Raw genomic sequence first — 434,594 nt, forward strand, 5'->3', positions numbered from 1 at the left:
GTCATCCCCTTCGGCGCGGATTCGGACAGCACCGAGACCACCTCGCGCAGGAGCGTGATCGCTCGGGGGATGATCATCACCGCGATGAAGAGGGAGGCGATCGCGTCGGCAGGCATCCACCCCGTCGTGATGATGACCACGGCAGCCGCGATCACCGCCGCCGATCCGATGAGATCCCCCAGCACCTCGAGGTAGGCGCCGCGCACATTGATGCTGGTCCGCTGCGCCGCACCGAGCAGCCACAGCGCGACAGCGTTCGCGATCAGTCCGACGATCGCGATGACGAGCATGAGGGGACCAGCGACCTCGGCCTCTGCAGGGTCCAGCAGACGCCCGATCCCCTCAACGCCGACGATGACGGCGAGAACGATGAGGATGATCGCGTTGATCAGCGCGCCGAACACCTCGGCGCGCTGATAGCCGAACGTCCGCCGGTCGTCGGCCGGTCGCGCGGCGACGATGCTCGCGATCAGCGCGATGACGAGCGCCGAGGCGTCCGTGAACATGTGCGCTGCGTCCGCGAGCAGCGCGAGAGAACCTGTCAGCCACGCTCCGATCACCTGCACGATCATGACCGCAGCGGTCAGGCACAGCGAGATCGTCAGCAGTCGTCTGCTGCTGGCTGCTCGGATGCCGTGGGCGTGCGCGTGATCGTGCATGCCTCAAGGCTACGAGGAGAACGGCTCGTCAGAGGCCGATTCCCGTAGTCGGGAATGGGGATGATTCTCAGTCGCGCTCAGAGCTCGGCGAGCAACGGCACGAGTGCGAGGAAGGCCCGTGCACGATGGGACTGCTCCTGCTTCTCCTCCGCGGTGTACTCGCCCACGGAGCGCTCCGCACCGGTCTGACCGTCAGGGATGAAGATCGGGTCGTAGCCGAAGCCGCCTTCGCCGGACGCCTCGTGTGCCAACCGCCCTGGCCAGACGCCCTCCACGACGCGTTCGACCCCCTCCGGGGTGACCAGCGCGATCGTCGACGTGAAATGCGCGGCGCGGTGCGGGTCGGCGATGTCCGCCAGCTGATCGAGGAGCAGCTCGAGGTTCGCGACGGCATCCTTCTTCTGCCCCGCCCAGTAGGCGGAGAAGACCCCGGGAGAGCCTCCGAGCACGTCGACGCAGATCCCCGAGTCGTCAGCGAGCGCGGGGAGCCCGGTGTGGGCGGCGGCCGCGCGGGCCTTGATGAGCGCGTTCTGGGCGAACGTCACGCCGTCCTCGACGGGCTCCGGCCCGTCATAGCCGACCACCTCGAGATCCGGTCTCGTCCGCTCGACGATCTGCGCGAACTCGGCGACCTTGTGCGGGTTGTGCGTGGCGAGGACGATGCGCATCGTCACACCTGCGTCGACGACGAGAGGGCGGCGAGCTGGTGCCCCTTCAGGTCGGCGCAGCCCGCGACGCCCAGATCCAGGAGGGCGTCGAGCTCGCGCTTGTCGAAGGGCGCGCCCTCCGCAGTGCCCTGCACCTCGACGAACAGGCCACGGCCGGTGACGACGATGTTCATGTCCGTCTCAGCCCTGACGTCCTCGACGTATGCCAGATCGAGCATGGGCTCGCCGTCGATGATGCCCACCGACACCGCGGAGACAGAGTCGAGCAGCGGAGTCGCGTTCTTGCCGATGAACTTCTTCTCCCTGCCCCATTCGATCGCGTCGGCCAGCGCGACGTAGGCGCCCGTGATCGCGGCCGTGCGCGTCCCGCCATCCGCCTGCAGCACATCGCAGTCGATGACGATGGTGTTCTCACCCAGAGCCTTGGTGTCGACGACGGCGCGCAGTGCCCGACCGATCAACCGGGAGATCTCGTGCGTGCGGCCGCCGATGCGCCCCTTCACGCTCTCGCGGTCGTTGCGGCTGTTCGTGGCCCGCGGCAGCATCGCGTACTCCGCCGTCACCCAGCCCTTGCCCTTGCCGGTCAGCCAGCGGGGAACTCCGTTGGTGAAGGATGCCGTGCACAGCACCTTCGTCCCGCCGAAGCTGATGAGGGCCGATCCCTCGGCCTGGGCGCTCCAGCCCCGCTCGATCGTGATCGGACGGAGCTGATCGACGGAACGGCCGTCGGCGCGGACGATGTCAGACATGGTGGTCTCCTTCGGTGGAGGGATCAGGCGCTCAGACGCGCGGGGGAAGGTCGATGACGCCGGTCTGCACGAGCTGCACATCGCGCACCTCGCGGCCCATGAGGCGGTTGGCGAGGAGCGTGAAGTCCTCGGCGGAGGATCCGGTCGCCTCGTAGACGTAGCTCGCCGTGGCGTCCGGCGGTGCGAGCAGGTCCCCGCGCACGAGCTGACGGTAGACGTCGGCGGCCGTCTCATCGTCGCTGGAGACGAGCGAGACGCGCTCGCCCATGACGTAGCCGATCGCGCCGCGCAGGAAGGGGTAGTGCGTGCAGCCGAGCACGAGCGTGTCCACACCGGCGTCCCTCAGCGGTGCCAGGTACTCCTCCGCCGTCGCCAGTACTTCGGGGGTTCCGGTGATGCCCGCCTCGACGAACTCCACGAAGCGCGGACACGCCGCCGTGAACACCTCGAGGCGCTCATTGACCTCGAGCATGTCCTGGTACGCGCGCGAACCGATCGTACCCACGGTTCCGATCACGCCGATGCGGCCGTTGCGGGTCGTGGAGACTGCTCGGCGAACGGCAGGGCCGATCACCTCGACGACAGGGACGTCGTAGCGCTCCCGCGCGTCGCGCAGCATGGCCGAGGATGCCGTGTTGCAGGCGATCACGAGCATCTTCACGCCCTGATCCACCAGGGTGTCGAGAACTTCCAACGAGTACCGTCGCACGTCGGCGATCGGCTTCGGGCCGTACGGCGAATGGGCGGTGTCCCCGATGTAGACGAAGGACTCGCGCGGCAGCTGCGCGCGGATCGCACGTGCCACCGTGAGGCCTCCGACACCGGAGTCGAAGATCCCGATGGGTGCGCCGTTCATGACTCCCCAGCCTACCGTCCGCATCTGCGAGGGTCGAAGACACGACGCGCTCACTATGCTGAGCGCATGACCTCGTCGACGGCGCTGCTCACCGACCGATACGAACTCACCATGCTGGGCGCGGCGCTGCGCGACGGGACCGCCTCACGGCCGAGCGTCTTCGAGCTGTTCTCCCGCCGGTTGTCCGGTGGACGGAGGTTCGGCGTGGTCGCGGGGACCGGCCGGCTGCTCTCGCTGCTGCGGGAGTTCCGCTTCGGCGAGGATGAACTGCGCTTCCTGCGCGACAACGATGTCGTCGACGCCGAGTCGCTGCGCTACCTCGAGGCGTATCGCTTCACCGGGACGATCAAGGGCTACCGCGAGGGCGAGCTCTACTTCCCCGGCTCGCCCATCCTCACCGTCGAGGGCAGCTTCGCGGATGCCGTGGTGCTGGAGACCCTCGCATTGAGCGTGCTCAACCACGATTCCGCTGTGGCGACGGCCGCGTCGCGCATGAGCATCGCCGCCGGGGAGCGGCCTCTCGCCGAGATGGGCTCGCGCCGCGCCGCCGAGCAGTCCGCCGTGGCCGCTGCGCGCGCCGCCTACATCGCGGGGTTCGGCGCGACGAGCAACCTCGAGGCGGGACGGCGCTGGGGCATTCCGACGATGGGCACTGCCGCGCATTCCTGGACGCTGCTGCACGACAGCGAGGAGGCGGCGTTCCAGGCCCAGATCGACAGCCTCGGCACGGCGACCACTCTGCTCGTGGACACCTATGACATCCGAACCGGAGTGGAGACCGCCATCCGGGTCGCCGGCACAGGGCTCGGCGGCGTGCGCATCGACTCGGGGGACCTGCCCATCGTCGCCGCCGAGGTGCGGGCGCAGCTGGACGAGCTCGGCGCGACCGAGACGAAGATCACGGTCACCAGCGATCTCGACGAGTACGCCATCGCAGCCCTGGCCGCCTCGCCCGTCGATTCCTACGGTGTGGGCACGTCGGTGGTCACCGGCTCCGGATATCCCACGGCGAGCATGGTGTACAAGCTCGTCGCACGTCAGGCGGCGGATGGCTCCTGGGTCGGCGTGGCCAAGGCGTCGACGGACAAGGGCTCACAGGGCGGCCGCAAGGTCGCCTTCCGCACGCTTGAGGATGGTGTCGCGAGCGCCGAGACGATCGTCGTCTCCGATGGGTTCGAAGAGCTCGACACCCCGGCGGAGCATCCCGGCTCCCGCGCGCTGCAGACGATCTTCGTCGATCGGGGCGAGATCGATCCCGCCTTCGAAGGAGCGGCGGGAACCGCCGCTGCGAGGGCGCATCACCTGCGCGTGCGGGAGGAGCTCCCCGTCCGTGCACTCGCCCTCAGCAAGTCCGACCCTGCGATCCCCACCGTGTTCAGCGAGGCGCGCTGAGCTGACAGGCCTCGCCGCATCGGCGGCTCACGAGGTCATGGACTCGTAGATCTCCTTGCAGGTCGGGCAGATGGGGAACTTCTCGGGATCACGACCGGGCGTCCACTTCTTGCCGCACAGCGCACGCACCGGCTTGCCGGTGATGGCGGATTCGAGGATCTTGTCCTTCTTCACGTAGTGGCTGAAACGCTCGTGATCGCCCGGCTCGATGTTCTCCTCTTTGAGAAGCTCTTCGAGTTCGCGATCAAGCGTTGCCACGCCGCCCTGATCGGGGCTTTCCAGCGGAGTGCTCATGCCGTGAGTCTAGTCGTCCCCCGACGATGTCGCCCTGATCATGCGGTCTCGACGAACTCCATCAGCCGCTGCCCGCTGCGCTCGAAGATGAGACCGCCGATCCATGCCCCCAGGCCGAGGATCACGACGCCGAGTCCGAGGCCACCCCAGAAGGCGGCGGGTGCGTAGGCGTCGCCGGAGATCACCGCCGCAGCGAAGAGCCAGATCGCCGGAATGCTCAACACGAGCGTCCCGAAGAAGGCCCACGCCTGACCGAAGGTGCCGCGCGAGGCGGAGCGCTGCGGTTGCTGGAACGGGCTGTCCCCCGGCCTCGAGACCGCATACGGCGCGACGACGGAGACGACGCTGGAGAGACCGAGACCGCTGAGGAAGAGGGCGCAGGCGAGACCGGTCAGCGGCAGGAGCAGGCTCCAGTCCCCCACCAGGGCGAGCGTCGCGGGGATCGCGACCGCGAGCACGGGGATCGCGACGAGGGCGATCGGGATGAGCCGGCCGAGCCGGTCGGGAAGCCCGCGTACACCGCTGGCGACGTGCGTCCAGAATGCTGTCGAGTCGTAGGCGACGTCGTTGTGCGGCAGCCACCCGAAGAACAGCGCCATGACCGGGACCGGGACGAGCACGGCGACCTCGAAGGGCACGCCGGCGATGAGAAGCGGAAAGACCGTGAGAACCCCCGCGATGGGCACCACGACGGTGTTGACGACGTATCGCCGATCGCGCAGCCAGTACACCAGGCTTCGCGCCGCGATCGCGCCGAAGGGCGTCGAGGGGAGCAGAGCGAACCAGCCGAGGCCGTTGCGCTCGCGGGCAGCCGTCGGGCGCTCCGTCGTCGTCAGCAACCGCTGGACGAGCCAGGACCAGGCGAAGGCCAGCAGGGCGGCGCCTGCGACGAGGACGAGACCGCTCGTCCACGCGCCGGCCGTGTCGCCCGCCGCGATCGCGAAAACGGTGCCAGGGCCCGCAGCGAACGGCGTCGCACCGGCGATCACCGTGGCGAGGGAGACCGCACCGGGCACCTCGCCCTGCCCCTGCCACTCCAGCGAGGCGAAGAAGATCGCGACCGGGAAGGCGATCACCACGATCGCCAGGGCGAACACCGCCGTCAGCTCCCTCGAGCGGCGCTCCGGCAGCCAGAGCGCGTTCAAGGCCATGCCGATCCGTGCCGCGAGCACCGTGCAGAGCAGACTGACGATGCTGACGGCGACGGCGACCGGCCATGGCGTGCCGAGGCTCACCGCGACGATCGTGACGCAGACCGCCAGCGCGAGCAGGGCGAGTGTCGGGATGCTGATCAACGAGGCGAGCGCGAGCACCCACGGCATCCGACGCTCGTCAACGCCGAAGACGGCGAACCGCCGCGGATCGAGCTGGTCCGTCGTGCCGACGAGCACAGGGCCGATGAGGAACGCCGCGAAGATCGCCGCACCGCCCAGCACGATCACCGAGCGCGCCACGGCGACGTCCGCATCGGCCAGGCTCAGCACGGCGACGCACGCCGTCACCGTCAGGGCGATCGCGACGGCCAGGCCGACGAGGCTGCGCGCCGCACGGGTTCCCCGAAGCGCACCGATCAGCAGCGCCGCCCTCAGTCGGAGAATGTGTGCAACCACTCGAGCCCCTCCACCTCGCCTGCCGACCCCGCCAGCTCGACGAACCGCGACTCGAGGGTCTGCCCCGCACGCACGTCATCGACCGATCCCTCGGCGAGGACGTCTCCGTCGACGATGATGGCCACGCGTGAGCACACTCGCTCGACGAGATCCATGCCGTGACTGGAGAGGATCACCGTGCCGCCGTGCGAGACATAGGCCCGCAGGATCTCCAGGATGACGCCCGATGAGACCGGGTCGACCGCTTCGAAGGGCTCATCGAGCACGAGGACGCGCGGCGAATGGATCATCGCACCGGCGAGCATGAGCTTCTTCGTCATGCCGGCGGAGTAGTCGGAGACGACACGACCGAGCGCGTCGCCGAGATCGAAGGCGCGCGCGAGATCTCCCGAGCGCTTCTCGATGACGTCCGGCGCGAGTCCGCGAAGAAGGCCGTAGTAGTGGAGCAGCTGGCGGCCGGTGAGCCGGTCGAAGGTCCGCAGCCGGTCCGGCAGCACGCCCATGGCGCGCTTGGCCGCGAGGGGTTCGACAGCCTGATCGATCCCTGAGACGTGCACGGTGCCGGCATCGGGGCGGAGCAGGCCTGCGATGATCGACAGCGTCGTCGTCTTGCCCGCACCGTTCGGGCCGACGATTCCGTAGAAGGACCCGGCCGGGACGGTCAGGTCGATGCCGTTCACCGCACGGTGGTCTCCGAAGTCTTTGACGAGCCCCCGGACCCGCAGCGCGTCGACGGCGGACTCCGCTCCGCTCTCCCGCTCATCGGGGACCTCCGCAGCCCCGGAATCCGTCGCTTCTGCAGGGACGTCCTCGGTGCCGGTCGTCGGCGCGGAGGGCTCGCTCGGCGCCGGTTCCGGTGCGCTCACGAGCTCGGCGGGCTCCTGCACCGGCTCGACCACGGAGTCCTGCGCGGGAACGTCCACGAGGTCGGCGGAGTCCTGCACCGAGCCGGCGACGGGTGCGTCGACGATCGCCGTGTCCTGTCCTGTCGACGCGTTCTGCTCGCGATCGGACACGGTCTCGAGCGCGGGGGCAGCTGCATCGGCTGCCACCTCTCGCTTCGCCGTGGCGCCCCGCTTCGCCGCCGGCCGTTTCGCGGCTGCCGTCGTTCCCGCGGCGGACGGCCGCTTGGCCGCCGGGCGCTTGGCCGCAGGCCGCTTCGCGCCCGCATCGGACGTCGCCGACGACCCTGGTGCCGCCGTCGCAGCTGCGGAGGAAGGCCCGTCCGCCGTGTCGACGTCGTGGTCAGCGGCGGCGCTCTTCGCGGCGGCCTTCTCCGCGCGCTGGGCGGCCTTCTGCGCCGCAGTCTTCGCCGCGGCGCTCTTCGCAGCCGTGGTCTTGGCCGACGTGGCGGCTGCTGTCGCCTTCGCCGCGGCGGTCTTGCTCGCGGCCGCCCGCGCGTTCGCCGACTTCACCGCCGCGGTGCGCGCCGCGGTGGTCTTCGCCGTGGACGACGAAGTGCTCCGCGCGGTCGTCCCCGTACGCGCCTTCACGGCTGCCGTCTTCGCCGCGGCCGCGGAGGCCGCCGTGCGGGTGGGGCGCTTCGGCCGCTCCGTCGACGGGGCCGCCTCCGAGGCGCGCTCCTCTGTCGGCGCGTCGACGAGGTCGGCTGATTCGTCAGGGGAGGAAGTCACCGTTCAAAGGTACCAACCGGGGCCGACTTTCCGTGATCCCGCGCAACATTGCGCAGATCTCATCGACGGGCGCTGCACGCACCTGGATAATGGGTGTGGAAACGATCACGAATCGGCAACGGCGACGACCGCGTCGGGATGTTCCCAGGGGGCATCGCTAGCATGAACTCGGCACGAAGAGGTGTCTGGTCGGTGAACCGGCCGTGAACACAGATTCTTTAGGAGCTTTCGTGACTCTTCAGACCGTCATCCTCGCCGCGGGCATGGGCTCGCGCCTCGGCCGTGCGCTGCCGAAGCCGCTCACCGAGCTCGGCGACGGCCGCACGATCATGCAGCAGCAGCATGAGAACATCCGGGCCGCGTTCGGCGGCGACGCACGCATCACCGCCGTCGTCGGCTATCGCGCCGAGGCCATCATCGAGGCCTTCCCTCGCGTGAACTACGTGCACAACGAGCGCTACGACGAGACCAACACCTCCAAGAGCCTGCTGCGCGCGCTCGCCGCGACCGGGCGAGGCGGTGTGCTCTGGATGAACGGCGACGTGGTGTTCGACCCGCGCATCCTCGGCCGTGCCATCGACTACATCGAGCGCGACCAGTCCTTCGTCACGGTGAACACCTCCAAGGTCAGCGACGAAGAGGTGAAGTACACGGTCACGGCCGAGGGCTTCATCGACGAGCTGTCGAAGACCGTCAAGGGCGGTCTCGGTGAGGCTGTCGGCATCAACTACATCTCCTCCGCGGACAAGAAGGCTTTCATGCGCCAGCTGCAGCGCGTCGAGGACCAGGATTACTTCGAGCGCGGTCTCGAGCTCGCCATCGCCGAGGACGGCCTGCTCCTCGAGCCGATGGACGTCTCCGACCTCTACGCCGTCGAGGTGGATTTCGCCGAGGACCTGGAGCGCGCGAACCTCTTCGTCTGAGCCCTCCACGCGCCGAAAGCCCGGTGCCTCATGAGGCACCGGGCTTTCGGCGTTCTCGCGGCAACCGTTCATAGGATCGGCATATGGCCGCCAAGGTGCACAAGATCCATTCGCTGCCGGATGACGCCCCCTGGGATCGCGGCGCGCCCCCGGCCGGCTCCGCCGAGCATCCGCTCGCAGTCCGCGGCCTCGACCGCGTGCTGGCGATCCAGCGCCCCCTCGTGCTCGCGCACATCAGGAGCATCCGACTGCGCAACCCCGCGTCGACCCCGGAGCAGATCGTCCGGATCCTCGAAAGGCGCTACCTGGCCGCCGTGACGACCGGCGGCGCGGCGGTGGGCGCCACGGCCGTGATCCCTGGCATCACCACGGGCGTGACTCTCGCCCTGTCCGGAGTCGAGACCGTCGGCTTCGTCGAGTCGACGGCGCTGTTCGCCCAGTCCGTCGCCGAGGTGCACGGCATCGCGATCGAGAACCCCGAACGTGCTCGTGCGCTGGTGATGACGCTGATGCTCGGCAAGGAAGGCGTCGAGCTGGTCTCGCAGCTCGCGGGACAGGCCTCGGGGCGCGGCACCGGGCGGTCGGCGTATTGGGGCGAGCTGGTGACGAAATCGCTGCCGAGGGCCGCTGTCGGCCCCCTGGTCGATCGACTCAAGACGATGTTCGTGAAGCACTTCGCCGCAGCCGGTGGCGCCTCCTTCATCGGCAAGGCGCTTCCCTTCGGTATCGGCGCGGCCGTCGGGGGTGCGGGCAACAACATCCTCGGACGTCGCGTGCTGGTCACCTCGCGTCGCGCTTTCGGTGCGGCGCCCGCATCCCTGCCTGCAGAGCTGGAACCGGTGACGGGCGCGGAGAAGATCGAGACGAGGATGCTCCATGGAGCGCGAGTGACAGGCGCCGCCATCTCGGGGGCGGCTGCGACGACCGCGCGCGGCGTCGGTTGGGCGGGCAGAAGGATGACCGAGCTCGGCCGACGCCGGAAGGACGCTCCCGCGCTGGACACGACGGACGACGCCGAGGAGCCGATGCCGGAGGACTGATCCTCCACAGCCGACGAGTTGTACACAGCTTCCGGGACGTCTTCGTCCACGGTCGCCGCCGTGTCCGTCGACGTTCATACCGTGTGGGGCATGCTGATTCCCATCGATCCCGCGCAGCGGCCGCCGGCCGTCGCCTACCGCGTGCCGTGGCGGGTCGACCGCACGGACACCGCTCACCCTGTCGTGATCAACGAAGGTCGTGACGCGGTGGACTTCGTGCGGGCCTTCCACTCCGACGGGGGCGACGGCGAAAGCACCCGCCTCTGGGGGCAGGTCATCCCGAACGAGCGCATCGAGCTCTGTCTGTGCGCCGCCGGACTCGATGACGTCGTCGTCACGCTCGCCTGGTTCCGGCAGGCGGATGGCCTGGAGTACCTCTGGAGGTTCGTCGTATGAACGCGTCAGCGCTCTCCGCCTGTGCGCCGGGTGAAGACGACGTGGATCACACCGCTCTCGGCCACCTCCGAGGAGACCTCGTGCGTCAGCTCGAGGCCGCGCAGTCCCTCCCAGAGCCGCTCGCCCCTGCCGAGCAGGAGCGGACTGATCGCAAGATGCAGTCGATCGACCAGCCCCGCCCGGAGGAAGGCGTTCGCCGTGCTCACACCGCCGCCGATGCGGACGTCGCGTCCCGCCGCTGCCTCGACCGCTTCGGCCAGCACGCTCCCGATCGGCGCATCACGGAAGTGGAACGTCGTCCCGCCCTTCATGGGAAGCGCCTCTCGGGGCGCCGTGCGGGTGAGCACGTAGACGGGCACGCCGAACGGTGGCTCGTCCCCCCACCATCCGCGCCAGTTGGCGTCGTCAGGGTTCGCGTGCAGCCCGAACATCCCGGCTCCCATGATCTCCGCGCCGACGCCCTCGAAGTAGGCCGCCGCGTGAGCCTCATCGACGCCGGTGGTCCCCTCGCCGCCGCTCTCCCCCAAAACGCGTCGGCGGAAGGTCCTCGTGGCCGCGTAGTCCGCCGTGAGCCGCCCCCAGTCCTCTCCCATCGGGTTCTCGGGGGTCTGATCGGCCGTCGTCGCGAAGCCGTCCAAGGAGATCATCATGTCGATGCGCACGCGGGTCATGTCGGGGTCCTCTCTCGGCGTGATGCCGGCCGGGCAAGACTGGCGCACCCGAGGGTCGAGGTCAAGCGTTCGAGGCCGATCGCCAAAGGATTCCCCGACCCGTTGTGCCGAGCATCCAACGGTCGCCGACGACCCGGCGCTAGGGTGGAATCCGTGACGGAACAGCCCGAACCCTTGACCACTGCCAGCCGAATCGCGGATCTGCGCGCACGCTACGACGAGGCCGTCGTCGCCGCCGAGGCCAAGGCGAAGGAGAAGCAGCACGCCAAGGGCAAGATGACCGCCCGCGAGCGCATCGAGCTCCTCGTCGACCCCGGCAGCTTCGTCGAGTTCGACGAGTATGTCCGCCATCGCACCACGTCCTTCGGCATGGACCGCAACCGCCCGTACGGCGATTCCGTGGTCACCGGTATCGGAACCATCCACGGCCGCACCGTGGCCGTGTACTCGCAGGACTTCACCACCTTCGGCGGCTCGCTCGGCGAGGTCTCCGGCGACAAGATCATCAAGATCATGGAGTTCGCCCTCACCGGCGGGATGCCGATCATCGGCATCCTGGACTCCGGCGGAGCACGCATCCAGGAGGGCGTCCTCGCCCTCAGCAAGTACGGGGAGATCTTCCGGCTGAACACGCGGTCTTCCGGTGTCATCCCGCAGATCTCCATCATCATGGGCCCGGCAGCCGGTGGTGCCGTCTACGGTCCCGCGCTCACCGACTTCGTCATCATGGTCGACAAGACCAGCCAGATGTTCGTCACGGGCCCCGACGTCATCAAGACCGTCACGGGCGAGGACGTCGGCATGGAGGAACTGGGTGGTGCGCTCACGCACAACACCCGCTCCGGCGTCGCGCACTACCTCGCCTCCGACGAGGACGACGCGATCGACTACGCGCGCACGCTCCTCGGCTTCCTGCCGGATAACAACATGGCCGAGATCCCCGGCTACGAGAGCGGCTTCGAGTGGGAGACCACAGACGCCGACCGCACGCTCAACGTCCTCATCCCGGACTCCCCCAACCAGCCGTACGACATCCACACCGTCATCGAGCACGTCGTGGATGCCGGCGACTTCCTCGAGGTGCAGCCGCTGTTCGCGCCGAACATCGTCATCGGTTTCGGGCGCATCGAGGGCCGCTCGGTCGGCATCATCGCCAACCAGCCGTCTCAGATGGCGGGAACGCTCAACATCGAGGCCGGCGAGAAGGCCAGCCGCTTCGTGCGATTCTGCGATGCCTTCTCGATCCCGATCGTGACGCTCGTGGACGTGCCCGGATACCTGCCTGGCACCGATCAGGAGTGGACCGGCGTGATCCGTCGCGGTGCGAAGCTCATCTACGCCTACGCCGAGGCGACCGTGCCGCTGGTCACGGTCATCCTGCGCAAGGCCTACGGCGGGGCGTACATCGTGATGGGCTCGAAGCAGCTCGGCGCCGACGTGAACCTCGCGTGGCCGACCGCGGAGATCGCCGTCATGGGTGGTCAGGGCGCGGTGAACATCCTCTACCGCGGCGAGATCAAGAAGGCCGAGGAGGCCGGAGAGGACGTCGCCGCCGTCCGCACACGCCTCGCCAACGAGTACACCTACAGCGTCACGAGCCCTTTCCTCGCAGCGGAACGCGGGGAGATCGATGGTGTGATCGAGCCGGCGAACACTCGTGTCTCCATCGCCAAGGCGCTGCGCGCATTGCGCGGCAAGCGCGCGGAGCTGCCGCCCAAGAAGCACGGGAACATCCCGCTGTGACCGCGCAGCCGGCCGAGGCGGGCGACATCGAACAGCCCCCTCCCGCCATCGAGATCACGCGCGGGACGGCGACCGAGGAGGAGCTCGCCGCCCTCATCGCCGTCGTCAGCGACGCCTACGCCCGAGAGGCGGCGGAGGCCGTCGCGGACGAACCGCGCGCGTCCGCGTGGCAGCGCACGCAGCGTCCGCTGCGCACCCCGTTGCGGCGAGACATCCCCTGGGGGCGGTTCACGGGCTGACAGCGCTCAGCGCTGCGCTCCGCTCAGCTCGGTTCAGACGGGTTCCGGAATCGAAGCGTGACGAGCTGGAACGGGCGCAGCACGAGATCGATGCCCGCGCTCTGCGCCGCGGCGACCGCGCCGCCCTCGACGCGGCGCTCCAAGAGGTCGGTCTCCTCGACCGCTTCCCAGTCGAACGCTGTGGACAGCCGGGCGGCGGACCGTGCACCATGCGCTTCGTAGAGCCGCACGATCACGTCTCCGCTTCGGTCCTCCGCGAGCTTGACGGCCTCGACCACCACGGCATCGGAGGACGAGCGCAGCAGCGGCTCGACCGTGTGCGCGCCGGAGAACTCTCGAAGCGGCAGATTCAGGCGGTACCCGTCTTGCACGGCGTCCGGGATTCCCGCGCCGGGGCGGATGCTGATGCGGAAGACGTGCTCGCCCTGATCGGCATCCGGATCCGGATACAGCGGAGCCCGCAGCAAGGACAGCCGGACGGTGGTCGCCGCTCCCCCTCCCTCACGCGGAGTTCTGCCGATGTCGTGCCCGTATGTCGCGTCGTTCGCGATCGAGACGCCGAAGCCGGGCTCGCCGACGTGCACCCATCGATGCGCGACCGTCTCGAACCGCGCCGCATCCCACGAGGTGTTCGCGTGCGTCGGGCGGTGCACGTGGCCGAACTGGATCTCGCTCGTGGCCCGATCGGCGTGGACGTCGAGCGGGAAGGCGAGCTTCAAGAGCTTCTGGCGCTCGTGCCAGTCGACGACGGTCTCGATGTCGAGGCTGCGCGCGTCGGGATGCAGGGTCAGGGTCTGCGTGATCCGCGATGCCCCCCATAGGCGGACCACGCAGACGATTGCCGCCGTCGGGTGCTCGACGATGTCGACGGACGTCGCGTCCGTCAGATCGATCGCGTGCCGGCGGTAGTGCTCGTCGATGTCCCAGGCGTCCCATTGCGTCGGCGTGTCGCGGTGCACCTGCAGCAGATTGCCCACCGCCCCCGGAGCGATGGCCTCCCGGCCTGTGCCGCGGACGACGAGCGAGGCAATGTGGCCCGCATCGTCGACGAGGACCCGGAGGTGCTCGTTCGACAGCTCGAAGCCGCCCGTCGTCCGCGAGGCCGTCGCAGGCTCCCCAGAGACCTGCGACGCGGCTGCAACCCCTGACGCAGCCACACCTGAGAGTTCCAGCGGCCCGGCATTGGCCGCCAGCAGCACGTCGCCGTCCCCGGCGACATCGCGCAAGGCCGTCGCGGTGAGCCGCTCGGCGAGGTCGAGGACCTCGGCGTACCGGCGCTCTGCCTCGCGGTGCACCCATGCGATCGAGCTGCCGGGGAGGATGTCGTGGAACTGCTGGAGCAGCACAGTCTCCCATGCCGCCTCGAGGTCGTCGTAGGGATACGGCGCACCGCGCAGTGCGGCGGCGGTCGCCCACAGCTCGGCCTCGCGCAGCGCGTGCTCGCTGCGCCTGTTCCCCTGCTTGGTCCTCGCCTGAGAGGTGTAGGTACCGCGATGGAACTCGAGGTACAGCTCTCCGCTCCACACCGGCGGGTTCTCGTACTCCGCCTCGGCAGCCTCGAAGAAGCCGCGCGGGCTCGAGAGGGTCACCGTCGGCGAGCCCTCCAGCGTCCTGAGCCGCCGAGCCGCCGCCGCCATCTCGCGGTTCGGCCCTCCTCCGCCGTCGCCGTAGCCGAACGGGACGAGCGATGTGTTCGCCACCCCCTTGTCGGCGAACTGACGCTCGGCGCGGGCGAGCTCCTCGCCGCTGAGCTGCGAGTTGTAGGTGTCCACGGGCGGGAAGTGGGTGAAGATGCCCGTGCCGTCGATGCCCTCCCACCGGAAGGTGTGATGGGGCATCGTGTTCGTCTCGTTCCAGGAGAGCTTCTGCGTGAGCATCCACCTGGAGCCCGCGGCGCGGGCGATCTGCGGAAGCGCCGCGGTATAGCCGAAGGAATCCGGCAGCCACACGTCCATCGGCTCGACTCCGAACTCCTCCAGGAAGAAGCGCTTGCCGCGGATGAACTGACGCGCCAGCGCCTCGCCGCCGGGGAGGTTGGTATCCGACTCAACCCACATTCCGCCGGCTGGGATGAAGCGACCGTCGGCGACGGCTGCCTTGAGCCGCGCGAAGAGCTCCGGCTGGAAGCGCTTGATCCACGCGTACTGCTGCGCAGAGGAGGCGGCGAAGACGATCTCGTCGTCCTCCTCCTGCAGGGACAGCACGTTGGAGAACGTCCTCGCGACCTTGCGCTGGGTCTCGCGCACCGGCCAGAGCCAGGCGGAATCGATATGGGCATGCCCGACGGCATGCACCCGATGAGCGGATGCCGACGCCGGCGAGGCGAGCACGGCGGCGAGCGCCTCGCGGCCTGCGGCGGCCGTCCCGGCGACGTCATCGGGATCCACGACGTCCACCATCCGCTCGAGCGCCCGGCGGATCGCGGCCCTGCGCGGCGTCTCGGCGAGCTGCTCCATGAGGGAGACCAGCACGGCGGCGTCCTGGACGAGCTCCCAGACGGTGACATCGCGCTGGACGATGTCCGCACGGCGGAAGATGTAGATCGGATCGTCGCCCGCCGTCTCCCAGGAACCCAGCGGCGTCGGAGCGAAATCGTGGAAGCCGTCTCCGACGTCGGGATTGGCCGCCGCTTCGAGGTAGAGCTCGATGGCATCCCCCGGCTCGCCCTCGATCGGGACGTGGGCGTTGCGCGGCTCCACCGCCTTCACGATGGAGCCGTCCGCCCGATAGACGGTGCCTTCGGCCTGGAACCCTGGGTCCGCGGCGCTGAACCCGAGGTCGAAGAGCAACTCCGCACTGTGCCCCTCTACGCGCTCAGGCACGATGCCTGTGACGCGCAGCCACAGCGTCGACCACGGCCGTCCCCATGGCGTTCCGACGGCGAAGGGGGCGAACGTCTGAGACCGCGCCTCATCGAAAGGCACCGGCTCGCCGGGAGCCTGCCACGCCGCGAGCTCAAGCGGTGCACTCGTGCGGTGGATCGCGGGCGTCAGGCGCTCACGGATGAATCTGCGGATACGTGCCTCGACCAGCTCGGCGTTGAGGTGCATGACGTGATGGGCTCCAGTCGAAGGGCGGATGCCTAAATACTAAATCGACTGGATTAATACGGTCAAGAGCCTCCGTGCTCGATCTCCACGGCCTCGAAGAGCAGCGAGGACGCCCGAGGGGCGAGCACGTCGGCGAGCACGACGCACCCCGCACCGACCGCGGCGACGTCCTCTCCGACGACCGATCCGGCCACGGGCAGCGTCCGCACATCTCTCGTCGCGCTCTGCCGGTCGAGCAGTTCGGGCAGCAAACGCATGCTGATCTCGGACAGCCGGTTCCAGAACGGCCCGCCGAGCACGATCCTGCCCACGTCCAACACGTTGGCCAGCGCCGAGATGAGCACGGAGAGATCGCGCACCGCGTCCTCGAGGATGCCCTGTGCAACGCGATCGCCCGCCCCCGCCCTGGCGCACAGCTCGGCGAAGCGCTCGTCCACCGCCCCCGCGTCGTCGGGATCCCTGTCCCCCGCGAACAGGCCTGCACGCTCGGCGGTCTCCACGATGGCCTGCGGCGTGCACGAGACGTCCACGCATCCGCGCTTGCCGCATCCGCAGGCACGTCCGTCTGGATCGACCATGATGTGCCCGACCTCGCCCACGTTGCGCGACACGCCTCTGATCACCTCGCCGTCGCGGACGATCGCCGTGCCGATGCCGATTCCGAGATAGACGAACAGCAGGGAGACGTCCGCCGGGTCGTCTCCCGTCCACAGTTCGGCGAAGGCGGCCGCAGTGGTGTCCTTCTCCAGCACGACGGGGAGACGGGTCGCGGCCGCGAGGGCGTCGCGCAGGGGCACGCGATGCCATTCGTGGAGCTTCGGCGGCTCGATCACCGTCCCCCTCGCGGCATCCAGCGGCCCCGGTGCCGCGACTCCGATGCCGGCGATCGCCGAGCGGTCGGCCTCCGCCGAGGAGACGAGGTCGTCGACCATCCTCGCCATGAGGCTGATGACCTGCCGCGGGTCGCTCTTCGGCGTCCGCTTCACGGACCGCGCCACCACCGCGCCACCGAGGTCGAGGAGGACGACGGTGATGAGCGCAGGATCGAGGTGGATGCCGATCGAGAGCCGGCTGCCAGGCAGAAGGCGCAGCGTCGTCCTTGGTTTGCCAGGGCCGCTGATGGTCCGGCCGGCTTCCTCGATCAGCCCGCCGTCCAGCAACCGGCGTGTGATGTTCGTGACGGTCTGGGCCGACAGCCCCGTGGCCTCGACCAGCTCGGTCCTGCTCAGCCCGTCACCGGACCGACGGATGGCCTCGAGCACGACCGACTGGTTGAAATCCCCCATCCTCGGGAGGTTCGTCCCACGGCGCAGCACGCTCATCGCTCCATCATGGCCCACCGGGCTTGTCCCCCAAAATACCTACAGACAAGCTCTTGACGCATCGGGAAGACTGATCGAGACGCTCTGCGTTCGGCCGGTCCACCTGTCCCAGGGTAGGCAGGGCACGACCGGCCCTTCAGCGGACGGTTTTCGGGTAACCGTTCCGCGCATGGCGAGGGGCGGGCGGCTTTCGCCGCCCCTCGCCTCTTCCGAACCTCTGCGCTTGCCCTCCATGCTCAGAGCACGGGTGCCGAGCGCGGGATCTCATGCCACAGCGACACGCTGTCCTCTTCGGACGAGTCTCCCGAACCTGTCCGGCCGACCACGGTGACGGCGATGATGGGGTCTCCGGCCGCCCGGATGATGAGCCGTCCGCTCTCGGCGCCTTGCACGACCGCGGCGAGCTCATCGCGGATGGCGGCGCGCCTGTCGTCGTCGAGGTCGTCGAGGCCGCCCTCGTCGAAGACGGTGACGGACACGCCCCTGCGCCTGGCCTCCTCGATCGCCGAACGGACCGCGTCGTTGAGAAGACTGGCGCCGCGGAGCTCATCTCGCAGCCGCCCCTCGGCGAGCCGCGCCTGCAGACGCTCCTCCGGAGTGAGGATCCCGTGCGCGGCGACGGTTCTGCTGAGCACGGGCCCGGCGACGGACAGGGCGTACCGCGCCCTCACCCGCCGCTCCTTCTGACGCACCTGCTGGGTCGCATGCCACGCGGACACGGCGCGCTGGATCCCGGTGAGCCGCTCCGTGTCCTGCACGGCCCTCTCCCAGAACAGCACGAGCACCTGCGCGACGACGACCCACATGATCGATCCGACCAGCCCGAGCTGGAGCGCGGTCGCCGCTCCGAGGGACCAGCACGAGATCGCGATGAGGATCGCGAGTGCGGTCCAGCCGACGAGGAACCGCCGCCGCACGATGCAGACGACGGCGAGGAGCCCGATCGCACCGATGTACCAGGTGGCGAACGGAGCGGTCCGATCCGGAGCATGCATGGACAGACCAGCGAGCAGGGGAACGGTGCTCGCGGCGACGAGCGCGACGAACACCGCCGGAAGAGGCGCACGCACGCTCGCCTCGGAACGCAGCAGGACGACGACGGCGATCGACGCGAGATAGACGATGATCGAGCAGACCATCAGCACCGGCACCGCCGGACGCTCGACCCACCACAACGCCCTCGCGGCGAAGGAGAGGGCGAATCCGAGGGCGAGTGAGGTCGCGACTCCGCGCACGCTGCGGTTCATTCGCGCTCCCAGCCGAGCTCGACGACGGTGCCGGAGCCGTCAGAGACGATCCTGGCGAATCCCGCGACCGCAGCCATCCTGGCGATGATCGATGCTCGGATGCCGAGCCGGTCCTCATCCACCGCATCGAGATCGAACCCGTCGCCGGTGTCGCTCACCGTGACCGTGATGCCCTCGTCGCCGTGCGCCTCGGCCAGGATGTGCAGCCCCCGCCCGTGCGCATGCGCGACCGAGTTGCCGATCGCCTGCCTCGCCGCGAGGACGAGCGCCCTGGCCACCCGGTCGGGGACGAGCCCCACCCCTCCGCGCTGCTCGACGACGGCGTCCGCCCCGGTCTCCGACAAGACCCGTCGGAGCTCGAGCACGACCTGAGTGAGCCCGACCGGTTCATCCGTGCCCTCCTCGAGCACGGCGGCTTCCGTGTTCGCCAGGCGGGTGAGCGCCTCGCGGGCCATGCCGACGGCGAGGTCCCTGGCTCTGGGGCTCTCCGCGCGCTCCGCGGCGATCAGCGCCGCCAGCACGCTGTCGTGCATGAGCGCGGCGACCGCGACGCGCTCCTGCTCGGCAGCGGCTGTCGCCGCCGCCGCCGCATAGGAGGCCACGGCGCGGCCACGGGCGTCGTCGACACCTGCCGCGACGGATCGGAACATCCAGCCGAGCGAGATGAGGACGGCACCGAGGATGATCGTGAACGAGACGTCGAAGGCCGTCGTGATCCAGAACTCCCGTGAGAAGTCGCCCTGGATGAGGCGGACCGCTCCATATACGAGCGGGACGGCGACGGCCCAGACGTACTGCAAACGCGCCGAGAACGCGAGCATCGCGGCGACGGAGCCGACGTTGATGAGGAAGAAGATCCACGGCTGCTGCCCCGCTGCGCGGTCGGCGGGGTCGACCACCAACGGCCAGGCGATGAGGGCTCCGACGTAGAAGAAGACGAAGGCGGTCGAGGTCGCCCGCACACCGCGGCCGATCGTGCAGGCGACCAGCATCGCCGTCAGCGGCACGAAGACGACGACGAGCATCGTGACGTGCGGCGCATCGACCACGGCGATCGTCGTGATCGCCGCCAGCAGAGCCTGTGCCCCGGTTACGACCGAACCGATCGCCACCGCGATCTGGAGGATGCGTTCGATCCGCTTCCCCGTGAAGCGCTCGAAGCCGCTGTCCACCGAGCCGGGAGACGGGATCTGACTCCAGGCCTCGCGGATGCTCGGCTGCTCAGTGTGCACGCGATGAGCCGTCCGGCGCGACGAGTCCGTCCTCCATCGCGCGGCGGAGCAGATCCACCTTGGTGGGGGCAGGACGGCCCACCTCGACGTACTTGACCCTGATGCGGTTGACGTTCTCCTTGGCCGTGGAGTAGGCGACTCCTAGCCGCTCGCCGACGACCTTCAAGGGCAGGCCCATCGCGTACAGGCGCAGCACCTCGCGCTCGCGCGCGGAGAGCTGGGCATCTGCGAAGGCGCGGTCGCCCTCGACGGCGCTGGCCCATTCGACGTTGTTCAGCGCATCGCCCCGCGCGACGGTTCTGATCGCGTCGAGGACGTCGTCGAGCGCCGAGGACTTGCTGATGACGCCGGCGGCGCCGGCCAGCAGCGCCTCCCTGACGGCGGCAGGCCGATCCGCGACGCTGTGGATGACCACCCCTGAGCCATCGGCGACGAGAGCCGTCACGTTCTCCGTGACGGTCGTGCCGTCACCGAGCGTGAGATCGAGCACCACGACGTCGACGGGCGCCGCACCGGTTGACGCGCGCCAGCTCAGGTAGGAGTTCACCGTGCTTCCGGAGAACGCCACCGTCTGCGCGCCGTCGCGTTCGCACGCCGCCTCGAGCCCGAGGCGGACGGACTCGTGATCGTCGATGAGTGCCACCCTGCTCATCCGGCCAGCCTAGCGACCCCGCCGGTCGTCGCGTCACCGCGTCAGAAGGGCGACGACCTCGAAGTGGTGCGTGTGCGGGAAGAGGTCGAGGGCGCGGAGCTCCACCGGCGTCCAGCCATGAGCTGCGAACGTCCCGAGGTCGCGGGAGAGGGCGACAGGATCGCAGGCGACGTAGACGATCGACTGCGGTTCGAGGGCGGAGACGGCTTCCACGACTTCCCGTCCTGCTCCCGATCGCGGTGGATCGAGCACCACGACTCCGTAGGAGGCCCCCGGATCCCGCAGCGCCTGAGTGGACGTCCTGCTCGGACGGCGCCGACCCCGCACCGGCCCTCGTCGGCGGTCCTCCACGCCGAGGAACCGGTCGACCCTGGCTGTGACGGCACGGACGTCGAGGGGCTTCAGGTTCTGCGCCGCGTGGGCCGTCGCGCCGCGGTCTGCTTCGACGGTGACGATGTCCTCGGCGCCCAGATCGGCCAGAGTCGCAGCGAACAGACCGACCCCGCCGTACAGGTCCAGATGCGTCTTGCCGGCATCCACCCGTCCGTCCAGAAGGCTGCGGACGGTCTTGTCCAGCGCCGCGGCGGCACCGCGATGCACCTGCCAGAAGCCTGAGGCGTCGAGGGTGAACGACCGCTCGCCGACATGTTCGACGACATTCCCGGCGTCCGGCGCCGTGCCAGCGTCCGGCTTGTGCAGGACACGGACGTCGCCGTCCGCCGGCTCGATGAGGTCGATGCGTCCCGGTGCCGCGGCGCGCAGCCGCGAGGCGACATCGGCGATCGCGGGCGTCGCGAGCGGATAGGAGCCGACCGGGACCACCCGGTGACTGCGCGCGGCGAACGGCCCGATCCGGCCGTCCTCTCCGACGTGCAGCGTGACGCGCGTTCGCCAGCCGGTGCCGTCCGAGTCGTCGAGCGCCCGGACCTCCGGCGCGGGGATGCCGTGGCCTGCGAACCGGTCCAGCGCCTCGGCGAGGACCTGGCGCTTGAGCACCCGCTGGTGGGCGAGCTCGATGTGCCCGAGGTCCGCGCCGCCGACCCTGTCGGAAGGAGCGCGGGAGATGTCGGCCTCCGGCCAGACGTGCGCGCGGCGGTGCGGCGATGGGTCGAGGATCTCGACGGCATCCGCGCGCCAGAACGACGCCTTGCCCGCGTCGCTCACCCTGGCCCTGACCCGCTCGCCGGGGATCGCGTCGGAGACGAAGACGACCCGCCCCTCGTGCCGTGCGACGAACGTGCCGCCATGAGCGATGCCGGTGATGTCGAGATCGAGCAGGTCGCCTGCGGGGGAAGTCATCCATCCAGGATCCCACGTCCGCGCAGCGCGTAGCGTAGGAGCATGCGCGTATGCCTCGCCTCGACGTCCCCCGCCCGACTCATGCTGCTGCGTCAGGCGGGCATCGAACCGCTCACGCTGTCCCCCGACGTCGATGAGGACGAGGTCGCTGCGGCGGCTGCCGCTGAGCGGGGCGCCCCGCTGCCTCCCGCGGAGCTCGTGCTCCTGCTCGCGAGGGCGAAGGCGGCGGACGTCGCCGCCCGGCTCGCGGCCGAAGACCCGTCCTTCGACGGGATCGTGATCGGCGGCGATTCGATGTTCGCCCTGGACGGCAGGGTCTACGGCAAGCCCTACACGCCCGAGGAGGCGACCAGGCGGTGGCGGGAGATGCGGGGACGCACCGGAGTGCTGCACTCCGGTCACTCCGTGCACCGGATCTCCCCCGGCGGCGCCGCGCAGGAGGCCACCGCGGTCGCCGAGGCCTCCGTGACCTTCGCGGATGACGTGACGGACGACGAGATCGCCGCATACGTGGCATCCGGAGAGCCGCTCCACGTCGCCGGGGCGTTCACCGTCGACAGCCTGGGCGGCGCGTTCATCACCCGGGTGGAGGGCGACCCGTCCACGGTCGTGGGAATGTCGCTCTCGACGTTGAGGACCCTGACCACGCAGCTGGGCATCACCTGGACCCGGATGTGGTCGCAGACATCGGGTTCGTAGGCTCCCCGACACGCTTCACGGATTTTCTTGTGGAGGGTCGTCAAAGGGTTGCCGTCCGCACTCGCTAGGCTGGCAATCATGCCTGCAATCGCCAAGGTTCTCATCGCCAACCGCGGCGAGATCGCCGTCCGCATCATCCGCGCAGCCCGCGACTCCGGCATCGCCTCGGTCGCCGTCTACGCCGACCAGGACAGGGATGCGCTGCACACCCGGCTCGCCGACGAGGCTTACGCGCTCGGCGGATCGACCAGCGCCGAGACCTACCTGCAGATCGAGAAGATCCTCTCGATCGCTCGACGCTCCGGGGCGGATGCCGTGCACCCCGGATACGGCTTCCTCGCGGAGAACGCCGAGTTCGCCCGCGCGGTCATCGATGCGGGGATGACGTGGATCGGCCCCTCGCCCGCTGCCATCGAGGCGCTGGGCGACAAGGTCACGGCCCGCCACGTCGCCGAGAAGGTCGGCGCCCCGCTCGCCCCCGGCACCCCCGGCCCGGTCTCCGGTGCCGAGGAGGTCGTCGCGTTCGCCGAGGAGTTCGGTCTTCCGATCGCGATCAAGGCAGCGTACGGCGGCGGCGGACGCGGACTCAAGGTCGCCCGCGAGCTCGACGAGGTGGCCGAACTGTTCGAGTCGGCGACGCGCGAGGCCGTCGCGGCCTTCGGCCGCGGCGAGTGCTTCGTCGAGAAGTACCTCGACAAGCCGCGTCACGTCGAGACCCAGTGCCTGGCCGACGCCGCGGGCAACGTCGTCGTGGTCTCCACGCGCGACTGCTCGCTGCAGCGCCGCCACCAGAAGCTCGTCGAGGAGGCGCCGGCGCCGTTCCTCACCGAGGAGCAGAACCGCCAGCTCTACGCGGCGTCCAAGGCGATCCTGAAAGAGGTCGGCTACGTGGGCGCCGGCACCTGCGAGTTCCTCATCGGCGCAGACGGCACCGTGTCGTTCCTCGAGGTGAACACGCGCCTGCAGGTCGAGCATCCGGTCTCCGAGGAGGTCACCGGCATCGACCTCGTCCGCGAGCAGTTCCGCATCGCGGCCGGCGGCACGCTCGACTACGACGACCCCGAGCCGCAGGGCCACTCCTTCGAGTTCCGCATCAACGGCGAGGACCCCGGCCGGAACTTCCTCCCCCAGCCGGGCCCGATCCACGTCTTCAAGACCTTCGGCGGCCCAGGCATCCGCCTGGACTCCGGCGTCACCGCAGGGGATGCCGTCTCGGGCGCGTTCGACTCGCTCCTCGCGAAGATCATCGTGACCGGCAAGGATCGCGCCGAGGCGCTGGAGCGAGCACGTCGCGCGCTGGACGAGTTCGAGGTCGCGGGTCTGCCCACCGTGCTCCCCTTCCACCGCAAGGTCGTGCGCGACCCCGCGTTCACCGCGGAGGACGGCGCGTTCGGGGTCTACACCCGCTGGATCGAGACCGAGTTCGTGAACGACATCCCCGCGTGGGACGGCGAGCTGGAGGCGCCGGCTGCCGCCGCCGGCCGTCACACCGTCGTCGTCGAGGTCGCAGGCAAGCGCCTCGAGGTGAGTCTGCCGGACCGCGTGGCGGTCGCCGCAGGCACGGCCGGCCGCCCCGCGGCCGTCCCTCCGTCCCGTCGCAGTCACACCACGAGCGTCTCGGCGGGCGCATCCGGGGATGCGGTCAAGTCCCCCATGCAGGCGACCGTCGTCAAGATCGCCGTCGAGGAGGGTCAGCAGGTCGTCAAGGGCGACCTCGTGGTCGTCCTCGAGGCGATGAAGATGGAGCAGCCGCTGCAGGCGCACAAGGACGGCGTGGTCGGCAACATCAACGCGGATGCCGGTGCGACGGTGTCCGCCGGTCACCAGCTCCTCACCATCAACTAGCCCGAGACCTCTCCTTCACGACGAGACCCCGTCCCCGCCGCGCGGCTGGAACGGGGTCTCGTCGATCGGGAGAGGTCTCGGCGGGTCAGGAGATGTTGACGAGGTGCATCGCGCGCGAGGCATCCGTGATGCTCGACGAGAGCGAGGGGTATGCGGCGAACACCCGGGAGACCTGGTCGACGGTCAGGCGGCGCTCCACCGCGACGGCGATCGGGTAGATGAGCTCGGATGCCTTGGGGGCGACGATCACGCCGCCGATGACCGTGCCGGAGCCCTTGCGTGCGATGAGCTTGACGAACCCGTCCTTGATCCCCATCATCTTCGCGCGCGGATTCGCGGCGAGCGGCAGCTTGTACACCAGACCGTCCGCGACGCCGTCCTCCACGTCCTGCTCGGAGAACCCGACCGTCGCGATCTCGGGCGCGGTGAAGATGTTCGAGGTGATCTTGCGCAGCTCGAGCGGGATCACGATGTCCCCGAGCGCGTGGAAGACCGCCGTGCGACCCTGCATCGAGGCGACGGAGGCCAGCGGGAAGAAGTTCGTGCAGTCACCGACGGCATAGATGTTGGGCACGGAGGTCCGCGCGACCTTGTTCACACGGATGTGCCCAGAATCGTCGAGCTCCACGCCCGCCTCGGTGAGTCCGATCTCCGCGGTGTTCGGGATCGAGCCGACCGCCATGAGGCAGTGCGAGCCCTCCACCGTGCGGCCGTCGGAGAGCGTCACCACGACGCCCGTCTCGGTCTTTTCGACCTTCTCGGCACGCGACTTCGACAGCACCTGCATGCCGCCGCGCTTGAAGACCTTCTCCAGCACGCGTGCGGCATCCTGATCGGATCCTGGCAGCACCTGGTCACGGCTGGAGATCAAGGTCACCTTCGCCCCGAGGTTCATGTACGCGGAGGCGAACTCGGCGCCGGTGACGCCGGAGCCGACCACGATCAGGTGCTCGGGCAGCGCCTTCATGTCGTAGAGCTGCGTCCAGGTGAGGATCCGCTTGCCGTCGGGCTTCGCAGAGTCGAGCTCGCGCGGCGATGCGCCGACGGCGACGACGATGGTGTCCGCCTCGACGCGGTCGAAATCCGTGCCGTCGGGGCCGGTCGCCACGATGATCGACTCAGGACCCTCGAGCCTGCCATGTCCGGAGAGGATGCGCACGCCTGCGTCGAGCAGTGTGGTGCGCATGTCCTCGGACTGCTGAGCGGCGAGAGCGAGCAGGCGCTTGTTCACCGCGGCGAGATTGATCGCGATCTCGGGCTTGAGGGGCTTGCCGTTCTCCCCCTTGGCGTAGAACTGCACACCCAGGTCGGTCGCCTCGGAGATGGCGACCGCGGCATCCGCCGTGGCGATCAGGCTCTTGGACGGAACGACGTCCGTGAGCACGGCGGATCCGCCGACGCCGACCCGCTCCACCAGCGTCACTTCCGCTCCGAGCTGGGCGGCGGCCAGTGCCGCCTCGTAACCGCCGGGACCGCCGCCGAGGACGGCGACGCGCTGAGTGCGCTCGAAAGGGGTGGAGGACATGGAATCCATTCTTCCGCAATCCTGGCCCCGCTCGCGTCACGTTCATAGAGTGGTTGCATGACCGACACTCACCACAACCCCCTCGACGACCCGAACGCGAACCCGTTCGAGATCGCGGCCACCGCAGCGGCGGACATCGCCCGGCTCAGCGGCGTCGAGAAGCACGACATCGCCCTCACGCTCGGCAGCGGCTGGGGCAAGGCCGCCGACATCATCGGCGAGACCGTCGCCACCATCCCCGCCACCGAGGTGACGGGATTCTCCAAGCCGGCGCTCGAGGGCCACGTCGGCACCCTGCGGAGCATCCGCACCCCGGACGGCAAGCACGTCCTGGTCATCGGTGCGCGCACCCACTACTACGAGGGTCACGGCGTCCGCCGAGTGGTCCACTCAGTCCGCACCGCCGCGGCGACCGGGGCGCGCATCATGGTTCTCACCAACGGTGCGGGCGGCGTCCGCGAGACCTGGAAGCCCGGTCAGCCCGTGCTGATCAGCGATCACATCAACCTCACCGCCGATTCGCCGCTCGAGGGAGCGACGTTCATCGACCTCACTGATCTCTACGCCAAGCGCCTCCGCGACATCGCGCGCTCGATCGATCCGACGCTGGACGAGGGCGTCTACACGCAGTTCCGCGGACCGCACTACGAGACGCCCGCCGAGGTGCAGATGGCGAAGCACATCGGCGGCCACATCGTCGGCATGTCCACCGCCCTCGAGGCCATCGCGGCGCGCGAGGCGGGGATGGAGATCCTCGGCTTCTCCCTGATCACCAATCTCGCGGCAGGCATCCAGAAGACGCCGCTCAGCCACGCGGAGGTCATCGAGGCGGGCCAGCAGGCGGAGCCCGTGATCACGAAGCTCCTGGCCCGCGTCATCGAGGCGCTGTGAGCGTCGACGCGCTGCTCGCCCAGGCGCGGGCCTGGCTGAGGCAGGATCCCGACCAGGAGACGCGCGACGAACTGGCGGGCGTCATCACGCGCGCGGCGGGCGGCGACGCCGCAGCCGCGGCCGATCTCGCCGACCGCTTCTCCGCCCGACTCGCCTTCGGCACCGCGGGGCTCCGCGGAGCGCTCGGAGCCGGCCCGAACCGGATGAACCGCGTCCTCGTCGCTCAGGCAGCGGCCGGCTTCGCCGCCTACCTGCTCGAACGCGCGAACGGCGCCGTCCCCACAGTCGTCATCGGCTACGACGGTCGGCGCAACTCCCGTCGCTTCGCCCTGGACTCGGCCGAGCTGTTCGCCGGCGCCGGCCTCAGGGCCGTCCTGCTGCCGCGGCTGCTCCCGACTCCCGTGCTCGCCTTCGCCGTGCGTCATCTCGGCGCGGACGCGGGCGTCATGGTGACGGCGAGCCACAACCCGCCGAACGACAACGGCTACAAGGTCTATCTCGGCGGAGCGGACGAGGGCTCGCAGATCGTCTCACCCGCAGATGCCGAGATCGCCGCGCACATCCAGCGGGTGGCGGATGCCGGCGACACGACCGCTCTCGCGCGCTCGGAGGACTACGAGGTCGCCGGCGAGGACGTCGTCGAGGCCTACATCGCCGCGACAGCGGCCGTCTCTCCCGCCCCCGAAGGCACCGAGGGGCTGCGGTGGGTCTACACCGCGATGCACGGCGTCGGCTGGGAGACGTTCTCGCGGATCGTCAAGGCGGCGGGGTATCCCCAGCCGACCGTCGTCAGGGCGCAGCTGCACCCGGATGCGACGTTCCGCACCGTGTCCTTCCCCAACCCTGAGGAACCGGGCGCGATGAACCTGTCCTTCGATGTCGCCCGCTCGGCGCGCGCCGAGCTGATCATCGCGAACGATCCGGATGCCGATCGACTGGCCGTCGCGGTTCCGGACAGCGCGGCTCCTGGTGGCTGGCGCCGACTGAGCGGGAACGATGTCGGTCTCCTGCTCGGCGCGCGCGCCGCGCGCGGTGCCGAGGGGATTCCAGGAGCGGCCCTCGCCTGCTCACTGGTCTCCTCCCCCGGCCTCGGGGCGATCGCCGCACACCACGGTCTCGGGTTCTCGGAGACGCTGACCGGATTCAAGTGGATCTCACGGGCGCCGGGCATCGTCTTCGGCTTCGAGGAGGCTCTCGGATACCTCGTCAACCCGGAGACGGTGCGCGACAAGGACGGGATCTCCGCCGCGGTGGCGCTGCTGGGTCTCGCCTCGGAGGCGAAGGGCCGCGGCGAGACGCTCACGGACATGCTCGTCGCGATCGGGGAGACCTATGGACATTTCGCCAGCGGCCAGGTCTCGGTCCGCGTCGACGATCTGAGCGTCATCGCTCGGGTGATGGCCTCGCTGCGCCAGCAGCCGCCCGCATCCATCGGCGACCTCGCCGTGAGCTCCGCCGAGGACCTGCTCGCGGCGGCTCCCGGCGCACCGTCCGGCGATGTGCTCCGATACCGGCTCACGGGCGGGTCGAGGGTCATCGTCCGCCCGAGCGGCACGGAGCCGAAGCTGAAGGTCTACATCGATGCCCAGGCGGATGCCGCTGACGCCGCCGCATCGGCCGTGTCCGCGATCGAGGCCGGCGTCAGAGCGCTGCTGGAGGAGCGCTCCTGAGCGTCAGATCATGCCGAGTCGCCGCGTCAGGATCAGCGCCCACAACGGCGCGCACGCCCGCCCCGTCGCCGAGCTCGCCCGGCTGGCCATCGCGCACGGCGCTCCGGTCACGCTGGCGACCTCGGCAGGGGCGGTCGTAGACCTCTCCAGCATCCTGGCCGTGATGGATCTCGGCCTCGGAGAGGGCGAGGAGGTCGTGCTGGCGACGGCGGACGCCGTGGGCGCCGACCGGGTGCTCGACACCATGGTCGGCGTCCTCGCCCCGCCTGCGGAGCCGCTCAGCCGTCGATGACGGCGACGAGCTCGTCGAGGAAGGTCTCGAAGGACGAGCCGCGCCGCACGATCCGCTGCACGCTGTCGCTTTCGCTGAACACCTCCACGAGCTGCTCGAACACCGTCTGGAAGGCCGCGCGGTCGCCCTCGCTGAACGCGGCGAGCGCGACGACCTGCACGCGGGAGTCGCCCCAGGCGATCGAGCCGTCCGCGACGCCGATCGCGATGGCTGTCCGGCGAGCCGTCATCTGCAGGGCGTGGGGAACGGCGAGGGCGTCGGTGAAGGCGGTGGACGACATCCGTTCGCGGGCGATGGTGTTATCGACGTACGTCTCGTCGATGAGTCCCCCCTGCATCAGCATCCCGCCGAGGAGGCGGATGGCCTCCTCCTCACCGACGTCCGGGAGCGGATGGAGGAACGCGGAGGCGTCGAAGTAGCGCGCGAGCTCTTCGCGCAGCCGGGCGAGACGTCGCGCTCGGCGCAGTCGGCCGGCGGCGACCTGAACGCGCTCGACGTCCGCGTCGGTGAGGAACGGCTGGATGCGCACGAAGCGGTCTCCCGAAGAGCCAGGCTCGATGGTGGACAGCACCAAGTCCGTGCGGAAGGCCGACCAGTCCGGATCGACGCTGGTCACGACGCTCGTGACTTCGATCGCGCTGCCGAGGGAACGATCGACGCGCGATCGGAGCAGCTCGTGGAGCTCGTAGTACCCCGGGCAGACGATGGTCGCGCTGAGAATGGTCTCGGCCTTCCGGCTGCGTTCGAGCCGTCCGCCGACGTGCATGGCGATATAGGCGATCTCATCGTCGTGCACGGGGGTGCCCAGACGGTCATGGAGCCCGCTGGCGATCGAGACAGCGACCTCGAAGATCATCGGGTACGCGGTCTTCAGCGACCGCGTGAGCGGGTTGCGCGTGAAGGCCTGCTCCTGCGCGCGCCGCAGCAGGTTCTGCACGTGCAGGCTCAGGCGAAGGACGAAGGCGTCGTCGAGGAGGTCGACCTGATACTCGTCCGCTGCACGGGTGAGCTCGGCACGCACCGCGGCCTCGACCCCGGCATCCACTCCGCTGCGCGCGATGTCGCCGGATGGATCCTGGCCGGGCGCGACGACCCTCGTGAGCACCAGCGTCGCGAGATGCCCGCTGTCCCCCTCTCCGAGAGTGACGGCGAAGTGCTCGGCGGCGAGGCGTGCGATGACCGCGGCCACCTCGGCGATCTCCCCCGTCGCGGCGGATGGCGCCTCCAGCGCATGGCCCGACGCGACCCGCTCCGCGGCGATGGCGATGTGCAGGAGCACGTCGGAGATCGCCAGCTCGTTCACGTAGTAGCCGAGTGCGCCGAGCTCGCGCACGAGCGCGCTCTTGAAAGGGGCCACCGAATCCGGCGCGACACGCGCTCCGGCGAGAGCCCGCCGAACGGTCTCCGGGTGGAAGGAGCCCTCATCCATCTCGTCATGGGCGAGGCGGCTCAGCAGACGCCGCCTCGCGCCCTCCGCCCCGGCCAGGCGGACGATCTCCCGGTCGCGTTCCAGAGTGAGCTCCGTGCCGCCGAGGAGGCTTCGGACTCTGCTGAGGTCCGCCTCGACGGTCGCCTCGCTGACGTGCAGCCGATCAGCGGTCTCGTAGACGTCGATGCCGTTGTGCGCGTCGATCAGGAGCCGGACGAGCGTGTGCAATCTGTCGCGCGGCGCCGAGTCGGCGCTCTCGCGCGCACGGAGGGCGGTCCGCGCCGTGCTGCCCGAGCGGTAGCCGGCCGTTCCGGACTCCACCGCGTCACCGGTGGGCACCCTGGCGTTGAGTGCGACGACATAGGAGCGGATGCTGCGCGGAGTGACGCCCAGTTGATCGGCCAGGCTCGCCGCCGTCACCCAGCCGTCGCGGCGGAGCAGGGCCGACAGGAGCTGGTCCTGGCGCTGACGCGACATGATCCCTCCCCTTCTCCGACGACGTTGCCTCCTGCACCCTCATGATGTCAGTTCCACCGCCATGGCGGGCGGAATGCGGGATTCCGCAGGGGCGGAAAGGATCCTGGTGGCACCGTTCACAGCCCGTTCCCAGAATGGAGATCGGAAGGGCGGAATCGATGAGGATCCTCGTGGTGTGCGGCGCCGGCGCGTCGAGCACGTTCGTCGCGCAGCGCCTGCGCCGCGCGGCCATGGCCGCGGGCCTCGACTGGGATGCCGTCGCCGGCACCGAGCAGACGGTCGCCACGCAGCAGGTCGACCTGATCATGGTCGGACCGCATTTGGCGGACCGGCTCGATGGCATCCGTCGCGCCGCGGGCGTCCTCACGATCCCCCTGCCCACCGACATCTTCACCGATCGCGAGGGCGACCGCGCGCTCGCGCTCGCGATCGGTGCGCTGTCCCCCTCCGATCCGCTCTCCGAGAAAGGCACATCATGACCGCAGTGACCCGTACCGTCCGCATCGGATCCTCGCACGGGCTGCACGCCCGCCCCGCGAAGCTGTTCGCCCAGGCGGCGAAGGAAGCCGGCATCCCCGTGACCATCGCGAAGGATGCCGGAAAGCCCGTCAACGCCGCCAGCATCCTCGGCGTCATCGCGCTCGGCGTCGAGCACGGCGACTACGTGACGCTCACCGCGGAGGGCGACGGCGCCGAGAACACCCTCGACACGCTGTCCGAGCTGCTCACGACCGACCACGACGAGCAGTGACCGAGATGAGCATCCTGCGCGGAGTCGGCATCGGCCGGGACATCGCCCAGGGCCCTGTGATCCGGATGGCCGAGGCGCTGCCCGCGCCGTCGGACTCCCCCAGTGCGCTCGGCGCCGATGCCGAGCGTGGCAGGGTGCGCGAGGCGATCGGCATCGTCGCCGCGGAGCTGACAGCCCGCGGCGAGAAGGCGGGCGGAGCGGCGCAGGAGGTTCTCGAGGCCCAGGCCATGATCGCCGAGGATCCGACGCTGCTCGACGAGGTCGACACCAGGATCGACGGCGGCGCCACCGCCGAGTGGAGCGTCCACGACGCCTTCGCCGGTTTCAAGGCGACGCTGGAGGCCGTCGGCGGTTACCTCGGCGAGCGCGCTGCCGATCTCGACGACATCGCCCAGCGCGTCCTCGCGCGTCTGCGCGGCGTCGCTGCCCCTGGGGTGCCGGAACCCGGGCATCCCTTCGTCCTGGTGGCGCGCGACCTCGCTCCTGCCGACACCGCCCTGCTGGATCTGGATCAGGTCAGGGCGCTGATCACGATCGACGGTGGCCCGACGTCGCATACCGCGATCCTCGCGCGGGAGAAGGGCATCGTCGCGATCGTGGGGGCCGCGGAGGCGGCCGCTCTCGTCGACGGCGAGAGCGTGATCGTCGATGCCGCCGCGGGCACGATCACCCGCGATCCGAGCGCCGACGAGTTGGATCGTGCCGCTCAGCGTGCCGCCGACCGTCAGAGTGCGCACGCGCTCCCCCCTTCTCCCGGCGCCCTCGCCGACGGAACACCGATCGCTCTGCTGGCGAATCTGGGGAAGCCCGCAGACGCAGCCGATGCCGTCACGCGGGGAGCCGAGGGCGTCGGGCTCTTCCGCACCGAGTTCCTGTTCCTCTCGGCATCCCAGGCCCCGACCGTTGCCCAGCAGCGTGAGGCGTATCAGCAGCTCCTCTCCGCCTTCGGCGGCAAGAAGGTGGTGGTGCGGATGCTCGACGCCGGCGCAGACAAGCCGCTGGCGTTCCTGAACGACGCGCACGAGGAGAACCCGGCCCTCGGCCTGCGGGGGCTGCGGGCGCTGCGCGCGAGCGAGGACATCCTCCGCGAGCAGCTCACGGCGCTCGCCGAGGCGGATGCCGCGACCGATGCCGACCTCTGGGTGATGGCGCCGATGGTGGCCACCGTCGAGGAGACGAAGTACTTCACCGACCTCGCTCGCGAGTACGGTCTGAAGACGGCGGGGGTGATGGTGGAGGTCCCCTCCAGCGCACTGCTCGCCGACCGGGTGTTCCGGTATGCCGACTTCGCCTCGATCGGCACGAACGACCTCACCCAGTACACGATGGCAGCGGATCGGCTGCTCGGCTCGGTCGCCGGCTTCCAGGACCCGTGGCACCCCGCCGTGCTCCGCCTCGTCGCCGAAGTGGGCAGCGCCGGAGCCGCAGCAGGGAAGCCGGTCGGCATCTGCGGCGAGGCGGCCGCCGACCCGCTGCTCGCCGTGGTGCTTGTCGGCCTCGGAGCCACGAGCCTCTCGATGGCGCCTGCAGCACTCGCCGATGTCAGGCAGGCGCTCTCCAAGCAGACCCTCGAGGCGGCCCGCCGCCTCGCCGAGATCGCGCTGGCGGCGGATGACGCCGCCGGCGCACGCACCGCCGTGGCCGATGCCGTCGCGGCATCGACCCCTCACCAGAAAGAGACGACATCATGACGACGACGTCACCCACCGCCGCACCAGGCGCCCTCAGAGTGGGCGTGCAACGCCTCGGCACCTTCCTCTCCGGCATGATCATGCCCAACATCGCCGCGTTCATCGCGTGGGGCTTCATCACGATGCTCTTCATCCCCGCCGGCTTCTTCGGCGCGAAGAGCCCGTTCAACTGGCACTGGTATCCGGTCGCCGAGATCATCGGCGGCGGAGGGGACGCCGACGCGATCGGCTGGCCTGGTGCGCTGACCGCGCTCACCCAGGGCGACGAGGGCACCTACCAGGGGTACGTGGGCCTCGTGGGGGCGATGGTCACGTACCTGCTGCCGCTGCTGATCGCGAACACGGCCGGCCGTCTCGTCTACGCCGAGCGCGGTGGCGTCGTCGCGACGATCGCGACGATGGGCGTCATCGTCGGCACCGACATCCCGATGTTCCTCGGTGCGATGATCATGGGGCCGCTCGCCGCCTGGATCACCAAGCAGATGGACCGCCTCTGGGACGGGAAGATCCGCCCCGGGTTCGAGATGCTCGTGAACAACTTCTCCGCGGGCATTCTGGGAATGCTCCTGGCCATCGCAGGCTTCTTCGCCTTCGGACCGGTCATGCTGGGGATCAGCACCGTGCTGGGGGCCGCTGTCGACTGGCTCGTCTCGCTGCAACTGCTGCCCATCGTCTCCATCATCGTGGAGCCCGCCAAGGTCCTCTTCCTGAACAACGCGATCAACCACGGCGTGTTCACCCCGCTCGGCATCGAGCAGGCGACGGAGACGGGCAAGTCCATCCTGTTCCTCATCGAGGCGAACCCCGGCCCCGGCGTCGGGCTGCTCCTCGCGTTCACGTTCTTCGGCGTCGGTGCGGCCAAGGCCTCCGCGCCTGGTGCGGCGATCATCCAGTTCTTCGGCGGCATCCACGAGATCTACTTCCCCTACGCGCTCAGCAAGCCGAGCACGATCCTCGCCCTCATCGCCGGAGGCGCCTCCGGTGTGGCGACGAACATGCTGCTCGGCGGCGGCCTCGGGTTCCCGGCTGCACCAGGCAGCATCATCGCGGTGACGGCTGCCGCTGTCGGCCCCGGAGTCGGCAACCTGCTGGTCGTCTATCTCTCGGTCGTCATCGCCGCCGCCGTGACCTTCCTCATCACCGCCGTCATCCTCCGCGCTTCCCGCAAGCGCGACCTCGAGGCCGAATCGGACTCGTTCGGCGCGGCCATCGCGCAGACCGCGGCGAACAAGGGCAAGGAATCCGCGCATCTCTCCGGCCTGGCGGCCTCCGCCGCCGCTGCTTCGGGGGCCGCATCCGTGGCCACCGACCGCCGCATCGCGAACATCGTCTTCGCCTGCGACGCCGGGATGGGCTCCTCCGCCATGGGCGCGAGCGTGCTGCGCAACAAGTTCAAGAAGGCCGGGGTCGAGGGCGTCACGGTCACCAACCAGGCCATCGCGAACCTGGACGGCACGGCCGATCTCGTCATCACCCAGCAGCAGCTCACCGACCGCGCCAAGGCGCAGTCGCCGAACTCGATCCATGTCTCGGTGGACAACTTCATGAACTCGCCGAAGTACGACGAGGTCGTGCAGACAGTCGCCGACCAGCGAAAGGAATCATGATGGGCGTTCTCACCCTCGGCCAGGTCCGCATCCACGCAGGCGCCGCCACGCGGGAACAGGCTCTGCAGGAGGCGACCGACATCCTCGTCGCCGCCGGGGCCGTGACCCCCGCGTACGTGGACGCCATGCGTCAGCGCGAGGAGACCGTGTCCACCTACATGGGCAACTCGCTCGCCATCCCGCACGGCACGAACGATGCGAAGGACGCCATCCTCGCCTCGGCGCTCTCGGTTGTGCGCTACGACGGCGGCGTCGACTGGGCAGGCGACCCGGTGAGCTTCGTGATCGGCATCGCCGGGGTCGGCGACGAGCACCTGGAGATCCTCTCCCGCATCGCGATCCTGTTCTCCGACGAGGACGACGTCGCGAAGCTCGCCGCAGCGCAGACGCCGGACGAGCTGTTCGCACTGCTCTCGGAGGTGAACGAAGGATGAAGGCCGTCCACTTCGGCGCCGGCAACATCGGGCGAGGCTTCGTGGGGCTGCTGCTGCACGAGGGCGGCTACGAGGTCGTGTTCTCCGACGTCGCCGACGCCCTGGTGGACGCCCTCGACGCGGCATCCGAGTACACCGTCCACGAGGCGGGCCCCGGCGGCGTCGACCACGTCGTCACCGGTTTCAGGGCCGTGAACAGCCGGGTCGATCCCGATGCGGTGATCGCGGAGGTGGCGACGGCCGATGTCGTCACCTGCGCGGTCGGCCCGACGGTGCTGCGCTTCATCGCACCGGTGATCGCCGCCGGCCTCGCCGAGCGATCACCGGATGCCGCGCCGCTGGCGGTGATGGCCTGCGAGAACGCGATCGGCGCGACCGACCAGCTCCGCGCCGAGATCGAGCGCATCGCCGGAGCCGACGCGGATGCCGTCACCGCACGCGCCCGCTTCGCCAACACGGCCGTGGATCGCATCGTGCCGGCCCAGCCGGAGGGTTCAGGGATCGACGTCACCGTCGAGCCCTATTTCGAGTGGGCGATCGAGCGGCCGCCCTTCGGCGAGGATGTGCCGCACATCCCGGGTGCGCACTTCGTGGACGATCTCGCCCCGTACATCGAGCGCAAGCTCTTCACCGTCAACACCGGCCACGCCGCGACGGCGTATCTCGGCGCCGCCGCAGGTCACGAGCGGATCTCCGACGCCCTCGCAGACCCCACGGTCGCCGCGTCGGTCGGCGCTGCGCTGGAGGAGACCTCGGCGATGCTGAGCGCCGTGCACGGCCTGGACCCCGCCGAGCTCGCGGCGTACCGCGCCACCATCCTGGAGCGCTTCCGCAATCCCGAGCTCGTCGACACGGTCCAGCGCGTCGGTCGGCAGCCGCTGCGCAAGCTCTCCCGACACGAGCGCTTCGTCGGCCCGGCCGCGGAAGCCGCAGAGCGCGGCCTGCCCACCGCCGCGCTGGTCACGGCGATGTCCGCGGCGCTGGCCTTCGACGATCCGGCGGACGAGCAGTCGGTCGAGCTGCAGAGCCGGCTGAGGTCCGAGGAACCGGATGCCTTCACAGCATCCGTCACGGGGCTCGAGCCGACGCATCCGCTGTTCACCGCCGTGCGCGACGCCGTCGAGGCTCGGAGGCGGATGCTGCTCGGCTGAGCGCACCTGTGCGGCTACGATCGGTGCGGGGGCACACATCGAGCACACCGTCGTGCGGGGAGCAGTATGAAGAAGTACGCCGTGATCGGCGCGGGACCATCCGGGCTGGCGGCCGCCAGGGCGCTGCAGAAGCAGGGCATCGACGTCGTCGGCTACGAGGCCTCGCACGGCGTCGGCGGCCTCTGGGACATCACCAATCCGCGCAGCACGATGTACGAGTCCGCGCACCTCATCTCCTCGCGGACGACGACGCAGTTCGCCGAGTTCCCGATGGACTCCGACGCCGACTATCCGAGCCATCGGGTGCTGAGGGAGTATTTCCAGGCGTTCGCCGAGCACTTCGGCCTGATCGGGCTGTTCCGATTCGAGACCAGGGTCACGCGCCTCGAACCCGAGGACGGCGGGTGGCGGCTCATCGCACAGACGGCGGACGAGGAGATCAGCGCCTTCTACGACGGCGTCGTCCTCGCCAACGGCACCCTCGCGGAGCCGCACGTGCCGGCTTTCCCCGGTGAGTTCGACGGCGAGGTGATGCACACCAGCGTCTACAAGGACGCACGGATGCTCGAAGGGAAGCGCGTGCTCATCATCGGCGCGGGCAACTCGGGCTGCGACATCGCCGTGGACGCCGTGCATCACGCGGCCTCCGTCGACATGAGCGTCCGGCGCGGGTACTACTTCGTGCCCCGGTACCTCTTCGGACGCCCCAGCGACACGCTCAACCAGGGGCGTCCGCTCCCCGCCCGCGTGAAGCAGGCCATCGACAGCCGCGTCCTGCGGCTCTTCACCGGCGACCCGGTGCGCTTCGGCTTCCCGAAGCCCGACTACCGCATCTATGAATCGCACCCGATCGTCAACACCATGGTGCTGAACCACCTCGGCCAGGGAGACCTGCGGGTCCGCGCGGACGTCTCGCGGTTCGACGGACGCACGGTGCGATTCGCAGACGGCACCGATGGCGAGTACGACCTCGTCCTGCTCGCCACCGGCTACACCCTCGACTACCCCTTCGTCGACAGGGAGCACCTGTCGTGGCGGGGAGCTGCACCACGGCTGTTCCTGAACATGTTCCCCGCCGCCTTCAACGGCCTCTACGTGATGGGGATGATCGAGGCCTCGGGGATCGGCTGGCAGGGCCGCTACGAGCAGGCCGAGCTCCTGGCGAGCTACCTGGCCGCCGTCGAGCGCGCTCCGCACCGCGCGGCACGGTTCCGCGAGCGCGTGTCGCGCGCGCCGTGGCCCGACCTCACCGGCGGCTACCGCTACCTGGGCCTTGACCGGATGTCCTACTACGTGAACAAGGACGCCTACCGCGGGGCGCTGCGCGATGAACGACGCGGTCTGGAGGCGACGGCATGAACGTCGACGACGTCGTCCTGAGCTTCACCCCCGGCACGCTCACCATCCTCAACGTCGTGCTCGGCCTCATCATGCTCGGCATCGCCCTCGACACCGCGCCCAGCGACTTCCGCATCGTGGCGAAGCATCCCAAGCCCTTCGTCATCGCGATCCTCGCCCAGCTGCTCCTCCTGCCCGTGGTCACCTTCGCGCTGACGCTCGTCCTGCCGGTGACGCCCTCCATGGCGCTCGGCATGATCCTGGTGGCGTGCTGCCCGCCGGGCAACATCTCGCAGGTGCTCACGCACCGCTCCGGGGGCAACGTCGCCCTCTCCGTCTCGCTGACCGCGGTGGGCAACCTCCTCTACATCGTCGCTATGCCGCTGAGCATCGCCTTCTGGGGATCGCTGCATCCGACCGCGCGCACCCTCCTGGAGGAGGTCGCCCTCGACCCGGGGAAGATGCTGCTGGAGATCGTCCTCATCATCGGTCTGCCCTTCGCCGTGGGACTTCTCGTCCGGGCGAGGCTCCCCCGCGTGGCCGCCGCAGCGCAGCCGTATGTGAAGTGGTTCAGCCTCATCGCCCTCGTCGGCTTCATCCTCGCCGCCCTCATCGGCAACTGGGCGGTGTTCGTCTCGGTGCTCGGCATCGTCGTGCTCGTGGTGACGCTGCACGATGCGACGGCGCTCGCGCTGGGCTACGGCACGGCGGTGCTCGGAGGTCTCGGCACCAGGGAGCGCAAGGCGATGACGTTCGAGGTCGGCATCCGCAACGCAGGACTGGGCCTCGGCATCGTGTTCACCTTCTTCGGCGGCCTCGGCGGCATGGCGATCGTCGCGGGCTGGTGGGGCATCTGGGACATCGTGGCCGGTCTCGTCGTCGCCGGCCTCTGGGCGCGGCACACCAGAAGGCGCACGGGGTCGCCCTCGGGCGACGCGACGGCGCGGGCCGCGGCGGAGGCGTCATGACACGCATCCTGATCACCGGCGGTGCCGGATTCCTCGGCTCGCATGTCGCCGCTGCCCTCTCCCGTCGCGCAGACGTCGACCTCGTCGTCGCGGCCGACCTGCGCCCGGTGAGCATCGACGGCGTCGTCTTCGCGCGACTCGACATCACCGAGGAGGCGTCGATCGCACCTATCCTGCGTGAGCACCGGATAGACACCGTCGTGCATCTCGCCGCCATCGTGAACCCCGGTCATGATGTCGAGCAGGAGTACCGGGTGGACGTCACGGGCACGGCGAACGTGCTGAGGGCGTGCGTGGATGCCGGAGTGACGAGGATCGTCGTCTCCAGCTCCGGTGCGGCGTACGGCTACCACGCGGACAACCCGGAGTGGATCGACGAAACGCAGCCGCTGCGGGGCAACGATGCCTTCGGCTATGCGCGTCACAAGCGACTCGTCGAGGAGATGCTCGCCCAATATCGGACCGCGCACCCGGCACTCGAGCAGGTGGTCCTGCGCATCGGAACGATCCTCGGACCCGACGTGCGCAATCAGATCACCGCGCTCTGGGACGGTCGGCGGATCCTGCGCATCGCCGGGTCCGACTCCCCGTTCGTCTTCGTGTGGGTGGACGACGTGGCCGCCGTCATGGTGCGCGCGGCGACCGACGGTCCCGCCGGCATCTACAACGTCGCCGGATCCGGTCGGATGACGGTCGCCGAGATCGCCGCACGGCTCGGCAAGCCGCAGCTCGTGCTGCCCGCCTGGGCCCTCACAGCCGCTTTGGCGATCGGACGAGCGCTCCGGCTGACGCCGCACGGCCCCGAGAAGGTTCCCTTCCTGAGGTACCGTCCAGTCCTCGACAACCGTCGTCTGATCGATGAGTTCGGCTGCATGCCGTCGATGACGACGGCCGAGGCGTTCGAGGCGTATCTGCGGACCCATCCGCAGGTCGTCGCCGCGCCATGACGTGGCCCGATCGACGGCATCCGTTCAGGAGCCGTCGATTAGCCTGAGCGAGTGCAGAAGAAGCGTGGACGCCGCGTCGTCGGCTGGGTCCTGGGCGCCATCGGCGCCATCATCGTGCTCGCCGTCGGCGGCATCCTGATCTGGAGCCAGGTCGGCGTCATGGCGGCGGAGCCGGAGCCGCTCGCCACCGTGCAGGACAACGCCCAGATCTCGATCGCGGATGCCGATCAGGGGATCGTCCTCTCCCCTGCCGACGGCGAGTCCGAGGTGGGACTCGTCTTCGTGCCGGGGGCGAAAGTGGACCCCTGGGCGTATGCCGCGATCCTGCAGGAGGTCGTCGCCGAAGACGACGTCACCGTCGTGATCACACGTCCCTGGTTGAACCTGGCCTTCTTCGATCTGCGCGGCCTCGACGCCTTCACCTCTGCGGCGCCCGACATCGACACCTGGATCGTGGGTGGCCACTCGCTCGGCGGTGTGCGGGCCTGCCAGCTCGCCGCCGACGCCGACGCCCTGCTGCTCTTCGGCTCGTACTGCTCCGGCGACGTCTCGGATTCGGGCCTGGCCGTGCTCAGCATCTCGGGATCGGAAGACGGACTGTCCACTCCGGCGAAGATCGACGCGGCACGGCACCTGCTTCCGGACGATGCGGAGCTCGTCGAGATCGACGGCGCCTCGCACGCATCCTTCGGAGATTACGGCCCTCAGGCCGGAGACGGCACCCCCTCGATCTCCGACGAGGAGATGCACGCCCAGGTCGCGGAGCTGCTGAACGGCTTCGTCGCAGACCTCGCCGGCTAGGCGAGCGGGAGCACGGCGTCCAGCAGCGGATGCAGGTGGCGCGTACCGAGCGCGGCCGATGCGGATCTCGCGCCTGCCTCGAGCGCCCGAGGAACGTCCATGCCGGAGAGCCGTGCATCGAGGACTCCGGCGAGGAAGGCGTCTCCCGCTCCGTTCGTGTCGACGACGTCGACGGGAACGGCGGCCACCCGGTGCTCGGCGCCGTCCGCATCGATGGCGACGGCGCCGTCTGCGCCCAGGGTGCACACCGCCAGGCGAGCCCCGGCATCGATGCACGCTCGCAGGAAGACCACGGGATCATCCAGGCGATCGGCGTTACAGAAGACCGCATCGGCGGCGTCGAGGAATGGCCGATGGAACGGCGCCGAACCGTCGTAGTCGTGCACATCCACCCAGATCGGCACACCGGTCGCCGCGGCGAGCGGAAGCAGCCGCAGCGACTCCGCGGCGAGATCCAGCACAAGGGCGTCGGCCGCGCTCATCGCGATCAGAAGCTCGTCGTCATCGCGCGCGTCGGCAGCATCCGGCGCGGAGAGGTACAGGGAGACCCGCTCCCCCGATGCCGTCATGAGGTTGAGATGGCGCTCGGTGACGGAGCTCTCCGACCAGCGCGCCTGCACGCCTGCCTCGGCGAGCACCCGGCGCACGCGAAGCCCGTCCTCGTCCTCCGCGCTCCTCGCGTACAGGATCGCGTCCCGACCGAGCCCGGTCAGGCTGAGCGCCTTTCCCGCGCTCGTCCCGCCCACCGTCGACCAGGAGGCCTGTGCGAACTGCATGTGCGGCACCGGCTCAGGGAGCCGGTCGAGCAGCACGATGCTGTTCCAGGATGCGGGGCCCGCGATGAAGACCCCCACGCTCAGTCCTCGAAGCCCTCGGCGATCATCTCCACGAGCTCCTCGCGCTCCTCGACAGGGAGGAAGGATGCCGCGGCCGCGTTGAACTGGAAGGTCTCCAGGTCGTCCAGGTCGTAGCCGAAGGCATCCACGAGAAGTGCGAGCTCGCGCGTCAGCGATGTGCGGCTCATCGTGCGGTTGTCGACGTTCACCGTGACCGCGAAGCCGAGCTGGTAGAGCAGATCGAACGGGTGGTCGGCGATCTCCTCGCCCCACGCGGCGATCGCGCCGGTCTGCAGGTTGGACGACGGGGACAGCTCGAGGGGGATCTCACGATCGCGCACCCAGCGGGCCAGCTCGCCGAACTGCACCTGGACCTCGTCGCCTTCGCGGCTGACGACCTGGAGGTCGCTCGCGATGCGGACGCCGTGCCCGAGGCGGAGCGCGCGGCCGTCGATGAGCGCGGAGCGGATGGAGGCCAGCCCCGCTGCCTCGCCCGCGTGGACGGTGACCGGGAAGAAGCTCTCCGCCAGGAAGTCGAAGGCCTCACGGTGCAGGGACGCGGGGAAGCCCTCCTCGGGGCCCGCCACATCGAAGCCGACGACGCCGCGTCCGCGGAAGTCGACCGCGAGTTCGGCGATCTCCCTCGCCCTGCCCGTGTGACTCATCGCGCTCAGCAACTGGCCGACACGGATGCTGCGCCCCGAGCGGTCGGCGGCGTCCTCACCCTCCTCGATGCCCTGCTGGACGGCGTCGACGGCTTCGGCGAGGCTCAGCCCGGCGGTCAGGTGCTGCTCCGGCGCCCAGCGCACCTCGCCGTAGATCACGCCGTCCTCGGCCAAGTCCTCGACGAACTCCTTCGCGACCCTCGTGAGCTGCTCGGCGGTCTGCATGACGCCGAGAGTCACGTCGAAGGTCTTCAGGTACTCGACGAGCGATCCGGAGTCGCTCTGCTTCTGGAACCAGTCGCCCAGCCGGCGCGGGTCGGACTCCGGCAGGGCGAGGCCCGCGGCATCCGCCAGCTCGACGATGGTCGAAGGGCGCACGGCGCCGTCGAGATGATCGTGCAGCGACACCTTCGGGAGGCTCCGGATGGAGACGCCCTGGACGGCGGCGTCGTCGGTCGGTTCGATCGACATGGGGACCTCTCGGGATCAGGGGGCGAGGGAGCGACTCACAGCCTACGCGGTGATGCGCTCGCGGACGAGGCTACCCCGCTCCGGGGCGACGTCGCCGATCTCCCACGAGCCCTCGAGCGCCTGCACCGCGCGAGGGAACCGCGCCGCATCATCGGCCGACAGCGTGAACAGCGCCTGACCGGCCGTCACCCGATCGCCCGGCTTCGTGTGCAGATCGATGCCGGCCGCATGGATGACGGGATCCTCGGCCCGCGCCCGGCCAGCACCGAGACGCCAGGCCGCGATGCCGAAGGGCAGGGCGTCCATCCGCGTGACCACGCCGTCGGCCGGAGCCGTGATGACGTGGGTCTCCTTCGCCGTCGGGAGCGCGGCGTCGGGATCGCCGTCCTGCGCGCGGATCATCGCCTTCCAGGCGTCCATCGCGCGTCCGTCGTCAAGGGCGTGCTCGACATCGGCATCCGGCTGTCCAGCCAGGGCGAGCATCTCCCTGGCCAGGGCCACGGTCAGCTCGCGCACGTCGGCGGGGCCGCCTCCGGCGAGCACCTCCACCGACTCCCGCACCTCGTTCGCGTTCCCGATGGCGAGTCCAAGGGGCACGTTCATGTCCGTGAGCAGCGCCGTGGTCGCGACGCCAGAATCCGTACCGAGTGCGACCATGGTCCTTGCCAGTTCACGCGCACGATCGATGTCCTGCATGAACGCACCGGAGCCGAACTTCACGTCCAGCACGAGCGCGTCGGTTCCCTCGGCGATCTTCTTCGACATGATGCTGGAGGCGATCAGCGGGATCGCCTCCACGGTACCGGTGACGTCGCGGAGCGCGTAGAGCTTCTTGTCCGCGGGAGCGAGTCCGGAGCCGGCGGCGCAGATGACAGCACCGACGTCGGACTGCATCTGGGCGAACATCTCCTCGTTGCTGAGCGCCGCGCGCCAGCCGGGGATGGACTCGAGCTTGTCCAGCGTGCCACCGGTGTGCCCGAGGCCGCGCCCTGAGAGCTGCGGCACCGCGACGCCGAACACGGCGACGAGCGGGGCGAGCGGAAGCGTGATCTTGTCGCCGACGCCACCCGTGGAGTGCTTGTCGACCGTCTTCTTGCCGAGCGAGGCGAAGCTCATCCGCTCCCCCGACGCGATCATCGCGTCCGTGAGCACCCTGATCTCGTCGCGCTCCATGCCGCGCTGGAAGACGGCCATCGCGAACGACGCCATCTGCGCATCGGAGACGTAGCCGCGGGTGTATGCATCGACCATCCACCGCAGCGCCTGCTCGGGAACGGCTCTGCCGTCGCGCTTGGCGCGGATGACGTCCACCGCATCGAAGGGCTCGACCCTCATCGTCCGTCTCCCCTCGGTTCCTGAGCCTGTCGAAGGGCACTCGGCCCGAACGCATCGGGCAGCACTTCGTCGATCGTGCGGATGCCGGAGACCGTCTCCAGCAGCATCCCCGGCATCGCGTGCTCGAAGAGCAGCTGACGGCACCGGCCGCACGGCATGATCGTCTCGCCGTCGTTGTTCACGCACACGAACGCGACGAGCCGGCCGCCTCCGGACATGTGCAGATCGCCCACCAGAGCGCACTCCGCGCACAGCGTGACCCCGTAGGAGGCGTTCTCGACGTTGCAGCCCGCGACGAGCCGCCCGTCCGACACGAGGGCGGCGGCCCCCACCCGGTAGCGGGAGTACGGCGCGTACGCCTTCGTCATGGCGTCGGTCGCGACCGCGCGCAACTCGTCCCAATCGATGTCTGTCATGAGAGTCCTCAGCTCTTGATGTACGGCTCGCCGGACGCCGCAGGCGGACGCGAGCGCCCGACGAGACCGGCGACGGCGAAGATCGTCACGACGTACGGCAGCATGAGCATGAACTGGCTGGGCACGGGAGATCCGATCACGCTCAGCACGCCCTGCAGGTTGGAGGCGAAGCCGAACAGCAGCGCCGCGAGGGTGGCCTTGATGGGATCCCACTTGCCGAAGATCACGGCTGCGAGGGCGATGAAGCCCGCCCCGGCCGTCATCTCCCTGCCGAACTGCGGGTTGGTGACGAGCGTGTAGAACGCACCGCCCATGCCCGCGATGGCACCGGCGAGCATGACGTTCCAGTATCGGGTGGCCGCGACCTTGATACCGACGGTGTCGGCGGCCTGCGGGTGCTCGCCGACCGCCCTGAGCCGGAGGCCCCAGCGGGTGCGGTACAGGCCGTACCAGACGAGGAACACCGTCACGTACATGAGGTACACGATGATCGTCTGGCGGAACAGCACGGGGCCGAGGACAGGGATCTCGCTCAGCACCGGGATCGGCAGCACCCGGAACAGCTCGGGAGAGTTCAGCTCCGCCGCGTTGGGGTTGAGCACCTGCCGGTAGAGGAACGTGGTCAGGCCCGCGACGAGCACGTTGAGCACGACGCCGACGATCACCTGGTTGACGTAGTAGGTGATCGCGAAGACCGCGAGCACCAGCGCGACGAGCACACCGGCGACCATGGCGGCCACGAGGCCAGCCCAGGCGCTGCCCGTCGCCGAGCTGACCAGAGCCGCCAGGAACGCCCCGGCGAGCAGCTGGGCCTCGATCGCAATGTTCACGACACCGACGCGCTCGCCGATCACACCGCCCAGCGCACCGAAGATGAGCGGGGTCGCCAGCGCAAGCGCGCCGCCGAGAAGGCCGATCATCGGCAGCGTTCCGCCGGCGGACGCCCAGGCGAGGAAGCCGACCATCAGCACGACGACGTAGACGACGGTGACCCAGAGCGGGAGCCTGCGGCCCGCACGAGCCCTCAGCACCGCGAGCACCGCGAGCACGGCCATCACGACCACGGCGCACCACGCGGTGGCGTTGGCGGGGAGGATCAGGTCGGGGAGCGGGATCGCCGCGTCGCCGGAGGCGACCAGGCGGAACGTGCTGGCGCCCTCTCGCGGCGCCAGCAGCGGGAGCAGGGCGAAGAGCACCGTGACGACGCCGAAGATGATCGGCGCCTTCCAGGACGTGATGGCGACGTGACGCTGCTCGTCGCTGACGACGGTTTCTGCGGTGATGGTCATGCGGACACCTCCTCGACGATCTGAGCGGGGCTCTTGCGCTTCTTCTTGGGCTTCTTGCGGGCGCCGGGCTGCGGGAGCCCGAAGATCGCGCGCACCAGCGGCGGTGCCGCGATGAACAGCACGATGAGCGACTGCACGACGAGCACGATCTCGATCGGCACGTTCTCGGAGGCCTGCATGTTGAACCCGCCGGCCTTGAAGGCGCCGAAGAGGATTCCGGCGCCGAGAATGCCCAGCGGCGTCGACCGGCCGAGCAGGGCGACCGTGATCGCGTCGAAGCCGATTCCGGCGTCGATGTTGTCGCCGAAGCCGCTGGTCACGGTGCCGAGCATCTGGCTGACACCCGCGATGCCGACCAGCGCTCCTGCGATGAGCATCACGAGGAAGTACATCTTGCCGACGCCGATGCCGGCGACCTTCGCCGCAGCGGGGTTCTCCCCCACCGCGCGGAAGCGGAATCCGAGGCTGGACCGCTCCAGGAGCCACCAGGTGAAGGCGACCCCGATGAGCGCCAGGATGAAGCCGGCGTGCAGGTTGTACTGCGGCCCGAGGATGCCGGGGAGGATGGCCGAATCCGGCATCGCGGCCGTCTTCGGGTTGCTCGATCCAGGCGCCTGCAGGATCCCCGGCGTCGCCAGCATCCATGCGAGCAGGTAGAACGCGATGTGATTGAGCATGATCGTGACGATCACCTCGTGCGCGCCGGTGCGGGCCTTCAGCAGGCCGGCGATGCCCGCCCAGATCGCGGCCGCGACCATACCGGCGACGATCGCGGCGAGCATGTGCAGCGGCCATGGCATGCTCAGCTTCGTCGCGACGGCACCGGCCGCGGCGGCTGCCATCAGCATCTGCCCCTGACCGCCGATGTTGAACAGCCCGGCGCGGAACGCGAGGCCGACGCCGAGGCCGGCCGCGATGAGCGGGGTGGCGAACTTCAGGGTCTCGGTGAGCGGCTTGATGCCCGCGGCGAACCCGTCGACGCGGAAGTTGTAGATCGCCCCCTGGAAGAGGGCGACGTAGGCGCCGGCGATCGCGTCCCAGACCGCGGCCAGCATGTCACCGGGTCGCGCGAAGAAGTACCCCGCGGTGCGCTGCACCTCAGGATCGGTGAAGGCGATCATGATGGAGCCGGCGATGAGGGCCAGGATCACGGAGAGCACGGAGATGAGGCCGTTGCCCATCACCACCCGTCGCCAGGCGTCGTGCCAGCGGGAGGGCTGTGCAGAGAGGTCCGCTGCGGTCTGCTGGGGGGTCGCGCTCATGCCGTGGCCTCCTCAGCCGGGGTGCTCTGGTCGGTCTCGGCCATGCCGGCCATCATCAGACCGAGTCGCTCGCGCGGGGTGTCCCCCGGAACGATGCCGACGACCTTTCCGCGGTACATGACCATGATGCGATCGGCCAGGGCTGCCGCCTCGTCGAGCTCGGTGGAGATCACGATGACGGGGATGCCCGAGTCGCGCGTCGCGATGATGCGGGTGTGGATGAACTCGATCGATCCCACGTCGACGCCGCGCGTCGGCTGGGCGGCGACGAACAGGGTGAGCTCGCGGCTGAGCTCCCTGGCCAGCACGATCTTCTGCTGGTTGCCGCCGGACAGCCGGCCCGCTGCCTGCGTCGGGCCCTGGGTGCGGATGTCGAACTCGGCGATCTTCTCCCTGGCGAAGGCGTCGAGCGCCTGCAGGCGCAGCGTTCCCGCCGTGACGAAGGGACGGCCGACGGACCGGTCGAGGATGAGGTTCTCGGCGATCGAGAACTCCTTGATGAGCCCGTCGACGCTGCGGTCCTCGGGGACGAACCCGACACCGTCGTCGAGGATCTCTCTGACGGAGCGCCCGACGAGCTCCTGCCCGTTCAGGTTCACGCTGCCCGTGACACGGGGCTGAAGACCGACGATGGCCTCGGTGAGCTCGGTCTGGCCGTTGCCCTGCACGCCGACGATCGCCAGGACCTCTCCGCCGCGCACCGAGAACGACACATCATCGACGAGCACGGTGCCGAAGGGGTCGGTGACGGTGAGGTCGTGCACGATGAGCGACTCGGCCCCGAGTGTGGGGGCATCCTTGTGCACGGTCAGCTCGACGGCGCGGCCGACCATGAGCGACGCCAGCTCCGCGTTGGATGCCGTGGGCGACGCCTCCCCGACGACCTTGCCGAGCCGGATGACGGTGATGCGATCCGCCACCTCGCGGACCTCACGGAGCTTGTGGGTGATGAAGACGATGGACGTGCCCGCGCTCTTGAGCTGGCGCATGGTCGCCATCAGCTCGTCCGTCTCCTGCGGGGTGAGCACGGCGGTCGGCTCGTCGAAGACGAGCACCTTCGCGTCACGGGAGAGGGCCTTGATGATCTCCACGCGCTGCTGCACACCGACGGGGAGGTCCTCGACGACGGCATCCGGATCGACGTCGAAGCCGAAACGGTCGGAGATCTCCCGCACCATCCGCCGTGCGGCCGGCAGATCGAGGCGTCCGCCGAAGGAGGTCTTCTCGTGACCGAGCATGACGTTCTCGGCCACGGTGAAGACGGGGATGAGCATGAAATGCTGGTGCACCATGCCGATGCCGGCGGCCATCGCATCGCCGGGGCCCGCGAAGCTCTGCTCCACGTCGTCGAGGAGGATCTCTCCCTCATCGGCCTGGTAGAGCCCGTAGAGGACGTTCATGAGCGTCGACTTGCCGGCGCCGTTCTCGCCGAGGAGGCAGTGGATCTCCCCCGGCTCGATCGTCAGATCTATATGATCGTTGGCCGTCAGTGCGCCGAACCTCTTCGTTATGCCGCGCAGTTCGAGCTTCATGTGTCAGATCCTATTCAGACAGTGCTTGTGGCAGGAAGAACAGAGCGTGAGACAGAAAGAGAAGAGGAGGCCGGCGGGATGCCGGCCTCCCCTTCATGCCTTCCTCGATCAGTCGAGGTAGGAGGTGACGGTGACGTCACCCGAGATGATCTGCTCCTTGAGCGCCTCGACCTCGTCCTGCAGGGCCGCGTCGACCTTGTCGGCGAAGTTGTGCAGCTCGGCGATGCCGACGCCCTCGTTCTCCAGCGTGCCGATGTAGGCCTCGGCGTCGAACGCGTCGTCCGCGCTCGACATGACGGCTTCGTACACGGAGAGCTTCATGTCCTTGAGGACCGACGTGAGCACGTAGTCCTCGGTCGTCGGGTCGGTGACGAAGAGGTCTGCGTCCGCACCGATGAGGGCGATGTCGCGACCGGACTCCTTGATCGCCTGCAGCGCCGACTGGTAGATCGGGCCGCCGACGGGGAAGATCACGTCGACGCCCTGGTCGATGATGTTCTGCGCGACGGTCTTGGCCTCGGGGCCGGCCTCGAAGCCGCCGGTGAACGACCCGGTCGAGCCGTCCCAGCCGACGACGGAGACGGAGGTGCCGTTCTGCTCGTTGTAGTAGTTGACGCCCTGGTAGAAGCCGTCCATGAAGATCGTCACGGTCGGGTACTCGGCGCCGCCGAAGGTGCCGACCTTGCCGGCCTCGGAGTAGCCGGCCGACAGGTAGCCAGCGAGGAATGCGGCCTCTGCCGTGTTGTACAGCAGCGGCTTGACGTTCTCGGCATCCTTCTCGCCGTCGAAGTCGTTGTCCGCGGCGTCGTCGACGAGGATGTAGTCGATGCCCTCGTTGGCGGTCGCCGACTCGACGGTGGCCGCGGAAAGCGCGAAGCCGACCGAGACGATGGCGTTGCAGCCCTGTGAGACGAGGCTCTCCAGGTTCGGCGCGAAGTCGGTCTCGGCGTTGGACTCGACGTTCTTGTACTCGACGCCGATCTCGTCGGCGGCCTGGACGACGCCCTCGAAGGAGAGCTGGTTGAACGACTTGTCATCGAAGCCGCCCGCGTCGGAGACGATGCAGGGCAGGAAGTCGATGGTCTCGCCGGAGCCTGCGCCCTCGGACTCCTCGGGAGCGGCTCCACAGCCGGCCAGAGCAACGGCGACGCCGGTCGCCACGAGCGCGGCCAGAGCGCCGCGCTTTCGAGTGGAAATGGTCACGTAAGCCTCCACGGACTACTGGACCGCGCCGATCGCAGGTCCCCGAAGGATAAGTTACCCACTGTTACGCGGACCAGCGGAACGGTTGCGGTTAATGGTTACAAACCCGCAATAGATCCGACATCATCCCGTTCAGAGCACATCTCCGCGTCCGCTCAGCTTGAGCGATTCCACGACCCCCTTGACCCGCTGGGCGTGCTCGGTCGTCGTCACGAGCAGCGCATCCGGGGTGTCGACGACGACGATGTCCTGCACGCCGATGAGGCTGATCACTCGGGTCGTCTGGCTGACGAGGATCCCCGTCGCGGCATCCGAGAGCACACGGGCCTTGGGGCCGAGCACCGCGAGGTCGTTCTTGCGTCCGCCGGAGATGAGTTTGGTGAGGGAGGCGAAGTCCCCGACATCGTCCCAGTCGAAGTGACCGGGGATCACGGCGAGGCGGCCCTTCTCTGCGGCGGGCTCGGCGACGGCGTAGTCGATGGCGATCTTCTTCAGGCGCGGCCAGATCCGATCGACGGCCGGGCCCCGGCGCTCGCGGTCGTCCCAGGCGGCGGCGAGCTCGACGAGCCCGGCATGCAGCTCCGGTTCGTTCGCCGCGAGCTCGTCCAGCAGCACCGAGGCCTTGGCGATGAACATCCCCGCGTTCCACAGGTACGTGCGGTCGGCGTAGTAGCGCTTGGCGGTCTCCAGGTCCGGCTTCTCGACGAAGCTCTCCACCGTCGCGGCCTCGGGAGCGCCGTCGACGATCAGCTCGCCGCCCTTGCGGATGTATCCGAAGCCGACGGACGGCTCAGAGGGCTCGATCCCGATCGTGCAGATGTATCCCTCTCTGGCGACGGCCACGGCCTGCTGCACGGCGAACTCGAAGAGCCGCGTGCCGCGGATGACGTGGTCCGCGGCGAACGATCCGATGATCACATCGGGGTCGCGGTGGTGCAGGATCGCGGCGGCGAGACCGATGGCCGCCGCGGACTCCCGCGGCTCGGACTCGAGGAACACGTTGAGGTCGGGGATGCCAGGAAGCTCCCCCTCCACGGCAGCGCGGTGCGCGCGGCCGGTCACGACGGCGATCCGACCGGCGCCGGCGAGGGGTTCCAAGCGATCCCAGGTGTCGCGGAGGAGGGAGTTTCCGGAGCCCGTCAGGTCGTGCAGGAATTTCGGCGCATCCGCCCTGGAGAGCGGCCAGAGACGGCTTCCGATGCCTCCTGCGGGAATCACGGCGTAGAAGTCGTCGAGCGGGGCGGTCATGCTCTCAGACTATCGGCAGCGAGAAATCTCGACATCGAGACACTTAGGCCTGCCTTCATGGTTCCCAGCGAACGAACAGGAATAGGATGGGGCACGTTCGGGCGCGCCTGGCGGCGTGCTGCCGAGACGATTCGATCAGGGAGGACGACCGTGTCCGCAGGCACTCGCTTGACACCGACGATCACCGAGACGACATCCAGGACTCCACGAGGAACGCTCTACCGCGGTCGCGAGGGGATGTGGTCCTGGGTGCTGCACCGGATCACCGGTATCGCGATCTTCTTCTTCCTCCTCGTGCACGTGCTCGACACGGCGCTGATCAGGGTGTCCCCCGAGGCGTACGACGCCGTGATCGGGACGTACAAGAACCCGGTGATGGCGTTCGGCGAGGTCGTGCTCGTCGCGGGCATCGCGTTCCACGCGCTCAACGGCCTGCGCATCATCCTCGTGGACCTGTGGCGCAACGGCGCGCGATACCAGCGTCAGATGTTCTGGATCGTCATCGGCCTGTGGGCAGTGCTGATGGCAGGGTTCGTGCCGCGCCACCTCGCCCTCGCGTTCGCCGGCTTCGGAGGAGGACACTGATGAGCACGCAGACCGTCGCCGCGCCGTCGCGCCGCGCACGCCGCTTCAACATCGAGAAGTGGGGCTGGATCTTCATGAGGGCCTCCGGGGTCCTGCTGGTGATCCTGATCTTCGGCCACCTGTTCGTGAACCTCATGCTCGGCGAGGGCATCCACGCGCTCGACTTCGCCTTCATCGCCGGCAAGTTCGCCGATCCGTGGTGGCAGTGGTGGGATGTCGCGATGCTCTGGCTCGCCCTCATCCACGGCGCGAACGGCATGCGGACGATCGTCAACGACTACGTCACCAATGAGAAGACCCGCAAGGCGCTCATCTGGGCCCTTGGCCTCGCGGCCGGGCTGCTCATCGTCCTCGGCACGCTGGTGGTCTTCACCTTCGACCCCTGCCTCGGCGTCACCGAGGACAGCAGCCTGTGGGACATGTGCGTCGCCAACGGCAGCGTCGGGAACTGAGAAGAGAGCAACGAGAGTGACTACCCAGGATTCCGTCGTCCGTGACGGCGTGCACTACCACGAGTTCGACATCGTCATCGTCGGCGCCGGCGGCGCGGGGATGCGTGCAGCCATCGAAGCAGGCCCCGGCGCCCGCACGGCTGTGATCACCAAGCTGTACCCGACCCGCTCCCACACCGGCGCGGCGCAGGGCGGCATGGCCGCCGCCCTCGCGAACGTCGAGGAGGACAGCTGGGAGTGGCACACGTTCGACACGATCAAGGGCGGCGACTACCTCGTCGACCAGGACGCCGCCGAGATCCTCGCCAAGGAGGCGATCGACGCCGTCATCGACCTCGAGAACATGGGGCTGCCCTTCAACCGCACCCCGGACGGCAAGATCGACCAGCGCCGCTTCGGCGGCCACACCGCCGAGCACGGCAAGGCGCCCGTTCGCCGCGCCTGCTATGCCGCGGACCGCACCGGCCACATGATCCTGCAGACGCTGTTCCAGAACTGCGTCAAGCTCGGCATCAACTTCTTCAACGAGTTCTACGCGCTCGACCTCATCACGGTGAAGGATGCCGAGGGCAAGACCCAGATCGCGGGCGTCGTCGCCTACGAACTGGCCACCGGCGATCTGCACGTCTTCCACTCGAAGTCGGTCATCTTCGCCACGGGCGGCTTCGGCAAGATCTTCAAGACCACCTCGAACGCGCACACCCTCACCGGCGACGGTGTCGGCATCGTGTGGCGCAAGGGGCTCCCCCTCGAGGACGTGGAGTTCTTCCAGTTCCACCCGACCGGCCTCGCAGGCCTCGGCATCCTCCTCACCGAGGGCGCTCGCGGCGAGGGCGCGATCCTGCGCAATGCATCCGGCGAGCGCTTCATGGAGCGCTACGCCCCCACGATCAAGGACCTCGCGCCTCGCGACATCGTCGCCCGCTGCATGGTCCAGGAGGTCCGCGAGGGCCGCGGCGCAGGCCCGCACAAGGACTACGTCCTGCTGGACTGCACTCACCTGGGCGCCGAGGTCCTCGAGACGAAGCTCCCTGACATCACCGAGTTCGCCCGCACCTACCTCGGCATCGACCCCGTGGTCGAGCCCGTCCCCGTCATGCCGACCGCGCACTACGCGATGGGCGGCATCCCGACCAACAACGCCGGTGAGGTCCTCGCGGACAACGACACCGTGGTGCCAGGCCTCTACGCGGCAGGCGAGTGCGCCTGCGTCTCCGTGCACGGCGCGAACCGCCTTGGCACCAACTCGCTGCTGGACATCAACGTCTTCGGCAAGCGCGCAGGGCGCAACGCCGTCGAGTACGTCAAGACGGCCGAGTTCGTCCCGCTGCCCGAGGATCCAGCCGCCGGTGTGCGCGAGCTCATCGAAGGCATCCGCAACTCCTCCGGCACGGAGCGGATCGCGAACATCCGCAAGAAGCTCCAGGACGAGATGGACGACAAGGCGCAGGTGTTCCGCACCGAGGAGTCGCTGACGAACGTCCTCGGCACGATCGCAGAGCTGCGCGAGCGCTTCAAGAACATCTACGTCGACGACAAGGGCAAGCGGTACAACACCGACCTTCTCGAGGCGGTCGAGCTGGGCTTCCTCCTCGACATCGCCGAGATCGTCGCCTACGCCGCGCGCAACCGGCGCGAGAGCCGCGGAGGCCACATGCGCGAGGACTTCCAGTCGCGCGACGACGAGAACTTCATGCAGCACACGATGGCCTACCTCACCGGCGACCCGCACTCCGCGACGCCGGAGGATCACATCAAGCTGGATTGGAAGCCGGTCGTGTTCACGAAGAACGACCAGGGCGAGTTCAACTACCCGCCGATGGAGAGGAAGTACTGACATGTCGACCGCACTCGAATCGGCGCCCGCCGACACCGCAGCGGAGGCGCCCGTCCAGTCCTTCCTGGTGACCTTCATCATCCGCCGCTTCGATCCCGAAGTGGATGCGGAGCCGCACTGGGTCGACTACGACGTCGAGCTGTACTCGACGGACCGCGTCCTCGACGCCCTGCACAAGATCAAGTGGGAGGTCGACGGCTCGCTGTCGTTCCGCCGCTCCTGCGCACACGGCATCTGCGGATCCGACGCCATGCGCATCAACGGGCGCAACCGCCTGGCGTGCAAGACGCTGATCAAGGATCTGGACATCTCCAAGCCGATCTACGTCGAGGCCATCAAGGGCCTGCCGCTGGAGAAGGACCTCATCGTCGACATGGAGCCGTTCTTCGCCTCCTACCGCGAGGTCCAGCCCTTCCTCGTCGCCACCTCCACGCCGGAGAAGGGCAAGGAGCGCGTGCAGTCGATCGCGGACCGCGCGATCTTCGACGACACCACCAAGTGCATCCTCTGCGCGGCGTGCACCTCGTCGTGCCCGGTCTTCTGGACGGACGGACAGTACTTCGGGCCCGCGGCGATCGTGAACGCGCACCGCTTCATCTTCGACTCCCGTGACGACAACGCCGGCGTTCGCCTGGACATCCTCAACGACAAGGAGGGCGTCTGGCGGTGCCGGACGACCTTCAACTGCTCCGAGGCCTGCCCTCGTGGCATCGAGGTCACCAAGGCGATCGCGGAGGTCAAGCAGGCTGTCCTGCGCGGCCGCCCCTGACCGCCTCCCGCTCATCGGACACGCCTCCGCCCTTGGATAGGGTGGGGGCGTGTCCCGTTCCGAGGCGGATCCCTCCCCCGCACCCGCGCCGAAGCGGCTGGATGCTGCGGTCGAGCGCGCCACGGTGATCACGCGGCGCACGCTGGGACTGTTCCCCGTGCGCGTCTGGCGGCATTTCCTGCAGCACAACGGCTTCCTCCTCGCTGCGGGCGTCAGCTATCAGGCGCTGTTCGCGATCTTCGCCGCGATCTATCTCGCCTTCGCCATCACCGGGCTGTGGCTGGGCGGGAACGAGGTCGCCGTCGACCGCATGATCGAGATCATCAACGGCTACGTGCCCAATCTCATCCTTCCCGAGGGTGGCCTGGCGACGCCCGAGCAGGTGAAGGACATAGCGGCGAGGACGACCGGCGTCCTCGGCGTTACCGGTGGAATCGCCCTCGGCACGGTGATCTGGACCGCGATCGGCTGGGTGACCTTCTCCCGGCGCGCCGTGCGCGACATCCTCGGCCTCCCGCCGGATCTGCGCAACTACCTGCTGTTGAAGGCGCGCGACCTCCTCGCAGCTCTCATCTTCGGGATCGCCCTGCTCGCCGGCTCGCTGCTGAGCTCGGCCAGCGGAGCGCTGCTCAAGTGGTTGCTGACGCTGGTCGGCTGGGACGCGGGCTCGGACACCGTCAACGGGTTCATCCGGCTCGGGACCGTCCTGGTGTCCTTCGTGCTGCTCTCCAGCGCGCTCGCGGCGATGGTCCGCTTCCTCACCGGGACATCGCTGCACTGGCGCACGATCTGGCCCGGCGCGATCCTCGGTGGCGCCGCGATGACCGTGCTCCAGTACGGCGTCGGGTTCCTTCTCGGGTACACCCCGTCCAATCCCCTGCTGGCCACCTTCGCGATCTTCATCGGGCTCCTTCTCTGGTTCCGCATCAACGGCGTGGTCATGCTCGTCGCCGCGGCGTGGATCGGGGTGACAGCGGAGGACCGCGACCTTCCTCTGGAGGAGGAGACCGAGGCGGAGAAGCGTCTCGCCGAGCACGAGACCCTGCTGGGCGCTGCCCGGATCCGGGTGCGGGACGCGGCGCGGGCACATGTGACTGCCCGGTGGTACGGGCGATGGGCGACGGCGCATGCGCTGCGGGAGGCCGAAGGCGAGCTGGCACGACTGGAAGGGCTGACAGCCGAGCTGCGGCGACAGGCCGAGCCAACGCCCGTGCTGAAGAAGCTCGCCGCCAGAGCGACGACGGGCGATGTCCGAGACGACGGATAGGCTCGGTCCATGCCCCATCTGCGTATCGCCACGGTCAATGTCAACGGCATCAGGGCGGCAGCCCGAAACGGCATGAGCACCTGGCTCGACGCCGCCGATGTCGACATCCTCACCCTTCAGGAAGTCCGCGGCCAGGACGAGCATCTCGAGGCTGCGCTGCCCGGCTGGTCGATCGTCCACGACGAGTCCACCGCCAAGGGCAGGGCGGGGGTCGCGATCGCGAGCCGCACGCCTGCACTCGCCACGCGCACGCAGTTCGGCCCGGAGGACTTCGACTCGAAGGGGCGCTGGCTCGAGGCGGACTTCCTGCTCGGCGACCGGCCGTTGACCGTCGTGAGTGCGTATGTGCACTCCGGCGAGGCCGATACGCCGAAGCAGGAGGAGAAGTGGAAGTTCCTGGATGCCTTCGGCATCCGCCTCGCCGAGCTCGGAACCGAGGGCGCCCTCGCCGTCGTCACGGGAGACCTCAACGTCGGCCACCGGGAGCTCGACATCAAGAACTGGCGCGGGAATCGCAAGAAGGCGGGCTTCCTCCCCCGCGAACGCGCGTACTTCGACCGCTTCCTCGGCGCGGCAGGTGCGGAGATCGTCGGGGCCGACGAGACGATCGGCACGGGCCTGGGCTGGGTGGATGTCGGTCGCCGATTCCATGGCGAGGTCGAGGGACCGTACACGTGGTGGTCGGTTCGAGGGCAGGCATTCGACAACGACACCGGGTGGCGGATCGACTATCACCTGGCGACCCCGGCGCTGGCGGAGCGGGTCGAGTCCTACCACGTCGCGAGAGCGGCGTCCTACGACAAGCGCTGGAGCGACCACGCCCCCGTCGTCGTCGACTACTCGTACTGACGATCGGCTCCACTTCTTCTGCACAGAAGCCGGTCTCGTTGAGTTCTCCACCGTTCGTGTGATCGCGATTCACGCAGCGGAGAAGGAGAGGTAACGTCTACCGAATCAACGGACCGCATGGCGCAGGAGAAAGCATCGTGACCCTCATGACCGACGCAGAAGCACCCGACGACGTTTCCGGTGGAGTATCCGCCGACGGGCAGCCGACGCTGGCGACGATCGTTCGCCTCGTCGAGCAGACGATCACCGAGCAGCAGGAGACACGCGCTCGCCTCGATTCTCAGTCGCAGATCATGTCGCTCCGGTTCGAGGCGTTCCAGAAGCAGCTGGACTCGTCCGACGATCGGCACAGAGCCGACTTCCTGACCCTCTCGAACGACATCGCCGATGTGCGCAGACACGTGGGCACGATCGAGGAGCACGTCGGATTCCTCACGACGAAGGTCACCGAACACGATCAGCGTTTCGACCGCATCGACACCCGACTCGACGGCATCGACACTCGACTAGACGCGATCGACACCCGCTTCGATCATGTGGACAGTCGGCTCGACTCGCTGGCAGAGGTGACGATTCAGATCCGCGACGCGGTGCTGCCTCCGCGCGAGGGCTGATCCTCGAACAAGCAAACCGGCGATGCACGCACGGGCATCCGCCTAGGATTGAGATCGTGACGAAACCTCGCCTTTACTCCGGTATGCAGCCTTCCGCCGACTCGCTCCAGATCGGCAACTACATCGGCGCACTGCTGCAGTGGCGAGATCTGCAGACGTCGTACGATGCATTCTTCTCCGTCGTCGATCTGCACGCGTTGACCGTCGCCCAGGACCCCGCCCAGCTGCGCGAGAAGACCAGGCGCACGGCTGCGCAGTACATCGCGGCCGGCATCGAGCCGTCGCAGTCCACCCTGTACGTGCAGTCGCACGTCCGCGCACACGCGGAGCTGGCGTGGATCCTCTCCACGATCACCGGCTTCGGCGAAGCCGGGAGGATGACCCAGTTCAAGGACAAGTCCGCCCGGTACGGCGCCGATGCCACCTCGGTGGGCCTCTTCACCTACCCGGTCCTCATGGCGGCCGACATCCTGCTCTACCAGACCGACGTGGTCCCGGTCGGCGACGACCAGAAGCAGCACGTCGAACTCACGCGCGACCTCGCCGAGCGCTTCAATGCGCGCTTCGGCGAGACGTTCGTCGTGCCGATGCCGGTCATCCAGAAGGAGACCGCGCGCATCTACGACCTGCAGAACCCGACGTCGAAGATGTCGAAGTCCGCAGAGAGCGACGCCGGCGTGCTGTGGATGCTGGATGACCCCGCGAAGTCCGCGAAGAAGATCATGCGCGCCGTCACGGACAACGAGGGCAGCGTCCGCTTCGACAGAGAAGAAAAGCCCGGGGTGTCGAACCTCCTGACGATCTACGCCGCCCTGACCGGACGCCAGGTCGCCGCCATCGAGGACGAGTATGCAGGGCGCGGCTACGGAGACTTCAAGAAGGGCCTCGCCGAGGTCGTCGTGAACGAGTTCGAGCCGGTGCGCGCCCGCGCGCTGGAACTGCTCGACGACCCGGCGGAGCTCGACCGGATCCTCGCGGCGAACGCGGCGAAGGCGGATGCCGTCGCGGACGCGACCCTGGCCGACGTCTACGAGAAGGTCGGCCTGCTGCGCCGCGTGTGAACCCGCTGACGGATCGGTCTCACCCTAGGATTGGGGCGTGACTGATCCGCAGCAGCCGTACGGAACCCCGCCGCCTCCCCCGTTCGCTCCGCCCGCGGCACCCGCAGGCCCTATCGGCACATCTCACGCGCCGACCTACCAGGCTCCCGTCGGCGCGTACCAGGTTCCCGTCGGAGGTTACGCCCAGCCGTCCGTCGACTACGCATACCGGTCGGCGCCCGAGAAGCGCTCCTCCGGTCTCGGCGCCATCTCCTTGATCCTCTCCATGGTCGCCGCCGTCGTCATGCCCATCATCGGAGGACTGACGGCGTACGTCATCGGCAAGAGCATCCCCGGCAGCGCATCGGACCTGGAGTCTCTCGACGCGCTGGACGATCTCTCCATCCTCTCCCCCGTGCGCGATCAGGTTCTCTGGGCGGAGCTCTCGTTCTGGGCGGGAACGCTGCTGGGAATCGCCGCGATCGTCCTCGCGATCGTCGCCATCGTGCAGCGCCGAGGGCGGGGACAGGGCATCGCCGGCCTCATCATCGCCGTCGTCGGGCCCGTGATCTTCGGGTTCGTGGTCTACATCGCGGTGATCGCCGGGGCGGTCGCCGGGGCCACCGCCGGATTCACCGCGGCCTGAGCGTCTGGCTAGACGTCAGCGCGGGGCGTGATGCTTCTGCTGGGCAGCCAGCAGGCCTTCGCCGATCAAGGTCTCGACGGCATCCGCCGCATCGGACACGAGGATCGGCAGGTTCTTCCGCTCATCCCCGCCGAACGGCGAGAGCACCCAGTCCGCGGCGTCCTGCCTGCCCGGAGGGCGCCCGATGCCCACACGGACCCGGGGAAAGTCCGGTGTGGTGAGCGCACTCGCAACGTCTCGAACGCCGTTGTGTCCGCCGTGACCACCGCCGGTCTTGAGCTTGATCGTGTCGAACGGGATGTCGAGCTCGTCGTGCACGATCACGACGCGCTCCGGGTCGACCGAATAGAACCGCGCGAGCGCCGCGACCGGAGTGCCTGAGGTGTTCATGAAGGTGTTCGGCTTCGCGAGCACGATCTTCTCGGCTCCGGGGCGCAGCCATGTCTCCGCCACCCGTGCGCCGGCCTTGTGCACACGGAAGGCCTCGCTGCGACGGCGCGCGAGTTCATCGACGACCATCTGGCCGATGTTGTGCCTGGTCGCCTCGTAGCGCGGTCCCGGATTGCCGAGCCCCACCACCAGCCACGTCTGCGCCACGTCGCGTCCCTCCGAACCCTTCCGGATATGACGGAGGGGACACGATCTCTCGCGTCCCCTCCGTTCGATGAAATGCTCGGAGATTACTCCGCTGCAGCCTCTTCTGCGGCCTCGCCTGCAGACTCGCCGGCGTCTTCAGCGGACTCCTCGGCGGCCGGAACCGACACGGCCACGATGAGCAGCTCGGGGTCGGCGAGCAGGGATGCGCCCTTGGGCAGCACGACGTCGGCCGCCGTGATGTGCGCGCCGTCCTCAAGACCCTCGATCGAGAGCTCGATGTGCTCGGGGATGTGCGTGGCCTCGACCTCGACGGCGAGCGTCGTGTTCTCGAGGTTGGCGATCGTGCCGGGAGCGGACTCGCCGGTCACCGTCAGCGGGACGTCGACCTGGATCTTCTCGCCCTTCTTCACGACGAGGAGGTCGATGTGCTCGATGATCTGGTGCACGGGGTCCTTCTGGACGTCCTTGACCAGGGCGAGCTGGCTCTTGCCCTCGATGTCGAGCTCGAGCAGCGCGTTGGCACGACGGATGATCAGCGCGACCTGGTGGCCGGGCAGCGCGACGTGCACAGGATCGGTGCCGTGGCCGTAGATGACCGCGGGGATCTTGCCCGCGGCGCGCAGGCGACGGGCGAAGCCCTTGCCGAAGCTCGAACGAACTTCAGCGAGGACCTTGGTGTCGTCAGACATGTGGTTCTCCTTCGGGGCACGCGACGAGCCGCCGCGTGGATGGTCTTGAGTTCGGCTTCTCGAACGCAGACGCGAAGAAAAAGCCCACGTGGACTGCTTCGCCGCGTCGATCACGGATGCTGCGCACGCGAAGCATCCCTCGCCGAGGAACTCCTCCATCGTAGCGGATCGCCGGATAGGATGAGGACACACCCTCTACCGACCAGGAGTATCGCAATGTTCGACGGCGCCTTCTTCTCCCACGCGATCGCCTGGCTCATCGGCCTCATGACCCTGGGCGCCACGGTCGCCGTGTTCGGCGCGCTCTTCTCGTTGGGCCGCTCCGGATACCGCAAGGACTGACGCGCGAGCGCCCCAGAGGGTAACGGAGGCGCTTGCCGCCTCGGCATCCGAGTAATCTGGGTGTGTCCGCCGCCGATCATCTGCAGGCCGCGGCCATCCGCTCACGGAAGGTGCATCAATGTCCTCTGCCGGTACGGCAAACATCGGAGTCGTCGGACTCGCCGTCATGGGTTCGAACCTCGCCCGCAACCTCGCAAGCCGCGAGGGCAACACGGTCGCGATCTTCAACCGCTCCTACGAGAAGACGCAGACGCTCCTCGACGAGCACCCCGAGGCGGGCTTCGTCCCGGCGCACACCTACCAGGAGTTCGCCGACAGCCTGCAGAAGCCGCGCACCGCGATCATCATGGTCAAGGCCGGCGGACCGACGGATGCCGTGATCGACTCCCTGCTCGAGGTCTTCGAGCCGGGTGACATCATCGTCGACGGCGGAAACGCCTACTTCCCCGACACAATCCGCCGCGAGAAGGCCGTTCGCGAGACGGGCATCAACTTCGTCGGCGCCGGCATCTCCGGCGGCGAGGAGGGCGCTCTCACCGGCCCGTCGATCATGCCGGGCGGTTCGGACGAGTCGTGGGTCACGCTCGGGCCGATCCTCAAGTCGATCGCCGCGGTCGCCGAGGGCGAGCCGTGCGTCACGCACGTCGGCCACGACGGCGCGGGGCACTTCGTGAAGATGGTGCACAACGGCATCGAGTACGCCGACATGCAGCTCATCGCCGAGGCCTACGACCTCATCCGCCGCGGCACGGGCAAGACCCCCGCCGAGATCGCCGAGATCTTCGCCGAGTGGAACAAGGGCGAGCTGGAGTCGTACCTCATCGAGATCACCGCCGAGGTCCTGCGTCAGGTGGACGCGGAGACGGGCAAGCCGCTCGTGGACGTCATCCTCGACCAGGCAGGCGCGAAGGGCACCGGCGCATGGACCGTGCAGACGGCCCTGTCGCTCGGTGTTCCGGTCTCCGGCATCGCCGAGGCCACCTTCGCCCGCTCGCTGTCCAGCCACCCTGAGCAGCGCGCCGTCGCGGGCGCCCTTCCCGGCCCCGACGAGGCGTTCACGGTGACCGATGAGGCCGCCTTCGTCGAGGATGTCCGCCTCGCTCTGTACGCGTCCAAGATCGTCGCGTACTCGCAGGGCTTCGATGAGATCCGCGCCGGCGCCGCCGAGTACGGATGGAACATCGACCTCGGTGCGATCAGCAAGATCTGGCGCGGCGGATGCATCATCCGGGCCCAGTTCCTCAACCGCATCGCGGATGCCTACGCGGAGAATCCCGAGCTGCCCGTCCTCATGACGGCACCGTACTTCGCCGAGGCTCTCACCCGCGGCCAGGCGTCCTGGCGTCGCGTGGTGGTCACGGCCGCGCAGGCTGGTATCCCCGCCCCGGCGTTCTCGTCGTCGCTGTCGTACTACGACGGCATCCGCGCCGACCGCCTGCCCGCTGCCCTCGTCCAGGGCCAGCGCGACTTCTTCGGCGCGCACACCTACAAGCGCATCGACAAGGAGGGCACCTTCCACACGCAGTGGTCGGGCGACCGTACCGAGATCGAGGCCGAGGACACGCACTGACCTCGCGCTGACCGCTCTGCGTCGAAGGGCCGGGAACCTCGTGTTCCCGGCCCTTCGCGCTTTACGGAGCGATGTTGTGGTTGCGTCGGAACAGATTCTCGGGATCCCACTGGGCCTTGATCTTCTTGAGGCGCGCATAGCCGGCGGGCGAGAACATGCCGGGCACCGCGGCAGGGCGCTCCGTGTCGGCGAAGTTGCCGTACTCTGCGAGCCGCCCGCGCGCGATCTCGTCCCGTTCGGCGATGATCGCCGCTCGTTCGTCGTCGTCGAGGACGCCCGGGATATCGAAGGCTCCGACCATCACGAACCAGGTGGCCGCTCTCGCCGGGAAGGCAGTGTCCTCCTGTCCGACGTCCCGGAAGGCGCCGCCGAGGGAGCGCAGGAAGAGGACCGAGGCGGGATGCGCGGCACGGAAGCCGAGGAGCCGGTCGATGAGGTCGTCGTCCAGCTCGGCGTACAGGCCGTTGCAGCCGAGGAATCCCGGCGGGAGCTCATCGCCCTCCTGATGCGGCATCTCGAGCAGGATGTCGCGGTACGCCGGGGCGGTGATCTCGATGGTCACGCCATCGAGGGCGGAGATCGGATCCAGCGCCTCTCTCAGGCGTTCTGGCTCCGGCCCCGCCCACACCGCGCTCAGCCTGGCTCCGGGCGGGGCGCTCGGGTCCATCGGCGGGACGTCCATGTACGTGATCGTGAGCTCGCGCGGAGCATCCCTCATCACACTCCTCGCAGCGCGCAGCACGGCGGCCTGATCGCCGTCGATGACGTTCTCGGCGAAAGCGATGCCATCGAGCCGATGCGCACGGAAATCGAATCGGGTCACGACGCCGAAGCCCCCGCCTCCGCCGCGGAGCGCCCAGAAGAGATCCGGATGCTCCTGGGCTGACGTCTCCACGATGTCACCGGCGGCCGTCACGACCTGAGCGCCGATCAGCTGGTCTGCCGCCAATCCCCAGGCGCGCACCATCCAGCCCACACCCCCACCGAGCGTCAACCCGCCGACTCCCACGGAGGCGGTGTCGCCCGAGCTGAGGGCGAGGCCGTGCGGCGCGAGCGCGCTGGCGACGTCGCCCCAGACGGCACCCCCGCCGATACGCACGATGTCGCCGTCGACACGGATGTCGGCGAGCGCGGCGAGCTCGATGCGGATGCCGGGCGCCTCGTCATGCGACCACGGGCCGTGGCCGCCGGAGACGATCGTGAGCGGTCGGGGATCACGCCGGGCGCGCCGCACTTCTGCGGCGACCTCCTCGGCGCTCGTAGGGCGACGTACGAGATCGGATTCGGACATGCAGAAACGATAGGCCTGGCATCGGACACGCGGAAGGGCGCTGCGTGCCACGGAGGCGCGGAATGCCGCCAGCGGCGCGCTTCGACAGGCTCAGCGAACCGGAAGCACGGGCTCAGCGAGCGGGAGATGACGCGGGCCGGCACGCGGCCCGGAACGCTGCTGCACGCTCAGCGAGAGCGACGAGATCACCGCCGGGCCGTGCGGCATCCCCGACGAGAGGACCACCGATGCCGACGCCGATCGCCCCTGCGTCGAGGTAAGGGCCGACGAGATCGACGCTCACCCCGCCGACCGGGATGATCGCGGCGTCCGGGAGCGGGTCGCGCACCGCGCGGACGAAACCCGGCCCGAGCGCCGACGCGGGGAAGAGCTTCACCGCCGCGGCTCCGGCGTCCATGCCGCGCTGGATCTCCGTCGGCGTGTAGACGCCGGCGAGGATGCCGACACCTGCCGCGACGGCGTGCTCGACCGCGGGATTCAACGTCGGGGTGACGAGGAAGCCCGCACCGGCGGCGACGGCTCGGTCCGCGTCCCGTTCCGACAGCACCGTCCCCGCGCCGACCAGAGCGTCTTCGGGCGCCTCGCCGACCACCTGACGGATCGCCTCCTCGGCGTCGGCGAGTGTGAGGGCGATCTCGAGCGTTCGCACACCGCTCGCGATGAGGGTCAGGGCGGCGGCGATCGTCGCATCCGCATCCGTGCCGCGCAGGATCGCGACGAGCGGGTCGCGCCGGATCCGCTCCCGCAGAGCGCCGTTGTCCACCGTCACCATTCCGCCACCGACCCGTCCTCGTGCCTCCACAGCGGATTCTGCCAGCCGCCCCAGCGCCGTGCAGCCTCCCGCACGGCATTCTCGTCGATCTCGATGCCCAGCCCCGGCCGTGTGAGGCGCTCGAAGCATCCATCGACGAACCGCAGCGGAGCGATGTCGGCGACGTAGTCGAGCACCTCCGCACCGGCGTTGTAGTGGATCCCGATCGACTGCTCCTGGATGAGATGGTTCGGCGCGGCGAAGCCCACCTGAAGGCACGCGGCCAGCGCCAGCGGACCGAGCGGGCAGTGCGGCGCGATCAGCACATCGAAGGCCTCCGCGAGCGCAGCGATGCGGCGCACCTCGGAGATCCCACCGGCGTGCGAGACGTCCGGCTGGGCGATGGCGATACCGGCCTGGAGCACCGGCAGGAACTCCTGTCGGCTGTACAACCGCTCCCCCGTCGCGATCGGTATCGTGGTCGCCTCGGCGATCCGTCCGATTACGTGGGAGTTCTCCGGCACGACCGGCTCCTCGATGAAGAACGGATGCAGGGGTTCCAGGAGCGGCGCCAGGCGTCGGGCCGAGGCGAGCGTGAAGCGACCGTGCAGATCGACGGCGACGTCGCGATCCGGCCCGAGCACCTCCCTGGCGCTTGCCACCCTCGCGACGACGGCATCGAGCTCGGCGACGGACGCCGCCCGCCCCATCCGCCCTGAGGCGTTCATCTTGACCGCGGTGAGCCCCACGGCCAGCTGCGCGGAGATGTGGTCGGCGACCTCGGCCGGGTCATCCCCGCCCACCCAGCCGTATGCGCGGATGCGGTCTCTGACCGCTCCGCCGAGGAGCTCGTGCACGGGCACCCCGAGCCGCTTGCCCTTGATGTCCCAGAGCGCCTGATCGACGCCGGACACCGCGCTCGCGAGGACCGCTCCGCCGCGGTAGAACCCGCTCTTGGTCAGGATCTGCCAGTGCTCTTCGATGCGGTCCGGGTCGGATCCGATGAGGTGACCGGCGAACTGGTCGACGGCGGCGCGGACGACATCGGCATAGCCCTCCAGCGATGCCTCGCCCCAGCCGACCAGACCGTCTGCGGTCTCGATGCGCACGAACAGCCAGCGCGGTGCGACGGGGAAGGTCTCCACCCGCTCGATCGCATCGGTCATGCCCGCTCCCTCGCGCGATATGCCGAGAGGGCGTCATCGACGATCGCGTCAGGCGCCGCCGTCACACTCAGCCGGATGCCGTTCTCATCGTCGGCGAGCGGCTCCAACGTGGCGAACTGCGACTGGAGCAGCGAGGAGGGCATGTACTGGTGATCCCTGGCACCGACGCGCTGAGCGATCAACTCGATCGGCCCCCAGGTCTCGACGAAGTACGCATCGGCGTCGTGGTCACGGATGAGGTCGCGGTAACGGCGCCGCAGAGCGGAGCAGGCGACGACGACGCCTCCGGTCGCCGCACCCTCGACGAGGGTCTGCCCGACGAGGTGCAGCCAGGGCTCGCGATCGGCGTCGGTCAGCGGCGTCCCTGCCGCCATCAGCTCGATGTTGCGGGCGGGATGAAGGTCGTCGCCGTCCACGAATGGCACCCCGAGCCGCTCGGCGAGAAGCCGTCCGACCGTTGATTTCCCCGTGCCCTGCACGCCCATCACCACGATCGATACCGCAGACTGCGTCATCGTCGACCTCCGCTCCCGGCCATCCAGCCTCGATAAAAGTATGACAAATACTGGCCTCGGAAACCAAAAGATATGCTCTATGCGTGACCGAACCCGCCGTTCCACCCACCGGGGACCTGCGCCGACGTGTGCTCGACGCGCTCGGCACCGAGATCTGCGCCGGCGCCATCGAGGCGGGGACGGTGTTCACGACCGACTCGATCGAGACGCGGTTCGGGGTGTCGCGTCCCGTCGTGCGCGAGGCGCTGCGAGCCCTCCAGGTACTCGGCCTGGTTTCTCCGAGGCGTCGCGTGGGCGTGCGAGTGATGCCCCTGCCGGAGTGGAACGTCTACGACCCGCAGGTGATCCGCTGGCGGATGGCCGGCCCCCATCGCCTCGACCAGCTCCGCGCGCTCACCGAGCTGCGAAGCGCCGTCGAGCCCACCGCCGCCCGACTCGCCGCATCCCGCGCCTCTTTCGAGGACGCCGGAGAGCTCGTCGGCATCGCAGGGCGGCTCTGGGCCGCGGGGCGAGGCGGCGATGCCGGAGAGTTCCTCGCGCTGGACGCCGTGTTCCACCGCAGGATCCTCGCGATGAGCGGCAACGAGATGTTCGCGCAGCTGCACAGCGTGATCGAGGAGGTCCTGCACGGCAGAACCCGCTACGGCCTCATGCCGCACGTGCCTTCGCCCGAGGCTCTGCAGTGGCACGTCGACATCGCGAACGCCGTGCAGACCGGTGATGGCCAGCGCGCGGCGGACGCGATGACCGCGATCACCCGGCGCTCACTCGAGGAGATGAGCGCCATCTGGGAGGGCAGGGACGCATCGGACACGTGAACGACGAGCGATCCGGAACTCACAGGCGACGCATAGCCGATTCCATAGGAATCACATAGTGAACTCCTCAGAATGGGAGTCATGACGAACGAACTGCCGGATCTCCGACGCCCTGACGGCTCTGCCCTGCGCATCCTCGCCGTGGACGACGAGGCCATGCTTACCGATCTGCTCTCCATGGCCCTGCGCATGGAGGGCTGGGAGGTCCGCACCGCATCCTCGGGCCTCGAAGCCCTCCAGGTCGCCAGGGAGTTCGAGCCGGACGCCCTGGTGCTCGACATCATGATGCCCGACCTCGACGGAATGTCGGTGCTCCGGCGCCTGCGTGAGGCGGGGAACTTCGTCCCTGTGCTCTTCCTGACGGCGAAGGACGCCGTCGGCGATCGCATCGCCGGGCTGACCGCCGGCGGCGACGACTACGTCACGAAGCCCTTCAGCCTGGAGGAGATCATCGCCCGCCTCCGCGCGATCATCCGCCGCACCGGTCACGCCACCAGCGACGACGCCCAGTCGATCCTGCGCGTCGCCGACCTCACGCTCAACGAGGACAGCCACGAAGTGGTGCGGGCGGGCGATGAGATCGAGTTGACCGCCACCGAGTTCGAGCTGCTGCGCTACCTCATGCGCAACGAGCGGAGAGTCCTGTCCAAGTCGCAGATCCTGGACCGGGTCTGGAGCTACGACTTCGGCGGAAAGTCGTCCGTCGTCGAGCTGTACATCTCGTACCTGCGCAAGAAGATCGACGCCGGCCGCACGCCGCTCCTGCACACCGTGCGCGGCGTGGGCTACATGATCAAGGCACCGCAGTGACCGCGGAGAGGGCGGCACGCAGGCCTCTCAGCCTGCAGACCCGGCTGATGGCGGCCGTCATCGGGTTCGTCTCCCTCATCCTCATCATCGTCGCGCTCATCACGAGCGCGACCCTCGGCCGCACTCTCGAGGCCCAGCTCGACCAGAAGGTGCAGACCACGGCCAGGGGCTTCACCCAGATCGTCGACACCCTGGCCGACCGGGCGCGGCTGTTCGGGCAGACGCTGACGGTCGCGGACATCGCCTCCGCTGTACGGGTGCAGGACGACACCCTGCTCGCGATCGAGGATCCGCACGGGAGCATCACGACGAGCGGAGCGATACTCAGCCAATCCGAGACCGTCGAGCTCACCTCCGCGCAGCTCCACGAGATCAGCGACGCGATGAACGGCGCCCCCCAGTTCACGGCGACCGTGTCGGAGCTCGGCTCCTACCGCTTCTCCGCCGTGACGACGCCCGGAGGCATCACCGTCGTCGTCGGCTTCTCCCGCGATGAGATCCAGGGAACGCTGACACAGCTGTTCACCGTGCTCGCCATGGCGACCCTCGGCGGGCTGATCCTGCTCGCCCTCACCACCGCCGTGACGATCCGGCTCGGTCTGAAGCCGCTGCGCGCGGTCGCCGCCACCGCGAACCGCGTGGCGAATCAGCCGCTGGACCGCGGCGAGGTGTCCATCACCGAGCGCGTGCCTGCCGCGGAGGCGGACCCCCGCACCGAGACGGGGCTGGTCGGCTCCGCACTGAACACCCTCCTCGATCACGTCGACGCCTCCCTCGCGGCCCGTCAGCAGAACGAGGAGCGGATGCGGCAGTTCGTCGCCGACGCCAGCCATGAGCTGCGCACTCCCCTCGCGTCGATCCGCGGCTACTCCGAGCTCTCGCTGAAGGCGCTGGGAAGGGCGAAGGAGCGTGGGGAGGGCGATTCGCTCGCGGCGATGGAGAGCACCGGATCGGCGATGGAGCGCATCCAGGCGCAGTCGCTGCGGATGACCAGGCTCGTCGAGGACCTCCTGTTGCTCGCGCGCCTCGATGAGGGACGCGAGCTCGTCTACGGCACCGTCGATCTCACCCAGCTCGCCGTCGAGGGCATCGCCGATGCCCGCCCCACCGCCGCCGACCACGCATGGAGCATCGACGTCCCCGCGGAACCGGTGATCGTCGTCGGCGACGCCGGACGCCTCCACCAGGTCGTGACGAACCTGCTCGCCAACGCCCGCACGCACACACCGGCGGGGACGACCGTGACGCTGTCCGTCGCGAGGGACGGCGGCGACGCCGTCCTCCGCGTGCACGACGACGGACCGGGAATCGACCCTGCGGTGCGCGAGGAGCTCTTCGCGCGTTTCGCGCGCGGCGACAGCTCCCGCGCGCGCCAGACGGGCGGAACCGGTCTCGGCCTCGCCATCGCGAAGGCCATCGTCGACGGACACCACGGCGAGATCGAGGTCCAGAGCGAACCAGGCTCGACGACGTTCACCGTCCGGATCCCGATCAGCCCCGGAGAGGCGGCGGCCGAGCCAGCCGTCTGATCCGCAGAACCGGTCAGTACCCCGCGAACGCGTCGGTCGTCAGCGCCCGCGCCCCGCGCAGCGCGGGCGTGAGGTCCGCGATCAACCGCGGCGGACCCGAGATGAAGGCGTGACGTCCGGCGAGATCCGGCACCGCGCGACCGAGAGCGGCAGCATCCAGTCGTGCGCCGTCCGCCCAGCTCCACTGCGCGGGAAGGTCCTCCGGCTCATCGGGCGTGAACACCACCACGCGGGTGCCCGTCGCTGCCAGTTCATCACGGAAGGCCAGCTCCGCGGCCGCGGATGCCACGTAGAGCAGCACCACGTCCCGTCGCTGTCCGATCGCCTCCAGCTGTCGCAGCTGCGAGACGAACGGCGTCACGCCGATACCGGCGGCGACCATGAGCACCGGCGTCTCGGCCCTGGGCAGCACGAAATCGCCCCACACGCCGGTCACGGCCAGCACCGCGCCGGGCGCCGCCTCCGCGAGGGCCCGCTTGTAGCTGGACGGATGCTGCTGATCACCGTTCTTGTACGCGATCCGCAGCGTCGGTAGGTCCGCAGGCGCCGAGACGATGCTGAACTCTCGGCGCGTGCCCCTGGCGTCGGGACGGCGATGCGGCACGTCGAGCTCCAGATACTGACCGGGCAGGAAGCGCACGGGGCCGTGCGCCCTGAAGGTCAGCTCCTGGACGGTCGGGGTGAGCAGCGCGCGGCGTTCGAGGGTGAGCCTGACAGCTCCGCGCAGCGCGAACGCGAAGGCGACGAGGTTTCCGAGGAGCAGCGCTCTGTCCTGACCGAGCGTGAACAGGCCTCCGACGGAGATCGGCCACCCGGCGAGCACCCCGACGACCACGGCCACCACGAGCTGCTGGCGCCGCCGCGGCGGCAGCGTCAGCGGCTCGGAGAGCATGAAGATGCCGAGGAAGAGGAACGGCGTCTGCACCGCAGCGAACACGAGCGACGCCGCTGGATCGACCTCCAGCCCCGCCTGCTGCGCCTGGACGATCTGGCGCAGCACGGCCACGAGGATCGCGACGACGACGAAGACGAGCACCACCCTGACCTTCTCGGTGCGCCAGAGGACGAGGATGCCGAGCACGATGACGGGGACGGCCAGCGACGGCGTGCCGACCCACCAGGATGCGGAGGTGCCTAGCCACTCCAGCGCCCCGAAGGACCCGGCGATCGAGACGGCGGCGGCGCCGAAGGCGGCCGGGTTGAAGATGTGCCTGCCCCGCCAGACCAGGAGGTACTTCGACAGACTCGCGAGGACGCCGGCCAGGGCCAGGCCTGTGACAGCGGGCAGATCCATGCCCGGCCGCAGGACGAAGAGCAGGATCAGCGCGGTGACGAGTGAGGACTCGATGCGCCACGGCAGGCGCAGCACACGCTGGCTGAGCGCATCCACCGCGCAGATCGAGACGGCGAGCACGAAGAACGAGACGAGGATGTCTCCGGGCCCCGGCGAGACGATCACGCCGAGGCTCGAGAGCACCAGGGCGATGACGGCCAGGGCGGCGAGCGACAGCAGCACCAGTCGGTACATCGACAGGGCGCCGAGGACGGCCAGCGTCCGTTGCCGGAAGGCGACGAGGGAGGAGATCACGGGAACACTCTGCCTTATCGGGGGTCGAGCCGGTACTCCGGCGTGCGGTGCGGGGCGCTCACTCCCGGGATGGCGCGGTGAAGAGCTCCACCGGGGCTTCGAGAGAGCGCTGGGCGCGGCCATCGGTGCTCATCCGCACCCATTCCACACCCCATCGGGCGGCGAGTTCCGGCCCGCCGTCGAAGAACAGGGCGGTGGCGACGGCATCCGCCTGCATCGCGTCCTGCGCCATTGTCCAGGTGGCCGCCCAGGTGCGGACGGGGAGCCCCGTGCGGGCGTCGAGGACGTGGTGGAGGCCATCACCCCAGGAGCGCCGGTTCACGGCGGAGGCGCACAGTGCTCCGTCGCGCACGGTGGCGACGCCGATCGCCTTGGCAGGGTCGTAGGGATGCTCGAGGGCGATCCGTATCTCGCCGCGCACGGCGATGTCACCGCCGGCGTCCACGACGAGCTCGCCGGGAACCTCGGCCAGAACCTCCTGGACGGCATCGACGAGGCGCCCCTTGCCGAGAGCCCCGACATCGAGGAGCGCAGGGCGTGTGAGCACCAGCTCATCGCCTGCCCAGTCGACGATCTCCTCCCAGCCCTGCGGCGCCGATACCGGCTCACCGGCCCTCAGCGAGTAGTCCGCGTCGTAGCCGAGGGCCTCGAGACTCGCACCGATCAACGGCTGCACCGCCCCAGCGGTGGCGGCCGACAGCTCGCGGTAGGCGTCGAGCATCACGACGGCATCCGCCGGTCGCTCGACGGCGCCGCCGCGGCGCGCGAGCTCGGACACCGACGAGTCGTCACGGAATCGCGACCACTCGCGATCGAAGCCGTCGATCCGCACCGTGACGGCACGCCTCTCGGCATCGGTCAGCTCGCGGACGCTCTCGATCTCCCAGACCGTGCCGATCGCCTCGAATCGCCAGACGGGCATGATCGCTCAGGCCGCGGCCTGCTCCTTGATGTCCTCCACCGCGGCGTTGAAACCGGAGCTGGTCAGCGAGGAGCCGCCGACCCGGCTGACGTCGAGGTCGTCGATCGCGACGCCGACGACCTCCGCCTCGATGCCGGCGATGAACTCGCCCTGGTACTGCTCGGTCTCGCGGGCCTGCGGATCACCGGATACCTCGACATCGGTGACCACGCCGTCCTCGAGCGTGAGCGTCACCGAGATCGACTCGATCGTCTCAGGGGTCTGGTACTGGCCGTCTGCCGTGTACGTGCCGTCGGTGTACTCCCCCGACCCGCCGCTCGACTCCGCAGTCGACGACTCCGCGCCGGAATCGTTCGACGATCCGGCCGTGGATTCGGCATCCGCGGTCCCCGCGCATCCGGCGAGGACGAACAGGCCGGCGACGCCGACGAGGGCGGCACCGGTGCGAACGGGGGCGGGAACGGTCGTGCGGATCATGAGGGTGGTCCTTCCGGCTCGGTGGATGCCTTCGAGCGTAGGAAGCCCCGCTATGCGCCCGCTGTGTCCCGCGGGTGCGGATGCTATGCGTCTCCGCCGAACATGCTGGTGACCGAGCCGTCCTCGAACACCTCGCGGATCGCTCGCGCGAGCAGCGGAGCGATCGGCAGGACCGTCAGGTTCTCCCAGCGCCGCGCGGCGGAGAGGGGGATCGTGTCGGTGACGACGACCTCGTCGATCGAGGAGTCCTGCAGACGCTCCGACGCCGGGTCGCTGAAGATCGCGTGCGTCGCTGCGACGATGACCCGGTGCGCGCCGTTCGCCTTCAGCGCCTGAGCGGCCTTGACGATCGTCCCGCCGGTGTCGATCATGTCGTCCACCAGCAGACAGGTGCGACCTGCCACGGTGCCGACGATCTCGTGGACGGAGACCTGGTTGGCGACCTTGGGGTCGCGGCGCTTGTGGATGATGGCCAGCGGCGCTCCGAGGCTGTCGGACCAGGTGTCCGCCACGCGGACACGGCCCATGTCCGGCGAGACGACCGTGAGGATCTCGCGATCGGCCGGGCTCAGCGAGCGCTCGAAGTGGTCCAGGAGCACGGGCTTGGCGAAGAGGTGGTCGACGGGACCGTCGAAGAAGCCCTGGATCTGGGCGGCGTGCAGGTCGACGCTCATCACGCGGTCGGCACCGGCGGTCTTGAGCAGGTCGGCGACCAGACGGGCGCTGATGGGCTCGCGTCCGCGGCCCTTCTTGTCCTGCCGCGAGTACGGGTAGTACGGGGCGACGACCGTGATCCGCTTGGCCGAGGCGCGCTTGGCCGCGTCGATCATGATGAGCGTCTCCATGAGCCACTCGTTGACCGGCTCGCCGAAGGTCTGCACGAGGAAGAGATCGCAGCCGCGGATGGACACCTCGAAGCGCGCGTAGATCTCGCCGGAGGCGAAGGTGCGGTGCTCGACGGGCGCGATCTCCGTGCCCAGCGCCTCTGCGACCGCAGCGGTCAGCTCGGGGTGCGAGCGTCCGCCGGCGACGACGAGACGCTTCTTCGTCTTGGCGACCAGGCCGGGGGCGATGCCGTTGTCGCGGTCGAGTTCGACGGTCTTCTTCTTGCGCGCCATGGCCTGCCTATTCCGCGGATCGTTCCTTCGCCGCGGCATCCGCGGCGCCGGTTCCTGCTCTGTTCTTCTCCACCCAGCCCTCGATGTTCCGCTGGGGGGCGACGCTCATGGCCAGCGCACCGGCGGGGACATCCTTGCGGACCACCGCGCCGGCACCGGTCTTCGCGCCGGGTCCAAGCCTAACGGGCGCGACGAGCACCGTGTGCGATCCGGTGTGGACTTCGTCGCCGATCTCGGTGCGGTGCTTGTTCACGTCGTCGTAGTTGGCGGTGATCGTGCTGGCGCCGAGGTTCACTCCGCGCCCGATCGTGGCATCCCCGACGTACGACAGGTGCGGGACCTTGCTGCCCTCGCCGATCTCGGCGTTCTTCGTCTCGACATAGGCGCCGATCTTGCCACCCGCCCCGAGGACGGTGCCAGGGCGCAGGTAGGAGAACGGTCCGACGCTCGCCCGCGCACCGATGACGGCGAGGGTGGCGTCCGTGCGGCGCACGACGGCGTCCTCGCCCACCTCGCAGTCGACGAGCGAGGTGTCGGGTCCGATCGTCGCGCCCGCGGCGATGGTCGTCGCCCGCAGGATGTGGGTGTTGGGCAGGATGGTGACGTCCGGGGCGAGGGTGGCGTCGTCGTCGATCCAGGTCGTCGCGGGATCGATGACCGTCACGCCCTCCAGCTGCCAGCGCCGCACGATGCGGGCGTTGAGGAGGCGTCCCACCTCGGCGAGCTGGGCGCGGTCGTTGACGCCGTACGTGACGGCGACGTCCTTGACGACGGATGCCGCGATGCGACCGCCCGCCGCGCGCACGAGCCCCGGCACGTCCGTGAGGTACTTCTCCCCCTGGGCGTTGTCGACGCCGACGCGCGGGAGGTACTCGCGGAGCACGTCCGAACGGAAGACGTACATCCCCGCGTTGATCTCTGCGACGGCGGCTTCCTCGGCCGTCGCGTCCTTCTGCTCGACGATCCGATCGACCCCGCCGTCGGCGTCGCGGATCACCCGACCGTATCCCGTCGGGTCGTCGACGACGGCCGTCATCAGCGTCGCCTCGGCGCCGGAGGCGCGGTGCTCGGCGATGAAGGCCGCGAGCGTCTCGTCATCTGCGAGCGGGCAGTCTCCGGAGAGCACGAGGACGTCGCCGGCGAAGCCGGGGATCGCGTCGATCGCGACCTCGACCGCCCGCCCGGTGCCAGGCACGTCGTCCTGATCGATGAAGACCGCATCCGGATAGGCGCCCTGCAGGGCGGAGACCACCTGATCGCGCTCGTGACGGACCACGACCTCGACGTGCTCGGCGCCCAGGCGCCCCGCGGTCGTCAGGACGTGCCCGACGAGCGGGCGTCCCGATACCGCGTGGAGCACCTTGGGCAGGCGCGATTTCATCCTGGTGCCCTGGCCTGCGGCGAGGACGATGATGGCGAGGCTGTTCTCGGTCATGCTCCGCCGCCAGGACTCGAACCTGGACCTCACAGCTCCAAAGGCTGTCGTGCTGCCATTACACCACGGCGGACCGTGCCCGTCGCGCACCATCGTGCGCTCGAACGGGCGACCCGACAAGTCTGCCATGCCCTGGGATAATGGACGGATGAGCGAGGCGGATGAGGTCGATCGGATCGTCCAGGCGTGGAACGCCCAGCGACCCGACCTCGATTTCTCCCCCCTCGAGGTGCTGTCGAGGATGGACCGGCTCTCCAAGCATCTCGACCGCGCGCGAAGAGACGTGTTCCGTCGCAGCGACCTCGAGTCCTGGGAGTGGGACGTGCTGTCCGCCCTTCGCCGCGCCGGTGCGCCGTTTCAGCTGAGCCCGAAGCAGTTGCTCCAGCAGACCCTCGTCTCCAGCGGGACGATGACCAACCGCATCGACCGCCTCGTGGGGCGGCGCTTCGTCACCCGCGAGGCCGACCCCGGCGATGGCCGGAGCGTGCTGGTCACGCTGTCCGACGATGGCCGCATCCGCGTGGATGCGGCGATCACCCGGCTCGTGGATGTGGAGGCCGACCTCCTCCAGGCCCTGCCGCGCGGCGACCGCGACCGCCTGGCGGCGCTGCTTCGCAAGCTCAGCCTCAGCTTCGACGCGTGAAGGCGGATCCTGCTTATGGCGATGGCCTCACCGCTCCCTGTCCGTGACGGCGTAGGCGCAACACGACTGCATGTGCCCGTGGAGGGGCCGTGGCCGACCATCTCGGCGTACATGGTCGAGCGCTTCTTCCATCTCGATCCCGAGCGACTGCTCGTGCGCTTCGACCGAGGAGAGATCGTGGCGCGGGACGGAACGGGCCTTCGGCGGGACACCCCGCTCGGCGCGGAGGAGTTCGTCTGGTACTACCGGGAGCCTCCGGTAGAGAAGCACATCCCCTTCGACGTCGAGGTCCTGCACCAGGACGCCGACCTCGTCGTCGTCGACAAGCCGCACTTCCTGCCGACGACCCCCGGGGGGAAGTACCTTCAGAACTCCGCGCTCGTCCGGCTCCGCAATCGACTCGGCATCCCCGACCTCACACCGATCCATCGCCTCGACAGGGCGACCGCGGGGCTGCTCATGTTCTCCGCGAGGCCGGTGACACGTGGCGCGTATCAGCTGCTTTTCGAACGGCGCGAGGTGCGGAAGGTCTATGAGGCCGTCTCGACCCGCCCCCACGACTGGGATCCGGACGCCTTCCCCCTCGTTTACCGCAACCACATCGTGAAGCGGCGCAACGAGGTGTGCGTGCAGGTCGAACCGCACGCGGAGCCGAACGCGGAGACGCTCATCGAGGTGCTGAACGCGGACGAGCGTGTCGTGCACACCCGCCTGCATCCGCACACCGGCAAGATGCACCAGTTGCGTGTGCACCTGGCGTCCCTCGGGCTCGGCATCCTGAACGACGGCTTCTACCCTGTGCTGCAGCCCGAGGCGCCGGACCATTTCGACCGCCCGCTGCAGCTGCTCGCCGCGCGCGTGGAGTTCGTCGATCCGCTGACCGGCGCCGAACGGCGCTTCACGACGCGAAGGTCCCTGTCCGCCGCGCCCTGAGCGGGCTCAGTCGTACTCCTCGATGCCCTGCAGCCGCACCTGCTCGAGGTCGAGCCGCGCCGAGATGCGCCGCACCACGAGGTCGTCGACCGTGCCGGAGCGGCGAAGCCCCAGCAGCACTTCGCGCTCGCGATCGAGCAGGGCGAGCCGGAGACGGGTGTGCTCGTCATGGCGCACCAGAGGGGAGCGCTGGAGCAGGTCGACGTCCGTCGAAGCGGCGATCATCTGCAGGGTCGCCCCCTCCTCGCCACCGGAGGGCGCGGGCTGCGGCGCCAGCGGATCTGGTTCGGCGAGCAGCGCGTCCAGGGCGCTCGCCTCGGCATCCACCGCCGCCTGCTCGCGCGCGAGCGTGCGCGCATTGGCGTATTCGAGGCGCCGGTACCCCTCCGAGCGGACGAGATCGAGCACCTCTCCCCCGACGCCGTGCTCGGCCGCGAGCTCGTCGAGCGCGGCGAGCGCAGCGCCGGAGATCGTCCGCTCGGCGAGCTCGTGCTCCTCGATCTCGGCACGATCGGCCGGGAAGCGCGCCCACCGCACCACGGCGGGCAGCAGCGGACCCTGCACGAGGAGGCTCAGCAGGATCACCCCCGCCGTGACGAAGACGATCTCCTCGCGCCCTCCCACGGAAGACGGAACCGACAGCGCGATCGCCAGCGAGACGGCACCCCGCATGCCGGCCACCGTGGACACCGTGCGGGCCCTGGTTCGCGTCCCGCGCGGCGGTCTGACGGCGGGACGCGCCTGGAACGGCGTGTTCATCCACTGGAAGACGAAGCGCACCACCAGCAGGGTCGCCCACACCGCCACGGTGATCAGCACCAGGCGCCCGATCGCCGCCGCGGAGATCTCGTGCACCACGAGCTGCACCTCGAGCCCGATCAGCACGAACAGCGCGCCGTTGAGGAGATAGACGCCGAAGGGCCAGAAGGCATCCGCCTGGCTTCGGGAGGAGGCCGTCGTCACCCGGGGCGACGCCCACGCGACGAGGAGCCCGGCGACGACGACGGCGAGCACCCCAGAGGCGTGCACGGTCTCGGCGAGCAGGAACGCGGAGAACGGGATCAGCAGCAGGGTGACGTTGATGACCGCGGTCGAGTCGGTCCTGCGCAGCAGCAGGTAGCCCAGCACCGCGATGACGGCACCGGCGGCGATCCCTCCGAGATACGACACGAGCACGTCGGTGGTCACCGACAGGGCCGTGACATCGCCGCCGAGCGCGAGGGAGACCGCGATCGCGTACAGCACGAGGGCCGTGCCGTCGTTGGTCAGACTCTCCGCCTTGAGCTTCATGAACATGCGGCGCGGGAGCAGCCGTCCGAGCGCAGCCACGGCCGTCGCATCCGGCGGGGCGACGGCCGCACCGAGGATGAGGGCGACTTCCCAGGGCAGGCCGAGCAGCACCCCGACGCCGGCGACGGCGAACGCCGAGGCGACGACGAGGAGGGTGCTCATCGGGAGGATGTAGCGGAAGTCCCGACGGATCGAGCGCAACGACGTCGTCAGGCTCTCCCAGAACAGCATCACGGGCAGGAACAGCAGCAGCACGACTTCTGGCGGCAGCTGCACCTCCCTCAGCTCGGGCACGAACCCGAGGAGCAGACCCAGGATCACGAGCACCAGGGGCAGCGCCAGACGGATGCGTGGCGCCAGCAGCGCTCCGACGAGGATCGTGAGGCCGATGAGGACAGTGATTTCAAGACCGTGCATCTCCACCTCCCAACATCTCTGGGAGCAGGATATTCCTCCGCGTCAGCGGTTGGGGAGCAGACCGTCCGCGAGCGCCGCGCGGCGGAGCTCGAGCTTGGTGTCCGCCGGGCGTCCCATCGCCCGGTACTTCTCCTTGATGCGCTGCAGATACTTCTTCGCCGTGCCCGGCTGCACGCCGATGCGCGCCGCGGCCGCATCCAGCGCCAGCCCAGAGGCGTACAGCGCCAGCAGGCGCTCCTCCTGGTCGCTGAGCTGCGGCCGGTTCGCGTCCTGAGCGATGACCGCGGCGAGTTCCGGCGTCGTCCACTCCTCGCCGCGGAGCATCGATCTGATCGCGACGAGGATCTGCTGCTCGGAATCGCGCTTGCCGATCACACCGTTCGCTCCGGCCTGGATCATCTGCCTGACCAGCGGTGGCGAGTTCAGCGCGGAGAAGACGCCCACCCGCAGTCCCTCCTCGACGAGGCGCTCCACGAGGACAGGACTCGCGAAGCCCCCTCGGTCGACGACGAGGTCCAGCAGCAGGAGATCCGGTCTCGTCGCGGGCGACTGACGACGCCACCAGCGGACGAAGTCGGGGAGCGTCTCGCCGGAGAACACGACGGCGAGCTCGGGGTCTGACTGCACGATCCGCTCGGTGAGCGTTCGCTGGAGCAGATGGTCCTCGACGATGGCGATGCGCCAGCGCGACCGTGCCATTTCGTGCTCCTCCTGCCCTGCGTCGTCCGCCCCGGGCACGCGGGCGCCGGGAATGCGCGGACAGGAATCATCCTACGATGCGCGCTCATCCGCGAGGGGCGCACGATCGTCGCCGCACGTCGCGTGAGAGAATCCTGATGATGTCCTCCTCGCCGTCGTCGCTCGTCGATCCGAGCAGCCGTGACGAGATCCGCTGGTCCGCGGAGAGCTACGGCTCGGCGATCCGGTTGGCGCAGGTGGGCGGGCTGGCCGGGGCGCAGGCGCTCTTCGTCCTCGCCGCGATGCTCTCGGATCTGCGCGTCGAGACGTACTGGGCCGTGCTCCTGCACGCCGTCGTCGCGGTCCTCGGCGCCGTCGCCCTGAGATGGACGGGTCTCTGGCAGGGCTGGTTCTTCGCGGCCTTCAGCATCTCGATCATGCTCGATTACGCGATGGCCGCCGGGATCGGCGAACCCCTGTCCGTGCTCGCCTTCGTGCTCTTCCTCCCGGCCGTCACCGTCCCGCTGACGCTCAGCCGCCACACTACGGGCGCGCTGATCAGCGTGATCGTGGTCGCCGTCCTGGTCAGTGCCTCGATCGCGTGGTCTCACCCGGAGTGGGGTCTGTCGATCGTCGCCACCAGCGCCGCCTCGCTGGTCACCATCAGCCTGCTGGCGGCGAGCAGGATGCGGTCGCTGCATCGCCTCACCGATCAGGTCGACCTGGCGATCGCGGAGGCGGCCGAGGCACGCCGAGGTGCCGCCGGGGCCAGGGCTTCCGCGCACTCGATCGCGGAGGGCATGCGGCTGCTGCACGACACGATCGTGAACACGCTCGGTTCGCTGGCGGCATCCGATGGCCGCTTCTTGGAAGAGCAGAGCGTCCGCGAACGATGCGCTCAGGATCTCGATCGCATCAGGCACTTCTTCGCCGGCACGCGCGATCCGATGCGGGACGCCTTCTCCTGGGGTGGACGGGCTCTCCTTCCTGTGCAAGAGACGGGCATGCCCAGGGCGGAGCTGCTGCGCTATGCCGCCGCTCTCCCTGCCGAGACCGTCGACGCTCTGCATGGCTGCACGCTGGAGATCCTTCGCAACGCGACCAAGCACTCGGGGGCGGAGGCCGTCGCCGTCGACGTGAGGATCGAGTCGGATGCGCTCGTGGTGACCGTGTCCGACGATGGCAGGGGCTTCGACAGCGCGACGGGTGCGGGGAGAGGTCTCACCGAATCGTTCTTCGCACGTGCGTCGTCCGCCGGACTGCAGGCGACGCTCGACTCGACGCCAGGCCAGGGGACCACGGCGCGCATTGTCTGCCCTCTCGACGCCGAACCCACGTTCGAGGCGGCATCGACGGAGATCCCGGTCGACGAGACGGTCACCGCGATGAGGCGTCGGATCGCATGGGTACCCGCGCTGCCTTCGCTCGGCGCCGCGCTCGTCATCCTGCTCGTGCACCCCACAGGGTTCCCGTTCACCCACATCGCGTTCCTGGTCACCGTCGCGCTCATCCTGACGATGTGGCTCACGAGCCGCGGCGGCAGGACGCTCCCCGACTGGCTCGCCGGCCTCGTCATGATCGCCCTGCCTGCCACCGTCATCCTCACGATCGGTGCGGCAGACCTGCCGGACGGCGCCTACGCATTCCCCGCCGCGATGTTCGCCGTGCTCCCGATCGTGCTGGACGCGACAGCGCGCAGCAGACTCCCCTACCTGCTCTCTCTGATCCTCACCGCCTCGACCGCCGTCGCGTATGCGACGTGGAATCCGGACATCGGGGCGGATGCGGCCGTTCTGCTCGCCTTCCTGCTCGCTCCCCCGCTGTGCATCCTCGCCGCCTGGCACATCTTCGGCCACCAGATCCAGCGGATCGCCCGCGCGACCGCGGAGGCGTACGTGCGCACCCACGAGGCCAGGCTCGCGGCGGCCAGAGACGAGGTCGCGATGGCGAGCCGGAAGAGACTCAGCTCCGCCGGGCTCGCCGAGCCGTTGGCGCTGCTCGGCGAGATCGCAGACGGCACTCTCTCGCCGATGTCGGTGGAGGTCCGCCTGCGCTGCCGGGACGAGGAACGCTACCTGCGCCAGCTCCTCTCGCTGCCGGTGGATGCGCCCCTGGTCGCCCGGTGGCTGGCCGTGGCGCTCGCCAGAGCGCGCTCCCTCGGCATCTCGCTCGTGCTGCGCACGGAGGACGTGCGGATCGCGGACCGAGAGACAGCGGATGCCTTCGGGCGAGTCATCCTCTCCCTCATCGATGGCGCCCGCCCAGGCTCCGAGCTCATCGTCAGCATCATCCGCGACAGGCAGGATCCGCATCTCTTCGTCGTCGGCGAACGCAACGACCGTCACCCGGAGGATCTGGCGCGCAGCGCCGCGCCCTATCCCGTGACGATCGACGACCTCGACGCGCAGACGATCGTCGAGGTCGTCGCCCGCCGGACGTTCGACCCGGAGCCGACCGGTCTCAGGGGCTGACTCAGCCGACCTGCTCGGAGAGCTCGAACCAGCGCTCCTCGACCTCAGCCGATTCGGCCTCGATGGCGCGCAACTGGTCGTTGAGCCTGCCGAGCCCCTCGTAGTCGGATGGATCGTGCGCCGCCATCGTCTCGTGGAGCTGCGCGGCCTGCCCGGTCAGACGCTCGAGCCTGCGCTCCGCGGCGGCGAGCTCCTTGCGCACCGCCCGCTCCTCGGCGCCGGAGACCCGCGCGGCCGCAGGTGCGCCGCCGCTCGTCGCCGTGGGCGTCGTCGCCGCGCCCCTTCCGGCATCTCGCAAGCGCAGGTACTCGTCCACACCGCCGGGGAGATGGCGCAACCGGCCGTCCAGGACCGCGTACTGCTGATCGGTGACGCGCTCCAGGAAGTAGCGGTCGTGGCTCACCACGAGAAGGGTGCCAGGCCAGGAGTCGAGAAGGTCCTCGATCGCGGCGAGCATATCGGTGTCCATGTCGTTCGTCGGCTCGTCGAGGATCAGCACGTTCGGCTGGTCCAGCAGCACGAGAAGCAGCTGCAGGCGTCGTTGCTGCCCGCCGGAGAGGTCCTTCACCGGGGTCGAGAGCTGCGCCGAAGAGAAGCCGAGCCGCTCCAGGAGCTGTCCGGGTGTGAGGTCTGCGGCCTTCGATCCTGCACCGAAGGTGTACGAGGTGCGCAGCCCCGCGATCACCACGCGCACGGGGTCGTCCCAGTGCTGCTCGAGCTCGTCGATGCGCTGGGTCAGGGTGCGCACCTGCACGGTCTTGCCGCGCTTGACGCGTCCGGAGGTGGGTTCGATCGTGCCGGCGACGAGCCCGAGCAGGGTCGACTTCCCCGCGCCGTTCACACCGAGGATGCCGGTGCGCTCCCCCGGCGCGATGCGCCATTCGACATCGCGCAGCACCTCCCGTCCCGGGCCGGCGTCGGTATCCGGATACGTGACGCCCGCGTCGAGGAGGTCGACGACGTCCTTGCCGAGTCGGGAGACGGCAAGGGACTGCAGGGAGACCTTGTCGCGGATCTCCGGGACATCGGCGATGAGCTCGTTGGCCGCGTCGATGCGGAACTTCGGCTTGCTCGTGCGGGCCGGAGCACCGCGGCGCAGCCATGCGAGCTCCTTGCGCGCGAGGTTCTGCCGCTTGGCCTCGGTCGCGGCGGCCATCCGATCGCGCTCGACGCGCTGCAGGATGTAGGCGGCGTACCCGCCGTCGAACGGCTCGACGATCCGGTCGTGCACCTCCCACGTCTCTGTGCACACCTCGTCGAGGAACCAACGGTCGTGGGTTACGACGAGGAAGGCGCCCGCGTTCGCCGACCAGCGCTTCTTCAGGTGCCCGGCGAGCCAGGTGACCGCTTCGACGTCGAGGTGGTTGGTCGGCTCGTCGAGCGCGATGACGTCCCAGTCCTGGACGAGGAGAGCGGCCAGCGACACGCGGCGGCGCTGCCCGCCGCTGAGGGCGGCGACCGGGGCGTTCCAGTCGAGGTCGGCGAGCAGGCCCTGGATGACGTCGCGCACCCGCGGGTCTCCCGCCCACTCGTGCTCCGGGGTATCGCCCACGACGGACTGGGCGATGGTGCGGGAATCGTCCAGCGTGTCCGCCTGGTCGAGCACGCCGATCCTCGTGCCCGATCGCACGGTCACGCGTCCGGCATCCGGCTCTTTGCGACCGGCGAGCATGGCGAGCAGACTCGACTTGCCGTCGCCGTTGCGGCCGACGATGCCGATGCGATCGCCCTCCTCGATCCCGAGGGTGATGGAGTCGAAGACGACCTTGGTCGGATATTCCAGATGAAGGCCCTCGGCCCCGAGAAGATGTGCCATGTCCTTACCAGGGTAGCCGGGCGGACGCGGACGAGCCGCCCCGGCACTGACGCCGGGGCGGCTCGTCGGATGCTGCGAGCTGCTTACTGGTAGGACTCGACGATCTCCAGAAGGCTCGGCACGTTGGCGTAAGCCTCTGCGGCGTTCGCCTTCGTGACGATGATCGGGTCGAGCAGGTAGGCCGGAACCACCTTCACACCGTTGTCGTACTGCTCGGTGTCGTTGACGTCGACTTCTTCGCCGGCCTGCAGCTGGCCGACCATCTTGATGGACTGCTCGACGAGGAGCGCGGTGTCCTTGTTGATCGTGGAGTACTGGATGCCCTCCATGATCGACTTGACCGACTCGACCTCGGAGTCCTGACCGGTCACGACAGGAACGGTCTTGCCCGCCTGCTGCACCGACGTGATGATCGCACGCGCGAGCGTGTCGTTCGGCGACAGAACACCGTCGAGGACCGTGTCGCCACCGTACGAGCCGGTCAGCAGCGTGTCCATCCGGTTCTGCGCGTTCTCCGCGAGCCAGCCCTCGGTCGCGGTCTGCGCGATCTCGGTCTGACCGGAGACGACGTTCAGGGTACCGTCGTCGATCTTCGGCTGCAGCACGCTCATCGCACCATCGAAGAACACCGCCGAGTTCGCGTCGTCCGGCGAGCCGGAGAACAGCTCGATGTTGTACGGGGCCTCGTGGCCGGCCCGTTCCTCAAGACCATCCAGCAGTGCCTGGCCCTGGAGCTCACCGACCTTGAAGTTGTCGAAGGCCACGTAGTAGTCCACGGCCTCGGTGTTCTCGATGAGACGGTCGTAGGCGATCACATAGGCGCCGGCGTCCTTGGCCGCCTGCACCTGCGTGGCCAGCTGCTTGCCGTCCTTCGCGCCGATGATGATGACCTTGGCACCGTTGGTGACCATCGCCTGGATCTGGTTCTGCTGCTCGGCGACGGTGTTGCTGGCCGGCGCGTACTGCACGTCGGGCTTGAACCCCGCCGCGGTCAGGCCGTCGGTGAACAGCTGGCCGGCGAGGACCCAGTTCTCACTGGTCTTGTCGGGAAGCGCGACGCCGATCGTGGCCCCGGCCTCGAAGCCGGTCGTGGTCTCCTCCTCGGAGCCCGTCCCGGTGTCGTCTCCGCCGCGCTCCGAGGAGCAGCCGGTGAGGGCGAGCGCTGCTGCGGCGACCAACGCTGTCGCCGTCACTGCCATTCTCTTCATGCGATCTCTTTCTCTGTGGTGTGGGACTCCCGCCTCAACGCGAGGGAGTCTCCTTCTTTCCGCCGGCGGTGCTCGCCGCGGAGGTCGGTGGGTAGTCGGTCAGATTGGGGGCGTCCGTACGCGTTCGGCGACGGAGCAGGAAGCCGGTGATCGAGGGACGGCCCTGCTGCTTGTTCCAGACGTCGATGCCGACGGCGAGGAGCAGCACCAGACCCTTGATCATCGAGACGACGTCGGCGCCCTGGCCGAGCAACTGGAGGCCGTTGTTGAGGAACGCCATCACGAGGCCACCAATGATCGACCCGATGACCGTGCCGATGCCGCCGGCGACGGCTGCGCCGCCGATGAAGACGGAAGCGATGGCGTCGAGCTCCCAGCCGTTGCCGTCGCCGGGTCCGGATGCCTGGGAGCGGGCGACGAAGATCATGCCTGCAAGAGCCGCGAGGACGGACATGTTCATCATCACGAAGAAGTCGACCCAGCGGTCCTTCACGCCCGACAGGCGCGCGGCCTGCCTGTTGCCGCCGACGGCGTAGATGTGGCGTCCGAACACGGTGCTGTTCGTGACGAAGGAGTACAGGATGACCAGGGCCAGCAGGATGAGGCCCGGAACCGGGAAGCTCGTCCCCTCACGGCCCGTCGCGAACATCCATCCGGCGGCGAGCACGACGATCGAGAGCAGGATGACCTTGACGTAGCTCACCCAGACCGGCGCGCTCTCGGAGCCCATCTTGTGCTGGACTCGGCGGGTGCGGATCTCCCAGTACACGAGCCACGCCACCGCCAGAAGCGCAAGGATCATGGTGGGAACGTTGAACGGCAACGGCAACGCGAGCTCGGGAAGATATCCGTTTCCGATGATCTGGAAGCCCTTCGGCACGGGGATCGTCTGCGAGTTGCCGATCCACTGGTTCGCGCCGCGGAAGAAGAGCATTCCCGCCAGGGTCACGATGAAGGCGGGAACACCCACATACGCCACCCAGAAACCGTGCCACGCACCCACCAGAGCCCCGACGACGAGGCCCAGAACGATCGCGAGCGGCCAGGGAAGGTTCCCCTCGGTCATCGCCTTGGCCACGATGATGCCGGTGAAGGCCGCGACGGAGCCGACAGAGAGGTCGATGTGCCCCATGATGATCACCATCACCATGCCGATCGCGAGGATCAGGATGAACGAGTACTGATTGATGACGTTGATGAGGTTGCCGCTGGTGAGCGTGGCCCCCTGCGGTCCGTTGCGCAGCAGCGTGAGGATCTCGAACAGCACGACGATGACGATGAGACTGCCGAGGATGCCGAACTGTCGCAGCGACGATGTGCCGTTGCTTCCGAACATCTTCCGGATGTCGCCGAAGTGGAACCCGCGCTGGGGGGTGAGGTCGGTGCTGCTCATGCGTTGGCCTTCTGGTTCGTGGAGGTCATGCTGCGCATGAGCGCCTCCGGGGTTGCCTGGTCCGCAGGGATGCAATCGGTGATGCGCCCCTCGAAAACGGTGTAGATGCGATCCGAGATGCCCAGCAGCTCCGGGAGCTCACTGGAGATAACGATGACTCCCTTTCCCTGCGAGGCGAGCTCGTTGATGATCGAGTAGATCTCATACTTCGCTCCGACGTCGATGCCGCGGGTGGGCTCATCGAGGATCAGCAGATCGGGATCGGTGAACATCCATTTCGCAAGGACGACCTTCTGTTGATTGCCGCCCGAGAGCTTGCCCACGCCTTCATCGACGCTCGGCGTCTTGATGCGCAGAGCCTTGCGGTACTGGTCTGCGATCGCGAACTCCGCACGGTCGTCCACGACGCCGCGGCGGGAGATCTTGCGGAGCTTGGCCGAGACGATGGAGCGCTTGATCGTGTCGAGGAGATTGAGCCCGAGCACTTTGCGGTCCTCGCTCACATAGGCCAGGCCGTGCTTGATGGCGGAGGAGACGTCCGGCAACTCGATGTTCTGACCGTCCTTGACGATCTCGCCGCTCAGGAAGGTTCCGTAGGAGCGCCCAAACACGCTCATGGCCAGCTCGGTGCGTCCGGCTCCCATGAGCCCTGCGATCCCGACGACCTCACCACGTCTAACGGTGAAGCTCGAGCCCTTCACGACCATGCGCTCGGACACCGACGGATGCTGCACCCACCAGTCCTTCACCTCGAAGAACACCTCACCGATCTCCGGTGTCCGGTCCGGGTATCGGCTCTCCAGCGAGCGCCCGACCATTCCACGGATGATGCGGTCCTCGTTGATCTCGCCGCGCGCGACATCGAGCGTCTCGACCGTGCGTCCGTCGCGGATGATCGTGATCTCATCGGCGATCTGCTCGATCTCGTTCAGCTTGTGGCTGATGATGATCGAGGCGATTCCCTTGGCCTTGAGCCCGAGGATGAGGTCGAGCAGGTGCTGTGAATCGTTCTCGTTGAGGGCTGCGGTCGGTTCATCGAGGATGAGCAGCTTGACATCCTTGTTCAACGCCTTCGCGATCTCGATGAGTTGCTGCTTGCCGACGCCCAGCGTCTTGATGGGGACGTCCGGGTCCTCGTTCAGCCCGACTCGGGCGAGCAGCTCGACGGCTCTGGTCTTCGCTGCCTGCCAGTCGATGCGCCCGCCGCGCGCGATCTCGTTGCCGAGGAAGATGTTCTCGGTGACCGAGAGCTCGGGGATGAGAGCGAGCTCCTGGTGAATGATGGCGATGCCCGCCTGCTCGCTGGCTGCGATGTCCTTGAAGCGCTGCTCTTCACCGTAGAGCAGGATGTCGCCGTCATAGCTACCGAAGGGGTAGACGCCCGAGAGCACCTTCATCAGGGTGGATTTTCCCGCACCGTTCTCGCCGCAGATCGCATGGATCTCACCGGCTCTGACCGTGATGGAGACGTCGGAGAGCGCCTTGACGCCGGGGAACTCCTTGGTGATGCCGCGCATCTCCAAGATCGGCCCCGACACGACCGGCAACGTAGCTGTGCTGCTCACGTGATCTTCCTCGATACTCGGTGCGGCCACCCACAATGTGACCGTTCACATGAGACACAATATTGCGCCTCGCCCCCTCCGTTGTCAAGCGGGCGAGAGATTCCGGGATGCTATCGAGATGCGCTCGACGAGCGCAGACGCAGCACGGGGTCGATGAGACCGAACTCCGGCACGCGCTCGCCGCGGATCTCGGCGAGCAGGATACCGATGGCCCGTCGTCCGAGCTCTGGGAACTCCTGGTGCACCGTCGTCAACGGGGGCCAGACATGCGCCGCGACAGGAATGTCGTCGAAACCGACCACGCTGACGTCGCGCGGGACATCGAGTCCGGCATCTCTGAATCCGTGCATCAGGCCGATCGCCATGAGGTCGTTGGCGGCGAAGACCGCGGTGAAATCTCGACGACGTGCGAGCTCGGTGCCGGCGAAGTACCCGAAGTCGGCTGTCCAGTCCCCTCTGATCGGGGGGAAGGTGGGCAGGTCGGCCTCTCGCAGCGCCTCCAGGTAACCGCGCATGCGCGACTCCGCCTCGATCCAGTCCTGCGGACCGGCCAGATGCACGATATCGCTGTGACCGAGGTCGATGAGGTGCTCCGTGACGGCCCTCGCACCGGCCACCTGATCGGCGGCGAGGCTGACACCGTCCGACCCGGAGGCGGTCTGCAAGCTGACAAAAGGAACGCCGACGGCCATCCCGCGCAGCACGTTGAACACACGGACCTGCGGGGCGAGCACGACGATACCGCTCACCTGCTCGCGCCCGAGCTGCCTAATCGCCTCACCGATGGCCTCAGGAGTGGTCGCCGGGAGGTTGACGGTGCTCACCGAGTAACCCTCGGCGCGCGCGGCATCCTCGATGCTCGCGATGGACGACGTCGGCCCGAACTCGCCGATCGTCGCGGAGAGAATGCCGATGGTCCGCGTGGTGCTCGTCACGAGCGCCCGCGCAGCGGGGTTGGGAGTGTAGTCGAGTACCGCGATGGCATCCTCGACCCGCTTTCGGGTCTCGGGCCGGATGCTCGGATGATCGTTGAGCACTCGTGAGACCGTCTGATGCGAGACCCCGGCGAGCCGGGCGACGTCTCTGATGCTGGGAACCCGTGCGCGCTCACCGGAGGCAGCCATGGCATCGCCTCCCTTGCGTGTGCACGGTCACATCGTTCTTCCCATTATGTATCCGACGCACGCCGAAAGCACCCGGCACCGCTGCGATACCCCACCCGTCGCTCAGAGCGACATGATGCGGCCACCGGCCACCGGGCCGTGCACGTGCAGGGCATCCCGCCCCCGCTCCTCCAGCTCCTGCTGGACGTACCGCGCGGAATCCGCTGAATCGCAGAGGAAAGCGACGGTCGGGCCAGAGCCCGAGACGATTCCGCTGAGGGCGCCGGCGTTCAACCCCTCCCGGATGATCTCCTGCAGTTCGGGCTTCTCCTGAACGGCCGCGACCTCGAGGTCGTTGTGCATGCTCGCTGCGAGCGAATGCGGGTCGCCCGCCCGGAGCGCCTGGAGCACGGGGATGGGGACGTCGAGCGACATCGGCGGGTCATCGGCGAGCGCCTCGCCGTGCGCGCGGTGCTCATCGAGCCGGCGGTAGATCACCGGCGTCGACAGGCCCTCCTCGCTCAGCACGAGGACCCAGTCGAATCGTCCCCTGGCGAGCGCGGGGCTCAGCTGGTCGCCTCGTCCCGTTCCGACCGCCGTTCCGCCGTGCAGGGCGAACGGCACATCAGCGCCGAGGCGCGCAGCGAGTTCATGAAGGCGCGCCGGCGACAGACCCGTGCCCCAGAGGGCGTCGCAGGCCAGCAGGGCCGCTGCGGCATCCGCCGATCCGCCGCCCATGCCGCCCGCAACGGGGACCCCCTTGCGCAGCTCGAGCGCGACGCCGCCGTCGTAGCCGGTGACCGCGGCAAGCAGCTTCGCGGCCCGCATGGCGAGGTTGCGGTCGTCCAGAGGAACAGTCGACGGGTCCGCCACCCCCTTCACGACGATCGAGAATCCATCGGAGGGACGCGCGATGACGTCCTCGTAGAGCGAGACCGCCTGGAAGACCGTCGCCAGCGCGTGATATCCGTCCTCGTGCCGGTCGCCGACGCCCAGGAAGACGTTGATCTTCCCCGGTGCACGCACCCGAACCGCCTCGGGGAAGCTCAGCAGGCTCATGGTCGATCTCCTTCTCAGTCGGTCAGAGACGGGACGACTTCGCCCACAGGTCGACGTCGATGCCGTGGGAGAGGGAATCGATGCGGGCGAGCTGTTCGGCGGTGAAGTCAGGCCCGTCCAGGGCCTCGACGTTCTCCTCGAGCTGCGAGACGCGCGATGCCCCGATGAGCGCGGAAGCCACGACCGGATCGCGCAGCGTCCACTGCAGGGCCATCTGTGCAAGGGTCTGCCCTCGCTCGCCCGCGACCTCGTTCAGTCCGCGTAGGATCTCGAGCCCGCCATCGCCGAGCGGATCGTCGGAGATCGAGCGGCGCTTCTGCGCACGGTCGGCCTCTCCCCCGCCGAGGTACTTGTCGGTGAGCAGGCCCTGAGCCAGCGGGGTGAAGGCGATGGCGCCGAGCCCCTCTGCCCGCAGGGTGTCCGCGAGTCCGTCCTCGACCCACCGGTTGAGGATCGAGTACGCCGGCTGATGGATGACGAGCGGTGTGCCGAGGCTCTTCGCCACCGTCATGGCGGCGGCCGTGCGCTCCGCGCTGTACGAGGAGATCCCCACGTAGAGCGCCTTGCCCTGACGCACGAGGGTGTCCAGCGCGGCGACGGTCTCCTCGATCGGGGTCACGGGGTCGACACGGTGCGAGTAGAAGATGTCGACGTAGTCGAGCCCCATGCGGGTGAGGGACTGCTCCGCACTCGCGAGGATGTACTTCCGGCTCGCGTAGTCCCCGTACGGACCAGGCCACATGTCCCACCCCGCCTTCGACGAGATGATGAGCTCGTCGCGGTAGGGGCGCAGATCCTCCGCGAGGATGCGGCCGAAGTTCTTCTCCGCAGAGCCGTACGGCGGGCCGTAGTTGTTCGCGAGATCGAAATGCGTGATGCCGAGGTCGAACGCCCTCCGCAGCAGCGCACGCTGGTTGTCCAGCGGGATGTTGTCGCCGAAGTTCCACCACAGCCCGAGTGAGATCGGTGGCAGGAACAGACCGGACGAACCCACCTGCCGATACGGGAGGCGTCCGTACCTCGCCGCGTCGGCGACGAACGGACGATGCAGCTCGGGGACGTCGGGGCGGAAGCGAGGCGAGTCGGTCACGACTCCAGGCTAGCGCCAGCGGCCAGAGCGATCCGCACGAAGTCGTCGATGGTCAGCTGCTCGCCTCTCGCGGTCGGCGCGACATCCGCGCGTTCCAGGATCTCGGATGCCGCGGCCGCCGTTCCACCCAGCACGACCGACAGCGCCTGACGCAGCATCTTCCGCCGCTGCTGGAACGCCGCGTCGACGATGCGGAACGTCGCCTGCCTCAGGCGCTCGTCCCCCCGCACCTGCGTGCTGCGCTCGAAGCCCACCAGCACGCTGTCGACGTTCGGCACCGGCCAGAAGACCTGTCGCGAGACGGTGCCGGCCAGTCGCCACGGGCCGTACCAGGCCGCCTTGGCACTGGGGGCTCCGTATGCCTTGCTCCCCGAAGGTGCCGCGAGGCGCTCCCCCACTTCCGCCTGGACCATGACGACGCCGCGCTGAAGCCCGGGGAAGGTCTCCATGAAGTGCAGCAGCACGGGGACCGAGACGTTGTACGGCAGGTTCGCGATGAGCACCGTCGGGTCTCCCGGCAGCTCCGTCACCCTGAGCGCATCGGAATCGACGACCGTCAGCGCACCGTCCGGCACACCGTGCTCCGCCGCCGTCTGCGGCAGTCGCGCCGCGAGCCGATGGTCGATCTCGACGGCTGTGACCGTCGCGCCGGTCTCCAGGATCGCGAGGGTCAGCGAACCGAGACCGGGGCCGACCTCGACGACCCGCTCACCGGCGCGGACAGCGCCCGCCTGAACGATCTTGCGGACGGTGTTGGCATCGACGACGAAGTTCTGGCCGAGCTTCTTCGTCGGGGTGACGTCGAGGTCTGCGGCGAGCCTGCGGATCTCGGCGGCGCCGAGGAGGGAGACGGTCATCCCCCCATTGTCCCTCACCTGCTCTAGTGTGAACGGATGCCCGCCCTCGGTGAACTGATCGCTCCGCGGCGGATGGGCAGGGACTTCCGCTGGCTGTTGGCGTCATCGTGGACGAGCAACATCGGCGATGGCGTGGCTCTCGCCGCCGCACCCCTGCTCATCGCCTCGATGACGTCCTCTCCGATCCTCGTCGCGTCAGGCGCCATCCTGCAGTTCCTGCCCTGGCTGCTGTTCGGTCTGCACGCCGGCGCGATCGCGGACCGCTTCGACCGTCGACGACTCGTGATGGCCGCGAACGCCGCCAGGGCGGTCGTGCTCGCCGCGCTCTGCGTCTTCCTCATCACCGGCACGGCGAACATCTGGATCGTGCTCGCCACGGCTTTCCTGTACGGCACTGCGGAGGTCTTCGTCGACACCGCCGGGAGCACGCTGCTGCCGATGATCGTGCAACCGGCCGACCTCGGAACGGGCAATGCCCGCCTCCAGGCCGGCTATCTCGTGGCCAATCAGTTCGCAGGTCCTCCGCTGGGCGCCTTCCTGTTCGCCGCGGGGAGCGCGTGGCCCTTCCTGCTCGAGGTGCTGTGCGTCTCGCTGGCCGTCGTACTCGTCTCCCGCATGGCTCGCACCCCCGTCCCGCCGCGCGAGGAGCACGCCCCGGTGCACACGGACATCGCCGAGGGGCTGCGCTGGCTGTGGCGCAACCCCCCGGTGCGGACCCTCGTGCTCATCATCCTCGTCTTCAACGTCACCTGGGCGGCTCCATGGGGCGTGCTGGTGCTCTATGCGACGGAGCACCTGAACATGGGCGCGGTCGGCTACGGCGCCCTGACGACGGCTTCCGCTGCCGGAGGGCTGCTCGCCACGCTCTGCTTCGGCTGGCTGGAGCGGCACGTGTCCTTCGCGGCGCTGATGCGCATCGTGCTGACCATGGAGGTCCTGATGCATCTGGCGTTCGCCCTCACGAGCGTGGGCTGGGTGGCGTTGGTGATCATGTTCTTCTTCGGCGCGTACGCCTTCGTGTGGGGCACGATCTCCACGACCGTCCGCCAGCGTCTGGTCCCCGCACATCTGCAGGGACGGGTCGCCTCGGTGAACATGGTCGGCGTGTTCGGCGGCATGGTCATCGGTCAGGCGCTCGGCGGCGTGATCGCGCAGCTCTGGGGGCTGACCGCACCCTGGTGGTTCGCATTCGCCGGTGCAGCGGTGACGCTGCTGCTGGTGTGGAAGCCCATCTCCCACATCGTCCATGCGAAGCCTGCCGACGAACCCGCTCAGGCGTCGAACGAGCCGTAGACCGCCCGCGTGTTCGCCGCGAGCGCGGCGCTGAGCTCCTCGACGTCGATGCCCAGCTCCGCCGCCATGAAGCGCACGGTGATCGGCACGAGGTAGGGCGCGTTCGGGCGCCCTCGCAGCGGCGTCGGCGTGAGGAAGGGTGCGTCGGTCTCGACGAGGATGCGATCCAGCGGGGTCACCTTCAGCGCGTCGCGCAGGTTCTGCGCGTTCTTGAAGGTGACGTTGCCCGCGAAGGAGAGGTGATAGCCGGCATCCGCGGCGATCCGTGCCATCGCCTCATCGCCGGAGAAGCAGTGGAAGACCGTCTTCTCCGGCGCACCGACACGGGCCAGGGTCTCGAGAACCGCGTCGTGGGCGTCGCGATCATGGATCTGCATCGCGATTGCGTGCTTCTTCGCCAGGGCGATGTGCGCCTCGAAGCTCTCGAACTGCGCGCCGCGCCGCTCCGGCTCGGTGCGGAAGAAGTCGAGGCCGGTCTCGCCGATCGCGCGCGTGCGCGGGTGAGCTGCGAGCTCGTCGATGACGGCGATCGCCTCATCGAGGCGCCCTTGCTCGGCGTATGTCGGGGCATCGTTGGGGTGGATGGCGACGGCGGCGAGCACGCGGCGATCCTGCTCGGCCGCAGCGACCGCCCATCGAGACGACTCGATGTCGCCCGATGCCTGCACCACGCCGACGACGCCGACCTCCTCGGCCCTGTCGAGCTGCTCGGTGAGGCTCAGCGGCTCGTCGCCGTCGAGGATCTCGAGGTGCGCGTGATTGTCGTAGACCGGCACGGCGAGGGGCTCAGGAGCCGCCGGATAGCGCAGGTCCTTGCGCCCGTCTCCGGAACGGGCCTTGACGTAGGTCGCCGGCTCGTCCGTCAAGCCTGCGACTCCACCCGCGGGAACAGCGGCGCCAGGCCGTTGACGCTCGTGCCCGGGGCGAGCACGCCCCAGGCACCGGCACCCCTGATCGGCTGCTCCACGAGACGGCCGATGCTCTCCGCGGCGCCGAGCGCGATCCACAGCTTCTCGGTCGCCTGCGGCATGACGGGCGAGAGAAGAACGGCGAGCGCCCGCAGGCCTTCGGCGCAGGTGTAGAGCACCGTGCCCAGGCGCGCACGCTGCGCCTCATCGCGGGCGAGCGCCCACGGCTCGTTCTCGGTGATGTACCCGTTCAGCGCATCGACGATCGTCCAGATGGATCTGATCGCCTCATCGATGCGGAACTGCTCGATCGCGGCGTCGGCCTCGGTCGCCGCATCCGCCACCGTCTTCTGGATGGCGAGGTCCGCCTCGGTGTACTCCGCTGCCGGCGGCACGATCCCCTCGAAGTAGCGCTCGATCATGGCGACCGTGCGCGAGGCGAGGTTGCCGAATCCGTTGGCGAGCTCGGCCTGGTACCTGGCGGAGAGGTCCTCCCACGAGAAGGAGCCGTCCTGGCCGAATGCGATGGCGGAGAGGAAGTAGAACCGGTAGGCGTCCGAGCCGAAGACGTCGGTGATCTCCGTCGGCGCGATGCCGGTGAGCTTCGACTTCGACATCTTCTCGCCGCCCACGAGCAGCCAGCCGTGCGCGAAGACGCCCTTGGGCACGTCGAGCCCCGCGGCCATCAGCAGCGCGGGCCAGATGACGGCGTGGAAGCGCAGGATGTCCTTGCCGACCACGTGGTACGCCGGCCAGCGGCGGGCGAACAGGTCCTCATCCGCGCCGTATCCGACCGCGGTGGCGTAGTTGAGCAGGGCGTCGACCCAGACGTAGATGACGTGCGACTCGTCCCACGGCAGCGGGATGCCCCAGTCGAAGGTGGACCGGGAGATGGAGAGGTCCTTGAGGCCCTGAGACACGAAGGAGACGACCTCGTTGCGCGCCGAGTGCGGGCGCACGAAGTCCGGCTCGTCCTTGTAGAGCTCCAGAAGGCGGTCCTGGAACTCGCTGAGCTTGAAGAAGTAGTTCTTCTCCTGCAGCAGCTCGAGCGGCTTGGAGTGGATCGCGCAGACCTTGAGGCCTTCGAAGGGGCCCGTGCCCTCGACGATCTCGCTCTCGGGCTTGAACTCCTCGCAGCCGACGCAGTAGAGCGCCTCGTACTCGCCCGCGTAGATGTACCCGGCGTCGTACAGCCGCTGGAAGAACACCTGCACGTTGGTCTCGTGCCGCTCCTGCGTGGTGCGGATGAAGTCGTCGTTCGCGACGTCCAGCGTCTTCAGCAGCGGGAACCAGCTCTCGGTGACGAGCTTGTCGACCCATTCCTGCGGCGTGACGTCGTTGGCGGCCGCGGCGCGCAGCATCTTCTGCCCGTGCTCGTCCGTTCCGGTGAGCATCCAGGTGTCGTCCCCCGCCTGGCGGTGCCATCGCGCAAGGGTGTCGACGGCCACCGAGGTGTACCCGTGGCCGATGTGCGGGACATCGGAGGGGTAGTAGATGGGCGTGGTGATGTAGAACGATTCGCCTGCGGGCATGGGGTCAATTCTATGTGCGTCGATGGGCGGGTTACGCGGTCACCGCCGCACCGCCGTCACGGAGCCGTGCGGTCGTCGGCTCGCCTCCCCCGGCCTGCGTGACCGGGTCTGCCGGTCGGTCACCACGAACCCCGCACTCTCCGCCAGCTCGCTCAGCGACGGCGCATCCCAGAAGTAGGCGGTCGTCACCGCGTGATCGAAGGGCTCACGCGGCTCGCCGTCGAAGAAGCCGACGAGCAGCGAGCCGCCGGGGGCGAGGACGCGCGCGAACTCCTCGAAGATCACGGATGTCCACCCCGAGGACCTCACGACCGTGTCCGTGCAGGAACTCCGTCCAGGCCCCGGGGCCGCACCCGGCATCCAGGAGGGCACCCGACGTCGAGTCGCACCAGGCCCCGATGAGCGCCCGATCCGCGGCGTCGGTCTGTTCGATCGCTCCCGCCACCTCGAGGTACTCGACGGCTCTGCGCTCATAGGCTGCCGAGATCATCGCATCGGTCATAGGGGTCCTTCAGCGTGCGGCAAGCGCCTGCTGATAGAGGTCACGGGAGCTGAGCCCTGTCGCGGCGGCGACCTCGGCGCAGGCGTCCTTCAGCCGCATCCCGCCCGCTACGAGCACCTGCACCTGCGCGGCGGCATCCTCCGCCGAGACGGCGACGGGAGCGGCGCCCTCGACGACCACGACGATCTCGCCCTTGACGCCCTGCTCGGCCCAGGCGACGAGCTCGATTGCGGTGCCGCGCCGGACCTCCTCGTACAGCTTGGTCAGCTCGCGGCACACTGCGATGCGGCGGTCCGGGCCGAAGGCTCCGCCCATGTCGGCGAGCGAGGCCGCCAAGCGCGAGGGCGATTCGAAGAACACCATGGTGCGCTGCTCACCCGACAGGCGCCCCAGCGCCGAGCGACGCTCCCCCGGCTTGCGAGGAAGGAAACCCTCGAAGGCGAAGCGGTCGGTGGGAAGACCAGAGATCGCCAGCGCCATCAGCACGGCGCTGGGTCCAGGAATCGCCGTGACCGTGACTCCCTGCGCGACGGCCTCCGCCACGAGGCCGAATCCGGGATCGCTCACGGCCGGCATCCCCGCGTCACTGACCACCACCACGTCCTGCGATGCGGCCAGCGCCGCGAGCTCGGCGGCCTTGTGCTTCTCGTTGTGGTCGTGCAGCGCGACCAGGCGAGGGCGGTTCGCGATCTGCAGCGCCTGCAGCAGCCGTTGCGTGGTCCGGGTGTCTTCGGCGGCGACGACCTCGGCGTTCTCGAGCACCTCGATCAGTCGCCGGGATGCATCGCCGAGATTGCCGATCGGGGTCGCCGCCAGGATGATCACGGTTTCAGCTTAGGGCGCGTCCTAGGCTTGTCCCGTGATCGTCCCCGCGCCCCTGCTGCCTCCTCCGGCCGAGCGCTCCACGCTGTGGACGAGACTCAGAGCGCGGCTGCTGGGGGACCCGGAGTGGCAGCGGATGATCCGCTGGTTCGCCCCGCTCGTGGTCACGACGCTCGCCGCGGTGCTGCGCCTGGTCAACCTCAGCCACCCGCACGCGCTCGCGTTCGACGAGACCTACTACGTCAAGGACGCCTGGTCGCTGTGGGCGCTCGGCTACGAGGGGACCTGGGGCGACGGTGCGAATGAGCAGCTGCTCACCGGAGGAACCGGAGCGCTGGACGAGAAGGGCAGCTTCATCGTCCACCCGCCGCTGGGCAAGTGGATCATCGCCCTCGGCATGGCCGTCTTCGGCCCTGGTGCCAGCGGCGGATGGCGTCTGACGACGGCGATCCTCGGCACGGCGACGGTCCTGGTCGTGTATCTCGTCGCCCTGACCGCGACGCGCTCGATCCCGGTCGCCACCGTCGCCTCGCTGCTGCTCGCCATCGACGGGCTGAGCATCGTCATGAGCAGAATCGCCCTGCTCGACGGCATCCTGACGTTCTTCATCATGCTCGGCGTCCTGTTCGTGCTGCTCGACCGGGGACGGAGCATCCCCCGCGTTCAGCGACGCGATCCCGACGCGCCGGATCCGCTCTGGGGTCCGGTCCTCTGGCGGCGGCCGTGGCTCGTGGCGGCGGGTGTCGCCCTGGGCGCCGCGACCGCTGTGAAGTGGTCTGGCCTCTACGCACTCGCCGGCCTCGGGCTTTACGTGGTGATCACCGACGCCCTCGCCAGACGGCGCGCCGGCGTGCTGTTCTGGCCGACGGATGCCGTCGCCCGCCAGGGGCTCGTCTCGTTCCTGCTCCTCGTGCCCGCCGCCCTGATCACGTATCTGGTGAGCTGGACCGGCTGGCTCGTGACCTCCGGCGGCTACGACCGCGCGAGCGATCCGAATCCGCTGACCGCGCTGTGGACGTATCACGAGGCGATGTACGGCTTCCACATCGGGCTCTCCTCCGGCCACCCCTATGCGAGCCCCGCCTGGCAGTGGCCGCTGCTGCTGCGTCCGACCGCCGTCTGGGTGGACAGCGCGGATCAGAGCTGCTGGGGCACGGACCACTGCATCGCCGTCGTCACCGCGCTGCCGAACCCGCTCATCTGGTACGCGGGCGTCGCGGCAGCCGTGTATCTGCTCTACCGGCTCGTCAGGGGTCTCGTGGAACGGCGGCCGATGCCCTGGTCGTACGGCGTGCCCCTGCTCGGCCTCGCCGTCACGTACCTGCCGTGGCTCATGACGCCGGGGCGGACGATCTTCCAGTTCTACACCGTCGCGATGATGCCGTTCCTCGTGCTCGCGCTCGCGCTCGCGCTGCGCGAGATCGCAGGCCGCCGCTCTGCTCCGCTGGAGCGGCGACAGGCAGGTGAGCGGACCGTCGTCGTCTTCCTCGTGCTCGCCGTGGTGATCTCGGCCTTCTACTATCCGCTGTGGACAGGGATGAACGTGCCGTACGACTTCTGGCGTGCGCACAACTGGCTGCCCAGCTGGGTCTGAGGCCGCACCTCCGGCACACCCGGTCAGCGATCGCTGCGCAGAGCCCCTGGGTCGTCCGTGGGCAGCCGGCACACGAAGGCCAGGCAGTCGAACGCCATGCCCGGACGCGCCGAGCGACCGGCGAACACCTCGAAACCCGCCTCTTCGAAGGCCAGCGCCTGCCGCGCGGTCACCGCCGCGATGAGATCCGCATCGGTCGCTCTGGCAGCATTGATCAGCGCCGGCGCCCCGTCGACGACGATCACCTGTCTCGGAGGTTCGATGAGCCCGGCCGCGACCGCGAGCAGCGATCCGTGGCCGAAGGGATGCCGCAGCGCTCCGGCCCCGTGCCGACGCACGATGTCGACCGCAGCCGTCCTGTACCGCTCCCCCGCGCCCAACCGCCAGGCCGACAGCGCAGCGCCCGCCAGTGCCGCGGGCCCCGCGGGCAGGTCGCCGTCGGTCTGATCGGGCGCGATCGCGATGTCCTGCGCGATGAGGACGGGATCGGCGGCGTGGTCATCGTTCAGCGCGTCATCGAGGATCGAGCGCCCCTGCACGGCCCAGGCTGCCTCCCCTGTCGCGAGCGCGAGGGCGAAGAGACCGTCGGCGAGGAGACCGAGATCCGCCTCGGTGGCGACGGCGTCCGAGGCGCGCCCCGCCACGGACAGTCTCACCAACCCGCCTTCCTCGTCGCGGTTGGCCGCCAGCACGCGCTCCGCCGCTCGGCCGGCCGCTCCGATCCACTCGACCTCGCCGAGCCGCGCCCCTGCGTCGGCGAGCGCCGCGATCGCGAGGCCGTTCCATCCGGTGATCACCTTCCCGTCCACGGCCGGCGATTGGAGGGCCGTCCGATCCGCCACCGCGCGGCGGTAGTAGCCGCCCTCGTTGCGCTGTCCGTCGATCGAGGATTCCGAGTCCTGCGCGGAGCCGAACCCTCCGCCCGGCTGCTGCAGAACCGCGAGCAGGAACGCGGCGATGCCGCGGGCGACCTGCTCCTCGCCTGCCCGCAGCGCGACGGCGAGGAGTTGCGCATTGTCCGTGAGCATCCGCTCGTAGTGCGGCACGGTCCAGTTCCGCCGGGTCGCGTAACGGAAGAATCCGCCGTCCTCGTCGCGCAGCTCCGACGCCGCCATCGCCGCGAGGGCCCGCGCGGCGGATGCCGCGGCCTCCGGAGCGTGTCTGCGGATCAGAGCGGTCTGGAGGAAGCCCAGCGTCGTCGCGACGGGGAACTTGGGCGCGCCGCCGAATCCCCCGAAGAGGGTGTCCTCCCTCCCGGCGATGTCCGCCGCGCCCTGCGCGAGTTCCTCGGCGGTCGGAAGCGCGACGGGCTGCTGAGCGGCGGCCTCGCGAAGCGCATCCGTCACCGCGTCCGCGGACTCCACGGCACGCTCTCGGCGCACGGCCCACGCCTCGTGAACGGCATCCAGCACCTCGCCGAACGCGGGAAGCGGCGGACGAGCCTCGGGCGGCCAGTAGGTGCCGGCGAAGAACGCGCGCCCCTGCGGGGTCGCGAACACCGTCAGCGGCCAGCCGAGATTCTGCGTGAACGCGGACGCTGCCGCCATGTACGCGCCGTCGACGTCCGGATGCTCCTCGCGGTCGACCTTCACGGCGACGAAGTCGCGATCGATCGCCGCTGCGATCACCGGATCCGAGAACGACTCACGGGCCATGACATGGCACCAGTGGCAGGTGGAGTAGCCGATGGAGATCAGCAGCGGCACGTCGCGCCGACGCGCCTCCGCGAATGCCTCTTCACCCCAGGGGCGCCAATCGACCGGGTTCTCGGCGTGCGCGCGGAGATAGGGGCTGAGCGACGCGGCGAGCCGATTGGTCATGCCCCCACGCTACGCGCCGCTCAGACCGCCAGGGGCTCGGTCGTCCGCGACGCCGCGTAGCCGACCAGCGGGAGCGCGCGGTCCGCGGCGAGCGCGATCCGGTTCTGCAGCACCTCGGAGGTGATCTCATAGCCGTTGAAGTCGGTGTCGCTGGCGTAGACGCCCAGAGGAAGGGTGAGCGCCTGGAAGAAGGCGAACAGCGGACGCAGCTGGTGCTCGATGATGAGGGCGTGACGCTCGCCGCCGCCGGTCGCCGCCAGCAGCACGGGCTTGCCGACGAGCTCGTACTGGCCCACGAAGTCGAACAGATGCTTGAAGAGGCCGGTGAAGGATGCCCGATAGACCGGGCTTCCGACGATGAGGAGATCCGCCTGCTCTATCTCCACGAGCTTCGCCTCGATGTCTGCGGGCAGCTGATCGCGCCGCAGCGCGCCGGCCAGCGAGGGGCCGATCTCGGTCAACTCGATGAGGGTGACCTCGACCGAGGCTCGGTCGGCGATCGCCGCCGCGATCGCTCGGAGCAGCGCTGTCGTCTTGCTCGGCTCGTGCAGCGATCCGGAGACGGCCACGACGCGGAATTCAGCGGTCATGCCACCGACGCTACTCACGAAGACGCCCCGCGTCGCGGCGAGCGACACGGGGCGTCATGTGACGGCGTATGACTCAGTTGAACTCGTTGGGGTGCGTGCCGACCCGGCCGGAGCCGTCGAGCGGATCGAGACCGTCGATGGCGGCGATCTCCGCATCGCTCAGCGTGAAGTCGAAGACGTCGATGTTCTCGCGCAGACGCTCGGCGCGCACCGACTTGGGGAACACGATGTAGTCCTTCTGCAGATGCCAGCGCAGCACGACCTGCGCAGGCGACTTGCCGTGCGCCGCGGCGGCGTCGGCAACGGCCGGGGTGCCGAACAGGTCGTACTTGCCCTGTCCGAGCGGGCCCCAGGACTCGATCCGGATGCCCTTGTCAGCCGCCCAGGCGGTGACCTCGCGCTGCTGGTAGGCGGGGTGCAGCTCGATCTGGTTGACGGCGGGGATCACCTGGGTCTCCGCGACGATCCGCTCGAGGTGCGGGACGAGGAAGTTCGAGACGCCGATGCTCGTGGCAAGCCCCTGCTCGCGGATCTCGATGAGGCGCTGCCAGGCGTTGACGAAGTTCTCCTTCGCCGGGGTCGGCCAATGCACGAGGTAGAGGTCGACCCGGTCGAGGCCGAGCTTCTCCAGGCTCTCGGCGATGGCCGCGTGCGCATCGTCGCCGTCGTGCCGGTCGTTCCAGAGCTTGGTCGTGACGAAGAGCTCGGAGCGATCGATGCCGCTCTTCGCGATGGCCGCACCGACGCCTTCCTCGTTGCCGTAGATGGCTGCGGTGTCGATGTGGCGGTAGCCGATCTCCAGCGCCTCGCTGACGGCGCGTTCGGTGTCCGCCGGGGGAACCAGGAACACACCGTAGCCGAGCTGGGGAATCGAGTGGCCGTCGTTGAGGGACAGAGTGGGGATGGTCATGCATCCAGCCTAGAACCGACCTGGCCTTGCGTCTCGGTCGCCGTCACATCTCGTCGTACGATGGAGGGCTATGTCTTCCCCCGTGATCTCCTATCCCCCCGAGCTGCCGGTCAGCGCGGCGCGGGATGAGATCGCCGACGCCATCCGCGATCATCAGGTCGTCATCGTCGCCGGGGCGACGGGGTCGGGGAAGACCACCCAGCTGCCCAAGATCGCCCTCGAGCTCGGGCGGACGAGGATCGCGCACACCCAGCCGCGCCGCCTCGCCGCACGGACGATCGCCGAACGCGTGGCAGAGGAGCTGCAGGTCGAGCTCGGCGGCCTCGTCGGCTACAAGGTCCGCTTCACCGATCAGGTGTCGGACGCGACGCAGATCGCGCTGATGACCGACGGGATCCTGCTCAACGAGATCCATCGCGACCGGCTGCTGCGCCGCTACGACACGATCATCATCGACGAGGCCCACGAACGCTCCCTCAACGTCGACTTCCTGCTCGGCTATCTCACGCGCATCCTCCCGGAGCGCCCGGATCTCAAGGTGGTCATCACCTCCGCGACGATCGACCCGGAGAGCTTCGCCGCGCACTTCGCGGATGCTGACGGCACTCCCGCGCCCATCATCGAGGTGTCAGGGCGGACCTACCCCGTGGAGATCCGCTACCGCCCGCTCGTGGAGGAGGGCGACGACGATGCGCACGCTTCGACAGGCTCAGCGAGCTCTCCAATGGGCTCGGCGCGCGCTTCGTCAGGCTCAGCGCGCTCTGCCCGGTCCCTGAGCCCGTCGAAGGGCGAGGAGCCGGGCGACGAGGTCTCCGCGATCGTCAGCGCCCTGCGCGAGCTCGACCGCGAGGCACCGGGGGACGTCCTGGTGTTCCTGCCCGGCGAGGCGGAGATCAGGGACGCCGCGGATGCCGTGCGCAGCGCGTACGCGAAGGACCGCTCCCCGACCGAGGTGCTCCCGCTCTACGGCCGGCTCTCGGCCGCAGAGCAGCACCGCGTCTTCGAGCGATCGGCGGTCGCCGGCGTGCGCCGTCGGGTCGTCCTCGCCACCAACGTCGCCGAGACGAGCCTCACGGTGCCGGGGATCAAGTACGTCGTCGACGTCGGCACCGCGCGCATCTCGCGCTACAGTCACCGCTCGAAGGTGCAGCGTCTGCCCATCGAGGCCATCTCGCAGGCATCGGCGAATCAGCGCTCTGGGCGTGCGGGTCGAACGAGCGACGGCATCGCGATCCGCCTCTACGCCGAGGAGGATTTCGAGAAGCGCCCGGAGTTCACCGAACCGGAGATCCTGCGCACCTCGCTCGCCTCCGTCGTGCTGCAGATGCTCTCCCTCGGCTTCGGCGACATCACCGCCTTCCCGTTCCTGACTCCGCCCGACTCGCGCGGGATCAAGGCCGCCTTCGATCTGCTGACCGAGCTCGGCGCCGTCGCGACGGGAGGCGATACGCATCGGCTGACGCGGATCGGGCGCGAGATCTCGAGGATGCCCATCGATCCGCGCTTCGCGAGGATGCTCGTCGAAGCCGGCCGCACGGGTGTCTCCACCGAGGTGCTCGCCATCGTCGCTGGACTCTCGATCCAGGATGTCCGAGAGCGCCCTTCTCAGGATGCCCCGCAGGGCATACGAGACGAGGCCGACCGCGCACATGCCCGTTTCGCCGACCCGACCAGTGATTTCCTCACGATCCTCAACCTCTGGAACCATCTGCGCGAGCAGCAGCGGGAGCTCGGTTCGAGCGCCTTCCGTCGGATGTGCCGCGCCGAGCACCTGAACTATGTACGCGTGCGGGAATGGTTCGACGTGCACCGCCAGCTGCGCTCGCTCGTCAAGGGGCGCCCTGCGGACGCCCCAGCGTCAGGGCAGGCATCCGATCCGGATGCCGTGCACCGTGCCCTGCTCTCGGGACTGCTCTCGCAGATCGGCATCCTCGACGAGCGGACCGCTCCGGCGAAGGGTCAGAACAAGACGCCGTCGAAGGATGCCAAACGCCGCTCGACGGAGTACCGCGGTGCACGGGGCATCCGCTTCTCGATCTTCCCCGGGTCTGCGCTGCGCAAGAAGGCGCCTCGTGCGGTGATGGCGGCCGAGGTCGTCGAGACCTCCCGCACGTTCGCCCGCACCGTCGCCGCGATCGATCCGGCGTGGGCGGAGGCACTCGCCGGCGATCTGGCCAAGCGCCAGATCTCCGAGCCGCATTGGTCGAAGGATGCCGGAGCCGCCGTCGCCTTCGAGAAGGTGCTGCTGTTCGGGCTGGAGATCGTCCCTCGCCGTCGCGTGCAGTTCGCACGCATCGACAGGGCGGGAGCACGCGAACTGTTCCTGCGTCACGCGCTCGTCGAGGGGGAATGGGACCCCACCAGGCTCGACAAGCGGGTGAGCGCGTTCTGGCGCTCCAACGCCGAGCTGCGCAAGCGGCTGGAGAAGCTCGAGGAGCGGGAGCGGCGCCGCGACATCCTCGCCGGCGACGAAGCCGTGTTCCGCTTCTACGAGGAGCGCATCCCTGCGGAGGTCTTCGACGTCCGGTCCTTCGAGAACTGGTGGCGAGAAGCGCTCGCGGCCACGCCGCGGCTGCTGGTCATGCGCGAGAGCGACCTTCTCGAGGGCACCGACCGCGCCGATCGGGAGGAGTTCCCGACGCGCTGGTCGCAGGGGGATCAGGTGCTCGGGCTCGCCTATCGCTTCGAGCCCGGAGCGGACGACGACGGCGTGAGCGTCGTCGTGCCCCTCGCCCTCCTCGCCCAGATCGAGGACCGCGGCTTCGACTGGCAGGTGCCCGGCCTGCGCGCGGAGCTCGTGACTGCGCTGCTGCGCGCGCTGCCGAAGGCGATCCGCCGCCATGTCGTTCCCGCGGCGGACTGGGCGGAGAAGTTCGGGGAATCGCTCGCCTCGGACGGCCCGGAAGGGCATGGCGGGCTGCCGCAGCGGTCGCTCAAGGAGGCGCTGGCGCGACTGATCCAGCCGCTGGCGAACCAGCCGGTGTCCCCTTCGGACTTCGACGACGAGCGCGTTCCAGGGCATCTGCGGATGAACTTCAGAGCCGTCGACGAACGCGGACGCGTCGTCGGCTCCGCACGCGAGCTGGGAGCGCTCCAGGATTCGCTCTCGGATCGTGCCAGGGCGAGCGTCGCCAGGTCGATCGCGCGTCCTGAGCGCGGAGGACGGCGCGTCGATCCCGCCGCGGTCGCGGCAGCCTCTGCCCAGGGTCCCGTGGAGCGCTCCGGGCTCACCACCTGGACGCTCGAAGATCTCCCCGAGGTCCTGGACACGAAGGTCGCGGGCGGGGTCGTACGCGGCTATCCGGCTCTCGTCGACGAGGGCAAGAGCGTCGGAGTGCGTGTGGAATCGACCGCCGAGGCGGCAGAGACGGCCACCCGCGACGGCATCCTGCGATTGGTGCTGCTGAACGTCCCCTCCCCCTCCTCCTACGTCCAGGAGCATCTGACCGGTCAGGAGAAGCTGGCGCTTGCGGCGTCGCCCTATCAGAACGCCGCGGCCCTCATCGAGGACGCACGCGCCGCCGTGGTGCGTGCGCTCATCGAGGAGGCGGCCCAGGGCGGGATCGTGCGGAACGAGGCCGATTTCTCCCGCGTCAGGGACGCCGTCAACGCCGCCCTCGTCGAGAGGCTGTTCGCCGTCGTGTCGCTCGTGGCGAGGATCCTCACGGCATCCAGGGAGGTCGAGCGCGAGCTCAAGGCGCAGAACTCGCTCTCGCTCCTCGGCCCCCTGGGCGACATCCGCGCGCAGCTGTCCGGTCTGATCCGCCCGGGGTTCATCTCGGCGTCCGGCGTGGATCGCCTTGCCCACTTCCCCCGATATCTCGCCGGCATCGTCGAGCGCCTGAAGACCTTGTCCTCCGAACCGGGGAAGGACCGGTCGAGGATGACCGAGTACGAGCGCATGGCGAAGGCCTTCGAGAACGCCGGGGGATCGATCCCCCTCCCACCGGACGCATCGACGTCGCTGACCGAGGTCCGATGGCTCCTGGAGGAGTATCGGATCAGCGTGTTCGCCCAGCGACTCGGCACGGCGCAGCCGGTGTCACCGCAGCGCATCCAGAAAGCCCTCACCGGCCGTTGACGCGGGTAGCCTGGCCGCATGGCACGTGCGATCGTCTACACCGAACTCGGAAGCCCTGACGTCCTCCGCCTCGTCGAGATCGACGATCCCGTCGCGGGAGAAGGCGAAGTCGTCGTGAAGATCGAAGCGGCAGGGGTGAATCCGCTCGACGCGAAGCTACGCCGAGGCGCCCGCCCCGGCCCGCCGATCACCGCCCCGCGTCGCGTCGGCTTCGACGGCGCAGGAGTCGTGGACAGCATCGGCGACGGCGTGACCGGCTTCGCCATCGGTGATCGCGTCGCCGTGCGGGACACCGTCGGCACCTACGCCACACACCTCGCCGTGCGCGCCGACCGACTCGCACCCCTGCCCGATGCGGTGACCACGGCAGAGGGCGCCGGCCTCGGCATCCCCATCGGCACCGCCTATCAGTGCCTGCGCTCCCTCGCCGTCGCAGCGGGCGACACCGTGCTCATCCATGCGGGCTCCGGCGCCGTGGGTCAGGCCGCGATCCAGTTCGCGGTCTCCTGGGGCGCGACGGTGATCGCCACCGGCAGCCCGTCGCGCTTCGCGCAGCTGCGCGAGCTCGGCGCGATTCCGGTCGCCTACGGCGAAGGGCTGCTCGAACGCGTCCAGGAGGCCGCTCCGCAGGGCGTCACGGCGGCGCTCGACGGGATCGGGACGGATGAGGCCATCGACGTGTCGAAGGCGCTCGTCGCCGACCGCGACCGCATCGCCACCATCGTCCGGGGGCCGGACGCCGCAGAACTCGGCATCCGCGCGTTCAGCGGAGGGTCTCCCGTGCCCCTCACCGCGCAGGAGCTCGCCTGGCGCGCCGAAGCCATCCCGCTCGCGGTCGAGCTCATCGCGGCAGGGGACTTCCAGATCGAGCCGGGTCCGGAGCTCCCGCTCGCCGACGCGGCGCACGCCCACGAGCTGATCGAGGCGCACGCCGCGCGCGGCAAGATCGTGCTGATCCCCTGATCCGAGCGCCGCTGTCCGGCTGTGCGGCTGTGGTCAGGCGACGCGCTCCTCGCGGGCCTCATCACGCAGGCGAGCCCCCTCGCGAAGCGCGGGAACGAGCTCCTCGCCCCACTCGATCACGTCGGCGAGCGGGTCGAATCCGCGGATGAGGAAGCGGGTCACACCGAGGTCGTAGTACTTCAGCAGCGCCTCGGCGACCTGGGCCGGGGTGCCGACGGGCGCCGTGGAGTTGCCTGAGGGCCCGGTGAGCCGCGTGATGCCCGTCCACAGCCGCTCGTCGTGCACATCGCCGCGCTGGGCGAGCTGCTGCAGACGGTCGGCGGAGACCGCGTTCTGCTCGCGCTGCAGGGGCCGTGCGAACGACAGGGTGTCCCCGGACGCCTTCGCGGCGAGCAGCGCCTCGGTCTCGGCGTAGATCCGCTCGGCCTTCGCCCACGCCTCCTCCTCGGTCGCCGCGATGATCGGCCGGGTGGAGAGACTGAACTCGACCGTCCGCCCCGCCTTCGCCGCCGCGGCCCGGATGGTGCGGATGTGCTCTGCGACCTCGGCCAGCGGCTCGCCGAAGAGCATGTACACGTCCGCGCCGCGGGCGCCGACCTCGACCGCCCCCTCGGAGAGCCCGCCGAAGAAGACGGGGATGCCGTCGTCCGTCGCCGGCTTGACCGCCGAGAAGGCGCCCTCGACCTTGTAGAACTCGCCGTCGTAGTCGAAGGGCGCATCCTCGGTCAGCGAGCGACGGAGCACCTCGATGAACTCACCTGTGCGGCGGTAGCGGTCGCCCTTCTCGCTGAAGTCGCCGTCGCGGCGCTGATCGGCCTCGCTCCCCCCGGAGATGTGGTGGATCGCGACGCGCCCTCCGCCGGTGAGGTGATCGAGCGTGGCGAGCTTGCGTGCCACGATCGTGGGCGCGACGAAGCCGGGCCGGTGGGCGATGAGCACCTTGAGCCGCTCCGTGGAGTGCAGGGCGGCCGCCGCCACGGCGAAGCCGTCCGGCGAGCTCGCGCTGTAGCCGATCAGCACGCGGTCGAATCCCGCCCGCTCGTGCGCCTGGGAGAAGTCGCGGACGTACGAGGGGTCGACGACCGGACCGGACACGGCCTTGTTCTCGGACCCGGGGGTCGTGGCGATCATTCCGAGCAGTTCGATGGGCATGTCAGCTCCTGGTGGCGGCGGGGGATGGACGATTCGGACGGGGGATGTCGAGCAGCGGCACGGAGTCGATGAGCAGCCGGGTGTACGGATGCTCCGGGGCGGACACGACCTGTCTGGTCGGTCCGTCCTCCACGATCCGTCCTCTGTCGAGGACGACGAGGCGGTCGCTCATCGCGGCGAGCGATCCGATGTCGTGCGAGATCACGAGCATCGCGAGGTCGCTGCCTCGTCGATCGCGCAGGGCGATGAGGGCCTGGACGACACGGTCGCGGCTGGCGGCGTCGAGGGCGCTGACGGGCTCGTCGAGCACGAGCAGCCGCGGCTCGACCACGAGTGCTCTGGCGATGGCGGCGCGCTGGCGCTGGCCGCCGGAGAGTCCCGCCGGGAGGCGCCTGATGAGCTCCTCGTCGAGCCCCGTCGCCTCGAGTGCCTCAGCGCGGCGGCGTGTCGCCTCCGCGGAGGGAACCCGCGCGATGCGCAGCCCCTCGACGATGGAGTCGTCGACGCTGACACCGGGGTCCAGCGAGCGCAGCGGATCCTGGAACACGTACTGCACCGCACCGGAGCGGCGCCAGGCGCGCAGCGCACGCCCTCGAAGACGCGTGACGTCGCGACCGTCGATCACGATCCGGCCCGCTGCGGCGTCCACGGCGCGCAGCACCGCGCGCGCGATCGTCGTCTTGCCTGAGCCGGACTCGCCGACGACGCCGACGACCTCTCCCGGTCTGACGCTCAGCGTGACACCGTCCAGCACGCGCACCCTGTCGTAGTCGACCGAGACGCCGTCGAGTTCCAGGACGTCGCTCACAGGTACTTCTCCAGTCCGTAGGCGGCGTGCGCACTGAGCAGTTCGCGGGTGTAGGGGTGTCCCGGCGCCCTCAGCACCCTGGACGTGGCTCCCGCCTCCACGACGACGCCGTCGCGGAAGACCTGCACCCGTTCGCAGACCTGGGCGACGACGGCGAGATCGTGCGAGACGAGGACGAGTGCGAGGTCGCGGTCACGTCGGAGCCGGCCGAGGAGCTCGAGAAGTTCGGCCTGCACGGTGACGTCGAGCGCCGTGGTCGCCTCGTCCGCGATGAGCACGGCGGGATCGGCCGCCAGCGCCATAGCGATGAGCACGCGCTGCAGCATGCCTCCGGAGAGCTCGGCGACGCGCTGGCGCAGCACGAGGTCGACCCGCCGGATGCCGAGTCCGTCCAGCAGCTCCCTCGCGCGCTCGCGGGTCCGTGCCCGCGGGACCCCTGCGGTTACCCGCAGGGTCTCCTCGAGCTGACGGCCGACGGGGCTCGCCGGGTTCAGGTACGACGCCGGGTCCTGGAAGACGGCGCCGATGCGCGTGCCGCGGACCCCGCGCCACCGCTTTTCCGACGCATGGGTGAGGTCCTCACCCGCGACCGATACCGAGCCGGAGGTCACCGCGAGACCGGGCGGCAGGATGCCCAGCAGCGCGCGGCAGGTGAGCGTCTTGCCGCTGCCGGACTCCCCCACGATCCCCAGCGCCTCGCCGGGGCGCACCGAGACGTTCACACCATGCACGAGCTCGGTCCCGTCCGCCGCGGTGATCACGAGGTCCGTGGCCTCGGCGACAGCCGGCCTCGCCAGCGACGCCTCATCGAAGGAGGGCAGCAGGTGCGGTCCCGCGGGGGCTGAGTCGGATGCGGTGCTGGCCGACGTCGTCATCAGGGTCCTCTGCTCAGACATGCGAGCCCTCCGCTCCGACCGCGGGTCGCACGGCGGACCGGCCGCGGGCCAGGGCCGCATCGGCGCCCAGGGCATCACGGAGCGCATCCGAGAGGAGGTTCAGCGCGGCGACGGTGATGATGATGGCGAGGGCGGGGGCAACGGGCCCCCACGGACGCTGCGCCAGATAACCCAGATCGCTGGACAGCATCCCACCCCACGTCGGCGCAGGCGGCTGGACGCCGATGCCGAGGAACGTCAGGGAGGCGACGGCGAGCAGCGACCCGCCGAGGGCGGAGATCGTGGCCACGACGAGATTGGGCGCGACCTGCCGCCAGACGTGCCTGCGCAGCACCCACCAGGCGGATCCGCCGAGGAAGCTCGCCGCCTCCACGTACTGCGAGTCCCGCACGCGCAGCGTCGCCGCCCGCGCGATGCGGAAGAACCCTGGCGCGACGAGGATACCGATCGCCACCGTCGCCTGCGGCAGGCCGTTGCCCAGCAGGGCGGCGAAGACGATGGCGAACAGGATGAACGGCAGCGCGAGGAGCGCGTCGACGACCCGCAGGGCGAGCCATTCGCCCGCTTTGGGGACGAACACGCTGAGAGCCCCTGGAACGGCGCCGAGCACGAGACCGATGAGCGCGGCGATGAACGCGCTGACGAGGGAGGCAGGGGCTCCGGCGAGCAGACGCGACAGGACATCCCGGCCGAGGTAGTCCGTGCCGAGCAGATGTGCGGCGCTGGGGTCCTGCAGGGCTGCCGCGGTGTCTTGCGCGAGCGGGTCCTGCGGGGCGAGCGCCGGGCCCGCGATCGCGACGACGGCGACGGCGAGCACGGCGACGAGCGCGAGACGCACCGTCCAGCCGGCGCTCCAGAGACGAGCCATGGCGTTCATGCGGCGCTCCGCTTCGATCCGCCCGCACGGGCGATGATGACGTTGAGAACCGCCCCGACGAGCACGACGATCGCGATCGTGACGAGCAGCACCCCCTGCACGACGGGCACATCTCCCTGCAGAGCAGAGCGATTGGCGAGCTGACCGAGACCCGGCATGCCGAAGATCACCTCGGTGATCACCGCTCCTCCGACGAGGCGGGGGGCGTGGATGCCGAGCGTCGACAGCGCGGGACCAAGGGCGTTCGGCAGGGCGTGCGCGAAGAGGATGCGGCCGGGGCCGAGCCCGTGCACGCGCGCGCCGACGATGAAGTTCTCGTTCAGCGTCCCCACCAGGGACGTGCGCAGCTGACGGGCGATGTCCGCACCGGCATCCAGGCTGAGCGCGAGAGAAGGAAGGACGAGGCACATCAACCAGCCAGCGATGTCCTTCTCCGGCGGGACGTAGCCCGCGACGGGGAAGACGGGAATCGCGTATGCCAGCAACAGGATGAGCCCGATCGCCGCCACGAAGGCGGGGATCGTCGCCGCCGCGGTGCTCAGGAGCGTGATGATGCGATCGATCACTCCGCCGCGGTTCGCCGCGGCGAGGACGCCGCCGGCGAAGCCGAACAGCAGCGCGAACAGAGTGGCGCCGACGGCGATGGACAGGCTGACGGGGAACGCCTGGGCGATGGAGTCCACCACCGGGATGTTCGTGAACCAGGAGGTGCCGAGGTTCCCGGTCAACGCCCCGCCGATCCAGTCCGCGTAGCGCACGAGGAAGGGGCGGTCCAGGCCGAACGCGGCGTTCAGTCGATCGATGTCCGCCTGCGTCGCGACCTCGCCGAGGGCGACGGCGGCCGGATTGGATCCGCTCGCCGCGCCGAGGGCGAAGGTGGCGAAGGTGGCGAGGACGAAGACGACGACCGCCGTGGCGAGGGTGGACAGCACCGTGCGCACCACGGGCAGCACCCGGCGCACGGGGGGTGCGTGCTCGATCTCCGACGCTCTCCGCGCCTCGACGGTCGTCGTCATCGGGTGATCAGCCCTCGACCTTGACATCTTCCCAGCGCTGCACGTCGAGCCAGTGCTGGATGCCGGTCACGCTGGAGTCGCGGATGAGGATGCGCGGCCAGCTGAACAGGAACGTGTTCGGCTGCAGCTCGACGCCGATCTTCACCGCGGCCTGCACCTTCTCGGCGTAGTCGGCGGCATCGGTCGGGGTGGCGCGCGCGGCGTTGATCGCGTCGGTCAGCTCCTGCGGGGTCTGCTTCCCGAGGTTCATCAGCCCCTCGGGGCCGTAGAGGACTTCCAGCCCCTGCAGCGGCGACTGCCGGCCGGAGTAGCTGTCGAGCACGAAGGGGAAGGTGCGCTGCACGTAGTTCTGCGCGATCGCGGTCGCCGGCTGCACGTCGAGCGTGATCCGGATGCCCGCCTCGGCCCATTGCGCCTGCAGGACCTCTGCGAGCGCGGTGTCCGCCTCGCCGAGGGTGAGCGTGAGGTCGAGCCCGTCCGGGTATCCCGCCTCGGTCAGCAGCGCGGTCGCGGTGTCGACGTCGTGCGGGTAGAGGTCGTCGAGCTCCTCGTTGTGCGCGTAGTAGCCCTCGGGGAAGGGCTGCCAGTTCGGCGTCCCCTGTCCGAAGTAGGCGGCGTCGATGAGCGCCTGCCGGTCTGTCGCATGGCTGATCGCCTGCAGGACGCGCTGGTCATCGAACGGCGCCACGGTGCTGTTCACGTCGAGGGCCCGCACGGTGAGCGCGTTGATCGTCTCGACCTCCAGGGAGGCCGCCTCTGCAGCCTCCACCTGGGACGGCGGCACGATCGCCACATCCCACTGACCCGATGTGACACCCGCGACCACGGTGGCGTCGTCCGTGACGGGGACGATCGAGAAGTCGTCGATGAAGATGTGATCGGCGTTCCAGTACTCCTCGTTCTTGACGAGGTCGGCACGGCCGTTGGGGACGTACTCGGTCAGCTCGAAGGGACCCGCGCCCTCCGGCTGGGTGGCGAGGGCGTCGACGTCGTCGAAGGCTGCCGGGTTGACGATGAACCCGGTCTTGCCGGCGAACAGCGACGGCACCTGGTAGTCGGCCTGATCGAGGTGCACGACCACGGTCTGCTCGTCAGGGGCGTCGACGGCGGTGACGATCTTCAGCTGCCCGGCGAGCGTGGAGTTCTCCTGATCGCGGCCGCGTTCGAGGTTCTGCTTCACGGCATCCGCGGTCACCGGCGAACCGTCGCTGAAGGAGGCGTCCTCGCGGAGATGGAACGTGACCTGCGTCCCGTCGGCGTTGTACTCCCACGTCTCGGCGAGCCCTGGCACGACCTCGCCATCCGTGTCGAGCTGCGTGAGCCCGTCGTACACGAGCGCGAGCGCGTGCGTGTCCCATCCCGCGGTGGAGGTGACCGGATCCCAGCTGGTTGGCAGGTTCCACCCCCAGGTCAGAGAGCTCGCGGCGTCCGAGGATCCGGACGTGGGCTGGGACGCGGCGCAGCCGGAGACGGCGAGTGCTGCGACGGTGAGGGCGGCTGCCGGGAGCAGTCGGAGGCGAAGGGTCATGGAAAGGAAGCTAGGAGGAGCGGACAGCTCTCGCCAAGCATGTCGAAGCGGAGTGACATGAACTGCAACAGTTCGACACATGCCGAGGCCGGCGCCGCGTCGGCCGTGGAAGATGTAGCGCATGACCAGCACCGCACAGCCCCGCACCATCTGGACGCCCCCCGCACGCGTGCGGGGCACCCTCGCCGTCGTCACCGGGCGCGGAGAGCTCGCTCCGGTGTACGAGCGCTTCGGGCGCCGTCTGAGCGCCGACGGCTACCTCGTCGCGGTCTTCGAATCCGGTGCGGATGCGGCGGCGGGATGGCTCGCCGAGGCAGCGGATGCGCCGCGGGTGCTGATCGGATCGGATGCCGGGGCCGCCGGAGTCCTGCGCGTGCTCGCCGAGGGCGCCACCGCGGAGGGCGCCGTCGTCGCCGGGACCCTCGTGGATCCCTCCGCCGCGCAGCCCTCCGACACGCAGCGCACCGCATGCCCCCTGCATCTGGGCGTGCTCGGCACACCGGAGGCGAGGACCGCCACGTCGGTCGTCGAGGCGCTCCCCGCCGCGTCGGCGCTGGAAGGCATCCGCGTGCCGGTTCTCGCCGTGCACGGCGGAGCGGATGAGGTGTCGCCCTTCGGAGCAGCAGCGGAGGCGCTCTCGTCGATCGCGGACCTCGAGCTCGTGGAGACGGTGGACGGCCTGCATGATGCGCTGAACGACCAGCAGCACCGCAGCGTCGCCGCGGCGCTCGTGCAGTGGCTGGAGCGCCTTCGCACCGGCGATGTGCGCGCCGCGATCCTCCGCCGCGCGGACGTCACCAGCGAGGTGCGGGCGTGACCGCGTTCGCGACCGATCAGGTCCAGGCGGGGTTCATCACAGCGACGCCGCAGAACACGGCGGTCCCGCCGATCTATCAGACGGCGGCGTACGAATTCGCCTCGCTGTCGGATGCAGCGGACATCTTCGCGCTGCGCAAGCCAGGCAACCTGTACAGCCGGAGCGCGAGTCCGACCCAGCTGCTCCTGGAGGAGCGCATCACCGCCCTGGAGGGTGGCGTCTCCGCTGCCGCAGTCGCATCGGGGCAGGCCGCCGTCGCGGTGACGCTCCTCGCCCTCGTCGGCCGCGGTGGTCACATCGTCGCCGCCGAACAGCTGTACGGCGGAACGGTCGATCTGCTGCAGGACACCTTCGAGGACTTCGGCATCGCCGTGACCTTCGTCGATCAGGACGACGCGGCGGCGTGGCGCGCCGCCCTCCGGCCCGAGACGCGCGCGGTGTTCGCCGAGTCGGTCGCCAATCCCATCGCACAGGTGCTCGACATCCGTCTGCTGGCGGACATCGCACACGAGGCAGGTGTCCCCCTCGTCATCGACAACACCGTCGGCACTCCGTATCTCGTGCGGCCGGGCGAGCACGGGGCCGACTTCGTCGTGCACTCGGCGACGAAGTTCCTCTCCGGCCACGGAACATCGCTCGGCGGCGTCGTCGTCGATCTCGGGACGTTCGATTTCGGCGCGGAGCCCGAGCGCTGGCCGCAGTTCACCCGGCCTTACCCGCGGCTGGGCGAGCTCGTGCTGTGGGAGCGTTTCGGCCAGGGCTTCGCCTTCGGCGCGCTCGTGAAGTCGAAGTACGTGCACGACCTCGGCCCCTCGCTCTCGCCGTTCAACGCCTGGCAGATCCTGCAGGGCGTCGAGACGCTCGATCTGCGCGTCGCCCGCCAGTCCGCGACGGCGCTCGAGGTCGCCCGCTTCCTCGCCGAGCATCCGAAAACGGCTGCCGTGCACCATCCAGGCCTGCCGGGCAATCGCTGGCACGACCTCGCCGAGCGCTACCTGCCGCGCGGCGTCCCCTCGGTGTTCTCCTTCGATCTCCTCGGCGCAGAGGACGACGATGCGCTGGATCGCGTGGCGCGCGTGATCGACGGCCTGAAGGTCTTCCGCCTCGTCGCGAACATCGGGGATGCCCGCAGCCTCGTCGCGCACCCGGCGTCCATGACCCACTCGCACCTGTCGCCCGCGCAGCGCGCCGTCGCCGGCATCAGCCTGAACACCATCCGCCTCTCCGCCGGGCTCGAAGACCCCGCGGACCTCATCGCCGACCTCGACCGCGCCCTCGCGCACGCCTGACGGGAGAATCATGGCCATCAACCTCGGATACTGGACCCCGGTCTACGGCGGGTTCCTCCGCAACGTCACGGACGAGGGCCGCATGGCGGCGACCTGGGAGTACATCCGTGAGGTGTCCGTCAAGGCCGATCGTCTCGGCTTCCACACCACCCTGGTCCCCGAGCTCTACCTCAACGACCGCAAGGGCACCGACGCCCCGAGCCTGGAGGCGTGGTCGCTCTCGGCAGCGATCCTCGCCGTGACCGAGCGGCTGCGTGTGATGACGGCCGTGCGGCCGGGATTCCACCTGCCCGCGGTCCTCGCCAAGACCGTCGGGACGCTGGACAGCATCGCGCCGGGGCGTGTCGCCCTCAACGTCGTCGCCGCGTGGTGGGCGGAGGAGGCGCGCCAGTTCGGAGGAACGTTCACGACGCACGACGAGCGCTATGTGCAGGCGAAGGAGTTCGTGGATGTGCTCAACGGGCTCTGGGAGAGGACGCCGTTCTCGTTCGCGGGAGAGCACTACGAGCTGGATGGCACGATCGTCGAGCCGAAGCCCGGCTCGCACCCGGTGGTCTTCGCCGGCGGCGAGAGCGACGCCGGACGTGAAGCGATCGCCGACTTCGCTGATGCGTACGTCATGCACGGCGGAACCCTCGATGAGGTGCGCCGCAACGTGTCAGACATGAACGCGCGCTCTGAGCGCCTGCACGGCCGGCCGATCGCCGAGTTCGGCATGCCCGCCTACGTCATCGTCCGCGATACCGAGGCCGAGGCGCAGCGGGAGCTGGAGCGGATCACGACCGTCGATGAGAACTCGCCTGGTTACGCCTCGTTCGAGCAGTTCCTGGCGAACTCGAACCTGTCGCTGGAGGTCTCCAAGCGCGAGTACTCGGTGGGCACCAGGGGTCTGCGCCCGAACCTCGTCGGCACGCCGGAGCAGGTCGCGGAGCGCATCGACGCCTATGCGGAAGCCGGCATCACGCTGCTGCTCATCCAGTCCTCGCCGCTGGACGAGGAGCTCGAGCGCATCGCGGAGCAGGTCTTCCCGCTCGTCTCGCAGCACGCCCTCACAACAGTGGGCTGAGCCGTAGCGGGCGGCGCCGTGTCGGAGGCCGCCCGCTACGCTGAAGGCATGACCGGTCTTCGTTGGGGAATCCTCGCCACCGGCGGCATCGCCGCCTCCTTCGCCTCTGATCTGCGCACGGCGGGTCTCGACCTCGTCGCCGTGGGGTCGCGCAGCCAGGAGTCGGCAGACGCCTTCGCCGAACGCTTCGGCATCGCCGCCGCGCATCCCTCCTACGAGTCCCTCGTCTCCGACCCCGGCGTCGACATCATCTACGTCTCGACGCCGCACCCGCTGCACATCGACGGTGCACGCCTCGCCCTCGAGCACGGCAAGCACGTCCTCGTCGAGAAGCCTTTCACGCTGAACCGGGCTGAGGCGGAGGAGCTCAGGACGCTCGCCCGCGACCGGGGCCTGCTGCTCATGGAGGCCATGTGGACGAGGTATCTCCCGCACATGGTGCGCATCAGAGAGATCCTGGCCGAGGGCGCGCTCGGCGAGATCCGCGCCGTCACCGCCGATCACACCCAGCGCATCAGCGCCGACCCCGCCCATCGTCTGAACGCTCTCGAGCTCGGCGGTGGAGCGCTGCTCGACCTCGGCATCTACCCGATCTCGTTCATCTGGAGCGTGCTCGGCGCACCGGAGACCATCAAGGCGGTCGCCCGTCTCGGTGACACCGGCGCCGATGCCGAGGTCGCGACCGTCATGACCCACGCCGGCGGCACGGTGAGCACATCGCTCTCCTCGTCCAGGGGCGCGGGGCCGAACGCCGCAGCCATCATCGGCACCGAGGCCCGCATCGACATCGACCGCGTCTGGTACACCCCGACCACCTTCCGCGTCGTCACTCCCGACGGAACCGTGCGCGAGAGCTTCGACGGCGCGACGGAGGGTCGCGGGATGCAGTACCAGGCGATCGCCGCCGAACGCTTCGTCGCCGAGGGCCTGCTCGAGGGCGATGTGCTCACGCTCGACGAGACGGTGGGGATCATGGGCACCCTCGATGAGATCCGCGCCCAGATCGGGGTCCGTTACCCCAGTGAGGAGCGCTCCGATGGCTGACCCGCAGAACACCAGGGTCGCGGTCTACCTCGACTTCGACAACATCGTGATCTCCTGGTACGACCGCGTGCACGGCCGCAACGCCTATGGCAAGGACAGGCAGCGGATCGCAGAGAGCCCCAACGATCCAGAGGTCGCCGAGCGCCTGCGCGCCGCGATGATCGAGGTCGGGGCGATCATCGACTACGCATCCTCGTTCGGCACGCTCGTGCTCACCAGGGCGTACGCCGACTGGTCCGCTCCCGTGAACGCCGAGTACCGCTCGCAGCTCGTCGCGCGCGCCGTCGACCTCGTGCAGCTGTTCCCCGCGGCCGCCTACGCCAAGAACGGCGCGGACATCCGTCTCGCCGTGGATGCCGTCGAGGACATGTTCCGCCTGCCCGACCTCACGCACGTGGTCATCGTGGCCGGCGACAGCGACTACGTGCCGCTCGCCCAGCGGTGCAAGCGGCTCGGACGCTATGTCGTCGGCGTCGGGGTGTCGGGCTCGACGGCGAAATCGCTGGCTGCGGCGTGCGACGAGTTCGAGTCCTACGACTCGCTGCCGGGTGTCGTCCGCCCCGCGCCGAAGGCGGCGCCGGAGCCCGTGGCGCCGGTTGCGGAGCCCGTCGTGGATGCGGCGGTCAAGCCGAAGACCGCGACGAAGACCAGGACCCGCAAGCCCAAGCCCGCTGAGCCGGAGCCACCGACCGTCGACGAGCAGGCGGAGGCCACCCAGCTCCTCGAGCGGGCGCTGCGGCTCGGTCATGACAAGGCGGACGCGGACGACTGGCTGCACAGCTCGGCGGTGAAGACCCAGATGCGCCGGATGGATCCCTCCTTCAGCGAGAAGGCCCTCGGGCACCGGTCCTTCTCGGACTTCCTGAAGTCGCGGGAGGCGATCGCCGAGCTCGAGGAGACCGGCCACGAACGCCTCGTGCGGCTGCGCGAGCGCTAGGCCTGCACTCCCACGGCGCCTCGGCGCTACGCTCGAGGACATGAGGCATCCCTCCCGCTCCCCGTACACGCGAGCGCTCGGAGCGAGAGCAGCCGAGCTGCATCCCGAACTGCGTCAGTACTTCTCCGGGATCGACGAGGGCATGGTCGGTGTCGGAGAAGGCGTCTTCGACCAGGTGGGCACACCGCGGCGGTGGCTGCATCCCCTGCTGTATCCGCTGCAGCGCAGAGGCATCCTCGTCGCGGGCTGGTACCGTGACGTCCCCTTCCGCATCGAGAACCGGACCGTGGCTGGGCGCGCCGTCGCGGACCGGGTGTTCCGGCTGCCCTTCGGCGACTGGATCATGCGGGATGCGGTGGCCGTGAAGACGCACGGACGGCTGGTCGATGAGCTCGGCGAGCCGCCGCTGTTCGCGGCGAGCTTCGACGTCCACGTGCAGGCCGGAGCGCTGCGGTTGAGAAGCCGCGCCGTGGGGCTGAGGCTCGGCCGGCTGCGGTTCCGTGCACCGGGCTGGATCTCGCCCGTGGTGACGCTCACGGAGCGGTTCGACGACGCTTCGGGACGTCAGCGGGTGTCGCTGAAGATCAGGATGCCGTTGCTGGGTCTCGTCTACGAGTACGCAGGGTCGTTCGACTACCGCATCGAGCAGGAACGATGACCGCCGGACGCGTCGTGATCGGAGGCTCCTCCGGGTTCATGGGCCGCCATCTCGTCGACCGCTACCGGGAGGCCGGGCGCGACGTCGTGACGATCTCCCGCTCGGGTGCAGATCTCGGCTGGGAGGACGAGGCAGGCATCGCCGCCGCTGTCGACGGCGCCGACCTCGTCATCGGGCTCGCGGGCAAGAGCGTCAACTGCCGGTACACCCCGCAGAACAGAGCGGAGATCTTCTCGTCACGCGGTCGGACGACGGCGGCGCTCGCTCATGCCATCTCGATCGCCGAGCGTCCCCCTGCGCTCTGGGTCAACTCCTCGACCGCGACCATCTACCGCCACGCCGAGGACCGCGCGATGACGGAGGCCTCCGGAGAGATCGGGGCGGGTTTCTCGGTCGAGGTGGCGAAGGCCTGGGAGCAGGCGCTGTTCGCAGAGCCGCTCCCCTCGACGAGGCGTGTCGCCCTGCGCTCGGCGATCGTCCTCGGTCACGGCGGGGTCCTCGGTCCCCTGAAGACGCTCGCACGTCTCGGTCTCGGCGGAGCGCAGCACGACGGCTGGTGGCCGACCACCCGTCGACGCCGCGAGGCGGGCACGGCGCATCTGCGCGGCAGTGGCCGCGGCCGCCAGCGGTTCAGCTGGGTGCACATCGACGACGTCGCGGGCATCATCGACTTTCTGGAGGAGCACCCGGAGCTCGAGGGCCCGGTGAACGCAGCCTCCCCGAATCCGGTGGACAACGCGGGGTTCATGGCGAGCGTGCGCAGGGTTCTCGGGGTGCCGTTCGGCCCGCCGATGCCGAGGTGGATGCTGGAGATCGGCGCGATCGGCATCCGCACCGAGACCGAGCTGGTGCTCAAGAGCCGCTGGGTGCTGCCGGAGCGATTGGTCGAGGCCGGGTATGCGTTCCGCTATCCCGAGCTGGAGCCCGCTCTTCGCGAGTGCCTCGACCGCGTCGAGCCGGCATGACCCGTCTCTACTGGCCGTCGGTCTCTCGCCGGCGCTTCTCGATCTCCGCGCGCAGTCGCCACTCCTCGATCTCGCGGTCGAGATCGGCGATCTGCTGCTCGGTGGTGCGGGTGTCGACGGGAGGAGCGGGGGCGATCTGATCCCTGGGCGACGGTCGGGGCGCGCGATTCGGTCGCGGCATCCTCGGCACGCTGATCCCCGAGTCGCCCCACTCCCGCCCGAGGGCGAACCAGAGGATGCTGCCGATGAGCGGGAGGAGGATGACGAGGATGATCCAGGCCATCTTCGGCAGGAACCGCACCTGCGAGCTGTCTCTGGTGATGATGTCGATCAGCGCGCCGATCATCAACGCGATGATGAGCAGCGAGAGGACAGGCATGGAAACAGCGTAGACGAATCACAGGATCCCGGGAACGACCGGAGGCCGGGCCGCGCGATCCGCTCCCCCCGCGTGCGGCTGGTTGAATGGCGATATGGCCTTCTCGCAGTCCCCTGCCCCTGTCACCCTCACCGGCCGCCTGGTCGAGCTGCGCCCGTTGGAGGCGGCGCATCACGACGGCCTGCTCGACGCTCTCCAGGAGGGCGATCTCTGGAAGAACGCCTGGTACACCTCCGTGCCATCCCCCGAGGGTCTCGCCGCGGAGATCGATCGACGGATCGGGCTCGTCTCCTCCGGAGGGATGATCCCCTTCACCGCCTTCGACGCCGCGGGGCGCGTGCTGGGCCTGACCTCCTACTACGACCTCGTCGCAGACGTGCCTCGGCTGCACATCGGCTACACCTGGAACCGGCCCTCCGCGCACGGCACGGGGACCAACGCCGAGTCGAAGCTCCTGCTCATGCGGCACGCCTTCGAGACGCTGGGCGTCTTCCGCGTCGGCCTGACCACGCAATGGGTCAATTTCCAGTCCCGCGCAGCGATCGAGCGGCTGGGAGCGAAGCAGGACGGCGTGATGCGGGCGATGAGCCGCTACCGCAACGGCGCGCTGCGCGACAGCGTGGAGTACTCGGTCATCGAGCCGGAGTGGCCGGCGGTCAGGGCGAACCTGGAGGCGCGGCTGGCCAAGCGGGCCTGAGCCGGGCATGAGCCGGCGTGCGCCCGAGCCGGATCAGCTGGCGGAGGGGCCGCCGTCCCAGTTGTTCGAGCGGCGGGTCGCGCCGGAGCGTCCCTCGCGCATCATGAACGCGAGCGAGAGGCACATGAGCAGCAGACCGCCGCAGAACACGAGCGCCTGGAAGTCGGCGAGGCCGTGCGCGATGCCCATCAGCACGATGCCCCCGAGGAAGAGGACGAGGAAGAGGATGAAGCTGAGGATCATCGGGGACTCCTGAGGTCGGGGACGCGCTTCTTCAAGGATACCGTTCGACGGCTTCGCCTCCTTGCACACGTCGGCGGACGACGAGCGTAACGGAGTCAGCGGGTCTCACGCGCCTCGCGGTAGCGTGTAATCCATGACCGCTCCCGTCGACCCCACCACCACTGCCGCCTGGGCCGAGCTCACCGCGCTCCGGGACGGCTTCTCGCCCGATCTGCGCGGCTGGTTCGCCGCCGATGCAGGCCGCGCGGAGCGTCTCTCCCTCCCGCTGGCCGATCTGCATGTGGATCTGTCGAAGAACCTCGTCACGGATGACGTGCTCGCAGCCCTGCAGCGCCTCGCCGCCGAGACGGGCGTCGCCGAGCGCTACGCGTCGATGCTCGCCGGCGCGCACATCAACACGAGCGAGGACCGCGCGGTGCTGCACACGGCGCTGCGCCGTCCTGCCGGGGCTGCGCCGTCGCTCACGGTCGACGGCCAGGACGTGGATGCCGACGTGCAGTCGGTGCTCGATGCGCTCAGCGCCTTCGCCGACCGCGTGCGCTCGGGCGGATGGCAGGGCGTCACGGGCAAGAAGGTCACCCACGTCGTCAACATCGGCATCGGCGGCTCTGATCTCGGCCCCGTCATGGTCTACGAGGCTCTGAAGCCGTACGCGGATGCCGGCATCCAGGCGCGCTTCGTCTCCAACATCGATCCCACCGATCTCGCGCAGAAGACGGCCGACCTCGACCCCGAGACGACCTTGTTCATCGTGGCCTCGAAGACCTTCACGACGCTGGAGACCCTGACCAATGCGCGTCTCGCGCGTGACTGGCTCTGGGCGGGGCTCGAGGCCTCCGGGGCGATCGGCAGCGACGAGGCGTCTCGCACGGATGCCGTCGCGCACCACTTCGTCGCGGTCTCCACCGCTCTGGACAAGGTCGCCGCCTTCGGCATCGACCCGAAGAACGCCTTCGGGTTCTGGGACTGGGTGGGCGGGCGCTACTCCGTCGACTCGGCCATCGGCCTCTCATTGGCCATCGCCCTGGGGCCTGACGCGTTCCGAGGCCTCCTCGCCGGCTTCCACGCCGTCGACGAGCACGTCAGGACCACGCCGCTGGAGCGCAACGTCCCCGTCCTCATGGGCCTGCTCAACGTCTGGTACGTGAACTTCTTCGGCGCGCAGTCGCATGCGGTGCTCCCCTACGCCCAGCAGCTGAGCCGCTTCCCCGCGTACCTGCAGCAGCTCACCATGGAGTCCAACGGCAAGTCGGTGCGCTGGGACGGCACGCCCGTCACGACCGACACCGGTGAGGTGTTCTGGGGCGAGCCGGGCACGAACGGCCAGCACGCCTTCTACCAGCTCATCCACCAGGGCACCCGGCTGATCCCGGCCGACTTCATCGCGTTCGTGAACTCGGCGTACCCGCTGGAGGACGGCGGGCAGGATGTGCACGCGCTGTTCCTGGCGAACTTCCTCGCCCAGACGAAGGCGCTCGCGTTCGGCAAGACCGCCGAGGAGGTCGAGGCGGAGGGCACGACCGGCGCGCTGGTCGCGGCGCGCACGTTCGCGGGCAACCGGCCGACCACCTCGATCTTCGCTGCCGCGCTCACGCCCGAGGTGCTCGGCCAGCTCATCGCCCTCTACGAGCACATCACGTTCACGCAGGGCACGATCTGGGGCATCAACTCCTTCGACCAGTGGGGTGTCGAGCTCGGCAAGCAGCTCGCACTGCAGATCGCCCCGGCGATCGAGGGCGATGCGGATGCCGTGGCCGCGCAGGACGCTTCGACGAAGGCTCTGCTGGCGTACTACGCGGCACACAAGAACTAGTCCATTCGGGTTTCCGGCTCGGCAGCATCCGTGTCAAGGCCCTGAGCACCGTGGTCGGCGCACGCCTATCGTGCCGTCCATGGACGCGCCGCTGAACGCACTGCTGATCAACTGCACCCTCAAGCCATCCCCCGCCGGATCGAGCACGCATGTGCTCGGCGAGCAGATCCTCTCGGCGCTCACCGAGCACGGCGCGGTGTGCGACCGCATCCGGGCCGTCGACCATCGCATCCTGCCTGGAGTCGATGCGGACATGGGCGAGGGCGATGAGTGGCCCGAGCTTCGTGCACGCGTGCTGGCTGCGGACATCCTCGTGCTCGCGACCCCGACGTGGCTGGGGCAGCACTCGAGCATCGCGCAACGCGTGCTCGAGCGTCTGGACGCCGAGCTCGGCGCGACGGATGCGAGCGGAAGCCCCACGCTGTTCGGCAAGGTCGCCCTCGCCGCGATCGTCGGGAACGAGGACGGCGCGCATCACATCGCCGCGGTCCTCTTCCAGGCGCTGAACGACGTCGGCTTCACCGTGCCCGCGCAGGGCTCGGTCTACTGGAACGGCGAGGCGATGCAGGGCACCGACTACAAGGATCTGGATGCGACGCCGGAGAAGGTCGCCCAGGCGACGACGACCGCGGCGCGCACCGCGGCGCACCTGGCGCTCGCGCTCCGCGACCGGCCGTATCCGGGCTGACGCGTCTCGCCGGTCAGCCTGCGGCCTTGCGCACCAGTTCGGCGATGCGCGCTTCGGTCTCGGCGTCGAGCGACGTCACGCTCCAGACGACCGGATGCAGGGCCGCACCCTCCTCGAACGCAGGGTTGATCTCCTCGCCGAAGCCGAAGACGAGATAGTTCTTGCCGCTCTTGATGTAGCAGACATCCTCACCATCGCGGGTATAGAACGGGATGCCCCAGCGCAGCAGCGGCTCCAGGGTCGGGGCGTTCTCGCGGATGATCGCGTGCAGGCGCTCACCGATCTCCCGATACGGCGCCGGTGCTTCGGCGAGCTTCGCGAGCACCGCGTCGTCGCCCTTCTTGCTGAACATGCCCATGACAGACCTCCTGACACCGAGAGTACGCGGAGAGCACGCCGATCACGAGGATCCGACTCGTGCGGCTCCCAGGGAAACGGCGTTCAGGCCGCGTCCTCCATGTCGAGGATCTCCTCGATCAGCAGCTCACCTGTTGCATTGAGGGATCTCATGAGTTCCTCGATCCGGCGCGCCTCGATCGGAGGCTGCTCGGCCTCCGTGAAGAGGAACTGCAACGGTATGGCCGGGTGGATCCACACCGTGATCCTCCGGTCGTCGCCCGCCGTCACCGGACGCCACGTCATCATGAAGCTCTCCTGGCGGCGCAGCTTCGTCGCGATGACGACCTTGAGATGAGCGAGCGTCACATCATCGATCGGAATCGGGTCGGATGTGCCGTCGTATCTGAGTCTTCCCATACTGAACGGTACCCCGGGGCATGCGTCCCGGGGGAACGGCGAAGGGCGGATGCCCGCAAGCATCCGCCCTTCGCGCACTGTGCGACTCAGAAGTCCCAGTCGTCGTCTTCCGTGGCCTCTGCCTTGCCGATGACGTACGACGAACCCGACCCCGAGAAGAAGTCATGGTTCTCGTCGGCGTTCGGCGAGAGCGCCGAGAGGATCGCCGGGTTCACGTTCGTGACGGTGGAGGGGAACATCGCCTCGTAGCCGAGGTTCATCAGCGCCTTGTTGGCGTTGTAGTGCAGGAACTTCTTGACGTCCTCGGTGAGACCGACGCCGTCGTAGAGGTCCTGCGTGTACTGCACCTCGTTGTCGTAGAGCTCGAACAGCAGATTGAAGGTGTAGTCCTTGAGCTCCTGGCGGCGCTCCTCGGTCTCCTTCTCGAGCCCCTTCTGGAACTTGTAGCCGATGTAGTACCCGTGCACGGCCTCGTCGCGGATGATGAGGCGGATGAGATCAGCCGTGTTCGTCAGCTTGGCCTTGGAAGACCAGTAGATCGGCAGGTAGAAGCCCGAGTAGAACAGGAACGACTCCAGCAGCGTGGAGGCGACCTTGCGCTTGAGCGGGTCGTCGCCCTGGTAGTAGTCCATGATGATCTGAGCCTTCTTCTGAAGGTTCGGGTTCTCGGTGGACCAGCGGAACGCCTCGTCGATCTCCTTCGTCGACGCGAGGGTCGAGAAGATCGACGAGTAGCTCTTCGCGTGCACGGACTCCATGAACGCGATGTTCGTGTACACCGCCTCCTCGTGCGGGGTGATCGCGTCAGGGATCAGCGAGACCGCGCCGACCGTGCCCTGGATCGTGTCCAGCAGCGTCAGTCCGGTGAACACCCGCATCGTGAGCAGCTGCTCCTCGGGCGTCAGCGTGTTCCACGACTGCACGTCGTTGGACAGCGGCACCTTCTCGGGCAGCCAGAAGTTGTTCACCAGACGGTTCCAGACCTCGAGGTCCTTGTCGTCCTGGATGCGGTTCCAGTTGATCGCCTGCACGCTGTCGACCAGCTTGAGCGGCTGATGGGGAGTCATTGTTCGTCGTTTCTCGAGTTCAGGGACGGGTCAGAGCATGCAGGAGACGCACTCGGTCATATCGGTGCCCTCGAGCGCCAGCTGACGGAGACGGATGTAGTAGATCGTCTTGATGCCCTTGCGCCATGCGTAGATCTGCGCCTTGTTGATGTCGCGCGTGGTGGCGGTGTCCTTGAAGAACAGCGTCAGCGACAGGCCCTGGTCGACGTGCTGCGTCGCGGCGGCGTAGGTGTCGATGACCTTCTCGTAGCCGATCTCGTAGGCGTCCTGGTAGTACTCCAGGTTGTCGTTCGTCATGAACGCCGCCGGGTAGTAGACGCGACCGAGCTTGCCTTCCTTGCGGATCTCGATCTTCGAGGCGATCGGGTGGATCGAGCTCGTCGAGTTGTTGATGTACGAGATCGAGCCGGTCGGCGGCACCGCCTGCAGGTTCTGGTTGTAGATGCCGTGCTTCTGGATGGACTCCTTCAGCTCGACCCAGTCGGCCTGCGTCGGGATGTGGTGGCCGGCGAAGAGCTCGGTCACCTTCTGCGTCGCAGGGACCCACGCCTGATCGATGTACTTGTCGAAGAACGCACCGGACGCGTAGGTCGAGTCCTCGAAGCCGTCGAAGGTCGTGCCGCGCTCGATGGCGAGCTTGTTCGAGGCGCGCAGCGCGTGGAACAGCACCGTGTAGAAGTAGATGTTCGTGAAGTCGACACCCTCTTCGGAGCCGTAGTAGACGTGCTCGCGGGCGAGGTAGCCGTGCAGGTTCATCTGGCCGAGGCCGATCGCGTGCGAACGGTCGTTGCCGTCCTCGATGGAGCGCACCGAGGCGATGTGGCTCTGGTTGCTCACCGCGGTGAGCCCGCGGATGGCGGTCTCGACCGTGGCGGCGAGGTTGCCGCCATCCATCGCCAGCGCGATGTTCATCGAGCCGAGGTTGCAGGAGATGTCCTTGCCGATCTGGTCGTACGAGAGGTCCTCGTTGTACGTCGTCGGCGTGTTCACCTGCAGGATCTCGCTGCACAGGTTCGACATGTTGATGCGGCCCTTGATCGGGTTCGCCTTGTTCACCGTGTCCTCGAACATGATGTACGGGTAGCCAGACTCGAACTGGATCTCGGCGATGGTCTGGAAGAACTCGCGCGCGTTGATCTTCGTCTTCTTGATGCGGGAGTCGTCGACCATCTCGCGGTACTTCTCGGTGACCGAGATGTCGCCGAAGGGCACGCCGTAGACCTTCTCGACGTCGTACGGCGAGAAGAGGTACATATCCTCGTCGTTCTTGGCGAGCTCGAAGGTGATGTCCGGCACGACGACGCCCAGCGACAGCGTCTTGATGCGGATCTTCTCGTCGGCGTTCTCGCGCTTGGTGTCGAGGAAGCGCATGATGTCGGGGTGGTGCGCGTTGAGGTAGACGGCACCGGCGCCCTGACGGGCTCCGAGCTGGTTGGCGTAGCTGAAGCTGTCTTCGAGGAGCTTCATGACGGGGATGATGCCGGAGGACTGGTTCTCGATCTGCTTGATCGGAGCACCGGACTCGCGGATGTTCGACAGCAGCAGGGCGACGCCGCCACCGCGCTTGGAGAGCTGGAGCGCGGAGTTGATGCCGCGGGCGATCGACTCCATGTTGTCCTCGATGCGCAGCAGGAAGCAGCTGACGAGCTCGCCGCGCTGCGCCTTGCCCGCGTTGAGGAAGGTCGGGGTGGCCGGCTGGAAGCGACCGGAGATGATCTCCTCGACGAGGTCGATCGCGACCTGCTCGTCGCCGTCCGCGAGGGCGAGGGCCGTCATGACGACGCGGTCCTCGAAGCGCTCGAGGTAGCGCTTGCCGTCGAAGGTCTTCAGCGTGTAGCTCGTGTAGTACTTGAAGGCGCCGAGGAAGGTCTCGAAGCGGAACTTCTTCGAGTAGGCGAGGTCGTTCAGGCGCTGGATGAACTCGAACGAATACTTGTCGAGGACGGCGCCCTCGTAGTACTCCTTCTCCACGAGGTAGTCCAGGCGCTCCTTGAGGGAGTGGAAGAACACCGTGTTCTGGTTGACGTGCTGCAGGAAGTACTCGCGTGCCGCGCGCTTGTCGGCGTCGAACTGGATCTTGCCGTCCGCGTCGTACAGGTTCAGCATCGCGTTGAGGGCGTGGTAGTCGAGCCCCTCGTATGCCGGGTTCGCCTTGAAGGCCACTGTCTCGGTCACTGAAGTTCCCACCGTCGTTCCAATCCGTCGGTCACGCGATCGACATCGTCCTGTGTGCCGAAGATCTCTAGCCGGTACAAGTGAGGCACGTGGCACTTGCGGCTGATGATGTCACCGGCGAGGCAGAAGGACTCGCCGAAGTTGGTGTTGCCCGCCGAGATCACTCCGCGGATGTTCTGTCGGTTGCGCTCGTCGTTGAGGAACCGGATGACCTGCTTGGGGACGGCCCCTCGCTCGACGCCCCTCCCCTCGCCGCCCCCGTAGGTGGGGGTGACGAGGACGAAGGGCTCATCGATGATCAGAGGCTCGTCGTTCGCGCGCAAGGGGATCCGCCGAGCCCGCAGGCCCAGCTTGTCGATGAATCGCGCGGTGTTGCCGGAGACGCTCGAGAAGAAGACCAGGAGCGGTGCGGCTGTGGCGACGACGCTCATGATCCGACCGGCCTCTTATGCCAGGCGCGACGCGAGTTCGTCGATCTTGTCGGGACGGAAGCCCGACCAGTGGTCCTCGTCGGTGACGACGACTGGCGCCTGCATGTAGCCCAGCGCCTTGACCTGCTCGAGCGCCGCAGCGTCCTCGGAGAGGTCGTGGATCTCGTACTCGATGCCCTTGGCGTCGAGTGCGCGATAGGTCGCGTTGCACTGCACGCAGGAAGGCTTGGTGTAGACCGTGATCGACATTTTTGAATCAGTTCCCCTCGAATTCTGGCCCTGCTCTGATCAGGTGCTCTCTGGCTGACCCCGCCGGGAGTTCAATACTACATATAGGGACGGACGTTCGGAACGACCACAAGGGATAGTAGTTACATCCGTGTAGTTTTCCACCGCTCTCCACTGGTACAACACAGGTTGTCCACCGTTTCATCCACAGATCGACGACGGATTCCGACCCCCGCGATGCCCAGGAAATCGCGGGCGGAGGGGGCTGATCCGAAATCCATCCACAGCGGGGACGCTACGCCGGGCCTCGGACATCGGATCGGCTGTGGAAAGTCCGCCCCGGCGTGTCGCGGCGTGTCGCACCGGACGGGGTGATGACGTCCTGCCGAGGCGTCGCTACCGTTGTCTGGTGGCGGGATATCGAGACCTTCTTCGCACCCCCGGCGTCGGCCGGATGATCGCGGCGCAGCTCACCGCGCGCTTCCCCGGCGGCATGGCGTCCCTCGCGATCCTGCTGCACGTGGAGCAGCAGACCGGATCGTACGGCGCCGCGGGTCTCGTCCTCGCCGCGACATCGGTCGGACAGGCCGTCGCCGGCCCCGTCACCAGCCGCTGGATGGGCGCGTGGGGCATGCGCAGGGTGATCTCACTGACGGCATCCGTCTGCATCCTCGCCGTGCTCGGGTTGGCAGTGCTCCCGCTGTCCCTGCCCGGCTACATGGCATTGGGGATGCTCTCGGGGCTCTCGACCCCGCCCATCCAGTCCGCCGTGCGGACGATCTACCCGAAGCTCGTGAACTCCTCGCAGCTCACCCCGCTGTTCGCCCTGGATGCATCCCTGCAGGAGATCATCTGGATCCTGGCACCCGTCGTCATCACCCTCGTGTCGACTCAGGTGGGCACGACCGAGGGGCTGCTGCTCGTCGCGATCATGCTCGTCGTGGGCTGCGGGTGGTTCATCCTCTCCCCCGAGGTCGGCCGTGTGCGCATCCCGCGCAGCCGGCACGGCTTCGGCCGGGTCGTGCTCAAGTCGCCGGTGGCACTGGCCACCGTGATCGGGTTCCTGCTCATCGGCGCCTGCTCCGCCGTCGAGGTGGGCGTGGTCGCGACCTTCGAGCACGGCAGCCTGGAGGCAGGCCTCGTGCTGGCCGTCTTCTCGGTGGGAAGCCTCGTCGGCGGCCTCTCTTTCGGGCACATCCCGATCGGCCCCTGGGCGATGGCGCGACGTCTGGTGCTGGTCACCGTCGGGCTGTGCCTGACGATGTTCATGCTGAACGCCTTCTGGCTCGGCGCGACGCTCTTCATCGCCGGGATGGGCATCGCACCCGCCCTCGCGGTGCTCTTCGCCATCACGACGGCGAGCGTGAAGTTCAGCGAGACGGCCGAGGCGTTCGGCTGGGCGGGGACGGGACAGCTCATCGGCGCCGCTGCGGGCTCGGCGATCGCGGGATTCCTCGTCGACAGCACAGGCGGCGCGCGAGGCGCGTATCTCGCCGCGGCCCTGTTCGCTATCGTCGGAGTGGTCGTCTCCGTGGTGTTCGTCCGTGCCTTCCCCGACCTGCGCCATCGCGACCCCAGCCCCTATCCGGACACCGAACCCGTGGCGGTCACCCCTTCATGAGCAGCACCCCAGAGATCGTCTGCATCGGCGAGACCATGATCCTCGTCACCCCGACCGATGAGACGCTCGCCGCCGCATCCGAAGCGTCTCTCGGGCTGGCAGGGGCCGAGTCCAACGTCGCCGCAGGCCTCGCCGCCGCCGGGCACAGGGTCGCCTGGGCCTCCAGGCTCGGCGCGGATCCGCTCGGCGACCGCATCGTGTCAGAGCTGGAGCGCCGTGGCGTCCAGCCATGGATCGAGCGCGACGCCGATGCCCCCACCGGAGTGATGTTCAAGGACCCAGGCGCCGAGGGCTCGTCGGTCTTCTACTACCGGCGAGGTTCGGCGGCATCTCGGATGTCTGCCGGATTCCTCGACGTCCAGCGCCTCTCGGACGTCCGCATCGTGCACACCACCGGCATCACCCCTGCGCTCTCCGCGTCGGCCGGTGCGATGGTCGACCGGCTCTTCGCCGATGCCCGGACCGCGGGCGCCCTCGTCTCCTTCGACGTCAACGACCGGCGCGCGCTCTGGTCGTTGGAAGAGGCCGCAGCCGTGCTCGCCCGACTGGCCGACGCCGCCGACATCGCCTTCGTCGGTCGCGACGAGGCCGAACGGATCTGGGGCACGGCGACGCCGGAGGAGATCCGCGCGCATCTGCCGCACTGCGCGCTGCTGGTCGTCAAGGACGGCGATGTCGGCGCGACGGCATTCGAGGCAGGCGAGCCGGCGGTGTTCGTCCCCGCCCCGGTCGTCGACGTCGTCGAGCCGGTCGGTGCCGGCGATGCCTTCGCATCCGGGTTCCTGTCTGCGACGCTGCGCAGCCTCCCCCTCGCCGAGCGTCTGCAGTGCGGGCATGAAGCCGCTGCCCGCGTTCTCACGATCGCTGCGGACATGCCTCCGCTGGCCTGAGGCCGCCGTAGGCTGATCCCGTGGCTGCTCTGACTCTGCCCCGGCTGTCCTGGGGCTCACCGGATTCTGCGAAGAACGCCCTGCTCGTGCACGGGCTCGGCTCCTCTGGCGCCCTGATGTGGCGCCTCGGCGATGCGCTGGCCGATGCCGGCTGGCACGCGGTCGCGGTCGACCTGCGCGGCCACGGCGACGCACCGCGCGCGCTGGACTACACCGTCGGCGCGTATGCCGAGGACGTCCGCGCGACGCTGCCGGCATCCGGCGGCTCCTGGGATGCGGTCATCGGCCACTCGCTGGGCGGCGCGGCCGGCACGGTGGCAGCGGCATCCGCCCCCTCCTGGACGAACCGGCTCGTCCTCATCGACCCCGCCATCCTCGTGGCCGATCGGGATGCGACGATCGTGCGGCGGAGTCAGGAGCGCGCCTTCGCGGACAACCGCATCGACGTCGTCCGCGAGGAGCACCCGCACTGGCACGAGCAGGACCTCGAGCTCAAGGTGGACGCCGTGACCCGCGCGAGCGCGTGGGCCGTCGCGCAGACGAGCACGCAGAACACCCCGTGGGACGTACGGAACGCGGCCCGCGCCCTGACGGTGCCGACCCACGTCATCGGAGCGGATCCCGAGGTATACAGCCTGTTCACCGGGCCGGTCGCCGACGACGTGCTCGCCGCGAACCCGCTCATCACCATGTCGATCGTCGAGGGCGCGGGGCACTCGCCGCACCGTGACAAGCCGGACGACACCGTGCGTCAGCTCCTGGAGGCTCTCTCGTGAGCGCCTCGGGCTTCGATCCGGCCGCCTACCTGCCCGATGACCTCATCGAACGCATCCGCGAGCGCGCACCGATCCACGATCGCGAGAACACCTTCCCCCAGCAGGATCTCGACGAGCTGAGGGAGGCCGGATACCTGCGCATCCTCGTGCCTGCCTCACTCGGCGGAGCAGGGCTCGGTCTCGAAGAGGCCGCCGTGCTGCAGCAGCGCCTGGCGAGCGCTGCGCCCGCGACCGCCCTCGCGATCAACATGCATCTCGTCTGGACCGGCGTCGCGAAGGTCTTCAGCGACCGCGGCATCGCCGGGCTGGAGTTCGTGCAGACCGGTGCCGTCGCCGGTGAGGTGTTCGCGTTCGGGATCAGCGAGGGCGGCAACGACCTCGTCCTCTTCGGCAGCGACACCGCCGCGGTTCCCACGGCGGACGGCGGGTATGCGTTCACCGGCACGAAGATCTTCACCTCGCTCGCCCCGGTCTGGACGAGGCTCGGACTCCACGGGCTCGATACGACATCCCCCGACGCACCCAAGCTCGTGTTCGCGTTCGTCGACCGCAGCGACGCCATCGTGACGGGTGACGACTGGGACACCCTCGGAATGCGTGCGACGCAGAGTCGGACGACCCGGTTGAACGACGCCGTGGCATCCCCCGCGCACGTCGTGCGCCGGATCGATCCCGGCCCGAGCCCCGACCCCATCGTCTTCGGGATCTTCAGCGTGTTCGAGATCCTTCTCGCCTCGGTGTACACCGGCATAGCGCACCGCGCGCTGGAGCTCGCCGTGGCGACCGTGCAGGCGCGGCGCTCGAAGAAGACCGGCGCCGCCTACAGCCAGGACCCCGACATCCGCTGGCGCATCGCCGACATGGCCCTCGCCTACGACGCGCTGCCGCCCCAGATCGCCGCTCTCGCGCGTGATGTGGATGCCATGGCCGACCATGGCGGCCGCTGGTTCACGCTCCTGTCGGGCGTGAAGCACCGCGCCGTGACCATGGCCAAGCAGGTCGTCGACGAAGCGATCCTCACCGCGGGCGGCGGGGCGTACTTCTCCTCCAACGAGCTGTCACGGCTGTATCGCGATGTCATCGCGGGGATGTTCCATCCGAGCGATCCCGAATCCGCGCATGCGACCGCCGCGAGCGCGTGGCTGGGGCCTCTCGAGGGCTGACGTCGAGCTGCCCGCCGCAACTCGTCACTGCGCGGAGGCGAGCGCGCGGATGCGGACCGACACGACCGCGTCGTCGGGAGCGACCAGACGCGCCCATGCACCGGGAAGCAGAACCGTCCCCGGCTCGAGCGCGCAGCCGTCCATTGCTGCCCCCGCGCCCGCCACGACCACGGCATCCGCGTCCGCTGCGACGGGCACCGGCAGCCCTGCGCGCACGTCCATCGCCGCAGCGGCCCTTCGCACCATGAGGTTGACCACGGACACCGGGCCGCTGACCGTCTCGGCGGTGACGGGGTCCTCACCGCGGAAGGCGATCAGCAGCCCCCGGTTCGCGTCCTGGAGCCGACCATCGATCCGCAGCAGCAGCCCCTCCCCGCGCACCGGGATGAGCACCCTGCTCACGCCGGGCAGTTCCGAGAAGGGAGCCCGTCCGTCGATCTCGGCGACGCTGATGCGCCAGTTCTCGCGCTCCAGCAGCACGCGCGTGATCCCGAGGCCGTTCGCCCACGGCACCGACGCGACGTCGGCGGGCCGAACGACCCCGGGATCGGCGTGCAGCATCGTGCTACTGCTGGACCGCGGTCGGACCGGTCTCACCGGTGCGGACGCGGATCACCTGCGCGACCTCGGTCACCCAGATCTTGCCGTCACCGATCGACCCGGTGCGCGCAGCATCCTGGATCGCCGTCAGCGCGGCATCCAGCGCCTCATCGGTGACGACCGTCTCGATGCGGATCTTGGGGAGGAAGTCGACCTTGACCCGCTGAGAGCGGTACACCTCGACCTTGCCGGTCTGGGTGCCGTGCCCCTTCGCATCGGAGATCGTCATTCCGGCGACCCCCACCTCGGCGAGCGCGGTCTTGACGGGCTCCAGCGCGCTGGGCTGGACGACGGCGGTGATGAGCTTCATGTCACTGTCCTTTCGGGCGCGGCGCTCAGGAGCGCACGTCGTCCAGATCGTAGGCGGTCTCGGCGTGCAGGGTGGTGTCCAGACCGGTGTTCTCCACGGCGTCTGAGACGCGGAGCCCCATGGTCTTCTTCAGCGCCCAGGCGATCAGGGCGGTCACGATGAAGGTGTACACGAACACCGACACGATCGCCAGCGCCTGGGTCCCGAGCAGCGACCAGTCGCCGCCGAAGAAGATGCCCGTGGCACCCGCCGGGGAGGACGGATCGGCGAGGAACCCGATCGCCAGCGTGCCGAAGATGCCGGGGAACATGTGGATGGCGACGGCGTCCAGCGCGTCGTCGTAGCGGAGCTTCTCCTTCAGGCTCAGCGTGGCGAAGGCGACGACCCCGCCGAGGATCCCGATGATGATCGCGCCGACCGGCGAGACGGAGTTGGCCGCCGGCGTGATCGCCACCAGCCCGCCCAGGATGCCGGAGATCGCGCCGAGCGAGGTCGCGGCCTTCCGGACGATCCGCTCGACGATCAGCCATCCCAGCAGGCCTGCGCACGCCGCGATGAGCGTGTTCGTCACCGCGACGCCTGCGCTCTCGTTGATGCCTCCGGACGACCCGCCGTTGAAGCCGTACCAGCCCACGAGCAGCAGGCCGCCGCCCACGATCGCGATGGGCAGGTTGCCCGGCCGGCCGACGTGCGGGAAGTCGCGACGGCGTCCGAGGAAGAACGCCAGGACGAGAGCAGCGACACCCGCGTTCATGTGCACGGCCGTGCCTCCGGCGAAGTCGATGGCGTGCAGTCCGTTGGCGATCCAGCCGCCCGTCGTCGAGCCGTCCGCGGCGTCGAAGGCGAACACCCAGTGCGCCACGGGGAAGTACACCAGGGTCGCCCAGAGACCCGCGAAGACCAGCCACGCGGAGAACTTCATGCGCCCTTCGACCGCACCGCCGATGATGCCGACGGTGAGGCCGGCGAAGATCAGCTGGAACACCGCGATGAGGATGCCGGGGACCGCGCCCTCCGGCGTCTCAGCGCCCAGCAGCGACTGGATGCCGAAGAGTGTGGTCGGGTCCCCGATCAGCCCCGCTCCCCCCACGGAGTCGCCGAGGGTGAGGCCGTAGCCGAAGAGCACCCAGAGGACCGCCGTCACGGCGAATCCGCCGAACACGATCATCATGGTGTTGAGGATGTTCTTGGTGCGGGACAGCCCGCCGTAGTACAGCGCGAGACCGGGCAGCATCAGGGTGACGGCGACGGTCGCGGTGAGCATCCATCCCGTGTTGATCTGGGAGGTGATGTCCATGTCGTGCTCCTTTCGGGTTGATCGGGTCGATCGGGTTCAGCGTGTGAGCAGATTCTCGAGCACTCGGGTGAGCGCTTCGACCCCGGCCTGCACGTCGGCAGGCTCCGAGTGCTCGGCGGGAGTGTGCGAGGCGCCGCTGGGATTGCGGACGAAGAGCATCGCGGTCGGGATGGCCTCGGCGAGCACCCCCGCATCGTGCCCCGCCCCGGTGTCGAGGACGGGGGCATCGGGCAGGACGGACTGCAGCGCCGCACCGAGCGCAGGGTCGAACACCGCCGTCGGCGAGAAGGACTGCTCGCTCACGACGACCGCGCAGCCCTCGTCGTCGGCCGCCCGCACGATGTCCCCCGTCACCTGGGCGACGATCGCGCGGACGTCCTCCTCCGAGCGATGGCGGACGTCGATCCAGAGATCGACGGAGGAGGCGATGACATTGGTTCCCCCGGGGACGACCGAGATCCGGCCCACCGTGCCGCGCGCGTCATCGACGGCGAGGGTGCGCTCCCTGAGGCTTCGCACGGCGGCGGCCGCCACGACGACGGGATCCTGCCGATCCGCCATCCTCGTCGCGCCCGCGTGGTCACCCCGACCGTCGATCCGCACGTGCCACCGCCCGTGCGCGATGATCGCGCCGGCGATCGCCACCGGCTGATCGAGATCGATCAGACCGCGCCCCTGCTCGACGTGCAGCTCGACGAAGGCCGAGACGCCGTTCAGGCGTGCGGGATCGGCGCCGATGGCCCCGGGGTCGAAGCCGGCATCCGCCGCGACCTCCGCGTAGCTGCGACCGGTCTCGTCCCTGAGCGCCCTGACGCGCTCGGGGGCGAGGATGCCCGCGAGCAGGCGCGAGCCGAGGCACGCGACGCCGAACCGGGAGCCCTCCTCCTCGGGGAACACCGCGACGGCGAGCGGGCGCTTCAGCTGCACTCCCCCGGCTCTCAGCGCGTCGACGGCGGCGAGCCCGCTGACGACGCCGAGCGGACCGTCGAAGTTGCCGCCGCCGGGGACCGAGTCCAGGTGGGAGCCGGTGACGACGGCATCCGTCCGCGCGCGCCCCGGCACGTCCCACCATGCCCAGATGATGCCGTTGCCGTCGGTCTCGACCTCCAGATCGCGCTCGCGGGCGCGGGCGATGAACCAGGACCGCAGCGCGAGCTCCGCCTCCGAGAACACCGGTCGGCTGTACCCGCCCCTCGCTTCGTCGACGCCGATGCCGGCGATCTCGGCGAGCAGCGCGTTCGCATCAGCGCGCCCGCTCATGCGCCGACTCCGACGAAGCGCTGGCCCACAGCACGGAAGCGCTCGGCCGCGTGCTGAGAACCCGACACGAGATCGAGCACGAGCTCGCCGATGAGTGGAGCGAACTTCGCGCCCTGCCCGGAGCACGGCGAGACGATCGTGACGCCCGCGGCCCTGTCGATGATCATGTCGTCGCGCGGCACGTTGGTGAAAAGGCAGGTCGTCTCGGCATACGATTCCGGTGCGAGACCGGGGAGGAAGTCGCCCACGAACTCCGACACCCGCGCCCTGTTCTCCTGGTCGATGACGCCGTCCTGGTCTCGGGCGGATGCGATGGCCCGCCCGCCGTTGTACTCGGCGATCTTCTGGCCCCGGAAGCCCGCGTCGCGACCCCCTGGCAGGCTGTACGTCTGGATCTGCTCGCCCTTGTAGATGAACGTGGGCCAGCTCGTCGCATCCCCCGGCGCCGGCTCGCCCTGGTCCGCGGCATCCCGGTACGGGAAATGGAACGCGTTCTCCTGGCGCACCTCGAACTGCGGCATCGCATCGGCGAAGCCGCCGGGGAGATCGAGCTCGGCGAGCAGGGCGGGAAGCCATCCCCCCGCCGCGACGATGACCTGCTCGGCGTGCACACGGCGACCGGTCGCGGAGGTGATCTCGTAGCCGGTGAAGCCGTGCCTGACCGAGACGGCCTCCCAGCCAGTGCGCAGCTGTGCTCCCGCGGCCTGCGCGAGCTCGAGCATCGCGTGCACGGCGGACTCCGCATCGATGACGCCGGCGCCGGGATGCCACAGCGTCTCGGTGTCGAAGCGCAGCTGCGGCCACCGATCGGACGCCTGCTCACGGCTGAGCAGCTCGTGATCGACGCCGACCGTCTCCAGCACGTCGGCGAGGCCGCGCGGGTTGCGGACCGCGCCGAAGTCCAGCGAGCCGCTCGGCGTGATGAGTCGACGACCGCTGGCGGCCTCGAGCTCGTCCCAGGATGCCTTGGCACGCACGACGAGCTCTGCGTAGAACGGATCCAGATATCCGTAGCGGAAGATGCGGGCCGATCCGTGCGAGCTGCCGAGCTCGGATGCCGGGACATCGCGCTCGAGCACGATCACCTCGGCTCCGGTCTGCGCGAGCCGCCAGGCGGCCGCTGCACCGCTGAGCCCTGCTCCGATGATGGCGTAGGTCGCGGACTCGTTCCGCGATTCGTGCTGCGTGCTCATCGTTCAGGCCAGGTCGGGGGTGTTCCACAGGTTCAGCGTCGTGCCGATCCCCTGCGCGACCGCGTTCTCATAGATCGTCTTCGCCCAGGCGACATCCTCGACGCCCATGCCGCCGACGCTGAACAGCACGGGCTGCTCCTCGAACTCGCGGCCGACCGCCGTGCCGTCGAAGACGTCGCCGATGTTCACGACCCGCGAGGCGTCGAGCTCTCCTGCCTCGATGAGGTCCTGCCAGTACAGCCCGATCATGCCGAACGCGGTCTCGTGCGAGGGTGCCGGGTACTCCTCTGCCCACGCCTCGTAGATCTTCTTCGCGTCCGCGATGAGACGCGCCTTGCCCGAGAGCGTGTACTCCTTGTCCATGCGGAGGTTCGCGGGCAGGCTGAGGAACGCTCCCGGCTTGATCCAGTCGCCGTCGATGTACGGGTAGTTCTCCGATCCGACGAGGCCGGTCACGGCCTCCGAGACGATGTCGGAGTCGCGGACCGCACCCTCGACCGTATCGACGATCTCGATGGTCGTGAACTGCGGGTAGTGCTCGGCGACGTACGCCGCGAACGTCTCGGAGGTGGAGCGGCGACGACCGTTGATGCGGATCGTGTCGAGGCTCGGGCGGGCCGTGGTCATGGCGTGCAGCGCGCTCTTGTTCATCGCGCCCGGGCCGATGATGCCGAGCGTCTTGGCGTTCACCGGGGCCAGCTTCTTCGCGGCGGCGCCGGGGACCGCTGCCGTGCGGTAGGCGCTCTCCAGGTTTCCCGACATGATCGCGAAGGGCGCTCCGGTCTCCTTGTCGTTGAGCACGATGAGGTGGATCGACCGCGGCAGCCCCTTCTCGCGGTTGTCGATGTTCGAGCCGTACCACTTGACGCCGGCGGTGTCGAAGCGACCGCCGAGGTAGGCGGGCATGGCCATGAAACGGCGGTCCGCCGCATCCAACGGCATCCCGGGGAACGGAGAGGATGCCGGGAAGCCGATCTGCGCGCCGTGCGAATTGGCCGAGTTCCCCGCCATGCGATAGTCGCCCTTCGCCACGAGGACGAGGACCTCCTCCATGACCTCCATGCAGCGCGCCATGTCCTTCATCCCCGCGGCGATGACCTCCGGCTCGCTGAGGTAGAGCATGTCGATGCGGGTGTCGGGTGCGGTGTCTGCGGCCATGGGGTGTCCTCCGAATCGGGGTGGTTCCCCACCAGGAAACCCATCAGGACAACCCCAGGTCAAATACTGTTTTCCTGCCCGATTGATAGCGTTCTGCTCGCAATGCGTTCGTAACGGAGCGGTAATACGAGACCCGTATCGTGCGGGCATGGAACTGCGTCAGCTGCGATACTTCGTCACCGTCGCCGACGAGCTCCATTTCGGCAGGGCGGCGCAGAAGCTGCACATGTCGCAGCCCCCGCTGAGCGTCCAGGTCGGGCGGCTGGAGCAGGAGGTCGGGATGGCGCTCTTCGAGCGCACCACGCGTCGCGTCGCGCTCACCCCGGCCGGTCGCCATCTGCAGGCGAGAGCCCATCAGATCCTCGCGGAGGTGGATGCCATGCGCGGCGAGATGAGGGATTACGTCGACGGCCTCGCAGGCACACTGACCGCAGGGTTCGTGAGCTCGGCGAACTACACCGTGCTCCCCGGCGTCGTCCAGCTCTTCCGCGCACGCCGCCCCGGCGCGACGCTCTCGCTCGTGCCGCTCACCTCGGGCGAGCAGTTCGATCGGCTGCGGGACGGCACCCTCGACGTCGGGATCGTCCGCGACGAGCTGCCCGGCTCCGATCCGTCGTCCCCCGCGCTGACGACCGAGGTCGTCTTCGAGGAGCGCCTGGTCGCCTGTCTTCCGGTGGATCACCCGCTCGCAGGCCGCATCGAGGTGACCGCCCACGAGATCATCGAGGTGCCGCAGATCTCGTACCCGCGCTCGCTCATGCCCGGGTACGTCGACCGTGTCGCTGATGCGCTCTCGTCGACGGGACGCCGCCCGCACGTCGTCGAGGAGGTCGTTCATCAGGAGACCGCGCTCGGGTTCGTCGCGGCCGGAGTGGGTGCGAGCATCCTCCCCGAGTCCGTCCGTCAGCTCGTGCCGGCATCCATCGCGCTCGTGCCGCTGGCCGGTTCGCCGACGACGCGTCTGCTCGCCGCGCGGCGCGCCCAGCCGGACAACCGCGCGCTCGGCGACGCCTTCCTCGACCTCCTGCACGAGGCGGCGTCTTCGCTCACCCCGGCACCCTGAGGCAGCATGCCCCCGCGCAGGTCGCGCCTCCGCTCAGGAGAGGAAGCCACGCAGTAGCGCCTCTGACCCTGCGAGATGGTCGCGCATCGCGGCGTCCGCGGCATCCGGCTGGCCGGCCAGGATCGCCGTGACGATCCGGCCGTGCTGCTCGCCGGAATGCTCGATGTTGCGGGGAAGCAGTGGGAACGTGTCGAGCCAGACGTTCACCCGCGCCCTGTTCTCGGCGACGAGGGCGACGAGGGAGGGGATGCCTGCGGCCTCCGCGATCGCGAGATGCAGCAGCGTGTCCAGCCGTCGGTACTCCTCCGGCCCTGCGGGCAGCGCCGCCTCATGACGCGCCCACAGGTCGGCGCGGGTCGCGGCATCCAGCGGCCTCGCTGCGGCGCCGCGCGCCGCACCGCTCTCCAGCACACGGCGCAGGCCCAGCACGTCATCGATCTCGGCGGGTTCCGCGCGACCGGCGTCCCTCGGGCTCGGCAACGGATCAGCCACGAACGTCCCGCCGTACCTTCCGCGCCGAGGCACGAGGTAGCCCGCATCGGCGAGCTCCCTGATGGCCTCGCGCACCGTGTCGCGGCTGACGCCGTACGACGCGGCGAGCTCGCGCTCCGGAGGAAGCGAGTCTCCGGGGGCCACGACGCCGAGCCGCACGGTCTGCACGAGTCTCGCGACCGTGTCCTCCAGCGCATTCCCCTGCCGGAGCGGCCGGTAGACCGCCCTGCGTACGCCCTCCAGCTCGCTCTCGGGAAGGGGAATGCTCATCGTCTCAGCCTCTCACAGCCGATCAGAGCGGCGTGACGTAGGCGTTCGTGATGCCGCCGTCGACCACGAACGCGCTGGCGGTGATGAAGGACGAGTCGTCGGACGCCAGGAACGCGACCGCGGCGGCGAGCTCCTCGGGCTCCGCGAAGCGCCCCATCGGCACGTGCACGAGACGGCGCTGGGCGCGCTCCGGATCCTTCGCGAACAGCTCCTGCAGCAGCGGCGTGTTCACCGGGCCGGGGCACAGCGCGTTCACGCGCACGCCCTGTCGGGCGAACTGCACGCCGAGCTCCCTGGACATCGCGAGCACCCCGCCCTTGGACGCGGTGTAGCTGATCTGCGAGGTGGCAGAGCCCAGCAGCGCGACGAAGGAGGCCGTGTTGATGATCGAGCCTCGGCCGGCCGGCACCATGTGCCGCAGCGCTGCGCGGCTGCAGAGGTACACGCTCTTCAGGTTGACGTCCTGCACGCGGTCCCACGCGGGCAGCTCCGTCGTCTCGATCGAGTCGTCATCGGCCGGGGAGATTCCGGCGTTGTTGAAGGCGATGTCGAGGCGGCCGAACTCGGCGGCCACGCCGTCGAAGAGCGCGTTCACCTTGTCCTCGTCGGCGACGTCGACCGGCCTGAAGACGCCGCCCACCTCGCTCGCGGCGGCTTCGCCCGTGGCCGGGTCGACGTCGGCGATCACGACGAAGGCGCCCTCGGCGGCGAAACGTCGGGCGGTGGCGAGGCCGATGCCGCTCGCGCCGCCGGTGATCACCGCGACTCGGTCCTTCAGACGCTGGGTGAGATCGATGGTCATGTGTACTCCTCCGGGTGTGTGGGCTGAATGGCGTCGACGCTGTTCACACGGCATCGGTGGCGAAGAAGACGTTCTTCGTCTCGGTGAAATGCTCGGCCGCGTCCGAGCCGAGCTCGCGCCCGAGACCCGAGGCCTTCATCCCCCCGAACGGCGTCGCGTACCGCACCGAGGAGTGCGAGTTGACCGAGAGCACGCCGCTGCGCACTCCGCGGGCCACCCGCACGGCGCGTCCGAGGTTCTCGGTCCACAGCGACCCGGCCAGGCCGTAGATCGTGTCGTTCGCGAGGCGGATGGCGTCGGCCTCGTCCTCGAACGGGAGCACGGAGACCACAGGCCCGAAGACCTCCTCCTGCGCGATGCGGTCGCCCGGCCGGGCGAGGACGACGGCGGGGGCGAGCCAGAAGCCCGGTCCGTCCGGAGCGCTCCCACGGAACGCGATGTCCGCACCGTCGAGGAAGGAGGCGACGGTGTCGCGATGGGATGCCGAGATGAGCGGCCCCATGTCGGTGCTCTCCTCCCGCGGGTCGCCGACGCGCCAGGCGGTGACGGCCGGCTCCAGCAGTTCGAGGAAGCGATCGTAGACGCTGCGCTGCACGAGCAGGCGGCTGCGCGCGCAGCAGTCCTGGCCCGCATTGTCGAACACTGAACCGGGCACGGCCCTGGCCGCACGCTCGAGGTCGGCGTCCGCGAAGACGATGTTCGCGGACTTCCCGCCGAGCTCGAGGGTGACCGGCTTCAGCATCCGCGCGCAGCCGGCCGCGACGTCGACCCCGACCTCGGTCGATCCGGTGAAGACGACCTTGCGGACGTCCGGGTGCGAGACGAATCGCTGGCCGACCAGTGAACCCGACCCCGTGATCACCTGGAACAGGCCGTCGGGAAGCCCTGCCTCGAGCGCCAGCTCGCCGAGCCGGAGCGCGGTGAGCGGCGTGAGCTCTGCGGGCTTCAGCACGACGGCGTTGCCCGCGGCGAGCGCCGGGGCGAAGGCCCAGGAGGCGATCGTCATCGGGAAGTTCCACGGCACGATCACGCCGACCACGCCATAGGGGTCGTGGAAGGTCACGTCCAATCCGCCGGCGACGGGGATCTGCCGCCCCGAGAGCCGCTCCGGGTCGGCGGAGTAGTAGTTCAACACCTGGGCGACGTGCCCGGCCTCCCAGCGCGCGGAGCCGATCGGATGCCCGGAGTTGAGCACCTCCAGCTGCGCCAGTTCCTCGGCGGCGCCCTCCACAGCCCTCGCGAACGCGCGCAGGGCATCGGCTCTGGCGACCGGGGCCAGCGCCGCCCATGCCCGTTGGGCGGCGACCGCGCGTGCGACAGCCTCGTCGACCTCATCGATGCTCGCGCGGGCGATATCGCGCACGGCCTCACCGGTGGCCGGGTTGATGACGGTGAACGCGCTCATCGCGCTGCCTCCTTCTCCTGGTGCTGTTCCTCCTGATGCTGTGCCGAGAACGCGCGCGCCTGATCGACGAGGTCCGCGAACAGGCGACGATCCTCCGCGTTCTCCTCCGGATGCCACTGGACGCCGACGAGATAGGCGTCTCCGGTGCCCTCGAACGCCTGCACGAGGCCGTCGTCGGACCGAGCGGCGGACGCCAGCCCCTCCCCGAGGCGGTCGATCCCCTGGTGGTGGTAGCTGTGCACGCGGAACTCCCCCGCCCCGAGGATGCCGGACAGCGCCGTCCCCTCCGCCACCTCGACCTCGTTCTCCGCGAACACGCCCCCGCCGATGCGGTACCTCTCCGTCCCGAGCGACTCAGGAAGGTGCTGCTGCAGCGAGCCGCCGCGGGCGACGTTCACGAGCTGCAGCCCGCGACAGATCGCGAGCACGGGCATCCGCCGCCGCTCCGCGGCTCGGAACAGCGCAAGCTCCCAGGCGTCTCTGTCGACGCGTGCAGGGTCGGTGAGCGGATGCCGTTCGGCGCCGTAGAGCTCGGGGGCGACGTCGGCCCCTCCGGTGAGGATGAGCCCGTCGAGGCCGGTGATCGCGGCATCCGCGACATTCTCGCGCTGCGGGGGAAGGAGCACGGCCACGCCGCCTGCGTCAGTCACACCGGTGAGGTACTGCTCAGGGAGGAACGCCGCACGGACATCCCACACGCCCTGCTGGGCACGCTCGAGGTAGGTCGTGACGCCGACGAGCGGCGGTCGCTCAGAGTCGCTCGAAACCACGGATGCGCTCCCAGTCTGTGACGGCGGCGTCGTAGGCCTCGATCTCGATGCGCGCCTGGTTGAGGTAGTGATCGACGACGTCGTCGCCGAAGGCGGCCCTGGCGATGGCGGATTCGCTGAACAGTCTGGCCGCCTCTCTCAGCGTCGTCGGCAGATGGTCGACGTCCGCGTCATACGCGGAGCCGGCCAGCCGCGGCGGGAGCTCCAGCTCGTTCTCGATGCCGTACAGGCCGCCCGCGATGATCGCGGAGATTCCGAGGTACGGATTGACGTCGCCGCCCGGCACCCTGTTCTCCACCCTGAGCGACGGCCCGTGCCCGATCACGCGCAGCGCGCAGGTGCGGTTGTCGACGCCCCAGGCGATGCCGGTCGGGGCGAAGCTGCCTTTGGCGAAGCGCTTGTAGGAGTTGATGTTCGGCGCGTAGAGCAGCGTGAACTCCTTGAGGGTCGCGAGGATGCCGGCGATCCAGTGCTCCATGACGCGGCTGAATCCGTACTCGCCGTCACCGGACATGACAGGCGCGCCGTCTGCGCCCCGGAGGGAGAGATGGATGTGGCAGCTGTTGCCCTCGCGCTCGTTGAACTTCGCCATGAAGGTGAGCGCCTGGCCGTGCTGTTCGGCGATCGTCTTCGCCCCGTTCTTGTAGATCGCGTGCTGGTCGGCCGTCTCGCGGACCTCCGCGTAGCGGAACGCGATCTCCTGCTGGCCGAGATTGCACTCGCCCTTCACGCCCTCGCAGTACAGCCCCGCGCCGTCCATGCCGTTGCGGATATCGCGCAGCAGCGGCTCGAGGCGGCTGGAGGCGAGCAGGTCGTAGTCGACGTTGTAATCCGTCGACGGCGTGAGGTCGCGGTATCCCTTCGCCCAGGCCTGCCGGTAGGTGTCGTCGAACACGATGAACTCCAGCTCGGTGCCCGAGTACGCCGTCCACCCGCGTTCGGCGAGCCTGGCGCGCTGGCGGTCGAGGATCGCGCGCGGCGACGGCGCGACGGGGTCGCCGCTCTCCCAGACGAGGTCGCTCATGATGAGCGCGGTGCCCGCGAGCCATGGAATGCGGCGGAGGGTCGCTGGATCGGGGCGCAGCACCATGTCGCCGTATCCCTTGTCCCAGCCGCTCATCGCGTAGCCGTCGACCGTGTTCATGTCGACATCCACGGAGAGCAGGTAGTCGCAGGCCTCCGCGCCGTGAGCGAGCACCTCCTCCTGGAACAGCCGTGCGGAGACGCGCTTGCCCACCAGGCGCCCCTGCGCATCGGCGAAGGCGACGATGACCGTGTCGATCTCCCCCGCCGCGATCGCGTTCCCCAGTTGCTCGACGCTGAGATTGCCCGGCATGTCACGCTCCCGTCAGATCCATCGCCCGGCGCTGCGCCGGCTCTTCGCACCCTAGATCACTTTCACATCTAAAGGTAGACGCAACCCACCATTAAGTGCCACAATCGCGGTCAAGGCGCAGCCCGCGTCTGTCCAGGTGCGAACGGAGTTCGGATGTCTGAGCAACACAGTGGGTCCCGCAAGGTCGCTGGGGCGACCTATACACGAGCCGGCAGCGAGTACTTCGAGAAGAGAACCCTCAAGCGCAGCGCCGGAGTCTGGGGGCTGTGGGGCCTCGCCGTCGCCGCCGTCATCTCCGGTGACTTCTCCGGGTGGAACTTCGGCATCGACTTCGCGGGCTTCGGCGGGATGCTGATCGCCTTCGTCATCCTCGTCGCGATGTACTACGGCATGATCTTCGCGATCGGCGAGATGGCGGCGGCGATGCCGCACACCGGTGGCGCGTACTCCTTCGCCCGCTCGGCGATGGGCCCGTGGGGAGGCCTCATCACCGGAGCCGCCGAGACGATCGAGTATGTCGCCACGACGGCGGTGATCGTGTACTTCTCCGCGAGCTATGTGAACGGCATCCTGGATCCACTGCTGGGAGTCACTCTGCCTGGCTGGCTGCTCTACATCATCCTGTACATCGTCTTCATCGCGTTGAACTCCGCCGGGGCCGCGATCTCGTTCCGCTTCGCGATCGTCGTCTCGGTGATCTCGATCGGCATCATCCTCGTCTTCTCGGCGATGGCGATCTTCTCCGGCGCGTTCAGCTGGGACGCGCTGTGGGACATCGCTCCCGATCCAGGGCAGACCGCGTTCCTGCCGCACGGGGTGCTCCCCATCCTGTTCGCCCTGCCGTTCGCCATGTGGTTCTTCCTCGGCATCGAGGAGCTGCCGCTGGCCGCGGAGGAGTCGCACAACCCGACCAGGGACATCCCGCGGGCGGGCTTCTGGGCCCGCGGGACCCTCATCGTCACGGGTCTGCTCGTGCTGTTCTTGAACACCGGCGTCATCGGCGCCGAGGCGACGGGCACGGCGGGCGAGCCCCTGCTGGACGGCTTCCGCGCCATCGTCGGCGACCAATGGGCGGCGGTGCTCGCCCTGTTCGCCCTCATCGGCCTGCTGGCATCGCTGCAGGGCATCATGTTCGCCTACGGCCGCAACATGTACTCGCTGTCCCGCGCCGGGTACTACCCGCGCTTCCTCTCGCTGACCGGCAAGCGGCAGACCCCGTGGGTGGCGCTGCTCGTCGGAGCGGTGATCGGCTTCGTCGCCCTCGTGGTGCTCGATCTGCTGACCGCGGTCGACGAAGAGGGCGCGGGCACCGTGGCCGGCGCGATCGTGCTGAACATCGCGGTCTGGGGCGCGGTGCTCGCCTACGGCCTGCAGCTCATCTCGTTCATCATCCTGCGCTACAAGTACCCGAACGTGGAACGCCCCTACCGCAGCCCGTGGGGCATCCCCGGGGCTGTGATCGCGCTCGTCATCGCGGCGCTCATCTTCGTCGGATTCCTCCTGAACCCGACCTTCGGACCGGCGATCATCGCGATCGCGATCGTGTACGCCGTGATCCTGCTCGGCTTCGCGCTGGTCTTCCGGCACAGGCTCGTGCTCTCCCCCGAGGAGGAGTACGCGCTCTCCGGCGGAAGCCACGGCGATCCGCAGGCCGAGGGCTACGACGCCATGGAGGGCGAAGTGTTCGGCCGGAAGTAGCGGGACACGCGTGCGGGCGGCTCCAGGGGGCAGCCGTCCGCATGCGGTCGTCTACTTCGAGTCGAATTCGAAGGCCTTGAGCAGCTCGCCGACCGCCTTCTCCCGATCGTCGCCGCCGTGCTCGAACATGTGCGTGACGTGCGTGCGCAGGTGATTCTCCAGGAGCAGGCGGTTGAGGGATTCCAGCGAGCGCTGGATCGCACGGGACTGCGTGATGATGTCCATGCAGTACTCCTCGTTCTCGATCATCCGCGCGACCCCGCGCAGCTGGCCCTCAAGGATGCTGGTGCGGTGCAGGGCGCGCTTCTTGATGTCTTCGATCACGCTCCCGAGAGTACCGCCGTGCGAGGATGACGGCATGTCGCGCACTCCGCTCGCCCTCCTCTCCCCCGCCGACCAGGCGCGCGCCAGAGCCCTGCGGCGCATGAAGGCCGTCGCGCTCGGGGCTCTGCTCTTCATGGCCGTCGCCTTCGTGATCGCGTTCGCGCTGCAGGAGCGCGTCGGCTGGCTCGCCTACGTCAGGGCAGCCGCCGAAGGCGGCATGGTCGGCGCCCTCGCGGACTGGTTCGCGGTGACGGCGCTGTTCCGGCATCCGCTCGGCATCCCCATCCCGCACACCGCGATCATCCCGAGCCGCAAGGACGAGATCGGACGAACGCTCGGCGAGTTCGTGGAGACGAACTTCCTCGCCGCCGACGTCGTGCGCACCAAGCTCTCCAGCACCAAGCTGTCCCAGCGGGCCGGCGAATGGCTGCGCGAGCAGCCGCACGCCGAGCGGGTCGCCGCCGAGGGCGCGACGATCGCGTCGGCAGTGCTGAACGCGCTCAGCGATGACGACGTGCAGGGGTTGATCTCCGACCTCGCCAGGGAGCACCTCATCGATCCGGACTGGGGGACGCCGGCCGGCGTCTGGCTCGAGCGCATCGTCGAGACCGAGGCGCACCACGGTGCCGTCGACCTCGCCGTGGACAGCATCGCCACCTGGCTGGTGAACAACGCAGGGGCCTTCCAGGGTCTCCTCTCGCGCCGACTCCCCGGGTGGGTGCCCAAGCTCGCGCACCGCTTCGTCGACGACACCGCCTACAACGAGGCGGTCAAGTTCGTGCACGCCGTGCAGGCCGACCCCCGGCATCCCGCCCGTCTCGCGATCGACGGATACCTCGCCAGGCTCGCCGACGGCCTGCAGCACGATCCTGCGACGCGGGCCAAGCTGGACAACGCGAAGGGGGCCCTGTTCGACAGCCCGCGCGTCGCGGCCCTCGCCGCCGAGGCATGGCACACGGCGAAGAACGGGCTGCTCGCCTCGCTCGCCGACCCGGAGAGCGGACTCCGCCGACGCGCCGCTCAGGCGCTGCGCGAGGTGGGCGAGCGTCTCACGACCGAGGAGTCGCTGCAACGGCGCGTCGACACCTGGGTCACCGACGCCGCGGTGTTCCTCGTGGACCGCTACCGCCACGACATCGCATCGATCATCACCGATACAGTCGAGCGCTGGGATCCGGCCGAGACGACGGAGAAGATCGAGCTCATGGTCGGCCGCGACCTGCAGTACATCCGCCTCAACGGCACGGTCGTCGGAGCCCTCGCAGGCCTCGCCATCTTCACCGTCGCCCACGCCCTGATCCCCGGAGTCTGAGATGACGCTCTCGCACGATCCCCTCTGGCCGCGCGCCGGCGGCTGGCCGCCATTCGATCAGGCAGACGGCGCCGCGGATGCCGTCCTGCTCGGTGTCCCGGCCTGGCGCACGTCTCTCTCACCCACCGGCGCGCACGCCACCCCTGCCGCCATCAGGCAGGCGCTCGCGCGGTACAGCACCGCGCTGATGGATCCACCGGTGAATCTCGCCGCAGCGCTGCGCATCGCGGATGCCGGAGACATCGCCGACCCCGATGAGGACGTCGAGGCCGTCGTCGCGCGCGTGCGGGCACTGCGGCCGGCGTTCACCATCGCGCTCGGCGGCGACAACTCGCTCACCTACCCCGTCGCACGCGGGGCCGGCGCGACCGGGTTGATCACGATCGACGCGCATTTCGATCTCCGCGACGGCGTCTCCAACGGTTCTCCGGTCAGGCGACTCATCGAGGACGCTCCGGAAGCGGAGCGCATCGACCCGCGCCGCATCGTCCAGATCGGCATCGCCGACTTCGCCAATTCCGAGGCGTACGCACGCAGAGCGGCCCAGTGGGGCATCCGCGTCATCACGCTCGACGAGCTGCGCAGCCGCAGCATCCACGACGTCGCCGCCGAGGCGCTGGCCGTCGCCGGAGAAGGTGCAGACGCACGCGTGCATCTGGATGTCGACGTCGATGTCTGCGACCGCTCGGTGGCGCCTGGATGCCCCGCCAGCGTGCCGGGCGGACTCGCGGCCTGGGAGCTGCGGCGCCTGGTCCGCGCGATCGCGACGGGCCGCAGCGTCGTGAGCGCCGACATCGCCGAGGTCGACGCGACGGCGGATGCCGAGGACGGCCGAACCGTGCGTCTGGCCGCACTGTGCGTGCTGGAGCTCCTCGCAGGGGTGGCGCTGCGCTCCTGACCTCACCCGGTCAGCGCGGGATCGCCGGCCGGCGGTCGCCGCTCACGCCGGCTTGTCGTCCGCGTGCCGCGCGAGGGAGCGGCCATAGCGCTCGGTGAGCTGGACCATGAGATCGGGGGTGTCCCTGTCGACCCCGAAGACATGCCCCGGAAAGTCCAGCTCGGGCTGCACCGCGGCGATCTCCTCTGCACGATCGGGCGAGTAGAGGATGACCGGGTCGCCCGCCGCCACCCAGCCGATCGGGACCACCGTGCCCTCGGGCAGCACAGCACGCCGGTGGACGATGGCGTTCACCCGCACCTCGCTCCGATCGCCGACCCTCGCCCCGTTGAAGACACGGGCGCCGGAGGCGAAGAAGACCTCTTCCCCCACGGTCGCGCCGGCGATGCTGGCGAGCGTCCCGACGAGGGTGTGCGAGCCGATGTGCACCGCGTCAGCCGCCGTTGCTCTGATCAGGGCGTTCTCCATGACGATGACGTGAGCGCCGAGCGTGATCGGGCCGCCCTCTGCCGTGATCACGGCACCGTGCAGCACGTGGCAGTCCTCGCCGATCTCCACGTCGCCGGAGATGACGGCGGTGGGAGCGATGACGGCGGTGTCGTGGATCCGGGGCCGAGCCCCGAGGTGCTCGTACAGCATGCGGTCACTGTACCCCCAGGCATCCGCCCGCGTCAGTGCGCGCGCCGAATCCCGGACGGCTGTGCTCCGGGGCGGTGCGTCGCCGTCGCGACGCACCGCGCGCGAACCCAGGCATCCGGTATTCAGCCCGCGGGCGGCGTGACGAACATGCGGAACACCCCGGTCGCGGCTCAGGAGGCGGCAGGGACAGGCTCGGGGAAGATCGCGGTGAACAGCTGTCCGACCCAGTCCAGCAGCGCGGTGTCGGCGAGCGGCTCCAACCCCACGCCGACGGCGGAGGGGACGGTGGGCAGCGGGACGACGAGGGCGTCGCCGCCGGCGACGAGCTTGGCCTTCGGATAGAGCCGCTGCAGGCGGACCTTGATGGAGTCCTCCAGTCGTGCGGGGGCGATCCGGAGGTTGGATCCCATCGCGACGACGTCCGCGAGGCCGACCCTCGCCGCGCGACGACGCAGCCGCGCGATCGCGAAGAGACCGTCGACCTCCTCCGGCGGCGCGCCGTAGCGGTCGACGAGCTCCTCCCGCACGAGATCGATGGCGTCGTCCTTCGCCGTCGCCGTCGAGGCGGCGGACAGCTTCTGATAGGCCTCGAGCCGCAGCCTCTCGCTGTCGATGTAGCTCTCGGGGATGCGCGCATCGACGGGGAGCTCCATGCGCAGTTCGGTGTCCGAGGCGGTGTCCTCGCCGCGGAATGTCGCGACCGCTTCGCCGATCATGCGCAGGTACAGGTCGAAGCCGACGCCGGCGATATGACCGGCCTGCTCTGCGCCGAGGAGGTTGCCCGCGCCGCGCAGCTCGAGGTCCTTCAAGGCGACATGCATGCCCGATCCGAGGTCGTTGTTGATCGCGATGGTCTGCAAGCGGTCGGCGGCCGTCTCCGACAGCTCCTTGCCGTCGTCGTAGAGGAAGTAGGCATAGGCGCGTTCGCGTCCTCGACCGACCCGGCCTCGCAACTGGTGCAGCTGCGAGAGGCCGTACTTGTCTGCGCGGTCGATGATGATCGTGTTGGCGTTCGAGATGTCCAGACCGGTCTCGATGATCGTGGTCGAGACGAGCACGTCGTACTTGCGCTCCCAGAAGTCGTCGACGACCTGCTCGAGCTGGTGCTCGCCCATCTTCCCGTGCGCGACGGCGATGCGCGCCTCGGGGACGAGCTCGGCGAGCTCGGATGCGATGCGCTGGATCGACTGCACACGGTTGTGCACGAAGAACACCTGGCCCTCGCGGAGGATCTCGCGCCGGATCGCCGCCGCGATCTGCTTGTCGCTGCGGGCACCGACGAAGGAGAGGATCGGATGCCTGTCCTCCGGCGGCGTCGCGAGCGTCGACATCTCCCGGATTCCCGTGACCGCCATCTCCAGTGTGCGAGGGATCGGGGTCGCGCTCATGGCGAGGATGTCGACGTTGGTCTTCATCTTCTTCAGAGCATCCTTGTGCTCGACGCCGAAGCGCTGCTCCTCGTCGATGATCATGAGCCCGAGGTCCTTGAACATCACCTGGTCGGTGAGGATGCGGTGGGTTCCGATGACCATGTCGACGGATCCCTCGAGCAGGCCCTGCAGGGTGAGCCTCGCCTCTTTGTCAGTCTGGAAGCGCGACAGCGGCCTGACCTTGACGGGGAACCCGGCGAAGCGCTCGGTGAACGTCTCGAGGTGCTGCTTGACGAGCAGGGTGGTCGGCACGAGCATCGCGACCTGCTTGCCGTCCTGGATAGCCTTGAACGCGGCACGGACGGCGACCTCGGTCTTCCCGAACCCGACGTCGCCGGAGAGCAGACGGTCCATCGGGATGGGCCGCTCCATGTCGGCCTTGATCTCGTCGATGGTCTGCAACTGGTCCTGCGTCTCAGCGAACGGGAAGGCCTCCTCCAGCTCGCGCTGCCACGGGGTGTCCGGTCCGAACGCATGCCCCTTCGCCGACATCCGCGCGGAGTAGAGCTTGACGAGCTCGACGGCGATGTCGCGGACCGCCTTGCGCGCCTTGCCCTTCGCAGCCGACCAGTCGCTGCCGCCCATCTTCGACAGCACAGGGGCCTCGCCGCCGACGTACTTCGAGAGCAGATCGAGCTGGTCGGTCGGGACGAAGAGCTTGTCACCGGGGTAGCCGCGCTTGGACGGCGCATACTCCAGGACGAGGTAGTCGCGTGTGGTCTTCGTGGCGTTGCGTCCACCGCTGGACACCTCGCGCTGGGTCATCTCCACGAAGCGCGCGATGCCGTGCGTGGAATGCACGACATGGTCGCCCGGCTTGAGCTGCAGCGGATCGACGACGTTCTTGCGCCGTGAGGCGAGCTTCTTGACGACGCGCTGGTCGCCGCCGATGGTGCGGCCGTAGAACTCGTTGTCCGTGAGGACGGCGAGCTTCGCCTCTGGCACCTGGAAGCCCGACTCCACGGCCCCGGTGACGAGGGTGGCCACGCCGGGCGCCGGCTCATCGTCGAGGCTCTCCACGGCGCGCGCGGCGACGCCGCGATCGGAGAGCACGTCGCGGGCGCGATCGACCAGTCCTGTTCCGGATGCGATCACCACGACGCGCCACCCGTCGGCGATCCTGGCGTCGACGAAGGAGATCGCCCCGTCGACGTTGCCGTGGAAGGAGGGGATGATCGACGAGTCGATGCCCTCGGCATCCGCATCGTCCGTGGCGAACGGGCTCAGCCGCCAGAACACGCCGCCGCGCTCGGCGACGGTCTCGCGGAGCTGGGCGACGGTGCGGAAGTCGCCGGCGCCGAGATCGATCGGCGCCGAGGCGCCGGATGTCGCGGCGCTCCAGGCCGCATCGAGGAACTCGCGGTTGGTCTCGCCGAGGTTCTGGGCGCGGGCCGTGGCGCGCTCGGGGTCGACGAGCGCCGTCGCGGTTCCTTCGGGAAGGTATTCCACCAGGGAGCTGAGCGGACCGGAGACCGCGGGCAGCAGCGATTCCATCCCCTCCACGGGGATGCCCTCGGCCATCTTCTCCAGCATCCCGGCGATCGCGGGGAATTCGCCGACGAGCGCGCGAGCGCGCGAGCGGACGCCGGGGGTGAGCAGCAGCTCACGGCTGGCAGGAAGGTCGACACGATCGACGTCGCCGGGGAGCGAACGCTGGTCGGCCACGGAGAACGCCCGGATCTGATCGACCTCGTCTCCGAAGAACTCCACGCGGTACGGATGCTCGCTGATCGCGGGGAAGACGTCGAGGATGCCGCCGCGCACGGCGAACTCGCCGCGGCGGGACACCATGTCGACGCGCGTGTATGCGCGTTCGACGAGCTGCTCGACGGCCTGCTCCAGTTCGGTGCCTCGCCCGCCGACGACGAGCGAGAGCGGCGCGGCGTCGCCGAGGTTCGCGGCGATCGGCTGGAGCGCGGCGCGGACGGACGCCACCACGATGAGGGGCCGCGCGGCGTCCCAGGTCGTGATGCGGCGCAGGGTCTCCAGGCGCCGCCCGACGGTGTCGGCGCTCGGGCTGAGCCTCTCATGCGGCAGGGTCTCCCAGGCGGGGAAGCTCAGGATCTCGGCGTCCGGGACGTAGGAGCCCAGCGCCTGAGCGAGGGAGTCGGCCCGGCGACCGGTCGGGGCGATCACGAGGAGTGCGGCGGGGCTCCCGCCCTCGGCGCGGCGGGCGAGGAGGCCGGCGAGCACGGGGGCGTCGAGGCCGTCGACGAGGCCGAGATCGGCGTCGGTCCGAGCCCAGGTCAGGGCATCGCGAAAGAGAGACGCCTCTTCCAAGGCGCGCAGAATCCCCGGAACACTCACCGGACAAGCTTATGCCGACCCTCGGACACCGGCGTCTAGGATGCGGGGATGGCACCCGTCACGCTGCGCACCTCCCGGCTCGAGCTGCACGCCCCGACAGTGGTGGACATCGATGCGATCACCGCGGCATGCCAGGATCCCGAGGTGCCGCGGTGGACGACGGTGCCGAGCCCGTACACGCGCGCGCACGCCGTGGGATTCGTCGCGCTGATCGCTGACTGGTGGGCGGATGGGTCTCAGGCGATCTGGGGAATCTACGCGGACGGCGCTCTCGTCGGCGTGATCGGACTGCACCACATCACGCCCAGTGCTGGCGGAGCACACGCGGATCTCGGGTACTGGATGGTCGCCGAGGCGCGCGGCAACGGATATCTGGTCGAGGCGGCGAGCGCTGTCATCGATTGGGCTTTCGATGAGTTGGGGCTTGCCCGTCTGAACTGGCGGGCAGTGGTGGGCAACGTCCCCTCGGCGCGGGCGGCCCGCTCGCTGGGCTTCCGGTATGAAGGCCTTGGCCGTCAGGCGCTCACCAGCCCGCGTGGGCGCGACGACGGATGGTTCGCCGGCCTGCTCGTCGACGACGACCGGATGCCGAACGTCTGGCCCGTGCTCGAGTGAGCCGTGACAACGTCGGAGGCCGATGACAGGATGTGACCATGCCCGAGATGCCGGAGGTGCAGGGGCTCGTCGAGTTCCTCGGTGAGCGCGCTGTCGGCCGTGACATCACGAGGACGAGCGTCGGAGCGATCGCGGCGCTGCGCACCTACGATCCCCCGATCACCGCGCTGCACGGCGCGACGGTGACGGGTACGGCGCGGCACGGAAAGTTCGTCGACCTGGTCTGCGGCGAGGAGCTGCATCTGATCTTCCATCTCGCCAAGGCCGGCTGGATGCGCTGGTACGAGGCGCTGCCCGCGACCCTCATCCGCCCAGGCAAGTCACCGATCGCGCTGCGCGTCGCCCTCGACGACGGCAGCGGCTTCGATCTCACAGAGGCGGGCACGAAGAAGTCGCTCGCGGTGTACGTCGTCCGCGATCCTCAGGACGTCCCCGGCATCGCTCGGCTGGGTCCCGAGCCGCTGGACGATGCCTTCACGCGGGATGCCTTCGCTGCGCTCCTGGAGGGGCGGAGGATGCAGATCAAGGGCCTGCTGCGTGACCAGAACGTCATCGCGGGGATCGGCAACGCATACAGCGACGAGATCCTGCACGCGGCACGGATGTCGCCGTATGCGATCGCCGGGAAGCTCGATGCCGCTGAGGTCGATCGCCTCTACGCGGCGATGCAGTCGACCTTGCGGGATGCCGTCGCCACCGCCTCAGGAAAGCCGCCCGCCGAGCTGAAGGACGCCAAGCGGAGCGGCTTCCGGGTGCATGCCAGGCGCGGTGAGGAGTGCCCGATCTGCGGGGACACCGTCCGCAGCGTGTTCTTCGCCGATCGGAGTCTCGAGTACTGCCCGACCTGCCAGACCGAGGGGAAGATCCTCGCGGACCGGCGACTGTCGCGGCTGCTCAAGTAGCGGTGTCAGGCAGTCCGCCGACTCCCCTTGATCCTGGTGCATCCCGTCACGGAATGAAATCAGCGCACGGGCGTTGACTACACTCAGAACCAGCACACGTGCTCCGGGGTCGGTGAGAATCCGAACCGGCGGTGACAGTCCGCGAGCGTTCCGGGAATCCGGGATGCCGATCCGGTGGAATTCCGGGACCGACGGTGATGCGAGGACACCCTCGCTAGTCCGGATGAGAGGAAGCACGATGCGCGCACGCGCGCATCCCGCCACCCCGGAGCCTCGACGAAGGACGACGGATGGCAGTGACCGAGGCCGAGAGCCGGGCGATGAGCCGTGCCATCGAACTCGCCGCCCGCGGCCCGCGAGGCGTGAATCCGCAGGTCGGAGCCGTGATCCTCTCCCCCGACGGCGCGATCCTCGCCGAAGGGTGGCACCAGGGCTCGGGAACGGCGCACGCCGAGGTCGACGCCCTCTCGAAGCTTCCTCCCGGCGGCGCCAGCGGCGCCACGGCGATCGTGACGCTGGAGCCCTGCAACCACACCGGTCGCACCGGACCGTGCGCGGTCGCGCTGATCGAGGCCGGGGTGGGGCGCGTCGTCTATGCGCTCGACGATCCGGTCGCAGGTCACGACGGCGGCGGCGAGCGACTGCGTGCCGCAGGCGTGAGCGTCGAGTCGGGCGAGCAGGCGGATGCCGCCCGTGAGGTCATCGCCGACTGGCTGGCCGTGCAGCGCCTCGGCCGTCCACATGTGACAGTCAAGTGGGCCCAGAGCCTCGACGGCCGCGCCGCAGCGGACGACGGGACGAGCCAGTGGATCACCGGCCCGGCGGCCAGGGCCGACGTGCACCGCCGACGGGCGGCATCCGACGCGATCGTCGTGGGCAGCGGGACCCTCCTCGCCGACGACCCTGCGCTCACCGCGCGCGACGGCGACGCCCTCTTCGCGCACCAGCCCGTCCCCGTCGTCATCGGCGCACGGGCGATCCCCGACGATGCCGCCGTGCACAGGCATCCGCACTCGGCCTTGCACTTCGCCACCCACGATCTGCATGCCGTCCTCACCGAGCTCGGTGCGCGCGGATTCCAGCGGGTGTTCGTCGAGGGCGGCCCCACGTTGGCCAGCGCCTTCATCACCGCGGATCTCGCCGACGAACTGCTCGCGTACATCGCCCCCGTGCTGCTGGGCGGCTCCCGCCTCGCCCTCACCGACATCGGGGTCGGCAGCATCGCCGAAGCCCGCCGCCTCACGATCGACGAGTGGGTGCCGCTCGGCGCCGACCTGCTGGCGATCGCGCACCCCGAAGCCTCGATCGAAGGAGCATCCTGATGTTCACCGGAATCATCACCGAGATCGGCGAGATCACCGCCATCGCCCCCTCCGGAGACGGATGGCGGCTGACCGTCCGGGCGCCGGGCGCCGCATCGGATGCCGTGCACGGCGAATCCATCGCGGTATCTGGCGTCTGCCTGACGGTCGTCGGATCGACAGCCGATTCCTTCGATGCGGACGTCATGAAGCAGACGCTGGACGTCTCCGCACTCGCGGCGGCGGCGGTGGGCACGCGGGTGAACATCGAGAAGGCGATGCCGGTCGGTGCGCGTCTGGGCGGCCACATCGTCCAGGGCCATGTGGATGGCATCGGGCGTGTGCTCGAGGTACGGCCCGGTGACGAGTGGAGCGTGCTGCGCATCGGCATCCCGGATGCCATCGCGCCGCTGGTCGTCGACAAGGGATCGATCTCGATCGATGGCACCTCCCTCACCGTCAGCGCGGTGAGCGCGCCTTCGACCGGCTCCGGACACTGGCTGGAAGTCTCGCTCATCCCCGAGACGCTCGGCGCCACCACGCTGGGCGCCCGCGCCGTCGACGATCTCGTGAACCTGGAGACCGACATCCTCGCCCGTCACGTCGAGCGGCTGCTCGCGTTCAGGGCCTCTACAGAAGGGGGCTCGCGATGAGCCTGGCCAGCATTCCCGACGCTCTCGACGCGCTGCGCGCCGGCCGTCCCGTGATCGTCGCGGACGACGAGAACCGGGAGAACGAGGGCGATGTCATCCTCTCCGCCGAGCTCGCGACCCCCGAGTGGGTGGCGTGGACGGTGCGCTGGTCGTCGGGCTTCATCTGTGCACCGATGCCGGCCGATCTCGCCGACCGGCTGAACCTGCCGCCGATGGTCGAGGCCAATGAAGACGCCCGCTCGACGGCGTACACGGTGAGCGTGGATGCCGCCGAAGGCGTCACCACCGGCATCAGCGCCCACGATCGCGCGCACACGCTGAACGTCCTCGCCTCGCCCTCCTCGACGCCGTCCAGCGTGATCCGCCCGGGCCACGTGCTGCCGCTCCGAGCGGTGGACGGCGGCGTGCGTGAACGCAGCGGCCACACGGAGGCTGCTGTCGAGCTGATGAAGCTCGCCGGCCTCCGCCCGGTCGGGGCGATCGCCGAGATCGTCGCCGAAGACGGCAGCATGATGCGTCTTCCAGGCCTCCTCGAGCTCGGCGAGCGCGACGGCATCCCCGTGATCACGATCGAGCAGCTGATCGCGTATCTCGACGAGATCGACCCGCTGGACGAGCCTTTCGGCCAGAGTCAGGATGGTCGCCGACGCGTGAGCCTGCGCGCGGACGCCACGGTTCCCACCGAGCACGGCGAGTTCCGCTTCCTCGCGTACAAGGATCGCGTCACCGGGACCGACCATATCGCCGTCGTCTCGGGCGAGCCGGGTGAGACGGCGCTGGTTCGCGTGCACTCGGAGTGCCTGACCGGCGAGGCGTTCGGCTCGCTCAAGTGCGAATGCGGCCCGCAGCTGGACGCCGCGTTGGACGCCATCGAGCAGGACGGCGGGGTCGTCATCTACATGCGCGGTCACGAAGGCCGCGGGATCGGCCTGATCAACAAGCTGCGCGCCTACAGCCTGCAGGAGGAGGGGCTCGACACGGTCGATGCCAACCTCGCGCTCGGGCTGCCCGCCGATGCCCGCGACTACGCGGCGGCTGCCGGCATCCTCGGCGACCTCGGGGTGTCGAAGGTCCGTCTTCTGACGAACAACACCGACAAGGTCGAGCAGTTGCGCGAGCTCGGCCTGGACGTGATCGAGCAGGTGCCGCTCATCGTGGGCGTCGGCCCCAACAATCATCAGTACCTCGAGACCAAGCGTGACCGGATGGGTCACATCATCGGAGACGCAGAGCTCGCGAAGGCTCTCGCGGAAGGAAAGGACCACGCATGAGCGGCGCAGGAGCACCCACCCCTCAGACGTCCGTCGATGCGACCGGGCTCGATGTCGTCGTCATCGCCGGGACGTGGCACGACGTCATCACCGACGGTCTCATCGCCGGCGCTCAGCGCACCCTCGATGCGGCGCACGCGACCCACCGTCTCGTACGGGTGCCCGGTTCGTTCGAGCTCGCCCTCGCCGCGCAGGCCGCCTTCGCCGGCGGAGCGGATGCGGTGGTCGCACTCGGGGTCATCATCCGGGGCGGAACGCCGCACTTCGAGTACGTCTCGGCGGCGACGACGGACGGTCTGACCCGCGTCTCGTTGGACGCCGGCAAGCCCGTCGGGTTCGGCGTTCTCACGCTCGATGACGAGAAGCAGGGTCTGGATCGTGCGGGGCTCGAAGGCTCCAAGGAGGACAAGGGTGCGGAGGCGGCGGATGCCGCGATCCGCACGGCGCTCCTGGTGAAGCAGCTGCGCGGCTGACCCGGGTAGCGCTTCTTCTCGCCAAGGTCAGGCTGACCTTCGTGGCGAGAGGAGGCTGGCCCGCGTAGCGTGTGGCTCATGGAGACCCTGCGCCACATCGTCCTCTTCGTCCACCTCATCGGTTTCGCGACCCTGTTCGGGGCCTGGGCGGTGCAGGCGTTCGGCGGCAAGCGCGAGTTCACGCGGCTGATGTCGATCGGCATGACGATCGCGGCGATCGCCGGCTTGGCGTTGGCGGCTCCGTGGGGGCTTCCCGAGGGGGTGGAGATGAACTACGCCAAGATCGGCGTGAAGTTCGCGGTTCTCCTCCTCATCGGAGCGCTGCTCGGCATCGGCACGGGTCGTCAGCGCAAGACCGGGTCGGTGCCTGCGGCGATGTTCTGGCTCGTCGGCATCCTCACCCTCGTGAACGCAGGCATCGCCGCCATCTGGCGCTGATCGCCGTCTCGGGCTGATCGCCGCGTCGCGCTGATTAGCGGCGCGCACTGATCGCTTCGGCACTGATCGCTTCGGCACTGATCGCTTCGGCACTGGTCGCCGCCCACCGCTTCAGCCCACCGCCATCTCCGGCAGTCTGTGGCGGGGTGTACGCCAGCGCTGTTCGGGATCCCACCACGCGGGGCCGCGAATCTGCGGACGTCCGTCGCGCATGCGGATCTCCCACTCCGTGGTTGCCAGGTTCCGGTGATGCCACCAGCACAGCGGAACTCCGTTGTCGGTGTGCGTGGGCCCGCCGTGCTGATGTTCGATCACGTGGTGGATCTCGCACCAGGAGGCGGGCACGTGGCACCCGGGGATGAGGCATTCCTTGTCGCGCAGCACGATCGCGCGGCGCTGATGCACGGTGAAGATCCGATCGGTGACGCTGATGCCCACAATCCGTCCTTCGTCGAAGAGCACACGCTGGACACCGCCACCGCAGGCCGTGTGAGCAGCGACCGACAACGGCACCGGCGCCGCAGATCCCGCCACCGTCGCCCAGCCCTCGCCCGTAGCGAGATCCGCGGCATCGACATGGACCACGAGGGTCGGCGATGATCCGCCCAGCTTCGGCATCTCCTCGTGTCTCGCCGCGATGCCGAGCGCTGCGGCAAGCGCATCATGACGCTTCTGCGCGGCCGACCGTCCGTCGATCACGTTCCGCGGATCGCTGTTGAACGGATCCTCGCCACGGATCGTGTCGTCACGGATCGGACCGCGCTCACGACCGTCACCGCCATCGTCGTCCACGATGAACCGCACGCCTTCCGGCTCCGGCGCACCGCCGACCTTCGGGTTGTTGTAGGCATCGAAGATGAGCTGGAGCTGGGCGGCGACATCCGGCAGCAACGCGCCCTGCGCCCGGTGGAAACCTTCTCTCAACGGCCCGATGGAGAAACAGCGGCGTGCAATCGCCGCGCGATCCGACGGTTCCGCGCCATCGGGATCGAGCACCATCGCCCATTCGTAGGCGGCCTGCTTGAGATCCTCCGGCAGCGCGGCAGGCGCACTCCCGACACGCGCTGGCTCTCCCCCGCCGCTATCTTCGACATCGGGAGCGCTGGACAGGGAACCACGGGCATAGGCGGAGAGATCCGCATCCGCATGCAGACGCTCCTGCGTGCCGATCCGATGATGAACCTCTTCGAGGGGTGCCGTGGCCGCGAGCAATCCGCTCACCCCGACGACGCCATCCAACAGGGCCTCCCTCAACGCGGGCCATCGCGCGGGTTCCCGATCGCCCGAGCTGAGATTCACCGCTCGCCGCACCGCCCTGGCCGCCTTCCCGAACCGTGCGGCCTGGCCTGCATCGACACGCAGCACGCGCCGCACGAGCTCGTTCTCGCTTCGACACCCGAACACGTGCTCGAACCCCGGCTCGGTCGTGGAGAGCACCTCGACCACGACCGCTTCGACCAGCCGCAACGCACGCCCCGCCGCCGTGAGCACCCGCGCCCTCTCCGCCTGCGTCAGACCCGCGACCGCATCGTCGGACAGCACCTCGACGAGGCCGGTGATGGCCCGATCGAGGAGGTCTGCAGTGCGGTTCGTCATGCGCTCAGTCAACAGCAAGCCACCGACATCGATACGGAGAGAAAATACCCCTGAACAGGGAATGTGTGCATAGCTTTCCGAATACGGCGCCGGTGCAGGATGACTCCGCTGGAGCTTTCGTCGACGGACTCTGCCCGCGGCTATAGGAGCGCGTCACCGCGCTGAAGCTGGCGACGCTTCGGCAAGCTCAGCGAGCAAGAGAATGGAACACCACAGCGCTTCGGCTGGCTCAGCGAGCACAACCTGGGGCACCGGCGCGCTTCGACAAGCTCAGCGAGCAGGAGCGAGCCACCAGCTGCTTCGACGGGCTCAGCAAGCGCAGCCCCGACGCGACTCAGCGCGAGCGCGGCGCCGCCGTGCTTCCCCGCACCACGAGCTCGGTGGCCACGAGCGGCTCCTGCGCACGCTGCTCACCCGCGAGCTCGGCGAGCAGCGTATCGACGGCGAGCGCGCCGACGAGCTCCGGATGCTGCTGCACGGTGGTCAGCGGCGGCCACAGCTGAGCGGCTTCCGGGAGGCCGTCGAAGCCCACGACGCTGACATCGCGCGGCACGTCGAGACCCGCCTCACGGAACGCCCGCACGAGACCGATCGCCATCTGGTCGTTCGCGGCGAAGACGGCGGTGACCTCCGGATCCGCCGCCAGCGTCACACCGGCCCGGTACCCGGACTCCGCGCTCCAATCGCCGACGATGACCTCAGGCACCGGGGCGCCGTGCGCCTGCAGGGTGTTCTGCCACGCCTGCCGGCGCCGCTCTGCGGAGTACGAGCGAGCAGGCCCCGCGACGTGCCGCACCGTCCTGTGTCCCAGCTCGAGCAGGTGCTCCGTCGCGAGCCTCGCGCCCTGAGCCTGATCCGTGTCGACGAACGGGCGCTCGGACATCCGGCTGGAGTCGACGAACACGACCGGCATCCCGGCGGGCACCTCGACATCGGCTTCGTCGAGCTGGTGCGCCTCGATGACCATCACGACGCCGTCGACGGCATGCTCCTCGAGCTGCCGGAACGCTCCGACGACCGTCTCCTCCGCGCTCGGCGCGACCGGGATGAGCGTCAGCGCGTATCCCGCCTGCGCCGCGCGCTCGGCGATCGCGTCCAAAGTGCGCTGGTTGCCGTAGGAGCTGAACGTGAACATGACGACGCCGATGGCCCTGAAACGCCCTGACCGCAGCGCGCGAGCCGCGCTGTTCGGCCGGTACCCCAGGTGCTGCATCGCCGCGCTCACCTTGGCTCTGGTCGCCTCACCGACGTAGCCCCGGTTGTTCACCACCCGCGAGACGGTCTGCCCCGATACGCCGGCCTCGCGAGCGACGTCCTCCATCGACGGCTCGCGCCGTCGGAGGGGCGACTCTGCCGTGGGTTCCTGAGACACGTTTCCGTTCCGTTCAATGTGTTGACGTTGACACACTAGCATCGGGTGACATATGTTGACGTTGACATACGGCGCAGTCGCGCCCGGAACGTAAGAAGGTCTCGTCGATGACGACACACATCACCGCAGCCTCGGCGCCCATCGCCGGCGTACGGCGTGAGCGGCGCGATTGGAGGGGCTGGGCGTTCGTCGGGCCGTTCATGATCGTGTTCGCCCTGGTGTTCCTCACCCCGCTGCTCTACGCGCTCTACCTCAGCTTCTTCCAGGACAAGCTCGTCGGCGGAACGGCGTTCGTCGGTTTCGACAACTACGTCCGCGCTCTCACCGACCCGCAGTTCTGGGAGGCGTTCGGCCGGGTGCTGATCTTCCTCGTCGTGCAGGTGCCGATCATGCTCGCCCTCGCCCTCGGCGCGGCTCTCGCCCTGGACAGCGCACGCCTGAAGGGCGCCTCATTCTTCCGCATCCTGATCTTCCTGCCCTACGCGGTGCCCGCGGTCGTGGCCGTGCTGATGTGGGGATACATCTACGGCGACCAGTTCGGCCTCGCCGGCAACATCAACGACCTGCTCGGCATCGACGCGATCACGCCGTTCGCCAAGGAGTGGATGCTCGTCTCGATCGGCAACATCGTGACGTGGGAGTTCGTCGGCTACAACATGCTGATCTTCTACTCCTCGCTCAAGAGCATCCCGAACGACATGTACGAGGCGGCATCGCTCGACGGCGCGGGCGCCTGGCGCACGATCTTCTCGATCAAGATCCCCTCCGTGCGCGGGGCGCTCGTGATCGCGACGATCTTCTCGATCATCGGCAGCTTCCAGTTGTTCAACGAGCCGAACATCCTGCGTCCGCTCGCCCCGAACGTGATCACGACGTACTTCACGCCGAACATGTACGCCTACAACCTGTCCTTCTCCGGACAGCAGTTCAACTACTCGGCCACCATCGCGATCATCATGGGCATCATCACCGCCGTGATCGCCTATGTCGTGCAGCTGCGCGGCTCGAAGTCGGAGGTGCGCTGAGATGGCGCTCGCCCTGGATCGCTCCAAGCCCACGCGCTCGCATCTGAACCCGCGATCGTCCAAGACGCTGCTCATCGTCATGATCGTGTACGCGCTGTACACGCTCGTGCCGCTGGTGTGGCTGCTGTTCGCCTCCACCAAGACGCAGTCCGGTCTGTTCAGCTCCTTCGGCCTCTGGTTCTCCGACGACTTCGCCTTCTTCGACAACCTGGTCGCCACCTTCACCTACCGCGACGGGATCTTCCTGCGCTGGCTCGGCAACACCCTGCTGTACGTCGTCGTGGGAGCCGGCGGCGCGACGCTGCTGGCCACGATGGCGGGCTACGGCCTGGCGAAGTTCCGCTTTCCCGGGCGCCCCGCCGTGTTCGCGATCGTGCTCGGCGCGGTCGCCGTGCCTGGCACCGCCCTCGCCGTGCCGACCTTCCTGCTGTTCAGCGAGCTCGGGCTCACGAACACGCCGTGGGCGGTCATCATCCCCTCCCTCATCAGCCCCTTCGGCCTCTACCTGATCTGGGTGTTCGCGTCGGAATCGGTGCCGACGGAGATCCTGGAGGCCGCGCGCATCGACGGGGCCGGGGAGTTCCGCACCTTCTTCACGATCTCGATCCGACTGCTCGCACCCGGCATCGTGACCGTCGCGCTGTTCACCGTCGTCGCGACCTGGAACAACTACTTCCTGCCGCTGATCATGCTCTCCGACCCCGATTGGTATCCGCTCACCGTGGGCCTGAACCAGTGGAGCTCCCAGGCGATCGGCGCCGGTTCCCAGCCGATCTACAACCTCGTGATCATGGGGTCGCTGCTCACGATCATCCCGATCGTGATCGCCTTCCTCTTCCTCCAGCGCTTCTGGCAGTCCGGCCTCACCGCCGGCAGCGTCAAGGCCTGATCCGCATGCACCACCCATCCCGAAAGGACACAGCAATGAAGCACCTTCCCTCCCCCGCCGCACGGCGCGCGCTGGCGGCGGTCGCCGCGGGCACCGTCGCGGCCATCGCCCTCGCCGGCTGCTCGTCGAGCGGCGACGACACCGCGACCGGCGGCGACGGCGACGGCTCCTTCGCCTCCGTCGAGGCGGCCCTGGAAGCCGGCGGCGAGATCACCTACTGGTCGTGGACGCCCTCCGCCGAGGCGCAGGTCGCCGCGTTCGAGGAGGCCTACCCGAACGTCACGGTCAACCTCGTCAATGCGGGCACCAACAACGACGAGTACACCAAGCTGCAGAACGCCATCAAGGCGGGCTCCGGCGCTCCGGACGTCGTGCAGATCGAGTACCAGGCCTTCCCGCAGTTCTCCCTCACGGACTCCTTCGTCGACCTCTCGCAGTACGGCTTCGCCGACTTCGAGGACGACTACTCGGCATCCACCTGGAACTCCGTCACCGACGGCGACGCCATCTACGGCCTCCCGCAGGACTCCGGCCCCATGGCGCTCTTCTACAACAAGTCCGTCTTCGACGAGCTCGGCCTCGCCGTGCCCACCACCTGGGACGAGTACTACGAGGCGGCCAAGGCGATCCACGCGGCCGACCCGAACGCCTACATCACCAATGACATGGGCGACGCGGGCTTCGCGACCTCGATGATCTGGCAGGCCGGCGGTCAGCCGTTCCAGACCTCCGGCACCGACGTCACCATCGACCTGCAGGACGAGGGCTCGGTGAAGTGGACCGAGAACTGGAACCGCCTCGTCGAAGAGGGCCTCGTGGCCCCCACCTCGAGCTGGAGCGACGAGTGGTTCCGCGGCCTCGGCGACGGAAGCATCGCGACGCTCGTGATCGGCGCATGGATGCCCGGAAACCTCATCTCCGGAGCCCCCGACGGCGCCGGCGACTGGCGCGTCGCGCCGATGCCGACCTACGACGGCACCCCGGCGAGCGCCGAGAACGGCGGCGGCGGCCAGGCCGTGACCACCCAGAGCGAGAACCCGGAGCTCGCGGCCGGGTTCCTGTGGTGGCTGAACAACTCCGAGGAGAGCGTGGACATCTTCCTCGCCTCCGGCGGCTTCCCCTCCACCACTGCCGACCTGACCGACGAGGAGTTCCTCGCGGATGCTCCGGAGTACTTCGGCGGACAGAAGATCAACGAGGTCCTCGCCGCAGCGGCCGGCGACGTGGTCGAGGGCTGGAGCTACCTGCCCTACCAGGTCTACGCGAACAGCATCTTCGGTGACACGGTCGGCCAGTCGTACCAGAACGGTTCCGACCTGAACGAGGGCCTCACGGCCTGGCAGGACGCGCTCGTGCAGTACGGCAACGAGCAGGGCTTCGCCGTCAACAAGTAAGACCCCGGGGCGGGATGCTCCGCGCGCTTCGACAGGCTCAGCGAGCTCTGAGAAGCACAGGCTCAGCGAGCTCTGAGAAGCACAGGCTCAGTGAGCTGCGCGAGCGGAGCATCCCGCCCTTCCCCCTTCTTCCCCGAAAGCACAGCCCCGTGAGCACTTTCTCCATCGGCGAGACCGACTTCCTCCGCGACGGAAAGCCGCACCGCGTCCTCGCCGGCGCCCTCCACTACTTCCGCGTGCACCCGGAGCAATGGCAGGACCGCATCCGCAAGGCGCGCCTGATGGGGCTGAACACCATCGAGACCTACGTCGCCTGGAATGCGCACGAGCCGCGTCGCGGCGAGTGGGACGCGACCGGCTGGAACGACCTCGGCCGATTCCTCGACCTCGTCCAGGCCGAGGGCATGGACGCCATCGTGCGACCCGGCCCCTACATCTGCGCCGAATGGCACAACGGCGGGCTTCCGACCTGGGTCGACGCGGACGTCGACACGCTGCGCTCCTCCGACCCCGCCTACCTCGCCGACGTCACGCGCTTCCTGGAGCGCGTCTACGAGATCATCGCGCCGCGCCAGATCCACCGCGGCGGATCCGTCGTGCTCGTCCAGATCGAGAACGAGTACGGCGCCTATGGCTCCGACAAGGCCTACCTCGCCGAGCTCGTGCGCCTCACCCGCGCGGCGGGCATCGAGGTCCCTCTGACGACCGTCGATCAGCCCACCGATCAGATGCTCGCCGACGGCAGTCTCCGCGACCTCCACAAGACCGGCTCCTTCGGCTCCCGCGTGCCCGAACGTCTCGCGACGCTGCGCAGGCATCAGCCCACCGGCCCGTTGATGTGCTCGGAGTTCTGGGATGGCTGGTTCGACTGGTGGGGCGGCGTGCACCACACCACCGATGTCGACGCCGCGGCATCCGATCTCGACGCCCTGCTCGCCGCGGGCGCCTCCGTGAACATCTACATGTTCCACGGCGGCACGAACTTCGGTCTCACCAACGGCGCCAACCACAAGGGTCGCTACCTGCCGCTCGTCACCAGCTACGACTACGACGCGCCGCTCGACGAGGCGGGCAACCCGACCGCCAAGTTCTTCGCCCTTCGCGACGTCATCGCCAAGTACGCCCCGGTGCCCGATGAGGTTCCGGATGCCGCAGCCCCCGCGCCCGTGATCGAATCCGCCCTCGTCCCGGCCGGCTCCTGGACGCAGGCCGAGGCGACCTCCCGGCACGACGCGCCGCCGACGTTCGAGGCTCTCGACCATCTCAGCGCCCTCGTGCGCTACGACGCCGACCTTCCGGACGGATTCGCCGGCGGCATCCTGAGCGTCGACGAGGAGATCCGCGACCTCGCCTGGGTGAGCGTCGACGGGCAGCCCGTCGGCACGCTCGCGCGCACGAGACACGATGTCGCCCTTCGTCTTCCTGCCGGACGCGTCCTCAGCATCCTCGTGGAGGATCAGGGCCGCGTGAACTACGGACACCTCCTCGGTGAGACCAAGGGGATCATCGGGGCGCCGAGGATCGACGGCGCACCACTGCACGGGTGGCGCACCGCATCCCTCGACGTCGCCCGGATCGCGGACGACGTCGCGCAGCGCGAGGCATCCGAGGGCTCGGGGACGGCGCCGGGCGCCTGGACCGCCGCGTTCGATCTGGCCTCTCCCGCCGATCTCTTCCTCGACACGCGTGCCTGGGGCAAGGGCTATGCCTTCGTCAACGGCTTCTTCCTCGGCCGCTACTGGCGCAACGGCCCCACCCGGACGCTCTACGTCCCCGCTCCGGCCACCCGCGCCGGGGAAAACCGTCTCGTCGTGCTCGAGCTCGAGCAGCTGGCGGAGCCGGTCGCCCGCTTCATGGAGGCGCTCTCGCTCGGCGACCGCGAGGAGTGACCTGCGGGCGCAAGGCCCAGCAAACGCTCAGGAAGGCGTAAACTCCGGTGTGCTCTCGCCGAGGGAGCGCATGAAGGCAAGGAGATCATGAGCACCGCCACGAAACCCGCCAACCCTCGCTCGCGCGTCATCACGGCGAGCCTGGTCGGCACGACCATCGAGTTCTACGACTTCTACGCGTACGCGACCGCTGCCGTCCTCGTCTTCCCGGTCCTGTTCTTCCCGACCGGCGACGACACGACCTCGCTGCTGTCATCGTTCGCCGTGTTCGGCGCCGCGATGGTCGCCCGCCCGATCGGCGCGGTCGTCTTCGGCCACTTCGGCGACAAGTTCGGCCGCAAAGCGACCCTCGTCGCCTCACTGCTCACGATGGGCATCGCGACGTTCCTCATCGGCCTGCTGCCGACGTACCAGGTCATCGGCTGGTGGGCGGCGCTGCTGCTGCTGTTCCTGCGCCTCGCCCAGGGCTTCGCCCTCGGCGGCGAGTGGTCGGGGGCTGCTCTGGTCGCGACCGAGAACGCGCCCGCGGGCAAGCGCGCCTGGTACGGATCGTTCCCGCAGCTGGGCGCCCCCATCGGCTTCATCATCGCGAACATCCTCTTCCTCGCCATCAACTGGGCGCTGCCGCACGCGGACAATCCCGCGCTGAAGTCCGAGGCCTTCCTCGCGTGGGGCTGGCGCGTGCCGTTCCTTTTCTCGGCCGTGATGGTCATCGTCGGGCTGTGGGTGCGTCTCAAGCTCGTCGAGTCCGACACCTTCAAGAAGGCGGAGCAGAAGGGCACCATCCGCAAGCTGCCGCTCGCGACGGTGTTCCGTCATCACTGGAAGCAGCTCATCCTCGGCACGTTCATCATGCTGGCGACGTACGTGCTGTTCTACCTGATGACCAACTTCACCCTCACCTACGGCACCAAGGCCGCCGACCTCGAGACGGCATCCGCTGCCGCACAGGCGACCGCTGAGGCGAACGGCACCGCCTTCGACGCCGCCGCGTTCGCCGCACAGTTCTATCCGGGCCTCGGCTTCGGCTACACCGACTTCGTGCTCATGCAGATCATCGGCGTGATCTTCTTCGGCATCTTCACGCTGCTCTCCGGCCCCATCGCCGATGCGATCGGGCGCCGGAAGCTTCTGCTCTGGACGACCGGAGCGATCATCGTCTTCGGCCTCCTGTTCAATGTGTTCCTGCTCCCGCAGGCCGATCCGAAGTTCACCGGCGCGCTCGCGCAGGCGTTCCTCATCTTCGGGTTCGTGCTGATGGGCACCACCTTCGGCCCGATGGGGGCGCTCCTGCCAGAGCTCTTCCCGACGAACGTGCGCTACTCGGGCTCCGCCATCGCCTACAACGTCTCGTCGATCCTCGGTGCGGCCATCGCGCCGCTCATCGCGCTGGCCCTGTGGCAGGCGGGCGGAGGCGCACCATGGCTGGTGGGCCTGTACCTCTCGGCGATGGGCGTGCTGACCTTCATCGCGCTGATCTTCACGCCGGAGACGAAGGATCACGACTACGAAGCCGATCTGGGCGTCGCCGCCCAGCAGCCGTAGCCGCCTCGCCCGAAGGCCCCTTCCACATCGGGAGGGGCCTTCGCCGTTCCCGCCCGGCGAGCCTTCGGCCGCCCAGCCCGGCGGCCTGGCTCACTCCGCCAGGAACTCCTCGACCGCGGCGATCGTCGCCGCGTTGTCGCGGTGCAGGACCCCGCGGATGCCGACGGCTGCCGCACCGTCGATAGAGCTCTGGTGGTCATCGATGAAGAAGACCGCAGACGGCTCGGCGCCCATCCGAGCGAGGGCCGTGAGGTACGCCCGCGCTTCCGGTTTGTTCACCCCCTGCTCGTGGCTGTAGCAGATCGGATCGAAGACCGAGGAGAAGCCGAAACGCCGCTCTTCCTCCTCGCGCGCTCCGTCGGCAGAGTTCGACAGGATCGCCGTGCGTGCCCTGCCTTCGAGGGAGCGCGCGTAGGCGATGAGCTCGGTGTTGGCCTCGCCGCAGTACGCATCCCAGAAGTCGCCGCGCATCGCCCCGAGCGCGGCCCCGTCGAGCCGCAGCGCGCGGCCCCCAGCCCGTGCCAGAACTGCTCCTGGGCGCCCGTGGTCACGTCGATGGCGGGGAGCGCCGCCGCGGCGATCCGCGCCGCCGCCTCGGCACGAGAGAATCCGGCGACGGTGCTCCAGCGGTCCCACCACGCATCCTGCCAGGTGTCGTCGTCGACGAGCTCCAGGACGCCGCCGATGTCGAACAGGACCCATTTCGCCGTCATGGCGTCCACCCTAGGCGGCTCGGGCCGTACCCGGCGCTGACCGTGCGGGTCGCGCCGTCGAGGACGATCCGTCCGCCGTAGGGCACGATCCACTGCGGGCGGGTGTGTCCGAACGGCGCTCCGACGCATACGACCGCATCCGTGTTGTAGCGGGCGACGACGTCGACGACAGCATCGCGCTGCGCGTCCCGCAGCTGCTGCGCCTCATCCGCGTCAGGGCGGAAGACGAAGTCGCTCACCGGTGGCCGCGCGACGAGGACGCCGGCCACCGCGCCCAGGATGCCGCGCTCCCCGAGCCCGCGGAGCCACCGCGCCACCCACCCCGCCGACGGGCGCTCCTCGCTGGTCTCCAGCAGCAGAATCGCACCTTCCAGCGACGAGGCGGGCGGAAGACGATCCACCCAGGCGAGGCCGTCGAGCACCTCGAGGCATCCGCCCCAGCTCCGCCCCTCGACCCGCTTCGCCGGCCCTGACCACGACCACGACGTCGTCGACGTCCGCTCACCGTACTCGGAGAGCGAACGGGGGTCCTCCCAGCGCCGGCCGACGTCCTCGGATTCACCTGGCTCGGTCAGCTCGAGCACGCCGCCGCCCAGGAGGGCGGCGCGCAGGGAGACGAGGTGGACGGCATCGATGGACGGCCCCGGCCCGAGGTGCACCGCGGTGGAGCCGCCGTAGTATCCGGAGATGCCGAGGCCCCACAGCCAGTTCAGGATGTTCGTGTTGTCGCTGTAGCCGAGGAACGGCTTGGGATCGGCGAGCGCCGCCGCGGCATCCAGATGCGGGGTGACGAGCAGCTGATCGTCACCGCCGATCGTCGCCAGGATCCCTCGGATGGCCGGATCAGCGAACGCGGCATTGACGTCCGCCGCCCTCGCCTCCGGCGCGGCGTCGAGCAGGCGGGTCGTCGGGTACTCCACCGGCACGAGACCGGTGGCCTCCGAGAGGCGTCGCAACGCCTGCTCATGCAGCGCAGGGGCGACCGCGGGGGCGGCGAAGCTCGGTGAGAGGATCGCGATGCGGTCTCCTGGCACGAGCGAGGGCGGCTGGATCATCCGTCCAGTCTGCCAGCGGCGAACAACCGTCAACAATGCTTGACGATTTGTCGCTCGTCAACCTAGATTGACGTCAGGAGGTACTCATGAGCATCCGCACCGCTGTCGCCACAGACCCCGAGGGCGAGCCCATCGCCGAACTGCACCGTCTCGCCGGCATCCGCCGCGAGATCGCCCGCGCCGAGGAGGCGCAGGTGCGTCGCGCGCGCAACGCCGGATACTCCTGGCAGGCGATCGCAGGCGCGCTCGGAGTGACGAAGCAGGCCGCCCACAGGAAGTACGGTCGTAGGTAGCCCCGATCCGCAGAATGAGGTCCCGCATGTCCCGCACGGCGATCCAACGCCGACGCGGACGCGGCGCGCAGCCCGGCCCGCGCGCCACGTTCCGCCAGCTCCTCCCTTTCCTCTTCGAGCACAAGCGCACGCTGATCGTCGTCGCCGTCCTCAGCGTGTTCGGCGCCGCGACCTCGCTCGTGCAGCCGCTCCTGGTGGGGCAGGTCATCACCGAGGTGCAGCGCGGAGGCACGCTGGGCGTCCTCGTCTGGCTGCTCGTCGGGTTCGTGATCGTGTCGTCGATCATCTCCGGCTATCAGCACTACCTGCTCCAGCGCACCGGCACCGCCGTCGTGCACTCCAGCAGGCGCCAGCTGATCGCTCGCATCCTGCACCTGCCGATCAGCGAGTTCGACGCGCGCCGCACGGGCGACCTCGTCTCCAGGGTCGGCACAGATACGACGCTGCTGTACGCCGTGCTCACCCAGGGCCTCGCCGATGCCGTCGGCAACGCCATCCTCTTCGTCGGCGCGCTCATCGCGATGCTCGTCATCGACCCTGTCCTGCTGCTGCTCATCGTCGTCGTCATCGGCGCGTCCGTCGTGGTCGTCGTGCTGCTCAGCGGGCGCATCCGCGAAGCCTCGACCGCGCAGCAGGTGAAGGTCGGCGAACTGGCCTCCGGCGTCGAGCGCGCCGTGGGGTCGATCCGCACGGTCCGCGCCTCAGGGGCCACCGAGCGCGAGGTCAGCACGGTGTCGGCGCTGGCCACGGACGCGTACGGGCTCGGGGTGCGGATCGCCAAGGTCTCCGCACTCGTCGTACCGATCGCGGGGATCGCTCTGCAGCTCTCGCTGCTGGTGGTGCTCGGCGTCGGCGGATTCAGGGTGGCATCCGGCGCGATCTCGATCGCCGCCCTCATCACCTTCGTCATGTTCCTCTTCATGCTCGTCATGCCGCTGGCCTCGACGTTCGGCGCCATCACCTCCGTCAACCAGGCGCTCGGCGCGCTCGGGCGCATCCAGGAGGTGCTGGATCTGCCGGAGGAGACCGCGGCGGATGCCGAGACGGCACGCGCCCTTCGACAGGCTCAGGGTGCGGAGAAGAACGAGGCTCAGGGAGCGGAGAAGAACGAGGCTCAGGGAGCGGAGAAGAACGAGGCTCAGGGAGCGGATGACACCAGCTCGCTGAGCCCGTCGACGCGCACCGACGCTCCGGCGCTGTCCTTCCACGACGTCCGGTTCCGATACCCGGACTCGGTCGTCGCAGCCCGAGAGGCCGCCGCGACCGAGGCGCGCGGGGTGCTCGTCGACGCGCACCTGGAGAGCGGAGACGCACCCGTCGCGCGGAACGAGCGCGGAGACGTCCTGCGCGGGGTGACCTTCGCCGTCCCGCGCGGAGCACGCGTGGCGATCGTCGGCCCGAGCGGGGCGGGCAAGAGCACGATCCTCGCCCTCGTCGAGCGCTTCTACGACCCGACAGCCGGCTCTATCCGCGTGGACGGCGACGACATCCGCACGTATCCCCGCGCCGAGTTGAGGGCACGGTTCGGTTACGTCGAGCAGGACGCCCCCACGCTGGCAGGCACCCTCGCAGACAATCTGCGACTCGCCTCACCGGACGCCACTGACGCGGAGTGCGTGCAGGTGCTGCGCGCGGTCAACCTCGGCGATGTCCTCGACCGCAGCCCCGCCGGGGTGGACAGCCCGGTCGGTGAGGACGGCGTGATGCTCTCCGGCGGCGAGCGTCAGCGCCTCGCGATCGCGAGGGCCCTGCTCACCCGCGCGCCCATCCTGCTGCTCGATGAGTCCACATCCTCGCTCGACGGCGTCAACGAGCAGCGGATGCGCGAGGCGATCGACGCGGTGGCGGAGGGCCGCACGCTCGTCGTGATCGCCCATCGACTGTCCACCGTGGTCGACAGCGATCTCATCGTCGTGCTCCAGGACGGAGAGGTGGTCGGTCAGGGAACGCACGCCGAGCTCATCGAGACGACGCCGCTGTACCGTGAGCTGGCCAGGCATCAGCTGCTGGCCTGAGGTCCTCCCCTGCCCCAGGCGCGCACACGGACACCGTCTTTGCCCGCCCGCTTGGCCTCGTACATCGCCTCATCGGCTGCAGCCATCAGTTCCGCGGCGGAGGGCGGATCCTCGGAGCCGCCTCCTCGCCAGGACAGCGCCCCGACGCTCGCCGAGAGCGGCGCCCCTTCCGCATCCCCCGTGAGCGGCTCGGCGACCGCCGCGCGCAACCGTTCCGCGAGGGCGGCGACGGCCTCTTCCGGCATCCCGCCGACGGCGACGAGGAACTCGTCACCGCCCAGCCGCGCCACCGTGTCGCTCAACCGCGCGACCGCCGTCAGACGCAGCGCTACCTCACGGAGCACCCCGTCGCCGACGGAGTGCCCGAGCCGATCGTTGATGTCCTTGAAGCCGTCGAGATCGATGAACAGCACAGCGCAGACCTCGTCGTCCTCCGCGTGCGTCTCCAGCAGCTGGTCCAGCCGCTCCTCGAAGAGCTGCCGGTTCGGAAGGCCGGTGAGGCCGTCGTGCAACGCCCTGTGCCGCAGCCGCTCCTGGAGGCTCAGATGATCCGCCACCCGCTCGGCCTGCGCCGCGAGGGAGAGCAGCGTCTCGAGCTCGTCCGCGTCCAGAGTGCGCGGACGACGGAACCAGTTGCGCACCTCTCCGATCACGGATCCGGCGCCCGCGCCGACCGTCCGCACGATGGGCGTCACCATGAACGCCTCGACCGTCGCGCGCCGCAACTGCTCCGCCTCTGCAAGCCCGGCGATGGCCTCGAGGTCGCGGGCGACGAACTGCTCGGCATCGGCATGCAGGCGCGCAGGCGGCTGCACGCCCGGCGGCACGGAGCCCCAGCTGCGCACGCCGACGCCGGAGGGATCCGCAGGGTCGACGATGCGCACGAGCGTCCATGCCGACGCCATGGCCCTGCCCGCCGCGTCGACGAGCGTCTCCCCGAGGTCGTCCAGCCCTCTGGCCACGGCCAGGGCGCTCGTGGCCTCCTGCAGGAGCACGAGTCGTCGGTGCGCGAGGTCCGCCGCTCGCCGCGCTTCGACGAGCTCGCGTTCGAAGGCGCTCCGCGCGCCGGCATCGAGGCCGGCGATGTGCACGGTGCGCGTGCCGTCCGTCTCGGTGCGCACTCGGGCCTGGAGCATCACATGACGACGGATGCCGTCGCCGTCCAGGACCTCGAACAGCACCTCCCTGAGCTCCCCCGCCTCCAGCAGCCGCGGCATCACCTGCGTCTCGTAGAGCAGCCGGGAGGATGCCGGAAGCCAGTCGACGAGGTTCCGCCCGACGAGAGACGCACCCTCGGGGGCGCTGAACCACTCTCCAAGCGCCGCGCTGTGCGCGAGGACCACACCGGTGAGGTCCGTGACGAACAGCGCCGCCGGCGTGCCGTCGAGAACGTCGTCGGCAGAGAGCGGCCCCTTCGCCGTCACAGCACCGCCCTGATCTGGTCGACGACCAGCTCGGGCTCAGTGAGATGCACGAAGTGTCCGGAGGCCTCGAGCTCCACAAGCTCGCTGCCTGCGATCCTGTCGCGCAGATAGGCGCCGATGTGCGATGGGCAGATGATGTCGCCCGAGGACTGCAGGATCCGCACCGGCGTGCGGATCTCGGCCAACCGGTGGCGCACATCGCTGAGGAAGACGACGCGGGCGAAGTGCGTGGCCACCCGCTGCGGTGTCGCCGCGAACAGGTCGCGCACGCGTCCGACGACCTCAGGGAGGTCGTCACGAGCGGTGACCGCCGGCGCGAGCGAAGCCGCCCAGCTGGGCTGGTTCGCCTCGATGCTCCCGATCAGCCCGAGCACGTCCTCCCTGCTGAAGCCGCCGATGTATCCCTCGTCATCCACGTAGCGGGCGGAGGGGCAGAGCATGAGGATGCGACGGATGAGGTCGGGGCGACGGATGGATGCGAGTGCGCTGATCATCCCGCTCACCGAGTGGGCGACGATGAGGGCATCCCGGACGCCTGCGGCATCCATGACCTCGATGAGATCGTCCGCGTATCCCTCCAGGGAGTCGTAGCGCTGCTCATCGTAGGCGGCGAGATCGGACTTCCCCGATCCGACGTAGTCGAACAGCACGACGCGGTGCTCCTGTGCGAAGCGCTCCGCGATCGGACGCCACGTCGACTGCTCCGTGCCGTAGCCGTGCGCGAAGACGATGGCCGGCGCCTCCGGATCCCCGAGGAGCGTCACGGCGTTGCGCCGCAGGATCTCCTCCGCCGACAGATGATGCGCGATGGTCGTCATCAGGGCCCCTCCTCGATGCCGTTGCCCACCCCTGAGAATACGCGAGGCGGCGCATCCGTCCACGCACGATGACGCGACGGCGGGATGCCGGGGACCACTCAGCCATGGGTTCGTCCCCGTCATCCCGCCGTCGCGGGTCGGTGGCCCGCAACGCCCTCCATGCGGAGCGACGGTGCGGGAGGGCTCAGTCCGCCTTCGCGAGCCGGTACCGGAGCGAGGCGAGCTCGGCGCGCAGGGCAGCGGGGAGCTTGTCGCCGAAGGTGTCGAAGAAGCTCTCGATGCCGTCGGCCTCGACCTGCCAGGCCGCCGGATCGACACGGAAGAGCTCGTCCAGATCCGCATCGGTGACGCCCAGCCCGTCGAGGTTGAGGTCCTCGACCATCGGGAGGCGCCCGATGGGGCTGTCGACCGCGGCCACCTCGCCGCTGATGCGGCGGATGACCCAGTCGATGACACGGGAGTTGTCCCCGAAGCCCGGCCACAGGAAGCGCCCGTCGTCGCCGCGGCGGAACCAGTTCACCTGGAAGATCCGCGGTGCGCGGTCGAACCGCAGTTTGCGCCCCACGTCCAGCCAGTGGGCGAAGTAGTCACCCATGTTGTATCCGCAGAACGGGAGCATGGCGAAGGGATCGCGACGCAGCTCCCCCACCGTGCCCTCCGCAGCGGCGGTGCGCTCCGAGGAGATGGTCGAGCCGAGGAAGACGCCGTGCGCCCAGTCCGTGGCCTCGACGACGAGCGGCACGTTGCTGGCTCGACGTCCGCCGAACAGGATCACGTCGAGCGGGACGGCCTCCTCCCAGTCGTCCGAGATCTGCGGGCACTGCGATGCGGCGACGGTGAAACGCGAGTTCGGGTGCGCAGCCGGGCGACCGGAGTCCGGCGTCCACGGGTTGCCCTCCCAGTCGATGAGGTTCGCGGGCGGGGTGTCCGTGAGGCCCTCCCACCAGACGTCGCCGTCCGGACGCAGCGCGACGTTCGTGAAGATCGTGTTGCCCCACATCGTCTCGACCGCGGTGACATTGGTCGCCTCGCCCGTGCCGGGCGCGACGCCGAAGAAGCCCGCCTCGGGGTTGATCGCCCACAGGCGCCCGTCCTCACCGGGACGGATCCAGGCGATGTCGTCGCCGAGCGTCTCGACGCGCCATCCGGGGATCGTGGGCCGCAGCATGGCGAGGTTCGTCTTCCCGCACGCCGAGGGGAAGGCCGCAGCGACGTGGTACGCCCTGCCCTCCGGGTCGACGACCTTGATGAGGAGCATGTGCTCGGCGAGCCAGCCTTCGTCGCGGGCGATGACGGAGGCGATCCGCAGTGCGAAGCACTTCTTCGCGAGGATCGCGTTCCCGCCGTAGCCGGACCCGAAGGAGTAGACCTCGAGCGAGTCGGGGAAATGGACGATGTACTTGTCGTCGTTGCACGGCCACTCGGCATCCTGCTCGCCCTCGGCGAGCGGCGCTCCGACGGAGTGGACGGTCTTGACCCATGGCGCGCCCTCTGCGATCTGACGGGTGACCGCGTCGCCGACGCGCGTCATGATCCCGATGGATGCCACGGCGTAGGCGCTGTCGGTGATCTGAACGCCGATGTGCGACAGCGGCCCGCCGACCGCACCCATCGAGAACGGCACGACGTACATCGTGCGTCCGCGCATGGACCCGGAGAAGAGCACGTCCATCTTGGTGCGCATCGCGCCGGGTTCTGCCCAGTTGTTCGTCGGGCCGGCGTCGCTCTCGCGCTCCGAGGCGATGAACGTGCGCCCTTCGGTGCGGGCCACATCGCTGGGGTGCGAGCGCGCGAGGTACGAGCCGGGCCGCCACTCCGGGTTCAGCTTGATGAGCTTGCCCTCCGCGACGAGACCGCGCAGCAGCGCCTCGTTCTCGGCCCTGGAGCCATCCACCCAGTGAATCGCATCGGGCTGGGTCAGCTGAGCGATCTGGGCCACCCAGTCGCGCAGCTCCGCCATCCCCGGGGTGTCGTAGGTCGGGGCCGCGCCCAGGGCTCGCACCGGCGACACCGATGCGACTCGCGGGGTGAGGGTCTCTGCCATGACCATGACTGCTCCTTTGAAGAAGTGAGGTGATATGGCCATTCTGCCCAGGCAACGCAAGACTTTCGGTGCAATTCCGGCGCAAGAATTGCAATTCTTTCGCTATGCTCAAAGAATGAGCAGCTCCGGCATCCATTTGACGACTCTCGGTCACCGCATCCGCCACCACCGCACGGAGAAGGGTCTGACGCTCGACGAGCTGGGGGCCGAGGTGGGGGTGGCCGGCTCCCAGCTCAGCCTGATCGAGAACGGCAAGCGGGAGCCGAAGCTGTCGCTGCTGCAGGCCATCGCGCAGGCGACGGGGACGCAGGTCGCCGACCTCATCTCCGGCGAACCGCCGAACCGGCGCGCAGCGCTGGAGATCGAGCTGGAGCGCGCCCAGACGAGCCCGGTGTTCCGCCAGCTCGGCATCGGCCCGGTCCGGGTGACGAAAGGGATGGCGGACGAGACGATCGAAGCGGTCCTCGGCCTGCATCGGGAGCTGCAGCGACGCGAGCGCGAGGCCATCGCCACACCGGAGGAGGCGCGGCGCGCCAACACCGAGCTCCGGCTGCGCATGCGCGCTCAGCACAACTACATCGGCGAGATCGAGAAGCTCGCCGAGAAGCAGCTCAAGGCAGCAGGCCACGTCGCTGGCGCCCTCACTCATCGCACGGTGAGCATCATGGCCGAGAAGCTGGGCTTCGAGCTCATCTATGTCAACGACCTGCCCCACTCGACGAGATCCGTGACGGACCTCGAGAACAGCAGGATCTATCTTCCGCCCGCCTCGATCCCCGGCGGACACGGCCTGCGCTCGATGGCGCTGCAGGCGATGGCGCACCGGCTGCTGGGCCACACCCCTCCGACCGATTACGCCGACTTCCTCCAGCAGCGCCTGGAGATCAACTACTTCGCGGCGTGCTGTCTGGTGCCCGAAACGGCGGGCGTCGCCTTCCTCCAGCAGGCGAAGAAGGATCGCAACCTCGCCGTGGAGGACTTCCGCGACGCGTTCGGGGTGACCCATGAGGCGGCAGGCATGCGCATGACGAACCTGCTCACGGAGCACCTCGGCATGCCCCTGCACTTCCTCCGCGTCGACGAGACCGGTGCGATCACCCGCGTGTACGAGAACGACGACCTCCCGCTTCCGATGGACGTCACGGGGAGCGTCGAGGGCCAGCGGGTGTGCCGCAACTTTCAGGCCAGGGCCGCGTTCGGCGAGCAGAACCGCACCACAGAGCGGCATCAGTACACCGACACCCCGTCGGGGACCTTCTGGTGCTCCACCCAGACCGGATCCTCCTCGGACGGGGAGTTCTCCATCACCGTCGGGGTGCCCTTCGACGACGCCCGCTGGTGGCGAGGGCGCGAAACCGCCGACCGCGCCGTCTCCACCTGCCCCGACGAAGCGTGCTGCCGTCGTCCGGCGAGCGAGGTGTCAGAGCGCTGGGCGGGCAAGGCGTGGCCCAGCGCCAGGGTGCATACGCACATGTTCTCCCCTCTGCCGCGCGGCGCGTTCCCCGGCGTGGACGACGCAGAGGTGTACGACTTCCTCGCGCGGCACGCGGCGGAGTGATCCGCCCTACGCTGGAGGGGTGACGATCACCCTGCGCGCCCGCGCCGCCCTGCTCGACATGGACGGCACCCTCGTCGACTCGACGGCTGTCGTCGAACGGCTCTGGCTGCAGTGGTCCCAGCCGCACGGGCTCGACCCCTCGCGCGTGCTGCGCACGGTGCACGGCAGGCAAGGGCACCAGAGCATGGCGCTGCTGCTGCCCGATCGCGACCATGCGATCAACCTCGTCGAGAACGAGGAGATGCTCCGGCGCGAGAGCGCGGATGTCGAGGGCGTCGTCGAGATCCCTGGCGCCGCCGCCTTCCTCGCCGCCCTCGCGCCGTTCCCCCACGCGATCGTGACCTCCGCAGATGTGCGCCTGATGACGGCGAGGATGGGCGCCGCGGGGCTCGATGTCCCGGCCGCGGCGATCACTGCGGAGGACGTCCAGCGCAGCAAGCCCGACCCGGAGGGCTTCCTGAAGGGCGCCGCACTGCTCGGCGTCGAACCAGCGGACTGCGTCGTCTTCGAGGACTCGGCGGCCGGCATCAGCGCGGGACTCGACGCCGGGATGACGGTGATCGGCGTCGGCGCCCACGCGCCAGGATTCTCCCCCACGCATCACGTCGACGATCTGACCGCCGTGCGGATCTCCCCCGCCGACGAGGGCTTCGAACTCGTCCTCGGCTGAGTCAGCCGGCGACGAACGCCGCATAGCGCGCGAGCGCCGCGGCGATGTCCTCGGACGGCACATCCTCGAAGAGCTCGACGCTCGGCTCCTCGCTCTCGCGCCCCCGTGCCGTGGACGCCCGCCAGGTGCCGACGATCCTCCCCTCCGCGAGGAGGATCGGGCGGACCATGCCGTTGCGCCCCGGCCCCGTCGCCGCCAGGCGGTCCGGATCGCCGGCCACCGAGCGGTCCGCGTAGGAGATCAGGTATTCCTCGAAGGAGGCGAGCGCACGCACCGGATCGTCGGCCACGGATGCTCGGCGCGGCGCCGACGCCGCCGAGACATACCGGCCTTCGTCGATCTCGACGACACGTCTCGCGGCCCGCGACGCGGCCTCCCGCGCCGCCCCCAGGGTGAGACCGGACCACCACGCGTAGTCCGCCGCGGTGGCGGGCCCGTGCCCGTCGAGGTAGCGCACGAACAGCTCGGCGTGCGGGTCGTCCGGCGTCCAGCGCTCGGCGATGTGCTCGTCGACGAGGACGAAGCGCTGCTCCCGGCTCATCCCGTCGGCGCGCTGAACGACCGGCCCCTGGCAGAGGATCCCGCGCAGCGCGAGGTGCTGGACGGCGTGCAGCCCGCGCTGTCCGCCGGGTTCGATCCCCGCACCGGAGAGCACGGCGAACAGCTCGCTCCTGGTGAGGGCGTTGCCTCCACGCAGCGCCGACACGAGAAGGCGCTCCACCAGCGACAGGACCTCGGCGTCGAGACCCAGTTCCCGGTAGCGCGGCGCTGCGGCGCGCAGCTGCCGCTCCCCTGTGACTCCGAGCAGCCAGGCGAGATCCCTGGCCTGGACGATGTGCAGCGTGCCGCGCTGGGTCCAGGCCCGCACCAGTCGGCCGCGATCGAACAGCGCGTCCACCGCACGCAGCGAGGGCGCTCCCCTCGCGCGTGAGGCCAGAGCCCACCGGCCTCCCCAGAACTCCTGGCTCTGCACCGCGAGCATGTGCGAGGCAGCCTGCATGACGGTCGCCGCCGGCGCCGAGAGCCGATGGGATCGCAGGCGTCGCGCACGCAGCAGAGCAGGCGTCATGCCTCCATCATGCCCGCGGGTCCTGACATCGGGGAGCGGCGCGGTCAGCGATCCTGGATCGCGCCGATCGCCTCCCTGAGGAGTCCGTCCGCCTCGTCCAGGGCCCGGCGCGCAGTCTCGGCATCCGCACCGGTCGTCACCATCAGCAGGGCGAGCTTGACCGAGCCGTCCGCCGCCTGCAGTGCGTCCGCCGCCTCTGCGACATCCGCGCCGGTGAGCTGCGAGACCGTGCGGATGCTCCGCACGCGCAGCTTCTCATTGGTGGCGAGGAGGTCCACCATGACGCCCTTGTACGTCTTGCCGAGCTTGATCATCGACAGCGTGGTGAGCATGTTCACGACGAGCTTCTGCGCCGTCCCCGACTTGAGACGCGTGGAGCCGGAGACGAACTCGGGTCCGGTGACCACCTCGATCGCCAGGTCCGCCGCTTTTCCGATGGCCGATCCCGTGTTCGACGCGAGCGCGATGGTCAGGGCACCCTGCTCACCGGCATGCAGCAATCCGCTCACCACGTACGGCGTGCGGCCGGACGCGGAGATCCCCACGACCGTGTCGTCTGCCCCGATCCGGATGCCGTCCAGATCCGCGATCGCGGCGTCCTCGTCGTCCTCGGCGTTCTCCACGGCGGAGCGGATGGCCGTCTCGCCGCCCGCGATCAGCCCGACGACCATCGACGGGTCCGTGCCGAACGTCGGCGGGCACTCACTGGCGTCCAGCACGCCGATCCGGCCGGCCGTTCCGGCACCGATGTAGATGAGGCGGCCGCCTCGCCTGAACCGTTCCGTGATCCCGTCGACGGCTGCGGCGATGGCATCGGCTTCGGCCGCGACGGCCTCGGGGACGAGTCCGTCCTGCGCGTTCATCGCACGGACGAGGTCGACGGTGCCGAGCAGATCCAGGTCGCCGCGCTCGGCGCTCTGCTCCTCGGTGGTGAGGCCGGCGAGCTCGGAGAGGAGGGCGGAGAGGCGGGCGGGGTCATCCAGCACGGTGCACGTACCTTTCGTGGGGCAGATCTGTCCGTTCGGTGAGCAGGAGGGCTCCATCGAGCGCATCGCCGGCGGGGCGCCGGGTTCCCCGGCCGACGGCGCCGATCGCCGACTCGAGCCGAGAGCGGAGCCATCGATGCTCGGTGAGGCCGCCGTGGAGGACGATGTCGTCCTGGTCATCGACTGCGGCGGTGGCGGTGGCAGTGAGCAGCTCGACGGCCTCCGCAGCGATGGCGGCGGCGACCTCGTCCCCCGAGGATGCCGCGTCGAGCACATCGGGTGCGAAGGAGGCCAGTCGCCGGGCGACGGGCTCCGGTCCGTGCAGCCAGGCGAGCACGTCGACGGGCGCGGTACGGCGATGAGCGGCCTCCGTGAGCGCCGTCGCGGCGCCGAGGCCGTCGCGATATCGCAGCACCGCGCGCATGCCTTCCCTGCCGAGCCAGGAGCCGCCTCCGAGATCGCCGAGCTCAGGGCCCCAGCCGTCCACGAGTCGCACGCCGGAGCGGCTGACTCCGAGGGCGGCCGCTCCCGTCCCCGCGATGAGCAGCACGCCGGGCAGCCCGGCGAACGCACCGGCGTGGGCGGTGACGACATCGGATGCGACGGCGACCCGTGCTCCGGTGCGTGCGGAGAGCTCCTCCGCGAGGCGCTGGGCGGCATCCGGTGCGCCCCACGCCCCTGCCGCACCGACGCCGAGAACGTCGACGGCGGCTCCGACCTCGTCGAGCAGCGGGAGGACGGCCTCCAGCGCCGACTCGACTCCACCCCGGGCGGCGAGCCCTGGCGCCCCGGCTCCCGACACGCGCTTCGGCTCTTCGCCGTCGCGCACGAGGAGCCGGCATCGGGACTTCCCGAGATCGATCGCAGCCGAAACCATGTAAATAGTCTACATTTCTCATGTAGCAGTCGGAACATACTTACAGCCTCTCGACGGAGCACCCATGAGCATCCAGACCCGCATCGACGCCGCTGCTCCCACCCTGTCTCCCGCGCTCCGACGCATCGCGGCCGAGATCCGCAGCGATCCGCAGCTCGTCACCCGCCTCTCGATCACGGACCTCGCGCACCGCTGCGACACGTCGGTCGCTTCCGTGGTGCGGTTCTGCCGCGCCGTCGGCGTCGCCGGGTACGCCGAGCTGCGCCTGTCCCTGGCGGGTGAGATCGGCAGGGAATCGGCCCAGTTCGCCCGGCACGGCGGCTTCGGGTCCGAGATCGGCGCCGGGGACTCGCTGGCGGAGATCACCGGCACGATCGCCGCGCTCGAGACGCTCGCGATCGAGGAGACGGTCGCGGGCCTCGACCTCGCCGCGCTGGAGGCGGTCGTCTCCGCGGCGGACTCCGCGGCGCGCATCCTGGTGTTCGGCATCGGGGCGAGCCGGATGGCGGCGACGGACCTCTGCCACAAGCTGCTGCGGATCGGCCGTACCGCGATCACGTTCGCCGACGCGCATGAGGCCGTCGCCTCTGCCGCCCTCGCGGGCTCCGGGTCCCTCGCGATCGGCTTCTCGCATCGGGGAGAGACGACCGAGACGCTGCGGTTCGCCAGGACCGCGAGCGCCGCCGGTGCCGCGACCGCAGCAGTCACCGGCTCTGCGGCCTCCTCCCTCGCCGGAGCCGTGGACCACGTTCTGCTCACCACTGCGCGCGAGCCGGCGTTCCGCGCCGGCGCGATGGTGAGCCGTATCGCCCAGCTGGCCGTGGTCGATTGCCTGTTCCTCGGCATCGCGCAACGTCGTTACGGCGCGACGATCGAGGCCCTCGAGCGCACGCACGACGCGGCCGCCGGACTGCGCTGAGCCCGGCGGGGCGCCTACAGTGATCGAGACGGTGCGCGCAGTGCGGCCGGCTCGACGATCGGAGCCCGATGCCCCTCCCTCCTCCCCGCCTCATCGCCGCCGACGCCGTCCCCGTGCTCCGCTGGGGCGTGATCGGCACCGGAGGAATCGCGAACCGCTTCGCCCGCGCGGTGCACCGGCGGACTCCGCAGCGGATCGTCGCCGTCACGGCACGGGACGCGGCGCGCACGGCAGCGTTCGCCGCCGAGCACGGCATCGCCCGCACGACCGCGTCGGCGGAGCAGCTCGTGGCCGACCCCGGCATCGATGTCGTCTACATCGCGACCCCGCACAGCAGCCACCACCGCCTCGCGCTCCTCGCGATCAGCGAGGGCAAGCACGTGCTCGTCGAGAAGCCGCTGGCCACGAGCAGCCATGAGGCCAGGGAGATCATGGCGGCGGCGTCCGCGGCCGGCGTCCTCGCGATGGAGGCCATGTGGACGCTCTACCTGCCGCAGAGCGATGTCATCCGCCGCCTCCTCGCCGACGGACACATCGGCGAGGTCCACCAGGTGAGCGCCGATTTCGGATCCGTCGTCGCCTATGACCCCTCGAACCGGATGTGGGACCCGGCTCTGGCGGGCGGCGCGCTGCTCGATCTCGGCGTGTACCCGATCGCCTTCGCCGCGTCGGTGCTGGGGCAGCCGACGCGCGTGCAGGCATCCGGCGTGACGACGGCGGACGGCATCGATCTGCGATCGGTCGCGCTGCTGAGCCACGCCGGTGGCGCAGAGGCCGTCGTGAGCTGCTCGATGGTGTCGGAGTCGCCGGTAGGCGCCAGGATCATCGGCGCGCACGGGCGGATCGACGTCGTCGAGCCGTTCTTCGCCCCGACCGGCCTGGTGATCCGCCGCGGCGGCGAGGTCGAGGAATGGCGCGACACCGCGTTCGATGAGCGCTATGACGCCCTGAGCTACCAGGCCACCGCCTTGGCCGGCTACATCGGCGAAGGGAGGCGGGAATCGCCGCTGCAGCCCTTGGCGGCCGTGGCGGCAGAGCTGGAGGTCGTCGAGCGGATCCGCGCTCAGCTGACGGTGGTCGACGACCTGCCCTGAGCGACGGGGCGCGCGGCGGCGGGAGCGGCCGGGTCGTCGACGGACCCCGCGGTGCGCAGGAAGACGATGATCCAGCTGAAGATGAGGATGGCTGCGATCAGCTCGACCGCCGTGAGGTTGTAGTACCCGACGGCGAAGAAGATCGCGAGCATCAGGATCACGAGCACGTACACCCAGCCGAAAACCACGAACACCCGCGGGATGCCTGGCAGGAACCACGGCAGCCCGACGACGACCACAGCGAAGACCACCGCCATCCCCGTGGCGACCGTGTTGTGCACGAGGAAGAAGTCGTCGACCGGGAAGACGCCGACCAGCGCGAGGAAGATCCCCATCAGGATGAGTCCGCCGCGCACGACGGTCCTGCCTCGCCTGGCCGCGTGGTCCGTGACGGGGAGCCCTGCGGTCGCATAGCGCGAGATCGTCGTCACCATGACGCCGGCGATGATCAGCGTGATGTTGAACGCGAAGGAGGCGTGGTTGCTGCTCATCCCCAGCGCGGAGAGGTTGTCGCGCCACCAGTGCGGATCGCTGGAGGCGAGCATGGCGGCGAAGGCCCCGACGACGAGGAAAACCGCGAGGACGAGGGAGAGCACGACCGGGCTCAGGGCGACGGCGCTGAGGAAGGTGACATAGGCGGTCAGCGCGAAGGCCACGCTGACGAGGATGGCACCGGGGAACGCGAACACCGGCGCGTCGGCGAAGCTGCGCTCCAGCAGCTGGGCGATGCCCAACCACCCCAGATAGGCGATGGCGGCGTGGGCGAAGGCGATCGCCGCGAGGTCGTACCACCGGAGCCTGTCACCGGGCACGCTGAAGCCGTCGCGGAGTCCGTCCGTATCCACCTCCGCGGGCCGTGCGGCCACCCTGCCGAGCACGAAGGCGAGCACAGCGGTGACTGCACCGCCGTACGCGGCATACATGCCGATCGACCCCGTGCCGCTGATCGCGAGTTCGTGTCCGAAGAACATCGGGAAGGCCACGAGGAATCCGAGCACGAAGAACACCGTGCCGACGATGAGCGCCGTCGCCTCGTACACGGCCTCCGATCGCACAGGCCCTCGCACCTGATGCAGCACCTGGGCGACCCACGCACCGAACGATCTCATGCCAGCTCTCACGCTGCTCATCCTATGAGCCCCGCCGATCCCCGGCATTCCGATCACGGCGCCGGTGCGCTATCCTCGATAATTACTGACCGATCATTCGGTCACAAAATGACGGCATCGGTGCCGTCCTCCCCCGAACAACGGAGTTCGCATGACATCCACTGCCCCCGGTCGCGCATCCGCACCGCGCATGCCCGCCGAAGAACGCCGCGTGCTCGCCGGCACGCTGGTCGGCACCTCCATCGAGTGGTACGACTTCTTCATCTACGCGCAGGCGGCGGGGCTCGTCCTCGCCCCGCTCTTCCTCGCCCCGGTCGCCGAGAGCAACAGACCGCTGGCGCAAGTCCTGTCCTTCGCGACGATCGGCATCTCCTTCCTGTTCCGCCCCCTCGGCGCGATCATCGCGGGGCGGCTCGGCGACCGACTCGGACGCAAGAAGATGCTCGTCTTCACCCTCATCATGATGGGACTGTCCACCGCGCTCATCGGCGTGCTGCCCACCTACGCCGCGATCGGCGTCGCCGCTCCCATCCTGCTGATCCTGCTCCGTATCCTGCAGGGCTTCTCCGCCGGCGGCGAGTGGGGCGGAGCCGCCCTCATGGCGGTCGAGCATGCGCCCGACCACCGCCGGGGGCTGTTCGGCGCCTTCCCGCAGATCGGCGTCCCCGTCGGCATGATCCTCGCCACCTTCACGCTCTGGGTCCTGACCAGCGCGATGTCGCCGGAGGCGTTCCTGGAGTGGGGATGGCGCGTGCCCTTCCTGCTGTCGATCGTGCTCATCGGCGTGGGCTACGTCATCCGTCGCGCCGTCGATGAGAGCCCGGTGTTCGAGGATCTGCTGCGCCGCAAGCGCGAGTCCTCGGCTCCCCTGGGCGAGCTGTTCCGCAAGAACACCAAGCAGGTGATCCTCACCGCGGTGATCTTCATCGCGAACAACGCCGCGGGCTACCTGCTCATCGCCTTCTTCGCGACCTACGCGGTCACGGTGCTCGGCATGGAGCGCCCTCCCGTCCTCATGGCGACCACGCTGGCGTCCTTCGGGTGGTTGATCTTCACGCTCTGGGGCGGACACCTCTCCGACCGCCTCGGACGGATCAGGACCTTCCAGATCGGCTATGTCGCGCTGGCCGTCTGGGCGGTGCCGATGTGGTTCCTCATCGATTCCGCGAACGTCTTCTGGTACTTCATCGCCCTCTTCGTCATGACGTTCGCGCTCGGCCTCTCGTACGGTCCACAGGCGGCGCTGTACGCCGAGATGTTCCCTGCGAACGTACGATACTCGGGCGTATCGATCGGCTACGCCCTCGGGGCGGTGCTCGGCGGCGCGTTCGCGCCGATGATCGCCGAAGCACTGATGACGACCTTCCAGGCTTCGTGGACGATCGGCGTGTACATCGCGATCGCCTCGGTGATCTCCCTGATCGGCGTATCCCTCGTCCGCGAGACGAAGGGCGTGCCCCTGCTCACCTGAGCGTCCAGACGACCAGCCCAGCCACGCCAGACAGGAGACACGAATGACCGACGCCTATCTCGTCACCGGTGCGCGCACCCCCGTCGGACGCTACGGCGGCGCGCTGAGCTCGGTGCGTCCGGACGATCTCGCGGCGCTCGTCGTCGGCGAGACCGTCCACCGCGCCGGCCTCGATCCGGCGGCCGTCGAACTCGACGAGGTCATCCTCGGCGCGGCGAACCAGGCCGGCGAGGACAACCGCAATGTCGCACGGATGGCGGCGCTGCTGGCAGGGCTCCCCGACAGCACGCCGGGGATCACCGTGAACCGCCTGTGCGCCTCCGGCATGTCGGCGGTCGCGATGGCCTCGCAGGCGATCCGCGCGGGGGATGCGGACCTCATCGTGGCAGGGGGCGTCGAGTCGATGACGCGCGCGCCGTGGGTGCAGGCGAAGCCGGAGAAGGCGTGGGCGAAGCCGGGGTCGGCCTACGACACCTCGATCGGCTGGCGCTTCCCCAACCCGCGGCTCGCGGCGAGGGACAAGGCGACCTACTCCATGCCGGAGACCGCGGAGGAGGTCGCCAGGCGCGAGGGGATCACGAGAGCCGAGGCGGACGCGTTCGCCCTCCTCTCGCAGCAGCGCGCCGCCGCCGCGATCGCGGCGGGCCGCTTCGCCGCCGAGATCGTCGGCGTGCCCACCGGCACCGCCGAGGTGCTCGTCGACGAGGGACCTCGCCCGGAGACGACGCTCGAACGTCTCGCGCAGCTGCGCCCCGTCGTGCACGGCGGCGAGGTCGTCACGGCCGGCAACTCGAGCGCGCTGAACGATGGAGCCTCGGCGCTCCTCGTCGCCGGCCGCGACGCGATCGAGAAGCACTCCCTCACCCCGAGGGCGCGCATCGTCGCCTCGGCGAGCGCGGGGCTCGCACCGGAGATCATGGGCCTGGGGCCCGTGCCCGCCACCCTTAAGGCACTTGCACGTGCCGGGCTCGACATCTCCGAGATCGGCTCCGTCGAGCTCAACGAGGCCTTCGCGTCGCAGTCGATCGCATGCATCAGACAGCTGGGGCTCGATCAGCGAGTCGTGAACGCCGATGGCGGCGCGATCGCCCTCGGGCATCCGCTGGGCTCATCCGGATCGCGCCTGCTCCTCACGCTGCTCGGTCGCATGGAGCGCGAGGGTTCCCGCTACGGGCTGGCCACCATGTGCGTGGGCGTCGGGCAGGGCACGGCGATGATCCTGGAGGCGATCGGATGACCGCGCCCCTGCTCGTCGAGCGCGGGGCCGACCGCGTCGTCGCGACGCTCAACCGGCCCGCCAGGCGCAACGCCATCGATCAGGCGATGATCGACGCCCTGCACGAGCTCTGCGGAGAGCTGGAGGCCCAGCCGCGGACGCTCATCCTCATCGGCGCAGGCGGCGTCTTCGCCGCGGGCGCCGACATCGCCGAGCTCCGCGAGCGGAGAGCGGCCGATGCGCTCCGCGGCATCAACGCGCACGCCTTCATCCGCATCGCCGAGCTGCCGATGCCCGTGATCGCCGCGATCGACGGCTATGCGCTGGGCGGCGGTGCTGAGCTGGCCTATGCGGCCGACATCCGCATCGGCACGCCGTCGCTGGCGATGGGAAACCCCGAGACGGGCCTCGGCATCCTCGCGGCGGCCGGCGCCGGCTGGCGTCTCAAGGAGATCATCGGCGACGCGCGCGCCATCGAGCTGCTGCTCACCGGCCGCACCGTCGATGCGGAGGAAGCCCTGCGCATCGGCCTCATCAGCGCGATACATGCCGCCGATGACCTGCTCGCGCAGGCGCATCGCCTCGCCGACCGGATCGCCCGGAATGACCAGGCGGCCACGATGGCGACCAAGCGCGTGTTCCGCGCGCCGCGCACGGCGCATCCCGAGATCGACCTCGAGGAGCAGGCCGAGCTGTTCGAGAGCCCGGAGAAGTTCCGGCGCATGACCGCGTTCCTGGAGAAGAGCACCCGATGAGCACCGCATCCGATCACGTCGGCGTCCTCGGCGGAGGGCGCATGGGAGCGGGCATCGCGCACGCCTTCCTCCTCGCCGGCTCACGGGTCACGGTCGTCGAGCGCGATGCGGATGCCTCCGCCGCCGCACGCGATCGCGTCCTCGAATCCGTGCGGGCATCCATCGCCCGCGGCTCCGCGATGGAGGATGCCTCGGCGTACGACGGCAGGCTCGTGACGGCGACGGATGCGGCGGCCTTCGCCGACTGCGCCCTCGTCGTCGAAGCCGTCCCCGAGGACCCTGCGCTGAAGATCGACGCGCTCACCAGGGCCGAGGCGGCCGTGGACGAGGACGCCGTCCTCGCCTCGAACACCTCCTCGATCTCGATCGATGAGCTCTCCGCCGTGCTGCGCAGACCGCAGCGCTTCCTCGGCATGCACTTCTTCAATCCGGTGCCCGCCTCGACGCTCGTCGAGATCGTACGCGGCGCCGCGACCGCCGATGACGTCGTCGCCGACGCCCGCGACCGCGTGCGCGCCATCGACAAGACGCCGATCGTCGTCGCCGACGCCCCCGGCTTCGCCTCCTCCCGGCTCGGGGTCGCGATCGGGCTCGAGGCGATCAGGATGCTTGAGGAGGGCGTCGCCTCGGCATCCGACATCGATGCGGCGATGACGCTGGGGTACAAGCATCCGGTCGGCCCGCTGCGGCTGACCGACATCGTGGGGCTGGACGTGCGACTCGGCATCGCCGAGTACCTCGCCGCCCACCTCGGCGAGCGCTTCGAGCCGCCGGCGCTGCTGCGACGGCTCGTGGCCGACGGCCGCCTCGGGCGCAAGAGCGGCCGCGGCTTCTACGACTGGGACGCATGATGAAAGGAAACGACATGACCGAGATCCTCCCGAGCTTCGTGCAGGGCTCCTGGTGGACGCCCGATGCCGCCGCATCCGCGACCGAGGTGCGTGACGCTTCGACGGGCGAGGTCGTCGCCCTGGTGTCCACGGACGGCCTGGACCTCGCCGGCGCGCTCGACCACGCCCGCACGGCCGGTCAGGCCTCACTGGGGGCGCTCACCTTCCATCAGCGCGCTCTCCTGCTCAAGCAGTTCGCTCTCGCCCTCACGGAGCGCAAGGAGGAGCTCTACGCGATCTCCAGTCGCACCGGCGCGACGAAGGCCGATTCCTGGGTCGACATCGACGGCGGGATAGGCGTGCTCTTCACCTACTCGGGCAAGGGCCGCAGAGAACTGCCCAACAGCACCGTGTACGTGGATGGCGGCGTCGAGAACCTGTCGAAGGACGGCTCGTTCATCGGCAGGCACGTCTACTCGCGGCTGCCTGGCGTCGCCGTGCAGATCAACGCCTTCAACTTCCCGGTCTGGGGGTCCTTGGAGAAGTTCGCGCCCGCCTTCCTCGCCGGAGTCCCGACGCTCGTGAAGCCGGCGACGCCGACCGGCTATCTCGCCGAGGCGATGGTGCGGATCCTCGTGGAGTCGGGTCTCCTGCCGGACGGCTCGCTCCAGCTCGTCTCCGGCAGCGTTCCAGGGCTTCTCGATCAGCTGCGCCTCGGCGATCTCGTCGCCTTCACCGGCTCGGCATCCACCGCTGAGCGTCTGCGCGCCCACGACGCCGTCCAGACCGGCGGCGTGCGCTTCACGGGTGAGACGGATTCGATCAACGCCTCCGTCCTCGGCACGGATGCCGTCGCCGGCACCCCCGAGTTCGACGCCTACGTCCGCCAGCTCGTCACCGAGATGACGACGAAAGCCGGTCAGAAGTGCACGGCGATCCGGCGCGCAGTCGTTCCCGTCGCGGCCGTCGACGACGTGATCGCCGCCGTGCGCACCCGCATCGAGGAACGGGTCGTCATCGGCGACCCCCGCGCCGAAGGCGTGACGATGGGTCCCCTGGCCTCGACCGATCAGCGCGACGAGGTGCTGCGCCAGGTCGAGCGCCTCCGCCAGGGCGGCGGGGAGCTCGTGATCGGCTCGTCGGATGCCCCCGTCGTCCGACGAGCGGACGGCAGTGAGAGCGAAGCCGGCGAGGGGGCCTTCGTCGCGCCGATGATGCTGCGCTTCGCCGACGCGTCCAGCGCAGCGGTCAACGAGATCGAGGCCTTCGGGCCGGTGTCCAGCATCGTCGGCTACCGCACGGCCGCTGAGGCGGCGTCCATCGTCGCCCAGGGCGGCGGATCGCTCGTCACGAGCATCGCCACCCACGACCCCGCGGTCGCCCTCTCGCTCGTCACGGAGATCTCCGCGTACAACGGCCGCGTGCTCGTCCTCGACCGCGACGACGCACGCTCGTCGACGGGGCACGGCTCCCCGCTCCCGACGCTCGTGCACGGCGGCCCTGGGCGCGCCGGTGGCGGAGAGGAGCTCGGCGGCATCCGCGCCGTGCTGCACCACATGCAGCGCACGGCCGTGCAGGCCTCACCGACGATGATGACCGCCCTCACTGGCATCTGGCACCCCGGCGCCGCCACCGCGGGCGGCGAGGTTCACCCGTTCCGCAAGTCGCTGGCGGAGCTGCGCGTCGGCGATCAGATCGTGAGCGGCTCGCGCACCGTGACCCTGGACGACATCGAGACCTTCGCCGCCTTCACCGGCGACACCTTCTACGCGCACATGGACGAGACGGCCGCTGCGGCGAACCCGTTCTTCCCTGGCAGGGTCGCCCACGGCTACCTGCTCGTCTCCTGGGCGGCGGGGCTCTTCGTGGACCCCGCTCCAGGGCCGGTGCTGGCGAACTACGGCCTGGAGAACCTGCGCTTCGTGACGCCGGTCTCCCCCGGTGACGAGATCCGTGTGGAGCTGACCGCCAAGCAGATCACGCCTCGCGAGACGGACGAGTACGGCGAGGTGCGCTGGGACAGCGTCCTGAAGAACCAGCGCGACGAGGTCGTGGCCACCTACGACGTGCTCACGCTCGTCGCCAAGCAGCAGGCCGCCGCCTGAGACCGCGGGGCGGCGGCGTCAGCCGGCGTCGTCGCCCTGCGTCCGAAGGCCGTGCAGCGCGATCGCGACGACGTCATCGGCGAGCAGCTCCGCGCCCTCGCGTCCGCCTGGCCGGTACCACTCGACGATCGAGTTGATCATGCCGAAGACGAGACGCGCCGCCACGCTGGCATCGATGTCCCCCCGCAGGGTCCCCTCGGCCTGCGCCTCCGCGACCAGGGCGATGATGCGGCGATCGAAGGCGCGCCTGCGGGTCAGCGCATCGCGCTCGACATCGGTGTTGCCGCGCACTCTGAGCAGCAGGGTCACGGCCGGGAGCTGATCGACGAGCACCTGCACGGCGCCGCGGAGCACGTGCTCGAGTCGGTCGGCGGCGGGGCGGGCGCTGGTGGGCGATGCGGGCAGGGCGCTGTCCTCGACGACCGCCTCCAGCGAGCCGAGCGCGGCGTCCAGGGCCAGATGGAGGATCTCGTCCTTCGAGCCGAAGTGGTGGTAGATCGCCGACTTCGAGAGGCCGAGCCGCTCGGCGAGCACGCCGATCGAGGTCGCGTCGTAGCCGAACTCGTTGAACGCGGTCACGGCGACGGCGAGGATGCCCTGCTGGTCGTAGCCGGGGCGCCCGCGTCGGATGGTCTGGTTCTCGGACATCACCGCTCAGTCTCGCACGCCTCCGCACTGCGGCGGCGAAGCGCTCAGCGCAGGTCGTAGACCCGCTTGTACTTGCCCTCGCTGCGCGGGAGCGCGCCCGGCTCCTCCAGCCGCACGGCGACGCTGGAGCCGATGTAGACCTTGATCCGCTGCGCCAGCACCGTCGCCGCGCCCTCGCACGCCTCAAGGGGGAGCTCGGGGTGCCGTTCGATGCGCACGGTGAGCGCGTCCATGCGCCCCTCCTTCGACAGCTCCAGGATGAAGTGCGGGGTGAGCTGCTCGATACCCAGGACGATCTCCTCGATCTGGGTCGGGAACAGGTTCACGCCGCGGAGGATGATCATGTCGTCGTTGCGGCCGGTGATCTTCTCCATCCGGCGCATCCCAGGACGCGCCGTGCCCGGCAGCAGCCGCGTGAGGTCCCTCGTGCGATAGCGGATGACGGGGAACGCCTCCTTCGTCAGGGAGGTGAAGACCAGCTCGCCCAGCTCGCCGTCCGGCAGCTGGGCCTGCGTCTCGGAGTCGATGATCTCGGGGAGGAAGTGGTCCTCCCACAGCTGCGGGCCGTCCTTCGTCTCGAAGCATTCGCTGCCCACGCCAGGGCCCATGACCTCGCTGAGGCCGTAGATGTCCAGCGCGTCGATGCCGAGCCGCTGCTCGAGTTCGTGACGCATCTCGTTCGTCCACGGCTCCGCCCCGAGGACCGCGACTTTGAGCGAGGTCGAGCGAGGATCGATCCCCTGTTCCGCCATCGCATCGGCGATGGTGAGCAGATAGCTGGGCGTGCACAGGATGGCGTCCGGCTCGAAGTCCATGATCAGCTGCACCTGGCGCGCCGTCTGGCCACCGGACATCGGGATGACCGTCGCACCAAGCGCCTCGATGCCGGCGTGCGCGCCGAGCCCGCCGGTGAACAGGCCGTAGCCGTAGGCGTTATGCACCTTCATCCCGCGGCGGATGCCCGCGGCGCGAAGCGATCGGGCGACCAGTGAGCCCCACCGGTCCAGGTCGCCGCGGGTGTATCCGACCACCGTCGGGCGCCCTGTCGTGCCGCTCGAGGCATGGATGCGGGCCACCTGGTCCATCGGGACGGCGAACATGCCGAAGGGATAGGTCTCGCGCAGATCCGCCTTTGTCGTGAACGGGAGGCGCTCGACGTCCGCGAGGGTGCGGATGTCGTCGGGCTGCACGCCCGCTTCGTCGAACTTCCGCGTGTACAGCGGGACGTTCTCGTACGCGTGCCGCACGGTCCACTGCAGGCGCTCGAGCTGGAGGTCCTGGATCTCGGCGCGCGTCATCCGCTCAGCGGGATCGAGCTCGTCCGCTGAGGGGGCGGTGAGGGAGGTGCGGGGGGCCGTCGTCGTCGACATGGTGTGCTCCGTCGTGGTCGGGAGGTCAGAAGGTCTTATCGGTGGTACGCGAGCGCCCGCGGAACTCCGCGACGGCCTCACCGGCTTCGTCGGTCACGGTGACGTCGTAGACGCCGGTGCGACCGGATCGGGCTCGACGGACGGCCGTCGCCGTGAGGACTTGACCGGCGACGGTCTGACGGAGGAAGGAGATGTCCGCCCCCGCGGCGACCGTGATGCGCTCGTCCTCGTTGCAGGCGATCGCGAAGGCCGTGTCTGCGAGCGCGAACACGAATCCGCCGTGCGTGATCTCGAAGCCGTTGGTCATGTCCTCGCGGATCCGCATGGACACCACGGCCCGTCCCGGCTCATCGTGATCGACGACGATTCCCATGCCGGCGGAGGCGCGGTCGCGCCTCATCATGGGCCGCTGCGGCTGCGCCGTCTGCGTGTCCTCTGTCGTGCTCGCGGTCACCATCGACCTCCTCGTCGATCCAGGATGCCGCCATGGCATCCGTTATCGGGATACTACTAACCGAACGATCGGTTGGTAAAGTCGGAATCCTTGAATCCGTCTCATCCTTGTGCCACAATAACCTAACGATCGGTCAGTAAAAAGACCTGATGTTGAGGAGTCGAAGATGACAACCCCCGCAGACCTCTCGCTCGTGCAGAGCGACTCCGCCGACGATCAGCGCATCTTCGACGAGCTGATCGCGAGCGAGCAGCGCATCGAACCGCGTGACTGGATGCCGGACGCGTACCGCAAGACGCTGATCCGCCAGATCAGCCAGCACGCCCACTCCGAGATCATCGGCATGCAGCCGGAGGGCAACTGGATCACCCGCGCGCCGAGTCTCAAGCGCAAGGCCGTCCTGATGGCGAAGGTGCAGGACGAGGCGGGCCACGGGCTCTACCTGTACTCGGCCGCGCAGACCCTTGGGATCACGCGCGACGAGATGATGGACCAGCTCATCAGCGGCAAGGCGAAGTACTCCTCGATCTTCAACTACCCCACCCCAACCTGGGCGGACATGGGCGCCATCGGCTGGCTCGTCGACGGCGCCGCGATCTGCAACCAGGTCCCGCTGTGCCGCGCGTCGTACGGTCCGTACGGGCGGGCGATGGTGCGGGTGTGCAAGGAGGAGTCCTTCCACCAGCGGCAGGGATTCGAGATCCTCCTCACCCTCATGCAGGGCACCGCTGAGCAGCGCGAGATGGCGCAGGATGCCGTGAACCGCTGGTACTGGCCGGCGCTGGCCATGTTCGGACCGCCAGATGACCAGTCGCCGAACTCCGCGCAGTCCATGGCATGGCGCATCAAGCGCTTCTCCAACGACGAGCTCCGCCAGCGCTTCGTCGGGATGCTCGTGCCGCAGGCCGAGATCCTCGGCGTGACCCTCCCCGACCCCGAGCTGCGCTTCGACGAGGAGAGCGGTGAGTACGTCATGGGCGAGATCGACTGGGACGAGTTCTTCGCCGTCGTCCGCGGCGACGGCCCGTGCAACGCGGAACGTCTGGAGCGGCGGCGCAGCGCGCACGAGGACGGCGCCTGGGTCCGCGAGGCCGCAGCGGAGTACGCCCGCAAGAGGGCGCAGGCCCCGATGCAGCCGGCGGTGGCGTGATGACGGCCCCCGGCGCAGACGCGCGCGAGCCGTGGCCGCTCTGGGAGATCTTCGTGCGGGCGAAGCGCGGGCTGAGCCACGTCCACGTCGGCTCGCTGCACGCACCCGACGCCGAACTGGCGATCCGCAACGCGCGCGATCTCTACACCCGCCGAGGCGAGGGCGTGTCGATCTGGGCGGTGCCCGCCGAGGCGATCACGACCAGCGATCCCGATGCGAAGGGCGCGTATTTCGAGAGCCCGGCGGGCAAGAACTATCGGCACGCGGTGTACTACACCGCCGCCGAGGGGGTGCCGCACCTGTGAACGCCGAGCACGACATCCACGGCGACGTCCACGGCGACGTGACCGTCGACGACCTCGATCTGAGCGAGGAGCTCTCCGGCGCCGGCGCGACGGCAGCGTCCGCCGACATCGCGGAATACGCGTTGTGGCTCGGTGACGACGCACTGATCCTCTCGCAACAGCTGGGTGCGTGGATCTCCCGTGCTCCGGAGCTCGAAGAGGACGTCGCCCTCGCGAACATCGCCCTCGACCTGCTCGGGCACGCGCGCTCGCTGCTGCACTACGCGGGCTCCTATGACGGGCGCAGCGAGGACGACCTCGCGTACTTCCGTGACGAGGAGCAGTTCCGCAGCTCCTGGATCGTCGAGCAGCCCAACGGCGATTTCGCGCAGACGATCGCCAGGCAGTTCATCGTCTCGACGTACATGTTCGAGCTCTACGCCGCGCTCAGGGCGAGCACCGATGCGACCTTCGCCGCGATCGCCGAGAAGGCGCTCAAGGAGGTCGACTACCACCGCGACCACGCCGTGCAGTGGGTGCTCCGGCTCGCCGGGGGCACCGAGGAGTCCCGCCGCCGCCTCATCCGTGCCATCGGAGACGTCTGGCCGTACGCGGCCGAGCTCTTCCGCGATGAGGAGCTCATCGACCGGCTCGACTCCGCCGCCGTCCGCCCTTCCTCGCTCCGCCAGGGCTTCGACGCCGTCGTCGACACGGTGTTCGCCGAGGCAGGGCTGGAGCTCCCCTCGACGCCGTCCTCGTCCGCGGGCGGGCGGCACGGCACCCATTCCACACCGTTCGGCCACCTCCTCGCCGAGATGCAGGTGCTCGCCCGCCGTCACCCTGGCGCGACCTGGTGAGCGCCATGACGACGCAGAGCGGGCGGAGCCTCGACGAGGCGCGGCGCATCGCGGCATCCGTCGCCGATCCGGAGGTGCCCGTCCTGACCATCGAGGACCTCGGCGTGCTGCGGGAGGTGCGGATGGACGGGGACGCCGTGCGCGTGGAGATCACGCCCACGTACAGCGGATGCCCCGCGATGGACGCCATCAGGGACGACATCGTGCTCGCCCTCACGCATGCCGGGTATCCGCAGGTGGACGTGCGCCTCGTCCTCTCCCCCGCCTGGACGACCGACTGGATGACGGAGGCGGGGAAGCAGAAGCTCGAGCGCTACGGCATCGCGCCGCCGACCGGACGATCCGCTATCGGGACGGGACCGATCAGGCTCGCGCTGAGCGTCCGGTGCCCGCAGTGCGGGTCGCTCGACACCCGGGAGGTGTCGCGCTTCGGATCCACCTCGTGCAAGGCGCTCTACGAATGCCGCGCCTGCCTCGAGCCCTTCGACCACTTCAAGGTGCACTGATGTCGATGTTCACGCCGTCGCAGGCTGCCGCCCCGTCTCTCCTACCCGTGACGACGGGCGAACGTCCCCGTGCGAGGGCGCGGTTCCACACTCTCGTCGTCGAGGACGTGCGTCCGCTGACCGCGGACTCCGTCGAGGTGACGTTCACCGTCCCGCCGGACCTGGCCGACGCCTACGACCACCTCCCCGGCCAGTACGTCGCGCTGCGCACCACGCTCGAGGGGTCGGAGGTGCGCCGGTCGTACTCGCTCTGCCGCGCCCCCGTGCACAGGGAGGACGGAGCGCCGAGCAGTCTGAGCATCGCGGTGAAGCGCGACGACGGCGGACTGTTCTCGACCTGGGCGCAGACGGGCCTGCATCCCGGATTCGAGATCGACGTGATGAGCCCGCAGGGCACGTTCACCTCCGCCCTGCCCGATCTCGACGATCGCCACGTGGTCGGCATCGCTGCCGGGTCCGGCATCACACCGATGATGGCTCTCGCGCACACCGTGCTGTCGCGCTCGGACAGCGCCCGCTTCACGCTGCTCTTCACGAACCGGTCGACGCTGGACGTGATGTTCCTCGAGGATCTCGCCGATCTGAAGGACAAGTACCCGACCAGGCTCGTGCTGCATCATGTGCTGTCCCGCGAGCAGCGCACCGCACCGGTGCTCTCTGGCCGCCTCGACGAGGAGAAGCTGCGCACCATCCTCGGCACCCTCATCGATCCTTCGGACGTCGACGAGTGGTTCCTGTGCGGACCGCTCGGGCTCGTCGACCTCTGCCGTGAGGTCCTCGCCGACGCGGGCGTCGCCCGCGAGCACATCCGCTTCGAGCTGTTCACCACCGGGGAGGAGCCGCTGCGCACCGCCAGGAAGGTGGAGGTCCACGCCGGCGAGAAGACGTTCCGCATCGAGGTGAACCTCGACGGCGTCTCGTCGACGGTCGAGAGCCCCGTCGATGCGCACGAGTCCGTGCTCAACGCCGCGCTGCGGGTGCGCCCCGATGCCCCGTTCGCCTGCGCGGGAGGCGTGTGCGGCACGTGCCGAGCCAGGGTGCTCTTCGGGAGCGTCGCGATGACGGAGAACTACGCCCTGGAGCCGGATGAGATCGAACGCGGCTACGTGCTCACCTGCCAGTCCCACCCCACCAGTGACCGCGTCGTCGTCGACTACGACGGCTGACCGAGGAGGACCTGATGATCGATCTCAGCATCTCGGATGACGTCGCCACGGTGACGCTGAATTCCCCGGCGAAGCTCAACGCGCTGGACGAACGGGCCCTTGCCGACCTCGGCAACGCCTACGATGCCGCGGAGGCCGCTGGCGTGCGCGCCCTCCTGCTGCGCGGCGAGGGCAGGGCGTTCTGCGCCGGCCGGGACATCTCGGCCGTCGACCCGAGGGACGACGACGTGATGGGGTACCTCGGCGGGCTCGTCACGCCGTTGCTGCGCCGCATGTCCGCCTTCCCCGCACCCACGTTCGCCGTCGCGCACGGCGCATGCCTGGGCGTCGGGCTCGGGCTGCTCATCGCCTCCGACGTCGTGTACGTCGCAGAATCGGCGCGGATCGGATCTCCGTTCGCCGCGCTCGGGGCGACGCTGGACTCCGGCGGACACGCGCTGTTCGTCGACCGCCTCGGCGCGCACAGGACGCTCGATCTCATCTACACCGGGCGACTCATGAGCGGCACCGAGGCCGTCGCATCCGGTCTCTTCTCGCGCGTCCTCCCGGACGACGAGGTGGCGACGGCGACTGCGCGCGCTGCGGCGGATGCCGCGAAGGGAGCCACGGCGGCGTTCCTCGCCAGCAAGCGTCTCGTGGCCCGCATCCGCGATGAGCGCATGGCGCTGTGGGACTCCGTGGATGTCGAGAACCGCGCGCAGGCGGCCCTGTGTGAGACGGACGACTACCGCGAGGGTTTCGCCGCCTTCCAGGAGAAGCGCACGCCGTCGTTCACGGGGCGCTGAGGATCACGTGGAGGCGGACAGGCCCTGGTCCTCTTCGACGACCGTGCCCTGGAACGACCAGGGGAAGTCGATCCAGAGATCGGTGTCCTTCCACGCGTAGTCCGGCTGGATGATCGTCGAGGGCTTGGTGTAGATCGTCACGGAGCGCACGTCCGCGCCCTTGTCCGTGAGCAGCTGCACCGCGAGGGCGAGCGTGCGGCCGGAGTCGGCGACGTCGTCGACGAGCAGCACCCTTCGTCCATCGAGGTACGCCATGTCCAACTCGGGCGGCAGGACCTCTGGGGCATCGAGCACCGTTCCGATGCCGGTGTAGAACTCGACGTTGATGGCGCCGCAGTTCTTCGCGCCGAGACCGTACGCGATGGCTCCGGCCGGCAGCAGTCCGCCCCTGGCGATCGCGACGACCACCTCCGGGACGAATCCGTCCGCGATGATCGTGCGGGCGAGATCGCGCGTCGCCGCCCCGAAGCCGTCCCAGCTCAGCGTCTCGCGTTCTTCGGTCACAGCCGTCTCCTCGTGCTCGAAGGCTTCAGTCTAGGCGGGTGAGCTCCACCGCGACGAACAGCTCCGAGCCGCTGGGGCCGGCGTACACGCCCCGCAACGGCGCGACATCGGCGTAGTCCCTGCCGTGGCCGACGTAGACGTGCGAGGCGCCGATCTCGACGAGGTTCGTGGGGTCGTACCCCCGCCATTCGCCGGCATACCACTCGACCCAGGCGTGGGACTCGCCGATGACGGGCTGCCCGATGCCCGCGGAGGGGTCGGGATGCAGGTAGCCCGAGACGTAGCGTGCGGGGATCCCGGCTGCGCGCAGCACACCCAGTGCGATGTGCGCGATGTCCTGGCAGACGCCGGATTTCGTCGGCCAGGCATCCCGCGCGGTCGAGTTCACCCCCGTGGCGCCGGGCCGGTACTCCATGTCCTTGCCGACCGTCCGGCAGATCTCGCGGGCTGTGATGTCCACCGAGGAGCACGCCGACCTCATCCGCCCGGCGAGGCGGACCATATCGTCGTCAGGGTCGGTCGCGCGCGTCTGCGTGAGGCATTCGGCGAGCTCCAGCGAGGTCGGGATGCTCGCGGCCAGCTCGTCCCAGCCGTACTCGAGCTCGGCCCGCTCGACGGGCCGGACGTCGACGACGCTCGTGGCGGTGACCACGAGCTCCTGGTGCGGCGTCAGCACCTCGAAGGTGGAGACCCTGGTGTCCCAGTAGTCGGCGTAGGAGTGCTGCGACGCCGTCGGGGAGATCTCCAGCGCCGCCTGCAGCACGAACTGTCCCTCCCGGGAATGCGGCAGCATCCGCGCCTCGTTGTACGAGGCCGTCGCCGGGGCGTCGTAGCTGAATCCCGTCCGGTGCACGATCCTGAGCCTCGTCACAGCGCCTCCCCGATCCACACCGGCATCGCGATCGAGGGGAAGTAGCGCTCCCTGATCGCATCGCTCGCCATCGAGACACCCACCTGTACCTCCTCCATGCTCTCCGAGAGACTGCGCACGATGTCGCCGATCGGCCGGTACTCCAGCTCGGAGCGAAGGCGCCCCACCACCCGCTGCGCACGATCGGTGCTGCCGAAGGCGACCGCAGGGTCGATCCCCCGCAGGCACTCCTCCGCGCGAAGGATGCTGGAGAGCACCGAGCGCGGGAACAGCCGGTCCACGAGCAGGAACTCCACCGCGGAGGTCGCCGTCGGCACGGCGCGGTGGCTGCGCAGGTGCGCCTCGTAGGCGCCGCAGCTGCGCAGCAGGGTCGTCCAGCTCGGACCGCCCGCCTCCGTGAGCGAGCGGGTGGCGAGCAGCCGCGCCGTCATATCGGCCCGCTCGATCGCCCTGCCGAGCGAGAAGAAGTGCCAGGCCTCGTCGCGGCTCGTGGACGAGTCGACCACCCCGAAGGCGAGGGCCGAGCGGTCGCGCACCCAGCGGAAGAAGGAGTGCGTGCGATCCGAGGCGATGCGCCGCGGCATCCGGGCGTTCGTCTCGTTCAACGTCTCCCACAGGTCCGTGGAGATGATCTCCCGTGCGCGCCGCGCGTTCTCGCGCGCGGCGGCGATCGAGTGGGCGATGGACGCCGCGTGATCGCGATCCAGCGCCAGCATCCGCACGACGTCGTCGCGGCCGAGCGCCCTCCCCTCGTCGACGGTCGTTCCCATGACGCTCAGCAGCGCGCGGCACGCAGTGTCCTCATCGACCCACGGGTCCTCGAGGAGGAGCTGCAGATGGACGTCGAGGATGCGCGCTGTGCCGTCGCCGCGCTCGACGTAGCGCCCGATCCAGAACAGTGCCTCGGCGATGCGACTCAGCATGCGCCCGCCTCCCCCTGTTGCTGCTGTTGTTGCTGCTGCTGGTGATGACGGACCTCGAGATCCTCATCCTGCGGCGAGGAGAGGAACGGCGTGTGCGGCTCTTCGCGCGCCGGCGCGACGACCGCGATGGCACCGGTGGCCAGCGACACCTCGTCCGAGGCGGGGTCGGTCCCCGCCAGCACCGGATTCGGCCGCGTCACCGTGATCGAGGAGTCGATCACCCAGGTGTCCTTGGACCCGCCTCCCTGGCTGGAGTTGACCACGAGCTGCCCTTCGGGAAGCGCGACCCTCGTCAGCCCGCCGGGGAGCACCCAGACATCGGTGCCGTCGTTCACCGCGAACGGGCGGAGATCCGCGTGCCGGGGACGGAAGCCGTCCTCGACGAGCGTGGGGATGGTGGACAGCTGCACCACGGGCTGCGCGATCCACCCGCGGGGGTCTGCGAGCAGGGTCGCACGGAGCTCGTCGAGCGTCTTCTTCGACGCATCGGGGCCCACCACGAGGCCCTTGCCGCCCGAGCCGTCGACCGGCTTGACGACCAGCTCGTCGATCCGGTCGAGCACCTCCTCCAGAGCCTCCGGCTCCTCGAGGCGCCAGGTGTCGACGTTCGGCAGGATCGGCTCCTCGCCCAGGTAGTAGCGGATGAGGTCGGGAACATACGTGTAGACGAGCTTGTCGTCGGCCACCCCGTTGCCGACGGCGTTCGCGATCGTGACGTTGCCCAGGCGCGCGGCGAGCATGAGGCCAGGGGCGCCCAGCACCGAGTCCGGTCGGAAGTGCTGCGGATCGAGGAACTCGTCGTCCACGCGCCGGTAGATGACGTCCACCCTGGTCGGGCCGGCCGTCGTCCGCATCCAGACCCGACCACCGGAGCAGAACAGATCGCGCCCCTCGACGAGCTCGACGCCCATCATGCGTGCGAGCAGGGTGTGCTCGTAGTACGCGGAGTTGTACACACCGGGCGTCAGCACGACCACCGTCGGGTCCTCGATACCGGCCGGCGCCGCGGCGCGGAGCGCTTGCAGCAACCGGCTCGGGTAGTCGACGACGGGGCGCACCCTGAGACTCGTGAACAGCTCCGGCAGGGTCTGCGCCATCACCTGACGGTTGGCGAGCACGTAGCTCACGCCGCTGGGCACCCGCACGTTGTCCTCGAGCACCCGCCACGCGCCGGTCTCGTCGCGGATGACGTCGATGCCTGCGACGTGGATGCGGACGCCGTTCGCCCCCACGATTCCCGCCGCCGCCCGGTGGAAGTGCGTCGAGGAGCTGATGAGCGCTGCAGGGATGATCCCGTCAGCGACGGCCCTGCGGGCGCCGTAGACGTCGGAGAGGAACGCCTCCAGCGCCCTGACGCGCTGCGCGACACCGGACTGCACATAGGACCAGTCGTCTGCGGCGATCACGCGGGGGATGACATCGAGCGGGAACGGCCGCTCCTCGCCGGCGAAGTCAAAGGTGACTCCCTGGGCGAGGTAGGAGCTCGCCAGCGCCTCCGTCCTCGCACGCAGCTCCGCATCGTCCATGCCCGCCAGGGCGGGATACATCTCCCGATACGGACCCCGTACCTCGGCGCCGCCGGGGACGGCACCGGCCGGGAACATCTCATCCCACGGCGCGGCGCCCCGGCGGACGCGCCCCGCGGCGTATCCGGTGAACAGCGACTCCATGAGGGCATGCTTCCCCGCCGCGGTTTCGCGGATGTTACGGCGTCGCGACGACGGCGAGACGCGAGTAGGATCGGGGTGTCCGGCGCGCTGTCGCCGGTATCCGAAAAAGGGATACGAAGCCCGAGGCGAAGACGCCCCCGCGAGACACATACGGAATCGTTCATCCGTCTGTCTCGAAAGGCTCCCTCATGCCCTCTGTATCCGCGCACGTCGCACGCACCCTCGCCCAGCACATCGACGCCGTCTTCGGGGTGATGGGCAACGGCAACGCCTACTTCCTCGACGCCATCGAGACGCAGACGGATGCCGTCTTCACCGCTGTCCGCCACGAAGCGGGCGCCGTGGTGGCCGCAGATGCGCACTACCGCGCCTCCGGCCGGATCGCCGCCGGCACCGCCACCTACGGCGCCGGCTTCACGAACACCCTGACAGCCCTCGCGGAGGCGGTCCAGGCGCGCATCCCGCTCGTGCTCGTCGTCGGCGACGAGCCGACCTCGGGGCCTCGACCGTGGGATGTGGACCAGATCGCCCTCGCCTCGGCCGTCGGCGCCCGCACCTACACCGTGGGACGGACGGATGCCTCGGCCACCACCGTCATCGCGATCGAGCACGCGCTCACCTACCGCGTTCCGGTCGTCCTCGCGATCCCCTACGACGTCGCTGCGGCTCAGGCCGACTCCCCCGCCCCCGAGCTCGTGGCACCGGCCGCCCCCGAGCTCGCCGCCCCCGCCCCCGAGCTCGCTGGGCCCCCTTCCCATGAGCTCGCTGAGCCTGTCGAAGCGAGTCCCCGTGCGACCGCCGTGCGCCTCCCCGCGCCGCTCGAGCCCTCCGGCGCCTTCGCCGAGGGGATGTTGGCGGAGATCGCCGCCGCGCTGGGCTCGGCCGAACGCCCGTTCCTCCTTGCCGGACGGGGAGCCTGGCTCGCGGGCGCCGGCGAAGCGCTCGGGGCGCTCGCCGACGAGACCGGGGCACTCACCGCCTCTACCGCCCTCGGACGGGGCATCTTCCCGCGCGACGCGTACGACCTCGGCGTCACCGGAGGATTCGGCGCAGACGGGGCGATGGACCTCATCGGCCAGGCCGACGTCGCCGTCGTGTTCGGGGCGTCGCTGAACCAGTTCACGATGCGCTTCGGCGCCCTGTTCGCCCCAGGCACGCGGGTCTTCCAGGTCGATGTCTCCCCCGCCGCCACCCACGCGCACGTCGGCGGTTTCATCCGCGGAGATGCCCGCCTGGTCGCCGATGCGCTCGTCGAGCGCGTCCGTGCGGCGAAGCATCGTGCAGTCGGTGCCCGGAGCGTCGAAGCCGGAGCGGCAACCGGCGACGTGTCGGGGACGGCACCCGCAGTCGCGCAGCGGCCATGGCGGGAGACGGTCGACGTCGCAGCCGCACGTGGCTATGAGGAGGGTGATGCGATCGCCGAGAACGGCCGGCTCGACCCGCGCTCGGCCGCCCGACTGATCGGCGAACTGCTCCCCGAGGATCGGGTCGTCGTCTCGGACGGCGGACACTTCATCGGCTGGGCGAACATGTACTGGCCGGTCGCCTCCCCCGATCGGATGATCATGGTCGGCACCGCCTTCCAGGCGATCGGGCTGGGCTGGCCGAGCATCGTGGGGGCCGCCGTCGCCCGCCCTGATTCGACCGTGGTGCTCACCTCCGGCGACGGCGGAGGGCTCATGGCGATCGCAGACCTGGAGTCCGCGGTGCGCACCGCGCAGGGCCGAGGCGTCGCCGTGGTCTGGAACGACGCCGCCTACGGTGCCGAGGTGAACCTCTACGGCCTGAAGGGGCTCGCCGAGGAGCCCATGCGCATCCCCGAGGTCGACTTCGCCGCCTTCGCCGCGGCCGTCGGAGCGGAAGGCGTCGTCGTCCGCACCCTGAGCGATCTGGAGCGCCTGCGCACCTGGACCGCGGAGGACCCGTCGATGCGCCGATTCCTCCTGCTGGATCTGCGCATCTCCGGCGATGTCATCGCGCCCTATCAGCAGGAGATCATCCGCGTGAACAGCTGATCCCGCCGACGCTCGGATACCCGCACGCCGGGGACCGGATCCCTGCGCCCGCAGGCCCAGGGATCCCCCGCCGAGCGCTCAGCCCTGGTTCGCCGCCGCGTAGTCCGGCAGCTCCTGCAGCGTCCAGGTGTTGCCGTCCGGGTCGTCGAACCAGACGAACCGGCCCCAGCCGAGGTCTTCCACTCCCCTCGCTGCGACGCCGACGGCCTCGAGCTGGGCCTTCGCCTCCTCGGCGTCCGGCACCACCACCTGGATCGTCTTCTGCTGGCCCGGCTCCAGCGGGATGTCCAGACCGGTGCCGAACGCGATCGAGCACGCCGAACCGGGCGGGGTCATCTGCACGAACCTGAGCCCTTCATAGGGCACCTGATCGTGATCGGGGTTGAAGCCGATCTTCTCGTAGAACTCCTTGGCACGATCGACGTCCGTCACCGGGACGAAGATGAGCTCGATCTTCCAGGTCATGTCGGTCTCCTCCGGCGGGCGTCGGCGCCCGGCCTGCGCACAACGTTAGGCCGGGCCTCCGACATCGCGCCAGGGCATCACCGAACCGGGAGCAGCGCACCCTCCAGGAATGATTCCAGCTCGTCCACGGCATCCAGCGGGAGCACCGCAGCGACGTACTGATCGGGCCGGACGACGACCACGACGCCGCCCTGCGACAGCCCTCTCGCCTCGAAGACGTCGGTCGGCGTCCACTGCGAGGGCCCTGCGGCGTACACCTTCTCCCAGTCGATCAGGCCGAGCGGCCCCGACACCGGGCGGAACAGCGCAGGGACCGAGGGGAAGTCGATCTCCTCGAAGCGCTGCCGATAGACGGCCTTCACGTCGAAGACCGCATCGGCGTCGCCGCCCTCGGGAGTGAAACGCGCGAGGACGGCGGCTGCGGAATCAGCCCACGCGTCCAGCGCCGTTCCATCGGCGTCGCCGAAGGCATAGACGCGCCAGCGGCCGTCCGCCTTGGCGTGATGCCCCAGATGCACGACGTTGCCGTCGGCGACCCTGATCACCTCGGCGGAGTGGAAGCGCTTGCCGATCGGGAAGCCGGTGGCCAGACCCTGATGCGCATCGCCGCCGGTGATCATCGACGACGCGTACTGCGTCATGAAACCCGATGGGAACTCCGCGGTCGCCAGGTAGTACGTCGCGAGATCCTGCGGGTCGGAGATCTCCTCCGGCTTACGCGCCATGAGGCTCGACCATTCCCTGTCGAAGTCGATGAGCTGCTGCGCCACGGGGCGCCGCTCGGCGCCGTACGTGGCCAGCAGCGACTCGGGGGATCGTCCGCTGAGCACCGACCCCAGCTTCCAGCCGAGGTTGAAGCCGTCCTGCATGGAGACGTTCATCCCCTGCCCCGCCTTGGCGCTGTGCGTGTGGCAGGCGTCGCCGGTGAGGAACACCCTCGGCGTCCGGTCCGCCCCCTCCTCGACGTCGTCGAAGCCGTCCGTGACGCGATGCCCGACCTCGTAGACGCTGTGCCAGGCGACGTCCTTCACGTCCAGCGTGTAGGGATTCAGGATCGCGTTGGCCCTGCGGATGATCTCCTCGACGGGCGTCTGGCGCACCCGGTGGTCGTCGTCGGCGGCGACCTCGCCGAGATCGACGTACACCCGGCCGAGGTAGCCGCCCTCGCGGGGGATCAGCAGGATGTTGCCTGCCTCCGAGTTGATGGCGCATTTGGTGCGCCAGTCGGGGAAGTCCGTGTTGACGAGCACATCCATGACGCCCCAGGCGTGCGCGGAGATCCCGCCCACGTGCACACGGCCGATGGCATCGCGGACGCGACTGCGCGCGCCGTCGCAGCCGACGACGTAACGGGCACGGATCGTGCGTTCGCCGGAGGCATCCGCGATCCTCACCTCGACCGGGTGCTCGCCGTCGTCGTTCACCATGAGCCCGAGGAACTCGACGCCGTAGTCGGGCGCGATCCTGGCCGGCCCCTGCAGCGCCGCCTCGGCGAAGTAGTCCAGCACCCGCGCCTGGTTGACGATGAGGTGCGGGAACTCGCAGATCTCGAAGCCGTAGTCCGCGGTGCGCGCCGTGCGCACGATGCTGCCTGGATTCTCCGGGTCCGCTCCCCAGAAGTTCATCCAGCCGATGTTGTACGCCTCCGCCACGATCCGCTCGGCGAACCCGAACGCCTGGAACGTCTCGACGCTGCGCGGCTGGATGCCGTCCGCCTGGCCGAGTTCCAGGCGCCCGGCCCGCTTCTCGATGATGCGCGTCACCACGCCTGGATACTGCGAGAGCTGCGCGGCCAGCAGCATCCCTGCCGGCCCTGATCCGACGATGAGCACATCGACGGTCTCGGGAACGCTCCCTGGACGATCGACGCCGGTTCCGGATGCCGGCAGCACCCTGGGGTCCTGCGAGACGTACCCGCGGTGGTGGAACTGCATGGTGACTCCTTCTGAATGCGCGCTCAGGCCCGCGCGAGGCCGCGGATCGGGCTCACGGACTGCTCCTGCTCGTGGTCCGGCCCGAGCGGGATGCCGCTGCGGTCGCGCAGCAGCAGGGTGGCGATCAGTCCGATGACGGTCATGCCCGCGAGATACCACGTCACCGAGTCCGTCGTGCCGGTGATCTCGACGAGCCACGTCGCGATGGTCGGTGCGAACGCGCCGCCGGCGATGGCCCCGATCGCGTACGAGATCGAGACGCCGGAGAAGCGGATGCTGGCCGGGAACAGCTCGGCGTAGAGCGCGGCCTGCGGACCGTAGGTGAAGCCGAGGCCGATGGTGAGGATGGCGAGGCCGGCGAACAGCAGTCCGATCTCACCGGTGTTCACGAGCGGGAACAGGGCGAAGACGCCGCCGAGCTGGAGAACCCAGCCGATGATGTACGTGCTGCGGCGGCCGATCCGATCGCACACCCAGCCCGCGAGGAGGGTCGTGATGAGCCAGGTGACCGCCGAGCCGGTGACGGCCCACAGCACCGCACCGCGCTCGAGCGCGAGCGGCCCGTCGGGGTTCGTCGAGTAGTTCTGGATGTAGCCGCCGGTGGTCATGTAGCCGACGGCGTTGTTGCCCGCGAACACGAGCGCGGCGATCACGACGAGGAGCAGATGCTTGCGGAACAACTGCACGATGGGCATCCGCGCCTCTTCCTTGCGCTCGGCGAGCTCGGTGAACACGGGGCTCTCCTCGACGCGGCGACGGACGTAGTAGCCGACGAGGATGAGCACGACGCTGAGCAGGAACGGGATGCGCCAGCCCCACTGCACGAACTGATCGCCGGGGGCGATGGCCGTCATGATCGCCATGACGCCGGAGGCCAGCAGCAGCCCGAGGGGCACGCCGATCTGGGGCGAAGCGCCGAAGATGCCGCGCTTGGCCTTCGGCGCGTGCTCGACGGCCATGAGCACGGCGCCGCCCCATTCCCCGCCGGCGGAGAGGCCCTGCAGGATGCGCAGCAGGACGAGGAGGACGGGGGCCGCGATGCCGATAGCGGATGCGGTCGGCAACACGCCGATGAGAGCGGTGGCCGCCCCCATGAGGATCAGCGTCCACATCAGCACCGTCTTGCGCCCGAGCCGGTCTCCGAAGTGCCCGGCCAAGAAGGCGCCGAGCGGACGGAACAGGAAGCTGATGCCGACGGTCGCGAAGGCGAAGAGCACGCTGTTGGCGCCGAGGGCCGAGAAGAACAGGTCGTTGAAGACGAGGGCGACAGCGGTCGAGTAGATGAAGAAGTCGTACCACTCCACCGTCGTGCCGACGACGGTCGCGAACACGACCCGCTTGCGATCGACTGCGGTGGCGATGGTGCCCGTCGGCGTGAATCCGGGGTGATCAGTCATTGATGCTCCTTGTTCGACGTCTCTGTCGGCGGGGGGATCGTGGAGGGTTGCCACCCGACCGGACGATGATATACGATTTCGAATATTCCGCACAAGAGCGGCGGAAAGACGCAAGGAGGCGCCCGTGACGGACCACATCGCACAGCCGGGGAAGATCATCGCGATCCACCTCAGCTACGCCTCCCGCGCCGCGCAGCGCGGCAGGACCCCTGCGCATCCCTCGTACTTCTTCAAGCCGTCCTCCTCCGTCGCCGCATCCGGCGGGACGGTCGAGCGCCCGGCCGGCACCGAGCTCCTCGCCTTCGAGGGCGAGATCGCCCTCGTCATCGGCGAGCCGGCCCGCCGGGTCGGCGTCGACGACGCCTGGCGCCATGTCGCCTCCGTCACCGCCTCGAACGACCTCGGCCTCTACGACCTGCGCGCGAACGACAAGGGATCGAATGTCCGCTCCAAGGGCGGCGACGGCTACACGCCGCTCGGACCCGGCCTGATCGACGCGGCATCCGTCGACCCCGCAGGTCTCAGGGTGCGCGCATGGGTGAACGGAGAGCTGCGCCAGGAGGACACCACAGCGGGTCTCATCTTCCCGCTCGCCCAGCTGGTCGCAGACCTCTCGCAGCACTTCACGCTCGAGACGGGCGACGTCATCCTCACCGGCACCCCGGCCGGCTCCTCCGTCATCGTCCCCGGCGATGTCGTCGAGATCGAGGTCGACGCGCCAGAGGCGCCCGGATCCCCCAGCTCCGGGCGCCTCATCACCACCGTCGTGCAGGGAGAGCACCCCTTCGACCCCGCGCTCGGATCGCTCCCCGCCGTCGACGACCTGCAGCGGGCCGAGGCCTGGGGCGCCACCGCCGCGCCCCCGTCGGCACCGGCGCTCCCCGCCGCGCTCAGGGAGAAGCTTCTCGCGGCCCCGACCGCCGGGCTCTCCGCCCAGCTGCGCAAGCGGGGCATGAACGCCTGCGTCATCGAAGGCGTCTCGGCCAACCGCCCTGGGCTGAAGATCGCAGGCCTCGCGAAGACCCTGCGTTTCATCCCCGGTCGCGAGGACCTCTTCACCAGTCACGGCGGCGGCTACAACGCGCAGAAGCGCGTCTTCGACGAGGTCGGCGAAGGCGAGGTCATCGTCATCGAGGCCCGCGGCGAGCGCGGCTCCGGGACCCTCGGCGACATCCTCGCGCTGCGCGCCAGAGCGAGGGGTGCCGCCGGTGTCGTCACGGACGGCGGCGTCCGCGACTACGACGCGGTCGTCGAGATCGGCCTGCCCGTCTTCTCCAACGGCGCGCACCCCGCCGTCCTCGGTCGCAAGCACGTGCCGTGGGACTCCGACATCACCATCGCCTGCGGCGGCGCGACCGTCCAGCCCGGCGACATCATCGTCGGCGACGGCGACGGCGTCATCGTCATCCCCCCGGCGATCGCCGAGGAGATCGTCGATGCCGCGCTGGCACAGGAGCACGAGGATGCCTGGATCGCCGAGCAGGTCGCCGCAGGCCACCCCGTGGACGGCCTGTTCCCGATGAACGCCGAGTGGCGCGCACGCTACGAGGCCGCCATGAGCCGGCCTCCGAGGGAGGGCGCATGACCACCCCCGTGCTCAGCAAGTCGCAGCGCGCCTATCACTGGATCAAGGAGCGCATCGCCGCGCAGTCCTACACCCCCGGCTACCGGCTGGTGCTCGGCACCATCGCCGGTGAACTCGACATGAGCGTCGTGCCCGTCCGCGAGGCGATCCGCCAGCTCGAGGCCGAAGGGCTCGTGGAGTTCGAGCACAACGTGGGCGCGCGCGTCGCGATGGTCGACGACACGCAGTACCGGCACAGCATGGAGGCGCTCGGGATCCTGGAGGGCAGCGCGACCGCCCTCGCCGCGCGCCGCCTGACAGCCGACGACCTGCGCACGGCCCGCTCGGTGAACGCCGAGATGATCCGGACGCTCGATCACTTCGACCCCTCGGCGTTCACCGCACTGAACCAGCGATTCCACGCCGCGCTCATCGCACCGTGCCCGAACCCGCGGCTGCACGATCTCGTCACCGCCGAATGGGCGCGACTCAGCCGGCTCCGCGATTCGACCTTCAGCTTCGTGCCAGGACGGGCGCGCGAATCCGTGCAGGAGCACGAGGACATCGTCGCCCTCATCGAGCGCGGCGCCCCGATCGACGAGATCGAGCGGGCCGCCCGCCTGCACCACACGGCGACGCTGGCCGCCTACCTCACCCACGAGCATCCCGACGAAGCCGTCGGGGAGTCCCTTCTCTGACACCTGGAGACCCGCATGACCGATCCCCGCATCCCCGCAGACCTGCCCGAGCGCATCCAGCACTACATCGATGGCGCGTTCGTCGACTCCGTCGACGGCGACGCCTTCGACGTGCTCGACCCCGTGACGAACGAGACGTACACGACGGCGGCCGCCGGCAAGAAGGCCGACATCGACCTCGCCGTCGCCGCCGCCCGCCGCGCGTTCACCGACGGCCCGTGGCCGCGGATGCTCCCCCGCGAGCGCAGCCGCGTGCTGCACCGCATCGCTGACATCGTGGAGTCCCGCGACCAGCGGCTCGCCGAGCTGGAGTCCTTCGACTCCGGCCTGCCGATCACGCAGGCGCTCGGTCAGGCGCGGCGCGCGGCGGAGAACTTCCGCTTCTTCGCCGATCTGATCGTCGCGCAGGCCGACGACACCTTCAAGGTGCCCGGGCGCCAGATCAACTACGTCAACCGCAAGCCGATCGGTGTGGCAGGCCTGATCACGCCCTGGAACACCCCCTTCATGCTCGAGTCGTGGAAACTGGGCCCCGCCCTCGCGACCGGCAACACAGTCGTGCTCAAGCCCGCCGAGTTCACCCCGCTGTCCGCCTCGCTGTGGGCAGGGATCTTCGAGGAGGCGGGTCTGCCCCAGGGGGTCTTCAACCTCGTCAACGGTCTCGGCGAGGACGCCGGCGACGCTCTGGTCAAGCATCCGGACGTGCCGCTGATCTCGTTCACCGGCGAGAGCTCGACCGGACAGCTCATCTTCGGCAACGCCGCGCCGTTCCTGAAGGGGCTGTCGATGGAGCTGGGCGGCAAGTCCCCCGCCGTCGTGTTCGCGGACGCCGACCTGGACGCCGCGATCGACGCCACGATCTTCGGGGTGTTCTCGCTCAACGGCGAGCGCTGCACGGCCGGCTCCCGCATCCTCGTGGAGCGCTCGGTGTACGACGAGTTCGTCGAGCGGTATGCCGCGCAGGCGAAGCGCGTGAAGGTCGGCTACCCGCACGAGAAGGCCACGGAGGTCGGCGCGCTCGTGCACCCGGAGCACTACGCGAAGGTGATGAGCTACGTCGAGATCGGCAAGACCGAGGCGCGCCTCGTCGCCGGCGGCGGGCGGCCTGAGGGCTTCGAGACGGGCAACTTCGTCGCGCCGACGGTCTTCGCGGACGTCTCCCCCGATGCCCGCATCTTCCAGGAGGAGATCTTCGGGCCCGTCGTCGCGATCACCCCCTTCGATTCCGACGAGGAGGCGCTCGCGCTGGCGAACAACACGAAGTACGGCCTGGCCGCCTACATCTGGACCAACGACCTCAAGCGCGCGCACAACTTCGCCGGAGCCGTGGAGGCCGGGATGGTCTGGTTGAACTCGAACAACGTGCGCGACCTGCGCACCCCCTTCGGCGGCGTGAAGGCCTCCGGCCTCGGCCACGAGGGCGGCTACCGCTCGATCGACTTCTACACCGACCAGCAGGCCGTGCACATCACGCTCGGCGAGGTGCACAACCCGACCTTCGGCAAGAACTGACCGACCCCACCATCCCCGAACTACTGCAAGGACGCTGTTATGACTGACAAGACGCTGAAGACGCTGACGTCTTCGGGATACTACGTCTCCCAGGAGGCGCCGATCGTCGCCGCGAACCCCATCCCGACGCCGCAGAGCACCCCGCCTGATGTGCTGCGGTGCGCGTACATGGAGCTCGTCGTCACCGACCTGGCGGCCTCCCGCCAGTTCTACGTGGACATCCTGGGGCTGTACGTCACGAGCGAGGACGAAGAGGCGATCTACCTGCGCTCCACGGAGGAGTTCATCCACCACAACCTCGTGCTGCGCAAGGGCCCGATCGCGGCGGTCGCCGCCTTCAGCTACCGGGTGCGCGAGCCGGAGGACCTCGACCGCGCGGTCGCGTTCTACACCGAGCTGGGCTGCGATGTCCGCCGCAACCCGGATGGCTTCGTCAAGGGCGTCGGAGACTCGGTGCGCGTGGTCGACCCGCTCGGGTTCCCCTACGAGTTCTTCCACCAGGCGGAGCACGTCGAGCGGATGAGCTGGCGGTACGACCTGCACATCCCCGGAGAGCTGGTGCGGTTGGACCACTTCAACCAGGTCACCCCCGACGTGCCGCGCGCGGTCGCGTACATGCAGGACCTCGGCTTCCGCGTCACCGAGGACATCCAGGACGACGAGGGCACCGTGTACGCGGCATGGATGCGTCGCAAGCCCACCGTGCACGACACCGCCATGACCGGTGGCGACGGCCCTCGCATGCACCACGTGTGCTTCGCGACCCACGAGAAGCACAACATCCTCGCGATCTGCGACAAGCTGGGAGCGCTCCGCCGCTCCGACGCGATCGAGCGCGGCCCGGGCCGCCACGGCGTCTCCAACGCCTTCTACCTGTACCTCAGGGACCCGGACGGCCACCGCGTGGAGGTGTACACGCAGGACTACTACACGGGCGACCCCGACAACCCCGTCGTCACCTGGGACGTCCACGACAACCAGCGCCGGGACTGGTGGGGCAACCCCGTCGTGCCCAGCTGGTACACCGAGGCGTCCCTCGTGCTCGACCTCGACGGGAATCCGCAGCCCGTCGTCGCCCGCACGGACGACAGCGAGATGGCCGTCACGATCGGAGCGGACGGGTTCTCGTACACGCGCCCGGGTGAAGACCTCCCCGAGTACAAGCAGGGCGAGTACAAGCTAGGGCACCAGCTGTGACACTCGCCGCCGGCACGATCGCAGAGCTCGCCGCCGAGCTCGCTGAGGCCGAGCGCACGCGTGCGGTGATCCCCCGGATCACCGCACGGTATCCGGATGCCGGGATCGAGGACTCCTATGCGATCCAGGGTGTCTGGCGGGATGCGCAGATCGCTGCGGGGCGGACGCTCGTCGGCCGCAAGATCGGTCTGACGTCGAAGGCGATGCAGCAGGCCACCGGCATCACCGAGCCCGACTACGGGGTCATGTTCGACGACACGGTGTACCCCTCCGGGGCCGAGATCGAGCACGCCCGCTTCTCCAATGTGCGCATCGAGGTGGAGCTGGCATTCGTGCTCAAGCATCCGCTCTCCGGCCCCGACTGCACGCTGGAGGACGCCCTGGCCGCCATCGACTACGCGGTGCCTGCGCTCGAGGTGCTCAACTCGCACATCGAGCTGGAGGGGCGGACCATCGTCGACACGATCAGCGACAACGCCGCGTACGGCGCGATGGTGCTCGGAGACGTCCGAAAGCGCCCGGACGAGATCGACCTGCGGTGGGTGCCAGGGGTGCTCTCCCGCAATGGAGAGATCGAGGAGACCGGGGTCGCCGCCGGCGTCCTCGGCCACCCCGCGACGGGTGTGGCGTGGCTGGCGAACAAGTTCCACCAGCACGGCGCGCGCCTCGAGGCCGGCGAGATCATCCTGGCAGGATCGTTCACGCGACCGATGTGGGTGTCCCCTGGCGACACCGTGCTGTGCGACTACCGGGAGATGGGAACGATCGAATGCCGCTTCATCTAGCCCCGACCTTCCGCGAGCGCCTCGCTCACGCCGATCGACCGGCCATCGGTCTGTGGGTCTGCTCCGGGAGCCCTCTCATCGCGGAGATCACGGCAGGCTCCGGTGCCGACTGGCTGCTCATCGACATGGAGCACTCGGCGAACACGCTCGACACCGTGCTCGGCCAGCTCCAGGCGGTCGCGGCGTATCCCGCCGCACCGCTCGTGCGGGTGCCGTGGAACGATGCCGTCATGATCAAGCAGGTGCTCGACCTCGGCGCGCAGAACATCATCGTGCCGATGGTGTCGACTGCCGCTGAGGCGGCAGCCGCGGTGGCTGCGACCCGCTACCCGCCCGAGGGCGTGCGCGGCGTCGGCAGCGCGCTCGCGCGCAGCGCGCGCTGGAATCGTGTGGACGGGTACCTGCAGGACGGCGCAGCCCATGTCTCCGTCATCGTGCAGATCGAGACGGCCCTCGGCGTGGACAACGCCGCGAAGATCGCCGCCGTCGAGGGCGTGGACGCGGTCTTCGTCGGCCCGTCCGACCTGGCGGCGTCCCTGGGGCATCTCGGGCAGCAGGGGCATCCGTCCGTGGTCGACGCGGTCACGCGCACGTTCGCGGCGGTGAAGTCCGCCGGGACGGCGGTGGGAGTGAACGCCTTCGACCCGTCCGCCGCCGAGGGGTACATCGCCGCAGGGGCGGACTTCGTCGCCGTCGGTGCGGACGTCGCCATGCTCGCCCGCACGTCCGAGTCCCTGGTCGCCCGCTTCGGGGCCGGATCGGACGATGGACGGGAGAGCTACTGAGGAAACGTTTTCTGGCTAGAGTGGAGGCATGCGCCTCGACGACATCCAGATCCGCGACCCCTTCGTCCTCCCTGATGCCGGAACGGGGCGGTACTGGCTCTTCGGGAGCACAGACGAGAACATCTGGGACGGTCCGGCGACCGGTTTCGACACCTACTGGAGCGACGATCTCGAGGAATGGAACGGCCCCCTCCCGGCGTTCCGGCCCTCCTCGGACTTCTGGTCGCACACCCAGTACTGGGCTCCGGAGGTGCACCGCTACCGCGGCGCCTACTACCTGTTCGCCACCTTCACCGCGCCAGGACATCGCCGCGGCACCCAGGTGCTGCGCGCGGAGTCGCCGGAGGGACCGTATGAACCATGGTCGGACGGCCCGCTGACGCCGCGCGATTGGGAGTGCCTGGACGGCACGTTGCACGTCGAGGACGGCATCCCCTTCCTCGTGTTCTGCCACGAGTGGAAGGACGTCGGCGACGGCGAGATCCTCTCCGTGCGCCTCAGCGACGACCTCACCGCCGCCGCCGGCGAGCCGGAGCTGCTGTTCCGCGCCTCCGAGGCGCCCTGGGCGCGTTCGATCCCCCGCCCCGAGTTCCCGGAGGTGTTCGTCACCGACGGCCCCTTCCTGCACCGGACGACCGACGGCGTCCTGCGCATGCTGTGGTCGAGCTTCGGCGAATCCGGGTACGCGATGGGGGTCGCCTCCTCGGCATCCGGCACGCTCGCCGGGCCGTGGACGCAGGACGACGAGGCCATCTGGCCCGCCGACGGGGGTCACGGCATGATCTTCCTGGGTCCAGACGGCGGCCTGCTCCTCACCCTGCACTCCCCCAACCGCACCCCCGACGAGCGGGCGCATTTCTTCCCGCTGGAGGAGAGCGGCCAAGGCCTTCGCCTGGCACGCTGACCGGCTCAGAGCACCGGGGCGACGAACTCCGTCCTCCGGTGCTCGACCGTGCGCAGACCTTCGAGCACCACGCGCTCGTTCGGCGCGACGGTGAGGTCAATCGCATCCTCCCCGATCCGCAGCTCCCCGACGACGACGCCGGCCGACAGCCCGACCACCGCGAGCGGGTTTCCGTCATCATCCGTCTCCACGCGCCAGCCGCGAGGGAAGGCGAGATGCAGAACCCCCTGTCGGTGAACCTCCACGCGGTCGTCGTCCGCCGCAAGCTCCCAGATGACATCACGGTGCACCCTGGCGTACGCCACGGCATCCGCCGCCGCGCCGTGATCGAGGCGCGTCGGCGCGAGCCCGGAGAACCACAAGCCGCCCTCGGCGTCGGGAAGGATGCCGCTGAAGCGCTCGATCGCGTCGATGAGCCACAGCGCCGACGGCGAATAGCAGCTCGTGTAGCCGGCCTCTCCCGACCACGGGTCCAGACACTGCGGGAAGCGGTCGGCGGTGGCCAGCGCCTGCAGCACCGGCGTCGATGCCAGGGCGAGCTCGGCGACGTGGCCGCGCGGCTCGAAGGCGTCCGGCGCCCGCAGCAGGGCGAGGAAGTTCACCGGCCCTCCCCAGGAGTTGCGCGTCGCATCCGCATCGAACCTCGGATCGTCCATCGCGACGGAGGTGAAGCCGTAGTGCGCGAGGAACTTGCGCGTGTTCATCAGATAGCGGCGCAGCGAGGCCATGAAGAACTCCTCGTCGCCGATGTCGCACGCGAGCACTCGAAGCAGCACGTCAGACGCGATGCGCACCGGGCGGCCCGCCCGATCGCGATCGTAGAAGAGCCCGTCCTCCGCGTCGAAGCACTGCGCGTAGAGGGCGCGCTCCGAGTCATCGGCTGCGGCATGCCATGCATCGCCGTCGCCGCCGAGCTCCTGGGCGATCACCGCGAGATGTCGACGCTGGGCGACGACGTTCGCGGTGAGATCGGGGGCGATGTACGGCATGGTCGCCGAATCGGGATCGCACAGCCTGGCGTCGGACCGGTGCGCCCGATCGGGGGCGAACCAGAACCGCGGCGAGAGGTCGTGACCGGTGTCGAAGGCGCAGAACGCCTCGACGGCGCCCGTTCCTCCCGTGTCGCGGAACCGGGCGAGCCACGCGTCGTAGCGGACCATCGGCTCGTAGAGCTCGGCCAGCAGCCCGGCATCCTGATCCCTGAGATGCTGACGCCAGACCACCCGCGCCAGCGGCGTGACGATCTGGATCTGGCTGAAGCCGGGGCCGTCGGGGGTCACCTTGTACGGCAGCATCCCGTCGTCGCGCTGGTGACGTGCGAACAGGCGCAGCGTGTCGGCGGCGATCGTCGGCGCGAAGCGTCCGAGGACGTCCGTGTTGATGGTGCCCGTGCTCTCCAGCCAGCATCCGTCGTACGCTCCGCCCTCGTTGAGCACGGGCGGCGATCCGTCGATGGGCCGCACGCAGGCGTCCACGTCGGCGAACGCCGCCCGCCAGCGGTCTTCCAGCGGTCCGCCGATCGCGGCGAAACCGACGCCGGATCGTCGGACGTCCTCGGCGAACGCCGAGGCGGAGGCGACCGGCGCCTCCGCCTCGGTGCGCAGCCGCCGAAGCGCTGCGTCGCGGGGACTCACCCGAGCGCCGCGGACAGCTCGTCGACCCACTGCTGCGCCGCGTCCTGCGGCGTCGCGCGCCCGAAGAGCACCTCGGACTCCATGCGCTGGGAGAGCTCGTTCATGATCGAGCCGCCCGCCGGCTGCGGAGGCGCGACGACGCCCTCGTCCAGCACGACATCCACGTAGTCCGCGGCGACCTGGCTGGGGCCTTCCAGCAGCGGTGCGACGACGGCGAGCGCCTCGGGGCTGAACGGGACACCACGCGTGTCGAGGATGAGCTCCAGCGACGACGGCTCGTGCAGGAACCAGTCCATGAGCATCGCTGCGGCCTCGGGGTGGGCGGAGGCGGCGTTGACCGACCAGAACGCGGAGGGCAGCAGCGCGACGCCGGACAGATCCGTCGAGGTGGGAGGCAAGAGCATCTGCACGTCCTCGCCAGCGGCACTGTAGGCCGCCATGAGGTTGCTGTACCCGAAGGTGATCGCCGCCTGGCCGAGGGTGAAGGGCTGCTGGTCCGGAGGAAGGGCCCAGTTCGCGCTCACCACGGAGGGATCGGGAAGCCCGCCGCCCTCCTGGAGCTCCTGCTCGATCTCGAACCAGCCCGCCACGTCGTCCGCCGTGATGCCGAGCTGGCCGTCCCAGTCGTACATGCCCACGTCGCTGAGCTGTCCGGCGTAGGTGCCGAGGATGTCCTGGATGCGCAGGTCGATGCCGTACACGGGCGCGCCTGCGGCATTGGTCAGGCCTGCGCTGCCCACGGCGTTCGCCGCGGCAACGAGGTCGTCCCAGTCCCAGCCGGCCTCGGGGACCTCGACACCGGCGGCGGTGAGCAGGTCGACGTTGATGAACGCGGCGGTGGCATTGCCGCCGGTCGGCAGCCCGTAGAGCGTGTCGTCGACGGTCGCGTTGGTGAGCGAGAAGTCGGGGTAGTCCGAGGTGTCGAGGTAGTCGCTCACGGTGGAGAGATCCAGCAGCGCGCCGAGCTCGCCGTACTCCTGCGGCTTGGCGCCGCCGAGCGCGAACAGGTCAGGGGCGGTGTCGCCGCCGGCGGCGAAGTCGGTGGCGAGCCGGTTGAACAGGTCGTCCGGCGCGCCGACCGGGGTCTGCACGACGGTGATGTTCGGGTGCTCGGCCTCGAACTGATCGATCACCTCGCCGAAGAGGGCGGCACGGGTGTCGTCCCCCCACCACGAGATCTCGAGTTCGATCTCCTCCTCGGGGTCGTATCCCCCTCCCGCGGGTGTCGTCGTTCCTGAGCAGCTCGCCAGGACGAGGGTGGCCGCGATCGCGACGGCGCCTGCTGCGGCGCTGGTACGCGTGGTACGCCTCATTGCGTCTCTTTCCGTTCTCGGGCGGCACGATGCCGCCGTTGCCAATGTGAGTGCAGGGATGCGGATGATCCGACTCCCAGGTGAAACCGCTTTCTGGAAGCTAGCACCCACGACGAAGAGGTGTCAACGCATTTCTCGCCAAGAGCAACTTATTCGTGACCTGACCGGGACGCCCGGTGAGCACCGCCTCGGACGTCACGCAGGGGCGGCCGCAGAGTCCCGCCGCTCGATGCGCGGTTGGAACACCACATCGTGTCCTGGCGCCTCTTCGCGCAGCAGCGCATGCAGGCGCTCCCATGCAGCGACCCCGAGATCGGCATACGGGACCGAGGCCGTCGTGAGGGCCGGGTCCAGGTACCTCGCGAGGGGGATGTCATCGAAGCCCGTGACGGATATGTCGCCAGGAACGACGATTCCTCCCGCGCGGAGCCCGCCGATGAGCCCTGCGGCCACCAGGTCGTTGAAGGCGAGTGCCGCCGTCGCCCCAGAGGCCCGCACCGCTCCCGCAGCGGCCCAGCCGTCGTCGGTGCCCGCCCCGGCGGGGATCGGCACGATCCGCACGTCCGGATGCTCGCGGGCGAACTCCGCGAGCCCTCGCTCGCGCTCCGCATTGGACGCGCTGCGCTCCGGCCCGTGCACGTAGGCGAGCACGCGGTGGCCTTGCTCGTACAGGTGAGCCGCCATGGCGTGGATGCCGGAGCGGTAGTCGATCGACAGCGAGGGCGCCGCGAGCTGCGGGAGTCGGCGGTTGATGAGCACGAGCGGATGAAGCCGTTCGGCGATGCTCGCCAACTCCTGCTCCGGCATGCGAGGCGCACACAGCACGATGGCGTCGGTGCGGCGACGGATCTCCGCCGCCAACGGGGATTCTTCCGAAGGCGTCTCCCCCGAATCCGCCACGAGGACCCGGTAGCCGTCGTGCGCGGCCGCCTTGCTGAGACCGGCGAGGACGGACTGGAAAGCGGGGTTGGCGAGATCTGGCACGACGAACGCGATGGCGTGCGTGCGCCCGAGGGCGAGACTGCGCGCGAGCGGGCTCGGCGAGTACGAGAGCGCCTCCGCGGCCGCTCTCACGCGGAGGGCGATCTCCTGCTCCCCCGCGAAGCGATCGTTCATCACCCGCGAGACGGTCGCCGGCGAGACCGCCGCCTTCCGCGCCACATCGGCGATGGTGGGGCGTGCGCCGTGCGCCTTCATGGCGACCGTCCTCTCTCGGCATCCGCTTTCTGCACACCATACCGGCGCCGACTTGACGGGAGAGCACGCGCACCCCAATAATCGATCTTGCTCGTGAAACCGCTTCCTTCACAATGCTGATTCCTCGTCGACCCTTCGGGCGGCGGGCTCGTTCAAGGAGGTCGGATGAGCAGTCTCGGTGAGCTGCGCACGATCGCTCGTTCCAGACGCACGCCAGGTGCGCGATTCAGGGAGAAGTTCCCCGACAACAAGGCGGCCCTCGTCTTCCTGCTGCCCTGGCTGATCGGGATGCTGGGCCTCACCATCGGCCCGATCATCGCGTCCCTGTACCTGTCCTTCACGGACTACAACCTGCTGCAGCCCCCGATGTGGTCCGGGCTGGAGAACATCACGCGGATGTTCGCGGATGCGCGCTTCTGGAACTCCTTCCGGGTGACGCTCATCTACGTGTTCGTCGGCGTCCCGTTGCAGTTGGCCCTCGCCCTCGCCCTCGCCGTCCTCCTGGACAAGGGCATGCGCGGCCTGTCGTTCTACCGATCGATCTTCTACCTCCCCTCGCTCCTGGGCGGCTCTGTCGCCGTGGCGATCCTCTGGCGCCAGGTCTTCGGCAAGGACGGCCTCGTCAACGGCTTCCTCGCCTGGTTCGGCATCGAGGGGCCGGGGTGGATCGGACATCCGGACTTCGCATTGGGCACCCTGATCGTGCTTCACGTGTGGACGTTCGGCTCCCCCATGGTCATCTTCCTCGCCGGCCTCCGCCAGATCCCGGAGATGTACTACGAGGCGGCCGCGATGGACGGGGCAGGTCGCATCCGGCGGTTCTTCTCGATCACCTTCCCGCTGCTGACGCCGGTGATCTTCTTCAACCTCGTGCTGCAGATCATCTTCGCCTTCCAGTCGTTCACGCAGGCCTACGTCGTCTCCGGCGGCACAGGCGGGCCGAGCGACTCGACGATGTTCTTCACCCTGTTCCTGTACAAGCAGGCGTTCACCGAGCTCGACATGGGCTACGCCTCCGCGATGAGCTGGTTCCTGCTCGTCGTCATCGCCGCGTTCACGGCGTTCAACTTCTGGTTCTCGAAGTATTGGGTCTTCTACGATGACTGAGACAGCGACACTCCTCCGCCCCCGTCCCGCCACCGCCGGCACAGAACGAGCAGGAGCGCGTACCGGCGTCCTGCGCTCGATCGGCAAGCACGTGCTGCTCGCCGTCGTCTCGCTGATCATGATCTACCCGCTGCTGTGGCTGATCATGTCCAGCCTGAAGCCGAACGATCAGATCTTCCGCGACCTCAGCCTGTTCACCGCAGATCTCACGTGGGACAACTACATCAACGGCTGGAACGACCTCCAGCATCCCTTCGGCGTCTTCCTGCTGAACTCCTCGATCATCGCGTTCGGCGCGATCCTGGGGAATCTCATCTCCTGCTCGATGGCGGCCTACGCCTTCGCGCGGCTGAAGTTCCGCTTCCGGACGCTGGCGTTCACTCTGATGCTCGGATCGATCATGCTGCCGTTCCAGGTGCTGCTCGTGCCGCAGTTCCTCATCTACAAGGAGCTCGGCTGGCTCAACACCTTCCTGCCGCTGATCGCGCCGAAGTTCCTCGCCACCGAGGCGTTCTTCATCTTCCTCATGGTGCAGTTCATCCGAGGCCTTCCGAAGGAGCTGTTCGAAGCGGCCAGGGTGGATGGCGCAGGACACTTCCGGAGCTACTTCCAGATCACCCTGCCGCTCATCGTCCCCTCGCTCGCGACGACGGCGATCTTCACCTTCATCTGGACATGGGGCGATTTCTTCGGGCCGCTCATCTACGTGCGCCTGCCGGAGCTGTTCCCCGCCTCTCTCGCGCTGAAGGGCTTCCTCGATGCGCAGTCCAGCTCGGACTACGGCTCGATGTTCGCGATGAGCGTGGTCTCACTGATCCCGTTGTTCCTCATCTTCCTGTTCGGTCAGAGATTCCTCATCAAGGGATCGGCGACCTCGGGGATCAAGTAGGACGAGGCCGCTGCCGGCCGGCCGCGCTCACCGAAGCGGGTCGGCCAGCAGCGGCATGAACGCGGCCTCTGCGGCGCCGATGAGCAGGCGATCGGCGCCCAGAGCGGCGGCCGCGACGACGACCTGCTCGGCCGGGGCCGCGAGCGAGCGCGAGCGGACCTCGGCATCGAAGGACTCCGGCTCGCGATCCCTGAGCATCGCGAGGAATCCGCCGAGCACGACGATCGAGGGATTGAGCACGTTCACCGCGTTCGCGAGCGCGGCGATGAGGATGCGGCGCTGGCGATCGATCTCGGCGGCGACCTCCGCGTCCGTCGACGCCGACAGCACGGCGGCGAGCGCCGCATCGTCGACCGCGCCCAGGCGCGCCGCCTGCAGCAGCCGCGCGCGGTTCACCTCGTCCTCGAGCACGCCGCCGTCGGAGCGCCGGTCTTCATCGGAGAGGATGCCTGGGCGGGTCTGCCCCCACTCCCCCGCATATCCTCCGGCGCCGGAGATCAGCCGCCCATCCAGGATCAGACCGCCGCCGATGCCGCTGGATCCGCCGTTGAGGTAGACGACGTCTGCGTGCTCCCGCGCCGCGCCGAACAGCCGTTCGGCGCGCGCTCCGAGCGAGGCGTCGTTGTCCGCGAACACGGGCAGTCCGGTCGCGGCGGCGAGCATGTCCGCGATGGGCGCCTCGTGCCAGTCGAGGTGCGGAGCGAGCCGGACGATGCCGTCGTCCGCCCTGACGAGGCCGGGGATCGCGAGCCCGATGCCGGCCATCACGACGTCGTCGGATGCCGTCGGCCGCCACTCATCGATGAAGCCGAGCACGGCCTGGACGACGGCCTCCGGAGTCGGCGGCTCATCGCACTCCACACGGCGACGCTCCCGTACCGCACCGCCGAGCGAGATGACGCCGATCTCGATCGCGTCGACCTCGGGGTTCACAGCGACGGCGACGACCTTCGCGCTGGCCGCGACGATCGGGGAAGGCCGGCCGACCCTTCGGGTGGCGTCCGGCTCCTGCTCGACGACGAGGCCACGGGTGACGAGCTCGGCGACGAGGTCCGCCACCGTCGAGCGGTTCAGGCCGGTGTCCGCCGTGATCACCGCACGCGAGCGGGGGCCGTCGTGGTGCACCAGGCGCAGGACCTCGCCGAGGTTCGCGCGGCGCACGCCTTCGATCCCGGACGAGCGATCCGCCATCCTCATCACCATCCTTTTGTTGTCCTCACCAGCATATCTATCGACTCGATCCCCGCTTCCGGCGGTGACACGCGGAACACCGGGGTGGACTTTTTGCAGAATTGAGACTAATTTCGCCGTGAACCGCTTCGATGATCCCGAGCCCAAAGGAGGGCCGATGTTGAACAGCTCGTTCATCCGGCGTCCGCTGGCCGGATCCTCCGACCGCACTCGAGACTTCGCTCGTGCGGTCACCTGCTATTTCCGCGGTACAGACGGCACGACGCTGCCCAACCCGTAGGAAGTCCGCTCCTTCGCAGGGGACAGGTGCGTCCGCGCCCGCCCCGCCGAGGAGCCTCCGTGTTCGATCGCGCCTCGACGGCGCGCCCGGCTCATCGAGCCGTCGCGCACGGCCGTCGGCGCGTCCACCGACTTCCTTCAGGACACCGCCATGCAGACCGCCCCCCTCTTCCCGTACCAGGACACCACCCTCTCCCCCGATCAGCGCGCCGCCGATCTCCTCCAGCGCCTCTCGCCCGCCGAGAAGGCCGGACAGCTGTTCCACCCGATGGGCACGCTGGAGGACATCGACACGGGCAACGCCGAGTTCGCGCTGCCTCCGATGCGCCGCACCATCCTCGAGCAGCACATCACCCACTACGGCCTGCTCGGCACGACCGCGACGCCTCGCGAGTTCGCCGAGTGGCACAACCACGTCCAGCGGGTGGCGCTGGACCGCGAGCATGGCATCCCGGTGACGTTCTCGACCGACACCCGTCACCCGGTGAGCACCGATCCGCGCAACGCCCTCACCGGAAACCCCGCGAGCGAATCGCCTGCCGGGTTCTTCTCGGCTTGGCCCGAGACCCTCGGGCTCGCCGCCATCGGCGACCTCGACCTCATCGAGCGCTTCGCGGACATCGTCCGCCAGGAGTACCGCGCCGTCGGCCTGACCGTGGCGCTGCACCCCCAGCTCGATCTCGCCACCGAGCCGCGCTGGCCTCGCATCTTCACGACGTTCGGCGAGGACCCCGAGCTCGTGTCCCGCATCGCCCGCGCCTACATCCGCGGACTCCAGGGCGGCGGATCGCTCGGACCGACCTCGGTCGCCGGGATGATCAAGCACTTCCCCGGCGGCGGACCGCAGCAGGACGGCGAGGACCCGCACTTCCCCTACGGCCGCGAGCAGGTATACCCCGGCGGCGCCTTCGAGACCCATCTCGCCCCCTTCGCCGCGGCGATCGAGGAGGGTGCGACCCAGGTCATGCCCTACTACGGGATGCCGATGGGCACCGAATACGAAGAGGTCGGATTCGGGTTCAACCGCTCCGTGGTCACCGGCATCCTCCGCGAGCGCCTCGGCTTCGACGGGATCGTCTGCACCGACTGGTCGCTCGTCAGCGACCACATCGCGGTCGGCGACACGACCTCCGCGAGGGCGTGGGGCGTCGAGCACCTGAGCGAAGAGGAGCGCGTCCTCAAGATCCTGAACGCCGGCGCCGACCAGTTCGGCGGCGAGTACCGCACCGACCTCATCCTCGCGCTCCTCGCCGACGGCCGCCTGGACGAGCAGCGCGTCGACGTGTCGGTGCACCGCATCCTGCGCGAGAAGTTCCGCCTCGGCCTCTTCGACGCCCCGATGCTGGACGCCGACAGCGCCCAGCGGATCGCGGGCAGCGCCGAGTTCGTGGCGGCCGGATTCGATGCGCAGTGCCGCTCGCTGACCCTCCTCAAGAACGGCACGGATGCCCCCGTGCTGCCGCTCGCGCCCGGCACCGCCGTGTACGCCGAGGGCATCCCGGATGAGAGCCTGCGCGCACACGGCCTGCTTCCGGCGACTCTGGAGCAGAGCGAGGTCGCGCTGCTCCGGCTGCAGACCCCCTTCGATGAGAAGGCTGGCCTCGCGGCAGGATTCCACACCGGCACCCTCGCCTTCGACGACGCCACGAGCGCGCATCTGGGCGGCATCGCCGACCAGCGCCCGACGATCCTCAGCATCTACATGGACCGTCCGCCGATCCTCACCGGCCTCGTCGAGTCCGCCGCCGCGCTGATCGCCGAGTTCGGGGTCACGACGGACGCCCTGCTGACCGTCGTGACCGGCAAGCGCAGCCCTGAAGGGTCGCTCCCGTTCGACCTGCCCTCGTCGATGGCAGCCGTCGATCAGAGCGACTCCGACGTCCCCTTCGACACCGCCGATCCGCTGTTCCGCTGCGGATCCGGCCTGCGCTACGCGCCGTCAGAGACCACCCGCACCGCATGACCACCCGACCCACCAAGGAAGAGAGCATGAACGCCACATCCGCCCGCCGCGCAACGCTGCGCCGCCGCATCCTCATCCCCGCCGCCATCGCGGCGATCGTCCCCCTGGCCCTCGCGGGCTGCTCCGGCGGAGGCGGCGATGCCGACGCCGGCGGTCCCGTCGAGCTGACGTACTGGAGCTGGGCCACCGACATCGAGAGCGTCGTGGACGTCTGGAATGCGGAGAACCCGGACATCCAGGTCACCGTCGACGGCAATGCCGAGGGCGATGACCTCGTCACCCGCATCGTCACCGCCGCGAAGGCGGGCAACCTCCCCGACGTCATGCAGGTCGAGTACCAGTCGCTGCCAGTGCTGGTCTCCAACGAGATCGTCGCCGACCTCAGCGACGACGTCGCCGACCTGCAGGACGCCATGCCCGCGGCCGCCTGGGATCAGGTGACCTGGGGCGGCGCGTCCTACGCCGTCCCCGGCGACGTCGGTCCTCTCATGATGTACGTGCGCACCGATCGTTTCGACGAACTGGGCATCGACGTCCCCACCACCTGGGACGAGTTCGCCGCTGCCGCCGAGGCAGTGGCCGCCGCATCCCCCGAGTCCCGCATCACCTCGTTCGACGCGACCTATCCCGGCTGGTTCGCCGGGCTCGCCCAGCAGGCGGGCGCCCAGTGGTGGGCGGATGAGGACGGCAGCTGGGCCGTCGACATCGACGACGCACCCACCGGCGAGGTCGCCGACTACTGGGGTGGATTGCTGGATGCCGATCTCCTCTCGACCTCGCCGACCTACTCGGCGGAGTGGAACTCCGAGCTCGCGACAGGCGACCTGCTGACCTGGATCGCCCCGGTCTGGGGCGCCGGAGTGCTCGAGGGCATCGCCCCTGACACGGCGGGCAGCTGGCGCGCCGTGCCGCTGCCGACCTGGCAGGAGGGCGACACCACGACCGGCTACTGGGGCGGGTCCTCCTCCGCGATCTCCGCGACGAGCGAGCACCACGACGCCGCGGCGAAGTTCCTCACCTGGCTGTACACCTCCGAGGAGGGCACGTCCCAGCTCGTCGACGTGGCCGGCCTGTACCCCGCGGCGACCGTCGGCCAGGAGTACGCCGCGACGACGTCGACGCCTGGCATCCTCGAAGGGCAGGAGGACTTCTGGCAGCTCGCCGCGAGCGCCGCGGACGACGCGCAGGGCTTCCTCTGGTCGCCGAACGTGAACTACACGTTCTCGACCATGAAGGACGCCTTCGCCACCGCGATCGAGGAGGGGACGCCGATCTCGGCCACGCTGAGCGGCATCGACGAGGCCAGCGCCGCGGACCTCGCGGCCCAGGGCTACCCGGTAGCCGAGTAGGCGACGCTCGTGTCCGCACCTCAGACGGCCCCGGCGCGTTCGCGCGCCGGGCGCCGTCCGCGCCGGCTCATCCCGGCGCGGACGCCCTGGTTGCTGCTCGCCCCGGCGCTCGTCCTGCTCGCGCTGTTCATGCTCGCCCCGATCGGCTATTCGATCTGGCTGAGCTTCCGCGAGAACCAGGTCGCCGGCGGCGGCCTGCTCGGCAAGCGCGAGGAGGTGTTCGCGGGACTCGCGAACTACACCGCCGTGCTGTCGGACGGCACGTTCTGGTCGGCGATGGGCCGCATGCTCGGCTACGGCCTGATCGTCGTCGTCGTCATGTTCGGGCTCGCTCTGCTGTTCGCCCTGCTCCTCGACTACGGCCGGACCCGCGGCAGGGCGCTGTGGCGCATCCTCATCTTCCTGCCCTATGCGGTGCCAGGCGTGCTGGCCTCGCTGATGTGGGGCTTCATCTATCTCCCCGGCGTGAGCCCGATCCATCAGGCCTTCGAGGCGCTGGGCTGGGGCACGCCCGACTTCCTCGGCGCGTCGACGGTGCTGTTCTCGACCGCGAACATCGCGATCTGGGGCGGCACCGGCTTCAACATGATCATCCTGTACACGGCGCTGCGCTCGCTCCCCTCCGAGATCTACGAGGCGGCCAGGATCGATGGATGCTCCGAACTGCGCATCGCACTGCGCATCAAGGTGCCGCTGATCGCGCCGGCGATCGTGATGACGCTCATCTTCGCCCTCATCGCGATGATCCAGGTCTACAACGAGCCGACCGCCCTGAGCACGATCTCGTACGCCATCACGAGCAACTGGATGCCGATGATGAAGGTGTACAACGATGCCTTCGTCCTCAACAACACCTATCTCGCCGCCGCGGAGTCGGTGCTGCTGGCCGCGCTGACCTTCGTCGTCTCGACCGTCGTCATGCGCGTCTCCCGCCGGTTCCAGGAAGGGGTGTCCTGATGGATGCCACAAAGAAGCGCCTCGCCGGAGGCTGGGGCGCGACGACGATCCTCATCGTGGGGGCGCTGTACTGCGTCCTTCCCGCTCTCTGGATCGTCGTCGCCGCCACCAAGACGTCCGGCGAGCTGTTCAGCACCTCCGGCTTCGTGCCGAGCTTCACCGGAGGCTTCACCGAGAACCTGGCCAAGCTGTTCGCCTACGGCGACGGCGTCTACGGGCGGTGGATCCTCAACACTCTGCTGTACGCCGGCGTCGGCGCGATCGTCTCGGTGCTCGTCGCCGCGGCCGCAGGCTACGCCCTCGCGAAGTACTCGTTCCGCGGACGCGAGGCGGTGTTCAAGCTCATCCTCGCGGGGGTCCTCATCCCCCAGGTCGCACTGGCCATCCCGCAGTATCTCCTGCTCTCCAGCGTCGATCTCACCGGCACGTACTGGGCGGTGCTGCTGCCCTCGCTCATCAGCCCGTTCTCCATCTACCTCTGCCGGGTGTTCGCGGATTCCGGTGTTCCCGGTGAGCTGCTCGAGGCGGGGCGTCTGGACGGCGCCAGCGAGATGCGGCTGTTCTTCCGGGTGGGCCTGCGACTGATGGCGCCGGGGCTGGTGACGGTGTTCCTGCTGCAGTTCATCGCGATCTGGAACAACTTCATGCTGCCGAACATCATGCTCTCCGACGAGAGCATGTACCCGATCACGCTGGGGCTGTTCTCGCTGCTGAACCGCGGCGCGGGTCAGCCGGCGCTGTACACGATGGTGATCATGGGCTCTCTGATCGCGATCGTGCCTCTGGTGATCCTCTTCCTGGGCCTTCAGCGGTACTGGAAGCTCGATGTGCTGGCCGGAGGCCTGAAGGGCTGAACGCCTCGTCCGCCGGCACGCGGGTTGCCGGCGGACGGCCGCTCATCCGAGCGTCACGGAGACGATCCGCTGGTCCGCTGGAGTCACCTCGTGCACCGGTCCGATCAGAGAGACGCTGCGCGCCGCCGTCGCGGCTCCCGGCAGGCTGCGCCGCGCCCCGCGCCTGCGGTTGGAGATCGCGCCGCCGGTCGCGTCGGACGCGGCCGAGGAGGCGAGCGCCTCGGAGTGCGCGGCCGCCCAGACCTGCACCTCACCCGGCTCGACGACGCGCCGCATGCGGCGATCGGTGAACGCGAAGCGCGTCGTCGGCACCTCGAAGCGCACTCGCCTGCTGCCGCCGGACGGCACCGCGACCCTCGCATAGGCGATGAGCTGCGCCACGGGTCTGGTCACCGAGGCCACAGGGTCGCGTCCGTAGAGCTGGACGACCTCGACCGCATCCCGCTCACCGGTGTTCGTCACCGTGACGGATGCCGTGAACGCGCCGTCCGTGGCTGCCGAGGCGTCCACCGCGAAGTCGCCGTAGTCGAACGTGGTGTACGACAGCCCGAACCCGAACGGTCGAAGGGGCGTCGGATCCGCGGAGGTCACATCGCTCGCGCCGCCGAGGATCGGGCGCAGATAGCTGTACGACTGCGCACCGGCGGAGCGCGGCAGGCTGACCGGCATCCGCCCCGACGGTACGGAGGAGCCGACCAGCACGTCGACGATCGCCGCCGCCCCCTCTTCGCCGGGGAAGAAGGCCTGCAGAACAGCGGCGGGCTTCGGCTGCTCGCCGTCGAGCGCCCACTCGATCGCATAGGGACGTCCGGTGAGCAGCACGAGGACGACGGGGGTGCCCGTGGCGGCGACGCGGGCGACGAGCTCGCGCTGCACTCCCGGCAGCTCCAGGTCGTCGACGTCGTTGCCCTCGCCGACCGTGCCGCGGCCGAACAGCCCCGCCCGGTCGCCGACCACGACGATCGCGACGTCGGAGGCGGCAGCCGCTTCTGCCGCCTCCTCGAAATCTGATCGGTCGGAGCCCTCGGCGTCGGCACCGCGCACGTGCACGATGTCCGCGTCCGGCAGTGCCGCGGCGAGCGCCTCGCGCACCGTGGGGATCTCGATGCCGATCTCGTGCCCAGGGTGGTGCGCGAGCACGTGGTTGGCGAAGGAGTAGCAGCCCTGCAGCGCCTCTGCACTGTCGGCGTTCGGCCCGATGAGCGCGATGCGCCGCGCCTCCCGCGAGAGCGGGAGTGCACCATCGTTCGCGAGCAGCACGATCGACTCTGCCGCGAGTCGCCTCGCGACCTCGCGATGCCGCGGGGCGTCAAGGTCGACGGCGGACGGCGGTTCGCCCTCGAAGGCCTCTGGGTCGAGCAGGCCCAGCTGCTCCTTCTGCATCAGCACGCGCAGCACAGCGCGGTCGAGGTAGCGCTCATCGAAGGCGCCGGAGCGCACCCTGTCGATGAGGGGGGCGAGGTAGGCATCGCCGGACGGGAGCTCGACATCGATGCCCGCGGTCAGCGCGAGAGCGGCGGCCTCACTCCTGTCGGCGGCGACGGCGTGCATGACCTCGAGGAAGGCCACGGCGAAGTAGTCGGCGACCACGACGCCGTCGAAGCCGAGCCGCTCGCGCAGCAGGGTCGTGAGCAGCTCGGGGTCGGATGCGACGGGAACGCCGTCGATCTCGGTGTAGCTGTTCATCACGCCGCGTGCTCCGCCGTCGCGGATCGCCATCTCGAACGGGGGCAGGAACACATCCGATACCTCGCGAGCGCCTGCGGAGACCGGGGCGTGATTGCGCCCCGCCTTCGAACCCGAGTAGCCGAGGAAGTGCTTCAGCGTCGCGTGCACGCCCGCGGACTGCAGGCCGCGGACGAAGGAGGTGCCGATCGTGCCGACGAGGTACGGGTCCTCGCCGATGCACTCGTCCACCCTGCCCCAGCGCGGATCGCGCACGACATCGAGCACGGGAGCGAGGCCCTGATGGATGCCGAGCTCGCGCATCGACGCGCCGATCAGCGCCGCCATCTCGCCGACGAGCTCGGCGTCGAAGGATGCCCCCCAGGCGAGCGGGGTGGGGAAGGTGGCGGCCTTCCATGCGGCGAGCCCCGTCAGGCACTCCTCATGCACGAGCGCGGGGATGCCGAGGCGCGTCTCCCGCTTCAGCCGGCGCTGCTCGTTCCACAGCCACGCCGCTCTGTCGGCCGGATCGACGGGTCGAGTGCCGTACACGCGGGTGTAGTGCCCGATGCCGTCGCGGGTGATCTCCGCCAGTGCGCCGGAGGCTGAGGACGACGCCATCTCATCTGCCATCGGCGCGACGAGCTCTCCGCCCTGGTCGAGCCAGTAGCCGACGACCTGCGCGGCCTTCTCCTCGAGCGTCATCTGCGCGAGCAGCATCCGCACCTGCTCGGACGCCGTCGTCGGGTACGCGGGGATGTCCGCGGTCATTCTTCTCTCCATCTCGCAGTTCGCTCAGCCCTTGACCGCACCGGTCAGACCGCCGACGATGCGGCGCTCGAAGAGGCTGAAGAAGATCAGGGCGGGCAGCATCGACAGCGAGGTGTACGCCAGTACTCGCGCGGTGTCCACGGAGTACTGCGAGGCGAAGCTCTGCACGCCGAGCGGCAGCGTGAACAGGTCGGGGTCGTTCAGGATGAACAGCGGGAGCATGTATCCGTTCCACGCGCCGATGAAGGCGAGGATGCCTACCGTGATCACGCCGGGAAGGCTCAGCGGCACCACCATCCGCCAGAAGAACCCGAGGCGCGATGCCCCGTCGATCGATGCCGCCTCCTCGAGCTCCTTCGGGATCGCCTTGAGGAACGGTACGAGGATGATGATCGTCGTCGGCAGGGCGAAGGCGATCTGCGGGAGGATGATGCCGGCGAGGTTGTTCACCAGCCCGAGATTGCGGATCAGCAGGTAGAGCGGGGTGATCGCCACCGTCGCGGGGAACATCAGCCCCGCCGCGAACAGCGCGTACAGGGCCGCCTTGCCGCCGAACTCGTACCGCGCGATGACGTAGCTCGCCATCACGCCGAGGGCCACGGTGCCCACGGTCGTGCCGATCGCCGAGATCGTGGAGTTGCGCATGGCGGTCCAGAACTCGGGGCTCACGAGGACGTCGGTGTAGTTGGCGAGCTGCCACGGAGCCGGCCAGCCGGAGGGGTCGACGGTGATCTGCGCGTTGGTGCGGAAGCCGCCGATGATGATGTACAGCACCGGGGTGATGCAGATCGTGATGAGCACGAGCGCGAGCAGATACACCCCTGGGCTGCCCCATCGGATGCCGGAGGCGGATCTCCTGCTCCGCGCGCCCATCCGCCCGCCGGAGCCGACGGCCTGGATCGCGACGGAGGTCTTCAGTGTGTCGGTCATCGCCTGCGCGCCTTTCCGCTGTCGCCGGTGAGTGCTCCCTCGGTGTCGCGTCGGAGCACGAAGCGCTGGTAGAGCAGCGCCACGACGAGCGAGATGAGGAAGAGCATCACGGCGACCGCGTTGCCGAAGCCGTAGTTGCCGGCCAGATGACCGTTCTGGTACATGTACGTCGCCATCGTCGAGGTGCCGGCGGTCGCGGCGATGTACTGCCCCCAGATGATGTTGACGAGGTCGAAGAGCTGGAGCGAGCCGATGATCGACAGGAACGCCCAGATGCGGATGGTCGGCCCGAGCAGCGGCAGGGTGATGCTCCACTGCGCCTTCCAGAAGCCGGCGCCGTCGATGGCCGCCGCCTCGTAGAGCTCCTCCGGGATCGACTGCATGCCGGCGAGCATGAGGATCACGGCGAAGCCGATGTACTTCCAGGTGATGATGATCATCAGCGACCACATCGCGATCGACGGGTCGGCGATCCACGATTGCGCGAGGTGGCCGAGACCCCACTTCTCCAGGAGGGAGTTCAGCGCGCCGGCGTCCTGGAGCATGAGGCTCCAGCCCGTTCCGACGACGACCTCCGCGATGACGTAGGGCATGAAGATGAGGACGCGGATGACGCTCCGCCCGCGGATCTTCTGGTTCAGCAGCAGCGCGAACAGGATCGCGATCGGCCCCTGCATGACGAGCGAGAGCACCACGATGACGAAGTTGTGGGTGACGGCGGCGCGGAAGGTCTCGTCCTGCAGCATGAGGACGTAGTTGTCGAAGCCGACGAACTCGGTGGGCCAGCCGAAGCCGTTCCACCGGAAGAAGCCGTAGAAGGCCGCCATCGCCACCGGGAAGATGACGAAGCCGACGAAGACGAGCAGAGCGGGGCCTGTGAGGAGGGCGATCTCGCCGCGCTTGCGCCAGTCGGGACGCGGCGTCCGCCTGGCCGGGATCGAGGGCGTCTCGATCCCGGCCGGCGTGCTCCCCACAGGTGCCGAGGTGTCCCCCGGCGCCTGGGTTCGTGTCATGATCCGGCTCAGCCCCTCGCTGCGGCGTTGGCGATGCCGTCCACGAGCTTCTGCGGATCTCCCTGACCTGCGAGCATCTCCACGATGCCGGTGTTCAGGGCGTTTCCGACGTTCTGCCCGAGCGCGGTGTCCAGCCAGAGCGAGACGTATGGCGCCTGGCTGTACGCCTCCATGAGCGGGACGAGGGACGGGTCGGTGACCGCGCCGGTCGCGTCCTGGTTGGCGGGGATGGTCTGGAAGGCGGTGGCGTACTTCTCCTGCCATTCCTGCGACGACACGAAGTTCAGGAACTCCTCGCACGCGGCAGGCGAATCCGCCGAGCAGGAGTAGCCGTCCACACCGCCCATCATGGCGCCGGCGGCACCGGCGCCGCCGTCGACCTCCGGGAACGGGAACCAGCCGAGATCGGCCAGCGGCTGCTGGTCGGGGGTGAGGCTCGCGATGACGCCGACGTTCCAGGCGCCCATGAGCTCCATGGCGGCCTTGTGGTTGGCGACGAGGCCCGCCGACGAGTTGGCCCCCTGCTGTGCGGAGGTCGTGAGGAACCCGTCGTTGAAGGGCTCGGTCTCGGCGAAGTCGGCGAGGTTCTCGGCCGCCTCCAGCCAGCATCCGTCCGAGAAGTCGGGGTCCGTCGCGAGGTTCTGCACGACGTCCTGATCGCACGCGCGCACCGCGAAGAAGTAGTACCAGTGCGCAGCGGGCCAGGCGTCCTTCGCGCCGAGCGCGATGGGGGCGATGCCTGCGTCCTTGAGCTTCTGCACGGCATCCTCGAGCTCGTCGACGGTGGTCGGCTCTGTCTCGATGCCTGCTTCGGCGAAGAGGTCCTTGCTGTAGAAGATGCCGCCGGGCAGCACGGAGCTCGGCACGCCGTAGATCTTGCCGTCGACCGTGAAGGCGCTGAACGGAGCGTCGCCGAAGGCCGACGCCACATCGTCGTCGATGAGGTCGGTGAGGTCCTTCACCTTGCCGGCACTGACGATGTCGGCGAGCTTGCCGCCGCCGCGCGCCATGAAGATGTCCGGCATCTCGCCGGAGTTCGCCGCGGTCTGCAGCTTTCCGTCCATGTCCTCGTTCTGGATCGAGACGACCTCGATCGTCACGTCAGGGTTGGCCTCGTGGAAGGCCTCGGCCGCATCGGCCCAGTACTGCTTCCCGTCGCCGGTCGTCGAGTTGTGCCACATCGTGAGCGTGGTCGCGCCGCCTTCGGCCTCGCCACCGCCGGTGCCGGTGCACGCCGTCAGGCCGAGCATCCCCACCGCAGCCAGGGCCGCGCCGGCGACCCATGCCTTGCGCATCGTCATGCTGTGTTCTCCTCTTCATCGAGTCGTGCGGCCGAAACGCCGATTTGTTGCCAGCCACACCAATGTGTTGTGCGGCCCACTCTGACACCGCGACGCGCGCATGTCAAACGATATCGATAACGTTTTCTCTTCGTTAGGCTGAGGGTATGAACGCTCGCCCGACCATCACGGACGTCGCCCGCGCCGCCGGCGTCTCGGTCGCCACCGTGTCGAAGACGATCAACGGACGCGATGGCGTGTCCGCCGCCACGCACGCCCACGTGATGAGCGTGGTCGCCGAGCTCGGCTATGAGAGCTCGCTCGTGGCGACCTCGATGCGGCGCGGCCGCACGCACGTGATCGGCGTGCTCGTCGCGGAGTTCGAGCCCTTCGCACTCCAGCTGCTGCGGGGCGTCTCCACCGCCCTCCAGGACACCCCGTACGACGTGCTCGCGTTCGCCGGAACCGTGTCGGCGGGCGATCACACGGGATGGGAGCGCCGCTCGCTGTCGCGCCTGGGCGGGACGCTCATCGACGGGGCGATCCTCGTCACGCCGACCACGCCCGCTCAGGCGCAGGTGCCGGTTGTCGCCGTCGATCCCTACGCCGGCCCTGACGGCCCGGCGACCGTCGCCGTGCACAACGCCGACGCAGCCCGCGATGCGACCAGGCACCTCATCGAGCTCGGGCATCGCCGCATCGCCCACGTCCGCGGGCGCACCGATCTGGCATCCGCACAGCAGCGCGAGAGCGGGTACCGTTCGGCGCTCGATCAGGCGGGCATCCCCTTCGATCCCCTCCTTGTCGTGGACGGCGGCTATCGTGCGGCGGCGACGACGGAGGGCGCTCGCGCACTGCTCGATCTCGACGAGCCTCCGACGGCGGTGTTCGCGGCGAACGACCTGTCCGCCCTGGAGATGATCCGCGTCGCCGAGGAGCGCGGCCTGAGGGTGCCATCGGATCTCTCGGTGATCGGCTTCGACGACATCCCCGAGGCGGCGGCCGCGACGCCGCAGTTGTCGACGGTGCGCCAGCCGCTGGGCGAGATGGGGGCCGCCGCGGTGCGGATGCTGCTCGGGATGCTCGACGGAGGGACGCCGGAGCACGTGCGCATGCCCGCCGAGCTCGTCATCCGCGCCTCGACGGCTCCGATCCGCCGCTGACGACCTCGCCGCGCCCGCAGCATTGCGCTCCCCGCGCTGCGCTGATATGTTTTTGCTCACAACAATTCACCATCGACGTTGAAAGCGATGCAGCCATGTCCCTCACTCCCACCCGCGATGACAAGTTCTCCTTCGGTCTCTGGACGGTCGGCTACAACGGCACCGATCCCTTCGGCGGCCCCACGCGCCCCGCGCTCGACGTCGTGCACGCGGTGGAGAAGCTCGCCGAGCTCGGCGCGTACGGCTTGACCTTCCACGACGACGACCTGTTCGCCTTCGGGTCCACCGACGCAGAGCGCCAGACCCAGATCGATCGCCTGAAGGGCGCGCTCGCCGACACCGGTCTCGTCGTTCCGATGGTCACGACCAACCTCTTCAGCGCCCCGGTCTTCAAGGACGGCGGCTTCACCTCGAACGACCGCGCCGTACGCCGTTACGCGCTGCGCAAGGTCTTCCGCCAGCTCGACCTCGGCGCGGAGCTCGGCGCCAAGACCTTCGTGATGTGGGGCGGCCGCGAGGGCGCCGAGTACGACTCCGCCAAGGATGTCCGCGCAGCGCTGGAGCGCTACCGCGAGGCCGTGAACCTGCTCGGCGACTACGTCACCGACAAGGGGTACGACATCCGCTTCGCGATTGAGCCGAAGCCCAACGAGCCCCGCGGCGACATCCTGCTCCCCACGCTCGGGCACGCCATCGCCTTCATCGACTCGCTCGAGCGCTCCGAGCTGTTCGGCGTCAACCCCGAGGTCGGTCACGAGCAGATGGCCGGGCTCAACTTCACCGCGGGCATCGCGCAGGCGCTCTACCACGGCAAGCTCTTCCACATCGACCTCAACGGTCAGCGCGGCATCAAGTACGACCAGGACCTCGTGTTCGGCCACGGCGACCTGCACAACGCCTTCTCGCTCGTCGATCTGCTCGAGAACGGCGGCCCGAACGGTGTGCCCGCTTACGACGGCCCCCGCCACTTCGACTACAAGCCCAGCCGCACCGAGGACGAGACCGGCGTCTGGGCGTCGGCGGCAGCCAACATGCGCACCTACCTGCTGCTCAAGGAGCGCGCCGCGGCCTTCCGCGCCGACCCCGAGGTGCAGGAGGCACTCGCCGCCGCGCGCGTCGACGAGCTCTCCGTGCCCACGCTGAACCAGGGCGAGAGCTACGACGACTTCCTCGCCGACCGCAGCGCCTACGAGGACTTCGACGCGAACGCCTACCTCGGCGGCAAGGGCTTCGGCTTCGTTCGCCTCCAGCAGCTCGCCACCGAGCACCTGCTCGGCGCGCGCTGATGACGCTGGTCGCGGGCGTCGACTCGTCGACGCAGAGCTGCAAGGTCGTCGTCCGCGACCTCGACACCGGCACCGTGGTCCGCTCGGGGCGCGCCTCGCACCCCGAGCGGACCGAGGTCGACCCGTCCGCGTGGTGGGAGGCGCTCACCGAGGCGCTCACCGAGGCGGGAGGTCTCGGTGATGTCGACGCGATCGGCATCGGCGGCCAGCAGCACGGCATGGTCGCGCTCGACGCAGACGGCCGCGTGATCCGACCGGCGCTGCTGTGGAACGACACCCGCTCGGCCGATGCCGCCGCCGCGCTGGTCGACGAGGTCGGCGCCGAAGCGCACGCGGCCCGCACCGGCCTCGTGCCTGTGGCCTCGTTCACGGTCACCAAGCTGCGCTGGCTCGCCGACGCCGAACCGGAGAACGCGGCGCGTGTCGCCGCTGTCGCGCTGCCGCACGACTGGCTGACCTGGCGACTGCGCGGCTACGGTCCCGCGGACGAATCGCCGCTCGGCCCCGTGCTCGACGAACTCGTCACTGATCGCTCGGACGCCAGCGGCACCGGCTACTTCGACCCGGTCGCCGACGCCTACGACAGAGAGCTGCTGAGCCTCGCCCTGCGTCGCGACGCCGCAGACGTCATCCTTCCCCGCGTCCTCGGCCCTGCCGAGCACGTGCCTGGCCCGGACGGCATCGTCGTGTCAGCCGGCGCCGGCGACAACGCCGCAGCCGCCCTCGGCATGGGGGCCGTCGCCGGCGATGTCGGCGTCTCGATCGGCACCAGCGGGACGGTGTTCGCGATCACCGAGGCCGCGATCGCCGATGCGTCAGGCACCGTCGCCGGCTTCGCCGATGCGGCGGGAGGCAGACTCCCGATCGTGACGACCCTGAACGCGGCACGGGTCTTCGACGTGACGGCCGCCCTCCTCGGTGTGGACCACGAGGAGTTCTCCCGCCTCGCCCTGTCCGCAGCGCCAGGAGCGGCGGGCCTGCATCTACAGCCCTGGTTCGAGGGCGAGCGCACGCCGAACCGCCCTGATGCGACGGCGACGCTCTCCGGGATGACCCTGGCCTCCACCACGAGGGAGAACCTCGCCCGCGCCGCGATCGAGGGGGTGCTGGGCGGCCTGGCCTTCGGACTGGACGCCATCCGCCGCCAGGGCGTCGAGGTGCGACGCATCCTGCTCATCGGCGGCGCAGCGCAGAGCCCTGCCGTCGCGGCGATCGCCGCCGAGATCTTCGATGCACCCGTGGTCGTCCCCGAGCCGGGTGAGTACGTCGCCCAGGGCGCGGCCATCCAGGCCGCCTGGGCTCTGAGCGGCACCCGCCCCGCGTGGTGAGCTGATCCGCTCGTCCTGCCACACCCGCCCGTGACAGGATGAGCGGATGCCGAAGACGAGGACGCCCCGATGATGCGCGGGCTCGCGGCGATGCAGGACAGAGGCTTCCGCTGGTTCTTCATCGCACGTGCGATCACCCTGATCACCGGATCGATGTCGTCGATCGCGCTGGCCTTCGCCGTCCTGGAGATCGACAACGATGCCCGCTCGCTGTCGTACGTGCTCACCGCCTTCACGGTGAGCAACATCGTCTTCATCCTCTTCGGCGGCGTCATCGCCGACCGGATGCCGCGAGCGCTGATCATCCAGAGCTGCTACGTCGTGGACATCCTCTCGGTCGGCACGATGGCGACGCTGCTGTTCACGGGGACGGCGACCGTGCCGTGGCTCGCCCTCCTCGCCGTCGTCAACGGCGCCTCCTCCGCGTTCGTGCTGCCCGCGATGCAGGGCATCATCCCGCAGCTCACGACCCCTGAGCATCTGCAGCAGGCCAACGCCATGCTGTCCTTCGTCCGTTCCGCGGTCACGATCGGCGGCCCGGTGATCGCGGGGATCCTCGTCGCCACGGCGGGGCCGGCGTGGGCCATGGTCGTCCAGGCGCTGGGCTGGCTGATCGCCATCCCGATCCTCGCGCAGGTGCGCCTGCCTCCGCCGGCCGGAGTCGGCGGCTCATCGCTGCTGCGCGATCTCCGCATCGGCTGGAACGAGTTCTGGGGCCGGTCGTGGCTGTGGGCGGTCGTGCTCGCCTTCATGGTCATGAACGCCGTGCACGTCGGCGCCTGGGGCATCGCGGGGCCCTACATCGCGAAGAACGACGATCTGCTGGGCATCCAGGGCTGGGGCTGGGTCGTGAGCGCGGAGGGCGTCGGCGTGCTGGTCATGACGCTGCTGCTGATGTGGGTACCGCTTCGCCGCCCGCTGCGCCTCGGGATGCTCGGGATGGCGGTGTTCGCGATACCCCTCACCGTGCTGGGGCTGCACCCCGCCGTCGTCCTCCTCGTGATCGCGGCCTTCATCGCCGGCGCGGGCATGGAGGTGTTCCACACCGGCTGGAACGTGGCGATGATGGAGAACATCCCCGGTGACAAGCTCTCGCGGGTGGCCAGCTATGACATGCTCGGCAGCTTCGTGGTGATGCCGATCGGGACGCTCGTCTACGGCTGGCTGATCACGCATGCGGATATCCGCACCGTGCTCACGGTCTCCGCCGTCGTCTACGCGGCGTGCGCCCTGTCGGCCCTCGCCGTGCCGTCCGTGTGGCGCATGGGCAGGACGCAGACCTCACCCGCGCAGGTGGCGGACTCATAGGATCTCCGGCCAGACTGGGGACATGACCTTCGCCGCACTCCAGCCCCTCGCCGATCGCGCCGCGCTCTTCGCCGCCCTGCGTCAGGACGCGCTCTCCAGCGCCACCGACGCCCTCGGCGACAACCGCTGGGACGCGGACATGACCGCGGGAACGCTGACGTTCACCTCGAACGAGGACGCCACCCGACAGATCGTCGCGCGCCCGCACCTCATCGCGACGCTCGCCCCGGGGCCGCGGTCGCTGCTGTGGGCGTGGGCGCACCCGCAGGGTGATGCGCAGGGCGTCGCAGCGCAGCTGCGCGATTACGGCCGGCAGTACGGCATCGCCGAGCTGTCCGAGGCCGAGCTGCCCTTCCCGACCGAGGCACCAGCGGATGCCGAGGAGTGGATCGCGCAGGCGGCGCATCAGATCGGCGCCGTCGCCGTGGAGATCACCGGGCGCTCCCCCTATTACTCGGCTCCCGTCGGCGGCGGCACCCGCGCGGTGTTCCTGCTCGACGCGCCGGTGGAGCCGGTCACCGTCGCTGCGGCGACCCTGGTGATCCCCCGCATCCTCGCGGATCTCGCGCTGAACGACGCGCGCTCGGCGGTATGGGACGCGGCGCGGCTGGCCGGGTGGAACCTGCAGTGGACCGACGAGGCCTTCGGCGGTGCGGTGGTCAGCGACGCCACGGGATCGACGACGTTCCGCTTCGACGAGCAGGCGCGCATCACCGGCATCGAGGGCTCGCTCGCCCCTGCCGCCGGTTGAGCCGAGCAGGCGCAGGGTCGTTCCGGCGGGGGCGTGCGCCGGGAGGTCACGCGCGGCTAGCATGACCGCATGAGCGCCCTCGATCTCATCCCCGCCGGCACCGTGTTCACCGAGGACGACATCGTCGTCTACGCCGACCGCGAGAACCGCACCCTCGACGAGGCGATCGCGGACGCGGACGTGCTCATCAGCTGTCCCCACGCGGGAGCTGCGATCCCCGAGGAGATCGCGGAGTTCCTCTCCCCCGCGCTGACCAGGCGGCTGCAGTACGACTTCACCGACGTCGCGACCGACGCGATCGTACGCCGCTGGGCGGCCGAGGACCCGAAGGTCGTCGCCGTGCTCAACCCGCACCCGCGACTCGTCCGCGACCCCAACCGCGCCAAACCAGCCGATGTGGCCGCGGACCTCACCGCGGCGATCGAGCGCACGAGGGCCGCCGGCGCATGGCAGAAGGTGGATCTCAGCGGCGTCGACGCGATCCGCCCCGTCACCTTCTCGTTCTTCCCGATCCTCGAGGTGCCGGAGGCGGATGCCGGGCTGCACCGGCTCGTGGAGACCTTCGTCGAGGTCGGAGAGCGCGGACTCGGCGTCTACGAGCGCATCCGGGACGATCTCACCGAGCGCTTCCTGGCACGCCGCCTCGAGCACGGCGGCCGCTTCACCCGGCTCTCGTTCCACGACACGATGAACACGACGACGACGAGGGAGGGCGCCGTCGTCGTCGCGCGCGAGGAGAAGGATCGGCTCCCCCGTGTCGTCGCGCTCTCGAACCGCGGTGACACCGCGGGCGAAGAGCGGGACCCTGCCGATCCGCCCACCATGTCGCCCACCCGGCTGCGCGCTCTCGCGGAGGCGCACCGCGCCGGCTTCCGGGTCGACGACCCGGCGGATGTCGCCCTGAACACCCCGTACCTCGGCAGCCAGGAGATCCTGTCGGCCGGACGGCGCTTCGCGGAGCTCACCGAGCGAGCAGATGCCGTCGGAGCGCAGCTCGACGCCGTCCAGGCGGAGTTCCTCCGCGAGTACCTGCTCGGCGATTCCGCCACTGCCGAACTGCACCGCGCGGGAACGGACTGGATCACCGAGGACCCGCAGCACGTCGCAGCGCTCGCGGCGGCCTGCCGCCGCACCTGGGACCTGTACCGGCAGCTCTGACGCTCAGCCGCCCCAGAGCACCCCGAACAGCGCCCCTGCGCCGATCGTGGTGACGGCCAGGACGAGCGTCGGCACGAAGAACGAGTGATCCACGAGCTTCGTGCCGAGCTTGGTCGTGCCCGAGGTGTCGAAGTTCGCCGCGGCGATCTGCGAGCCGTTCGTCGGCAGGAGGTAGATGCCGGCGAAGGCACCGGCCCACATGCCGCTGAGCAGGCCGAGCGGGATGCCCGCGGCGAGACCGATGGGGACGATCGTCCTCGTGGCGGTGGACTGGCTCGTGGTGAGCACGCAGACGAGGAAGACGCCGAGCGCGAAGATCCAGGGAGCCGCTCCGACCAGCCCGCCCACGCCGTCGGCGATGAGCTCCGTGTGCGCCGAGAGGAAGGTGTCGGTGAGCCACGCGAGACCGAACAGGGCGATGGCCGACACCATGCCCGCCTTGAAGACGGTCGCGGTGGGGACCTCGGCGACCTTGGGCCTGGACACGAGGAGGATCACGGTTCCCGTCAGGAACATCACGATCTCGATGATCGGCGTCATCCCGACGGGGTCGCCTGCGGCATCCAGCGGGCGGATGCCTTTGAACAGGCCGAAGGCGACGATGACCAGAACGCCGAGAAGGAAGGTGATCGCGGCATTGCGTCCCGCCGTCGTGACCGTGACGTCCGCCTTCACCTCGGCCGCTCCCGCGCGAGGCGGGGTGAGCTCGCCGCGCGCGATGCGCGCCTGGACCTCCTCGTCGTCGGCGAGGTCCTTGCCGAGCCGGTTCACGACGAACGAGGAGAGCACGATGCCGACGATGGCCGCAGGGATCGTGACCTTCAGGATGTCGATGAGCTCGAAGTCCCACGGCGCCGTGTCGGTGAGGGTCACCATCGCCGCCATCGCCGCGGAGACAGGGCTGCACGCGAGCGCGACGCCGGTCGCCACCACCGAGAGCGACAGCGGCCGAGACGGGCGGATGCCGTTGCGGTAGGCGAGGTCCTGGATGACGGGCAGCAGCGGGTAGAGGATGTTCGAGGTTCCGGCCCCGACCGAGAAGAGGAAGGCGACGAGGGGCGCCACGAGAGTGATCTGCTTGGGATTGCGCGCGATGAGCCTGGCCGCGACCGACACCATCCAGTCGATCCCGCCGGCGACCTGCATCATGGATGCGGCGAGCACGACCGAGAGCACGATGAGCAGCGCGTCCACCGGAGGCGATCCGGGCGAGAGCCCGAAGACGAAGACGAGGATGGCGACGCCGGTGCCGCCCCAGAGGCCGAGCCCGACGCCGCTGGACCGCGTACCCATCACGATGCATCCGAGGACGACGAGCAGCTGAAGCACGAACAGGGCGATGTCCACGGGTCTCCTCCGGTCGTCGAACGCGCTCAGCGTACCGGTATATCGGAGCGTCGCGCACTGTGCGAGGCTGAAGGCATGAAGAACTGGCTCGTGCGCGTCGTCTCGCTCTACGCGTTCAACGTCGTCGTCCTGCTGCTCATCGGCTGGCTGACCCCGGTCAGCGTGGGCTGGGCGGTGCTCTGGGCGGCGATCGTGCTGACGGCGGCGACGCTGGCCCTCAAGCCGCTGCTGCTGCGCATCTTCCGCGGCGCGGCGGCGAAGTCGGCGACCTCCAGGACGAAGGCGGGCGAGAAGACCGTGCAGTACGTGCTGGTCTTCCTCGTGGAGCTGATCGTGTGGGTGCTGACGGTGTGGCTGAGCGGCGTGGGCGTCACCGACTGGTTCTGGGGCTATGTGCTGCCCCCGGTGATGCTGCTCATCGCCTGGGTGATCTACGACCGGGTCGACGACCGCATCGAGGCCAAGGCCTCGGAGCTGTACGACGCCGTCCAGACCAGGGTCGGCGGCCGCACGACAACGCCCGGTGCAGGCGCGGCGACCGCGCCGGCGACCGACGCGCAGTCGACCGACGCCGCCCGGAGGGAGCTCGATGATGGGCTCACCCCCGAGCAGCGGCGGATGCTCGACGAGCTCTGATCAGGCGGTCTGCGCCGCGCGCTCCGCGGCCTCGACGACGTTCGTCATGAGCAGGGCGACGGTCATCGGACCGACGCCTCCGGGGTTCGGCGACAGGTAGCCCGCGACCTCGGCCACATCGGGGTGGACATCTCCGAAGACCTTGTTCTTGCCGGTCTCCTGGTCGGTCTCGCGGGTGACGCCGACATCGAGCACGGCCGCGCCGGGCTTGACGTCCTCCGCGCGGATGAGGTGCTTGACGCCCGCTCCGGCGACGATGACGTCGGCCTCGCGCAGGTACGGCGACATGTCCGGCGTGCCGGTGTGCACCTGCGTCACCGTCGCGTTGATGTCGCGCCGGGTGAGCAGCAGACCCATCGGACGGCCGATCGTGACGCCGCGACCGACGACGACGACGTGCTTGCCGTTCAGGTCGTAGCCGTTGCGCATCAGCAGCTCGATGACGCCCCTGGGCGTGCACGGCAGCGGGGTGCGGATCGGGGCGTTGACGTTCAGCACGAGACGGCCGAGGTTCGTCGGGTGCAGCCCGTCGGCGTCCTTGGCAGGGTCGATGCGCTCCAGGATCGCATCCGTGTCGAGGTGCTTCGGCAGCGGGAGCTGCACGATGTAGCCGTGACAGGCAGGATCGGCGTTGAGCTCGTCGATGAGGGCGAGCACCTCTTCCTGCGTTGCGTCGGCTGGCAGCTCGCGCTGGATCGAGTTCATCCCGATCGCCTCGGACTGGCGGTGCTTCATCCCCACGTAGAGCTGGGATGCCGGATCGGCGCCGACGAGCACGGTGGCGATGCCGGGGACGATGCCCTGCTCGGCCAGGGCCGCGACGCGCTCGGCGAGCTCGGCCTTGATCGCCGCCGATGCCGCCTTGCCGTTGAGGACGACAGCGGTCACTGCGCGAGACCCGGGTAGAGCGGGAACGCCGCTGCGAGCGCGTCGACACGCGCTCGGAGCGCCTCGACGTCAGCGCCGGGCAGCAGCGCGAGCGCGATGACGTCGGCCACCTCGGTGAACTCGGCGTCGCCGAAGCCGCGGGTGGCGAGCGCGGGCGTGCCGATGCGCAGACCGGAGGTGACCATCGGCGGGCGAGGGTCGTTCGGCACGGCGTTGCGGTTCACCGTGATGCGGATGTCGTGCAGGAGGTCCTCCGCCTGCTTGCCGTCGATCTCGGCATCGCGCAGGTCGACGAGCACGAGGTGCACGTCGGTCCCGCCGGAGCGGACCTTGATACCCGCAGCGGCGACGTCCTCACGGCCGAGGCGCTCGGCGAGGATGGCCGCTCCGCGCAGGGTGCGCTCCTGGCGCTCCTTGAACTCGCCGGTCGCGGCGAGCTTGAACGCCGTCGCCTTGGCGGCGATCACGTGCATGAGCGGGCCGCCCTGCTGACCGGGGAAGACGGCGGAGTTGATCTTCTTCGCGAGGTCGGCGTCGTTGGTGAGGATGAAGCCGGAGCGCGGGCCGCCGATGGTCTTGTGCACCGTCGAGGAGACGACGTGCGCGTGCGGCACAGGGTTCGGGTGGACACCCGCGGCGACGAGCCCGGCGAAGTGCGCCATGTCGACCCAGAGCAGCGCGCCGACCTCGTCCGCGATCGCGCGGAAGGCGGCGAAGTCGAGCTGGCGCGGGTACGCCGACCAGCCGGCGATGATGACCTTCGGCTTGTGCTCGATGGCGAGGCGGCGGACCTCGTCCATGTCGACGATGGAGGTCTCCGGGTTCACTCCGTAGGCGACGATGTCGTACAGGCGGCCGGAGAAGTTGATCTTCATGCCGTGGGTGAGGTGGCCGCCGTGGTCGAGCGAGAGGCCGAGAAGGGTGTCGCCCGGCCGGGCGATCGCGTGCAGGACGGCCGCGTTGGCGCTCGCACCGGAGTGCGGCTGCACGTTGGCGAACTCCGCGCCGAAGAGGTCCTTCGCGCGCTGCATGGCCAGCTCCTCGGCGACGTCGACCTCTTCGCAGCCGCCGTAGTAGCGGCGACCGGGGTAGCCCTCGGCGTACTTGTTCGTCAGCACGGAGCCCTGCGACTGAAGCACCGAGACGGGGACGAAGTTCTCCGAGGCGATCATCTCGAGGTACCCGCGCTGGCGGTTCAGCTCGCGCTCGAGGACCTCGGCGATCTCCGGGTCTACCTCGGACAGCGGGGCGTTGAAGTACGGATCGGTCATGGCGCTCTCTTTCGTTCGAAATCGGTCGATGATCACGTCCGCCCAGCGCACGTGTCCACACGCATCGGCCCAGGCGCGCGGTCGAATTCCGTAACGGTCGCTCCCCGGTGGTGACCCACCCAGACGCCAGTCGCGACGGTTTGAGCATAGCCGAACTTCCCCGCCCCCGCTCTTGGCCGCAGACCCGTCTGCGGGTAGGTTTTGTTCATGGTCCTGCCACTTGTCCCGATCCCCTCGTCCGTCATCGAGGACACCGGTGTCCTCGCCCTGACGACGGCCAGTCGCATCCTCGCCGACGAAGAGACGCGCGCCACCGCGGTCGTGCTCGCCGAAGCGGTCCAGGAGCGCGCCGGGCTCCGCCTCGACACCGCATCCGGCGAGGCGTCTGCCGCAGACATCGTGCTCCACGCGACCGGCGACCTCGGCGAAGGCTACCGGCTCGTCATCGGGGATCGCGTCGAGATCGCCGGCGGCGAGGCCGGACTCTTCTACGGCATCCAGACCCTGCGTCAGCTGCTCTCCGCAGACGGCGTGCTCCCCCGTCTGACGATCGAGGACGCACCCCGGTTCGCTCACCGTGGCGTGATGCTGGATGTGGCGCGCACGTTCTTCGACCTCGACACCGTGAAGGCGTTCATCGACCGCGCCAGCGCCCTCAAGTTCAACCGCCTGCACCTGCATCTCACCGACGACCAGGGGTGGCGCATCGAGGTCGAGAGCCGTCCTCTGCTCGCCGAGCGCGCCTCGACGACGGCTGCGCTGGGTCGGCCAGGCGGCTTCTTCACCAGGGACGACTACCGCGAGATCGTCTCGTACGCCGCGGCGCACCACATGATCGTGATCCCTGAGATCGACCTCCCCGGCCACACGCACGCGATCGGTGTGGCCCACCCTGACCTCGTGGAGGAACCCGTGCTCGGCGAAGCCCTGCTCGCCCAGTCCGCGCAGCTGGGCCAGCCGCTCCCCGTCAGAGGAGAGCCGTACCAGGGCTGGGGCGTCGGGCATTCCTCCGTCCGCATCCACCACGCGCCGACGTGGGAGCTGCTGACCGACGTGCTCTCCGAGATCGCCGAGCTCACCCCCGGCCCCTACCTGCACATCGGCGGAGATGAGGCCCTCGGCACCGACCCTGCCGACTTCGACGCCTTCATCGAGCGCGTGACAGCCCTGGTGACGGCGCTCGGCAAGACGCCGATGGCCTGGCACGAGGCCGGGTCCGCGGACGTCGCGACGGGAACGATCGGGCAGTTCTGGGGCAGCGCGGCGCCGACCGCGCAGCAGATCGCGCACGCCAGGGCGTTCGCGGAGCGCGGCGGCTCCGTCGTGCTCTCCCCCTCGAACGTCGCCTACCTCGACCAGAAGTACGACGAGGCCTTCCCGCTCGGCCTCGACTGGGCTGCGCTCATCGACCTCGAGACGGCGTACGGCTGGGAGCCGTCAGGGCTCGTCCCCGGCCTGTCCGATGATGCGATCCTGGGCATCGAGGGACCGCTCTGGGCCGAGACGCTCGCCTCGCTGGACGACATCGATCAGCTCTTCTTCCCCCGCGCCGCCGCCCTCGCCGAGATCGCCTGGTCGCCCGCTTCCGCGAAGGGCTGGGAGGGCTTCCGCGCCCGGATCGGACGGCTCGGCACGGTATGGGACGCCGCAGGATGGGGAGGGCACCGCCCCTTGGAGATCGACTGGAGCGCCCGGTGAGCTCCACCCTGATCCACTCCGTCCGTGTGGTCTCCGGCGACACGGACCTCGAGGACGCCTGGGTGCTCTTCGAGGACGGGCGCGTCAGCGACGTCGGCCGTGGCGAGCATCCGCCAGCGCAGACCGTCGTGGACGCGGTCTCGGATGCCGAGGAGGGCGCGATCCTCGTGCCCGGATTCGTGGACATCCACGGCCACGGCGGCGCAGGCGCCGCCTACGACGACGGCGTGGAGGCGATCAGGACGGCACGTGCCCTGCATCTCGCCCACGGGACGACCCGCGCCGTGATCTCCCTCGTCACCGCTCCCGTGCCGGACCTCGCACGCCGCGTCGCCGACATCGCCGATCTCGTCGCCTCGGATTCCGGCATCCTCGGCTCGCACCTGGAGGGACCGTTCCTCGACCCCGGTCATCACGGGGCGCATGAGCCGTCGCTGCTGCGCAGCCCCACGCCGGAGGACGTGCAGCGCCTGCTGGATGCCGGACGAGGCACGGTGCGCCAGGTGACGGTGGCCCCGGAGCTCCCCGGCGGGATGGACGCGATCCGCCTCATCGTCGCGCACGGCGCGGCGGCGGCCGTCGGGCACACGGCGGCGGACGCCGAGATCGCCGTGCGCGCCTTCGACGCGGGGGCGACGATCCTCACGCACGCCTTCAACGCGATGCTTGGGATCCACCACCGCGCTCCGGGCCCCGTGCTGACCGCCGCGGCGGACCGCAGGGTCGTCCTCGAGGCGATCGCCGACGACGTGCATCTGAACCCGCTCGTGGTGAAGCTGCTGTTCGACACCGCGCCGGATCGGATCGCCCTCGTCACGGATGCGATGGCCGCGGCCGGCGCCGCCGACGGCGGCTACGACCTCGGCGCCGTGCGGGTCACCGTGCGCGACGGCATCGCGAGGACGGACGCCACAGGCGACATCGCCGGTTCGACGCTCACCCAGGACGTGGCCCTGCGTCGCACGGTGAGCGCCGGTGTGCCGCTCCCCGCGGCCGTGCGCGCCCTGACCTCGACCCCCGCGCATGCCGTCGGGTTCGGCGATGCGCACGGGCTGCTCGAGGCGGGCCGCACGGCGGATGCGGTGCTGCTGGACGCACGGCTTCGTGTGCGCCGCGTCTGGAGCGACGGCCGTCCCGTGCCGTGACCGAGGCGCAGCAGAAGGGGCTGGGAGGCCGCCGCGCTCCCCAGCGGCGGCGGCCTCGATTCCCCCTTGTATGGAGCAGGCGGGCTCAGGGGCTCCTCCCCCGAGGACCCCGAGCCCACCTGAACCGATGCAGTTGCCCCCTGCATCGGAACTGTTCGGACACCGCCCCCCGGTGGCGTCCTGCAGTGTTCTCCGATGTAAGGGACGGGCCGATCACGGATCCATTACGCGGAACACGAGATTTTTTCGGATTTTCTTTTCCGCGCCGTTCCAGGGAATCCGCTGCGACCTGGATCCGGGGCTGGCCAGGCTGGGAAATCGGAGAGAGAATGGCAGATGCGCGTGATGAGGATCCGATTCACGCGTCTCTTCATGTGAAGCCGACGAGAGCTTCACGACCTTGGGATGAACGTGTCTGATCTGAACCACTCCGACGAGCCGGTCGCCGACCACGAGCTCGTGCTGCGCACCCGCTCCGGCGACAAGAACGCCTTCGGCGAACTCTGGCGACGCCACTACCCCTCCGGTCTCGCGGTCGCACGCTCGATCACGTCCACGCTCGACCCGGACGACCTCGTCCAGGAGTCCTACACCCGCATCTACAACGCGATCCTCAAGGGCGGCGGGCCGAACGGCTCCTTCCGCGCGTATCTGTTCACCAGCATCCGCAACACCGCCGCGGCCTGGGGCAGGTCACGGCGCGAGACCGCGATCGACGAGATGGAGGCCGTCGCCGATCCGGACAGCTCGGACCAGGCTACGGAGGACGCGCTCGACCGCAGTCTCACGGCCCAGGCGTTCCGCAGCCTCCCCTCCCGGTGGCAGGAGGTGCTCTGGTACACCGAGATCGAGCAGATGAAGCCCGCGGAGGTCGGACCGCTGCTCGGCATGAAGGCCGGCGCCGTCGCCCAGCTCGCGTTCAGGGCGCGCGAGGGGCTGCGCGAGTCCTGGATCCAGGCGCACCTGAGGAGCGCGGAGCCCGGCTCCGAGTGCCAGTGGAGCATCGAGCACCTCGGCGCCTACTCGCGAGGAAATCTCAGCAACCGCGACCGCAAGCGCCTCGACGAGCATCTGGAGTCCTGCGCGCGATGCATGATCGTCGCCGCTGAGGCGAAGGACGTCTCCAACCGTCTCGCCCTCGTGCTTCTCCCGCTCGTCCTGGGCATCTCCGGGTCCGCGGCGTACCTCGCGACTCTCCAAGGCGGCGGCGTGCCGATCGTGGCGCTGGCGATGCCGTCCGGAGTCATGACCTCCGGCGCAGCCGTGACGGGTGGCGCAGGAGGCGGTCTGGGCGGCAGCGCGAGCGGCGGTGCCGGAGGATCTGCCGGAGTCACGGGCGGCGCGATGACGGGAATCGGTGCCCTCGTCGGTGCCGGCTCCGCAGCGCTCGTGGTGGCCGGCGTGGTGGCAGCTGCGGCGATCGTTCCCGGCCTCGTCGCCGCGCCGGCCATGACCTCGCTGCCGAGCGCGAGCGACCTTGCCGACTCCCCCTCGATCCCTGCCGAGGTGAGCCCTGACGACACGCTCGGGGATTCCGACGAGATCGTCCTCGATGAGGTCGTCGACGAGGAGGACGTCGTCGAGGATCTCGTGCCGGAGGAGGCTCCGCCTGTCGCCGCGCCACCGGCGGTGCCGTCGGACGGCGGCAGCGCCGGTGAGACCGCGCCCCCGACGCCGACGAAGCCCACCGATCCGACGGGCCCCACGGACCCGACCGACCCGGAAGGCCCCACCGACCCCGAAGGCCCCACAGACCCGGAGGGACCGACCGACCCCGAGGGTCCGACCGACCCGGAAGGCCCCACCGATCCGGAGGGCCCTGCGGTGCCGACAGCACCCGTAGAGGTCCGCTCGGTCGGCCTGTGCACTGTGGACGAGGGCGGTGTGCTCCCGAAGACGTACGTCAGTCTCGATGTGCTCGGAACTCCGGGCGCTGAGCTCCAGGCGCTGCTCGACGCAAGCACGGGCGGTGCGGACAACCAGGTGCTCGCCGACGACGGCACCGCGACGCTCAGCCTGCGTCCGAGCCTTTCGCAGATCCTCAGCAACGCGGACGTCGAGCTGCACTACGTCACCGTCGACGGCAGCGCGTTCCCGCTGACGACGACACTTTCCGGTCTTGGCGTGACGATCTTCTCCGTGCTGACGGCCCCCGACTGCGCCACGACCCCCTCGGACGACGCTGCTGCGGAGACGTCACCGGAGGAGGCCCCTGCCGAAGAGCCGACGTCCTCGACCAGCGAGGATGCTGCGCAGGCGGAGCCTGCTCCAGAAGAACCCGCCGTCACAGAGGCCCCGGTCGCAGAGACTCCTGCTGAGGACGTGCCCGCCGAGGAAGCACCTGCACCGGCCCCTCAGCCAGAGCCGGCTCCGGCTCCCATCGAGCAGGACGCGGCGCCCGCCTCGGAGGACACCGTCGCCTCTGCGCCGGAGGATGTCGTCGAGCCCGCCGCCGCTGCGGAGACCTCCGCAGCCCCCGTCGAGGAGCAGCAGGCGCCCGCCGAATAGACTGGAGGCATGACCTCGCAGACTCCGGCCGAACCGGGCGTGAACCGCCCGCGCATCACTCCCCTCGACATCGTCCGGGTCGTCGTCCTGCTCGTCGCGATCGCCTCGCTCGCCCTGTGGGGCCTGTTCACCTGGCCGCTGCCGTGGAACATCGTCGTCGGCATCGGCGCGCCGCTGGTCGTCCTCCTCATCTGGGCACTGTTCCTCTCGCCGCGTCCCGTCCTCGTCCTGCATCCCTTCCTGCGTGCCGCCGTCGAGCTGCTCGTCTACGTGGGGGTCACCATCGCCTGGTGGTCGATGGGACAGATCTGGGTGGGTCTCGGGTTCGCCGTCGTCGCGGTGGTGACCGGGTTGTTCGCAGGGCGCCGAGCGCTGGCATGACCGCACTGGGCCAGCTCCAGACGGCGCTCGGCGATCTCGTCGACGTCTCCGAGACGGCCCTGGAAGCGGCGCGCTCCGATCGCTCGGGCCACTCCGCCCCCGGACGCCCTCTCGCGGTGGTGCACGCCGAGACGGCGGCGCACGTCCAGGAGACCATGCGCATCGCCACGGCGACGAGGACGCCGGTGGTCGTCCGTGGTGCGGGCACCGGCCTCGCCGGTGCGGCCAATGCCGGAACGGGCGAGATCGTGCTCTCCACGCTGCGCATGAACCGCGTCCTCGAGATCCGGCCGGATGACCTGCTCGCCGTCGTCGAGCCGGGCATTCTGAATGCCGAGCTCAACGCCCTCCTCGCACCTCACGGGGTCTGGTGGGCGCCGGATCCGGCGAGCCGCGACATCTCCACGGTCGGCGGGAACATCGCCACCGGCGCAGGGGGCCTGCTGTGCGCGAAGTACGGCGTGGTGCGCGATGCGGTGCTGGGCGTCGACCTCGTCCTCGCGGACGGGCGTCTCATGCGACTCGGCCACCGGACGGTCAAGGGCGTGACCGGGCTCGACCTCACCTCGCTCGTGATCGGCTCGGAGGGCACACTCGGGGTCGTCGTCGGGGCGACGCTGAAGCTGCGCCCTCTCGCCGCCGGAACCACCTGCGCGATCGCGGCATCCTTCCCCACCGCGCGGGCCGCCGCCGAGGCATCCTCCGCGGTCACCGCCGCCGGCGTGCAGCCCGCGATCATGGAGCTGATGGATGCCTCGGCCCTCGCCGCCGTGCACCGACTCCTGTCTCTGCCCGCACCACCCCAGGGCACGTCCCAGCTGACGGTGCAGACGGACGGACCGGCCGCCGCAGAGGAGGCCGACCGGATCGCCGCCGTGCTGCAGCGCCTCGGCGGGAACGTCGTGCTCTCGCACGATCCCGCCGAGGGCGAGCGCCTGCTGGCCGTCCGCCGCTCCATGCACGCGGCGATGGCCGCGCTGGGGACGACCCTCATCGAGGACGTCTCGGTGCCCCGGAGCGCACTGCCTGCCATGTTCGACGAGATCGCCGCCATCGAGCGCACCTACGGCATCACCATCCCCACCGTCGTCCATGCCGGCGACGGCAACCTGCACCCGAACTTCATCGTGGACGGACCGGAGATCCCCGAGCGCATCTGGGATGCCGCCGGAGATCTGTTCCGCGCCGCTATCCGGCTCGGCGGGACGCTGACCGGCGAGCACGGCATCGGCACCCTCAAGAGCAAATGGCTTGCCGCCGAGCTCGGCGAGGACCAGTGGCAGCTGCAGCGGGAGATCACGCGCGTGTTCGACCCGCTCGGCATCCTCAACCCCGGAAAGGTCTTCGCAGAGCATGCCTGACATCCACGTGAGCGCGGCGATCATCATGGACGAGCACAGCAGGGTGCTCGTCGTCCGCAAGCACGGTACGACCCGCTTCATGCAGCCGGGAGGGAAGCCGGAGCCCGGCGAGACTCCGGCCGGGACGCTCGCCCGCGAACTCGAGGAGGAGCTGGGGCTCGAGGTCGCCGAGGACGAGCTCGAGCCGCTCGGCTCGTTCACCTCCTTGGCGGCCAACGAGCCCGGTCATCGCGTCATCGCCGACGCGTTCCGGATGCGGGCACGGCCGGAGGACGTCGCGGTGCAGGCGGAGCTCGCCGAGCTGCGCTGGATCACGCCGTCCGACGTCGCGAACACGCCGCTCGCGCCGCTGAGCGTGGAGCATCTGCTGCCGCTGGCATGGCCGGACGTGGCACTCGGCGCCGTCGGCTGACGGACGCTGCGCCGTCAGCCGTGCGCAGGATCAGATGCCCTGCCAGGACGGCTTGTTCGCGTACGTGTACCGGTAGTAGTCGGCCAGCGCGAGCTCCGAGGCCGCTTCCTCGTCGACGACGACCGTGACGTGCGGGTGGAGCTGGATGGCGGACCCGGGCAGGAAGGCCGTGAGCGGACCTTCGACGGCATCCGCGACCGCCTTCGCCTTGCCCGCGCCGAAGGCGAGCAGCACGAGGTGCCGTGCCTGGAGGATCGTGCCGAGCCCCTGCGTGATGCAGTGCATGGGCACGTCGTCGATGGAGTCGAAGAAGCGGGCGTTGTCCTCACGGGTCTGGGCCGTGAGCGTCTTCACCCTCGTGCGCGAGGCGAACGAGGAGCCGGGCTCGTTGAAGCCGATATGCCCATCGGTCCCGATTCCCAGGATCTGCAGGTCGACGCCGCCGGCTTCGGCGATCGCGGCCTCGTAGTCGTCCCCGGCGTGCTCGATCCCCTCCAGCGCGCCGTCCGGAACACGGATCAGCGCGGGGTCGAGCCCGAGCGGCTCGACGACCTCGCGCCGGATCACCGAGCGGTAGCTCTCCGGATGCGAGGGATCGATGCCGACGTACTCGTCCAGTGCGAAGCCGCGCACCCTCGATACATCAGCTCCGGCGAGCGCCGCCGGCAGCGCCTCGTAGACGGGAAGCGGCGTCGACCCCGTGGCGAGGCCGAGCACGGCGTCAGGGCGGCGCGCGATGAGCGCGGCGATCTCGGCCGCGACGATCTCGCCCGCGCGCGCCCTGTCCTCGACGATGATGATCTCAGCCATGCCCTGCGGGTTCCTTCCGGTGCGATGATGCAGCCGCCCCGACGAGGGCTGCGCCCAGTGCCGCGGCCGGGGACCCGGGCGGCAGCAGTTCGATCCTGTCGTGGAGCTGGAGCGACCGCAGGAAGGGCGATCCCTCTGCATCCCGACGAAGCGCCGTGACGACCTGCGCATGCAGTCGGTCGCCCAGTGCCGTGATCCCTCCCCCGATCACCACGGTGTCCGCGTCCACGGAGAGCACGAGAACCCGCACCGCCGCTGCCGCGCCCCTGGCGAGGTCGGCACGCAGAGCCACCGCCTGCGCGTCGCCCTCGTCTGCGGCGTCGAAGATGTCCCTGATCGGCAGCGAGCCCGGCCTGCCCCATGCTTTGGCGAGCGCGCCGCCGCCGCAGAGCGTCTCGATGCAGCCACGCTGTCCGCACCCGCACGCGCGCCCGTTCGGGTCGACGCTGATGTGTCCGACCTCCCCCGCCGTTCCGCGGGCTCCGCGCCAGATGCGGCCATCCGTGACGACGCCGGCGGCGACACCGGTGCCGAGGTTGAGGTAGGCCAGCGCCGCATCGCCGCGCAGCGCAGCCGCACCGAGGGCGGCGGCCTTGACGTCGTTCTCGACGGCGATCGGCGCACGCAGGGTCGCGCCGACGCGACCTGCGATGTCCAGCGACTCGACGCCGAGGTTGACCGCGTGCACGACGCGGCCGGTCGCCTGGTCGATGAGGCCGGGGATGCCGACGCCCACCGAGGAGATCGCCGATGCCTCGACGCCCAGCTCCGCGCGCAGCTCGTCCGCACAGGCGATGATGCTCTCGATGACGGCGTCCTCGCCCCAGCCCGTCGCACGGCGGACGCGTGCGAGGATCGTGCCGTCCTTGGCGACGGCGACGGCATCCGTCTTGGTCCCGCCGACGTCGAGTCCGATGCGCACGCGCCGGTCCGAGAGCTCGACGATCTCGTCGCGCGCCATCAGCGCGCGGCTCCTGCTCGGGTCACGACACGCCCAACTGTCCGGAGAGCACCATGACAGCCGCACCGCGCAGCACGATGTCGTCCTGCAGGGTGCGGCGGATCGCGACGTCGTCGAAGACGCCCTCCAGGGTCCTCGCGCGCAGCGTCTCGACGGCTGCGTCGATGAGCGCGCCGTCCAGGAGGTCCGCGGGGCCGGAGATGACGACCTCGTCGAGATCGAGGGCGGCGACGATCGGAGAGATCGCGATCCCCATTCGGGTTCCCGCGTCCCTGAGCAGCTCATCGCGCGCCGAGGGCGCGGCATCGATCGCCGCGGTCAGGCGTCCGACGCTCAACCAGGCCTCGAGGCAGCCGTCCTTGCCGCAGGCGCACCGGGGGCCGCCGTCGGTGCCGACGACGACGTGGCCGATCTCCCCCGCGGCGAAACGGCTCCCGCGCAGAGGCTGGCTGGCGGTGATCAGGCCGGCGCCGACGCCGCGGCCGATCTTGATCAGCATGAAGTCCGCTCTGGCCTCGCCGAAGGTGTACTCGGCCAGGACCGCCGCATTCGCGTCGTTGCGCACGAGCACCGGGAGGCCCAGATCGAGACCGAGTCGTGCCTCCAGGGGGAAATCGGTCCATCCGAGGTTGGGCGAGCTGAGCACGAAGCCGTCGGGGCGGACGACACCGGGGGTTCCGACGCCGACGCCGAGGAGCGTCGTCGTGGATGCGTCGACGAGCGTGCGTGCCAGGTGCAGCGCGGCGTCGTACATCGCCTGGCCGCCCTCGGAGGGGCGCGCGATCTCCGCGCGGTGCAGCACCGCGCCGTCCAGGCTCAGCACGGCGCCCTGGAAGGAATCGGGGCCGGACAGGTCGAGCCCGATGATCTGGTGACCGTCTCGGTCGATGTCGATGAGGATCGGAGGCTTGCCGGGCCCTGCCGTCTCTCGGATCCCCTTCTCCACGACGATGCCGTCGGCGATGAACTCGGCGACCAGATCGGAGATGGTCACGCGGGTGAGCCCGGTCTCCCTGGAGAGATCAGCACGACTCATGGCGCCAGCGTGATAGAGGGTCTGCAGCACGAGGGCGCGGTTGTGCCCCCTGGCATGCTCTGGGAGCACTTTCGTGCGCGAGCGCAGGTGCCTGGCCGGCCCGAAGCCGTGCACGGCGGCGCCGACGACGGCCGCCGAGGCGACAGCGTTCTCATCCGATTCGGACATGTTTGTTAGTAGACCTTACGAACAAAAATTGCGCAACCTCCGCCCGGCTCGCCACCGGGAGGGTTACCGAAACGTTACTTCATCTCCGTGGCGTCGGTTGCGGCCCGCCGCGCGACGATCCCCGCGACGAGACCCGCCACGATCTCCTGCCGCGCCTCGAGGGTCATCGGCTTGCCCGGGACGCCAGGCCGACGCTGATCCGGTGCGGGTCCGTCGACAGGACGATACCGCACCCCTGCCGCCGCGAGCCGCCTCAGGTGGACGGGGAGCCGTCTCGCGAATCCCTCCCATGGCGCCGGAGCAGCATCCACCCAGAGCCGCTCCGCGATGGCGCTCAACCGCGGGAACATGGCGTAGTCGACGGCGTCCCTCGTCGCGAGGTGCTCCGTCCACGTGTTCGCCTGCCCGCCGGCGGCCCTCCGGTCGATCTCGAGCCGATAGGCGTCCTCGACCGTCAGCTCCGGTCCGACCGGCACCGGTTCGTCCGCCGAATCCGACTGACGGTAGTCCAGATACACCTGCAGATCGGGGCATGCCACGACGGGGATGCCTCGGCGCAGCGCCTCCTCGAGAGCGACGGGGCCGCGCCAGGCCAGAATCCGGACGCCCTCTGGCACATCGCCCTCCAGCACCTCGTCCCAGGCCAGCGCCGTCCGCCCCCTGGAGCGCACGTGCTGGGCGAACCGCTCGGTGAACCAGGGCTGGATCTCGCCCGCCGACCGCATGCCCCGCTCGGCCATGAACGCTGCGGCGGATGCGCTCCGCTCCCACTCGGCGACCGGGACCTCATCGCCCCCGATGCCGATCCACTCCGCATCGAAGACCTCGCACAGCGCATCGATCGCCGCCCGCCCGAAAGCCAGCGCGGCATCGCCAGGCGCGAGTGTGCGCTCGTTGACACCGAACCGCTCCCAGGGCTCCGTCACCACAGGGCCGGCATCGAGATTGCCGAGCTCCGGATAGGCCGCGAGCGCCGCCTGCACATGTCCGGGCAGCTCCACCTCCGGCACGATCGTGACGAAGCGCTCCCCGGCATAGCGCACGAGCTCACGGAGCTCGGCGGTGGTGTAGTACCCCTCGTGGCGTCCCTGCTCGACCCGTGCGTGCGGTCCGTGCCCCTGCTGGGTCGCGTCCCTTCTGGCGCCGACCTCGGTGAGGCGCGGGTAGCCAGGCACCTCGAAACGCCAGCCCTGATCGTCGGTGAGATGCAGATGCAGGATGTTGAGATGGTGCGCGGCGAGGAGATCGATCAACCGGCGGACGTCAGCCGCGGGGCGGAAGTGTCTCGCCACGTCGAGCATGGCACCCCGCCATGCGAAGGCCGGCCGGCCGCTCCATGCCCCCGCCGGCAGCCTCGATCCGATGGCGCGCTCCGGTGCGCAGAGCTGACGCAGCACGGTCGCCGCTCGGAAGACCCCGACCGGCGCGCCTCCGCGCAGTTCGATCCTCCCCTGACCGACCGTGATCTCGAAGCCCTCCTCCGCGCGGATGCCCGTGTCGACGCGCAGGGCGATCGTCGCGGCTCCGCCACCGGATGCGCGAAGACCCAGCGCTTCACGCAGCTGACGGGCGATGCCGGAGAGCTCCTGCGGTGCATCGATCGCCGTGCTCTCATCGAGCAGCACCGCCTCCGCGAGGGGATCGATGCGCGCGTCGACGTCGGGGACGACCGCACGATGCGGCGGCGGCGACATCCGCAGGGCACGGCCGGGGGCCGCTCCGGTCATGGCGCCGTACGAGACCACGGGCACACCGGCCACGAGCACCTCGACGATGCCCTCCGGAGCGGTCCTCGGCGTGTCGAAGGTGGCTCCCTCGGCGATGCGTGCGGGATCGAAGAGCACGAGGTCGGCCGTCGCACCGACGCGGACCACGCCGCGCGGCGCATCACCGCGATCGAGGCCGAGCCGGCGCGCGGGGAGGCCTGCGAGGTGGTGGACGGCTTCCTCGAGCCCCAGCACGCCGAGCTCGCGCACATAGTGCCCCAGGTACCGCGCGAACGTCCCGAAGCCCCGCGGATGGGGCTTCGCCCCGATGAGGATGCCGTCGCTGCCTCCCGTGTGGCGGGGGTGCCGCATGATCTCGCGGACGTTGGCCTCGTCGCCGATGTGCATGAGGATGCCGGTCGCACCGGCATCGGCGATCACGGTGTCCAGCACGACGTCCACGGCCGGTCTCCCGGCCGCTCGCGCGATCTCGTCGACGCGCCTCCCGACGAGTCCCGCCAGCGCAGGGTCGGCGACGCCGGAGATCTCGATGGCGGACCAGTCGGCCCGTTCTCCGTGGAACCCGTCGCAGCCGTGCTCCTCCAGCTCGACGCGCACGCGCTCTCGTCCATCGGCGTCGAGTGCGGCGAGGGTGGCGATGAGATCGCCGGTCGCGGCCAGCCTGCTGGGCAGGAGCGCTGCCAGGGTCGTCGCGCCGGGAAGATAGGGATAGGTGTCGAGCGTGACGTCCACGCCGTCGGCGACCGCCTCGTCCACGAGCGCGAGCAGCTCGGCCGCCCTGCCCCTGTTCGGGGCGAAGTTCATCGTGGCGTGGGTGAGGTGGATGGGGCATCCGGTCCGGCGGCCGATGTCCAGCGCCTCCCGGTACGCATCCAGCGCCGCCGCGCCGTAGCTGCGGGTGTGCGGGGCCCAGTAGCCGCCGCGCTCGGCCACCACGCGGCAGAGCACCTCGAGCTCGGCCGTCGTCGCGTACATGCCCGGCGTGTAGGTCAGACCGCTGGACATGCCGAATGCTCCGGCATCCAGCGCCTCGCCGAGCAGCTCGGCCATCACCGCGACCTCGGCGTCCGACGCCGGGCGGTCGGCGTGACCGACCACCATCATCCTGAGGTTCCCCTGCGGGACGAGCACCGCGACGTTCCCGGCCGTCGCCGCATCGACGGCCGCGATGAACTCGGCCGTGCTGCGCCACGGCGCATCGGCGAGGGGCCCGTTCCACCCCGCGATCTGGGCGGGGATCGCGACGGCCGCCGCATCGTCGAGGGGCGCGTAGCCGAGCCCGTCCTGCCCGATCACCTCGCAGGTGACGCCCTGCAGGAGCTTCGCCGTGTGCGCAGCGCCGCTGAGCACCGCGAGATCGCTGTGCGCGTGCATGTCGATGAAGCCGGGGGCCAGGACCAGACCCGAGGCGTCGATCTCAATCGATCCCTCGGGCAGCTCGCGCGCCGCGCCCGAACCGACGTGGACGACTCTCGCCCCCTCCACCGCGACGTCGGCGCTGCGCCGCGGCGCCCCCGTTCCGTCGACGACGGTCGCGCCGCGGTACACCCTGACTCGACCAGCCGCGGCCTGCTCCGCGCTCAGAAGCATGTCGCCACCGCCCCGATCACGAGCGGATCCACGGAATCAGGGTCGTCGATCACCGGCACCACCCGCCACTTGTCGAACGCCGTGCAGGGATGCGAGAGGCCGAGCCGGACGACGTCCCCGACGCGCAGGGGTTCGTCAGGGGCGATGCGCAGGAAGGCGTGCTGGTCGTTGAGCGCCGTGATCCGGCCCTCGACGCTCTGCGGGACGGGCAGGTCGATGTCGAAGGACACGTCGCGTCTTCCGGCATCCAGGATCGCCAGGGCGTCCTCTGGCCGGGAGACCACCCTGGACCACGCGTGCATGGCCGAGCGGAGCGGAGCGGTGGGCACGGCCGCGCCGAACGGCGACATCCGGGAGTAGAAGCCGTCGTCGTGGATCTGGAACGCCCCGGAGCGCAGCACGACGTCCGCATCGTCACGCCGTGCTCCGAGCACCGCCGCTGCACGATCGGGGAACGCGCTGCCGCCCGCCGTGAGCACCGGACGGACGCCGTCCGGGTAGGCGAGGGAGTCGTGCAGCCGGACGAGCTCACCCAGGTAGGCATCGACCGCGGCGAGCGATGCGCTCGATCGGTCCGGACCGAACGGTCCCTCGTAGCCGGCGACGCCGGCCAGGCGCAGCCCGGGCGACGCGAGGATCTCCGCAGCCACGGCCTGCGCCTCGGGGATGGTGCGCGCGCCGGTCCTCCCGCCCTCTCCCCCGAGTTCGACGAGGACGTCCAGCGGATGCTGCGCATCCGCTGCGCCTGCGGCCAGCAGCGCGACGGCGTCCGTCGAGTCGGCCCAGCACAGGATGCGAAGACCGGGAGTCTCCGCGAGCAGCTCGCCGAGCCCGGTCGCCGCGGCGGCATCCGGCACCGTGTTCGCGATGAGCACGGTGGGCACGCCGGCCTGAACGGCGACGCGCGCCTGCCAGGGCGTCGCGACCGAGATCCCCCAGGCCCCTGCCGCGAGCATCCGCTCCCACAGTGCAGGCGCCATGGTCGTCTTGCCGTGCGGTGCGAGGAGCACACCGGAGGCGGCGGCCCAGTCGAACACCGTCCGCTCGTTGTGCGCCACGGCACCCTCATGCAGCGTCAGCACCGGCGTGGAGAACTCGGAGAGGCGCAGCCCTGCTTCGGCCACCTCCGACAGGCGCAGCCCTTCGGCGCGCCGAGGGAAGGCCTTGGCCCACGGGCCGAGAACGGGATCCGGGTTTTGTAGAGGCACCTAACAATGCTACTAGGCTTGGCTCATGACCTCGAAGACCCGCATCACGACCGACGCCGCCCCCGCCCCCGCGCACACCTTCTCCCAGGGCGTGCGTAAGGGTCCCTTCGTGCAGGTCTCCGGGCAGGGCCCCGTCGACCCCGTCACGAACGAGTACCTCTTCCCCGGCGACGTCGCCGCGCAGACCACGCGGACGCTGGAGAACGTCAAGGCGATCGTGGAGGCATCCGGTGCCACCTTCGACGACGTCGTCATGCTCCGCGTCTACCTCACCAAGCGCGAGGACTTCGCGATCATGAACGACGCGTACGGCGCCTTCGTCACCGCGCACACCCCCAGCGGCGTGCTGCCCTCGCGGACCACGGTCTTCACCGGCCTGCCGCGCGAGGAGATGCTCGTCGAGATCGACGGCATCGCCGTCGTCTCCGACTGAGCACCGCGCGATGGGGAATGCTCCCCATCCTCGCCGGACGCCGGAACATGGTTGACTGGTCTGCGTTTGCTCATCGCACCGCTCAGCGGCGCACCACCGGAGGGGGATCACTCATGAACCGCACCATCGCAGCCTGGACGATCGCAGCCGTCGCCGTCCTCGGCCTCACCGCCTGCTCCTCGACGCCCAGCGCGTCGGAGGACACCGCATCCGACGACACCGCGACGTCGGAGGAGACCACGACCGAGGAGACCACGTCCGACCAGTCGCTGGCTGACGCCTGCGCCGCCGCGGCGACCGCGATCTCCACGGCGAGCGACGACCTGTCGTCGTTCGACGTCTCGACCGCCGCCTCCGACCCGCAGGGTGCGGTCGACGCGTTCTCGTCGACCGTCGACGCCATCGGCGCCGCAGCCGACGAGGTCACCAACCCCGAGGTCAAGGCCGCCGTCACCGCGGTCTACGAGGACTTCGCCTCGCTGCGCGACCTCTACTCCAAGGTCCTCATCGACGGCGACACCTCGGTCACCTCCGAGCTGTCCACGGTCGCCAGCGACCTGACCGAGTCGGCCACCGCCTTCAGCACGCTCTGCGCCGGCTGATAGACACATCCGAACGGCCCCGTGATCCCCGCGATCACGGGGCCGTTCCGCGTTTCCCGCACTGTGCGCGTGGTCACAGTGAACCGTTGCCGTTCCGTGACACGCGTCCCGTACGATTGGCTCGTAAGAGTCACGCCGACCACGGGGGGTGAGATCGTGACCGATCTCGTTGCCGCTTCCGGCTCGGACACCGCCGCGACAGAGGTGGTCTCCGAAGCCGTGTCTTCTGGTGCATCGGGGACGGGCGAGAACCCGCCCCTGGAGTGGGCCCCCATCGAGCCCGCACCGAAGAAGCGCCGCGTCGGCATGTGGGTCGGCATCGCCGCAGGAGTCGCCGTGCTCGGCGCCGCAGCGGCATCCCTCGTCCTCATCGCCCCCGGCACGAGCGTCGCCGGCATCCAGGTCGGCTGGCAGACCCCCGGCATGGCATCCGAGACCATCGCGTCCCGTCTCGCCGACACCGAGATCACCCTCACGGGCGCAGGCGGCGACGCCGTGCTCACCGGTGCGGACCTCGGCGCATCCATCGACGCCGAGGCGCTCGCGGAGCAGGCGTTCGCCGACCGTCCGATGTGGAACCTCGCCATGTGGGGCGCCGATCCCATCGATGCGACCATCACGATCGATCAGGATGCCGCGCTCAGCGCCCTGCGCAGCGCCGTCCCCTCCTCGTTCACCGATGCGACGGATGCCACCGTCGTCTTCGACGCCGCGACGAGCGCCTACGTCACCACGCCGGCGGCATCCGGTACCGGCATCGATGTCGACACGCTGACCGCCGCATTCATCGAGGCCGTCGGCGACGGCAAGAGCGAGCTCGACTTCTCGGGGGACCCGACCGAGGCCCAGCCCGCTATCTCCGATGACGAGGCGGCAGCCACCGCCGCGGAGCTCAACGGCATGCTCGGCACCATCGGCTTCTACGTCGGCGAGGAGCGCACGGTGCCCGTGGCGCCCGCCGTCGCCGCCACCTGGCTCACCGTCACCCCGAAGGACGGCGAGCTCGTGATCGACGCGGACGAGGCAGCCATCCAGGCCGTCGTCGACACCGTGCCGAAGGCAGTGAACCGCGCGGCGGTCAACGCCACGACGGTGGTCAACTCCTCCGGAGAGGTGCTCCGCGAGCTCGCCGCAGGAGCATCAGGCCGAGAGGTCGGCGACCTCTCCTCCGCCGCGAACGACTTCGCCTCGCAGCTCAGCGACGGCAACGCCGCGTTCGCACTCCCCGTCGAAGAGGTCCCCTTCCAGACCACCGATGTGGTCCGCAAGGTCGAGGTGAACCTCAGCGAGCAGCGGCTCTACCTGCTGGAGAACGGCAAGGTCATCGATTCCTGGCTGATCTCCAGCGGCAAGCGCGGAAACGACACCGAGACCGGCACGTACACCATCAACTGGAAGCTGGAGAGCCAGAACATGGGCCGCGAGGACACCTCGGTGCGCCCCTTCTACTACCAGCCGAACGTGCGCTGGGTGATGTACTTCAACGGCGACCAGGCGCTGCACGGCGTGTACTGGCACAGCAACTGGGGCAACCGCATGAGCCACGGCTGCGTCGGCATGCCGAACTCACGCGCGCAGCAGATCTACGAGTGGGCGCCGCAGGGCGTCGAGGTGTGGATCCACAACTGAGCGGCATCTCCCGCTGACGACGAAGGGCCGGATGCTCGAAGCATCCGGCCCTTCGTCGTGTCCTGCCCGATCAGCCGATCGCGTCGATGACGGCGTTCAGCGTGGCGGACGGACGCATGATCTTCTCGACCTTGGCCGCATCGGGGCGGTAGTAGCCGCCGATGTCCGCGGCGGCGCCCTGCGCGGCGATGAGTTCGGCGACGATCTCGTCGGCCTTTCCGGTCAGCTCGGCCGCGATCGGCGCGAAGGCGGCGGCGAGGTCGGCATCCTTCGTCTGCTTCGCCAGCTCCTGCGCCCAGTACAGGCCCAGGTAGAAGTGGCTGCCCCGGTTGTCGATCGTGCCGAGGGCGCGCCCTGGCGAGCGGTCCTCCTCGAGGAAGGTCCCGGTCGCGGCATCCAGCGTCTCGGCGAGAACGCGGGCCTTCTCATTGCCCGTGCGGTCGGCGAAGTGCTCGAGCGATGCCGCCAGCGCGAAGAACTCGCCCAGCGAGTCCCAGCGCAGGTAGTTCTCCTCGACGAGCTGCTGGACGTGCTTGGGCGCGGAGCCGCCGGCACCCGTCTCGAACAGACCGCCACCCGCGAGCAGCGGAACGATCGAGAGCATCTTGGCCGACGTCCCGACCTCGAGGATCGGGAAGAGGTCGGTCAGGTAGTCGCGCAGCACGTTGCCGGTGACCGAGATCGTGTCCAGGCCATGACGCAGACGCGCGAGCGTGTAACGGGTGGCCTCCTCCGGCGCGAGGATCGTGATCGTCAGGCCCTTGACGTCCAGCGTCGCGAGGCCCTGGTGCACCTTGGCGATGATCTGCGCGTCGTGCGAGCGGTTCGCGTCGAGCCAGAACACCGCGGGAGCACCGGTCGCACGAGCCCGCGAGACGGCGAGACGCACCCAGTCCATCACCGGGATGTGCTTGGTCTGCGTGGCACGCCAGATGTCCCCGGCGCCGACCTCGTGCTCGATGAGCACGGAGCCCTCGCCGTCGAGAACCTGGACGGTGCCCGCCGAGGCGATCTCGAAGGTCTTGTCGTGGCTGCCGTACTCCTCGGCCGCCTGAGCCATGAGGCCGACGTTGGGGACGGTGCCGATCGTGGCGGGGTCCAGCGGTCCGTTGGCGATCACGTCGTCGATGACGGCCTGGTACACGCCGGCATAGGAGGAGTCCGGGATGACCGCGAGGGTGTCCGCTTCGCCGCCGTCCTTGCCCCACAGCTTCCCGCCGTTGCGGACGAGAGCCGGCATGGAGGCGTCGACGATCACGTCGCTGGGCACGTGCAGGTTGGTGATGCCCTTGTCCGAGTTCACGTAGGAGAGCTTCGGACCGCCTTCGAGCGCGCGCTCGAAGGCCGCCGCGATCTCCGCGCCGCCTGCGATGCCGGAGAGGCCCGCGAGGATCGAACCGAGGCCGTCGTTCGCGCTGAGACCCGCTTCGGCGAGCTGCTCGCCGTACTGGCCGAAGACGTCGGCGAAGAACGCCTTGACCACGTGGCCGAAGATGATCGGGTCGCTGACCTTCATCATGGTCGCCTTGAGGTGCACCGAGTAGAGCACGTCGTCGACCTTCGCCGTCTCGAGCGTCTCGGCGAGGAAGGCGTCCAGTGCCGATGCGGAGAGGAAGGTGGCGTCGATGATCTCGCGCGGAAGGACCTTCAGGCCCTCCTTGAGGATCGTGACCGTGCCGTCCTCGGCGATGTGGCGGAAGCTGAGGACGTCGTCGTGCGCGGCGACCCAGGAGCGCTCGTTGTGCTTGAAGTCGTCGTGGCCGAGCGTCGCGACGCGGGTCTTGGACCCCTCGGCGAAGGGCTTGTTGCGATGCGGATGCTTCTTGGCGTAGTTCTTCACGGCCAGCGGAGCGCGTCGGTCGCTGTTCCCCTCGCGCAGCACCGGGTTCACCGCGGAGCCCTTGATGCGGTCGTAGCGGGCCCGGATGTCCTTCTCCTCGAGCGAGGAGGGCTCGTCGGGGAAGTCCGGGATGTCGAAGCCCTTCTCCTGCAGCTCCGCGATCGCGCCCTTGAGCTGCGGGATGGATGCCGAGATGTTCGGCAGCTTGATGATGTTGGCCTCAGGCAGCGTGGCGAGGCCGCCGAGCTCGGCGAGCGCATCGCCCACCTGCTGCTCGGGGGCGAGCTTCTGCGGGAACGCCGCCAGGATGCGGCCCGCGAGCGAGATGTCCCTGGTCTCGACGTCGATCCCGGCCTGGCCGGTGTAGGCCTTGATGATCGGGAGGAAGGAAGCAGTGGCGAGCGCCGGTGCCTCGTCGGTGTAGGTGTAGATGATGGCGTCGTCGGTCACCGCGAGATTCTCCGTTCACGAGGGCATTTGTCTCGATACCAAGATACCTGAGTGCCCGGATCCGCGTTCCGCCCGCACAATGAGGACCTTCGTCTGATGCTGGAAGGCTCCGGGAGAGGTTACCCTGGGCATATGTCCGAACTGCGCGTGGTCGAACTGTCCGCTGCGACGATCGTCGCCGTCAACAACCTGTCCCTGAAGCCAGGCCAGGAGCAGTACCTCGCCCCGGTCTCGTACGGCATCGCCGCGACGGTGATCAACCCGCAGACCTCGTGGCAGCGCGTCGTGCTCGACCGCAACGAGGTGGTCGGCTTCGTGAGCGCGAACTTCGACGAAGAAGCACCGGAGGAGCACTTCCGCTCGGTGCTGTGGCGCATCAACGTGGACGCGGACGACCAGGGCCGCGGTGTCGGCCGCTTCGCCGTCGAGGCGCTCATCGATGAGGCCCGCACCCGCGGATTCGACCATGTGAACGTCATCTACGAAGCGGGCGACGAGGGTCCTGAGGCGTTCTTCACGCGCGTCGGATTCTCCCGCGTCGGCGAGACGGAGTACGGCGAGGTCATCGCCGAGATCCGGATCTCCTCCTAGACCGGCGGCGGGGCCTCGGATCCCCTCCCCCACCGAGACCCCGTCGCCCTATTTCGTCACGGCGTGCAACATAATCACCCGCGGCCCACTAGGCTCGCACCATGCCCGAGACCTGGACCTGGCCGACGCTGCACGACGCGCAGCGCAGCCTTCTCCTCGACGTCCTCGTGCACGGATCGCGGTCGCGGGCCGATCTCACCCGCCGCACCGGCATGTCACGGGCATCGCTCTCCCGTCTGACGCGTGACCTCGTCGAGCTCGGGCTGCTCACCGAAGGGGCTCCGGAGTCCGCGCCCGGCCGCGGACGTCCGTCCGAGATGCTGCACGTCGCTCCGGATGCCGCCCGCTTCGCGGGCATCAAGCTCACCGGCGACGCGCTCTACGCGGCCGTCACCGACCTCTCCGCCCGTGTCGTCGACACCCTCGAGCGGCCGCTGCCCTCCAAGGACGTGAGCGCCGTCGTGGAGCTCATCGGCGAGGTCGTCGACGAGCTCAGGGCGCGACACGACCGCATCGGCGCCGTCGGCGTGTGCCTCGCCGGCGACGTCGTCGGCCCGCAGAGCGCGCGAAGGATCATCGGATCGCACTTCCTGGGGTGGGAGAACGTCCCGCTCGCGGATCTCGTCGGCGAGCGCACCGGCCTTCCCACCGACATCAACAACGATGTCCAGGCGCTGACGGCCGCGCATCACTGGTTCGGCGCCGGCCGCGGAAGCGCGTCTATGGCCCTCATCGGCCTCGGGGTCGGCATCGGCGCAGGGGTCGTGAGCAACGACGAGCCCATCCGCGGCGCGCACGGCCACCCCGGGAAGGTCGGCCACCTGCGGGTGACGGATCGCGGGCCTCGCTGCGACCGCGGCCACGTCGGCTGCGTCTCCGCCTTCGTCACCATTCCCGCCGTCGAGCGGGTCGCCGCCGGTCGCAGCTTCGACGAGGTCCTGCGCCTGGCGGACGAGGGCGATGAGGCGTGCACGGAGATCATCCGATCGGCCATCCGCGCGCTCGGCATCGTGATCGCGAACCTCATGTCGATCACGGATGTCGAGAAGATCATCGTCACGGGAGAGGGGCTCGGCATCGCCGAGTCCGATCCCGGCCTGCTCACCGACTCCGTCGCGGAGGCGCTCGATCCCGCCGGCGAGCTCGCCCCCATCCTCCTGCATCCCTTCCGGTTCGCCGACTACGCCTGGGCAGGCGCGGTCGGAGCGATCCGGCTCGTACTCCGACCCCCGAGGACGCCATGACACCCCGCACCACCGCATTCGCCCCCTCCGCCGTCCTGTTCGGCGGGGATTACAACCCCGAGCAGTGGCCGGAGTCGGTCTGGCACGAGGACATCGCCTTGATGACGGAGGCGGGGGTCAACATGGTCACCCTCGGCGTCTTCTCGTGGGGGATGCTGGAGATCGACGACGACGTCTGGGACTGGGGCTGGTTCGATCGCATCATCGGGATGCTCTCGGATGCCGGGATCGGCATCGACCTCGCCACCCCGACGGCAGCCCCGCCGATCTGGCTGCACCGCGAGCATCCGGAGATCCTGCCCGTCGACCGACGCGGCGCCCGCTATCACCAGGGCGGGCGGCTTCAGTGGTGCCCCAGCCATCCGACCTGGCAGGCGTACTCCCGTCGCATCGCCCAGCGCCTCGGCGAGCGCTACGGGCAGCACGAGAACGTGCGCATGTGGCACGTGAGCAACGAGCTGGGCGGCGGCAACCGGCGCTGCTACTGCGATGCCTCGACGGCAGCGTTCCGCATCTGGCTGGAGGAGCGCTACGGGGCGGTCGACGCGCTCAACGCCGCGTGGGGCACCGCGTTCTGGGGGCACCGCTACCGGAGCTTCGACGACGTCATCGCACCGCTGGACAGCGAGGCGCAGCAGAACCCTGCGCTGCTGCTGGACTTCGACAGGTTCAGCTCCGACGCATTGCGGGGTCAGTACCGTCTCGAGCGCGATGCCCTGCGCGAGGCTGGCGTGACGACGCCGATCACCACGAACCTCATGGTCGACCCGAAGGGTGCGGTCGCCGACTACGCGTCCTGGGCCCCCGAGCTCGATGTGATCGCGATCGACCATTACACGCTGACGGCCGACCCGCATCGCGAGCGGGAGCTCGCCTTCGTCGCCGAGCGGACCAGGGGGCTCGCCGAGGATCGCCCGTGGCTCGTCATGGAGCACTCGACGTCCGCCGTGAACTGGCAGCCTCGCAACCGCCCCAAGGCTCCCGGCGAGATGACGCGCAACAGCCTGCAGCACATCGCGCACGGAGCGGACGGCGCCCTGTTCTTCCAGTGGCGCGCCTCGACGGCCGGCGCCGAGCAGTTCCATTCCGCGATGGTGCCGCACGCCGGTCCCTCGACCCGCCAGTGGCAGGAAGTCGTCACCCTCGGCGGGCTGTTCGGACGGCTCGGGGAGGTGACGGGGAGCGTCGTGGAATCCTCCGAGGTCGCGATCCTCACCGACGACGTCTCGCTGTGGGCGTGGCGCAACGGCCAGAAGCCGGTGCACGATCACCCGCTCCACGACGACGCCAGGCAGTGGTTCGAGGCTCTCGCCGCGCGAGGGCTCGCTCCGGAGATCCGCACGCCGCAGGCCGCGCTCGATCGCTACCGTCTCATCGTCGTCCCCTCGCTGTACCTCGTGGACGACGCCGCGGCTGCGCGCATCGCGCAGGCAGCCGAGCGGGGCGCGACGGTCGTGGTCGGCCCGCTGTCCGGCATCGTCGATGCGGACAATCGCGTCCGCCGGGGCGGATATCCCGGCGCCTTCAGGGAGCTGCTCGGTGTGTTCGGCGAAGAGCTGCATCCGCTCCTGAGCGGCGAGCGCCTCACGACGGATGCCGGCGCCGTCATCGCCGACGTCGCGACGCGCGTCAGGGCGGAGGATGCCGAGGTCGTCCAGCGCTATGCGGGCGGCGTCCTCGACGGCCTGCCCGCCGTGACCAGGCGCACCGTCGGGGCAGGCGCCGCCTGGCACCTCACGGGCCTCGTCGAGGACGGCTTCGACGACGTCGTCACCGCGGTGACGCGGAGCGCGGGTGTCCGCCGCCTGGTGCCGTCGACCGCCGATCTCGAGGCCACCCGCCGCATCGCAGGCGACGCGTCCTGGCTGTTCCTGCTCAACCACGGCGAGGAGGCCGTGACCGTGCAGGCCGAAGGCGTCGACCTCGTCTCCGGTGCAACCGTCGCGGGAGAGCTGACGCTTCCCGGCGGCGGCGTCGCGGTCATCCGCGAGAACCGCTGACCGCAGGGGTCTGGTCGGGCCGCACGGCCCGACCAGACCCCTGATGGCTCAACCGAGGCGCGGGGCGAGCCACTCGGCCTGCGCGACCCACTGGTGGGTCTGTCCGCCTTCGTGCCCGTTATACGCGTAGACGACGATCTCGCGGTCCTCGACCTCGAGATGGTTGTAAGCGGCGAACACGCTCGAGGGCAGCACGATGCCGTCCATCAGGGCGACGGAGAACAGCGCGGGTGCGGTGACCCGGCGAGCGAAGTTGACGCCGTCGAAGTACGAGAGGGTCTCGAAGACGCGCTCGTCCTGGTCGCGGTGCACGGCGAGGTAGCGCGTGATCTCCATGAACGGCTGATCGGGAGTCACCTGCACGGACCGGGTGAAGTGGCACAGGAACGGCACGTCCGGCATCACGGCGGTGAGGCCGGGGACGAGCCCTGCCACGGCCAGCGCGATACCGCCGCCCTGGCTCGCACCCGTCACGGAGACGCGGCCCGCATCGACGAACGGCAGCGTGCGCACCGCATCGACCAGCCGGACCCCGTCGGTGAACAGCCGCCGGTAGTAGTAGGTCTGGGGATCGGAGATGCCCCTGGTCATGAAGCCAGGCACGGAGCCGTCCGAGCCGTGCGGATCGGGGGTGTCGCCGCCGGTGCCCCAGCCGCTGCCCTGGCCACGGGTGTCCATGAGAATGTGCACGTAACCGGCGGCGGCCCACTGCAGCCGCTCCCCCGCGACGCCTCGACCGCCGTTGTAGCCGATGTACTCGATCACCGCCGGGCGGGGCTCCTCCGTGCGCGGCCGGGTGATCCACGCCTTGATCGGCTCGCCGCCGAAGCCGGGAAAGGTCAGATCTTCGACGATCAGCTCACGCACCGGCGTACGGGCGGCCTCGATGATCGACGGGGTGTCGAAGCGGCGCGCCTCGGCGATCGTGTCGCGCCAGAATGCGTCGAAATCGGCAGGCTGGGCGATCTCGGGCCGATACTCGCGCAGCAGCTCGATGGGCATGTCGGTCAGCGGCATTGCTCTTCTTTCTGTTCAGACATCCGATCAATTTCGGATTCTCGCTTGACTTTATGTTTCAGGACAACACAAAATAGCAGGTGCACCCCACCCTGACCGCTTCATTCGGCAACGGAGCCCCGGGGGTACCGACACCGCCGTCAGAGAGGAAATCCCGTCACATGACATCCAACCACCGCGCAGCGCGCACGTCGGCCCGCTGGGCCGCCGCCCTGCTCACCCCTGCCCTCGCCGTCTCCGCTCTCGCCGGATGCGCGAGCGAAGGAACAGGCACCGCCGACGGCGAGCCCGTCACCATCGAGTTCTGGGGATGGGTCCCCGGCCTCGAAGATCTCGTCGCCCAGTGGAACGACGAGAACCCCGACATCCAGGTCGACTTTCATCGGATGACTGGCGACGACGGGCAGAAGGTCGAAGCGGCCGTGGACGCCGGCAAGGGCCCGGACATCGTTCAGCTCTCCACCCACAACCTGCCGGAGTACGTCATCTCGGAGCGCGTCGTGGACATCACCGACTACGTGGCAGAGGACGAGTCGAACTACACCCCCGCCTCATGGAGCGCGGTGTCCTTCGACGGTCGCGTGTTCGGCGTCCCGCAGGGCATCGGCCCCGCCGCGACGATGTACCGCACGGACATCTTCGAGCAGTACGGCCTCGAGTTCCCCGAGACCTGGGACGAGTACATCGAGACCGCGCGCGCCCTCAAGGCCGCCGACCCCGAGGTGCACATCGCCAACCTCTCCTCCGCGGAGATCGGCCAGTGGGCCCAGGAGATCCAGCAGGCCGAGAGCAGCTGGTACGGCATCGACGGCGACTCCTGGACCGTCGGCGTCAACGACGAGGGCAGCAGGCTCGTCGCCGAGCGCTGGCAGACCCTGCTCGATGAGGATCTCGTGACCACCGAGCAGATGTGGACGCCCGAGTACTGGGCACTCGTGAACAGCGGAAAGATCGCGACGATCAGCTACGCCGCCTGGTTCCCGAGCATCCTCGCCGAGAACGCCGCCGACCTCGCCGGCAGCTGGAGCATCGCGCCCATGCCGAAGAACGCCGGTTCAGAGAATGCCGGAGACTCCGGCGGTGCAGCCGTCGTCGTGCTGAAGAACACCGTGAACGCCGAGGCCGCGGCGACCTTCGCCTCGTGGCTGAACGGCTCGGACGACACGCAGGAGACCCTGATCACCGTCGGCGGCCTGTTCCCGTCCACCGAGAACGGTCTGGCCTCGCCCGCGCTGCTGCAGGAATCCGACTTCTTCGGCGGCCAGGTCGTCAACGAGGTCTTCATCGAGGCAGCAGGCGAGACGCCGGCCACCTGGGTCGAGGGCCCCAACTACGGCACCATCCAGACCGCGATCACCGACGAGTTCGCCAAGGTCGTCAACGGCCAGGGCACGTTCCTCGAGGCACTGGACACCGCCCAGGCCGCAGCGATCGCCGATCTCACCTCGCGCGGTCTGAACGTCGCGGAGTGAGTCACCCGTGACCCGCACCGCCAGCACGTCCTCCCGGCGCCGGTTCTCCGGCGCCGGGAGGCCCTGGGTCCCGTACGCGTTCGTCGCGCCGTTCGTGATCCTGTTCCTCGTCTTCCTCGTCGCCCCGATCATCGTCGCCGTCGTGAACAGCCTGTTCTCCCGGCAGTCCTCCGGCCTCGGCTTCGGGGGGACCTCGATCGACTTCGTCGGCTTCGACAACTACCTGCGCGCCTTCGCCGACGCCGACTTCCTGACCGGCTTCCCCAAGGTGCTGCTGTACGGCGCGATCCAGGTCCCGGTGATGATGGTCATCTCCGCAGGGCTCGCGCTGCTGTTCGACTCGGCGCTGGTCAAGGGCAAGCGCTTCTTCCAGTTCGCGATCTTCCTCCCCTACGCCGTGCCGAGCGTCATCGCGGCGCTGCTGTGGGGCTTCCTCTACCAGCCGTCGGTCAGCCCGATCCTCCAGCTGCTCTCCTCCTGGGGCGTGGATGCGAACCTGCTCGGTCCTGGCACGGTGTGGTTCTCGATCGGCAACATCAACCTCTGGTCGCTCATCGGCATCAACATGATCATCCTCTTCGCCGCACTGCAGTCGGTGCCCCGCGAGATGTACGAGGCCGCCAGGCTCGACGGCGCCGGCGAGCTGCGCACGGCCCTTCAGATCAAGCTGCCCATGATCGCGCCCGCGTTCCTGCTCACCGTGCTCTCCTCCGTGATCGGCACGCTGCAGCTGTTCAACGAGCCGCAGGTGCTGCAGACGATCACCTCGAACATCCCCAGCGACTTCACCCCGAACATGGCGATCTACGCCGCGAACACCCTCGGCAAGGACGCGAATCTGTCGTCCGCGATGGCCGTGCTCCTCGGGGTCGCGACGCTGATCATCTCCCTCCTGCTCCTCGCCGCGAACCGGCGCACCACGAAGCGAGCATCCGATGGCCTCTGACACCTCTCTCACCCGCACTCTGACGGCTCCGAAGAGCCGCCCGCGCACCACGTTCGTCAACGGCGATCGCGTCAGCCGTCCGTGGATGATCGTCGTCACGATCGTCATGATCCTCGTCGCGGCGTACTTCCTGATCCCGGTGATCTGGCTGTTCATCGCCTCGACGAAGTCGACCGGCGATCTGTTCTCGACGAACGGGTTCTCCTTCGCGGAGTGGAACCTGTGGAACAACCTCGCCGAGCTCAGCACCTACCAGGACGGCATCTTCTGGCAGTGGAGTCTGAACTCCGTGATCTACTCGGTGCTCGGCTCAGCGCTGACCACCCTCGTCTGCGCGATCACCGGGTACGCCCTCGCGGTGTACCGCTTCCGCGGTCGCGGAACGCTCATCGCCGTGATCATGGGCAGCCTCCTCGTGCCCGGCGCCGTGATCGCCCAGCCCACCTACGTGCTGCTGGTCGGTCTCGGGCTCGACAACACCTACCTCGGCCTGCTGCTGCCGGCGCTGGTGTACCCGTTCGGGGTTCTGCTGTGCTTCATCTACGCGCAGTCCTCCGTGCCGATCGAGCTCGTCGAGGCCGCACGGCTCGACGGCGCAGGCGAGTTCCGCATCTTCGCGACCATCGGCATGCGGCTGATGTCGACGGGAATGGTCACCGTGCTGCTGTTCGCCTTCCTCGGCAGCTGGAACAGCTACATCCTCCCGCTGCTCGTCCTCACCGACTCCTCGCTGATGCCGCTGACCGTCGGTCTCACCGGCTGGAGCCAGTCGTCGATCACGATCCCGGGCCTGCAGATCCTCACCGTCGTGGGGTCGATGGTCTCGATCATCCCGATCGCGATCGTCTTCCTCTCGCTGCAGCGGTTCTGGAAGGCCGGCCTGACCGCCGGCAGCGTCCGCGGCTGAGACGATGACCGTCCTGAGATTCACCGGAGCGGCAGGCGCCTGGCTCGAGCGCCTGCCGCTGGGCGACGGACGCCTCGGCGCGATGACCGACGGCGGAGCGCACCGGACACGATTCCAGCTGAACGACGAGACCGCCTGGTCGGGATCGCCGGACAGCGAATCCCTGGGCGGCGTGGCCACCGCCGAGGAGTGCGCGCGGCTGCTCGGCGAGGTGCGTGCTCTCCTCGCCGACGGCGACGAGAGCGCCGCGGAGGCACCGCTGAAGGCGATGCAGACGCGCTACGCCCAGTCGTACCTCCCCGTCGGCGACCTCGAGGTCGCCGTGGATGCCGAGGAGCACGGGCTGGTCCGCGAGCTCGACCTCGCCACCGGCATCCATCGGTCACGGACCCCGGAGCTCGAGACGACCAGCTTCATCGATCCGGTGACGAGCGTGCTCGTGCACGTCGTCGACGGCGCATCGGATGCCGGGATCACCCTCTCCTCCCCGCTGCAGACGGTGCGGGAGGAGTCAGACGCGCAGCGCGGCACCGCCATGCTGCTCGTGCGGCTCCCCGACGACGTCGCACCCGGCCATGAACCGGATCTGCCCGGCGCGCGCTGGGGCGGAGCATCCCTGCACGCGGCGATCGCCGCGCGCCGGATCGCGCACGACGGCGGCGTCGTCGTCCTCGTGACGACCGCGACGACGTTCGCAGGGCCCGGTGCAGCCCCGGATGCCGATGCAGAGGCCTCGGTTGCGGCTGCCGCAGGACGCCTCGACCGCGCCGAGCGCGATCTGCTGTCCATCGGCGCCGACGGCCTCGCCGCACGTGCGAGCGATGCCCTGAGCGCACTGCTCGGTGACGCGGCACTGCGCATCGAGAACGCGACGGAGCCCGCCACCGACACCGCGACGCGTCTGGATGCGGCGCGTCGCGACCCGCGCGGTGTCCTCGTCTCCGATCCGGGCCTCGTGGAGGTGCTCTTCGACTACGGCCGTTATCTGCTCGCCTGCTCGTCACGGCCTGGCCGCCTGCCCTCGACCCTGCAGGGCATCTGGAACGCCGATCTGCGGCCCGCCTGGGGAAGCGCGTACACGCTGAACATCAACACCGAGATGAACTACTGGGGTGCGCAGGTGACCGGGATGCCCTCCGCCGCCGCACCCCTCACGGATTTCACCCTCGCCCTGGCCGATGCCGCCGCCGTGCAGACCCGTCGCCTGTACGACGCCCCCGGGTGGACCGTGCATCACAACACCGATGCCTGGCTGTACTCCACCGCGCCCGGACGGGGAGCGGGCGACCCTCGTTGGTCGTTCTGGCCGCTCGGCGGTGCGTGGCTGGGAGCGCTGCTCACCGAGGCGTGGGAGTTCGGGGCGGTCGGGAAGACAGAGCTCGCGCGCATCTGGCCCGCCCTGCGCGGCGCCGCGCAGTTCGCGCTCGCCTGGCACCACGACGGCACGACATCCCCGGCGACGTCCCCGGAGAACGCCTACCTGCGCGACGACGGATCCTCCGCCTCGCTCGCCCTCACGACGACGATGGACACCGCGCTGCTGCGCGCGCTGTTCACGAGGGCCGTCCGCGCCGCCGAGGAGCTGGGCCTCGACGACGACATCGCCGCCGCTGCGGCGGATCGCCTGCGTGCGCTTCCGGCTCAGCCGGATCTGGACCCGTCCGGTCGCATCGTCGAGTGGGATCGTCCGCGCGAGGAGGAGGATCCGAAACACCGCCACCTGAGCCACCTATGGGGTCTGTACCCCGGCGTCGAGCGCTGGGACGAGAGCCGCCGCGCGGGTGCCGCCCGAACGCTGGAGCGCCGGGGGGACGATTCCAGCGGCTGGTCGCTGGTGTGGAAGCTCGCCCTGTGGGCGAGGCTGGGCAGGGCCGACAAGGCCTCCGACCTCCTCGCGCTGTCGCTGCGTGACGCGAACACGACCAGTGGACCGTGGGCGGGCGGGCTGTACCCCAACCTGTTCGCCGCCCACCCGCCGTTCCAGATCGACGCGAACCTCGGCATCGTCGGCGCCATCGCCGAGCTCCTGCTGCAGTCGCACGACGGCATCCACCTGCTCCCCGCCCTTCCCGCCGAGCTGCGCTCCGGCAGTGTCAGCGGCCTGATCGCGCGCCCGGGTATCGTCGTCGGAATCACCTGGCGCGACGGCGAGCTCACGATGGCGACCCTGCGCGCACGGAGCACGGCGCAGGCCGGCCCCCGACTCGTACGCTGGGGTGGCCGGAGCATCGCTGTGCACATCGATGCAGGACACGACACCATCGTCGACGCCGGCTCCTTCGATACGGCGCACCCCCTCGGCGACACCACGACCACCATCACGGACGGAAAGACGGAGAGCACCCGATGACCATGCAGACAAGCGGACGCCAGGACTACCGGGACTCCGGCCTCGTGTTCCCCGAGGGCTTCACCTTCGGCTCGGCGACCGCGTCGTACCAGATCGAGGGCGGTGCCGCCGAGGACGGCCGCACCCCGTCCATCTGGGACACCTTCAGCAAGACGCCGGGCAAGGTCTGGAACGGCGACACCGGCGATGTCGCCTGCGACCACTATCACCGCACCGAGGAGGACCTCGATCTCATGGCGGAGCTCGGCCTGGAGGCCTACCGCTTCTCCATCGCCTGGCCTCGGATCGTCCCGACCGCCGACGGCGGCGTCAACCGCGCGGGCGTCGACTTCTACTCGCGCCTCGTCGACGGACTGCTCGAGCGGGGCATCCGTCCCGTCGCGACGCTCTACCACTGGGATCTCCCGCAGTACCTGGAGGACGAGGGCGGCTGGACGAACCGGGCGACCACCGATGCCTTCGAGCGGTACGCGGCCGTGATGGGCGAGGCGCTCGGCGACCGCGTGCACACCTGGACCACGCTGAACGAGCCGTGGTGCTCGGCGTATCTCGGTTACGGCCAGGGCGGGCACGCCCCCGGTCGGCACGAGCCGGCATCCGCGTTGTCCGCCGTGCACCATCTGAACCTCGCGCACGGTCGAGCGCTACAGGCGCTGCGCGCCACGTCCACGGGCGACCCGGACTACTCCGTGACGCTGAACTTCCACGTCCTGCGCGGTCAGGGCGACGGCGCCGCAGACGCGATGCGCCGCATCGACGCCCTCGCCAACCGGGCCTTCACCCACCCGATGCTGCGCGGCGAGTACCCCGCCGACCTGCTCGCCGACACGGCGGCCGTGACGGACTGGGGCTTCGTGCAGGACGGTGACCTGGCAACGATCAACCAGCCGATCGACGTGCTCGGGGTCAACTACTACTCCACCGCGACGGTGCGCCTCTGGGACGGCGTCTCGGAGAAGCAGCAGAACGACGGCCACAAGGGCGCCGAGGGCGGCACGGCGTGGCCGGGCAGCAACGAGATCGTCGAGTTCGTCGAGCAGCCGGGGCCCTACACGGCGATGGGTTGGAACATCGCACCGGAAGGGCTCGAGGAGCTCCTGGTCTCGCTGTCGGAGCAGTTCCCCGAGCAGCCGCTCATGGTCACCGAGAACGGCGCGGCCTTCGAGGACGAGGTCGCGGAGGACGGCTCGATCCCCGATCCGGAGCGCACCGACTACCTCCGCCGCCACTTCACGGCCGCGCACCGCGCGATCGAGCGGGGCGTCGATCTGCGTGGCTACTTCGTGTGGTCGCTGCTGGACAACTTCGAGTGGGGCTACGGCTATGCGAAGCGGTTCGGCATCGTGCGGGTCGACTTCGACACCCTGGAGCGCACCGTCAAGGACTCCGGCCACTGGTATCAGGAGCTCGTGCGCACCCGCACGATCCCGGCTTGACCCTGCCCTCGAAGCCCCCGCCCTCGTGGCGGGGGCTTTCGGCTATCTCCCGGGCCGGTCTCGCCTGGACAGGGCTGCCAGCGCGGATGCGGCGGCAGCGGCGGCCCTCTCGATGACGTCGGCCGAGAGCGTGATCACCTGCTGGGCGGCATCCTGCCACGCCGCCGGGTCCGGCTTCTCCCCCGCGGCCAGCCTCGCGTGTCGCTCCGCCTCGTCGAACGCGCTCTGCAGGCGCTGCACGGCATCGCGGTAGGCGATGTACTCCTGGGGTGTCGTGCCGTCCTCCGTCGGCCTCGCGCGCTGCGCCGTCTCGACCGCCGTGAGGAAGGCCGCTGTAGCCGGGGCGTGCGCATCGCTCATCGCGGGGTACGCGATCTGCAGCCCCGGATCGGTCTCGTAGCGCATCCAGCGGACGAGCACGGTGTCGTGCGCGGTGCGCAGGCGTGCGACGGGCGTCGGCTCCGCCCGGGAGGGGATCGCCGCGCGCTCGGTCGCCACACGTGCGCGGAGGTGTCGTACCTTCGCTGCAGCGGCCTTCGCCTCGCGCTGACCCGTCTGCAGCGTCCGGCGCGCCCGTGCGACGTCGTCCGCGCTGACGCGGGACGCCGCGCGCTCCGCGACCGCTCTGGCGACCTCGGCCCTGGCCACCCTGACGGCCTGCTGAGCCGCCGTGGCCTCCGACACCGCCTCGCGCAGTTCGAGCGTCGCCGCGTCGTAGCCGATCCTCCGCTCCGACCCTCTCCGTCTCACCGCCCACACCCCCGCAGCTCCCGCGGCTGCTGCGGCGGGCAGAGCCCACCAGAACTCGAGCAGCACCGGATCCATGCCTTCATGCTAATCGGGGGCGGATGCTCGAGGCATCCGCCCCCGATTCAGACGAGCGTCTGCTGCCACGCCGCGTGCAGCTGGGCGAACTTGCCCGTGCCGCCGATGAGGGCGGCAGGCGTGTCATCCTCGATGATCCGCCCGTGCTCCATCACCAGGACGCGATCGGCGATCGCCACCGTCGAGAGGCGGTGGGCGATGATGATCGCCGTGCGGTCGGCGAGCAGGGTCTGCAGCGCGTCCTGGATGAGCCGCTCGCTGGGGATGTCCAGCGACGCGGTCGCCTCGTCGAGGATCAGCACCGCAGGATCGGCGAGGAACGCCCTGGCGAAGGAGATCAGCTGCCGCTGCCCCGCCGACACGCGTCCGCCGCGCTTGTTCACATCGGTGCCGTAGCCGTCCGGCAGGGACTCGATGAAGGCGTCGGCGCCGACGGCCTTCGCCGCCGCGCGGATCTCGTCGAGCGTCGCGTCCGGTCTGCCGAGCGCGATGTTGTCCGCGACCGTTCCGCTGAACAGGTACGCCTCCTGGGTGACCATGACGATCGCCCGGCGCAGGTCCTTCGGATGCAGGGAGCGCAGATCGACGCCGTCGAGCGTGACAGATCCCTTCGAGGGGTCGTAGAAGCGCGAGATGAGCTTGGCGAGGGTGGACTTGCCCGCCCCCGTCGTGCCCACCAGCGCGATGGTCTGACCGGCGGGGATGTCCAGCGAGAAGTGCGGCAGGATCGTCTTCTCGTCGGAGTATCCGAACGTGACCTCGTCGAAGGAGACGTGTCCCCGCGACTCCCAGAGGTCCACCGGCTTCGCGGGGTCCGGAACCGTGGGAACCTCCTCGAGGACGCCCGACACCTTCTCCAGCGCGGCCGTGGCCGACTGGTAGGAGTTCAGGAACATCGCGATCTCCTGCATCGGGGCGAAGAAATTGCGCACGTACAGCACGGCCGACAGCAGCACGCCGACGCCGAGCGCGCCGTCTGCGACGCGCACGCCGCCCCAGAGCACGACGAGTGCGGTGGTCAGCGCCGCCACGGCCATGAGGCCGGGCTCGAACGTGCCGAACAGCACCATCGAGCGGCGGTTCACGTCGCGGTAGTCACCGGCGAGCTTGCGGAACGTGGTGTCGTTGCGGGGTTCCTTGCGGAACGACTTCACGGCGCGGATGCCCGTCATCGTCTCGACGAACTGCACGATCACCTTCGCGCTGATCACCCTCGACTCGCGGTAGACGCGCTGAGAGCGCGTGTAGAACCAGCGCATGAGGAAGGCGAGCGGGATGCCTGCCAGCAGGAGGATCACACCGGACTGCCAGTCGGCGATCACGAGCGCGATCAAGGTGAAGACGCCGAACAGCACGCCGGAGACGAGATTGTTGAGACCCCCGTCGAGCAGCTCCCTGATGGAGTCCAGGTCGCTCGTCTGGCGCGAGATGATGCGGCCGGAGGTGTACGACTCGTGGAATTCGAGGCTCAGCCGCTGCGTGTGCAGGAAGATGCGCTTGCGCAGATCCAGCAGCACGGCCTGGGTGATCCGAGCCGCGACCACCACGTACCAGCCGATGAGCGCGGCGGCCGTCGCCCCGGCGAGCAGGTAGACGCCGGTGACCATCAGGGCCGGCATCCAGTCGGCCTGCTCCAGCAGCACCGGCAGGGCCCTGTCCAGGCCGATGCCGATGAGGATCGGCCCCGATACCTGAAGGGCCGTCGAGACGACGAGCACGATCGCGGCGAGCGTGATCCGTGCGCGAAGCGGCGTGATGAGAGACCCGAGCAGACGCAGCGAACGGCGCCGGATCGCCCGACTCTCCTCGCGCGTGTAGTTCGAGCGGTCCTCGTCCTGGGTTCCGGTGAGGGTCATGCCTGCACCTCCTCGTCGTCGGCGATGACCGGATCGTCGTCGGTGATGATGGGGATCGCGCCGGTCCTGGCCGCCTCCTCCGCCTCGAGACTGGAGATCACGTGCCGATAGTGCGCGCTCGTCTTCAGCAGTTCGGCGTGGGTGCCGACGGCGGTGACCTTGCCCGCCTCCAGCAGGGCGACCCGATCCGCCAGCGCGACGGTCGACGGCCGGTGCGCGACGATCAGGGCGGTCGTCTCGGCGAGCACGTGCCGCAGCGCCTCCTCGACGAGCGCCTCGGTGTCGACGTCGAGGGCCGATAGCGGGTCGTCCAGCACGAGGACCTTCGGCGCCGCGGCGACGGCGCGCGCGAGGGCGAGCCGCTGACGCTGTCCGCCGGAAAGGCTCAGCCCCTCCTCGCCGATGATGGTCTCGGTGCCCTCGGGCAGCGCATCGACGAAGCCGGCCTGAGCGACCTCGAGCGCCTCGCGCATGACGCGCTCGCCCTCGTCGCTATGCGGATCGAGATCGGCGCGTCCGAGCAGGACGTTCTCCCGCACGGATGCCGAGAACAGCGTGGCGTCCTCGAAGGCCATCGCGATGTGCGTGCGCAGCTCGGCGAGCGGGAGGTCGCGCACGTCGACGCCGTCGAGCGTGACGCGCCCGCCGGTGACGTCGTAGAGCCGCGCGGGCAGGGTCGTCAGGGTGGTCTTGCCCGATCCTGTGAGACCCACGAGCGCCATGGTCTCCCCCGGGCGCAGGACGAGGTCGATGCCGTCCAGCAGATCCCGCTCGGCGACACCCGCGTCCTGGTAGCGGAAGTGCGCGTTCTCGAACGCGAGCTCGCCGCGGGGCTCCGTGATGTGCACGGGGTTCTCGGGATCGGTGATCGAGTTCGTCTCGGTGAAGATGTCGAAGACGCGGTCGGTGGCGGTGCGCGCATCCAGCATGAAGGAGAACAGGAACCCGATCGACTCGATCGGCCACCGCAGTACCGTCGCCATGGCGAAGAACGCGAACATCTGGGCGACGTCGATCGCGCCCTGCCACACCAGCCAGATGCCGGTGAGCAGGCTCAGCCCGAATGCGATCTGCGGCATGAGGTCGAGCCAGAACCAGATCTTGCCGACCGCGCGGGCCTTGTCCAGCTCGGTCTCCCGCAGCGTCTCGGCCTGGCGGCTGAAGCGACGCAGAGCGTGAGCGCCGCGTCCGAACGCCTTCAGCACGCGGATGCCGTGCACGCTCTCCTCGACGCTCGTGGCGAGGTCGCCGGCCTGATCCTGGCTCTGCCGCGCGAGCGTTCCGTAGCGCTTCTCGAACAGGTAGCCCTGGATCCACATCGGAATGCCCGTGACGAGGAAGATCACGCCCAGCAGCCAGTGCCACTGGAACAGCAGCACGGAGCCGATGATGATCGTCAGGATGTTGACCACGAGCAGGATGAGCCCGAACGCCAGCCATCGCCGGATCAGGCCGATGTCCTGCATCATCCGGCTCAGCAGCTGACCGGACTGCCACCGGTCGTGGAAGGCGACCGGCAGCGTCTGCAGCCGCGCGTAGATCTCGGATCGCATCCGGAACTCGACCTCGGTGGCCGGGGTGAGCACGAACCATCGGCGCAGCCACACCATCGCGGCCTCGCCGATTCCGAGGGCGAGCACGACGCCGGCACCGCCGACGATCAGGGCGAGGTTGCCGCCATCCTCGCCGTCGAGCCCGCGGACGATCTGCTCGAGCACGATGGGGACCATGAGGGCGATGATCGCGGCGGCGAGCGCACTCGCGGCACCGCCGGCGAGCCGCCCCACGATGGGCCGGACGAACGGCTTCAGCCGCCAGAGGGCTGCGGGCGTGGAGAGCGAGGAGGACGAAGGGGGCACGTGCGTGACAGGGGTGGCAGACATGACTCTCAGAAGTGACGAGGAGAACGGAGACGTGAAGGAGCGCGGCCGAGGGCCGCGCGACGAGGAGAGACGAGGGGCGGGCGCTACCCGCGGTCGGCCGCCACGCCGATACCCGGAGCGGAGGCCTGTGCGACGGTGATCGAGATCATGGTGTCCTCCTCGGGATCGGCGGCATCGCCCGGTCGGCGCGACAGCCCTCCAGACTATGCCTGTGAGACTGCTGAGTGCAAGCCTTCCTTCGGCATCGCCCGTCGCGTGCCGACCGGATCAGGCTTCGCGGGCGAGCAGGCTCCGCTTCACGTCCAGTCCCCAGGCGAATCCCCCCAGGGTGCCGTCGGTGCGCAGCACGCGGTGACAGGGCACGAACAGCGCAGGGGCGTTGCGCGCGCAGATGGATGCCGCAGCCCGCACGGCCCTCGGCTCCCCGATGGCGGCAGCGAGCTCCGTGTAGGTGAGCGGTGCGCCTGGCGCGATCCTCCGCAGTGCCTGCCACCCTCGCGCCTGCAGATCCGTTCCGCTCTGGCTGACGGCGACGTCGTCGATCGCTGCGAGGTCGCCGGCATAGTAGGCGGCGACCGCCTCGGCAGCATCGGTCCTGCCCTCGGCGACCCGGTCTGGTCGGTTCTTCGCGGTGATCCTGCCGAGGATGCGCTCGACATCCTCGGTCCATCCGGAGGCGAGTACGCGCCGGCGTTCGTCCACGAGGATCGTGAAGGGACCGTCCGGTGTGCCGATGGTCTCGATGGTCGCGGTCATGTCGTCTCCTTCGTGATGCTCCGGCGCACCGGCCGGGCGGGTGCCGCACGCCAGAGGTGGGCGCTGAGGTAGCTGCGCCATGGTGCAGCCCTGCGCGCCCACTCGGTGAGGGTCTTGGGTTCTGCCGGGATCCCGGCAGCGGCCGCTCCAGCACGCAGGGCCACATCGCCGGGCAGCAGGATGTCCGGGTCGCCGAGAACCCGCATCCGCACGTAGTCCGCCGTCCACGGCCCGATGCCCGGCATGGCGAGAAGCGCGTCGCGCTGGGCGTGCGGATCATCCCCGATCGTCAGGGCGAGCGATCCGTCGGCGAGGGCTGCCGCGGCACCGGTGATCGCTCTGATGCGAGCGGCGGGCCCGCGCAGGACCTCGGCGCCGCGGTCGGCGATCGCGTCCATCGTCGGAAAGAGCAGCCCGTCATCGGTGCGCTCCCCCAGTCGCTCGGCGAGCGCGGTCAGCGCCGTGCGGGCCGCGACCACCGTGATCTGCTGGCCGACCATCGCTCTGATCAGCATCTCGTGCGGGTCGGCAGCTCCTGGGACGCGGATACCGGGGTTCGCATCGAGGAGCGGTACGAGCTCGGGATGCCGTGCGAGAGCCGCATCCACCGCCACCGGGTCGGCGTCGAGGTCGAAGAGCCTCCTCGCCGTGCCGACGAGAGGGGCGAGGTCGCTCAGCCTCGCGACCCTGGCGCGCAGCCGCAGGCGGCCGCCGTCCTTCCTCACCTCGAACCACACCGGTCCGCCGGGCATGCGCAGATGGCGGGCGAAGGAGTGCGCGGTGGCCTCCTCCATGCCCGGCAGCGCTCGCGCCGCCATCCACGCGAACACGCCGTCGGCATCCAGCGGTTCGCGATGCGCGAGCAGCAGATCGAGCTCGCCGGGCACCGCGGAGCCGCCTTTGCGTCTGGCGCGCAGCTCGCTGGGCGACATGCCGAACACCTCGCTGATCGTCTCGCCCGCCTGACGGACGCTGGCGAATCCCGCCGAGAAGGCGACATCGGCGATCGGCATGGCCGTGCCGACGAGCAGCATCCTCGCGGTGTGCGCCCGGTGGGCTCTCGCCAGGGCGAGCGGGCCGGCGCCGAGCTCCTCGGTGAGCAGTCTCGTCAGGTGTCTGCTGGAGTATCCGAGCCGACGCGCGAGACCGGGCACGCCCTCGCGCTCGACGACGCCGTCGGCGATGAGGCGCATGGCCCTGGCCGCGATGTCGCCGCGCAGGTTCCACATCGGCGATCCGGGGGCCGCCTCCGGCAGGCAGCGCTTGCACGCGCGGTATCCGGCCTCATGGGCCGCCGCGCTGGTCGGATAGAACGTGACGTTCTGCGGCTTCGGCGTGCGCGCGGGGCAGCTCGGCCTGCAGTAGATCCCGGTGGAGCGCACGGCCGTGACGAACTGACCATCGAAGCGGACGTCACGCGCATCGATCGCGCGGTACCGCTCGTCGAAGGTCATGCTCAGGCTCATGCCTCAACTCTGACACGGCCGCACGACATCGGCACGCGGAAATCGGACATGACTGTGCGAGCCCCTCCCCTCGCGGCTCGGATGAGATCTCTCTCATCCCCGGCTCATCCTGCTCTCGCCCAGCCTCGGAAAGGTGGAGGAATCGCACAGCCGCATCAGCCGTGCAGAAGGAGGGGCTCATGACCACCAGGATCGTCCTGTACTCGCACGACTCGATGGGGCTCGGACACATCCGACGCAACCTGGCTCTCGCTCACGCCATGACGGCCGGGATGCCGGATGTCACCGGCATCCTCATCGCCGGACGGCCGGAGGCCACCCGGTTCGCGGCGCCCGACGGCTGGGACTGGGTGATCCTCCCCGGCGTCGAGCCGGCCGACGGCGGCTATCGCGCCAGTGCGCTGGACGTGGATCTCACGACCACGACCTCGGTGCGCGGTGCCGTCTTCCGTGCGACCATGCGCAGCTTCCGTCCCGATCTCGTCGTGATCGACCGGCATCCGCTCGGCGTCGCCCGCGAGCTCGAGAGCGGCTTGCGCCTCCTGCGCGCCGAGAACCCCGACTGCCGCATCGTGCTGGGGCTCCGCGACATCCTCGACACGCCGGCCGCGGCATCCGCCGAGTGGCGTGCGCTCGGCGGCGGGCGGACGCTTCGCCCCCTCTTGGATGCCATCTGGGTCTACGGCGATCCCCTCATCCACGATCTCGCCGCGGACGGACAGCTCCCTCCGAGCCTGCGGGATCTCGTGCGCCACACCGGCTATCTCGCGGCGGGCAGGCACAGCGGCCATCCGCACGACGTGGAGGGCCCCTTCGTCCTGACCACCGTCGGCGGTGGCCGCGATGGTCTCGATCTGGCGATCGCCGCCGCCGGCGCCGCGGTGCCGGCGGGGTACCGGCACCTCGTAGTGACCGGCCCACAGATGCCGTCGTCCGACCGCGCACTGGTCGAGTCGGCCGCAGGCCCCGCGACCACCGTGGTCCGGCGCGTCCCGGATGCTCTTCCCCTGATGCACCGCGCCGCCGCCGTGATCTGCATGGCCGGGTACAACACGATCTGCGAGGTCATGAGCACCCTGACGCCCGCCCTCGTGTCGCCGCGGGTGCAGCGCAGAGCGGAGCAGCGCATCCGCACCGCCGCACTCGCCGGCGTCGGCGCGATCGACGCCCTGCCGCACGCGCGCACAGATGCAGCGCAGATCGGATCATGGCTGGCCGCCAACGTCGGGCGCCGCGTGCACCGCAGCGGTGTCTCCCTGGACGGCCTCGAGCGGATCCCCGTGCTCGCCCGCGAGCTGCTCGCCGAACCGGCCTGTGCCATCAGGGGAGGTGAGCCCGTTGCTGTCTGATACCAGCGTGCCTCGCATCGGCTACGTGGTGAAGGTGTATCCGCGGTTCTCGGAGACGTTCATCGTCACCGAGATCCTCGCCAGGGAGGCGGCGGACGAGGACATCCACGTCTTCGCACTGCGCACCTCCGAGGATCCGCGATTCCATCCCGAGCTCGCCAGGGTCCGCGCCGGCGTCAGCTACCTCCCGCGCCCCGCACGCCCCTCCGCGCTGTGGGACGGACTGCGCGCCGCATCCGATGCAGGGCTTGCCGGTGCGATCGCGGCGAACTGGTCGGAGCTGATCCGCGCCGACGTCGATGACGCCGTCCAGGCCGTCGCGCTGGCCGTGCAGGCCGTGGATGCCGGGATCACCCACCTGCACGCGCATTTCGCCTCGTCACCCACCACGGTGGCCCGCCTGGCGAGCCTGCTCACCGGCATCCCGTACTCCTTCACCGCGCATGCGAAGGACCTCTTCCACGAGTCGGTGGATCATGACGACCTGCGCCGCAAGATCGCGGATGCCGCATACATCGCCACCGTGAGCGCGTTCAACGTCCGCTTCCTGCACCTGCTCTCCCCCGAGCACGCCGAGCGGGTGCACCTGGTGCCCAACTCGATCGAGATCGACCGGTTCCCCTACTCGGGGCCTTCGCCGGTGCGTGCGGACGCCCCGCTTCGCATCGTCGCCGTCGGCAGGCTCGTGGCGAAGAAGGGCTTCGACGTGCTGCTGGATGCCGTCGCCGCGCTCGCCCACGACGGCGTCGCGCTCAGGGTCACCCTGGCCGGCGGCGGAGAGCTCGCCGAGGAGCTCGCAGACCAGGTGCGCGCATCCGGCTTGGAGGGCGTCGTCCGGATGACGGGGCCGATCCGCCAGGACGAGGTGTCCGCCCTGCTGCGCGTGGCCGACGTGTTCGCCGCTCCGTGCGTGATCGCCGAGGACGGCAACGCCGACGGTCTGCCCACCGTGCTGCTGGAGGCGATGGCGGCCGGCGTCGTGTGCGTGTCCACGCGAGTGACCGGCATCCCGGAGGTGGTCATCGACGGCTCGACCGGCCTGCTCTGCACGCCGGGCAGCGTGTCGGAGCTCGCCGCCGCGCTCAGACGCCTCGCCACCGGCGAGGTCGATGTCTCCGCCATGACCCGTGCGGCGCGGAGGCTCATCGAGGAGCGTCATGATGCACGCGGCGCCGCAGCACGGCACGCCGCGCTCACCCTCACTCCCCTGACAGCACCCCTGAGAGAGGCGGTCGCCTGATGCATGTCGCGTACCTCTGCACGGACCCCGGCATCCCCGTGGACGGCTCCAAAGGCGCATCCATCCATGTGCAGGAGATCGTGCGCGCGTTCCAGCGGCGCGGCGACACCGTGACCGTGTACGCCACCCGCACCGACCACCCCGGCTCCCCCGCTCTGGACGGCGTCAGGGTCGTCACCATGCCCGTCGGACGAGGAGACGCCGCACAGCGGGAGCGAAGCGTGGCGGACGCCGCCACGGCGCTGGCCGCACAGGCGGCCTCGGACGGGTGCGATCTCGTCTACGAGCGCTACGCGCTCTTCTCGGATGCCGCGACCCGCGTGGGCGTGCCATCCATCGTCGAGGTCAACGCTCCGCTGATCGAGGAGCAGCGGGACTACCGCACGCTGGTCGATGAGACGGGTGCCGAGGCCACCACGCGTCGCCTTCTCGCCGGAGCGTCCGTCGTGGCCTGCGTCTCCGAGCCGGTCGCGCGGTGGGCGGGCGCTCACGGCGCTGCGGCACCGCTGATCGCACCCAACGGCGTCGACACGCGGAGGTTCCTTCCCGCGACGCAGTGGCACGGTGCGCTGCGCGTGGTTTTCGTCGGCTCGCTCAAGCCATGGCACGGCGTGGAGGTCGCCCTCGACGCCCTCACCGGCATCACGGGTGTCGAGCTGACGGTGATCGGCGACGGTCCGGAGCGGGGCAGGCTCGAGCAGCATGCGCGCGAACGAGGCCTCGCCGTCGACTGGCTCGGCTCGCGGACGCACGCCGAGATCCCCGGCATCCTGTCCGGGATGCACGTGGGACTCGCGCCGTACCCGCCGTCCGCCGGCGACTACTTCTCTCCGCTGAAGGCCTACGAGTACCTCGCGGCCGGCCTCGCCGTCGTCGCGTCGGACGTCGGCCAGCTGCCCGATCTCCTCACGCAGAGCCGCACCGGGATCATCGTGCCCGCCGGCGATGCGGATGCGCTGCGCGGTGCCGTCACGACGCTCCGCGACGACCGCCCTGTGGCGCGTCGGCTGGGCGCCGCCGCCCGGGTGCAGGCCGTGACCAGACACGACTGGGATAGGACTCTCGAGACGATCCTCGCCGCACTGCCCACCGCCACCGCCACCGCCACCGCCACCGCCACCGAGAGGACGGTGCTCGTATGAGTCGCGCATCCCGCACTCCGCGCTCTCCCGGCGCCGTTCGGCGCACCCTCGCGATCGCACGGCCGCACCTGCACGGCCAGTACCCCCTGCTCATCGGGGGTCTGGTCGCGCTGCTGGCGACGGTGGCACTGCGGATCCTCGAGCCGTGGCCGGTCAAGTTCGTCATCGACGCGGTCAGCGTCAGCCTCGGCGCCACGGGAGGCGCGACGGCGGGAACGGCGCCTGCCACCGTGCCCCTGCTGATCTCCTGCGGCGTCCTGCTGCTCGGCCTGATCGGCATGCGGGCGTTCACGCAGTTCCTCTCGACGGTGATGTTCGCGCTGGCCGGCTCGCACATCGCCACCAGACTGCGCTCGCGCGTCTTCCAGCATCTGCAGTCCCTCGGGCTGGCCTTCCACGCGCGCTCCGGCCACGGCGATGTCGTGCAGCGACTGGTCGGAGACGTCGGCCGCCTGCAGGAGGTGATCGTCACCGCCGGACTCCCCCTGGTCGGCAACCTGATCACGCTGGTGGCCCTGGGCGTCGTGATGGCGTTCATGGACCCGCTGCTGGCCGGTGTGATCGCCGCGGCCGCTCTCGCGTACGTCGTCCTCACCCGCGCCGGAGCGCCGCGCATCGCCGCCGCAGCCAGGCAGAACCGGCGCAGCGAGGGCGCCCTGGCCAACACCGCCGCCGAGACGTTCGGCGCGATCAGGGTCGTGCAGGCCTACGGTCTCGAGGCCCAGCGCGGCGGCGCGTTCGAATCGGGCAATGAACGCGCGCTCACCGAGGGGGTCGCCTCCCGACGTCTCGCGGCCGCGCTCGAGCGCGGAACCGATGTGATCATCGGCGTCGGGCTGGCTGTGGTGCTCGTCGTGGGAGGGATGCGGGTGATCGAGGGAGCGCTGACGCCCGGCGACCTCGTGATCTTCACCACATATCTCAAGCTCGCGCTGCGCCCGCTGCAGGATCTCGCCAAGCACACCGGTCGGATCGCCCGCGCCCTCGCCTCCGGCGAGCGCGTCGCCGACCTGCTCGACGAGGACATCGCCGTCCGCGACCGTCCTGATGCCGTCGCGCTGCCCGCCGGGCCAGGAGCGGTGAGCTTCATCGACGTCGACCTCGATGACGGGCACGGCAGACCGCTGTTCCGCGCGTTGTCGCTGCACATCCCCGCCGGCAGCTCGGTGTGCGTGCTCGGCTCGTCCGGCGCAGGAAAATCCACCCTCGCCGGCCTCATCACCCGTGCGGCGGACCCGATGGGCGGCCGGGTGATGATCGACGGCACCGACGTGCGCGATGCGACGCTGGAGAGCGTTCGGTCCGCCGCGGCGGTCGTGCTGCAGGAATCCGTGCTGTTCGCGACGACCATCCGGGAGAACATCCGCCTCGGACGCATGGACGCCACGGACGACGACGTCGAGGAGGCGGCGCGGCGCGCACTCGCGGACGATTTCATCCGCGACCTCCCGCAGGGCTACGAGACCGAGCTCGGCGACCGCGGCGACACCCTCTCCGGCGGGCAGCGCCAGCGCATCGCGATCGCCAGGGCCTTTCTGCGGGACGCCCCGATCGTGATCCTCGATGAGCCGACGACCGGCCTCGATCCCGCTTCCAAGGAGCTGGTCTCGCGCTCGATGGCGGAGCTCACCAGAGGCCGGACGACGATCGCGATCACGCACGACCCGCGGGCGATCTCCGACGCCGACCGCGTGGTCTGGCTGGAGGACGGACGCATCGTCGAGGCGGGGGCGCCGGATGCCCTGCTGGCGGACCCTGCGTCGAGGCTCACTGGTTGGATGCGCGCGTCGGGCGTCGCCCCGTCAGGCGACGAGCGGTTGCCCGCCGTGTCAGGAGCTCCCGCGTGATCCGGGACGCGATGACGGCGACGGCCGCCGTCATCGACCTGGCGGCGAGGGATCCTGCTCTGCCCGACCTCGCCCTCGTGCTGGACGACGAACGGCGCTCGGCCGCGTTCGGCGCGCGGACGGTGATCGAGCGGGTGCGGTACAAGCCCGGCGCGTCGATCGTGGCGGCGGTCCGCACGCCGGACGAAGCCCTGTGGTGGTGCGCGTCCTACGCCGACCCGGCGAAGCTGGACAAGAGCGACTCCCGCGCGCGTGCGCACGGCGCCGAGACACGACGACTGTCGGAACGCGCTCTCGCCGGAGCCGCGCATGGGGATCGCCTGCTCGCGGCGCGCATCCGCCGGGCCATCGGCGACAGGGATGCCATCGACCGCACGCGGATGCTGCGCTACAACCCGCTGAGACGCCTGGTCGTCCGCGCAGGAGACCGGGCCGTGAAGATCACCGCGGGCGACGCGGCGCCCGTCGCGGCGCAGGCTCTGGCAGCGACCGGCGCCGCGGTGCTCGCGCCGGAGCGGGTCGGCGATGGTGCGTGGGCCTACCCGTGGTGGGGTCTCGGCGACGCTGCAGATCCCACCCTCGGAACCGCCCCCGTGCTCGCCGCCGCGGGCGCCTCGCTCGCCGCGATGCATGCGGTGCCGCGGGCGAGCATCCCGCTGCCCGTGATCGACGCCGCTGCCGCCGCGGCCGAGGCCGCGGAGGCCATCGCGACGCTGCTCCCCTCGCTGCGTGCGAGGGCGATGCGTCTCGCCGCCGCCCTGGCCGTCCTGGATGGCCCTCGCGTCCCCAGCCACGGCGACTGGTCCGCCGATCAGATCCTCACCGACGGCACCGAGGTGCGCATCATCGATCTCGATCGTGCGACACTGGCGCCGCCGGAGCACGATCTCGGGTCGTACCTCGCCGCGGGCGGCGATCCCGCACACGTGGACGGCTACCTCGCCGCCGGTGGACGTGTCTCGCCGAGAGCGCTGGAATCGTGGGCTGCCTTCGGCGTCCTCCGACGCGCAACCGAGCCGTTCCGCATCGGCGACCCCTCCTGGCCGTGTCTCGTCGAGCAGGCGCTCAGACGCGCCGAGAGCATTCTGCAGAGGAAGGCCTCGCTGTGTTGAGCATCCCCCTGCATGCGCGCATCGATGGCGTGGACGTGACGATCGAGCGGGTCTGGCCGGCCAAGCGAACCGGCGAACCGGTATCGCTGGAGGCGCGCGCGGACGGGCTCCTCCGCGGCGGTCACGCCCATGCGGACGGCACGATGTCGCTGCTCGCGCCAGGGCACGATCAACGTCTGCCCGCGCTCGGCACCGTGGCGGATGCCGGGACGCTGGTCGCACATCGCCCTGGCAGGCGCGCCGTCGTGCGCTTGTCAGACGGTCGCGGCTTCGCGAAGATCGTACGGCCGGGCAAGGCCTCGGACGTCATCGCGGCGCATCGCCGCGCACTCGCGTTCGGCGCCGGCTTCGCCCTTGCGTCCCCGATCGCGCACGAGTTCGATCCCGATCAGGTGGTGGTCTTCGAGACCCTGGAAGGACGCTCGCTGTCAGATGGGGGCAGCGACCGCGCGCTCCCCGACGCGCAGTGGCAGCGGGCGTGGGAGGCCTGGGCCGATGGGTGGCTGGCCACCATGGCCGCGGCCGATCCGTCAGGGCTGCCCGTGCACGACGTCGAGGACGAGCGGCGCGTGATCCGCACCTGGGCCGCGCATGCCGTCGACGCCCTCGGCCACGCCGATGAGATCCTCGCCGCCGCATCGGCCGCCTCGTCCGCGCTGTCCGCGGCAGGACCCGCAACAGCGCTCTCCCACCGGGACCTGCACGATGCTCAGCTGCTGTGGGATCCGCAAGCGGGTATGGGGATGATCGATCTGGACACCTGCGCCCGCGCGGATCCCGCCCTGGATCTCGGCAACCTCGCCGCGCATGCCGACTTCGCGCATGCGCAGGGCCGGTGGTCGGCGTCTCGGGCCGCCATCGCGACCGCCACCATCGCGCGGACGGCGAGCGCTCTCGGCATCGACGCGGCACGGTGGGATGCGTGGCGCACCGCCGCGCGATTCAGGGTGGCATGCGTCAACGCCCTCCGCCCCCGCTGGCGCGAGGTCGCGGGACGCGAACTGACCGGCTTCCGCACGACGTTCGCCGCAGCGCCTTAGCACGCACAGACGAGATCCAACGGCGGGTGCCGGATCGTCCAGCGCGCCTCGTCGACTCTGCGGCGACGCGAGCATGCCCCGAGACCGCTCCTGCGATCCCGGGGCATGCTGTGCTCACGCGCCGATCAGCTCCTTCGCCGGCCGCGCAGCGCGCCGCCCCATCCCGTAATAGTCCCACCCGGCTTCCTGCCACGCATCCGCATCCAGGCAGTTGCGGCCGTCCACCACCGCTCGGCGCGTCACGAGACCGCCCGCGTGCTCGGGCGACAGCTCACGGCGGTAGTCGTCCCATTCGGTGACGACGACCACGACATCCGCGCCACGCAGCGCTTCGTCGCGGTCGGCGACGTAGTCGAGCTCGGGGTGGAGCCTGCGGGCGTTGTCGATCGCGGCGGGATCGGTGACGGTGACGCGCGCGCCTCGTGCCCGAAGGCGCGAGGCCACATCCAGCCCTGGCGAGTCTCTGACGTCATCGGAGTGCGGCTTGAACGCGGCCCCGAGGACGGTCACGTGCACGCCACGCAGCGAACCGCCGGCGGCCTCGGTGGCGAGTTCGACGGCGCGGTCCCTGCGCCGCAGGTTGATGGCGTCCACTTCGTGCAGGAAGGCCACGGCCTCCCCACGACCGAGCTCCTCGGCGCGGGCGGCGAACGCTCTGATGTCCTTCGGCAGGCATCCCCCGCCGAAGCCGATGCCTGCCCCGAGGAAGCGCCGCCCGATCCTGGAATCCATGCCCAGCGCATCGGCCAGGCGGGTGACGTCGGCCCCTGCCGCGTCGGCGACCTCCGCCATCGCGTTGATGAAGGAGATCTTCGTGGCGAGGAACGCGTTCGCCGCGACCTTGACGAGTTCGGCGGTGGCGAGATCCGTGACGATGAACGGGCATCCGCTCTCGACGGCCGGCGCGAACACGGCGCGCAGCACCTCCGCCGCGCGCTCGCCCCCTGCCCCCTCGCCCACCCCGACGACCAGCCGGTCAGGGGCGATCGTGTCCTGCACCGCCCAGCCCTCTCTGAGGAATTCGGGATTCCAGACCAGCTCGGCCCCCGTGCCGCGGATGCGCTCCGCGACGCCGGCGGCGGTCCCCACCGGGACGGTCGACTTCCCCGCCACCACGTCGCCGGGCTTCAGCACCGGCAACAGGGACTCCACGGCGGCATCCACGTACCGCAGGTCTGCCGCGTTCGTTCCCGACTGCTGCGGTGTGCCGACGCCGATGAAGTGCACCGTGGCATCCGCCGCGGCGGCCGCATCCGTGGAGAACCGCAGTCGGCCTTCCGCGAGCCCCTCGCGCAGCAGGTCGTCGAGCCCCGGCTCGACGAACGGCGCCACACCCTGCGAGAGCAGCGCGATGCGCGACTCGTCCACGTCCACGCCGACCACGTCGTGGCCGATCGATGCCATCGCCGCGGCGTGCACCGCCCCGAGGTACCCGCATCCGATAACCGAAATCCGCATCGTGAATCCTTTCGTTCAGGACACACGCTATGGGCACGGCGGCACCGCGCAGGGCTCTATGAGAGGGGTCTCATCGGGGTCTCATCCCCGACGATCGGACTCTCACAACAGCCTTATCTCAGTGGAAGAAGTGGCGCTCCCCGGTGAAGAACATCGTGGCGCCCGCGGCCTTCGCCGCCGCGACGACCTCTTCATCCCGTACCGATCCACCGGGCTGGATGATCGTCTTGATGCCGGCATCCAGCAGCACCTGCGGGCCGTCCGCGAAGGGGAAGAACGCATCGGATGCCGCGACCGAGCCAGGCGCACGATCGCCCGCACGCTCGACGGCGAGCCGGCAGGAGTCGACCCTGTTCACCTGGCCCATGCCGATGCCGACCGTCGCGTTGCCCTTGGCGAGCACGATCGCGTTCGACTTGACGGCGCGGCACGCCTTCCACGCGAAGATGAGGTTGCGCATCTCCTCGTCGTCCGGACGCTCGCCGGTCACGAGCTCCCAGTCCTTCGCGACGGACTCGATGTCGGCCGGGAAGCGATCGGCGTCCTGAAGGAGGAGACCCCCCGACACCAGACGCACGTCCATCTGCTCCTGGCGCCAGTCGGCGGGCAGCTGCAGCAGACGCAGGTTCTTCTTCGCCTTGAAGACCTCGAGGGCGGCGGGCTCGAACGAGGGCGCGACGATGACCTCGGTGAAGATGTCCTTGAGGTTCTCTGCCATCTTCAGCGTGACGGTGCCGTTGGCGGCGATCACGCCGCCGTATGCGGAGACCGGGTCGCACTCGTGCGCGCGGAGGTGGGCGCTGGCGATGGGGTCCAGCGCATTGGGAGCCGTGGTCGCGATCCCGCACGGGTTCGCGTGCTTCACGATCGCGACGGCGGGGAGCACCATGTCGAAGGCGGCGCGCAGGGCGGCATCCGCATCGACGTAGTTGTTGTACGACATCTCCTTGCCCTGCAGTTGCACAGCCTGGGCGATGCCGTGCCCGCCCGCGCGGGTGTAGATCGCACCGCGCTGGTGCGAGTTCTCGCCGTAGCGCAGGGTGGCGAGACGCTCGGCCTTGATGGTGAGGTGCGCGGGCAGGTCGCCGCCGTCCGACAGCGTCCCCTCCGCGAACCACGCGGCGACGGCCGTGTCGTAGGCCGAGGTGTGCGCGAAGGCACGGGCGGCGAGCTCACGGCGCTGGGAGAGGCTCGTGCCGCCCTCCGCGACCGCGGCGATGATCGCCGGGTAGGACTCCGGCGAGACGACGATCGCGACGTTGGCGTGGTTCTTGGCGGAGGCGCGGACCATCGCGGGCCCGCCGATGTCGATCTGCTCGACGACGTCATCGCCGGTCGCGCCGGAGGCGACCGTCTCGACGAACGGGTACAGGTTCACCACGACGAGCTCGAAGGGCTCGATCTCGAGCTCGGCGAGCTGACGGGCGTGATCCTCGAGACGCAGGTCGGCGAGCAGACCGCCGTGGATGCCGGGGTGCAGCGTCTTCACGCGGCCGTCCAGCATCTCGGCGACGCCCGTGACCGCTGCGACATCCGTCACGGCGAAGCCGGCGTCGCGGATGGACGCGGCGGTCGAACCGGTCGAGACGATCTCGACGCCCGCGCCGGCGAGCGCCTCGGCGAGCACGAGCAGGTCGGTCTTGTCGCTCACGGAGACCAGCGCACGGCGGATCGGCACGACGTCGCGGTCGCGGTAGAGGGACGGGTCGTGGCGAGGGCCGGCCATGGAAGAGCTCCTTCGGGCGTCTGGGTGGATCAGGAGGCGGTGGTGAGATCGAGGTCGCCCGCGGCGATGCGACGCACGACGTCGATCAGCAGGCGGCGCTCCACGGGCTTGATGCGCTCGTGCAGGGCGTGCTCGGTGTCCCCGGGGAGCACCGGCACGCGCTCCTGCGCGAGGATCGGTCCGGAGTCGACGCCGTCGTCCACCACGATCACGCTCGCACCGGTCTCGGTCACCCCTGCGGCGAGCGCATCGCGGACGCCGTGGGCGCCGGGGAACTCGGGCAGATAGGCGGGGTGGGTGTTGATGATGTGCGGAGCGAGGCGCGACACGAGAGCTGCGGGAAGCAGACGCATGAGGCCGGAGAGCACGATCAGATCGGGAGCCCACACGTCCAGCTGGCGACCGAGCTCCTCGCCCCATTCCTCGCGACTCGCGAAGGAGCGGAACGGGACGGTGAAGGCGGGGATGCCGAACTCCTCGGCATGAGCGAGACCGTCGGCGTCGCGATCGGCGCCGACCACGACGATCCGCGCGGGGAAATCGGGGTGGCGAGCGGCTTCGAGAAGGGCCCTGAGATTGGAGCCCGTACCCGAGATGAGAACGGCGACCGTGAGCACCCGGTCAGTCTACCGGGGCGCGGTGCCCCGAGAATCCCGCCCAGGCCGCCCGAAGAAGCCCGACTCCTCGATCGGCGCGGTCTCCTGCTCATCCGCTGCGAGGTGGGGCGCCGGGATGGGTTCGTCCGCCGCCGACGGCGACGTGCCCATCAGGGCGACCCACCGATCGGTGCGTTCCTCGGCGATCTCCTCGCGGTTGCGGGGAGAGAGCAGGAGGATCGTCGTCCCGAGCAGCACCTCGCCGCCCAGCACGAGCGCGAGCAGCCACGGATCGGGGCCGACCTCGCTCAGGCGCCCGGGTCCTATCGATCCGGAGACCGCGCTGCCCGCGAGCGCGGCGACCGTCGCGACGAGCACCGGGATGCCTGCTGCGATGGCCGCCCTGGCTCGCCAGTCGTCCGCCGTGCCCTCCCAGACGAGGCGCGAGCGGATCATCCAGCCCGCCACCGCACCGGCCGCGATCGGGATCAGAACGACGATGAGCATCCAGATCGAGCCGCCGTCGGGAAGCAGACCGAACACAGGGATGCCGGGGACGACACCCAGCTCGGTGCCGACCGGAGACACGGCCGTGCCCGTCCCGATCGCGAAGCCGGGCCCCGCGATCCAGGCGACGGCCCAGACGATGAGCGTCGGCAGGTAGGCGAGCTGGCCGAGCGTGATGATCGTCGCCCCGAGCGCGTCGACGTGCGCTCGCTCGAAGAGCGCGACCACCTCGCCTCCGCGGAGCACGACCATGAGCGCGACGGCGAGGGCGCCGACCCCGGTCAGCAGGACGAGCACGATCGCCGCGCCGCGTACGGCCTCCCCCGGCACGGGTGCGAACGGCCCCCAGGAGTCCACGATGTCGTGGACGCGGTCGATGGGCCCTTCGTCCCCCTCGCGCCAGGCGTGCTGCACGGCTCCGGCAAGAGCGCCGACCGCGTAGATCCCGACCGGCCAGGCGATGCCAGCCGCGAGGGGGACCCCGGCGGACGCGCTCTGCGAGGTCAGGGCGACGAGCACGGCGATCCCCGCGAAGACCGCCGCACCAGCAAGGACGCCGAGCGTCCACGCGCCAGCGCGGGCGGCGCGGGCGCCGGACCGGGCGGCGAAGAACAGCGTGAACAGGCCGATGGCCAGCGGGGTCACGGAGAGGACGAAGGATGCCGCCTCCTGCGCCGTGCCCGTCGCCACGAGGATGTCCGCCCCGAGCTCCACGTGGATGGCCGCGCCGTGCCCGAACTGCCAGAGCGCCGCGGTCACCGGCCAGAGCACTCCCCAGTCCGCCGAGCCGCCGAACGCGAACGTCCACAGCAGGGTCAGCGGGGCGAGCAGCACGGTCAGCCCGACGGCGGCCGCGACGGCGGCATCGAGGGCGGCGAGGAGCGCGACGAGGAGGCGTTGCATGACTCCACGAGACTACGACGAGTTGCGGACACTCCTCCGGGGGCGCGCGAGGGATCCCGCACCCGCTAACGTCGATGCTGGAGGTTCCCCATGACAACTGCCCCTGCGTCCGCCCCGGACGACATCCGCGAGCCCAAGAACGCGCTCGACCGCTTCTTCGAGATCAGCAAACGCGGATCGACCATCGGCACCGAGGTACGCGGAGGCCTGGTGACCTTCGTCACGATGGCCTACATCGTGATCCTGAACCCGATCATCCTCACCACGACGCCGGACATCGACGGACGCGTGCTCGAGTTCCCCGCCGTCGGTGCGGCGACCGCCCTCACCGCCGGCGTCATGACGATCCTCTTCGGACTCGTCACCCGCCTGCCGTTCGGCTTCGCCGCCGGTCTCGGCATCAACGCCTTCGTGGCCTTCTCCGTCGTCGGTCAGGTCACCTGGGCCGAGGCGATGGCCCTCGTCATGATCAACGGTGTCATCATCGTGCTGCTGGCGGCCACCGGGCTGCGCAAGGCCATCTTCGATGCCGTGCCGATCCAGCTGAAGCTGGCGATCACGGTCGGCATCGGCCTGTTCATCGCCTTCATCGGCTTCGTCAACTCCGGCTTCGTCACCGCGACCGGCAGCGCGTCCCCGCCCGTCGGGCTCGGCGTCGGCGGCTCCGTGGCCACCGTGCCGACGCTGCTCTTCGTCGTGACGCTCGTGCTCACCGGCACCCTCGTCGCCCTGCGTGTCAAGGGCGGCCTGCTCATCGGCCTGATCTCCGGCACGGTGCTCGCCGTGATCGTCGAGGCCATCTGGCACCTCGGCGCCGCGGCGGACGGCAACGCCGGCGGCTGGAGCCTGACGGTCCCGACGCTCAGCGGATCGCCGTTCAGCATCCCCGACCTCAGCCTCGTCGGCGCGGTCGACTTCACCTTCGACTTCGGCCGCGTGAGCGCCGTGGCACTGGTCATGATCGTCTTCACCCTGGTGTTCTCGAACTTCTTCGACGCCATGGGCACCATGACGGGGCTCGCGAAGGAGGCGGGTCTCGCCGACGAGAAGGGCGACTTCCCGCGCATCAAGTCGGCGCTGGTCGTCGAGGGCGTCGGCGCGATCGCGGGTGGTGCGACGTCGTCGTCGTCGAGCACCGTCTTCATCGAGTCCGGCGCCGGCATCGGCGAGGGCGCGCGCACCGGCTTCGCGAACATCATCACCGGTGCGATGTTCCTCATCGCCATGTTCCTCACCCCGCTGACCTCGATCGTCCCGACCGAGATCGCCGCGGCAGCCCTGGTGATCGTCGGCGCGATGATGATGGCGCAGATCAAGCACATCGACTTCGCCGACTTCCGCGTGCTGCTGCCGGTCTTCCTCACCGTCACGGTGATGCCGCTGACGTACTCCATCGCCAACGGCATCGGGGCGGGCTTCGTGAGCTGGGTGCTCATCCACGCCTTCTCCGGAAAGGCGAAGAGCATCCATCCGCTGCTGTGGGTGGTCGGCGTCGGCTTCATCCTGTTCTTCGCCCGCGGTCCGATCGAGGCGCTGTTCGGGGTCGCCTGACCCGCAACCGCACGAGCTGCGCAGACGCCCCCGGCATCGATCGATTCGATGCCGGGGGCATTCTTACGCACGTCTTATGCCGTCCTCATAGCCTGAGCGAGCACCGGAGAGCTATGAGGAACCTATGACCGCACCGCACCCCGTCCTGACGACCCTCGGCCTCGCCGACCGACACAGCGCTGCGCTCCTCGCGATGCTCGTGTCCATCGACCTCGTGCTCATCGCCTGCTACGTCGCGCAATCGCTGTTCGGCTTCCCCGGCGGCTTCGTCTTCGACCTCGGTGCCGACCGCGGCTACGGCGAGTTCCTCCAGTACGCGAAGTGGCTCTGGAGCGCACTGCTGCTGGCCGCGCTCGCGGTCTCCGCGCGGATGCCCGTGGCGTGGGCGTGGATGGCGGCCTGCCTCTATCTGCTCTTCGACGACGCGTTCCTGCTGCACGAGCGTGCCGGCTGGGCGTTCCGCGACATGGTCCCCGGCGGCCCCGGATGGGCGGTGCACACCGGCGAGATCCTCTTCATCGGCCTGATCGGGGTGCTCATCGTGATCGGGGTCACTCTGACGCACCGGCGCACGGACGCGGCACTGCGAGGGATCTCCTGGGTGATGGCCGCCCTGATGGCGGGCATCGCACTGTTCGGCGTGGTGATCGATGCCATCCACCATCTGCTGTTCCCAGGGCCGGGCCTGCGCTCCTTCTTCACCACGATCGAGGACGGCGGGGAACTGCTGGTCCTCAGCCTCGTCGTCGCGTTCCTCTTCGCCGCCGCGACGGGCGGGCACCGCCCTGAACCGGTCGCCCCGCGCACCCGCGGCCGCGCGTCGACGCCGACGGCATAGGCACGAGAAAGGCCCCGGGGTGGAGCCCGAGGCCTTCTCTACGAGTCTAGCTCAGATCAGAGCGCCTCGACGATCGCGCGCATCAGGTCGGCGGTCTCGGAGGGAGTCTTGCCCACCTTGACACCGGCGGCCTCGAGGGCCTCCTTCTTCGCCTGCGCCGTGCCTGCCGAGCCGGAGACGATGGCGCCGGCGTGGCCCATGGTCTTGCCCTCGGGAGCCGTGAAGCCTGCGACGTAGCCGATGACGGGCTTGGTCACGTTCGCCTTGATGTAGTCGGCTGCGCGCTCCTCGGCGTCGCCGCCGATCTCGCCGATCATGACGATCGCCTTCGTCTCGGGGTCCGCCTCGAACGCCGCGAGGGCGTCGATGTGCGTCGTGCCGATGACCGGGTCGCCGCCGATGCCGATGGCGGTCGAGAAGCCGAGATCGCGCAACTCGAACATCATCTGGTAGGTCAGCGTGCCCGACTTCGAGACCAGGCCGATCGGGCCCTTGCCGGTGATGTTGGCCGGCGTGATGCCGACGAGCGCCTCGCCGGGGGTGATGATGCCGGGGCAGTTCGGGCCGATGATGCGCGTCGTGTTGCCCTTGCTCTTCGCGTAGGCCCACGCCTCGGCGCTGTCGCCGACGGGAACGCCCTCGGTGATCACGACGAGCAGCGGGATCTCCGCGTCGATGGCCTCGATCATCGCGTCCTTCGTGAAGGCGCCGGGCACGAACGCGATGGAGACGTCCGCGCCGGTCTCCTTCATCGCCTCGGCGACGGAGCCGAAGACGGGCAGCTCGACGGGCGAGCCGTCGGCCGCGGTGTGCGAGACCGTGGTGCCGGCCTTGCGTGCGTTCACGCCACCGACGACCTGGGTGCCGGCCTTCAGCATGAGCGCGGTGTGCTTGGTGCCCTCGCCGCCGGTGATGCCCTGGACGATGACCTTGGAGTCCTTGTTGAGGTAGATCGACATTTCTCTAGTCCTTGTCCTTGTTCAGAGCGCCTGCGCCGAGCCTGCCGAAGCGTTGGCGAGCTCGGCGGCCTTGTCGGCGCCCTCGTCCATGGTGGCGGCGAGGGTCACGAGCGGGTGGGCGTACTCGGCGAGGATCGCACGGCCCTCGTCGACGCGGTTGCCGTCCAAGCGCACGACGAGCGGCTTGGACGCCGTCGCGCCGAGCGTCTCGAGTGCGCCCTTGATGCCGTTGGCGACGGCGTCGCACGCCGTGATGCCGCCGAAGACGTTGACGAACACGCTCTTGACCTGCGGGTCGCCCAGGATGACGTCCAGGCCGTTGGCCATGACCTCGGCCGAGGCACCGCCGCCGATGTCGAGGAAGTTCGCGGGCTTCACGCCGCCGTGGTTCTCGCCTGCGTAGGCGACCACGTCGAGCGTGGACATGACGAGTCCTGCGCCGTTGCCGATGATGCCGACCTCGCCGTCGAGCTTGACGTAGTTGAGGCCGCTCTGCTTGGCCTTCGCCTCGAGCGGGTCCGCGGCATCCTTGTCCTCGAGCTCCTCGTGCTCGGGGTGGCGGATCTCGCTGGCGTTGTCGTCGAGCGTGACCTTGCCGTCGAGGGCGATGATCGAGCCGTCCTCGGTGCGCACCAGCGGGTTGACCTCGACGAGGGTGGCGTCCTCGCCCTTGTAGACCTCGAAGAGCTTCACGAAGACGTCGGAGACCTTCTCGACGAGGTCCTCGGGGAAGTTCGCGGTCTTCGCGATCTCGACGGCCTTCGCCTTGTCGATGCCGACGATCGGGTCGACCTCGACCCGCGCCAGCGCCTCGGGCTTCTCCACGGCGAGCTGCTCGATCTCCATGCCGCCCTCGACGGAGCACAGCGAGAGGTAGGAGCGGTTGGCGCGGTCCAGCAGCACCGAGAAGTAGAACTCCTCCGCGATGGCGGCGCCCTGCGCGACCATGACGCGCTTGACGACGTGGCCCTTGATGTCGAGGCCCAGGATCGCCTTGGCCGCCTCGTATGCCTCATCGGGGGTCTTCGCGACCTTCACGCCGCCGGCCTTGCCTCGGCCACCGGTCTTGACCTGCGCCTTGACGACGACCACGCCGCCGATCTTCTCGGCTGCCGCTCTCACCTCCTCGGGAGTGTCCGCGACGATACCGGCGAGCACCGGCACCCCGTACTTCTCGAAAAGGTCTCGTGCCTGGTACTCGTAGAGATCCACGTGCAGTCCTTCGCTGGTTGCGGCGGGTGGGACGCGACAAGATTGTCGGCTGCCGATTGTTGGATCGGCCCGATCCCCCAGCGTACTACCGTCTGTCATCGTGCTTTCACCGCGGTCTAGGCTTCTGCCCATGCACGAAACCGCAGAACCGCGCTCCGCCGTCGTCGCCGCAGCGCTCGAACTGTTCCAGGAGCGCGGCTACGACCAGAGCTCCGTGGAGCAGATCGCGAAGGCGGCGGGGGTGAGCCGCTCGACCTTCTTCCGCCAGTTCGGCGGCAAGGAGGACGTCGTCTTCGCCGACCACGAGGTGCTGCTGGAGGAGCTCCGCCTCTTCCTCGCCGAGGAGCACGAGGATCCGTGGCTGGCCGTGTGCGAGGCATCCGAGCACGTCTTCGCGCATTTCGCACGCGCGCCCGAGATGGCGAGGAGACGCTATCAGGTCGTGCGGACCGTCCCTGCGCTCCGCGAGCGGGAGATCGTCACGGTGTTCCGCTACGAACGGCTCTTCGACGAGTACCTGCGTCGCAGCCTGCCCGCGATCGACCCGCTGGATGCCGTCGGGTTCGCCGCCCTGGTCACGGCTGTGCACAACCATGTCCTGCGCCGGCTGCTGCGCGAGGAGCGCAGCGTGCCCCTCGAAGAGCTGCATGATGCGCTGGCGGACGTACGAGGGCGGTTCGGTGTCGGCGCAGAACCGTCCCCGAGCGCGGAGGACGATCTCGTCGTCGCGGCGTTCCCGCGCTCGATGCCCCTCGCCGAGGTCGCCAGACGCCTCGGCGCTCGCTTGAGCTGACACCGAGTTCCCACGATGGAGGAACCGAGTTCCGCACGCGAGTAGAGTGGCGCCATGAGCGATGAAGCCACTCCTCTTCCCGGCGAGCGCGTCTCGGCATACGACACGACCTCGCGCAGGGACAGCGACTACTACGCGGTGTTCCAGGACATCCCTGCCGCCGACCGCGCGGCCTGGGACAGGGCGAAGGCGTACATCGACGAGGTCGGTCCGCAGATGGCGGATGCCTGGGACAAGGCCGAGTACCCGCTCGACGCCGCTCGGCGGATGGGCGAGCTCGACCTCGTCGTCGACGGCATCCGGCATCCATCGCTCACCCCGATGTCGCCGCTGGCCGCCGGCTTGGTGAACATGGAGATCTCCCGCGGCGACGGCTCGCTCGGCACGGTCCTCGCCGTGCAGGGCGGCCTCGCGCTGCGCACCCTCGCCCTCTTCGGCAGCCGGGAGCAGCAGGACCGCTGGCTGACCGCGCTGGCGGACGGCTCGGTGTTCGGCTCCTTCGCGCTCACCGAGCCGGATCACGGCTCCGACTCCGTGTCCTTGGAGACCACCGCTCGCCGAGACGGCGACGAATGGGTGATCCGCGGCGCCAAGAAGTGGATCGGCAACGGCGCCTCCGGCGGCATCACCTTCGTCTGGGCGCGCGTGGACGATGAGAGTGCGCCGGAGCACGGCGCGGTGCGCTGCTTCCTCGTCGAGCAGAGCGCACCCGGCTACACCGGCACCGTCATCCCCGGCAAGGGCTCGCTGCGCGCGATCCACCAGGCCCATATCGCGCTCGACGACGTGCGCGTCGGGATGGATGCCGTGCTGCCTGGCACGCACAGCTTCAAGGACGCATCCGTGGTGCTCTACTCCACGAGATCGGGCGTGGCCTGGTCGGCGCTCGGGCACGCCACCGCCTGCTACGAGGCGGCGCTGTCCTACGCGCTCGAGCGCGTGCAGTTCGGCAAGCCGCTCGCGAAGTTCCAGATGGTGCAGGAGCGGCTGACCCACATGCTGGAGGACCTCACCGCGATGCAGCTGTACTGCCGGCGCCTCGCCGATCTGGAGTCAGCCGGTGAGCTGCGCCCCACGCAGGCGTCGCTCGCGAAGTTCCACAACACGCGCGCAGCACGCCGCATCGCGGCGACCGCCCGAGACCTGCTGGGCGGCAACGGCATCCTCCTCGAGAACGGCGTCATCCAGCACATGGCCGACATCGAGGCGATCCACACCTATGAGGGCACGGAGAGCGTGCAGGCGCTGCTGCTCGGGCGCGACATCACCGGGATGAGCGCCTTCACCTGACCCTCAAGCGGCGCGCTTCGACAGGCTCAGCGGGCTACGATCTCTCCCGCTCCCTGAGCCTGTCGAAGGGACACCCACGAGCAACGCCTCGACGAGCTCAGCGCCAGCGGGCTGCAAGCGGCTCAGCAGCCGCAGGAGCCCGACGCGGTCTTCGTCATGAAGCACACGTCGCACACCCCGTACTCGCGCTCATCGAGCTTCGTCGCGCGCGGACCGGCCGGTGCGACGGGCGCCTTCTTCGGAGCTGCCGCGCGCGCGACCCTCGGTGCCGAGGCCCTGCCGGGGACGACGGTCTGGAACTCGCTCGGATGGGAGACGAAGTAATACGGCGGGCGGCCCTCGCTGGGCTGCAGTCGCAGCCGCGTGCCGCCGTAGACGATCACGTCGCTCTCGGCGAAGCCGTTCGTGTAGGTCTTCCCGATGTGCAGCGCCGCTCCCTCACCGCGGCGGACCGCCTCGATGTAGCGGCCGCGGTCGATGAAGCTCGAGATGCCGATGGCATCCGCGATCGCCGTGATGAACGCGTGGTTCACCGGATCGATGCGGTGCGCTCGGAGCGCCTCCGGGAGGCTGCGGTAGGGACGGGACGTGCCTGCGGGGGTCGGCCCCTGTACTTCGTTCATCTCTTCAAGGATCTCATGTCCGCCGACGGCCCGTCGCCGCGAGCCGTGCCAGACTGGCGGCATGGCACGCGCGACGATCATCGGCAGCGGATCGAACGGACTGGCCGCAGCCGTCTCCCTCGCGAGGGCGGGCTACCGGACGCGGGTGCTCGAGGCGTCTGACACCGTCGGCGGCAGCACGCGCACCGCGGAGGCGACCCTTCCCGGCTTCCTGCACGATGTCGGCTCCGCGTCGCATCCCGCAGCGCTCGCCTCCCCGTTCTTCCGCGCCTTCGGGCTCGCTGAGCGGGTGGAGTGGATCACGCCCGACATCTCCTACGCGCACCCGCTGGACGACGGCCGTGCAGGCATCGCCTGGCACGACATCGAGCGCACCGCAGCGAGCCTCGGCGCCGACGAAAGGGCATGGCTCTCACGCATCCGGCCGCTCAGCACGCACATCGACGGCGTCGTCGACTTCACCGGCAATCAGATGATCCGCATCCCGAAGGATCCGGTGACGGCCGTCCGATTCGCCCTGCGGATGCTCGATCAGGGCACCTTCCTCGCCAGGTGCACCTTCCGCACCGAAGAGGCAGCAGCGCTCCTGGCCGGAGTCCTCGCCCACGCGAACACTCCCCTTCCCTCGCTCGCCGGGTCCGCGGCCGGGCTGCTGCTCGCCGCCCAGGCGCACGCCGGCGGATGGATGTACCCGCGCGGCGGCGCGCAGCGCATCGCCGACGCGCTCGTCGACGACCTCCTCGCGCACGGCGGCAGCGTCGAGACCGGTGTGCCTGTCACCGACCTGTCGAGCCTGGACTGGGGAGACCCGGCGAGGGGCGATCTGCTGCTGCTGAACACCTCGCCCCGGCTCGCGCTCACTCATCCCGGCGTGCCCTCCGGCTACGCCCGCGCGCTGCGCGGCTATCGATACGGGCCGGCCGCCGCCAAGGTGGACTTCGCGCTGGACGGACCTGTCCCCTGGGCCAACGCCGAGGTCGCTAGAGCGGTGACCGTCCACGTGGGCGGGACGCGCGAGGAGGTCTGGGCGAGCGAGAACGCCGTCGCGCGCGGCGGCCTCTCCGACAGCCCCTACGTGCTCACCGTTCAGCCGTCGCTCCACGACGAGACGAGGGCGCCGGCCGGCAAGGGCGTGCTGTGGGCGTACATCCACGTGCCGCAGGGGTCGGATCTCGACCCCACCGAGCTCGTCACCCGTCAGGTGGAGCGCTTCGCCCCCGGATTCCGCGATCTGATCCTCGCCCATCACGCCGTCCCCGCCTCGTCGAGGGAGGCCATCAACCCCTCCGACGTCGGCGGCGACATCCTCGCCGGAGCGTTCACGATCCGCCAGGCCATCCGCCGCCCCGTCCTGTCGACGGCTCCGTGGCGCACGCCGATGAAGGGCGTCTACCTCGCCTCGGCGTCCACGCCGCCGGGGCCTGGCGTGAACGGCATGGCAGGCTGGCACGCGGCGCGCACGGCGTTGCGGGATGCCGGGACCCCGGCGACCCTGGACGAGCTGTTCCGCTGAGCCGCGGCGCGGGGCAGGATGGACGCATGCCGTATGACATCCCCGCGCCGATGCTGGCGAAGGCGGCTCCCGCCGTCCCCGATCCCGCGAAGCACACCGGTGGCCTGCTGTTCGAACCCAAGTGGGACGGCTTCCGCGGCATCCTGTCGTGGGACGGCGAGAGCGTGGAGATCGGGTCGCGCGGCGCCAAGCCGTTGACCCGCTACTTCCCCGAACTGGCCGAAGCCGCCGGCGCTCTGCTGCCCGGCCCCTGCCTCCTCGATGGGGAGATCGTCGTGGCGACGGGTGAGGGCGAAGCGCAGCGGCTGGACTGGGAGGCGCTCAGCCAGCGCATCCATCCCGCCGCATCGAGGGTCGCCCGCCTCGCGGCGGAGACCCCTGCGATGTTCGTGGCCTTCGATCTGCTCGCCGATGGGGAGGAGCTCCTGCAGGAGCACCCCTTCTCCGAACGAAGGGACCGCCTCGAACGCCTGCTCTCCGGCGTCGCGCACCCGTTCCACCTCACCCGGACGACCAGAGACGCCGCTCAGGCGACGCGCTGGCTGGCGGAGTTCGAGGGAGCGGGCCTCGACGGCATCGTCGCAAAACCGCTGGATGCCCCATACGCGCCGGGAAAGCGGACCCTCATCAAAGTCAAGCACGCCCGCACGGCGGATGTCGTGGCGCTGGGGTACCGCATCCACGCCTCCGGCTCCGGTGTCGGGTCCCTCCTCGTCGGGCTCTACGACGCGGAGGGCGCGCTGCACCAGGTCGGCGGAGTCGCCGCCTGGAGCAATGCGCGACGGCAGGAGCTCATCGAGGAGCTGGCCCCGCTCGTCGAGCGGGAACCGGACGGCACCGCGGTGACGGGCGAGGGCGAGAGGAGCCGGTTCACCGGCTCCAAGGATGTCTCCTTCGTGCGGCTGCGTCCCGAACGGGTCCTCGAGGTCCGCTACGACCAGCTCGAGGGAGCGCGCTTCCGCCACACCGTGCAGTTCGAGCGCTGGCGCCCCGACCGCGACGCCTCCTCGTGCACCTACGACCAGCTGGAGGTCGTGCCCACCTACGCGCTCTCGGACGTACTGGTCTGACGCACGGCTATATCCGCTCGCCCTTCTCGTCCCAGTTCTCCGCGACCTTCTTGCTCGGCTGCACCCTGGGCGGTTCACCGGGCATCTTCGGGAACTCCGGCGGGAAGGAGAGCTCGCCGAGGCCGTTCTCGACGTCGCGCTGCCACCAGCCCAGCAGCGTCTCGATGCTGCCTGGCGCCTGCTGCAGGTCGGCCCATGGGTCACCGATGTCCGCGAGTCGCTGCGGGATGCTGCGCACGGTGAAGCGCACAGGGTCCACGTCGTCGAGCTCCTCCCAGTGCACAGGCGTGGAGACGGCGGCGGTCGGCAGCGCGCGCGGACTGTAGGCGCCCGCCATGGTGCGATCTCGGTTGGCCTGATTGAAGTCGATGAAGATCCGCTCCCCGCGCTCCTCCTTCCACCAGCTCATGGTGACCTTGTCCGGCATCCGGCGCTCGAGCTCGCGTCCCGCGGCGATCACCGCGTGCCGGGCGTCGAGGAACTCGTGCTCGGGCACGATCGGGCAGAACACGTGCAGCCCACGGTTGCCGCTCGTCTTGATGAACGGCTCGAGACCCGCCTCGCGGAGGACCTCGCGCAGGCCGTGCGCTGCGCGGATGGCATCCGTGAAGTCCGTGCCCGGCTGCGGATCGAGATCGATGCGCAGTTCGACGGGGTTGTCGGTGTCCGACGCCAGCGATGCCCATGGATGGAAGACGATCGTGTTCATCTGCACGGCCCAGACGATGGCGCTGGGCCGGTTCAGGACGATCTGCGGATGCCGTCGGCCGCTGTTGTAGGTCACGGTGACGGCGTCCACGAAGTCGGGCGTGCCCTTCGGCGGGTTCTTCGAGAAGAAGCCCTCGCCCCCGATGCCGTCCCGGAACCGCTCGAGGGAAACCGGTCGATGCCCGTTCGCGTTCAGGAAGGGCGCGGAGACGATCTGGACGTACTCGGCGAGCTCGGCCTTCGTGATGCCGGCGTCCGGCCACACCAGACGGTTGGGGCTGGACAGCGCGATCGAGCGGGTCTCGTCAGGGTCCGCGACGGTCAGCGTCACGCGTTCGGATGCCATGGCTCGACCCTATGCCGAAGACCGCTGGGGCGACAGGGGCCGCGCTCACTCCCCCAGGTCGACGGCGAGGACGAGGACGGGTGCCAGCACATCGCGTTCGACGACGATCGAGGGGCCCGCGGCGTCCACGAGCACGCCGCCGATCTCGGGGTGCGTGGAGAGCACCTTCGCCAGCTGTTCGGGAGAGAAAGGCAGCGGCCGGTCACCGCGACCGAGGGCGACCACCTCGAGGGGGTGGGAGAACAGCTGCAGGAACCGCTTGCCGTCGGCGCTCTGCGCCTCGGCGATGCCCACCTCGCGGCCGTTGCCGCCCTGGTTCACGGCCACCCATGCCTTGGTCTTCGCGAGCGCCTCGCCCACCTTCGCGGCGGTGTCCGGCTGACGCGGCGCCGCCAGCAGGGTCTTCAGCGTGAGCTCCGGGTCGGCCTGATCGAGAGCCTGCGTGAGCACCTCGACAGGGAACACCGCCCGGTTCACACCCGAGGCGTTGTCGATGACCAGGCCGGTGAAGCCGCCGGAGATGACCTGCTGGAGCACCGCGGCCACCGGCTGAGCGACAGCGGAGGTCGCGGTCGGGTCGGTCTCGCGCTGCACGGAGTCGCGCACGGAGGCGGCGTTGCTGAACGCGAGCATGAACGAACGGTCCTCGTCGCGCACGACCGCGATGGAGAGGGGCTTGCCCTCGCTGATCTGCGTTCGGGCATCGCCGTGCACGCGCAGGTAGAGGTGTCCCTGCAGGGCCTGGCGGAGCACGCCGAGCAGCTGCTCGTTCGTGGCGCCCTCGGTGAGCTCGGCGAGCGCCTCGCGCAGCAGCACGTTGTCCTTCATCCCCGGTACCGTCTCGGTCTGCTCGGGCGGGAGGGCGGCGGCGAGCGGAAGAGCGCGCGGCGCGGATGCCGCAGCGTTCGCCGCCGGTGCGACGGGGGCGGCCGAGGAGCGCTGCGGTTTCGGCGTCGGCTCATCCGAGGCCAGAGCGACCTCGGGACCAGCCTCGGCCCCGACCCCGCGGAATGCCTGGACGGAGATCCCGACCGAGGGGGCAGGCTCCACGGGCTGCTCCGCCTCGACGCTCTCCTCGACGTCGTCGACGACCGCCGGCTCGGTGACCGGTGCGGTCTCGTCGGAGGTCTTCTTGCGGCGGGAGAACAGAGCCATGTCGATCAGCCTAACCGGCCGGAGCTACAGCTTCTCGATGGGGGCGATCTTGATGAGCAGCTTCTTCATCCCCGCCGCGTCGAAGCGGACATGGGCGATGCGCTTCGCTCCCTCGCCGGTGACGGCATCCACTCTGCCCTCACCGAAGTCGGCGTGGCGGATCCGGTCGCCGGCGGCGAGCTCCAGGTCGCCGTTGTCGCGCACCTTCGCGGTGACCTTGTTGGGGAAGCGGTCCATCGCCGTGGACAACGGCTTGAGCGAATCCCGCCCACCAAGGGGCTTCACGGCGAACCGGTCGTTGGACGACCCGAAGCCGCCGCCCGGCCGTCTGGCGTTGAGCGCCCGCGACTGCGTGCCGCCCCGAGAGTTGACGTCGCCCGGAGACTGGCGCCAATCGATGAGACCGGCGGGGATCTCCTGCAGGAACCGGCTCGGCATGGCGACGGAGACCTCGCCGAACTGCGCCCTCGTCATCGCGAGCGAGAGATGCAGGCGCTTGCGCGCCCTGGTGATGCCGACGTAGAACAGCCGACGCTCCTCCTGGGGGCCACCCGGCTCCCCCGCCGAGATGCGATGCGGGATGAGGTCCTCCTCCACGCCCGTGACGAAGACCGCGTCGTATTCGAGGCCCTTCGCGGTGTGCATGGTCATCATCGAGACGGAGCCGGACTCGTCGTCGAGGTCATCGGCGTCGGCGACCAGCGCCACCTCGGTGAGGAAGTCGACGATGGTGCCCTCTGGATTGTTGCGGGCGAAGTCGCGCGTCACCGCGACGAGCTCGTCGAGGTTCTCGACGCGAGCCTCGTCCTGCGGGTCGCGGCTCGCGCGCAGGGCGTCGAGGTACCCGCTCTTGCCGAGCAGCAGCGTGAGCCCGTCCGCCACCGAGGTGGGCGATGGGACCTCGCCTGAGGCCGGCAGCACGATCTCGCTCGCCTCGGCGAGCACCGCGTCGAGCTGGGCGATCGCCGCCTGAAGCTTCGGGCCGACTCCGAGCTCAGCCGGCCGCGACAGCGCCTCGCGGAAGGTGATGCCGTGCTCCTCGGCGAAGCGGGCGATAGCCGTCTCCGTGACGTCGCCGATGCCCCGCCTCGGCTTGTTGAGGATGCGCCGGAGAGACATCTCATCGGCCGGGTTCGCGACCGAGACGAGGTACGCCAGTGCGTCCTTGATCTCCGCGCGCTCGTAGAACTTCGTGCCGCCCATGATCTTGTACGGCACGGCGGCGCGGATGAAGATCTCCTCGAGCGCACGCGACTGCGAGTTCGTCCGATAGAACACGGCCATCTCGGAGTAGGGGTAGCCCGCCCTGTGCAGCGCCTCGACCTCGTCGGCGACGAACTGCGCTTCGTCGTGCTGCGAGTAGCCGGTGAAGCCGACGATCGGGTCCCCGTCGCCCCTGTCGGTCCACAGCTTCTTGTCCTTGCGGTCGAAGTTGTTGCCGATCACGGCGTTCGCGGCGGAGAGGATGTTCTGCGTCGAGCGGTAGTTCTGCTCGAGCAGCACCACCCTCGCCCCGGGGAAGTCGCGCTCGAACTCGCTGATGTTGCGGATGTCCGCTCCGCGGAAGGCGTAGATCGACTGATCGGAGTCACCGACCACCGTGAGCGACGCCCCTTCCATCGCCGGGGCAGGCTCTGCCTCGAAGATCATCATGCCGTTCGCGGCATAGGGCTCGCTCCCGCCTCCTGAGCCATCTCCGTACCCGCTCCCTGAGCCTGTCGAAGGGGGCCTGGTGAGCTCGTGGATGAGCGCGTACTGGGCGTGGTTGGTGTCCTGGTACTCGTCGACGAGGATGTGCCTGAACCGGCGGCGGTACGTGTCGGCGATGTGCGGGAAAGCGCGGAAGAGGAAGACGGTCTGGCCGATGAGATCGTCGAAGTCGAAGGCGTTGGCCTTGCGCAGCTGGCGCTGGTAGTCGGCGAAGACCTCGACGAACAGCCGCTCGGCCGGGTCGTTCATGTTCGCGTCCCGGCGATACGAGTCGGCGTCCTGCAGCTCGTTCTTCAGCTTGGAGATGCGCGACTGCACCGAGGCGGGCGTCAAGCCGTATGCATCCGCCTCGTGCTCCTTCACGAGCCTCTTGATGAGGGCACGGGAGTCACCCGAGTCGTAGATCGTGAACGTCTTGGTGAACCCGAACTGCTCGGCCTCCCGGCGCAGGATCCGCACGCAGGCGGAGTGGAAGGTCGATATCCACATCCCCCTGGAGGCGTCGCCCACGAGCGCCCCCACGCGCTCGCGCATCTCGCCGGCCGCCTTGTTGGTGAAGGTGATCGCGAGGATCTGGCTCGGCCAGGCCTCTCGCGCGCGCAGCAGGGACGCGATGCGGCGGGTGAGCACGCTGGTCTTGCCCGAGCCGGCGCCGGCCACGATGAGAAGCGCCGGTCCGCGGTAGGTCACCGCCTCGAGCTGCTGCGGGTTCAGGCCTGCGAGGAGGTCGTCCTGGGGCGCGCTGCCCTGGGGGCCGCTGGTTCCGGGGACGATGAGGGGTGCGTCGGTCATGGCCTTTCGAGTCTAGGCGGCGGCACCGACACGGCGGACCGCCTTCTCCACGGCACCGCCAGCGCCAGCCCGACGGCGAACAGCACGGCTCCGGCCGCCGCAGCCGCCCATGCCGCATCCGCCGGGACATCGAGGTACACCGTGATCCCGAGGATCCGGGAGAGCCCCCAGGGCAGCACGCCCAGTTCGTCGTTCCAGGCGGTGAGCGCCGCCTCCAGCCCGACGACGGCGACGGCCGCGGCGGGGACGGCGAGCCCTGCGCCCGCCGCGGCGAGAACGAGGCCGCTCGCCCTGCGGCGTCCCCATCGACCGGCCAGCGACCATGCCACGGCGACGAACGTCCACAGGAACAGGGCCAGCGCCACGGTGATGTACGCCGCGCGGCGCACCGGGTCTGTCCAGAACGCGAACCAGTATCCGCCCGGCCCTGTGAACGCCAGCGCGGCGAGGGTGAGCACGCAGCGCAGCACGATGATGCCGCCCAGCGTGCACAGCACGGCCCATGCCGCGCGCCCCCTCAGCACGGCGAGGAGGACGCCGACGAACAAGGCCCAGGCGCCGAGGGTGATCAGCGGGTGCGTCCAGGACAGGAACGAGGTCTGCACGAGCCTGGTCGCCGTCAGCAGCCCGGCGGGGACGATGAGCACGAGCAGCCGGTCGGTCCTCAGCATCCCGAGGGTCGCCTCGTCCGCGCGCCATGGCAGGACCGCACCCGTCCACGTGGCGCGGGCCGCCGCCGCCCCAGGACGTCGGACGAGGCGAGTGCGCGCGGCGAGGGCGCCGATGACGAGCCACCCCGCCCCGAGCACGAGCAGGACGCGAGCGAACCACGCCATCGCGAGATCGCGATCGGCGCGGGCGATCCCGAGCGAGGCGGCCTCGAGGTTGAGCGCCGGATGCGCCACGTCGCCCTCGTAGGCGGCGAGGTGCGCCTCGGCGCGCGCGGAGAAGGCGTCCCTGGCCGCCTGCCACGCGCCGTAGGCCTCCGCCGAGAGGGTGTCGTGCCACTGCGCCTGGTGCAGGAACATCGTCCGGTACGCGCCGAGCAGATCCAGGACGTCCCGCTCATAGGCGATGGCGCCGGTGAACGCCTCCCGCAGCGCGGGATCATGCCAGGTCTCCGGATCCGTCTGCTCGATGAGGTCGGCCATCTCCGCCGCAGCGTCCGATGCGAGCGCCGCACCGGCGATCGCCTCGTCGAGATCGTCTCGCACGATGGCGTAGATGACATCCAGCGCGGCGGAATCCCCCGTCGGGATGTCCCACTCGAAGATCCACATCATCGGCGGCGGCTCGAGCCCGATGGCGAACACGCGCCGCTCGGCATAGGGCTGGATGTACATCCCCTGCTCGATGGCCGTGCGCGACAGCCCCATCGCCTCGACGATGGCGGAGACGGTCGCGGGGTCGGAGGAGAACCACTCCCTCGCCCACCCGACGGTCACCTCGGCAGGATCGGTCTCCGGGTCGCGGGCCAGCCGCATCGCCAGTTCGGAGTTGAGAGCGGCGAGTTGCCAGAAGCCCGCCTTGCCGTACAGGATCATCGGCCCGGCGCGCCAGGGCCCGCCGTCCTGCGCCCAGGCCCAGATCCCCTCGATCCGCGGATTGCCGGCCAGGAGAGTGTTGATCGCCCATGCGTACTCCGCGCCGAGGTCGTTGGGGAAGGCTCCGCTCGCCTCGAACTCCCGCCTGCTCTGGAACTCGACGATGCGGCGCTGCTCCCCCTGCAGCAGCGTGTCGTTCAGCGGCAGCCAGCTGTAGAAGTCGCCGAGCGTGTACTTCGTGGAGACGATGAGCGAGGGAGAGCCGATGCCGGACAGGACCTCCTCATAGGACTGCGCATCGGTGTGCATGTCGCCGACGGCTCCCACCCCGACGCTCCAGCTGCGGAAGATCACCTCGCGACCGGACTCCTCCGCCTGGGTGGTCAGGGCGGTGAGCATGGCGCGCACGGCGTCGACAGTGGTCACCGCGAGGGAGGAGTAGTAGTCCCAGCCCTCGACGTCGTACACCCGGCCGGCCTCGCCGATCCGCACGAGCACGCCGTCCAGCGCGGGAGCCGCCTCGTAGAGCTCGTCGAGGCCCGCCGCATACACCTCCCACAGCTCGGGATCCGTGGTGTCCAGCGAGCCGAACCGCTCGGTGAGGTACTGCTCCAGCGGTGTCGTGAGGGTGAGCATGTCGGTACGAAGGAAGACCTTCACCCCGAGCTCCTGAGCACGGTCCCAGAACGGGGTGAACGCCTCGCGCAGTGCCAGTGCCTTGTCGATGTGGTCGTCACCCTCCGCATACACGCCCTCGACGCCTGTGAAGGCGACGAACTCCACGAAGCCGGGGAACGCGAGCGCGTTGTACCCGTCCGCGACGATGCGACGGAGGTACGCGTCGTAGTCGTCGAAGGCAGCACCGAGGGCGGCGGCATCGATGTACGGCGCGTCGGGGAGGAACACGTCCGCGAACGCCTTCGAGGCGTGCGAATAGTCCGTGCCCGCACGCCATTCGTCGGGGTCGGCTGCCACACCGACAGCACCGAGGTCCGCCATGCGCAGGCCGAGGCGTGAGCGGACCGTCTCTCCGGCATCCGCCCTGATGTCCCTGCCCTCCCTGGCCGCCGCGGCGATGTCGTACAGCGCGCGGGCCGCCCCCGTCTCGCTGACCGCCTCGATGCGGATCTCGTCCGCGGTTCCGGTCAGCGTGTACGCATCGTCGGTCTCGTCGCCGGTGCCGACCGCGAGTGTCACCGTCGCGGTGCCCTCCGTCCGGATGGCGGCGAACGCGGCGTCCAGCTCTTCGGCGGCGGCATCCATCATCGGCGTCTGCGGGGCGCCGCGCACCTCGATCGCCGGCGGCGCGACCGCGGGGCCGACATCCGGGGCTTGGTCGGAAGCTCCACCCATCCGCTCGGCAGCCTCGGTGCGGATGCCGAGGGCGTCGCCGATGAGCATCGCGGCACCGAACCCGGCGGCCAGCAGGGCCAGGACGACGACGATCGCGAGGATGCGGCGCACCCCGTCACCGTGTGTCCCCATCGAGCCCGCCGTCCCCATACCGGCACTCTAGTGTCCGCGCCGACGCCGAGACCATGGTTCGGCGCGCGAAAGAGGCGGGTGGCGTTGCATGCACCACCCGCCTCTTCCGTCCGGTGTCAGATCCGAGCGGTCCTCCGGCGTCGGGCACCGACGGCGCCCAGCGTCAGGAGCAGCGCCGCCAGGACGATGCCGGCGATCGGCAGCTCGGCTCCGGTCGCCGCGAGCGCCCCGTCGGCCGTGATCGTGAGGTCGGCCCAGCCGATGAGCGCCCCCTCCGCGTCGTAGACCGCGATCCGATGCGCACCGGCCGGGGCGTCGGCGGGGATCGTCACGAGGATCTCGCCGTTCGCGTCCAGCGCGGCGGACGCCAGCAGCACGGGGTCGGAGTACAGCCAGACCTCCACCGTGCTCCCCGCCGCATCCGCGCCGACCGAGACGACGACGTCATCGCCTGCCGCGGCGACGCTCGGGTTCACCTCGACGGCGCCGCGGTTGGCGTCGACGAGGCCCGTGCCGGGAAGCGGAGGCGTACCGGGGTTCTCCCCACCGGGGTTCTCGCCACCGGGGTTCTCCGTGTCGGTCGCGCCAGGGAGGGTTCCCGCCCGCAGCGCCTCGCTGGCGAATCCGTCGGCGAACCACCAGACCGGGCGCTCCCCGTCGACGGAGAGCGAGGCCGGAGCCGTCGCGAAGCCCTCGTTGTTGATGTCCGGCATCCCCGCGGGGCGCGCGAAGTGCGCGATTCCGGGGTCGTCGGTGCCGTTCAGCGTGATCTGCGCGGACCGGCCCTGGCAACCGTCGTCGCACACCGCCCACAGCACGCCGAGCACGCTGTCGTAGTCCAGCGCCATGACACCGGCCAGCCCCGGTGCGATCTCGGAGACGAGGTCGGCAGAACCGTCCTCGTTCAGGGCGAAGGCGTAGACGTGGCCGTTGTCCTCGACCGCCACGAAGAACAGGCCGTCGCCGTGTCCGGCGTAGTCCGCCGGATCGTAGGCGGCACCGGTCGTGTCGTCGAAGAGCTCTCCGGCCAGCACGTCATCGGAGACCCACTGCACGGCCTCCATGCCGAGGTTCGCTCCCACCTGCGGAAGCAGGGCCGTGAGGTCCCACTCCTGTTCGGCGACGAGGTCGCCGGCCGCGGCATCCGGATCCACCTTCAGCACCACGTTCTGGTTGACGCCCTTCGCGCTGTTGTCGCGCTCGGAGGCCACGTAGACGAATCCTTCCGAGTCCACCGTGATGCCCTCGGTGTCGGGACCTGCGGCGCTCGGTGCGTCCGCGTCCTTCTGGAAGCGGACGCGCTTGCCGTCCTCCCAGCCGTCGATCGTGGCGAAAGAGCCGTCGGCGTGCGCCTCGAGCTTCCAGATCCGGCCTTCGCCGTTGTCCACGGCCCAGAGGAACGCGCCGTCCTCGGTCTCCTGGATGTCCAGACCCGAGCTGTCCTCGAGGAAGGTCGGCGCGGCGTCCAGCACACGGACGTCGGCGGAACCCGGCCACGGCGAGACCGCGATCTCGCCCTCGCACACGTTCGTCGCACCCTTGGTCGACTCCGCCGTCACAGCGAAAGCGCCGGATGCGTCGGGGCAGCGTCCCCACGTCGTCGCGGCGTGGCCTTCGCCCCAGGTCGTCTCGTCGATGAGCAGCTCGCCGTCGAAGAGGCGCACGGCGTCTCCGCCGCCGAGGCCGAAGCCGAGCTGATCGCGCTCGACCACGAGGTAGCCGCCGGCCGCGATGCTCGTGCCGGTCGGGATCGTGTAGGCGTGCGCGTCGTCATCGTCCTTCACGACGACGCCGGAGACGTCGAGCGCTGCATCGGTCGGGTTCACCAGCTCGATCCAGTCGTCCGGCGATCCGCCGTCGGACTCGACCTCGTTGATGCGCACCGGGTTCCCGCATGCGTTGCGCAGGCCCTTGGTCGAGGTGGCGAGGTCGACGAAGTCGCCGGTGCCGTCCGCGCAGCGCGCGAGCACGCCGTCCGCATGAGCCGTGTAGACGTGCTCGTCCACGGTGTTTCCCGCGGCGTCCCTGATCGTCACGGTGTCGCCGTTGCCCAGCCCGAACACGAAGTCGTCCGGCTGATCGAAGACGAGGTACTCGCCCGGCTCGATCGTGGTGCCGTCCGCGAGCGGCGTGGTCTCCGCCGCGTGTCCTGCGGGGTCGTTGTCCATGACGCTCCAGCCGGAGACGTCGACCACGGTGTCGCCGACGTTGACGACCTCAACCCAGTCGGTGGTGTCGCCGTTGGACTCGATCTCATTGATCACCACGTCGGGGATGACGCAGGTGTTCGATGCGCCGGGAGTCGGTGTCGCGAGCACGAAGGCTCCGACCCCGTCAGGGCAGCGCGCCAGCGTCGCCGCCGCGAAGTCGCCGTCTATCGCGGCGTGCCCTTCCCAGGGAAGCGTGTCGTCGATGAGGAGCCCGTCCGCGTCGAACAGGCGGATGCGGTCGGCGCTGCCGATGCCGATGGGGGCGGAGAAGATCGCCTCGACGCCATCCGAGACGCCGACCGTGTTCTGGTCGACGACGAGGAACTCGCCCGCGCCGATCGACGTGCCATCCGCGAACTGCCAGCGGTGGTCGTCCGAGTTGTCGCGGATCTCGTACCCGGAGATGTCCAGGTCCGCGTCGCCGGGGTTGTAGAACTCCACCCAGTCCGCCGGCTGCGAGTCGACCTCGTTGATGAGGATCGCGCCGTCCACGGGCTCCACGCTGCAGTCGTTCGCCGCCCCAGGGGTCGCCGCGGTCGCGTGCGCCCAGTCGCCGGTGCCGTCAGGGCAGCGGGCCCAGACCGCGATCGGCGCGGTGTTCTCGTAGGCGTAGGCGTCGATCTCGGTGCCGGAGGGATCGAAGAGCACGACCTCATCGCCCTTGCCGAGACCGAAGTCGAAGTCGACGTCCTTGACGAGGACGAGGAACTCCCCCGGCTCGAGGGTCTGATCGGGCGCCTCTCCGAAGGTGTCGCGCTTCTCGTCGGAGATGTACCATCCGGCGAGGTCGACCGGCTCGGTGCCGGCGTTGTACAGCTCGACCTGGTCGGCGAGACCGGTCTGGGCGTCGTCGTAGACGATCTCGTTGATGACGAGGCCGGATTCGGCTCCGATGGCGGGGGAAGGCAGGCCGATCAGGACGGCGGCGCCGAGGGCGCCGGCGGCCGTGAAGGCGAGCCCGCGATGCAAGCGGGACATGGGTCTCCAGGGTCGGGAAGCGTAGCGGGACGCATCCACACCATCGGCACCGCTCGACCAACCGGCGACAGCGCGGTGTACGGCCGGTGAACAGCCGGTTGCCGTTGCCCTGGCGGCGCGGCGTCGGGAGCTCGATGCTCCGGAGTCAGGATCGGGGATCGCGGAAGAATCCGACACCGAGATCGGGATGATCGACGAAGACGCCGTCCACGCCGGAATCCGCGATGACCGCCCATTCCGACTCCCAGTCGCCGAACGCGGCCTTGCCGCCCTCGGCACGGAATTCCGGCGCGAGGAACGCGTTCTCGGGGCGGCAGGTCCAGGTGAAGACGGTCAGGCCACGGGCGTGGGCGTCCGCCACGATCGAGTTGCCGCGCGCGAGGAGCATCTTCTTGCTGACGCTCACGCCGTCGACCGTGCCCCTGAGGGCGTCAAGCCCGTGCGGGAGGACGGTCTCCTTGTACGACGGCGCCGCCTTGCCCTGCGCGCGGCGGAGGTCGAAGGGCCGACCGGATGCCTCGATGAGGTAGACGTAGGACGCCGCGATCCCCTGTGCACGTAGCTCGCCGAGCACGGTGGATTCGAAGGACTCGATGATGAGCGGGAGTGCTCCATCCGCCCACCCTGCGTCACGCAGATCTCTGGCGATCAGTGGCGCGAGATCGAGTCCCGCCTCGGCGAAATAGGTGGCGTGCTTGACCTCGAGGACGACGCCGATCTCGCGGCCGTGCTCGACGGAGCCCTCCCGCACGATGTCGAGCACGTCGATGAGTCGCAGGATCGGCTGGGTGTCGTCGAAGCTCGCACTGGAGGGCCGGAGCTTCGGCAGCCGTTCGCGGGTGCGCAGCGTCGCGAGCTCGGCCCAGGTGAAGTCCTCGGTGAACCAGCCGGTGAGATCCTGGCCGTCCACGCGTTTGGTGGTGCGGCGGTCGGCGAACTCGGGATGCTCGGCCACGTCGGTCGTCCCGGAGATCTCGTTCTCGTGCCGCACGACGAGCACGCCGTCCGCGGTGGCGACGACATCCGGCTCAACCGCGTCGACGCCCATGGCGAGTGCGAGCTCGTACGCCGACCTGCTGTGCTCAGGGCGATATCCCGATGCCCCTCGATGGCCGATGACGAGAGGCGACTTCCTGGGCATGCTCACAGCGTAGAACAGGACATCGCTCTGCATGCCCGGTATCGTTGAGACAAGCGATACGAGACCCCCTTTGGAGTGAGGCCACGATGAGCAATTTCGCATTCAACAATCCGGCGTTCCAGCAGCAGGATCCGCGGAACGTCGCGACCTACCCCGGAGCCCCGCAGGCGGGCCAGGGCGCGCAGGCCGCGTCCTTCCAGCACGCGAGCATGGATGTTGCGGCGAACGCTCAGCTCGAGGGGATGTACGCCGCGCCTTCCGCCGGCGCCATCGAGACCGACCGGATGAGCGTCGAGGACACCGTCTGGAAGACCGCAGGCCTCTTCGCGATCCTCCTCGTCACCGCCGCCATCGGCTGGGTGTGGACGCTCGGGGGCCTTCGCGCCAACCCGTACGTGGACGTCTCCCTGCTGCCCTGGATGCTCGGCGCGCTCGGCGGATTCGTGCTCGCGATGGTCGTCACCTTCACCTCGCGCAAGAAGGTGCGCCCCGCGCTGATCTTCGCGTACGCGGCCTTCGAGGGTCTCTTCGTCGGCGGCATCTCGGCCTTCTTCGAGACCGTCTGGCCCGGCATCGTCATGCAGGCGACGCTCGCCACCGTCGCCGTCGTCGGCGTCACCCTCGCCCTCTTCGCCAGCGGCAAGGTCCGCGCCTCTAAGAAGATGACGAAGATCGTCATGATCGCGATGATCGGCTACCTCGTCTTCTCGGTGCTCAACCTCATCCTGATGTGGACGGGCGTCCTCCCCGCCGGCCAGGCCTTCGGCCTCTACAGCCAGCCGGTCTTCGGCATCCCGCTCGGCCTCATCATCGGCGTCCTCGTCGTCTTCATGGCCGCCTACTCGCTCGTGATGGACTTCGACCAGATCCAGCAGGGCGTGCGCAACGGCGCCCCGCGGAAGTACGGCTGGGTCGGGGCCTTCGGCATCATGGTCACGGTCGTGTGGCTCTACGTCGAGATCCTGCGCATCATCGCCATCGTGCGCGGCAGCGACTGATCACGCCGGAAGAACGTCGAAGGGCCCGTCTCGGAAGAGACGGGCCCTTCACTTTGTCAAGGGGGTGTGCGTGTTCATGCCCCGATGAGCATGATGGGGCATCACCAACAGAAACGGAGCCCTCACCATGAGCTTCCTCGGATTCCTCCTTCTCGGCCTGATCGCCGGTGCGATCGCGAAGCTGATCCTGCCCGGCCGCCAGGGCGGCGGCTGGTTCGTCACCCTGCTTCTCGGAGTCGTCGGTGCTCTCCTGGGCGGTTGGCTGGGGAGTCTGCTCCTGAACCGACCGCTCACGGAGTTCTGGGACCTCGGGACCTGGCTGCTGGCCATCGCCGGCTCCGTGGTCGTCCTGCTCATCTACGGCCTCATCGCCGGCAGCGGGCGGAAGGTGAACGACTAACGGCCGTCGGCCTTCGCCTCCAGCAGTGACCGTTCGCGGTCGTTGCCCGCCAGTCGGGCAGCGGCCGCGAACTCGCGTCTGGCCTCGTCCTCACGGCCGAGCTGCCGCAGCAGTTCCGCGCGCGTGGCGGGCAGCAGGTGGTAGTTCCGCAGCGCTCCGGATGCCATGATCCGATCGATCTCCCTGAGCGCTGACGCCGGACCGGTCGCCATGGCGATCGCTGCCGCCCTGTTGAGATCGACGACGGGCGACGGAGCGAGTCGTCCGAGCGCCTCGTAGAGCAGGACGATGCGCTCCCAGTCGGTGGCCTCCACGGACGGGGCCAGCGCATGGCACTCGGCGATCGCCGCCTGCAGGCCGTATGCCGTCCGTCCTGAGCCGAGCGCGTCTGCCCGGGCGAGCGCCGCACGCCCCGCGGCGATGCGGCTGCGATCCCAGCGGGTGCGGTCCTGATCCGCGAGCAGCACGGGGTCGCCGTTCGCATCGGTGCGCGCGGGGAACCGGGCCGCCGTGAGCTCCATGAGGGCGACGAGGCTCCAGGCATCCCGCTCCTGGGGAAGCAGGGCAGCAAGCACACGTGCGAGCCGGATCGCCTCGGCGGCGAGATCCGCACGCATCCACTCCGATCCGCTGGACGCCGCATGTCCCTCGTTGAAGACGAGGTAGAGCACCCCCAGCACCGCGCTCAGCCGCGCGGGCTGCTCGTTCCTCGGCGGCGTCTCGAAGGCGACGTTCGCCGCAGCGAGCGTCTTCTTCGCCCGCACGATGCGCTGCTGCACGGTGGCGACGGGAACCATGAACGCCCTGGCGACCTCCTCACTGGACAGCCCGCCCACAACCCGGAGCGTGAGCGCGACCTGCGCCTCTCGGGAGAGCACGGGGTGACAGGAGATGAAGATCAGTCGGAGCACGTCGTCGTCGATGGCATCCGGATCCCACGGTGCCGCATCGAGCGCCTCGGACTGCTCGCGCTCCAGATCGTGCGCCAGCGCGGCGATGCGGTCGTCGTACCGCTCGCGACGACGCCATCCGTCGATCGCCTTGCGTTTGGCCACCGCGGTCAGCCAGGCGGCCGGATTGCGAGGCACGCCCTCCTGCGGCCACTGCCGCAGCGCATCCACGAGCGCCTCCTGAGCGAGGTCCTCGGCGAGCGGGAAGTCGCCGATGGCGCGGCTGAGCGTCGCCACGATCCTGGCCGACTCGATCCGCCACACCGCGGCGAGAGTGCGCTCGACATCCGTCGCAGGATCCGCGCGCACTCCCGCCGCCGAGGGCGATTCGGCTTCGGTCACGGCTTGGCGGCGCGGCGGGCCTCCTCCTCGCGCCGCCACCCCTCTTCCTTCTGGATCCACTCGTTGTCCGCGGGGAAGTCCTCCAGCTCGGTCACACGGCGCACCTCGAGGAAGGCCCCGGGGCCGAGCGGGGCGCGCTTGGCCCACTCCGCCGCTTCCTCGCGCGAGGAGACCTCGATGATCCAGAAGCCGTTGAACAGCTCCTTCGTCTCCCCGTACGGGCCGTCGGTGACGAGCGGGGCGTCGGCGGAGAAATCGACGACGAAACCCTCGGCGGCGTCGGTGAGCCCCTCCCCTGCGAGCAGGACACCCGCCTTGATCATCGACTCGTTGTACTTCCCCATCGCCTCGATGACCTGCTCGAACGGGATCTCCTGGTACGCCTCGACACCGGAGTCGTCTGCCCGCATGATCAGCATGTACTTCATGGTTGTTCTCCTTGTTCCCGGGATCGTGTCTCGACCCTCTCATTGAAGACGTCGAACGGGAAGGGCGCAGATCGACACGGCATCCGAAAAAACTTCAACGCCCCTTCTCCGAAGGGCTCCGCGGCCGTCGTGCCATGATGAACGACGTGAACACTCGGGGGGAACGATGAGCGGACGGATGCGGTTCGGGACGATCACGGCAGCGTCGGCGCTGCTCGGCGGCATCCTCATCGGCCCCGCTCTCGCTGCGGGTGCCACCGCGCCTCCTGCGCTCGACCCCGGCTATGTGAGCGATGTCTCGGGCGTCCTCGACGAGTCGGAGGAGGCCCGGCTCGAGCAGCTCCTCGGCGACCTCGCCGCGAAGGATGGACGACCGGAGCTCTACGTCGTGCTGGTCCCCCGATTCGAGGATCCGGCCAACGCCCTCGCCTGGGCCGACGACACCGCGCAGCGCAACAACCTCGCCCCCGATCAGTACTTGCTGGCGATCGCGACGGAGGGGCGGACCCTCGCCATCTCGGCGGAGTACGGCGGCGACGGCGTCGCCGCCGGCCCTCTCTCCGAAGCCAGAGTCCTCGACGTCGAGAACGCGCTCGGGGCCGATCATCTCGCGCACGACGACTGGGCGGGCGGCATCGAGTACGTCGCCGGCGAGTTCGACGAGGTGCCGTGGCCATGGTGGGTCTGGATGCTCGGCATCGCCGCTCTCGCCATCGTGATCTTCCTCGTCGTGCAGCTCGTCCTGTTCATCCGTCGCCGTGTCGCACTGTCCAGGGAGCTGCGATCCCTGGACGGTCAGCGCCGACGCGCTGCGCGCCTGCTCGTGCAGGCCGATGAGGCCATCCGGACGAGCGCGCAAGAGCTCGGGTTCGTCACGGCGGAGTTCGGCGAGGAGACGACCGCCGAGTTCGCCGTCGTGCTGGACCGCTGCCGCGAACAGCTCAGGGAGGGCTTCCTGCTCCTGGAGAAGCTCGAGGACTCCGAGAAGGACACGCTGCAGGAGACGCGCTCGTGGACCGAGTCGATCATCCGGCTCTGCGGCGAGATCGACGGTCGCCTGGAGGGGCGCAAGCGCGAGCTCGAGGCGTTGCGTGCCCTCACCGCCTCCGCACCGGCGACGCTGAACCGCCTGACCGCCGCCCGCGCCGAGGCCGCCGAGGTGCAGGCTGCGACGATCGGTCGGCTCGCCTCGCTCACGGCGGCATTCGATCCCGTCGACCTCATCGGCGTCGCAGACAACGCCGATGAGATCGAGCGCCGGCTGCGCGACGCGGACGTCCGGCTCGAAGCGCTCCGCGCCGCGGTATCCGCACGCAAGCCGAAGGCGATCTCCGACGGCGTGCACGAGATCGAGCGGCTCCTCGCCGAGGTGAGCGACCTGCATGACGCCGTCGACGCGCAGGCCGAGACCCTCTCCGCGCGCGCGGTTGAGGCCGCCTCGACTCCCGAGTCTGCGTCGAGCCCGCTCGGTTCGGGCATCGACCGAGCCGCCGCCGCGGTTCGCGCGGCGGAATCCTCCGTGCAGGCCAGAGCCGGCCAGGTCAGCGCGTTCGCGTTGAGTCGGCTGCAGCTCGCGCAGAGCCGGCTCGCCGAGGCGAGGAGCGCGCAAGTCGGAAGCGAGGAGTCCACACAGCTCGCGGCATCCGCGCAGGCGGCAGCCGAGCAGGTGCAGAGCCTCGTCGGATCGCCTGTCGCGCGCGAGCGGTCGCGGTTCGTGCGGCCGGCTCAGGCAGCCGCCGACCGACCCCTGATGTTCGATACCCCCGCGTCCGCATCCAGCGCCGCTCCTCGACGCTCTCTCACCTACGAAGAACGGGACGGCACCGGCGCCAAGGCTGTGTGGGGCGGCTTCGGCGGGGGCTTCGTCGGATTCATCAGCAGCATCGGCGTCGCCGACGATGCACCGGGCATCGTCATCATGTTCGTCCTCGGCGGCATCGTGCTCGGTGCGCTGTCCGGCGCTTTCGGCAGGAGCGACGGCGGCAGCTCCTCGGGCTGGGGCGGATCGTCGTCACGATCATGGGGCGGATCCTCCCGGTCCTCCAGTCGCTCCTCCGGCGGGTCCAGCCGTTCCTCCGGCGGGAGCAGATCTTCGGGCAGGTCCGGCGGGCGTCGGTTCTAGGCCCCGGGTACGCGAGAGGGGCGGATGCTGCGCAGCATCCGCCCCTCTCGTACGTCGTAGAGCGACGACGTCACTCCCATTCGCCCGCTGCCGCGGGCGAGTGCCACGCAGTGCTCATCGCGAGTGGGAGCGACGACGTCACTCCCACTCGCCCGCTGCCGCGGGCGAGTGCCACGCAGTGCTCATCGCGAGTGGGAGCGACGACGTCACTCCCACTCGATGGTCCCCGGGGGCTTCGACGTGACGTCGAGCACCACGCGGTTGACATCGCGGACCTCGTTGGTGATGCGGTTGGAGATCTTGGAGAGCACGTCGTAAGGCAGGCGCGTCCAGTCGGCCGTCATGGCATCCTCGCTGGACACCGGACGGAGCACGATCGGGTGCCCGTAGGTGCGACCGTCGCCCTGCACTCCGACCGAGCGCACGTCCGCGAGCAGCACGACCGGGCACTGCCAGATCTCCTGATCCAGCCCAGCGCGGGTCAGCTCCTCGCGGGCGATGGCGTCGGCCTCACGCAGGAGCGCGAGACGGTCAGCGGTGACCTCGCCCACGATGCGGATGCCAAGGCCCGGCCCCGGAAAGGGCTGACGCCCGACGATGGCCTCCGGCAGGCCGAGCTCGCGGCCGATCGCGCGGACCTCGTCCTTGAACAGGGTGCGCAGCGGCTCGATGAGCTCGAAGTCGAGATCGTCGGGGAGCCCGCCCACGTTGTGGTGCGACTTGATGTTCGCCGTACCCGTGCCGCCGCCGGATTCGACCACGTCCGGGTAGAGCGTGCCCTGCACGAGGAACTTCACGGGAGCGCCTTCGGCCTTGGCCTCGTCGACGAGCTCGCGCTGCACCTTCTCGAAGGCGCGGATGAACTCGCGCCCGATGATCTTGCGCTTCTCCTCGGGGTCGGTGACGCCGGCGAGGAAGCCGAGGAAGGTCTCAGCGGCATCCACCGTGATCAGCCGCACTCCGGTGGAGGCCACGTAGTCGTTCTCGACCTGCTCGCGCTCGCCCTTGCGGAGCAGACCGTGGTCGACGAAGACCGCGGTGAGCTGGTCGCCGATCGCCCGGTGCACGAGCGCGGTGGAGACGGCGGAGTCGACGCCGCCGGACAGCGCGGAGATGACGCGCGCCGAGCCGACCTGCTCGCGGATGCGTGCGACCTGCTCCTCGATGACGTTGCCGCTGTTCCAGTCGGCGGCGAGCCCTGCCGCCTTGTGCAGGAAGTTCTCGATGACCTCCTGGCCGTGGTCGGAGTGCTTCACCTCGGGGTGCCACTGCACGCCGTAGAAGCATTTCTCCGCGCTGCCGAAGGCGGCGACCGGGGTGGCCGAGGTCGAGGCGAGCACCTCGAAGCCCTCCGGGGCCTTGGAGACCTGGTCGCCGTGGCTCATCCAGACGTTCTGCGCGGCCGGCTGGCCGCCGAGCAGCACGCCGCCGTCACCGGTGAGCGAAGCATCCGTGGCGCCGTACTCCCGGAGACCGGTGTTGGCCACCTCGCCGCCGAGCGCGCGGGCCATCACCTGGAAGCCGTAGCAGATGCCCAGCGTCGGGATGCCGAGATCGAAGATGGCGCCATCGAGCGAGGGCGCGCCCTCCTCGTACACCGACGAGGGGCCGCCGGACAGGATCAGTGCAACGGGATTGCGCTCGGAGATCTCCGCCGCGGTGACGGTGTGCGGCACGATCTCGCTGTACACGCCTGCTTCGCGCACCCGGCGCGCGATGAGCTGCGCGTACTGGGCGCCGAAGTCGACGACGAGGACGGGACGCTGGGCGGTGTCTGCGCTCATCGCGCGGCCTCCTGGGTCTGAGTGTCGGATGCGGCGGCGATCGACGCTTCGCGAGAGGCGAGGTACGCCTTGACCTCGCGGGCGACGATGGCCTCCATGAAGAACGAGAGCAGCGGAACGACGCCGCCGAGCGCGAGCAGGATGAAGCGCACGAACGGCCAGCGCATGAGGCTCCACATGCGGAAGCAGGCGAAGAGGTACACGACGTAGAACCAGCCGTGCGCGACGAGGATGCCGAGCGAGATGTTGACGCCGTCACCGGCCGAGACGAGCTCGCACCCCATGCCGCCTGGCACGAAGAGGGAGAACCACTGGCAGCCGTCGCCGACGATGACCGGCGCGAACCAGAGGAAGCCGCCCGAGCCGCCGAGGAAGAGCTCGACGTGCGTGGGGCTGTACTTGAGGATCATCTCCACGAGCAGCGAGAGCAGCATGACGCCGGTGATGATCGAGGCGATCTGGTAGAACCTCAGCGCCCCGCGGATCTTCGGGAAGGAGGCGGCTTTCGGCTCGGGCATGCCGTCCAGTCTACCCGGCGAGCACGGAGGCTACGCCGCGTCGAGGTCGGTCTCCAGCAGGGCGACGAGGTCGTCGAGCGCCTCCGCCGCGCCGTCGGCGTCCGAGCGGAGCGTCACGGTCGTTCCCGTGCTGGCCCCCAGCCCCATCAGTGCCAGAATGCTGCCGGCGTTGAGCTCCGCGCCGCCGTCCACGGAGATCGTGATCGGGATGCCCGTGGCCTGCACGGCGGACACGAAGAGCTTCGCGGGGCGGGCGTGGAGTCCTGAACTGCTGGCGATCGTCGCCTGTCGTTCGGTCATGGTGTTCTCCTTCGGTGCGTTGTCAGGGAATGTCGGATCAGGCGGCGACCGCCGCGCTCTGCTGCGGCTTCTTCGTCGCGAAACGCTTCAGCGCGACGACCGCGAACGCGCTCACCGCGGTGCCCGCAGCCAGGGCGATGAGGAATCCCCAGATCGGCGAGATCGCGAAGAAGACGAAGATGCCTCCGTGCGGCGCAAGCGACTGTACAGCGAACGCCATGCTGAGAGCACCGGTGACGGCTCCACCGAGCATGGATGCCGGGATGACTCTGAGCGGATCGGCGGCGGCGAACGGGATCGCGCCCTCGCTGATGAACGAGGCACCGAGCAGCCATGCGGCGACTCCGTTCTCGCGCTCGACCGCGGTGAAGCGCCGGCGGTCGAGCACCGTGGAGGCCAGCGCCATCGCGAGCGGCGGGACCATGCCTGCGCACATCACGGCGGCCATGATGAGGTAGGGCGCGGTGTTGTCCGCGGATGCGGAGGCGAGCCCTGCCGTGGCGAAGGCGTACGCGACCTTGTTGACCGGACCGCCGAGATCGAAGCACATCATGAGGCCGAGGATCACGCCGACGAGGATGATGCCCGAGGTCCCTGCGAGGCCGGTCAGCCAGTCGTTGAGCACGAGCATCAGCCAGGCGATGGGTCGGCCGAGGAAAAGCAGCATGAGGCCGGATGCCGCGATCGAGGCGAGCAGCGGGATGATGACGACGGGCATGAGCCCGCGGAGCCATCGCGGGGCGTCGATGCGGCCGATCGCCAAGGCGACGACTCCGGCCAGCAGGCCGCCGACGATCCCGCCGATGAAGCCGGCGTTCATGAGCACGGCGACGGCGCCGGCCACGAAGCCCGGTGCGAGGCCGGGCCTGTCGGCGATCGCGAAGGCGATGTAGCCCGCGAGCGCCGAGACGAGGAAGCCCATCGAGGTGGCGCCGATGACGAAGAGCACGGAGCCGAGGTACTGGCCGATGCCACCCGCGGGGAGATCCCAGAGCGCGTTCTGCAGCACGACGTCGAAAGCGACGCCGTCCTGGTTGACGTTGAACCCGCCGAGGAGGAATCCGAGGGCGATCAGCAGACCCCCGCCGGCGACGAACGGAATCATGTAGCTGACGCCGGTGAGCAGGACGCGCTGGATGCGGGCGCCGAACGACTGCGTCGTAGGAGCGGCGGCGGATGCCGCTGCCGTCCCGCCCACGCGCACCGCTTTCGGATCGTTCGCCGCGGCCAGCGCCTCGGCGATGAGCTGCGTCGGCTCTTCGATCCCCCGCTTGACGCCGGAACGGATCACCGGCTTCCCAGCGAACCGCTCCTGCTCTCTGACGTCCACGTCCACGGCGAAGATCACGGCGTCCGCAGCGTCGATGACGCTCTGCGGGAGCGCCTTGTACCCGCTCGAGCCCTGCGGCTCCACCGCGAGCTCGACGCCATCGGCCCTGGCGGCCGCGGTCAACGCATCGGCCGCCATGAACGTGTGGGCGATGCCGGTGGCGCAGGCGGTGACGGCGACGAGGCGCAGCCCGTCGGCGGCGACCGACCCCTCCGCGCCGACGGCCGCCGGGACGTCATCCTGGTCGGCCGGACCGTCTCCGATCGCGGCGTCGACGATCGCCACGACGTCCGCCGGTGTCTTCGCGGCGCGCAGCGCCGCCGTGAAGTCGTCCTGCATGAGGCTGCGTGCGAGCTTGGAGAGCATCGCGAGATGCGCCTCCGCCGCGGTGTCGGGAGCGGCGATGAGGAAGACCAGGTCGGCTGGTCCGTCCGGAGCGCCGAAGTCGACGCCCGGGGTCAGCCGGGCGAAGGCCAGCGACGGCCTCGTCACGGAGGCGCTCTTCGCGTGCGGGATTGCGATGCCGCCGGGCAGCCCCGTCTCGTCCTTCTGCTCGCGCGCCCAGGCGTCGTCGAAGAGGGCCCGCCCGCTGTCGGCGCGGCCCTGGGCCGCCACGAGCTCGGCCAGTGCGCGGATGACCGCGGCCTTGTCGGCGCCGAGCGCAGCATCGATGCTGACCAGTTCGGCTGTGATGGTGTCGGACACGATGACCTCCTGCGGTCGTCTGGATTCAGAGGGTTCGGACGGCGATGTCGCCGGACGGGAGATCGGCGGGAGTCGGCGCCTGCGTGCCGGGGAGCATCGCCGCGGCGGCGCCGTAGCGGATCGCCATGCGCAGCCGATCCGCAGCGTCCGCGCCTTCGGCATCCGCGAGCAGGTATCCGGCGAGAGAGCTGTCACCGGCGCCGACCGTGCTCGACACGCGGATCCGCGGCGCAGCGCCGAACCAGGCCCCATCGGCCGTGATGAGCACCGCGCCCGCTCCCCCGAGGGTGACCAGTGCTGCGGCAGCGCTCTCCGGAACGATCCGGCGTGCGACCTCGCGCACGGCCGGTACGAGGTCCGCGCGGTCGAGGTCGATGCCGGTGAGCTCGGCGAGCTCCTCATCGTTGGGTTTGATGAGATCCGCCGCGCCGTGCGCGACGACTTCGCGGAGCGCGGGCCCCGAGGTGTCGACGGCGATCCGGGGTGCGTCCGCACCCCACCGGTCACGCACCGCGTCGATGACGTCCACGTAGAAGCCGGCCGGAGCACCGAGCGGCAGGGAGCCTGCCAGCACGAGCCATGCCGCGCTGCGACTCGCCTCGACGGTCGCCGCGATCAGCGCGGCAGCATCCGCGGATGACAGCACCGCCCCTGGCAGATTGACCTTCGTCGTCGCCCCGACCGGATCGGTGATCGCCAGGTTCGCGCGCACGTGCGCGGTGATCGGCACGGTGCGCGTCGGGATGCCCGTGTCCGCCAGCACGGTGCCGTAGGGGTCCCCCTGGCCGACCGGCAGCACCGCGAGCCCGTCGGCTCCGGCGGCGGTGACGACCCTGGCGACGTTCACGCCCTTGCCGCCGGCATCCTCTCGAGAGGACGAAGCGGTCTGCACCTCGCCGACGCGCAAGGCGGCGCCGAGCGTGATCGTGCGGTCGAGCGCGGGATTCGCGGTGAGGGTGACGATCATGCGACCCACACCTCCACACCCGCGTCCTCGAGCGCCGCCGCGAGCGCGGCAGGCGGCTCGGCATCCGTCACGAGCACGTCGATGTCGCTCAGCCCGGCGAACGACACCAGCAGCTCTCGGTCGTGCTTGCTGGAATCGGCCACGACGACGACCCTGCGCGCGGCCCGGACGATCGCGCTCTTGACCGATGCCTCGTCCGGATCAGGGGTGCTCAGCCCGAAACCTGCGGAGAGGCCGTTGGTTCCGAGGAAGGCCACATCGGGCCGGAGGCGACCGATCGCCGCGGTGGTCTCGGCGCCGACGGCGGCGGCGGTGACGCCGCGCACCCGCCCACCGATGACGGTGAGGGAGATGCCCTCGGCTCCGGCGATCGTCGGAGCGATCGTCAGCGAATGCGTCACCGCTTCGACGCGCTCGTGTGCACCCGTGCGCGCCGACGACATCCGCGCGGCCAGCGCCTCTGCGACGGCGGCGGTGGTCGTGCCGGCATCGATGAAGACCGATCCCCTGAACTCCTCGCCGAGAGCGGTGAGTGCACGTGCGGCGATCGCGTGCTTGGCCGCACCGCGCTGTTGCGCCCGCTCGGTCACCGTCGGCTCCGTGATGCTGTCCGCATCCTTCGCGACCGCGCCACCGTGCACGCGGACGAGAGCACCGGTCTCCTCCAGCACCGCCAGATCCCGGCGCACGGTCTCCGTCGTGACGTCGAAGCGCCGCGCGAGGTCGACGACCGCGACGCGTCCCTCCTGAACGAGGATCCGCTCGATGAGCTGCTGGCGCTCCACTGCGTACATGCCGTCTCCGTTGCCGATTGCGTTTCCCACACAGTACAACACAGATCAACATAAACAAAGACTTATTCGAGGTTCCTTCCCGCATACCCGGACATAGCGGAGGCCGCCGGGATCGCTCCCGACGGCCTCCGCATCCACTCGAGGGGGATCAGCCGAACAGCAGATCCCACAGCCAGTCGAGCAGATCGATGATCGCCCCGCCGATGCCGCCGGAACCCTTGTTCACCGTCACGGTGTCGGTGGCGGCGTCCCCGTCGGCCTGCGCCACCACGACGGTGTACTTGCCCGCCTTGATGTTCTTCGGAACAGTGACGGATGCGTCGAACGTGCCATCCTCGTCGACCACCACGGTGCCGAGCGAGACCGCGTCGCCCTTCTTCGGCTCCAGCGTGATCGTGAGGGTCTCGCCGGGCTCGAAGTCGGCACCGGTGACGGTGAGCTTCTTGCCTGCGCTGACCTTCTTCGCCGCGTCGATGGTGCCGGCGAACTCGGCCGGCTCCTCCCCCGCGATCGTGAACGGAACCTGCACCGCGGTGCCCGTTGCGGCGGCCGCGACCGTGAGCGACTGTTCGCCGTAGACTCCGTCCGGAACCGTGAAGCTCAGGCTGGCGCGACCGACCTCGTCTGTCGTGTCGACGATGGCGTTGTCGATCGCTCCGGAAGCGAGCTCCGCGTCACCGAGGGAGACGGACACCTCGGCGCCGTTCGCCTCACCCGCACTGAACGACAGCGAGGAGAGATCGATCGTCACCTGGTCACCGGCGGTGTAGCCATCGGCATCGGCCGCACTGAGCGTCACGCCGACCGCGCGCTGAGCGAGGTCGGGAGTCGCCGTGCCGTTGGCGTCGAACCAGTCGACCATCGAGGCGAGATCGACCTTGCCCGTGTCGGCCTTGTTCGCCCCTTCCGCGAGGGTGGCGAAGTTGTCGCCGCCCGCCGCGAGGAACGAGTTCGCCGCCACCAGATAGGTCGCGTCCGGGTCGATCGCCGTGCCGTCGAGGGTGATCGAGGTGATCCGCTCGCCGCGCGCCGCGTCCGGGTCGTACGTGTAGACGAGGCCGTCGGAGACGCCGAGCTTCAGGAACGGGCGGCTCGCGCCATCCGGCTGCCACTGCTCCTCCAGCACCGACTTCAGCTGTGCACCGGTGAGCTCGAGCGTGACGAGCGTGTTGGCGAACGGCTGCACCGTGGCCGCCTCACGGAAGGTGACGTTGCCGTCGGGGTCGGTTGCGCCGGTGCCCGCGTAAGCGAGGTTGGCGCGGATCCCGCCGGGGTTCATCAGCGCGATGTCGGCCCCGGTCGACCACTTCTGGACATCAGCCACGAAGTTGCCGATCGTGGACTCGCCACCGCGGTTCTCCGAGCCGTTCGTCTGGCGTGCACGATTGAAGTCCGCGGTGATCTCGCCCACCTTCTCCGCTCCGAGGACGTCGGCCTCGGCCTTCGCATCGGCGACGATCTGCGCGACCTCGGGAACCGCGGGGTACAGGGCGGTTCCGCCCTGGGTCAGCGGCTTGATCTCGTTGGTGATCGAGAGCAGCTCCTTGGTCTCGGGGTCGACCTGCAGGTTCATCAGACCGAAGTTCTCGCCGTACTGCCCCGCAGAGACGACCGGGCGGCCGTCGATGACGTGGTTGTAGGCGAGGTGCGTGTGCGCGGAGACGATGGCGCTGATGCTGTCATCGACGCCTTCGACGACCTCACCGAGCGCGGACTCGGGAGTGATGCTCGCGACATCGGTGCCGGTGGCCCCTTCGTGCACGAGCAGGATGAGGACATCCGCCTCGCCGTTCGCCGCGTCGCCGTCTGTCAGATCGGCGGCCACGTCGTTGACCGAGTCGACGATGCTGCGCACCTCGAGGTCGGCGATGCCGTCGGGCGAGACGAGGGAGTCGAGCTCCTCCGTCACCGCGCCGATGAAGCCGACCTTCACGCCGTCGAGCTCCTTGACCCAGGCGGGGGCGAGAGCGGGCTCGCCGGTCTCGGTGAGGAACACGTTCGCGGAGATGTACTCCCAGTCCGCGCGATCCTGCACCCTGCCCTCGAGGTCGTCCCACCCCTGGTCGAACTCGTGGTTGCCCGCCGCGCTCACATCGAGTCCGGCGGCGTTGAGCGCATCGATCGTGGGGTTGTCGTCCTGGATGAAGGAGGTGAACGTGGACGCGCCGATCAGGTCACCCGCCGCAGCGAAGATCGTGTTCGGGTTCGCCTCGCGCACCTGCTGGACCGCGCCGGCGAGCACCGCCGCGCCGGCAGCAGCACCGTCGGCCTCGATCCGGCCGTGGAAGTCGTTGATCGTGACGACGTCGATCGACACCGGCGGCACGTCGCTGGAGACGCCGACGATGATCGGGTCGTGGTCGCTGGAGCGGAACGGCGTTCCCGCCTCGGCGGCGCCGAACGCGTAGCCGCGGTCGCTCCACTCCGGGGAGTTGATGCTCCACACCCCCGAGCCTGTGACCGACGCCGAGAGCGACGGCGACGCGAGCACGTGGTCGAGCGAGCCGAGCTCGCCGTCGAACGTGTACGTGTACTGGCCTGCGGCGGTGTCGCTCCACCCCTCGGAGGTGAAGACCTCGATCGGGTCCTCCTTGGCGTAGGCGTTGAAGTCTCCGATCAGCAGGATGTCGCTGCTGCCGGTGGTGTCCTCGATCGTCTGGGTGAACTCCAGGAGCGACTCGGCCTGTGCGACGCGGTCGGCGTTGAAGAACCCCTGTCCGTCGCTGGGCTCGGTGCCGCCTCCCGAGGGGGCCGACTTCGACTTGAAGTGGTTGGCGACGACGGTGACGGTGCGCCCGTCGATGTCGAAGGCCTGGGCGATCGGCTCGCGGGCGTTGTCCCAGACGGTCTCGTCCACGACGGTCATGCTGTCGCCGACGGTGCTGACCGCATCCTTCTTGTAGATGATCGCGCTGGTGATGTAGTCCGTGATGGATGCGTCATCCAGGGCCGCAGGCGTCGGGACGAAGGCCCAGACGTCGCTGCCGGCGTCGGCGTTGAGGCCGTCGACGAGATCGGCGAGGGCGGAGTCGATCGGCTCGCCGAGCTTGACCGAGTTCTCGATCTCCATCAGCGAGACAATCTCCGCGTCGAGGCCGTTGATCGCCGCGACGATCTTCGACTTCTGGATCTGGAACTCCTCGGCGGTCTCTGCACCGCGCGCGTCGGGGTTCTCGCTGGAGAGCGTCGTGAAGTAGTTGTAGACGTTGAAGGACGCGATCTGCGCGTCGCCTCCGACCTCCGGAGCGCTCTCGACGCGGGGGTTGCCCGCCTCGAACGTCGCCTTGAGGTCTGCCGACGAGGTGTCGTCGATCGGCACGGTCGGCTGAAGCCGCCAGTCGTCGAAGCCGTACTGCAGCACGTAGCCGGCATCCGAGAAGTCCACCGTGTCGCCGTTGCGGACGACGACATCCTCCGTGAAGTAGGGCTGGTCGTTCGGGTGGCCGTTGTTGGTGACCTGGATCGAGTACCCGTCGTCCAGCAGGATGCGGTTCGCCCTGTTGGCCGCCGCGATCGCTGCCGCCTCGTCGCCGGGGCGGGCGGTCTCGGTGCTCTTGACGGCGAGATCGTCACCCGCGTTCAGCCACAGCGTGCCGTAGTTGTACAGCTGGTGGCTGGACGCCAGTCGGTACGTGCCGGTCGGCGCGACGAGCATGTTCTCGTAGGCCTCCCGGTCGCTGCCGACGACCGTGTCCGGCAAGGGGGTGACCTCGGGCACACCGGCGTCCGCCTGGAGCACCTCGATGCCGCTGAGGGATGCCGGGTTGATCTGCGTCTGGCCGAAGTACTCGCTGACGGAGCCCGTCACCGAGACGAGGTCACCGATCGCGAGGGTCGGCGCGAGCGCGTTCAGATAGACGAAGACGCCGTCCGAGGCGCCGGGGGTCGCGTCGGTCTCGCCGCCGGATCCCTGGGTCTGGATGACGATGCCCTTGTAGCCGCCCGTGCGGAAATCTGCGGTGACGACGCCCTCGACGGTGACGGTCTGACCGCTCAGAGGCGACTCCGCGCCGGTGCCCTGCACCTCGGCGATGGAGACGGCCGTCGGTTCCTCCGGTTCTTCCGGCTCTTCCGGCTCCGTGCCGCCGGAGTTCTGCGGCGTGATCGTCGCCGAGAGGGTGAAGTCGGCGCTGTTGTCGTCGGTGTCGACGGCATCGGTGCGGTTGATCGACTTGACGTCGGTGTTGCCTGCGGGCGACGTGGCTGCCTTGGTCTCGAAGGTGTTCGACGTGCCGTAGCCCAGCACGTCGACGACGCCGTCGGCCCCCGCCACCGAGCCCGGGGTGAGCGACACGGCGGTCGTCCCCTCGACGAGGGCGAGCGTGCCGTTGGTTCCGCTGGGGTTGAGCGTGCTGACGGCATCCGCCGTGGGGAGAGCCTGACCGTTCGTTCCGTTGCTGCCGCCCTGCACGAGGTAGTAGCCGCCCGCGGGGATCTCGCCCTCGAGAGCCGCGACGCCCGTGAAGGCGGCCGTGCCCGTCGCCGAGCGGTACTGCAGCGAGAGCCCGTCGAGCGAAACGTCCTCGGCAGTGGGGTTGTAGAGCTCGACGAACTTGTTCGTGTACGCCGCACCCGCGCTGCCGCCGGAGAGGTAGGCCTCGTTGATGACGATGCCGGTGCCGTCGGTGCTGGCGAAAGCGGGCGGCGCGATGAGCGCACCCGCGCCGAGCGCGGCGATGCAGGTCACGGCGAGGACGCCGACGCGCCCCCTGTTGTTTCGGAAGGACGCCGGAACCTCGTGGGTTCCGACGTCGGGGAGGTGCTTCATCGGTGCTGTCTCCTCATTCGGTCGCGCGATGACCCACGGGAGGCCGCCGCGGCGCATGCTCTCAGCGCGCGCACATGTTGGGAGCATACGGAGGGCCGCGGACATGATCAACGGTGTTCTCCGATTGGTAACCAGTTGCTCACACGATCGCCCGGATGCATGGGAGAGGGCGCACAAAACACGCGCGCAGATGCGCGATGGCGTCCGCGCGGATGCGCAGTGCGGATGCTCGTCGGTGTCGTCGCTCAGACGACGGAGGCCTCTTCAAGCTCCTCGATTTCGCGCTCCCAGGCGTCCTTGGCGAGCCGGTACCAGATGTAGAAGGCGAAGCAGGCGAAGACCGCCCACTCGGCCGCGTAGAAGACGTTGAGCCAGTTGACCGGGGATATCTCGTCCGGGGCGGGAGAGGAGATGTCGACGAGACCCGACGGCGCATCGACGGATGCCAGATACGGCCGGTAGACGTCGAGCTGCTCGGTGTCGTGCCACTGGCTGAGCAGAGCCGCCGGAGACATCCGATCCAGGCGGTGCGGATCATCGGAGGGCGGGACCTGCACGCCTTCGTCGGAGATGATGCGACCGGCGACGGTCGCCTCGGAGCCGGATGCCTCGTTCTCGAGCGATTCCGCGGCGGCGTCCGCAGCCGCCCGGTCGGGGGCCCATCCGAGGGCGACGGCGATGGAGACGCCGTCTGCGACGCGGAGCTGGCCCGTCACCCAGTACCCCTCGACGTCGTCGTTGAAGCGCGAGGAGACGACCAGGAAGTCGCCCTCGATCCAGGTCCCCGTCGTCTGGACCCGCTGTCCGACGAGCGGTTCGGGCAGGTACTCCCCCGGTTCCAGCACCTCCGCCAGCGGACGCTGCTCCTCGGTCACGCCCGCGGGCGGCGGGTCGGTGTCGATCGCGCGCTCGAGCTGCCACTGGCCAAGGAAGGCGAAGACACCGGCCACGACCAGACACAGCAGCAGCACGCCGATCCAGCGCGGCCGAAGAAGGACTTCGCGCAGGGTCGGCGGGAACGCCTCGGGGGTGGTCACGATGGGGTGCGGCTCAGCTCAGCTGATAGGGAGCGAGCACGACCTCGACGCGCTGGAACTCCTTGAGGTCGGAGTATCCAGTGGTCGCCATCGACTTGCGCAGGGCGCCGATGAGGTTCGCCGTGCCGTCCGCCACGGGAGCAGGCCCGTAGAGGATCTCCTCCAGCGGAGCGATGGGCTCGACCGCGACGCGTCGGCCACGGGGCAGCTGCGGGTGGTGAGCCTCGGGCCCCCAGTGGAAGCCACGGCCAGGCGCATCGGTGGCGCGCGCAAGCGCGACGCCGAGCATGACGGCATCCGCGCCCATCGCGAGAGCCTTCACGATGTCGCCGGAGGTTCCGACGCCGCCGTCCGCGATGACGTGCACGTAGCGCCCGCCCGACTCGTCCAGGTAGTCGCGGCGCGCGGCGGCGACATCGGAGACGGCGGTGGCCATCGGGGCGTGGATGCCCAGGGTGGCGCGGGTCGTCGAGGCCGCTCCGCCGCCGAAGCCGACGAGGACGCCGGCAGCGCCCGTGCGCATGAGGTGCAGCGCCGCCGTATAGGTGGCAGCGCCGCCGACGATGACGGGGACGTCGAGGTCGTAGATGAACTTCTTGAGGTTGAGCGGCTCAGCGGCGCTGGAGACGTGCTCCGCTGAGACGGTCGTGCCGCGGATGACGAAGAGGTCGACGCCGGCGGCGACGACGGTCTCGTAGAGCTCCTGGGTGCGCTGCGGGGTGAGGGAGCCGGCGACGGTGACGCCCGCCGCGCGGATCTCGGCGAGGCGCGCCTTGATGAGCTCCGGCTTGATCGGCTCGGAGTAGAGCTGCTGCATCCGCGCCGTCGCCTGCTCCGGCGCGAGGCCCGCGATCTCCTCGAGCAGGGGCTCCGGGTTCTCGTAGCGGGTCCAGAGTCCCTCCAGGTCGAGCACGCCGAGGCCGCCGAGCTGACCGAGTCTGATGGCCGTCGCCGGGCTCACGACGGAGTCCATCGGCGCACCGAGCACGGGGATGTCGAAGCCGTAGGCGTCGATCGTCCACGCGGTGGAGACGTCCTCAGGGTTGCGCGTGCGCCGCGACGGCACGACCGCGATGTCGTCGAACGTGTACGCGCGTCGCGCACGCTTTCCTCGGCCGAGCTCGATGTCCATGGTCACCCCTCCAGACTACCCGGGGCCGCAGACGCTGAGAGACTGGACGGATGCGAACGACAGCGGATGCCGTGGAGATCGCCGTCGTCGGCGGCGGCGTGATGGGGCTCGCCACCGCCTGGGAGCTGGTGCGCCGCGGCCACCGGCCCGTCGTATTCGAGCGCTCATTCCGCGGACACCGCAACGGCGCCTCGCACGGCGCGACACGGAACTTCAACAACGCCTATGCGGAGGAGCACTATCTCGACCTCCTCGTGCGCGCCCGCGAGGGATGGGACGCCCTCGGCGAGGTCGGCGGCGCACCCCTGCTGCGGCTGCACGGGCTCGTCACCCACGGCGACGCCGATCTGCACGGCATCCGCGCACGCCTCGGTGCACGCGGCATCCCCGCCGAGGTCCTCTCCGCCGCCGAGGCCTCCGTCCGCTGGTCGGGGATGCGGTTCGTCGGCGAGGTGCTGTTCTCCCGCGACGCCGGGGTCGTGCGCGCGGCCGACGCGATGCTCGAGCTCGAACGCCGCATCATCGCCGGCAGAGGCGAGGTCCGCTGGGAGACGCCGGTGGCACGGATCGGACAGGACCCGGCGAGCGCCGTGCTCGAGCTCGCCGACGGCGGCACCGTGCGCGCGGAGACCGTCGTGGTGACCGTCGGCGCCTGGAGCTCGCGGCTCATCGGTGCGATCGGTCTTCCCCGCCTCGTCGTCACCGAGGAGACACCGGCCCATTTCACCCCGCGAGGGTCCGACACATGGCCGTCGTTCAATCACTACGTCGGAGGCTCGATGTATCCGGCCACCGTCTACGGGATGCCGACGCCCGGTGAAGGAGTGAAGGTCGGCTTCCACGCCGTCGGCGACGAGGTCGATCCCGATGCCAGGCCGCACCACACCACGCATGCGGCCGCGCTGCGCGACTACGTCAGGGAGTGGATGCCGGGGCTCGACGCCGAGACCGCCGTGCACCTCAGCTGCACGTACACCTCGACCGATGACGGCGACTTCGTGCTCGACCGGCGCGGTCATCTTGTCGTCGGTGCGGGGTTCTCTGGGCACGGTTTCAAGTTCGCACCCGCGGTCGGGGCGGTCCTCGCCGACCTCGCGCTGGACCCGGCCGCTCGCGCCGCTGCCCCCTTCCGACTGCCGGGGCCCCGCTGAGCGGACCTCGGACCGGCCGGGCTCAGCGGGTGCGCGAGACTCGACGCTCGTCCCACACCGGCTCGTCCGAGGCGTACACCTCGCCGTCCGATCCGAACACGAGGAAACGGTCGAAGGAGCGGGCGAACCAGCGGTCGTGCGTGACGGCGAGCACGGTGCCGTCGAACCGCGCGAGCGCCTCCTCCAGCGCCTCCGCGGACTCGAGATCGAGGTTGTCGGTCGGCTCGTCGAGCAGCAGCAGCGTCGCACCGGAGAGCTCGAGCAGCAGCACCTGGAAGCGCGCCTGCTGTCCTCCGGAGAGCGAATCGAACGTCTGTTGCGCCTGGCGCACGAGCCCGTACCTGTCCAGGGCGCTGCTGGCGGCATCCCGCGGCATGCCCGCTCGACGTTCATCGCCCCGGTGAAGGATCTCCAGCAGCGTGCGTCCGACGAACTCGGGGTGCGCGTGGGTCTGCGCGAACAGCCCCGGCACCACTCTCGCCCCGAGCGAGACCCGGCCGGTGTGCTCGACCGGGGCGACCTGCTCCCCCGTCGAGGTCACGTGCCCCATCGTCGGATCGGGGTCGCTTCCGCCGCGGGCGAGCAGCCTCAGGAAGTGCGACTTGCCCGACCCGTTCGACCCCAGCACGCCGACCCTGTCACCGAACCAGATCTCGGCGTCGAAGGGACGCATGAGCCCCGTGAGCTCCAGCCGCTCGGCGACCACGGAGCGCTTGCCCGTGCGCGCGCCCCGCAGGCGCATGTCGAACTCCTGCGCCGGAGGACGCTCCTCGGGAGGCCCTGCCTCCTCGAACTTCCGCAGCCGCGTCTGGGCCGCGCGATACCGCGACGCGAAGCCGTCGTTCGCCTCGGCCTTGACCTTGAGGGTCGCGACGAGCACGCGCAGCTTCTCGTGCTGCTCGTCCCAGCGGCGGCGCAGCTCGTCGAGCCGATCCAGCCTGTCTTCTCGGGCCTGATGGTAGGTCGCGAATCCCCCGCCGTGCACCCACGCGACAGCGCCCGCGCCGCCGGGTTCGAGGGTGACGATGCGATCGGCGGCGCGCGCGAGCAGCTCACGGTCGTGAGACACGAGCAGCACCGTCTTCGGGGTCTGCCGCAGCTGCTCCTCCAGCCACCGCTTGGCCGGGACGTCCAGGTAGTTGTCCGGCTCGTCGAGCAGCAGCACCTCGTCAGGCCCCCGCAGCAGCGCCTCCAGGGCGAGCCTCTTCTGCTCTCCGCCGGAGAGCGTCGTCAGCTCGCGGAACCGTGCCCGCTCGTACGGCACACCGAGAGCCGCGACCGTGCACTGATCCCAGATCGTCTCGTGCTCGTAGCCGCCGGCATCCGCGTACTCCGAGATCGCCGCCGCATAGGCCATCTGCGTGTCGTGCTCGTCCCGCTCGATGAGCGCGTTCTCGGCTGACTCGAGCGCCGTGGCCGCGATGCGGATGCGAGCGGGGGCGACCCGCACGAGGAGCTCGTGCACCGTCTGGCCCGCTTCGCCGTGGCCGACGAACTGGTCCATGACTCCGAGGCCGCCTTCGATGGTGACGGCTCCCGCATCCGGGCGCTGGTCGCCGCGGATGATCCGCAGGAGCGTCGTCTTCCCGGCGCCGTTGGGGCCGATGAGTGCGCTCGTCGACCCCGCGCCGACGCGGAACGTCACCTCGTCGAGCAGTGGTCTGCCGTCCGGCAGGGTCAGCGAGATCGCCGATACGTCGATGTAGCCCACGGTGCGAGCCGTCCTTCCGCCCGATCACCGAGCCGACCAGGCTATCAGGACGACGAGGTCTCACGCACCCGCGCGTGCCGCGCGCTTGTCCTGCTGGTACTGACGCAAAGCCTCGTAGCGGTCGGCCGATCGCGCGCGGCGCTTCTCCGCCTCGGCGTCGCGGTCCTTCGGCGGCGCGGTGGTCACGAGGCTGTCGAGCAGCCTGCGCGTCGCCTGCGCGATCTCGTCGACGGCCTGATCGAACGTCGCCTGGTTCGCACGGGAGGGAGCCGTGGTTCCAGAGATCTTCCTGACGAACTGGAGGGCGGCGTCGTGGCACTCCTCATCCGTCGCGGCAGGGGCGAGGTTGTTCAGCGGGATGATGTTGCGGCACATACCGGCACGCTACGCCCGAGGTCGCGTCTCCGCGACCGCATCCCGCCCCGATGTCGATACAGATGTCGGACGAGAACACAGATGTCGGTCTGATTCCGCCATCCGGACCGACGACCGTAAGAACGTCCGACATCTGTGCACCACCGGCGCAGAGAACGACGAAGGGCGGATGCTCTGCAGCATCCGCCCTTCGTCCGGAGATCACTTCTTGTAGTTCGGCGCCTCGACGACGATCTGCACGTCGTGCGGGTGCGACTCCTTCAAGCCCGCCGCGGTGATGCGGACGAACTTGCCGCGGGTCTTGAGCTCCTCGATGGTGCGTGCTCCGACGTAGAACATCGACTGACGCAGGCCCCCGACGAGCTGGTACGCGACGGCCGAGACCGGTCCGCGGTACGGCACCTGACCCTCGATGCCCTCGGGGATGAGCTTGTCGTCGCTGGGGACATCGGCCTGGAAGTAGCGGTCCTTCGAGTAGGACGTCTGCTTGCCGCGGGTCTGCATCGCACCGAGCGAGCCCATGCCGCGGTACTGCTTGAACTGCTTGCCGCTCTGGAAGACGATCTCGCCCGGCGACTCGTCGGTGCCCGCCAGGAGCGAGCCGAGCATGACGGCGTCCGCGCCGGCGACGAGCGCCTTCGCGATGTCGCCGGAGTACTGCAGGCCGCCGTCGGCGATGACCGGGATACCGGCCGGACGTGCAGCGAGGGATGCCTCGTACACGGCGGTCACCTGGGGGACGCCGACACCGGCGACGACGCGCGTGGTGCAGATGGAGCCGGGGCCCACGCCCACCTTGACGGCGTCGACACCCGCGTCGACGAGCGCCTGGGCGCCCTCTCGCGTGGCGACGTTGCCGCCGATGACGTCGATGTGCGCGAAGGACTCGTCGGCCTTCAGGCGCTTGACGATGTCGATGACGCCCTGGGACTGTCCGTTGGCGGTGTCGACGACGAGCACATCGACACCCGCGTCGCGCAGCGCCTCCGCGCGCTCCCATGCGTCGCCGAAGAAGCCGATGGCCGCGCCGACCCGCAGGCGGCCCTGCTCGTCCTTGGTGGCGAGCGGGTACTTCTCGCTCTTGTCGAAGTCCTTGATCGTGATGAGGCCGGCCAGCTTGCCGTTGTCGTCGATGAGCGGCAGCTTCTCGACGCGGTGACGCGCGAACAGCGCGATGACCTCGCCCGCGGCGACGCCGACCGGGGCGGTGACGAGGCCCTCGCTCGTCATGACGTCCTTGACGAAGGTGGTCTGGCGCTCGAACCCGGAGACGAAGCGCATGTCGCGGTTGGTGATGATGCCAACGAGCTTGCCGTCGGGGTCGACGACGGGCAGACCCGAGATGCGGTACTTCGCGCACAGCGCGTCGACCTCTTCGACGGTCGCCTCGGGAGTCGTGGTGATCGGGTCGGTGATCATGCCCGACTCGCTGCGCTTGACGCGGTCGACGTGCGCGGCCTGGTCGGCGATCGAGAGGTTGCGGTGCAGGATGCCCAGGCCCCCCTCACGGGCCATCGCGATCGCCATGCGGGATTCGGTCACCGTGTCCATCGCGCTGGAGAGCAGCGGCGTGGCGACGGAGATGCGTCGCGTGATCCTGGACGAGGTGTCCGCCTCGCTGGGGATGACGTCCGTGTGCCCGGGGAGAAGGAGCACGTCGTCGTAGGTGAGTCCGACGAATCCGAAGGGATCGTGCTGGTCCATGGATGGTCCTCCTGCAGGCGGGATCGGGGGGGCGACGGTGTACCAATTCTAAGCGCGCGGAGCCGCGGAAAATTCCCGGCGGACGGCGCAGCGTGACCGAACCGTGCGTTGGCCGAAACAGGCTCGACACACTACGCTCATACCGTCGTACATCAAGGCCGATGGACAACCCCGTCTCGGCCCGTGTGCTGGACTGGAGGTTTCGTGAGTCCGATGATCTCGGCCAGGCGGAGCGGATCCCGATGGGCCATAGCCCTGGTGGGAACGCTCCTCGCCTTCGGCTTCCTGTTCCTGCAACCACCCGCATCGGCATCCGCTGAGGAAGTCGACGACGGGCAGGAGGTCACGGACTTCTACCTCGCCGGTGTCATCACCTTCGACGACGAGCCGGTGGCGGACGTCACCATGAGCGTCGAGGGCGGCGGTTTCGAGGCCGAGACCGAGACGGATGCCGAGGGCCGCTGGCGCCTGTACGTCCCCGAGAAGGACGTCTACACGCTGACCGTCGATGAGGACACGCTCCCCGACGGCGTCATCGTGGATGCCTCGCAGCTGCCGGAGGGCATGCAACCGGTGTCGGGGACGACCGCGTCCTTCGAGGTCGAGTTCGGCCTGACCGGCACGAAGATCGTCAACCTCTTCCTCGGCGAGGGCGTGCGCGAGACGACCTCCTTCATCGATCAGCTGCTGTCGCGCATCGTGGGCGGTCTCAACTTCGGCCTGCTGCTCGGTCTCGCCTCGATGGGAGCGGCCCTCATCTACGGGACGACGCGCCTGTCGAACTTCGCGCACGGCGAGATGGTGAGCTGGGGCGCCGTCGTCGCCCTGATCGTCACCTCGTTCTGGCATCTGCCGATGTGGGCGGGCATCCTCGCCGCCATCGTCGCCGGGGCGCTGCTGGGGTGGGCCCTGGACGCCGGGCTCTGGCGCCCCTTGCGCAGGCGGGGCCTCGGCGTCGTCCAGCTCATGATCGTGAGCATCGGCCTCTCCCTCGCCCTCCGCTACGTGCTGCAGTTCATCATCGGCGGCGGCACCTACCAGCTCGAGGGCGCGAGCCCGACACCGATCAAGCTCGGTCCGATCTCGCTGTCCTACATCGACATGATCGGCATGGCGACGAGCATCGTGGTCATCGCCGCCGTCGGCTACTTCCTCACCCGCACCCGCATCGGCAAGGCGACCAGGGCGATCTCGGACAACCCGCAGCTCGCTGCGGCATCCGGCATCGACGTCGACAAGGTCGTGCGGATCGTCTGGATCCTGGCCGGCACGCTCGCCGCGGTATCGGGCATCCTCTGGGCGTACTTCCGCCCCGGCGTGAAGTGGGACATGGGCATGCAGATGCTGCTGCTGATGTTCTGCGCCATCACGCTCGGCGGGCTGGGGTCGACGCTCGGCGCTCTGATCGGCTCCCTGATCGTCGGCCTCGCGGTCGAGGTCTCCACGCTGCTCGGTGTCCCCTCCGATCTCAAGTACGCGACGGCGCTCGTCGCGCTCATCGTGATCCTCCTCGTCAGGCCGCAGGGCATTCTCGGTCGAAAAGAAAGGCTGGGCTGACGCATGGACTTCGGAAGCATCTTCGGCAACACCGCCGCGTATCTGTTCAGCCCCACCACCATCGCCTACGCCCTCGCCGCGACAGGCCTCGCCGTGCACTTCGGCTACACCGGCCTGCTGAACTTCGGCATGGCGGCCTTCATGGCGGTGGGCGGTTACGGCTATGCCATCTCGATCCTCAGCTTCGGGCTCCCCTGGTGGGCCGGCATGCTCGTCGGTCTCCTCGGCGGCGCGGCGCTGGCGCTGGTCCTCGGCATCCCGACCCTGCGTCTGCGCGCCGACTACCTCGCCATCGCGACGATCGCCGCGGCCGAGGTCGTTCGGCTGCTCTTCACAACCGAGCTCTTCAAGGAGTGGACGAACTCCGCCGGTGGCCTCTCCGGATATCACCAGAGCTTCCGCGACATGAACCCGTTCCCGCCTGGCACGTACGGGTTCGGACCGTGGGTCTACAACGAGAACGATCTGTGGGTGCGGGTCTTCGGCCTGATCTGCCTCATCCTCGCGGTGCTGCTGGTCTGGGCGCTCATGCGCAGCCCGTGGGGCAGGGTGCTGAAGGGCATCCGCGAGGACGAGGACGCCGTCCGATCGCTCGGCAAGAACGTCTTCGCCTACAAGATGCAGGCCCTCGTGGTCGGTGGCGTGATCGGCGCGCTGGGCGGGATCGTCTTCGTCCTCCCGTCCGCGGTGATCCCGGGCAGCTACTCCACCTCGCTGACCTTCTTCCTGTGGACGATCCTCCTGCTCGGCGGCGCGGCGACCGTGCTCGGCCCGACGCTCGGCGCCGTGCTCTTCTGGGTGGTGTTCGCGTTCCTCGGCTCGCTGCTCCCGGAGATGGCGAACGCCGGCATCCTGCCGATCACCGCCGCCCAGGCCGATGTGGTCCGCTACATCGTGATCGGCATCGTGCTGATGCTGATCGTCGTGTTCCGGCCGCAGGGCATCCTCGGCAACAAGAGGGAGATGACCTTTGTCAAGTGACGACGTGACGCAGTCGGCGACCACCGCCCCTCGTCAGAAGAGCACCGGCCTCGCGAAGGGGCCGGGCGCGCCCGGCGTCGCGAAGGTCGATCCGATCCTCGTCGCCGATGGTGTGCAGCGCCGTTTCGGTGGCCTCGCCGCGGTCGATGTGGACCACCTCGAGATCCCCCGCGGCGCCATCACGGCCCTCATCGGACCGAACGGTGCAGGCAAGACGACGCTGTTCAACCTGCTCTGCGGCTTCGATCGTCCCAACAGCGGCACCTGGTCGTTCGACGGCAAGGCGCTCTCCGGCGTCCCCTCCTTCAAGGTCGCCCGGATGGGACAGGTGCGCACCTTCCAGCTGACGAAGTCGCTCTCGCTGCTCACGGTGCTCGAGAACATGAAGCTCGGCGCGCCGAATCAGCGCGGCGAGGGGTTCTGGGCGGGGCTCTTCCCCTTCCTCTGGCGCAGCCAGGATGCCGAGATCGAGGAGCGCGCCCGCGAGCTGCTGCGGCGCTTCAAGCTCGACGCCAAGGAGAAAGACTTCGCGGCCTCGCTCTCGGGAGGCCAGCGCAAGCTCCTCGAGATGGCCAGGGCGCTGATGAGCGATCCTTCCCTGGTGATGCTGGACGAGCCGATGGCCGGGGTGAACCCCGCGCTCACGCAGTCGCTGCTGGATCACATCCTGGGGCTCAAGGACATGGGGATGACGGTGCTCTTCGTCGAGCACGACATGCACATGGTCCGCCACATCGCGGACTGGGTGGTCGTGATGGCCGAGGGTCGCGTCGTCGCAGAAGGACCGCCCGAGACCGTCATGGAGGATCCGGCGGTCGTGGATGCCTATCTGGGCGCGCACCAGGACGTCGATCTCGGTGCCGTCACCGGACGCATCCCGGTCGCCTCCGACGACGCCGCCACACGTCTGAGGACGCAGATCGAGACGGAAGCCGAGGCCGAGATCGAGGCCGAGGACGGAGAGAGGCCATGAGCGAGCAGACCCCGACCGCCCCCGACGACGTCGTCGTCCAGCTCAGCGATGTGCACGCCGGATACCTTCCGGGTGTCAACATCCTCAACGGCGCCAACCTGGTCGCCCGCCAGGGCGAGCTGATCGGCATCATCGGCCCCAACGGCGCGGGCAAGTCCACCCTGCTGAAGTCGATCTTCGGGATGGTCAACGTCCGCGACGGCGACATCACCGTGAACGGCGAGAGCATCGTGGGCCTCAAGGCCGACAAGCTCGTCGCCCGTGGAGTCGCCTTCGTCCCGCAGACCAACAACGTGTTCCCCTCGCTCACCATTGAGGAGAACCTGCAGATGGGTCTCTATCAGAACCCGAAGATCTTCGCCGAACGGCTCGAGTTCGTCTCGGGCATCTTCGCCGAACTGGGAAAGCGGCTGAAGCAGCGCGCCGGCTCGCTCTCCGGCGGCGAGCGCCAGATGGTGGCGATGTCGCGCGCGCTGATGATGGACCCCTCAGTCCTGCTGCTGGACGAACCGTCCGCCGGCCTCTCCCCCGTGCGTCAGGACGACGCCTTCATCCGTGTCTCGGACATCAACAAAGCCGGGGTCACCACGATCATGGTCGAGCAGAACGCACGTCGATGCCTGCAGATCTGCGACCGCGGCTACGTGCTCGACCAGGGCCGCGATGCCTATGAGGGCAGCGGGCGGGACCTGCTGAACGACCCCAAGGTGATCGGGCTGTACCTGGGAACGCTCGGCACCGACGCGGCCTGACCCGTTCCCGCCTGACGGCTGTCCGATCGGCCGAATCACCGCCGGACACAGAAGAGGCCCGGATGCTCAGCATCCGGGCCTCTTCTGTGTGACTCACTTGATGCGGGTCTGCACGTTCTCCGCGTCGTACTCGTAGACGCCGATCGCGGCACCGGCCGGGTCGTTGTTCTCGTCGAACGTCACGTCGCCGGAGTAGCCGTTGTAGTCCGGCGTCCCGCCGGCGTTGATGATCTCGGCGCAGTCGGCGAAGCTCGTGCACGCCTCGCCTTCGCCCTCACCGCCGGAGACGGTGCGCATCGCCGCGGCGATGTCCGCTCCTTCGACGGAGACCGCGTAGAGCGACGCCAGACCGATGAGGATCGCGGCGTCGTAGGCCTCGGCCGAGTAGGTCAGCGCGTCGATGGGCTCGTTGCCCTCGGCGGTCCAGACCTCGTTGAGCTGGTCGATGAAGTCGTCCGGCAGCTCGGCGCCGGCACGGGTGCCCTTCGAGCCCTCGAGGCTGATCGGGAGGTCCGGCCAGTCCTTCAGGTTTCCGTCGACGAGGTAGAGCGCACCGGTGTCGACGCCCGCGTTGCCCAGCAGCGGGGCGATCGTGGCGAACTGGTCGTAGGAGACCACCGCCACCGCATCCGGGTTCGCCGCCGCGATGGTCTGGACCTGCGCGTTGAACTGGCCGTCGCCCTGGTTGTACGAGGCGTCTGCGACGACCTCGCCGCCGGTGCTCTCGAACGTCGACTTGATCGCCTCGAACAGGCCCGTGCCGTACGGGTCGTTCTGGTAGATGATGCCGAGCGTCTTGTGACCGTCCTCGGCGATCTGATTGCCGAGAACCTCGCCCTGCAGCAGGTCGCTGGGCGCCGTGCGGAAGTAGAGCGGGTTGATGCCGGAGAAGTCCGGCGAGGTGTTCGACGGCGAGACGGTGAGGATGCCCGCACCGGCGTTGCCGTCGAGGATGAGCTTGGTGACGCTGGAGGATGCCGCACCGACCATCGCCGTGATGCCGGCGTTCTGGAGGTTGGTGATCGAGGTCTCGTACGCCTTGTTGTCGAGGTCGCCCTCGTCCTCGCTGGTGAGCTCGACCGTGATGCCGGCATCCGCCTCGTTGATCTGCGCGACGGCGAGCTGAACGCCCGCTTCCATCGGCGCACCGAGGAAGGCCAGCGAGCCCGTCGACGGCAGAAGCGATCCGAGCTGCAGCGTGAGATCGACGTCCGCCGGACGCTCGTTCGTCGGCTCCTCAGACGATTCCGGTGCCGGAGTGCTGCTGCACCCGGCGATGACGAGCGCCGTGGCTCCCAGCAGGGCGATTCCTGCCAGCAGCTTGGGGCGCGAACCCTGCAGACCGTTCATATTGCTCCTTCGACAACAGCGGACGCGGCGGTGCCGCGCTCGGGTGCTCTAACACTATGACCGGGTCAGGGGGCGGCGGGTATCGGTGCGCTAACGATCTTGTTTCACACTGATGACGCCCGTCATGGTAGGGCGACGGGCGCTCCGCGCCGGCTGCGCCTGGCCGCCAGGAGGAGGTCGATGACGAAGACGATCACGGCCACCCAGACGAGCGCGAAACCGATCCAGCGCTCCACTGGCATCGGTTCGTGCAGCACGACGACACCCAGCAGGAACTGCATGATCGGCGTGATGAACTGGATCATGCCGATCATGGTCAGGTCGATCCTGCGGGTTCCGGTCGCGAAGAGCAGCAGGGGCACCGCTGTGGCCACACCGGCGAGGCACAGCAGCACGAGGTGCCACGGGCCGTGCGCGCCGAAGGTGACGCCCGTGGTCGCCGCGACGGCGATGAGCTGGACGGCGGCGATCGGCACCAGCCAGACCGACTCGAGGGTGAGGCCGCTGAGGGCGTCGACGGAGGGGCCGATCTTCTTCTTGACGAGGCCGTAGAGACCGAAGGACAGCGTGAGCGTGAGGGCGATCCAGGGGACATCCCCGTAGACCGCGACGATGACGATCACCGCGACGCCTGCGATGCCGATGGCCGCCCATTGCAGCCGTCGGATGCGTTCACGGAGCACGAACACGCCGAGGAGCACCATCATGATCGGATTGATGAAGTACCCCAGCGAGGTCTCGACCACCCGGTCGCTGAGCGTGCCGATGAGGAACGCCTGCCAGTTGACGTAGATGAGCAGGCCCGCGACGGCGGTGAGGCCGAGCAGTCTCGGCTGTCGCACGATCGCGATGAGCGGCGCCCACCCGCGCGTGACCGCCAGCAGCAGCACGCAGAACACCAGCGAGAACAGCACGCGCCAGGCGACGATCTCCCAGGGTCCGGTCGGCGCGAGCAGCAGGAAGTACAGCGGGAGGACACCCCAGATCAGGTATGCGCCGACAGTCGCGACCGTCCCGATGGTCCGTTCGCGGCGTTCACTGATCAGAGGGTCCTCGGGGCTCACCGATCCACCCTACGCCCGCGCACGGAGCGCGGGCGCAGGCGTAGATCAGTGCTGTGCGCGGCGGCGGATGCTCGTGATCGCGAGTCCGGCGAGCAGCAGGATGATGCCCGCACCGAGCGCCCACGCCGCCGGTGCCCCACCGGTGGCTGCGAGGCCGGAGTCCTGGCCCGCGCCGTCGGATCCGCTGCCGGCGGCGCCGCTGCCCGCAGTCCCGTTGGCTTCGGAACCGTTCACGCTCGCATCGGCCGACTGTCCCTCGGCGGATGCCGATCCCGAGGCGTCGACATCGGCGGAGGCCGAATCATCGCCATCTGCGGCTCCGGCGGCGTCTGCATCCGCACCGGCATCCGCGTCGGTCGCGGAGTCCGCACCGGCATCCGCCGATCCGTCCACATCCGCAGCGGCGTCGACATCCGCGTCTGCACCGCCGTCGGTCGGGCAGGCGACGCCCGACGCGGTGATCGGGCCGGTCGTCGCCGAACCCTCGGAGTTGACGGCCCGCGCATGGTAGAGGTCGCTCAGCTGCGCGACGTCGACGGTGGTCGTGTCGCCGGAGGCGATGACGGACCAGTTCTCACCGCCGTCGACCGAGCGCTCCCATTCGACGACGGGCTCGGGGAAGCCGGCGAGGACGGTCACAGCGAGGTCGACGCGCTGGATCGATGCGGTGCAGACGAGCTCAGCGGAGGGGACGTCGAGCACCGGGGCCTCGAGGAAGGCGAATCCGGAGGGGTAGAGCAGCGGTTCCTGTGCGAGACCGCCGATGGTGTAGTTCACGATGACGTCGTAGGGACCAGCGGGGTGCGGCGGCGTGGTGACGGTCCAGGTTCCGTCGCCGTTGTCGACGAAGAGCGCGGGGTCGGCGGCGACGCCACCGAAAGTCACGCCGGTGAGGACGACAGCGGATTCGGGGAACGGGATCGCCGTCGGAGCAGTGATGTTCCCGGTCAGACCGGTTCCGATCGCTCCGTCGAAGTTCGCGCCCCAGCCGTAGGCTGTTCCGTCGGACGTCAGCCCGAAACCATTGGTGGTTCCGCCCACGAGCGTGGAGAAGGTGACGCCCTCCGGCATGCTCGCGGGAACGATCTGCGCAGAGTACCCAGGATCCCAGCCGCCCCCTCCCGTACCGAGCTCACCGAAGGCCTCTTGCCCCCATCCCCAGACATTGCCGTTCTGGTCGAGTGCGAGGGCACTGCGATACAACGTCTGGATCTGTGTGAAGATCACACCTTCCGGTGCAGTGATGAGCAGCGGCGTCGGGTTCGCGTCGAAGCTTGGGGCGCCGGTACCGAGCTGCGCGTTGTAGTTGCTTCCCCAGGCGAACAATCGGCCATCATCGGCGAGGGCGAGGCTGAACGAGGACTCATCGGTCGAGCTGGAGACCTGAGTGATCACGACGTCATCGGGGAGAGCGACCCTCACTGGGACGACGCTGCCGTCGACATCCCCGTTGCCGAGCGCGCCGATCCAATCAGATCCCTCCGATCCTGCCCAGCCCCACGAATAGACCTCGCCGTCGGCTGTGAGCGCGAGACCCATGTCCTGGCCACCGATGACATCGACGAAGGGCGACGCCACGTCTTCGACGACGAGCGTCGGCAATGGCTGCATCGTCGACGCGGATGTTCCATTGCCCAGGGATCCGTTGAATCCCGTGCCCCACGAGTACAGGTTTCCGTTCTCGTCCACGGCATAGGCTGTCTCTCCGGATGAGGCGATGTCGACGAAGCTGACACCGGGCGGCGTCTGCACCACCGCCGGCGCGTCGATGGTGGCGTTCACCGTGGTACCGGTGCCGAGCGAACCGTTCACATTGTTGCCCCAGGCATACCACCGCTCGTCACTGCCGCGCGCGAAGACGGGGTTGCTCTGCCCGGAGGTCGTAGCGCGCAACTCCAGGTAGGTGACACCCTCCGGCGTGGCGACGAGCTGTGGGGTGGCGCCCAGGTCGCCACCCCACGCATAGAACAGGCCGTCGTTCCCGATGGCATACGTCTGGTAGGAGCTGGCCGCGAGCTGCGCGAACCCCGTCGGCGCCGCGGGCAGCTCGATCGTGACCTGCGTCCCGCCGGCCACGGGACCGCTGTCGGGCGTCGGCGCTGCGGCGGCGGCGACCGGGGTGAGGACGAGTGCGGCGGTGATAAGCGTCGCCGTGAGGGCGCGCCGAGATACAGCAGAAACAGTCATTGTGATCCCCTGGATAGGCGCCCGTGGGGTAGGCGCACAGGGGAACAGTAGCGACGGCGAAGGCCATAGACGATAGTCGTATGCATTTTGTCCCCCGTTCGGGGGACAAAACAGGCAAGGGCCCGGATGCCGAAGCATCCGGGCCCTTGCCTGTTGTCTGAGCGCTGGCCTCAGCGGACGACGACCGCGAGGACGTCGCGAGCCGAGAGGACGAGGAACTCGTCTGCGCCGAACTTGACCTCGGTGCCGCCGTACTTGCTGTACAGGACGCGGTCGCCGACGGCGACGTCGAGCGGGACGCGGTTGCCGTTGTCGTCGATGCGGCCGGGGCCGACCGCCACGACCTCGCCCTCCTGGGGCTTCTCCTTGGCGGTGTCAGGGATGACCAGGCCACTCGCGGTGGTCTGCTCGGCCTCGACCTGCTTGATGACGATGCGGTCCTCGAGCGGCTTGATGGAAACCGACACGGTCTACCTCTTCTTTCTTGACGCTGACACGAAAGACTTTTCGCACTCTCAACCCGAGAGTGCTAACGCCAGTCTAGGCGCTCCGCTGGCACTCATGCAATGCGAGTGCCAGTCGTTCGCCACAGACGGACACGCTCGCCCCATAGGCTGAAGCGGTGCAGATGACCGAGCTCGCGGCGCTCCTGACCCCGGAGGGCCTGCGCCTGCTGGACGAGGCGGGGCAGATCGAGTCCACGACCGACGTCACGCGGGCCGTCTCCGTGCTCAGGTCAGCCGGCCACTCCCCCGAACTCGTGTCAGCGGTCGTCGGCCAGGCGCGCCTGCGCAGCAAGGCCGTGGCGAAGTTCGGCGGTTTCGCCGAGAGGATGCTCTTCACGCAGGCGGGGCTCGAACAGGCGACGCGGCTCGGTGTCGCGGCCAGGCACGCAGGAAGGATGCGTGCGGCGGGGATCGAGCACGTCGCCGACCTCGGCTGCGGGATCGGGGGCGACGCGCTCGCCTTCGCGGGAGCCGGCTTGCGGGTCACCGCCGTGGATGCCGACGAGGTGACCGCGGCGATCGCCGCCTACAACCTCGCCGCGTTCGGGGACGATGCCAGGGTGCTGCACAGCACGGCCGAGGATGCGGTGGACGATGCCGCCATCCGCACGGACCGGACGGCGATCTGGATGGACCCGGCCCGCCGGACCGCAGGCCATGGCGAGACACGGCGGGTGCAGGCATCCGACTACTCGCCACCGCTGGACTGGGCGTTCGAACTCGCGAGCAGAGTCCCCACCGGCATCAAACTCGGCCCCGGCCATGACCGCGACGCCCTGCCCGCCGACGCCGAGGCGCAGTGGGTGAGCGCGGACGGCAGCGTCGTCGAGCTCGTGCTGTGGTCCGGTGCGCTGGCACGGCCGGGCATCCGCAGGGCCGCGCTCGTGATCCGCGGCGAGCGCTCGCACGAGCTGACCGCCGCGGCGGATGCCGAGGACGCCGACGTGCGCCCGCTCGGAGCGTTCCTGCACGAACCGGACGGCGCGGTGATCCGCGCCAGACTCATCGGAGATGTCGCACGCCGTCTCGGTGCGGGGATGCTGGACGAGCACATCGCCTATCTCACCGGCGACGACGCGGTCACGAGCCCCTTCGTGCAGTCTTTCCGCATCCGGGAGACCCTTCCCGTGAACGCCAAGGCGATCAGCGCCGCCCTGCGAGCGGGTGGGATCGGAACGATCGAGATCAAGAAGCGCGGCGTCGACATCGACCCTGCGGCCTTCCGCAAGAAGCTCAAGCTCAGCGGCTCAGCATCCGCGACGCTCATCCTGACCAGGGTCGGCGACCAGCGCCTGGCGATCCTCGCCGACCGGGTGTGACGCGGGTCAGTCTTCGCTCTGCGGCCGCTGGGCCTCTCCGTTCGTGACCCGCACGGACGGAATCCCCCCGGGAAGGATCGAGAGGGAGATCGTCGTCTCGGTCACGGCGTCGAAATCGAGCATCGAGACGACGGCTCCCGATGTCTCGGACGCCGCGCACACGGGGTCTCGAGGGACGTCCTCCCCGGCGGGCCTCTCGGCGTCGATGACCATGCAGACGCTTCCGTCGGCCCGCTGCGCCACCCAGATCGGGGCTTCATCGATCCGCGCGGCGACGTGGATGGTTTCCGGCAGGAACCCGCTGCGCACCAGCTCCATGGCCTGAGTGGCCTCGACGTCATCCGCTGCCCCCGTGGACGAGGCCGTCGGAATCGGATGCTCCTGCATCGTCACCACGACACTGTCATCGGAGGCGACCACGCCGGAGAGCGACACGACCACAGTCTCGCCCTGCTCCGGCGCATGAGCGAGAACCGTCTCCATCGCCTCACCCGCCAGCGCGTTCTCACGCAGCGCGCAGTCCAGGCTCGTCGACTCCGGCGCGGCGCCGTCGGCGATGACCACGCAGTACTGCTCTCCGTCGTCCTTCATCGCCGACCACACCACGACCCCGCCGCGCACGGCGATCGGGCGCACCGAGCCGGTGTCGAAATCGCCGGCGGCCACGAGGGCCGTCTCCCAGCGAAGCTGCTCCGTCGAGAGCTCGATGGTCGGGTCCTGCTGAGAGCGGGCGAACGCCCAGCCGCCGGCGGCGCCGAGAGCCAGCAGGAGCAGAGCCAGCGCGATCACCCCGATGGTGCGGGACGGTCGAGCAGGAGGGGATGCTCCGGACACTGCCGCGTGCGCGGGACGATCGTCCGCGACGGCAGTCGGCCCGGCTACGTGGCCCGACACTGCGGTCGGCGTCCTCGACGGTTCCTGCAGCTCGCGCAGCCGATCCGCTTCGGCATCTGACAAGACGCCGCCCGCGCCGTACGCCTTCTCACGAAGGCGCCGCAGCTCGTTCTGCGCAGACGGGTCAGTCACCCTCCGCCTCGCCGGTCTTGTCGTCGAGGGATACCGGTGCGCCGCGCTCGATCGTGAGAAGAGGACCGCGCATCTCCGTCTGCGTGAGCAGATACGTCGTCGTCGCGCCGTCGGCATCGTTCACGGTGAGGCTGACGGGGTCCGTCATCGCGTCTGCACACGCCTCGGTGACCCCGTCACTGACGACCACCATGACGCAGTTGCCTTCGCCGGTCCACTGCATCCAGACCGGGGTGTCGCCGTCATAGCCGACGATCTGGAGCATCGCGCCGTCATACCCCTGCTCCTCGAGCTGATCGACGATGGCGAGCTCGGCCTCGGAGTACTGCGAGCGCCAGTCCCAGGTCTCGTCCATGTCGTACTTCTGCACGATCGCGGCCGTACCGCCACCGAGCTGCGGGCCTATCGCCGCCGAGATCTGAACCGTCGCGCCGCTCTCCTCATCCGATGGTGTGACCGAGGCGAAGACACCGGTCGTCTCGAAGTCCTCGAGAGGCGCGCATTGCGATCCCTGATCCTCGCCGTGCGTGATGATCACGCAACGCGCAGCGCCGTCATCGGCTGTCGCTTCCCAGATCGTGGCGCCGTACCGCTCCCCCAGCGGCTGGATGGAGCCGGGATCGAAACGGCCTCCTGTCTCTAGCTCAGCCTGCTTCGCCGCCGTGTCTGCGGACAGGGCGATGTGCTCCGCGCCCCGCGCGAACACGAGCCAGCCGATGCCGATGCCCAGTGCGAGTGCGAGAGCGGATGCCGCATAGGGGAAGAAGCGGTGACGGAGGAACGCGCGAAGACCCCGCGTGGGCGGAGGCGCTTCGACAGGCTCAGCGGGCGGAGAAGAGGACGCTTCGACAGGCTCAGCGAGCGAAAGGGAAGGCGCATCGACAGGCTCAGCGAGCGAAAAGGGAGACGCTTCGGCGAGCTCAGCGAGCGTGTTCGCTTCGACGGGCTCAGTGGCGGCGTCGGCCCGAGCATCCGGAGCCGGCGCGATCCGTCGCTGCTCGAGCGCGTGCAATCGCTCGGCATCCGGGTCGGAGATGCCTCCGTCCGGCGCATAGGCCCTGGCCTGCAACCGCCGCAGCTCTGCGGCCTCCTCCGGCGTCAGCATGACTAGCCGATGACCTCGAGTTGGATCGCCGCCCACACGAGCCAGCCTGCGCTGTAGATCGTCGCGACCATCCCGAGCACGAGCGCCCAGGTCGCGATGGCGCGGCTCTCCACCGGGCGCCGCAACGACATGATGGCGGCGATCACGGCCACGATCGCCACGGGGATCCCCCAGCCGACGAAGAACGAGGACACCAGCGCCACGATCGCCGCCAGCAGCGCCCAGGGCGCGAGCCGTGCCGGGTCCTCTTCAGACAGCTCGTCGAGGTCGCCGTCGGGAACCCAGGCGCCCACCGCATCGGCATCCGGCCCGCTCGTCACCACCGGCTCAACGCTCACCGGACCCGTCGGGAACTTGGAGTAGCCGTCACGGCGACCCGGCACACGGGCCGATCCGACAGGCTTCTCGACCTCAGGGCTCGCCGCGTCGAGTCGCGGCGAGGGGTCGTCGCTCATGCGGCCTGCTCCACGCGCTCGGCCACCTGGATCTCCGTCACGGGCAGGGTCGAGTCCGCACCGAACGCGAGCGTCGAAGGGCGACGACCGGAGGAGATCAGCTCCGCGGCGAGCGCGGCGATCATCGCCCCATTGTCGGTGCACAGGCTCAGCGGCGGGATGCGCACCGTCACGCCAGCCGCCTCCGCGCGCTGCAGCGCCACCTCGCGGAGCCGTCGATTCGCGATGACACCGCCGCCCAGGAGCAGGCGGGGAACCCCGCGATCCGCGCACGCGGCGAGCGCCTTCGTCACCAGTACATCGACCACCGCTTCGCGGAAGCTCGCCGCGACATCGCCGACCGGAACAGCGGCGCCTTCCGCCTCGCAGCGCTCCACCCACCGGGCGACCGCCGTCTTGAGCCCGGAGAACGAGAAGTCGTAGCGGTGCTTCGCCATGTCGGATGCCTTCGACAGCCCCCTGGGGAAGCGGATCGCGTTCGGATCGCCCTGCACCGCGGCCCGATCGATCTCGGGACCGCCGGGGTAGGGCAGCGAGAGCAGCCGGGCGACCTTGTCGAAGGCCTCGCCTGCGGCATCGTCGACGGTCTCGCCGAGCAGTTCGACGTCGGTGGTGAGGTCGCGCACGTGCAGGAGCGAGGTGTGCCCTCCCGAGACGAGCAGGGCGATCGTCGGATACTCCAGCGGTGCGGCATCAGGGGTGAGGATGTCCGCCGCGATGTGGCCGACCAGGTGGTTCACGGCGTACAGCGGCTTGCCCAGCGAGACCGCGAGGCCCTTCGCGGCACCGACGCCGACCATGAGCGCTCCGGCGAGCCCTGGACCGCTCGTCACGGCGACGGCGTCGAGGTCCTCCAGCCGCACCTCTGCCTCGGCGAGCGCGCGCTCGATCGAGGGCTGCAGCGCCTCCAGGTGCGCGCGTGCGGCGACCTCGGGGACGACTCCGCCGTAGCGGGCGTGCTCATCCATGCTCGAGGCGATCGTGTTCGACAGGAGCGTGCGACCGCGCACGATGCCGATCCCCGTCTCGTCGCAGCTCGTCTCGATGCCGAGCACCAGCGGTCCGGTCATGCCGTCGCTCCTTCCTGTGCGCCTGCGCTCCACACTCGCAGATCCAGGCGCATCACGATCGCGTCCACGTCATCGGGCTGGTAGTACCGGGGGCGACGTCCGAGCTCGGTGAAGCCTTCGGAGAGGTACAGTCCGGCGGCAGAGGGGTTGTCCGCGCGCACCTCCAGGAAGACCTCGCGCGCACCTCGAGCGGATGCTTCGACCAGCAGCGCCCTCAGCAGGGCGCGTCCGCGGCCTGCCCCTCTGTGCTCGGCCAGCAGGGCGATGGTCTGCACATCGGCATCCGCCGCCCCGCGCACGGCGCGCAGCCCGGCATAACCCACGATGGCGCCGTGCTCCTCGTCGACGAGGTAGTGGCTGTGCGCGCCGGTGAGCTCCGCGGCCATCGTCTCGGAGCTCCAGGCGTCCGTGGGGAACGAGGCGTGCTCGATCGCCATGATCCCCTCGAGATCACCGGCGACCGCTGGCCGGATCGTCACGAGCCGACCTTCTTGGGCGCCCCGGGCATGGTCACATCGGGCTGGCGCAGGTACAGCGGCTCGCCGCCGGTGAGCACCCGACCGGCTCGCGCGGTACGCGCGCCTACCCGTGCGAGGGCCCCGGCATCCAGCATCGTCGTCTCGATCGCTCGAATGCCCGCGAGATGCGCCTCGGCATCCGCCCGCGGAACGAGCACGGTCTCGGCGACGATCTGCGGGATGCCGTCGGCGTCCAGTCCGTCGAACACCGTGATGGCGACCTCGCGCCGTCGAGCATCCGTGACGATGGCGAACGCGCCGTCGGCACCACCCTCCATCTCGACGAGCGCCGGCGCGAGATGACTGGGGACGGCGACGACATCCAGGCCGCGGCCGATGGCGAACGTGCGCGCGGCGGCGATCCCGATCCGAAGGCCGGTGAAGGGGCCGGGTCCCATCCCCGCGACGACCAGGTCGACCCTTCCGCCGGCGGCGAGCGCCCGCTCGAGCAGGTCGCCGATCACTTCGGCATGACCGAGGGCGTCGGGGCTCGACGCATCCGCGATCGGAGCCCCGTCGGCGTCGACGACGGCGACGGCGGTGCCCAGGGAGGTGTCGACGGCGAGAATCACCCCTCCAGCGTAATCGCGCAGGGGGACGCCTCAGCGCTCGACGCGGGTGATCTCCACGAACCGGGGCGCATCGGCGTCGAGATCCTCGTCGGCGACGCCCTCCGCACCGCCGACTGGCCTTACGAACTCGATGTCCCACCAGGCATCCGCGATCGCATCGGCCATGCCCCGGCCCCACTCGACGACGACCACGCTGCGCGCGAGATCGATGTCGAGGTCGTCGAGTTCGGCGGCCGACCCGAGCCGGTATGCATCGACGTGCACGAGCGGCGCCCCGCCGATGAGCGATGGGTGCGTGCGGGCGATCACGAACGTCGGGCTCTGCACCGGCCCGCGGACGCCCAGCCCTTCGGCGAGCCCGCGGGTGAACGTGGTCTTACCTGCTCCGAGCGGGCCGGTGAGGACGAGCAGGTCTCCGGCCGTCAGCTGCTCGCCGATCAGCCGGCCGAGCCGCTCCATCTCCTCGGAGGTCTCGATCTCGCGGCGACCGAGAAAAGCGGGGTCGACGCTCATGCGGACCGCCTCGGCACTCGCGCTCCGATGCGCGTCACGATCTCGTAGTTGATGGTGCTCGCCGCGTTCGCCCACTCGGTCGCGGACGGGAGCCCGAGCGTTGGGTCCCCGAAGAGGACGACCTCGTCGCCGACGGAGACCGGTGCGTCCCCCACATCGACGACGAACTGATCCATCGCGATGCGTCCGGCGACCGTGTACCGGCGACCGCCGATGGAGACCGGGCCACGGCCGGATGCCTGACGGGGCACGCCGTCGGCGTAGCCGAGCGGGACGAGCGCCAGCGTCGTCTCCTTCGCGGTGCGATGGGTGTAGCCATAGGAGACGCCGGTGCCGGCAGGCACGCGGCGCACGGCGGCGACCGATGCGCGGAGCGTCATCGCTGGCCGCAGCCCCAACTGGCCGGAGGAGCGGTCGTCGAAGGGTGACAGCCCGTAGATGCCGAGGCCGATGCGGACGGCATCCAGCCGGGTCTCGGGCAGGTCGATGGCCGCGGCCGTCGCGGCGATATGGCGGATCTCGGGGCGGATGCCCAACGCAGCGGCCTGCGCCGACCCCTCCTCGAATCGTGCGAGCGCGAAGCGGTCGTCCGCGGCGGAGGTGTTGGAGAGGTGGCTGAAGAGCCCGACGATGCGCAGCCGACCGATCCGCTCCAGCCGCGCGGCCTCGGCGAAGACCCGCTGCCAATCACCGGGGGCGATTCCGTTCCGCGAGAGCCCCGTCTCGATCTTGAGGTGCACACCGACGGGGCGATCGACGGATGCCGCGGCACCGGCCGCCTCGAGCTGATCGAAGGAGGAGATCGCCACCTCGATGCCTTCTGTCGCGGCCTGCTCGAATCGCTCGTCCGGACGGTGCAGCCACGCCATGATCGGGGCGTGGATGCCCTGGCGACGGAGTTCGAGCGCCTCCGCGATCTCCGCGACGCCGAGCCGCGTCGCACCGCCGGCGAGCGCGGCGACAGCGGATGCTGCGGCGCCGTGCCCGTAGGCATCCGCCTTCACGACGGCGATGACCTCGACACCGGTCAGCGCGCGCAGATGTCGCACGTTGTCGGCGATCGCGTCGATGTCGATGGTCGCCTCGCGGAAGGGAACGGTCATAGGGGTACTCCTTCTGCGACGACGAAGGCGGTGGCAAGGCCTGCATCATGACTCATCGACAGATGCAGGCTCAGGATGCCGCGATCGGCGACGGTCTCCGCCGTGGTGCCGGAGAGCTCGTAGCGAGGCCTGCCCGAGGGCTCCGAGGCGATCTCGATCTCGGTCCAGTGCACGCCGTCCGATCCGCCGAGCGCCTTGATGAGCGCCTCCTTGGCGGCGTAGCGAGCCGCCAGCGACGGCAGACGGAGCGTGCGCTCAGCGGGGGCGAACAGGCGCTCCATCAGCCGCGGCGTGCGGGACAGGGTGCGCTCGAACCGCGGGATGTCGACGATGTCGATGCCGGTCCCGATGATCACCCGTTCAGCCTACTCGGCCGCCTCGGCCAGGCACCCGACTCGCAACGCGACACCGACCGAGGCCGGACCCGACTCACTCCACCGTGACGGACTTGGCGAGGTTGCGCGGCTGGTCGACGTCCAGGCCCTTGGCCGTGGCGAGCGCCATGGCGAAGATCTGCAACGGGACGACCGCGAGCAGCGGCTCGAACAGGGCGCCGGCGAGCGGGATGCGGATGACCTCATCGGCGAACGGCAGGACGGCGGCATCCCCCTCTTCCGCCACGACGATCACGCGAGCACCGCGGGCGCGGATCTCCTGGATGTTCGAGACGACCTTCGAGTGCACCAGCGCAGAATGCCGCGGCGACGGCACGAGTACGAACACGGGCTGCCCCGGCTCGATGAGCGCGATCGGTCCGTGCTTGAGCTCGCCTGCGGCGAAGCCCTCGGCATGGATGTACGAGATCTCCTTGAGCTTGAGCGCGCCTTCGAGGGCGATGGGGTAACCGACGTGACGGCCGAGGAAGAGCACCGAGCGGGTGTCGGCCATCCAGCCGGCCAGCTGGGAGACGTGCTCCTGCTCGCTGGCGAGGACCTTCGCGACCTTCTCCGGGAGCGCCTGCAGCTCGGCGACGTCGACCGAGGAATCGGTGACGGTGCCGCGCACACGACCCATGTGCAGGCCGAGCAGCAGCAGCGCGGTGATCTGCGCGGAGAACGCCTTCGTCGAGGCGACGGCGACCTCAGGGCCGGCGTGGGTGTAGACCACGGCATCCGACTCGCGCGGGATCGTGGCGCCCTGCGTGTTGCAGATCGACAGCGTCCTGGCACCGCGCTCACGGGCGTACTTGACCGCCATGAGCGTGTCCATGGTCTCGCCCGACTGGCTGATCGAGACGACGAGCGTCTCGGCACCGATCACCGGGTCGCGGTAGCGGAACTCGTGGGCGAGCTCGACGTCGACGGGGACGCGCGCCCACTGCTCGATGGCGTACTTGCCCACCAGAGCGGCGTACGATGCCGTGCCGCAGGCGGTGATGATCACACGGTTGATCCCGGTGAAGAGCTCGTCGAGACCGTCGAGCTCGGGGATGACGACCTGACCGTCGTGGATGCGTCCGCGGATGGTGTTGGCGACCGCCTCGGGCTGCTCGGCGACTTCCTTGGCCATGAAGCTGGACCATCCGCCCTTCTCGGCGGCGGCGGCGTCCCAGGACACGTCGAAGGGCTCGGCCTCGACGGGCGTGCCGGCGAAGTCGGTCACGGTGACCTCGGAGGGGGTGATCGAGACGATCTGGTCCTGGCCGATCGCGAGCGCCTTGCGGGTGTGCTCGACGAAGGCCGCGACATCGGAGCCGAGGAAGTTCTCTCCCTCGCCGAGGCCGATGACCAGGGGCGAGTTGCGCCGGGCGCCGACGACGAGGCCGGGGTGGTCCTGGTGCATGGCTAGCAGGGTGAACGCACCCTCAAGGCGGTTCACGACGCTGCGGAACGCGAGCGCGAGGTCTCCGCCGTTCTGGGCGTACTCGCGTCCGAGCAGGGCGGCCGCTACTTCGGTGTCGGTCTCGCTGCGGAAAGCGACACCGGATGCCACGAGCTCGTCGCGCAGGGCGGCGAAGTTCTCGATGATGCCGTTGTGGATCACCGCGAGCTTGTCGTCATCCGCGAGGTGCGGGTGGGCGTTGACGTCCGTCGGACCGCCATGGGTCGCCCAACGGGTGTGCCCGATGCCGGTGGTTCCGTCCGCGAGCGCGTTCTCGGCGAGCGAGTCGCGCAGCATGCTGAGCTTGCCCGCCTTCTTGCGCATGCCGAGCGAGCCGCTCTCATCGATGACGGCGACTCCGGCGGAGTCGTATCCGCGGTACTCGAGACGGGCGAGACCCGCGAGCAGGATGTCCTGGCTGGGGCGAGGGCCCACGTATCCGACGATTCCACACATGCCATCAAGAGTAAGCGGCGTTTTTTGCGAGGATCCCGAACAATATCGGCCCGCCCGCCGGTCAGACCTTGCGCAGCAGGACGCTCTCCACCGCGTGATCCGCACCCTTGTTCAGCACGAGCGTCGCCCTGTGTCTGGTGGGCAGGACGTTCTCGACGAGGTTCGGCATGTTGATGTCGTTCCAGTAGCCCAGCGCCGTCTGAACGGCCTCGTCATCGGTGAGGTGGGCGAACACGTTGAAATACGAGGACGGATTGCTGAACGCCCCCTTGCGCAGGGCGAGGAAGCGGTCGACGTACCAGGTCTCGATGTGCGAGGTGTCCGCGTCGACGAAGATCGAGAAGTCGAACAGGTCGCTCACGGCCACGTCGTTCGGCGCGGGCGGCGGCTGGAGCACGTTCAGACCCTCGACGATGACCACATCCGGACGACGGACCACGACATGCGCATCGGGGACGATGTCGTAGCGCATGTGCGAGTAGAACGGGGCACGCACCTCGGCGGCCCCCGACTTCACTTCGGTGAGGAAGGAGATCAGCGCCCGCCGGTCGTACGACTCCGGGAAGCCCTTGCGGTCCATGAGACCGCGCCGTTCGAGCTCGGCGTTCGGGTAGAGGAAGCCGTCGGTCGTGACGAGCTCCACCCGCGGCGTGCCTGGCCAGCGGCTCATCAGCTCTCGGAGCAGACGCGCGATCGTGGACTTCCCCACCGCGACCGAGCCGGCCACACCGACGACGAAGGGCGTGGTCGAGTCCTCCTCGTCGAGGAAGGCGCTGGTCGCAGCGCCGAGCTGACGCGTCGAGCTGGCGTAGAGGCTGAGCAGACGGCTCAGCGGCAGATACACCTCGCGCACCTCGGCGAGGTCGAGTCGGTCGCCGATGCCTCTGAGCTCGACGATCTCGGTCTCCGACAGAGGCTGATCGAGCCCTGTGGCGAGCCTCGCCCACTCGCTGCGCCCGATCTCCCGATACGGAGACAGCGGCAGGGCGGCTTCGGTGGTCACGCGTTACATCGTAACGGCGGCGCGAGTAGTCTCATCCCGTGCGCCTGGGAGTCATCGACATCGGTTCGAACACCGTCCACCTGCTCGCCGCCGATGTGCGCCCCGGTGGACGCCCGCAGGCGACGACAAGCGATCGGACCGTCCTGCGGCTCATGCGGTACCTCACCGAGGACGGCTCGATCGCCGAGGAAGGCGTGCGCGCGCTCGAGACGGCGGTGGCCAGGGCCCGCTCGGTCGCCGAGACGGAGAAGGTGGATGCTCTGCTCGCGACCGCCACGAGCGCGGTGCGCGAGGCGCGCAACGGCCCGGAGGTCATCGCCCGCATCGAGGCCGCGCTCGGCCAGAGCCTGCAGGTGCTCGACGGCGAGACGGAAGCGGAGCTCACCTTCCTCGCCGTGCGCCGCTGGTTCGGCTGGTCGGCCGGTCAGCTGCTGCTGCTCGACATCGGCGGCGGTTCCCTGGAGATCGCGGCGGGTGGCGACGAGATCCCGGATGCCGCGGCATCCGTTCCCTTGGGTGCCGGCCGGATGACGATCGAGTTCCTCCCCGACGACCCGCCCGGCGAGCTTCCGGTGGAGCGCTTGCGCGTGCACGCGACCGAGATCCTGTCGACGGTCGCGCCGCGGTTCGCCGTACTCCCCCGGCCCGATCATGTGGTCGGCTCGTCCAAGGCGATCCGCTCGCTGGCGCGCCTGGTGGGCTATCCGGTGCCTGGCTGGTCGGGCATCGACCGGATGCTGCTGCCGCGCGAATCGCTGGGGTCCTGGATCCCCCGCCTCGCGCGCCTGCCCGCATCCGCCCGGCAGGAGCTGCCGGGCATCACCCCGGATCGCACCTTCCAGATCGTCGCCGCGGCGGTCTGCCTGCACACCGCGATGCGCGTGCTCGATCTCGACGAGCTGGAGGTCTCCCCCTGGGCGCTGCGTGAGGGAGTGCTGCTTCGGTACATCGAGTCGCTGACGTGGAGCGACGGCGCGTGATCGACTTCTCGTTCGACGACGAACCGGCGACGGCGCAACGGCTCCGGCGCGATCAGGCCGATCCATCGCCGGGCGTGCTGCGCGTGCTCACCGTGTGCACGGGGAACATCTGCCGCTCGCCGATGGCCGAGGCCCTGCTCCGTGCGCGGGTGCCGGAGGCATCCATGACCGTGCGCAGCGCGGGGACGCGCGCGTCGGCGGGCCAGGGCATGACGGAACCCGCGCTCGAGCTCGCTCTCGCGCACGGCGCCTCTTCCGACGCCGCCGCACATCGAGCCAGGCTGCTGACCGACGCGATCGCCGAGGACGCCGACCTCGTGCTCGCGATGAGCAGGGAGCACAGGACCGCGGCGGTCGAGCGTGCCCCGCGGCTGCTCCGGCGCGCGTTCACGGTGCGCGAGTTCGCCCGGCTGTCCCGGCCGCTCGCGGATTCGAGCATCCGCAGCGCGGCGAATGCCGCGGGCAGCGACGTTCGCGCACGACTCGACGCGGTGCTGGCGCTCATCAACGGCAGGCGAGGGCTCGACGCACCGCCCGCACCGGACGAGGACGATGTGATCGACCCGTACCGCCGTGACCGCGCGGTGTACGAGGCGTCGGCGAGACAACTGGTGCCGGCGGTGGAGGAGACGGCGCGCGTCCTGCGAGCGGCACTCGTGACGCTCTGACGCCGAAGACTCAGGCGAGCAGAGTGCCGGCGACGGCGAGCGCGACCCCTGTGCCGTTGTAGACCACGTGCACGAGCACGGCCGGCCAGATGCGACCGGTGGTGACGACGAGCAGGCCGCAGGCGAGCCCGAGAAGCCCGGTGCTGGCGATCTCGGACGACGATGCCGCGCCGAGGAGCGCGTGGGCGAGGATGAAGAGGACGACGGATGCCGTCACGGCGACCACTCCCGCCGTACGCATCGCGGCGTCGTCGCGCCCCATCGTCCGCCGCACGACGGCGAAGACGGCGACGAGGACGAGCCCGCGGAAGAACCCCTCCTCCACGAGAGGGGCGACGAGCACACCGCCGAGGAGCTCCTGCGTCCACAACGACGTCGGCAGAGCACCATCGAGCGACGGGTACGACGGCAGCGCGCCGGATCCGCCGAGCGCGACATCCAGCCATCCCTGCGCAAGGCGGAGCATCCCTCCCAGCACCACGCCGTAGAGCAGGTCGACCGGGCGGAACCGCAGCAGTCCGCGTGGGACGCCACGGCGGAAGGCGAGGATCACGGGGACGATCAGGGCGATCCACAGCGCGACGGTGCCGAGCATCCCTCCGACGAGCGAACCGAGCAGGATGCCTGCGCCGAGGCCGACCGCCGCCCAGCCGAGCAGGTCTCCGCTCCAGCGCTGGGTGGACGAGCCGCCCTGCCACCACTCGCGGCGTCGTGAGCGCGCGGAGGCTCCTCGGCGGGAGACAGGGGCATCGGCGGAGGCGTCGGCAGGCATCGCCGAACAGGTTACCCGCCGCCCGTTCGGCGGGAAACGGCTGTGCAACAATGAACGCGCGTACCCAACCCCACGAGAGGCGCCATGGAGCTCAGCGACTACATCCGCATCCTCCGCAAGAACTGGCTGGTGATCGTCGCGACGACCCTGCTGGGCGTGGCCGCAGCCGCCGGGTACTCGCTGACGCGTACACCGCTGTACGAGTCGGAGGCGGTGGTCTTCGTGCAGTCGCAGACGGGCAGCACGGTGTCCGAGCTGCAGCAGGGCTCGACGTTCGCCCAGTCGCGGATCACGACGTACGTGAGCCTGGTCCGCGAGCCGATCGTGATGAACCCCGTTATCACGGAGCTGGGGCTCGATACGTCCGCGGACGAGCTCGCGACGAAGGTCACGTCGACGAGCCCGCTGAACAGCACGCTCATCCGGATCTCGGTGCAGGATGCCGATCCTGTGCTGGCCGCGGATATCGCGAACGCACTCGGCGCGAGCCTGGCGGCGGCGGTGGAGCGCATCGACACACCGGTCGGTCAGGACGCCAGCCCGATCAAGCTGACCAGGGTCAGGGATGCTCTGGCGCCGTTCGAGCCGGTGAGCCCGAACGTGCCGCTCAACCTCGCCCTCGGCCTGCTGGTCGGTCTCGCGCTGGGTATCGGCGTCGCCGTGCTGCGCGCGGTGCTGGACAACAAGGTCCGCTCGCCGCGCGACGTCGAAGCGTTGACCGACCGACCGCTCATCGGGGCGATCCCGCACGATCCCAAGGCGAAGGAACGGCCGCTGATCCTGCAGGAGGATCCGCTCAACCCCCGCTCCGAGGCTTTCCGCTCGCTGCGCACGAACCTGCAGTTCCTGGAGATGGATGGCGGTCATACGTTCGTCATCACGTCGAGCATCCCCACCGAGGGGAAGTCGACGACGACGATCAACCTCGCGATCGCCCTGGCCGACAGCGGCAAGCGCGTGGCACTGGTGGACACCGATCTCCGCAAGCCGAAGGTGGCCGAGTACCTCGGCATCGAGGGCGGCACCGGTCTCACCGATGTGCTGATCGGTCGGGCCAGGGTGGCGGATGTGCTGCTTCCCTGGGGCGGGCGCTCGCTGCACGTGCTGCCTGCGGGCAAGATCCCGCCGAACCCGAGCGAGCTGCTGGGCTCGGAGCGGATGCAGAAGCTGCTGGAGGCGCTGGGCAAGGAGTTCGATGTCGTGCTCTGCGATGCGCCTCCGCTGCTGCCTGTGACGGATGCCGCCGTGCTCTCACGGGCGACGTCCGGGGCGATCATGGTCGTCGCGGTGGGCCGCACGTCGACGCACCAGCTCGACGGGGCTCTCGACGCGCTCGAGACGGTCGGATCGAAGGTCGCGGGTGTCGTGCTCACGATGGTGCCGACCAAGGGCGCCGATGCATACAGCTATGGCTATGGGTACGGATACGGCGAGTACGGCGTGTATCGCGCGGAGCCGGCCAAGAAGCAGAAGCCGGGCAAGCAGGCGCGTCGTCAGGCCGAGGACGTCGAGGCGGAAGCCGGGCTGCGTCGCACCCGCAACCAGGGCGACGTCACTTTCGACGACCTGCTCAATCCCCGCTGAGCCGTGGCGCGTCGGGGGCGGGTCGACGGCACGGCAGGGCGGGCGCTGCTCATCGGTCTCGTCATCGTGCTGGCCGTCGTGGCGGTGGTGCTGACGGCGCTCGCCTTCCTGCGCGTGGGGGCGGAGCGCGGCGACGGAGATGTCGCGCCGGTGCCGACGTTCGGCGTTCCCGAGGCGACGCCGTCGGTTGCGGCGACCCCGTCTGCCTCGCCTGCGGCGCCGGAGCCGGTCGATCGCGCCCAGGAGCGCTTCATCGCCGTCGGGAGCGAGGCCGTATGGCGCGGCGTCGCCGGAGCGTGCGGTGGTGTCGCGCCCCTGCTGGAACGCTCGACTGATGGCGGCGAGACGTGGACGGACGTGACGCCGACCTATCTCGGCATCGGTCAGCTCCTGGCCGTGACACCTTTTTCGGGGTCAGAGGCGCAGATCGTCGCGGCGGTGGGTGACGCCTGCGAGGTGCAGGCGCTGCGCACGTTCACCCAGGGGGAGTTCTGGGAGTCGTACCCCGAGGTGCTCACGACGGCGGACTACGTCGACCTCGCCGGTGGCATCGTGCTCGGGGGCGAGACGGTCGCGTCGCCGTGCAGCGCGCCCCTCGGTCTGCACATTTCGGATGCCAGTGCCGCGGTCGTGTGCGACGGTGTGGCTTTCGCATGGGAGAGCAGCGCATGGGCGCCGATCGGCGCCGCAGGAGCGGTCGCTGCGGTACCCGCGGATGACGGATACGTGGTCGCCCGGAAGGTCGATGCGTGCGACGGCATCCTCATCTCCCGATCCGGGGTCGCGACGGGCGCCGCGGAGACGTGCGCAGAGGTCGTGGATGCCAGTGCGTCGATGACGATCGCGGTGGACGGTGACGAGGTTCTGATCTGGTCCGGAGACGAATGGCTGCGCACGTCGGATTGAGCCTTTTCGCGCTTGTTTCCGGGCTGTAACGAAAGCGCCTTCAGCGTTCTCACAGGTCTGCTAGTGTGCGGATCGGGGAGAGAACAACGGACCACGGAGAGGGAATCCTTTTTTGACGTCGACATCAGGGGTCGACGCGATCAACGTCCCGCACGGGCCTGGGGAGGCCGCAGGGATTTCGGAACAGGGCATGGGGCCCCGTACTGAGATCGCCGTTTCAACCCATACTTCCTCTGCGACGCCGGACTGGCGTCGTCGCTACGCACGGCGCGTATGGATGAGCGATCTGCTCGTGCTCATCTGGGTGGTCTTCGCCGCTCAGATCGCCTGGCTCGGCATCGATGATGCCTCGCTCGTGACCGGCACGTCTCTCGGCCTGCCCGACATCTCCTACTGGTTCATCTCCGCCGCTCTGGTCGGCGCGTGGATGTGGGCGCTGAGTCTCGTGGACTCGCGCAGCTACCGGGTGATCGGAACGGGAACGACCGAGTATGTCCGTGTGATCCGCGCCAGCTTCACGCTCTTCGGCGCCATCGCGATCGTCGCATTCCTGACGAAGATCGAGATCGCGCGCGGGTATCTGCTGATCAGTCTTCCGGCCGGCATCCTGGTGCTGGTGCTCGTGCGGTGGCTGTGGCGGCAGTGGCTCGTATCCACGCGACGACTCGGGGCGTACTCCGCGCGCGTGCTGCTCGTGGGTTCGGAGCGATCGGTCGTCAACATCGCGCAGGAGCTGCGGCGCACCCCGGATGCCGGCTATGCCGTCGTCGGCGCGTGCGTGCCCGGCGAGCATCCGACGGGTCTCGTCACGGGGACGGACATCCCGGTGGTGGGCGCGATCGACGGGGTCGGCGCGGCCCTTGCGGCCAGCGGTGCCGACACGGTCGTCGTCACCAGCAGCGGCGATCTGCCGCCCGGCGGGGTCAAGCAGATCTCGTGGGCTCTCGAGCCTGGCAGGCAGCACCTCGTGCTCGCGCCGAGCATCACCGACATCGCCGGTCCCCGCATCCACACCAGGCCGGTTGCCGGTCTGCCGCTCATCCACGTCGAGACGCCGCGGTTCAGCGCGGGGCAGAGATTCGCGAAGCGACTCATGGACATCGTCGGGTCGTCGGCGCTGATCGTCGTCTTCTCGCCCGTGCTCGCCGCCGTCGCGATCGCCGTGCGGGTGACGAGCCCCGGACCGGTGCTGTACCGCCAGGAGCGTGTGGGGCTGAACGGAGCGCCGTTCAACATGCTCAAGTTCCGCTCGATGCGCGTCGGCGCCGATGCCGAGCTGAAAGCGCTGCTGGACGCGCAGGGAACCAGCACCCAGCCGCTGTTCAAGGTGAAGGACGACCCGCGGATCACCCGCGTCGGCAAGTTCATCCGCAAGTACTCGCTCGACGAGCTCCCGCAGCTCTTCAACACGCTGGCCGGCTCCATGAGCCTGGTCGGCCCCCGCCCGCAGATCGCGGCAGAGGTCGAGCTGTATTCGGATGCTGCGCGGCGACGGCTCCTGGCGCGGCCGGGGATCACCGGCCTCTGGCAGGTCAGCGGCCGAAGCGAACTCGAATGGGAGCAGGCGGTGCGGCTGGACCTGTACTACGTGGAGAACTGGTCGATCGTCGGTGACGTGACGATTCTGGTGAAGACGTTGAAGGCCGTGTTGTCGCCGGGTGGGAGTGCGCATTGAGTGCTGCCCCATCCGTTTCGATCATCGTGCCTGTTTTCAACGCCGGCGAGGCTCTACGAACCGCTTTCCGACACTTCGACGCTCTGACCTATCGCGACTTCGAGGTGATCGTGGTCGACGACGGTTCGACGGACTCAACGACTCGAGCCGTCATCCGTGAACGGGAGCGGGCCGATCCACGCATGACGGTGATCGAACTCGATGCCAATGTCGGGCCGGGGGTAGCCCGAAACAGTGGCCTGGCCGCAGCGCGCGGGCAGTACGTCTGGTTTCTCGACTGGGACGATGAGTGGCGGCCGGAGATTCTCAGCATCCTCGTTGAAGCGGCCGAGCGCCATGGCGCGGACATCGTGATGTGCCGTGGCCGCTGGCGTCGTGACGGTACGGATCACGCGGTCACGGACGGGAGCGCACGGCGGGAGCGCGTGAACAACGCTGAAGCGTTTGAACGCGTATTGACTGGAGAGCTGAAGGGTTACCTCTGGACGAAGCTTTTCCGGCGGAGCATCGTGCCTCCAGACGTGTTTCCCGGCATCCGCACTTCGGAAGATCTCTGCGGCCTGGTCCGTATCCTTCCGCACGCGACCTCTGTCGTTCTACTGCCTGACGTGCTGTATTTCCACGTCGTTCGGGAAGGATCGCTCACCAACTCTCCGAACCCTCCTCTGGAGAATCTCGCGATCGCACGCGACGTCATTCGAGACGCCAGCGATCGGCTTACAGCAGATGACCTGGCGGGACGTGCACGCCTTCTGGAGTTCTACGACGGCGCCTATTGGTACGTCGCCCACGCGACGACCGCCGCACGCCACTACCCAATGCGACGCGCGGCGGCAGCAGCGTGGTGGGCTTCCCGTCGGATCGGCTTCGCGAGCATCGCCCGTGCTTGTCGCATCTCACGCCCAGTCGCAGCCAAGATGCTGGTGCTCAAGACCACGGGCCCGCTCTTCCCCCGTGCCCGATCCCTGGCGATGCGCACGGCACAAGTCATGCGATCTTCAGGTTGAGCACCAAACATCGACGCACGCCGAACCTGCCTCCGCATCGACCCTGACCAGAGAGAGCCGTAGGATCCATGTCCGACACTCACACATCCTCGCCAGCGCATCCACGCGGAGTGCTGCTCATGCTTGCGAAGGCGTTCCCTCCGGTGACCGGCGGCGTGGAGACCTACTCTGAACAGTTGGCGCGCGCGTACCTCGCTCATGGGTGGGCGGTCACCGTCGTCACCCAGGGAGCGCTCGCGACTCCAGGGCCCGGTACTCGCAGCTACCCCGAAGGCGACCTGATGATCCAGGAGTGCGGTCCTGGCGGACAAGCGAAGGCGGCTTTCCAGTTTCGAAGGCTTGCCGGACGCGTCCTGCGCACGCAAACAGTGGATGCACTCCACGCCACCACGTGGAGGCCCGCGGCCGCCCTCCTCGGCATTCGTCATCGGGCGAAGCGGATCATCACTGTTCATGGGCGGGAAGTCATGCTGGCCCCCCGATGGGCTCGGCCGATCATGCGTCGGCTGCTGACCTCCGCCGACCTCGTAGTCGCAGTCTCGCGGACCACGAGGCATCGAACGGCTCGCGCAGCACGACTCCGGCGCAGCGACGCGACATGGACGGTGTCCGGTAACGGGATCTCCTTTCCCGTGGCGGCCGCAACGTCGGTCGACGTGCCGAGAACAGGCCGCGTGCGCCTGTTCACCGTGGCCCGCCTCGTCGAGCGGAAGAACCTTCTCGGAGCCATCAGGGCGCTCGGCAGACTCCCCGCTCTACCGCTCGCCCGGATCGACTACGTCATCGCAGGCGACGGACCTCAGCGTTCTCAGCTTGAGGACGAGGTGAAGGCCCTGGGCCTGTCTGAGGTCGTCCGCTTCGCGGGGAGGGTCACGGATGACGAGTTGATCGAGCATTTCAGACACGCCGATGTCTTCCTTCACCCCCAGATTTCCCTTGATGATGGGAAAGACTTCGAGGGGTTCGGGCTGGTGATTGCCGACGCGATGTCGTTCGGGTGTGCGGTCATCGCGGGGGTTGATGGAGGTCCGTCGGATTTCGTCACCGATGGCAAGACAGGTCTGCTGGTCGATGGCACGGACGTCGATTCCATTGGCGCGGCGATTCTCGCGCTCGTCGAAGACGCGGACCTACGTGCTCGTCTTTCTGCCGCGGGGCGTTCCTACGCGCTCGCCGAACTCGCCTGGCAGCGCCAAGCACAGCGGATCCTGGAAAGCCTGGCGGGCTGATTCCGGATGGCTGTCGTCTTCATCTCTGTCGGCGTGCTGTTCGTCGCCGTGTTCCTCTACCCTTATCTGATCTACCCGGCGCTGCTGAAGACGTCCAGAACTCGACCGCTTGCCGAAGAACCGGAGGCCAAAGCGCATACCGGCGCCAACATCGCCGCGTTCTTCTGCGCATACAACGAGATCGCTGTGATCGGAGAGAAGATCGACAACCTCAGAGCTCTGAGGACGCGCTATCCCGATGTGGAGCTCTGGGCGTTCGATGACGGCTCCACTGACGGCACAGCCGAGGCGCTTGAAGCCGCGCATCTGGGGATCCGAGTGATCCGCGGCGGCGGGCGATCTGGAAAAGCCCACGGCATGAAGCTGATGGTCCGCCAGACCGAGCGAGAGTTCCTGGTGTTCACAGATGCCAATGTGATGCTCGACGTCGGGGCCCTGGATGCGCTGGCGACTGTCTATGCGGATGAGAACGTGGGCGGCGTCTGCGGTGTCCTCCACTACGTCGCGGCGGACGGCACGGCTACCGAGCAGGTCGGGGGACTCTATTGGCGTCTCGAGGAGCAAATAAAAGCTGAGGAGTCCAGAAGCGGGAACGTGATGGGAGCCGACGGCTCGATCTTCTCAGTCAGGCGAGAGCTCTATCCGGACTTCCCCGACACGGTCCAGGACGACTTCACCGTGTCGATGGCCGTGATTTTCGCCGGGCGTCGCCTGATCACATCACCACGTGTAATCGCCGTCGAGAGGCTCGTGGCATCGCGCTCCCTCGAATGGAGTCGAAAGATCCGGATTGCGGTCCGCGCTTTCCACACATACGAGGTCATGCGGCAGAACGTTCGTCGCATGAAATTGCGTGACCGCTTCCGGTTCGCATCTCATAAGTGGTTGCGATGGCACGGCGGATATTTCCTCTGTATCGGCGCGTCCTGCGTCGCGATCGGGCTGTTCTTGTCATCGCCAGTCCTGGGCACCGCCTCAACGGCATGCGTCGCTGCGGCGCTCCTCGTGGCCAGTCGCGCCCGCACCGGCGTCCTGGCGTCTGCCTACGAGATGTTGATCTCCGTGCTGGCCACCTCACTGGGCGTCACCCGAGCACGCAGGGGGCACACTCAGGCGGTGTGGAATCCGCCTCGTTAAAGCGCGTGTGCTCGCGCGAGGACCGAACTCGTATCGAGCCCCGCTGAGCACCCCCGACAGCGCGTGTACGGTGGACGACAGGGAGGCGACATGACGGGGTGGGAGCTCGGCGGCTTCACGGTGCTCTTCGTCCTTCTGACGCTGCTCTCAGCGCATCGTTATCGGTCCTGGCTCGCTCCCGCGCCGCTGTGGAACTTGGCGTGGTCAGCCCTGTTCTTCTCCACCTCGACGCTCGGGTACGGGTTCGACTACTCGGCGGGCTCCGTCTCAGTACTCGCAACGCTGGCAGCGCTGTTCAACGTTCCCGGTTTCGTTCTCAACTCCAAGATCCCTGATGACACCGATCGCGCTCAGGTCCGAAACTACGCTCCCCCGACCTGGTTGCTCGTGCTGATGCTCGCCGCCGGCCTCGTCGGCATCGGCCAACTCAGCGTCAGCCTCGGGATGTCGATCTTCTCAATCCGCTCACTCGATCAGTTGTTCCTCTTTGGTCAGCAGAACGCCGCGAGCATCTTCCGAGGCGAGGTGTCACTCGGCTGGATGTCCAATCTCACCTTCGCGCTGCTGCAGTGCGGGGCAGCGCTGGCCGGGTGCAAGATCGCGTGGCGCCCGAACAGGGCAGCGTACTTCGTTACGGCCGGGCTCATCGGAACCGCGCTGTTGTGGAGTTCGGTAACGACACAGCGCTCCTATCTCCTCGTGCCCGTGATCTGGTTCGTCGCAGGCTACGTTGCGGCGCTGGTCGCGCTCGGTGCTCGCCGCCCACCGCTGCGCGCTGTTGCTGCCGCCGCCGCTCTGGGAATCATCCTCCTGATACTCGTGGTGTTCTTGAGGTCTGTCCGTACGAGCGGCGCCGACGCTGGTCTTTCCGAAGCGAGCTTCGCTCCGACGCGACTCTGGCTTGCGGGATACATACCTACTTTTTCGGCGTGGTTCGACCAAGCTGTCGCTACGTCGCTGAGCGCTGGTGTATTCGGGGGGATCGTCGCCCTTATCCAGCCCATCTTCGGCATACGTGCGACGGACGATGGCCAGGGTGTGTTCTACCCGATCGGGTCCGGACTGACATCGAACACCGGAACAGCGATGATGACCATCGTCGGTTCTGGAGGATTCGTGTGGGGCATGCTCATCATTGTGGCGCTAGGAGCGATCGCCCATCTCGCGTATGTGGGCGCGGCTAAGGGGAACGCGGTCGCCGTCGCCGGGTACATAGGCGTACTCGCGGGAACTCTCTGGGTGACGAACGCTTGGTTCTTTGGCTACGGCGGGCGCGTGCTCGCGCTGGTCCTTCTACTCACGTTCGCGGCAATGGCACGCAGGGAGGCCTTCCGTCAGACCGGCACAAGACCACCGTCGGACCTCGAACGGATCCCGATCAGCCGTGCGCGGAAAGAACAGGAGAAAGCGCGCGCTCGAGGAAGCCGATCCCGCGCTCCCGCTCCACAGCGACCTGCGCATTGACGCGGTCCCAGTCGATCGGTGTTTCGAGAGCCTCAGTAACGGCGTCACTCGTATCGTCGTCCTCGCCCGCGAGGACCAGACGGTGCTCCAGGCCGAAGGTCGACAGTAGCGATTCGAATCTGGCCAGCCCGCGCGCCGAGTTCGCAATCGTCACGAACGGCCGATTGAACAGGATCGCGAAGACCGTTCCATGAAACGAGTCCGTCACGACCACGGTCGCATCCTGGAACCCTCGGAGCCATTCCTCGACCGACGGACGGACGAACGCCGACGGGTCGCGTCGGAAGTCGCCTGCTGAGCGAGGGATCTGGCGGTGCAGATCGTGAACCTGAAGACCTAGCGCATGCTGAAGTGCCCGAATGCCATGCACCATACGCGGCGACTGATCGAGGACGTACGTGAGCAGGTAGTCGCCGTTCGACACGCGAGGACCCGTCGCGGCAAGGCGCCGGTACTCCTCGAGATCAGGGAGCAGTGTCGGGTCGGGAACCTGTTCGGCGCCGATGGACCATTCATGCTCGCAGAGTGCCACGCCCGAGTGCTCGCGCACCGATACGGCATAGAAGCGCTCGATCAGAGGCCGAGTCGCGTTCCAGTCGACCGTCGGCCGATCAGTTCCGAATGAGGCCGCGTAGGCGATCCTTCTCCCCGGGCCGTCCACGAAGTCGAACAGGTACGATCCGATATCTCCGTACTCCGGACGCCACACCTGATCGCTCCCGGCGATGAAGGCGCCGTACGACAGGTACTTCTGTCGGTGCGGGAAGCCTCCGAAGCGGAAGATGCTGTCTGTCCGCAGCGTATTCCGTATGAACCGCCACAATTCGGCGTTAGCGAACTTCTGACGCTCACGGTAGCCGACGGGCCTACGGAGCAATCGCGTCGCGGTGGCAGCGGCCACGCGCCGTGCGGCCGCGAGAAGTCCGATGCGTTCAGAGACATCGGTTGCGGCTTGAAAGCCGAGCTCGGCCAGCGTCTGCTGGAGCGCGAAGGTCTGCAGGAGGCAGCCGTAGTTTCCTCGACCAAGGGGCAAGGTACGGATGAGGACTCGCTTCGCATGCGGCGCACGCGCCCGAACGGACCGCCCCATCAGACTACCCACGTCCTGCAGCGCACGGACCCGACGACACGTCCCGCCAGATGCCCGGCTCTATACCGAGCCTTCGAACGATACCGGGGGACGAACAACGAAGCTGCGCTTAGTACGGCGGTTGCCGCGATCGCGCGCACCCCCTCGCCGACAGATCGCTCCGCACCGTGCGGTCGATGTCTCCGCATGAGCATCGCGTCGCCCTTCCCGTAGTCGTACGCTTGCCGGAGTTGATCCATCGGCCGACGCCTCAACCTGTAGTGCACTTTCGCCTCATTGACGTAGATCAGCTCGGCGCCCATATACTGCGCACGCCAACAGATGTCGACATCCTCACCGACAGTCAACTCAACGTCGAAACCTCCGAGAGCCTCGAAGAGCTGTCTTTCGAATCCGATGTTCGCGGAGACGCCGAACGGCAGATGTGAGAACTTCGTGCCAGGGCCTGGGGTCGCGCGTTGCCGCCACCAGAAGTCCGACGGGGCGTTGAGCTCGGCGAAATCGAGCAGCCCGATCGCGACCGGAGCACTCTGGAGCGCTCGAGTCATTCTCGGGATCCATTGGTAGTCCACGACGTCGTCGGCGTCGCAGAACAGCACGAGCGCCCCTGAACTCGCTGCCGCCCCTGCATTCCTCGCGAAAGAGGGCCCCGGGAACCTCGACGAATCAATGATGCGGAGCGGAATGTGATGATCTCGCTCCGAGAGAGCCATGCGTGTGGGTGCCACCACGTCCTCACGATTGCAGGAGATGACCACTTCCACGGTTGCACCTGCCCCGTGGGAGGCGCGCGCCGACGCTGCGACGGCGCCGACTTGTTCGCACAGCATGTTGGAATCGCCGCCGCCGTACGGAATGACGACCGAAATCAACATCCTCGTCCCGACGACTGAATGTCCGTGCGCCGCGCATCCTCACCACGGCCGATCTCGCCACCGGGTCCGGGGGTCACCGCAGCCGCTTCCATACAGCATTCAATGTTGCTCTGGGTCCTTGCTTGAGCTTGCGCTCGATGCGGTCGAGGCGTTGCGCTGCCCGATACCGTCTCAGTACAGGACGCATAACCCGATCGAAAACCGCGTGATCATTCGCCAGAATTGCCTGTCGGAACGCATCATGACTCAGCCTTGAGGCATCAACGCGAGCTCGCTGCACCAGTCGGCGGGAGAAAGACAGATGGCCCATGGCGCTCCTCCGAAGGCGCGGAACGTACTCGCCCCGGCTGCGCAGAAGGGCGAACCTCATTCCGATCTCTTCGACGTTCTGGCGAACGAGCGCCCTCTGGGACTGAAGCAGATCAGCGATCCCGATCGGCTCCAGGTGGACAGCTCCCGCTGTCCGTGCGCGGAGGAGCACCTCACCGACCCGTGCATCTCGGATGAGGACGACATTGGTCCCCCGTGGATCATCGACGTATTTGGGCAGCCATGCGTCACCGAGGACGATATCAGCAGTCTCGTTGAATACGTCCTCGGTGAAATCCGAAAAGTTCGTCTTGAAGTATCCCAAGCCCCAGTCGGCCTCCGGTGCGTCCCAGAGCGAGGCTGTCAACGCGCGGTCACCATCGTCCGCTCGAACTGTGAAATCAGTGGCATATCGACTGGCCGGTCGGTTCAAGTCCTTGGCACGGAAGTCCACGGATGCGAGGTGCGCCGGATCAATGCCGGCGCGCCAGCCCATTGCCGAGGCGTAGGCCGCGCTCTTTTGGTGACCGCAGATGAGACCGACGGTAAATGCGATCGCCTCACGAAAGTACGGATCGACTCGTTGAAGTAGGCGGATCTCGTAGATGAAGCTGGGTATTCCGACGACAGCATATTTCCCAGGCGTTGCCATGGCTCCCCGAAGAGCAGCACCCAGTTCGCCCGGGTAGTACCGCGTTTTTGAACCGGCACGAATCTCCTCTTCAGAACGCGAGATCTGGTAGGAGAATAGCGCCCCATATGGTCCTCCCGGGCGCATATGGATCACGGCATCGATCTCACCCGCACGCATGAGTTCGAGCAGCACGGCTGTGGCGATACCACCAGAGCTCGATGAGGCACGAAGCCCGTCGTCCAACGACCATCCCGCGTATGCGCTGAGGTGATAGCCGACGACCGGATCATGGTTGACATCGGCCTGGTGCCCGTAAAGCGCCGCACCCAGCGTGTCCTCGTCCGGGCTCACGCCACCGAAAGCCGACACCGCGAGCAGCAAATCGGCCGGGCCATCGTACTCGGCGTCGATACCGACGTACTGGTACTCGCCTGTTTCGCTGAGTTCGAGGCCGATTCTGGGATCGATCGCGCTGTAGACACCGCTGTTGACTGAAAGCCGCGGATCGAGGACACGTTCGAATAACTCCGTCAGCGGGGAGGACATGGTCATATCGTAGCGAGCGCGTGTGCACCGAAGAGGCCGCGGGATCGAGGTCAAAACGTTCGTCTCCGCAACCGTCCCGCTAGAGTGATCGCTCCACGCGTCATCCGCCACTGGCCAGGCACCGCCATGACGAGCGCGACGAAGACGAGGAGTCCAGCGGCGAGCATCCCCAGCGCCGCCCACCCATTGGAAACAACGTGCTCTGTGCCCCACGCGCAGAGGACGAGGACGATGGAGGCCGGTACGACAAGCCCCAATCCGTTCCGGAGATAGGGCCAGATGGGCTGTCCGCTTATCCTCCTCAGCCATATCAGATTGATGGGCCAGCTCACGGCGAGCGCGATCGCAACCGACCAGGCGACAGCCTGGATGCTGAAGAGAGATGCCACGATGATCGCGACGACGGTGAGCATCTTCGTGACGAGGTTGTAAAAGGCGAGTTGCAGACCCTTGTTGTCGAGGATGAATCTCCAGTAGCTCACGAACGAGAGCACCCAGAAGAAGCCTCCGACAGACATCGCCTGGAAGAGGGGGACTGCCCCGACCCATTCCGGTCCGAGAAGCATCGGGATGAGCCATTGCGCCCCACCGCCCGCGAGGGCGAAGACCCCGACGACCAGGAGTCCAAGCCCGAACTGAAGCCGCAACAGGACTTCATCGACGCCACGACCCTCTTTCGTGGCGGCGTTCGTCGTCGGCACCACGACCTGCGTCAGCGGCCCCATGAGCCGCCCGACCGGCAGCGAGAGCAGCTGATAGGACCGCGAGTACAAGCCGACGTCCGCAGACCCCCACCGCATTCCGATGACAACCGTGTCAACGTTCTGGGCGAGAAAGGTCAGAAAGGTGGCCAGTCCGAAAGCGGCACCATCACTCACGAGTTGCTTCGATTCGTGGTCTCGCCGAGGGCGGAGCGGACGCCAGCGTGCCGCACCCCAGGCGATGATCAACGCGGCCAGCGCGCTCGACACCGTCCCGATCACGATCGACCAGTACTCGAATCCCAGGAGCGCAAACAGAATTGTGGCAACGAGGTTGATCAGCTGAGGGACGACATCCGCTCCGACGAGTGCGGTGTACTTCATCCGCCTGGCCAGATTGACCCGAAGCTGTGCCGTCATCCCGTTGAGAAGAAGCGCTGGCGCGAGGGCCGGCGCAACCCACCACAGTCGCTCGTCTCCGTAGAGAGCGACGATCAGCCCGGCGCAGGCCGCGAGAGCGGCGCCTGTGAGCAGACCGAGCCCGGTGTTGATCCAGAACAGGTTGGAAGCTTGTTGCTCTCCGAGGTCCTTGCGCTGAAGCCCAACAGTCGTCATGCCGAGATCTCGAAGCATCTCACCGAATGACACGAAGACGGCGACCATCGCGATCAAGCCGATATCGTCCGGGGAGAGGAGGCGCGAGACGACGATGACGGATGCGAACTGGATCCCGACTTTGAGAGCCTGCCCCGCGATCGTGATCCCGGCCCCCCGCGCTCCACGCGCGAGTGCATCTGTCACGCGAGACAGCTTAGTGCGCCGCTCTCGCGGCTGTTCGCGACGCCGAACACGCGGCAGCGAACCAGGAGCGTAACGAGAGTCTGCTATCTAGGTAGTGCCCCCTTCCCCCACAAGGAGCTCCCCCATGAAACTCTCCGTCATCGGTTGCGGATACCTCGGCGCCGTCCACGCGGCGGCGATGGCGTCCATCGGTCACGACGTCGTCGGCATCGATGTGGATGAGCGCAAGATCGCCGCTCTCTCGGCCGGCGACGCGCCCTTCTTCGAGCCGGGGCTGCCTGAGATCCTCTCCGAGGGCATCGCCTCAGGGCGCCTGCGCTTCACGACAGACATCTCAGAGGCGCGCGGTGCCGCGATCCACTTTGTCGGGGTGGGCACCCCTCAGCAGCGCGATGGCTACGCGGCCGACCTCACGTACGTTAACGCCGCGTTCGAGGCCCTCGTACCGCACCTCTCCCCCGGCGACATCGTCGCGGGCAAGTCCACCGTTCCGGTGGGCACTGCCGCATCACTCGCCCCGCTCGTCACCTCCGCAGGCGCGACCCTCGTCTGGAACCCGGAGTTCCTGCGCGAGGGCTGGGCGGTGAAGGACACGATCGACCCGGACCGGCTCGTCGTCGGAGTTCCGGGCGCTTCGACAAGCTCAGCGAGCGAGGAAGCAAGCTCAGCGAGCGAGGGAACACGCACGGAAGGCGCTTCGACAGGCTCAGCGAGCGAGGGCGAACGCGCCGCGGGGATCCTCCGCCAGGTGTACCACCCCGCCGTGGCCAAGGGCACGCCCTTCATCGTCACCGACCTCGCCACCGCCGAACTCGTCAAGGTATCGGCCAACGCCTTCCTCGCCACGAAGATCTCGTTCATCAATGCGATGGCCGAGATCGCCGAGACCGTCGGCGCGGACGTGACCCAGCTCGCCGACGCGCTCGGTCATGACGTCCGCATCGGTCGGCGCTTCCTCGGTGCCGGCATCGGCTTCGGCGGCGGATGCCTCCCCAAGGACATCCGCGCCTTCGCAGCTCGCGCCGAGGAGCTCGGACGCGGTGAATCGGTCGGCTTCCTCCGCGAGATCGACGCGATCAACCTCCGCCGCCGCGAGCGCGCCGTGACGCTCGTCGTCGATGCCTTCGAGGGCGACATCGTCGGAAAGCGCGTCACCGTCCTCGGAGCGGCCTTCAAGCCGTACAGCGACGACGTGCGCGATTCCCCCGCCCTCGACGTGGCCGTGCGTCTTCGAGGCCTCGGCGCCGAGGTGACCGTGACGGACCCGGAGGCGATCGAGAACGCTCGCCGTCAGCATCCCCAGCTCGCCTACGTGCACGGTCGCGATGAAGCGCTCCGCGGCGCGGATGCCGTCATCATCGTCACCGAATGGGACGAGTACCGGCGCGAGCTGTCTCCCGAGCATGCGGCGACACTCACCGAGGGCCGGGTCATCGTCGACGGACGCAACTGCCTGGATGCCGCTGCCTGGCGCGCGGCGGGGTGGACGTACTTCGGCATGGGACGCCCGTGATCGGCCGCTGTCGCCGGTCGCGGCTATCGTGACTCTGTGACCTCCCAGAGCCCCGCCGCACGACGACGACGCCGCGCCGGCCGGATCACGGCGTGGTTTCTCGGCGGTATCCTCACCGCCGCGGTCGCGGCCGCCGCCTGGATCGGCGTGCGCGGATATCTCGCTTATCAGCACCTCGACGCGGCCCGCGCCGCGGCCGACGGCGCCACGGATGTCCTCGCCGACCCTGCAGAGGCCAGCGACCTGATCGCCGACATCGCCTCCGAGACATCAGCCGCGTCTGCGCTCACCAGCGATCCGATCTGGAAGCTCGGCGAGGCACTCCCGTGGGTCGGCCCCCAGCTCGCAGCCGTCGGCACCGTCGCCGCGTCCCTCGACGACCTCGCATCCGAGGCGCTCACGCCGCTCGCCTCTGTCGCCGCATCGTTCTCGTTCGACAGCATCCGCCCGCAGAACGGAGCGATCGACCCCGCGGCCTTCACGAGCCTCGAGGCAGCGGCATCCACGGGCGCAGACGGGCTCGGCGCCGCCCGCTCGGCGGTCGCGGCGATTGACGAAGCTCCGCTCGTCGGCCCGCTGCGTGATGCGGTCGACGAGGTCTCCACTCTTCTCGACGAGACCTACTCGGCGGCGGACGCCCTGCGCCGCACCACAGAGCTTCTGCCCGCGATGCTCGGGGCAGACGGCCCCCGCGACTATGTCATCGTCTTCCAGAACAACGCCGAATGGCGCTCGCTCGGCGGCATCGTGGGAGCACTGGCCCAGGTGCGCACGCACAACGGGGCCCTCAGCCTCGTCACGCAGGCATCCTCCTCGGACTTCCCGCACTACGACGAGCCCGTCGTGCCGCTGACCGACGACGAGATCCGTCTCTTCGGCGAGCAGCCGGCGACCTTCGTGCAGAACGTCACGCAACTCCCCGACTTCACCCGCGACGCCCCCATCGTTCAGGCGATGTGGGAGCGCGAGACCGGGACGACCGTCGACGGTGTCCTCGCGTTGGATCCCGTCGCCGTCTCCTATCTGCTCGAGGCCACCGGCCCGATCGCCCTGCCCACCGGAGACGAGCTGTCGGCCGAGAACGCCGTCTCCCTGCTGCTCAACGAGGTGTACCTCCGCTACGAGGATCCCGCCGAGCAGGATCTCTTCTTCGCCGCAGCCACGTCCTCGGTGTTCGCCCGCATCGCCTCCGGCGGAGTGGATCCGGCAGCCTTCGCCGCAGCCCTCGGTCGCGCGGGCGCCGAGAACCGGATGCTGCTGTGGAACGCGGACCCCGCCGAACAGGCCGTCCTCGACGGCACGACGCTCCAGGGCACCCTCGACGACGAAGACCCGGACACCACGACCTTCGGCGTCTACGCCAACGACGGCACGAGCTCGAAGATGGATTACTACATGTCCCTCGACACGGCGACGGCCTGGTGCGGCGAGGAGGCAGCGCTCACGGTCACCCTCACCAACGACGCACCCGCCGACGCGGCGTCCCTGCCCTCCTACGTCACCGGCGGCGGCAAGCACGGCGTCGCGCCCGGCTCCGTCGAGACCGTCGTCTACGTCTATCTTCCGGAGGGCTCGGCGCTGCAGTCGTCCGAGGCGTCCGGCACCGGATTCTCTCCAGATCTGGGAGGAGGGACGGATGCCGGCCGGCAGGTGCTCTCCTGGGCCCCGGTTCTCGCCCCTGGAGAGTCGACGACGCTCGACGTGCGCGTGCGCACATCTCTCACCGAGCATCTCGTCACACGAACGACACCGACTGTTAACGCAAATCCTGGTAATCAGCTTGCGATCAGCTGTGATATTCCAGAATAATCGGTCGTAAACCCACCGGAGGGCGTCTTGTAGGCGTGCCGACGTGTTCATACGGGCTCCAGGCCCACCCTGCAGTTCCCCCCACAGTCAGGATGATCGCCATGAAGCGCACACTCACCAAGGCCGCAGTCACCACCGCACTTGTCGCAGCCGCTCTCCTCGCTGTCCCTGCCGGGGCTTCGGCCTACACGCCGCCGACCACGGGCGGCGTCAGCGACTCCACCGTCGCACCGGGCGGCACCTTCTCGTTCTCCGTCTCCTCCCCCGTCTTCGAAGGCGGCGAGACGGTCACGATCTACCTCACGGGTGAGAACGCCAGCGGCGCTTCGCTCGGTTTCGTGAAGTTCGCCGTCGAGACCAGCGCGCTCGGCACGCAGACCGCTGCCGCCGACGGCACGCTCGCCCCCGTCTCGATCACGCTGCCCGCCGACGCGTCGGGCTCGTACACGATCCTCGCGACGTCGCCGTCGAACCCCGTCGGCGTCTCCGCCACGGTCTCGGCCACGGGTGCCGCTTCCGCCGATGGTGAGGATGACGGCCTCGCCGCAACCGGCGCCGACGGCGAAGCGATGCTCGCCCTCTGGGTCGGCGGAGGAGCCCTCCTGCTCGCCGGTGGTGGCGTCGCCGCCGCCAGCGCGGTCCGTCGCAACCGCAAGCAGGCCGACGCCGCCTGACAGCTCTGGACACGAAGAACGCCCCGGTGAATCCACCGGGGCGTTCTTGTATGTTCTGCAGTCTGCGTCAGATCGCGAGACGTTCCTTCACGACGGCGGCGAGCCGCTCGGCGTAGGCGTTCGCGCCCTCGGCATCCGGGGCCTCGACCATGACGCGCACGAGAGGCTCCGTGCCGGACTTGCGCAGCAGCACGCGCCCGGTGTCGCCGAGCGCCTGCTCGACCTCGCGCACGGCATCCTGCACGCCCTCATCGTCTCCGACGCGGTCCTTGTCGACGCCGCGGACGTTGATGAGCACCTGCGGATACACCGTCATCACGGCGGCCAGCTCGGCGAGCGTCTTGCCCGTGCGGGCCATCTCCGCCACGAGGTGCAGCCCCGTGAGAAGCCCGTCACCCGTGGTGGCGTACTCGCTCATGATGACGTGACCGGACTGCTCACCGCCGAGCGCGAAGCCCCCGGCGTTCATGTCCTCGAGCACGTAGCGGTCACCCACAGCCGTCTGCCGCACGGTGATGCCGTGCTCGCGCATCGCGACGTGCAGGCCGAGGTTGCTCATCACGGTCGCGACGAGGGTGTCGTCGGTCAGATGACCGCGCTCCTTCATGGAGACCGCGAGGATCGCCATGATCTGGTCGCCGTCGATGACGTTGCCCTGCGCGTCGACGGCCAGGCAACGGTCTGCGTCGCCGTCGTGCGCGATGCCCAGATCGGCGCCGAGGCGGACGACGGCCTCGGCCAGCTGGTCGAGATGCGTCGAACCGACACCGTCGTTGATGTTGATCCCGTCGGGGTCCGCCGCGATGACGGTGACCTCCGCGCCGGCATCCCTGAACGTCTCGGGCGAGACGCCGGAGGCCGCGCCGTGCGCGCAGTCGAGTACGACGTGAAGCCCGTCGAGCTTGTTCGGCAGCGAGCCGAGCAGGTGGACCACGTAGCGGTCCTCGGCGTCGGAGAAGCGGCGGATGCGACCGACAGATCCTCCCGTGGGGAGGAGCTTCTCGCCGTCCATCGCGGCTTCGATGCGCTGCTCGACGACGTCGGGCAGTTTCACGCCTCCGCGGGCGAAGATCTTGATGCCGTTGTCCGGAGCCGGGTTGTGCGACGCGGAGACCATGACACCGAAATCGGCGTCGCGGTCGGCGACGAGGAACGCGAGAGCGGGAGTGGGGATCACACCGGCATCGAAGACGTCGACGCCGGAGGATGCCAGGCCCGCGGCCACGGCGGCCGCGAGGAACTCACCGGAGACGCGCGGATCGCGGGCGACCACGGCCGTGAGCCGCTTGCCCTCCGCCTTGCGCGCCTCGGCGGAACGGCCCTGGCCCAGGACGACTGCAGTCGCCTGGGCCAGGGAGAGCGCCAGGTCGGCGGTGAGGATGCCGTTGGCAAGACCTCGCACGCCGTCCGTGCCGAACAGTGCCATGAAGGACTGTCTGGCTTAACGCTTCGAGTACTGAGGCGCCTTACGGGCCTTCTTGAGACCAGCTTTCTTGCGCTCCTTGACGCGAGCGTCACGGGAGAGGAAGCCGGCCTTCTTCAGGGTCGGACGGTTGTTCTCGACGTCGATGCCGTTCAGCGCACGGGCGATGCCGAGGCGGAGCGCACCGGCCTGGCCCGAGGGGCCGCCACCGGAGATGCGGGCGATGACGTCGTAGGCGCCCGCGAGGTTGAGCACCGTGAACGGGTCGTTGATCAGCTGCTGGTGCAGCTTGTTCGGGAAGTAGTCCTCGATCGTGCGGCCGTTGACCGTGATCGTCCCGGAGCCCGGGACGAGGCGCACGCGGGCGATGGCCTGCTTGCGACGGCCGACAGCGGCGCCGGGGACGCTGAGCACGGGGCGGGGAGCCGCCTCCGCTGCCTGGGTCTCCGGAGTCGTCGTCGAGTAGTTCTGAAGGTCGGTGGTGTCCTGGATGTCAGCCACGAGTATGTCCTTATTCGTTGCGGCGCTTACTGGGCGACCTGGTCGAGGGTGTACGTCTGGGGCTTCTGAGCGGCGTGCGGGTGCTCTGCACCGACGTACACCTTCAGCTTGCCCAGCTGCGCGCGTCCGAGGCTGTTCTTCGGGAGCATGCCGCGGATGGCCTTCTCGACCGCGCGGACCGGGTTCTTCTCGAGGAGCTCCGAGTACGTGACCGACTTCAGACCGCCGGGGTAGCCCGAGTGGCGGTAGGCCTTCTTCTGGAGGAGCTTCTGACCGGTGAGCGCGACCTTGTCGGCGTTCACGATGATGACGAAGTCGCCGGTGTCGATGTGGTTGGCGAAGGTCGGCTTGTGCTTGCCGCGCAGGAGCGCTGCAGCGTGCGAGGCGAGGCGGCCGAGAACGACGTCGGTGGCGTCGATGACGACCCAGTCGCGCTGGACTTCGCCAGCCTTGGGGGTGTAAGTGCGCGTCACGATAGTGCTGCTTTCTTGTTCGAACGGAGAGGTTCGTGAATCCCACTCCGGGGTGGTTCTCTTCGAGTTCGCTGAGCTGGTCGAGCTTGTCGAAGCGGAACACGCCAGTGGAGGGCTCACGTTCGCGATGCCGCAGTAGGGCACCAAAGGGTTAGTTTACGGCATCCGGGAGTATTCGTCGAATCTGCGCGGCCTTGCCCGCCACGGACACGGACTCAGCGGGCCGGCACCGTCGTCCTGGCGGTGATGAGGATGGGGCGATGATCGCTCGCGCGCTGCGGCAGGGTCCGGATGCTGTCGATCTCGAACCCCTCGGATGTCGCGAAATCGTAGTGTCCCTTGAACACGCGGTAGCGCGTATAGGTCCGCTCGTCGGACAGGGTGAGCGTGTAGCCGTGATCCCGGATCGTCTGGCCGAGATTCTCCTTGAACACCGGGTAGTTGTAGTCCCCGACCATGAGGATCGGGATGCCGGGGCCGAGCCCCTCCAGCTCGGTGAGCGCGGTGCGGATCTGGGTACGGCGCAGCGAGTTCAGCGCCGTCAGCGGAGCGGCGTGGAAGGACGCCACGATCAGTTCACGTCCCTCGTCGATGTCATGAAGGCGGACGCCGAGCACCCGTTCATGTGCCGGCTTCAGCACCCGGTCGTGCAGGGACTTCTTCAGCTCGAACGTGCGCAGCGAGTGCAGCCGGAAGGTGTTCTCGCGATAGAAGACCGCCAGCCCCAGGCGATTGCCCTGGGTCGCCTTCGCGAGCACGAGGTCGCCGACCCTGTCGGGCAGCGCCTCGACATCGCATTCCTGCAGGCACAGCACGTCTGCGCCGTGCTCCTCGACGAGCTCGTCCAGCTCACCGGCGGCGCGATGCTTGCGCAGGTTGTAGGAGATGACCTTCATCGTCTTCCACGCTAGCCCGTCGTCCTATGGGCCGGGTGACGATGTCGCACGCGCTCACTCATCCCCGTCGTATCCCCAGCGGATGCCCAGCACACCGGGCCCGAACCCGAACCTCGCGGTGTGCACCGAGGCACGGCCCGCGGGCAGCATCCGCACTGTCTCCTCACCGTCGACCTCGGTGTACTCCTCGCACCAATCGGGCTCCGCCCCCTCGGCGAAGTGCGCCCAGATGAGGATCTGTCTGTTCGGCCGATCCACCGCATGCCAGACCGTACGCCGTTCCGGATACTCCACCGGGATCAGCTCGGTGTATTCGATCAGCCCGGTGGCGCCCGCGGCGACCGGATCGTCCAGGACGAGGACGTCGCAGACGATGCGACCGGCGGGATGCCGCATGCTCCGATCGACGCGGGCTCCGGTGATGCGGGTGATCGTCTTCGTCTCATCGGTTCCGGGAATCGCGAGATCGTAGAGCGGCACCTCGGCCAGCGTGCCCTCCGTCGCCTGGATCAGGGCCCTCGTCGACTGGTGCGAGAGATCGCCGTGCGCATCGATATCGGCCGTGATGGAGACGGAGAGATCCCGCAGTGCTGCCTGGGCGACGGTTCCCAGCGCCTCGGCGGTCTCCGCGATCTCCAGATCGATATCGGGCGCGGCGAAGACCGGCTTCGGCTCCGGAACCCTTCCTACTCGCGCTGCGGGACGGATGCGCGCGAGCAGGTGCCCGCGTTCGAGCCCGAGCACGTCCTCGATGGCCTCGACGGCGGCGAGCGACGGCGCACCGTCCGGCTGGCGCGCCCCGGAGCGCCAGTAGCTGAGCGTCGCCATCGAGACGGGGCTTCCCCGATCGGCGAGGCGCCTGTGCAGGGCACCGAGGGACATGCCGGAACCGGCCACGGCAGCCCGGAACTCGGCGGCGAATCCCTCCGAACCGTCGCGTTCATCGTCCATCGTGGCGCTCCGTCCCCCGCTGCGCGTGCTGCCGTTGCGCTCAGCATACGGTCCACGAGCACGCTCATCACACTTCGCCGAATGACTGTGAAGACCGCTCCCGTAGATTCGTCCTACGGCTCGGGTCCTCACCATCCTCCCCGGAAGGGGACCGGAGCCGCCCGCCGGGCGTCTGTGTGGGGGCACAGCCCGGCCCGCTTCCCGCCTGGCCGCGACCCCAAGACTGCCGCCGGGCGGGAAGCCATCATTCGGCGTCGCGCCGCGCTCTCGTCTGATCCGCGCGCGCGGCCAGCAGCTCGTCGGCCGGATAGCCGACCTCGGTCAGCGTGAGCCCACGGGCTGCGAGCACCTTGAACTCGCTCGTGCGCGCGAGCGCATCGCGGAGCACGACGAGGTCGGCCACGTCGAGACGCCCCTCCCCCACGGCGGCGCAGGCCCCGACGAGCGCGCGCACCATGCTGTGGCAGAACGCGTCGGCCTTCACCTCGGCGACGAGCACGCCATCGGCATCCCGCCGCCACCGGTAGTCCAGCAGCGTCCTGATGGTCGTCGCATCGTCGCGCGCCTTGCAGTACGCCGCGAAGTCGTGCAGGCCGATCAGCGTTCGCGCGGCGGCGTCCATCGCATCGACGTCCAGACTCCCGCGGATGCTGGTGGTGTCATCGCGGCGCATCGGATCATAGCCCGTGCCGTCGTCGGCCAACCGGTACCGGTATCGACGCCACACGGCGGAGAAGCGCGCGTCGAAACCGTCCGGCGCGGCCGACGAGGAGGACACCGTGACATCGGAGTAGGCGCCGAGCACTCCTCGCATCCGGCCGGCCAGGGCCACGGCGGGATCCGTCGTGGACCTGCTCCGCCTCGCGGCGATCCTCTCCCACTGCGTCTCGTCGAAGTCGACGTGCGCGACCTGCCCTGAGGCGTGCACTCCGGCATCCGTGCGCCCTGCGACGACGAGCTGCACCGGTGATCCGGCGATCCGCTCGAGCGCGGCTTCCAGCGTCCCCTGGACGGTCCGAAGACCCGGCTGCTTCGCCCAGCCGCGGAAGCCCGTGCCGTCGTAGGCGATGTCGAGACGGATGCGCACGAGGCAAGCCTAGGACGAATCAGGGACCCGATCAGCGACGCAGCACGCGCTGGGCGAGCCAGTTCCCGAAGATCTGCCCGACCTGCACGATCACGATGATGATCGCCACGGTCACCCAGGTGGCTTCCTGGTTGAACTGCTGGTAGCCGTAGATGATCGCGAAGTTGCCGAGGCCTCCACCGCCGATGTACCCGGCCATGGCGGACATGTCCACCACAGCGATGAACATGAACGTGTAGCCGAGGATGAGCGGCGCGAGCGCCTCGGGGATCACCAGCCCGAACAGGATGGCGAAGCGACGAGCCCCGATGGCCAGCGCCGCCTCGACGATGCCGGGGTCCACCGCCACGAGGTTCTGCTCGACGACGCGTCCGATCACGACGGCCGCCATGATCGTCATCGGCACGATCGCGGCCTCGGTGCCCAGCGTCGTCCCCGCGACGAGCTTGGTCACCGGCCCGACCGCGGTGAGGAAGATGATGAAGGGAATCGGCCTGATCACATTGATGAGCAGGTTCAGCACGGTGAACACGACGCGATTCGCGTAGAGGTTGCCAGGTCGCGTCGCGTACAGCGCCGCACCGATCAGGAGCCCCGCCACGCCGCCGATGAGCAGCGTGACGACGACCATGTAGACCGTCTCCTGGATGGACTGCAGCAGCACCGGAGTGAGCGTCGTCCAGTCCGTCGCCGTGCGGATGCCGATCATGATGCCACCTCCGTCGCGCTCTCGTCCGTCGGGCGGAGGACCTCGGCCTTGGTGTGCTGAGACAGCTCGGTGACGACACCGTCGATCACCGAGTCCTCCCCCTGCAGCCGGTAGGTGAGCGTGCCGAGCTGGCGTCCCCGGATGTCCGTCACGCCGCCGAAGACGACCGCGTGCCGGACGCCGTGGCTCTCGAAGACGCGTCCGATGTCCTCGCTGGTGAACTCGTTGACGTCCACGCTCACGAGTGTTCCCCCGCCCGCGGCGAGCGCGTCGAGGGTGTCGCCGGAGGGAACGCCCTGGGTGACCGCCGCGACGAAGCGCTCGGTGAGCGCCGCCCGCGGGTGGGCGAAGACCCGGTAGGTGTCACCGGCATCCACCACGCGTCCGCCGTCCATGACGACGACCTGGTCGCACAGCTCGTGCACGACGGAGATCTGGTGCGTGATGACGACGATGGTGATTCCGAGCCGCCGATTGATCTCCTTCAGGAGCGCGAGCACCTCGCCGGTGGTCTGCGGATCGAGCGCGCTCGTGGCCTCGTCCGCCAGGAGCAGCTCCGGATTGGCCGCGATCGCCCTGGCGATGCCCACGCGCTGCTTCTGGCCGCCGGAGAGCGCACGGGGATAGCGCTCCGCCTTGTCGCGGATGCCGACGAAGTCGAGGAGCTCGTCGACGCGGGCCGTGATGTCCACCTTCTTCCACCCCGCGACCTTGAGCGGATAGGCGACGTTGCCGCGCACCGTCCGGGAGGAGAAAAGGTTGAACTGCTGGAAGATCATCCCGATCCGGCCGCGGAGGCCGCGCAACTGCGCCGAAGAGGCCGTGCCGACGTCGACGCCGAGCACGTTCACCGCGCCGGCCGTCGGGGACTCGAGGCCGTTGATGAGGCGCACCAGCGTGGACTTGCCCGCGCCGGAGTAGCCGATGATCCCGACGATCGAGCCCGGCTGCACCTCGAGCGAGATGTCGTCGAGTGCTGCGACGTCGGGACCCCTGCGCGTTCCGGGGAACGTCTTGGAGACGTGGTCGAACGTGATGATGCTCATCGGACTGCCTTCGTTCTCTGTTCCACGACCGCGCAGGGGCCACCGCCCCGTGAGGTCAGCCCTGTGCCGCGAGCAGCTCTTCGAGCGATGCGAGCTCGTCCTGAAGCTGCTCGGCGGTCCAGTCCGCCTTGAACTGCAGGTTGCCCTGGTTCAGCTCGGTGACGGCCGCCTCGACCTCTGCGGAGTGGTACGCGTCGACGATGGTCTGCCAGCGCGGGTCATCCTTGTTCTCATCCTTCACGACGAACGCGTTGATGTAGGGAGCGAGCTCGGGGTTGTCGAGATCCTCCTTGTAGATGATGAGGTCGTCGCCCAGTCCGCCCTTCTGCGCCTGGGTGTTGTTGACGACAGCCGCCTGGGCGCTGCCGTCCTTGAGCGCCGTGACCGTCTGGTTGGAGTCCACGGCGAGGATCTCGACCTTGCTGGAGAGGATGTCCGCCTCGGAGGAGTAGGCGCTGCCGCCGTCGGCGAGCTCGAGCAGGCCGGCGCTCTGCAGGTTCAGAAGCGCGCGGGACAGGTTGGTCGGGTTGTTCGGGATCGCGACCGTGGTGCCCTCGGGGATGTCGGCCACGTCGGAGTACTGCTCGGAGTACAGCGCCAGCGGGTACACCGCCGTCGCTCCGACCGGAACGAGGGTGCCGCCGCTGTTGACGTTGAAGTCCGCGAGGAAGATCAGGTGCTGGAACAGGTTGATGTCGGCCTCGCCGTCCTGCACGGCCTGGTTCAGCTGGACGCCGTCGGTGAGGGTCTGCACCTCGAGGTCGATGCCCTCCTCGGCGAGCTTGTCCTTGAGGATGGTCCAGTGCGCCTCGGTGCCGTCGTCTGCGACGAGGACGACCTTGCTGCTCTCCTCGGAACCGCCCTCCGCCTCGTCGCCGCCCGTCGCGCAGGCGGCCATCGACAACGTCATGGCACCGGCGGCCAGAACGCCGATCGCGGACAGGACCTTGTTCTTCACACTCTTGCTGTTCACGGGTCGAGTGAAACACGGGGATGCTCCGCGCGCCGATTCGGTCGGTAACCGCGCGTAACGCAGGCCTGAGGCGTCAGATCCCGCCGTCGATCGAGCGGATGACCTCCCCCGGCTCGTCTGGCACCATGACCTGCGTGTCGCGGTTCAGACTCTCCCCGGCGAAGAACCGCTTCGACCGCGGGAAGAGATACCAGACGAACATCAGCACGAGACCGACGGCGAGCGAGCCGATGCCGACGACGAAGGTGCCGCCGATGCCCCAGATCACCGTGTAGCCGTAGTCGACGTCCCACATGTCGATCGCCGATTGCACGAACGCCCCGGCCAGCAGCACGCCGCCGAGCAGCGGGAAGAGTCCCTTGAAGAAGAAGTCGCGTGCCGAGCGGGTGAGGTCCCGACGGAAGTACCAGACGCAGGCGAAGCCGGTGATGGCGTAGTAGAACGCGATGGCGAGACCGAGCGAGAGGATGGAGTCCTGCAGGATGTTGTCGCTGATCAGGGTCATGGCCACGTAGTAGCAGATCGCGACGACACCCATCACGATCGTCGAGAACGACGGGGTCTTGAAGCGCGGGTGCACTTCCTTGAACTTCGCGGGAAGCGCACGGTACACCCCCATCGCGAGCGTGCCGCGGGCGGTCGGCAGGATCGTGGTCTGCGTCGACGAGATCGCCGAGATGATCACGGCGAGCACGAGGAACCAGCCGAACGGGCCGAGCAGGCCGTCCTTGATGGCGAGGAAGAAGTCGTCGGCGTTCGCCTCGTTGCCCAGGCCCGTGCCGCTCTCGCCGAGCCCGGCGTACATCATCGCCGAGATCGTGACCGCGACATAGGTCACGAGCAGGATCACGCAGGTGAGCACGGCCGCGCGCCCGGGGATGCGCTTGGGGTCCTTCGTCTCTTCATTGAGGGCAAGGCAGGTGTCCCAGCCCCAATAGATGAACAGCGCGAGCAGGATCGCCTCGGTGAAGCCGGACCAGTCGGTGAAGGCGAAGGGGTTCAGCCACTCCCAGTCGAACGGCGTGGGATTCGGAGCAGTTCCGGCGGCGAACTGCCAGAACGCCGCGATCACGAAGATCGCGAGGGCGAGGTACTGCACGCCGAGCAGGATGTTCTGGATGCGTTCGCCGATCTCGACGCCGCGCCAGCTGACCCAGGTCATCAGAGCGATGAAGACGACGGCGACGAGGACCACGCGCAGGTCGTTGTTCTCGAGGTCCTGATCGAAGAGCGACCAGAAGTAGACGGAGGCGATCTGCGCGAGGTTGGCAAGCACGACCATGCCCGCCACGGCCACGCCCCAGCCGCCCATCCAGCCGACCCACGGCCCGAACGCCTTCGTGCCCCAGGTGAACGTCGTCCCGCAGTCCGGTACGGCGTTGTTGAGCTCGCGGTAGGCGAAGGCGATGAGGAGCATCGGGATGAAGGCCAGGATGAAGGCGATCGGAGCCTGGGCACCGACGGCGATCACCACCCAGCCCAGCGAGGCGACCAGCGAGTACACCGGAGCCGTGGACGCCAGACCGATGACGGTCGATCCCCAGAGCCCCAGTGTGCCGGTCGCCAGACCCTTGCCCTCCGGGCGTTCGAGATAGATCGGCGTCGTCGACATGCAGTGAACATATGACCACGAGAACCGCGCGGTCAAGAGGTCAGGCGTCTCGGCCGAGCATCCCGTCTGCGTGATCGGCGACCCACTCCATCAGCGGCAGCATCCGATCCATCAGGTCGCGCCCCAGCGGCGTCAGGCTGTACTCGACGTGCGGCGGCACCGTCGGGAAAGACTCGCGGTGCACGAGCCCGTCGTCGGCGAGCGTGCGAAGCGTCGAGGCGAGCATCTTCTCACTGATGCCGCCGACCTCCCGGCGCAGCTCGCCCCACCGCCGGGTGCCGTCGGAGAGTGCCGAGAGCACGAGCACGCCCCACTTGCTCATCACGTGATCGAGGACGACCCGCGTACTGCAGCCCTGATCGAAGACGAGCGGCCGTTGCTCCTTCAACTGCGCAAAACTCACCATGATGTAGGTACCTTACCTGAAAGTGGGTACCAGCGCTTCGGAATGCGTCGGGTGTGCTGAGCGGTTGTCACCGATGTCATCACGAAAGGACAACCCATGAGCATCCTCGTCACCGGAGCAACCGGCCAGCTCGGCCGCCTCGTCATCGACAGCCTGCTGGAGCGCGGCGCTCCCGCCGAGTCGATCATCGCCGGCGCGCGCGACACCACGAAGGCCGCGGATCTCGCCGCCAAGGGCGTCGCGGTCGTCGCCCTGGACTATGCCGATGCCGCCAGTGTCACCGCCGCCGTCGCCGGCGCTGACACTGTTCTGCTGATCTCCGGCTCCGAAGTCGGCCAGCGTGTGGCCCAGCACAAGACCGTCATCGATGCGGCCGCCGCGGCGGGCGTCGCCAAGCTCGTCTACACCAGCGCCCCGAAGGCGACCACGAGCGATCTCGTGCTCGCGCCGGAGCACAAGGCCACCGAAGAGCTCATCGCGGCATCCGGCATCCCCGCGGTGATCCTGCGCAACAACTGGTACACCGAGAACTACGCGGGCGACCTCCAGAGCGCCGGAGCATCCGGCGTCCTGGTCGCGAGCGTCGGAGAGGGACGCGTCGCCTCGGCGAGCCGCAAGGACTTCGCGGATGCCGCAGCCGTCGTGCTCCTGGAGGACGGTCACCTCGGACAGGTCTATGAGCTGGGCGGGGACGTCGCCTGGAACTACGCCGACCTGGCGGAGGCGATCTCCGAGGTCGTCGGCCGACCGGTCGAGTACACGCCTCTCACGACAGAGGCGCATGCGGCGGAGCTCGAGGCGGCAGGGCTCGACGCGGGCACGGTCGGGTTCGTGACGGCGCTGGACGCAGGCATCGCCGGTGGCGCACTCGCCGACACGGATGGCACGCTGTCGAAGCTCATCGGCCGCCCGACGACGCCGCTCGTCGACGGCCTGCGCGCGATCGCCTGAGCCGAGGGGGTGCAGCGACGTGGCTCTTGTGGCCGCCTCCCGAGCAGGGATGCGACCACAAGAGCCACTGATCTCGACGGGTGCGCGGCGCCACGTCGCCCTGCGCGGCGGGAGTCAGCCCCTGGCGGTGCGAGCGAAAGCGACAGCGGCGAGCGCGGCGGCCTGATCGCCGAGAACCGCGTCGTCGAACACCACCCGCGGCGAGTGGTTCCACTCCACCGTCGCAAGATCCGCCTCGGGCGGCGACGTCATCAGCGCGATGAAGGTGCCTGGCACCTCGTCGAGGACGAACGCGAAGTCCTCGGACCCCATCATCGGGGTGGGCATGATCATCACGCGCTGCTCCCCGAACACTCCGCGCAGCACGTCAACGGTCTCAGCGGTCTCCGCTTCCGCGTTCACCGTCACCGGGTACATCGTGTCGAACCGCACATCTGCGGTGAGACCGTGTGCAGAGGCCACCCCTGCGATGACCCTCGGCAGCCCGTCCTTCAGAGTCGCCAGGGACGCCGGCGACATGTTGCGCACCGTCGCGGCGAGTTCGACCTTCTCGGGGATGACGTTCACCGCGCCGTCGCCCGTGGACACACGGGTGACCGAGAGGACCACGGGATCGAAGGCGTCGAAGCGGCGCGTGACGAAGCTCTGCAGGGCGAGCACCATCTCGGCCGCGGCGGGAACCGGATCGAGCGTCTGCTGGGGCTGAGACCCGTGACCGCCTCGGCCGTTGACGGTGACGTACAGCTGGTTGGAGCCCGCGGCGACGGCGCCCGACCGAGTGGCGAACACGCCGCGCGGCCCCGGTGCGACGTGGATCGCATACGCAGCGACGGGCTTGTCGCCCGCGGCATCGAGCAGACCCTCGTCGAGCATGACCTTCGCTCCGCCGTGGCCTTCTTCACCGGGCTGGAACATGAAGATCACCGAACCGTGCAGCGTCTCGCGGCGCGCGGCGAGGAGCTTCGCGGCGCCGACCAGCCCCGCGGTGTGAAGGTCATGGCCGCAAGCGTGCATGCTGCCGTTGGTCGATGCGAAGTCGAGCCCGGTCGCCTCCTCGATCGGCAGCGCGTCCATGTCGCCGCGCAGCAGCACCGTCGGCCCGGGGAGGGCGCCACGGAGCACGGCCACGACCGAGGTCGTCCTGGTTCCTGTCGTGATCTCGAGCGGCAGTCCCTCCAGAGCGTCGAGCACCTTCCGCTGCGTGCGGGGCAGGTCGAGACCGAGCTCGGGGTCGGCGTGCAGCGCACGACGGAGCTCCACGAGCCCGGGGAGGACGGCACGGGCCTCTGCGGCGAAGTCGGGGGTGGTCATGGTCAGCCTTCCGTGGTGGGGTCGGTCGTCGCCTTCGGCATCCGCATGACGGAGAGCGCGACGACAGCGATGAGGAATGCGGCGGCGCACACGCTCCAGATCGTGATGTAGCCGCCGATCGAGGAGGACAGGGAGCCGGACGCCGTGAAGGCGGCCAGCAGCACCGCGAAGACCGCCCCGGCAGCCGATCCGCCCAGCGTGCGCAGCGAGTTGTACACCCCGGCGGCGATGCCGGTGTCGTCGCTCGGCGCGAGCTCGGCGACGAGAGCGGGCAGCGCTCCGAGCAGGAAGCCCATGCCGATGCCGTTGATGGCCGAGATGAGGAAGATCTGCCAGAGGTGGTCGTGGAACGCGATCTGGATGAGCGATCCGGATGCGGCCAGCGATGCGCCCGTCACGAGCACCGCGCGGATGCCGATGCGGCGCGCGAGGGGTGCGAACGTCGCCGCGCCTGCCGTCGCGAGGATCGTGACGACAGCGGTCACCGCCGATGCCGTGCCCGCCGATGCGGCGAAGCCGTACCCCGTCTCCGCAGGATCCGCGGTGAGGAAGGTGGTCGAGGGAGACTGCGCACCGAACATCACCATGCCGAAGAGGAACGCCGTCAGGTAGACCGGGCCGAGACGCGGCGAGACGATCAGGCGGATGTCGATGGCCGGGGCGGTGGCGCGCAGTTCCCAGACGACCCAGAGCCCGAAGATGACGAGCGCGGCGACAAGGGTTCCGATCGTCGCCGCCGAGGCGAAGCCCTCGCTGGAGGCGAGGCGGAGCCCGAAGAGCAGCGTCACCATCGCGAGACCGATGCCGATGAATCCGAGCACGTCGATCTTCGCCCCCGTGCGCGACGTGGACTCGGGCACCTTGAAGAAGACGGCGTAGGTGCTGACCAGCACGAACACGACCGGCACGAGCAACGTGAGGGTGAGCGAAGGCAGAACGGCGGAGAACACTCCCGCCGAGATCGTCCCCAGGATCGCTCCACCGGTGAGACACGAGACGAGGAGTCCGATCGAGGTGCGAGCCGTCTCTCCCTTGATCCGGTTGTGCACGAGAGCGATCTCGAGCGGCAGCCAGACGGCCAGGGGGCCGACGAGGATGCGCGCGGCGAGCACGAGCTCGTAGCTGGGCAGGAAGGCGGTCACGAGCGTGCCGATGAGCACGGCCACGACGGCGATACGAAGCATCCGGCGATGTCCGAAGATGTCGCCGAGCTTCGAGAGCAGCGGAACGCACACGGCAGCCGCGAGGGTCTGCACGGTGAGGAACCAGGTGATGTCCGCGTCGGAGACCTGAAGGTGACCGGCGATCTCGCCGAGCAACGGGGCGTAGAAGCCCTGCACGAAGCCGCTGGCAAGCTCGCAGAAGATGAGGAAGCCGACGACGGCGCGAGCGCTCACCTTCGGCAGGGACTGGGTGACGGGGGTGTCAGTGGACATGAAGGGCCTGTTCGTCGGCGTCGTCGAGACGGCGCGGCGGTCGGGTCACGAGAGCATCGATGATGTCGATGTAATGCTGTTCGTGGATGCGGGTGCGCTTGACCGACTGCCGGTACAGGGTGAGCCCGGCGATCGTGTCGAGGATGATGTCGTGGTGGACATCGGCGGGGAGCTCGCCTCTGGCGATGGCACGGTCGATGATCTCGATCCCCTGTGCGCGGCGGTGCTGGAAGAACCCCTCCCAGAGGGAGGGAAAGACGTCGGGTTCGAACATGGCGCGCAGGCCATGGCTCTGCTCGGGGGACAGTTCCTGGTTGCGCTGATTCTGCAGGGCATGGTCGAGGAGGTCTCGCCGCACGTCACCGCTGTCGGGGGTGCGACCGAGGGAGACCTGCGCCTGCAGGGCGGCGGCGACGAGCCTCCCCTTGTCGGGGTACCGGCGATAGATGGCCGCCTTGCCGCACAGGGCCGCTTTCGCGACCTTCTCGACGCTCAGCGCGGCGTACCCGCTCTCACCGAGCAGCCGTCCGGTCGCCTCGAGGATGCGCCGGGTGAGGTCTTCGTCGGTGGGACGACCCGCCTTCTCTTCGGATGCCATGCGACAACGATACGATACGGCCTGTTTCGTAAGTGTTACGGATCGGCCACGATCCGCGGCATCCTCGATCACATCAGTAACCAATCGGTCGGTTTTCATCTACCAGACGGTCTGGTTTGGAGTACGGTTTCGAATGCATCGCGTCACGGACGACGCGACCGCACCGGAGATCAGAGGAGATTCCCTTGCCCAGCCACCGCATTCACCGCGCCATCGCCATCGCATCCGTCGCCGCCGCAGCGGTGACGCTCAGTGCCTGCTCCCCCGCAGCGGAGGAGGCGGAGACGACCGCGACCCAGCCCGACGGTCCCGTCACGATCTACCTCACCCGCCACGGCGAGACCATGCTCAACGAGCTCGATCGCGCACAGGGATGGGCAGACAGCCCGCTCGTCGCCGCGGGCGAGGCAGACGCCGAGGACCTCGGCCTCGGACTGGACGCCGCGGGCATCGAGTTCGACGCGGCGTACTCCGCCGACATGGTCCGCCACTTCGACACCGCGTCGCTCGCGCTACAGGCCGGCGGATCCGATCTCGAGCCCGTGCGCGACGAGCGCCTCCGCGAGATCTCCTTCGGCCGCTTCGAGGGCGCCTCGAACGGCGAGATGTGGGACTTCGCAGCCTCCGCGATGGGATATGCAGACACCGCGGCGATGTTCGCGGACGCGGGAGGCTTCTCGTTCACCGATGCACTGGATGCCATCGCCACCGGATCCGAGGGCACCGACCTCACAGCAGAGACATCCGCGGACGTCGCAGGTCGCGCACTCGCCGCACTCGAGGAGATCGCTGAACGCGCGACGGAGGATGGTGACGACGACGTCCTCGTCGTCTCGAGCGGCATCACGATCATGACCGTGCTCGGAGCTCTCGGCACCGACCTCAGCTCGGTGACGACGGGGATCGAGAACGCCGCGGTGAGCGTGCTCGTCTGCGACGACGGCGAATGGAGCGTGGAGAGCGTGAACGACCTGAGCTACGTCGAGGCGGGCGCGGAGCTGTAGATGCCGGGGTGGTGCGACGGTTCACCGGCGCACCACCCGACCCGTGCTGTGTCGCTCAGGATGCTGTGACGGGCATTTCCTGTCCGGCGGGCACCACGGCCTCACTCTTCGGACGGGCGGCCGGGATCAGCAGCGCGATGATCGCGGCCACCCCCGCGACGCCGGCCCCGATGATGAGCGCCACCCGGAAGCCGGTCTCACTGGGGACAGCGACCTCGCCGAGAGGGATGGTCATCTCGGCCAGGACGACGCCGATGATCGCGGCGCCGATCGTCGTGCCGAGCGAGCGCATGAGGGTGTTGAAGCCGTTCGCCGCCGCCGTCTCGCTGCGCGGCACCGCGCCCATGATGATCGCCGGCATGGCACCGTAGGCGAACGCGACGCCGCTGTTGATCACGAGGCCGGTGACGAGGAGCCCCCACGTGCTTCCCATGCCCAGCAGCCCGACCCCGTAGCCCGCGGCGAGGATGAGCACGCCGAGCACGAGGGTGAACTTCGGTCCCTTCGCATCGATGAGTCGGCCGGCCACCGGTGACAGAAGGAGCATCATGAGGCCGGCGGGTGCCATCCAGAGCCCCGCGGCGAGGATCGACTGCCCGAGCCCGTACCCGGTCTGAGACGGCAGCTGCAGCACCTGGGGCATCACGAGCATGCTGGCGTACATCCCGAATCCGACGAAGATCGAGGCGATGTTGGTGAGCAGCACGCGCGGGCGCGCGGTGGTGCGGAGGTCGACGAGCGGATGCTTCACGCGAAGCTCCCACAGCCCCCACCCCGCGAACGCCAACGCGGCCAGGGCGAGCAGCCCGATGGTGAGCGGCGATGCCCAGCCCCACTCCGCGCCCTTGGAGATGGCGAGGATGAAGGAGACCAGCCCGATTGCGAGGCCCACCGCGCCGAGGCCGTCGAAGCGCTGACCTGCCGCCCCGGCAGGCATCGCGGGGACCACGAACCACACGGCGAGTGCGGCGAAGACGGTCACGCCGCTGCCTGCCCAGAACAGCACTCGCCAGTCGGAGAACTCCACGACGGCGGCCGACAGCGGCATCCCGATCGCTCCGCCGACGCCGAGCGTCGCGCTCACGGTGGCGATCGCGGATGAGAGCCGCTCCCGCGGCACTGCGTCCCTCAGCAGGGCGATGCCCAGCGGAACCATGCCCGATCCGATGCCCTGCAGCGCACGACCCACGATCATCACCTCGACGGTCGGCGCGATGGCGCAGACGACTCCGCCGAGGATCAGCGGGATCGAGACGATCATGATCATCCGCTTCTTGCCGAACAGATCCCCGAGGCGTCCGGAGATGGGCACGGCGACGGCCGCGGCGAGAAGTGTTGCCGTGACGATCCATGCCGTGTTCGAGGACGAGGTGGCGAGGATCGATGGGAACTGCGCGATGAGCGGGGTCACCATCGTCTGCGTCAGCGACGATGCGATGCCCGCGAAGGCGAGAACACCGACGATGAGGCCGGGGCGAGGTGCGGATGCCGTCATGCGAGATCTCCGATCTCTTAAATATGTATCGTACATATGCATTCTACACATTAAGTGAGCTGTCGCTCTAGGATCGAGATATGGACGAGCAGGATGCCGTGCGACGGCGCATCGCGGACATCGAGTACGAGCAGATGCTGCAGAGCCGTTTCGCCATCGCCAGGCAGCAGCACGAGGGAGCGATCGACCGGAGCATCTACACGCTGCTGAGCAAGGTGAATGCGCAGGGGCCGATGAGCATCGCCGAACTGAGCGATGCTCTGCGCCTGGACGCCTCGACGCTGCAGCGCCAGACCGGCGCGGCGCTCAAGGCAGGGCTGGTGGAGCGCATCGCCGACCCTGACGGAGGGGTCGCCCGCAAGTTCGCGCTCACCGAAACAGGCCTCGAGCGCATGAGCGCCTCGCGCGAGCGCAGCATCCGGGCATTGGAACGCATCCTGGAGGACTGGACCGATGCCGAGATAGCCCGCTTCGCCGATGATCTGCATCGCTTCAACGTCGACATCGAGCGCTACAGCCGATCCCGGACGTCGTCCTGATCCGTTGCGGGCTTGCTACAGTGCAGGACATGACCGACAAGGACGCAACCGGCCGCCCGCGAGCGCTGCGCAACGCGACCGACGACGAGCGCTTCACCGCGCGGTACGCGACCATCGACGAGGTCGCCGAGCTGCTCGGCGTCGCCCCGGCGTCCCTGCGGCAGACGCTCCGACGTCGCCTGGCCGACGAGGCCTCGCAGACCGGCGACGTCCTGCCGATGCCCATCGGCAATGTCTCCGGCTACCTCTGGGACCGCGATGACCTCACCCCCGAGGCGATCGAGGCCTGGCGGAATCGCCCGAAGCGGGGCTCCTGGCTGAACACCGGCCCCTGATCTCGAGCATTTCGAGCGCTGGTCCCGGCTGCCCGCCCTTGGCGGGATCGAATAAGCACCCTTGCAAGCCCTCCGCGGTGTCATTTCGATCTCGACTGATGAGCGCGGGACGTCGTCGCGGCCACGGCGGGACCATTCGGCAGGAACGACAAAACCCCCGGAGAACCGGGGGTTTTCATCTGTAGCAGGAGCGGGGCTTGAACCCGCGACCTCACGATTATGAGTCGTGCGCTCTCACCAACTGAGCTACCCTGCCGCAAGGCATTCTTCTCGCGAACGGAATGCTGCGAGCCCCGAGTCAGGATTGAACTGACGACCCCTTCCTTACCATGGAAGTGCTCTGCCACTGAGCTATCGGGGCGTGCTGCCTTCGTGAAGGCAACCAGAAAACAATACCATCCTCCAGGCCCGGTCACGAAACCGGGGAGGTGACTCCGTCGTAGCGTCCGGCATTGGCGTTCATCCACGGCAGCGGGTCGACCGTCGAGCCGTTGATGATGATCTCGAAGTGCAGGTGCGCGCCGTAGGAGCGCCCCGTGTTGCCCACGAGACCGACGATGTCGCCCACATCGACGGTGTCGCCGGCCTTGACCCGCAGCGAGCCGTACTGCATGTGCGAGTAGTGGCTCGTGATGACCTCGCCGTCGATGATGTGATCGATGTAGACCGTCACACCATATGCGCCCCCGGACTCCGTCGCGATGCGAACGGTACCCGCGGCGATCGACTGGATCGGCGCGCCTTCGCCGGGCACGAGGTCGATTCCGGCGTGCAGGCGACCCCAGCGCTGGCCGTATCCCGAGCTCATGCCGACACCGACGACGAACGGCCACTGGATCGCGGCGTTCGGGTCGTTCGTGTACAGCGAGTCGGAGTACCGGATGCCCTGCTCCGCCGCGAGATCGACCAGCGAGACCGTGGAGAACCCCTCGGTGCGCGCGAGCGTGTCGTTGGCCACATCCGAGGAAGTGACGAACGCCTGGATCTCGTCCTCATCGACCTCTTCACCGCCGGCGAGAACGGTGCCGGCGGTGACCAGCGAGGCCGAGGCCGTGGCGTTCGAGCCGCCCTGCGTCGCCGCAAGAGCTTCTGCAGGAAGCGTCATCGAGACGGCGAGCAGACCGGCGAGGCCCATGACCGACAGCGAGGCGCCGGCCGCGACAGCCTTGCGCAGCGCGCGCGGGCGGCGCTTGGCGACATGCTCTGGCTCCTGCGGAGCATCCGTCTGCCGATCACCGGCAACGTCGGAATCGACGGCGCGCGGGTCGGAGTCCGGAGCCTGCGAGCGGAACGTCGCGGACGCGGCGAGGAAGAGGTCTTCGCCACCGCTCTCAGGGGCGGCGGAGAACGATTCGCGGATGCTCTCCTCGACGGACGGCGTCTCAGAGGGGTTCTCGAGCGTCTCCGCCTCGACGACCGCAGCCGGATCGGGGGTCACGACCACGACGGACTCGGCGAAGATCTGCTCGACGGTCTCCTGCGGAACAGGAACAGCGGGAACCTCGCCGCGGGCAGGGCGACGAGCCTCGGCAGCGGCGACCGGAGTGAGATCCACAGGGGATGACGCGTTCCGGGAAGCGCGTGCGGCCCGGCGGGAAAGAGGGATGACCGGCTCGGCTCCCTGCGCCGAAGAGGTCCCGTGAGCATCGGTCGCGGCAGGCGCGTTCCGTGCACGGCTCGAGCGGCGCGTCAGCGCAGGCTCGGCCTCGGGGGTATCAAAGGGCAAGACGTATCTCTCGGTCGGCTCTGGGGGAAGCTGAGAACCTTGCCGTTTCGGGCGGCAAAGGTAACGATCAGATAAACCCTACCCTTTCGGGCCTGGGAATGCCATGTGCGCGCCGTCAATCCGGCGAATCGCAGAGCTGCCGGAGCCGATCGTGCACCACTGTCCCTCCTGCGACGAGCATCGGGCGCGGTGACGCGATGTCAAAGCGGCTCACGAGACCGCCCGCTTCACGGACGAGGATGGCGCCCGCGGCGAAGTCCCAGGGTTTCAGCCCTCGCTCGAAGAACCCGTCCATGCGCCCTGCGGCGACATAGGCGAGATCCAGCGCGGCCGATCCGCCTCTGCGCAGATCCCTGGCCATCGGCATGACCTTGCGGACCGTCGCGAGGTCGCCGTCGTGCGTGGACGGGTCATAGCCGAAGCCCGTGGCGAGCAGCGCCCCGGCCGGCGTCTCGGAGGTGACCGCGAGGCGCGCGCCTTCGTGCCAGGCGCCTTCCCCCGCTGCCGCCGAGAACAGCTCGCCGAGAGCAGGGCCGTACACGGCACCCGCGACGTCCTGCCAGGATTCGGGACCCGCTCCCCCGCTCACGGCGGCGATGCTCACGCTGTACGAAGGGATGCCGTAGGCGTAGTTCACCGTGCCGTCGATCGGGTCGACCACCCAGGTGATCCCCGTGCTGGTCTCCGCCGCGCCGGACTCCTCTCCGAGGAAGCCGTCTCCCGGGCGCTCCGCCTGAAGTCTTGCCTTGATGAGGTCTTCCACCTCACGGTCGGCCTCAGTGACGATGTCAGCCAGAGTCGACTTGGTCGCAGCGAGGGCCACACCGGCGGCCCTGCGCATGCGAGCGAGGTCCCCTGCTTCGCGGGCGATGTCGATCGCCAGCTCGCGCAGAGCCGACGCGTCAGGATGCGGCATCACGGAGCGGCGGGTGCGGGCGGCACAGGAGGGGCGGGCGGGGCAGGCGGGGCGGGAGGCACGGGCGGCTGCTCCTGAACCTGCGGCGGCACGGGTGGCTGCGGCTGCTCCTGCGGCTGCGGAGTCTCCGTCGCCGCAGGCTCCGCGGCCGATGCCGGGTAGGCTGCCGCCGCATCCGCGTACGACGCGTCCCAGGCCGCCTCAGGACTGGACGCGGGCGGCGCCGGCCAGACGGGATCCGCCTGCACCGGGGCGGCCGGCGGGAGGGCAGCCGCATAGCCGGGCGCGAGCTGCTGCGGCGCCGGTGCGACGGCGGTGGGGTATCCGGTGTAGTAGGCGTTCCAGTCGGGAGAGCCGTCCGGGAGCACCGGCAGCGGCGTGACGCCGTCGGCATACGTCGGCCACTGCTGCGCCACCGCGGCCGGGGCGGACTGCGGCTTCTTGGGAGCGAACAGGGCGTTCAGCAACGGGATGAGGGTCGTGCCGACCGCGGTCAGGATCGCGAGCGAGACCACGACGCGCCAGTAGAGTTCGTCGTAGCGGATCGTATGCGGGAACGTCAGGAAGAAGATCAGCATCGCCGCGAGCGCCACGAGGAAGATGAGCGTGACGTAGAGGATCACGCGAGTGAACACCGTCACGTACCGCGACGCCGCGGGGAGGAAGAGCCGGGCGTGCAGCAGGGTCAGCTGCAGGATCCCCACCACGAGCAGCAACTGGAAGAAGCGTTCGGCGACACCGAAGTACGCGCCGTCTTCGGGCAGCCAGATCTTCACCGCTCCGACCAGGAGGGCGACGATCCAGGTGATCATGCTCGCCAGGGCGAGCCAGTCCGGACGGTTGCGCGCCAGGCTCGACTCGAGCAGTGCGATGCCCGCGAACCCTGCGAGCAGGAGCACCGTGAGGAAGGCGCGGGCGATCAGGCCGTCCTGGTCTCCGATCAGCACCCACACGACGCAGACGAGCGCGGCCGCGATGAGCGCCCCGATCGCGATCCAGATCGCCCCCCTGATCAGGAGCGAGGTGTTCGGTTTCTCTGCGGCGACGGCCTCCGGCTGCGACATGGCGATCCTCTCGTCATCGGCGATGCTCTCATCCTGCCACGCGCCGGCGACATCGCGGGGAGGTCGCGGCGCCCGCTCAGGAGCGGTGCCGAGCGGATGCGGCGGCGAATCCCGCCACCCTCGCCTGCGCCTCCGGTGTATCGAACGCCGCACCGATGGTCTGCGCCTCTTCGCTGAGCTGCGCGGCGAACGAGCGCCCCGGCTGCGACCGGATCAGCCTCTTCGCCTCGCCATAGGCACCCGCCGCGCCCTCGATCCAGAACCGGGCGACGGCCTCTGCACGCGCACGGACGCGGTCGGCCTCTTCCCGGGCATCCGCACCCTCAACGGCTTCGGCGGCGAGCCCCCATTCCACGGCCTCCTCGGCCGACAGCATCCGATCCTGGAGCACGAGCTGCAGCGCCCTTCGCTCTCCGACCGCGCGGGCAAGCTGCGCCGACACGGACAGGTCGGGCGTCAGGCCGATGTTCGCGTACAGGCTGCCGATCTTCGACGATGCGCCGATCACCGCGTAGTCGCTGCAGAGCAGGATTCCCAGACCTCCCCCGGCGGTCGTGCCGTGCGCGGCGGCTGCGACCGGGATGGCCGATTCCACGAGCGAGCGGATGCCGGTGTTGATCACCTCGGCGAAGGAGGTGATCTCGGCACCCGACCCCATCGTCTCGGCCATGTCGATGACGTCGCCGCCCGCACAGAAGGACGGCCCCGCCGCGTCGATGAGGATCGCGCGAACGTCGCCGCGCCCGGTCGCCTCCGCCGTCGCATCCCGCCATGCGTGGGCGAGGGCGGCATTGAAGGCGTTCAGCCGCTCCGGACGGTTCAGGGTGAGGCGTGCGAGCCCGTCCGTCACGGTCAGCAGGATGGGGTCGCTCATGGCATCTCCTTCGAAGCGCGAGTTCTGCGAGGTTCCAGCGTAACCTCAGCCCTGATCGCAGATCCGTCCGACGAAGCCCTCCATCCGACGCCGGGTGCCGTCCAGCCGGAAGTCGACCTGACCTGCCGCACGGATCTCGTTCGGAGCGAGCGGATGGGCGAGCCGGACGTTCTCGTGGCACGACAGGTCGGCGCAGATGTAGGTCCCCACGCTGTCCCCGCGCGCACCGGCCGCGCCAGCGCGCCGCCCCGAGTAGAGCACCACCTGATTGCCCGGCTGCATGGTGTGGCAGATGTTGCACATTCCGTTGCGGCCCCGACCGGGCTCGGATGCTCGGAGGACGACGCCCACGAGGCCATCGGCCTGCTGGACGAGGACGTAGCCACGGCGCGCCACACCCGGGTCCCGCCAGGCGAAGAAATCGAGGTAGTCCCAGTCGACGAGCAGGAAGTCGTGCGGCATCGCCATCACGCGCAGTTCATCGGCATCCGCATTGACGAAGGACGCACGGACGTCCGCTTCGGTGAGCGCTCGCATCCCCCCAGTCTATGAACTGCGAGGATGGTACGGAAAAACCCCTGCTAGCAGGGGTTTTCTTGGTGGCGAGTGAGGGATTCGAACCCCCGAATGCAGTGCAGTCTGATTTACAGTCAGATCCCTTTGGCCGCTTGGGTAACTCGCCAATGCGCACCCGTCCAACTTGAACAGCCAACCGGGGGCACGAGTAATCATCATACCCGTCCGACTGCGGGGGAAGAAATCGAGTGATCAGGTGCTGAGTCCCGTGCCGTCGCCCCGTACCAGCGACTCCGGCGTACGCAGCAGGCCGCCCTCTCCGCGGCAGGTCGCCGCGGCGATCGACATGGCGCGATCGAGCAGGGCGTGCCACCCCTCGGCATCCGTCGGAGCCCCGAGGAGGAGACCGTCGGCGACGGCGGCCAGCGTCGCATCGCCCGCTCCCACGGTGTCGACGATCGGCTGCGCGAGCGCGGCGATCGGTGCGCGCACCGTGCCGGCATCCGTCGTCAGAACTGCGCCATCCGCACCGGCCGTCGCCAGCACCGCGGACGCGCCCAGGGACATCAGGCGAAACCGAAGCGCGTCGAGATCGCCGTCGTACAGCAGCGCCGCGTCATCGGCGCCGACCTTCACCAGCTCCGCCCTCGCGGCCATTCCTTCGAAGCCGCGGACGAACTCGCCCCTGTCACTGAGCATCCCCGATCGCGGATTCGGATCGAGCGCGAGCCGTGCGTTCCCGAGGACAGCGGCCAGCGCATCGACCTCCTCGCGCACGTCGAAGGGGAAGCAGCTGATCGCGACGATGCCCGCTTCCGCGATCGCCTCCTCCGCCTCGGCCGAGTATCGGATGCTGCGCCGCTGGGCCGCCTCGTTGAAGACGTATGTCGGCTCCCCTCCGTGGGATCGCGTCACGATCGCCCTGGATGAGCCGCGAGGAGCCGCGCTCGCGATCAGCCGGACGTCATGGTCGGCCAGGTACTCGCGGATGTGATCGCCGGCCTCATCTTCACCCACCATCGCGATGAGGGTCGTCGGTGCGCCGAGGCGACGGAGCCCGACCGCGACGTTGAGCGCCGCACCCCCGACCAGCTCGCGCACTCCCATGTCATCCCTGATCTCATCGATCAGGGCGTCTCCGATGACGACGGCGTGCTTGCTCTCTGCGGTCACGCTCCGAACCTACCGCCTCGGCCGACGCTGCGCTCCGGCATGATGGCCACCAGGCCGCGGTGGGGTCCCGAATCGCCGCTTCCCGGCATCCGAGGCGACCACATCAGCCCCCTCCGGGAACGACCGAGGCCCCGGCCCTACGAAGAGGGGCCGAGGCCTCGGCTGAACGCCTGGATCAGTTGTGTCGCGACTGCGTCACTCCACAACTTCAATCGGCTCGGCCGGACGAGCAAGCTCGCCGGCGCTCGCCTCAATCAGTTGTAGGTGCCGGGCGTGATGTCGTCCGTCGAGAACGCGTCGAAGTCGACGTAGCCGAAGTCGCCGTCGGCGTACGCACCGTCGGATGCGAAGATCCGGTTCGGGTAGCGCTCGCTCTTGGCCTCTTCCGTCGCCTCGACCGTGATGTTGCGGTACTTAGACAGACCGGTTCCGGCCGGGATGAGCTTACCGATGATGACGTTCTCCTTGAGACCGACCAGCGGGTCGCGCTTGCCCTCCATGGCGGCCTGCGTGAGAACGCGGGTCGTCTCCTGGAAGGATGCGGCCGACAGCCAGGACTCCGTGGCGAGCGACGCCTTGGTGATACCCATCAGCTCCGGACGGCCGGATGCGGGACGCTTGCCCTCGCCCACGGCCTCGCGGTTGATCTGCTGGTAGCGCTTCAGGTCGACCATCTCACCGGGCAGCAGCGTCGTGTCGCCGTGGTCGACCACGGTGACCTTCCGCAGCATCTGGCGCACGATGACCTCGATGTGCTTGTCGTGGATCGGCACACCCTGCGAGCGGTACACGCCCTGCACGCCGCCGACGAGGTAACGCTGCACCTCGCGGGCACCCATGACGCGCATGACCTCCTTGGGGTCGAGCGTTCCGACCTGCAGCGGCTGACCGACCGTGACGTGCTGGCCGTCCTCGACGAGGAGGGTGGCACGCTTCAGGACCGGGTACACCACAGCCTCGTCGCCGTTGTCGGGCGTGAGGATGACCTTCTTGGCCTTGTCGGTCTCGTCGATCGTGATGCGGCCGTCGGCCTCGGCGATCGGGGACGCGCCCTTGGGGGTACGCGCCTCGAACAGCTCCTGCACACGGGGCAGACCCTGGGTGATGTCATCCGCCGATGCCGAACCACCGGTGTGGAACGTACGCATCGTCAGCTGGGTACCGGGCTCACCGATCGACTGCGCCGCGATGATGCCGACGGCCTCGCCGATGTCCACCGTCTTGCCGGTGGCCAGCGAGCGGCCGTAGCACTGCGCGCAGACGCCGACGGCGGAGTCGCAGGTCAGGACCGAGCGGACCTTGATGGTCTCGACGCCGAGCGCGACCAGCTTGTCGATGAGCACGTCGCCGACGTCCTCACCGGCCGTCGCGACGACCTCGCCCTTGGCGTCCACCACGTCGGAGGCGAGCGTACGGGCGAACACGGAGTTCTCCACGTTCGCGTCACGGACCAGCTCGCCGGCGGCGTTCGGAGCGGCGATCGGCAGCTCCAGGCCCTTCGACGTGCCGCAGTCCTCCTCGCGGATGATGACGTCCTGCGAGACATCCACCAGACGACGGGTCAGGTAACCCGAGTCTGCAGTACGCAGAGCGGTGTCGGCCAGACCCTTACGGGTACCGTGCGTGGCGATGAAGTACTCCGCCACCGACAGACCCTCGCGGTACGAGGAGATGATCGGACGCGGGATGATCTCACCCTTGGGGTTGTTCACCAGGCCTCGCATACCCGCGATGTTGCGGATCTGCAGCCAGTTACCACGGGCGCCGGAGGACACCATGCGGTTGATGGTGTTGTCCGCCGGGAAGTGGGCCTTCATCGCGGCCTGGACCTCGTCGGTCGCCTCGGTCCAGATCTTGATGAGCTCCTGACGACGCTCGGCGTCGGTGGTGAGACCCTTCTCGAACTGGCCCTGGACCTTCGCGGCCTGCTTCTCGTAGCCCGCGACGATCTCCTTCTTGTTCGGCGGCGTGAGGATGTCGCTCAGCGCGACGGTCACACCCGAACGGGTCGCCCAGTAGAAGCCGGCGTTCTTGATGCGGTCCAGCGTCGCCGCCGTCTCGACCTTGGGGTACTCCTCGGCCAGCTTGTTGACGATCTGCGACAGCTTGCCCTTGTCGGCCTGCTCGCGCACGAAGGGGTAGCCCTTCGGCAGCGCGTCGTTGAAGATCGCCTGTCCGAGCGAGGCGTCCACGAGACCGTGACGCTCGTAGCCCTCGGGCGCTTCGCCCTCGAGGAAGGTCAGACCCGGGATGCGGATGCGGACCTTCGCCTGCAGGTCGAGGGTTCCCTCGTCCTTGGCGAGCAGCGCCTCTGCGACGGAGCCGAACGCACGACCCTCACCGGCAGCACCCTCCTTGACCGTGGTCAGGTGGTGCAGGCCGATGATCATGTCCTGCGAGGGCAGGGTCACCGGGCGGCCGTCGGACGGCTTCAGGATGTTGTTCGAGGCGAGCATCAGCACGCGGGCCTCGGCCTGGGCCTCGACCGACAGCGGCAGGTGCACGGCCATCTGGTCACCGTCGAAGTCCGCGTTGAAGGCGGCGCAGACGAGCGGGTGCAGCTGGATGGCCTTGCCCTCGACGAGCTGCGGCTCGAAGGCCTGGATACCCAGGCGGTGCAGGGTGGGAGCGCGGTTCAGCAGCACGGGGCGCTCGCGGATGATCTCCTCGAGCACGTCCCAGACCTCGGGACGGGTGCGCTCGACGGCACGCTTGGCTGCCTTGATGTTCTGCGAGTGACCGAGGTCGATGAGGCGCTTGATCACGAACGGCTTGAACAGCTCGAGCGCCATCTGCTTGGGCAGACCGCACTGGTGCAGGTTGAGCTGCGGGCCGACGACGATGACCGAACGGCCGGAGTAGTCGACGCGCTTTCCGAGCAGGTTCTGGCGGAAGCGACCCTGCTTGCCCTTGAGCATGTCGCTCAGGGACTTCAGGGCGCGGTTGCCGGTACCGGTGACGGGGCGACCGCGGCGGCCGTTGTCGAACAGGGCGTCGACGGCTTCCTGCAGCATCCGCTTCTCGTTGTTGACGATGATCTCGGGGGCGCCGAGGTCGATCAGACGACGAAGACGGTTGTTGCGGTTGATCACGCGACGGTAGAGGTCGTTCAGGTCGCTGGTGGCGAAGCGGCCACCGTCGAGCTGGACCATCGGGCGCAGCTCCGGCGGGATGACCGGGACGACGTCCAGGACCATCGCGGCCGGGCTCATGCCGGTCTCGAGGAACGAGCTGACGACCTTGAGGCGCTTGATCGCGCGGATCTTGCGCTGCCCCTTGCCCTCGGAGATCTGCAGGCGCAGGTTCTCGGCCTCGGCGGCCAGGTCGAACGCCGCGAGACGGCGCTGGATCGACTCGGCACCCATGTGGGCCTCGAAGTACTGACCGAACCGGTCCTGCAGCTCGTGGAAGACATCGTCCTCCGGACGCAGGGCGCCGACCTCGAGCGTGCGGAAGTCCTCCCAGACGCGCTCGAGCTTGGCGATCTGCTCGTCGGTGCCCTTGCGGAGCTGAGCCATCTCCTTCTCGGCGGCGTCCTTGACCTTCTTCTTGGCGTCGGCCTTGGCGCCCTCCGCCTCGAGGGCTGCGAGCTCCTCCTCCAGCTTGGCCAGGCGCGCGGCGATCTTGGAGTCGCGACGGTCCGCGAGCGTCTTCAGCTCGAGGCGGATGTTGTTCTCCTGCGTGGCGAGGTCGCGGTGACGAGCATCCTCGTCGACCGAGATCACCATGTAGGCGGCGAAGTAGATGACCTTCTCGAGGTCCTTCGGAGCCATGTCCAGCAGGTACCCGAGGCGCGAGGGCACGCCCTTGAAGTACCAGATGTGGGTCACGGGAGCGGCGAGCTCGATGTGTCCCATGCGCTCACGACGGACGGAGCTCTTGGTGACCTCCACGCCGCAGCGCTCGCAGACGATGCCCTTGAAGCGGACGCGCTTGTACTTGCCGCAGGCGCACTCCCAGTCGCGGCTCGGTCCGAAGATCTGCTCGCCGAAGAGGCCGTCCTTCTCGGGCTTGAGCGTGCGGTAGTTGATGGTCTCGGGCTTCTTGACCTCACCGTACGACCATCCGCGGATGTCGTCTGCGGTGGCGAGGCCGATGCGAAGCTCATCGAAGGTTGTTGCGTCGAGCACTAGTTCTCCTGTGTCGATTCTTTAAATCAATGTGGGCGACGGAGGCTGACCGAGGTCAGATCTCGTCGATCGAAGCGGACTCGAAGCGGCTGGAGATGTTGATACCCAGCTCTTCTGCTGCGCGGAAGGCCTCGTCGTCGGTGTCGCGGAGGTTGACCGCCGTGCCGTCCGCCGAGAGGACCTCGACGTTCAGGCAGAGCGACTGCATCTCCTTCATGAGCACCTTGAACGACTCCGGGATGCCGGGCTCCTGGATGTTCTCGCCCTTGACGATCGCCTCGTACACCTTGACGCGGCCGAGGATGTCGTCGGACTTGATCGTGAGGAGCTCCTGGAGCGCGTATGCGGCGCCGTATGCCTCGAGCGCCCACACCTCCATCTCACCGAAGCGCTGGCCACCGAACTGCGCCTTACCACCGAGCGGCTGCTGGGTGATCATCGAGTACGGGCCCGTCGAGCGCGCGTGGATCTTGTCGTCCACGAGGTGGTGCAGCTTCAGGATGTACATGTAGCCCACCGAGATCGGCGCCGGGAACGGCTCGCCGGAGCGGCCGTCGAACAGCTGCGTCTTGCCGGAGCTGTCGATCAGGCGCACGCCGTCGCGCGTCGGGGTCGTCGAGTCGAGGAGACCGGAGATCTCCTCCTCGCTCGCACCGTCGAACACCGGGGTGGCGACCTTCGTGCCTGGCGCGACCTCGCGGGCGTGCTCGGGCAGGCGGACCGCCCACTCCGGGGTGCCCTCGACCTTCCAGCCCTGCTTGGCGATCCATCCGAGGTGGGTCTCCAGCACCTGGCCGAAGTTCATTCGACCGGGGATGCCGAGCGGGTTCAGGACGATGTCGACCGGGGTTCCGTCCGCGAGGAACGGCATGTCCTCGATCGGGAGGATCTTCGCGATGACGCCCTTGTTGCCGTGGCGGCCGGCGAGCTTGTCGCCCTCGGTGATCTTGCGCTTCTGGGCGATGTAGACCACGACGCGGCGGTTGACGCCGGAGCCGAGCTCGTCGTCGCCGTCCTCGGCGTTGAACTCCTTGACGGCGATGATCGTGCCCTGCTCGCCGTGCGGCACCTTCAGGGAGGTGTCGCGGACCTCGCGGCTCTTCTCGTTGAAGATCGCGCGGAGCAGGCGCTCCTCGGCGCTCAGCTCGGTCTCGCCCTTCGGCGTGACCTTGCCGACGAGGATGTCGCCGGGGCGAACCTCGGCACCGATGCGGATGATGCCGCGCTCGTCGAGGTCCTTCAGCAGCTCGGGGCTGACGTTGGGGAGGTCACGGGTGATCTCCTCCTTGCCGAGCTTCGTGTCGCGGGCGTCGACCTCGTACTCCTCGATGTGGATCGAGGAGAGGGTGTCGTCCTTCACCAGGTCCTGGCTGAGGATGATCGCGTCCTCGAAGTTGTAGCCCTCCCACGTCATGAACGCCACGAGGAGGTTCTTGCCGAGCGCGAGCTCGCCGTTCTCCGTCGCGGGGCCGTCGGCGATGACCTCGCCGGCCTCGATGCGCTCACCGGCGGAGACGATGACCCGCTGGTTGTAGGACGTGCCCTGGTTGGAGCGGTCGAACTTGCGCAGGTAGTACTCCTGCGTGCCGCCCTCGTCGAGCATGATCACGACGCGGTCCGCGGAGACCTCGCTGACGACACCGGCCTTCTCGGCGGTGATGACGTCACCGGCGTCGATGGCCGCGTAGCCCTCCATACCGGTTCCGACCAGCGGGGAGTCGCTGCGCAGCAGCGGCACGGCCTGACGCTGCATGTTGGCGCCCATGAGCGCGCGCTGCGCGTCGTCGTGCTCGAGGAACGGCACGAGCGAGGTCGCGACCGACACCATCTGGCGCGGCGAGACGTCCATGAAGCCGATCTCCTCGGGGTGGAACAGGTCCACCTCGCCGTCGCGACCGCGACGGGCGAGAACGCGCTCATCGGCGAAGTGACCGTCCTTCTTCAGCACGGCGTTCGCCTGGGCGACGACGTACTCGGCCTCCTCGGAGGCGGTGAGGTAGACGATCTCCTCGGTCACGCGACCGCCGACGACCTTGCGGTACGGGGTCTCGATGAAGCCGAAGGAGTTGATCCGGGCGAAGGTCGCGAGCGAGCCGATCAGACCGATGTTCGGGCCTTCAGGGGTCTCGATCGGGCACATACGGCCGTAGTGCGAGGGGTGCACGTCACGGACCTCGACGCCGGCACGGTCGCGCGAGAGACCGCCGGGGCCGAGCGCGGAGAGGCGGCGCTTGTGGGTCAGACCCGCGAGCGGGTTGTTCTGGTCCATGAACTGCGACAGCTGCGAGGTTCCGAAGAACTCCTTGATCGCGGCGACGACGGGACGCACGTTGATCAGGGTCTGCGGCGTGATGGCCTCGATGTCCTGCGTGGTCATGCGCTCGCGGACGACGCGCTCCATGCGGGACAGACCCGTGCGGACCTGGTTCTGGATGAGCTCGCCGACCGCGCGGATGCGACGGTTGCCGAAGTTGTCGATGTCGTCGACGGCCAGGCGGATCTCCGCCTTCTTGCCTGCACGGATGCCCTCGAAGGTCTCGTCGCCGCGGTGCACGCGGACGAGGTACTTGATCGTGGCGACGATGTCGTCGACCGTCAGCACGGAGTCGGACAGCGAGGCGTCCAGACCGAGCTTCTGGTTGATCTTGTAACGGCCGACCTTCGCGAGGTCGTAGCGCTTCGGGTTGAAGTAGAAGTTGTCCAGCAGCGCGCGGGCGGCCTCAGCGGCGACCTGCTCGCCCGGACGGAGCTTGCGGTAGATGTCGCGCAGCGCGTCTTCCTTGGTGAGGATGGTGTCCTTCGCCAGGGTCTCCTCGATGGAGTCGAAGCCCGCGAACTCCGCGAGGATGTCGTCGCTGGAGAGGCCGAGGGCCTTCAGGAAGACCGTGACGGACTGCTTGCGCTTGCGGTCGATGCGCACGCCGACCTGGTCGCGCTTGTCGATCTCGAACTCGAGCCATGCACCACGGCTGGGGATGACGCGCGCGGAGACGATGTCCTTGTCGCTGGTCTTGTCCGGGGTCTTGTCGAAGTAGACGCCGGGGGAACGCACGAGCTGCGAGACGACGACGCGCTCGGTGCCGTTGATGATGAACGTTCCCTTGTCGGTCTGCAGAGGGAAGTCGCCCATGAAGACCGTCTGGGTCTTGATCTCACCGGTCTGGTGGTTCATGAACTCGGCCTCGACGTACAGCGGGGCGGCGTAGGTCTTGCCGCGCTCCTTGCACTCGTCGATCGAGTACTTCTCCGGCTCCAGGTACGGGTTCGTGAAGCTCAGCTGCATCGTCTCGCTGAGGTCTTCGATCGGAGAGATCTCCTCGAAGATCTCCTCGAGCCCCGAGACCTCGTTGACGTCCTTGCGTCCGGCCTCGCGGGCCTCGGCGACGCGCGTCTTCCACGCGTCGTTGCCGACGAGCCAGTCGAACGACTCGGTCTGCAGCGCGAGAAGGTCGGGGACCGTCAGCGTGTCGGAGATCTTGGCGAACGAGAGGCGGGATGCTCCGCGTCCGTTCTTGGTGGTGGTGGATGTGGATGCGTTGCGAGCAGCAGCCAAGGGAATAACCTCCGTGAGCCCCGCGGGGCTTCTCGAGTCCTTTGTCGTCAGGTGGAGTGCGCGCTCGGATGCTCAACGAGATGCCGACCACCATATGAGGGCACGGAGAAGCGAGCGCAACTACTAACTATAGATCCGATTTCGCGACATGTCCAGTCGAATCCTTGACCAATTTCGGATGCTGCGGTAAAAGCATCCTCGCCCGTTCAGCCGATGCGCACCACGCCCCGGTAGCCGTCCTCCTCGAGGGCGGCCATCTCATCGAGCGAGGAGTCCGCGATCGGCAGCAGATGGGCGTCCAGCCAGGTGTCGCCCGTCGCTCCCGACGTCCACGGGTCCTCGGCGATGAGGGCCCCGCGCACAGCCGCATGGCAGAGCAGCCAATGCGGCACATCGAATCCCTGCATCGTGCGCAGGGAGACGGCGACGAGCATCCGCTCCCCCGCCTCGACGACGGCGCGCATCTCATCGACCGGCATCCGTCGCGGGCGGACGGCGACGCCGGCGGCCGCGGCATCCGCCCTGGACTCCCGCTGCAGCACGGCCCGCCACTGCTGCTCGGCCGGCGGGAGATGACCGATCATCACCGAGCGGTCGGTGTCGAGCGCGACCTCGACCGCGGCATCCGGCCACGTCCGCCGCACGGCGACGCCGAGACCCACCGGCTCGCAGGCGGGGAAGTTCGTCGCGGAGCGCCAGAACGCGAGCTCCGCCGCTCGGTCGAAGCGTCGCGCCGCAGAGTCTCCACCCAGTGCCCGCGCCATCAGGGAGACGACGGCCCCGCACGTGAACGTCTCGGTCTGCCGGTAGTAGGGAGGTTCGACGAGGTCCGCCTCGACGAGCCAGCGCACGTATCCACGCTCGGGCTCGTCGTCGCCGATCGCACTGTCCAGCGGCGTCTGCAGCGGTGCGAAGCCGTGCTCGGACGCCTGCGCGTGGTCGGTGGTCCACCCCTCCCACTTCAGCTGAACGGCACCGCGCGCGATGGCGTGCTCCGCGATCGCCTCGATCAGTGGGGCGAGCTCGCCGGCGGCATCCACGATCTTCAGATAGGCCGCACCGGCACGGGCGGTGACGAGGGCGGCAGCGAGCCAGGCGCCCTCCTCCTCGATCGCGATCACCTCGGGCCGGCGTGCAGAGCGGTCCGCGGATGCCCATCGCGCGATCGTGTCGGCATCGAACAGCACCGTGGCCGCCTCGGGCACGGCATCGGGTGCGTACGACAGGACCAGGGTGCGCGGCATCCGTCCAGACTACGGGCGCCCGCGGGAGCGGCGACGGGTAGGGTGCCGGGTATGAAGATCCTGCTGGCCGGCGCAAGCGGTCTCATCGGCACCGAGGTGGCCAGGCGCGCTGCCGAGGAGCACGAGGTGCAGACCCTGGTTCGTCGCGCGCCGGCGGGAGCTCACGAGCTGCGATGGGATCCCGAGACGGGAGAGATTCCCCAGCGGGCGATCGACGAGGCGGATGCTGTCATCAGCCTCTCCGGTGCGAGCCTGTCGCGCCTGCCGTGGACGAAGAGCTACCGCGCCGAGATCCTGCGGAGCAGAGTCGCCGGCACAGCCGCCATCGCGACGGCGATCGCAGCGAGTCCGACGCCGCCGTCGGCCTGGGTGTCGGCTTCCGCGGTGGGGATCTACGGTGGCAGGCCCGGCGAGACGCTGAGCGAGGAGGCGGATGCCGGAACCGGATTCCTGGCCGACGTCGTCTCCGCGTGGGAGGCGGCGACGCTCGGCGCCGAGAAACGGACCCGCGTCGTACACGCACGGACGGGCCTGGTGCTCGCCGGTGGCGGCGCGCTGAAGCCACTGCTGCTCACGACGCGGCTCGGACTCGGTGCCACGGTGGGCGATGGGCGGCAGCACTGGCCCTGGATCTCCCTCGCCGATGAAGCGCGCGCGCTGCTGCACCTGGCGACGGGATCGCAGCTCGCCGGAGCGGTCAACCTGACCGGCCCTGCGCCGGCGACCTCGAAGGCGGTCACGACGGCACTCGCGCGGGCGCTGCACCGCCCTCACCTGTTCCGATTGCCGGCCTTCGCCCTGCGTGCGGGGATGGGTCTCGCCGCAGATGAGCTGCTGCTCGCCGACCAGCGCGTCGAGCCCGCCCGCCTCCGCGCCGACGGCTTCGCCTGGCAGGTCACGTCGGTCGAGGATGCCGTCGCCGCCGCCCTCGACTGAGATCCCTGAGCCTGTCCCCGTTCCCTGAGCCTGTCCCCGTTCCCTGAGCCTGTCGCCGTTCCCTGAGCCCGTCGAAGGGAACCCCGCAGCACGCTTCGACAAGCTCAGCGAGCGGGAAAGACAACCTCAGCCCCCAGCACGCTTCGACAAGCTCAGCGAGCGGGAAAGACGACGATCTCAGCGAGCGGGAGGCAAGACTCAGCGAGCGGGCGACCCCACCAGCAGGTCGCGCGCCACTTCGGCCGAGACACGGCTCGCCGCTCCGACCTCGATCACGGGCACGGCCAGCTCGCCCTGCACGGGAAGCCCGACGTTCACGACGACAGCATCCGCCGCGCCCTCGACGAGCGCGCGCTGGGCGGGCTCCGTCTCGGGGCGGTCGACGAGGAGGACAAGGCGCCCGCCGGTGGCGCGGGCCTCGGCCAGCGCTTCGGCCACGGCATCCGGGGACGCCGCGGCGAGATCGAGCCGCACCCGGAAGTCCTCCCCCGCCAGCCCGGCCGCGACGTAGTCGGCCGCACTGTCCACGGCGAGCGTCGAACGACGGCGCGCGTCGACCACGGCGAGCGAAGTGGCCTGCTCGATCGGCGCGCCGGCGAAGCTCACCGACCGACGCACGATCTCGCGTGTGTCGACCTCGGCGAACGCGGTCGGCTCGGCGGCGGCCAGCTTCTGCGCGAGAGCGCGCACACGCAATCCCGCCTCGGCGACGCGCTCCCGCGAGAGCGATCCGTCCCGGAGTGCCGCGACGATCGCGTCTCTGGCCGCGAAGAAGTCCCGCTCGTCCTGGTCGGCGTGCGCCGCCGCTCCAGGATTGGTCGGGTTGCCGATGCAGAGCAGATCGGCACCGGCGGCCAGGGCCTTCACCGCTCCCCCGCCGATGCCGACGCTCTCGCGGATCGCGGCCATGTCGAGGGCGTCCGTGATGATGACGCCGTCGAAGCCGAGCGAGCGCAGCCGCCCGAGCACGAGGGCGTTCAGCGTGGCCGGCTCCTCACCCCATGCGGGGACGACGATATGCGCCGTCATGACGGCATCCGCTCCCACCTCGATCGCCGCGCGGAACGGCGCGAGGTGCACGGACTCGACCTCTGCCGGATCCAGCCCGATCACCGGCAGCGCGTGATGGGAGTCGAGGTGCGTATCGCCGTGGCCGGGGAAGTGCTTCACGCACGCGGCCGCGCCGCCATCCTGGATCCCCTCGACGGTCGCTGCGACATGCCGCGACACGAGCGAGGCATCCGCACCGAAAGCGCGCGCGCCGATCACGGGATTACGCGGATCCGTGTTCACGTCGGCGACGGGCCCCAGCACGACGTTGACGCCGGCGGCCAGAGCCCGCCTGGCGAGCTCCCCGCCGACGGCCCTGCTCGCCGAGGTGTCGTCGAGCGTGCCGAGCTGCCATGCTCCGGGGAGCGTCGACCCGGTCGCCGCCTCGAGGCGGGTCACGCTGCCGCCCTCCTCGTCGACGCCGATGAGGACATCGGGGTTCGCGGCGCGCAGCTCGGCGCTCAGCGCGGGGAGCCGGTCGGAGATGTTCTGCGCGAAGTAGACGACGCCGGCGAGGCCGTCGCGGAGCTCGGCGACGAGCCATGCCGGAGCCGAGGTTCCGAAGAACCCCGGCCAGAGCACACCGTTCGCGAGCCGGGTGAGCTCGTCCGTCATCCCTTCACAGCCCCCGAGACGAGGCCGGCGGAGAGCTTGCGCTGCACGATCACGAAGAAGATCATCACCGGGATCGTGATGATGGTGGATGCCGCCATGATGCTGCCCCAGTCGTTGGAGTGCAGACCGAAGAAGGACTTCAGACCGATCGCGACCGTGTACTGGTCGCTCTCTCCTCCGAGCATCGTCATCGCGAAGATGAACTCGTTCCACGCCGTGATGAAGCTGAAGATGCTCGTTGCGACGAGGCCGGGCATCACCAGTGGCAGGAGCACGGAGCGGAACATCCGCCACCAGCTCGCGCCGTCGATGTACGCGGCCTCCTCGAGCTCGACGGGAACGGCCGCGACGAATCCGCGCAGCATCCAGATGCCGAAGGCCAGCGAGAGCGCGACGTAGACGACCATGAGGCCGAGGATGCTGTTGAGCAGCCCGAGGCTCTTCACCTGCAGGAACAGCGGGATCACAAGCGCCTCGAGCGGGACCATCTGCACGATCAGGATCATCATGAGGATCGTCGTGCGGAACTTGAAGCGGAACCGCGCGACCGCGACGGCGGCCAGGAGGCACACCAGGGCGCTCACGAGCACCGTGACCAGTGCGACGATCGCCGAGTTGCGCAGGTAGGTGCCGAAGCCGCCGTCGGTGAGGACGAAGGCGAAGTTTTCCCAGGTGAACTCCTGCGGCAGCAGGGACTGCCCCCCACTGGACGCCTTCGCATCGAAGGCGCTGGAGATCATCCAGTACACCGGGAAGAGCGTGAAGATGAGGATCGCGGCGACGCCGACGCCGAGACCGACGCGGGAGAGGACGGACGGACGGGGGTTCACAGCTCGTCCTCCTTCATGAGCGAGCGGATGTAGACGATCGTGATGCCGATGAGCACGAGGGTCAGCAGCACGGCGAGCGCTGCGCCGAAGCCGTACCGGTTCTGACCGAAGGATTCGACGTACGACCACACGCCGAGGTTGAGCACGGAGCGGTTCGAGCCGGAGCCGCCTGGCATCAGGTAGACCTGCGCGAACACCTTGAAGTCCCAGATCGTGGAAAGGATGATGACCACGGAGAACACGGGGCGAAGCGTCGGGAAGACGATGCTCCAGAACCGACGCCATGCGTTCGCGCCGTCGAGGGCCGCCGCCTCGAGCATCTCCTTCGAGACGCCCAGGAGCCCGGCCAGCACCGTGATGGCGACGAACGGGAAGCCGTGGTGCACGACGTTCAGCAGGACGATCGCGTAGAACGACCACTGGTTGGTGAACCAGTTGACGGACTGGTCGATGAGCCCGAGGTCCTTGAGGACCGTGTTGAAGATGCCGCGGTCGGCATCGAAGATGAAGGTCCAGACGTACGTCCCCGTCACGGCGGGCATCGCCCAGGCGACCATGATGCAACTGGAGACGATGGTGCGCCACAGGGGTCCGAGCCGCTGCAGCAGCAGCGCGACGAGCGTGCCGAGCGCGACGGTGGCGAACACGGCGACGGCGGCGAAGCCGACGGTGTTGGGCAGCACCACCGTCCACAGCGTCGAGTTCGTCAGCGCCTCGACGTAGTTGTCCAGGCCGATGAAGTTCGTCTCGCCGGTGTTGATCTGCCGCAGGCCGTAGTCCTGCAGGGAGTAGATGAACACCTGCACGAGCGGCCAGAGCATCAGCACCGCGAGGATGATGAGCCCCGGCGCCAGCAGGAGCCATGGACGGCTCCTGGCCCAGGTCAGGGTTCGGCCTTTTCGGCCTCCGGCCACGGAGGCGGGGGTGTTACGCCCCGCCTCCGTGGTGGTCGGAACTGGTGCTTGCACCATCGACATGAAGGGTTACTGCCTCACTGAATCGTTACTGGTTGAGCAGTTCGGTCATCTCGGCCGCGGCATCCTTCGTCGCCGTGGCGACGTCCTTCTGCCCGCTGAGGATCGACTGGATCATCGCGTTGGTGGTCTTCTTGGCCTGCACGGCGCCGAAGTTCGGCGTCACGGGAACGGATGCTCCGCCGTCGACCATCTGCTCGGCGAACGGGGCGACGAGCGGGTCGGTCGAGGCGAGCGCCTCTTCCATCGCCGACTGGACGCCGGGGAAGTAGCCGGTCTCGTCGGCCCACTTCTCGGCGAACTCGCCGGTGGTCATCAGCTTGACGAACTCCCAGGCCAGCTCGGGGTTCTTCGTGGTGTTGAAGATCGACAGGTGCGAACCGCCGAGCACGGAGGGGGCGATGCCGCCGTCCTGGCCGGGGATGACCGCGGCGCCGAGCTTGCCCTCGAGGTCGGGGGCCGCCTCGATGATCGCGTTCGGCGTCCAGGAGCCGGAGAGCATCATGGCCACCTCGCCGCGGGTGAATGCGTCGCGGAGGTCGGTCTCCTTCCAGGTGGTCGCACCGGCCGACGAGAAGCCGTGCTCCGTGGCGAGGTCGGTGTAGAACTCGATGCCTGCCTGCGACTCTGCGCTGTCCAGCTCGCTCGTCCAGGTGTCGCCGTCGAGCGTGGCGATCTCGCCGCCCGCGCCCCAGACCCAGGGGTAGACCTGGAACTCGGCGTCGCCGGGAACCGGGAACGGCAGCATCTCGGGGTGCGCGGCCTTGATGGCCTCGCCCGCGGCGATGATGTCGTCCCAGGTCTTGGGAGCCTCGAGTCCGAGCTCTTCGAAGACGTCGGCACGGTAGATGATCGAGCGGACACCGGCGTACCACGGCATGCCGTAGAGCTCTTCGGCGTAGGTACCGGCGACCTCGAGGCCCTCGACGAGGTCATCGCGCAGGCCGTCCTCCGCGTCGACGTACTCGTCGATCGGGAGCAGTGCGCCCGCATCGGCGAACTCCGCCGTCCAGGTGGTGCCGGTCTCGGCGATGTCGGGGGTGGTTCCGCCGGCGATGCCCGTCACGAAGCGGTCATGCGCGTCGGCCCACTGGACCTCTTCGAACTCGACGGTGGCGCCGGTCTGCTCCTCGAACGCGGTCGCGACCTCGTCGAGGAACGCGGTGGAGTCGGGGTTGGTGCCCTGCATGATCCAGACGCTGAGGGTCTGGCCCTCGCCGTCGGCACCGCCGTTGCCGCTGCCGCTGTCGCCTGCACAGGCGGCCAGACCGAGCGTCGCCGTGACGCCGAGCGCCACGACGGGAAGAATGCGCTTCTTCATCGGGTGTATCTCCTCATTGAAAACTGCCTCGACCGCACGGTGTTGCAGGTCGATCAGGAAAAAGTATCCACGACTAACAAACCCCCTGCAACTCCTCGGCGAGATCGTCACACACCCGTAACACGTAGGGTTGACCCCATGGGAAGAGCCCGCGGACGCGACGTCGAGCATCCGCGCGCACGCCTGGACCACGGCGGTGTCGCGACCATCGAGCCGAGCGAGTTCACCAGCGGGTTCGAACTCGTCGTCGACGGGACTCCCCAGTCGCACGTCGACCTCGACGACCCCACGCACCTGCATTTCGAGTACATCGTCCGGATGGGGGCGGTGATCGATCAGCTCCGCGAACCGGGCGATACGCTGACCGCCGTGCACCTGGGAGCCGGCGCGATGACGATCCCCCGGTACATCGAGGCCACCAGGCCCGGCTCCCGCCAGCAGGTGATCGAGTTGGAGGCTCCGCTGGCGGCGCTCGTCCGCGAGCATCTGCCGCTGCCGCGTTCGGCAGCCATCCGCATCCGGATCGGCGACGCAAGGCAGGGAGTGGGCCGCCTGCCCGCCGCTCTCACGGGCGCGTGCGATCTCGTCGTCTCGGACGTCTACTCGGGTGCGCAGACCCCGGCGCACCTCACGAGTCTGGAGTTCTATCGGGAGCTGTCGACCCTACTCTCCCCCGGCGGCGTGCTCCTCGTCAACGTCGCCGACGGACCAGGCCTCGCGTTCGCCAGGCGCCAGGTCGCGACCATCTCCGCCGTGCTCGGCGAGGTCGCTGTGCTCGCCGACACGCAGGTGCTGAAGGGCAGGCGATTCGGCAACCTCGTCATCGCCGCCTCGGCATCCCCCTTGCCGACGCACTGGCTGCCTCGGATGCTCGCCGCCGGCCCCCACCCGGCGAAGATCGCGCAGGGCGCTGAGGTCGCGGCCTTCACGCAGGGGGCTCGCATCGTCACGGATGCCGACGCGACGGCCTCCCCGAAGCCGGACGCCTCGATCTTCCTTCGCTGACGCGGGCGTGCCGCCGCCGAGCGGAGCGGACGCGCAGGCAGACTGGAAGGGCAGTGTGCGGAAGGAGATCACATGAGTTTCATCCGGGGGTACGACTCCGAGACGCTTCGCGAAGTGGTCGATCCCTCCGAATGCGCACGGCGTCTCGCCGAGATCGAGGAGCAGCGCAGCCTGCCGGCGATGCTCGAGCGGGTCTGGCTGCTGAAGGTCCTCGACCGCCTCGACGAGGCGCTCGCCCTCTCCGAGGAGACGGTGCGACAGGCTCGCATGGCCGGCACGCGCAAGGATGTGCTGCGCGCCCGCGTCCTGCACGCGACCATCCTGCAGCTCCGTGGTGCGCATGCCGCGGCGGATCAGGTCCTCGCTGCCTGCGCGGACGAGGCGGAGGGTCAGCGCTGGGCGTCGATCGCCGCCTTCGCGCACCAGCACAGAGGCAAGAACGCCTATGAGGCCGAAGAGTACGAGCAGGCGAAGGACAGCCTGAAGCGCGCGCTGTTCCTGCGCCGCGAGCTCGGCGCCGACGACAACGACCTGCAGACGCTCCTCCTCGCCATCGAGGCCGTCGAGCGCCGACGGATGTCTCAGCCGGTCGCGATCTGATCCCTCGCCCCCGATGTCGTCGGTGTGATCTAGCCTGAGATCATGGCCGAGTTGGACCGTGTGCGCACCTGGGGCGAAGCGCTCATCCGGATGCATCTCGATGCGAGCTGGACGTTCGGATTCGACAACGCCAAACGGCGTGCGGGGCAGTGCGACTACCGCGCGAAGCGGATCACCGTGTCGCGGTATCTGGCTGCGCGCTTCGACGACGACGACATCCACCAGGTGCTCCTGCACGAGGTCGCGCATGCGCTGGCGGGCCACCAGGCGGCGCACGGCCCTGCCTGGAAACGGATCGCCCGCGAACTGGGCTACGTCGGCGGGACCACGCATCATGGCGAGACGGCGAACGAGCTCGCACCCTGGGTCGGCCGTTGCCCGGCGGGCCATGTGACGTACCGCCACCGTCGGCCCGCCAGGGCCACCAGCTGCGCGAAGTGCTCGCGCACCTTCGATCCCCGCTTCGAGTTCACCTGGACGAGGCGCGAGATCACCGCGGCCACGAGACTCGCCGCCCAGACGCCCCGCTGAGGCGGCAGGGCGGCGTCAGGAGAAGGCGACGAAGACGCCGTCCTCCAGCACCGGCACGACATCGCTCGCATCGAGCTCTGCGGCCGACTCGACGCTCGAGGGCACGAGCCCGAATGCCTGGATGCGCGCCGTCGCGTCGACGCCTTCCGCCAGCTCGCGTCCGGAGCCGGACGCCGACAGCAGGTGCCGCATGGCCCGGCGGAGCCCCCGCGCGGACTCGCACGCGGCAGCGGCCTCCGGCGAGGTGTGGTCGATGCCGAGGTCGCTGAGCGCCGCGATGATCGCCCCGGCGCCGAGGTGGTCCTCGACGGCGAAACGCAGCCCGCCGTCCGGCGTCCGCTCCCCTGCGGCGATCACGGACACCGAGGTGCGCGCCTTGCGCCTGTCCTGCACGGCAAGCACCGCCCGTGCGACCGCCGCTGCATTGCGGATGCCGCCGATGAGGACGGTCTCAGCACCGACCGCCGCGGCGACGACGGCCGCGCCGTTGGCCGACCAGCCGGTCGCATCCTCGAGCTCCACAGGGCGCGCGTCGGCGACGGCATCCGTCACGATCGAGGAGAACCGCAGGACGTCGACGACCACCACGATGTCGGCGGGCGCGAGCCGGCCGAGCCCTTCGACCCCCCACTCGAGGCGGACCTGGTAGGTGGACTGGTCGAAGGGCTGCGACATGGTTCCAGCTTAGGGCGCGGCCAGGACCGCTCAGTCGACGGCCAGCGCCTCCACGGGAGCGACCCGCGTCGCCAGACGCGTCGGCGTCGCCGCGGCGACGAGCGTCAGGACCGCGGTGGCGATCACGATGACCGCGACGGGGATCCACGGCACCGCAGGAGCCACCAGGCCCGCCGTGTCCTCGAAGAGCGGAGGCATCCTGATGGAGCCGAGCAGCGACTGCGCGGCGATCCAGCCGTAGGCGACGCCCAGCACGAGGCCGGTCGCGGTCGCGGTGACCGTGATGTGCAGCGCTTCGAGCAGGATCATCCTCCGCACCTGCCCGTTGGACAGGCCGATCGCCCGCAGCAGCCCGAGTTCGCGCCGTCGCTGCACCACCCCGATGGTCAGGAGGTTGACGAGCCCGACGGCGGCGATGACGGCCGAGATGCCGACGAGCACCATCATGACCGCGGCGAAGCTGTCCATGATGACAGCGAACTGAGGGTCGAGCGCGCCCCCCGATGCCTTGGTGAGCAGCGCCTTCACCGACTCGAGGGCGACGGCGAACATCGTCACAAGGGTCACGCCCATCACGACGCCGATCGTCATGCGGCTCGATCGCTCTGGATAGCGCAGGGCGTTCTCCGCGGCGAGACGGGCCGTCGCAGACCCGCCGAACAGGCGCCCGACCAGCCGGAGCAGTGGCGGCATGACGAGCACGGCGCCGAGCGAGAGCCCGGTGAACGAGAGCAGGCCGCCGAAGAACGCGACGATCACGCCGAGCGGTGTGACCAATCCGATCAGGATGCCGAAGACCAGCAGCGCGATGCCGAGGACGAGCAGGATCAGCGCGCCGACATGACGCGCCGGCCGGGAGGCGGCATCCTCGTGCGTGCGCTCGACGGATCCGCCGATGGCCTGCAGCGGCGTGACCGCGAGCACACGGCGGGACCCAGCCCAGGCGGCGGCCCAGGTGGTCAGGGCGACGCCCAGTGCCGGGATGACGATCGCCGGCTGAGCGAGCGTGAACGCGTCGACGCCCCCGATCACCCGATCCGCGACGAGCACCCCGCCCGCCGCGACAAGAAGGCCGGCGACGAGGCCGACGGCGGCGCCGATGACGCCCACCACGAGTCCCTGCCTCGCGACTGCCACCCGCTGGGAGCGTGCGCTTGCGCCGATGAGGCGCATGAGCGCGATGCTGCGCGTGCGGCCGGCGATGATCGTCGAGAAGGTGTTCGCCGTGACGATCGCCGCCACGTACAGCGCGACGCCGACGAGCAGCACCGAGAGGATGGCGGTGACGACGGCGAGGGTCTCGCTGTCGCCGATGTACGGATCCGCCGCGAGCATGTCCCCGATGTAGACGGTGGCCTCCACGAGCACCGTTCCGAGTGCTGCGGCGAGCGCGGAGACGAGGATGCTCGCACCCATGCCGCGCTCGCGCAGCCAGCCGAAGCGAGGCCCTGTCCGCGCGGTGTCCGGCACGGTGGCCGCCGTGATCGCGGTCATGCCGCCACCTCCGCGGCGAGCATGTACGCCGCGATCTGCTCAGCGCTCTGGCGGGGGTGATCCGCCACGATGCGTCCGTCGCCGAGGTAGAGGACGCGGTCGGCGTGGCTGGCCGCGATGGCGTCGTGCGTGACCATCGCGATGGACTGGCCGTGTTCGCGGCTCGCCGCCGACAGGAGTCGGAGCACCTCGCGGCCCGTCGCGGAGTCGAGGTTTCCGGTGGGCTCGTCGGCGAAGACGAGGTCGGGTGCGGTGGCGAGCGCCCTGGCGATCGCCACGCGCTGCTGCTGTCCGCCGGAGAGCTGATGAGGGCGATGGCGAAGACGTGCGCCGAGACCGAGCGTCTCAACGAGGCCGTCGATGCGCGCCCGCTCGATCGCGCTCGGACGCCGTCCGTCGAGTTCGAACGGGAGCATGATGTTGCCGAGCGCATCCAGCGTCGGCACCAGATTGAAGGCCTGGAAGATGAATCCGACCCGGCGGCGGCGCAGGATCGTGAGGTCGAGGTCGCCGAGACCGGTGATCTCGGTGTCCCCGATCCAGGCACGTCCCTCGGTGGGAGCGTCGAGGCCCGCCATGATGTGCATGAGGGTGGACTTGCCGGAGCCGGACGGTCCCATGATGGCGGTGAACTGCCCCCGGCGGATGCCGACGCTGACGTCGTCGAGCGCGTGGACGGTGCTCTCGCCGGTGCCGTAGGACTTCTTCAGGTGCTGGACGCGGGCGGCGAGCCCGAGGTCGGTGGTCGTGATCTCCATGCCTTCAACGCTAGGAATCCGCCTCCGCCGCGTCATCGCTCTGGCGGATCATCCTCATACATCCCAAGGATGACCCCACCCTGCAACACCACGCCGAGACGACGTCGGGTCGACGTCGTCTCGGCGTGGTGTTGCAGTCTCGAGGTCAGGCGAGGCCGTGCTGCGGTTTCGGGATCAGGCCAGGCCGTGTTCGAACGCGAAGACGACGAGCTGCACCCGGTCGCGCAGGGCGAGCTTGGTGAGGATGCGGCTGATGTGGGTCTTCACGGTCGCCTCGCTGAGATACTCGCGTCCGGCGATCTCGGCGTTGGAGAGCCCGCGCGCGGCGAGGGCGAAGATCTCGCGCTCGCGCTCGGTCAGTTCGGCGTACTGAGACGGAACGGGTTTGGCGGCCTCGGCGAAGTGGGCGAACAGGTCGCGCGTGGCGGACGCGGCGATGACGCTCGAGCCTGCGTGCACCGTGCGGATCGCGGCGAGGAGGAACTCGGGGTCGGCATCCTTCAGCAGGAACCCGCTCGCCCCCTGCCTGATCGCCCGCGCGGCGGCCTCGTCGAGGTCGAACGTCGTCAGCATCACGACCTTGGGCGGATCGGGCTGCTCGAGCAGCCGTGCGGTCGCGGTCAGGCCGTCCATCACCGGCATCCGGATGTCCATCAGGACGACATCGGGCCTCGTCCTGGCGATGACCGCGAGAGCCTCCTGCCCGTCGCCGGCTTCGCCGACCACGTCGAGGTCGGGCTGCGAGTCCACGACCATGCGGATCCCCGCACGGAAGAGGGCCTGATCGTCGACGAGCGCGACTTTGATCATGCGGTCTCCTCCTCTGCGGTGTGCTCCTCATCCTGGCGCGCGTCGACCGGCCCGATGGGCAGCCGCGCCCTGACCACGAACATCCGCCCCTCCCGCTCTGCGCGGAGCACCCCGCCGACGAGCTGGGTGCGCTCGCGCATGCCGATGATGCCGTGCCCTCCCCCGAGCCCGGCCTGGTGCGCCTCGTCGACGGCGTTGGACACCGAGAGCGAGACGTGATCCGGATGCCATGCCAGGCGGATGTCCACGTCCTGCCCTCCGCCATGCCTGAGTGCGTTGGTGAGCGCCTCCTGGAGGATGCGGTAGACGGCGAGCTGGATCGATGCCGGAGGCTCCCCCGGAGGCATCGGATCGATGGTGATATCGGGCTCGATGCCGGCCTGGCGCACCTGCGCGAACAGCGCCTCGAGGTCCGCCAGCGTCGGCTGCGGTCCCTCGCCCTGCCTGTGCCGCAGCTGTGTCAGCAGCATCCGCACATCGCTCAGCGCGCCCCGCGCGGTCTGCCCGATCGTCGTCAGTGCCGCCGTCGCGGCGTCGGGGTCGGCCGCTGCGGCATAGCGGGCGCCGTCGGCCTGGGCGATGACGACGGCGAGCGAGTGCGCGACGACATCGTGCATGTCGCGTGCGATCCGCACCCGCTCCTGCTCCTCCGCCGTCGCGATCTCCGCACGGCGCTGCGCTTCGCGGATCCGACGGGAGCGCAGCACCATCCGCCAGCCGAAACCGGCGACCCACGAGAACCCGAGCGCGAGCACGGAGACGAGGATCAGCAGCGTCGCCGCGGCGAACGTGATGCCGAGCCCCGCTCCGACCCCGTTGTTGATCACGGCGATGTAGACGCCCGCGATCAGCGCTCCCGCGCCGGCGGAGATGAGGCCTGCCCACATCACGCGCCTGGTGCCCCACGCCGCTGTCGCGTAGAGGACCATGAGGATGGCCACGTTGATCGGCAGTGGGGACAGTCCCGCCCCCATCTGCACGAGCGCCCCCGCCCACGCAGCCCCGAGCGCAATGCCGGGGGCGAGCCTTCCGATGGCCACCGCCCCGCATTGGAGGACCGCGGCGAGGACCGTCGCGCCGATGCCGGCGGCCTCGGATATCGCGATGTAGGACAGGCTCCCCGGCGCGTAGAGCACGAGGGAGAGGGGCGTCATGACCGCGAACAGCGCGACGGCGCCCGCGACGTCGAGGACGAGGGCGAGTCGGGACAGCGAACGGATCACACGTTTCACGCTACGCGACCGGGATGCGCGGGACATCCGCCTGCAGATGTATCCGGCTCCGCGCGACACGCGGCTCAGGCGAGCGCGACGATCTCACCGTGCGGCAGGAGGAACCATCCGTCGTCGGCCTCGGCCCACGCGAGCCAGGCAGCGCTGATGCGCTGCAGATCGGCGGCGGTGGCAAGACCCTCGCGCGTGAGCTGCCGGGCGAGCGCGGACTCCAGGATGCGCTCGGCCCACAAGCCGCCCCACCACGCGCGCTCCTCGGGGGTGGAGTAGCACCAGGTGGATGCCGTCGCCGTGACGTCCTCGAAGCCCGCGGCCTTGGCCCAGGAGAGCAGCCGCCGTCCGGCATCCGGCTCGCCGCCGTTCGCGCGCGCGGCCTCGCGGTACAGGCGCAACCACTCGTCGAGCTCGCCGAGCAAGGGGAACCAGATGAAGCCCGCATAGTCGGCGTCACGCGCCGCGACGACGCCGCCTGGCTTGGCCACCCTGCGCATCTCGCGTAGCGCCTGCACGGGATCGGCGACGTGCTGGAGCACCTGGTGGGTGTGGACGATGTCGAAGGAGTCGTCCTCGAAGCCCAGCGCGTGGACGTCCTCGACCGAGAACGAGACGTTCTCCAGGCCCTGCTCGCGCACGGCGCGCCGCGAGAGGTCGAGTTCGGCCTCGCCGATCTCCGTCGCGGTCACGCGGGCGACACGGGTGGCGAAGTCCGCCGTGATCGTGCCAGGACCGGCGCCGATGTCGAGGAGCGATGCATCCGGCGAGAGGTGCGCGCTCAGGTACTCCGCGGAGTTCGCGATGGTCCGGTTGCTGTGCGAGCGCAGCACCGACTCATGATGCCCATGGGTGTAGTTCGCCATCGCACCAGTCTGGCGCAGGTTCGACTGCGCACTCAGCGCAGCTCGGCGGCCAGTCGCCGGATGGTCTCCCGGTCCGGCTTGCCGGACGGCAGCGTTGCGAGCGCATCGACGAGGAAGAGCCGCGCGGGGCGCGCGTGCTTGCCGAGTGCCTCGGCGACGGCCTCGCGGGCGTGCGCGAGCTGCTCCGGCTCGCTGCGTCGCAGTGCCTCACCCCGCGCCGCGACGATGACGGATGCCTCGCCCCATCGCTCGTCGTCGACACCGACGACGACGGCGCCGGCGAGCCCAGGGACGGCGCGCACGATCCGTTCGACCCTGTCGAGCGACACGTTGATCCCGCCGGAGACGATGACGTTGTCCGCCCGGCCGTGCACCCGCACGATGCCGTCTTCGACGATGCCCAGGTCTCCCGTCCGATACCAGCGGATGCCGTGCTCATCGCGGAGGAAGACCCGCTCGCTCAGCGCCGGATCGCCGAGATAGCCATCGGCCAGCATCGGGCCCGCGATGTGCAGCTCCCCGTCGACGCTTCGGACCTTCACGGTGTCCAGAGGGGCGCCGTCGTAGACGCATCCGCCGCTCGTCTCGCTCGAGCCGTAGGTGCGCACGATCCGCACACCGAGATCGGCGGCGCGCTCCCTGAGCGCTTCCGGAAGCGCCTGGCCGCCGACGAGGATCGCCCGATAGGCCCGCAACGCGCTGAGGACGACGGCGTCGTCCGACGCATCCAGCAGCGTCGACAGCTGCGCGGGCACGAGCGAGGTGTAGAGCTCGGGGATGCTCGCGGCACCCCCGCGCCCTGAGCCACCGCTCCCGCGCCCTGAGCCACCGCTCCCGCGCCCTGAGCCTGTCGAAGGGCGCAGCATTCCCAGCGTCGCCTCCGCGAAGGAGCGCGGCGAGAACCGCCCGGCGAGGATCGTCGGCTCGGTCCCTGCGAGGTGCGAACGCACGAGCACCTGGAGCCCGGCGACGTACCCGGCCGGCAGCGCGAGCAGCCAGCGTCCCGATCCGATCCTCGCGGCGGTCGCCTCCGCGCTCGCGCGCAGCGCCTCGGCGCTCAGGGCGACCCGCTTCGGAACGCCCGTCGATCCCGAGGTGGTGATCACGACCGCCGTGCCGGATGGCACGTGCTCCCTGTCCGCATCCGGCAGGGCGCCGAGCGCGAGCGCCGGCCCGCCGTCGAGCGCCGCGCGGAGCATCCGCTGCACCTCGAGCGGATCGTCGCCGGAGACGGGGAGCAGCGCGACCATCAGTAATGCCAGGGGAAGGACGACCAGTCCGGGTCGCGCTTCTCGAGGAACGAGTCGCGCCCCTCGACGGCTTCATCCGTGCCGTAGGCGAGGCGGGTGGCCTCGCCGGCGAACACCTGCTGCCCGACGAGCCCGTCGTCCACGGCGTTGAAGGCGAACTTCAGCATCCGGATCGCGGTGGGCGATTTGGTGAGCACCGTGCGCGCCATGCGCAGCGCCTCGCGCTCGAGCTCCTCGTGAGGGACGACGCGGTTCACCGCGCCCATCTCGTATGCGCGCTGCGCGGAGTACTCCTCGGCGAGGAAGAAGACCTCGCGCGCGATCTTCTGACCGGTCTGGCGGGCCATGTAGGCCGATCCGTAGCCCGCGTCGAAACTGCCGACGTCGGCATCGGTCTGCTTGAAACGACCGTGCTCCGCGCTGGCGATGGTGAGATCGCAGACGACGTGCAGGGAGTGTCCCCCGCCGGCCGCCCATCCGGGGACGACCGCGATGACGACCTTCGGCATGAAGCGGATCAGCCGCTGGACCTCCAGGATGTGCAGCCGCCCGAGCGATGCGGCGTTCGGCACCGGCGCTTCCCCGCTCGCTGAGCCTGCTTCCCCGCTCGCTGAGCCTGTCGAAGCGTACTTGTACCCGTCCCGTCCGCGGATCCGCTGATCACCGCCGGAGCAGAACGCCCAGCCGCCGTCCTTCGGGCTCGGACCGTTGCCGGTCAGCAGGACGGCGCCGATCCGGGCATCCTGTCGCGCGATGTCCAGTGCGCGGTAGAGCTCATCGACGGTGTGGGGCCGGAAGGCGTTGCGCACCTCGGGGCGGTTGAAGGCGATGCGCGCGACGCCGCCGTCGACGGAGACATGGGCGGTGATGTCGGTGTACGCCTCGGCGCCGGGTGCGAGCACCCATTCCGCCGGGTCGAAGAGCTCGGAGACCATGGAACCAGCCTATTCCCGAGCCCTTCGACCGGCGATCATGCCGCCCGACGCGCCTTGCGCCAGCCGTCTGCGGCATCCCAGCCGCTGATGCCGATGATGCATGCCCCCAGCAGCACCGCGAGGATGCGCAGGATGCCGCCCTCGTCCGCGGCCTCGGCGTCTCCTGCGGCGAAGCCGGCCCCGCCCGCCTCTGTGACGAAGGAGAGGAACTCCGGGTTCACGAGCTGACCCGTCGCGAGCAGCGTCACACCGGCGATCGCGAACACGACGGCGAGGGCGGTGTTGACCGCGGCGAGCGCGCGCGTCCAGTTCCCGCGCCCGTAGACGGCGAAGGCGATGGCACCCTCCAGGCCCATGATCACGAAGAGCACGGCGATCCCCCATGGCCACAGCGCGGGGTTCAGGATCGGGATGTGCTCGCCGCCGGTCGGGAAGAACCCGCGGAAGTGGTCCCAGAGCACGGCTCCGGCCGAGATGAGCAGGAAGACGACCGAGCCGATCAGCTCGCTCCGCCCCGCTCCCTGTTCGGTGGGCTCGGGGAGCATGTCCACGTTCCAGGTCAGCCCGGTCTCAGCACCAGTGCGCTCGAGGACGGCGAAGACGAGGGTGACCCAGAAGCACAGATGCACGATCACGGAGACCGTGACACCGACCGTCTGGCTGATCACCTCGCCGATCGGCGCGTTCGAGATCGTCAGCCCGAGGCCGACGGCGAAGGCGACGGAGATCGGCACGATCCACAGCAGCAGTTTCAGCAGTCGCAGCCAGGTGAGGTAGTACCGGGGCCCGATCAGCTGCAGCGGCCGGTCCGCGTAGCCGGCGGCGAGGATGCCGGGGTCGCCGAGCCCGGTCAGAACGGCGCGCTCGGCATCCGCCTGACGCTCGCCCTGCTCGATCCGTGCCTCGACGGCGTCGGCGATGGAGGCCTCGAGCTCGTCCCTGACGTCGTCCTGCATCGTCGGTCGGAGGCTCTTGACGGTGGCGGCGATGTACCGCTCGGTCAGCGTGGTGGTCATCTCAGTTCTCCTCTTCCGCATCGTCTGCGGAATCCGTGGGGTCTGTCAGCGTGGCGATCGCGCCGGTCAGCGCGAGCCATTCCTGCGTGAGGATGTCGGCAAGGCGGATGCCATCGTCCGACGTGCGGTAGAACTTGCGGGGTCTGGATTCCTCGGTGTTCCACTCGCTGTTCAGGTAGCCCTGCTTCTCGAGACGCCTGAGCAGCGGGTACAGCGTGTTCGCGTCCGTCGCGAACCCGTGAGCATCGAGCTTCTCGAGCAGGCCGTACCCGTATCCGGAGTCGCGCAGCAGCTGCAGGCAGGCCAGGACGACCGTGCCGCGGCGCAGTTCCTGCAGGTGGGTATCGAGCGTTTCGTCCATGTCGAGCACATTACTGTGTGTCACACACTATTGTCAACGATGCATCCTCGTGCGACCCACCAGCGCATCCGGTACCGTCGATCGCATGCCCATCGAGCTCGTTCGCATCGACCCTTTCGACGACGCGGCGGTGACCGCATGGTGGCGGATCTACGCACGAGCGGAGCGCGCCGACCGGGGTGAGGACATCCCGGTGTGGACGCTCGGCGAATCGCGCCACGAGCTTCAGCAGCGCACCTCGGCGTTCGACCGTCGGGCATACCTCGCCCTCGAGACCGACGAGATCGTCGGCGCGGGGCGGCTCGCCCTCCCCCTGCAGGACAACCTCCGCACCGCATCCATCGGTGCGCACGTCGAGCCGGAGCACAGACGTCGCGGCATCGGCTCCGCCGTGCTCAGCGCCCTGGAATCCGAAGCGTCCAAGGCGGGCCGCAGCATCCTGACCGCGCAGGTCTCATGGCCCTACGAGGCAGGCGAGGACGGCGCCGGCGCCGCCGGCCGCGAGTTCGCACGCAGGCACGGCTACGACCTCGCGCTCGGCGACGTGCAGTCCCGACTGGACCTTCCCGTGGACCCCGCGCTGCTCGACGATCTCGCCGCCTCCGCGACGCACGGAGCATCCGGGTTCACCCTCCGCTCGTGGCGCGGACCCGTCCCCGAGGAACTCCTGCAGGGCTGGGCGGAGCTCTACGCCGAGATCGACACCGAGGCGCCGACGGGAACGCTGGACGTCGAGGCGACGGTCGTGTCGCCCCAGGGCATCCGCGAGGAGGAGGATCTGCTCGCGGCGCAGAACAGGATCTCCTTCGGCACGATCGCCCTCGACTCACGGGGACGCGCGGTCGCCTACACCCAGCTCGTCGTCTCCGGCGACGACGGCAACTCCTACCAGTGGGGAACCCTCGTCCGCCCCGAGGCCAGGGGCAACGGGCTCGGGATGGCGGTGAAGATCGCGAACCTCAGGATGCTGGAGCGGCGGTTCCCCGCCGTGCGCCACGTGTACACCTACAACGCCGGCGTGAACGCGCACATGCTGGCCATCAACACCCGACTCGGCTTCCGCCCGAGCGAGCGCATGGGAGAGTTCCAGAAGCGCCTGGGCTGAGCGGCGGCCGGGCCGAATACCGGGCGGTGGGACCGCCGACACGGCGCGCCATCACCCGACACGCCGAACCGGCACCGGGCCGTCCGGGATTCGGTACGTGGGCGCGAGGAGCACAATGGGCTCATGCTCCCCGCACTCGATGACCTGCTCGCCACCGCCCGCGTCGTCGCGCTGCCGATGGCGACCCGATTCCGGGGCGTCGATGTGCGCGAGGCCCTGCTCTTCGAGGGCCCGCAGGGTTGGGCGGAGTTCTCGCCGTTCGTCGAGTACGAGGATGCCGAGGCGGCGGTCTGGCTGGCCGCGGCGATCGACTTCGCCTGGGAAGCGCAGCCCGAGCCCGTGCGCTCCGAGGTCCGTGTCAATGCGACCGTCCCCGCCATCGCCGCCGGCGGCGTGGGCGAGCTCCTCGCCCGCTTCCCCGGATGCAGGACGGCGAAGGTGAAGGTCGCCGAGCGCGGGCAGGTCCTCGCCGATGACATCGCCAGGGTGCGCGCGGCGCGCGCCGTGCTCGGGCCGGAGGGCCGCATCCGCATCGATGCGAACGGGGCCTGGAACGTCGACGAGGCCGAGCATGCGCTGCACGCCCTCGCCGAGTTCGACCTGGAATACGCCGAGCAGCCATGCCTCGACATCGACGAACTCGCCGAGCTGCGTCGCCGGGTCGCCTATATGGGCATCCCGATCGCCGCAGACGAGAGCGTGCGGAAGGCATCCGATCCGCTTGCCGTGGCGCGCGCCGGCGCCGCCGACATCCTCGTCATCAAGGCACAGCCGCTCGGAGGCATCCGCCGGGCCGTGGACATCGTCGCGCACGCCGGATTGCCGGCCGTCGTGGGGGGGGGGGGGGGGGCCCCCCCGGGGCCCCCCCCCCCCCCCCGGGGGGCCCCGTCGGACCCCCGGGAGGGGGTGGACCGCTGTAGTTAAAAAAACATAACCGGCCGCCGAAAGATATTGTGTTTTTTAAAG

380 protein-coding genes, 4 tRNA genes, 1 pseudogene and 2 riboswitches (1 of these 387 cut by a window edge) are annotated in these 434,594 nt (G+C 69.2%); of the genes and pseudogenes, 171 read left to right on the forward strand and 214 right to left on the reverse strand.

Going from position 1 to position 434,594, the window contains the following annotated elements:
* From ACWGJP_RS00295 to murI, 4 genes are all read right to left on the reverse strand, one after another.
* On the reverse strand, window positions 1-659 hold the 5' portion of the coding sequence (locus ACWGJP_RS00295; RefSeq protein ID WP_452327747.1) for a cation diffusion facilitator family transporter. Its footprint begins 259 nt before the window's first position; the window shows 659 of its 918 coding nt (coding positions 1-659); its start codon is at window positions 657-659; its stop codon lies off the left edge, out of view.
* Window positions 660-736: 77 nt separating this feature from the next.
* Entirely contained in the window at window positions 737-1,327 is a 591-nt protein-coding gene (rdgB, locus tag ACWGJP_RS00300) for an RdgB/HAM1 family non-canonical purine NTP pyrophosphatase (RefSeq protein ID WP_452327748.1), read from the reverse strand.
* Window positions 1,328-1,329: 2 nt separating this feature from the next.
* Window positions 1,330-2,076 (reverse strand): ribonuclease PH, encoded by a 747-nt coding sequence (rph, locus tag ACWGJP_RS00305; protein ID WP_452327749.1) that lies wholly within the window; start codon window positions 2,074-2,076, stop codon window positions 1,330-1,332.
* Between the two features lie 31 nt (window positions 2,077-2,107).
* Window positions 2,108-2,932 (reverse strand): glutamate racemase, encoded by an 825-nt coding sequence (murI, locus tag ACWGJP_RS00310; protein ID WP_452327750.1) that lies wholly within the window; start codon window positions 2,930-2,932, stop codon window positions 2,108-2,110.
* Between murI and ACWGJP_RS00315 the strand changes: the two genes are divergently transcribed.
* Window positions 2,816-4,324 (forward strand): nicotinate phosphoribosyltransferase, encoded by a 1,509-nt coding sequence (locus tag ACWGJP_RS00315; protein WP_452327751.1) that lies wholly within the window; start codon window positions 2,816-2,818, stop codon window positions 4,322-4,324. The two genes, murI and ACWGJP_RS00315, sit on opposite strands and share 117 nt — an antisense overlap.
* A gap of 27 nt (window positions 4,325-4,351) precedes the next feature.
* Here the strand turns inward: ACWGJP_RS00315 and ACWGJP_RS00320 are convergent, their stop codons facing one another.
* From ACWGJP_RS00320 to ACWGJP_RS00330, 3 genes are read right to left on the reverse strand one after another with little or no spacing between them, the layout of a single operon-like run.
* The gene (locus ACWGJP_RS00320; RefSeq protein WP_452327752.1) at window positions 4,352-4,618 is read right to left on the reverse strand and encodes a DUF3039 domain-containing protein; all 267 of its coding nucleotides are present in this window, start codon (window positions 4,616-4,618) and stop codon (window positions 4,352-4,354) included.
* A gap of 38 nt (window positions 4,619-4,656) precedes the next feature.
* Entirely contained in the window at window positions 4,657-6,228 is a 1,572-nt protein-coding gene (locus tag ACWGJP_RS00325) for a hypothetical protein (protein ID WP_452327753.1), read from the reverse strand.
* On the reverse strand, window positions 6,204-7,862 hold the full coding sequence (locus tag ACWGJP_RS00330) for an ABC transporter ATP-binding protein (RefSeq protein WP_452327754.1): 1,659 nt from the start codon (window positions 7,860-7,862) through the stop codon (window positions 6,204-6,206). Before ACWGJP_RS00330 ends, ACWGJP_RS00325 begins: the two co-directional genes overlap by 25 nt.
* Window positions 7,863-8,092: 230 nt before the next feature.
* Between ACWGJP_RS00330 and ACWGJP_RS00335 the strand changes: the two genes are divergently transcribed.
* The 3 genes from ACWGJP_RS00335 to ACWGJP_RS00345 all read left to right on the forward strand — a co-directional run bounded on the left by ACWGJP_RS00335 (window position 8,093) and on the right by ACWGJP_RS00345 (window position 10,221).
* Window positions 8,093-8,785, forward strand: a complete 693-nt coding sequence (locus ACWGJP_RS00335) for a phosphocholine cytidylyltransferase family protein (protein WP_452327755.1) — start codon at window positions 8,093-8,095, stop codon at window positions 8,783-8,785.
* An 83-nt stretch (window positions 8,786-8,868) separates the two neighbouring features.
* Window positions 8,869-9,825 (forward strand): hypothetical protein, encoded by a 957-nt coding sequence (locus ACWGJP_RS00340; protein WP_452327756.1) that lies wholly within the window; start codon window positions 8,869-8,871, stop codon window positions 9,823-9,825.
* Window positions 9,826-9,915: 90 nt separating this feature from the next.
* The gene (locus ACWGJP_RS00345) at window positions 9,916-10,221 is read left to right on the forward strand and encodes a hypothetical protein (RefSeq protein ID WP_452327757.1); all 306 of its coding nucleotides are present in this window, start codon (window positions 9,916-9,918) and stop codon (window positions 10,219-10,221) included.
* A 5-nt stretch (window positions 10,222-10,226) separates the two neighbouring features.
* On the opposite strand, the gene ACWGJP_RS00350 is transcribed toward ACWGJP_RS00345, so the two are convergent.
* Window positions 10,227-10,892 (reverse strand): dihydrofolate reductase family protein, encoded by a 666-nt coding sequence (locus ACWGJP_RS00350; protein ID WP_452327758.1) that lies wholly within the window; start codon window positions 10,890-10,892, stop codon window positions 10,227-10,229.
* A gap of 144 nt (window positions 10,893-11,036) precedes the next feature.
* Here ACWGJP_RS00350 and ACWGJP_RS00355 point away from each other — a divergent pair, with 144 nt between their 5' ends.
* A complete protein-coding gene (locus tag ACWGJP_RS00355; RefSeq protein WP_452327759.1) occupies window positions 11,037-12,635 on the forward strand; it encodes an acyl-CoA carboxylase subunit beta in 1,599 nt (532 codons plus the stop codon).
* The gene (locus ACWGJP_RS00360; protein WP_452327760.1) at window positions 12,632-12,874 is read left to right on the forward strand and encodes an acyl-CoA carboxylase subunit epsilon; all 243 of its coding nucleotides are present in this window, start codon (window positions 12,632-12,634) and stop codon (window positions 12,872-12,874) included. Before ACWGJP_RS00355 ends, ACWGJP_RS00360 begins: the two co-directional genes overlap by 4 nt.
* A gap of 23 nt (window positions 12,875-12,897) precedes the next feature.
* On the opposite strand, the gene ACWGJP_RS00365 is transcribed toward ACWGJP_RS00360, so the two are convergent.
* From ACWGJP_RS00365 to ACWGJP_RS00390, 6 genes are all read right to left on the reverse strand, one after another.
* Window positions 12,898-15,924 (reverse strand): alpha-mannosidase, encoded by a 3,027-nt coding sequence (locus ACWGJP_RS00365; protein WP_452327761.1) that lies wholly within the window; start codon window positions 15,922-15,924, stop codon window positions 12,898-12,900.
* A 62-nt stretch (window positions 15,925-15,986) separates the two neighbouring features.
* Window positions 15,987-17,246, reverse strand: a complete 1,260-nt coding sequence (locus ACWGJP_RS00370; RefSeq protein ID WP_452327762.1) for an ROK family transcriptional regulator — start codon at window positions 17,244-17,246, stop codon at window positions 15,987-15,989.
* A 236-nt stretch (window positions 17,247-17,482) separates the two neighbouring features.
* The gene (locus ACWGJP_RS00375) at window positions 17,483-18,493 is read right to left on the reverse strand and encodes a hypothetical protein (protein WP_452327763.1); all 1,011 of its coding nucleotides are present in this window, start codon (window positions 18,491-18,493) and stop codon (window positions 17,483-17,485) included.
* On the reverse strand, window positions 18,490-19,725 hold the full coding sequence (locus tag ACWGJP_RS00380) for a sensor histidine kinase (protein ID WP_452327764.1): 1,236 nt from the start codon (window positions 19,723-19,725) through the stop codon (window positions 18,490-18,492). Before ACWGJP_RS00380 ends, ACWGJP_RS00375 begins: the two co-directional genes overlap by 4 nt.
* A complete protein-coding gene (locus ACWGJP_RS00385) occupies window positions 19,715-20,377 on the reverse strand; it encodes a response regulator (protein ID WP_452327765.1) in 663 nt (220 codons plus the stop codon). The genes ACWGJP_RS00380 and ACWGJP_RS00385 overlap by 11 nt, the downstream gene beginning before the upstream one ends.
* Before the next feature lie 33 nt (window positions 20,378-20,410).
* Window positions 20,411-21,676, reverse strand: coding sequence for a class I SAM-dependent RNA methyltransferase (locus tag ACWGJP_RS00390; RefSeq protein ID WP_452327766.1), 1,266 nt, complete (start codon window positions 21,674-21,676; stop codon window positions 20,411-20,413).
* Between the two features lie 42 nt (window positions 21,677-21,718).
* On the opposite strand from ACWGJP_RS00390, the gene ACWGJP_RS00395 reads away from it, so the two are divergent.
* Together ACWGJP_RS00395 and ACWGJP_RS00400 are read left to right on the forward strand one after the other, a co-directional pair.
* Window positions 21,719-22,375, forward strand: a complete 657-nt coding sequence (locus ACWGJP_RS00395) for a Maf family protein (protein WP_452327767.1) — start codon at window positions 21,719-21,721, stop codon at window positions 22,373-22,375.
* A 78-nt stretch (window positions 22,376-22,453) separates the two neighbouring features.
* A complete protein-coding gene (locus ACWGJP_RS00400; protein ID WP_452327768.1) occupies window positions 22,454-24,220 on the forward strand; it encodes an acetyl/propionyl/methylcrotonyl-CoA carboxylase subunit alpha in 1,767 nt (588 codons plus the stop codon).
* A gap of 85 nt (window positions 24,221-24,305) precedes the next feature.
* On the opposite strand, the gene ACWGJP_RS00405 is transcribed toward ACWGJP_RS00400, so the two are convergent.
* Window positions 24,306-25,754 carry an NAD(P)H-quinone dehydrogenase gene (locus ACWGJP_RS00405; protein WP_452327769.1) on the reverse strand — a complete coding sequence of 483 codons (1,449 nt, stop codon included), beginning with the start codon at window positions 25,752-25,754 and terminating at the stop codon, window positions 24,306-24,308.
* A 48-nt stretch (window positions 25,755-25,802) separates the two neighbouring features.
* Between ACWGJP_RS00405 and ACWGJP_RS00410 the strand changes: the two genes are divergently transcribed.
* From ACWGJP_RS00410 to ACWGJP_RS00420, 3 genes are read left to right on the forward strand one after another with little or no spacing between them, the layout of a single operon-like run.
* Window positions 25,803-26,636 (forward strand): purine-nucleoside phosphorylase, encoded by an 834-nt coding sequence (locus ACWGJP_RS00410; RefSeq protein ID WP_452327770.1) that lies wholly within the window; start codon window positions 25,803-25,805, stop codon window positions 26,634-26,636.
* The gene (locus tag ACWGJP_RS00415) at window positions 26,633-28,306 is read left to right on the forward strand and encodes a phospho-sugar mutase (RefSeq protein WP_452327771.1); all 1,674 of its coding nucleotides are present in this window, start codon (window positions 26,633-26,635) and stop codon (window positions 28,304-28,306) included. The genes ACWGJP_RS00410 and ACWGJP_RS00415 overlap by 4 nt, the downstream gene beginning before the upstream one ends.
* A 10-nt stretch (window positions 28,307-28,316) precedes the next feature.
* Window positions 28,317-28,598 carry an HPr family phosphocarrier protein gene (locus ACWGJP_RS00420; protein ID WP_452327772.1) on the forward strand — a complete coding sequence of 94 codons (282 nt, stop codon included), beginning with the start codon at window positions 28,317-28,319 and terminating at the stop codon, window positions 28,596-28,598.
* Here ACWGJP_RS00420 and ACWGJP_RS00425 read toward each other — a convergent pair.
* Window positions 28,585-30,504, reverse strand: a complete 1,920-nt coding sequence (locus ACWGJP_RS00425) for a BglG family transcription antiterminator (protein ID WP_452327773.1) — start codon at window positions 30,502-30,504, stop codon at window positions 28,585-28,587. The genes ACWGJP_RS00420 and ACWGJP_RS00425 overlap by 14 nt on opposite strands.
* Window positions 30,505-30,662: 158 nt before the next feature.
* On the opposite strand from ACWGJP_RS00425, the gene ACWGJP_RS00430 reads away from it, so the two are divergent.
* The 10 genes from ACWGJP_RS00430 to ACWGJP_RS00475 all read left to right on the forward strand — a co-directional run bounded on the left by ACWGJP_RS00430 (window position 30,663) and on the right by ACWGJP_RS00475 (window position 40,192).
* A complete protein-coding gene (locus tag ACWGJP_RS00430) occupies window positions 30,663-30,983 on the forward strand; it encodes a PTS sugar transporter subunit IIB (RefSeq protein WP_452327774.1) in 321 nt (106 codons plus the stop codon).
* Window positions 30,980-31,255, forward strand: a complete 276-nt coding sequence (locus ACWGJP_RS00435; RefSeq protein WP_452327775.1) for an HPr family phosphocarrier protein — start codon at window positions 30,980-30,982, stop codon at window positions 31,253-31,255. Before ACWGJP_RS00430 ends, ACWGJP_RS00435 begins: the two co-directional genes overlap by 4 nt.
* Window positions 31,256-31,260: 5 nt before the next feature.
* Window positions 31,261-32,946, forward strand: a complete 1,686-nt coding sequence (gene ptsP / locus ACWGJP_RS00440; RefSeq protein ID WP_452327776.1) for a phosphoenolpyruvate--protein phosphotransferase — start codon at window positions 31,261-31,263, stop codon at window positions 32,944-32,946.
* Window positions 32,943-34,553 carry a PTS mannitol transporter subunit IICB gene (locus tag ACWGJP_RS00445; protein WP_452327777.1) on the forward strand — a complete coding sequence of 537 codons (1,611 nt, stop codon included), beginning with the start codon at window positions 32,943-32,945 and terminating at the stop codon, window positions 34,551-34,553. Before ptsP ends, ACWGJP_RS00445 begins: the two co-directional genes overlap by 4 nt.
* Window positions 34,553-34,987, forward strand: coding sequence for a PTS sugar transporter subunit IIA (locus ACWGJP_RS00450; protein WP_452327778.1), 435 nt, complete (start codon window positions 34,553-34,555; stop codon window positions 34,985-34,987). Before ACWGJP_RS00445 ends, ACWGJP_RS00450 begins: the two co-directional genes overlap by 1 nt.
* Complete coding sequence (locus ACWGJP_RS00455) at window positions 34,984-36,138, forward strand: mannitol-1-phosphate 5-dehydrogenase (protein WP_452327779.1); 1,155 nt, start codon at window positions 34,984-34,986, stop codon at window positions 36,136-36,138. Before ACWGJP_RS00450 ends, ACWGJP_RS00455 begins: the two co-directional genes overlap by 4 nt.
* A gap of 66 nt (window positions 36,139-36,204) precedes the next feature.
* Window positions 36,205-37,497: a flavin-containing monooxygenase gene (locus ACWGJP_RS00460; protein ID WP_452327780.1), complete on the forward strand. Its 1,293-nt coding sequence runs from the start codon at window positions 36,205-36,207 to the stop codon at window positions 37,495-37,497.
* Window positions 37,494-38,444, forward strand: a complete 951-nt coding sequence (locus ACWGJP_RS00465; protein ID WP_452327781.1) for a bile acid:sodium symporter family protein — start codon at window positions 37,494-37,496, stop codon at window positions 38,442-38,444. The genes ACWGJP_RS00460 and ACWGJP_RS00465 overlap by 4 nt, the downstream gene beginning before the upstream one ends.
* Complete coding sequence (locus tag ACWGJP_RS00470; protein WP_452327782.1) at window positions 38,441-39,391, forward strand: SDR family oxidoreductase; 951 nt, start codon at window positions 38,441-38,443, stop codon at window positions 39,389-39,391. Before ACWGJP_RS00465 ends, ACWGJP_RS00470 begins: the two co-directional genes overlap by 4 nt.
* Before the next feature lie 51 nt (window positions 39,392-39,442).
* The gene (locus tag ACWGJP_RS00475) at window positions 39,443-40,192 is read left to right on the forward strand and encodes an alpha/beta hydrolase (protein ID WP_452327783.1); all 750 of its coding nucleotides are present in this window, start codon (window positions 39,443-39,445) and stop codon (window positions 40,190-40,192) included.
* Here ACWGJP_RS00475 and ACWGJP_RS00480 read toward each other — a convergent pair.
* The 9 genes from ACWGJP_RS00480 to ACWGJP_RS00520 all read right to left on the reverse strand — a co-directional run bounded on the left by ACWGJP_RS00480 (window position 40,189) and on the right by ACWGJP_RS00520 (window position 50,449).
* On the reverse strand, window positions 40,189-41,046 hold the full coding sequence (locus ACWGJP_RS00480; protein WP_452327784.1) for a carbohydrate kinase family protein: 858 nt from the start codon (window positions 41,044-41,046) through the stop codon (window positions 40,189-40,191). The genes ACWGJP_RS00475 and ACWGJP_RS00480 overlap by 4 nt on opposite strands.
* 2 nt (window positions 41,047-41,048) lie before the next feature.
* Window positions 41,049-42,164, reverse strand: a complete 1,116-nt coding sequence (locus ACWGJP_RS00485; RefSeq protein ID WP_452327785.1) for an adenosine deaminase — start codon at window positions 42,162-42,164, stop codon at window positions 41,049-41,051.
* Between the two features lie 42 nt (window positions 42,165-42,206).
* Window positions 42,207-43,499 carry a thymidine phosphorylase gene (locus tag ACWGJP_RS00490; protein WP_452327786.1) on the reverse strand — a complete coding sequence of 431 codons (1,293 nt, stop codon included), beginning with the start codon at window positions 43,497-43,499 and terminating at the stop codon, window positions 42,207-42,209.
* Entirely contained in the window at window positions 43,496-43,915 is a 420-nt protein-coding gene (locus ACWGJP_RS00495; protein ID WP_452327787.1) for a cytidine deaminase, read from the reverse strand. Before ACWGJP_RS00495 ends, ACWGJP_RS00490 begins: the two co-directional genes overlap by 4 nt.
* 8 nt (window positions 43,916-43,923) lie before the next feature.
* On the reverse strand, window positions 43,924-45,204 hold the full coding sequence (locus ACWGJP_RS00500) for an ABC transporter permease (protein ID WP_452327788.1): 1,281 nt from the start codon (window positions 45,202-45,204) through the stop codon (window positions 43,924-43,926).
* Window positions 45,201-46,466: an ABC transporter permease gene (locus ACWGJP_RS00505; protein WP_452327789.1), complete on the reverse strand. Its 1,266-nt coding sequence runs from the start codon at window positions 46,464-46,466 to the stop codon at window positions 45,201-45,203. The genes ACWGJP_RS00500 and ACWGJP_RS00505 overlap by 4 nt, the downstream gene beginning before the upstream one ends.
* Entirely contained in the window at window positions 46,463-47,998 is a 1,536-nt protein-coding gene (locus ACWGJP_RS00510) for an ABC transporter ATP-binding protein (protein ID WP_452327790.1), read from the reverse strand. Before ACWGJP_RS00510 ends, ACWGJP_RS00505 begins: the two co-directional genes overlap by 4 nt.
* 108 nt (window positions 47,999-48,106) lie before the next feature.
* A complete protein-coding gene (locus tag ACWGJP_RS00515; protein WP_452327791.1) occupies window positions 48,107-49,201 on the reverse strand; it encodes a BMP family lipoprotein in 1,095 nt (364 codons plus the stop codon).
* A gap of 132 nt (window positions 49,202-49,333) precedes the next feature.
* The gene (locus ACWGJP_RS00520) at window positions 49,334-50,449 is read right to left on the reverse strand and encodes a mannose-1-phosphate guanylyltransferase (RefSeq protein ID WP_452327792.1); all 1,116 of its coding nucleotides are present in this window, start codon (window positions 50,447-50,449) and stop codon (window positions 49,334-49,336) included.
* A 150-nt stretch (window positions 50,450-50,599) separates the two neighbouring features.
* Between ACWGJP_RS00520 and sdhC the strand changes: the two genes are divergently transcribed.
* The 9 genes from sdhC (at window position 50,600) to ACWGJP_RS00565 (ending at window position 58,508) form a co-directional block, all read left to right on the forward strand.
* Entirely contained in the window at window positions 50,600-51,034 is a 435-nt protein-coding gene (gene sdhC, locus ACWGJP_RS00525; protein ID WP_452327793.1) for a succinate dehydrogenase, cytochrome b556 subunit, read from the forward strand.
* A complete protein-coding gene (locus tag ACWGJP_RS00530) occupies window positions 51,034-51,486 on the forward strand; it encodes a succinate dehydrogenase hydrophobic membrane anchor subunit (protein ID WP_452327794.1) in 453 nt (150 codons plus the stop codon). The genes sdhC and ACWGJP_RS00530 overlap by 1 nt, the downstream gene beginning before the upstream one ends.
* A gap of 16 nt (window positions 51,487-51,502) precedes the next feature.
* Window positions 51,503-53,323 carry a succinate dehydrogenase flavoprotein subunit gene (gene sdhA / locus ACWGJP_RS00535; RefSeq protein WP_452327795.1) on the forward strand — a complete coding sequence of 607 codons (1,821 nt, stop codon included), beginning with the start codon at window positions 51,503-51,505 and terminating at the stop codon, window positions 53,321-53,323.
* 1 nt (window position 53,324) lies between these two features.
* Window positions 53,325-54,092: a succinate dehydrogenase iron-sulfur subunit gene (locus tag ACWGJP_RS00540; RefSeq protein ID WP_452327796.1), complete on the forward strand. Its 768-nt coding sequence runs from the start codon at window positions 53,325-53,327 to the stop codon at window positions 54,090-54,092.
* Between the two features lie 49 nt (window positions 54,093-54,141).
* Window positions 54,142-55,359, forward strand: a complete 1,218-nt coding sequence (locus tag ACWGJP_RS00545; RefSeq protein ID WP_452327797.1) for a YihY/virulence factor BrkB family protein — start codon at window positions 54,142-54,144, stop codon at window positions 55,357-55,359.
* A 9-nt stretch (window positions 55,360-55,368) separates the two neighbouring features.
* Window positions 55,369-56,208 carry an exodeoxyribonuclease III gene (locus ACWGJP_RS00550; protein WP_452327798.1) on the forward strand — a complete coding sequence of 280 codons (840 nt, stop codon included), beginning with the start codon at window positions 55,369-55,371 and terminating at the stop codon, window positions 56,206-56,208.
* 146 nt (window positions 56,209-56,354) lie between these two features.
* Complete coding sequence (locus ACWGJP_RS00555; protein ID WP_452327799.1) at window positions 56,355-56,822, forward strand: hypothetical protein; 468 nt, start codon at window positions 56,355-56,357, stop codon at window positions 56,820-56,822.
* A gap of 56 nt (window positions 56,823-56,878) precedes the next feature.
* Window positions 56,879-57,883: a tryptophan--tRNA ligase gene (trpS, locus tag ACWGJP_RS00560; RefSeq protein ID WP_452327800.1), complete on the forward strand. Its 1,005-nt coding sequence runs from the start codon at window positions 56,879-56,881 to the stop codon at window positions 57,881-57,883.
* Between the two features lie 37 nt (window positions 57,884-57,920).
* Window positions 57,921-58,508 (forward strand): hypothetical protein, encoded by a 588-nt coding sequence (locus ACWGJP_RS00565; protein WP_452327801.1) that lies wholly within the window; start codon window positions 57,921-57,923, stop codon window positions 58,506-58,508.
* A gap of 15 nt (window positions 58,509-58,523) precedes the next feature.
* On the opposite strand, the gene pth is transcribed toward ACWGJP_RS00565, so the two are convergent.
* Window positions 58,524-59,105 (reverse strand): aminoacyl-tRNA hydrolase, encoded by a 582-nt coding sequence (gene pth, locus ACWGJP_RS00570; RefSeq protein ID WP_452327802.1) that lies wholly within the window; start codon window positions 59,103-59,105, stop codon window positions 58,524-58,526.
* Window positions 59,106-59,188: 83 nt separating this feature from the next.
* Window positions 59,189-59,794 carry a 50S ribosomal protein L25/general stress protein Ctc gene (locus ACWGJP_RS00575; RefSeq protein ID WP_452327803.1) on the reverse strand — a complete coding sequence of 202 codons (606 nt, stop codon included), beginning with the start codon at window positions 59,792-59,794 and terminating at the stop codon, window positions 59,189-59,191.
* Window positions 59,795-60,010: 216 nt separating this feature from the next.
* Here ACWGJP_RS00575 and ACWGJP_RS00580 point away from each other — a divergent pair, with 216 nt between their 5' ends.
* Window positions 60,011-60,136 carry a hypothetical protein gene (locus ACWGJP_RS00580; protein WP_452327804.1) on the forward strand — a complete coding sequence of 42 codons (126 nt, stop codon included), beginning with the start codon at window positions 60,011-60,013 and terminating at the stop codon, window positions 60,134-60,136.
* Between the two features lie 118 nt (window positions 60,137-60,254).
* Window positions 60,255-61,706, forward strand: coding sequence for an NADP-dependent phosphogluconate dehydrogenase (gene gndA / locus ACWGJP_RS00585; protein WP_452327805.1), 1,452 nt, complete (start codon window positions 60,255-60,257; stop codon window positions 61,704-61,706).
* A 61-nt stretch (window positions 61,707-61,767) separates the two neighbouring features.
* Here the strand turns inward: gndA and ACWGJP_RS00590 are convergent, their stop codons facing one another.
* From ACWGJP_RS00590 to ACWGJP_RS00605, 4 genes are all read right to left on the reverse strand, one after another.
* Window positions 61,768-62,997, reverse strand: a complete 1,230-nt coding sequence (locus ACWGJP_RS00590; RefSeq protein WP_452327806.1) for an FAD-binding oxidoreductase — start codon at window positions 62,995-62,997, stop codon at window positions 61,768-61,770.
* Between the two features lie 112 nt (window positions 62,998-63,109).
* Window positions 63,110-63,769 (reverse strand): bifunctional 4-hydroxy-2-oxoglutarate aldolase/2-dehydro-3-deoxy-phosphogluconate aldolase, encoded by a 660-nt coding sequence (locus ACWGJP_RS00595; RefSeq protein ID WP_452327807.1) that lies wholly within the window; start codon window positions 63,767-63,769, stop codon window positions 63,110-63,112.
* Window positions 63,763-64,914, reverse strand: coding sequence for a galactonate dehydratase (dgoD, locus tag ACWGJP_RS00600; RefSeq protein ID WP_452327808.1), 1,152 nt, complete (start codon window positions 64,912-64,914; stop codon window positions 63,763-63,765). The genes ACWGJP_RS00595 and dgoD overlap by 7 nt, the downstream gene beginning before the upstream one ends.
* Window positions 64,911-65,429, reverse strand: coding sequence for a gluconokinase (locus tag ACWGJP_RS00605; RefSeq protein ID WP_452327809.1), 519 nt, complete (start codon window positions 65,427-65,429; stop codon window positions 64,911-64,913). Before ACWGJP_RS00605 ends, dgoD begins: the two co-directional genes overlap by 4 nt.
* 83 nt (window positions 65,430-65,512) lie before the next feature.
* Here ACWGJP_RS00605 and ACWGJP_RS00610 point away from each other — a divergent pair, with 83 nt between their 5' ends.
* From ACWGJP_RS00610 to ACWGJP_RS00620, 3 genes are all read left to right on the forward strand, one after another.
* Window positions 65,513-66,247, forward strand: coding sequence for a FadR/GntR family transcriptional regulator (locus ACWGJP_RS00610; RefSeq protein WP_452327810.1), 735 nt, complete (start codon window positions 65,513-65,515; stop codon window positions 66,245-66,247).
* Between the two features lie 81 nt (window positions 66,248-66,328).
* Entirely contained in the window at window positions 66,329-67,057 is a 729-nt protein-coding gene (locus tag ACWGJP_RS00615; protein WP_452327811.1) for a response regulator transcription factor, read from the forward strand.
* Window positions 67,058-67,104: 47 nt separating this feature from the next.
* A complete protein-coding gene (locus ACWGJP_RS00620) occupies window positions 67,105-68,586 on the forward strand; it encodes a sensor histidine kinase (RefSeq protein ID WP_452329473.1) in 1,482 nt (493 codons plus the stop codon).
* Window positions 68,587-68,599: 13 nt separating this feature from the next.
* On the opposite strand, the gene ACWGJP_RS00625 is transcribed toward ACWGJP_RS00620, so the two are convergent.
* The 6 genes from ACWGJP_RS00625 to ACWGJP_RS00650 all read right to left on the reverse strand — a co-directional run bounded on the left by ACWGJP_RS00625 (window position 68,600) and on the right by ACWGJP_RS00650 (window position 74,199).
* Complete coding sequence (locus ACWGJP_RS00625) at window positions 68,600-70,174, reverse strand: FAD-dependent oxidoreductase (RefSeq protein ID WP_452327812.1); 1,575 nt, start codon at window positions 70,172-70,174, stop codon at window positions 68,600-68,602.
* A 58-nt stretch (window positions 70,175-70,232) separates the two neighbouring features.
* Window positions 70,233-71,096, reverse strand: coding sequence for an FAD:protein FMN transferase (locus ACWGJP_RS00630; RefSeq protein WP_452327813.1), 864 nt, complete (start codon window positions 71,094-71,096; stop codon window positions 70,233-70,235).
* 6 nt (window positions 71,097-71,102) lie between these two features.
* Window positions 71,103-71,573, reverse strand: a complete 471-nt coding sequence (locus ACWGJP_RS00635; protein ID WP_452327814.1) for an FMN-binding protein — start codon at window positions 71,571-71,573, stop codon at window positions 71,103-71,105.
* An 83-nt stretch (window positions 71,574-71,656) separates the two neighbouring features.
* Window positions 71,657-72,691 carry a ribose-phosphate diphosphokinase gene (locus ACWGJP_RS00640; RefSeq protein ID WP_452327815.1) on the reverse strand — a complete coding sequence of 345 codons (1,035 nt, stop codon included), beginning with the start codon at window positions 72,689-72,691 and terminating at the stop codon, window positions 71,657-71,659.
* Between the two features lie 7 nt (window positions 72,692-72,698).
* Window positions 72,699-74,126, reverse strand: a complete 1,428-nt coding sequence (gene glmU, locus ACWGJP_RS00645; RefSeq protein ID WP_452327816.1) for a bifunctional UDP-N-acetylglucosamine diphosphorylase/glucosamine-1-phosphate N-acetyltransferase GlmU — start codon at window positions 74,124-74,126, stop codon at window positions 72,699-72,701.
* 1 nt (window position 74,127) lies between these two features.
* Window positions 74,128-74,199 (reverse strand) — tRNA-Gln (locus ACWGJP_RS00650).
* A gap of 75 nt (window positions 74,200-74,274) precedes the next feature.
* On the opposite strand from ACWGJP_RS00650, the gene ACWGJP_RS00655 reads away from it, so the two are divergent.
* Window positions 74,275-74,769 (forward strand): MarR family winged helix-turn-helix transcriptional regulator, encoded by a 495-nt coding sequence (locus ACWGJP_RS00655; protein ID WP_452327817.1) that lies wholly within the window; start codon window positions 74,275-74,277, stop codon window positions 74,767-74,769.
* A 21-nt stretch (window positions 74,770-74,790) separates the two neighbouring features.
* Window positions 74,791-75,702 carry a pseudouridine synthase gene (locus ACWGJP_RS00660; protein ID WP_452327818.1) on the forward strand — a complete coding sequence of 304 codons (912 nt, stop codon included), beginning with the start codon at window positions 74,791-74,793 and terminating at the stop codon, window positions 75,700-75,702.
* Between the two features lie 6 nt (window positions 75,703-75,708).
* On the opposite strand, the gene ACWGJP_RS00665 is transcribed toward ACWGJP_RS00660, so the two are convergent.
* Window positions 75,709-77,409: a Na+/H+ antiporter gene (locus ACWGJP_RS00665; RefSeq protein WP_452327819.1), complete on the reverse strand. Its 1,701-nt coding sequence runs from the start codon at window positions 77,407-77,409 to the stop codon at window positions 75,709-75,711.
* A gap of 42 nt (window positions 77,410-77,451) precedes the next feature.
* On the reverse strand, window positions 77,452-78,108 hold the full coding sequence (locus ACWGJP_RS00670) for a response regulator (protein ID WP_452327820.1): 657 nt from the start codon (window positions 78,106-78,108) through the stop codon (window positions 77,452-77,454).
* Between the two features lie 140 nt (window positions 78,109-78,248).
* On the opposite strand from ACWGJP_RS00670, the gene ACWGJP_RS00675 reads away from it, so the two are divergent.
* On the forward strand, window positions 78,249-80,558 hold the full coding sequence (locus ACWGJP_RS00675) for a sensor histidine kinase (RefSeq protein ID WP_452327821.1): 2,310 nt from the start codon (window positions 78,249-78,251) through the stop codon (window positions 80,556-80,558).
* A 1-nt stretch (window position 80,559) separates the two neighbouring features.
* Here ACWGJP_RS00675 and ACWGJP_RS00680 read toward each other — a convergent pair whose 3' ends face one another.
* The 8 genes from ACWGJP_RS00680 to rsmA all read right to left on the reverse strand — a co-directional run bounded on the left by ACWGJP_RS00680 (window position 80,560) and on the right by rsmA (window position 90,649).
* A complete protein-coding gene (locus ACWGJP_RS00680) occupies window positions 80,560-82,374 on the reverse strand; it encodes an ABC-F family ATP-binding cassette domain-containing protein (protein WP_452327822.1) in 1,815 nt (604 codons plus the stop codon).
* Between the two features lie 83 nt (window positions 82,375-82,457).
* Window positions 82,458-83,582: a substrate-binding domain-containing protein gene (locus ACWGJP_RS00685; protein ID WP_452327823.1), complete on the reverse strand. Its 1,125-nt coding sequence runs from the start codon at window positions 83,580-83,582 to the stop codon at window positions 82,458-82,460.
* Between the two features lie 34 nt (window positions 83,583-83,616).
* Window positions 83,617-84,975, reverse strand: coding sequence for a multiple monosaccharide ABC transporter permease (gene mmsB, locus ACWGJP_RS00690; protein WP_452327824.1), 1,359 nt, complete (start codon window positions 84,973-84,975; stop codon window positions 83,617-83,619).
* On the reverse strand, window positions 84,972-86,492 hold the full coding sequence (gene mmsA / locus ACWGJP_RS00695; protein ID WP_452329474.1) for a multiple monosaccharide ABC transporter ATP-binding protein: 1,521 nt from the start codon (window positions 86,490-86,492) through the stop codon (window positions 84,972-84,974). Before mmsA ends, mmsB begins: the two co-directional genes overlap by 4 nt.
* A 158-nt stretch (window positions 86,493-86,650) precedes the next feature.
* Window positions 86,651-87,664: a LacI family DNA-binding transcriptional regulator gene (locus ACWGJP_RS00700; protein WP_452327825.1), complete on the reverse strand. Its 1,014-nt coding sequence runs from the start codon at window positions 87,662-87,664 to the stop codon at window positions 86,651-86,653.
* A 102-nt stretch (window positions 87,665-87,766) separates the two neighbouring features.
* The gene (locus ACWGJP_RS00705) at window positions 87,767-88,702 is read right to left on the reverse strand and encodes a 4-(cytidine 5'-diphospho)-2-C-methyl-D-erythritol kinase (RefSeq protein ID WP_452327826.1); all 936 of its coding nucleotides are present in this window, start codon (window positions 88,700-88,702) and stop codon (window positions 87,767-87,769) included.
* 22 nt (window positions 88,703-88,724) lie between these two features.
* On the reverse strand, window positions 88,725-89,792 hold the full coding sequence (mgrA, locus tag ACWGJP_RS00710; RefSeq protein ID WP_452327827.1) for an L-glyceraldehyde 3-phosphate reductase: 1,068 nt from the start codon (window positions 89,790-89,792) through the stop codon (window positions 88,725-88,727).
* Window positions 89,789-90,649 carry a 16S rRNA (adenine(1518)-N(6)/adenine(1519)-N(6))-dimethyltransferase RsmA gene (rsmA, locus tag ACWGJP_RS00715; RefSeq protein ID WP_452327828.1) on the reverse strand — a complete coding sequence of 287 codons (861 nt, stop codon included), beginning with the start codon at window positions 90,647-90,649 and terminating at the stop codon, window positions 89,789-89,791. The genes mgrA and rsmA overlap by 4 nt, the downstream gene beginning before the upstream one ends.
* 36 nt (window positions 90,650-90,685) lie before the next feature.
* On the opposite strand from rsmA, the gene ACWGJP_RS00720 reads away from it, so the two are divergent.
* Window positions 90,686-91,942, forward strand: coding sequence for an MFS transporter (locus tag ACWGJP_RS00720; protein WP_452327829.1), 1,257 nt, complete (start codon window positions 90,686-90,688; stop codon window positions 91,940-91,942).
* Here the strand turns inward: ACWGJP_RS00720 and ACWGJP_RS00725 are convergent.
* The 4 genes from ACWGJP_RS00725 to rsmI all read right to left on the reverse strand — a co-directional run bounded on the left by ACWGJP_RS00725 (window position 91,921) and on the right by rsmI (window position 95,709).
* A complete protein-coding gene (locus ACWGJP_RS00725) occupies window positions 91,921-92,808 on the reverse strand; it encodes a TatD family hydrolase (RefSeq protein WP_452327830.1) in 888 nt (295 codons plus the stop codon). The two genes, ACWGJP_RS00720 and ACWGJP_RS00725, sit on opposite strands and share 22 nt — an antisense overlap.
* Complete coding sequence (metG, locus tag ACWGJP_RS00730; RefSeq protein ID WP_452327831.1) at window positions 92,805-94,382, reverse strand: methionine--tRNA ligase; 1,578 nt, start codon at window positions 94,380-94,382, stop codon at window positions 92,805-92,807. Before metG ends, ACWGJP_RS00725 begins: the two co-directional genes overlap by 4 nt.
* Before the next feature lie 39 nt (window positions 94,383-94,421).
* Window positions 94,422-94,691: a hypothetical protein gene (locus ACWGJP_RS00735; protein WP_452327832.1), complete on the reverse strand. Its 270-nt coding sequence runs from the start codon at window positions 94,689-94,691 to the stop codon at window positions 94,422-94,424.
* Window positions 94,692-94,893: 202 nt separating this feature from the next.
* Window positions 94,894-95,709: a 16S rRNA (cytidine(1402)-2'-O)-methyltransferase gene (gene rsmI, locus ACWGJP_RS00740; protein ID WP_452327833.1), complete on the reverse strand. Its 816-nt coding sequence runs from the start codon at window positions 95,707-95,709 to the stop codon at window positions 94,894-94,896.
* Between the two features lie 34 nt (window positions 95,710-95,743).
* Between rsmI and ACWGJP_RS00745 the strand changes: the two genes are divergently transcribed.
* On the forward strand, window positions 95,744-97,300 hold the full coding sequence (locus ACWGJP_RS00745) for a dolichyl-phosphate-mannose--protein mannosyltransferase (protein WP_452327834.1): 1,557 nt from the start codon (window positions 95,744-95,746) through the stop codon (window positions 97,298-97,300).
* Between the two features lie 23 nt (window positions 97,301-97,323).
* Here ACWGJP_RS00745 and ACWGJP_RS00750 read toward each other — a convergent pair whose 3' ends face one another.
* From ACWGJP_RS00750 to ACWGJP_RS00760, 3 genes are all read right to left on the reverse strand, one after another.
* A complete protein-coding gene (locus ACWGJP_RS00750) occupies window positions 97,324-99,120 on the reverse strand; it encodes a thioredoxin domain-containing protein (RefSeq protein ID WP_452327835.1) in 1,797 nt (598 codons plus the stop codon).
* 20 nt (window positions 99,121-99,140) lie between these two features.
* Entirely contained in the window at window positions 99,141-99,710 is a 570-nt protein-coding gene (gene msuE / locus ACWGJP_RS00755; protein ID WP_452327836.1) for an FMN reductase, read from the reverse strand.
* A 73-nt stretch (window positions 99,711-99,783) separates the two neighbouring features.
* Window positions 99,784-100,620, reverse strand: a complete 837-nt coding sequence (locus ACWGJP_RS00760) for an aldo/keto reductase (protein ID WP_452327837.1) — start codon at window positions 100,618-100,620, stop codon at window positions 99,784-99,786.
* Window positions 100,621-100,690: 70 nt separating this feature from the next.
* On the opposite strand from ACWGJP_RS00760, the gene hrpA reads away from it, so the two are divergent.
* Together hrpA and ACWGJP_RS00770 are read left to right on the forward strand one after the other, a co-directional pair.
* Complete coding sequence (hrpA, locus tag ACWGJP_RS00765; RefSeq protein WP_452327838.1) at window positions 100,691-104,701, forward strand: ATP-dependent RNA helicase HrpA; 4,011 nt, start codon at window positions 100,691-100,693, stop codon at window positions 104,699-104,701.
* Between the two features lie 18 nt (window positions 104,702-104,719).
* Window positions 104,720-105,664, forward strand: a complete 945-nt coding sequence (locus tag ACWGJP_RS00770) for a quinone oxidoreductase family protein (protein WP_452327839.1) — start codon at window positions 104,720-104,722, stop codon at window positions 105,662-105,664.
* A gap of 33 nt (window positions 105,665-105,697) precedes the next feature.
* On the opposite strand, the gene ACWGJP_RS00775 is transcribed toward ACWGJP_RS00770, so the two are convergent.
* From ACWGJP_RS00775 to ACWGJP_RS00800, 6 genes are read right to left on the reverse strand one after another with little or no spacing between them, the layout of a single operon-like run.
* Window positions 105,698-106,816, reverse strand: coding sequence for an LLM class flavin-dependent oxidoreductase (locus ACWGJP_RS00775; RefSeq protein ID WP_452327840.1), 1,119 nt, complete (start codon window positions 106,814-106,816; stop codon window positions 105,698-105,700).
* A 1-nt stretch (window position 106,817) separates the two neighbouring features.
* The gene (locus tag ACWGJP_RS00780) at window positions 106,818-107,624 is read right to left on the reverse strand and encodes an ABC transporter ATP-binding protein (RefSeq protein ID WP_452327841.1); all 807 of its coding nucleotides are present in this window, start codon (window positions 107,622-107,624) and stop codon (window positions 106,818-106,820) included.
* The gene (locus tag ACWGJP_RS00785; protein WP_452327842.1) at window positions 107,621-108,520 is read right to left on the reverse strand and encodes an ATP-binding cassette domain-containing protein; all 900 of its coding nucleotides are present in this window, start codon (window positions 108,518-108,520) and stop codon (window positions 107,621-107,623) included. Before ACWGJP_RS00785 ends, ACWGJP_RS00780 begins: the two co-directional genes overlap by 4 nt.
* Window positions 108,513-109,397: an ABC transporter permease gene (locus ACWGJP_RS00790; protein ID WP_452327843.1), complete on the reverse strand. Its 885-nt coding sequence runs from the start codon at window positions 109,395-109,397 to the stop codon at window positions 108,513-108,515. Before ACWGJP_RS00790 ends, ACWGJP_RS00785 begins: the two co-directional genes overlap by 8 nt.
* Entirely contained in the window at window positions 109,394-110,413 is a 1,020-nt protein-coding gene (locus ACWGJP_RS00795) for an ABC transporter permease (protein WP_452327844.1), read from the reverse strand. Before ACWGJP_RS00795 ends, ACWGJP_RS00790 begins: the two co-directional genes overlap by 4 nt.
* A gap of 7 nt (window positions 110,414-110,420) precedes the next feature.
* On the reverse strand, window positions 110,421-111,941 hold the full coding sequence (locus ACWGJP_RS00800; RefSeq protein ID WP_452327845.1) for an ABC transporter substrate-binding protein: 1,521 nt from the start codon (window positions 111,939-111,941) through the stop codon (window positions 110,421-110,423).
* Window positions 111,942-112,062: 121 nt separating this feature from the next.
* Between ACWGJP_RS00800 and ACWGJP_RS00805 the strand changes: the two genes are divergently transcribed.
* From ACWGJP_RS00805 to ACWGJP_RS00835, 7 genes are read left to right on the forward strand one after another with little or no spacing between them, the layout of a single operon-like run.
* The gene (locus ACWGJP_RS00805; RefSeq protein ID WP_452327846.1) at window positions 112,063-112,758 is read left to right on the forward strand and encodes an alpha/beta hydrolase; all 696 of its coding nucleotides are present in this window, start codon (window positions 112,063-112,065) and stop codon (window positions 112,756-112,758) included.
* Window positions 112,755-114,047 (forward strand): O-acetylhomoserine aminocarboxypropyltransferase/cysteine synthase family protein, encoded by a 1,293-nt coding sequence (locus ACWGJP_RS00810; protein WP_452327847.1) that lies wholly within the window; start codon window positions 112,755-112,757, stop codon window positions 114,045-114,047. Before ACWGJP_RS00805 ends, ACWGJP_RS00810 begins: the two co-directional genes overlap by 4 nt.
* 10 nt (window positions 114,048-114,057) lie before the next feature.
* On the forward strand, window positions 114,058-115,113 hold the full coding sequence (locus ACWGJP_RS00815; protein ID WP_452327848.1) for an LLM class flavin-dependent oxidoreductase: 1,056 nt from the start codon (window positions 114,058-114,060) through the stop codon (window positions 115,111-115,113).
* 48 nt (window positions 115,114-115,161) lie between these two features.
* Window positions 115,162-116,157 (forward strand): Gfo/Idh/MocA family protein, encoded by a 996-nt coding sequence (locus tag ACWGJP_RS00820; RefSeq protein WP_452327849.1) that lies wholly within the window; start codon window positions 115,162-115,164, stop codon window positions 116,155-116,157.
* Window positions 116,150-117,094: an NYN domain-containing protein gene (locus tag ACWGJP_RS00825; RefSeq protein ID WP_452327850.1), complete on the forward strand. Its 945-nt coding sequence runs from the start codon at window positions 116,150-116,152 to the stop codon at window positions 117,092-117,094. The genes ACWGJP_RS00820 and ACWGJP_RS00825 overlap by 8 nt, the downstream gene beginning before the upstream one ends.
* Before the next feature lie 40 nt (window positions 117,095-117,134).
* The gene (locus ACWGJP_RS00830; protein ID WP_452327851.1) at window positions 117,135-117,752 is read left to right on the forward strand and encodes a DUF4166 domain-containing protein; all 618 of its coding nucleotides are present in this window, start codon (window positions 117,135-117,137) and stop codon (window positions 117,750-117,752) included.
* Window positions 117,749-118,717 (forward strand): epimerase, encoded by a 969-nt coding sequence (locus ACWGJP_RS00835; protein WP_452327852.1) that lies wholly within the window; start codon window positions 117,749-117,751, stop codon window positions 118,715-118,717. The genes ACWGJP_RS00830 and ACWGJP_RS00835 overlap by 4 nt, the downstream gene beginning before the upstream one ends.
* Window positions 118,718-118,724: 7 nt before the next feature.
* Here ACWGJP_RS00835 and ACWGJP_RS00840 read toward each other — a convergent pair whose 3' ends face one another.
* A complete protein-coding gene (locus tag ACWGJP_RS00840) occupies window positions 118,725-119,096 on the reverse strand; it encodes a PLDc N-terminal domain-containing protein (protein WP_452327853.1) in 372 nt (123 codons plus the stop codon).
* 94 nt (window positions 119,097-119,190) lie between these two features.
* Between ACWGJP_RS00840 and ACWGJP_RS00845 the strand changes: the two genes are divergently transcribed.
* Window positions 119,191-119,793, forward strand: a complete 603-nt coding sequence (locus tag ACWGJP_RS00845) for a GNAT family N-acetyltransferase (RefSeq protein ID WP_452327854.1) — start codon at window positions 119,191-119,193, stop codon at window positions 119,791-119,793.
* 33 nt (window positions 119,794-119,826) lie between these two features.
* On the opposite strand, the gene ACWGJP_RS00850 is transcribed toward ACWGJP_RS00845, so the two are convergent.
* Window positions 119,827-120,036: a hypothetical protein gene (locus ACWGJP_RS00850; protein WP_452327855.1), complete on the reverse strand. Its 210-nt coding sequence runs from the start codon at window positions 120,034-120,036 to the stop codon at window positions 119,827-119,829.
* A gap of 133 nt (window positions 120,037-120,169) precedes the next feature.
* On the opposite strand from ACWGJP_RS00850, the gene pgi reads away from it, so the two are divergent.
* Both pgi and ACWGJP_RS00860 read left to right on the forward strand, forming a co-directional pair.
* Entirely contained in the window at window positions 120,170-121,849 is a 1,680-nt protein-coding gene (gene pgi, locus ACWGJP_RS00855) for a glucose-6-phosphate isomerase (protein WP_452327856.1), read from the forward strand.
* 79 nt (window positions 121,850-121,928) lie between these two features.
* Window positions 121,929-122,537 (forward strand): flavodoxin family protein, encoded by a 609-nt coding sequence (locus ACWGJP_RS00860; RefSeq protein WP_452327857.1) that lies wholly within the window; start codon window positions 121,929-121,931, stop codon window positions 122,535-122,537.
* 13 nt (window positions 122,538-122,550) lie between these two features.
* Here the strand turns inward: ACWGJP_RS00860 and ACWGJP_RS00865 are convergent, their stop codons facing one another.
* The 6 genes from ACWGJP_RS00865 to nrdH all read right to left on the reverse strand — a co-directional run bounded on the left by ACWGJP_RS00865 (window position 122,551) and on the right by nrdH (window position 127,215).
* Window positions 122,551-122,895 carry a DUF1801 domain-containing protein gene (locus ACWGJP_RS00865; protein ID WP_452327858.1) on the reverse strand — a complete coding sequence of 115 codons (345 nt, stop codon included), beginning with the start codon at window positions 122,893-122,895 and terminating at the stop codon, window positions 122,551-122,553.
* 83 nt (window positions 122,896-122,978) lie between these two features.
* Entirely contained in the window at window positions 122,979-123,293 is a 315-nt protein-coding gene (locus tag ACWGJP_RS00870) for a DUF7882 family protein (RefSeq protein ID WP_452327859.1), read from the reverse strand.
* 86 nt (window positions 123,294-123,379) lie between these two features.
* On the reverse strand, window positions 123,380-124,360 hold the full coding sequence (gene nrdF, locus ACWGJP_RS00875) for a class 1b ribonucleoside-diphosphate reductase subunit beta (protein WP_452327860.1): 981 nt from the start codon (window positions 124,358-124,360) through the stop codon (window positions 123,380-123,382).
* A gap of 30 nt (window positions 124,361-124,390) precedes the next feature.
* The gene (nrdE, locus tag ACWGJP_RS00880) at window positions 124,391-126,535 is read right to left on the reverse strand and encodes a class 1b ribonucleoside-diphosphate reductase subunit alpha (protein WP_452327861.1); all 2,145 of its coding nucleotides are present in this window, start codon (window positions 126,533-126,535) and stop codon (window positions 124,391-124,393) included.
* Window positions 126,532-126,966 carry a class Ib ribonucleoside-diphosphate reductase assembly flavoprotein NrdI gene (gene nrdI, locus ACWGJP_RS00885; protein WP_452327862.1) on the reverse strand — a complete coding sequence of 145 codons (435 nt, stop codon included), beginning with the start codon at window positions 126,964-126,966 and terminating at the stop codon, window positions 126,532-126,534. Before nrdI ends, nrdE begins: the two co-directional genes overlap by 4 nt.
* Before the next feature lie 15 nt (window positions 126,967-126,981).
* Window positions 126,982-127,215: a glutaredoxin-like protein NrdH gene (nrdH, locus tag ACWGJP_RS00890; RefSeq protein WP_452327863.1), complete on the reverse strand. Its 234-nt coding sequence runs from the start codon at window positions 127,213-127,215 to the stop codon at window positions 126,982-126,984.
* 433 nt (window positions 127,216-127,648) lie between these two features.
* Here nrdH and ACWGJP_RS00895 point away from each other — a divergent pair, with 433 nt between their 5' ends.
* Genes ACWGJP_RS00895 through ACWGJP_RS00910 form a run of 4 tightly spaced genes read left to right on the forward strand, consistent with a single transcriptional unit; the run spans window position 127,649 to window position 131,644 of the window.
* Entirely contained in the window at window positions 127,649-128,815 is a 1,167-nt protein-coding gene (locus ACWGJP_RS00895; RefSeq protein WP_452329475.1) for an MFS transporter, read from the forward strand.
* Complete coding sequence (locus ACWGJP_RS00900; protein WP_452327864.1) at window positions 128,812-129,705, forward strand: sugar kinase; 894 nt, start codon at window positions 128,812-128,814, stop codon at window positions 129,703-129,705. The genes ACWGJP_RS00895 and ACWGJP_RS00900 overlap by 4 nt, the downstream gene beginning before the upstream one ends.
* Window positions 129,706-129,725: 20 nt before the next feature.
* Window positions 129,726-130,481: an alpha/beta fold hydrolase gene (locus tag ACWGJP_RS00905; RefSeq protein ID WP_452327865.1), complete on the forward strand. Its 756-nt coding sequence runs from the start codon at window positions 129,726-129,728 to the stop codon at window positions 130,479-130,481.
* Complete coding sequence (locus ACWGJP_RS00910; protein WP_452327866.1) at window positions 130,478-131,644, forward strand: acyl-CoA dehydrogenase family protein; 1,167 nt, start codon at window positions 130,478-130,480, stop codon at window positions 131,642-131,644. The genes ACWGJP_RS00905 and ACWGJP_RS00910 overlap by 4 nt, the downstream gene beginning before the upstream one ends.
* 24 nt (window positions 131,645-131,668) lie before the next feature.
* Here the strand turns inward: ACWGJP_RS00910 and ACWGJP_RS00915 are convergent, their stop codons facing one another.
* From ACWGJP_RS00915 to ACWGJP_RS00940, 6 genes are read right to left on the reverse strand one after another with little or no spacing between them, the layout of a single operon-like run.
* On the reverse strand, window positions 131,669-132,205 hold the full coding sequence (locus ACWGJP_RS00915) for a HutD family protein (protein WP_452327867.1): 537 nt from the start codon (window positions 132,203-132,205) through the stop codon (window positions 131,669-131,671).
* Window positions 132,206-132,209: 4 nt separating this feature from the next.
* Window positions 132,210-132,554: a P-II family nitrogen regulator gene (locus ACWGJP_RS00920; protein WP_452327868.1), complete on the reverse strand. Its 345-nt coding sequence runs from the start codon at window positions 132,552-132,554 to the stop codon at window positions 132,210-132,212.
* A gap of 25 nt (window positions 132,555-132,579) precedes the next feature.
* Window positions 132,580-133,851 (reverse strand): ammonium transporter, encoded by a 1,272-nt coding sequence (locus tag ACWGJP_RS00925; protein WP_452327869.1) that lies wholly within the window; start codon window positions 133,849-133,851, stop codon window positions 132,580-132,582.
* A gap of 36 nt (window positions 133,852-133,887) precedes the next feature.
* The gene (locus ACWGJP_RS00930; protein WP_452327870.1) at window positions 133,888-135,111 is read right to left on the reverse strand and encodes an allantoate amidohydrolase; all 1,224 of its coding nucleotides are present in this window, start codon (window positions 135,109-135,111) and stop codon (window positions 133,888-133,890) included.
* Window positions 135,108-136,304: an FAD-dependent oxidoreductase gene (locus ACWGJP_RS00935; protein WP_452327871.1), complete on the reverse strand. Its 1,197-nt coding sequence runs from the start codon at window positions 136,302-136,304 to the stop codon at window positions 135,108-135,110. The genes ACWGJP_RS00930 and ACWGJP_RS00935 overlap by 4 nt, the downstream gene beginning before the upstream one ends.
* Window positions 136,305-136,307: 3 nt before the next feature.
* Window positions 136,308-137,462 carry a tyramine oxidase subunit B gene (locus ACWGJP_RS00940; RefSeq protein ID WP_452327872.1) on the reverse strand — a complete coding sequence of 385 codons (1,155 nt, stop codon included), beginning with the start codon at window positions 137,460-137,462 and terminating at the stop codon, window positions 136,308-136,310.
* Window positions 137,463-137,610: 148 nt separating this feature from the next.
* On the opposite strand from ACWGJP_RS00940, the gene ACWGJP_RS00945 reads away from it, so the two are divergent.
* A complete protein-coding gene (locus ACWGJP_RS00945; RefSeq protein WP_452327873.1) occupies window positions 137,611-138,525 on the forward strand; it encodes a LysR family transcriptional regulator in 915 nt (304 codons plus the stop codon).
* Window positions 138,526-138,558: 33 nt separating this feature from the next.
* On the opposite strand, the gene ACWGJP_RS00950 is transcribed toward ACWGJP_RS00945, so the two are convergent.
* The 5 genes from ACWGJP_RS00950 to ACWGJP_RS00970 are packed head-to-tail and all read right to left on the reverse strand — an operon-like array spanning window position 138,559 to window position 143,600.
* On the reverse strand, window positions 138,559-139,287 hold the full coding sequence (locus tag ACWGJP_RS00950) for a FadR/GntR family transcriptional regulator (RefSeq protein WP_452327874.1): 729 nt from the start codon (window positions 139,285-139,287) through the stop codon (window positions 138,559-138,561).
* A gap of 22 nt (window positions 139,288-139,309) precedes the next feature.
* A complete protein-coding gene (locus ACWGJP_RS00955) occupies window positions 139,310-140,089 on the reverse strand; it encodes a 3-oxoacyl-ACP reductase (RefSeq protein WP_452327875.1) in 780 nt (259 codons plus the stop codon).
* A gap of 43 nt (window positions 140,090-140,132) precedes the next feature.
* Window positions 140,133-141,494 carry an aldehyde dehydrogenase family protein gene (locus ACWGJP_RS00960; protein WP_452327876.1) on the reverse strand — a complete coding sequence of 454 codons (1,362 nt, stop codon included), beginning with the start codon at window positions 141,492-141,494 and terminating at the stop codon, window positions 140,133-140,135.
* Window positions 141,491-142,264, reverse strand: a complete 774-nt coding sequence (locus ACWGJP_RS00965; protein WP_452327877.1) for a gamma-glutamyl-gamma-aminobutyrate hydrolase family protein — start codon at window positions 142,262-142,264, stop codon at window positions 141,491-141,493. Before ACWGJP_RS00965 ends, ACWGJP_RS00960 begins: the two co-directional genes overlap by 4 nt.
* Complete coding sequence (locus tag ACWGJP_RS00970; RefSeq protein WP_452327878.1) at window positions 142,245-143,600, reverse strand: glutamine synthetase family protein; 1,356 nt, start codon at window positions 143,598-143,600, stop codon at window positions 142,245-142,247. The genes ACWGJP_RS00965 and ACWGJP_RS00970 overlap by 20 nt, the downstream gene beginning before the upstream one ends.
* A gap of 153 nt (window positions 143,601-143,753) precedes the next feature.
* Here ACWGJP_RS00970 and ACWGJP_RS00975 point away from each other — a divergent pair, with 153 nt between their 5' ends.
* A complete protein-coding gene (locus tag ACWGJP_RS00975; RefSeq protein WP_452327879.1) occupies window positions 143,754-145,298 on the forward strand; it encodes an amino acid permease in 1,545 nt (514 codons plus the stop codon).
* Between the two features lie 51 nt (window positions 145,299-145,349).
* Here the strand turns inward: ACWGJP_RS00975 and ACWGJP_RS00980 are convergent, their stop codons facing one another.
* Window positions 145,350-145,622 carry a metal-sensitive transcriptional regulator gene (locus tag ACWGJP_RS00980; protein ID WP_452327880.1) on the reverse strand — a complete coding sequence of 91 codons (273 nt, stop codon included), beginning with the start codon at window positions 145,620-145,622 and terminating at the stop codon, window positions 145,350-145,352.
* 34 nt (window positions 145,623-145,656) lie between these two features.
* On the opposite strand from ACWGJP_RS00980, the gene ACWGJP_RS00985 reads away from it, so the two are divergent.
* Both ACWGJP_RS00985 and ACWGJP_RS00990 read left to right on the forward strand, forming a co-directional pair.
* On the forward strand, window positions 145,657-146,934 hold the full coding sequence (locus ACWGJP_RS00985; protein ID WP_452327881.1) for a DUF445 domain-containing protein: 1,278 nt from the start codon (window positions 145,657-145,659) through the stop codon (window positions 146,932-146,934).
* A 1-nt stretch (window position 146,935) separates the two neighbouring features.
* Window positions 146,936-147,832, forward strand: a complete 897-nt coding sequence (locus ACWGJP_RS00990) for an agmatinase family protein (RefSeq protein ID WP_452327882.1) — start codon at window positions 146,936-146,938, stop codon at window positions 147,830-147,832.
* Between the two features lie 42 nt (window positions 147,833-147,874).
* Here the strand turns inward: ACWGJP_RS00990 and ACWGJP_RS00995 are convergent, their stop codons facing one another.
* Both ACWGJP_RS00995 and mfd read right to left on the reverse strand, forming a co-directional pair.
* Window positions 147,875-148,471 carry a gamma carbonic anhydrase family protein gene (locus tag ACWGJP_RS00995; RefSeq protein WP_452327883.1) on the reverse strand — a complete coding sequence of 199 codons (597 nt, stop codon included), beginning with the start codon at window positions 148,469-148,471 and terminating at the stop codon, window positions 147,875-147,877.
* Window positions 148,472-148,641: 170 nt separating this feature from the next.
* Complete coding sequence (gene mfd, locus ACWGJP_RS01000; RefSeq protein ID WP_452327884.1) at window positions 148,642-152,208, reverse strand: transcription-repair coupling factor; 3,567 nt, start codon at window positions 152,206-152,208, stop codon at window positions 148,642-148,644.
* Between the two features lie 48 nt (window positions 152,209-152,256).
* Here mfd and ACWGJP_RS01005 point away from each other — a divergent pair, with 48 nt between their 5' ends.
* The 7 genes from ACWGJP_RS01005 to ACWGJP_RS01035 all read left to right on the forward strand — a co-directional run bounded on the left by ACWGJP_RS01005 (window position 152,257) and on the right by ACWGJP_RS01035 (window position 157,861).
* A complete protein-coding gene (locus ACWGJP_RS01005; RefSeq protein WP_452327885.1) occupies window positions 152,257-152,823 on the forward strand; it encodes a GNAT family N-acetyltransferase in 567 nt (188 codons plus the stop codon).
* A 38-nt stretch (window positions 152,824-152,861) separates the two neighbouring features.
* Complete coding sequence (locus ACWGJP_RS01010; protein WP_452327886.1) at window positions 152,862-153,725, forward strand: Fpg/Nei family DNA glycosylase; 864 nt, start codon at window positions 152,862-152,864, stop codon at window positions 153,723-153,725.
* 95 nt (window positions 153,726-153,820) lie between these two features.
* Window positions 153,821-153,965, forward strand: a riboswitch (FMN riboswitch).
* A gap of 50 nt (window positions 153,966-154,015) precedes the next feature.
* A complete protein-coding gene (gene ribD / locus ACWGJP_RS01015) occupies window positions 154,016-155,047 on the forward strand; it encodes a bifunctional diaminohydroxyphosphoribosylaminopyrimidine deaminase/5-amino-6-(5-phosphoribosylamino)uracil reductase RibD (protein ID WP_452327887.1) in 1,032 nt (343 codons plus the stop codon).
* On the forward strand, window positions 155,047-155,679 hold the full coding sequence (locus ACWGJP_RS01020; RefSeq protein WP_452327888.1) for a riboflavin synthase: 633 nt from the start codon (window positions 155,047-155,049) through the stop codon (window positions 155,677-155,679). Before ribD ends, ACWGJP_RS01020 begins: the two co-directional genes overlap by 1 nt.
* Window positions 155,676-156,950, forward strand: coding sequence for a GTP cyclohydrolase II (gene ribA, locus ACWGJP_RS01025; RefSeq protein ID WP_452327889.1), 1,275 nt, complete (start codon window positions 155,676-155,678; stop codon window positions 156,948-156,950). The genes ACWGJP_RS01020 and ribA overlap by 4 nt, the downstream gene beginning before the upstream one ends.
* Window positions 156,947-157,423, forward strand: coding sequence for a 6,7-dimethyl-8-ribityllumazine synthase (gene ribH, locus ACWGJP_RS01030; protein WP_452327890.1), 477 nt, complete (start codon window positions 156,947-156,949; stop codon window positions 157,421-157,423). Before ribA ends, ribH begins: the two co-directional genes overlap by 4 nt.
* A gap of 78 nt (window positions 157,424-157,501) precedes the next feature.
* Window positions 157,502-157,861, forward strand: coding sequence for a Fe-S protein (locus tag ACWGJP_RS01035; RefSeq protein WP_452327891.1), 360 nt, complete (start codon window positions 157,502-157,504; stop codon window positions 157,859-157,861).
* A gap of 111 nt (window positions 157,862-157,972) precedes the next feature.
* On the opposite strand, the gene ACWGJP_RS01040 is transcribed toward ACWGJP_RS01035, so the two are convergent.
* Entirely contained in the window at window positions 157,973-159,457 is a 1,485-nt protein-coding gene (locus ACWGJP_RS01040) for a DUF222 domain-containing protein (RefSeq protein ID WP_452327892.1), read from the reverse strand.
* Window positions 159,458-159,791: 334 nt separating this feature from the next.
* Complete coding sequence (locus ACWGJP_RS01045; RefSeq protein WP_452329476.1) at window positions 159,792-160,778, reverse strand: LacI family DNA-binding transcriptional regulator; 987 nt, start codon at window positions 160,776-160,778, stop codon at window positions 159,792-159,794.
* A gap of 158 nt (window positions 160,779-160,936) precedes the next feature.
* Here ACWGJP_RS01045 and ACWGJP_RS01050 point away from each other — a divergent pair, with 158 nt between their 5' ends.
* The 5 genes from ACWGJP_RS01050 to ACWGJP_RS01070 all read left to right on the forward strand — a co-directional run bounded on the left by ACWGJP_RS01050 (window position 160,937) and on the right by ACWGJP_RS01070 (window position 167,571).
* The gene (locus tag ACWGJP_RS01050) at window positions 160,937-161,854 is read left to right on the forward strand and encodes a carbohydrate ABC transporter permease (protein ID WP_452327893.1); all 918 of its coding nucleotides are present in this window, start codon (window positions 160,937-160,939) and stop codon (window positions 161,852-161,854) included.
* Between the two features lie 79 nt (window positions 161,855-161,933).
* Entirely contained in the window at window positions 161,934-162,743 is an 810-nt protein-coding gene (locus ACWGJP_RS01055; RefSeq protein WP_452329477.1) for a carbohydrate ABC transporter permease, read from the forward strand.
* 35 nt (window positions 162,744-162,778) lie between these two features.
* A complete protein-coding gene (locus tag ACWGJP_RS01060; protein ID WP_452327894.1) occupies window positions 162,779-164,137 on the forward strand; it encodes an ABC transporter substrate-binding protein in 1,359 nt (452 codons plus the stop codon).
* Window positions 164,138-164,286: 149 nt separating this feature from the next.
* A complete protein-coding gene (locus tag ACWGJP_RS01065; protein ID WP_452327895.1) occupies window positions 164,287-166,026 on the forward strand; it encodes a glycoside hydrolase family 35 protein in 1,740 nt (579 codons plus the stop codon).
* An 87-nt stretch (window positions 166,027-166,113) separates the two neighbouring features.
* A complete protein-coding gene (locus ACWGJP_RS01070) occupies window positions 166,114-167,571 on the forward strand; it encodes an MFS transporter (RefSeq protein ID WP_452327896.1) in 1,458 nt (485 codons plus the stop codon).
* Between the two features lie 90 nt (window positions 167,572-167,661).
* Here ACWGJP_RS01070 and ACWGJP_RS01075 read toward each other — a convergent pair whose 3' ends face one another.
* Both ACWGJP_RS01075 and ACWGJP_RS01080 read right to left on the reverse strand, forming a co-directional pair.
* The gene (locus tag ACWGJP_RS01075; protein WP_452327897.1) at window positions 167,662-168,042 is read right to left on the reverse strand and encodes an HAD family hydrolase; all 381 of its coding nucleotides are present in this window, start codon (window positions 168,040-168,042) and stop codon (window positions 167,662-167,664) included.
* 238 nt (window positions 168,043-168,280) lie between these two features.
* Complete coding sequence (locus tag ACWGJP_RS01080) at window positions 168,281-169,339, reverse strand: S66 family peptidase (protein WP_452327898.1); 1,059 nt, start codon at window positions 169,337-169,339, stop codon at window positions 168,281-168,283.
* Between the two features lie 86 nt (window positions 169,340-169,425).
* Between ACWGJP_RS01080 and ACWGJP_RS01085 the strand changes: the two genes are divergently transcribed.
* Both ACWGJP_RS01085 and ACWGJP_RS01090 read left to right on the forward strand, forming a co-directional pair.
* Window positions 169,426-169,632, forward strand: coding sequence for an AsnC family protein (locus tag ACWGJP_RS01085; RefSeq protein ID WP_452327899.1), 207 nt, complete (start codon window positions 169,426-169,428; stop codon window positions 169,630-169,632).
* 26 nt (window positions 169,633-169,658) lie between these two features.
* Window positions 169,659-171,647 (forward strand): ABC transporter ATP-binding protein, encoded by a 1,989-nt coding sequence (locus tag ACWGJP_RS01090; protein ID WP_452327900.1) that lies wholly within the window; start codon window positions 169,659-169,661, stop codon window positions 171,645-171,647.
* Here ACWGJP_RS01090 and ACWGJP_RS01095 read toward each other — a convergent pair.
* The 3 genes from ACWGJP_RS01095 to ACWGJP_RS01105 all read right to left on the reverse strand — a co-directional run bounded on the left by ACWGJP_RS01095 (window position 171,632) and on the right by ACWGJP_RS01105 (window position 175,939).
* A complete protein-coding gene (locus tag ACWGJP_RS01095; protein ID WP_452327901.1) occupies window positions 171,632-173,071 on the reverse strand; it encodes a diguanylate cyclase domain-containing protein in 1,440 nt (479 codons plus the stop codon). The genes ACWGJP_RS01090 and ACWGJP_RS01095 overlap by 16 nt on opposite strands.
* Window positions 173,068-173,889 (reverse strand): alpha/beta fold hydrolase, encoded by an 822-nt coding sequence (locus ACWGJP_RS01100; protein WP_452327902.1) that lies wholly within the window; start codon window positions 173,887-173,889, stop codon window positions 173,068-173,070. The genes ACWGJP_RS01095 and ACWGJP_RS01100 overlap by 4 nt, the downstream gene beginning before the upstream one ends.
* A gap of 184 nt (window positions 173,890-174,073) precedes the next feature.
* Window positions 174,074-175,939: a phosphoenolpyruvate carboxykinase (GTP) gene (locus tag ACWGJP_RS01105; protein WP_452327903.1), complete on the reverse strand. Its 1,866-nt coding sequence runs from the start codon at window positions 175,937-175,939 to the stop codon at window positions 174,074-174,076.
* Window positions 175,940-176,048: 109 nt separating this feature from the next.
* On the opposite strand from ACWGJP_RS01105, the gene ACWGJP_RS01110 reads away from it, so the two are divergent.
* Together ACWGJP_RS01110 and ACWGJP_RS01115 are read left to right on the forward strand one after the other, a co-directional pair.
* Window positions 176,049-177,491, forward strand: a complete 1,443-nt coding sequence (locus ACWGJP_RS01110; protein ID WP_452327904.1) for a helix-turn-helix domain-containing protein — start codon at window positions 176,049-176,051, stop codon at window positions 177,489-177,491.
* A 19-nt stretch (window positions 177,492-177,510) separates the two neighbouring features.
* A complete protein-coding gene (locus tag ACWGJP_RS01115) occupies window positions 177,511-178,161 on the forward strand; it encodes an HAD-IA family hydrolase (RefSeq protein ID WP_452327905.1) in 651 nt (216 codons plus the stop codon).
* Between the two features lies 1 nt (window position 178,162).
* On the opposite strand, the gene ACWGJP_RS01120 is transcribed toward ACWGJP_RS01115, so the two are convergent.
* The 3 genes from ACWGJP_RS01120 to ACWGJP_RS01130 are packed head-to-tail and all read right to left on the reverse strand — an operon-like array spanning window position 178,163 to window position 181,093.
* Window positions 178,163-179,230, reverse strand: coding sequence for a winged helix DNA-binding domain-containing protein (locus ACWGJP_RS01120; RefSeq protein WP_452327906.1), 1,068 nt, complete (start codon window positions 179,228-179,230; stop codon window positions 178,163-178,165).
* Window positions 179,231-179,274: 44 nt separating this feature from the next.
* Window positions 179,275-180,216 carry an N-acetylmuramic acid 6-phosphate etherase gene (gene murQ / locus ACWGJP_RS01125; protein ID WP_452327907.1) on the reverse strand — a complete coding sequence of 314 codons (942 nt, stop codon included), beginning with the start codon at window positions 180,214-180,216 and terminating at the stop codon, window positions 179,275-179,277.
* The gene (locus ACWGJP_RS01130; RefSeq protein WP_452327908.1) at window positions 180,206-181,093 is read right to left on the reverse strand and encodes an N-acetylglucosamine kinase; all 888 of its coding nucleotides are present in this window, start codon (window positions 181,091-181,093) and stop codon (window positions 180,206-180,208) included. Before ACWGJP_RS01130 ends, murQ begins: the two co-directional genes overlap by 11 nt.
* A gap of 64 nt (window positions 181,094-181,157) precedes the next feature.
* Between ACWGJP_RS01130 and ACWGJP_RS01135 the strand changes: the two genes are divergently transcribed.
* Entirely contained in the window at window positions 181,158-182,012 is an 855-nt protein-coding gene (locus ACWGJP_RS01135) for a MurR/RpiR family transcriptional regulator (RefSeq protein ID WP_452327909.1), read from the forward strand.
* A gap of 68 nt (window positions 182,013-182,080) precedes the next feature.
* Window positions 182,081-183,106, forward strand: a complete 1,026-nt coding sequence (locus tag ACWGJP_RS01140) for a Gfo/Idh/MocA family protein (protein ID WP_452327910.1) — start codon at window positions 182,081-182,083, stop codon at window positions 183,104-183,106.
* Here the strand turns inward: ACWGJP_RS01140 and ACWGJP_RS01145 are convergent.
* The gene (locus tag ACWGJP_RS01145; protein WP_452327911.1) at window positions 183,076-184,215 is read right to left on the reverse strand and encodes a DUF998 domain-containing protein; all 1,140 of its coding nucleotides are present in this window, start codon (window positions 184,213-184,215) and stop codon (window positions 183,076-183,078) included. The two genes, ACWGJP_RS01140 and ACWGJP_RS01145, sit on opposite strands and share 31 nt — an antisense overlap.
* Before the next feature lie 151 nt (window positions 184,216-184,366).
* On the opposite strand from ACWGJP_RS01145, the gene ACWGJP_RS01150 reads away from it, so the two are divergent.
* From ACWGJP_RS01150 to paaZ, 5 genes are read left to right on the forward strand one after another with little or no spacing between them, the layout of a single operon-like run.
* The gene (locus ACWGJP_RS01150; protein ID WP_452327912.1) at window positions 184,367-185,686 is read left to right on the forward strand and encodes an MFS transporter; all 1,320 of its coding nucleotides are present in this window, start codon (window positions 184,367-184,369) and stop codon (window positions 185,684-185,686) included.
* A 43-nt stretch (window positions 185,687-185,729) separates the two neighbouring features.
* A complete protein-coding gene (locus ACWGJP_RS01155; protein ID WP_452327913.1) occupies window positions 185,730-186,923 on the forward strand; it encodes an acetyl-CoA C-acyltransferase in 1,194 nt (397 codons plus the stop codon).
* On the forward strand, window positions 186,920-187,657 hold the full coding sequence (locus ACWGJP_RS01160) for an enoyl-CoA hydratase/isomerase family protein (RefSeq protein ID WP_452327914.1): 738 nt from the start codon (window positions 186,920-186,922) through the stop codon (window positions 187,655-187,657). The genes ACWGJP_RS01155 and ACWGJP_RS01160 overlap by 4 nt, the downstream gene beginning before the upstream one ends.
* Complete coding sequence (locus ACWGJP_RS01165; RefSeq protein ID WP_452327915.1) at window positions 187,654-188,508, forward strand: 3-hydroxyacyl-CoA dehydrogenase family protein; 855 nt, start codon at window positions 187,654-187,656, stop codon at window positions 188,506-188,508. The genes ACWGJP_RS01160 and ACWGJP_RS01165 overlap by 4 nt, the downstream gene beginning before the upstream one ends.
* A gap of 14 nt (window positions 188,509-188,522) precedes the next feature.
* Window positions 188,523-190,592, forward strand: coding sequence for a phenylacetic acid degradation bifunctional protein PaaZ (paaZ, locus tag ACWGJP_RS01170; RefSeq protein WP_452327916.1), 2,070 nt, complete (start codon window positions 188,523-188,525; stop codon window positions 190,590-190,592).
* Window positions 190,593-190,610: 18 nt separating this feature from the next.
* On the opposite strand, the gene ACWGJP_RS01175 is transcribed toward paaZ, so the two are convergent.
* The 3 genes from ACWGJP_RS01175 to paaI are packed head-to-tail and all read right to left on the reverse strand — an operon-like array spanning window position 190,611 to window position 193,067.
* Window positions 190,611-191,240 carry a TetR/AcrR family transcriptional regulator gene (locus ACWGJP_RS01175; RefSeq protein WP_452327917.1) on the reverse strand — a complete coding sequence of 210 codons (630 nt, stop codon included), beginning with the start codon at window positions 191,238-191,240 and terminating at the stop codon, window positions 190,611-190,613.
* Between the two features lie 44 nt (window positions 191,241-191,284).
* On the reverse strand, window positions 191,285-192,610 hold the full coding sequence (gene paaK, locus ACWGJP_RS01180; protein ID WP_452327918.1) for a phenylacetate--CoA ligase PaaK: 1,326 nt from the start codon (window positions 192,608-192,610) through the stop codon (window positions 191,285-191,287).
* A 25-nt stretch (window positions 192,611-192,635) separates the two neighbouring features.
* Window positions 192,636-193,067 (reverse strand): hydroxyphenylacetyl-CoA thioesterase PaaI, encoded by a 432-nt coding sequence (gene paaI / locus ACWGJP_RS01185; RefSeq protein ID WP_452327919.1) that lies wholly within the window; start codon window positions 193,065-193,067, stop codon window positions 192,636-192,638.
* 163 nt (window positions 193,068-193,230) lie between these two features.
* Between paaI and paaA the strand changes: the two genes are divergently transcribed.
* From paaA to ACWGJP_RS01215, 6 genes are read left to right on the forward strand one after another with little or no spacing between them, the layout of a single operon-like run.
* Window positions 193,231-194,214 carry a 1,2-phenylacetyl-CoA epoxidase subunit PaaA gene (gene paaA / locus ACWGJP_RS01190; RefSeq protein ID WP_452327920.1) on the forward strand — a complete coding sequence of 328 codons (984 nt, stop codon included), beginning with the start codon at window positions 193,231-193,233 and terminating at the stop codon, window positions 194,212-194,214.
* Entirely contained in the window at window positions 194,214-194,519 is a 306-nt protein-coding gene (gene paaB, locus ACWGJP_RS01195) for a 1,2-phenylacetyl-CoA epoxidase subunit PaaB (RefSeq protein WP_452327921.1), read from the forward strand. Before paaA ends, paaB begins: the two co-directional genes overlap by 1 nt.
* Window positions 194,516-195,355, forward strand: a complete 840-nt coding sequence (gene paaC, locus ACWGJP_RS01200) for a 1,2-phenylacetyl-CoA epoxidase subunit PaaC (RefSeq protein WP_452327922.1) — start codon at window positions 194,516-194,518, stop codon at window positions 195,353-195,355. Before paaB ends, paaC begins: the two co-directional genes overlap by 4 nt.
* Before the next feature lie 5 nt (window positions 195,356-195,360).
* Window positions 195,361-195,861 carry a 1,2-phenylacetyl-CoA epoxidase subunit PaaD gene (gene paaD, locus ACWGJP_RS01205; RefSeq protein ID WP_452327923.1) on the forward strand — a complete coding sequence of 167 codons (501 nt, stop codon included), beginning with the start codon at window positions 195,361-195,363 and terminating at the stop codon, window positions 195,859-195,861.
* Window positions 195,861-197,027 carry a 1,2-phenylacetyl-CoA epoxidase subunit PaaE gene (paaE, locus tag ACWGJP_RS01210; RefSeq protein WP_452327924.1) on the forward strand — a complete coding sequence of 389 codons (1,167 nt, stop codon included), beginning with the start codon at window positions 195,861-195,863 and terminating at the stop codon, window positions 197,025-197,027. Before paaD ends, paaE begins: the two co-directional genes overlap by 1 nt.
* Before the next feature lie 14 nt (window positions 197,028-197,041).
* Entirely contained in the window at window positions 197,042-197,812 is a 771-nt protein-coding gene (locus ACWGJP_RS01215) for an enoyl-CoA hydratase/isomerase family protein (protein ID WP_452327925.1), read from the forward strand.
* A gap of 3 nt (window positions 197,813-197,815) precedes the next feature.
* Here ACWGJP_RS01215 and ACWGJP_RS01220 read toward each other — a convergent pair whose 3' ends face one another.
* The 4 genes from ACWGJP_RS01220 to ACWGJP_RS01235 are packed head-to-tail and all read right to left on the reverse strand — an operon-like array spanning window position 197,816 to window position 201,780.
* Entirely contained in the window at window positions 197,816-198,316 is a 501-nt protein-coding gene (locus tag ACWGJP_RS01220; protein ID WP_452327926.1) for a phosphoribosyltransferase, read from the reverse strand.
* A 25-nt stretch (window positions 198,317-198,341) separates the two neighbouring features.
* Complete coding sequence (locus ACWGJP_RS01225; RefSeq protein ID WP_452327927.1) at window positions 198,342-199,187, reverse strand: transglutaminase family protein; 846 nt, start codon at window positions 199,185-199,187, stop codon at window positions 198,342-198,344.
* Window positions 199,184-200,110, reverse strand: a complete 927-nt coding sequence (locus ACWGJP_RS01230) for an alpha-E domain-containing protein (protein WP_452327928.1) — start codon at window positions 200,108-200,110, stop codon at window positions 199,184-199,186. Before ACWGJP_RS01230 ends, ACWGJP_RS01225 begins: the two co-directional genes overlap by 4 nt.
* On the reverse strand, window positions 200,104-201,780 hold the full coding sequence (locus ACWGJP_RS01235) for a circularly permuted type 2 ATP-grasp protein (protein ID WP_452327929.1): 1,677 nt from the start codon (window positions 201,778-201,780) through the stop codon (window positions 200,104-200,106). The genes ACWGJP_RS01230 and ACWGJP_RS01235 overlap by 7 nt, the downstream gene beginning before the upstream one ends.
* Window positions 201,781-201,968: 188 nt before the next feature.
* On the opposite strand from ACWGJP_RS01235, the gene ACWGJP_RS01240 reads away from it, so the two are divergent.
* Window positions 201,969-203,795, forward strand: coding sequence for a thiamine pyrophosphate-binding protein (locus tag ACWGJP_RS01240; protein WP_452327930.1), 1,827 nt, complete (start codon window positions 201,969-201,971; stop codon window positions 203,793-203,795).
* A gap of 78 nt (window positions 203,796-203,873) precedes the next feature.
* Here ACWGJP_RS01240 and ACWGJP_RS01245 read toward each other — a convergent pair whose 3' ends face one another.
* From ACWGJP_RS01245 to ACWGJP_RS01255, 3 genes are all read right to left on the reverse strand, one after another.
* Window positions 203,874-204,260 (reverse strand): VOC family protein, encoded by a 387-nt coding sequence (locus ACWGJP_RS01245; RefSeq protein WP_452327931.1) that lies wholly within the window; start codon window positions 204,258-204,260, stop codon window positions 203,874-203,876.
* Between the two features lie 77 nt (window positions 204,261-204,337).
* Window positions 204,338-206,194 carry an FAD-dependent monooxygenase gene (locus tag ACWGJP_RS01250; protein WP_452327932.1) on the reverse strand — a complete coding sequence of 619 codons (1,857 nt, stop codon included), beginning with the start codon at window positions 206,192-206,194 and terminating at the stop codon, window positions 204,338-204,340.
* 23 nt (window positions 206,195-206,217) lie between these two features.
* Window positions 206,218-207,591: an MFS transporter gene (locus ACWGJP_RS01255; RefSeq protein ID WP_452327933.1), complete on the reverse strand. Its 1,374-nt coding sequence runs from the start codon at window positions 207,589-207,591 to the stop codon at window positions 206,218-206,220.
* Window positions 207,592-207,715: 124 nt separating this feature from the next.
* On the opposite strand from ACWGJP_RS01255, the gene ACWGJP_RS01260 reads away from it, so the two are divergent.
* Genes ACWGJP_RS01260 through ACWGJP_RS01290 form a run of 7 tightly spaced genes read left to right on the forward strand, consistent with a single transcriptional unit; the run spans window position 207,716 to window position 215,036 of the window.
* Window positions 207,716-209,176 carry a fumarylacetoacetate hydrolase family protein gene (locus ACWGJP_RS01260; protein ID WP_452327934.1) on the forward strand — a complete coding sequence of 487 codons (1,461 nt, stop codon included), beginning with the start codon at window positions 207,716-207,718 and terminating at the stop codon, window positions 209,174-209,176.
* On the forward strand, window positions 209,173-209,853 hold the full coding sequence (locus tag ACWGJP_RS01265; RefSeq protein ID WP_452327935.1) for a GntR family transcriptional regulator: 681 nt from the start codon (window positions 209,173-209,175) through the stop codon (window positions 209,851-209,853). Before ACWGJP_RS01260 ends, ACWGJP_RS01265 begins: the two co-directional genes overlap by 4 nt.
* 15 nt (window positions 209,854-209,868) lie before the next feature.
* Window positions 209,869-211,365: a 5-carboxymethyl-2-hydroxymuconate semialdehyde dehydrogenase gene (gene hpaE, locus ACWGJP_RS01270; protein ID WP_452327936.1), complete on the forward strand. Its 1,497-nt coding sequence runs from the start codon at window positions 209,869-209,871 to the stop codon at window positions 211,363-211,365.
* A gap of 39 nt (window positions 211,366-211,404) precedes the next feature.
* Complete coding sequence (hpaD, locus tag ACWGJP_RS01275; protein WP_452327937.1) at window positions 211,405-212,562, forward strand: 3,4-dihydroxyphenylacetate 2,3-dioxygenase; 1,158 nt, start codon at window positions 211,405-211,407, stop codon at window positions 212,560-212,562.
* Window positions 212,559-213,347 carry a 2-keto-4-pentenoate hydratase gene (locus tag ACWGJP_RS01280; protein WP_452327938.1) on the forward strand — a complete coding sequence of 263 codons (789 nt, stop codon included), beginning with the start codon at window positions 212,559-212,561 and terminating at the stop codon, window positions 213,345-213,347. Before hpaD ends, ACWGJP_RS01280 begins: the two co-directional genes overlap by 4 nt.
* A complete protein-coding gene (locus ACWGJP_RS01285) occupies window positions 213,332-214,132 on the forward strand; it encodes an HpcH/HpaI aldolase family protein (protein ID WP_452327939.1) in 801 nt (266 codons plus the stop codon). The genes ACWGJP_RS01280 and ACWGJP_RS01285 overlap by 16 nt, the downstream gene beginning before the upstream one ends.
* Window positions 214,133-214,160: 28 nt before the next feature.
* Window positions 214,161-215,036 (forward strand): glycoside hydrolase family 43 protein, encoded by an 876-nt coding sequence (locus tag ACWGJP_RS01290; RefSeq protein ID WP_452327940.1) that lies wholly within the window; start codon window positions 214,161-214,163, stop codon window positions 215,034-215,036.
* A gap of 5 nt (window positions 215,037-215,041) precedes the next feature.
* Here the strand turns inward: ACWGJP_RS01290 and ACWGJP_RS01295 are convergent, their stop codons facing one another.
* From ACWGJP_RS01295 to ACWGJP_RS01305, 3 genes are all read right to left on the reverse strand, one after another.
* Window positions 215,042-216,670 (reverse strand): MGH1-like glycoside hydrolase domain-containing protein, encoded by a 1,629-nt coding sequence (locus ACWGJP_RS01295; protein WP_452327941.1) that lies wholly within the window; start codon window positions 216,668-216,670, stop codon window positions 215,042-215,044.
* Entirely contained in the window at window positions 216,667-217,983 is a 1,317-nt protein-coding gene (locus ACWGJP_RS01300; protein ID WP_452327942.1) for an ABC transporter substrate-binding protein, read from the reverse strand. The genes ACWGJP_RS01295 and ACWGJP_RS01300 overlap by 4 nt, the downstream gene beginning before the upstream one ends.
* A gap of 195 nt (window positions 217,984-218,178) precedes the next feature.
* On the reverse strand, window positions 218,179-219,180 hold the full coding sequence (locus ACWGJP_RS01305; RefSeq protein ID WP_452327943.1) for a LacI family DNA-binding transcriptional regulator: 1,002 nt from the start codon (window positions 219,178-219,180) through the stop codon (window positions 218,179-218,181).
* Between the two features lie 165 nt (window positions 219,181-219,345).
* Between ACWGJP_RS01305 and ACWGJP_RS01310 the strand changes: the two genes are divergently transcribed.
* Complete coding sequence (locus tag ACWGJP_RS01310; RefSeq protein WP_452327944.1) at window positions 219,346-220,287, forward strand: carbohydrate ABC transporter permease; 942 nt, start codon at window positions 219,346-219,348, stop codon at window positions 220,285-220,287.
* Window positions 220,280-221,176 carry a carbohydrate ABC transporter permease gene (locus ACWGJP_RS01315; protein ID WP_452327945.1) on the forward strand — a complete coding sequence of 299 codons (897 nt, stop codon included), beginning with the start codon at window positions 220,280-220,282 and terminating at the stop codon, window positions 221,174-221,176. The genes ACWGJP_RS01310 and ACWGJP_RS01315 overlap by 8 nt, the downstream gene beginning before the upstream one ends.
* Before the next feature lie 27 nt (window positions 221,177-221,203).
* On the opposite strand, the gene ACWGJP_RS01320 is transcribed toward ACWGJP_RS01315, so the two are convergent.
* Window positions 221,204-222,367 (reverse strand): ROK family transcriptional regulator, encoded by a 1,164-nt coding sequence (locus ACWGJP_RS01320; RefSeq protein WP_452327946.1) that lies wholly within the window; start codon window positions 222,365-222,367, stop codon window positions 221,204-221,206.
* A gap of 157 nt (window positions 222,368-222,524) precedes the next feature.
* Between ACWGJP_RS01320 and ACWGJP_RS01325 the strand changes: the two genes are divergently transcribed.
* The 5 genes from ACWGJP_RS01325 to ACWGJP_RS01345 all read left to right on the forward strand — a co-directional run bounded on the left by ACWGJP_RS01325 (window position 222,525) and on the right by ACWGJP_RS01345 (window position 227,769).
* The gene (locus ACWGJP_RS01325; RefSeq protein ID WP_452327947.1) at window positions 222,525-222,647 is read left to right on the forward strand and encodes a hypothetical protein; all 123 of its coding nucleotides are present in this window, start codon (window positions 222,525-222,527) and stop codon (window positions 222,645-222,647) included.
* A gap of 150 nt (window positions 222,648-222,797) precedes the next feature.
* On the forward strand, window positions 222,798-224,609 hold the full coding sequence (locus tag ACWGJP_RS01330) for a glycoside hydrolase family 3 protein (protein WP_452327948.1): 1,812 nt from the start codon (window positions 222,798-222,800) through the stop codon (window positions 224,607-224,609).
* Between the two features lie 26 nt (window positions 224,610-224,635).
* Window positions 224,636-225,958: an ABC transporter substrate-binding protein gene (locus ACWGJP_RS01335; RefSeq protein WP_452327949.1), complete on the forward strand. Its 1,323-nt coding sequence runs from the start codon at window positions 224,636-224,638 to the stop codon at window positions 225,956-225,958.
* 9 nt (window positions 225,959-225,967) lie between these two features.
* Window positions 225,968-226,915 (forward strand): carbohydrate ABC transporter permease, encoded by a 948-nt coding sequence (locus ACWGJP_RS01340; protein ID WP_452327950.1) that lies wholly within the window; start codon window positions 225,968-225,970, stop codon window positions 226,913-226,915.
* Window positions 226,915-227,769: a carbohydrate ABC transporter permease gene (locus ACWGJP_RS01345; protein WP_452327951.1), complete on the forward strand. Its 855-nt coding sequence runs from the start codon at window positions 226,915-226,917 to the stop codon at window positions 227,767-227,769. Before ACWGJP_RS01340 ends, ACWGJP_RS01345 begins: the two co-directional genes overlap by 1 nt.
* Before the next feature lie 42 nt (window positions 227,770-227,811).
* Here ACWGJP_RS01345 and ACWGJP_RS01350 read toward each other — a convergent pair whose 3' ends face one another.
* The 4 genes from ACWGJP_RS01350 to ACWGJP_RS01365 are packed head-to-tail and all read right to left on the reverse strand — an operon-like array spanning window position 227,812 to window position 233,449.
* Window positions 227,812-230,205 (reverse strand): beta-xylosidase/alpha-l-arabinosidase, encoded by a 2,394-nt coding sequence (locus tag ACWGJP_RS01350; protein ID WP_452327952.1) that lies wholly within the window; start codon window positions 230,203-230,205, stop codon window positions 227,812-227,814.
* 24 nt (window positions 230,206-230,229) lie between these two features.
* Window positions 230,230-231,078 carry a carbohydrate ABC transporter permease gene (locus ACWGJP_RS01355; RefSeq protein WP_452329478.1) on the reverse strand — a complete coding sequence of 283 codons (849 nt, stop codon included), beginning with the start codon at window positions 231,076-231,078 and terminating at the stop codon, window positions 230,230-230,232.
* A 53-nt stretch (window positions 231,079-231,131) separates the two neighbouring features.
* On the reverse strand, window positions 231,132-232,148 hold the full coding sequence (locus tag ACWGJP_RS01360) for a carbohydrate ABC transporter permease (protein WP_452327953.1): 1,017 nt from the start codon (window positions 232,146-232,148) through the stop codon (window positions 231,132-231,134).
* Between the two features lie 8 nt (window positions 232,149-232,156).
* On the reverse strand, window positions 232,157-233,449 hold the full coding sequence (locus ACWGJP_RS01365) for an extracellular solute-binding protein (RefSeq protein ID WP_452327954.1): 1,293 nt from the start codon (window positions 233,447-233,449) through the stop codon (window positions 232,157-232,159).
* Window positions 233,450-233,595: 146 nt separating this feature from the next.
* On the opposite strand from ACWGJP_RS01365, the gene ACWGJP_RS01370 reads away from it, so the two are divergent.
* The 6 genes from ACWGJP_RS01370 to ACWGJP_RS01395 all read left to right on the forward strand — a co-directional run bounded on the left by ACWGJP_RS01370 (window position 233,596) and on the right by ACWGJP_RS01395 (window position 240,422).
* Window positions 233,596-234,591, forward strand: coding sequence for a LacI family DNA-binding transcriptional regulator (locus ACWGJP_RS01370; RefSeq protein WP_452327955.1), 996 nt, complete (start codon window positions 233,596-233,598; stop codon window positions 234,589-234,591).
* A 95-nt stretch (window positions 234,592-234,686) separates the two neighbouring features.
* Complete coding sequence (gene xylA, locus ACWGJP_RS01375; RefSeq protein ID WP_452327956.1) at window positions 234,687-235,877, forward strand: xylose isomerase; 1,191 nt, start codon at window positions 234,687-234,689, stop codon at window positions 235,875-235,877.
* Window positions 235,877-237,205 (forward strand): xylulokinase, encoded by a 1,329-nt coding sequence (gene xylB / locus ACWGJP_RS01380; RefSeq protein ID WP_452327957.1) that lies wholly within the window; start codon window positions 235,877-235,879, stop codon window positions 237,203-237,205. The genes xylA and xylB overlap by 1 nt, the downstream gene beginning before the upstream one ends.
* A gap of 69 nt (window positions 237,206-237,274) precedes the next feature.
* Window positions 237,275-238,513: an MFS transporter gene (locus tag ACWGJP_RS01385; protein WP_452327958.1), complete on the forward strand. Its 1,239-nt coding sequence runs from the start codon at window positions 237,275-237,277 to the stop codon at window positions 238,511-238,513.
* A 22-nt stretch (window positions 238,514-238,535) separates the two neighbouring features.
* Complete coding sequence (locus ACWGJP_RS01390) at window positions 238,536-239,264, forward strand: DUF6882 domain-containing protein (RefSeq protein ID WP_452327959.1); 729 nt, start codon at window positions 238,536-238,538, stop codon at window positions 239,262-239,264.
* A 69-nt stretch (window positions 239,265-239,333) separates the two neighbouring features.
* A complete protein-coding gene (locus tag ACWGJP_RS01395) occupies window positions 239,334-240,422 on the forward strand; it encodes an N-formylglutamate amidohydrolase (protein WP_452327960.1) in 1,089 nt (362 codons plus the stop codon).
* A 3-nt stretch (window positions 240,423-240,425) separates the two neighbouring features.
* On the opposite strand, the gene ACWGJP_RS01400 is transcribed toward ACWGJP_RS01395, so the two are convergent.
* Window positions 240,426-241,769, reverse strand: coding sequence for an anaerobic C4-dicarboxylate transporter (locus ACWGJP_RS01400; RefSeq protein WP_452327961.1), 1,344 nt, complete (start codon window positions 241,767-241,769; stop codon window positions 240,426-240,428).
* Between the two features lie 75 nt (window positions 241,770-241,844).
* On the opposite strand from ACWGJP_RS01400, the gene ACWGJP_RS01405 reads away from it, so the two are divergent.
* Complete coding sequence (locus ACWGJP_RS01405) at window positions 241,845-242,405, forward strand: hypothetical protein (RefSeq protein WP_452327962.1); 561 nt, start codon at window positions 241,845-241,847, stop codon at window positions 242,403-242,405.
* Here ACWGJP_RS01405 and ACWGJP_RS01410 read toward each other — a convergent pair whose 3' ends face one another.
* Window positions 242,406-243,293 (reverse strand): bifunctional methylenetetrahydrofolate dehydrogenase/methenyltetrahydrofolate cyclohydrolase, encoded by an 888-nt coding sequence (locus ACWGJP_RS01410; RefSeq protein ID WP_452327963.1) that lies wholly within the window; start codon window positions 243,291-243,293, stop codon window positions 242,406-242,408. It abuts the gene before it with no gap.
* A complete protein-coding gene (glyA, locus tag ACWGJP_RS01415; RefSeq protein ID WP_452327964.1) occupies window positions 243,290-244,564 on the reverse strand; it encodes a serine hydroxymethyltransferase in 1,275 nt (424 codons plus the stop codon). The genes ACWGJP_RS01410 and glyA overlap by 4 nt, the downstream gene beginning before the upstream one ends.
* Window positions 244,565-244,624: 60 nt before the next feature.
* Window positions 244,625-244,708: riboswitch (ZMP/ZTP riboswitch) on the reverse strand.
* A 63-nt stretch (window positions 244,709-244,771) separates the two neighbouring features.
* Here glyA and ACWGJP_RS01420 point away from each other — a divergent pair.
* The 6 genes from ACWGJP_RS01420 to ACWGJP_RS01445 all read left to right on the forward strand — a co-directional run bounded on the left by ACWGJP_RS01420 (window position 244,772) and on the right by ACWGJP_RS01445 (window position 252,069).
* A complete protein-coding gene (locus ACWGJP_RS01420) occupies window positions 244,772-246,262 on the forward strand; it encodes a family 20 glycosylhydrolase (RefSeq protein WP_452327965.1) in 1,491 nt (496 codons plus the stop codon).
* Complete coding sequence (locus tag ACWGJP_RS01425; RefSeq protein ID WP_452327966.1) at window positions 246,217-247,407, forward strand: N-acetylglucosamine-6-phosphate deacetylase; 1,191 nt, start codon at window positions 246,217-246,219, stop codon at window positions 247,405-247,407. Before ACWGJP_RS01420 ends, ACWGJP_RS01425 begins: the two co-directional genes overlap by 46 nt.
* A gap of 411 nt (window positions 247,408-247,818) precedes the next feature.
* Window positions 247,819-249,915 carry a sigma-70 family RNA polymerase sigma factor gene (locus ACWGJP_RS01430; protein ID WP_452327967.1) on the forward strand — a complete coding sequence of 699 codons (2,097 nt, stop codon included), beginning with the start codon at window positions 247,819-247,821 and terminating at the stop codon, window positions 249,913-249,915.
* A 9-nt stretch (window positions 249,916-249,924) separates the two neighbouring features.
* Window positions 249,925-250,296, forward strand: a complete 372-nt coding sequence (locus ACWGJP_RS01435; protein WP_452327968.1) for a YrdB family protein — start codon at window positions 249,925-249,927, stop codon at window positions 250,294-250,296.
* Window positions 250,293-251,657 (forward strand): FAD-binding oxidoreductase, encoded by a 1,365-nt coding sequence (locus ACWGJP_RS01440; RefSeq protein WP_452327969.1) that lies wholly within the window; start codon window positions 250,293-250,295, stop codon window positions 251,655-251,657. The genes ACWGJP_RS01435 and ACWGJP_RS01440 overlap by 4 nt, the downstream gene beginning before the upstream one ends.
* Window positions 251,650-252,069: an NUDIX hydrolase gene (locus tag ACWGJP_RS01445; protein WP_452327970.1), complete on the forward strand. Its 420-nt coding sequence runs from the start codon at window positions 251,650-251,652 to the stop codon at window positions 252,067-252,069. Before ACWGJP_RS01440 ends, ACWGJP_RS01445 begins: the two co-directional genes overlap by 8 nt.
* A 30-nt stretch (window positions 252,070-252,099) precedes the next feature.
* On the opposite strand, the gene ACWGJP_RS01450 is transcribed toward ACWGJP_RS01445, so the two are convergent.
* The 5 genes from ACWGJP_RS01450 to ACWGJP_RS01470 form a co-directional block, all read right to left on the reverse strand.
* Window positions 252,100-252,879 carry a glucosamine-6-phosphate deaminase gene (locus ACWGJP_RS01450; RefSeq protein ID WP_452327971.1) on the reverse strand — a complete coding sequence of 260 codons (780 nt, stop codon included), beginning with the start codon at window positions 252,877-252,879 and terminating at the stop codon, window positions 252,100-252,102.
* Entirely contained in the window at window positions 252,872-253,840 is a 969-nt protein-coding gene (locus tag ACWGJP_RS01455; protein ID WP_452327972.1) for an ROK family protein, read from the reverse strand. The genes ACWGJP_RS01450 and ACWGJP_RS01455 overlap by 8 nt, the downstream gene beginning before the upstream one ends.
* A 22-nt stretch (window positions 253,841-253,862) precedes the next feature.
* On the reverse strand, window positions 253,863-255,044 hold the full coding sequence (locus ACWGJP_RS01460) for an ROK family transcriptional regulator (RefSeq protein WP_452327973.1): 1,182 nt from the start codon (window positions 255,042-255,044) through the stop codon (window positions 253,863-253,865).
* A 74-nt stretch (window positions 255,045-255,118) separates the two neighbouring features.
* Window positions 255,119-258,361, reverse strand: coding sequence for a family 20 glycosylhydrolase (locus ACWGJP_RS01465; protein WP_452327974.1), 3,243 nt, complete (start codon window positions 258,359-258,361; stop codon window positions 255,119-255,121).
* Window positions 258,352-259,569: an alanine racemase gene (locus ACWGJP_RS01470; RefSeq protein ID WP_452327975.1), complete on the reverse strand. Its 1,218-nt coding sequence runs from the start codon at window positions 259,567-259,569 to the stop codon at window positions 258,352-258,354. The genes ACWGJP_RS01465 and ACWGJP_RS01470 overlap by 10 nt, the downstream gene beginning before the upstream one ends.
* Before the next feature lie 25 nt (window positions 259,570-259,594).
* Between ACWGJP_RS01470 and ACWGJP_RS01475 the strand changes: the two genes are divergently transcribed.
* The 3 genes from ACWGJP_RS01475 to ACWGJP_RS01485 all read left to right on the forward strand — a co-directional run bounded on the left by ACWGJP_RS01475 (window position 259,595) and on the right by ACWGJP_RS01485 (window position 262,233).
* Complete coding sequence (locus tag ACWGJP_RS01475; protein WP_452327976.1) at window positions 259,595-260,002, forward strand: RidA family protein; 408 nt, start codon at window positions 259,595-259,597, stop codon at window positions 260,000-260,002.
* 113 nt (window positions 260,003-260,115) lie between these two features.
* Window positions 260,116-260,604 carry a hypothetical protein gene (locus ACWGJP_RS01480; RefSeq protein ID WP_452327977.1) on the forward strand — a complete coding sequence of 163 codons (489 nt, stop codon included), beginning with the start codon at window positions 260,116-260,118 and terminating at the stop codon, window positions 260,602-260,604.
* A 156-nt stretch (window positions 260,605-260,760) separates the two neighbouring features.
* Window positions 260,761-262,233, forward strand: coding sequence for a L,D-transpeptidase family protein (locus ACWGJP_RS01485; protein WP_452327978.1), 1,473 nt, complete (start codon window positions 260,761-260,763; stop codon window positions 262,231-262,233).
* A gap of 70 nt (window positions 262,234-262,303) precedes the next feature.
* Here the strand turns inward: ACWGJP_RS01485 and ACWGJP_RS01490 are convergent, their stop codons facing one another.
* Window positions 262,304-264,523, reverse strand: coding sequence for an NADP-dependent isocitrate dehydrogenase (locus tag ACWGJP_RS01490; protein WP_452327979.1), 2,220 nt, complete (start codon window positions 264,521-264,523; stop codon window positions 262,304-262,306).
* 132 nt (window positions 264,524-264,655) lie between these two features.
* Here ACWGJP_RS01490 and ACWGJP_RS01495 point away from each other — a divergent pair, with 132 nt between their 5' ends.
* From ACWGJP_RS01495 to ACWGJP_RS01505, 3 genes are all read left to right on the forward strand, one after another.
* Window positions 264,656-265,114, forward strand: a complete 459-nt coding sequence (locus ACWGJP_RS01495; RefSeq protein WP_452327980.1) for an N-acetyltransferase family protein — start codon at window positions 264,656-264,658, stop codon at window positions 265,112-265,114.
* Window positions 265,115-265,215: 101 nt separating this feature from the next.
* Window positions 265,216-266,358 (forward strand): ROK family transcriptional regulator, encoded by a 1,143-nt coding sequence (locus ACWGJP_RS01500; protein WP_452327981.1) that lies wholly within the window; start codon window positions 265,216-265,218, stop codon window positions 266,356-266,358.
* Complete coding sequence (locus ACWGJP_RS01505) at window positions 266,355-268,358, forward strand: beta-galactosidase (protein ID WP_452327982.1); 2,004 nt, start codon at window positions 266,355-266,357, stop codon at window positions 268,356-268,358. Before ACWGJP_RS01500 ends, ACWGJP_RS01505 begins: the two co-directional genes overlap by 4 nt.
* Window positions 268,359-268,406: 48 nt before the next feature.
* On the opposite strand, the gene ACWGJP_RS01510 is transcribed toward ACWGJP_RS01505, so the two are convergent.
* The gene (locus tag ACWGJP_RS01510) at window positions 268,407-269,375 is read right to left on the reverse strand and encodes an acetylxylan esterase (protein WP_452327983.1); all 969 of its coding nucleotides are present in this window, start codon (window positions 269,373-269,375) and stop codon (window positions 268,407-268,409) included.
* A gap of 161 nt (window positions 269,376-269,536) precedes the next feature.
* Here ACWGJP_RS01510 and ACWGJP_RS01515 point away from each other — a divergent pair, with 161 nt between their 5' ends.
* The 5 genes from ACWGJP_RS01515 to ACWGJP_RS01535 are packed head-to-tail and all read left to right on the forward strand — an operon-like array spanning window position 269,537 to window position 276,486.
* Window positions 269,537-270,847, forward strand: a complete 1,311-nt coding sequence (locus tag ACWGJP_RS01515) for an ABC transporter substrate-binding protein (protein ID WP_452327984.1) — start codon at window positions 269,537-269,539, stop codon at window positions 270,845-270,847.
* A 7-nt stretch (window positions 270,848-270,854) separates the two neighbouring features.
* Entirely contained in the window at window positions 270,855-271,793 is a 939-nt protein-coding gene (locus ACWGJP_RS01520; protein ID WP_452327985.1) for a carbohydrate ABC transporter permease, read from the forward strand.
* Entirely contained in the window at window positions 271,783-272,700 is a 918-nt protein-coding gene (locus tag ACWGJP_RS01525) for a carbohydrate ABC transporter permease (protein WP_452327986.1), read from the forward strand. The genes ACWGJP_RS01520 and ACWGJP_RS01525 overlap by 11 nt, the downstream gene beginning before the upstream one ends.
* A 4-nt stretch (window positions 272,701-272,704) precedes the next feature.
* Window positions 272,705-275,050 (forward strand): glycosyl hydrolase family 95 catalytic domain-containing protein, encoded by a 2,346-nt coding sequence (locus ACWGJP_RS01530; RefSeq protein WP_452327987.1) that lies wholly within the window; start codon window positions 272,705-272,707, stop codon window positions 275,048-275,050.
* Window positions 275,047-276,486, forward strand: a complete 1,440-nt coding sequence (locus ACWGJP_RS01535; protein WP_452327988.1) for a GH1 family beta-glucosidase — start codon at window positions 275,047-275,049, stop codon at window positions 276,484-276,486. The genes ACWGJP_RS01530 and ACWGJP_RS01535 overlap by 4 nt, the downstream gene beginning before the upstream one ends.
* A 42-nt stretch (window positions 276,487-276,528) precedes the next feature.
* Here ACWGJP_RS01535 and ACWGJP_RS01540 read toward each other — a convergent pair whose 3' ends face one another.
* The 5 genes from ACWGJP_RS01540 to ACWGJP_RS01560 form a co-directional block, all read right to left on the reverse strand.
* Window positions 276,529-277,311, reverse strand: coding sequence for a hypothetical protein (locus ACWGJP_RS01540; RefSeq protein ID WP_452327989.1), 783 nt, complete (start codon window positions 277,309-277,311; stop codon window positions 276,529-276,531).
* A gap of 47 nt (window positions 277,312-277,358) precedes the next feature.
* On the reverse strand, window positions 277,359-279,167 hold the full coding sequence (locus ACWGJP_RS01545) for an ABC transporter ATP-binding protein (RefSeq protein ID WP_452327990.1): 1,809 nt from the start codon (window positions 279,165-279,167) through the stop codon (window positions 277,359-277,361).
* A complete protein-coding gene (locus ACWGJP_RS01550; RefSeq protein WP_452327991.1) occupies window positions 279,164-281,050 on the reverse strand; it encodes an ABC transporter ATP-binding protein in 1,887 nt (628 codons plus the stop codon). The genes ACWGJP_RS01545 and ACWGJP_RS01550 overlap by 4 nt, the downstream gene beginning before the upstream one ends.
* A gap of 267 nt (window positions 281,051-281,317) precedes the next feature.
* The gene (locus ACWGJP_RS01555; RefSeq protein ID WP_452327992.1) at window positions 281,318-281,806 is read right to left on the reverse strand and encodes a methylated-DNA--[protein]-cysteine S-methyltransferase; all 489 of its coding nucleotides are present in this window, start codon (window positions 281,804-281,806) and stop codon (window positions 281,318-281,320) included.
* Window positions 281,803-283,272: a DNA-3-methyladenine glycosylase 2 family protein gene (locus tag ACWGJP_RS01560; RefSeq protein WP_452327993.1), complete on the reverse strand. Its 1,470-nt coding sequence runs from the start codon at window positions 283,270-283,272 to the stop codon at window positions 281,803-281,805. The genes ACWGJP_RS01555 and ACWGJP_RS01560 overlap by 4 nt, the downstream gene beginning before the upstream one ends.
* 179 nt (window positions 283,273-283,451) lie before the next feature.
* On the opposite strand from ACWGJP_RS01560, the gene ACWGJP_RS01565 reads away from it, so the two are divergent.
* The 6 genes from ACWGJP_RS01565 to ACWGJP_RS01590 are packed head-to-tail and all read left to right on the forward strand — an operon-like array spanning window position 283,452 to window position 291,002.
* Complete coding sequence (locus tag ACWGJP_RS01565) at window positions 283,452-284,621, forward strand: glycosyltransferase family protein (protein ID WP_452327994.1); 1,170 nt, start codon at window positions 283,452-283,454, stop codon at window positions 284,619-284,621.
* Window positions 284,611-285,861, forward strand: a complete 1,251-nt coding sequence (locus ACWGJP_RS01570) for a glycosyltransferase family 4 protein (RefSeq protein ID WP_452327995.1) — start codon at window positions 284,611-284,613, stop codon at window positions 285,859-285,861. The genes ACWGJP_RS01565 and ACWGJP_RS01570 overlap by 11 nt, the downstream gene beginning before the upstream one ends.
* On the forward strand, window positions 285,861-287,003 hold the full coding sequence (locus ACWGJP_RS01575; protein ID WP_452327996.1) for a glycosyltransferase family 4 protein: 1,143 nt from the start codon (window positions 285,861-285,863) through the stop codon (window positions 287,001-287,003). Before ACWGJP_RS01570 ends, ACWGJP_RS01575 begins: the two co-directional genes overlap by 1 nt.
* Complete coding sequence (locus ACWGJP_RS01580; RefSeq protein ID WP_452327997.1) at window positions 287,000-288,850, forward strand: ABC transporter ATP-binding protein; 1,851 nt, start codon at window positions 287,000-287,002, stop codon at window positions 288,848-288,850. Before ACWGJP_RS01575 ends, ACWGJP_RS01580 begins: the two co-directional genes overlap by 4 nt.
* On the forward strand, window positions 288,847-289,962 hold the full coding sequence (locus tag ACWGJP_RS01585) for a phosphotransferase (protein WP_452327998.1): 1,116 nt from the start codon (window positions 288,847-288,849) through the stop codon (window positions 289,960-289,962). The genes ACWGJP_RS01580 and ACWGJP_RS01585 overlap by 4 nt, the downstream gene beginning before the upstream one ends.
* Window positions 289,956-291,002, forward strand: coding sequence for a hypothetical protein (locus ACWGJP_RS01590; protein WP_452327999.1), 1,047 nt, complete (start codon window positions 289,956-289,958; stop codon window positions 291,000-291,002). The genes ACWGJP_RS01585 and ACWGJP_RS01590 overlap by 7 nt, the downstream gene beginning before the upstream one ends.
* A gap of 114 nt (window positions 291,003-291,116) precedes the next feature.
* On the opposite strand, the gene ACWGJP_RS01595 is transcribed toward ACWGJP_RS01590, so the two are convergent.
* The 4 genes from ACWGJP_RS01595 to ACWGJP_RS01610 form a co-directional block, all read right to left on the reverse strand.
* Window positions 291,117-292,460, reverse strand: a complete 1,344-nt coding sequence (locus tag ACWGJP_RS01595) for a UDP-glucose dehydrogenase family protein (protein WP_452328000.1) — start codon at window positions 292,458-292,460, stop codon at window positions 291,117-291,119.
* 118 nt (window positions 292,461-292,578) lie between these two features.
* Window positions 292,579-294,186: a bifunctional phosphoribosylaminoimidazolecarboxamide formyltransferase/IMP cyclohydrolase gene (purH, locus tag ACWGJP_RS01600; protein WP_452328001.1), complete on the reverse strand. Its 1,608-nt coding sequence runs from the start codon at window positions 294,184-294,186 to the stop codon at window positions 292,579-292,581.
* A 29-nt stretch (window positions 294,187-294,215) separates the two neighbouring features.
* Window positions 294,216-294,803 carry a phosphoribosylglycinamide formyltransferase gene (gene purN / locus ACWGJP_RS01605; RefSeq protein ID WP_452328002.1) on the reverse strand — a complete coding sequence of 196 codons (588 nt, stop codon included), beginning with the start codon at window positions 294,801-294,803 and terminating at the stop codon, window positions 294,216-294,218.
* Window positions 294,804-294,812: 9 nt separating this feature from the next.
* Complete coding sequence (locus ACWGJP_RS01610; protein ID WP_452328003.1) at window positions 294,813-296,192, reverse strand: cell division protein PerM; 1,380 nt, start codon at window positions 296,190-296,192, stop codon at window positions 294,813-294,815.
* A gap of 90 nt (window positions 296,193-296,282) precedes the next feature.
* Here ACWGJP_RS01610 and ACWGJP_RS01615 point away from each other — a divergent pair, with 90 nt between their 5' ends.
* Window positions 296,283-297,743: an NCS2 family permease gene (locus tag ACWGJP_RS01615; protein ID WP_452328004.1), complete on the forward strand. Its 1,461-nt coding sequence runs from the start codon at window positions 296,283-296,285 to the stop codon at window positions 297,741-297,743.
* A 124-nt stretch (window positions 297,744-297,867) separates the two neighbouring features.
* Window positions 297,868-298,581: a hypothetical protein gene (locus ACWGJP_RS01620; protein ID WP_452328005.1), complete on the forward strand. Its 714-nt coding sequence runs from the start codon at window positions 297,868-297,870 to the stop codon at window positions 298,579-298,581.
* Window positions 298,582-298,637: 56 nt separating this feature from the next.
* Here the strand turns inward: ACWGJP_RS01620 and sucD are convergent, their stop codons facing one another.
* Together sucD and sucC are read right to left on the reverse strand one after the other, a co-directional pair.
* Window positions 298,638-299,540, reverse strand: a complete 903-nt coding sequence (gene sucD / locus ACWGJP_RS01625) for a succinate--CoA ligase subunit alpha (RefSeq protein ID WP_452328006.1) — start codon at window positions 299,538-299,540, stop codon at window positions 298,638-298,640.
* A gap of 21 nt (window positions 299,541-299,561) precedes the next feature.
* Window positions 299,562-300,752, reverse strand: coding sequence for an ADP-forming succinate--CoA ligase subunit beta (gene sucC / locus ACWGJP_RS01630; protein ID WP_452328007.1), 1,191 nt, complete (start codon window positions 300,750-300,752; stop codon window positions 299,562-299,564).
* Window positions 300,753-300,882: 130 nt separating this feature from the next.
* Here sucC and ACWGJP_RS01635 point away from each other — a divergent pair, with 130 nt between their 5' ends.
* Together ACWGJP_RS01635 and ACWGJP_RS01640 are read left to right on the forward strand one after the other, a co-directional pair.
* The gene (locus ACWGJP_RS01635) at window positions 300,883-301,545 is read left to right on the forward strand and encodes a TetR/AcrR family transcriptional regulator (RefSeq protein ID WP_452328008.1); all 663 of its coding nucleotides are present in this window, start codon (window positions 300,883-300,885) and stop codon (window positions 301,543-301,545) included.
* A 54-nt stretch (window positions 301,546-301,599) separates the two neighbouring features.
* Window positions 301,600-302,835, forward strand: coding sequence for an acyl-CoA dehydrogenase family protein (locus ACWGJP_RS01640; RefSeq protein WP_452328009.1), 1,236 nt, complete (start codon window positions 301,600-301,602; stop codon window positions 302,833-302,835).
* A gap of 122 nt (window positions 302,836-302,957) precedes the next feature.
* On the opposite strand, the gene ACWGJP_RS01645 is transcribed toward ACWGJP_RS01640, so the two are convergent.
* Window positions 302,958-303,458 (reverse strand): hypothetical protein, encoded by a 501-nt coding sequence (locus tag ACWGJP_RS01645; RefSeq protein WP_452328010.1) that lies wholly within the window; start codon window positions 303,456-303,458, stop codon window positions 302,958-302,960.
* A 61-nt stretch (window positions 303,459-303,519) separates the two neighbouring features.
* Here ACWGJP_RS01645 and ACWGJP_RS01650 point away from each other — a divergent pair, with 61 nt between their 5' ends.
* Complete coding sequence (locus ACWGJP_RS01650) at window positions 303,520-304,971, forward strand: phytoene desaturase family protein (protein ID WP_452328011.1); 1,452 nt, start codon at window positions 303,520-303,522, stop codon at window positions 304,969-304,971.
* Between the two features lie 26 nt (window positions 304,972-304,997).
* On the forward strand, window positions 304,998-306,041 hold the full coding sequence (locus tag ACWGJP_RS01655; protein ID WP_452328012.1) for an ATP-dependent DNA ligase: 1,044 nt from the start codon (window positions 304,998-305,000) through the stop codon (window positions 306,039-306,041).
* Between the two features lie 7 nt (window positions 306,042-306,048).
* On the opposite strand, the gene ligD is transcribed toward ACWGJP_RS01655, so the two are convergent.
* From ligD to ACWGJP_RS01685, 6 genes are all read right to left on the reverse strand, one after another.
* Window positions 306,049-307,095, reverse strand: coding sequence for a non-homologous end-joining DNA ligase (ligD, locus tag ACWGJP_RS01660; RefSeq protein ID WP_452328013.1), 1,047 nt, complete (start codon window positions 307,093-307,095; stop codon window positions 306,049-306,051).
* Window positions 307,096-307,140: 45 nt separating this feature from the next.
* Complete coding sequence (locus ACWGJP_RS01665; protein ID WP_452328014.1) at window positions 307,141-308,250, reverse strand: SseB family protein; 1,110 nt, start codon at window positions 308,248-308,250, stop codon at window positions 307,141-307,143.
* Between the two features lie 24 nt (window positions 308,251-308,274).
* Window positions 308,275-310,752 carry an ATP-dependent helicase gene (locus tag ACWGJP_RS01670; protein WP_452328015.1) on the reverse strand — a complete coding sequence of 826 codons (2,478 nt, stop codon included), beginning with the start codon at window positions 310,750-310,752 and terminating at the stop codon, window positions 308,275-308,277.
* Entirely contained in the window at window positions 310,749-313,760 is a 3,012-nt protein-coding gene (locus tag ACWGJP_RS01675; protein ID WP_452328016.1) for a hypothetical protein, read from the reverse strand. The genes ACWGJP_RS01670 and ACWGJP_RS01675 overlap by 4 nt, the downstream gene beginning before the upstream one ends.
* Before the next feature lie 137 nt (window positions 313,761-313,897).
* A complete protein-coding gene (locus tag ACWGJP_RS01680; protein WP_452328017.1) occupies window positions 313,898-316,969 on the reverse strand; it encodes a lamin tail domain-containing protein in 3,072 nt (1,023 codons plus the stop codon).
* Window positions 316,970-317,114: 145 nt separating this feature from the next.
* On the reverse strand, window positions 317,115-318,110 hold the full coding sequence (locus tag ACWGJP_RS01685; protein WP_452328018.1) for a glycerophosphodiester phosphodiesterase family protein: 996 nt from the start codon (window positions 318,108-318,110) through the stop codon (window positions 317,115-317,117).
* A gap of 86 nt (window positions 318,111-318,196) precedes the next feature.
* On the opposite strand from ACWGJP_RS01685, the gene ACWGJP_RS01690 reads away from it, so the two are divergent.
* Together ACWGJP_RS01690 and ACWGJP_RS01695 are read left to right on the forward strand one after the other, a co-directional pair.
* On the forward strand, window positions 318,197-319,108 hold the full coding sequence (locus tag ACWGJP_RS01690) for a Bax inhibitor-1/YccA family protein (RefSeq protein WP_452328019.1): 912 nt from the start codon (window positions 318,197-318,199) through the stop codon (window positions 319,106-319,108).
* A 127-nt stretch (window positions 319,109-319,235) separates the two neighbouring features.
* Window positions 319,236-319,508 carry a GlsB/YeaQ/YmgE family stress response membrane protein gene (locus tag ACWGJP_RS01695; protein ID WP_452328020.1) on the forward strand — a complete coding sequence of 91 codons (273 nt, stop codon included), beginning with the start codon at window positions 319,236-319,238 and terminating at the stop codon, window positions 319,506-319,508.
* Here ACWGJP_RS01695 and ACWGJP_RS01700 read toward each other — a convergent pair.
* Both ACWGJP_RS01700 and ACWGJP_RS01705 read right to left on the reverse strand, forming a co-directional pair.
* The gene (locus ACWGJP_RS01700) at window positions 319,505-320,800 is read right to left on the reverse strand and encodes an RNA polymerase sigma factor (RefSeq protein ID WP_452328021.1); all 1,296 of its coding nucleotides are present in this window, start codon (window positions 320,798-320,800) and stop codon (window positions 319,505-319,507) included. The genes ACWGJP_RS01695 and ACWGJP_RS01700 overlap by 4 nt on opposite strands.
* Window positions 320,797-321,228, reverse strand: coding sequence for a YciI family protein (locus tag ACWGJP_RS01705; protein ID WP_452328022.1), 432 nt, complete (start codon window positions 321,226-321,228; stop codon window positions 320,797-320,799). The genes ACWGJP_RS01700 and ACWGJP_RS01705 overlap by 4 nt, the downstream gene beginning before the upstream one ends.
* 166 nt (window positions 321,229-321,394) lie before the next feature.
* Here ACWGJP_RS01705 and ACWGJP_RS01710 point away from each other — a divergent pair, with 166 nt between their 5' ends.
* Complete coding sequence (locus tag ACWGJP_RS01710) at window positions 321,395-323,350, forward strand: TPM domain-containing protein (RefSeq protein ID WP_452328023.1); 1,956 nt, start codon at window positions 321,395-321,397, stop codon at window positions 323,348-323,350.
* A gap of 206 nt (window positions 323,351-323,556) precedes the next feature.
* Here the strand turns inward: ACWGJP_RS01710 and guaA are convergent, their stop codons facing one another.
* The 9 genes from guaA to ACWGJP_RS01755 all read right to left on the reverse strand — a co-directional run bounded on the left by guaA (window position 323,557) and on the right by ACWGJP_RS01755 (window position 336,685).
* A complete protein-coding gene (gene guaA, locus ACWGJP_RS01715; protein ID WP_452328024.1) occupies window positions 323,557-325,134 on the reverse strand; it encodes a glutamine-hydrolyzing GMP synthase in 1,578 nt (525 codons plus the stop codon).
* A complete protein-coding gene (locus ACWGJP_RS01720) occupies window positions 325,131-325,652 on the reverse strand; it encodes a DUF3817 domain-containing protein (protein WP_452328025.1) in 522 nt (173 codons plus the stop codon). The genes guaA and ACWGJP_RS01720 overlap by 4 nt, the downstream gene beginning before the upstream one ends.
* A 30-nt stretch (window positions 325,653-325,682) precedes the next feature.
* Window positions 325,683-325,952 (reverse strand): HPr family phosphocarrier protein, encoded by a 270-nt coding sequence (locus ACWGJP_RS01725; RefSeq protein ID WP_452328026.1) that lies wholly within the window; start codon window positions 325,950-325,952, stop codon window positions 325,683-325,685.
* Between the two features lie 37 nt (window positions 325,953-325,989).
* Window positions 325,990-327,987, reverse strand: a complete 1,998-nt coding sequence (locus ACWGJP_RS01730; RefSeq protein ID WP_452328027.1) for a PTS fructose transporter subunit IIABC — start codon at window positions 327,985-327,987, stop codon at window positions 325,990-325,992.
* 25 nt (window positions 327,988-328,012) lie between these two features.
* Window positions 328,013-328,954: a 1-phosphofructokinase family hexose kinase gene (locus ACWGJP_RS01735; RefSeq protein WP_452328028.1), complete on the reverse strand. Its 942-nt coding sequence runs from the start codon at window positions 328,952-328,954 to the stop codon at window positions 328,013-328,015.
* Window positions 328,951-329,748, reverse strand: coding sequence for a DeoR/GlpR family DNA-binding transcription regulator (locus ACWGJP_RS01740; protein WP_452328029.1), 798 nt, complete (start codon window positions 329,746-329,748; stop codon window positions 328,951-328,953). Before ACWGJP_RS01740 ends, ACWGJP_RS01735 begins: the two co-directional genes overlap by 4 nt.
* 148 nt (window positions 329,749-329,896) lie before the next feature.
* Entirely contained in the window at window positions 329,897-334,516 is a 4,620-nt protein-coding gene (locus ACWGJP_RS01745) for an ExeM/NucH family extracellular endonuclease (protein WP_452328030.1), read from the reverse strand.
* Window positions 334,517-334,761: 245 nt separating this feature from the next.
* Window positions 334,762-335,553, reverse strand: a complete 792-nt coding sequence (locus ACWGJP_RS01750) for an SURF1 family protein (protein ID WP_452328031.1) — start codon at window positions 335,551-335,553, stop codon at window positions 334,762-334,764.
* Window positions 335,554-335,566: 13 nt separating this feature from the next.
* On the reverse strand, window positions 335,567-336,685 hold the full coding sequence (locus ACWGJP_RS01755) for a GuaB3 family IMP dehydrogenase-related protein (RefSeq protein WP_452329479.1): 1,119 nt from the start codon (window positions 336,683-336,685) through the stop codon (window positions 335,567-335,569).
* A 50-nt stretch (window positions 336,686-336,735) separates the two neighbouring features.
* Between ACWGJP_RS01755 and ACWGJP_RS01760 the strand changes: the two genes are divergently transcribed.
* Window positions 336,736-337,836 (forward strand): FAD-dependent oxidoreductase, encoded by a 1,101-nt coding sequence (locus tag ACWGJP_RS01760; RefSeq protein WP_452328032.1) that lies wholly within the window; start codon window positions 336,736-336,738, stop codon window positions 337,834-337,836.
* 22 nt (window positions 337,837-337,858) lie between these two features.
* Here ACWGJP_RS01760 and ACWGJP_RS01765 read toward each other — a convergent pair whose 3' ends face one another.
* The 3 genes from ACWGJP_RS01765 to guaB form a co-directional block, all read right to left on the reverse strand.
* Window positions 337,859-339,547 carry an ABC-F family ATP-binding cassette domain-containing protein gene (locus ACWGJP_RS01765; RefSeq protein ID WP_452328033.1) on the reverse strand — a complete coding sequence of 563 codons (1,689 nt, stop codon included), beginning with the start codon at window positions 339,545-339,547 and terminating at the stop codon, window positions 337,859-337,861.
* A gap of 60 nt (window positions 339,548-339,607) precedes the next feature.
* Complete coding sequence (locus tag ACWGJP_RS01770; protein WP_452328034.1) at window positions 339,608-339,922, reverse strand: DUF2277 domain-containing protein; 315 nt, start codon at window positions 339,920-339,922, stop codon at window positions 339,608-339,610.
* A 201-nt stretch (window positions 339,923-340,123) separates the two neighbouring features.
* On the reverse strand, window positions 340,124-341,626 hold the full coding sequence (gene guaB / locus ACWGJP_RS01775) for an IMP dehydrogenase (protein ID WP_452328035.1): 1,503 nt from the start codon (window positions 341,624-341,626) through the stop codon (window positions 340,124-340,126).
* Window positions 341,627-341,839: 213 nt separating this feature from the next.
* Here guaB and ACWGJP_RS01780 point away from each other — a divergent pair, with 213 nt between their 5' ends.
* Genes ACWGJP_RS01780 through ACWGJP_RS01795 form a run of 4 tightly spaced genes read left to right on the forward strand, consistent with a single transcriptional unit; the run spans window position 341,840 to window position 345,889 of the window.
* The gene (locus ACWGJP_RS01780) at window positions 341,840-343,183 is read left to right on the forward strand and encodes a branched-chain amino acid ABC transporter permease (protein ID WP_452329480.1); all 1,344 of its coding nucleotides are present in this window, start codon (window positions 341,840-341,842) and stop codon (window positions 343,181-343,183) included.
* Between the two features lie 3 nt (window positions 343,184-343,186).
* Window positions 343,187-344,164, forward strand: coding sequence for a branched-chain amino acid ABC transporter permease (locus ACWGJP_RS01785; protein ID WP_452328036.1), 978 nt, complete (start codon window positions 343,187-343,189; stop codon window positions 344,162-344,164).
* Complete coding sequence (locus ACWGJP_RS01790; RefSeq protein ID WP_452328037.1) at window positions 344,154-345,137, forward strand: ABC transporter ATP-binding protein; 984 nt, start codon at window positions 344,154-344,156, stop codon at window positions 345,135-345,137. The genes ACWGJP_RS01785 and ACWGJP_RS01790 overlap by 11 nt, the downstream gene beginning before the upstream one ends.
* Window positions 345,134-345,889, forward strand: coding sequence for an ABC transporter ATP-binding protein (locus ACWGJP_RS01795; protein WP_452328038.1), 756 nt, complete (start codon window positions 345,134-345,136; stop codon window positions 345,887-345,889). The genes ACWGJP_RS01790 and ACWGJP_RS01795 overlap by 4 nt, the downstream gene beginning before the upstream one ends.
* Window positions 345,890-345,982: 93 nt before the next feature.
* Here the strand turns inward: ACWGJP_RS01795 and ACWGJP_RS01800 are convergent, their stop codons facing one another.
* The 4 genes from ACWGJP_RS01800 to groES all read right to left on the reverse strand — a co-directional run bounded on the left by ACWGJP_RS01800 (window position 345,983) and on the right by groES (window position 350,957).
* A complete protein-coding gene (locus ACWGJP_RS01800; RefSeq protein ID WP_452328039.1) occupies window positions 345,983-347,239 on the reverse strand; it encodes an ABC transporter substrate-binding protein in 1,257 nt (418 codons plus the stop codon).
* Between the two features lie 122 nt (window positions 347,240-347,361).
* Window positions 347,362-348,303: an EamA family transporter RarD gene (rarD, locus tag ACWGJP_RS01805; protein WP_452328040.1), complete on the reverse strand. Its 942-nt coding sequence runs from the start codon at window positions 348,301-348,303 to the stop codon at window positions 347,362-347,364.
* 45 nt (window positions 348,304-348,348) lie between these two features.
* Window positions 348,349-350,490: an RCC1 domain-containing protein gene (locus ACWGJP_RS01810; RefSeq protein ID WP_452328041.1), complete on the reverse strand. Its 2,142-nt coding sequence runs from the start codon at window positions 350,488-350,490 to the stop codon at window positions 348,349-348,351.
* Between the two features lie 170 nt (window positions 350,491-350,660).
* Complete coding sequence (gene groES / locus ACWGJP_RS01815) at window positions 350,661-350,957, reverse strand: co-chaperone GroES (protein ID WP_017203655.1); 297 nt, start codon at window positions 350,955-350,957, stop codon at window positions 350,661-350,663.
* Between the two features lie 155 nt (window positions 350,958-351,112).
* Here groES and ACWGJP_RS01820 point away from each other — a divergent pair, with 155 nt between their 5' ends.
* On the forward strand, window positions 351,113-352,315 hold the full coding sequence (locus ACWGJP_RS01820; RefSeq protein WP_452328042.1) for a THUMP-like domain-containing protein: 1,203 nt from the start codon (window positions 351,113-351,115) through the stop codon (window positions 352,313-352,315).
* Between the two features lie 6 nt (window positions 352,316-352,321).
* Here ACWGJP_RS01820 and ACWGJP_RS01825 read toward each other — a convergent pair whose 3' ends face one another.
* The 11 genes from ACWGJP_RS01825 to coaA form a co-directional block, all read right to left on the reverse strand.
* Entirely contained in the window at window positions 352,322-353,341 is a 1,020-nt protein-coding gene (locus ACWGJP_RS01825; RefSeq protein WP_452328043.1) for a hypothetical protein, read from the reverse strand.
* Complete coding sequence (locus tag ACWGJP_RS01830; RefSeq protein ID WP_452328044.1) at window positions 353,334-354,446, reverse strand: hypothetical protein; 1,113 nt, start codon at window positions 354,444-354,446, stop codon at window positions 353,334-353,336. Before ACWGJP_RS01830 ends, ACWGJP_RS01825 begins: the two co-directional genes overlap by 8 nt.
* Window positions 354,447-354,448: 2 nt before the next feature.
* On the reverse strand, window positions 354,449-354,901 hold the full coding sequence (locus ACWGJP_RS01835; RefSeq protein WP_452328045.1) for a hypothetical protein: 453 nt from the start codon (window positions 354,899-354,901) through the stop codon (window positions 354,449-354,451).
* Complete coding sequence (tsaD, locus tag ACWGJP_RS01840) at window positions 354,898-355,971, reverse strand: tRNA (adenosine(37)-N6)-threonylcarbamoyltransferase complex transferase subunit TsaD (protein WP_452328046.1); 1,074 nt, start codon at window positions 355,969-355,971, stop codon at window positions 354,898-354,900. The genes ACWGJP_RS01835 and tsaD overlap by 4 nt, the downstream gene beginning before the upstream one ends.
* A complete protein-coding gene (gene rimI / locus ACWGJP_RS01845; protein WP_452328047.1) occupies window positions 355,968-356,450 on the reverse strand; it encodes a ribosomal protein S18-alanine N-acetyltransferase in 483 nt (160 codons plus the stop codon). Before rimI ends, tsaD begins: the two co-directional genes overlap by 4 nt.
* Window positions 356,447-357,061 carry a tRNA (adenosine(37)-N6)-threonylcarbamoyltransferase complex dimerization subunit type 1 TsaB gene (gene tsaB / locus ACWGJP_RS01850; protein WP_452328048.1) on the reverse strand — a complete coding sequence of 205 codons (615 nt, stop codon included), beginning with the start codon at window positions 357,059-357,061 and terminating at the stop codon, window positions 356,447-356,449. The genes rimI and tsaB overlap by 4 nt, the downstream gene beginning before the upstream one ends.
* A 30-nt stretch (window positions 357,062-357,091) precedes the next feature.
* On the reverse strand, window positions 357,092-357,574 hold the full coding sequence (tsaE, locus tag ACWGJP_RS01855; protein WP_452328049.1) for a tRNA (adenosine(37)-N6)-threonylcarbamoyltransferase complex ATPase subunit type 1 TsaE: 483 nt from the start codon (window positions 357,572-357,574) through the stop codon (window positions 357,092-357,094).
* Window positions 357,571-358,677, reverse strand: coding sequence for an alanine racemase (alr, locus tag ACWGJP_RS01860; RefSeq protein ID WP_452328050.1), 1,107 nt, complete (start codon window positions 358,675-358,677; stop codon window positions 357,571-357,573). Before alr ends, tsaE begins: the two co-directional genes overlap by 4 nt.
* Entirely contained in the window at window positions 358,674-359,033 is a 360-nt protein-coding gene (locus ACWGJP_RS01865) for a holo-ACP synthase (protein ID WP_452328051.1), read from the reverse strand. Before ACWGJP_RS01865 ends, alr begins: the two co-directional genes overlap by 4 nt.
* Before the next feature lie 73 nt (window positions 359,034-359,106).
* On the reverse strand, window positions 359,107-360,954 hold the full coding sequence (gene glmS, locus ACWGJP_RS01870) for a glutamine--fructose-6-phosphate transaminase (isomerizing) (RefSeq protein ID WP_452328052.1): 1,848 nt from the start codon (window positions 360,952-360,954) through the stop codon (window positions 359,107-359,109).
* Window positions 360,955-361,015: 61 nt separating this feature from the next.
* Complete coding sequence (gene coaA / locus ACWGJP_RS01875; protein WP_452328053.1) at window positions 361,016-361,957, reverse strand: type I pantothenate kinase; 942 nt, start codon at window positions 361,955-361,957, stop codon at window positions 361,016-361,018.
* 38 nt (window positions 361,958-361,995) lie between these two features.
* Here coaA and ACWGJP_RS01880 point away from each other — a divergent pair, with 38 nt between their 5' ends.
* Together ACWGJP_RS01880 and ACWGJP_RS01885 are read left to right on the forward strand one after the other, a co-directional pair.
* Window positions 361,996-362,937 (forward strand): Ppx/GppA phosphatase family protein, encoded by a 942-nt coding sequence (locus tag ACWGJP_RS01880; protein ID WP_452328054.1) that lies wholly within the window; start codon window positions 361,996-361,998, stop codon window positions 362,935-362,937.
* Window positions 362,934-363,605: an arsenate reductase/protein-tyrosine-phosphatase family protein gene (locus tag ACWGJP_RS01885; RefSeq protein WP_452328055.1), complete on the forward strand. Its 672-nt coding sequence runs from the start codon at window positions 362,934-362,936 to the stop codon at window positions 363,603-363,605. Before ACWGJP_RS01880 ends, ACWGJP_RS01885 begins: the two co-directional genes overlap by 4 nt.
* A 10-nt stretch (window positions 363,606-363,615) precedes the next feature.
* On the opposite strand, the gene ACWGJP_RS01890 is transcribed toward ACWGJP_RS01885, so the two are convergent.
* On the reverse strand, window positions 363,616-364,377 hold the full coding sequence (locus ACWGJP_RS01890) for a CPBP family glutamic-type intramembrane protease (RefSeq protein WP_452328056.1): 762 nt from the start codon (window positions 364,375-364,377) through the stop codon (window positions 363,616-363,618).
* 84 nt (window positions 364,378-364,461) lie between these two features.
* Between ACWGJP_RS01890 and ACWGJP_RS01895 the strand changes: the two genes are divergently transcribed.
* The 7 genes from ACWGJP_RS01895 to ACWGJP_RS01925 all read left to right on the forward strand — a co-directional run bounded on the left by ACWGJP_RS01895 (window position 364,462) and on the right by ACWGJP_RS01925 (window position 373,379).
* Window positions 364,462-365,961 (forward strand): polysaccharide biosynthesis tyrosine autokinase, encoded by a 1,500-nt coding sequence (locus ACWGJP_RS01895; RefSeq protein WP_452328057.1) that lies wholly within the window; start codon window positions 364,462-364,464, stop codon window positions 365,959-365,961.
* A gap of 3 nt (window positions 365,962-365,964) precedes the next feature.
* On the forward strand, window positions 365,965-366,867 hold the full coding sequence (locus ACWGJP_RS01900; RefSeq protein WP_452328058.1) for a hypothetical protein: 903 nt from the start codon (window positions 365,965-365,967) through the stop codon (window positions 366,865-366,867).
* A 277-nt stretch (window positions 366,868-367,144) separates the two neighbouring features.
* Entirely contained in the window at window positions 367,145-368,542 is a 1,398-nt protein-coding gene (locus tag ACWGJP_RS01905) for a sugar transferase (protein ID WP_452328059.1), read from the forward strand.
* Window positions 368,539-369,549, forward strand: a complete 1,011-nt coding sequence (locus tag ACWGJP_RS01910) for a glycosyltransferase family 2 protein (protein WP_452328060.1) — start codon at window positions 368,539-368,541, stop codon at window positions 369,547-369,549. Before ACWGJP_RS01905 ends, ACWGJP_RS01910 begins: the two co-directional genes overlap by 4 nt.
* Window positions 369,550-369,617: 68 nt before the next feature.
* Complete coding sequence (locus tag ACWGJP_RS01915; protein ID WP_452328061.1) at window positions 369,618-370,778, forward strand: glycosyltransferase family 4 protein; 1,161 nt, start codon at window positions 369,618-369,620, stop codon at window positions 370,776-370,778.
* 6 nt (window positions 370,779-370,784) lie between these two features.
* Entirely contained in the window at window positions 370,785-371,915 is a 1,131-nt protein-coding gene (locus ACWGJP_RS01920) for a glycosyltransferase (RefSeq protein WP_452328062.1), read from the forward strand.
* Between the two features lie 90 nt (window positions 371,916-372,005).
* Complete coding sequence (locus ACWGJP_RS01925) at window positions 372,006-373,379, forward strand: hypothetical protein (protein WP_452328063.1); 1,374 nt, start codon at window positions 372,006-372,008, stop codon at window positions 373,377-373,379.
* Here the strand turns inward: ACWGJP_RS01925 and ACWGJP_RS01930 are convergent.
* The 4 genes from ACWGJP_RS01930 to ACWGJP_RS01945 form a co-directional block, all read right to left on the reverse strand.
* Window positions 373,294-374,469 (reverse strand): polysaccharide pyruvyl transferase family protein, encoded by a 1,176-nt coding sequence (locus tag ACWGJP_RS01930; RefSeq protein ID WP_452328064.1) that lies wholly within the window; start codon window positions 374,467-374,469, stop codon window positions 373,294-373,296. The genes ACWGJP_RS01925 and ACWGJP_RS01930 overlap by 86 nt on opposite strands.
* Window positions 374,469-375,344, reverse strand: a complete 876-nt coding sequence (locus ACWGJP_RS01935) for a glycosyltransferase (protein ID WP_452328065.1) — start codon at window positions 375,342-375,344, stop codon at window positions 374,469-374,471. The genes ACWGJP_RS01930 and ACWGJP_RS01935 overlap by 1 nt, the downstream gene beginning before the upstream one ends.
* 73 nt (window positions 375,345-375,417) lie before the next feature.
* Window positions 375,418-376,833, reverse strand: a complete 1,416-nt coding sequence (locus ACWGJP_RS01940; RefSeq protein ID WP_452328066.1) for a Coenzyme F420 hydrogenase/dehydrogenase, beta subunit C-terminal domain — start codon at window positions 376,831-376,833, stop codon at window positions 375,418-375,420.
* Between the two features lie 50 nt (window positions 376,834-376,883).
* Entirely contained in the window at window positions 376,884-378,335 is a 1,452-nt protein-coding gene (locus ACWGJP_RS01945) for a lipopolysaccharide biosynthesis protein (protein ID WP_452328067.1), read from the reverse strand.
* A 124-nt stretch (window positions 378,336-378,459) separates the two neighbouring features.
* Here ACWGJP_RS01945 and ACWGJP_RS01950 point away from each other — a divergent pair, with 124 nt between their 5' ends.
* The 3 genes from ACWGJP_RS01950 (at window position 378,460) to ACWGJP_RS01960 (ending at window position 382,331) form a co-directional block, all read left to right on the forward strand.
* Complete coding sequence (locus tag ACWGJP_RS01950; RefSeq protein ID WP_452328068.1) at window positions 378,460-379,848, forward strand: UDP-glucose dehydrogenase family protein; 1,389 nt, start codon at window positions 378,460-378,462, stop codon at window positions 379,846-379,848.
* Between the two features lie 36 nt (window positions 379,849-379,884).
* A complete protein-coding gene (locus tag ACWGJP_RS01955) occupies window positions 379,885-381,657 on the forward strand; it encodes a DUF4012 domain-containing protein (protein ID WP_452328069.1) in 1,773 nt (590 codons plus the stop codon).
* Window positions 381,658-381,758: 101 nt separating this feature from the next.
* The gene (locus tag ACWGJP_RS01960) at window positions 381,759-382,331 is read left to right on the forward strand and encodes a hypothetical protein (RefSeq protein WP_452328070.1); all 573 of its coding nucleotides are present in this window, start codon (window positions 381,759-381,761) and stop codon (window positions 382,329-382,331) included.
* Window positions 382,332-382,398: 67 nt separating this feature from the next.
* Here the strand turns inward: ACWGJP_RS01960 and glmM are convergent, their stop codons facing one another.
* From glmM to ACWGJP_RS02015, 11 genes are all read right to left on the reverse strand, one after another.
* The gene (gene glmM / locus ACWGJP_RS01965; protein WP_452328071.1) at window positions 382,399-383,757 is read right to left on the reverse strand and encodes a phosphoglucosamine mutase; all 1,359 of its coding nucleotides are present in this window, start codon (window positions 383,755-383,757) and stop codon (window positions 382,399-382,401) included.
* Between the two features lie 15 nt (window positions 383,758-383,772).
* Entirely contained in the window at window positions 383,773-384,255 is a 483-nt protein-coding gene (gene rpsI / locus ACWGJP_RS01970; protein WP_452328072.1) for a 30S ribosomal protein S9, read from the reverse strand.
* A gap of 26 nt (window positions 384,256-384,281) precedes the next feature.
* Complete coding sequence (rplM, locus tag ACWGJP_RS01975) at window positions 384,282-384,728, reverse strand: 50S ribosomal protein L13 (protein WP_452328073.1); 447 nt, start codon at window positions 384,726-384,728, stop codon at window positions 384,282-384,284.
* Window positions 384,729-384,943: 215 nt separating this feature from the next.
* Window positions 384,944-385,624 (reverse strand): endonuclease/exonuclease/phosphatase family protein, encoded by a 681-nt coding sequence (locus ACWGJP_RS01980; RefSeq protein ID WP_452328074.1) that lies wholly within the window; start codon window positions 385,622-385,624, stop codon window positions 384,944-384,946.
* A gap of 54 nt (window positions 385,625-385,678) precedes the next feature.
* Complete coding sequence (locus tag ACWGJP_RS01985; RefSeq protein WP_452328075.1) at window positions 385,679-386,575, reverse strand: hypothetical protein; 897 nt, start codon at window positions 386,573-386,575, stop codon at window positions 385,679-385,681.
* Between the two features lie 244 nt (window positions 386,576-386,819).
* Entirely contained in the window at window positions 386,820-387,662 is an 843-nt protein-coding gene (gene truA, locus ACWGJP_RS01990; protein WP_452328076.1) for a tRNA pseudouridine(38-40) synthase TruA, read from the reverse strand.
* Between the two features lie 31 nt (window positions 387,663-387,693).
* Window positions 387,694-388,371, reverse strand: coding sequence for a methionine ABC transporter permease (locus ACWGJP_RS01995; RefSeq protein WP_452328077.1), 678 nt, complete (start codon window positions 388,369-388,371; stop codon window positions 387,694-387,696).
* On the reverse strand, window positions 388,368-389,417 hold the full coding sequence (locus ACWGJP_RS02000; protein ID WP_452328078.1) for a methionine ABC transporter ATP-binding protein: 1,050 nt from the start codon (window positions 389,415-389,417) through the stop codon (window positions 388,368-388,370). Before ACWGJP_RS02000 ends, ACWGJP_RS01995 begins: the two co-directional genes overlap by 4 nt.
* 55 nt (window positions 389,418-389,472) lie before the next feature.
* Window positions 389,473-390,390, reverse strand: coding sequence for a MetQ/NlpA family ABC transporter substrate-binding protein (locus tag ACWGJP_RS02005; RefSeq protein WP_452328079.1), 918 nt, complete (start codon window positions 390,388-390,390; stop codon window positions 389,473-389,475).
* Window positions 390,391-390,463: 73 nt separating this feature from the next.
* Window positions 390,464-392,002: an APC family permease gene (locus tag ACWGJP_RS02010; protein WP_452328080.1), complete on the reverse strand. Its 1,539-nt coding sequence runs from the start codon at window positions 392,000-392,002 to the stop codon at window positions 390,464-390,466.
* Window positions 392,003-392,042: 40 nt separating this feature from the next.
* Window positions 392,043-392,411 carry a winged helix-turn-helix transcriptional regulator gene (locus ACWGJP_RS02015; protein ID WP_452329481.1) on the reverse strand — a complete coding sequence of 123 codons (369 nt, stop codon included), beginning with the start codon at window positions 392,409-392,411 and terminating at the stop codon, window positions 392,043-392,045.
* Window positions 392,412-392,504: 93 nt separating this feature from the next.
* Here ACWGJP_RS02015 and ACWGJP_RS02020 point away from each other — a divergent pair, with 93 nt between their 5' ends.
* Entirely contained in the window at window positions 392,505-393,359 is an 855-nt protein-coding gene (locus tag ACWGJP_RS02020; RefSeq protein ID WP_452328081.1) for an SDR family oxidoreductase, read from the forward strand.
* 114 nt (window positions 393,360-393,473) lie between these two features.
* On the opposite strand, the gene ACWGJP_RS02025 is transcribed toward ACWGJP_RS02020, so the two are convergent.
* From ACWGJP_RS02025 to ACWGJP_RS02035, 3 genes are read right to left on the reverse strand one after another with little or no spacing between them, the layout of a single operon-like run.
* Complete coding sequence (locus ACWGJP_RS02025) at window positions 393,474-394,670, reverse strand: M20 metallopeptidase family protein (RefSeq protein WP_452328082.1); 1,197 nt, start codon at window positions 394,668-394,670, stop codon at window positions 393,474-393,476.
* A gap of 2 nt (window positions 394,671-394,672) precedes the next feature.
* The gene (locus ACWGJP_RS02030) at window positions 394,673-396,106 is read right to left on the reverse strand and encodes an MFS transporter (RefSeq protein WP_452328083.1); all 1,434 of its coding nucleotides are present in this window, start codon (window positions 396,104-396,106) and stop codon (window positions 394,673-394,675) included.
* A complete protein-coding gene (locus ACWGJP_RS02035) occupies window positions 396,096-396,704 on the reverse strand; it encodes a TetR/AcrR family transcriptional regulator (RefSeq protein WP_452328084.1) in 609 nt (202 codons plus the stop codon). Before ACWGJP_RS02035 ends, ACWGJP_RS02030 begins: the two co-directional genes overlap by 11 nt.
* Window positions 396,705-396,889: 185 nt before the next feature.
* Here ACWGJP_RS02035 and ACWGJP_RS02040 point away from each other — a divergent pair, with 185 nt between their 5' ends.
* On the forward strand, window positions 396,890-397,708 hold the full coding sequence (locus ACWGJP_RS02040; protein WP_452328085.1) for a histidine phosphatase family protein: 819 nt from the start codon (window positions 396,890-396,892) through the stop codon (window positions 397,706-397,708).
* A gap of 55 nt (window positions 397,709-397,763) precedes the next feature.
* On the opposite strand, the gene ACWGJP_RS02045 is transcribed toward ACWGJP_RS02040, so the two are convergent.
* Window positions 397,764-399,203 carry an MFS transporter gene (locus ACWGJP_RS02045; RefSeq protein WP_452328086.1) on the reverse strand — a complete coding sequence of 480 codons (1,440 nt, stop codon included), beginning with the start codon at window positions 399,201-399,203 and terminating at the stop codon, window positions 397,764-397,766.
* Between the two features lie 80 nt (window positions 399,204-399,283).
* On the opposite strand from ACWGJP_RS02045, the gene ACWGJP_RS02050 reads away from it, so the two are divergent.
* Complete coding sequence (locus tag ACWGJP_RS02050) at window positions 399,284-399,742, forward strand: MarR family winged helix-turn-helix transcriptional regulator (RefSeq protein ID WP_452328087.1); 459 nt, start codon at window positions 399,284-399,286, stop codon at window positions 399,740-399,742.
* Between the two features lie 29 nt (window positions 399,743-399,771).
* The gene (locus ACWGJP_RS02055) at window positions 399,772-400,077 is read left to right on the forward strand and encodes a hypothetical protein (protein WP_452328088.1); all 306 of its coding nucleotides are present in this window, start codon (window positions 399,772-399,774) and stop codon (window positions 400,075-400,077) included.
* Between the two features lie 182 nt (window positions 400,078-400,259).
* Here ACWGJP_RS02055 and ACWGJP_RS02060 read toward each other — a convergent pair.
* The 12 genes from ACWGJP_RS02060 to ACWGJP_RS02115 form a co-directional block, all read right to left on the reverse strand.
* Window positions 400,260-400,333, reverse strand: a tRNA-Met gene (locus ACWGJP_RS02060).
* A 33-nt stretch (window positions 400,334-400,366) separates the two neighbouring features.
* A tRNA-Thr gene (locus ACWGJP_RS02065) sits at window positions 400,367-400,438 on the reverse strand.
* Window positions 400,439-400,489: 51 nt separating this feature from the next.
* Window positions 400,490-401,632 (reverse strand): M23 family metallopeptidase, encoded by a 1,143-nt coding sequence (locus ACWGJP_RS02070; protein ID WP_452328089.1) that lies wholly within the window; start codon window positions 401,630-401,632, stop codon window positions 400,490-400,492.
* Window positions 401,633-401,918: 286 nt separating this feature from the next.
* The gene (locus tag ACWGJP_RS02075; protein ID WP_452328090.1) at window positions 401,919-402,719 is read right to left on the reverse strand and encodes an inositol monophosphatase family protein; all 801 of its coding nucleotides are present in this window, start codon (window positions 402,717-402,719) and stop codon (window positions 401,919-401,921) included.
* A complete protein-coding gene (locus tag ACWGJP_RS02080; RefSeq protein ID WP_452328091.1) occupies window positions 402,719-403,783 on the reverse strand; it encodes a hypothetical protein in 1,065 nt (354 codons plus the stop codon). The genes ACWGJP_RS02075 and ACWGJP_RS02080 overlap by 1 nt, the downstream gene beginning before the upstream one ends.
* A 76-nt stretch (window positions 403,784-403,859) precedes the next feature.
* Window positions 403,860-404,657 (reverse strand): enoyl-CoA hydratase/isomerase family protein, encoded by a 798-nt coding sequence (locus ACWGJP_RS02085; protein ID WP_452328092.1) that lies wholly within the window; start codon window positions 404,655-404,657, stop codon window positions 403,860-403,862.
* Between the two features lie 45 nt (window positions 404,658-404,702).
* Window positions 404,703-405,194: an FBP domain-containing protein gene (locus ACWGJP_RS02090; protein ID WP_452328093.1), complete on the reverse strand. Its 492-nt coding sequence runs from the start codon at window positions 405,192-405,194 to the stop codon at window positions 404,703-404,705.
* 60 nt (window positions 405,195-405,254) lie between these two features.
* Window positions 405,255-405,339: transfer RNA gene (locus tag ACWGJP_RS02095), tRNA-Tyr, on the reverse strand.
* Between the two features lie 86 nt (window positions 405,340-405,425).
* A complete protein-coding gene (locus ACWGJP_RS02100) occupies window positions 405,426-406,346 on the reverse strand; it encodes a PfkB family carbohydrate kinase (protein WP_452328094.1) in 921 nt (306 codons plus the stop codon).
* A 254-nt stretch (window positions 406,347-406,600) separates the two neighbouring features.
* Window positions 406,601-410,476 carry a DNA-directed RNA polymerase subunit beta' gene (gene rpoC, locus ACWGJP_RS02105; RefSeq protein WP_452328095.1) on the reverse strand — a complete coding sequence of 1,292 codons (3,876 nt, stop codon included), beginning with the start codon at window positions 410,474-410,476 and terminating at the stop codon, window positions 406,601-406,603.
* 55 nt (window positions 410,477-410,531) lie between these two features.
* Complete coding sequence (gene rpoB, locus ACWGJP_RS02110; RefSeq protein WP_452328096.1) at window positions 410,532-414,029, reverse strand: DNA-directed RNA polymerase subunit beta; 3,498 nt, start codon at window positions 414,027-414,029, stop codon at window positions 410,532-410,534.
* A gap of 206 nt (window positions 414,030-414,235) precedes the next feature.
* A complete protein-coding gene (locus ACWGJP_RS02115) occupies window positions 414,236-415,273 on the reverse strand; it encodes a peptidase C39 family protein (protein WP_452328097.1) in 1,038 nt (345 codons plus the stop codon).
* 51 nt (window positions 415,274-415,324) lie between these two features.
* Between ACWGJP_RS02115 and ACWGJP_RS02120 the strand changes: the two genes are divergently transcribed.
* Window positions 415,325-416,209: a TIGR01777 family oxidoreductase gene (locus ACWGJP_RS02120; protein ID WP_452328098.1), complete on the forward strand. Its 885-nt coding sequence runs from the start codon at window positions 415,325-415,327 to the stop codon at window positions 416,207-416,209.
* A gap of 198 nt (window positions 416,210-416,407) precedes the next feature.
* On the opposite strand, the gene ACWGJP_RS02125 is transcribed toward ACWGJP_RS02120, so the two are convergent.
* From ACWGJP_RS02125 to ACWGJP_RS02140, 4 genes are read right to left on the reverse strand one after another with little or no spacing between them, the layout of a single operon-like run.
* Window positions 416,408-417,874, reverse strand: a complete 1,467-nt coding sequence (locus ACWGJP_RS02125) for a glycoside hydrolase family 3 protein (RefSeq protein WP_452328099.1) — start codon at window positions 417,872-417,874, stop codon at window positions 416,408-416,410.
* On the reverse strand, window positions 417,871-418,704 hold the full coding sequence (locus tag ACWGJP_RS02130; RefSeq protein WP_452328100.1) for a carbohydrate ABC transporter permease: 834 nt from the start codon (window positions 418,702-418,704) through the stop codon (window positions 417,871-417,873). Before ACWGJP_RS02130 ends, ACWGJP_RS02125 begins: the two co-directional genes overlap by 4 nt.
* Window positions 418,701-419,681, reverse strand: a complete 981-nt coding sequence (locus ACWGJP_RS02135) for a carbohydrate ABC transporter permease (RefSeq protein ID WP_452328101.1) — start codon at window positions 419,679-419,681, stop codon at window positions 418,701-418,703. Before ACWGJP_RS02135 ends, ACWGJP_RS02130 begins: the two co-directional genes overlap by 4 nt.
* Before the next feature lie 25 nt (window positions 419,682-419,706).
* On the reverse strand, window positions 419,707-420,999 hold the full coding sequence (locus ACWGJP_RS02140) for a sugar ABC transporter substrate-binding protein (RefSeq protein WP_452328102.1): 1,293 nt from the start codon (window positions 420,997-420,999) through the stop codon (window positions 419,707-419,709).
* Window positions 421,000-421,137: 138 nt separating this feature from the next.
* On the opposite strand from ACWGJP_RS02140, the gene ACWGJP_RS02145 reads away from it, so the two are divergent.
* The 3 genes from ACWGJP_RS02145 (at window position 421,138) to ACWGJP_RS02155 (ending at window position 423,135) form a co-directional block, all read left to right on the forward strand.
* The gene (locus ACWGJP_RS02145) at window positions 421,138-422,004 is read left to right on the forward strand and encodes a spermidine synthase (protein WP_452328103.1); all 867 of its coding nucleotides are present in this window, start codon (window positions 421,138-421,140) and stop codon (window positions 422,002-422,004) included.
* A 72-nt stretch (window positions 422,005-422,076) separates the two neighbouring features.
* Window positions 422,077-422,604 (forward strand): hypothetical protein, encoded by a 528-nt coding sequence (locus tag ACWGJP_RS02150; RefSeq protein ID WP_452328104.1) that lies wholly within the window; start codon window positions 422,077-422,079, stop codon window positions 422,602-422,604.
* Between the two features lie 42 nt (window positions 422,605-422,646).
* Window positions 422,647-423,135 (forward strand): SprT-like domain-containing protein, encoded by a 489-nt coding sequence (locus tag ACWGJP_RS02155; RefSeq protein ID WP_452328105.1) that lies wholly within the window; start codon window positions 422,647-422,649, stop codon window positions 423,133-423,135.
* 15 nt (window positions 423,136-423,150) lie between these two features.
* Here the strand turns inward: ACWGJP_RS02155 and ACWGJP_RS02160 are convergent, their stop codons facing one another.
* The 10 genes from ACWGJP_RS02160 to ACWGJP_RS02205 form a co-directional block, all read right to left on the reverse strand.
* Entirely contained in the window at window positions 423,151-423,810 is a 660-nt protein-coding gene (locus ACWGJP_RS02160) for a 2-phosphosulfolactate phosphatase (protein ID WP_452328106.1), read from the reverse strand.
* A gap of 30 nt (window positions 423,811-423,840) precedes the next feature.
* Complete coding sequence (locus ACWGJP_RS02165; protein WP_452328107.1) at window positions 423,841-425,304, reverse strand: FtsX-like permease family protein; 1,464 nt, start codon at window positions 425,302-425,304, stop codon at window positions 423,841-423,843.
* Window positions 425,301-426,062 (reverse strand): ABC transporter ATP-binding protein, encoded by a 762-nt coding sequence (locus tag ACWGJP_RS02170; protein WP_452328108.1) that lies wholly within the window; start codon window positions 426,060-426,062, stop codon window positions 425,301-425,303. The genes ACWGJP_RS02165 and ACWGJP_RS02170 overlap by 4 nt, the downstream gene beginning before the upstream one ends.
* A 174-nt stretch (window positions 426,063-426,236) precedes the next feature.
* Window positions 426,237-426,872: a response regulator gene (locus ACWGJP_RS02175; RefSeq protein ID WP_452328109.1), complete on the reverse strand. Its 636-nt coding sequence runs from the start codon at window positions 426,870-426,872 to the stop codon at window positions 426,237-426,239.
* Complete coding sequence (locus ACWGJP_RS02180; RefSeq protein WP_452328110.1) at window positions 426,869-428,095, reverse strand: sensor histidine kinase; 1,227 nt, start codon at window positions 428,093-428,095, stop codon at window positions 426,869-426,871. The genes ACWGJP_RS02175 and ACWGJP_RS02180 overlap by 4 nt, the downstream gene beginning before the upstream one ends.
* A 74-nt stretch (window positions 428,096-428,169) precedes the next feature.
* Window positions 428,170-428,961 (reverse strand): class I SAM-dependent methyltransferase, encoded by a 792-nt coding sequence (locus ACWGJP_RS02185; RefSeq protein WP_452328111.1) that lies wholly within the window; start codon window positions 428,959-428,961, stop codon window positions 428,170-428,172.
* Window positions 428,962-428,993: 32 nt separating this feature from the next.
* Entirely contained in the window at window positions 428,994-430,211 is a 1,218-nt protein-coding gene (locus ACWGJP_RS02190) for an AMP-binding protein (RefSeq protein ID WP_452328112.1), read from the reverse strand.
* The gene (locus tag ACWGJP_RS02195; RefSeq protein ID WP_452328113.1) at window positions 430,211-431,146 is read right to left on the reverse strand and encodes a 1,4-dihydroxy-2-naphthoyl-CoA synthase; all 936 of its coding nucleotides are present in this window, start codon (window positions 431,144-431,146) and stop codon (window positions 430,211-430,213) included. Before ACWGJP_RS02195 ends, ACWGJP_RS02190 begins: the two co-directional genes overlap by 1 nt.
* A gap of 35 nt (window positions 431,147-431,181) precedes the next feature.
* Window positions 431,182-432,162 carry a permease prefix domain 1-containing protein gene (locus tag ACWGJP_RS02200; protein WP_452328114.1) on the reverse strand — a complete coding sequence of 327 codons (981 nt, stop codon included), beginning with the start codon at window positions 432,160-432,162 and terminating at the stop codon, window positions 431,182-431,184.
* A gap of 1 nt (window position 432,163) precedes the next feature.
* Window positions 432,164-432,523 (reverse strand): PadR family transcriptional regulator, encoded by a 360-nt coding sequence (locus ACWGJP_RS02205; RefSeq protein WP_452328115.1) that lies wholly within the window; start codon window positions 432,521-432,523, stop codon window positions 432,164-432,166.
* 85 nt (window positions 432,524-432,608) lie between these two features.
* Here ACWGJP_RS02205 and ACWGJP_RS02210 point away from each other — a divergent pair, with 85 nt between their 5' ends.
* Both ACWGJP_RS02210 and ACWGJP_RS02215 read left to right on the forward strand, forming a co-directional pair.
* On the forward strand, window positions 432,609-433,628 hold the full coding sequence (locus ACWGJP_RS02210) for a GNAT family N-acetyltransferase (RefSeq protein ID WP_452328116.1): 1,020 nt from the start codon (window positions 432,609-432,611) through the stop codon (window positions 433,626-433,628).
* 123 nt (window positions 433,629-433,751) lie between these two features.
* Window positions 433,752-434,462: pseudogene (locus tag ACWGJP_RS02215) on the forward strand (o-succinylbenzoate synthase); the annotation flags it as partial.
* Window positions 434,463-434,594: the final 132 nt, after the last annotated feature.

This window comes from Microbacterium sp. NPDC055903, assembly GCF_053615555.1.

Coding starts and splice junctions, on each gene's coding strand:
- ACWGJP_RS01940 (WP_452328066.1), bottom strand. CDS start 376,833: ATGTCCTCCCCGCTGACGGAGTTATTCGAACGTGTCCTCGATCCGCGG.
- ACWGJP_RS00960 (WP_452327876.1), bottom strand. CDS start 141,494: ATGAGCGCGTTCACCGTCATCAACCCGGCCACCGGTGAGGCCGTGCGC.
- ACWGJP_RS00405 (WP_452327769.1), bottom strand. CDS start 25,754: ATGGATTCCATGTCCTCCACCCCTTTCGAGCGCACTCAGCGCGTCGCC.
- guaB (WP_452328035.1), bottom strand. CDS start 341,626: ATGGACCAGCACGATCCCTTCGGATTCGTCGGACTCACCTACGACGAC.
- ACWGJP_RS01395 (WP_452327960.1), top strand. CDS start 239,334: ATGAGCGCCCTCGATCTCATCCCCGCCGGCACCGTGTTCACCGAGGAC.
- ACWGJP_RS01390 (WP_452327959.1), top strand. CDS start 238,536: ATGACCTTCGCCGCACTCCAGCCCCTCGCCGATCGCGCCGCGCTCTTC.
- ACWGJP_RS02010 (WP_452328080.1), bottom strand. CDS start 392,002: ATGTCGACGACGCCGATCTATCTCGAACGCCCGGAGGGCAAGGGTCTG.
- ACWGJP_RS00550 (WP_452327798.1), top strand. CDS start 55,369: ATGCCCCATCTGCGTATCGCCACGGTCAATGTCAACGGCATCAGGGCG.
- ACWGJP_RS00945 (WP_452327873.1), top strand. CDS start 137,611: ATGGAACTGCGTCAGCTGCGATACTTCGTCACCGTCGCCGACGAGCTC.
- ACWGJP_RS01915 (WP_452328061.1), top strand. CDS start 369,618: ATGTCCGACACTCACACATCCTCGCCAGCGCATCCACGCGGAGTGCTG.
- pgi (WP_452327856.1), top strand. CDS start 120,170: ATGACCGCTCCCGTCGACCCCACCACCACTGCCGCCTGGGCCGAGCTC.
- ACWGJP_RS01560 (WP_452327993.1), bottom strand. CDS start 283,272: ATGAGCCTGAGCATGACCTTCGACGAGCGGTACCGCGCGATCGATGCG.
- ACWGJP_RS02210 (WP_452328116.1), top strand. CDS start 432,609: ATGCCCATCGAGCTCGTTCGCATCGACCCTTTCGACGACGCGGCGGTG.
- ACWGJP_RS01285 (WP_452327939.1), top strand. CDS start 213,332: ATGCCGCTTCATCTAGCCCCGACCTTCCGCGAGCGCCTCGCTCACGCC.
- ACWGJP_RS01930 (WP_452328064.1), bottom strand. CDS start 374,469: ATGGGGCGGTCCGTTCGGGCGCGTGCGCCGCATGCGAAGCGAGTCCTC.
- ACWGJP_RS00370 (WP_452327762.1), bottom strand. CDS start 17,246: ATGAGCGTGCTGCGCCGTGGGACGAACCTCCCGAGGATGGGGGATTTC.
- paaI (WP_452327919.1), bottom strand. CDS start 193,067: ATGGTGACCGCGAGCACGACAGAGGACACGCAGACGGCGCAGCCGCAG.
- ACWGJP_RS01950 (WP_452328068.1), top strand. CDS start 378,460: ATGAAACTCTCCGTCATCGGTTGCGGATACCTCGGCGCCGTCCACGCG.
- ACWGJP_RS00835 (WP_452327852.1), top strand. CDS start 117,749: ATGACCGCCGGACGCGTCGTGATCGGAGGCTCCTCCGGGTTCATGGGC.
- ACWGJP_RS01080 (WP_452327898.1), bottom strand. CDS start 169,339: ATGATCCAGCCGCCCTCGCTCGTGCCAGGAGACCGCATCGCGATCCTC.
- ACWGJP_RS01530 (WP_452327987.1), top strand. CDS start 272,705: ATGACCGTCCTGAGATTCACCGGAGCGGCAGGCGCCTGGCTCGAGCGC.
- ACWGJP_RS00490 (WP_452327786.1), bottom strand. CDS start 43,499: ATGAGGGTCGAGCCCTTCGATGCGGTGGACGTCATCCGCGCCAAGCGC.
- ACWGJP_RS01325 (WP_452327947.1), top strand. CDS start 222,525: ATGTTGAACAGCTCGTTCATCCGGCGTCCGCTGGCCGGATCCTCCGAC.
- nrdI (WP_452327862.1), bottom strand. CDS start 126,966: ATGAGCGTCGTCGCCACAGCCGCACCGCTCCTGGTCTTCTTCTCGAGC.
- ACWGJP_RS01895 (WP_452328057.1), top strand. CDS start 364,462: ATGGAGCTCAGCGACTACATCCGCATCCTCCGCAAGAACTGGCTGGTG.
- paaA (WP_452327920.1), top strand. CDS start 193,231: ATGACAACCCCCGCAGACCTCTCGCTCGTGCAGAGCGACTCCGCCGAC.
- ptsP (WP_452327776.1), top strand. CDS start 31,261: ATGAGCATCCTGCGCGGAGTCGGCATCGGCCGGGACATCGCCCAGGGC.
- guaA (WP_452328024.1), bottom strand. CDS start 325,134: ATGAGCGCAGACACCGCCCAGCGTCCCGTCCTCGTCGTCGACTTCGGC.
- ACWGJP_RS00750 (WP_452327835.1), bottom strand. CDS start 99,120: ATGACCAATCGGCTCGCCGCGTCGCTCAGCCCCTATCTCCGCGCGCAC.
- ACWGJP_RS01350 (WP_452327952.1), bottom strand. CDS start 230,205: ATGACCGCGGACATCCCCGCGTACCCGACGACGGCGTCCGAGCAGGTG.
- ACWGJP_RS01755 (WP_452329479.1), bottom strand. CDS start 336,685: ATGGACATCGAGCTCGGCCGAGGAAAGCGTGCGCGACGCGCGTACACG.
- hpaD (WP_452327937.1), top strand. CDS start 211,405: ATGACTGACAAGACGCTGAAGACGCTGACGTCTTCGGGATACTACGTC.
- ribA (WP_452327889.1), top strand. CDS start 155,676: ATGAGCCTGGCCAGCATTCCCGACGCTCTCGACGCGCTGCGCGCCGGC.
- ACWGJP_RS01265 (WP_452327935.1), top strand. CDS start 209,173: ATGACCACCCCCGTGCTCAGCAAGTCGCAGCGCGCCTATCACTGGATC.
- ACWGJP_RS00540 (WP_452327796.1), top strand. CDS start 53,325: ATGTCGACCGCACTCGAATCGGCGCCCGCCGACACCGCAGCGGAGGCG.
- ACWGJP_RS00665 (WP_452327819.1), bottom strand. CDS start 77,409: ATGCACGGTCTTGAAATCACTGTCCTCATCGGCCTCACGATCCTCGTC.
- ACWGJP_RS00435 (WP_452327775.1), top strand. CDS start 30,980: ATGACCGCAGTGACCCGTACCGTCCGCATCGGATCCTCGCACGGGCTG.
- ACWGJP_RS01070 (WP_452327896.1), top strand. CDS start 166,114: ATGAGCACCGCCACGAAACCCGCCAACCCTCGCTCGCGCGTCATCACG.
- ACWGJP_RS01710 (WP_452328023.1), top strand. CDS start 321,395: ATGAGCGGACGGATGCGGTTCGGGACGATCACGGCAGCGTCGGCGCTG.
- ACWGJP_RS01515 (WP_452327984.1), top strand. CDS start 269,537: ATGACATCCAACCACCGCGCAGCGCGCACGTCGGCCCGCTGGGCCGCC.
- ACWGJP_RS00920 (WP_452327868.1), bottom strand. CDS start 132,554: ATGAAGCTCATCACCGCCGTCGTCCAGCCCAGCGCGCTGGAGCCCGTC.
- ACWGJP_RS01735 (WP_452328028.1), bottom strand. CDS start 328,954: ATGATCGTCACCCTCACCGCGAATCCCGCGCTCGACCGCACGATCACG.
- ACWGJP_RS01060 (WP_452327894.1), top strand. CDS start 162,779: ATGAAGCACCTTCCCTCCCCCGCCGCACGGCGCGCGCTGGCGGCGGTC.
- hrpA (WP_452327838.1), top strand. CDS start 100,691: ATGTCTTCCCCCGTGATCTCCTATCCCCCCGAGCTGCCGGTCAGCGCG.
- ACWGJP_RS02185 (WP_452328111.1), bottom strand. CDS start 428,961: ATGGCGAACTACACCCATGGGCATCATGAGTCGGTGCTGCGCTCGCAC.
- rph (WP_452327749.1), bottom strand. CDS start 2,076: ATGTCTGACATCGTCCGCGCCGACGGCCGTTCCGTCGATCAGCTCCGT.
- ACWGJP_RS01655 (WP_452328012.1), top strand. CDS start 304,998: ATGCCGTATGACATCCCCGCGCCGATGCTGGCGAAGGCGGCTCCCGCC.
- ACWGJP_RS00365 (WP_452327761.1), bottom strand. CDS start 15,924: ATGCACCTCAACGCCGAGCTGGTCGAGGCACGTATCCGCAGATTCATC.
- ACWGJP_RS00815 (WP_452327848.1), top strand. CDS start 114,058: ATGGCCATCAACCTCGGATACTGGACCCCGGTCTACGGCGGGTTCCTC.
- ACWGJP_RS02115 (WP_452328097.1), bottom strand. CDS start 415,273: ATGCCGCGCACCCTGGTCCTGTCGTACGCACCCGATGCCGTGCCCGAG.
- paaD (WP_452327923.1), top strand. CDS start 195,361: ATGACGACGCAGAGCGGGCGGAGCCTCGACGAGGCGCGGCGCATCGCG.
- ACWGJP_RS02195 (WP_452328113.1), bottom strand. CDS start 431,146: ATGGTCTCCGAGCTCTTCGACCCGGCGGAATGGGTGCTCGCACCCGGC.
- ACWGJP_RS01795 (WP_452328038.1), top strand. CDS start 345,134: ATGAGCGAGCAGACCCCGACCGCCCCCGACGACGTCGTCGTCCAGCTC.
- ACWGJP_RS01905 (WP_452328059.1), top strand. CDS start 367,145: ATGAGCGATCTGCTCGTGCTCATCTGGGTGGTCTTCGCCGCTCAGATC.
- ACWGJP_RS00670 (WP_452327820.1), bottom strand. CDS start 78,108: ATGGCACGGTCGCGCTGGCGCATCGCCATCGTCGAGGACCATCTGCTC.
- ACWGJP_RS00510 (WP_452327790.1), bottom strand. CDS start 47,998: ATGAAGCTCGAACTGCGCGGCATAACGAAGAGGTTCGGCGCACTGACG.
- ACWGJP_RS00530 (WP_452327794.1), top strand. CDS start 51,034: ATGAGCACGCAGACCGTCGCCGCGCCGTCGCGCCGCGCACGCCGCTTC.
- ACWGJP_RS00660 (WP_452327818.1), top strand. CDS start 74,791: ATGGCCTCACCGCTCCCTGTCCGTGACGGCGTAGGCGCAACACGACTG.
- ACWGJP_RS00705 (WP_452327826.1), bottom strand. CDS start 88,702: ATGAGCCTGCTGAGCTTCCCCGAGGCGGTTCGGGTGCGTGCACCGGGG.
- ACWGJP_RS00845 (WP_452327854.1), top strand. CDS start 119,191: ATGGCCTTCTCGCAGTCCCCTGCCCCTGTCACCCTCACCGGCCGCCTG.
- ACWGJP_RS00430 (WP_452327774.1), top strand. CDS start 30,663: ATGAGGATCCTCGTGGTGTGCGGCGCCGGCGCGTCGAGCACGTTCGTC.
- ACWGJP_RS00935 (WP_452327871.1), bottom strand. CDS start 136,304: ATGAGCACGCAGCACGAATCGCGGAACGAGTCCGCGACCTACGCCATC.
- xylB (WP_452327957.1), top strand. CDS start 235,877: ATGACGCTGGTCGCGGGCGTCGACTCGTCGACGCAGAGCTGCAAGGTC.
- ACWGJP_RS02045 (WP_452328086.1), bottom strand. CDS start 399,203: ATGACGGCATCCGCACCTCGCCCCGGCCTCATCGTCGGTGTTCTCGCC.
- ACWGJP_RS00775 (WP_452327840.1), bottom strand. CDS start 106,816: ATGCCCATCGAACTGCTCGGAATGATCGCCACGACCCCCGGGTCCGAG.
- ACWGJP_RS00390 (WP_452327766.1), bottom strand. CDS start 21,676: ATGACTTCCCCCGCAGGCGACCTGCTCGATCTCGACATCACCGGCATC.
- ACWGJP_RS01130 (WP_452327908.1), bottom strand. CDS start 181,093: ATGGTTTCGGCTGCGATCGATCTCGGGAAGTCCCGATGCCGGCTCCTC.
- ACWGJP_RS01405 (WP_452327962.1), top strand. CDS start 241,845: ATGAAGAACTGGCTCGTGCGCGTCGTCTCGCTCTACGCGTTCAACGTC.
- sucD (WP_452328006.1), bottom strand. CDS start 299,540: ATGTCGATCTACCTCAACAAGGACTCCAAGGTCATCGTCCAGGGCATC.
- ACWGJP_RS00985 (WP_452327881.1), top strand. CDS start 145,657: ATGTCGCGCACTCCGCTCGCCCTCCTCTCCCCCGCCGACCAGGCGCGC.
- ACWGJP_RS01995 (WP_452328077.1), bottom strand. CDS start 388,371: ATGATCGGCATCCGCACGGCGACGGACTGGACGACGCTCACTCCGGTG.
- ACWGJP_RS02135 (WP_452328101.1), bottom strand. CDS start 419,681: ATGTCGATGGTGCAAGCACCAGTTCCGACCACCACGGAGGCGGGGCGT.
- ACWGJP_RS00825 (WP_452327850.1), top strand. CDS start 116,150: ATGGCTGACCCGCAGAACACCAGGGTCGCGGTCTACCTCGACTTCGAC.
- ribH (WP_452327890.1), top strand. CDS start 156,947: ATGAGCGGCGCAGGAGCACCCACCCCTCAGACGTCCGTCGATGCGACC.
- ACWGJP_RS02125 (WP_452328099.1), bottom strand. CDS start 417,874: ATGACGGACGAGCTCACCCGGCTCGCGAACGGTGTGCTCTGGCCGGGG.
- ACWGJP_RS01215 (WP_452327925.1), top strand. CDS start 197,042: ATGATCGATCTCAGCATCTCGGATGACGTCGCCACGGTGACGCTGAAT.
- ACWGJP_RS01175 (WP_452327917.1), bottom strand. CDS start 191,240: ATGTCCGAGAACCAGACCATCCGACGCGGGCGCCCCGGCTACGACCAG.
- ACWGJP_RS00615 (WP_452327811.1), top strand. CDS start 66,329: ATGACGAACGAACTGCCGGATCTCCGACGCCCTGACGGCTCTGCCCTG.
- ACWGJP_RS01480 (WP_452327977.1), top strand. CDS start 260,116: ATGAACCGCACCATCGCAGCCTGGACGATCGCAGCCGTCGCCGTCCTC.
- ACWGJP_RS01635 (WP_452328008.1), top strand. CDS start 300,883: ATGCACGAAACCGCAGAACCGCGCTCCGCCGTCGTCGCCGCAGCGCTC.
- ACWGJP_RS00895 (WP_452329475.1), top strand. CDS start 127,649: ATGATCGCGGCGCAGCTCACCGCGCGCTTCCCCGGCGGCATGGCGTCC.
- ACWGJP_RS00700 (WP_452327825.1), bottom strand. CDS start 87,664: ATGGCTGCCTCCGGTGAGCGCGCACGGGTTCCCAGCATCAGAGACGTC.
- ACWGJP_RS01550 (WP_452327991.1), bottom strand. CDS start 281,050: ATGTCTGCCACCCCTGTCACGCACGTGCCCCCTTCGTCCTCCTCGCTC.
- purH (WP_452328001.1), bottom strand. CDS start 294,186: ATGGCCGGCCCTCGCCACGACCCGTCCCTCTACCGCGACCGCGACGTC.
- ACWGJP_RS00820 (WP_452327849.1), top strand. CDS start 115,162: ATGACCGGTCTTCGTTGGGGAATCCTCGCCACCGGCGGCATCGCCGCC.
- ACWGJP_RS01610 (WP_452328003.1), bottom strand. CDS start 296,192: ATGCAACGCCTCCTCGTCGCGCTCCTCGCCGCCCTCGATGCCGCCGTC.
- ACWGJP_RS01555 (WP_452327992.1), bottom strand. CDS start 281,806: ATGACCGCGACCATCGAGACCATCGGCACACCGGACGGTCCCTTCACG.
- ACWGJP_RS00460 (WP_452327780.1), top strand. CDS start 36,205: ATGAAGAAGTACGCCGTGATCGGCGCGGGACCATCCGGGCTGGCGGCC.
- ACWGJP_RS01535 (WP_452327988.1), top strand. CDS start 275,047: ATGACCATGCAGACAAGCGGACGCCAGGACTACCGGGACTCCGGCCTC.
- ACWGJP_RS00465 (WP_452327781.1), top strand. CDS start 37,494: ATGAACGTCGACGACGTCGTCCTGAGCTTCACCCCCGGCACGCTCACC.
- ACWGJP_RS01695 (WP_452328020.1), top strand. CDS start 319,236: ATGAGCTTCCTCGGATTCCTCCTTCTCGGCCTGATCGCCGGTGCGATC.
- ACWGJP_RS01650 (WP_452328011.1), top strand. CDS start 303,520: ATGGCACGCGCGACGATCATCGGCAGCGGATCGAACGGACTGGCCGCA.
- ACWGJP_RS01455 (WP_452327972.1), bottom strand. CDS start 253,840: ATGGCGCGCGACGAGATCGTCGAGCTCTCGGACCGGCGCGTGCGCATC.
- ACWGJP_RS01985 (WP_452328075.1), bottom strand. CDS start 386,575: ATGGACGATGAACGCGACGGTTCGGAGGGATTCGCCGCCGAGTTCCGG.
- ACWGJP_RS02155 (WP_452328105.1), top strand. CDS start 422,647: ATGGCCGAGTTGGACCGTGTGCGCACCTGGGGCGAAGCGCTCATCCGG.
- ACWGJP_RS01545 (WP_452327990.1), bottom strand. CDS start 279,167: ATGACCCTCACCGGAACCCAGGACGAGGACCGCTCGAACTACACGCGC.
- dgoD (WP_452327808.1), bottom strand. CDS start 64,914: ATGACCGATGCGATCGAGCGGGTGGAGACCTTCCCCGTCGCACCGCGC.
- ACWGJP_RS02190 (WP_452328112.1), bottom strand. CDS start 430,211: ATGGTCGCGCTGCTCCCCGTCTCCGGCGACGATCCGCTCGAGGTGCAG.
- ACWGJP_RS00555 (WP_452327799.1), top strand. CDS start 56,355: ATGACCGACGCAGAAGCACCCGACGACGTTTCCGGTGGAGTATCCGCC.
- ACWGJP_RS00470 (WP_452327782.1), top strand. CDS start 38,441: ATGACACGCATCCTGATCACCGGCGGTGCCGGATTCCTCGGCTCGCAT.
- ACWGJP_RS01595 (WP_452328000.1), bottom strand. CDS start 292,460: ATGCGGATTTCGGTTATCGGATGCGGGTACCTCGGGGCGGTGCACGCC.
- ACWGJP_RS00395 (WP_452327767.1), top strand. CDS start 21,719: ATGCGCGTATGCCTCGCCTCGACGTCCCCCGCCCGACTCATGCTGCTG.
- mmsA (WP_452329474.1), bottom strand. CDS start 86,492: ATGCGCGGCATCACCAAGGAGTTCCCCGGCGTCAAGGCGCTCTCCGAC.
- ACWGJP_RS01740 (WP_452328029.1), bottom strand. CDS start 329,748: ATGTACGCAGTGGAGCGCCAGCAGCTCATCGAGCGGATCCTCGTTCAG.
- ACWGJP_RS00680 (WP_452327822.1), bottom strand. CDS start 82,374: ATGGCACATCTTCTCGGGGCCGAGGGCCTTCATCTGGAATATCCGACC.
- ACWGJP_RS00800 (WP_452327845.1), bottom strand. CDS start 111,941: ATGACCCTTCGCCTCCGACTGCTCCCGGCAGCCGCCCTCACCGTCGCA.
- ACWGJP_RS00940 (WP_452327872.1), bottom strand. CDS start 137,462: ATGGCCGCAGACACCGCACCCGACACCCGCATCGACATGCTCTACCTC.
- ACWGJP_RS01155 (WP_452327913.1), top strand. CDS start 185,730: ATGACCGACGCCTATCTCGTCACCGGTGCGCGCACCCCCGTCGGACGC.
- ACWGJP_RS01255 (WP_452327933.1), bottom strand. CDS start 207,591: ATGACTGATCACCCCGGATTCACGCCGACGGGCACCATCGCCACCGCA.
- ACWGJP_RS02000 (WP_452328078.1), bottom strand. CDS start 389,417: ATGAGCATCATCACGTTCGACCACGTCTCCAAGACGTTCCCCGGAACG.
- ACWGJP_RS00860 (WP_452327857.1), top strand. CDS start 121,929: ATGGACGCGCCGCTGAACGCACTGCTGATCAACTGCACCCTCAAGCCA.
- ACWGJP_RS01760 (WP_452328032.1), top strand. CDS start 336,736: ATGCGAACGACAGCGGATGCCGTGGAGATCGCCGTCGTCGGCGGCGGC.
- ACWGJP_RS02025 (WP_452328082.1), bottom strand. CDS start 394,670: ATGACCACCCCCGACTTCGCCGCAGAGGCCCGTGCCGTCCTCCCCGGG.
- ACWGJP_RS02200 (WP_452328114.1), bottom strand. CDS start 432,162: ATGACCACCACGCTGACCGAGCGGTACATCGCCGCCACCGTCAAGAGC.
- ACWGJP_RS01010 (WP_452327886.1), top strand. CDS start 152,862: ATGCCCGAGATGCCGGAGGTGCAGGGGCTCGTCGAGTTCCTCGGTGAG.
- ACWGJP_RS01090 (WP_452327900.1), top strand. CDS start 169,659: ATGTCCCGCACGGCGATCCAACGCCGACGCGGACGCGGCGCGCAGCCC.
- msuE (WP_452327836.1), bottom strand. CDS start 99,710: ATGACCGCTGAATTCCGCGTCGTGGCCGTCTCCGGATCGCTGCACGAG.
- paaB (WP_452327921.1), top strand. CDS start 194,214: ATGACGGCCCCCGGCGCAGACGCGCGCGAGCCGTGGCCGCTCTGGGAG.
- ACWGJP_RS02120 (WP_452328098.1), top strand. CDS start 415,325: ATGAAGATCCTGCTGGCCGGCGCAAGCGGTCTCATCGGCACCGAGGTG.
- ACWGJP_RS01040 (WP_452327892.1), bottom strand. CDS start 159,457: ATGACGAACCGCACTGCAGACCTCCTCGATCGGGCCATCACCGGCCTC.
- ACWGJP_RS00400 (WP_452327768.1), top strand. CDS start 22,454: ATGCCTGCAATCGCCAAGGTTCTCATCGCCAACCGCGGCGAGATCGCC.
- ACWGJP_RS01355 (WP_452329478.1), bottom strand. CDS start 231,078: ATGGGCGCGCGGAGCAGGAGATCCGCCTCCGGCATCCGATGGGGCAGC.
- ACWGJP_RS01475 (WP_452327976.1), top strand. CDS start 259,595: ATGACCTCGAAGACCCGCATCACGACCGACGCCGCCCCCGCCCCCGCG.
- ACWGJP_RS01105 (WP_452327903.1), bottom strand. CDS start 175,939: ATGGTCATGGCAGAGACCCTCACCCCGCGAGTCGCATCGGTGTCGCCG.
- ACWGJP_RS01575 (WP_452327996.1), top strand. CDS start 285,861: ATGCATGTCGCGTACCTCTGCACGGACCCCGGCATCCCCGTGGACGGC.
- ACWGJP_RS01980 (WP_452328074.1), bottom strand. CDS start 385,624: ATGAAGGTCATCTCCTACAACCTGCGCAAGCATCGCGCCGCCGGTGAG.
- ACWGJP_RS01320 (WP_452327946.1), bottom strand. CDS start 222,367: ATGGCGGATCGCTCGTCCGGGATCGAAGGCGTGCGCCGCGCGAACCTC.
- ACWGJP_RS02140 (WP_452328102.1), bottom strand. CDS start 420,999: ATGAAGAAGCGCATTCTTCCCGTCGTGGCGCTCGGCGTCACGGCGACG.
- ACWGJP_RS00640 (WP_452327815.1), bottom strand. CDS start 72,691: ATGGCGCGCAAGAAGAAGACCGTCGAACTCGACCGCGACAACGGCATC.
- ACWGJP_RS01645 (WP_452328010.1), bottom strand. CDS start 303,458: ATGAACGAAGTACAGGGGCCGACCCCCGCAGGCACGTCCCGTCCCTAC.
- tsaE (WP_452328049.1), bottom strand. CDS start 357,574: ATGAGCGTCGACCCCGCTTTTCTCGGTCGCCGCGAGATCGAGACCTCC.
- ribD (WP_452327887.1), top strand. CDS start 154,016: ATGGCAGTGACCGAGGCCGAGAGCCGGGCGATGAGCCGTGCCATCGAA.
- ACWGJP_RS01235 (WP_452327929.1), bottom strand. CDS start 201,780: ATGGAGTCGCTGTTCACCGGATACGCCGCGGGGCGCGTCCGCCGGGGC.
- ACWGJP_RS01050 (WP_452327893.1), top strand. CDS start 160,937: ATGACGACACACATCACCGCAGCCTCGGCGCCCATCGCCGGCGTACGG.
- ACWGJP_RS01495 (WP_452327980.1), top strand. CDS start 264,656: ATGTCCGAACTGCGCGTGGTCGAACTGTCCGCTGCGACGATCGTCGCC.
- ACWGJP_RS01465 (WP_452327974.1), bottom strand. CDS start 258,361: ATGCTTCTGAGCGCGGAGCAGGCCGCGGCTGGTCGAGTCAGGGTGTAC.
- murI (WP_452327750.1), bottom strand. CDS start 2,932: ATGAACGGCGCACCCATCGGGATCTTCGACTCCGGTGTCGGAGGCCTC.
- ACWGJP_RS02145 (WP_452328103.1), top strand. CDS start 421,138: ATGGGAAGAGCCCGCGGACGCGACGTCGAGCATCCGCGCGCACGCCTG.
- ACWGJP_RS01110 (WP_452327904.1), top strand. CDS start 176,049: ATGAGCAGCTCCGGCATCCATTTGACGACTCTCGGTCACCGCATCCGC.
- ACWGJP_RS02170 (WP_452328108.1), bottom strand. CDS start 426,062: ATGGAGATCACGACCACCGACCTCGGGCTCGCCGCCCGCGTCCAGCAC.
- ACWGJP_RS01525 (WP_452327986.1), top strand. CDS start 271,783: ATGGCCTCTGACACCTCTCTCACCCGCACTCTGACGGCTCCGAAGAGC.
- ACWGJP_RS00770 (WP_452327839.1), top strand. CDS start 104,720: ATGGCACGTGCGATCGTCTACACCGAACTCGGAAGCCCTGACGTCCTC.
- ACWGJP_RS01615 (WP_452328004.1), top strand. CDS start 296,283: ATGACAACTGCCCCTGCGTCCGCCCCGGACGACATCCGCGAGCCCAAG.
- ACWGJP_RS01005 (WP_452327885.1), top strand. CDS start 152,257: ATGGCACCCGTCACGCTGCGCACCTCCCGGCTCGAGCTGCACGCCCCG.
- ACWGJP_RS00675 (WP_452327821.1), top strand. CDS start 78,249: ATGTCCTCCTCGCCGTCGTCGCTCGTCGATCCGAGCAGCCGTGACGAG.
- ACWGJP_RS01445 (WP_452327970.1), top strand. CDS start 251,650: ATGCCTGACATCCACGTGAGCGCGGCGATCATCATGGACGAGCACAGC.
- ACWGJP_RS01505 (WP_452327982.1), top strand. CDS start 266,355: ATGACACCCCGCACCACCGCATTCGCCCCCTCCGCCGTCCTGTTCGGC.
- ACWGJP_RS02035 (WP_452328084.1), bottom strand. CDS start 396,704: ATGGCATCCGAAGAGAAGGCGGGTCGTCCCACCGACGAAGACCTCACC.
- ACWGJP_RS00595 (WP_452327807.1), bottom strand. CDS start 63,769: ATGGTGACGGTGGACAACGGCGCTCTGCGGGAGCGGATCCGGCGCGAC.
- ACWGJP_RS00445 (WP_452327777.1), top strand. CDS start 32,943: ATGACGACGACGTCACCCACCGCCGCACCAGGCGCCCTCAGAGTGGGC.
- ACWGJP_RS01690 (WP_452328019.1), top strand. CDS start 318,197: ATGAGCAATTTCGCATTCAACAATCCGGCGTTCCAGCAGCAGGATCCG.
- ACWGJP_RS00455 (WP_452327779.1), top strand. CDS start 34,984: ATGAAGGCCGTCCACTTCGGCGCCGGCAACATCGGGCGAGGCTTCGTG.
- ACWGJP_RS01315 (WP_452327945.1), top strand. CDS start 220,280: ATGACTGAGACAGCGACACTCCTCCGCCCCCGTCCCGCCACCGCCGGC.
- ACWGJP_RS01725 (WP_452328026.1), bottom strand. CDS start 325,952: ATGACCGAACGACAGGCGACGATCGCCAGCAGTTCAGGACTCCACGCC.
- ACWGJP_RS01920 (WP_452328062.1), top strand. CDS start 370,785: ATGGCTGTCGTCTTCATCTCTGTCGGCGTGCTGTTCGTCGCCGTGTTC.
- ACWGJP_RS01680 (WP_452328017.1), bottom strand. CDS start 316,969: ATGTCCCGCTTGCATCGCGGGCTCGCCTTCACGGCCGCCGGCGCCCTC.
- xylA (WP_452327956.1), top strand. CDS start 234,687: ATGTCCCTCACTCCCACCCGCGATGACAAGTTCTCCTTCGGTCTCTGG.
- ACWGJP_RS01450 (WP_452327971.1), bottom strand. CDS start 252,879: ATGGCTGAGATCATCATCGTCGAGGACAGGGCGCGCGCGGGCGAGATC.
- paaE (WP_452327924.1), top strand. CDS start 195,861: ATGTCGATGTTCACGCCGTCGCAGGCTGCCGCCCCGTCTCTCCTACCC.
- rsmA (WP_452327828.1), bottom strand. CDS start 90,649: ATGACCGTCTCCCTCCTCGGCGCCGCCGAGATCCGCAGGCTCGCCGCA.
- ACWGJP_RS02205 (WP_452328115.1), bottom strand. CDS start 432,523: ATGGACGAAACGCTCGATACCCACCTGCAGGAACTGCGCCGCGGCACG.
- ACWGJP_RS00840 (WP_452327853.1), bottom strand. CDS start 119,096: ATGCCTGTCCTCTCGCTGCTCATCATCGCGTTGATGATCGGCGCGCTG.
- ACWGJP_RS01500 (WP_452327981.1), top strand. CDS start 265,216: ATGCCCGAGACCTGGACCTGGCCGACGCTGCACGACGCGCAGCGCAGC.
- ACWGJP_RS01565 (WP_452327994.1), top strand. CDS start 283,452: ATGACCACCAGGATCGTCCTGTACTCGCACGACTCGATGGGGCTCGGA.
- ACWGJP_RS00830 (WP_452327851.1), top strand. CDS start 117,135: ATGAGGCATCCCTCCCGCTCCCCGTACACGCGAGCGCTCGGAGCGAGA.
- rdgB (WP_452327748.1), bottom strand. CDS start 1,327: ATGCGCATCGTCCTCGCCACGCACAACCCGCACAAGGTCGCCGAGTTC.
- ACWGJP_RS00495 (WP_452327787.1), bottom strand. CDS start 43,915: ATGACAGACATCGATTGGGACGAGTTGCGCGCGGTCGCGACCGACGCC.
- ACWGJP_RS01785 (WP_452328036.1), top strand. CDS start 343,187: ATGGACTTCGGAAGCATCTTCGGCAACACCGCCGCGTATCTGTTCAGC.
- ACWGJP_RS00970 (WP_452327878.1), bottom strand. CDS start 143,600: ATGCCGGGCAATCTCAGCGTCGAGCAACTGGGGAACGCGATCGCGGCG.
- ACWGJP_RS01425 (WP_452327966.1), top strand. CDS start 246,217: ATGGGGAGGGCACCGCCCCTTGGAGATCGACTGGAGCGCCCGGTGAGC.
- ACWGJP_RS01370 (WP_452327955.1), top strand. CDS start 233,596: ATGAACGCTCGCCCGACCATCACGGACGTCGCCCGCGCCGCCGGCGTC.
- ACWGJP_RS02075 (WP_452328090.1), bottom strand. CDS start 402,719: ATGCCGCATCCTGACGCGTCGGCTCTGCGCGAGCTGGCGATCGACATC.
- ACWGJP_RS02055 (WP_452328088.1), top strand. CDS start 399,772: ATGACCGACAAGGACGCAACCGGCCGCCCGCGAGCGCTGCGCAACGCG.
- ACWGJP_RS00655 (WP_452327817.1), top strand. CDS start 74,275: ATGAGCGAGGCGGATGAGGTCGATCGGATCGTCCAGGCGTGGAACGCC.
- ACWGJP_RS01345 (WP_452327951.1), top strand. CDS start 226,915: ATGGATGCCACAAAGAAGCGCCTCGCCGGAGGCTGGGGCGCGACGACG.
- ACWGJP_RS00915 (WP_452327867.1), bottom strand. CDS start 132,205: ATGCTGCACGCCGATCCCGGGGTCGTTCGGCCCGCCGACGTCGCGTCG.
- ACWGJP_RS01670 (WP_452328015.1), bottom strand. CDS start 310,752: ATGACCGACGCACCCCTCATCGTCCCCGGAACCAGCGGCCCCCAGGGC.
- glmM (WP_452328071.1), bottom strand. CDS start 383,757: ATGGCACTGTTCGGCACGGACGGCGTGCGAGGTCTTGCCAACGGCATC.
- ACWGJP_RS00720 (WP_452327829.1), top strand. CDS start 90,686: ATGCCCGCCCTCGGTGAACTGATCGCTCCGCGGCGGATGGGCAGGGAC.
- ACWGJP_RS00630 (WP_452327813.1), bottom strand. CDS start 71,096: ATGCCCGTCTGGCGATTCGAGGCGATCGGCACGGTCTGGGAGATCGAG.
- ACWGJP_RS01035 (WP_452327891.1), top strand. CDS start 157,502: ATGGAGACCCTGCGCCACATCGTCCTCTTCGTCCACCTCATCGGTTTC.
- ACWGJP_RS01140 (WP_452327910.1), top strand. CDS start 182,081: ATGCCCCTCCCTCCTCCCCGCCTCATCGCCGCCGACGCCGTCCCCGTG.
- ACWGJP_RS01830 (WP_452328044.1), bottom strand. CDS start 354,446: ATGCTGACGCCGGAGGAGGCCGCAGAGCTGCGGCGGTTGCAGGCCAGG.
- ACWGJP_RS00620 (WP_452329473.1), top strand. CDS start 67,105: ATGGCGGCCGTCATCGGGTTCGTCTCCCTCATCCTCATCATCGTCGCG.
- glyA (WP_452327964.1), bottom strand. CDS start 244,564: ATGACCGATCCGTACTTCAACGCCCCGCTGTCCGAGGTAGACCCGGAG.
- ACWGJP_RS02150 (WP_452328104.1), top strand. CDS start 422,077: ATGAGTTTCATCCGGGGGTACGACTCCGAGACGCTTCGCGAAGTGGTC.
- ACWGJP_RS01290 (WP_452327940.1), top strand. CDS start 214,161: ATGCGCCTCGACGACATCCAGATCCGCGACCCCTTCGTCCTCCCTGAT.
- tsaD (WP_452328046.1), bottom strand. CDS start 355,971: ATGACCGGACCGCTGGTGCTCGGCATCGAGACGAGCTGCGACGAGACG.
- ACWGJP_RS01135 (WP_452327909.1), top strand. CDS start 181,158: ATGAGCATCCAGACCCGCATCGACGCCGCTGCTCCCACCCTGTCTCCC.
- ACWGJP_RS02030 (WP_452328083.1), bottom strand. CDS start 396,106: ATGTCCACTGACACCCCCGTCACCCAGTCCCTGCCGAAGGTGAGCGCT.
- ACWGJP_RS01365 (WP_452327954.1), bottom strand. CDS start 233,449: ATGACGATGCGCAAGGCATGGGTCGCCGGCGCGGCCCTGGCTGCGGTG.
- ACWGJP_RS01335 (WP_452327949.1), top strand. CDS start 224,636: ATGAACGCCACATCCGCCCGCCGCGCAACGCTGCGCCGCCGCATCCTC.
- ACWGJP_RS01460 (WP_452327973.1), bottom strand. CDS start 255,044: ATGTCCGAATCGGATGAGAACGCTGTCGCCTCGGCGGCCGTCGTCGGC.
- ACWGJP_RS00350 (WP_452327758.1), bottom strand. CDS start 10,892: ATGACCCGCGTGCGCATCGACATGATGATCTCCTTGGACGGCTTCGCG.
- ACWGJP_RS02165 (WP_452328107.1), bottom strand. CDS start 425,304: ATGACCGCGATCACGGCGGCCACCGTGCCGGACACCGCGCGGACAGGG.
- ACWGJP_RS01510 (WP_452327983.1), bottom strand. CDS start 269,375: ATGCCGCTGACCGACATGCCCATCGAGCTGCTGCGCGAGTATCGGCCC.
- ACWGJP_RS01620 (WP_452328005.1), top strand. CDS start 297,868: ATGACCGCACCGCACCCCGTCCTGACGACCCTCGGCCTCGCCGACCGA.
- paaZ (WP_452327916.1), top strand. CDS start 188,523: ATGACCGAGATCCTCCCGAGCTTCGTGCAGGGCTCCTGGTGGACGCCC.
- ACWGJP_RS02020 (WP_452328081.1), top strand. CDS start 392,505: ATGAGCATCCTCGTCACCGGAGCAACCGGCCAGCTCGGCCGCCTCGTC.
- ACWGJP_RS01960 (WP_452328070.1), top strand. CDS start 381,759: ATGAAGCGCACACTCACCAAGGCCGCAGTCACCACCGCACTTGTCGCA.
- ACWGJP_RS01780 (WP_452329480.1), top strand. CDS start 341,840: ATGATCTCGGCCAGGCGGAGCGGATCCCGATGGGCCATAGCCCTGGTG.
- nrdF (WP_452327860.1), bottom strand. CDS start 124,360: ATGACTCCCCATCAGCCGCTCAAGCTGGTCGACAGCGTGCAGGCGATC.
- ACWGJP_RS01640 (WP_452328009.1), top strand. CDS start 301,600: ATGAGCGATGAAGCCACTCCTCTTCCCGGCGAGCGCGTCTCGGCATAC.
- ACWGJP_RS01045 (WP_452329476.1), bottom strand. CDS start 160,778: ATGGAGGACGTCGCTCGCGAGGCCGGCGTATCGGGGCAGACCGTCTCG.
- ACWGJP_RS01420 (WP_452327965.1), top strand. CDS start 244,772: ATGGTCCTGCCACTTGTCCCGATCCCCTCGTCCGTCATCGAGGACACC.
- glmU (WP_452327816.1), bottom strand. CDS start 74,126: ATGACCGAGAACAGCCTCGCCATCATCGTCCTCGCCGCAGGCCAGGGC.
- ACWGJP_RS00385 (WP_452327765.1), bottom strand. CDS start 20,377: ATGAGCAGGGTGGCACTCATCGACGATCACGAGTCCGTCCGCCTCGGG.
- ACWGJP_RS01685 (WP_452328018.1), bottom strand. CDS start 318,110: ATGCCCAGGAAGTCGCCTCTCGTCATCGGCCATCGAGGGGCATCGGGA.
- ACWGJP_RS00580 (WP_452327804.1), top strand. CDS start 60,011: ATGTTCGACGGCGCCTTCTTCTCCCACGCGATCGCCTGGCTCATCGGC.
- ACWGJP_RS00870 (WP_452327859.1), bottom strand. CDS start 123,293: ATGGGAAGACTCAGATACGACGGCACATCCGACCCGATTCCGATCGAT.
- ACWGJP_RS01330 (WP_452327948.1), top strand. CDS start 222,798: ATGCAGACCGCCCCCCTCTTCCCGTACCAGGACACCACCCTCTCCCCC.
- ACWGJP_RS01580 (WP_452327997.1), top strand. CDS start 287,000: ATGAGTCGCGCATCCCGCACTCCGCGCTCTCCCGGCGCCGTTCGGCGC.
- ACWGJP_RS01540 (WP_452327989.1), bottom strand. CDS start 277,311: ATGGATCCGGTGCTGCTCGAGTTCTGGTGGGCTCTGCCCGCCGCAGCA.
- ACWGJP_RS01925 (WP_452328063.1), top strand. CDS start 372,006: ATGACGGGGTGGGAGCTCGGCGGCTTCACGGTGCTCTTCGTCCTTCTG.
- ACWGJP_RS02085 (WP_452328092.1), bottom strand. CDS start 404,657: ATGAGCGACCCCATCCTGCTGACCGTGACGGACGGGCTCGCACGCCTC.
- ACWGJP_RS01150 (WP_452327912.1), top strand. CDS start 184,367: ATGACATCCACTGCCCCCGGTCGCGCATCCGCACCGCGCATGCCCGCC.
- ACWGJP_RS01120 (WP_452327906.1), bottom strand. CDS start 179,230: ATGACGCCTGCTCTGCTGCGTGCGCGACGCCTGCGATCCCATCGGCTC.
- ACWGJP_RS00925 (WP_452327869.1), bottom strand. CDS start 133,851: ATGGACATCACCTCCCAGATCAACACGGGATGGATGCTCACCGCGACC.
- ACWGJP_RS01020 (WP_452327888.1), top strand. CDS start 155,047: ATGTTCACCGGAATCATCACCGAGATCGGCGAGATCACCGCCATCGCC.
- ACWGJP_RS00575 (WP_452327803.1), bottom strand. CDS start 59,794: ATGTCTGACGACACCAAGGTCCTCGCTGAAGTTCGTTCGAGCTTCGGC.
- ACWGJP_RS00995 (WP_452327883.1), bottom strand. CDS start 148,471: ATGCTGTACGAGCACCTCGGGGCTCGGCCCCGGATCCACGACACCGCC.
- ACWGJP_RS00340 (WP_452327756.1), top strand. CDS start 8,869: ATGGCCGCCAAGGTGCACAAGATCCATTCGCTGCCGGATGACGCCCCC.
- ACWGJP_RS00505 (WP_452327789.1), bottom strand. CDS start 46,466: ATGAGCGCGACCCCCCAGCAGACCGCAGCGGACCTCTCTGCACAGCCC.
- ACWGJP_RS01665 (WP_452328014.1), bottom strand. CDS start 308,250: ATGGCTCTGTTCTCCCGCCGCAAGAAGACCTCCGACGAGACCGCACCG.
- ACWGJP_RS01310 (WP_452327944.1), top strand. CDS start 219,346: ATGAGCAGTCTCGGTGAGCTGCGCACGATCGCTCGTTCCAGACGCACG.
- ACWGJP_RS00950 (WP_452327874.1), bottom strand. CDS start 139,287: ATGAGCATTCCCCTTCCCGAGAGCGAGCTGGAGGGCGTACGCAGGGCG.
- ACWGJP_RS02080 (WP_452328091.1), bottom strand. CDS start 403,783: ATGTCGCAGCCGGAGGCCGTCGCCGCAGAGAAACCGAACACCTCGCTC.
- ACWGJP_RS00320 (WP_452327752.1), bottom strand. CDS start 4,618: ATGAGCACTCCGCTGGAAAGCCCCGATCAGGGCGGCGTGGCAACGCTT.
- ACWGJP_RS00975 (WP_452327879.1), top strand. CDS start 143,754: ATGTCTGAGCAACACAGTGGGTCCCGCAAGGTCGCTGGGGCGACCTAT.
- ACWGJP_RS01305 (WP_452327943.1), bottom strand. CDS start 219,180: ATGAAGGCGCACGGCGCACGCCCCACCATCGCCGATGTGGCGCGGAAG.
- ACWGJP_RS01705 (WP_452328022.1), bottom strand. CDS start 321,228: ATGAAGTACATGCTGATCATGCGGGCAGACGACTCCGGTGTCGAGGCG.
- ACWGJP_RS01165 (WP_452327915.1), top strand. CDS start 187,654: ATGAGCACCGCATCCGATCACGTCGGCGTCCTCGGCGGAGGGCGCATG.
- ACWGJP_RS02050 (WP_452328087.1), top strand. CDS start 399,284: ATGGACGAGCAGGATGCCGTGCGACGGCGCATCGCGGACATCGAGTAC.
- ACWGJP_RS00375 (WP_452327763.1), bottom strand. CDS start 18,493: ATGAACCGCAGCGTGCGCGGAGTCGCGACCTCACTCGCCCTCGGATTC.
- metG (WP_452327831.1), bottom strand. CDS start 94,382: ATGCCCGCAGGCGAATCGTTCTACATCACCACGCCCATCTACTACCCC.
- ACWGJP_RS01245 (WP_452327931.1), bottom strand. CDS start 204,260: ATGACCTGGAAGATCGAGCTCATCTTCGTCCCGGTGACGGACGTCGAT.
- ACWGJP_RS01240 (WP_452327930.1), top strand. CDS start 201,969: ATGCCCTCTGTATCCGCGCACGTCGCACGCACCCTCGCCCAGCACATC.
- ACWGJP_RS01835 (WP_452328045.1), bottom strand. CDS start 354,901: ATGAGCGACGACCCCTCGCCGCGACTCGACGCGGCGAGCCCTGAGGTC.
- ACWGJP_RS00850 (WP_452327855.1), bottom strand. CDS start 120,036: ATGATCCTCAGCTTCATCCTCTTCCTCGTCCTCTTCCTCGGGGGCATC.
- ACWGJP_RS00760 (WP_452327837.1), bottom strand. CDS start 100,620: ATGACCATCCCCACTCTGTCCCTCAACGACGGCCACTCGATTCCCCAG.
- ACWGJP_RS00520 (WP_452327792.1), bottom strand. CDS start 50,449: ATGACCGCCCCGCTCGACGACTTCTACGCCGTGATTCCCGCAGGAGGC.
- ACWGJP_RS00795 (WP_452327844.1), bottom strand. CDS start 110,413: ATGACGACGACCGTCGAGGCGCGGAGAGCGTCGGAGATCGAGCACGCA.
- ACWGJP_RS00790 (WP_452327843.1), bottom strand. CDS start 109,397: ATGAACGCCATGGCTCGTCTCTGGAGCGCCGGCTGGACGGTGCGTCTC.
- ACWGJP_RS01085 (WP_452327899.1), top strand. CDS start 169,426: ATGAGCATCCGCACCGCTGTCGCCACAGACCCCGAGGGCGAGCCCATC.
- ACWGJP_RS00420 (WP_452327772.1), top strand. CDS start 28,317: ATGCCGAGTCGCCGCGTCAGGATCAGCGCCCACAACGGCGCGCACGCC.
- ACWGJP_RS01720 (WP_452328025.1), bottom strand. CDS start 325,652: ATGCCCGAGCCGAAAGCCGCCTCCTTCCCGAAGATCCGCGGGGCGCTG.
- ACWGJP_RS02090 (WP_452328093.1), bottom strand. CDS start 405,194: ATGCGAGCGCTCACCGAAGCGGACGTCCGTGCGTCCTTCGTCAATGCG.
- ACWGJP_RS01890 (WP_452328056.1), bottom strand. CDS start 364,377: ATGCCTGCCGACGCCTCCGCCGATGCCCCTGTCTCCCGCCGAGGAGCC.
- ACWGJP_RS01055 (WP_452329477.1), top strand. CDS start 161,934: ATGATCGTGTACGCGCTGTACACGCTCGTGCCGCTGGTGTGGCTGCTG.
- ACWGJP_RS01360 (WP_452327953.1), bottom strand. CDS start 232,148: ATGACACGAACCCAGGCGCCGGGGGACACCTCGGCACCTGTGGGGAGC.
- ACWGJP_RS01250 (WP_452327932.1), bottom strand. CDS start 206,194: ATGCAGTTCCACCACCGCGGGTACGTCTCGCAGGACCCCAGGGTGCTG.
- ACWGJP_RS00590 (WP_452327806.1), bottom strand. CDS start 62,997: ATGTCCGAATCCGATCTCGTACGTCGCCCTACGAGCGCCGAGGAGGTC.
- ACWGJP_RS00425 (WP_452327773.1), bottom strand. CDS start 30,504: ATGTCGCGTCAGCGCCAGGACCAGCTCCTGTCGGCCCTGCTCCGCCGC.
- ACWGJP_RS01935 (WP_452328065.1), bottom strand. CDS start 375,344: ATGTTGATTTCGGTCGTCATTCCGTACGGCGGCGGCGATTCCAACATG.
- gndA (WP_452327805.1), top strand. CDS start 60,255: ATGTCCTCTGCCGGTACGGCAAACATCGGAGTCGTCGGACTCGCCGTC.
- ACWGJP_RS01230 (WP_452327928.1), bottom strand. CDS start 200,110: ATGCTGAGTCGCATCGCCGAGGCACTGTTCTGGATCGGGCGCTACGTC.
- ACWGJP_RS01075 (WP_452327897.1), bottom strand. CDS start 168,042: ATGCGCGGCGACTTCTGGGATGCGTACTGCGGCGAGGCCAACACCGAG.
- ACWGJP_RS01440 (WP_452327969.1), top strand. CDS start 250,293: ATGACCGCACTGGGCCAGCTCCAGACGGCGCTCGGCGATCTCGTCGAC.
- ACWGJP_RS00410 (WP_452327770.1), top strand. CDS start 25,803: ATGACCGACACTCACCACAACCCCCTCGACGACCCGAACGCGAACCCG.
- hpaE (WP_452327936.1), top strand. CDS start 209,869: ATGACCGATCCCCGCATCCCCGCAGACCTGCCCGAGCGCATCCAGCAC.
- ACWGJP_RS00785 (WP_452327842.1), bottom strand. CDS start 108,520: ATGTCTGAGCAGAGGACCCTGATGACGACGTCGGCCAGCACCGCATCC.
- mmsB (WP_452327824.1), bottom strand. CDS start 84,975: ATGAGCAGCACCGACCTCACCCCCCAGCGCGGGTTCCACTTCGGCGAC.
- glmS (WP_452328052.1), bottom strand. CDS start 360,954: ATGTGTGGAATCGTCGGATACGTGGGCCCTCGCCCCAGCCAGGACATC.
- ACWGJP_RS00805 (WP_452327846.1), top strand. CDS start 112,063: ATGACCAGCACCGCACAGCCCCGCACCATCTGGACGCCCCCCGCACGC.
- ACWGJP_RS00315 (WP_452327751.1), top strand. CDS start 2,816: ATGGGCGGTGTCCCCGATGTAGACGAAGGACTCGCGCGGCAGCTGCGC.
- ACWGJP_RS01385 (WP_452327958.1), top strand. CDS start 237,275: ATGATGCGCGGGCTCGCGGCGATGCAGGACAGAGGCTTCCGCTGGTTC.
- ACWGJP_RS01810 (WP_452328041.1), bottom strand. CDS start 350,490: ATGACTGTTTCTGCTGTATCTCGGCGCGCCCTCACGGCGACGCTTATC.
- alr (WP_452328050.1), bottom strand. CDS start 358,677: ATGACCGTTCCCTTCCGCGAGGCGACCATCGACATCGACGCGATCGCC.
- ACWGJP_RS00485 (WP_452327785.1), bottom strand. CDS start 42,164: ATGTCGATCGAACCGACCGACGACGCCGCCGTCCAGGGCGTCTCCATC.
- ACWGJP_RS00605 (WP_452327809.1), bottom strand. CDS start 65,429: ATGACGCAGTCTGCGGTATCGATCGTGGTGATGGGCGTGCAGGGCACG.
- ACWGJP_RS00930 (WP_452327870.1), bottom strand. CDS start 135,111: ATGAGCGGGCGCGCTGATGCGAACGCGCTGCTCGCCGAGATCGCCGGC.
- ACWGJP_RS00685 (WP_452327823.1), bottom strand. CDS start 83,582: ATGAAGAGAATGGCAGTGACGGCGACAGCGTTGGTCGCCGCAGCAGCG.
- ACWGJP_RS01745 (WP_452328030.1), bottom strand. CDS start 334,516: ATGAAGCACCTCCCCGACGTCGGAACCCACGAGGTTCCGGCGTCCTTC.
- ACWGJP_RS00500 (WP_452327788.1), bottom strand. CDS start 45,204: ATGACCATCACCGCAGAAACCGTCGTCAGCGACGAGCAGCGTCACGTC.
- ACWGJP_RS01435 (WP_452327968.1), top strand. CDS start 249,925: ATGACCTCGCAGACTCCGGCCGAACCGGGCGTGAACCGCCCGCGCATC.
- nrdH (WP_452327863.1), bottom strand. CDS start 127,215: ATGTCGATCACGGTCTACACCAAGCCTTCCTGCGTGCAGTGCAACGCG.
- ligD (WP_452328013.1), bottom strand. CDS start 307,095: ATGGCATCCGAACGCGTGACGCTGACCGTCGCGGACCCTGACGAGACC.
- ACWGJP_RS02160 (WP_452328106.1), bottom strand. CDS start 423,810: ATGTCGCAGCCCTTCGACCAGTCCACCTACCAGGTCCGCCTCGAGTGG.
- ACWGJP_RS01160 (WP_452327914.1), top strand. CDS start 186,920: ATGACCGCGCCCCTGCTCGTCGAGCGCGGGGCCGACCGCGTCGTCGCG.
- ACWGJP_RS01300 (WP_452327942.1), bottom strand. CDS start 217,983: ATGAGGCGTACCACGCGTACCAGCGCCGCAGCAGGCGCCGTCGCGATC.
- ACWGJP_RS00955 (WP_452327875.1), bottom strand. CDS start 140,089: ATGACCATCGATCTCACCCAGCGTCTGAAGGACCGAGTCGCGGTGATC.
- paaK (WP_452327918.1), bottom strand. CDS start 192,610: ATGTCGACGACGACGGCCCCCCGCACCTCCCTCACCGCCCCCTCAGCG.
- ACWGJP_RS01145 (WP_452327911.1), bottom strand. CDS start 184,215: ATGAGATCGTTCGGTGCGTGGGTCGCCCAGGTGCTGCATCAGGTGCGA.
- ACWGJP_RS01770 (WP_452328034.1), bottom strand. CDS start 339,922: ATGTGCCGCAACATCATCCCGCTGAACAACCTCGCCCCTGCCGCGACG.
- ACWGJP_RS01800 (WP_452328039.1), bottom strand. CDS start 347,239: ATGAACGGTCTGCAGGGTTCGCGCCCCAAGCTGCTGGCAGGAATCGCC.
- ACWGJP_RS00635 (WP_452327814.1), bottom strand. CDS start 71,573: ATGATCCGCACGACCGTTCCCGCCCCCGTTCGCACCGGTGCCGCCCTC.
- ACWGJP_RS02175 (WP_452328109.1), bottom strand. CDS start 426,872: ATGATCAAAGTCGCGCTCGTCGACGATCAGGCCCTCTTCCGTGCGGGG.
- ACWGJP_RS00990 (WP_452327882.1), top strand. CDS start 146,936: ATGACGCTCTCGCACGATCCCCTCTGGCCGCGCGCCGGCGGCTGGCCG.
- ACWGJP_RS00865 (WP_452327858.1), bottom strand. CDS start 122,895: ATGGGCATGTTCAGCAAGAAGGGCGACGACGCGGTGCTCGCGAAGCTC.
- ACWGJP_RS01100 (WP_452327902.1), bottom strand. CDS start 173,889: ATGACGACCATCGCGCATCATCTGTCGGCGGAGGAGATCCTGCGGCGC.
- ACWGJP_RS00450 (WP_452327778.1), top strand. CDS start 34,553: ATGGGCGTTCTCACCCTCGGCCAGGTCCGCATCCACGCAGGCGCCGCC.
- ACWGJP_RS00345 (WP_452327757.1), top strand. CDS start 9,916: ATGCTGATTCCCATCGATCCCGCGCAGCGGCCGCCGGCCGTCGCCTAC.
- ACWGJP_RS00900 (WP_452327864.1), top strand. CDS start 128,812: ATGAGCAGCACCCCAGAGATCGTCTGCATCGGCGAGACCATGATCCTC.